This is a genomic window from Micrococcus sp. FDAARGOS_333, assembly GCF_002206575.2.
Taxonomy (GTDB): domain Bacteria; phylum Actinomycetota; class Actinomycetes; order Actinomycetales; family Micrococcaceae; genus Micrococcus; species Micrococcus lylae.
On sequence record NZ_NJFJ02000001.1, the window covers coordinates 961,866 to 1,419,431 of the forward strand.

Sequence of the window (457,566 nt, forward strand, 5' to 3'; positions counted from 1 at the left end):
ACGCGGAGGAGACCGGCGCGGTCTTCATCCACCCCTTCGACAACCCGGCGATCATCGCCGGGCAGGGCACCGTGGGCCTCGAGATCCTCGAGCAGCTGCCGGACGTGGACACCGTGATCATGGCGATCGGCGGCGGCGGTCTGCTGGCCGGGGCGGCGATCGCCCTCAAGGAGTCCGCCCGCGAGGCCGGGCGTGAGATCCAGGTGATCGGCGTACAGGCTTCGGACGCGGCCGCCTATGTCAGCTCGCTCGAGGCGGGTGGCGTGCAGTCCCTGCAGGGTGTGAGCACCATCGCCGACGGCATCGCGGTGGGCCGTCCGGGGGCCGTGCCGTTCGAGGTCATCAGTTCCCTGGTGGACGCCGTGGTGACCGTGACCGACGACGAGATCGCCGAGGCCATCGTGCATCTGATGGAGCGTTCGAAGCTCGTGGTGGAGCCCGCCGGCGTCGTCGGCGCGGCCGCACTGCTCTCCGGGCGCGTGGGCGCCCTGGGGGTGGACCTCGGCAAGACCGCCGTGGTGCTCTCCGGCGGGAACATCGACCCGATGCTCATGCTCAAGTCCATCCAGGTCGGCCTCGCCTCCAACGGCCGCTACATGGGCGTGCGCATCCCGTTGCGGGACCGCACCGGCGAGCTCGCCACCATCTCCCGGCTCATCGCGGACGCCGAGGCGAACGTGGTCCGCGTGGACCACACCCGCGTGGGCCCGGAGTTCTCCATGGGCGGCGTGCACATCACCATCGACATGGAGACCCGCGGGCACGAGCACTCCGAGCACGTGCTCGCCGCGCTGCGCGAGGCCGGCTACGCCCCCGAGCAGCTGTACTGACACCGGCAGCTGTACTGACACCGGCAGCTGTACGGACGCCGGCAGCTGTACTGACACCGACCGTCGCGTACACGACGAGGGCCGCACCGGACATCCGGTGCGGCCCTCGTGGCGTCACGGCGTCGGGGGACTCGGCCCCTGCCACCCGGCGGTGCGGCTCAATGCTCGGCCTTCTGCGGGCCGGCGGCCTGCTTGGCCTTCGCCGCCTTCTCGGCCTCCTGCTCGGCGGCGTGGGACTTCGCGGCGGCCTCGTCCACCGTGGCGGCGCGCTCGGTGTCCTCGGCCGGGCTGCCGGAGGAGGCGTCCTCGTGGCTCTGCAGGGTCTCGAGCGTGGCCGGGAGGGCTGCTGCGGCGGTGTTGCCGGCGAAGGAGGAGGTGGCGGCACGCAGGGCGCGCACGTGGCGGTCGTCCCGGGTGAGGCGGTTGATGCGGCGGCTGAGCTCACGGCGGCCGTGCTCGGCCTCGGCGCCGGGGATGAGCACACGGGCGATGTTCAGCGCGTCCAGGGTGCCCAGCAGCAGGGAGGTGGACGGGGTCATCGCCTCCTCGGACTGAAGAGCGGTGCGGACCTCGTCGATCACCTCGTCGCGGGCGCGGGTGGACTCCGGGCGGATCTCGGTGTTGAGCAGGCCCTTCTTCTCCTTCACGAGCGTGCCGCGCTCGATCAGGTGCTTCTCCAACGGCTTCTGCACGGCCGGCTTGCCCTTCTTCACGAGGGCGTGAAGCGGTGTGCCGTCCAGGCCGTCGACCTGACCCAGCACGGCATCCAGGACCGGGTGGCCGGTGGTGCCTGCGGACACGACGCGCACGCGGGCCTGCGCCGGCTCCGCGTCCTGCTCGACGGCCACGATCCCGGCGTCGGCCAGGTCGACCAGCGCGGCGGCGGCGAGGGCGTTCTTGTGCGCTTTCGGGGACTCGACGGTGCCGTCCGGGCGGGTCAGCATCAGGTGCATCTTCTCAACGGTGAGCATGCACTCAACCTAGCAGTGGGCACCGGGCTCGGCAGAGCCCGGGCGCACGGTACGTCCCCGCGTGCTCGTCCTCCCGGCCCCGCCCGCTGTACGACGACGGCCCCTTGCCCTCCCGTCCACGGCAGGTGCCGCGGAACGGGGGAGGGGAGGGGCCGTCGTCGTGGTTCCGTCCGGCAGGGACGGTCAGCCACGGGGAGGGGATCAGGCGCGGTAGAGCTGGACGTCCAGGATCTCGACCGTGATCTCCTTGCCGTTCGGGGCCGTGTAGGAGACCTGCTCTCCCTTCTTGGCGCCGTTGATGGCCTCGCCGAGCGGGGAGCGCTCGGAGTAGACATCGAGCTTCTCGCCGTCGTCGGCGATCTCGCGGGAGCCGAAGAGGAAGGTCATCTCGTCGCCGGCGACGGTCGCCTTCACCACGGTTCCCGGGTGCACGTGGCCGTCGTTCTCGGCGGCCTCGCCCACGGTGGCGGTCTCGAGGAGGTGCTTGAGCTCGGCGATGCGGCCCTCGTTCTTGGACTGCTCCTCGCGGGCGGCGTGGTAGCCGCCGTTCTCCTTCAGATCGCCCTCCTCGCGGGCGGCCTCGATGCGGTCGATGATCTCCTGGCGGTACGGGCCGGAGATGTGCTCGAGCTCCTTGGAGAGGCGGTCGTAGGCCTCCTGGGTGAGCCACGGGGCGTCGGCAGAGTTCGTGGTCATGCTGACTCCTTCCATTCGGGTCGGTGCCCGGTTCTTCGTCAGGCACTCGTGGGCGTCGGCGCCTGCACTGCCTGCAGATGACAAGAACCCCGCCGGTGTGTCCGGGCCGTGCGGTCCGCGGTCCGTTCCTCGACCACGTTCCGACGTCCACCGAGAGACACATGCGTTCGGCGGGGCAGAAAGCGCTGGGTCCGACTATACCAAGTGGGGTGAGCCACAGGGATCTGTGACGGCGCTGAGCCGCCCTTGTCAGCCGCGGGCGAAACCCCGGTGGGGGCGCATCAGAGCGAGCGGCAGGTGTGGACCACGCCGGTGTTGCCGCGGACCACGGTGCGCACGTCCACGGTGTAGGTCCAGGTGTCGTCGCCGGGGGCGGAGCGCTGCCCCGGCTCGAGCCCGGAGACCAGCACGGTGCGGAAGCCGACGGGTGCTGCCTGGGCGTCCTGGACCTCCACGTCGCACTCGGCCTGGGTGTCCGCAGGCGCGCTGACCTGGAAGGTGACGCGGGTCAGGTGGTCGTCCACCACCTCGAAGCCCACATCCTTGTAGGTGATCTTGCCGATGGAGGTGGAGAGCGCGAACCAGGTGGTGATCAGAACCGCCGCCACGACCGCGAGGGCGGCCACCAGGCGCACACGCCGCGAGACCCCTGCGGACGGGCGCCGTTGAGCGCCTCCGTAGCGGTTGGCTAGGCTTTCCTCCGGCGTGTCGCCGGTGGAGGCGTGCGGTGCAGCGGTGGGAGAGGCCATCGGCACCAGCCTACCGTCGGGCGGACCCGCGCCGCGTTGCCCCACGGCATCGTGACGGGTCCGGCCAGGCCGCCGCACATCCGTTCCCGTCAGGAGTCCCGCCCGTGAGCGACAAGCACACCGCAGACCCGGCCGTCCCCTCGGCCGGCGGCATCCCGGTCGGCCACACCGGCCGCCACAGCGTCTCGGAGGCGGTGGAGGCGCGCCCGGGCGCCACCGTGCCGCCGTCCCCGGGCCTGCGCCTGATGGCCGTGCACGCGCACCCGGACGACGAGTCCTCGAAGGGCGCCGCCATGATGGCCGCCTACGTGGACGCCGGGGCCGAGGTCATGGTGGTCACCTGCACCGGCGGCGAGGCCGGGGACCTGCTGAACCCGCTCTACGAGGACACCGTGGCCTGCGACCGGGACATCACCGCGGTGCGCCGCGTGGAGATGGCGGAGGCCCAGGCCGCCCTCGGTGTGGAGCACGAGTGGCTGGGCTTCCACGACTCCGGTCTGCCGGAGGGCGACCCCGTCCCGGAGCTGCCGGCGAACTGCTTCGCCATGACCCCGCTGGAGACCGCCGCCCTGCCGCTGGTCTCGCTGATCCGCCGCTTCCGCCCGCACGTGCTGATCTCCTATGACGAGGTGGGCGGCTACCCGCATCCGGACCACGTGATGTCCCACAAGGTCACCGTGGAGGCCTACCGCACTGCGGGCCTGGCGGACGAGTACCCGGAGGCGGGGGAGCCGTGGGAGGTCTCCAAGCTCTACTACGACCGCGCCTTCAACCCGGCGAAGTTCCGCACCCTGCACGAGGCCTACACGGCCGCCGGCGAGGACTCCCCGTTCGCCGACCGCCTCGGCTGGTACGAGAAGATGGAGCGCCTCCGCGAGGTTCGCGCCCGGCAGGCCGCCGGCGAGGACATCCCGGACCCGGAGGACGCCCCGGCCTGGTTCATCCCGGACCACGCGGTCACCACGCAGATCCCCGTGGCCGACTACCTGGAGCGCCGGGACGCCGCGCTGCGCGCCCACCGCACCCAGGTGGACCCCACCGGCTTCTTCTTCGCCGCCCGCAACGAGGTGCTGCGCGAAGCCTGGCCGTGGGAGGACTACGTGCTGATCGACTCCCGCGTGGAGGTCGACCTGCCGGAGCACGACCTCTTCAACGGCGTCCGCTGACGGCTCGCCGGTAGACTGGACCGCTGTGACGACCTGGACCTGTCTGAACTCCGCCCTGCTCACGCTGCAGGCGCAGGCGCCCTCCCCCGCGGTGCCGGAGCCGAGCCTGCGCCCCGGCCTGGACGAGGCCGACATCACCCCGGGCGTGGTGGGCTTCCTGTTCACCGCGCTGATGGTGGTCATGGCGATCATCGTGCTGCGTCTGATGGTGCGCTCCGTGCGCCGCGTGCAGCTGCGCTCGCCCGAGGCCGAGGAGATGCTCGTCGAGCGCAACCAGCCGCGCCTGACGGCGGAGCAGCGCACCGCCGGCGAGGGCATCGATGCCTCCGGTGAGGACCGCCTGCAGCGCCTGCGCAAGAAGTACCCGGGCTACCTGGACGAGCCCACCCCGGAGCCGCAGGAGCCGGACACCGGCCGCTGAGTCTCCACCCCAGATGCGCTGAGGGCGGAGGGCTGCCACGGCCCGGCGTTTCGGGGAAGAGACACGGTCGCCCGGTAGACGCGGCCCGGTGCCGCCACGGCCTCGCGTTTCGGGGAAGAGACACGGTCACGTTCTGCGATCTCAACACCGTGTCTTGCCCTCACTTGCGCAGGGGTGACGCCGTCCCGTCAGCCGGCCCCGAGCACGCCGAACATGATCGCGATGTAGTGGCAGACGAAGCCGCCCACCGTGAAGGCGTGGAACAGCTCATGGAAGCCGAACCACTCCTTGTGGAGGGACGGCGCCTTGAACGCGTAGAACACGGCGCCCACGATGTACGCGGCACCGCCGGCGCAGATGAGAACGGCGGCCGGGACGTTCGCGGCGAAGAAGTCCCCGATGTACAGCAGCGCCGCCAGGCCGAGGCACACGTAGACGGGCGTGTAGAGCCAGCGCGGGGCGTGGGTCCAGAAGACGCGGAACAGCACGCCCACGATCGCGCCGCCCCAGACCAGGGACAGCAGCAGGAGGGCCTTGTCCTGCGGCAGCAGCGCGATGGACAGCGGCGTGTAGGTGCCGGCGATGACCAGCATGATGTTGGTGTGGTCCAGGCGCTTGAGCACCAGGGAGACCTGCTCGTTCCACTGGACGAGGTGGTAGGTGGCGGAGACGCCGAACAGCAGCAGGCCGGTGGTCGAGTACACCACCGAGGCCCAGGTCAGCGCAGTGCCGGGGGCGAGGACGATCAGCACGATGCCCGCGACCAGCGTCAGCGGCACCATGACGGCGTGGATCCAGCCGCGCAGACGGGGCTTGAACAGGGGGTCGGACGGGTCGGTGACGCGGGCGATCCGCCAGCGCGAGGGCGGGGCCACGGCGTCGTCGGCGACGGGGGCCAGGCGATCGCCGGCCACGCGTCCGTCATCGTCCGTGGCGAGCGCCCCCGTGGTGGGGATGTCAGGACGGGTGCTCATGGCCCCATTCTTCCACCGCCGCCTGGGCGTGGGCCGCGTATTCTGTCCATGACCGGATGCGCGTCCGCGTGGCGACGCCCGGGTGAGCCCGAGCGGGCTTCGAACCGAGCAGGCTTCGAATCAGACAGGAGTGGTCCGCGTGCGCCAGCCCGAGGTCGTCTACCGCATGTACGAGCGGCGCCTGGCCCAAGACCTGGACCCGGAGCGCATGCCGCGGCACATCGGCGTGATGGTGGACGGCAATCGCCGCTGGGCCCGGGCGTTCGGTGCCTCCACCCAGCAGGGCCATCAGGCCGGTGCGGACCGGATCATCGAGTTCATCGGCTGGTGCGACGAGCTGAGGATCCCGGTGGTCACCCTGTACATGCTGTCCACGGACAACCTGGCCCGGGATCCGCAGGAGCTGGCCCCGCTGCTGGAGATCATCAAGACGACGGCCCGGAGGCTGGCTGAGCCGCAGGACGGCCGTCTGCGGGCTCGGGTGCAGCCGGTGGGTGCGGTGGACCTCCTCCCGGAGGACCTGGCCGCGTGCCTGACTGCCGTGGCCGAGGAGACGAAGGACAGCGAGGGCATCCACATCAACGTGGCGGTCGGCTACGGCGGCCGCCGGGAGATCGTGGACGCGGTGCGCGAGCTGCTGGTGGAGGCGGACGCGCAGGGCCGTTCGGCGGCGGACGTGGCCGCGGAGCTGTCCGTGGACCAGATCTCGGACCGTCTCTACACGCGCGGCCAGCCGGACCCGGACCTGGTGATCCGCACCTCCGGCGAGCAGCGTCTGTCCGGGTTCCTCATGTGGCAGTCCGCGTACTCGGAGTTCTACTTCTGCGAGGCCCTGTGGCCGGATTTTCGGCGGGTGGACTTCCTCCGCGCGCTCCGGGACTACGCCTCCCGCCAGCGCCGCTTCGGGGCCTGACCGACCGCCTCAGCGGATGCCGGCGCGCATCTCGGCCCGCTCGAGCCAGGACGGGCCGCGCTCGCGGCGGTCCTTGCGCCCCCACAGCAGGGCCAGCACGAGCCCGGCGAGGAAGCCGGCGATGTGTCCGGTCCAGGACAGGCCGGCCTGCGGGATCATGCCGAGGAGGGTGCCGCCGAGCAGCGGTAGGGAGACCAGCAGGGAGACCACCACGGCGATCCAGCGCCGCGCGACGATGCCGTAGACCAGCAGGAACGCGGTGAACGCGTAGACGATGCCGGAGGCGCCGATGTGCACGCCGGGGGTGCCGATCAGCCAGTTGATCAGGCCGGAGCCGAGCCAGGTCCAGAGCATGAGCCGCAGCGGGCGCCGGGAGACCACGGCGGCCACGGGGGAGAGCACGAGCAGGGCGGTGGTGTTGCCGATCAGGTGTCCCCAGCCGCCGTGCAGCAGCGGGGAGAAGAGGATGCCGTCCAGCCCCTCGAGCCGGCGCGGGATGAGGCCGAACCCGGACACCAGGGCGCGGCCGCCGACCATGCCGAGCAGCCCGCCGAGCCACATGAACGCCAGCAGGAACACGGACGGGGCGAACCAGCGGACCAGGTGGTCGCGCCACGGGGGGCGCTCGCGCACCGAGCCGTCGCGTCCTCGGGGCGCGGGCTGGTCGCCGAAGCCGACCGAGTCGAATCGGTCGGGGCTGTGGTGGTGGGTCATGTCGGCCTCCTGCGGTCCAGTCTAAGCAGACGCCCGCGCAGGTCTTCGCCTGCACCGAACGCTGCGGTCACCGGCCCGTCACCGCCGTCACCGGGGCTTCACGCGACATTCATCCGGTGTGTCTGACGGGGCCGGTCCACCCGCTTCTAGCGTGAGAGGCATCCGGACAGGCAGGGGCGTCGAGGCCCCGGCGAGGAGGCACACGTGCAGCAGACCACCCATCCCGTCCAGGCCGGCGAGGAGCGCGGCCGAGACCGCCTCAGCGTGGGAGAGCGGACCTATGTGCTGGACACCTCGGTGCTCCTGTCCGACCCGCGGGCGCTGCTGCGCTTCGCCGAGCACGAGGTGATCCTGCCGCTGGTGGTGATCTCGGAGCTGGAGCACAAGCGGCACGACCCGGACCTGGGCTACTACGCCCGCTCCGCGCTGCGCCTGCTGGACGAGCTGCGCACGCAGCACGGCGGGCTGTCCCAGGATCTGCCGCTGAACCCGGAGGGCGGAACGCTGCGGGTGGAGCTGAACCACATCTCCACGGACGTGCTGCCGTTCGGCATCCGCGGCACGGACAACGACTCGCGCATCCTGGCCGTGGCCAAGTCTTTCGCGGACGAGGGACGGGACGTGACGGTGGTGTCCAAGGACCTGCCGATGCGTGTGAAGGCCTCGGCCATGGGCCTGGCCGCGGACGAGTACCGCAACGACCAGGTGAAGGACTCCGGCTGGACCGGCACCGTGCAGCTGAGCGTGGAGGAGGCCGCTGTGGCCGCCCTGTACGAGGACGGGTCGGTGGACCTGGAGGACCTCCTCCTGCCGGCCGTCTCCGGCTTCTCCCTTCCCGACGACGGCGCCCTCACCTCCACGGGGCTGCTCACCGTGGGCGGGGGCCTCGCCTCGTCCGACGACCTGCCGGTGAACACCGGGCTGGTGCTGACGAGCCCGCGAGGCTCGGCGCTGGCCCGCGTCGGGCAGGGCGGTCGTGCCCACCTGGTGCAGGGGGACCGGGAGGTCTTCGGCCTGCAGGGCCGCTCGGCGGAGCAGCGACTGGCGATCGACCTGCTCACGGACCCGTCCGTGGGCATCGTGTCCCTGGGCGGGCGTGCCGGCACCGGCAAGTCCGCCCTGGCCCTCTGTGCCGGCCTCGAGGCCGTGATGGAGCGGCGCGAGCACCGCAAGGTGGTCGTGTTCCGCCCGCTGTACGCGGTGGGAGGCCAGGAGCTCGGGTACCTGCCCGGCAGCGAGGCCGAGAAGATGAACCCCTGGGCGCAGGCGGTCCACGACACGCTCTCGGCCGTGGTCTCGGAGAACGTGATCGACGAGGTGATGGACCGCGGGCTCGTGGAGGTCCTGCCCCTGACGCACATCCGCGGGCGCTCCCTGCACGACTCGTGGGTCGTGGTGGACGAGGCGCAGTCCCTCGAGCGGAACGTGCTGCTCACGGTGCTCTCCCGCATGGGCCGGAACTCCAAGGTCGTCCTCACCCATGACGTGGCGCAGCGGGACAACCTGCGGGTCGGCCGGCACGACGGCATCGCGGCCGTGGTGGAGACGCTCAAGGGGCATCGGCTGTTCGGGCACATGACGCTGACCCGCTCCGAGCGCTCGGAGATCGCCGCTCTGGTGACCGAGCTGCTCGAGGAGCGCGGCCGCTGAGCTCCCCGGAGAAGACGCCGCAGACGTGAAGAAGACCCCGGAGACGTGAAAAGGGGCCGCTGCACCGCAGCGGCCCCGGGCGGGGGTGCTCGGCCCCGTGGAGGGGGGGGATGTGGGGCCGAGGAAGCCCGCCACCATGGCCCCTTGAAACGGGATCGAGGCCATGGGTCTTTCACGGTCGAACCGGATGTCATTCCGTGTCCGACTCCCATTACTCTAGCCGCCTGTGGGCAGACCGTGCAACAGTCTCTGTGGACAGATCACCTCCGAATCCGCTGTGTCTGGCAGAGTGGGGTCCATGGGGTGGAACGCGACGTCCCGAGGATGGGGGACGGCCGTTGCGGGAGCGGCCGAGAGCGGCCTGATCGCGGGACTGGCCTGGGCGGCCGTGTGCGCTGCGGTCCTGTTCGCCACAGATCTTCGTGAGCACCGGCTCCCGAACCGCTGGACCGGGGCGCTCGCCGTCGGGGGAGTGCTGACAGCCGTCCTGGTCGCAGCGCTGTCCGCGGACGCGTCCGTGCTGCCGACGTCCCTGCTCTGCGGGGCCGGCTACCTGGTGGCGATGCTCGGGCTGCACCTGCTCACCCGAGGCGGCCTCGGCATGGGGGATGTGAAGCTCGCCGGTGGCCTCGGCCTCTATACGGGTGTGCTCGGCCCCGGCGCCACCGTGGCCGCCGGAGTGCTCGCGATCCTGCTCGGCGGGCTCGTGGCGGCCGTCCTCGTGCTGCTGCGCCGGGCACGGGCCTCCACACACCTGCCGTTCGGGCCGCCCATGCTCATCGGCGCCGCGGCGGTGCTGTCCACCGCCTTCCTCTGAGCCTGCCCACCGCCTTCCTCTGCGCTCTGAGCGGCGCACGATGCGTCGGCCGGCACCGACCTCGGGATGAGACTCGCCATGGCCGGTACGGCGTCGGGTGACGGTGCGGCAGCCGGCGAGCGGCCGTCGTCGTGAAGAGGCCCGGTACACGCGCAACGGCGCGGTCCCTCAAGAAGGGACCGCGCCGTCGCAGCGGGACAGGTGCCGTCAGGCACAGGCCGGGATCACTCGCCCGGGTGGGTCATCGACATGGTGTCCAGCGCCTTGTCCAGCTGCTCCTCGGTGACCTCGCCGCGCTCCACGTAGCCGAGGTCGACGACGGCCTCGCGGACGGTCATCTTGTTGGCCACGGAGTGCTTGGCGATCGTGGCGGCGGCCTCGTAGCCGATCACCTTGTTCAGCGGGGTGACGATGGACGGGGAGGCACCGGCCAGGAAGGTGCAGCGCTCCTCGTTGGCGGTCAGGCCGTCGATCATCTTGTCCGCCATCACGCGGGAGGTGTTGGCGAGCAGGCGGATCGACTCGAGCAGGTTGGCGGCCATCACCGGGATGCCGACGTTCAGCTCGAAGGCGCCGTTGGTGGAGGACAGGGCCACGGTGGTGTCATTGCCGATCACCTGGGCGCACACCATGATGGCGGCCTCACAGATCACCGGGTTGACCTTGCCCGGCATGATCGAGGAGCCCGGCTGAAGGTCCGGGATGGCGATCTCGCCGAGGCCGGTGTTCGGGCCGGAGCCCATCCAGCGCAGGTCGTTGTTGATCTTCATGATCGAGTAGGCGATGGTGCGCAGCTGACCGGAGGCCTCCACGAGGCCGTCGCGGTTGGCCTGGGCCTCGAAGTGGTCGCGGGCCTCGGTGATCGGCAGACCGGTCTCCTCGGCGAGCAGCTCGATCACACGGGCGGAGAAGCCCTTCGGGGTGTTGATGCCGGTGCCGACGGCGGTGCCGCCGAGCGGGACCTCGGCCACCCGGGGCAGGGAGGCCTCGACGCGCTCGATGCCGTAGCGGATCTGCGCGGCGTAGCCGCCGAACTCCTGGCCCAGGGTCACCGGGGTGGCGTCCATCAGGTGGGTGCGGCCGGACTTCACGATGCCCTTGAACTCCTCCGCCTTCTTCTCCAGGGAGGCGGCGAGGTGCTCGAAGGCCGGGATCAGGTCGTTGATCAGGGCGCCGGTCACGGCGACGTGCACGGAGGTGGGGAACACGTCGTTGGAGGACTGGGAGGCGTTCACGTGGTCGTTCGGGTGGACCTCCTCCTCGGAGCCGGCCTCCTTCAGGGTGCGGGTCGCGAGGGTGGCGAGCACCTCGTTGGTGTTCATGTTCGACGAGGTGCCGGATCCGGTCTGGAACACGTCGATCGGGTAGTGGTCGTCATGGGCGCCCGAGATGACCTCGTCGGCGGCCTTCACGATCGCGTCCGCACGCTCCTGGGAGATGATGCCCAGCTCCGCGTTCGCCTTCGCCGCGGCCTTCTTGATCTGCGCGAGGGCGTGGATGTGGGCCGGCTCCAGGGTCTTGCCGGAGATCGGGAAGTTCTCCACGGCACGCTGGGTCTGGGCACGGTAGAGGGCGTCCACCGGGACCTTCACCTCGCCCATCGTGTCGTGCTCGATGCGGTACTGCTGCTCGTTCTGTGCGCTCATGTGACCGAGTCTAGTCCGCCCGGGCGGGGCGGGAGAGGGGCGTGGGACTGTTGCGCTCCGATCGCTGCGGCGCAGGTGCACGGCGGCCTCATGCCGGCCGGCACGCGGAGATCAGTCGATGTCGCCGAGCACCCGTCCGAGGGTGGTCTCGCCGTCCGCCAGCGAGTAGGTCAGACCGATGACCGCGGTGCGGCCGTCGCGCACGGCGCGGTAGAGGTGGCGGGAGGACTCCACGAGCCGGTCGCAGGTCTGGTCCACGTGCTCGGCCACGGTGCCGTCCACGTCCGTGATGCCCTTGCGCTGTGCGGCGAGCACGGACGGGGTGATGCGCTCGACCAGGGAGCGGATGAAGCCCGGGGGCATCCGGCCGGTCTCATAGGACTCCACCGCGGCGGTGACGGCGCCGCAGGAGTCGTGGCCCAGGACCACCACGAGCGGGATGTCCAGCACGTCCACGGAGTACTCGAGGGAGCCGAGCACGGCGTCGTCGATCACCTGGCCGGCCGTGCGGATCACGAACACGTCGCCCAGACCCACGTCGAAGATGATCTCCGCGGCGAGCCGGGAGTCCGCGCAGCCGAAGATCACGGCCTTCGGGTGCTGTCCGGACGTCAGCGAGGAGCGGTACTCGGCGCCCTGGTTCGGGTGGCCGGGGGTGCCGGCCACGAAGCGGTCGTTGCCCGCCTCGAGCATCCGGTAGACCTCGCCGGGCGTCAGCCGCGGCTCGGAGGGGGACTGCGGGGTCGGAGTGCTGGCCATGGGGATCCTTCCGTGCGGGCCGCGGCGTCGGGCGGCGCCGTCCGAGGCCTATGGTGCCACGGCCGGACCGGCGGCCGTGCCCGTCCGGCGTCATGTCTATCAGCGGACCGCCGTGAGGTCCGTCACCGGGCCGCCGCGGTCACGGACTCGGCGAGCTCGCGCATCACGGACTCTTCGCCGGTGACGGTGAGCACCACGGTGGTGCCGTCCACCTCGCCGACCCAGAACAGGTCCTTGCCCTCCGGGTCGTGCGGGGTCCAGGAGACGCCTCCGACATCCACGGGGTCGCCGGCCGGGGACTGCTTCACGCGCATGGCGGTCCAGGTGGGGTTGGCCTCGGCGGCCTGCTCCAGGCCGGCGAACACGTCGTCCGACACCACCCAGCCGACGTCCCACGAGGAGACGCCGTCCCGGGTGGTCCAGCGGGCGTAGTTGGAGGTCCACCCCTCCGGAACGTCCGGGGCGACGGCGGGGACGCCCTCGGCGGCGCGGATCTGCTCGGCCGTCTCGGCCACGTCGATGCGGTCCTGGCGCTCCGGGGCCGGCGGAGGCGGGGCCAGCAGCAGGAAGGCGGCCACCACGGCCATGAGGAAAAGGGTGGACAGCAGCATGGCCACGGAGCTGGAGGTCGCCCGCTTGGCCTGCTTCTCCGTCAGCACCGGACGCGGCGCCGCCTGGAGGTCGGCCTCCGAGGAGTTTGCGGGCGCCGCGGCGCGGCCGCCGTCCGGCCCTGCACCGCCTGCGGGCGCGGTGCGGGCGGGGTCGGTCACGTCGGGATGGTTCTCGCTCGAGCTCACCCGTGCATTCTGCCACCCCGGGCACGGCAGGCCCGTAGGATGGAGGCGGGGCAGAGTGGCCCCGGCGCCGACCCGCGAGCAGGACCGGCGCACCGCGATCTGGATCGGAGAGACATGGGCACCGCGTCCACGCAGAACACCGGGTACGAGAACCACGTGCCGGACCGCAACCTCGCCATGGAGCTGGTGCGGGTGACCGAGGCCGCGGCGATCGCGGCCAGCCCCTGGGTCGGCTACGGGGACAAGAACAAGGCCGACGGCGCCGCCGTGGATGCGATGCGCTCCTTCATGGACACCGTCAACATGGACGGCGTGGTGGTGATCGGCGAGGGCGAGAAGGACGAGGCGCCCATGCTGTTCAACGGTGAGAAGGTCGGCGACGGCACCGGTGCCCCGGTGGACGTGGCCGTGGATCCGATCGACGGCACCCGCCTGACCGCCATGGGCTACAACAACGCCCTCTCCGTCTTCGCCGTGGCCGAGCGCGGCACCATGTTCGACCCGTCCGCCGTGTTCTACATGGACAAGCTCGTGGTGGGCCCGGAGGCCGCCGACTTCGTGGACATGCGCCTGCCGGTGAAGCAGAACGTGAACCTCGTGGCCAAGGCCCTGGACAAGCCGGTCTCCCAGGTGACCGTGTGCGTGCTGGACCGTCCCCGCCACGATGAGCTGGTCACACAGATCCGCGAGGCCGGCGCACGGGTGAAGTTCATCCTGGACGGCGACGTCGCCGGCGCGATCGCCGCCGCCCGTCCGGGCACCGGCGTGGACATGATGATGGGCATCGGCGGCACCCCGGAGGGCATCGTCACCGCCTGCGCCATCAAGGCCACCGGCGGCGTCATCCAGGGCCGGCTGGCCCCCACCGACGACGCGGAGAAGCAGAAGGCGATCGACGCCGGCCTCGACCTCGACGCCGTGCTGACCACCGAAGAGCTCGTGACCTCCGAGCACTGCTACTTCGCCGCCACCGGCATCACCGACGGCGACCTGCTGCGCGGCGTCCGCTTCCAGGACGGCCGCGTGCACACCCAGTCGATCGTGATGCGCTCCAAGTCCGGCACCGTCCGGACCGTGGACGCCGAGCACGACGTGGCCAAGTGGTCCAAGTGGCTGCAGAACGCCCGCTGATCCACATCTGAACGGCTCCGCCGGCCGGATCACGACGACGGCCCGGTCCCCTTCGTGGGGACCGGGCCGTTGGTCTGTACGCACCCCGCCACGGACGGAGGCGGGCAGTGTGGGCGAGGGCGCGGGCCGTCGTCGGGAGGGAAGAGGTCAGTCGGCCGGCATCGACACGACGTAGACCGTGGTGTTCTCACCGTCGCCGGAGCGCACCTCGAACGGGGAGGCGGCGGTCTGTTCGGCGGAGAGGAACACGGCCTCGCCGGGGGCGAGCGTGGTGCGTTCATCCCCGCAGCAGACCTCGGCGGTGCCCTTGGTGCCGACGGCGATGGCCGGGCCGTGCAGGACGGCGGGGGCAGGGGCGTCGGCCCCCTCGGCGGTGAGCTGGGTGAGGGCGAACTCCTCGAACGGCGGGCGGTAGCGCACGGTGCCCTGGCCCACCGGTTCCGGGTTCGTGTAGGGGACCGGCAGCGGGTCGAAGGTGACGATGCGGGTCAGCTCCGCGACGTCCACGTGCTTCGGAGTCAGGCCGCCGCGCAGGACGTTGTCCGAGGCGGCCATGATCTCCACACCCAGGCCGTGCAGGTAGGCGTGCACGTTGCCGGCCGACAGGTGCACGGCCTGACCCGGCATCAGGTCCACACGGTTCAGCAGCAGGGTGACGAGCACACCCGGGTCGTCCGGGAAGTGCTCGGCGGCCTCGAGGGCGGTGACGATGGCGTCGTCGTGCAGGATCAGGTCCTGCATGCCCTGAAGAGCGTCCACGAGTTCGGCGGTGCCGCCGCGGGACCAGATCGACTCGGGGTCGAGGATCTCGGCGAACGCGCCGGTCACGTCCCCGTCGGCGAGCAGCACGGCCAGGTGGCGGGCGGCCAGAGCCACCTCGGTGGCGTTGCCGTCCGCGTACTCCGTCATCACCTGGGCGATGCGCTCGAACGTCAGCTGCGACTCCTCCGGACGGCGGAAGCCGCACAGCGCGGAGAACGGCGTCAGCGCCACGACCATCTCGGGCTTGTGATTGTCGTCCTTGTAGTTGCGCTCCGGGGCGTCGAGGGCCGTGCCGGCCGCCTCCTCGGCCGCGAAGCCCTCCCGGGCCTGCTCGAGGGTCGGATGCGCCTGGATGGACAGCGGGCGTCCTGCCGCCAGCAGCTTCATCAGGTACGGCAGGCGGCCGAAGCGGGCCGCCTCGCCCAGATGGCGCTCCGGGTCCTGGGCGATCAGACGGTCCAGGGTCACCCGCTCGCCTGCACCCGCCTCGACCTCGGACGGGGCCGCCGGGTGGGCGCCCAGCCACATCTCCGCCTCGGGTGCGCCCGAGGGCTCGCGACCCTGGAGGGCGGCGAGCAGGGTGGTGGAGCCCCAGGCGTAGTCACGGATGGGGGAGTGCAGTCGAAGCATGGTCCCCAGGGTAGTCGAGGCCGCGTCGGGGGTCTCCGTGGCCGCCGGGGCGCCGTCCGGGCGACCCGGAGCGGTCAGCGGCCGGGGGCACACAGGTGGTTGGTCGAGGAGGCGTGGAGGAGCGCCTTCTCGAGGCCCGCGTCCTCCCACTGCATGAGGGTCTCCTCGGTGATCTCCATCCCCTCGTAGTCAGTGGGGGCGGCGGGCCAGGTGTCCGGGTCGTCCTCGTCCAGCTCCGGGGCCACGGAGGGCTCCGGGGCGGTGCCGGTGAGCAGCGGCAGGGCGGCGCCGGCCGGAGACTGTGTCTCGGCGCCGGGCACCACAGGAGTGCCGTCCTCCTCCATCATCTGCCCCACACGCTCATGGATCTGATCGAAGTCCGGGAAGGTGGAGAACTTGTCTCCGGCGTCGCCGAAGTCCGGGGCGCCGAGGGTGAGGCGCTTCATCTTCTTGCTCCGCGCCTTCTCGCCCAGGTCCACGAAGGTGCCGAGCTGGGACTGCGGCAGGTTCGTCTCCACGATCTGTTCGCCGGCGTCCATGATCTCCTCGAAACGGGCGAGGACGGTGCGGGGGGAGAACTGCTGGAGCATCGCCTGCTGCATGCACTGCTGGCGGCGGATGCGGGAGTAATCGGTGGAGAATTTTCGGGAGCGGGCGAAGGCCAGGGCGTTCTTGCCGTCCAGTTCGTGCGTGCCCGGTGCCCACCAGGCGTTGCCCCACTGGCCGTCCGGGCGCTCGCCGCGGTGTGTGACCCAGCCGCCGGAGGTCAGGGTGATGCCGCCCATCGCGTCGATCAGCTGGGAGAAGCCGCCCATGTCCACGAGCACGTAGCCGGACATGTCCAGGCCCAGGATTCCGCCGGCGGCGTCCACCATCGCCTCGGCGCCGGGGTCCTCGGCGCCGGGGTAGAGGTCGCTGTGATTGTTCGTGACGTCCACGTAGAGGGCGTTGATGATGCACTCGTCGCCGCAGTTGTAGCCGTCCGGGTAGACGTCCCAGAGCGGCGAGTCCTCGGTGAACCGGGCGTTCTGGAAGTTGCGGGGGATGGAGAACAGCATGGTGGCGCCGGTCCGTGCGTTGATGGAGACCACGTGGATCGAGTCCGGGCGCAGCCCGACGCGGCCCTCGCCGGCGTCGCCGCCCATCACCAGGAAGTTGTAGCGGCCGTCCTGGGAGGGGACCTTCGGGCCGTCGCCGAAGATCTTGCCGATCGAGGTGCGGCCGGCGTTCGTCAGGTAGGCGCCGTACGTCAGGCCGCCGGTGGTGACGACCAGCGCGAGGATCGTGGTGGCCACCGTCAGGATCTTCGCACCGGGGGCGAGCTGGCTCACCTTGAGCAGGCGGAACGTGTCCACCCAGAGCACCAGCCAGCCGAGGGCCAGGACCAGCAGCACCACGGCGAGGACGCCGAGGACCACGGGGTTCGCCAGCATGTTCAGCAGCCAGCCGCGGGCCACGACGGAGATCAGCAGGCAGACCAGCAGGGCCGCCCAGACCGTCATCGTCACGCGCAGTGCCGCACGCCCCAGCCGCCGGTTGCCGGCCACCACCTGGGCGCCGCCCGGGACCAGCAACGTCAGCAGCAGGAGGATCGCGGAGCGCTTCGTGCGCTCCGGGGCGGTGGCCGTGCGGGGGTCGCGGACCGGGTCGCGGTCTGACGCGAGGGTCTCGGGCTGGTCGGTCAGCTGCGCGTTCACGAGCCGGTCGCCACCTCGTCATGCAGGCGGGCGCCCTTCGCCTGTGCCTGGGCCTTCAGGTCCGCGGCGAAGGCCACCAGCCGCTCGCGCAGGGCGGCGGCCTCCTCGCCCTCGCCGGCCCCCAGCATGCGGGCGGCCAGCAGGCCTGCGTTCTTGGCGCCGTCCACGGACACCGTGGCCACCGGGACCCCTGCGGGCATCTGCACGATCGACAGCAGGGAGTCCAGGCCGTCCAGGTTCTTCAGGCGCACCGGCACGCCGATCACCGGCAGCGGTGTGACGGAGGCGAGCATGCCCGGCAGGTGGGCGGCGCCTCCGGCACCGGCGATGATCACACGAATGCCGCGCTCGTGCGCGGTCGCGCCGAACTCGACCATCTCATGGGGCATGCGATGGGCGGAGACCACGCCGACCTCCACCGGGACACCCAGCTCGCCGAGCACGTCCGCGGCGGCGCGCATCACGGGCCAGTCCGAGTCCGATCCCATTACCACGGCCACCTGGGCGGGGGTGTCCTGCAGGGGACGGGTGTAGCTGTTCTCGGCGGCGGTCATCTCAGGCCTCCTGTGCTGCAACGGTCGAGGGGGCGGAAGGGGTGCCGGCGGTCGGGGATCCGCCGTCACGGATGCGGGCGACGGCCGCCTCGGCGGCCTCCACGGCGTGCGGCAGGTCCGCGGCGGTGCGGACGACCACGTTCACGTGGCCGAGCTTGCGGCCCGGGAGGACGCCCTTGCCGTACAGGTGCACCTTGGCCTCCGGGAAGGAGCCCAGCGCGTGGGGCACCTCGGCATACAGGTCCTCGTTGGCGCCGCCGAGCAGGTTCTTCATCACCACGGCCTCGCCGTGGAGGGAGACGTCCCCCAGCGGCAGGTCCAGGACCGCGCGCACATGCTGCTCGAACTGGCTGGTGACGGCGCCGTCCATGGACCAGTGGCCGGAGTTGTGCGGGCGCATCGCCAGCTCGTTGACCTGGAAGCCGTCTGCGCCCTCGCCGGTCTGGAACATCTCCACGGCCAGCATGCCGGTCACGCCGAGTCGCTCGGCGATGGTCCTGGCGGCGGAGGCGGCGGCATCGGCCAGCTCTTCGGAGAGGTCCTGGGCCGGGGCGGTGACCAGGTCGCAGACGCCGTTCGTCTGCACCGAGTCCACCACCGGGTAGGACCTCAGCTCGCCGGAGGGCGTGCGGGCGACCTGGGCGGAGAGTTCGCGGGTGAAGGGGACGAACTCCTCGGCCAGCAGCGGGGCGATGCCGGCGCCGAGCCAGGTGCCCAGGGTCCCGTCCGCGGCGGAGGAGCGGACGTCCTCGGCGGAGTCGAGCCTGAGCACGCCCTTGCCGTCGTAGCCGCCGCGCGGGGTCTTCAGGATCATCGGCCAGCCGTGCTCGGCGCCGAACGCGAGGACCTCGTCCACGTCCGAGACCGGGGCCCAGGCCGGGTTCGGCAGGCCGAGCTCCTCGATCGCGGCGCGCATGGCCAGCTTGTCCTGCGCGTACTGCAGGGCGACCGGCCCGGGGCGCACGGCGACGCCCTCCTGCTCGAGGGCGCGCAGGTGCTCGGTGGGGACGTGCTCATGGTCGAACGTGATCACGTCGACTGTCCGGGCGAAGGCGCGCAACGCCTCCAGGTCCGCGTGGTCGCCCACCGTGTGCGGGGCCACCTGGGCGGCGGAGGCGTCGGGAGCCTCGGCCAGGACGCTGAAACGGACGCCGAGTTCGGCGGCCGGGCCGGCCATCATCCGCGCCAGCTGGCCGCCGCCGATCACACCGAGTCGAGGAGAAGTCGGAGAAGTCACCACCCCAGGCTAGCGGCGTCGGCTGGGAATCCGATCACAGCGACGGGGTCTGCTCCGGGTGTCCGGGACGGGCGGGACGGGCGGCACGGACGGAAGACCGGCGGCCGTCGTCGTGACCCGGGGCGCGGTGCCGCGTGAGCGGCGCCGCATGTTGTCTGCAGATGTGCTGGGAGTCTGCCCCCATGAAGGACAGGTCATGCCCGCGCAGGTCCTGCGACGGCTTACACTCGTCCACACGCCCGCGTCCGAACGGCCCTGCGCCGGACCGGCCAGAGCCCTGGCGGTGAGCGGGTGCGACGCGGAAGGAGCGTCGCCGGCCGAGGACCGACTCCGCCGACGGACACGCCCCACCGCGGAACACTGCTGTCGACCTGAGGACCCCTCTTTCCATGCTGACGAACCTGTGGCGCCGCTTCACCGGCCTCGTGTCCCTGCTCTGGCGCGAGGTCGCCAAGTTCGGCACGGTCGGCGCCGCCGCCTTCGTTGTGGACTCCGCCGTCTTCCTCTGGATGATGTCCGGCCCCCTGGAGGGCTCCAACGTCAAGGCCAAGATCGTGGCCGGCGTGGTCGCCACCCTGTTCAGCTGGGTGGCCAACCGCTTCTGGACCTTCCGCCACCGCCGCCAGAACAACGTGGTGCGTGAGCTCGTGATGTTCCTGATCATGAACGCGATCGGCCTCGGCATCCAGGCCGGCTGTGTGTTCATCGCGCAGTACGGCATGGGCCTGACGGACAGGACCAGCCTGTTCATCGCCGGCAACGTGGTGGGCCTGTTCTTCGGCACCGTCTTCCGCTACTTCGCCTACCGCTTCTGGGTGTTCCGCGAGGAGCTGGACACCGAGCCCGGCTACGAGCGCGACATCGCCGTCATCACCGGCCAGATGCCGTATGTGACCCAGCAGCCCGAGGACGTCCCGGCCCCGACCGCCGAGAACCCGCACGCCGTGGAGCGGGACCCCTCGCGGGCGACCGCGAACCGCCCCCAGCGTCCAGCGGCCTGAGCGGCGGGGCGGCTCAGGCCGAGAAGCCGGCCTCGCGGGCCGCGGCGGCGAGGTCGCCGGCGCAGACCACCACGGCTCGGCCCTCGTCCCAGGCCTGCAGGGCGGCGGCCAGGTGACGGGCCTGGAGCGGGCCGCGGGCCAGCACGGCAGCGCCGGGCACGTGCAGGACGTCCTCGGCCTCGGCGGCGGGGTCCGCGAGGGACGTCGCAGCGGGCACCCGGGGTGTGTCCGCGAAGCGGTCGGCCTCGCCGAGCAGAGCCTCGGCCATGTCCACGTCCGCGGCGGACACCTCGTCCGGGTGCGCGCGCACGGGGGAGAGGTCGCGTGGCAGGGCCAGGCGCAGCCCGAGCGCACCGGCCGGCACCGGAGTGGCGGCGTCCTCGGCGACGACGGCGTCCACGTCCTCCGGGGCCTGGCCGTCGGAGCCGGTGAAGGCCGGCTCCACGCCGGCGCAGACGGCGCCGAAGGCGACCGCCAGGGACATCCAGTGCACGGGCAGGTCCAGGCGGAGGCGGGTGCCGTCGTCGAGGTCCTCGGCGGCGCAGAGCGCGGCCGTCTTGGCGGCCCACGTCATCAGCACCGACCCGGAGACCTCGATGCGGGCGTCCACACCGGAGTCCGCGTCGGCCGATCCCGGAAGATGGATCAGCACCGGCCGGGCGGTGGCCTCCAGCCGATGGGCGAGCGGGGCGTTCGAATCGGGGCGTGACAAGGCGACCATGTGGCCAGTGTGGCATGTCCGGAAGGGTCTGCCACAGGGGTTCGGAGGTGCTGGTCGAAGCCCGGCCCCGGCTTGACGAACGGGGAGTTACACCGGTGTAATTGTGGACGTCGAGAGGCGATCCGGCCGGGTGTTCCCGGTGTCGATGCCGGCATGCAGATGCCGTGTGGTGGTCGCCCGCCAACCACACACGTGCAAGCCTCCGGGAGGGTCCTGTCATGGAGAACACGCAACGAGTCGAGGACGTCCGGCGCAGCGTCTCTGCGCCCGCCGCGTCCCCCGACCGGAGCGTCCCCGCTGACTGGTTCATCGACCCGGCGGATCCGCACGCCGGCCGGTGGCAGGAGGCCTCGCTCGAGGACCAGGCAACCGCGTTCCTCACCGCCCACGGGCTGGACGAGGACGGCGAGGACGCGCAGCAGGGGCAGGAGCCGCAGGCCGGCACCGTCACTGCGCTGTTCCCGACTTCCGCCCCGCAGCAGCCGAAGGGCGCCCCGTCCCTGAAGGACGACCCGTGGCAGGTGCTGCCGCTGGCCATGGAGCCGGCCGAGATCGAGGGCGAGCTCGCCTGGCAGGTGGACGCCCTGTGCGCGCAGACCGACCCGGAGGCGTTCTTCCCGGAGAAGGGCGGCTCCACCCGTGACGCGAAGAAGGTCTGCGGTGCGTGCCCGGTACGCCAGGAGTGCCTGGACTACGCGATGGCCAACGACGAGCGCTTCGGCATCTGGGGCGGCCTGTCCGAGCGCGAGCGCCGCCGGCTGCGGAAGATGCAGCAGGGCTGATCTCTGCCCCTCAGCTCCCCTTTGCGTTTTGGGGATACAACACGGTGTTGAGATCGAAGAACGTGACCGTGTCTGTTCCTCACTCTCGTCGCGCCGGTGCCGGGGGCCACGCTCATCATGGGGTCGGGTCCTCCACAGCCGACCGATCCTCCACAGCCGACCGATCGCCGGGATCCATCCACAGATGAGGCTGCACCCGAGGCGCAGCGGCCTGCCTGCCCGCCACTGTGTGGAGCATGGGCAGTTTTCCACGACCTCTTGACGCTGGCCTCCCGGCGATCATCACCAGCCGTGACGTGCGGGCGTCCGGGCTCAGCCCCGAACGGCTGCGTGCACAGGACCTCGACCATCTGGACCACGGGATCTACCTGCGCCGGGATGCGACTCTTCGCAGCTGGCAGAGCCTGGGGCTGCCGGAGCCTGGGCACCAGACCCTTCCAGACTTCCTGGCGGCCCTGCTCACTCTCCATCCTTCGGGGGTGCTCTCCCATGAGACTGCGGCGCACCTGCACGGGATCCCGATGCCCCATGCTCCGTGGCTCCACCGAGACCCGAGCGGCTACCGGACCAGCGACCTTCCGCCCGTCCACATCACCCTGCCGAAGGGCACGAAGCGGATCCGCCGCAGTGGTGTGGTGGACCACCGGCGGAAGCTGGATCCTCTGCACGTCACCGAGGTCCACGGACTGCGGGTCACCACGCTCGAGCGCACGTGGCTGGACCTCTGCGCGCTCGGCTACCCGTGGTTGCTGGACGACCTCGTGGCGGCCGGAGACCACCTGGTGAAGCATCCCTGGCATCCGGGCAGACGTCTGCCTCCGCTCAGCACCGTGGAGCAGATCAGGCAGGCGGTCGATCAGGTGGGACAGTTCAAGGGGAAGCGTCTTGCCAAGGACGCCCTGGAACTCGTGCGAGTCGGTGCCGATGCTCCGCCGGAGACGAAGCTGCGGCTCGCCCTCCTCCGCGCAGGCCTTCCCGAACCCGAACTGCAGTGTCCGATCGACCCGGACGATGCGGACTCCCCGGAGGCCGACCTCGGCTACGAGGACTGCAGGCTCGCCATGCAGTACGAAGGCGCCGGACACCGCACGGCCGAGCAGCAGACGCGTGATGTTCGGCGTGACCGGTACGCCGCCGAGAGGGGATGGCGGACGCTCAAGGCCAACGTGGACGATCAGCGCGAGGGCTTCCGATCGTTTATCCGGCAGGTGCGGCGGCATCGGGAGGAGTGGGGGAAGACGTGAGGGCTTCGGTCGAACCCGCGCGCAGGAGAGGCCACGGCATCTCTCCGGCCCGGCATCTCTCAAACCACGTGAAAGTGAGGGGCAGACACGGTCACGTACTTCGATCTCAACACCGTGTTGTATCCCCAAAGTGGTCCCCCACAAGTGGTCTCCCCACAACACAAGGGCCCAGCTCAGAGGCTGCCCCAACTCAGAGGCTGCCCCAGCCCGGGTCGAGCTGCTCCGGGTCCCGGCCGATCTCCTCCGCGCACCGGGCCAGCACGGTCGCGTACACCGCCGTGTCCAGCTCGTCCGACTCCACGGCCGAGAGGATGGGCCGCTCATGCAGGGTCACCACCAGTGTGCCGTCGCCGCGCCGTCCCACGCTCGCCCACAGCCGCTCCGGCCCGGGCGGCATCCCCGCCCTCAACTCCCGCAGCAGCCCGTCCGCGTGGTCCGGGATCCGCTGCACCCGCACCACCATCCCGATCAGCGCCGGCTCGCCGAGCCCGCCGATCTTCTCCACGGCCTTCTCCACCGCCGTCTCCAGCCGGTCCTGCCGGGTCCGCCGCGCCCGTCGTCCCAGCGGCAGCGGGTGGCGCAGCCCGCGTCCGTGCCGGTCCCGGGACCTCCACGGCACGCCGCCGACCGCACCGTCCCCACCGGCTGCAGACTCCTCCCCCGGGTGCGCGGAGAACTCGAGCGGCGCGAACGGCGAATCGGACATGGCCACAGGTTAGGTCATCCGCGCCGCGCCCGATCCCGAGTAGGGTGGTGCGCCGTGGGAGCCATGCGTCGATGCAGCAAGACGGGGTGCCAGCGGAACGCGCTGGCCACCCTGACGTACAACTATGCCGACTCGGCGATGGTCATCGGCCCGCTCTCGCGCCGCGCCGAGCCGCACACCTATGACCTCTGCGGCGAGCACGCCGCGGCCATGACGGCCCCGAAAGGCTGGGAGATCCTGCGTCTGGAGCTGCCCGAGCGCTACGAGCCGGTCCCGGGTCCGGACGACCTGCTCGCGGTCGCCAACGCGCTGCGCCCGCAGCGCACCGCCCGGCCGCTCACGCCCACGGCGTCCTCGGCCGTCCCGCCGCGCGGTCAGGACCAGCAGGAGACCCACGACGACGGCCCCGCCCCCTCCGCCACGTCCGTCACCGATGCCGCCCCGTCCCGGCCTGTCGCGTCCCGGCCCACGGCGGACGGCGAGCAGGCTCCGCGCCCCTCGCTGGGCGGCCCGGACGGTCCGGCCCGTCCCGGCCGTGGCGGGCTGCGTGTGATCCGCGGCTCAGAGGAGACCGACTGAGTCCGCGCCCCGCGCGTTCACAGGCGCCTCGGACGTAGGCTGGTCCGTATGACTGAGACCACCGCTGCCACGCCCGACGTCGACCCGCAGTACTCCAACCGCACCACCGTGCCCGGTGCGGATTTCGACTTCGTGGTCCGTGACCTCGCGCTCGCCGAGGCAGGCCGCCACCAGATCCGCCTGGCCGAGCACGAGATGCCGGGCCTGATGGCCCTGCGCGAGGAGTACGGCGAGTCCCAGCCGCTGGCCGGAGCCCGCATTGCAGGCTCCCTGCACATGACCGTGCAGACCGCCGTGCTCATCGAGACCCTGACCGCTCTGGGCGCCGAGGTCCGTTGGGCCTCCTGCAACATCTTCTCCACTCAGGACGAGGCCGCGGCGGCCGTCGTGGTCGGCTCCGGCACCCCCGAGGCCCCCGCCGGCGTGCCGGTGTTCGCCTGGAAGAACGAGTCTGTGGAGGACTACTGGTGGACCGCCTCCCAGATCCTGACCTGGCCGGGGGCCGCGGAGGACCCGCAGCTGGGCCCGAACGTGATCCTGGACGACGGCGGCGACGCCACCCTGCTGCTCCACAAGGGCGTGGAGTTCGAGGCCGCCGGTGCCGTGCCGTCCGCCGCGGAGGACGACCCGGAGGAGTACCGGATCATCCTCCAGACCCTGCGCCGTCGCCTGGCGGAGGACCCGCAGCACTGGACCCGCACCGCGAAGACGGTCCGCGGCGTGTCCGAGGAGACCACCACCGGTGTGCTGCGCCTGTACCAGCTGGCCCAGGACGGGCGGCTGCTGTTCCCGGCCATCAACGTCAACGACTCGGTCACCAAGTCCAAGTTCGACAACAAGTACGGCATCCGCCACTCCCTGCCGGACGGCATCATGCGTGCCACGGATGTGCTGATCGGCGGCAAGGTGGCCGTGGTCTGCGGCTACGGCGACGTGGGCAAGGGCGCCGCCGAGGCCCTGCGCGGCCAGGGTGCCCGTGTGATCGTCACCGAGATCGACCCGATCTGCGCGCTGCAGGCCGCCATGGACGGCTTCCAGGTGGCCCGCCTCGAGGATGTGGTGTCCGCCGGTGACATCTTCATCACCACCACCGGCGGCAAGGACATCATCATGGCCGAGCACATGACGGCGATGAAGGACAAGGCGATCGTCGGCAACGTGGGCCACTTCGACAACGAGATCGACATGGCCGGCCTCCACCGCCTGCCGAACACGGCCAAGACGGAGATCAAGCCGCAGGTGCATGAGTGGACCTTCGACGCCGGCTCGGACGCTGAGCGTTCGATCATCGTGCTCTCCGAGGGCCGTCTGCTGAACCTGGGCAACGCCACCGGCCACCCGAGCTTCGTGATGTCCGCGTCCTTCACCAACCAGGTGATGGCGCAGATCGAGCTGTTCGGCGGCTCCGCCGGCACCGGCGCCCTGACCGGCGACCATTACGAGAAGCAGGTGTACACCCTGCCGAAGATCCTGGACGAGAAGGTCGCGCGCCTGCACCTGGACGCCCTGGGCGTGGGCCTGACCGAGCTGACCAAGGTCCAGGCCGAGTACCTCGGCGTGGACGTGGCCGGTCCGTACAAGGCCGACCACTACCGTTACTGAGCCCCCGACCGCTTCCACTTCCCCAGGAGGGATCCCCATGAGCTCCACCGCATCCGGCGGCCGTCGGCCGTTCGGCAAGAAGGAGGGCGAGCAGACCGCCGAGTCCTCCGAGTTCGAGTCCGGCCTGGACTACGGCGCCTTCATCGAGGACGACGCGGACCAGGACCCGAACCGCACCGTGGCCCTGCCGCGGGAGGACCACGACGACGGCTCGGTCGCCTCCGGCGGCGACCGCACCGACCGCTCGGCGTCCGGTGACGAGGAGACCGTGGCCCTGCCGCGGGAGGGCGCCTCCGGCGAGGAGAACGAGACCATGGTGCTGTCCCGCGAGGGCCGCGAGGACCGTTCCGGGTGGGCCGACGAGGAGGACCACCAGTCCACGGCGTCCCTGAGCCGTGAGGACATCGACGAGCTGCGCCGGCAGGACACCGCGGACCGCGCCGCCGGCGAGCGTGACGTGGTGGCCACCCGTCCGGTGGCGGCCTCGGCCCCGGTCCCGCCGGAGGGTGGCTCCGGCTACCCGACCGGGGTCATGGACGCCGTGGACGAGCGCCGGGACGGCCGTGACGTCCACGCTGAGCGTGACGTCCGTGCCGAGCGGACGGAGCGTCCGTGGGCGACCTCCACTGACCGTGACGAGCCGTACTCGCAGGACCAGCTGGCCGAGCGCGGCGCCTACGACCGCGGGGGCGCGCACGCCCCGATGGCCGTCGCCGGCGCCGGGGGCGTGGCCACCCAGGCGTTCTCCCGCACCCAGCGTGACCCGGACGGCCGCCTGCCCGGCGCAGGGCCGCGCATCGCGCAGACGCTGCTGGCGATCCTCGCCCCGATCGTGCTGCTGATCGGCGTGGTCCGCCTGGTGGCCTCGCCGGTGTTCCTGTGGCTGGAGTACCACCGCCCGGGCTTCCCGGAGGACCAGTACGGCTTCTCCCTCCAGGACCGTCTGCACTACGGCTCGGCTGGCCTCGACTTCCTGTTCAACGCCGCCGGCGCCCGCTACCTGCACCAGCTGCAGGCGGACGGAGACCCGGTGTTCACCGAGGCGGAGGTCGCGCACATGGTGGACGTCAAGGTGGTCATGCTGGTCACCATGGCCGTGGGCGTCGTCCTGGCGGTCGTCTGCGCCCTGCTGATCGCCTACCTGGTGAAGAACTCCCCGGGCGGCGTGCGCCGTGCCCTGTTCGCGGGGGCGCTGTGGTTCATCGTGGCCGTGCTGGTGCTCGCCGTGCTCGGCGTCCTCGGCTGGGAGGGCCTGTTCGCCGGCTTCCACCAGCTGTTCTTCGCAGACGGGACGTGGACCTTCGCGGCCAACGACGGCCTCATCCGCCTGTACCCGGGCCAGTTCTGGATCGACGCGGCGATCGCCATCGCCCTGGTCTCGCTGCTGGTCGCCGTGGTCACGCTGATCGTCACGGCCCCGACCCGTCGCCGCCGCGAGGCCGCCTGGGACCGTCGCCTGCAGATGGAGGCCACCCGCGGCCGCTGGTACCGCGAGGACAACGCGGAGGTCGGCTGACCTTTCGACGCCGTCCACCCCGCGCCGGCCGGCAGCCGGCCCCGCACACGATCAGGCCCCGCACCGAGACGATCGGTGCGGGGCCCGCTTCTTTCTGCATCAGGCCTTCTTGCGCGGGCCGTAGAGGGCCTCCACGTCCGCCTTGAAGTCCTCCATCACGGTGCTGCGCTTGAGCTTCATGGACTGGGTCACGTGGCCGGAGTCTTCGGACAGCTCGTGGTCCAGGATCACGAACCTGCGGATGGACTCGGCGCGGGAGACGCCCTCGTTGATCCGGTCCACAGCCTCCTGGACGGCGGCACGGACCTGCTCGTCCTGGGCGGCCTCGGACATGCTCATCTCGCCGCGGCCGTTGTCCTTGCACCACTCGGCCAGGGCCTCGGAGTCCAGGGTGACGAGGGCACCCACATAGGGGCGGTTCTCACCCACCACCACCACGTGGTTGACCAGGCGATCTCGGCGCAGCCCCTCCTCCATGGGGGTGGGGTAGACGTTCTTGCCGCCGGCGGTGACGATGAGCTCCTTCTTGCGGCCCACGATGGACAGGTAGCCGTCCTCGTCGAGCGTGCCGAGGTCACCGGTGAGGAAGTAGCCGTCGTCGTCGAAGCATTCGGCGGTGGCCTGATCGTTCTCCCAGTAGCCCTTGAACACGATGGGCCCCTTGATGAGCACCTCGGAGTCCTCGGAGATGCGCACGGTGGTGCCGGCCACGGGCAGGCCCACCGTGCCCATGCGCATGGCGGTGGGGATGTTCACGGTGGCCGGTGCGGTGGTCTCGGTGAGGCCGTAGCCCTCCATGATCGGCAGGCCGGCGCCGCGGAAGAAGTGTGCCAGCTCCGGGTCCAGGGCGGAGGCGCCGGACACCGAGTACTCCACAGCCCCGCCGAGGGCCGCGCGCAGCTTGGAGAACACGAGACGGTCGAACACGGCGCGCTTGGCCCTCAGCGCCAGGGACGGCCCGGGGCCCGTGCCGCGTGCGGCGTCCTCCTGGGCCTGCGAATAGGCGATCGCGGTGGCGCGGGCGGCGTCGAAGACCTTCCCCTGCCCGGCGTTCTTTGCCTTGGTGGCCACACCGGCCTCCAGCTTCTCGAACACGCGGGGCACGGCCAACAGCCAGTTCGGGCGGAAGGTGGCCAGGTCCCGGGTGAGCGTGCCCATGGAGGGGGTGTGGGCGATCTGGATGCGGCCGACGAGGCAGATGACCTGCACGGCATGGGCCAGCACATGGGCCAACGGCAGGAACATCAGCGTGCGGGAGTTGTGCCCGGAGTCCTTCCAGGCCACGACCTCATAGGCGAACGCCAGCACGTTCAGGCCCCCCGCCGCGAAGTTGCGGTGGGTGATCATGGCGCCCTTGGGCTTGCCGGTGGTCCCGGAGGTGTAGACCAGCGAGGCGACGTCGTCGAGGTCCGCAGCGGAACGGGCGGCCTCCAGGGTCGCGTCGTCCACGTCCGTGACGCCGGTGGCGAGCTCGTCCAGGCCGGCGCCGGAGAGCTGGAAGGTGGAGACCTCCAGGCCGCCGTCCAGGGCGGCGCGCTGGGTGGTCTTCTCGTGCGAGGCGGTGCCGCAGGCGACCAGCGTGGTCCCGGAGTCGGAGAGGATGTGCTCGACTTGGTGGGCGGAGGAGGTCTCGTAGATCGGCACGGAGATCGCGCCGGCGAACCAGATCGCCTGGTCCAGGACGGCCCACTCGTAGCTGGTGGGGGCGAAGATCGCCACGCGGTCGCCCGGCTCCACACCCCGGGCGATGAGGCCGCGTGCGACGCTGCGGACCTGGTCCAGGAAGGCGGAGAAGCTCACGTCCAGCCAGCCGCCGGCGCCGTTGGGCACCGCGTACACGGGGGCGTGGGGGGCCTCGGCTTGGGAGGACAGGACGAGGTCCGTGATGTTGCTGTCCTCCGGCAGGTCGGCGGCGAGGGCAGTCGAGGTCTCGGTCAGGCTAGTGGGCTTCTGCACAGGTACAGAGCCTACAGACACCCGGAGCGATCTGCGTAGCAGGGGCGGCCTCGGAGGGGCTCAGATCCAGCTGGCGAACCACATGCGCCAGCGCCAGTGCTCGTAGGGGAGGACCTCGCCGGTCCAGAGGGGCAGGAAGAACACGGAGACGGCGAGCACCAGGAGCGTGTACGCGACGATGAGCAGGGTGCCGCCCCGCCGTCCGAGCCGGCCGCCGGGACGCAGCAGCACAGACAGCATCAGGACCACCATGAGCACCAGGAACGGCTCGTAGGCCACCGTGTAGAAGAAGAACATGGTGCGCTCCGGCCACAGGAACCAGACCACCTGGCCGGCGAGATACGCCCCCAGCAGGGCGCCGGCGCGCCAGTCCCGCCGCGCGATCCAGAGCCACAGGCTCACCAGCACGGCCACCAGACCGGACCACCAGAGGAGGGGGTTGGCGATGTCCGTGATGGCGGAGGAGCACGTGACGTCCATGCCGATGCAGGGCCCCTCGCCCGGATCGCCGCCTTCGTAGAAGTAGCTGACGGGCCGTCCCATGAAGGGCCACGTCCAGGGGCTGGAGGCGTAGTCGTGGGGACTGGTGAGGCCCTCGTGGAAGTTCGTGGACTCCTGGTGGTAGTGGATGAGCGAGCGCAGCGCGTCCGGCAGCAGGCGCTCCCACCAGGCGCTCGGCGGGTTCTCTGCGCCCCACTGGCGGTAGTAGCCGTCCGAGCTGAGGAACCACCCGGTCCAGGACGCCAGGTAGACGGCCAGGCCGCCGCCCACCACCGCGAGGAATGCACCCAGGCCGTCGTGGGTGACGCCGGCGCGCAGCCAGTGGCGGATGCCGGCGGTGCGGCGGGCCTGCATGTCCCAGAGCACCGTCATCAGCCCGAACACGGCCATGAACGCCAGGCCGGAGAGCTTCACGGCGCAGCCGGCGCCGAGCAGCAGGCCGGCCGCCAGCCGCCACGGACGCCAGCCCAGCAGCGGGCCGGAGGCGAGGAGCCGTCGTCGGCAGTCATGGTCCCCCGCCGCGCCGAGCGAGGAGGCGAGGCGGCGCGCCAGCTGTGCGCGGCCGTCGTCGCGGTCCTTGAGCAGGGCCCAGAAGGCGGCGACCACGAAGAAGGAGAGGAAGATGTCCAGCAGCCCGATGCGGGACAGGATCAGGTGGTGGCCCTCGGTGGCCAGCAGGACGCCGGCCAGCGCGCCCAGGGTGAGGGAACGGAACAGGCGGCGGCCGATCAGCACCGTCAGCAGCACGGAGAGCGTGCCGGCCAGGGCCGCGGCCGAGCGCCAGCCGTAGCCGTTGTCCATGCCGAACACCAGCATGCCGAGGCCGATCAGCCACTTGCCCAGCGGTGGATGCACCACATAGGCCGGGTCCGGGTCCGGGGTGGCGGTGCCCTCGGCGAAGGCGTCGTTCACGTCGTCCGGCCAGGAGCGCTCATAGCCGAAGTGGAGCAGGGACCAGGCGTCCTTGGGGTAGTAGGTCTCGTCGAAGACCAGCCGGTCCGGGAAGTCCAGGGCCGTGAACCGCATGATGCCCGCGGCCAGCGCGATGAGCAGCGGGACGACCCAGTCCCATGCCGTCACCACCGCCGTCGGCACGCCGAGGCGGGCGCGCAGCGCTGCCTCGGAGAACGGGTCGCCGGCGCGCGTGCCGGTCAGGGCACGGGAGGGCGGGGCGACGGAGGTTCGGGGCACCCTGCCATGCTACGGGGGCCGGGTCGGTGTGGCGGCCTTCGGGCAGTGGCGGGCCGTGAGACGCTGGGGGACAGGATTTCGACGTCGTGAGGACCCGCGCGTGGACGTGTCAGTGATCATCCCCATGTACAACGCAGGAGCGCTCATCCATGAGCAGCTCGACGCGCTCGCGGCCCAGAAGACCGACCTCCAGTGGGAGGTGATCGTCGGGGACAACCGATCCACGGACGGCAGCCCAGACGCCGTGCGGTCGCGGGCAGCGGACTTTCCGGTGTCGCTGAAGGTGGCCGAGGCCTTCCGCGTGGCGGGCGCGAGCCACGCCCGGAACGCCGCGGCCGCGCTGGCCACCGGCACGGTGCTGGCGATGTGCGACGCCGACGACCGTGTGGCCGTGGACTGGGTACAGCAGGCCTTCGAGGCTGTGGCGGCGGGGTCCCCGATGGTGGCGGGAAAGAATCGACGGCTGGAGGATCCCTTCCGTGCCGACAGTGAGGTGCTGAACCCGGGCATCCTCCATGGCCGCGGCGCACAGAGCTGCAATGCTGCGATGCTCCGTTCGGTCTTCCTCGACGTCGGCGGGTTCGACGAATCGCTGCCGCCCTACGGGGTCGAGGATTCGGATCTGTCTGCACGCGTGCTGGCCAGCGGCCGGCGCATCGCCCCTGCCCCGGGCATGGAGGTGTACTTCCGCGAGACTGCGGGCATCCGGACCAAGATGAAGAAGATCTACTCGTCCGGGCAGGCGGAAGCAGTTCTCTTGGCGCGCGCTCACCATGCCCACGGGTCGGAGCTCACCTCGACCATGCTGCTGCGCGATCTGGCCAAGCTTCCCAAGGACGCCGTCACGGTGGCCCGGAGTGCGGGCCCGCGAACGCTGCCCAAGTGGCTGATGAGGCACGCCACGGTGCGCGCTGGCAGACTGACCGGCCTCCACCTGTGGGTGAAGAGCGGACGCGCTGGGGAGCCCGTGTATCCGTTCTTGGCAGAGCGTGAGGGATGAGGGCATGACCGGACAACTGATCCTCGCGGCCACGCCGATCGGGAACCTCGGCGACGCCACCGACCGGCTGCGCGAGGTGCTCGCCACCGCGGACGTGGTGGCGGCGGAGGACACCCGCATGGCCAGGCAGCTGTGCCGGAAGCTCGGCGTGACGCCGGCCGGGCGGCTCATGGCGCACCACGAGCACAACGAGGCCGCCTCCGCCCAGGGGCTGCTGGCTCTGGTGCGGGATGGGGCCACCGTGGCCGTGGTGACCGACGCCGGCATGCCGACCGTCTCCGATCCGGGCCACCGGCTGGTGGCCGCCGCCGCGGCCGAGGGGCTGGCCGTGACCTGCGCGCCGGGAGCCAGTGCCGTGACGACGGCGCTGGCCCTGTCCGGGCTCCCGACAGACCGCTTCGCCTTCGACGGCTTCGTCCCGCGCAAGGCGGGGGAGCGGACCCGCGCCTTCGAGCAGATCCGCGCCGAGCAGCGGACCGTGGTGTTCTTCGAGTCCCCGCAGCGGATCACGGCGGCGCTGGAGTCCCTCGTGGAGGTGCTGGGAGCGGACCGCCCCGCGTGTGTGGCCCGGGAGCTGACGAAGCTGCACGAGCAGATCGTCCGCGGCACCGCCGACGAGCTGCTGGCCTGGGCCCGTGAGCGGGAGGTGGGCGAGGGCATCAGGGGCGAGATCGTGCTGGTCGTCGGACCCGGCGGCGAGGCAGAGGGGACGAGCCTGCAGGAGCTGGTGGCCGTCGTCGAGCAGAGGGTTGCCGACGGCGAGCGGATGAAGCAGGCCGCCGCCCAGGTGGCGGCCGCCCACGGAGTGCGCAAGAACGAGCTGTACGACGCGGTGCTGGCGGCCCGGAGGCGCTGAGACCGCTGGATTCCGCCTGACGGGACCGGACGGTGGTCAGGCATGGGGTAGGGATGCTCCGATCAGTAGGATTCGAGTCAGAGGTCCGCGGGGCCGCGGGTGCGGGAATGCGAGCGCCACGGCAGCCCGTTGGACCTGACAGGCAAGCGGCCGCCGCTGCAGGCGAGCCGACGACCCCGTGTGAGAGAGGTGCACCATGACCGTGACCGCCGAACGTGAGAAGACCCTGCTCGAGTCCGTCCCTAAGGGTCTGCTGATCGACGGGGAGTGGCGTGACGCCTCCTCCGGCACGACCTTCGATGTCAAGGATCCGGCCACCGGCGAGGTCCTCGCCTCCCTGCAGGACGGCGGCTCGGACGATGCCAAGGCCGCCTTCGACGCCGCCTGCGCCGCGCAGAAGGACTGGGCCCGCACCCCGGCCAAGGAACGGGCGGACATCCTGCGCCGCGCCTACGACATGATCAACGAGCGCGCCGAGGACTTCGCGCTGCTGATGACCCTCGAGATGGGCAAGCCCCTGGCCGAGGCCCGCGGCGAGGTCACCTACGGCAACGGGTTCCTGCGCTGGTTCTCCGAGGAGGCCGTGCGCCACTACGGCCGCACGATGAACGCCCCCGAGGGCACCCTGAAGATGCAGGTGAACCACAAGCCGGTCGGCCCCTGCCTGCTGATCACCCCCTGGAACTTCCCGCTGGCCATGGCCACCCGCAAGGTCGGCCCCGCCGTCGCCGCCGGCTGCACCATGGTGCTCAAGGCCGCCAAGCTCACCCCGCTGACCACCCAGCTGTTCGCGCAGGTCATGCAGGAGGCCGGCCTGCCCAAGGGCGTGCTCAACGTGGTCTCCGGCTCTTCCGCCTCCGCGATCTCCGGGCCCATCCTCGAGGACCCGCGCCTGCGCAAGGTCTCCTTCACCGGCTCCACCCCGGTGGGTGTGAAGCTGATGCAGGACGCCGCCAAGAACGTGCTGCGCACCTCCATGGAGCTCGGCGGCAACGCTCCGCTGATCGTGTTCGAGGACGCCGACCTCGACGCCGCGGTGGAGGGCGCCTTCGCCGCCAAGATGCGCAACATGGGCGAGGCCTGCACCGCCGCCAACCGCTTCCTCGTCCACGAGGACGTGGCCGAGGAGTTCACGAAGAAGTTCGTGGCCAGGCTCGAGGCCCTCAAGCCGCTGCGCGGCACCGACCCGGACTCCACCCTCGGCCCGATCGTGGACGAGGGCGCCCGCGATGACATCCACGCACTCGTCACCGAGGCCGTGGAAGCCGGCGGCGAGGTGCTCACCGGCGGCCAGAAGGTCGACGGCCCGGGCTACTTCTACCAGCCCACCGCACTCAAGGTGGACAAGGGCAACCCGATCCTGAAGCAGGAGATCTTCGGCCCCGTGGCCCCGATCCTCACCTTCTCCACCGAGGAGGAGGCCATCGAGATGGCCAACGACACCGAGTACGGCCTGGCGTCCTACCTCTTCACCCAGGACTACGCCCGCATGTACCGGGTCTCGGAGCAGATCGAGTTCGGCCTGGTGGGCTACAACGCCGGCGTGATCTCCAACCCGGCGGCCCCGTTCGGCGGCGTCAAGCAGTCCGGACTCGGCCGCGAGGGCGGCGCCGAGGGCATCGAGGAGTACACCACCGTCCAGTTCATCGGCATCGCCGACCCGTACGCAGGCAAGTGATGCGCTGACCGGCTGCGCTGATGCGCCGACCCGCCGCACAGCAACCGAGACCGCGGCCCCCGGAGGAGACTCCGGGGGCCGCGGCCGTCCTAGAGTGGGCCGCATGCCCACTGAACTGAGCCCCGACCACGCCGAGCCGCCCTCGGTCCCCGAGGCCTACCTGCCCCGGCAGGACGGAGCCCCGGCCGGCGACGGTCCCCGCCGCGACGAGAAGGACGAGAAGACAGGCCGGAAGCGCCGCCTCGAGTATCCACCCGCGCCGGAGCCGCTGCCGGTGCCCGTGGTGGACAACCACACCCACCTGGACTTCCGCGACGGCCTGGTGACCGTCACGCCGTCACAGGCGATGGACGCGGCCGAGGCCGTGGGCGTCCGCGGTGCCGTGCAGGTGGGCTGCGATGTGGACTCGGCCCGCTTCACCGTCGAGTCCATCGAAGCGGACCCGCGGCTGCTCGGCGCCGTGGCCATCCACCCGAACGACGCCGCACGGCACGCCGAACGCGGGTCCCTGGACGAGGCGCTCGCCGAGATCGAACGCCTCGCGGCACACCCGCGGGTCCGCGCCGTGGGGGAGACCGGCCTGGACTACTTCCGCACACGCGATGAGGCCGGTCATGCCGTCCAGCAGGAGTCCTTCCGCTGGCACATCCGGCTCGCCCGCACCCTGGGCAAGGCACTGCAGATCCATGACCGCGACGCCCACGACGACGTCGTCCGCATCCTGCTGGAGGAGCAGGGCGCAGGGGGGCTCCCGGAGAAGGTCGTGTTCCACTGCTTCTCCGGTGGGGTCGACCTGGCACGCATCTGCAACGAACACGGCTGGCACATGTCCTTCGCCGGCCCGGTGACGTTCAAGGCCAACGACGCCCTGCGCGAAGCCCTCCTCGAGGCCCGCGAGGACCTGCTGCTCGTCGAGACCGACGCGCCCTTCCTGACGCCGCACCCGTACCGGGGGCGCCCCAACGCCCCCTACCTGGTGCCGTACACCCTGCGGCACATGGCGCAGGTGCGCGGGACGGACGTGGACGACCTCGCCCGTGCGATCGACGCGAACACGACGGCGGTGTACGGCGAGTTCTGACGGATCACGGCTGCGGTGTGGGGAACGCACCGTCCAGGTGGTGACACCGCACGTCTACGATGGGGGACCGTGGCACCCAAGTTCCTCACCCGGCGTCTTCCGGACGGCACCGGCTATCTGATCGACCGTGGCATGCGGATCCGGCTCGCCTTCGTCGTCGCCGGCTCCATCGTCGTCGCCCTCCTGGAGATGGGGGCCTTGGCTTCCATCATGCCTCTGGTCAACCTGATGTCCTTCGGCGATACCCAGATTCCTCCGGTGAACGACATGTTGGAGCGCTGGGGTGCGTCCACGACCGGTGACCAGGCCATGGTCCTCGCCGGCGCCATCGTGGTCGCCTTCCTCGTGAAGGCCGTCCTGGTCCTGGCCTTCCGTTGGTGGACCATGGGGTTCACCAACCAGAACCTGGTCAGGACCTCCTCCCAGCTGCTGAGGTACTACCTGCGAGCGGACTACAGCCTCCATCTGAGCCGTACGGTCGGCACGCTCGTGAACAACGTGACAGGCACCTCCGCGATGGCCTACACCGGCGTCATCAACGGCAGCGTCACGCTCCTGACCGAGGCTGTCACGCTCGTCGCTGTCGTCGTCGTCCTCGCCGCGTCGATGCCGCTGACGGCCCTGGCCATGGGCGTGTACTTCGTGCTTGTCGGGTTTCTTCTGACGAGGTACATCCGCAAGCCGGCACGTTCTCTGGGTTGGACGCTCGTGACCACCGGTGAGCGCTCCAACACCGCCGCGCTGCAAGGGCTGCAGAACTACAAGGACGTCAAGCTGCGCGGCAACGACTCTGCCTTCATGAACGAGTACCGTGCCGCGCGGACCGAAGCGGCTGCCGCAACCAGGCAGAAGACGATGCTGACGATGATGCCCCGCTACGTCCTCGAGGTGGCCTTCGTGATCGGCATCGCCGCCTTGATCGCCATCACCTTCCTGACCGGCCAGGGGGACAGTGCCTTCGGCTCGCTGGCATTGTTGGCGATGGCCGGCTTCCGCGTACTCCCGTCGCTGACGACCATCATGGCCACCAGCAACGAGATCCGCGCTTCGTGGCCGGCATTCGAGCGGACAGTGTCCGAGGTCCGCGATGCACAGCCCGTCCTGCGCACGGCCGACTTGCCCTATGACCGTCTGCCCTACGAGCACCGGCTCGAGGTGAGAGACGCCACCTTCCGCTATGAAGGGGCGGCCGCCCCCGTCCTCAAGGACATCGATCTGGAGATCCCTGCGGGACAGACCTTCGCCTTCGTCGGCGGTTCCGGCGCCGGCAAGACCACGCTCGTGGATCTCATCATCGGCTTCCACCATGCTGAGGACGGTGGTGTGTTCGTGGACGGACACGAACTCGAGCCCAACCCGCGCGGCTGGTGGGACAACGTCGGCTTCGTCCCCCAGGCCGTCACGGTCGTCAACGGCACCGTGCTGCAGAACGTCCTCTTGGACCTGGACGCCGCTGACACTGCCGACCGGGAGGCGGTGGAGAAGGTTCTCCGCGACGCTCAGCTCGGAGAGTGGCTCGACACCCTGGAGCACGGACTGGACACCGTGATCGGCGAGGGCGCCGTCGGTGTCTCCGGCGGCCAGCGGCAGCGCCTCGGCATCGCCCGCGCGCTGTACCGCGACCCCAAGCTGCTTGTCCTGGACGAAGCCACCTCGGCCCTGGACAACAAGACCGAGAAGAAGATCACGGATGTCATCGAGTCGCTCAAGGGCAAAATCACGGTGATCGTGGTGGCCCACCGTCTCTCCACCGTCAAGCACTGTGACCAGATCGTCCTCCTGGACCAGGGGCGGATCATCGGACAGGGCACTTTCACCAGCCTGCAGGAGAGCAGTCAGGAGTTCCGCGAGCTCGTCCGGCTCGGCGACCTTTCCAGCTGAGCGTCACCACACAGGCGTGGGCCCGTGAGCGTCACGCTCACGGGCCCACGTCTGTGTGAGTCGGTGCGCTCAGTCCTTCTTCCGCTCCTTCTTCGCCTCGTCCATCGCCTCGACGACGGCACCGGCCGCCGCCGAGACCGCGGCGGGATCCGTGGGGGCCGGGCTGGTGGACGGCGCGTAGCGGGCCCACTGGACCGCCGACCGGACGGTGTCCATCTCCTCCTGGCGCTCCGGCACGAGGGCCACCCACGCGGCGGCCGCCTCGGCCTCGGCCTGGGAGGGGCCCTGCCGGACCTTCGAACGGGCTGCGGTGTCCCGCACCTCGGCCCAGGCGGCCAGCACGCGGGCACGCGCCTGGTCCTCGCCCTCCCACGGGCCCTCCAGGCGACGCCGCCGACGGCGCCTGCGCCACCAGGCAGGCCCGAAGACCGCCGCGGCGACCACGGCCATGAGCAGGAGGACGCCGAGCACGATGCCGACCACACGGAACACGTCGGCGGCCGAGACACCGGGCTTCTGCGGCTCGTCCCCGGCCTGCTCGGTGGACTCCGGCGACGAGGTCGGGCTCGCAGCCTCGGTGGGCGACGGCGAGGCCGATGTGGAGGCCGAGGGCAAGACCTCGGTCGGGCTCGGCGAGGCCGGTTCGGAGGCAGACGGCGAGGCGGACTCGGACGGCAGGGCGCCGGCACCGGCACCGGCCTCCGGATCGGTGTAGTCCGGGGCATCGGCCACGCCGGAGGTCGGCTCGAAGGCGATCCAGCCGACTCCGTCGAAGTAGACCTCCGGCCACGCGTGGGCCCGATTCGAGGGAATGTCGGTGGGTTCACCGGCCTGACCGGTCTCCGGGGCGTAGCCGATGACGATGCGGGTCTGCAGCCCCTGCGACTCCGCCATCAGGGCGAAGGCCGAGGCGAAGTGCACGCAGTAGCCGGTGCGCTTCTGGAGGAACTGCTCCGTCATGGACAGCCCGGAGCCGTCGTAGTCGTCGTCGACGGGAGCCGTGGTGGAGTAGTCGAACTCGTCCGAACGCAGCCAGGCCTGCAGGGCGTTGGCCTTCTCCCAGTCGGAGGCGCCGCCGCCCATGACCTCCTCGGCCTGGCGGGCGAGCTCGGAGTCCTGGAGCCGGGCACGCTCGTCCGCGCTCATGCGGTCCCGGTCCGGCCCCTCCTGGTCTGTGCCTGCCGCCTGCTCAAGGTGGGCGGGCATGTCCTCGGGGGAGGACGCGATCGCCGAGTCGATCAGCGTGAGACCGCCGGACAGACGGGTCGGCGTCGGCCGCGCGATGACGGTGTCCTGCAGCAGCGGCACCCAGTCGTCCTCGGCCGCCGGAACACGCTGGGCGCCGTTCGGCACGGGGATCCAGTCGGGGGAGAACCGGTCCAACGTCACGGTCACCTGGTCCGTGGTCTGCGGCAGCCCGGGCTGCGGGAAGGCGATCTCCTGGCGGGCGAAGGGGGCGTTGTCATCCGGACGGCGCAGGTGCCACGTGTCCGCCATGATGTCCTCCACCACGCCGGTGCGCAGGTACCGGCCGGTCCCGTCCTCGGTGGTGAGGGAGATGCCCGTAGGGCCGGGGGTGCGGCGCAGGTCCTCGCCGAGGTTCACCTCGGTGTTCAGCTGGGGACCGGAGCTCTGGCCGGACGTCCACCGCTGGCCCTCCGGAAGCAGGCCGGAGGTCAGCTGCGGCAGGGTCGCCGCGGCGACCAGCAGGGCCAGCAGGGCTGCCGCGGCGGTGCCCGCTGAACCCAGGACGCTGCGGACGCGCCGGGTCGGGTGCGCCAGCCACATCAGCCCCATCCAGGCGGCGGCGGCCAGCAGCATCGCCGGCAGCGGAGTCACTCCCGCGGTGACCACCGCGCCGATGACGACCAGGGTCAGCGCCGGTGCGCCGGCGAGGGTGGGCTGGTCCAGGGAGCGGGCGAGCAGCAGTGTCAGCGCGAGCGCGAGCAGCAGCACCGCGCAGGTGCTGGCGACCACGCCGGCGGATGCGGTGATGGGCGGAGTCTCCTGCGCGATCGTCTGGCCCAGGAGGGAGATCTCCTCCTGCAGGGCTCCGAACGTCTGTCCGGTCGGGAGGGCGCCGAGCAGCAGGGTCTCGGACCAGCCGATGCGCAGCCAGAAGACTGCGGCGACCACGGCACCGGCCAGCACGCCCAGCAGCCCTGCGGTGTCGCCGGAGGCGTCACGGTGTTCGAACCAGGCGGTCACCGGCGTCCAGGCGACGGCAAAGGCGATGCACGGCAGGAACGCGGCCCAGAACCAGGGTCCGGCGAAGAGGGCGTCCGCGGCCTGCGCCGCGGCACCGATCAGGACCAGGGACAGCAGTGCGACAGCGGCGCAGCCGAGCAGGGCACGGGGGAACGTCGGGGGCGCGTCGGCGGCCGACGCGTCGTCCTGGACCGGGGCGGAGACGGTGGGTGCGGCGGACATCATCGGTCTCCTTCCGTGCTCGTCAGGACGTTCCAGCCGGCAGAACGCCAGCGGTCTGCCTCGGCGGCCGCGGCCTCGGTCACCAGCACCACGGCTCCGCGCTGCGGAGGCGCCGCAGGAGGATACGGCGTCGAGGCGCCGACGACGGCCACGAGCATCACGGCCGCACCGTCGATGGCGTCGCGGCGCAGTGACCAGGGCGCCCCTTCACGGTCCGCACCGTACATGTCGGTCCAGGCCGAGGCGGGGTCGAAGCGGTCGCCGGTGTGGTCCACCACGTCCACGTCCAGGTCCGTCTGGGACCGCAGGGAGTCCTCGACGGCGGCGGCGGTGGCCACGACGGCCTCCAGGGCATCGTCCGTGCTCACCTCGTGGCCGGACGGGGACACGTGCCTCTGCGGCTCACCCGAGCCGAGGGTGCGGTCCACGAGCAGCTGGACCGGCGCCCGGTCCTCGGGCTCCTCGGCGCGCACCATGAGCTGGCCGGCGCGTGCGGTGGCGCCCCAGTGCACGCGGTGCAGGGCGTCGCCGGCCGTGTGCTCGCGCAGCCCGACGTCGTCCGGGCGCTGGGTGCGTCGATACCCGATGGCGCGAGCCACCTGGGCCATCAGCACCCGGTCCAGGTCCGCCGGGAGAGGCCTGCGGCGCGGGCCCACCGGCAGCTCGGCCTCCTGGGGGACGGCGATCCGCTGACGTGCGCTCCACAGGCCGAACGGTCCGGTGACGCGGCAGCGGACGGCGTCCAGCTCGTAGCGACCTCGCCAGTGGGGGAACAGGGAGAGCGCCGAGCCGCGCAACGGGGTCCACCCGCCGGCACGGGCGGAGCGCCACAGACGGCGGAGGCGTCGAGACCGAGGCGAGGGGCCGTCGTCGGGACGCAGGGACTCGGGGAGGTACACCTCGAGGCCGGCGCCGCCGGACAGGGAGTCAGCGCGCGTGTGCACGGTGAGGTCCAGGGGCTCGAGCCGTTCGTGCAGTCCGTGCAGGCTGTCCGTGCGCGGAGCGGCCAGACCGATCCAGGACTGCTCCCAGGCGCGACGGGTGAGGACGAGCTCGACGAGCGTCAGGACCAGGGCGGCCAGCACGAGGATCAGCAGGAACAGGCCCACCGCGATCGCCTCGCGTCGGCCCAGCACCGGGCCGAGCGCCAGGAGCACGACGCCGAGGACCATGAGCCCCACGGCGTCGGCACGGGGACGGAACCGGGGCAGCCGGGTCAGCGGCGCGCTCATCGGGCGGCTCGAGCCTCGGCGCGGGAGGCGAAGGGGGCCTGGACCTGGGAGAGGACCTCGTCCACGATGCGGCGCGCCTGCGGCGAGGTGGTGTCATGGCGGACGGGTCCGTCCAGCAGCAGGCGGTGGGCCAGGACCACATGGGCCACGGCGCGCACGTCGTCCGGGACCACGTAGTCGCGGCCGCTCAGTGCGGCCTCGGCGCGGGCGGCCGACATCCACTGCACCAGCGCGCGCGGGCTCGCACCCACGCGCACGTCGGCGTGCCGGCGGGTGGCCTGGCCGAGCGCCACGAGGTAGCGGCGCACCGGCTCGCCGACGGCGACCAGGGAGGTGGCGGCGATCAGGCTGCGGGCGGTGTCCACATCCATGACGGGCTCGACGTCGTCCTGGACGGCCGCGTCGGGGCGGTCCGGGTCGTGGGTGTGGTGGGCCAGCATCAGCACCTCGGCGTCCGTGTCCGGGTAGCCCATGGAGATGCGGGCCATGAAGCGGTCCCGCTGGGCCTCCGGCAGCGGGTACGTGCCCTGGGAGTCGGAGGGGTTCTGGGTGGCGACCACCATGAACGGGTCCGGCAGGCGGTGCGTGGTGCCGTCCACGGACACCCGGTGCTCCTCCATGGCCTCCAGGAGGGCTGCCTGCGTCTTGGCCGAGGCACGGTTGATCTCGTCCGCGATCACAAGGTGGGCGAACACCGGGCCGGGGCGGAACTGGAAGTCGTGGCGCTCCTGGTGGAACACGGAGACGCCCGTGATGTCCGCCGGCAGCAGGTCCGGGGTGAACTGGATGCGGTTCACCTCGCCGCCGACGGCGCCGGCCAGGGTCCGGGCGAGCAGAGTCTTGCCGACGCCGGGCACGTCCTCCACCAGCAGGTGGCCGCCGGCCAGCTGTACCAGGACCGCGGTCCGGACGGCCTCGGGCTTGCCTTCGACCACCTCCTGGATCCTCGCGATGAGGGCGTCGGTGAGCTCGGTGAAGGCGGGAGTGCCAGGGCGCATGGACGTGAACTCCTGTCAGGCGGGGCCGGGGAGGTGACCGCCCGCGGGATGCGCACGGCCTCTGTTCCGGCCAGCCTACGCCCCGTGATGTGGAACAGCTCGGACGGTGCGGTTCGTCACCGATCCTTGATCTACCGTGACCAAGTCGTTATCGTCGATCCCGTTCATCTCGTGATAGGTCCCTACGTCGGCGTGATCCGCCGCAGCTGCACGGCTGAGATGCCGTGGCCAGCGTGTGACTGTCCGAGTCCCCTTGAGGAGAGAAGGCTTCATGCTGTCTGCCCCGAATCTGCGTTCGACCCGTCCCGGCCGTCTGGCCGCCGTCGTTGCGATCGCCGCCCTCGGTCTGACCGGATGCGCCGGTCAGGACGATGCCGCCCAGGCGAAGCAGGAGGACGTGACCCTGGAGCGCGTGGCTCAGGTGGAGAAGGACGAGGCGGACAAGGGCGGGGACGTCGAGCGTCAGGCCGAGGAGTCGGAGAAGGCCCGGAAGGCTGAGAAGAAGGCTGCCGAGAAGTCGGAGAAGGCCGAGGCGGCCGAGAAGAAGGCCGCCGCCGAGCAGAAGGCTGAGAAGGCCGAGAAGAAGGCGGCCAAGCGCCGCGCTGCTGCCGAGAAGGCTGAGCAGGCTGAGAAGAAGAAGGCCGCCGAGCGCCAGGCCGAGAAGAAGGCCGCCGCCGAGCAGGAGGCCGCCGAGCAGAGGGCTGCGCAGCAGAAGGCCTGGGCGGAGAAGGTTGCCGAGCGCGAGGCCATGGAGAAGGCCTGGGCCGAGAAGGCAGCCGAGCGCCGCGCCGCCGAGCAGAAGGCCGCCGAGCAGGAGGCCGCGCAGCAGAAGGCCGCGGAGGAGGCCTGGGCGAAGAAGGTTGCCGAGCGTGAGGCCGCGGAGAAGGCGTGGGCCGAGAAGGTTGCCCAGCAGCGCGCCGCCGAGGAGGCTGCCCAGCGGCGTGCCGCTGAGGAGAAGGCCGCGCAGCAGAAGGCCGCCGAGGAGGCTGCCGAAAAGAAGGCTGCCGAGGAGGCCAAGGCGAAGCAGGCCGCCGAGCAGAAGGCTGCAGAGCAGGCCGCCCAGCAGAGCGTCGCCACCGAGCTCGTCGCCGTCGAGCGCACCGCCTCCACCACGTCTGGCGACTCCGTGTGGGACCGCCTGGCGCAGTGCGAGTCCGGCGGCAACTGGTCCATCAACACCGGCAACGGCTTCTACGGGGGCATCCAGTTCAAGCAGGACGTGTGGGTCGCCAACGGCGGCACCCAGTACGCCCCGATGCCGCACATGGCCACCCGTGAGCAGCAGATCATCATGGGCAAGAAGATCCAGGCCATGTCCGGCTGGGGCGCGTGGCCCAGCTGCGCGGCCCAGCTGGGTCTGTCCTGACCCGACGTGCGCATGACGCTGCGGCCCGGTCCCTCCACAGGGGCCGGGCCGCGGCGCGTCTGCAGTCGATAGACTCGTGACCATGCCCGACCACGCCGACGACACCTCCGCCGCGCCCGGAGTCGCTCCGCTGCTCAGCGCCGCGGACATCCGGCGCATCGCCGCGGAGCTGGACCTGCGCCCCACCAAGTCCTGGGGGCAGAACTTCGTGATCGACCCGAACACCATCCGCCGCATCGTCGCCGCCGCCGAGCTCGCCGAAGACGAGCACGTCCTCGAGGTCGGCTCGGGTCTGGGATCGCTCACCCTCGGCCTCATGGACGTCGCGGCCGCCGTGACCGCCGTGGAGATCGACCCGACGACGGCCGCCCGCCTCCCCGCGACCGCCTCCGCGATGCGTGCGGGCGCCTCCGCACGCCTCGCCGTCCTCCACGGCGATGCGATGACGGTGACGCCCGAAGAGGTCGACGCGGTCCGACCGGCTGCGGCGCAGGGCGGCCCGACCGCGCTCGTGGCGAACCTGCCGTACAACGTGGCCGTGCCCGTGCTCCTGCATGTGCTCGAGCACTTCCCGGACATCCGCCACGGGCTCGTCATGGTGCAGGAGGAGGTGGCCGACCGGCTCGCCGCCGGACCCGGCTCGAAGGTCTATGGGGTGCCGTCGGCCAAGGCCGCCTGGTACGGACCCGTGCGCAAGGTCGGCACCATCGGCACCCAGGTGTTCTGGCCGGCGCCCCGCATCCACTCCGGGCTCGTCGCCTTCGAGCGTGCCGCGCAGCCGCCGGTGGCAGGCGTCGAGCGTGAGGACGTGTTCGCAGTGGTGGACGCGGCCTTCGCCCAGCGCCGCAAGACCCTGCGCGCCGCCCTGTCCGGCTGGGCGGGTGGCGCTTCCGCCGCGGAGGACGCGCTGCGCTCCGCCGGCGTCGAGCCCCAGACCCGCGGTGAGGCCCTCGGCATCGCGGACTTCGCGCGCATCGCCGCGGCCCGTGCTGCCCAGGTGACTGAGGAGACCGCATGAACACGCACGCGCGCCATGATGTCCACAGCGACGTCGCCCGCCGCCACGTCACCGCCACCGCGCCGGGCAAGGTCAACGTCTCCCTCCGGGTCGGACCGCTGCGCCCGGACGGCTACCACGACGTCGCCAGCGTGTACCTGGCCGTGTCCCTGACGGAGACCGTCACCGCGGTGGCCAGGGCCGACGGCCGCATCACCGTGGGGCCCTGCCCTCGCCACGTGAGCCTCGTGGACGCCCACGATGTCCCGTGGGACGAGTCCAACCTCGCCCACCGTGCCGCCGTGCTGCTGCGCGAACGCATGGGGCTGGACCCCGAGACCCACGGCGTGGACCTCCAGGTGGCCAAGCAGGTCCCCGTCGCAGGCGGCATGGGCGGGGGGTCGGCCGACGCCGCGGCGGCGCTCGTGGCCTGCTCCGCCCTCTGGGACACCGGACTGACCCGCTCGGGACTCGCCGAGCTCGCCGCGGAGCTCGGCGCGGACGTCCCCTTCTCCGTGGTCGGAGGAGCCGCGGTCGGTCTGGGCACCGGCACCGACCTGACCCCCGTGGCAGCCCGGAATCCCGTGCATCTCGTGGTGGTCCCGGCGGACGGCGGACTCTCGACGCCGGTGGTGTTCGAAGCCCTCGACCGCCTCCGGGCCGAGGGCACCCTGGACTCTCCTGGGGGCGTAGAGGTGAACCAGGGCGTGGTCCGCGCCCTGGCCCTCGCCGACCCGCTGGCGCTTGCCCTGGCCATGGACAACGACCTGCAGACGCCGGCCGTCTCCCTGTTCCCGGAGCTGTCCGACGTCCTCGACCTCGGCCTGGACGAGGGGGCGCTGCGCGGCATGGTCTCCGGCTCCGGTCCCACGCTGCTGTTCGTGGCCCGGGACGAGCAGGAGGCCGAACGCCTGGCGACCGCGGTGAAGGAACGGACCGGCATCGAGGCGATCCCGGTCCACGGCCCCGTCCACGGTGCCGGCCTGCTCTGACCGGCGCGCCACACGGGTCGGCTCCGGCCCCTCTGACGACTCCCTGACCCCACCCGGCGTCCGGCACGGACGCGGAAGGACTGACACCACCGCTCATGGCACATCTGCTCGGCGCTGAGAACATCGGCATCGCCTTCGGCACCCGCACCGTCCTCGAGGGTCTCTCCCTCGGCGTGGACGAGGGCGACCGCATCGGACTGGTCGGCCGCAACGGAGACGGCAAGTCCACCCTCATGCGGATCATGGCCGGCCTGCAGACCCCGGACACCGGCCGCGTCACCCGGCGCGGCGGCGTGCGTGTGGGCGTGCTGGACCAGCGTGACGCCCTCGACCCCGCCCACACCGTCAAGCAGGCCGTCGTCGGGGAGGTGGACGACCACGTCTGGGCCTCGGACGCCAAGGTCCGCGACGTCTTCGACGGTCTCCTGTCCGGCCTGGACCTCGAGCGGACGGTGGAGGGGCTCTCCGGCGGACAGCGGCGCCGCGTGGCCCTGGCCGCACTGCTCGCGGACGACCATGACGTCCTCTTCCTGGACGAGCCCACCAACCACCTGGACGTGGAGGGCGTCGCGTGGCTCGCCCAGCATCTGAAGGGCCGCTGGCGCCCCACCGACGGCGCCCTCGTGGTGGTGACCCACGACCGTTGGTTCCTGGACACCGTCTGCACCCGCACCTGGGAGGTCCACGACGCCACGGTGGACCCGTTCGACGGCGGCTACGCGGCGTGGATCCTCGCCCGTGCCGAGCGTGCCCGCCAGGCGGCCGTGGCCGAGCAGAAGCGGCAGCAGCTGATGAAGAAGGAGCTCGCCTGGCTCCGCCGCGGTGCCCCGGCCCGCACCTCGAAGCCGAAGTTCCGCATCGAGGCGGCCAACGCGATCATCGCGGACGTCCCCGAACCCCGGGACTCGGTGTCCTTGGCCAAGATGGCCACCGCCCGACTCGGCAAGGACGTCCTGGACCTCGAGGACGTCTGCCTGGCCCTCGGCGCCAAGACCGTCCTGGACCACGTCACCCTGCGCCTGGCCCCGGGCGAACGCCTCGGCATCGTGGGCGTCAACGGCGCCGGAAAGTCGACCCTGCTCAAGCTGCTGGACGGCCGTGTCCAGCCTGACGCCGGCCGCGTCAAGCGGGGCAAGACCGTGGTCACGGCGACGCTCACCCAGGACGTGCAGGAGCTGGACGAGGTCGCGCACCTGCGCGTGGCCGAAGTGATGGCCCGTGAGGGCTCGAGCTTCCGGGTGGGAGAGAAGGAGATGTCCTCGGGCCAGCTTCTCGAGCAGCTCGGCTTCGGCACGGACCGTCAGTGGACGCCGGTCGCCGAGCTCTCCGGGGGCGAGCGGCGGCGGCTGCAGCTGCTCCGCCTCCTGGTGGGAGAGCCCAACGTCCTGCTCCTCGACGAGCCGACCAACGACCTGGACACGGACACCCTCGCCGCCGTCGAGGACCTGCTGGACGGTTGGCCGGGCACGCTGATCGTGGTCTCCCACGACCGCTACCTGCTCGAGCGCGTGACGGACCACCAGGTCGCCCTGCTCGGCGACGGCAAGGTGAGGGGCCTGCCCGGGGGAGTGGACCAGTACCTCGAGCTGCGCTCGGCGATGCCGGCGTCCGGCTCCGTCGTCGAGACGAGTGCGCGGGCCGACGGGCCGGTGTCGGCGGCCGCAGGAGCCGGATCGGCCGACGGGGCGGCTCCGGCGGGACCGACAGCCGCCGAACGCAGGCAGGCGCGCAAGGACATGGCCCGCCTGGAGCGGCAGCAGGAGAAGCTGAGGGAGCGCGCCGCCGGCCTGGAGGCACGGCTGGCCGAGCTCAGCGACGCGCAGCGCTTCGGCGAGCTCGGACCGGTCGACGCCGAGCTCCAGCAGGTCAACGCCGAGCTGGAGGCGGCGGAGGAACAGTGGCTCCTCGCTGCCGAGACCGCCGAGTGAGCATCGCCCGTGTCCCGGCCCCCATTGGCGCGTGAGATGCGCCACACAGGTTCTTCACATACGATGGTGTCCTCATCACGGCTTTACAATCCGTAACGTAGAAGAACCGCCGGGGAGATGGCAGTCCCCGCGACTGCCCCTCTCGGCGCCGGAGAGCAGCAGAGGACGAACGTGGCCACTCTGGAGACGCCGGCAGCGCATGCCGTGCCGACACGGCCCCCCGCGCCGGAGGGCGAGCACCTGCTCGGCGCCTCCTGGCACCGTGGCATTCCGCGCCTGCTCATCCTCGTGGACGGCATCCTGATCCTCGTGTCCATGCTCCTCGCCGAGCTGGTCCGCTTCGGCCAGCTGGGGGCAGTCGTCCCGGGGGTCGTCATCCTGAACTACACCCTGCTGTCGTTCATCCTGGCGTTCAGCTGGGTCGTCGCCCTCACCATGGTCGGCTCCCGGGACATCAAGGTCTTCGGCGTGGGCGCGGAGGAGTACAAGCGCGTCATCAAGGGCACGCTCTACTTCTTCGGCCTCGTCGCGATCGTCTCCTATGTCACCGGCGTGGAGACTGCCCGTGGGTATGTGGCCGTCGCGCTCCCGGTGGGACTGTTGACCGTGCTGCTCGGCCGCTTCGTCGTCCGCACCTGGGTCGCGCGCAGTCGCGCCCGTGGACGCTTTCGCCGGCGCATGCTCCTGGTCGGCGGACCCGGTGCGGTGGCGCACGTCCATGACGCCCTCGTCTCGGAGGCCGGGGCCGGCTATGAGCCGGTCGCCGCGATCATGCCGGGCTACCGTCCCCGGGGTGAGGACTTCCTCCCCATCCCGTGCCGCACGGACCTGGGCACCATCGGCGAGATCGTCGCCTTCGCCGAGGAGAACCACGTCGAGGCCATCACACTGACCTCCGGAGACCCGTTCCCGCCCAGCGATCTGCGCCGACTCGGCTGGGAGCTGCAGGAACGCGGCATCACGCTGATCATGGCCCCGGCCCTGGTGGACGTTGCCGGTCCCCGGATCCACATGCAGCCACTGGCCGGCCTGCCGCTGATCCACGTCAGCACGCCGCGGCTCTCGCGCAGCAAGGCGTTGACCAAGCGCGCCTTCGACCTGGTGGGCGCCGGCGTCGGCATGGTGCTCATCTCCCCGCTGCTGCTCTGCGTCGCCCTCGCCGTCCGGATCGACAGCCCGGGACCGATCCTGTTCCGGCAGGAGCGCATCGGCCTGCACGGCAAGCCGTTCACCATGCTGAAGTTCCGCTCCATGGTCCCGGACGCGGAGAAGATCAAGGCCGCCCTGACCCCGGACTCGGGCGATGCGAACGTCCTGTTCAAGATGAAGGACGACCCGCGTATCACGAAGGTCGGCCGCTTCATCCGTCGCACCAGCATCGACGAGCTCCCCCAGCTCATCAATGTCCTGCGCGGGGACATGTCCCTCGTGGGCCCCCGGCCGCACCTTCCCCACGAGGTCGAGCAGTACGAGGACTACATCCACCGCCGGTTCCAGGTGCAGCCGGGCATCACCGGCCTCTGGCAGGTCTCCGGCCGTTCCGACCTCTCCTGGGAGGACGCCGTCCGCCTGGACCTGAACTACGTGGAGAACTGGTCCATCCTCGGGGACGTCGTCATCCTCGGCCGCACCGTCCGCGCGGTGGCCGCGGCCGACGGCGCCTACTGACCCCGCGCAGGCACCGCCTGCACCGCATCCGCCCCGGCGCAGACCGCCGCGCCCGCGGCCCGGGCGGAAGCGTGTGGAAGAATGACGACGCGTCGCCGCGCCTGCCGGCGCGGCCGACGGTCCGCCCTGGTGTAATGGCAGCACGCCGGCCTTTGGAGCCGTGCAGTCTAGGTTCGAATCCTAGGGGCGGAACACCGGGCCGCCTCCGTCAGGCGACCGGCCCTCGACCGCCATCCCAGGAGAAGCGCAGGAATGTTCGAGACCACCGCACCCCGACCGTCCGCCGTGATCGTGCTGGCCGCAGGCCAGGGCACCCGCATGAAGTCCGCCACCCCCAAGGTGATGCACACCATCGGCGGCCGCTCCCTCGTGGGCCATGCCCTCCACGCCGCCGCGTCGCTGGAGCCGGAGCACCTCGTCGCCGTGGTGCGCCACGAGCGGGAGAAGGTCGCCGCGCACATCGAGGAGCAGCTGCCGGGCATCGCCATCGCGGACCAGGACGAGATCCCGGGCACCGGCCGCGCCGTGGAGCTCGGCCTCGAGGCCGTGCCGGCCGAGACCGAGGGCACGGTGGTGGTCACCTACGGCGACGTCCCGCTGCTCACCCCGGAGACCCTCGCGAACCTCGTCTCCACGCACGAGGCGGACGGCAACGCCGTCACCGTGCTGACCGCCTCCCTGGAGGACCCCACCGGCTACGGCCGCATCGTCCGCGACGCCGCGGGTCTCGTCGAGCGGATCATGGAGCACAAGGACGCCGTCGCCCACGCCGAGTCCACCGGCGACTCCTCGTTCGTGGAGATCGCCGAGGTCAACTCGGGCATCTACGCCTTCGACGCCGCCCTGCTGCGCCGCACCCTGCCGACGCTGTCCACGGACAACGTCCAGGGCGAGAAGTACCTGACGGACGTGCTGGGCCTGGCCCGTGCCGAGGGCGGCCGCGTGGCCTCCGTCGGCACCGACGACGTCTGGGAGGTCGAGGGCGCGAACGACCGCCGCCAGCTCTCCGACCTCGGCCGTCAGCTCAACGACCGCGTGCTGCGCCACTGGATGAAGGAGGGCGTCACCGTGATCGACCCCTCCTCCACCTGGGTGGACATCACGGTGCAGCTGTCCAACGACGTGGTCCTCAAGCCGGGCACCCAGCTGCACGGCACCACCACCGTGGGCACCGACGCCGTGATCGGCCCGGACACGACCCTCACGGACACCGAGGTCGGCGCGGGCGCCACCGTGAAGCGGACGGACGCCACGGGTGCCGTCATCGGCGCGAACGCCACCGTGGGCCCCTTCACCTACCTCCGCCCGGGCACCGTCCTGGGCGAGGACGGGAAGATCGGTGCGTTCTATGAGACGAAGAACGTGACGGTGGGCCGCGGTGCGAAGCTGTCCCACCTCGGCTATGCCGGGGACGCGGAGATCGGCGAGTACACCAACATCGGCTGCGGCAACATCACGGCCAACTACGACGGCGTGAACAAGCACCGCACCACCATCGGCGCATACGTGCGCACCGGCTCCAACACCGTCTTCACCGCCCCGGTGACGGTCGGGGACGGCGCCTACACCGGTGCCGGCGCCGTCGTCCGCGAGGACGTCCCTGCCGGCGCGCTCGCACTGAACAGGGTGGAGCAGCGCACCATCGACGGCTGGGTGGTGGCCAAGCGCCCGGGCACCGGTTCGGCGGACGCCGCCGAGGCGGCCGGCGCGGACCGCGACTGAGGTACGGGACAGACCAGGACATAGGATGGCTCCGGGCCGCCAGGAAGGCCCGGAGCCGCAGATCCCGAGAGAGCAGGGGAGCGAGAATGACGGAACTGAGCCGCAGCGAGGACAAACGACTGGTGCTGGCCGCCGGCCGGGCGCACCCGGAGCTGGCCACGGAGATCGCGGAGGAGCTCGGCACCGAGCTGCTGCCGATGAGCGCCTACGACTTCGCCAACGGGGAGATCTACGTCCGCTCGGGCGAATCCGTCCGCGGCAAGGACGTCTTCGTCATCCAGTCCCACCCTGCTCCGCTGAACAACCACCTTATGGAGCAGCTCATCATGATCGACTCCATGAAGCGTGCCTCGGCCCGCCGCATCACCGTGGTCTCGCCGTTCTACCCTTACGCCCGCCAGGACAAGAAGGGGCGCGGCCGCGAGCCGATCTCCGCCCGTCTCGTCGCGGACCTGTACCAGGCCGCCGGTGCATCCCGCGTGATGTCCGTGGACCTGCACACGGCACAGATCCAGGGCTTCTTCGACGGCCCGGTGGACCACCTGTTCGCCATCCCGCTGTTGGCGGACTACATCCGCACCCGCCTGGAGGGCGAGGAGATCACCGTGGTCTCCCCGGACACCGGCCGCGTGCGTGTGGCCGAGCAGTGGGCGGACCGTCTCGGCGGCGTGCCGCTGGCGTTCGTGCACAAGTCCCGTGACCTCACCGTCCCGAACCAGGCGGAGTCCAAGACCGTGGTCGGCGACATCGAGGGCCGCGTCTGCGTGCTGATCGACGACATGATCGACACCGGCGGCACCATCGCCGGCGCCGTGCGCGTCCTGAAGGAGGCCGGCGCGAAGGACGTCATCATCGCCGCCACCCACGCCGTCTTCTCGGATCCGGCCGCCCAGCGCCTGGGCGAGTGCGGCGCCCGCGAGGTGGTCGTCACCAACACCCTACCGATCCCGGAGGAGAAGCGGTTCCAGAACCTGACCGTCCTCTCGATCGCCCCGCTGATCGCCCGGGCGATCCGCGAGGTCTTCGAGGACGGTTCGGTCACCAGCCTCTTCGACGGCGACGCCTGAGCCATGGCGAGCACCTCAGCCCGCCCGGAGGACCACCACGAGGGCGTCTCCGAGGGCCCGCCGGCGAGCCGTGGCCGGCAGCGCCGTCAGCTGCCGTTCGCGGTCTCGGTCCTGCTCAACGTGCTCGTGGCCCTGGCGGTCGTGGCCGTGGTGCAGGCCTTCCTGGTCAAGGTCTACTCGGTGCCCTCGGGCTCCATGGAGAACACCCTCCAGGTGGGGGACCGGATGCTCGTCAACCGGCTCGCCTACGGCGGGGACGGCTCTCCGGAGCGCCAGGACGTCGTCGTGTTCAACGGCGATGAGCACTGGGCTCCGCCGCTGGAGGACTCCGGTGCGCTGGACACCGTCGTCCGCACGTTCGGGGACATCACGGGCATCGGCGTCTCCCATGACCAGGCGCTGGTGAAGCGCGTGATCGGCCGCGGGGGCGAGGAAGTGGAGTGCTGCACGGACGAGGGCAAGGTCACGGTGGACGGCGAGCCCCTGGAAGAGCCGTACATCTTTCAGGATCTGCCGTATGCCAAGGACGAGCTGGACTGCTCGAGCGAGCCGCGCTCCCAGCGGTGCTTCGGCCCGATCTCGGTGCCGGAGGGGAAGCTGCTCGCCGTCGGCGACCACCGTTCGAACTCCTCGGACTCCGTCATCGGCTGCCGTGGCCTCTCTGCAGAGGAGGCAGGCCCGGACTGCGCCCGGTTCGTGGACGAGGAAGATGTGGTCGGCGAGGTCTTCGTGACCGTCTGGCCGCCCGCCAACTGGTCGACGCCGTGACCGCAGGAGCCTGCCTGCCGCGGAATTCCCGACGACGGCCGCTGCCCTGACGTACGACGGTCCCCGCACGGTCGGGGACCTTCGTCGTGTCCGGGATGTCCGGCTCAGCGCCGGAGCAGTCCTCGCTCGGTGAGGTCGTCGAGGCCCTGCACCACGATCTGCTCGGCGTCGTCCGGCACGTCCGTCTCCTCGGCCAGTCGTTCGACGAGCTCGGCGGGGGTGCGGGCGACGTCCAGATGCAGCCAGAGGGCGGCGCCGAGGCCGCTGAGCACGGTGAGCTCGGTGCCGCGCAGCAGCAGGAGCCGTCCGTCGTCGGTGAGGACGCCGTCGTCCGCCTCGGTGCGTGCACGCGCCCCCACGGTGCCGGGCAGTGAGGCGGTCAGCTCCTCCTCGGTGAGCGCCTCCCAGGCCGGGGCGACCGGCGCGGCGGGGGAGGAGAGGAGGTCCTGGACCACCGGGAGCAGGTCCTCGGCCTCGCGGTAGACCAGGCGCACCGCCCCGCCCTGGGAGTCCAGCAGCGCGCACAGCGCCACCAGGCCGCGCGGCAGGCGGCTGAGGGAGGAGGACTGCGGGGTCAGTGCGGTCACGGCGGTGACGATGTCCATCGGTTCGGCACGGGCGATGACCTCCTCATCGCCCTCGCGGACGCGGTCCAACACCGCGATGCGGGCGAGTTCGGCGTCCTCGAGGGTCGGGCCGAGGCCGAGCTCGTCCGGCCCGTGCTGATGCTTCGGCCGCACTCCAGAGGAGCCGTAGAGGGACAGGGGTTTGGCGTAGGGGGTGATCCGGCGGGTCTGCGGATCCACGATCGTGGTCTCGTCCGTGAGATAGGCGAGGTGCCGTCCCAGACACCGCGTGGCGGTGGACTTGCCCGTGCCGGAGGCGGCGGCGAGCGCCAGAGCCTGCTTGGTCTCGGGCAGGGCCAGCGTGGCGGCGTGGAGCATGACGTGGGTGCCGCGGCCGGAGGCGATGGCGGCCTTCGTGGCGTCGTAGACGAGCTGCTCGTGGAACGCAGTCCAGTCCGCAGACGTACGGGTCAGCCGCGGCACCTCGGCCGCGCCGGAGCGGTGGCCGCCGTCCTGGGCTGCGGCGGCCCCCGGCTCGTGGTCCCGGACGTCGCAGCGGGACCAGTGACGCCGGACCTCCTCCATTTCCTCGGGGGCGAGCCCGTCCACATCGATGTGGCCCAGGCCGGCGCGCAGCCGCAACATCTGTGACTCCTGTCCCGTGCCCGACGCCGAGGCGCACAGGAAGGCACAATGAAGGGGTAGATTCCTGGCAGGAAACGTACCAAAGATCGCTCACCCAGGTTGGAGGATCGAGCATGACCGCCGACCGCGCCCGAGCCGGCACCGTCACGGCCCTCATCCCGCACTATGGGGACCCCGAGCCCACGCTCGCGCTGGTCCGTGTGTTGCAGGAGTCCCCCGGCGAGTCGTTGGCGGCGATCGTGGTCTCGGACGACTTCTCCCCGGAGCCTTTCCCGGACCTGCCTCACTCCGGTGGCCTCCCCGCCACCGTAGTGCGCCGCGAGGCCAACGGAGGCTTCGGCGCCAACGTGAACACCGGCCTGGCCGAGGTGCACACGGAGCTGGTCCTCGTCCTCAACTCGGACGTCGAGATCACCGGTGCCGACATCGACGCTCTGGTGGCCGCCGCCCCCTACCAGCCGGCTGTGGCCAGCCCGCAGGTCGTGCACCACGACGGCGCTCCCCAGTACTCCGGCCGTCATTTCCCCACCGTCCTGCACCAGACGGTCGAGTGGCTCTCACCTCTGGCACGGTTCCGCGAGCATCGCCTCCTGCATGAGCTCGTCGGCCATGACATGCGCGCCGTGGACGCCACGGCTCCGGTCTCGGTGGACTGGGTCATGGGTGCGGTGATGCTGCTGCCGACGGCCCAGGTCCGTCAGGTCGGCGGACTGGACGAGTCGTACTTCATGAACAGCGAAGAGGTCGACCTCCAGCTGCGGCTGCGCACGCTCGGCGTCCCCTCGCTGGTCATCCCGTCGATCCGGGTGGCCCATGTCGGCGGCGCCTCCTCGGACCCGCTGCGCCGGCGCGCCTGGCTGGTGAACTCCCGCTACCGGTACGCGCAGAAGTGGGGACACCCGCGCGCCCTGAAGGCGGCGCTCACCGTTGCCACCGGCGTGAACTTCGCCGTCAACTCCGTCCGGCAGCGGCTCGGAACAGAGGTGGACGCCCGCCGGGTGTTCCGGGATGAGATGTCCCTGGTGAAGGGTGAGCGCCGATGAGCGGCTCCCGTGTCTACCGCATCCCTGCCTGCGGTGCAGGGTCCGGCCGCACGCCCGAGCGCCTGCTGCTGGTCTCGCCGGCCTTCCACGGGTACCACCGTTCCATCGCCGCGGCATGGGCACAGCAGGGCTTCGACGTGCACGTGCACTGCTACGACGACTACGCGACGCTCGGCATGAAGCTGCGCAACAAGGGCCTGATCGAGCTGCCGCAGAAGGTCGGCCTGGGCCGCTCCGGGGCTCGCGTGGCCTGGGACACCGGCCGCGCCGTCGCGGCGATCCGTCAGGTCCGTCCGCACCGTCTCCTCGTGATCAAGGGCGACTCGCTCGGCGAGGACTTCTGGGCCGAGGCCCGCGGCCTGAAGGTGCCGGTCATGCTGTGGCTCTACGATGACCTGCACCGCCACGACTACTCCCTGGACTTCCTGCGCCAGGTCGGCCCCGTGCTCAGCTACGCCCGCTCCGAGACCGAGGAGCTGGCCGCCGAGGGCGTGGACGCCCACTACCTGCCGAACGGGTTCGACCCGGAGATGCCGCTGCCCCAGGTGCCCCGCACCGACGAGCTCGTCTTCGTCGGGTCCCGCTATCCGAACCGCGTTGAGCTGCTCCAGAGTCTGCACGCCGCCGGCGTCCCCGTGCGCGCCTACGGCCGTCAGTGGAGCCGTCATCCCGTGGACCGCCTGCGCACCTGGGAGCTGAGGCGTCCAGGGCTTCCCGCCGAGCGGGACATCCCGCTGGCCGAGGCCTACGCCGTGCAGGCGGAGGCCGCCGGTGCCATCAACATCCACGGTCTCCAGGCCGGACACGCCATGCGCACCTTCGAGGTCCCGGGCATGGGAGGCCTCCAGCTGGTGGACCGGGAGGACGTCGCCGAGTTCTACGAGCCAGGCCGCGAGGTCCTCGTGTTCCACAGTGCAGAGGAGCTCGTGGAGCTCGGCCGACGCATCGTCGCCGACCCGGTGTGGGGCGACTCCATCCGCGAAGCCGGACGCCGTCGCTCCCATGCCGAGCACACCTTCGCGCACCGCGCCCGGACGGCACAGGAGTGGTGGGCATGAGCACGCGCCCCGACCGCACTGCGCCGCTGTTCTGGCGCGCCGAGCAGCTGGACGAGTGGGCCTGTTGGCAGCGCCGTCAGTGGCCCGCGTCCCGCCGGGCTGTGGACCGGGCCAGGCAGACGGCTCGCCGGCTGCGCGGCCACGACGCCGGCACCGGACTGGAAATCGCCTCGCCGCGCGGCCCGGTCCACACGCTCGTCGCGCTCGAGTCGTTGGGTCCCACCCAGGTCGCCGCGCTCGCCGACCCGCTGCGTGCCCTGGCCGAACAGGTCGAGCACGAGGTGCTCGAGGGCGTCGCCTGGATGTTCCCCGCCGGCTCGGAGATCGTCGGCCTCCCCGGCGCCGCCCTGCACCGCATCGAGCCGCTCACGGACACGGCCTGCCCGGAGCACCTGCGCGAGCTGACCCAGGTGGTGGTGGCGGGGGAGTACCTGCCGTCCGGGCGCACCGCCGTCCGCTGGGCCCGTGAGCAGCACGCGCGGGTCAACGTCGTCCAGCACGGACTGCTGGCGGTCTCCACCCCGCCGGTCCCGGCCGACTGCCGCCTGTTCGCCTTCTCCGAGCGGGACGGCGCATGGTGGACCCAGTCTCGCACGGACGTCGAGGTCGTGGACGCCGGCTCCGCCCTGCTGTGGAACGCCGGTCAGCAGGCCGAGGCGCGCGGTCCCGCCCAGGCGGGTGCCGCCGTCGGGAAGCGGTCCCCCGGCGTCTTCCTCGGGCAGCTGCACGGCGCCGAGCTGCCGCGCAGAGATGTCGCCGCCGCCGCGGCCCAGTACATCCACCCCACCGGCGCCACGTATCGGCCGCACCCGGCCGAGCAGGATCGGCTGTCCCGGGCCCAGCACGAGAAGTGGCGTGCCCAGGGCATCACCGTGGACGGCTCCGGCCCGCTGACCGCCACCTCAGGCCCCGTGGCCGCCGTGTTCTCCACGGGAGTGCTCGAGGCCGCCCAGTCCGGACGCGCCGCCTATGTGGTGCACCCGGAGCCCCCGGCCTGGCTGGAGGAGTTCTGGGACCGCTACTCCATGTCCCGGTGGCGCCCGTGGAAGACCCCTGAACCCACCCCGGCGTTCGCCATGCCGCACGGCGACCCGGCCCACGTGATCGCGCGGCATCTGAAGAAGGAGATCGGCGCATGAGCATCCTGTGCGTCATCCCGGTGCGCGGCGGATCCCGCGGCATCCCGGGCAAGAACATCCGCCTGCTCGGCGGCCGGCCGCTGGTGGCCTGGACCATCGAGGCCGCGCTGGACGCGGAGGCGGACCTGCGCGTGGTGGTGTGCACGGACTCGGAGGAGATCGCCGAGGTCGCCCGCCAGTACGGCGCGGAGGTCCCGGGCCTGCGCCCGGCCGAGCTGGCGCAGGACACCACGCCCACCGAGCCGGTGATCGAGTACCGGATCGCCCAGGAGCGCGAGGCCGGCCGCGAGCCGGAGGGCGTCATGCTGCTGCAGGCCACGTCCCCGCTGCGCCTGCCCGGGACCCTCGACCGGGCCGTGCACCAGTTCCACACCACCGGCGTGGACTGCCTCGTGGGCGTCGTGCCGGTCTCCCCGTTCCTGTGGCGGCACGGCGCCGAGCCGGGGGACGCGCCGATCGCCGACTTCGACGTGGACCGCCGCAAGCGCCGCCAGGACATGGGCCGGGCGGACCTCCGCTTCCGGGAGAACGGCTCGCTGTACATCACCAAGCCGTGGCTCTACGACGAGCGGCACAACCGCCTCGGCGGCCGGATCGGCCTGTTCGAGCTCGACGACCTCGAGGGCGTGGACATCGACACGGAACTGGACTTCGCCCTGGCCGAGCAGCAGATGGACCAATATCTGGCCGTCCAACAGCACCTGGCCCGCCACCCGGACCTGGCCGCGCCGCGGCACACCACCCCTCACACCACCGCCTCGAACCGCACCCCCGGAGCCTGACGTGATCATCGAACGCCGCCTCACCCCGTACCTCGTCTTCCCCGAGGACTCCCTGCTGATCGCCCTGCGCAAGATGACGGACAACCGCGACCGGATCGTGTTCGTGGTGGACTCCCACGGGTTCCTCGCCGGTTCCCTCACGGACGGTGACCTGCGCCGCTGGCTCCTGGAGAACCCGGAGGCGTCCCTGGACGTCCCGGCCGCCGTGGCCGCCTTCAAGTCCCCGGCCACCGCGCCGCTGGATGCCTCCCACGAGGAGATCCGCCAGGCCCTGCCCACCGGCGCCGACCACCTGCCGCTGCTGGACGAGCACGGCCGTCTCGCCGCCATCGCGATCAACCGCGAGGCCGAGCTGACGATCGGTGACCACCGGATCGGCGAGGACCACCCGGCGTTCCTCATCGCGGAGATCGGCAACAACCACCAGGGCGACGTGGACCTGGCCACGCGCCTGGTGGACCTGGCCGTGGACGCCGGCGCGGACGCCGTGAAGTTCCAGCTGCGGGACATGGACGCCCTCTACCGCCAGTCCGGCGCGGCCACCGCCGGCGAGGACCTGGGTGCGCAGCGCACCCTGGACGAGCTCGCCAAGTTCTCCCTCTCCGCCGAGGACATGCTGAAGGTCTTCGACCACGTCCGGGACCGCGGCGTCGCCCTGATGTGCACCCCGTGGGACGCGCCCTCGATGAAGGTCCTCGCCGACTACGGGATCGACGGCGTCAAGATCGCCTCGGCCGACCTGACCAACCACGGTCTGCTGAGGGATGCCGCCGCCTCCGGCATCCCGATGGTGCTGTCCACCGGCATGTCCCGTGAGGAGGAGATCCGCGAGTCGGCGGCCCTGGTGCGTTCCTTCGGCGTCCCGTTCGCGATGCTCCACGCACAGTCCACCTATCCGGCCCCGTTCAAGGACGTGAACCTGGCGTACCTGGACCGCCTGGCCGAGATCGCCCAGACCCCGGTCGGCTACTCCGGTCACGAGCGCGGCTTCCACGTGCCGGTCGCGGCCGTCGCACTGGGGGCCCGGATCATCGAGAAGCACTTCACCGTGGACCGCGAGCTCGAGGGCAACGACCACAAGGTCTCCCTCCTGCCGGACGAGTTCGCCCAGATGGTGCGGCAGATCCGTGAGGTCGAGGAGTCGATGGGCGTCGCAGACGAGCGCGTGGTCTCCACCGGCGAGGCGATGAACCGCATCAACCTGGCCAAGTCCCTCGTGGCGACCCGTCCGCTGCAGGCCGGTGCGACCATCACCGAGGCCGACGTGACCGTGAAGTCGCCTGGCCGCGGCCTGCAGCCGAACCAGCTGCCGCAGCTGCTCGGCCGTACCCTGCACCGGAACATGGGCGAGGGCGACTTCTTCTTCGCCGGCGACCTCACGGACACCGTCCCCACCGGACGCGACTTCCAGTTCAACCGCCCGTGGGGCCTGCCCGTGCGGTACCACGACTGGCAGGCGCTGACGAAGGACTGCACCCCGGACTTCCTGGAGTTCCACTTCTCCTACAAGGACCTCGAGGTGGACATCGACGAGGTGTTCGACTCTCCGACGTCCATGGGCTTCACCACCCACCTGCCGGACATCTTCGCCGGCGACTTCCTGGTGGACCTGGCCGCGCAGGACGATCAGGTCTGGGAGCGCTCGATCGCCGAGGTGCAGCGCACCATCGACATCACCCGCGACCTGAAGCGGTACTTCCCGCAGGAGGAGTCGCCGATCATGGTGATCACCATGGGCGGCTTCACCCTGGACCGGCACATCCCGGCCGAGGCGCGTCAGGAGAAGTACGACCGCATCGGCGCGGCGGTCAAGCGCCTGGACACCTCCGGCATCCGGATCGCCGCGCAGACCCTGCCGCCGTTCCCGTGGCTGATGGGCGGCCAGCAGTACCACAACCTCTTCATGGACCCGGACGACACCGTGGCGTTCGTGGAGGCCACGGGGGTGCCCCTGTGCCTGGACATCTCCCACTCCAAGCTCTCGGCCACGTTCCTGGGGATCCCCTTCTCCGAGATGGTGGAGAAGCTGGCCCCGCACACCATCCACCTGCACCTCGTGGACGCCACCGGTGTGGACGGGGAGGGACCGCAGATCGGAGAGGGTGACGTGGACTGGCCCGTGCTGTGCGAGCAGCTGGACCGCCTGGCCCCCGGGGTGAGCTTCATTCCGGAGATCTGGCAGGGCCACATTAACAACGGTGAGGGCTTCTGGACGGCCCTGGATCGCCTGGAGCAGTGGCTCTGATGAAGACGCGGACGGACCCGGAGGCCGTGGACGCCACCCCGGATCCGCTCACCCTGTGGGCGGTGCCGGTGGCGGATCTCGGCGGCGTGGCCCGGCACGTTCTCGACGTCGCGCGCGTGGGCCTGCCCGGCCTGCGTCTGGCGGTGCTGTGCCCCGAGGGACCGCTCGCCGAGCGCCTGCGTGCGCTGGGGGCGGCGGTCTTCGTGGGGCCCTTCGGTCCCGACGACGGCCTGGCCGCCTCGGTGCGCGCGCTCCGGACGGCGGTGCGCACCCTGCGCCCGGCCGCGGTCCACACGCATCTGGCCTACGCCGACCTCGCGGCCTTCACGGCGCTGGGCGCGGAACGGGCCCTGCGGCGCCCCGGTGCACCGGCGCTGCTCAGCACCGAGCACGGGATCGCCCCGGACGACGGGCTGTACAACCGCGCTGCGGCGGCCCGGGTGAAGAACGCCGCGCACCGCGCCCGCTTGCGCGGCACCGACCTCGTGATCGCGGTGGCGCAGTCCACCGCGGACGTGCTCCAGCGCAAGTGGGGTGCGGGAGCGCCCCTCACCGTGGTGCGCAACGGCGTGGACATGCCCGCGGTACGCGCCGCGGCCGCGGGGCAGCGGCGCACACCGGGGGAGGGGCTGCGGATCCTGTCCCTGTCCCGGCTGGCCCCTGAGAAGAACGTGGACCGGCTGATCGCGGCAATGCCCGCCCTGCTGGAGCGCGACCCCGGGACGCGGTTGACGCTGGCCGGCGCTGGCCCCCTGGAGGGGGAGCTGCGCGCCCAGGCCGAGGCGCTCGGTGTCGCGGATGCGGTCGACCTGCCCGGCTTCGTGGAACCGTGGGGGGCCATGGCCGAGCACGACGTGCTGGTGCAGCTCTCCGCCTGGGAGAACCTCAGCTACACCTTGCTCGACGCCGCGGCCGCGGGCCTGCCCGCCGTCGCCACGGACGTGGGCGGCAACGGGGAGATCCTGCCGCCCGAGCGCCTGGTCCACGAGACCACGCCGGCGGCCATCGCCGACGCCGTCATGCGTGCCGCCGTCGAGGGTCCGGGCGAGGTTCGCGTGGGCGATGTGGAGACGATGGCCCGGGCGACCGCCGAGGCGACCCTCGAGGTGCTCGGGCGGCGGGCAGGGAAGATCTCGGGATGACCGGCCGCATCTGGATCCTGGCGAACCAGGGCGAGGTGGGCGGCGGCGAGGTGATGTTGCACCATCTCGCCACGGCCCTGCGCGAGCTGGGGCGGGACGTGGGCGTCGTGGCTCCGGTCCACCCGGCCGAGACTGCCGATCGCCTGGCCGCGGACGGCTTCGACGTGGTCCGCGTGGGTGGGCCCGGACGACTGGGGTATATGCGCGCTCTCCGGGCCTGGGACCGTGGCCGCGGCGACGACGACGTCGCCTGGTGCAACGGGCTGCTGCCGGCCACGGCCCTGGCCGGCCGGCCGCGCCGGATCGTGCACCTGCACCAGGTGCCCGAGAAACCGCTTCTGCGCGTGTTCTCCGCCCTGGCGCGTCCGGGCGCACTCGCGGTCCTCGCGCCCTCCCGATTCGCGGCGGACCGCATCCGCGGGGCCCGCGTGCTCCACAACTGGGTTCCGGGTCCGACGGCACCGCAGGCGGGGCGGGCCCGCGATGCCGATGAACCGGTGACCGTGGGCTTCCTCGGCCGGCTGTCCGAGGACAAGGGCATCGTCACCCTGCTGGAGGCCGCCGCGCTGCTGCGGAAGACCGACCCGGGTGCTTTCGTGTTCCGCGTCGCGGGGGAGAGCCGGTTCGTGGCGGATGACGAGGCCGAGCGGCTTGCCACCGCCCTGAAGGCGGCGGGTGAGGACGTCCAGGTGCTCGGCTGGCAGGACACCGCCGAGTTCCTGGCTTCCGTGGACGTGCTGGCCGTGCCGTCGCAGTGGGCCGAGGTCTTCGGCCTGGTGACGGCCGAGGCGATGGCCGCGGGCGTTCCGGTGGTGGCCTCCGATGCGGGGGCCGTTCCCGAGGTGGTCGGCAACGATCACCCCTTCGTTTTCCCGCAGCGGGACGCTGCCGCGCTCGCGGACCGCCTGCAGGCCGTGCGCGCGGTCGATCTGGGCGCGGTGGCCCACTCCCAGCAGCGCCGCTGGGCGTCGCTGTTCTCACCCGAGGCCGGCCGCGCCGCCGTCGCCGAGCTCCTGGACGACCTGTCCCTATGACCCCTGCGGAGGACTCATGACCGAGACGCCCCTGACCCCCGAGGCCAGCGTGATCGTTCCCAGCCGGGGCGGAGCCCAGCGGCTGCCGCGCCTGATCGGCGCCCTCGCCGCGCAGGAGGACGCCCCGCCGTTCGAGGTCCACGTGGTCGTGGACGGGGATGTGGACGGGTCGGAAGCGGTGCTCGCCCAGTTGGCCGCAGAACATCCGGGCCTGGACCTGAGCTGGACCGTCTTCGGCGAGAACCGGGGGCGGGTCGCCGCGCTCAACGCAGGTGCCGACGCGACGTCCGGCCGCATCCTCATCCGGGCCGACGACGATCTGGAGCCCGGACCCCACTACATCCGGGACCACGTGGCCGCCCACTCGGGCGGGCCACGCGGCGTGATCGGATTGACGGCCAACGTCCTCCCGGACTCCGCCTATCAGCGCGTCTACGGTGATGCCCAGGACGAAGCGCACCGTCGCCACGCCTACGCCCTGCCTGCAGAGCAGCAGTGGCGGCACTGGGCCGGCAACGTGTCCGTCCGCCGCACCCTCCACAAGGAGCTCGGCGGCTACGACCCGGACTACCGCCGCTATGGCTGGGAGGACGTCGACTTCGGTTACCGGCTCCATGCCGCCGGGTACCCGGTGGAGATCCGGCCGGAGCTGGAGACCCGTCACCACGCGGCGGCGGTCACCACCTACACCAAGGCGCGCCGGGCTCTGCATTCCGGGTCCGCCCGGCAGATCTTCATCGCCAAGCACGGGGCGGACGCACTCGGCGGGGACCGTGCCCCGGGCGGGCCGTGGGGCGCCGCCGTGCGGGCGGTGGCTGCTCTGAGCACGGAGCGCACGATCCAGTACAGCTCCGCCGTCGTCGAGCGTGCCGCTGCCGTGTTGCCGGCCCCGATTGCACGAAAGCTGATCGCCTTGCAGGTCGAAGCCGCCGCGGAGACCGGACGCACTCGGCCGGGGCGTGCCCGCCGACAGTTCTGAGGGGAGCACCATGACTGACACGACGCGCGGCCAGATCGCCCTCGCCCACGACTACCTCACACAGAAGGGCGGGGCGGAGCGGGTGGTGCTCGCCCTGCACCGGATGTGGCCGGATGCGCCCATCTACACGACGTTCTACGACCCTGAGGGGACCTTCCCGGAGTTCAAGGACGCGCACATCATCACCTCACCGCTCAACCGGGTGGGGCTGCTGCGGAAGGACCCTCGGCGGGCCCTGCCGCTCCTGCCGCTGGCGTCCTCACTGATGCACGTGAAGGAACCGGTCGCCGTCGTCTCGACCTCCGGCTGGGCGCACGGATTCCGCTACGACGGCGCCACACTCGTCTACTGCCACACCCCGGCGCGCTGGGTGTACCTGCTGGACGACTACCTGGGCGAGGGAGGCCGGAACAGCATCAAGGGCCGGATCGCCCGCGCGCTGCGCCCGGGCCTGCGCAGGTGGGACCGCGCGGCCGTCCGGCGTCGATCACGCTATGTGGCCAACTCCACGGTGGTGAAGGAGCGGATCGAAGACGTCTACGGGCTCGACGGCGTGGACCTGGTGTTCCCGCCGCACTCCGTGAGCACGGACGGCCCGCAGGAGCCGATCCCCGGAGCCGAGCGGCTGGCGGAGGACGGATTCCTGCTGTCGGTCGCGCGCCTCATGCCGTACAAGCACGTGGACGTGGCGATCGAGGCCGCGGCCCGCGCGGGGCGGCCGCTCGTGGTGATCGGCAAGGGCCCGGAGGAGGCCCGGCTGCGTGCGATGGCGGGGGAGGACGTGGTGTTCGGCCAAGACCTCACCGACGCGCAGCTGCGCTGGGCCTACGCTCACGCGATCGCGCTGATCGCAGCGAGCCACGAGGACTTCGGCATCACGCCGCTTGAAGCGAGCGCATGGGGCGTGCCCACCGTGGCGCTGCGCGCCGGCGGCTACCTGGACACCATCGTGGACGGCGTCAACGGGACGTTCGTCCTGGATGCGAGTATCGACGCGGTAGGTGAGGGCATCAAGAAGCTCCAGGCGGCCCGCTGGGACACCGCGGCGATGCGGCGGCACGTGGAGAAGTTTTCCGAACGGGAGTTCGCCCTCCGGATCCGTGCCTTGGTGGAGGGGCTGCCGGGCGCCTGACGCAACCTGGGCCCCGGCCATAGGCAGGGAGCGGCTCCCGTCTGGTCCTCAGTCCAGGTCACGTACCCGCCTTGCCGGCGTGCCGGCGTAGATGCCGTTCGGTTCAGTGTCCCGAGTGACAACCGCGCCGGCGGCAATAATGCATCCGGGTGCCAGGATGACCCCGGGGAGGATCATCGCGCCGGCGCCGATCCAGCACCCGTCGCCCACGGCGACGGGCTGGGCCTCCGGGTCGCCACCGCGCATGGTCGCGTCGCCGATCCGATGCGTGCTCGTGATGATGCTGGACCGGGGGCCGAACTGCACATGGGCCCCGATCCTCACCGGCGCGGAAGCATCGATCAGCACCTGGCGGTTGAGGTATGACCGGTCCATGGTGATGTCGAAGCCGATGAAGAGGCATCCGTCGCGGATGTCCGAGCGGGTGATGCCGGTCCATCCCAGCCGACGGAGGAAGGCTGTGCGGTGCTGGATCGGCACAGCGGCGGAGAATGCCACGCGGTGGACAACGTCGTGGAGGGCTACATTCAGGCCGAGTCCCAAGATGTGACTCCTCTCAGAGGGTGGCAAGTTCTGCGGTGAGACGGTCCGGCACTGCCCAGTCCATGGCCATGCACAAGTCCCTGAGCCGGTATCGCCAGTCGAGACGGCGCCGCGCCTCGGACTGGCGATCCGCTGCTGCCTGCGGGGTCCATTCCGAGGCTAACTGCGCGAGGACGGGCCACGCATCATCCCGGGAGGTGGGGGAGATCTCGACGGTCGCTCCGGGCCAGAGGAGCGAGGCCGCCGAGGCCGGGGCGGTGCCCGCGACGAGGCAGCCCGCGGCGAGGGCATCGGTCCAGCGGCCTGTGAGGTAGTCGCGGGTCGGATGGGTGTACGGTGCCGGGCTCACGAGGTTGGAGAAGGCGAGCACCACACGAGCCCGCCCCATAGCCTCCCGGACCAGCATTTGATTCCGTGCGGGATCGTCGCTGAACGGAGGACGGCCGGCGAAGTGTAGTCCGTGGGCGGCGGCGTCGCGCGAGGTCCTCGCGTCGTCGCTCCAGGCCCTCGGCTGTCGGCCGACGCGGAGCACGTCCACCGGTCGGTCGGTGCCTTCCTGGGCCGAGGTGAATCGGGTGGTGTCGGACCCCCACGGAAGGACGCCCACCGGCAGTCCAGTCTGTCCTGACCATTCGGAGACCAGCTGAGGGTCCGTGATAAACAGGCGATCCACGTGCGGGCGGTCACGCAACAGGCGCGGGGTGCGGTCGGTCCAGAACGAGTCGATGATCCACACCGCGACGGAACGGTAGCCGGGTAACCAGAGGCGAGGATGGGCGACGTGTGCGATCGCGGCGGGCTGGGGACCCATGACGAGCAGGTGACGGTCACGGACGCGCGGTCCGCGGGGGAGTAGGGCCGATGCCCTCTGCAAGCGATTGACGTCGCCCGTGTCGTCCACCTCTATCAGCCGTGCGTCGAATAGGCGACGGGTCAGCTGCACAAGTTCGTGGACTGGGCCCCACCCGGAGCCGGCCGGGCGGATGTAGAGGATGTCGAAGGATGCCACGGTCTGTCGGTCCGTCCCCGGGCTCAGCGGCCTGAATCCAGCAGGTCCAGCAGGTAGCGACCGTAGCCGGACTTCACGAGCCGCTCGGCACGCTCCCGGAGCTGATCGTCCGTGAGCAGCCCCTGCCGCCAGGCGGCCTCCTCCGGGGATCCAACCTTCAGACCCTGCCGTGACTCCACGGCGTGGATGAAGTTCGAGGCGTCGTTGAGATCGGTGAATGTGCCGGTGTCCAACCACGCGGTGCCGCGGGGGAGGACCTCCACATTGAGCGTGCCACGCTCGAGGTATGTGCGGTTTACGTCCGTGATCTCGAGCTCGCCGCGGGGCGAGGGCTTCAGGTCTTTCGCGATCTCCACCACGTCGTTGTCGTAGAAGTACAGTCCGGGGACCGCGAAGTTGGACTTTGGCTGCGCCGGCTTCTCCTCCAAGGAGACGGCCTTTCCGTTCGTGTCGAACTCCACCACGCCGTAGGCCGTGGGGTCCTTCACCCAGTACCCGAACACGGTGGCGCCCTCCACATCCGTGTGGCGGCGCAGCTGCTGACCCATTCCCGGGCCGTAGAAGATGTTGTCCCCCAGCACCAAGGCCACGTGGTCAACGCCGATGTGCTCCTCACCCAACACGAACGCCTGGGCCAGGCCGTCCGGCGAGGGCTGCTGAACGTACGTCAGAGACACACCGAACTGGGAGCCGTCCCCGAGCAGTCGCTGGAACTGTTCCGCGTCCTGCGGGGTGGTGATGACGAGGATGTCCCGGATGCCCGCCAGGATGAGCGTGGAGAGCGGGTAGTAGATCATCGGCTTGTCGTACACGGGCACGAGCTGCTTCGAGATGCCGTGCGTGATCGGATGCAGACGCGAGCCGGTGCCGCCGGCGAGGATGATGCCCTTCATGGGGCCGAGTCTAGAGGGTAGGCCGCCGCCGCGCGCCCGAACGGCGGGGCGGAGTATCAGCCAACGCCGGAGCGTACGGTTTGCAGGAACGTCTGCACGTCGCGGCGGAACGGAGCGACCAGCGCGGCAGCCAGAGCCAGTGTGGCCAGCATGGTCACGACCACCGCCACTATGTCGACCACGGGCCCTCCCGGCACGATGTGGGTACGACCGGCATACCAGCCCGCAGCCGTGGCCGATGCGGTGACGCCCACCAGGACGTACGAGTCGACAAGCACTTCGCGGGTGGAAACGCCGGACATCCGGCCCGTGAGGACCAGGGAGAGTGGCCAGAGGATCACTTGGGCGACGACGACGCCGGCGACGATCCCATAGGGGCCCCACAAGCTGCCCAAAGAGACCGTGGAGACCTTGATGACCGTGGAGATCACACCTAGGCGGATGAGTTTGCTCCCCTGGCCCCGGGCCGCCATGAGCCAGCCGCCCACCGAGGCCATGAGAGCCAGGGCCTCGGACATCGCGATCAACTGCAGAAACGGAACCGCCTGGCCCCAACCGTCGCCGAGCACGAGGCTGACTAGCGGCTCCGCGGCGGCGACCAGACCACCCGCGGCGAGGAGCACCGGGAGGGCGAGGAGGACCTGGCCGCGGCGCGCCAGCGCGCCTAGAGCATGCACGTCCTCCTGGTGAGGCGCCATCGTGGCCAGTGCCACCTTGCTGAACGGAGCCGCAATCATGCCCATCGGCATGCGGGACATCTGGGCGGCACGGTTGAACTGGCCCGTCCAGTCGGCGCCGTGGAGGCGCCCCAGTAGCAGCACATCGTAGGTGCGGTGGGTGTATGTGAGAGCTTGGCTCACGAACATGGCGCCTCCGAAGCGGACCAGCTGCCGAGTGCCGTGCCCACGGCGTGGCAGTCCAGGCAGCCAGCGTGAGACGAAGATGACACCCGCCAGCGTCACGACGCCACTGACTAACTGGGGCAGTACCAGGGCCCAGACGCCGCCGCCCGCCAGAGCCACCCCCACGGACACGATGAGCCCGAGCAACGCTCCGGTGACGTCGATGGCGGCCGCGGCGCCGAGCCGGAGGTCCCGGGCGAGGCTCGCCCTGTACTGAACGGCGGCGCCGGCGAGGAGCATGGTGGGCGCCATGAAGGCCACCACGAAAGCCACCTGCGGCTCCCGGTAGAAGGCAGCGATCAGAGGTGCGGTCGCCAAGGTGAGCAGAGCCAGGATCGCCCCTGTGCCGGTGTTGATCCACCACAGGTTGGTGCGCAGCTGGATCGGGAGACTCTTCACCTGGATGGCAGCGGAGGACAGGCCCAGGTCGCGGAAGAGGGTGGTGAACCCGATGAAGGTTATGGCCATGCCGTAGACGCCGAACTCGGCTGGCTCAAGGAAGCGGGCCAATACCGTGAGGCTGACCAGCTGGATGACCATCTGGGTGCCGGTGCCCCCGAGGCTGTGTAGGCCCGCCCGGGCCGAGCGACTGACCGCCACGGATCAGTCGCTGAGCTGGCGCAAGGCCTCGACCGCGGCGTCTATGCGGGCGCGCGCGGTGCGCAGGACAGGAGTGAGATCCTCACCTTCGACCGCGTGGATCTCTTCGAGGACCGCCGTTGCGATCTGCTCTCCGGAAGCGTTGAGGTCCACCGTATGGTGCCATCCGAGCTGGTCCAGCAGGGGCGCGAACTTGCGGGAGTAGGCCATGGGGACGGCCGGCACGCCGATGGACAGGGCGTTCAGGCACGCGTGCATCCGGGCGCCCACCACCACGTTTGCAGAGGCCATCAGGGAGCGGACCTCGTCGAGGCCCGAGGGAACCACATACTCCAGGCGGTCTCCGTAGTCCTCACGGAGGGCGGCCAGCGCGACCCGGTCGTTGTCGGCGCCGGTGTCGGTCCGTCCCACGACGTGGGCGAGGAGCGTGATCTGCCGTCCCTCGGCCAGAAGGATGTCGATCACGCCGCGTATGCCGGCTCGGTAGGCGTCGGAGTCGACATGGCGGTTGCCCGCGTGCCAGAGCAGTCCCGAGGTGTTCAGGACCACGTCTCGGTGTTTGAGGGACGGCTCGGGGCGTTCGATCGCGAACACCACGTCCGTGGCCGTGAGGTCGACTGGCCGACCCAGCTCCGCGGCGAAGTCACTTGAACGGGGATCGCGGGCCATGACGAGGCGGCAGCCGCGCATGAATCGCTTGGCCAGAATCCGCGACGCCCTGTTTTCGAACGGGCCGATGGTTTGAGGCAGCATCACGACCGGCACCCGGAGGGCTTGCGCGTACAGCGGGAAGGCACTCAGCTTGAAGAACATCTTGGATGTGTAGATGTCAGTGAAGCTGTCACCGCCGCGGATATCACACAGGAGGTCGAACGAGCGCGTCCAGCCCCGCAGGCCGCGGCGGTTCACGACCATCTCTTTGAGCAGCGGGGCCGTGTGGCTCAGGTTCATCGGTCCGTCGCCCAGCGGCCCGGTGGAGCGGAATCGGATGTCGGCGTCGGGGAACGCGCGGGACAGGACCGCCTCGGCACCGGCGGCGAGAGCGCTGACTCCGATGTTCGGCTGCTGGTGGACTGCACCGTAGACGAGGATCTTCACGCTTCTCCCAAGTTGGGGGGCTTCCTGTGAGCGCGTCGGCGCGCCAAAGGAGGAGGGGGGCGGACCTAATATAGGCACATGAGCTACGCACCTCCTCCTCCCGACCGACTCCGGGCCGTCATCGATGAGGTGGTGCAGTCCGATCTTTGCACGGGGTGCGGAGTGTGCGAACTGGTGTCGCCCCGGGTGGAGATGCGGGATGCCGAGGGCTTCCGTCGCCCGGTGGTCTCCGGGACGCCGGAGGAGGGGGACGCATGGCGCGCCCGGACATTTCTGCGGTCGTGCCCTGGCAGGACCCTGACAGCGCCGCGACCAGAGGGTGTGCAGCGTGACCCCTACCTCGGCCCCATCCACGGCGCATGGCGCGCGTGGGCCCTTGACCCGGAGATTCGGCATCGTGGGAGCTCTGGGGGAACGCTCACGGCGATCGCTGACTTCCTCAGAGAGCGCGGTGAGGTCGTCTCCGGTGTGGCCGCGCATCCTGAAGGGCCGCGCCGCACCATTCCCGTGCGCATCACCACCCGCGAGGAGGCGCTTGCCGCCGCCGGTTCCCGTTACGCCCCCGTGAGCGCTGGCGGGCGCTCGGCTGATGATGCGGGCGTGATGGTGGGCAAACCGTGTGAGGTGGCCGGGAGGCGTCAGCTGGATGCGGCCAACGGCGTCGACTCGCCGGTGCTGCTCAGCTTCTTCTGCGCTGGCACTCCCTCCCAGGACGCCACGGAGGTCCTCTTGGAGCGTGAGGGAATTCAGCGCGACGAGCCGCTGATGGACCTGTGGTACCGCGGCCGCGGATGGCCCGGCGACTTCACTGCCCTCACCCGGGACGGGCGCCGTGCCACCGTGGACTATGCATCCTCCTGGGGCGGCGCCCTCGGTCCGACGGTGCAGTGGCGGTGCCGGCTGTGCGTGGACGGCGTGGGGGAGTTCTCCGATATCACGGCCGGTGATTTCTGGGACGCTGACGAGCGCGGCTACCCCGTGTTCGACGACGCCGCCGGCATGTCGGCACTGATAGCCCGTACCCCGAGGGGCCTGCAGATTGTCCAGGATGCGGTCGCTGCCGGTCGCCTGCACGTGGAGCCGATGGACCTCCAAGCGCTCCTCAGGGTCCAGCGGTATCAGGTGGAGCGCCGGAAGTACATGCTGGGACGCCTCGTCGGCAACCGCCTTTCCGGCGGCCACAACCCCCGGTACCGCGGCTTCGGCCTGCTGACCCTCGTGAGCCGTTCCCCCCGTCGAGTCCTCCATGAGGTACGCGGGACGATCGAACGCGCCGCCAAGCGGCGCGGCGGTCGTGGTCCTTCCTGAGTGGCCGCTCCTAAGAGTTCAACGTCCCAGAGATCGCGGGGGAACGCGGCGGCGAGGGTGGCGTCAACGGTCGATCCTGAGTCCACTCCTCCGAGATCGAGGGCGTGGTGGATGTCGGCGGCCAGACGCACATTCGCGCGGCCGGTTCCCTCGTAGTAGTCCTCGTACTTGAACGACGGCTCCGCGTCGGACCGAATGACGCGGGCCGGGACGCCGAGCCGCTCAGCCAGGATCACGCCGTGCAGGCTGCTGCCGACCACGAGCTCAGCCCTTGCGAGCTGACGCAAGAACGGCAGTAGGGGCGTGCGGGGGTCGACGGTCGTCACGTCGTCGAGGGCGGGTCGGTGAAAGTCATTGAGATTCGGCACATGCACGACTCCGTGGGGGGGTGGGTGCGCGAGCCACGTCGGTCTGCAGGAGGAGCGCGGGATCTCCGTAGACGCCAGGGTCCCGGATGCCCTGCGCGGCCAGGTGGCGGCCCGTGAGAGGCCCCCTGACGGCCCGGATGTCGAGTCGTTCAGGAAGGGGTAGCTCGACATGTTTCCCATTGACCCCTGCGCCCCAGACGACAGTGCCTCCTGGCAACATATGGATCACTGACCCGACGACGGCAAGTGAGGGTCGGGGGCGACGCCCGCGCCGTGGGGCAACCGTCTCGTCGAGGTGCTGCCGCACTATCTCAGGCCCTAGGACGTCTCCTACGTTGCCCACACGAGGGGCTAACGGCAACCGTCGAGTCCAGCGCATGAGTCGCTGCGGTTTGAGGGGCAGGGGGACCCGGGGGTTCCACCGCAGCACGTCAACACCCTGCACATCCACGGATTCCATGAAGCGCGTTCACCTTACTCATTCAGGGGGCACGGAGCGATGACGCCACGTGGTTCATGCTGGTCCAGCTTACCGGTGGGTGCCCGGCTCCGGCTCTGGAATACGCTGGACCCCATGCACCTCCTCGTCACCGGCGGCGCCGGGTTCATCGGCTCGAACTTCGTCCACCACGTCGTCCGCGAGACCGGGCACGACGTCGTCGTCCTGGACAAGCTGACCTACGCCGGCAACCGGGAGAACCTCGCCGGCCTGCCCGAGGACCGCGTCACCCTCGAGGTCGGGGACATCTGCGACGCGGCCCTGGTGGACCGCCTGGTCGCCGAGTCGGACGCCGTCGTGCACTACGCGGCGGAGTCCCACAACGACAATTCGCTGAACGACCCCTCCCCGTTCATCCACACCAACGTCCTCGGCACCTTCACGCTGCTCGAAGCCGTGCGGAAGCACGGCACACGCTTCCACCACGTCTCCACGGACGAGGTCTACGGAGACCTGCCGCTGGACGACCCGGCGAAGTTCACCGAGACCACCCCGTACAACCCCTCCAGCCCGTACTCGGCCTCGAAGGCCGGCTCGGACCACCTGGTGCGCGCGTGGGTCCGCTCCTTCGGGGCGCAGGCCACGCTGAGCAACTGCTCCAACAACTACGGGCCGTACCAGCACATCGAGAAGTTCATCCCACGCCAGATCACCAACCTGATCGACGGCGTCCGCCCCCGCCTCTACGGCCAGGGCGTCAACGTCCGGGACTGGATCCACACCGAGGACCACTCCTCGGCCGTGCTGCGCATCCTCGAACGCGGGGAGATCGGCCGCACCTACCTGATCGGCTCGGACGGGGAGCGGAACAACCGGCAGATCGTGGAGATCCTGCTCGAGCTCTTCGACCGTCCGGCGGACGACTACGACCTCGTCGCCGACCGCCCCGGCCACGACCTCCGCTACGCCATCGACAACACGGCACTGCGCACCGAGCTCGGCTGGGAACCGCAGTTCACGGACATCCGGGCCGGCCTGGCGGACACGGTCCGCTGGTACCGCGAGAACGAGACCTGGTGGCGTCCGGCGAAGGACGACGTCGAAGCGAAGTACGCCCGCCAGGGCCAGTGACGGACAGGAGACACCACCGATGCTGACGATCAGCACCACCGACATCCCCGGCCTGCTCGTGATCGACCTGCCCGTCCACGGGGACAACCGCGGATGGTTCAAGGAGAACTGGCAGCGCCAGAAGCTGCTCGCCGCCGGCTTGCCGGACCTCGGACCTGTGCAGAACAACATCTCCTTCAACGCCTCCGTGGGCACCACACGCGGCATCCACGCCGAGCCGTGGGACAAGTACGTCTCCGTGGCCACCGGCCGTATCTTCGGTGCCTGGGTGGACCTGCGCGCCGGCGAGAGCTTCGGCACGGTCGCCACCGTGGAGCTCGGCCCGGAGAAGGCCGTGTTCGTCCCGCGCGGGGTCGGCAACTCCTTCCAGACCCTCGAGCCGGACACGGCCTACACCTATCTGGTGAACGACCACTGGTCCGCCGATGCGCAGAGCCGGTACACCTTCCTCAACCTCGCGGACCCGACGGCGGCCATCGCCTGGCCCATCCCGCTCGAGGACGCAGAGCTCTCGGACAAGGACCGTGCCCATCCGATGCTCGCGGACGTCACCCCCATGCAGCCCGCCCCGATCCTCGTGCTCGGTGCCGGCGGCCAGCTCGGCCGCGCCCTGGTGGCCCGTGCCGAGGCCGCCGGGATCCCGGTGGAGGCCCACGGGCGGGACACCTGGGACATGACCGATCCGACCTCGTGGCCCAGGGAGCACTTCCGCGGCCTGCGCGCCGTGGTCAACGCGTCCGCCATGACCGCGGTGGACGCAGCCGAGACGCCGGAGGGGCGCGCCGAGGCCTGGGCGGTCAACGCCACCGCCGTCGCCGAGCTCGCACGCCGCTGCGCCGACGCAGGCGTCCCCCTGGCGCACGTCTCCACGGACTACGTGTTCGACGGCACCCTCCCCGTGGGGCAGGAGCACCCGGTGGACCACCCGCTCGCCCCGCTGGGCGTCTACGGCCAGTCGAAGGCCGCCGGCGAGACCGCGGTGCGCACCGTGCCCCGGCACTGGATCGTCCGCACCTCCTGGGTGATCGGGGAGGGGAAGAACTTCGTGGCCACCATGGCCTCCCTCGCCGAACGCGGGGTGGACCCGGCCGTCGTCGCCGACCAGCACGGCCGCCTCACCTTCGCCGACGACCTCGCCGACGCCCTGCTGCACCTGGTCACCACGGACGCGCCCACGGGGACCTACCACATGACGAACAGCGGCGACGTGGTCACCTGGCACGACGTGGCACGGTGGGTCTTCGAGGACACCGGTCATGACGCCTCCCGCATCAGCCCGGTGACGACCGCCGAGTACACGGCCGGCAAGGCGGGCATCGCCCCGCGCCCGGCCAACAGCGCCCTGGTCCTCGGGCCGCTCGAGGCGACCGGGTTCGAGGTCCCGGACCAGCGGGACCGCCTGCGGGAGCACCTCGCGAGGTGAGCCTGCCGACGGCGGTGAGATGCCGTCGTCGGGAAGCACGGCAGAAGCAGAACGGAACGGCCGCCACAGCGGCGTGTGCCCTCACTGACGCTCACTGGTAGACTCCTTCCGTTGCCCAGGCGAGGGAGTCGAGGACTCCGTGATCGACGAGGCCGCCGGACGCCGTCCGCACCGCTCTGAGGTGAGCCGTGCCTGACGCGCCGGCCCCCTTCCCTGGAGACACCCGCGTCCCGCACGGGTCGCGGCCGAGAGAACCAGAGGAGGACGTCATGTCTGACAAGATCAAGATCAAGGTCATCCGCCGCACCGACTTCGGCAAGGGCGCCGCCCGCCAGGCTCGCCGCGCCGGCCAGATCCCCGCCGTCGTCTACGGCCACGGCCGGGACCCCGTGCACCTGCTGCTGCCCGCCCAGGAGACCACCCTGGCCGTCCGCAACCCGAACGCCCTGCTCACCGTCGTGAACGAGGCCGGCGAGGAGCACCTGGTGCTGCCGAAGGACATCCAGCGCGACCCGATCAAGATGACCGTGGACCACCTGGACCTCATCGAGGTCCGCCGCGGCGAGAAGGTCATCGTCGAGGTGCCGGTCGACGTCGAGGGCGAGGTCGCCCCCGGCACCACCTACAACCTGGACCAGGCCGTGGTCTCCGTGGAGGCCGAGGCCACCAACCTGCCGGAGTCCGTCACGGCGAACATCGAGGGCCGCGAGGCCGGCGACCACCTGTACGCCTCGGACCTGCAGCTGCCGGCCGGCGTCGCCCTGGACATCGAGGAGCCTGCCGAGTACGTCATCGTCTCCGTCTTCGAGCCGATCGAGCAGGACCTGGGCGATGAGTCCGTCCAGGAGGAGCAGGCCGCCGAGGGCGCCGAGGGCGGGGAGTCCGAAGGCTCAAACGACGCCGAGGGCTCCGAGGGCTGATCTGCCTCATGACGGGAACCACGCTCATCATGGGCCTCGGCAATCCGGGGCCCCAGTACGAGCGCACCCGTCACAACATCGGCCAGATGGTGGTGGGGGAGCTCGCCTCCCGCATGGGGGTCGGGTTCACCCACCACCGGGCCGGTGCCCAGGTCGCCACGGGACGGCTGGGGATCGGCGGCCCCCGCGTGGTGCTGGCCGCCTCCACCGGATACATGAACGTCTCCGGCCGGCCCACCGCGGCGCTCTGCCGCTTCTACGGGCTCGGACCCGAGGATCTGATCGTGGTCCACGACGAGCTCGACATCCCCTTCGACACCCTGCGCATGAAGATCGGCGGGGGAGAGGGCGGCCACAACGGGCTGAAGTCCATCACCGCCTCCCTGGGTACCAAGGACTACCGCCGCGTCCGCGTCGGCATCGGTCGTCCGCCGGGGCGGATAGACGTCGCCGACTATGTCCTGAAGCCCTTCACCAAGGCCGAGCAACAGCTGCTGCCGCTGCACGTGGACCGGGCGGCCGACGCCGTCGAGGCTCTGCTCACGGACGGGCTGCAGGCCGCCCAGACGCGCTTCCACTGACGACGCGCCCGAGCCGGGCGCGGCCGCCGAGGCGGGCGGCCCGCTCAGCTCTGCTGGCTGCGACCGTCCAGCCAGGCCTGGAGCTCGCGCGCCTGACGGGTGACGACCTTGCCCACCATCGGTTCGGCCTTGGCGGCCAGGGTGGAGCCGACCAGCGGGATCTTGCAGACCAGGGTGCCGTCCACGGCGTACTCCGTGCCGGCGCCGGCGACGCGCAGGGCGGTGGAGGCCTCCGCGGTGGCCTTGGCCTTCGCCACGGTGATGGTGGTGGTGCCGGTGCGGGAGCCGTCGGCCGCCGGGGCGTTCCAGCGCTCCACCTGCTCGATGTGGAGGTTGTCGCCCACGAACTTGCGGGCCTTCTCCGGGACCTTGTCGGTCGGGGCGGTGCGGACCGTGGTGACGGTCATCGCACCGGTCGGGTCGCCCTCGCGGGAGAAGGAGACGAGCGAGCCGCCGAGGGACTCGATGACGCTGCGGTGGAAGTCCTCACTGCCGAGGGCCTCGGCCACCTCGCCGGGGGTGCGGGCGATGGTGTGCTGGGCAGAGAAGGCCATTGTTCACTCCTGGTGAGACGGTCCGACGGGAATCATGGTCAGCCTATATGCTGGACCAGCCCGTCGGCCCGGCCCGCACCAGTCGCCCCACGCCGGGACGTTGCTCGGACCGCGCCCCTCCCCGGCCGGAAGGTACCCCCATGTCAGCACTCTGGGCTCTCGCGGTCATCCTGATCGCCAGCGGTCTGGCCAAGCTCCAGGCCCCCCATGAGACCGCCGCCACGTTCACCCGCCTGGACGTGCCGGGGACGCTCTCCCACCCGTCGCTGGTGAAGGCCTTTCCCTTCCTGGAGGTCCTGCTCGGCATCGCACTGCTGCTGCCGTTCACCGTCCTGCGGCCCCTGACGGCGCTGGTCGCGGCGGTCCTGTTCATCGCCTTCACCTGGCTCGTTGTCCGGGCGAAGGACAAGGGCGTCTCCTGCGGCTGCTTCGGCCCCACGGCCCGGCCCATCACCGGCTGGACCGTCCTGCGCAACATCATCCTCGTGGTGCTCGCACTGCTCGGCCTGTTCGAGGCGATCATCACCCTCACCGTCACGGGCGTCCGCATCGCCTGGTGGCCGCTGGCCGGGTTCTTCCAGGGCTGGTCAGTCCTCGTCACCGCCCTGCTGGCGGCAGCCGCCTATCTGATCGGCCGGGACACCGCCCCGCTGGAGCAGGAGGCAGGCGTCGCGGCCGGACCGGGTGCTCCGACCCCGGCCGCCGAGGCCCCGCAGGCCCTCGAGCCGAACGCTGACGCCGACACCGACGGCGAGCCCGCACGCCATCCGATCCCCGACGCCGTCCTCGGCACGGACCGGGGCTTCGAACGCCTGCAGGACATGGCCGCACGCCAGTCGATGCTCCTGCTGCACGTGTCCGCCGGCTGCGGGTCCTGCCGCCGCGTGATGGACCACATCGAGCACATGGACCCGCAGATCGGTCCGGTGGCGCTCCGAGTCCTCAAGCCGATCCACCAGACCGACGCCGCCGCTCCGGCCGGTGTGGGCGTCGTGCCCCGGGACATCGTCCTGACCGATCCTGCCGGCAGCGCGGTCCGTGACCTGGGCATGCAGCGGTATCCGTCCGCGGTCCTGGTCGGCACCGACGGCCTGACGGCCGGGGGGCCGGTCTCCGGCGCGGACGACGTCATCGATCTCATCGAAGAGGTCCGGGAGATCATGGCGGAGGCCGGACATCTCCAGCAGCCCGCCACCGACGAGACCGCCCAGGAGCCCACCGCATGACCGAGACGCCGGTTCTCGCCCCGCTGTTGCCCACCGTCCTGACGGACGAGGCCCTCGCCGCGGCCCGGGACTCCGCGGCCCGGCCGGGGGACCGCACCCCGGACCTGCAGATCGGCCTTCCCGACGGCGGCCGCGCACCTCTGCTGGCGTCCCTCGCCGACTCGGTGGCCGCCTCCGGCGGGGACGACGCCGTCGTTCTCGTCGTCACGGCGACCACGCGCGAGGCCGAGGACCTGGCCGGCGATCTGGCGGCATGGACCGCCCCGGAGTCGGTGGCCCTCTTCCCGTCCTGGGAGACGCTGCCGCACGAGCGGCTCTCGCCGCGTTCGGACACCGTGGGCGTCCGCCTCGAGGTGCTGCGTCGGCTGTCGCATCCGCGAGAGCACGGGGCGGCCCCGCTGCGGGTCGTCATCGCCCCGGTGCGGGCCGCACTGCAGCCCCTCGTCTCCGGGCTCGGAGACCTGGCGCCCGTGCACCTGGAGGTGGGGCAGGAGACCGACTTCGACGGCGTCGTCGCCGCGCTGGCCGGTGCCGCCTACGCACGCGTGGACATGGTCTCCAAGCGCGGCGAGTTCGCCGTGCGCGGCGGGCTGATCGACGTCTTCCCGCCCACCACCGCCTACCCGGTGCGCGTGGAGTTCTTCGGCGACGAGGTCGAGCAGATGCGCTGGTTCTCCGTGGCGGACCAGCGGTCGCTGGAGGACACCTCGGCGGACGGATCCGGCCACCCGGCGGTGCTGGACGCACCGCCGTGCCGCGAGCTGCTGATCACCGAGGCGGTGCAGGACAGGGCCCGCGCGCTCAGCCCGAGCATGCCTGCCGCCGCAGACATGCTGGACCGGATCGCCGAGGGCATCGCCGTCGAAGGCATGGAGTCCCTGTCGCCGCTGCTGGCCGAGTCCATGACTTCCCTGCCGGCCATGCTCCCGGCCGGCTCGCTCACGGTCCTGGCCGAGCCCGAGCGCATCCGCCACCGCGCGGACGACCTGCTGGCCACCAACGAGGAGTTCCTCCATGCGGCCTGGGCCGGCGCCGCGCACGGGGCCTCCGCCCCGGTGGACATCACCTCTGCGGACCAGGAGGACGCCGGCGGCTTCCTCACCCTGGCCCGGCTGCGCGAGGAGACCCTGGAACGCGGGCAGGGACACTGGTCCACCACGGCACTGAACCCGGACGACGAGCTGCTGCCCGAGGCCTCCACGCTGCGGGCCGGCATGGGTGTGCCGCGCACCTTCGGCGGAGACGTCGCCGCCCTCGTGGGGGCCCTGCAGGAGCGCACGCAGGACGGCTGGTCCGTCGTCGTGCTCACGGACGGACCGGGATCGGCGCGACGTCTTGCCGAACTCGCCTCCGAAGGCGGTGTGACGGCCTCGAGCGTCGACGGCCCCCTCCCCGCCCAGCCGCCGCAGGGCCAGGTGCTGCTGGGCGCGGCCGCCGTGGGGACGGGCTTCACCCTCCCCGGGGCCAAGGTGGCCCTGGTCACCGAGCAGGACCTCTTCGGCCGTCAGCGCACCGCCGGCACCCGGGCCGCCGGAGCGAAGCTGGCGCGCAAGCGCAGGAACGCCGTGGACCCGCTGGCGCTGACACCGGGCGACTTCGTGGTCCACGCCCAGCACGGCATCGCCAGGTTCGTCGAGCTGCAGCGCCGCAAGGTCGCCGGGGCCGCGCGCGGCGCCGCCGAGGACTCCTACCGCGAGTACCTCGTCCTCGAGTACGCCTCCTCCAAGCGCGGTGCCCCGGGAGACCGCCTGTTCGTGCCGACCGAGCAGCTGGACCTGATCTCCCAGTACGTCGGCGCGGAGACGCCCACGCTGTCCAAGATGGGCGGCTCGGACTGGGCGAACACCAAGTCCAAGGCCAAGCGGGCGACCAAGCAGATCGCCGGGGAGCTGATCCGGCTGTACTCGGCCCGCATGGCGTCCAAGGGCCATGCCTACGGGCCGGACACCCCGTGGCAGAAGGAGCTGGAGGAGGCGTTCCCCTACATCGAGACGCCGGACCAGCTCACCACCATCGACGAGGTCAAGAAGGACATGGAGGCCGTGGTCCCCATGGACCGGCTGGTCTCCGGCGACGTCGGCTTCGGCAAGACCGAGGTCGCCGTGCGTGCCGCCTTCAAGGCCGTGCAGGACGGCAAGCAGGTGGCCGTGCTGGTGCCCACCACGCTGCTGGCCCGCCAGCACCACCAGACGTTCTCCGACCGTTTCGCCGGCTTCCCGGTGCGCGTCGGTGCGCTCTCGCGCTTCCAGACGGCCAAGGAGTCCAAGGACGTCCTCAACGACCTGGCCTCCGGAGAGCTGGACGTGGTGGTCGGCACCCACCGGCTGCTGGGTCAGGGCGTGCAGTTCAAAGACCTCGGCCTGGTGATCGTGGACGAGGAACAGCGCTTCGGCGTGGAGCACAAGGAGGCGCTGAAGACGATGCGCACCAACGTGGACGTGCTCGCCATGTCAGCGACGCCCATCCCACGCACCCTCGAGATGTCCCTGACCGGAATCCGAGAGACCTCCACCCTGGCGACGGCACCGGAGGAACGGCACCCCGTGCTGACCTCGGTCGGCCCCTATACGGACCAGCAGGTCACCGCCGCCATCCGCCGCGAGCTGATGCGCGAAGGCCAGGTCTTCTACGTCCACAACCGCGTCACCAGCATCGACGGCGTCGCCCGCCGCATCGCCGAGCTCGTGCCCGAGGCCCGCGTGGCCGTGGCCCACGGCAAGATGGGCGAATCCCGCCTCGAACAGATCATGGTGGACTTCTGGGAGAAGAAGTTCGACGTCCTGGTCTCCACCACCATCGTGGAGACGGGCCTGGACATCGCCAACGCGAACACGCTGATCATCGAGGACGCCCACCGCTACGGCCTGGCCCAGCTGCACCAGCTCCGCGGCCGCGTCGGCCGTGGCCGCGAGCGCGCCTACGCCTACTTCCTCTACGACCCGCTCAAGCCTCTCGGAGAGGTCGCGCTGGAGCGCCTCAAGGCCGTGGCCACCCACAACGAGCTCGGTGCCGGCATGCAGCTGGCCATGAAGGACCTCGAGCTGCGCGGTGCCGGCAACCTGCTGGGCGGCGAGCAGTCCGGTCACATCGCCGGCGTGGGCTTCGACCTCTACCTCCGCATGGTCGGCGAGGCCGTCGCCGACTTCAAGGGTGAGGAGGACACCTCGCCGGCCGAAGTCAAGGTCGAGCTGCCGGTCAACGCCCATCTGCCGCACGACTACGTGCCAGGGGAGAGGCTGCGCCTGGAGATGTACCGCAACCTCGCCGCCGCGCACGACGACGACGCCGTGGATGCCGTCGTCGAGGAGCTCCGGGACCGCTACGGAGAGCCTCCGGCTCCGGCCCAGGCGCTCATCGCGGTCGCCCGGTTCCGCAACCGCGCCCGTGCCGCGGGCGTGACCGAGGTGATGATGCTCGGCAAGAACGTGAAGTTCGGCCCGGCGGCGGACCTGCCGGAGTCCCGTCGGCTGCGCCTGGCCCGCATGTACCGCGGCGCCCAGTTCAAGCCGGCGCTGAACGCCGTGCTGATCCCGCGCCCCATGACCAAGCCGGTCGGCGGCCGAGAGCTGACGGATGCCCCGCTGCTGGAGTGGGCCGATCAGGTGCTGACGGCGATCTTCACTCCGGAGCAGACCGGCTGAGGATCCCCGCTCGCTCGAGCTGCTCGAGGAAGGCCGTGACGCCGTCGGACACGGTCTCGGGCTGTTCACAGACGCGTGCCGCCACCTCGGTGATGATCTGCCCGGTGGACAGCGGAGTCAGCGGCGGATCGAGCATGGACTCATCTGACGTCCGGTCCTCCACCAGCACGCTCCAGATGAGCGCTCCGACCGGGGAGAGGGTGAGCGGCTGGTGGTCCGCGAAGGACATCACCACGACGTCGTTGTCCTGGGGAATCTCCACCCACGCGCAGGTCGGGGAGACCGTCCACAGCTCAGCGCTGGTCATGGGCGGTCCTTCCTGGTCGCAACGGTCGAGCGGACCTTGGCGGCGCCCCACGTGGCGACCTGGCGGAGGCGCCGCCACTGCCACCGAAGGACGTCGCCGGCGGTGACCTCTCGCCGGAGGTCCATGGCCAGGTGCGCCCGGTTCACACCGAGGGTGTCCCTGACCAGGCGTGCCCTCGCGCCGAGGCCGTCGGCGGCCGCCCAGCGGTGTCCGAACAGTTCGAGTCCGGTCTTGTTGGAGTTCATGGCGCGGAAGAGCGCCGTCTGGCGGGGCGCGGCCCCGGCAAGCGTTTCGTCAGTCGCCGCCTCCCAGGCGGCCTGGGCCCGGAAGGCGACGGCCAGCCTGCGCAGGCTCTCCCACGCGTCCTCGGAGACGGTCCTGCGGATGTGGGAGACGTCCAAGCGGCGTCGGGAGACGTCGCGGGCGGCGTGCAGGATGATCAACAGCCTCTGGTGCTGCAGGTCGACCACCGGAAGGGGACGTCCGGCACGCATCCGCTCGACCCGAGCGGCCCACAGTCGTTCGAACGCCTCGGCGGGGTCGATGCCGATGCCGGGGAACAGGCGATGGACGTCCACGTAGCCGAGCTGGACATGTCTCAGCGTCGCCGCATGCATGAAGATCGACCCCTCGGAGAAGTCGGTGACCAGCGGCCAGCCCTGCTGCGCGAGGACTCGCAGGGTCTGCGGTGCGTCGTCCGGATGGACGAGGAGGTCCACGTCGGTGCTGGAGCGCTCGGGGACATACGCGCCGTCCAGGGCGGCGTATCCCTTGATGTGGAGTGCACGGATGCCTGCGTCGGCCAGAGCATGGGTGAGGGTGGCATGTGCCAGGAGCAGGCGAGCGCGCAACGGGACCACAGGGACGCTCCTCAGCGGGGACAGCAGGTGACGCCCCCAGGATAGTGGGAGGCCGGTCGATGCTCCCGCTCTGGGCGGGCGGCCCGGGGCCGGGGCTCTGTGACTGTCGACGTTCGTCTCAGCCCGTCATCGCGTCCGTGGCACCGGGTGTTTCCAGGGAGTTCACATTGCAGACAGAGAAGGGGTTGAGGTGGCGCGATGTGATGGGTATGATTGACTTCGCAAAGGCTGTGCATGGCCGATGCTCTTCCGGTCGATGGGGAGCGGCCCGGGGTGATGTGGGCTCTCGCGCAGAACTGAATCTTCCTTTCGTCGTGGAGACCCTGACATCCACGCGCTCTGATGAGGTGAGCCATGACCACTGACCGCAAGACCATTTCCCGCCGCAAGGTGGCCGCCGGCATGGCCTGGTCCGTCCCGGCTGTCGCCGTGGCTTCCGCCGCGCCTGCCTTCGCCGTGTCCCCGAAGTGCCCGTCCACCTCCGTGACCGGTGAGGCCGTCAAGTACCCGGGCAACTCCAGCGCGGGCACCAAGCACGGCTACGGCTTCCCGCTGATCATCACCAACAATACGGACCAGGCCGTCCGCGTCATCCCGGGCACCGCCTACGTCCAGTTCGACAAGAAGGGCCGTGTCGACGCCGGCGGCGTCAAGTTCTTCGACGGCGACCCGTGCAACGGCGGCAAGGAGATCTCCCTGGAGGACGAGAGGCTCGTCCTCGGCCAGGGCAAGTCCCTCGAGCTGTGGTACGTCGTCGACCGCGCCGGCAACTCCGCCAACGAGTCCGGTTGCATCCACTCCACCATCAACGTGGAGCTCGTCACCGGCGAGTGGCCCGAGGGTGAGGAGTGCGACTCCGTCCGCAACGAGGAGGTCTGCTTCGGCGATACCCCGCCGAAGTGCTGATCCAGTCTCGACGCGCCACGAGGGCCCTGTGCACATCGCACAGGGCCCTCGTGGCGTCTGCAGAAGAACGGCGCCCATTCGTGATGGCGGAGGGCACTCACAGGCAGTGCTCTGTCCTGCACGAGGGAAGAAGGGGCGGCACCGCCTCTGCGGGTGCCGCCCCTTTGTGATGTAGTCGCTCTGGCCCTCAGGCCGATATGGTCTCCTCCGGCGTGTTCTTCGCCGCCTTGTTCGGGGCATCGTAGTACTTGTCGTAGGCGTCGCCGGTGGCTGCGTAGCCACCGCCGTAGTAGTCGGAGCCGAGACCGGAGGACGGCACGCCGTTGACGACGACTCCGAGGACGGTGGCATTCACGGTTCCCAGCATGTCGCGGGCCACCTCGAGGTGGTCCTTGCGTGTCTTGCCATGGTGGACCACCAGGACGGTGCCGTCGACGGCGGTCGCCAGCAGCGTCGAGTCGGTGACCGGCAGGACCGGCGGCGCGTCGATGAGCACCAGATGTGTCTTGGAGAGCTCGGCGATGAGCTCGCGCATGCGGTCCGAGCCGAGCTGCTCGGACGGGTTGGGAGGAGTGCGGCCGGAGGGGAGGAAGAGCAGGCCGTGCTCGCCGACCTCGCGGATGGCATCGTCCAGCTCGGCCTCGCCCACGAGGACCTCGGAGAGGCCCACGCGGTTGCTGACGCCGAACAGCGTCGCCTGGCGGGGGCGGCGCAGGTCGGCGTCGATGAGGACCACGTTGCGGCCGGAGGCGGCGATGGCCAGGGCCAGGTTGGACAGGACGGTGGACTTGCCCTCACCGGGATTCGACGAGGTGAAGGCGATCGAGCGCGGCGGGTTGTCCACGCCGACGAAGCGCAGGTTGGTGCGCAGCTGGCGGATGGCCTCGGCCGCGCGCGGCGCCAGCTCGTTGTGGGCGCCGTCCTTGCCGGTGTCCAGCGACTTCTCCCGCGGCACGGCGCCGAGCAGACCGGTGCCGGCGGCCTCCTGGGCGTCCTTGGTGGTGCGCACGTTCACGTCCAGCACGCGGCGCAGGAAGGCGATGGCGACGCCGACGACGACCCCGGCGCCGAGGCCGTAGAGGGCATTGCGGAGGTAGTCGGGGCTGGAGGGGGATCCCGGCGGAAGGGCGTCCTCCATGGCGGTCACCCTGACATTGGATTCAGGGTCCAGGTCGTTCGCGACTTCGGCGGTGGCGACCAGGGCCGAGTTGGCGATGCGCGCGGCTTCCTCCGGTGAGCTGGAGGTGCCGGTCACCTGGATGAGGTTGGAGTCCGGCACGACGGCGCCCTTCAGCTGGGCGGCCGCAGGGTCGGTGCCCGTGGTGTCGGCGACCTTCTCCCGGACCGTGCGGCTGTTGATGAGCGGAACGTAGGATTTGGCGCGGGTCTGCGCGGTCTCGGTGCCGGAGAGCGTCGCCTCTCCCTGGACGACGACCAGGCCCGTGGACGTCGCGGTGTAGAGGACCGGCTGGAGCAGCGAGTAGGCGACGCCGAGAAGCGTGCCGAGGGCGACGCACGCCAGGATCACCCAGCGGTTGTTGCGCAGCACGCGCAGGACATCGACGATGTTCATGAGACCCCCGGTTGAAGTGTGAGAACGACGACGTCAGCCTACCAAGAAGACACACAGGAAAGCGGGGTGCTCACGGTACGCTGGCAGTCGATGGCGTCCTCCCCGGCCGGGAGGGCGAGAACCGGGCAAGGAGGGGCCTCATGAGCAGTCGGTCTGCCGGCATGGCCGCGAACGACCCTCGCTGGGCCGCCGTCCAGGCCCGCCGTGCCGAGGAGCGCCAGGGGCGAGACCTCGGCCAGATGCCGTGGGCGCGCACCCCGCCGGGTCCGCTCCAGGGCAGCGCCAGGCTCGGAGCCCTGGACCTCCTCCTCGGTGCCGGCCTGGTGGTCACCCTGGGACTGCCCCTTCCCGGTCCGGTGGGACTGCCCACGGGCGAAGCCGTTGCGGTCCTTCTGGTGATGCTCGCCTTCCTCCGCAGGCCGAAGCGCGATGCCTCGGTGCTCGGAGCCGCGACTCTGGTCACCGTTCTCGTCCTCGTCTTCCTGGCCCTCACCTCTCTCTACAACGGCATCGGCGACTACGACTGGGTGCGGCGCCTGGTCAGGATCACAGCCCTGTCCATGCTGGTGGGCGCCTGCGCCTCCGAACGCGTGGAGGTGAGGGCCCTCATCTGGGGGGCCGCGGCCGCTCTTGCCGTGAACGTCCCCCTGTTCTACCTCGGCCTGGTTCCTGCCCCCTACGGCGCGTACCTCACCGGACTGGTGGACGACAAGAACGTCTCCGGACTCCTCTATGCGGCGGTCCCGGTCCTCCTGGTGGCCACACTGCGCTCACGGAAGGCCAAGGCGGCCGTTCTGGCGGCGGGCGCGGTCCCGCTGTTCCTCACCGGATCCCGCACCTCCATGGCGGCCTACGTCTGCGCCGTCGTCTGGATGCTGGTGACGCCCCGCCTGGGGTGGTTCTGGCGCGTCTGCGTCCTGGGCCTGATGGCGTGGGCGGTGTCCTACGCCGAGGAGAACCTGGCGCGCATCGGCATCTTCGCGGACCGCACGGGCACCGACTGGCTCCGTTCGAACATCCAGGAGGCGACCCAGGTGAAGGTGGCGGAGACTCCGTGGTACGGGCAGGGCCTCACCGAGGCCTTCGTCGCCTTCGACCGGCAGCAGTGGTTCTTCCACGACTCCTATGCCGGCCTCTGGGTGGAAGGCGGCCTGGTCATGGCGGCCGCCGTGCTGAGCGCCTACCTCGTCTTCGGCCTCCGACTCTTCAACACCCAGGTGCGCACGCCCTCACGCATCGCGGTGGAGGCCGCCACCATGGTGATCTTCGTGACCGCCCAGCAGCTGGGCGAGGTGTTCATCTCCATCACCGGCATGCTCGTCCTCGCCGCCGGGGCCGTCCTCTACGTGGAGGAGAAGAAGGCACCCGAGGCAGAGGCGATCGAGCTGCGGCATCGGGACAGAGTCCTCCACTCAGCCGAGCAGCGCTTCGAGAGGTTCACGCGCTGACGGCCCGGGCCGCCGCCTCGGCCATGGACTCCAGGGCCGGCTGCAGCTGCTCCGCCATCTGCTGGTACTCCGCATCCGACCTCCGGAACGGGTCGGCCAGGTCTTCAGCGCTGCCGCCCCGCCGCTCGCGCAGGCCGGCACAGCGCCGCACCAGCTCCTCGACACCGCAGCCGGCGTCCAGCCCTGCCTCCAGCACCCGGCCGCACAGCCGCCCGAACTCCAGCATGGTGAAGCACCTCTGCACCGCCGAGGGCAGCTCGTCCAGCACCACGTCCAGGTGACGGTCCGTCGCCGCCAGAACCACCACGGAGTGGGTCACCGCGGCCTCGTCCAGTGCCGTCGGCCGGTGCGCCGTCAGCGCGGCCACAGCCTCCGGGCACCGCGCCGCGGCGAGCCCCAGGACCTGGTCCGGCGGCTGCAGCGCCTGGTTGATGCCCGTGCCCGCGCTCGCCACCTGCAGGCCCCCCAGCCCGGGACCCACGCGGTCCCTCAGGAGTGTCTCGAACACGTGGTGGCCGTAGGCGGAGCGGCAGACATTGCCGGTGCACACGAACAGGACGGTGTCACGCCGGGGGAGGGGGCCGTCGTCGGGAAGGGCGGTGTCCTGCCGGGAGGCACGGCCGAAGGAGAAGCCGGTCCGACGGTCCGGATGCGGGGCCCGGCCCTGGGCGGCACGGCCGGCGGAGAAGCGGAAGCGGGAGGCCATGGCGGGTCAGTCCCTCCCGGTGGGGACCGGGCCCCGCGTGATGCGACGGCGGAACGGGTGGAACTGACGTGGCACACCCGTCAGCAGCCGGGACAGCGGTGTGCAGAGCAGCACCAGACCGACGGCCCAGCTGAGCAGCAGGGTGCACACGAACTTGGGGAACGGATCCGTCACGCCCAGCTCCATCAGCTCCATGAGCACCTCGCCGTGGACCAGCACCACCACGGTCCCCGTGCGCACGAGTGCGGAGATCGCCGAGCGCACCACCCGCCCGGCACCGGTGCGCTCGGCCAGCAGGCGCAGGAGACGGTTGACGAAGGAGCCGAACACCAGCACCGCGCCGGCGGCCATCATGACGCCCACCAGCGGGGTCAGCAGCGGGGTGCCGAAGCCGCCGAACTTGATGTTGTGCGGCTCCAGGCCCACCGCCACAGCGGCCAGGCCGAGCCCGATCAGCACGGTGCCGGTCAGGGACCGGTGCCGGACCACGTTCGGCTCGATCCGGCGGCGGAACAGCTCGCCGGCCAGCAGGTAGAACAGGCAGGGGAAGGCCAGGCCGATCCCCAGCGGGGTCTTGGCGATCCACGAGTCCGAGGTCGTGTAGGCGACCGCGAGCCCGGCGCCGCTGAGCACCCAGGCGACCCAGGAGGGGAAGCGTTCCAGGAAGCGGCGCAGCACCGTGGTGAAGAACAGGACCGAGATGAACCAGAAGGCCCACCACGGCGGATGCTGGTCCGCACCGCCGTACCAGCCGCTGCGCATGAGCTCCCAGAACCGGTCAGGGTCCTGGTGGTTCCAGCGCCAGGCGGCCACGGACATGATCACGGCCCAGACCAGGTACGGGACGGCCAGGGACTTCCAACGGCCGCGCACGTCCGGGACGAACGGCCGGCCCCGGGTCCAGAAGTAGCCGCTGAGGAAGAAGAACAGCGGCATTCGCCAGATCTCGAGGTACTGGCTGAACTCGAGCTTGGAGAGGTAGGAGTGGCCGAGCACCACGGCGGCGATGGACACAAGACGGAGGGCGTCCACGCCGGTGTTCCGGGTGGACGCCCTCCGTGCAGGTGTCGCGGCGCGCGAGGTCATCGACCGCCGGGAGCTCTCAGTTCAGGGCTGGCTCAGTGGCCGCGCTCGACCGCATGGGAGGCCGGGGTGTGGATGGCGACCTCGTCCACGGAGTCGCTGCGGCCGAGGATCTGCTTCGGGATGAGGAAGGCGAGGACGGCGCAGACCAGGATCGCGATGCCCGGGACCCACACGTTCTCCAGGGTCCAGAAGCCGATGGCATAGCAGACGCCCACGAACAGGCCGAAGCTCACGATGAAGGCGACGAGGCTGCCCCAGAGCCCGCCGACGTTCGAGTGGTCAATGGGCTTGCCGTTGCGGATCACGACATACTCCTTCGTCAGTCAGATGGACGCGGCACGGTGCGAGGACGCGTCAGTCACCAGCCAGGATATCAAGGGTGGCGGAGGCGCCGATGCGTGTGGCGCCGGCCTCGATCATCGCCAGCGCGTCCTCACGGGTGCGGACGCCGCCGGAGGCCTTCACGCCGATCTCCGGGCCCACGGTGCGGCGCATCAGGGCCACGTGCTCGGCGGTCGCGCCGGCGGTGGAGAAGCCGGTGGAGGTCTTCACGAAGTCCGCGCCCGCCTCCACGGAGGCCTCGCACGCCAGGACGATCGCGTCCTCGTCCAGCAGGGCGGTCTCCACGATCACCTTGAGCAGTGCGCCGCCCTGCCCGGCGGCGCCGTTCTCATGGGCGGCCTCGGCCACGGCCCGGATGTCCTCGACCAGGCGCTGACGGTCGCCGGCACGGGCGGCGGCCACGTCGATGACCATGTCCACCTCGTCCGCGCCGTCGGCGATCGCCTGGCGGGCCTCGAACGCCTTCACGGCGGAGGAGTTCGCGCCGAGCGGGAAGCCGATCACGGTGCAGGTCAGCACGTCCGAGCCCTCCAGCGCCTGCGCCACGGTCGGCACCCAGCGCGGGTTCACACACACGGACTTCACGTTCGCCTGCAGGGCCTCGGCCACGACGCGCCGGATGTCCTCGGCGGAGGTCTCGGCCTTCAGGGCGGTGTGGTCGATGTACGTGGCCAGCTCGGCGGAGGTCAGGTCTGCGGTGGTCATCGTCGGCGTTGCCTTTCGGTCGGTTCGGGTCTGGTCGGTCTCGGCGCGGGCAGGACGTCAGCCGGCCACGAGGGCGGCGATCTGGTCCCGCACGGCCGCGAGGCGCGTGCGGGCGGTCTGCGGGTCCTCGTCTGTGGTGCCGAGGTAGCACTTGAGCTTCGGCTCGGTGCCGGAGGGACGGATCACCACACGGGTGCCGGTGTCCGTGGAGAAGAGCAGGCCGTCGGTGGGCGGCAGGTCCTCCGAGCCGGCGGCGAGGTCCACGGACGCGGTCACCGGGTCCCCGGCGAGCTCGGCGATGCCCTCGGAGCGCAGGCGGGCCATGGCGTCCGCGATGATCTGCACATCCTCCACGCGGACGGACACCTGGGCGGACGGCATGGCGCCGGTGGTGGCGTCCAGGTCCGCGAGGGCGTCCCACACGCTGCGGCCCTCGGCCTTGAGCCCGGCGGCGAGGTCCGCGGCCACGAGGGCGGCGGTCATGCCGTCCTTGTCCCGCACCAGGTCCGGGGCCACGCAGTAGCCCAGGGCCTCCTCGTAGCCGTAGCCGATCTGTGGGGCGCGGCTGATCCACTTGAAGCCGGTCAGCGTGGCGTGGTGGGGCACGCCGGCGTGCTCGGCCAGGCGGGACAGCTGCGGGGAGGAGACGATCGAGCAGGCGGTCGAACGGCCCAGGGCCTCCAGCCGTGGCAGCAGGTGCGCACCGAGCAGGGCGCCGACCTGGTCCCCGGAGAGCATGCGCCAGGTGCCGTCCGCCTCGGCCGCGGCGAGGGCGAGGCGGTCGGCGTCCGGGTCGTTGGCGATCACCAGGTCCGCGCCGAGCTCTGCGGCGGCGTCGAAGGACAGGTCCAGGGCGCCGGGCTCCTCCGGGTTCGGGAAGGCCACGGTGGGGAAGTCCGGGTCCGGCTCGGCCTGCTGGGCCACCACGTGGACGTCGGTGAAGCCGGCGCGCTCCAGCAGCCCGGGCAGCACCGCTGCGCCCACCCCGTGCAACGGGGTGTAGACGATCGTCAGCGCGTCCCGGCCGGTGGCCTCGCGGCGGTCCTCGCCCAGCACGCCGAGTGCGGCCTCGGAGTACGCTTCAACGAGCTCCTCGTCCGCGACGTCCCAGCCGGAGTTCGCCATCGGTATGTCCGCGAACCAGGCCTCGTGGCCGATGCGCGCGGCGATCTCCCCGTCCGCCGGGGAGACGATCTGCGCGCCGCGGCCGGCGGCGTCGGTCATGCGGCCGCCGAGGTACACCTTGTAGCCGTTGTCCGCGGGCGGGTTGTGGCTGGCGGTGACCATCACGCCGGCGTCGGCGTTGAGGTGGCGCACCAGGAAGGCGAGCACGGGGGTCGGCAGCGGGCGGGGGAGCAGGGTCACCTGGGCGCCGGCGGCGGTGAACACGCCGGCGGAGTCGCGGGCGAAGGACGCGGAGCCGTGGCGGGCGTCGTAGCCGATCACCACGGACGGCGGTGCCTCGTCCTCGCCGAGGGTGTCCTGCAGGTACCGGGCGATCCCCGCGGCGGCACGGCGGACCACCAGCCGGTTCATGCGGGACTCGCCCGGACCCTCCTCGGCGCGCAGGCCGGCGGTGCCGAAGGTCAGCGGACCGGAGAAGCGGGAGCGCACGGCCTCGGCGGCGGCCACGTCCCCGCCCTCGGCGGCCTCGAGCTCCGCGGTCAGGGTGGCGGCATGCTGGGCGTTCGGCTCCTCGAGGGCCCAGCGGCGGGCGCGCTCGAGCAGCTGCGGGTCCAGTGCGGCGGTGTCACGGGGTGCGGTCATGGGAGGAACCTCGGGGTGTGTCAGAGGAGAGGGGAGCAGAGGGCGGGATTGCCGACGACGGCCGCTCGCCGTCGTCGGGAAGCCGTCAGCGACGTCAGAGGCGACCGATGATGTCCGCCAGCAGCGCCGAGATCCGCGGGCCGGCGGCCTGGCCGGCCTCCACGACCTCCTGGTGCGACAGCGGCTCCTCCTGGATGCCGGCGCCCAGGTTGGTCACCAGGGAGATGCCGAAGACCTCGAGGCCGGCGTGGCGGGCGGCGATCGCGTCCAGGGCGGTGGACATGCCCACCAGGTCGCCGCCGAGGACCTTCGCCATGCGGACCTCGGCGGGGGTCTCGTACTGAGGGCCGGAGAACTGCACGTACACCCCCTCGGTCAGGGACGGGTCGATCTCCTTGGCGATCCGGCGGATGCGCGGGGAGTACAGGTCCGTCATGTCCACGAAGGTGGCACCGACCAGCGGGGTGGCGCCGGTGACGTTGATGTGGTCTGCGATGACCACCGGAGTGCCGGGGGCGATCTCCGGGTTCAGGCCGCCGCAGCCGTTGGTGAGGATCACGGTCTTCGCGCCGGCCGCCGCGGCGGTGCGCACGGTGTGGGCCACGGCCTGGGCGTCGCGGGACTCGTAGAAGTGGGTGCGGGAGCCGAACACCAGGGCGGAGGTGCCGTCGGCCAGCTTCACGGAGCGGATGGACGCGTTGTGGCCCGGCACCTTCGGAGCATGGAAGCCCGGGACGTCCGCCAGCGGGACGGAGTGCTCGGTCTCGCCGATCAGCTCGGCGGCACCGCCCCAGCCGGAGCCGAGGACCACGGCGATGCGGTGCTCGGCCACGCCGGTCGCCTCGGCGATCACGGCTGCCGCAGCACGGGCCTCGTCGAATCCGGGGTGGTCGCCCTGCAGGGCGGGGGTCTGCGCGGTGGTTCCGTTCTGGTCTCTCACGCAGGACAGTCTAGGCGGGCGGCCCACTGTGGCGCCGGTGCGTGCTCTGCCACAATGGACGCCGTGAGCACCTCGAACAGCACCTACACCCCGTCCCTGACCATCATCGGCGGAGGCCCCGGCGGATACGAGGCCGCCATGGTGGCCGCGAAGCTGGGCGCGAACGTCACCGTGATCGAGCGGAAGGGCATGGGCGGCTCCGCAGTGCTCACCGACGTGGTGCCCTCCAAGACCCTCATCGCCACCGCAGACTCCATGCGCCGCGTGGGCACCGCCCAGGACCTCGGCGTGGACCTGGGCGCCGGCGCCGAACCCCGCGCCGTGATGACCCAGGTGGACCGCCGCATCCTGGAGATCGCCGGCGAGCAGTCCCAGGACATCCAGCAGGTGCTCGAGCGCCGCGGCGTGCGCGTCATCCACGGCGCCGGCAAGGTCGTGGGACCGCACGAGGTGGAGGTCCGCCGCCATGACGACGCCGACGGCGGGCCCGAGGTCATCACCTCGGACGCGATCCTGCTGTGCGTGGGCGCCAGCCCGCGCGAGCTGCCCTCCGCCCAGCCGGACGGGGAGCGCATCTTCAACTGGACGCAGCTGTATTCGCTCGCGGAGGTCCCGGAGCACATGATCGTGGTGGGCTCCGGCGTCACCGGCGCCGAGTTCGCCTCCGCCTACGACCTGCTCGGCGCGAAGGTCACCCTCGTCTCCTCCCGCGACCACGTGCTGCCCGGCGAGGACCAGGACGCCGCGGAGCTGCTCGAGCACGTCTTCGAGTCCAACGGCGTGAACGTGGTGGCCCGCTCCCGTGCCGAGGGCGCCGAACGCACCGAGGACGGCGTGCGCGTGCACCTGTCCGGCGAGGGCGCCAAGGACACCCCGTACATCGACGGCTCCCACGTGCTGTTCGCCGTCGGCGGCATCCCGAACACCGCGGACCTGGGCCTCGAGGAGGCCGGTGTGGAGCTCACCGAGTCCGGCCACATCAAGGTGGACGGCGTCTCCCGCACCTCCGTGCCCTCCATCTACGCCGCCGGGGACTGCACCGGCGTGTTCGCCCTGGCCTCCGTGGCCGCCATGCAGGGGCGCATCGCCGTGGCGCACCTGATGGGCGATGCCGTGAAGCCCCTGCGCCCGCACCTGGTGGCGTCCAACATCTTCACCTCCCCGGAGATCGCCACCGTGGGCGTCACCCAGGCCCAGGTGGACTCCGGCAAGTATCAGGCGGACGTGGTGAAGCTGGACTTCTCCACCAACCCCCGCGCCAAGATGCAGGGCGTCACCGCGGGCTTCGTGAAGGTCTTCGCCCGCAAGGGCTCCGGCACCGTGATCGGCGGCGTGGTGGTGGCCCCGCGCGCCTCCGAGCTCATCTGGTCCCTCGCGCTCGCCGTGACCCACAAGCTCCACGTGGACGACCTCGCGGACACGTTCACCGTGTACCCGTCCATGGCCGGCTCGCTGGCCGAGGCCGCGCGCCGTCTGCACGTGCGCCTCTGAGCCCGCACGCAGAAGGGCCCCGGCAGGAGCTGTTCCTGCCGGGGCCCTTCTGCGTGGAGGGAGGCGTCGGTCAGCGGGCGGTGCGGCGTTCCCGGGCCGAGGTCACCGCGTGGAGGTCGGCGTGCTTGGTCTCCGGTGCCAGGAAGAGCGCGATGAGCGTCAGCAGCGAGGCGGCGGCCAGGTAGTAGCCCACGTAGGCCACGTCGAAGGTGGTCACGAGCCAGGCGGCGATGAACGGGGTCAGTGCGGCGCCGAGGATCGAGGACACGTTGTAGGCGATGCCCGAGCCGGTGTACCGGGTGTTGGTCGGGTACAGCTCGGGCAGGACCGCGGACATCGGGCCGAAGGTCAGGCCCATCAGCATCATGCCGATCACCAGGAACATCACCATGCGCGGCACGTCCACGTCCGCGCCGGTGCCCATGGTCTCCGGGTTGAGCCACCAGCCGAAGGTCAGCCCGAACAGGATCATCAGGCCGGTCACGATGAGCAGCACCGGGCGGCGGCCGAAGCGGTCGGCCAGCATGCCGGAGACCGGGATGAAGGCTGCGAAGAACACGATGCCGACCAACTGCAGGACCAGGAACTCTGCGTAGGGGACGCCGAGGAAGCCGTCGCCGGTCTTGCCGATCGCGTAGGACAGGATCCACGTGGTCATGATGTAGAAGAGCACGTAGGTGGCGTACATGACGAAGGTGCCGAGGATCAGCTCCCACCAGTTGCGGCGGAAGACCTCGCCCAGCGGGGCGGAGACGCGCTGGTCGTTGGCCAGGGCACGCTGGAAGACCGGGGTCTCCTCCAGCTTCACGCGGACGTAGAGGCCCACCAGCACCATCACGAGGGACAGCAGGAACGGCACACGCCACACCCAGGTGAGGAACACGCCGTCCATCTCCGGGTTGGTGGAGTCGTGGTCGAAGCCCAGCACGAGCAGCAGGAACAGGCCGTTGGCGAGGAAGAAGCCGATGGGAGCGCCCAGCTGCGGCCACATGGCGGCCCAGGCCCGCTTGCCCTCCTTGGCGTACTCGGTGGCGAGCAGGGCCGCACCGGACCACTCGCCGCCCAGGCCGAGGCCCTGGAAGAAGCGCAGGATGGTCAGCATGGCAGGCGCCCAGAGGCCGATCTGCTGGTACGTCGGCAGCAGCCCGATCAGGAAGGTCGCGATGCCCATGGTCAGCAGCGAGCCGATCAGGGTGGTCTTGCGGCCCACGCGGTCGCCCAGATGCCCGAACACCACCGCGCCGAGCGGGCGGGCGATGAAGGCCACGCCGAAGGTCGCCATCGAGGCGAGCAGCTTCGCCGTGTCATCGGCGCCGGAGAAGAAGATCAGCGGGAAGACCGAGACGGCCGCCGTGGCATAGATGTAGAAGTCGTAGAACTCGATCGAGGTGCCGATCAGCGACGCGGTGACCACGCGGGAGCGGGGCACCTCGTCTGCAGCGCTGATGGCCGCTGCAGAGCCGTCCGGGGAGGGGCCGGGGGAGACGGAGGACATGGGATCTCCTGGCGGTTCGGGCCGTCGGGATCGGCGGCTCAGGCGAGTGGGACGATGGTCACCGTAGGACCGTCGTCGAGCATCCTGTCTGTCGGCCGCCGGATTGTCCAGCATGCGGGACGGGGATGTCCATGACGACGCCCCGGCGCTGATGCGCCGGGGCGTCGTCCGTGCTCGCCGGCCGGCCTCGGGACCGGCCACGCTGTCAGCCCGATTCCGGGAGGCTCACTCCGCGTCCTCGATGGTGACGATCGCGGTGCCTGCGGAGACGGAGTCGCCCGCGTTCACGGCAAGGCCCTTGACCACGCCGTCCCTGTGGGCCGTGAGCGGCTGTTCCATCTTCATGGCCTCCATGACCACGACCAGGTCGCCCTCACTGACCTGCTGGCCCTCTTCCACGGCCACCTTGACGATGGTGCCCTGCATCGGGGCGGTCAGTGCGTTCGACGAGGCGGCGGCACCGCCTCCGGAGCCGCGGCGGGCACCGCGCGGACGGCGGCGGCCGCCGGCGCGCTGGGCGGCGTCCTGCACGGTGTGCAGGGCGGTGGCGAAGGTCGGCAGGGTCACCTCCACGCGCTTGCCGTTGACCTCCACGGTGACGGTGTGGCGGCTCTCCGGCTCGTGCGGGGCCTGAGCATCGCCGCCGAAGGGGGCGAGCTGCGCAGTGAAGTCGGTCTCGATCCAGCGGGTGTGCACGTCGAAGCCGGACGGCTCCTCGGCGCCGGCGGTGAGCTCTGGCGCGAAGGCCGGGTCCTTCACCACGGCACGGTGGAACGGCAGCACGGACGGCATGCCGGCGATCTCCATCTCCTCCAGGGCACGCGCGGCGCGCTGGAGGGCCTGCAGGCGGGTGGCGCCGGTGACGATCACCTTGGCCACCATCGAGTCGAACGCGCCGGAGACGGTCTCGCCCTCGGTGATGCCGGTGTCCACACGGACGCCAGGGCCGGCGGGAAGGCGGAAGCGGGTCAGCCGTCCCGGGGCGGGGAGGAAGCCGCGGCCCGGGTCCTCGCCGTTGATGCGGAATTCGAAGGAGTGGCCGTGGACCTGCGGGTCCGTGTAGCCGAGGGCTTCGCCGCGGGCGAGGCGGAACTGCTCGCGGACCAGGTCGATGCCGGTGACCTCCTCGGAGACCGGGTGCTCCACCTGCAGGCGGGTGTTCACCTCGAGGAAGGACAGGGTGCCGTCCGCGCCCACCAGGAACTCGCAGGTGCCGGCGCCCACGTAGCCGGCCTCCTTCAGGATGGCCTTGGAGGACTCCACGAGACGGGCGTTCTGCTCGTCGGACAGGAACGGCGCCGGGGCCTCCTCCACGAGCTTCTGGTTGCGGCGCTGCAGGGAGCAGTCGCGTGTGGAGACCACCACCACGTCGCCGTGCTCGTCCGCGAGGCACTGGGTCTCCACGTGGCGCGGCCGGTCCAGGAACCGCTCCACAAAGCACTCGCCGCGGCCGAAGGCGGAGATCGCCTCGCGGACGGCGGAGTCGTACAGCTCGGGGATCTCCTCGCGGGTGCGGGCCACCTTGATCCCGCGGCCGCCGCCACCGTGGGCGGCCTTGACGGCCAGCGGGAGGCCGTGCTCGTCGGCGAACTCCAGCACCTCGGCGGTGCCGGAGACCGGCTCGGTGGTGCCCGGGGCGAGCGGGGCGCCCACGGCGGTGGCGATGCGGCGGGCCGAGACCTTGTCCCCCAGGGCCTCGATGGCCGCCGGGGGCGGGCCGATCCAGACCAGGCCCGCGCCCTCCACGGCGCGCGCGAAGTCGGCGTTCTCGGAGAGGAAGCCGTAGCCGGGGTGGACGGCGTCTGCGCCGGAGCGTTCGGCGGCGTCCATGATCTTGTCGATCAGCAGATAGGAGTCCGCCGCGGTCTGGCCACCGAGGGCCACGGCCTCGTCCGCCAGTCGCACGTGCATGGCGTCCCGGTCCGGCTCGGCGTAGACGGCCACGGAGGTCAGCCCCTCGTCCTGGCAGGCGCGGATCACGCGGACGGCGATCTCCCCGCGGTTGGCCACGAGGACCCGGGAGAAGCGACGGGGCGGGGCGTCGGTCTCAGGGCTCTCGTGTGCGGCGGCGGAAGTCATGCGCGTCAGTCTCCTCACGGTGGCAGGTCTACTCGGGCGCCCGCACCGTCCGAGCGCATGATGTGCGTCGGACCGGGCGTCGCCCACTCGGGCACCCTAGCCGCGAGACGTCGGAAACCTACAGTTCTCGGCGCCGATCCCGCGCTGTCAGTGCTCGGAGTTGGAGGAATCCCACAAAACGGTGAAGGGGACGCCCAGCTCCTCGCACTGCGTCCGCAGCGTGGACACGGACAGGCCGACCACCGCGTTGGGGTCACCGTCCACGGAGTCGACCAGTGCGGCACCTGCGCCGTCGACGGTGAAGGCGCCGGCGCACCGGAGTGGTTCTCCGGTGGCCACATAGGCTGCGATGGTCCGTTCGTCGGCGGCGGCGAACCTCACCACAGCGGACACCTGCGCGGAGGTTGACCGCAACGTGCCGTCCGGCTGCACCAGTCCCACCCACTGCCCGGTGTGCAGCACGCCCGCGCGGCCCTGCTGCAGCCGCCAGCGCTCCACCGCCACCTCCGGCTCGTACGGCTTGCCGTAGGCGACGCCGTCCATCTCGAACACGGAGTCGCAGCCGACCACCAGGGTCGGCCGCTCCACGCCGGCCTCGGCGACCTGCGCGGCCACGTTCTGTCCCTTGGCCTCGGCCAGCAGCAGGGCGAGCTGCGCCGGGGACGCGCCGGAGGCCCGGGCGCCGACGGCCGCCTCGTCCACGTGGGAGACGAGGGTGCGGAACGGCACGCGGGCCCGGGTGAGGATCTCGGCTCGGCCCGGCGAGGCCGAGCCGAGCACGAGCTCCGGTGCGTCGGTCATGCCAGCGCCTCGCGCAGGGTGTCCAGCCCCATGCCGCCGAGCTTGAGCGCGCGGGTGTGGAAGGTCTTGAGATCGAAGTCCTCGCCCTCGCGCTGCTCGTGCTCGGCGCGGATCTGCTCCCAGATGCGCTGGCCGACCTTGTAGGCCGGTGCCTGGCCCGGCCACCCGAGGTAGCGGGTGAACTCGAAGCGGCGCTGGCCCTCGGAGATGATCAGGTGCTTGGCCAGGAACGCGTAGCCCTTCTCCGGGTCCCACTCGCCGCCGCCCTCGGACTCGGGAGCCTCGAAGCCGCAGTGGTAGCCGATGTCGAACACCACGCGGGCCGCGCGCATGCGCTGCATGTCCAGCATGCCCAGGCGGTCGCCCGGGTCGGCCAGGAAGCCCAGCTCGTCCATGAGCTTCTCGGAGTACAGCGCCCAGCCTTCGCCGTGGCCGGAGGTCCAGCAGGCGTTGCGGCGCCAGTCGTTGAGCTCGCCGCGGTTCATCATGGCGGTGGCGATCTGCAGGTGATGGCCCGGGACGCCCTCGTGGTACACGGTGGTGGTCTCGGCCCAGGTGGTGAACTCGTCCTCGCCGGCGGGGACGGACCACCACATGCGGCCCGGGCGGGAGAAGTCCTCGGACGGGCCGGTGTAGTAGATGCCGCCTTCCTGGGTGGGGGCGATCATGCACTCGACCCGGTCCATGGGGGCCGGGATCTCGAAGTGCTCCTTCATGGCCTCGATGGCCCGGTCGGACAGGTCCTGCATCCATGCACGCAGCGCCTCGGTGCCCTTGAGCCTGCGTTCCGGGTCCGCGTCCAGGATCTCGCGGGCGCGCTCCACGGAGGCGCCGGGCTCGAGCTGCTCGGCGATGGCCTCCTGCTCGGCGATGATCCGGGCGAGCTCCTCCTGGCCCCAGCGGTAGGTCTCCTCCAGGTCCACCTCGGCGCCGAGGAACATGCGCGAGCCGAGGGAGTACAGCTCGCGGCCCACGGCGTCGTGCTCCGGGGCATGGGGGCGCAGCTCGGTCTCCAGGGTCTGGGCGAAGTCGCGATAGGCCTGGGCGGCGGCCTCGGCGTTCACCTGGATGCGGGCGGCGAGCTCCTCGTCCACCACCTCGGCCGCGGCGGCGCGGGCGATCAGGCCGGGGAAGAAGCCCTCACCCTCGCCGTGGGCGCGGGCCTGCTCGATCACGATGTCCACCTGGCGCACGGCGGCCACCTGGCCGCGGTCGCGGGAGGCGAGCAGGGACTCGGTGTAGCCCTGCAGAGCGGCGGGCAGGTTCGCCAGGCGGCCGGCGATGTGCTCCCACTGCTCGGCGGTGTCCGTCGGCATCAGGTCGAAGATCGCGCGGATGCCCTGGGCGGGGGAGGCGATGTTGTTCAGCTCGGTGCGGCCGGTCGCATGGATCTCGCGGTACAGGCCGACGCGCTCCTGCAGGGCGGCCTTGGTCACGCGGTCCACGTCGTCCACCGGCTCCATGGAGGCGATGTCCTCGAGCAGCTGACGGTTCAGCTCGTCCTCGCGCTCGGCGCCGGCGGGGGAGTAGTCGCCGTACTCGGTCTCGTGTCCGGGCAGGCCGAGGCTGGTGGCCTCCTCCGGGTGGAGGGCGAGGGTCTCCCGGTAGAAGCGGTCGGCACGCTCGTCGATCGCGGAGAGCGGGCGGGCGGAGTCCTGCGGTGTGGAAGTGGTCTCGGTCATGCCCGCCAGTCTATGGCCCACGCCACAGGCGGACAGACACGGGCGGGGCCGGCCCTACCGGTGTCCGGCCCCCCTGGCCGCCGTCAGTCCTGCCCGGCCGCCCGCCGCCACTGGCCGGAGCCGGGCCGGGCCCACAGCCCGAGCCGCTGGCGGCGGTCCAGGGTGCGGTCCACGCCGCGTGGGCCGGAGGGGCGGTGCCGCTCGCGGCCCCCGCGCTCGCTCTCCACCGGGGGAGCGCCGGCCTGCAGCTGGTGGATGACGGCGGTCAGCGCGGCCATCTCCTCCGGCTCCAGGTGGGCGCCGGAGATCTGCACGGCCTCCTGCGTCTCCTCGGCGGCGGTGGTGTCCGCGTCGAAGCGCTCCGGGTTCTGCTCGGTGCTCACAGCGGCATGTTCCCGTGCTTCTTGGCGGGCCGGGCTTCGCGCTTGTGCAGGGTGGCCCGCAGCGCCTTGAGCAGGTTCACGCGGGTGTGGGACGGCGGGATGACGGCGTCCACGTAGCCGAGCTCGGCGGCCTGGTACGGATTGAGCAGCTCGGCCTCGTAGTCCTGCACCAGCTGGGCGCGCGTGGCCTCCACGTCCTCGCCGGCCTCGGCCGCGGCGGCCAGGTCCCTGCGGTAGAGGATGTTGACGGCGCCCTGCGGGCCCATCACGCCGATCTGAGCGGACGGCCACGCCAGGTTCAGGTCCGCGCCGAGCTTCTTGGAGCCCATCACGATGTACGCGCCGCCGAAGGCCTTGCGGGTGATCACGGTCAGCTTCGGCACGGTGGCCTCGGCGTAGGCGAAGATCAGCTTCGCGCCGCGGCGGATGATGCCGTTGAACTCCTGGTCCGTGCCGGGCAGGAAGCCGGGAACGTCCACGAAGGTGAGGATGGGGATGTTGAAGGCGTCGCAGAACCGGACGAAACGGGCGGCCTTCTCCGAGGCGGCGATGTCAAGGGTGCCGGCGAACTGCATCGGCTGGTTGGCCACCACGCCCACGGACATGCCGTCCATGCGCGCCAGACCGGTGATCACGTTCGGCGCGTACAGCTCCTGCAGCTGCAGGATGTGGCCGTCGTCCACCACGGAGCCGATCACGTCCAGCATGTCGTACGGCTGGTTGGCCGAGTCCGGGACGAGGGTGTCCAGCTCCTCGTCCTCCTCGGTGACCTCCAGGTCCGCCGGGGCCGGGAAGACGGGGGCCTCGGCGAGGTTGTTCGACGGCAGGAACTCGAGCAGCTCCTGCACGTAGGAGATGGCGTCCTCCTCGGACTCGGCCATGTAGTGGGCGGTGCCGGAGGTGGTGGAGTGCGAGTGCGCGCCGCCGAGGGTCTCCATGTCCACGTCCTCGCCGGTGACGGTCTTGATGACGTCCGGGCCGGTGATGAACATGTGGGAGGTCTTGTCCACCATGACCACCACGTCCGTCAGGGCGGGGGAGTAGGCGGCGCCGCCGGCGGAGGGGCCCATGATCAGGGAGATCTGCGGGACCACGCCGGAGGCGAGCACGTTGGCGCGGAAGATGTCCGCGAACTGGGCCAGGGACGCCACGCCCTCCTGGATGCGGGCGCCGCCGCCGTCCAGGATGCCGACCACGGGGCAGCCGTTGCGGGCGGCGAACTGCTGGACCTTCACGATCTTCTGGCCGTTGCGCTCGGACAGCGAGCCGCCGAACACGGTGAAGTCCTGCGAGTACACGGCCACCTGGCGGCCGTCCACGGTGCCGAAGCCGGCCACCACGCCGTCGCCGGCCGGATGCTTGGTGTCCATGCCGAACGCGGTGGTGCGGTGCACGGCCAGGGCGTCGAGCTCCACGAACGAGCCCTCGTCCAGGAGCATCTCGATGCGCTCGCGGGCGGTGCCCTTGCCGCGGGAGTGCTGGCGCTCGACGGCGGCCTCCCCGCTGGGGGCCTGCGTCTTCTCGAGGCGCTGATGCAGGTCCTCGAGGCGGCCGGCCGTGGTGGTCAGGTCCGGTGAGGTCACGGATGCTCTCCTTGCGACGGTGCGTTCTCGTGCGTCCTGCGGCGGATTGCAGGGTTCGGACAATCCCTCCTGGTCCAGAAGGCTGGCCGGAACTGCCGCAATTCGCCAGTCTAGGCATGCGCCGCGTCGTCGTCGGCTTGGAGGAAACCTCCAAAACACCGGCCGGGCTCTGCAGGAGCCGTGCAGGGCACTGCGGTATAGGTAGGGGTCATGACCGAGATGATCTGGCTCGAGACCGTGGACTCCACGCAGGACGAGCTGCTGCGCAGGCTCGCCCCCGGCGGCCCCGGGCTTCCCGACGGCGGCGCCCTCGCCTCCGCGGACCAGCGCGCCGGCCGTGGGCGTCAGGGGCGTACGTGGACGACTCCGCCCGGCACGGCCCTCGCCCTGACCGTCCACCTGACCCCGGAGGCCTGGCGGCCGCCGGTCGGCGTGCAGCACTACTCCTGGCTCTCGCTCGTGGTGGCCTCTGCGGTGGTGGACGTCGTCCGGGAGCTTGGTGTCCCGGCCCACCTGAAGTGGCCCAACGACGTGCTGGTGGCCGACGGCCGCAAGCTGTGCGGCGTGCTCGCCGCGGTCACCCCCGGCGGGGGCGTGGCCGTCGGCATGGGCGTGAACGTGGACCACCGCGCCGGTGTCCCCGTGGAGACCGCCACCGCACTCTCGGACTGGATGCCCGCCGAGGAGCTTCCCACCCCCCGGGATCTGGCCGCCCGCATCCACGCGGCGGTCCTGGACCGGGTCCGCGGCTGGGCCGCCGCCCTGCCCGCCGACGGCGGGGTGGTGGACGGCACGCACGGGTGCGTGGCCGGCGTCGTGGACCATCTGTCCACGCTGGGACGGCAGGTGCGGGCCGAGCTGCCCGGTGGAGAGGTGCTCGAAGGGGAGGCCGTCGGACTCGGCCCCGGCGGGACCCTGCGTGTGGCATCCGCCACGGGGGGCCATGAGAAGATGGCGGTGCGTGAGATCAGCGCAGGGGACGTGGTCCACCTGCGCGGAGACGTCCGCCGTGCGCACTGACCGCCGCCTGGCGGCGTGCCCGCCCGCGCAGACATGAAGGAGGGGCGATGCGACTCGAGGAGAACGAGCACGTCGTGATCCGCACGCGCGCCCACCCGCGCCAGCTGCTCGGCGCCGGCGCCGTCCTGGTCCTCACCGCCGCCGCCCTGGCCTTCGTGGTGGGCTGGCTGGAACGGCCGGACCTTGCCGCGCCGCTGGCGCAGTACGTGACGCCGCTGCGTGCGGCCGCCATGGTCATCGCCGCCCTCGTGGTGCTGCTGGGGACTGTCCGCCCGCTGTGGCGGTGGGCCACTCGCACCGTGGTGCTCACCTCGGACCGCCTGGTGCAGTCCGGCCCCCTCGGAGGCGGGGAGCGGTCCATGCCGCTGCTGAGCATCGCCGCCGTGGAACAGCGCCGCCGCGGCTCCGGCGCCGGGGACCTGCACGTCACCTTCCAGGATGCCTTCCAGCAGGTCTACTGGCGCCTGACGAACGTCCCGGAGATCGAGCGCTTCGAGGCCGCCATGGCGGACGAGACCGTCTCTGCCCGCCGCCGGAGCGAGCGCGCCTGGGCCGCCGTCCCGCGCCACGCCGCCGGCACGCACACCGGAAGGTGGGGCCGATGACCGACCACATGCCGCGCGACCGCGACGCGCTCCCGCAGAACCCCGGCTGGACCACCGCCATGCGGACCCTGGACGCCGGGCTCGTGGTGGGCCCGCGCAGGTACACCCGCGAGGAGGCCGCCGAGCGGCTCGGCATACCCGCCGAGTCCGCCCGCCCCATCTGGCAGTCCCTCGGCTTCTCCCACGTGCCCGAGGGCGAGAAGGTCTTCACGGCCGCGGACCTCGAGTCCTTCGAGGTCATCCTGTCCCTCGTCCGCCGCGGCGTGCTCACCGAGGCCACCGCAGGCTCCCTGGCCCGCTCGATCGGCCAGATGACGGACCGCATGGTGGTGTGGCAGATCGAGGCCCTCGTGGAGGACCGCGTGGCCTCCGGGACGTCCGACCCGGAGGCCCGCCGCGAGGTGGTGGACATGCTCCCGGAGCTCATCACCCCGCTGGAGAAGGTCATGCAGACCGTCTACCGGCGCCAGCTGAACAACGCCGTCCAGCGCCTCACGGTCAACGTGGAAGCCGGGCTGGCCGCCTCCGAGCGGGGCCGTGACGGCTCCGAGGACGACGCCCCGCTCCCGCTGGCCCGCGCCGTCGGCTTCGCGGACATGGTCTCCTACACCTCCATGTCCCGGACCATGGACGAGCGCACCCTGGCCCGCATGGTCCAGCGCTTCGAGGCCCGGGCCGCGGACATCATCACGGCCGAGGGCGGCTGGCTGGTCAAGACCATCGGAGACGAGGTCCTCTTCAACGCCGAGACCCCCGAGGTCGGCGCAAGGATCGCCCTGCACCTGGCCCGCGCCATGTCCGAGGACCCGGTGCTGCCGGCGGCCCGCGTGGCCCTCACCTGGGGGCGCGTGCTCTCCCGCCTCGGAGACATCTACGGCCCCACCGTGAACCTGGCCGCACGGCTGACGGTGCTGGCCGATCCGGGCACCGTCCTGGTGGACTCCCTCACCGCCGCCGCCCTGGCCCGGGACGACCGCTTCGTCCTGGTCCCGCAGCCGCCGCAGATCGTGCGCGGCTTCGGGGAGGTCCGACCCTCCATGCTGCTGGCCGCGTCCGCCGACGGCCTCGACTTCGACCGATGAGGATGCATGACCGACTCCACTGACCAGACGTCTCCGCAGCATCCGCTGGTGGCCGCCCGCACGGACGTCGGCGCCGTCCGCGAGCTCAACGAAGACTCCTACACCGTGCTCACCGATCCCGTGTTCCTGGCCGCCGTCGCGGACGGCATGGGCGGCCATGCCGCCGGCGAGGTGGCCTCCGCCGCCGCCGTGCGTGCCCTCGACGACGGCCTCGCACGCCTGGTCCAGGCCGAGGGCGGCCCCTCCCTCGAGGGCCTCGGCGAGCTCGTGCACGCCGCCCACCAGGCGGTGCTCGAGCAGGGCCCGGACGGCTCCGGCACCACCCTCACCCTGCTGGCCGCTCTCGACCCCGCGGAGGGGCGCTGGGCCGTGGCCAACGTCGGCGACTCCCGCGTCTACCGCCGCCCGGCGGGCTCCGCGGTGCTGCAGCAGCTCACGGTGGACCACTCCGCCGTGCAGATGCTCGTGGACGCCGGCGAGCTCACACCGGATGAGGCCCGCGTGCACCCGCGCCGCAACGTCATCACCCGAGCCCTCGGCACCACCGAGCAGCTCGTCGTGGACGTGGGCGAGGTCCACGCCGTGCCCGGAGACCGCTTCCTGCTCTGCTCGGACGGCCTGACCGGTGAGCTGCTGGACGAGGAGGTCCTCGCCCTGCTCGAGGACAACACGGACCCACAGTCCGCCGTGGACGCCCTCGTCCAGGCCGCCCTCTGGCGCGGCGGCCGGGACAACGTCACCGTGGTGCTCGTGCAGATCCCCGAGGACGCTGAGGCCGCCGCAGAGGCGGAGCCGACCGCCGGCTGAGCAGGGCGCCGCCGGCGGTGTCCGCCCCGCCCGTTCACTAGGCTGGGGCCGTGACTGCCCAGAAGGATCCCCACGCCGAGTCCGCCGTGCCCGCCGACACCGCCGCCGAGGCGCATGTGTCGGACGCCGAGGACACCCCGCAGGCCTCCCTGCGCGAGGAGTACCAGGAGCTGGTGGAGCAGGTGCGCGCCGCCCGCACCGCCTACTACCAGAAGGACGCCCCCGAGCTCTCCGACGCCGAGTACGACCGGCTCTACCGGCGCCTCGAGGACCTCGAGACCCTCCACCCGGAGATCGTGGCCAACGACTCGCCGACCCAGGAGGTCGGCGGCGAGGCCTCCGAGGCCTTCGCCCCCGTCACCCACGGCGCCCGCATGTACTCCCTCGAGGACCTGTTCTCCGAGAGCGAGCTCGAAGTCTGGTTCCGCCGCACCGCCGAGGCTGTGGCGGCCGCCCGCCCTGGTGCCGAGCCGCGCTGGCTCGTGGAGGTCAAGATCGACGGGCTCGCCGTCAACCTGCGCTACCAGAACGGCGTGCTCACCCGGGCCGCCACCCGCGGCGACGGCGTGACCGGCGAGGACGTCACCCACAACGTCCGCACCATCGGCTCCATCCCGCAGCGCCTGGAGGGCGAGGGCTGGCCGGAGGACCTCGAGGTCCGCGGCGAGGTCTTCATGTCCTCCGCGGACTTCCGCGCTCTCAACGACTCCCGCGCCGAGGACGGCAAGGCCCCCTTCGCCAACCCGCGCAACGCCGCCGCCGGTTCGCTGCGCCAGAAGGACCCCAAGGTCACCGCCGCCCGCCCGCTGAGCATGTTCGTCCACGGCATCGGCGCCCACTCCGGCCTGGACCTGTCCAGCCAGGGCGAGACCTATGAGGCGCTCGCCGGCTGGGGTCTGCCCACCAGCCCGTACACCCGTACCGTGACCGGTCTCGGGGACACGGCACTGCAGGGCATCCTCGAGGTCATCGCCGAGTACGGCCGGCGCCGCCACGAGCTGGTGCATGAGATCGACGGCATCGTGGTGAAGGCGGACGACTTCGCGGACCAGCGGGCCCTGGGCCACACCTCCCGCGTGCCCCGCTGGGCCGCCGCCTACAAGTACCCGCCGGAGGAGGTCCACACGAAGCTGCTGGACATCCAGGTCTCCGTGGGCCGCACCGGGCGGGTGACCCCGTACGCGGTGATGGAGCCGGCCACGGTCGCCGGGTCCACCGTCTCCATGGCCACCCTGCACAACCAGGACGTGGTCAAGGCCAAGGGCGTGCTCATCGGGGACACGGTGGTGCTGCGCAAGGCCGGCGACGTCATCCCCGAGGTGGTTGGCCCCGTGCTGCCGCTCCGTGAGAAGGCCGAGGCCGCCGGCGAGGAGCTGCGCGAGTTCGTCATGCCCGCCGAGTGCCCGTCCTGCGGCACCGCCCTGGCCCCGGCCAAGGAGGGGGACGTGGACCTGCGCTGCCCGAACTCGCTGACCTGCCCGGCCCAGCTGGCCGGCCGCATGGAGCATCTGGCATCCCGCGGCGCGTTCGACGTGGAGGCGCTCGGCGAGGAGGCCGCCGTCTGGCTCACCACCGGTCCCGGCCCGGACCCGGCAGGTCAGGAGGGCGTGGTCACCCCGGAGGGTGCCGGCGTGCTCACCTCCACCGCCCAGGTCTTCGACCTCGCCACCGGGACCCCGGAGGAGATCACCGGACCCCGCGGCGAGGACGGCCTGTCGGACCTGCAGCGCTCGCTCGGCGACGTCCGGGTCTGGCGGGAGAAGCGCACCAAGGTGGACGGGAAGTTCGTGCCATCCGGCGTGTGGGAGCTCAAGCCGGCGTTCTTCACCCAGGGCTCCGCGAAGAAGCCGTCCGCACCGACCGCCAACACCCTGCGCCTGTTCGAGGAGCTTCAGAAGGCCAAGTCCCAGCCGCTGTGGCGGGTGCTCGTGGCGCTGTCCATCCGGCACGTCGGCCCCACCGCCGCCCGCTCCCTGGCCGTGGCCTTCGGCTCCATGGACGCGCTGCGCGAGGTGGCGGAGGCGAAGGACGTCGAGCGCCTGTCCGAGACGGACGGCGTCGGACCGATCATCGCCGAGGCGGTGGTGGAGTGGTTCGCCGTGCCGGAGCACGTGGCGATCGTGGAGGCCTGGGCCGCCGCCGGCGTGCGCATGGAGGACGAGCAGGACGAGTCCACTCCGCGCACCCTGGAGGGAGTGACCGTGGTGGTCACCGGCACCCTGGAGGACTTCAGCCGCGACTCTGCCAAGGAGGCCATCCTGGTCCGCGGCGGCAAGGCCTCCGGCTCCGTGTCCAAGAAGACCCACTTCCTGGTGGCCGGCGCCTCCGCCGGCTCCAAGCTCGACAAGGCCGAGTCCCTCGGCGTCCCCGTGCTGGACGAGGACGGCTTCAAGCGCCTGCTCGCCGAAGGACCCGAGGCCTTCGCCGAAGAGGCCGTGGACGGCGACGAGGGCGCTGACGCCAAGGAGGGCGCCGCGTCCGAGGGTGCGGAGGAGGACAGGTGAGCGCCGCCGTCACCCCCGCCGGGCTGCTCGCCGTCGCCCGGGCCGCCGCCCGTGCCGGCGCCGCCGTGCTCAACGAGCGCTGGACCGCCGCACACCCGGCGACCCCGCTGACCGCGGCCTCACTGGGCGCGGAGACGAAGACCTCCGGCTCGGACTGGGTCACCGACTTCGACCGCCGCGCCGAGGACGCCGTGCGCGCGGTGATCTCGGGCTACCGGCCGCAGGACGAGATCACCGGTGAGGAGTACGGGGCCACGGTCCCGGACGATCCCACCGGGTACCGCTGGTCCATCGACCCGCTGGACGGCACCACCAACTTCATCCGCGGCATCCCCCAGTTCTGCACATCCGTGGCGGTCTGGGGACCGGACGGCCACGGGGAGGGGCGCTGGCTGGCGGGGACCGTCGTCGCCCCGGCGCTCGGCCGCACCTGGTACGCGCACGCCGGCGGCGGCGCGCACTCCACCGTGGACGCGACGACGGCCGCCTCCGCCCGCGAGGACCGTGACGCTCCCGTGCGACTCACCGGTCCCGTGCCGGGCCGTTCGGGGCGGCTGATCGCCACCGGCTTCGGCTACGACGCCGAACGCCGCGCCCGGCAGGTCCAGGCGCTCGCCGCGGTGTTCGCAGAGTTCGGGGACGTCCGCCGCATCGGCTCGGCCGCCCTGGACCTGTGCATGGTCGCGGACGGCACCCTGGACGCCTACGCGGAGTACGGCACCCAGGAGTACGACTGGGCGGCCGGTGCCCTGATCGCCGAGGAGGCCGGCGTGCCCGTGGTGCGCCCGGCCCACCCCGACGGCGACGCCCACCCGGGCTGGATGCTCGCCGGCGACCTCGGCGGGCTCGAGCACACCCTGCGGACGGCGATGGCATGAGGAGACTGTTCGGACAGCCCTGGTACTACCCGGTGGTCTTCACCTGTTTCGGCCTGGCCTTCGCGGGCTGGGGCGCGGTCGACGGCAACATCTGGCTCGTGATCCCCGGACTGCTGATCGCCGCCTTCGGCGTCTGGTACTGGCCGGCCATGAAGGTCTCCTCCCGTCCGGCCTCCGGCGTCGAGGAACATGTGGCGAACGGGGGAGTCGTGCTCTACTGGCGCCCCGGCTGCCAGTTCTGCCTCAAGCTCATCCGGAGCCTGAGCGCACAGGAGCGGGACACCGCCTACTGGGTCAACATCTGGACCGACGAGCAGGGCCGCGCCCAGCTCTGGGAGGCCCACGAACGCCGCACCGGCGTGCTCGAGGGCCGGCCAGACGAGACCGTCCCCACCGCCGTCAGCCGCCGCCAGGCGGTGGTGGTCAGCGGTGAGAAGAACATCGCACGCCTGCGCCAGATGCTGCAGGCGGCCGCACGGAGGAGGGGCGCATGAGCTCAGACGAGCAGCAGGCCACGCCGACCACGTCCATCGGGGGTGCGGACAACGAAGGGAGGACGTCCGTCGTCGTGCGTCCGATCACCGAGGCGGACTACGCCTGTGTGGCGGAGCTGACCGAGCAGGCCTACGTCCAGGGCGGGCACGTGAAGCCGGACGACGCCTACCTGCCCAAGCTCCGCGACGTGGCCACCCGCGCCGCCGAGGCCGAGGTGCTCGTGGCCGAGGTCCCCGTGGACGGCCGGCCCCGCGTGGCCGGCTCCGTGGTGCTCGCCCCGCACGGCCACCCCTGGGCCGAGGTCGCCTACGAGGACGAGTTCGAGTTCCGCATGCTCGCCGTGCACCCGGACCTGCACCGCCGCGGAGTGGCCCGAGCCCTGGTGGAGGCCGTGATCGAGCGGGCGAGGCAGACCGAGGGCGTGCACGCCGTGGTGCTGTCCACGGTGCTCTCCATGCGTGGGGCACAGCGGCTCTACACCGCCCACGGGTTCGAGCACGTGCCGAGCCGGGACTGGATGCTCTCCGAGGTCATCCCCGGGATCCCGCCGGAGGAGGACAAGGGGCCGTTCCCCGTGTACCGGATGGAGCTGGAGTCCTCCTGACGCGTGAGTCCACGCGGGGCCGGTGTGCAGTGAGCGACTAGACTCGACGCAGACCCCCGCCTCGCCTGCCGGCCGGCCCCGCCGTGCCCGCAGCCGGGCGGGAGACCGCCGACCGACGACCGAGGAGATCCATGGCTGAGATCACTCGAGACCAGGTGGCCCATCTGGCCCGCCTGGCCCACATCCGGATGAGCGAGCAGGAGCTGGACACCCTGTCCGGCGAGCTCGGCCTCATCCTGGACTCCATCTCCCAGGTGCAGGAGGTGGCCGGCGAGGACGTTGTGCCGACCTCCCACCCGATCCCGCTGACCAACGTCTTCCGCGAGGACGAGCCGCGGGACACGCTGACCCAGGAGCAGGCCCTCGACCAGGCGCCGGACTCCGAGGACGGCCAGTTCAAGGTCCCCGCGATCCTGGACGGAGAGTGAGCACAGCCATGACTGAGAGCTTCGACGTGAACGCCGAGCTGACCGCTGACCAGCTCGTGCGCCTCACCGCCCTGCAGATGGCCGAGCGCCTCGCCGCCGGCACCACCACCTCCGTGGAGCTCGTGCAGGCGCACCTGGACCGGATCGCCGAGTACGACGGCGACCCGCGCTCCGACGCCGCCTCCGACCGCGGCGTGCGCGCCTACCTCCACGTGAACACCGACGAGGCCCTCGCCGTGGCCGCCGAGGTGGACGCGATCCGCGCCGCCGGCGGTGCCGAGGCCGAGGCCCTGCACCCGCTGGCCGGCGTCCCGGTGGCCGTCAAGGACAACATCGTCACCGTGGGCCAGCCCACCACCGCGGCCTCGACGATGCTCGACGGCTGGATGAGCCCGTACGACGCCCACGTGATCGAGCGCATCCGCGCGGCCAAGCTGCCGATCCTCGGCAAGACCAACATGGACGAGTTCGCCATGGGCGGCTCCACCGAGCACTCCGCGTTCGGCATCACCCGCAACCCGTGGGACCTGGACCGCGTGCCCGGCGGCTCCGGCGGCGGCTCCGCCGCGGCCGTGGCGGCATTCCTCGCCCCGTTCGCCCTCGGCTCGGACACCGGCGGCTCCATCCGCGAGCCCGCCGCCTTCACCGGCACCGTCGGCATGAAGCCGACCTACGGCGCCGTGTCCCGCTACGGCGTGATCGCCATGGCCTCCTCCCTGGACCAGGTGGGCCCGGCCGCCCGCACCGTGGCGGACGCCGCGGCGCTGCAGCAGGTCATCGGCGGCCACGACCGCCGCGACTCCACCTCGCTGCCGGATGAGCAGGCCGACTTCGCGGCCGCCGCCGGCAACCGCGACCTCACCGGTGTGAAGGTCGGCGTCATCGCCGACCAGTCCACGGAAGGGTTCGACGCCGGTGTGAAGGCCGCGTTCGACGCGGACGTGGAGGCGCTGCGCGGGGCCGGTGCGGAGATCGTGGAGGTCTCCTGCCCGCACTTCGACGCCGCCCTGGCCGCGTACTACCTGATCATGCCCTCCGAGGCCTCCTCCAACCTGGCCCGCTACGACGGCGTCCGCTACGGCAACCGCGTGGTGCCGGAGGGCGGCGGCACGATCGAGCAGGTCATGGCGGCCACCCGTGAGGCCGGCTTCGGCCCCGAGGTCAAGCGCCGCATCATCCTGGGCACCTACGCCCTGTCCGCCGGCTACTACGACGCCTACTACGGCTCGGCCCAGAAGGTCCGCACCCTGGTGCAGGAGGACTTCGCCGCCGCGTTCGAGAAGGTCGACGTGCTGCTCACCCCGACCGCCCCGACCCCGGCGTTCGCGCTGGGCGCGCAGACCACGGACCCGATGGCGATGTACCTCAACGACATCGCCACCATCCCGGCCAACCTCGCCGGCGTCCCCGGCCTCTCCGTGCCGGGCGGCACCGTGGACGGCCTGCCGTACGGCCTGCAGCTGGTGGCTCCGGCCCGTGAGGACGCCCGCCTGTACTCGGTGGGCGCCGCCGTCGAGGCGCTCCTGGACGAGCGCCGCGGCACCCCCGTCTGGGCCCAGGCCCCGGACCTCGTCAAGGGCGCCGAACGCGCCGCCGCTCCGACCGCAGGAGGCCAGCAGTGAGCTCGAACGACGTGATGGACTTCGGCCAGGCGATGGAGCAGTTCGACCCGGTCCTCGGGTTCGAGGTGCACGTGGAGCTGAACACCAGGTCCAAGATCTTCTCCTCGGCCCCGAACGCCTTCGGCGACGAGCCGAACACCAACGTCACCGCCCTGGACCTCGGTCTGCCGGGCACCCTGCCGGTGGTGAACAAGGAGGTCGTGGAGTACGCGATCCGCCTCGGCGTGGCCCTGAACGCGCAGGTCGCCGAATCCTGCCGCTTCGCCCGGAAGAACTACTTCTACCCGGACACCCCGAAGAACTTCCAGACCTCCCAGTACGACGAGCCGATCGTGTTCGACGGCCACCTGGACGTGGAGCTGGAGGACGGCGAGGTCTTCCGCATCGAGATCGAGCGCGCCCACCTGGAGGACGACGCCGGCAAGCTGACCCACCAGGGCGGCTCCGGCCGCATCCAGGGCGCCTCCGCCTCCCTGGTGGACTACAACCGTGCCGGCGTGCCGCTGATCGAGATCGTCACCCGGCCGATCGTCGGCGCCGGGGACCGCGCCCCGGAGCTGGCCCGCGCCTACGTGACCGCGATCCGCGACATCGTCAAGGCGATCGACATCTCCGACGCGAAGATGGAGCAGGGCAACGTCCGCTGCGACGCCAACGTGTCCCTGATGCCCAAGGGCTCGGACACCTTCGGCACCCGCACCGAGACGAAGAACGTGAACTCCACCCGCGCCGTGCAGCACGCGGTGCAGCACGAGATCCAGCGCCAGGCCGCCCTGCTGGCCGCCGGCGGCACGGTCACCCAGGAGACCCGCCACTGGCACGAGGACACCCGCACCACCACCTCGGGCCGCCCGAAGTCCGACGCGGACGACTACCGCTACTTCCCCGAGCCGGACCTGGTGCCGGTGGTGGTGGACCGCGAGTGGGTCGAGCGCGTCCGCGCCGAGCTGCCCGAGCTGCCGGCCGTGCGCCGCAAGCGCCTCAAGGCCGAGTGGGGCTTCTCGGACGAGGAGTTCCGGGACGTGGTCAACGCCGGCGTGGACGGCGAGATCGCCGCGACCGTGGAGGCCGGTGCCACCCCGGCGGCCGCCCGCAAGTGGTGGATGGGCGAGATCGCCCGCCTCGCCAACGCCCGCGAGGTCGAGGTCTCCGCGCTCGGCGTGGAGCCCGCCCACGTGGTGCAGGTCGAGGAGCTGATCGCCGCCAAGACCATCAACGACAAGATCGCCAAGCAGGTCCTCGGCCACGTCGCCGACGGCGAGGGCACGCCGAAGCAGATCGTGGAGGCCCGGTCCCTGGCCGTGGTGTCCGACGACGGCGCCCTCACCGAGGCCGTCGACGCCGCCATCGCCGACAACCCGGACGTGGTGGAGAAGATCAAGGGCGGCAAGATGCAGGCCATCGGCGCCCTGATCGGCCCCGTGATGAAGGCCACCCGGGGCCAGGCCGACGCCGGCCGCGTCCGCGAGATCGTCATGGAGCGCCTGGGCGTCGGCTGACCCCTCGCTCCACGGTCCGGGCGCTGCGGAGCGCGCAGCGCCCGGGCCGTGGCCGGAGCATCGGAGAGTGGACGGGTGCGCCCGCCGGATGACCTGCCGTGCTCTGCGCTGTGGCCGGGCAGACAGTACCCTCATGGGTGGCGCGCCGCCGACGTCGCGCCCCGAGCACCGCAGCCGCCGCACCACCCCCGGGGCGGCTTCGACCACCGACCTCATCAGGAGAGCCCACACCCATGAAGGCCCTGTACAAGTCCGGCCCCCACGCCGGCTTCGAGTTCACCGACCGTCCGGAGCCCGAGTGTGGCCCGCACGACGTGAAGATCCGCGTGCACACCACCGGCATCTGCGGCACCGATCTGCACATCGAGGCCTATGACGCCGCCGCGCAGGCGATGATCGAGGCCCCCATGATCCCGGGCCACGAGTTCTACGGGGAGGTCGTGGAGGTCGGGGACATGGTGGAGCACGTGGCCGTCGGCCAGCGTGTCTCCGGCGAGGGACATGTGGTCTGCGGCATGTGCCGCAACTGCCGTGCCGGCCGCCGCCAGATGTGCATCAACACCGTCTCCGTGGGCGTGCAGCGAGACGGCGCCTTCGCCGAGTACGTGGTGATCCCGGAGTCCAACGTGTGGCAGCACAAGGACGACGCGATCACCCCCGAGGTCGGCGCGATCTTCGACCCGCTGGGCAACGCCGTCCACACCGCCCTGTCCTTCCCGCTGGTCGGCGAGGACGTGCTCATCACCGGCGCAGGGCCGATCGGCCTGATGGCCATCGGCATCGCCCGCCATGCCGGGGCCCGCCGCATCGCCATCACCGATGTCTCCCCGGCGCGCCTGGAACTGGCGACGCAGATGGGTGCCGACGCCGCGATCGACGTCTCCGCCCAGCGGATCAAGCAGGCCCAGGCCGAGCTGCGCATGGAGGAGGGCTTCGACGTCGGCATGGAGATGTCCGGCCGTGCCTCCGCGCTGCAGGAGATGGTGGCCAACATGAACCACGGCGGCAAGATCGCCCTGCTCGGGCTGCCGGACGGGGAGATCGCGATCGACTGGCAGTCCGTGGTGACCCACATGATCACCATCAAGGGCATCTACGGCCGCGAGATGTTCGAGACCTGGTACGCGATGTCCGCGATGCTGCAGTCGAACCCCGCCCTGCTGAAGCAGATCGAGTCGGTCGTCACCGACGTCATCCCCGCCCATGACTGGCAGCGCGGCTTCGACGCCGCCCGTGCCGGCGCCACCGGAAAGATCGTCCTGGACTGGAGGAACCTCTGATGTACGCATTCAAGGACCAGCTGGCCGCCGAGCTGAACGAGCTCCGCGAGTCCGGCCTCTACAAGCACGAGCGGGCCATCACCACCCCGCAGTCCGCCCATGTGCAGGCCACTGCGGCCGGTGCCGAGGACGCCCAGCCCAAGCCGGTGTTGAACTTCTGCGCCAACAACTACCTCGGCCTGGCGGACGACGAGCGGCTGATCGAGTCCGCCAAGAAGGCCCTGGACGAGCGCGGCTTCGGCATGGCCTCCGTCCGCTTCATCTGCGGCACCCAGGACATGCACGTCGAACTCGAGCAGCGCCTGTCCGCGTTCCTCGGCACCGAGGACACGATCCTGTTCTCCAGCTGCTTCGACGCCAACGGCGCCGTCTTCGAGCCCCTGTTCGGCCGCGAGGACGCCATCATCTCGGACGCGCTGAACCACGCCTCGATCATCGACGGCATCCGCCTGTCCAAGGCGCACCGCTTCCGCTACGCCAACCAGGACATGGAGGACCTGCGCGCCCAGCTGGAGGCCACCAAGGAGCTGAACGACGGCGCCGGCGCCCGCCGCACGGTGATCGTCACCGACGGGGTGTTCTCCATGGACGGCTACCTGGCCCCGCTGGAGCAGATCTGCGACCTCGCCGAGGAGTACGGCGCCCTGGTGATGGTGGATGACTCCCACGCCGTGGGCTTCATGGGCGCCACCGGTGCCGGCACCCCCGAGCACGCCGGCGTCTCCGACCGCGTGCACATCTACACCGGCACCTTCGGCAAGGCCCTCGGCGGCGCCTCCGGCGGCTACGTGTCCGGCCGCAAGGAGATCGTGGAGGTGCTGCGCCAGCGTGGCCGCCCCTACCTGTTCTCCAACTCCGTGGCCCCGGTGATCGTGGCCGCCACCCTCACCGCCCTGGACCTCGTGGAGGGCTCCGCCGCCCTGCGCAAGACCCTCTTCGACAACGCGGCCCTGTTCCGCCGTCGCATGACCGAGGAGGGCTTCGAGCTGCTCGACGGCGAGCACGCCATCGTCCCCGTGATGTTCGGCGACGCGGCGCTGGCCGCCCGCGTGGCCGACGCCATGCTGGACCAGGGCGTCTACGTCACCGCCTTCTCCTACCCGGTGGTCCCGAAGGGCGCCGCCCGCATCCGCGTGCAGCTCTCCGCCGCCCACTCCGAGGAAGACGTGGAGAACGCCGTGCAGGCCTTCGTGAAGGCCCGCGCCGCCGTGCAGGGCTGATCGACCCGAGACGACGCCGAGGCTCGGCCCGAGGCGACGCTCAGGAGACGGGCCCGGACCACCGGCTCACCGGCTGGGGTCCGGGCCCCCCATGTCGTCAGCGGGCGCTTTCGTTCGTGAAAGTGTCGAGACCGGCCGCGGTCCGGGCCCCTCCCATATCGTCAGCGAAAATGCCTGGGAAGCGGACCGGACGGCGCGCGGCGGCTCCGGTTCTGCGAGCGACAGCGCCAGGGGCTCAGAACGCGGTCATCGCCCGCTCGATGCGCGGCAGGACCTTCCGCAGCAGCTTGTCCCAGCGCAGCGGCCGGCCGGTGAGCTCCTGCCGTGCGCGGGCGTCGTCCAGCGCCTCGAGTGCCGCGTTGCCGAGCCACACACGGACCCGGCCGGCCTCGTCCGTGTCCCGGGCGATCTCGTCGATGAGGTCCTGGCCGTGCCAGATCGCCAGGTCCGCGACGTTCCGTGCCGGGTCTCCGGCATGCGCCAGGTCCCAGTCGAGGATGCCCGCGAGCCTCCACACGACCGCGTCGCCCTCGCCGGGGACGGGCACCCAGCGCAGGTTGTGGCCGGCCAGGTCCCCGTGGACCAGCCGCGGCGCCACGGCGGGCTCGGAGAACCAGGTGCGGACCGTCGTCGCGATGACCTCCACCGCCTCCTGCCAGGACTGCGGCAGGGCTCCGGCATGCTCGGCCGGCAACGCCGCCGGCAGCGCCCGCAGTGCCTGGATGCGCTCGTCCGTCCACGGTCCGCGGAAGGCCCACGCCGGGCCGAGCCCTGCGGCCACATCCCCATCCGTGACGTCCACGGCGTCCAGGGCGTCCACGATCCCGCGCAGCACTGCCGGGTCGCCCTCGTGCACCGGATGCGGCTGGCCGGGCAGGTAGGGCTGCAGCACCGCCGCGGTCAGCGGCACGCCCTCAGCCGTCTCGGCGTGCCACACCTCGGACAGCGGCGCCGGCACGGAGAACGGCAGGCCCCGTGCGGCCAGCGCCTGCAGCAGGCCCATGCGACGAGGAAGGTGGAAGGCCGGGGAGTCGTCCGGCGCCCAGCAGGTGCCGGGGGCGGCACCGGCCTCCGCCATCCGCGTCATGCGCAGCACGGCCACGTCGTCCAGGACGAGCACCCGGTGGAACTGGCCGGACTCCTCCACACGTCCGGCATCCCAGCGCGCTCCGGTCAGCCGCTCGGCGGTCCGGGCGTCCACGTGGGGCAGCAGTCGCTCGGCGCAGGTGCGCGCGAGCCCGATCTCTGAGGGAAGCGGATCCGACGCCATGACTGACACCGTACCCCCGGCGGACGGACCTACACTGCGCACGTGAGCACCTCCGGAACCACCACCCAGGCCAGTCAGGGCCCGACGACGGCACGCCCCTCCGGCGCGCTGCCCGCCCCTTCGGCGCGCACCGTCCGCTGGGAGGTCGCGATCGTCCTCGGCCTGTCCCTGGGCAAGTCCGCGGTCTACGCAGTGGTGCAGCTGCTGGACAAGATGACCCAGGGGCCGCTGCAGGACCAGACGACCGTCCTCAACCCGGTCCTGAACAACCGATGGGTCTTCGACCTCACCTACCAGCTGCTGAACATCGGCTTCGCCCTCGTCCCGGTGGCCCTCGTGCTCCACCTGGTCCGGCTGCGCGGCCGCAACCCGTTCCGCGCGTTCGGCCTGGACTTCCGCCGCCCGTGGGCGGACCTCGGCTGGGGTTCCCTGCTGTTCCTCGTGATGGGCCTGGGCACCCTGGCCGTCTACGCCGGCGGCCGCGCCCTCGGCGCCACCACGGCGATCGTCGGCTCCGCCATGGACGACACCTGGTACGCCGTGCCCGTGCTGGTCCTGTCCGCCCTGCGCCATGCGCTGGTGGAGGAGGTCATCGTGGTGGCCTGGATGGTGGACCGGCTGTCCTATCTGCAGCAGCTGCGCTCCTGTGGTCTGGCGGGGGAGCAGGCGCCGCTGCTGCCGGCCCCGCGCACCACGGACACCGGTGCCTTCCTGCCGGTCCGCGTCACCGCGATCGTGATCGGGCTCGCCGTGCTCCGCGCCGGCTACCACCTGTACCAGGGCATCGGCCCCGGACTGGGCAACGCGGCGATGGGCGTCGTCTTCGTGCTGTTCTACCTGCGCTGGCGCCGCGTCATGCCGCTGGTCGTCGCCCACCTGCTGCTGGACGTCACCGGGTTCGTCGCCGCCCCGCTGCTGGCTCAGCTGGGCTGGTTCGGCACCTGACCGTCCCCGTCCGAGGCCCGGTCCGATGCCCAGTCCGACGTCCGGTCCGTCCCCGTCCGACGCCAACTGGTGAGGACACACCTGCCAACTGGTGAGGACACACCCTCATCGCCCGCACAGGAGGGGTGCCAGACGGTGTGTCCTCACCAGTAGACAAGTAGGCCAGCAGACCAGTAGGCGAAGAGCGCCGGGGGAGGCCGTCAGGAAGGGCGCAGGGGGGGTGGCCGTCAGGAAGAGCGCCGGGGGAGGCCGCCGGGAAGAGCGCCGCGGGTGAGGGCGGCCGTCAGAGGGTGACGGTGCCCCGGGGGGTCTCGAACCGCACGGTCAGCAGGCCCGGGGTGCCCGAGGGCGCGGCGTACTCGATGGTGAGGTCCTCGACCTTCTGGGACGGATCGTCCAGGCCCAGCCAGGAGCGGACACGCTCGCGGGAGCCGGCCAGGGTGAGCGAGGAGATCGAGGCCTGCGCCGGGGCCGCCAGGGAGGGGTGGAGGTCCTCGGTGCCCTCGTCCCAGCAGACCAGGTACGGGACCTGCGGGTCCGCGATCAGGCCCTTGATGCCGATCTGCTTCCAGGTCAGCTCGCGGCCGTCCGGGAACTTGCGGTTGCCGGGCACGGCGGAGCGGCCGAGGCGCTCTTCGAAGGCGGAGAGGTCGTCTGTGGCCACGACCCAGCCCATCCAGCCGCCGCCCTGCTCGGAGCGGGAGCGCACGGCCTGGCCGAACGGGGCGTTCGCCGCCGCCGGGTGGTCCAGGACCTCCACGACCTCCAGGTACTGGCCGTGGGCCATGGGGAACAGGGCGTTGCGGGTGCCGAACCGAGGGTGCACGCCGCCCTTCACGCGCTCCACGCCGAGGGCGTCGGAAACCCGTTCCACGGTGGCGTCGAGGCCCTCGGGGCCGGCGGCGTAGGACACATGGTCCAGGCGGATGGTGCTCACGAAGATCGTCCTCTCGTCGGCCCAGGGGATGTCAGCCGGGCTGTCGTGAGGCTCAGGCTAGCCCTGTGTGACGAAGGACATGAAATCGTGACGAGCCGGTGTGCGGTCGGTGTGTCCCCGATGCCACACTGGCGGCACGGTCACGAGAGCCAGCACCAATGCCCCGGCATTCTGGCCGGCAACCCTCCCCACCGCGGCGGGGTGCCCCGGGTGACGACCAGGCCGGCCCCAGACCGGGGCCCGGCAAGCGCGGTCGTGTCATGCGCCCGCTCCCGCACGGGCGTGCCAGAGCCCCGGACCTGCTCAAGGTCCACGGCAGTCCGAGGCGCGGGGGCATGGCCGACCCTGACAGCCCCAGGAATCCGCCATGACCACCCAGAACAGCGCCCCTGAGACGAGCACCTCCGCGAACGCCGAGACCCCCGCCGCCGAGGCCTGGGGCTTCGAGACCCGTCAGATCCACGCCGGCGCCGAGCAGCCCCACGCCCACGGCGCCACCGCTCTGCCGATCGTGCAGACCACGTCCTTCGACTTCCCCAGCTCCCAGGTTGCCGCGGACCGCTTCGCGCTGGCGGACCTGGACCCGCTGTACACGCGGATCGGCAACCCCACCCAGCAGGCGGTGGAGGAGAAGATCGCCGCGCTCGAGGGCGGCGTGGGTGCGCTGCTGCTGTCCTCCGGGCAGTCAGCCACCACGTTCGCGATCCTCAACGTCGCCGGCGCCGGAGACCACGTGGTGGTCTCCACCTCGCTCTACGGCGGCACACAGAACCTCTTCAAGCACACCCTGGCCAAGGTCGGGGTCCGGACCACCTTCGTGCAGGACCCGGACGACCTGGAGCAGTGGCGGGCCGCCGTCCGCCCGGAGACCAAGGCGTTCTTCGGCGAGTCCCTCGGCAACCCGCGCGGAGACGTGTTGGACGTCGCCGGAGTCGCCGCCGTCGCCCACGAGGCCGGTGTCCCGCTGATCGTGGACAACACCCTGGCCTCGCCGTACCTGTTCCGGCCGATCGAGCACGGTGCGGACGTGGTCACCCACTCGGCCACCAAGTACCTCGGCGGCCACGCCGCGGCCATGGCCGGCGTGATCGTGGACGCCGGCACCTTCGACTACGGCAGGTACCCCGAGCGCTTCGGAGGCTTCACCGAGCCGGACGAGTCCTACCACGGCCTCGTCTACGCTCGGGACCTCGGTGCCGACGGTGCCTTCGGCGTGAACCTCTCCTACATCCTCAAGGCCCGCGTGCAGCTGCTCCGTGACTACGGATCGGCGATCTCCCCGTTCAACGCCTTCCTGGTGAACCTCGGCCTGGAGACCCTGTCCCTGCGCATGGAGCGCCACGTGGCCAACGCCCGCCGGGTCGTCGAGTACCTGGACGGCCACGGGCAGGTGGAGGCCGTGGTCCATCCCGAGCACGCCTCGAGCCGGTGGAACGCCCGTGCGAAGGAGCTGTTCCCGCGCGGCGCCGGTGCGATCGTCTCCTTCGAGATCGCCGGCGGCCGCGAGGCCGGCGCGGCCTTCGTGGACGCTTTGACCCTGCACCACCATGTGGCGAACGTGGGCGACGTCCGCTCGCTGGTGATCCACCCGGCCTCCACCACCCATTCCCAGCTCACCGAGGACGAACAGCGCGCCACCGGCGTCACCCCGGGCCTGGTCCGCCTCTCCGTGGGCCTGGAGTCGATCGAGGACATCCTCGCGGACCTCGAGACCGGCTTCGCCGCCGCCTCCGGCGCCGTGAGGCACGACGACGGCCCGGCCGCCTCCGCAGGGGAGGCCCGGTGACCGCGGTGGACGTCAGGGGCACCCGCACCGATCTGCCCGCCGGCGGGTTCCACCGGCTCTGCGTCGGGCCGCTGGACACGGAGACCGGCGGCCACCTGCCGGCGGTGGAGCTCGCCTATGAGACGTGGGGCACGCTGAACGCCGAGGGCACCAACGCCGTGCTGGTCCTCCACGCCCTCACGGGAGACACCCACGTGGCCGCCCACCGCCAGGACCCGAGGACCGGCTGGTGGGATGAGCTCGTCGGTCCCGGCTGCGCCGTGGACACGGACCGCTGGTTCGTGGTGGCGCCGAACATGGTGGGCGGCTGCTCCGGTTCCACCGGCCCGGCGAGCCCGGCCCCGGACGGACGTCCGTGGGGCTCGCGGTTCCCGTTCATCACCCTGCGCGATGCGGTGGAGGCGGAGGCACGGCTGGCCGACCACCTCGGCATCGCCCGCTGGCATGCCGCGATCGGCGGGTCGATGGGCGGCGCCCGGGCCCTGGAGTGGGCCGTGAGCAGGCCGGACCGTGTGGCGGGCGTGGGGGTGCTGGCGTCGACCGCGCACTCGAGTGCCGAGCAGATCGCCTTCGCCCAGTCCCAGGCACAGGCCATCCGCCTGGATCCCCAGTTCCGGGACGGTGACTACTACGGAGGACCGCAGCCCGAGGCCGGCCTCGGCATCGCCCGGCGCATCGCCCACATCACCTACCGCAGCGCCGAGGAGCTGGCCGTGAGGTTCGGGCGCCGCCACCAGGGTGAAGAGGATCCCTTCGGCACGGCGGCAGGAGAGCGTCTGGGCCGGTACCAGGTGGAGTCCTACCTGGACCATCAGGCCTCCAAGCTGGTCGGCCGGTTCGACGCGAACGCCTACCTGACCCTCACCGAGGCCCTCATGAGCCATGACGTCAGCCGTGGCCGCGGGGGCGTGGCCGAGGCGCTGCGGCGGTTCACGGGCCGGGCCTTCGTGGCCGCCGTGGAGTCGGACCGGCTCTACCTCCCCGCCGAGTCCCACGAACTGGCCGCGCTGCTGCCGGCCCGGCCGCAGGTGCACATGATCGACTCACCGCTCGGGCATGACGGCTTCCTGGTCCACTACGGGCAGGTCGCCGAGCAGCTCCGGCAGGACCTGGCCCTCTGAGCCGACGGCGGCCCGGACGCACCGCTTGTGCGTCCGGGCCGTCGTCGGGGCGGCGGGTTCTCAGCCCTTGTTGCGGCGGGTTCTCAGCCCTCGTTGTAGTCCGAGCCGTGCGGCATGTCCGCGCCGAACAGGGGAGCGGCGTCGGGGCGCTTGGCGCTGCGGCCGTCTCCGGAGGAGACGCCCTTGATGCGGCGGATGACCCACGGCACCAGGTGGGTGCGCGCCCACACGACGTCCTCGGCCCGCGCGTGGCGCCAGTTCCGCGGCGGCAGCGGCTTGGGCACGAACGGCTCCAGGTCGTGCTCCACGTTCAGCGTCTCCAGGACCATCGCCGCGATCGTGTGATGTCCGGTGGGGGAGAAGTGCAGGCGGTCCTCGGCCCACATCTCCGGGCGGGAGAGGACCTTCAGGGACCACATGTCCGGGACCAGGCAGTCGTGGCGGGCGGCGATGGTGCGGACGTTCTCGTTGTAGATGGCCACCTTGCCGCGGATGCGGCCGAGCACCGGGGTCTCCTTCACGTCCGTGGCATTGAAGAGGAGGATGGTGGCCCCGGAGGCGGACAGCCGCTCGACCGCAGTGTCCAGCCGGACGGCCACCTCGTCCGGGTCCGCCCGGCGCAGGATGTCATTGCCGCCGGCGCAGATGCTGACCAGGTCCGGCTGCAGCTCGAGGGCGGGGTCGATCTGGTCCGCCGTGATCTGGTCCAGGAGCTTGCCGCGCACTGCAAGGTTGGCGTAGGCGAAGCGATCGTCGTCCGGGGTGAGGCGGGCGAGTTCTTCGGCCACGCGGTCGGCCCAGCCGCGGTGGTATCCCGGCTTCTCGGCCACCGGGTCGCCGATGCCCTCGGTGAACGAGTCGCCCAGGGCCACGTAGCGGCGCCACGGATGCGTGGTGGGCGAAGCGGCAGGGGAGGCGTCGTCGGGACGGGAGGCTGTGGAGGAGTCTGGGTGCGGAGTCGTCACAACAGTGCATTCTGGACCCCAAAGGGCATGTGGAACAAGGAATCGGAGCGGGATGCTCCACTTCGGTTGCTCCGCATACGCTGGACGCCATGACTTCCACCACCGAGTTCACCGTCCGCTGGTCCCACCCTGAGGGGGAGCGCACCGATCACCTGCTGGTGATGCTGCACGGCTTCGGCGCGGACGAGAACGACCTGTTCGGCCTGGCCCGCGAGTTCCCGGAGCGGCTCACCGTGGCCTCCGTGCGCGCGCCGCTGCAGATCCCGATGGGCGGCTTCGCCTGGTTCCCGCTGTCCCAGGACCCGGTGACCGGGGAGATCGGTTCGGACGCCCCGTCCGTGCGCGCCGCCGTTGAGTCACTGCAGGCCTGGGTGGAGTCCGTCCGCGCAGACTTCCGGTCCGTGACCCTGCTCGGCTTCTCCCAGGGCATGGCGATGGCCATGTCCCTGCTGCGCCTGGACCCGGCCGCCTACGCCTGCACCGTGGGCCTGTCCGGCTTCGTCGCCGACCCGGACCGCGCCGAGCCCGAGCTCGCCACCCTCTTCGACCGGGACGACGAGGTCGCCCGCGTCCGGCCGAAGGTCTTCTGGGGCCGTGGTCAGGAGGACCCGATCATCTCCGAGGCCCGCGTGGAGGCCACCCACGGCTGGCTCAACAGGCACGTGGACATGACGAAGATCGTCTACGCCGGCCTCGGCCACGCCGTCCACCCGCAGGAGCTCGCCCACGTGGTGCAGTACCTGGACCAGGTGGTGCCGGGGAAGGCCTGACCGAGCCTTACGGCGCCTCGATCACGATCGACTCGCCGTTGAACTCCACCACGTCGCCGTCGTGCAGCTGCGCGCCGCGCTGGGTGCGGACCTCGCCGTTCACGGTCACCATGCCGTCCTGGATCACGTCGCGGGCCATGGCGCCGTCCTCCACGAGGGAGGCGAGCTTGAGGGCCTGGCCGAGGCGGATGGTCTCGTCACGGATGGGCAGGGGCTGTGCGTCGGAAGCCATGAGACCCATTGTCCCCGGTAGGCTTGCCCTCACGCGAGTCGTGCGCGTCCTGCGGCCATGCCCGGATGCCGCCGGCCCGCCGCCCATCGCCCCGCCGCCGTGTGCGGGGCGCCCCACACCCAGGACGGAAGTGACATTCACCCATGGCTGCCAAGTCCCCGCTGGACAACGTCATCAACCTTGCCAAGCGCCGAGGCTTCGTGTTCCAGGCCGGTGAGATCTACGGCGGTTCCCGCTCGGCCTGGGACTACGGGCCGCTCGGCGTGGAGCTGAAGGAGAACATCAAGAACGAGTGGTGGAAGACCTTCGTGCGCTCCCGCGCGGACATGGTCGGCCTGGACTCGTCCATCATCCTGCCCCGCGACGTGTGGAAGGCCTCCGGCCACGTGGACACCTTCACCGACCCGCTGGTGGAGTGCACCTCCTGCCACAGGCGCCACCGCCAGGACCACCTGGAGGAGGCCTTCGAGGCGAAGAAGGGCCGCATGCCCGAGTCCATGGCGGAAGTGGTGTGCCCAGACTGCGGCACCCGCGGCGAGTTCACCGAGCCCCAGCTGTTCTCCGGCCTGATGAAGACCTTCCTCGGCCCCGTGGACAACGAGGAGGGCCTGCACTACATGCGCCCGGAGACGGCGCAGGGCATCTTCGTGAACTTCCTCAACGTGGTGAACGCCGCCCGCAAGAAGCCTCCGTTCGGCATCGGCCAGATCGGCAAGGCGTTCCGCAACGAGATCACCCCGGGCAACTTCATCTTCCGCACCCGCGAGTTCGAGCAGATGGAGATCGAGTACTTCGTGCCGCCGGCCCAGGCGCAGGAGCACTTCGACCGCTGGGTGGACCAGTGCTGGAACTGGTTCGTGGACCTCGGGATCAACCCGGACAACCTCCGCAGGTTCGACGTCCCCGCCGAGGAGCGCGCGCACTACTCGGACGGCACCATCGACCTGGAGTACCGCTTTGGCTTCGGCGGCGGCGAGGGCTGGGGCGAGCTCATGGGCGTGGCCAACCGCACGGACTACGACCTGTCCCAGCACACCGAGCACTCGGGCACGAAGATGCAGTACTTCGACCAGGCCGCCAACGAGCACTACACCCCGTACGTGATCGAGCCGTCCTTCGGCCTGACCCGCGCCATGATGGCGTTCCTCGTGGACGCCTACGCGGAGGACGAGGCCCCGAACACCAAGGGCGGCGTGGACGTGCGCACCGTGCTGAAGCTGGACCCGCGCCTGGCCCCGGTCAAGGCCGCCGTGCTCCCGCTGTCCAAGAAGCCGGATCTGCAGCCGGCCACCCAGTCCCTGGCTGAGGAGCTGCGCGGCCTGTGGAACATCGAGACGGACGACTCCGGCGCGATCGGCCGCCGCTACCGCCGTCAGGACGAGATCGGCACCCCCTACTGCATCACCGTGGACTTCGACACCCTCGAGGACCAGGCCGTCACCATCCGCGAGCGGGACACCATGGCCCAGGAGCGCGTGGCCCTGTCCCAGGTGAAGTCCTACCTGCTGGAGCGTCTGGTCAAGTGACCGGCGCGCAGCAGAACGGCAGCGCCCGTACCGCCCCGGAGGGGCTGACCCTGCGGGCGTGGGAGGACGGCGACGACCTGCGGCTGCTGGAGGTCTTCGGCGACCCCGTGGACGTGCAGCAGCACCAGGACCGCGCCATGCTGGCCGCCTCCTCGGACACCCCGTGGCGTCGGTGCATCGTGGCCGAGGTGGACTCCGTCCCCGTGGGCGCCGCCGTGGTCTATGCCTCCTCGCTGCACCCGCAGCGGCTCTGGCTCTACGTGGAGACCGCCGCCTCCGAGCGCGGCCGCGGCATCGGCTCCGCCCTCCTGGACGCTCTGCGCCGGATCGTCACGGCGGCGCACGCCGCCGGTGAGGTCACGACGACGGCGCTCAAGTCCCGCTACGGCCTCGCCCCCGAGGACACCAGGACGGTGGCCGAGGGGGAGGAGCTGCCGGAGCTCGACCTCGAGTCCCACGCCGAGCGTGCGGCCCAGGCCGAGGCGACCGGCGGCTTCCTCGCCGCCCGGGGCTTCACCCGGATCCAGCGCTCCCGGCGCGTGGCCGTGGCCGCACGCTCCGTGGCGCTGCCGACGCTGCGCACCGATCAGACCCCGGAGGGCGTGAGCCTCGAGGAGTCCTCCACCGGCTCCGTGGAGCTCACCCGTGCCGTGGCCGCGTTCTACAACGGTGTCCATGAGTGGGACCCGGCCGAGATGAGCCTCGGTCAGGCCCAGCAGATGCTGCTGGGCCCGGACACCGGAGCCGCCGGCGCCGTGGTCCTGCGCGACCGGCCCGGCGCCGACGGCGGGGCCATCCGCGCGTTCGCCGTCTCCTACACCGCCGAGCGCCAGGAGGACCCGGCCGACGTGCTGCTCGGCTGGGACCCCGAGCTGGAGGACGCCGAGGCCCAGCAGGCCGTGGCCGACCTGCTCGCCCTGCTCGTGGCACAGCACCCCGTGCAGATCGAGGTGGACGACTCCATGACGGCCCTGGCGCCGATCGTGGACGGCCTGCTCACCGCCGGCTACGCTCAGGTGCTCGCCGACGCCTCCGTGGTGGCGACCGCATGACCGCTGCCGACCGTGACCCGGAGGAGGCGGCCGTCGTCGGGAATCCCGGCGCCGGGGAGACAGACCGGGACCCGGCGCGGGTGCGCGCCCTGAGGGCCACCGTGCTGACGGTGGCGCTGCTGAACCTGGCCTACATGGTGGTGGAGATCGCCGTGGCACTGTCCATCCGCTCCGTGGCCCTGGTGGCGGACTCGGTGGACTTCTTCGAGGACTTCGCCGTCAACCTGTTGATCTTCATCGCCCTGGGCTGGACGCTCTCGAAGCGTGCGGCGGTGGGCAAGGCGATGGCCGTGATCCTCGTGCTGCCGGCCCTCGCGGCGCTGGTCATGGCGGTGGCGAAGATGGGCGACCCCGAGCCGCCGGCCGTCGGCGCCCTGCTCTGGACGGCCGTCGGTGCGATCGGCGTGAACCTCGTCTGCGTCCTGCTGCTCTCCCGCTTCCGGGCCGACGGCGGCTCCCTCACCCGGGCCGCCTGGCTCGCCGCCCGCAACGACCTCATCGCCGGCGTGGTGCTCATCGCCCTGGCCGGCGCCACCGCGCTGACGGCCTCCGGCTGGGCGGACATCATCGTCGGCCTGCTGCTGGTGGTCCTCAACGGCTCCGCGGCCAAGGAGGTCTGGGAGGCCGCCACCGAGGAGTCCCTGGCGGCCAAGGCCCTGGGCGGCGACGTCGACGACGACTGACAGCCCGCGCACGACGACGCCCCGCACCGTCCGGTGCGGGGCGTCGCGCTGTGTGGGGCCGGCCGTGACGGCTCAGCGGTGGCCGGCGCGGTGCAGGACCAGTGAGCACAGCACACCGAGCGCGGCCAGCACGGGGAAGACCAGCAGGGCCGGGGTGAGCGGCATCGTCGTGGCCAGCAGGCCGACCAGCGGGCTCAGACCGATGCCGGCCACACGCATCAGCCAGGAGACGATCGCCAGGCCGGTCTGCGCCGGCAGGCCGGGGACCTCATCGCCGAGCGCGTAGGCGGTGGGGACCACCACCGCGCAGCCGAGGCCGCACAGCGCCAGGCCGGAGAGCACCACCGGCAGGGCAGCGGTGAACAACACCAGCAGCAGGCCGAGGACCACACAGGACAGCCCCACCGTGAGCGTGGTGCGGCGGCCCAGCGCCGCGAGGACGCGGTCGCCGGTCAGGCGGCCGAGGAACTGGGCCAGCAGCAGAGTGGAGGCACCCAGGCCGGCGACGGCGGCGTCCAGGCCCCGCTCGGTCTGCAGGAACAGCGAGGTCCAGGCGTTGCCGAACTCCTCCACGCTGAACCCGGCCATCGCGATCACCACGATCGGCACGAGCGCCAGGTAGGCGCCGGTGCGGGTCGGAGTCTGGGCGGAATCCGTGGCGGCGTCCGATGCCGTGGAGGGCCCGACGCGGTCGGCCGCCTCGGCGGCCTGGGGCGAGGCCGAGTCGGAGGCCACGGTCCCCGTCGACGGCGCGGGGCCGTCGTCGGGACGTGAAGGGGCGTCCGGGAGGAACCGGCGGTGGACCAGCAGCAGGATGACGGCGCAGGCCAGGCCGTTCAGGCCCAGGTGCACGGACATCGGCAGACCGGCGCCCACCGAGAGCGCACCGAGGCCTGCTCCGGCGGCGGCGCCGATGCTCCACCCGGCATGCATGGAGGTCAGCACCGGCCGGCGGAGCACGGTCTGCACACGGATGCCCTGGGCGTTCTGCGCGGTGTCCACGATCGCGTCGCCGATGCCGCAGACGAACAGCAGGCCCGCGAAGACCCAGACGAAGCCGCCCCAGGGCAGGGCGCCGTCCTCGCGGGCGGCCGCCGCGGCGTCCACGGCGAGACCGGCACCGGTGACGAGCACCGCCAGCAGGAGCGTGCCGTAGAGCACCACACGGCGACTGCCGACCCGGCGCAGGATCGGTGCCGGCATGCTGCCGGTGAGCGCCGCGCCCAGCGTCAGGGCGATCACCAGCAGGCCGAACTCGCCGGCGCCGAGTCCGAAGGCGGACTTCGCCTCCGGATAGTGGGGGATCAGCGCGCCGAACAGGGCGCCGTTGGTGAGGAACGCGAACGTCGCGGCCCAGCGGGCGCGGCGGAGCTCGGCAGCGGCTGCGGACGCAGCGGAGGGGCGTGAGAGCCTGGACATCCGCTCCAGGCTCTCACGCCCCGCCGGGTGTGCGCGGCACCGTGTGACGTACGGCTCCTCTGCCGGCGGCGTGGAGGGGGCCGGCTCAGTCCGCCCAGCCGAGCAGGCGCCAGGACTCCATCCAGCCGGCGAACTGCTTCGCGTTGTACGCGGCGCCCAGCGTGCTCGGATTGGCCACCAGCACCAGGTCAGCGGCCTGGACGGCCTCGTCCTTCGCCAGCAGCTCGGCGACCTCCTCCGGGGTTCCCGCGTAGGTGGGCCCGGAGACGGCGCGGGAGCCGTCCAGGAAGCCGGAGGAGTCGCGGCCGTGACGCTCGTGCCCGAACCTGCGCTCGTCCTGCTCGTCCTGGATCGCCAGGATCGAACGGGTGACGGCGGTGTGCGGGGTGCGCTCGTGCCCGGCGGCGGCGAACGCCTCACGGTAGCGGGCGACCTGGTCGGCCTGCTGCACGTGGAAGGGGCGGCCGTCGTCCTCCAGCAGCAGGGTGGAGGAGACCAGGTCATAGCCGGCCTCGCCGGCGCGGACGGCCGTGGGGGTGGAACCGGCGCCCCACCACAGCCGGTCTGCCAGGCCAGGGGACTGCGGCTCGATCCGCAGCATGCCCGTGGTGTGGGACCAGCCCGACTCCAGGTCCGGCTGCGCCAAGGGCGTGCCGCGCAGCGCGGTGCGGATGCGCTCGCCGCGCCGCCAGGCGACCGAGGCCCAGCTCTCGCCCTCGGGGAGCGTGTACCCGAACTGCTCCTGCCCGTCCCTCGCCGCCTCCGGGGAACCGCGGGAGACGCCCAGCTCGAGTCGGCCGGCGGCGATCAGGTCCGCGGTGGCCGCGGCCTCGGCGAAGTAGAGCGGGTTCTCATAGCACATGTCAGGGTTACAACACCCGTTCACGTAAGCTTGGTTGTATGGTTGAACTGGTATCGCTGAGGAAGACGAACGAGGTCGCCGCGTACGTCCGCGCTTCGATGGATCGCAAGGGCGACCGGTGGACGGTCGATACACAACTGAGGAAGATCAGGGCATTGGCCGAGGCCAAGGACTGGAACGTGGTCGAGGTCTACGAGGACAACGCGGTGTCGGCGACGAAGAAGCGTCGAGCTGGCACCCGCTGGGCCGAGATGTTGGACGACGCCCGAGCAGGTCGATTCTCGATGGTCGTCGCCGTGGACATGGACCGACTGCTGCGGAGCACGAAGGACCTCAACACGCTGATCGACCTCGGCCTGCGCGTCGTCACAGTGGACGGCGAGATCGACCTCTCGACGGCCGACGGAGAGTTCCGAGCGACGATGCTCGCCGCTCTCGCCCGGTTCGAGGCTCGACGCAAGGCGGAGCGGCAGATCAGGTCGAACGAGCGCCGCCGCGCCGAAGGCATCCCGGCGTCCACCTGGAAGGCGTTCGGTTGGACGAGGGAGGGCGAGCTGATCGAGGAGGAGGCCGCCGCAGTTCGGCGGGCCTTCGATGCGTTCCTCGGTGAGCCGTCGCTGTCGATCCGTCGCATCCGGGAGGACTTGAACAGCGCTGGCCACCTCACCGCCCGCGGGTCGGAGTTCTCCGTCGATGCTGTGCGGTATCTGCTGGCGAACTCGCTCTACGCTGGCTTCATCCGCCACTACAAGACCGGCGAGCTGTACCCTGTGCAGGGCGAGGCGTTCCCGCCCATCGTCGGCGAGCAGACGTGGCGGGCCGCGGTGGCGAAGCTGGAGGACAACGTGCGGAGGTCGGCGAGGCAGGGCAATCAGCCGAAGTACCTCCTGTCCACGATCGGCCTCTGCGGGAAGTGCGGCGCGACGCTCGTCTCGGGGACGAACAGCCGCAAGCAGCCGACGTACCGCTGTGGCGAGCAGTTCCACCTCACCCGCCAGCGCGAGCCCGTCGATGCGATGGTCACCGAGGCGGTGCTCACGCGCCTGTCGTCCGTGGACGTGCACGACCTCGTGATGCCGCAGGAAGCCGCCGGGCCGGATCGCGAGGAACTGCTGACCGAACGGAACGCCCTGGTAGAGCGGGTGAAGGAGCTGAGCCCGCTGCTGCGCGACATCCATCAGCCGGTCCTGGAGATCACGGCGGCGATCAACGACGTGAAGGCTCGCATCGACGAGATCGACGCGGAGCTGCTCGACCGCTCGGTGTCGGTGGCGGCGAAGCTGCTGGCGGAGGTGGATGAGCCGGTCGGCACCACGGAGCGCCGCGAGGTTGTCGAGTCGAAGTGGAAGGCGTTGGACATGGACCGTCGCCGGATGCTCGTGGACGAGCTGGTGACCGTGACCATCGAGCCCATCATGCCGGGTCACGTGAAGTTCGACCCCGATCTCGTGCGGATCGAGCCGAGACGCGACTGACTCATGACTCGACTCGTCATTGCACTGGTGAGTCGAGTCATGGGAGAATGGTTGCAGACAAGAAGATCCCACCGGGGCCGCGACTTAGAAGCGCGGGGTTCTGCTCCCGGATGAGTAGCCGGTCAAACAGCCCAATTACCGTGGCGGGGAACCGGAAGATACTCATGTCTGAGGACTTCCGATGTCTGTCGTTATCGGCGTTCCCCGCGCATCCGCGCTCGTCCGCCCTGGCCTCGATCAGGGTTCCACTCCTTCTCCGCAGGCAGACGGCCACGATCCCGTCATCGCCGCCGCCCGCGCCGCTGGCCGCCGAGCCGGTGAGCGCCTGGCACTCACTCCGCTGACCCCGCGCCAGCGCGCCGCCGTTGCCTCTGTGATGGGCGGTGGTCGCTGATGAGCGCGAACTCCGCCGCCTTCGATCACTTGACCGGCTTCCGCTGGCGTCAGGGCGACCCGTCCCTCGCCGACGCCGAGGCCCAGCTCTACGACCTCGGCGTGCTCCGCTCTGTGCTGGAGGAGGCCGTCGAGATCGCCGTCGCCGACGCCCGAGCCGATGGGGTGACCTGGGCCAGGATCGGCGACGCCCTCGGCGTCACGCATCAGGCTGTCATCAAGCGCTACGGCCGGGGCGGTGGTCGCTGATGTACGCCGACGCACGCAACCTCAGCACCGCTCCCACCAACCTGACCCCGCCCGGAGGGCCTGGCCTGGCACCCGCCGAAGGCGGGCTGCCCGTCGTCGTGATGACTGCCCGTAGCCGTGCTTCGCACTCCAAGAGTTACGAGACCCTCATTCGTTCCTACGGGCGCGGCAAGGGCTTGTCGATTGCCGCGCCTTGCAACAACGTGCCTGGTCAGCGGACTGTTCCGCCCTCGCTCCGTCGCGTGGTCCCGCGGGATCATATGGGGTCTCATTTGGGGGTCATTTAGGCGCCGCACTCCCTCTGAGGCCCGCCGCGCCGTCCGCGGCGGGGGTGGTCGCCGTGGCTAAGCAGGAAAACAACCCGACGAGCATCGGGCTCACGCAGTACCTCGATCCGTCGTACTGGGCCTGGGCTGCCGAGGACCCGAACGGGGCCGCGCTGCTCCAGCAGGGTGCCGAGGCGATCCTCGCCTACGTGGTGCAGCGGCTCGAGGCCACCGGCTGCGAGGTCGTCGAGGCCTACGGCATCGTGCACGACAAGGACGAGCGCGAGGTCTGGAGCGACACGGAGAAGGCCCTGGTGGTCGAACCGAAGCCCGAGCACCTGCACGCCGTGATCAAGTTCGCCAGCCGTGCGAAGAGTGCGCCGCTGGATCGGCTCGCGTTCGGCATCGGCGTCGAGCCCCAGTACGTCGAGAAGCCTGGCCGCGGGCGGTACGCCTTCGACAACATGCTGTCGTATCTGACGCACGTGAAGTACGCGGACAAGCACCAGTACGCGCCTTCGGAGGTCGCCACGGTGCGTGGGCCTGACTACCTCGGGATCGACGCCCAGCGCCGGGAGACGTGGCTGAAGGGCCGCGCCCACGTGAAGAAGAAGATCGTCGCCGAGAACTTCGAGGACATGCGGGAGCGCGTTCTCCAAGGTGAGATCACGCGGGATCAGATCATGCTCACGGACGAGCTGTTCGATATCTACTCGCGGCATCAGCGGGAGATCGACGACGCGCTGTCGGCCTACGGCCAGCGTCGCGCATACCGGGCGGCGGCGAAGCTGCGCGCCGGTGAGTTCTCGACGCACGTGGTGTTCGTCCATGGGGATGCCGGGATCGGCAAGACCCGGTTCGCCACGGACTTCATTACCGAGGCGATCAACGCGGCGAACGCGCACGGCGAGCGGTGGCAGGTCTACCGGGCCGCGACGGGGAACCCGCTTGATGACTGGCGGGGCGAGGAAGTGCTGCTGCTGGACGATCTGCGGGCCTCGGCGATGGATGCGAACGACTGGCTGCTGCTGCTCGATCCGTACAACGCCTCGCCTGCGAAGGCCCGCTACAAGAACAAGGGCGAGGTCGCCCCGCGCCTCATCGTCATCACGGCGACGATCGAGCCCGTCGAGTTCTTCTACTACGCCCGCCAGAAGGGCAACGTGGACGAGGCGCTGGACCAGTTCATCCGCCGGCTGGCCTCGGTCGTGAAGGTCTATCGTGCCGACGACATCAATCGTTACCTCGTGCAGCACATCGGGAAGATCGAGCCCTACGAGTGGCACCAGTGCAGCGTTCCGACCGCCGCGCACACGCCCGGTATGTACGGCAACGCGTACCACCAGAACGTCGGGTCGCGGGAACTGACCTACGGCCCGGAGACCTCGGCCGAACATGATGCGGAGGGCGCGGTTGCTGAGCTGCTGGGTGGGCTCGCGGTGCGGAGCCCTGACGTGCCGCTGGCGCTGATCGGAGGTGCCGCATGAGCACCGAACGCGATGCGCTCTTCCAGGGGGTCGAGGGGGCCGGAGGCCCCTCGCAAGCAGCCGGGGAGGACATGAGCGCCAGCGAAACGTCCGACACGGCTACTGCTTGCCACTCTGGCGTACAGGTGGAGCAGCAGACCGACTCCCAGGTGAACACCGGTCGGGCTGATGCGGAGGCTGTGCGCCAGAGTCACGGCGGCGCGAAGCGTCGTCGTGGGGGCGGCGGGAGGCTCGACACCCGCTTCGATGACGCCACGCTCGCGGCGCTTCGCACTCGTGCGAAGCGGCTCGGGCTGGCTCCGAGCACGTGGGTGCGGACCGTCGTGCGCGATGCCCTGCACGCCTCTCGGAGCGAGGAGCTGGATGCCGCCGTGGCCGCGCAGCTGCTCGGGGTCGAGGAGCGCGTGCAGGCGTCTGCTGATGCTCGGGAGCTGGCCGCCCAGGTGCGCCCGCTCGCGATCAACGTCAACGACCTGGACCGCCGTGCTCGCGCGGGTGAGCCGGTGGCGCTGTCGGCGGAGGTGCCCGAGCTGATCGAGCTGCTGCACGAGGTCCGCGCGCTGCTCGGGGATCGGGCGGCCTCATGAGCACGACGCATTACAGTCCGAGCGCCAACGCCGCCGACACCGAGCGCTACATCAGGGGCAAGGAGGACGAGCGCGGCGTCGCGATCACGGGCGACGTGCCGGGAGGCCCCGGCGCGTTCTCGGCGCGCGCCCGCGCGCTCACCCAGAACACGAAGCGTGACGTCGAGGCGCTGCACTACAGGCAGTCGTTCAGCGACGACGAGTTCGACCCAAAGAATCCTGAGGACGTGCAGCGGGTGAACGATCTGGGTTACCAGCTCGCGAAGAAGATGCACCCCAACGCGGACTGCCTCGTGGTGAGCCATGTGGACGGACGCGGGAAGAAGCCGCACAACCACATCTTGGTCATCAACCACAGCAATCGGACGGGGAAGGCGCTCTCGGACTATCGCACGTTCCACGACCGCAAGGCCGGGAACCAGCGGGGCGTTCAGTCAGCGAACGACGAGCTCATGCGCGAGCACGGTCTCTCGGTCGTGAAGCGTCTGGAGCACGCGCCGAAGGACTGGGAGCTGCGCCGCGAGGACTTCGCCGAGGGCGGGCTCGACCGCGAGATGGGCGACCGGATGAGCGCCGCCCTGGCTGATCCCCGTGCGGTGGACAAGGCCGGTCTCGAAGCGGTGATCGAGGAGCAGAACCAGCAGCTCGGCGATGACGGGGAGCGGGTGCCGCGGATGCGGTTGCACAGCCCCGTCAGCAAGAAGGGCAAGCGCGCCGGGCAGGAGACCTGGACGCTCTACATCGAGGACCGCCGCGGCGAGTCCGGACGCGCCGAGCGCCGCAAGCGCGCGAGCGCACTCTCGGCGGACTTCACCCCGGAGGGCGCGCAGGCGTTCTTCGACTATCACCAGCAGCAGGAGGAGCAGGAACATGAGCGCAGCGCTCGACAGGCTGAAGCAGCAGAACGCGCAGAGCGGATCGCAGCAGCAGCTCGACAGTCCGGAGACGATGGAGGCGTTGACCTCGATCCTCGCCGCCGTCGAGGCGCAGAACGCGAGGCTCGACCGTCTGGCCGAGCAGCAGAAGAAGCTCGCAGGGTTCGTGAAGGTCATGGACGAGGAGACGACGAGGCGGCTGGAGCGGATCACGGCCTCGGCGTCGACCTCCTCGCCCTCCAGCGACGCGTCCGCGAGGATCGCGAGTATCGAGAGCAGGCTGAACGAGATCGCGAGCACGCTCGGCGAGTTCGCGCAGAGTCTCAACGGCGAGAGCTTGAACGCCGCGTCGCAGAGCTTGGTCGCGGAGGCGCAGAGGAATCACGCGGCTACGGCATCGGCGATTGAGGGGCTCAAGGCGCAGGCCGCGGCGAACCAGAAGCTCGTCAGCCAGGTCGGCGGCGCGGTGCAGCGGATCGAAAAGCGCACCGAGGAGCGAGTCGTGAAGGCCGTCGAACAGGTCGCCGGGGAGGCGTCTGCCACGATCGCGGCAAACCTCGACGCATCGAACGAGCGCGCCGAGCGGATCATCGCTGCCACGGCGAAGCTGGAGGCCCGTCAGCTCTGGTCGGCCGCCGCCGCGATGTGCCTCGCACTCCTGCCGGTGGTGGTGGTCGTCGCCGGGCTCTGGATGGGCATCGCTGGGCTCATCACAGGCGCTCAGTGGGCGCTGGACGTGGACGGTAGCGTGTGGCTCGGGATCGGGCGCTGGCTCGTGATCGCCGCGGGCCTCGCGGCGGCCGGCTACGGGGTCTTCGCGTCCGTCCGCTGGGTTGCTGGCCTCGTGGAGACCTGGAAGGGTCGCGGGATGCCGACGTGGCCGAACTGGCGACGATGACTGGAGCCACTCGAACTACTGACCCCGGTCAGTAGTCGAACGATTGCCGCAGCAGCCGGTCGAGCGACGTCGGTGCCGCCGCAGTCGCCGGAGGACGATCGCCGCTGTGACGGCCACCCCGACTGCGATCCCGGCACCGATGAGCCAAGGGTTGCCGAGGAAACCTCCGATACCTGCGAGGGCTCCGCCCGCGGCGAGGAGAGGCAGGCCGCAGCAGATCAGCAGCGGAAGCGCGCAGCATGCCAACAGGAGCAAGCCCGTCCCAGCACCGACAAGCACGCCCGCGCGATGCGAGTCGTGGTCCTTATCGCCGCTCATCGTCTGTTCCTCTCCCAGCTGAGCGTTCCCCCCGATTGTCTGCGTGCGCGTTCACGCGCAGCACGACAGGAGCGACGGATCGGTGGTGAAGGCCTTGGCGGCGATCCGGATGCCCTCGGCCATGGTCAGGTAGGGGGCCCAGGCGTCGGCGACCTCGGCGACCGTCTTGCCGAGCACGTGGACCCCGGCGGCGGCGAGCTCGCCGGCGTCCTTGGCGACGGCGGTGATGCCGAGAATCTTCCCGGTGTCGGCGTCCACGACGATCTTGACGAAGCCGCGGGTGTCGCGGTTGACCAGTGCGCGGGGCACGTGGTGCAGCGGCAGGACGCGGCAGTCGCAGCGGATCCCGGCGGCGACGACGTCCTTCTCGGTCATCCCGACCGCGCCGATCGCCGGGCCGGTGAACGTCACCCTCGGCAGTCGGGCGTAGTCCACGGCCCGGTCGGCGTCGGCGAACGCGTTCTCGGCGACGAGGGTGCCGTGGTGGGCGGCGACGTAGACGAACTCGGGGTGGCCGGTCACGTCGCCCGCGGCCCAGATCCGCGGGTGGGAGGACTGCATCCGGTCGGAGACGACCACCTCGCCGAGCTCCCCGGTCTCGACCCCGACCCTGTCGAGGCCGAGCCCGTCGGTGACCGGTCGTCGTCCGAGGGCGACGAGCACCTGGTCGGCGCGGAACTCCTCCCGCCCCCCGGCGACGTCCGCGGTGACGACGGCCTGCCCGGTCGCGGCGTCGCGGGACACCCGCGTCGGCAGCGCGCGGCGGACCACCCGGATGCCCTCGTCGGCGAACACCTCCTCCAGCGTCCTGGACACCTCCGGCTCCTCCTTCGACGCGAGCCGGGACCGGACCAGCACGGTGACCTGGGAGCCGAGCCGGGCGAACAGCTGCGCCTGCTCCAGGGCGACGTAGCCGCCGCCGAGCACGAGCAGGGACTCAGGGAGTTCGGTCAGCTCCATCGCCGTGGTCGAGGTCAGGTACCCGGTCTCGTCCAGGCCGTCGATCGGCGGGGCCCACGGCCGAGAGCCGGTCGCCACCAGGAAGTGCCCGGCCTCGATCGTCTCGGTGCTGCCGTCGTCCCCGGCGACCTGGAGGACCGGAGCGTCGGGGGTGCCGGCGAACGCGGCGTCGCCGCGGCGGACGGCCCACCCGTAGGAGTCGGCGACGTCGGCGTACTTCTCGCCCCGCAGCGACTCGACCAGCGCCTGCTTCCCGGCGATCAGGGCGGGCATGTCCACCGGCCCCGCCGTCGTCGCGATCCCCGGGAACCGGTCGGCGGCGTCGGCCGCGGAGTGCCGTGCGTCGGCCGCGGCGATCAGGGCCTTCGACGGCACGCAGCCGGTGTTCACGCAGGTGCCGCCCAGCGTCCCGCGCTCGATCATCACCACCGACTTGCCGAGCGTGGTCGCGCGGATCGCGGCGGCGAACGCACCACCGCCCGATCCGATGATGGCGAGGTCGTACTTCGTGGGCATCGCAGCTCCTGTCAACACTTGGTCTTCCGGTCTGTCTTAGCCATACTGGACCTTCCAGTGCAGGGGAAGGTCAAGAGGACTTCTGCCGAAAGAAGAGGGGGCCTGCGATGCGCATCGGGGAACTCGCCGAGCGGGCGGGAACGACGGCGAAGACGCTGCGGTTCTACGAGGAGCAGGGCCTGCTGCCGCCGGCCGAGCGCACGCCGTCCGGATACCGCGACTACGCGCCCGAGACGGCCGCCCGGATCGACTTCGTCCACCGCGGCCAGGCCGCGGGCCTCACCCTCGCCCAGATCCGCCAGATCCTCGACATCCGCGACGACGGCGCTGCTCCCTGCGAGCACGTGCGCGACCTCCTCGACGCACGCCTCGCCGAGATCGAGCAGCAGATCGCCCAGCTCGCCGCGCAGCCCGACCCCGACTCGTGCAGCGCGGACCAGGTCTGCCGGTACCTGTAAACGGCAGAGCCGGTCGCACCAACGCCACAAGCCCGACATGCGCTAGCGCAGGTCGATCACGCCGGTGCCCAGGTGGATCCGCTCGGTCCGCGCGGCCATGGCGGCCAGCAGCGGGAAGGGGGAGGAGATCATCCGCTGGAAGTGGTGAACGCGGATCCAGGCGTCGTCCAGCCCGGCCGCCTCCGCGTCCACGGCCATCTGCACCGTGTCCTGCAGTGCCGCGGCCGCGTCCGGCCTGCCGGCGGAGTCGCGGTGCCAGTGTCCGAAGGAGAGGAAGCCCAGTCGCTTGTTGTTCATGTTTGAAGCAAACACCGGGGTGGGGTCTTCCATTCCCGACGACGGCCCGCTGCCGCCCTGCCCGCCGCGCTCGTCTGGGACGCCGCGCTCGTCTGGGACAATGGGCGGCGATATGACTGCAGCCTCCCAGACCACCTCCGCACCCGCCGTGGACGCGCCCGGCGTGGACCCGAACGCCGCGCTCTACGCGAAGTCCGCCGGCGCCGGCCGCCGCATCGCGGACGACGACCAGCTCCACAAGGGCACCCACGCCGGTCCCACCGCGGATCGGCTCACCCTGCCGCCGCTGACGCTCGGCCCGATCACCGTGGACGTGCCCGTGGTGCTCGCGCCCATGGCCGGCATCACCAACACCGCCTTCCGCCGTCTCTGCCGCGAGTACGGCGGAGGCCTCTACGTGAACGAGATGGTGACCGCGCGCGCCCTGGTGGAACGCAAGCCGGAGTCCATGCGCATCATCCGGCACGACCCGGACGAGGTCCCGCGCTCCGTGCAGCTGTACTCCGTGGACCCGGTGACAACCGCCGGCGCCGTGCGCATGCTGGTGGAGGAGGACCGCTGCGACCACCTCGACCTGAACTTCGGCTGCCCGGTGCCCAAGGTGACCCGCCGCGGCGGCGGCTCGGCCCTGCCGTGGAAGTCGGAGCTGTTCGCCTCGATCGTCAAGGCGGCCGTCACCGAGGCGTCCAAGAAGGACATCCCGGTGACCGTGAAGATGCGCCGCGGCATCGACGAGGACCACCTCACCTACCTGGACGCCGGGCGAGCCGCCCGTGACCTCGGCGTGGCCGCCGTGGCCCTGCACGGACGCACCACCCGCCAGTTCTACTCCGGCACCGCCGTGTGGGAGGACATCGCCCGCCTGCGCGAGGCCCTGCCGGACATCCCGGTGCTCGGCAACGGGGACATCTGGTCCGCCGAGGACGCCATCGCCATGGTGGAGCAGACGGGTGTGGACGGCGTGGTCATCGGCCGCGGCTGTCAGGGCCGCCCCTGGCTGTTCGGGGACCTGCAGAACGCGTTCGAGGGCAAGTCGGAGCGCTTCCGCCCGAACCTCGGCATGGTGGCGGACACCCTGTACCGGCACGCCGAGCTGCTGGTGGACACCTTCGGCGGCGACGAGGTCAAGGCACTGCGGGACATCCGCAAGCACGTGGCCTGGTACTTCAAGGGCTACCCCGTCGGCTCGCAGATCCGCACCGCGCTGTCCACCGTTCCGGACCTGGCGACCCTGCGTCAGCTCCTCGACGGCATCGACCGGGACATCCCGTACCCGGGCCCGGACGCCGAGGGCCCCCGGGGTCGCGCCGGTGCCCCCAAGCGCCCCCACCTGCCGGACGGCTGGCTCGACTCTCGCGACCTCAACGCCGAGCAGAAGGCCATGATCGCCGCCGCCGAACTGGACGTGTCCGGTGGCTGAGCGGACAGTCGGAGGCGACGTGCCGCCGTCGGGAACGACGAAGGAGACGACGACGGTCTCCCGCGCCCACCAGCCGACCCTCACCTCCCAGCCGGTGCTGTTCGGCCCCGAGGGCCGGCCGCCGTATGCGGGTCATGCCGTTCAGACGCCCGGCTACACCGGCTGGGACCGCACCCGTTGGCTGCCGGAGCCGTCGAAGAGCACCTACCGCTCCGACTTCGAGCGGGACCGGGCGCGTGTGCTGCACTCCTCGGCGCTGCGCCGCCTGGGAGCGAAGACCCAGGTGGTGGCCCCGGACGCGGACGACTTCGCCCGCACCCGCCTGACCCACTCGCTGGAGGTGGCGCAGATCGGCCGCGAGCTCGGCCGGTCGCTGGGCTGCGACCCGGACGTGGTGGACACCGCCTGCCTGTCCCACGATCTGGGCCACCCGCCGTTCGGGCATAACGGGGAGAAGGCGCTGGACGCCGTCGCTGAGGACTGCGGCGGCTTCGAGGGCAACGCCCAGACCCTGCGCCTGTTGGCGCGGCTGGAGCAGAAGAAGTCCTTCGAGGACGGCACGTCCGCGGGGCTGAACCTGACCCGGGCCAGTCTGGACGCGGCCTGCAAGTACCCGTGGCGGCGTGAGGACGCCCCGCTGAAGCCCGACGGCAAGCGGTCCACGAAGTTCGGGGTCTATGAGGACGACCTGCCGGTGTTCGAATGGTTCCGCCACGGCGTGCACGGCACCCGGAAGTCCATGGAGGCGCAGGTCATGGACCTGGCGGACGACATCTCCTACTCGGTGCACGACGTGGAGGACGGCGTGGTCAACAATGCCTTCCAGCTGCGGTGGCTCGCGCGCGGCGAGCACCGGCAGCGTGTGGTGGAGACCACCCGCGGGTGGTACCTTCCGACCACGGACCCGGCCGAGATCGAGGCGGCGCTGGACCGGCTCGAGGCGACCGACCAGTGGGTGTCGCAGTTCGACGGCTCCCGCCGGGCCCTGGCGGCGATGAAGGACATGACCAGCCAGCTGATCGGACGCTTCTGCACGGCCGCCTTCGACGCGACGCGGGAGGTGTTCGGCAACGAGCCGCTCACCCGCCACAACGCTGACGTGGTGGTCCCGGCGGAGACACAGATCGAGATCGCGGCGATGAAGGGAATCGCCGCGGCCTACGTGATGACCTCCGAGCAGCGGCAGCCGCTCTATGCGAAGCAGCGGGAGGTCCTCACCGAGCTGGTGGACCTGCTGTGGAGCACGGGTGAGCAGTTCCTCGAGCCGATGTTCGCGTTCGACTGGGAACAGGCCCCCGACGACGACGCCCAGCGACGCGTGGTGATCGACCAGGTGGCGTCCCTGACCGACTCCACCGCGCTCGAGTGGCACCACACCCTGGTGCAGGGCAAGAGCTTCACCCGCGTCTGGATCTGAGCCCCACCCCTTGACGTCTTGGGGATACAACACGGTGTTGAGATGCAATCTCAACGCCGTGTTGGCCCCTCACTTTCCTGGATCTGCCCCTTCCTGGCCCCTCACCTTCCTGACCTTCAGTCGACCAGGGCCGGGAGCACCTGACCGGCGGTGCCGCGCAGGACGTGGGTCACCGCGTCCGTCAGCTCGGTCTGGTCCGGGTTGACCTCCACGACGGGCGCCCCGGCTCCGAGCGCGACCAGGGGCAGGGACGCCGCCGGCTGCACCAGGCCGCTGGTGCCGACCACCACGCAGAGGTCGCAGCGCTCGAGGGCGTCGTAGGCACGGTCCCAGGCCGCCGGCGGAAGCATCTCGCCGAACCACACGATGCCCGGACGCAGTCGGCCCTCGCCGCAGACTTCGCAGCGCGGGGGAGTGTGCAGCCGCTGCGCCTCCAGGTCCTCCTCCGAACCGGCCTCCACGCCCTGGTCCAGCTCGCCGAGGTCCACGTCCGCCGGGGTGCTGCAGAGCACGCAGCGGAACTCGAACAGGGAGCCGTGCAGATGGGACAGCACACGGGTTCCGGCCCGCTCGTGCAGGTCATCCACGTTCTGGGTGGCGACCACCAGGCCCGGTGCGCCGCCGGCCTCGGGTGAGCTGCCGTCGTCGGGAACGGAGTCCAGGCGCTGCTGCCAGCGGGCGACCGCCTCGTGCCCCGGGTTGGGCTGCCGTGCGCGGACCATGCGAGCCCGCCAGCGGTACCAGGACCACACCAGCTTCGGGTCGGCGAGGAACGCCTCCTCGGTGGCGAGCTGCTCGGCGGAGAAGCGCTCCCACAGGCCGGTCTGGGCATCACGGAACGTGGGGATGCCGGACTCGGCGGACATGCCCGCGCCGGACAGGACCACAGGGCGCCGGGCCGCGGCGACGAGCTCGCGGACCTCGGCGAGCAGGCCGGGATCGACGGCGGGCGTGGGGATCTCGCTCATGGGCCCATCCCATCACGCCTCCTGCACACCCGTCCTGTCCCGTCCGGTGGTCGACCTAGGATGGTGGGCATGGCTGGGCTGATCGTGCGGAAGGACATCGACCTCGTCCGTGAGCGCGCCGACCTGAAGGCCATCGTGGAGGAGTACGTGACGCTGCGCTCTGCCGGCGTCGGCTCGTTCAAGGGCCTCTGCCCGTTCCACGACGAGCGGACGCCCTCCTTCCACATCCGCCCCGCCGTCGGCACCTACCACTGCTTCGGCTGCGGCGAGCACGGGGACGTCATCAGCTTCCTCATGGAGCTGGAGCACACCACCTTCACCGAGACCGTGGAGCGCCTGGCCGCCCGCGTGGGCGTGGAACTGCACTACGAGGACGGCGGCACCGGTCCGGACAAGGCCGAGGTGGGCCGCCGGCGCCGGCTGATCGAGGCCAACAAGATCGCCGACGAGCTGTTCGTGAAGGCCCTCGGCTCCGCGGAGGCCCAGACCGCCCGCGACTTCCTCACCGAGCGCGGCTTCACCGCCGAGCACGCCAGGCAGTTCGGCCTCGGCTACGCCCCGCAGGGCTGGTCCCACCTCCTCGACGCCCTGCGCAAGCGCGGCTTCCGGGACGAGGAGCTGCGCGCCACCGGCCTGTTCTCCGAAGGTCAGCGCGGCCTGTACGACCGCTTCCGCGGCCGCCTCGTCTGGCCCATCCGGGACATGACCGGCAACACCATCGGCTTCGGCGCCCGCAAGCTCTACGAGGACGACCCCGGGCCCAAGTACCTCAACACCCCCGAGACCGCGCTCTACAAGAAGTCCCAGGTGCTCTACGGGATCGACTTCGCCAAGCGGACCATCGCCAAGCAGCGCCAGCTCGTGGTGGTGGAGGGCTACACGGACGTGATGGCCGCGCACCTGGCCGGCATCGGCACCGCCGTGGCCACCTGTGGCACCGCCTTCGGCACCGAGCACATCAAGATCGTCCGCCGCCTGATCTCGGACGACGGCACCGGCGGCGAGGTCATCTTCACCTTCGACGGTGACGAGGCCGGGCAGAAGGCCGCCCTCAAGGCGTTCGAGGAGGACCACCGCTTCCTCGCCAAGACCTACGTGGCCGTCGAGCCCTCCGGCATGGACCCCTGCGACCTGCGCCGGCACAAGGGCGACGAGGCCGTCCGGGCCCTGATCAGCTCCCGGCGGCCCCTGTTCGAGTTCGCCATCCGCTCCGGCCTCAAGGACTATGACCTGGACACGGTCGAAGGCCGTGCCGGCGCGCTGCGCCACGCCGCGCCCATCGTGGCCGGCATCAAGGACTCCGTCCTCCGCCCCGGCTACGAGCGCGAGCTCGCCGGCTGGCTCGGCATGGACCCCAACGTGGTCCACCGGGCCGTCGCCCAGGCCTCCCGGCGGCAGGCGCCCGGGCCCGCCCCGCGCCAGGAGAACGCCCCGGGCCGAGGTGAGCCGGCAGGCGGAGGCGAGGGGCCGGCGTCGGGAAACGTTGCACCACGGCCTCAGGTGCAGATCGTCCGCGTGGACCCGCGCGACCCGGTCGCCCGGCGCGAACGCGAGTCCCTCGAGGTGGTCCTGCAGCACCCCACCCTGCTCTCGGCCGAACAGTGGCAGGCGTTCTACGAGGCCCGCTTCACCGTGCCCCAGTACGCCGCCGTGCATCGCGGCATCATGACCGCCGCCACCGGGGGAGCGACCCCGCAGGTGTGGGTCGAGTCCATCAGCGACCACGTCCCGCCCGAGGTCCGCGGCGTGGTCTCCGCGCTCGCCGTGCGGGACATCCCCGCCCGCACGGAGGCCGACGTGGTCCGCTACTGCCGAGACATCATGAACCGCCTGTTCGGCCTGCAGATCCAGCACCGCAAGGCCGAGCTGCTCGGCCAGCTGCAGCGCCTCGGCGCCGGCGGAGACCCCGCCGAGTTCTCCCGCCTCAACACGGAGCTCATGGAGCTCGAGGCGCGCCGCCGCGCCCTCCGCAGCGACGACTGACCCCCGGCCGGCGTTTTCGTTCGGGAAACGGTTGGGTTCGGCGGGCCTTTCGTTCGGGAAACGGTCGAGTCCCGCGACGCTTTCGTTCGGGCGAGCGTCGGGTTCGCGCCGCTGACGTCACCCAGTCACCCAGAACGACGACGGTCCGGCACCTTCCTGCCGGAAGGCACCGGACCGCGCACAGGCGAACGGCGTCCCGAGGAGGATCAGCCCTTCACGATGTCGCCGGTGACGGCGTCCACGTAGACCTTGTCGGCATCGTTGCCGTCGGCGTCGTCGAAGTCGATCTCCCACACGAGGGTGCCGTCCTCCTCGTCCAGTTCCACATCGTCCACGGTCTGGCCGTCGCGGCCCTCGAGGGCGGTGCTGATGGCGTCGTCGATGGAGACCTCGGCGCGGTTGGCCTTGTCCGCGTCGTCCTTGTCCGTCTTACGCTCGGTCTCGGTGACCTCGCCGTCCTGGGTGACGTCGTACTCCACGGTCTCCTCGCCCTCCACGGCCTCGACGTCCCACATGGTGTCGTCGTCATCGCGGTCCAGGGAGAGCACGATCGCGTCGGCGGCTGTGCCCTTCACAGCGTCGATCGCGTCGAAGGCCGGATCGGTGCCGGCGGCGGAGGAACCGGCGGAGGAACTCGAGGCGGCCGAGGCGGCGGAGGGAGCCGAGGAGGCGTCGTCCTTGTCATCGGCGTTGTCTGAGGCGTCGTCATCGGCGTCGCCCGAGGAGTCGGCCTGGGCAGGAGCCGAGGAGGACTGGTTGTCCTGCAGCTCGATCGAGTCGCCGGCCTCGGAGTCGCCGGAAGCGCCGCAGGCAGAGAGGGCGAGCACGGCCAGGATGCCGGTGCCGGTGAGGGTGAGCTTCTGGGTGAGGGTCTTCTGCATGGTGTGACTCGCTTTCCAATCCGGGGCAGATCGTCCGTCGATCTTGTGTTTCATGAAACGGGACGATCATGAGAACAGTGTGAGCACGTTGCGCTGGGGAACCCGAAGCCCGCGATCACGCCGATTTGGCATGTGCACGGGAGGGCTTGTAAGATAGTCTCCGTTGTCCAGATGACCTGGAGGTCGCCTGGGAGACATTCCCCCGTAGCTCAACGGCAGAGCATTCGACTGTTAATCGAAGGGTTACTGGTTCGAATCCAGTCGGGGGAGCAGAGCAGAAGCTTCCGAAGCCCCTGCACCGACGAGCTCGGTGTGGGGGCTTCGTCGTGCCTGGAGGACGACCGGGCCGCGGGAGCTAGTTGGGCCCGCCACTGTCGCCCGTGTTGGACGCGATCGCGCGGACTTCGAAGTCTCGCGGCAAGGACAACACCTCGGTCTCCGAACAGATCCACGACACCGAGGTGGTCTCGGTCGCGGAGCTGCGTCGGCTGCCGTTCGGGTGGGGGATCCTGCTGAACCGCAACGGGCGTCCGATCCTGATGCAGATGACCCGTTGGTGGGACCGCAAGGACGGCAAGCAGATCAAGGAGGCCGCGGGGCGGTACTCGAAGGCGCTGCTGGCCGAGCTGGAGTCCAAGGACCCGGCCCCGTCCACACCGACCGACGCGGACCGGGCCGAGGACTCCGTGGCGGCGTTGGACCCGGTGCCGGAGACGGCCCCGGCGATCCCTGTGCGGTGAGGGCATGGGCAGGTTCGGGCTGCACCGCACCGGCTCGGCCGAGTACAAGCGGTACCTGCGGTCCCAGGCGTGGGGGTACAGGCGGGTGCGGTGGTTCGCGGACTGCCGGCAGGCCGGCCAAGAGCCGGCCTGCCAGGTCTGCGGGATCACGCTGACCCAGGCCGGGACCCTGGACCTACACCACGTCTCGTACAAGGGCGTGGGCCAGGACGAGGAGGGCCGGTGGCAGGCCCGTGAAGCGCACAACGACCTGATGCCGTTGTGCCGGGACCATCACCAGCGGGTGCATCAGATCATGGACGGCAAGAAGGAGTTCTTTGGATGGGACCGCAGGCGGGCGACGGTCGTGATCGTGGCCAGGATGATCCGGCAGAGGCAGGCATGAGCGACGGCGGGGGTGCACGGTGCCATGTGTGCCAGCGGCCCGTCTCCACGAGGTGGCACTGTACCGATGGACGACATCTGGACCGCGCCGAGTGTCGTGCCACCGGCGGAATCGGGGTGTGGTTGTGCGGTACATGCGAGGACGCCGCGCATCGCTACATGTGCTCGACCGGGGCAGACGGGCGCGAGGCCGTTGAGGAGCTGTTCGCCCGGCTCGAGAGGCTGTTGGGCGGGCCAGCACGCCGGTACACGAGAGAAGGACGGAACTGATGACATCGCCCTGGGTTGAAGACGACGAGCCCACGGACTGGGAGGGGCCGGCGACCGCCGATGACGACGGACAGACGGGAACTCCGCTGCCCTACGTCGACCCGGAGGTCGCCGCGGAACTCGCGGGCGAGGGTCCGCCGGTGTGGATGGGCACGCGGTGGAGGGAGATCAAGGCAGAGCACCAGTGGGAGGCGTGGAACACGCTGCGTCGGTGGGTGGACTGGTTCGTAGCCGAGTACCGGCTGGTGACCTCGGTGGTGCCGCCGTGCTGGTACAAGCACTCGGACCTGACGGCCGAGCTGTATGCGGCGATGTGCATGGAGTACAAGGTCTGGGAGGAACAGGCTCCGGGGCTGGGCCCGATGATGATGTGGCACCCGCATGTGGAGATGCTCACCGCGCGTCTGCGCCGCATGGTGGATGAGGCCGGCTGCGCGAAGATCGGGAGGCACAAGGAGCCCGAGGCGTACGGAGACCGTCCAGCGTTCACGCTGGACTACGACGAGGACGACTTCACGGCCTGGGCTGGTACCACCCGTGAACAGGACACCCTCGAACGACCCGCGACGGGCGTGCAAAACGTGCGGGCACGTGTGGTGGACGGCGACGGCGGGCAGGTCGCGGTGTCGAACCCGGTGGGGCTGGCCGCCTCCCGGCAGCCTGAAGACGTGGCCGTGGTGCTGGAGATGTCCTCGTCTACGCCGTCGGCTCCACGGCTGGCGGTGTCCGTGGCTGATAGTCGGGACGACCTCAGTGTGGAGTGGGAGAGCTCCCCGGACGGGCACATCTGGGGCACCCTGGGAGATGAGCAACAGCCGGAAGACTCGAGCGAGGAGGAACGACGATGAACTGGGTTCGCGGCACCGGTAGCCCGTGGAACATGCACTGGGTCCAGCAAATGGACAGGCAGGAGTGGGACCTCTATGAGGACGACCGCACCGGCGCAATGTGGGTGGAGCGGGAGTACGGCACCGTGCTGGCCATGCTCAGCGACTGAAGCGCCCTGGGTTTCGTTCCGAGGTCAGGACGCAACGGGCGCTGAGTCCTGGTCGTGAGTGTAGGCCGCCTCGACCTCCGCCGGAGTGCGGTAACCGAGGGCCTCATGCAGGCGGGCGGTGTTCCACCAGTGCACCCACCCCATGGTGGCCAGCTCGACCGCCTGCACGGACTCCCAGAGCCGCTTGGAGTGGATGAGTTCGGCCTTGTAGAGGCCATTCACGCTCTCGGCCAGGGCGTTGACGCTCCTATAGTTGTCAACTCGCGATTTCACCGGTGCGGGGGTTGACCTTGATGAGGTGGTAGACCTCGCGGATGACGTAGCGCTTCAGGCAGCGGATGATGTCGCGCTTGCTCTTGCCTTCGGCGGTCCGACGGGCGACGTAGGCGATGGTCGGCTCGTGGAACCTCATCCGGACGATCACGGTGCGGTAGATCGCGGCGTTCAGCTGCCGATGGCCGCCGTGGTTGATGCGATGTCGGCCGCTGGTCATCCCAGACCCGGTTGGGACGGGGCTGATGCCTGCAAGCTTCGCGAAAGCTGCCTCGGAGTGGATCCGCTCGGGGTTGTCGCCAGCGACGATCAGGATCTCGGCTGCGGTATCGACGCCGATGCCGAATTGCTCCAGCAGTTGCGGTGCGGTGCGAAGGACGAGCGCCTCGATCGACGCCCTGAGTTCCTTGGCTTCGCTGTCCAGGTGCTGCCATCGGCGGGCCAGGGAGCGCAGCGCATGGCGGAGGGAGTCTGAGGGCGTCTCGAGGTTCCGAGGGCGCAGCGCTGCGAGGTGGCGAGCAAGCTTGATCGGTGTCATCCGGTTCGTCTCCCGGCGCAGTGTGTCGTCGGCGTGGACGAGCATCGCTTTCATCGAGATCATCGCCGCGGAGCGGTCGGTCACCGCCGAATCGTGCGCGATCTTGAGCTGCCTGATCATCTCGACGCTGCTGTCCGCGGTCTTCGGGATGACCGTCGCGAACCCCGCGAGCACGGAGCGGGCGGCGTTTTCCGCGTCGAGGGTGTCTGACTTCCCGTTCATGCGCCGCTGGCGGCGGTCAGGGCGTCCTGCTTCGACGACCTTGTGTCCGTGTCGGCGCAGGAAGGAGGTGAGGGTGGCGCCGTAGGAGCCGGTGCCCTCGATGCCGAACGCAAGGACCTTGCCGAATGAGTCCGCCCAGCTGAGAAGCTGCTTGAAGCCACCCGTATCGGTGGGGACGGTGAGGGTCGCGAGGATGCCGCCGATGGTGTCGAGCACGGCGGCGACGTGGATGTGCTTGTGGGTGTCGACGCCGATGACGACGTGCCCGGAGTGGACGGTTTCGAGTGTGCTCATGGTGCCTGTCTCCTTTGACGGTTAGCGTGGTCTCACGCTGTCGCCGGCGGGTGGACAGGACTGTCACGGGGACGCTCTCGACATGCTGCTCCAGGCTCCTATTAGGTCACGCCCGATCCGGCGGCAGCGCTTGCTGCGTGCCCGGCCGGGCGGTCGACAGATCAACGCAAAGGCACCCTGCGGGCCAATCGTAAGCAAGGGTCAGACCGCGTCGGCCGGGACTCCCCAATCCTCGCGGGATCGGGTAGAAACAGACTGACAGTCGTAGGAGTCGCCCACGGTGCCCACCGAAGCGCTCACCCCGGCGGTGATGAGCGCGTCCGAGTACGCCAAGCTGACGTACTGGGCGGGTTCAACCGGTCGTTGCAACACCGTGCGTTGAGAGCGAGCGTAGCTGCTCGGCGAAGACCTCCGCGGGAGTCTTCCAGTCCAGGACCTTCCTGGGCCTGTTGTTCAGCGTGTACGCGACCGCGGCGAGGTCGTCCGCAGACCAGCGCGACAAGTCAGTTCCCTTGGAAAAGTACTGCCGGAGCACCCCGTTCATGTTCTCGTTCGTCGGCCGCTGCCACGGAGAGTGCGGGTCCGCGAAGAACACTCTCGTGCCCGTAGCCATCGTGAACTGAGCATGCCCAGCCAACTCTCCACCTCGGTCCCAGGTGAGCGTCTGACGCAGCTGCTGGGGAAGGCCCGTCATCGCCTTAGTCAGGGCCGCGGTCATCGCCTCGGCCCCGTACCCGCCCAGCGACGGCCCGTTCTTCACCGGCGACCGCTCACCCCATCCCTCCAGGCGGGGCAAGTGGACCAGGATCGTGGCCCGGCTCTTGCGCTCGGCCAGAGTCCCGATCGCTGAACGCTCGGTCCCGATGATCAGGTCCCCTTCCCAGTGCCCGGGCACAGCACGATCAGCGGCCTCAGGTGGGCGCTTGCTGAACACCACGTCCTCGGTGACGTGGCCCTGGGGCTTGTTCCGGGTACGTGCCCGCGGCTCGCGCAGAGCCCGCCCGGTACGCAGGCACCCGACGAGTTCGCGTTTGAGTGCGCCCCGTCCCTCGACGAACAGGGACTGATAGATCGCCTCGTGAGAGATCCGCATGGACACATCATCCGGGAACTCCAGGCGCAGCCGGTGGCTGATCTGCTCAGGGCTCCACGCCGTGGACCACCGCCGGTCCGCCCGGCGCGGTTTCATCTTCCGCCCCTTGAAACCGGGCCCGACCGGTCCCGGCACGGCCACGCCATCGGGGCCCAGGACCACCCCGTTCAGCCGTGCCTGGACGTAGTCATGCAGCCGCTGGTTCGTGGCCAGCTTCGCCGGCTTGGGCCGCCTGGCCGCCTCCTGAGCCTTCCACTGCGCCACCGTGGCCCGGTACTCCTTGCTCCCGGAACGAGTGGCGCAGTTACGGCGCAGCTCACGGCTGATCGTGCCGGGATCACGTCCCAGGGCACGCCCGATCTGACGCACCCCGTGGCCCTGAGCGTGGAGGATCGCGAGCTCCTCACGCTCAGCGAAGGACAGATACCGGCCGGTGGGCTCGGCTAAGGACAGCGGGGTCATCCCGCCAGCGTGACGGAACCAGCGCGCCCCGACGGGCCAGGACACGCCCACCGCCAGCGACGCCTCGACCGTGGTGACACCGGTGGCGATCACACGACAGAACTGGCGTTGGACCTCCCGTGAGGGCTGCGGCCTGCCAGGAGAGCGCATCGGGGCCCGCAAGGCCCGATCCGCTCTCCACTGCCGACGTGTCCCCTCGGGCACGTCACTGATCTTCCTCGCCCAGTCCTTGCTTGCCATCGCCCATACCTCCAGTGATTCCGAGAGGGTGTTGCGACGACCGATTGAATCCACCCTGGGCGCCTCGGTCCGAGTGGTGCACCAGGCCTTGGCGGCCACGGCTGGCACCCGTGCTCAGGAGAGCATGTTCAAGGGCCAGCAGCGGCAGCCCCTGGGTATGCAGAATGGCTGACACGGCCCACCCCACGATCCGGCGGGTGAAGACGTCGGTGATGAACGCGACGTAGCAGAACCCGGTCAAGATCCTGACGTAGGTGATGTCAGCGACCCACAGCTGGTGAGGACGCTCAGCGGCGAAGCGGCGTTCGACCAGGTCCGGGCGGGTATCCGGCTCACCTGCCGGTCGCGTGGTGATCGGCTTGCGGCCCCGCCGCACTCCCTGCAGACCGGCGGCCCGCATGAGCCGGGCGACCTGGTCCCGGCCGATCTGCCAGCCGGCCCGGACCATCGCGTGGTGCATCTTCCGGACCCCGTAGACGCCGTAGTTCTCCGCGTGGATCCGCCGGAGTTCCTCGATGAGGATCGCATCTCGCAGCGCCCGCGCGGAGGTGGGCCGTGTCTTCGCGGCACGGTAGGCCCGGGAGGTGATGAACCCACACGCTGTCGCACTAAGGGTGCGGCAGATGGCCTCGACCCCGAAACGATCGCGGTGTTCGTCGATGAACGCGATCATCTCGTCGTGGGGCGGTCGAGTTCCCTGGCGAAAAAAGCCGAGGCGGCCTTGAGGATCTCGTTCGCCCGCCGGGCCTCGGCAAGCTCACGCTTGAGCCGGCGAATCTCCTCGGCCGGACTCTCGCCAGCAGGCACTGGTGCTACCTCGTGGCCGTGGCGATGGCACCACATCCGCAGCGTCTCTTCACCGACTCCGACCTGCGGGGCGATGGCTCGGATGGAGTGCGAGCGAGGCCCTCCTTGAGCGGCTTGGCGTTCCAGGACCATCCGCACAGCGCGCTCACGCAGCTCGGGGGTGTTGAGCCGCCCCCTTCATTCGGTCCGGACGTTCTGTGAGTCGTCGGTTTCCATTTGATGGGTGCACTGCCGAGCGTACTCGGCTGGGGTTAGGTAGCCGAGCGAGGAGTGCCGGCGGTGGTGGTTGTACTCGTCCTTCCAGTCGCCGATGATGACCTGTGCGTGCAGCAGCGAGTAGAAGCTGTTGATGTTGAGGCACTCGTCGCGGATCCGGCTGTTGAACGACTCGACGTACCCGTTGCGCCACGGCGAGCCCGGAGGGATGTAGGACAGGCCGGTGCGGGTGCCGGCCCAGTCGGCCATCGCCTCGCTGATGAACTCCGGCCCGTTGTCCGACCTGAGCACCGCCGGGGCGCCCCGGGCGGCGACGAGGTCCTCGAGGTGGGCGGTGAGTCGGTCGGCGGTAATCGAGCGCTCCACGAGGCCGCCGATGCACTCCCGGGTGTGTTCGTCGACGATCGAGCAGATCTTGATCGGTCGTCCGTGCTCGTCGGCGTCGAACTGGAAGTCCACCGCCCACACCACGTTCGGCGCGTCCGCCGTCGGCGCGTCGACGGTCGAGGACCCGACGCGCTTGCGTCGACGCCGCTGCGGGACCCGGAGCCCTTCGTCACGCCACAGGCGTTGGATCTTCTTGTGGTTCACCACCCACCCCTCGGCGCGGGCGTCGTGATACGCCCGCCGATACCCGTAGCGGGGATGGTCCTTCGCCCAGGCGCGCAGCCACTCCCTGAGCGCCCGATCCGGGTCCGTGACCGTGTCGCCCTTGAGCGGTCGCCGGTACGCGGAGCGGCTCAGCCCGACCAGACGGCACGCCATCCGTTCGCTCACCCGCAACTTGCGCTTGAGGTGATCGACGGCGGCGCGGCGCCTGTCCGGGCTTAGAAGTTTCCCTCAGCCAGCTCCTTGAGCGCGGCCTTCTCCAGCTCCGCTTCCGCGAGCAGACGCTTCAGGGTCGCGTTCTGCTTCTCCAGCTCCTTCAGGCGCTTTGCGTCGTCGGCCTTGAGGCCGCCGTACTGGTTCCGCCACCGGTAGTACGTCTGCTCGGACACCCCGAGCTCCCGGCACACCGCCGCGACGTCCTGACCATCGGCGAGCATCCTGTCGGCCTGCCCGAGCTTACGGACGACCTGCTCGGGGGTGTGACGCTTCCTGCTGTTCGTCATGATCTGACCAGTCTCCCTGCCCGCGACCGCGGGCAACAGGACGACTCTCATAACGACTGGACCTACGAAACGGGGTCAGCCCAGTGTACTTCTTGGGCATGTTCCGATTCTCCTTCAGTTGGATCGGAACGAAACCCAGGGCGCTTCAGACGGTGGCTGGCGGATGACGAAGAACGGGGCGCCGTACCGGTCCCGGTACCGCGTGTTCGAGATTGGCCGGAACCGATGTTATCGAGCGCACGGATGTGTTGTTCTCGGGGCTGGCTCATGGTGGGCACTTCGATGAACGCCAGGAGGGTGCTGGGCGGTATCAGGCCGTGCGTCGGGAATGCGTCGAAGCAATCGAACGGAAGCTCCAGGTCGCTGTGACGCAGAGCTGACTACAGGAGCACCATGACGGAGCGGCCCCGATACCGGAGAGGTATCGGGGCCGCGGGCTTCTCGGTCTGACGTAGGAGATTCAGTCAGGACGGCCAGCCTGTGATGCCTTCGAATAGTTGGCTCAGGCTGAGGCTGGCCGTCGTGTTGGGGTCAGTCAGTGCGATTGGTGGCGCGACGATGCCGTGCGGTCTCGAAGATCACGTGCAGGATCGAGGCAACCAGAATCAGAGCAAGTGCAAACCACGTCCACCCGTCCAGGCTAAGGTTCGCGATGTCGTGGCCCTGGTTCTGAAGGTCGGTGATGGTGCTCTTGAACTTGTAGCTGACGATGGCTGACAAGCTGACCAGGACAACAAGTGTGGCCCATGCGACTGCTCGTTTGCGGATGAGGATGGATGCACCGAACATGACGGTCCAGAATCCCACGACGATAGGGAGGGCGCTTGTCAGCATCAACGACCCCACCAGGTTCTGGAGCGAAGTCGGGACCTGGTCATTTTTGACTTCTTCGACACCAGCGAGGATCGGGACTGGTTGGGGGTCGGTGGTTGCGTCAGTGGGTTGGTCGTTGGGTGCGTCAGAAGACGGGTCGGTGGCTGAGGCGGAGGCGGTAAGCAGCAGGAGGGCGTGCAGGGGCGCAGGAGGGCGTGCAGGGTGCGGACCGGCGGAGCCGGAGCAAGTTAGATACTTAGCTATGCTAAGTCGCTTTCGGCCTAGTCAGGCCGGGATTCGTTGCACTGTGCTGGGGGTGCAGGCGCAGGGGGTCAAGCGTCGTCGGAGGCGTCCGTTTTGGGGGCCTGGGGGGTGTCCGGGGTGCGCGGCGGGTCGTTCTTGTGGATCGCTTAATGAACGGCGCGTGTGCTGACGCCTTCGCGCTCGGCAATGGCGCGCATGATCATGCCTTCGGTGCGCATGGCGCGGATACGTTCATGGAGCGCGGCGACCTTGACGAAGTACTTCTCGCAGGGCTGGGCAACCGTGCGCCGGAGCGGTCCGGGGTGCACCCCGGACCGCTCCACGAGGACGCGGGAGGGCCATTTGGGATTGGCTGGAGCTGGGCAGTCCGTGTCAGTGTGAAAAGTAGTTCAATTCTTCATAAGAAGTGAACTAATCACAGGAGGGGGTGGGGTCACAAAGCTAGAAGCGAGGCTCTCAATCAAAGCGACTATAATATTCGTCATTCTGATTTTTCTTCTAGCTTCTTTTCGAGCTTATTCTTCCTCCTGTTTAGGCGCCACCAAGAAACTGACCCCTTGAGCTGGAGGGCTCCTAGTTCGTCGAGGGATGGGAGCCCCTTGTCAGACAGCCTTTTGGAGACCTCTGTCTTGTCTGCTCCTTGCATCGTTGCAACGAGTGCGTGCGCTTCCTTGACTGGAGCGGATGCTAGAGGGTGGGTGGAGAGTTTCGCGTTGACTGCCCTTAGCTCCTCTTCAAGGGCTGAGCGGGAAATGCCTCGGAGTGGCATAGGTCACTTCCCCCTCAGGCAGGCAAGCGCAGCCCGTCCTCCTGCGGCGAGAAACGCCTCAGGGGTCCCCCGAGTCATGATCTGGGTGATCTGAGGCCCATTGAGACCGATTCCCATGAGGCACCTATAGACAGCCCAGGGCCACGCCTGCGTTTCGGCTACTTCCGGGCCGGTCTTCTTTTCCTCGATTAGAAGATCAGAGACATCCCACTCGCTGGATGTGCTTCCTTGATTCTCGAAGTCGCCGGGAAGCGAGGCGGCGGCTGCGTACCCGTCTGTTGCTTGAGGGGTGAAGGCGGGCTGGGCCGCCCAGGCGGTAGCCCCGAAGTTGCTGACGGTGAGGGCTCCTACGATGGAAAACGCGGCCCCGGACTGGGCTAGACGAGAGAGGCGCGGTCGATGCTTGTCGGGCATGAGAGTCTCCTTCGAGTGGATATGACGCGCCCCACTGTACTGTGCGTTCTCTATGCACCGCTATTGCTCTCTGATCCCTCTCGCTCAAGAGGACCTCTTCCTAGGTGTGATGTCCAGGGACGTTGTTGCGTGAACAGCTGACAGGCGAAGGCCTCCTGTTGCGAGAGTGGAGTTGTCGAGAAACCGCTCACGCGAACAGAAGGCCTTCATGTCCCACGCTAACGCCGCCCTGACCCCTCGCGCCCGCCTACGCCTGGCCAAGCTCATCGTCGAGGAGCACTGGCCGGTGGCCACCGCGGCCAAGATGTTCATGGTCTCCCCACCCACCGCACGCAAATGGGCCACACGCTTCCGGGCCGAGGGACCTGCAGGGATGGCAGACCGGTCCAGCCGGCCGTCCACGATGCCGACCAGGACACCGCCGGCGGTGGTGAAACAGATCGTGGCCGCCCGATGGCGCCGACGCCTGGGGCCGGCACAGATCGCTGGAGAACTCGGGATGCCGGCCTCCACCGTCCATGCCGTGCTCGTGCGCTGCCGGATCAACCGCCTCGCCCGTCTGGACCGGGTCACCGGCGAGCCGATCCGCCGCTACGAGCACCCCCACCCCGGGTCGCTGATCCACGTCGACGTCACCAAGTTCGGGCGCATCCCCGACGGGGGCGGACACCGATTCGTCGGGCGTCAGCAGGGCATGAAGCACCGCGCGGCGACCTCGGACCGCGAAGGAACCCGTGATGCCCGATATCAGCCCCGGCTCGGGGTGGGCTTTCTGCACACCGTGATCGATGATCACTCCCGCTTCGCCTATGTCGAGATGCACTCCGATGAACGCAGCCAGACGGCCATCGCGGTGTTGCGCCGCGCGGTCGCCCACTTCGCGCGCCTGGGCGTGGAGGTGGAGCGGGTGCTCTCGGACAACGGCTCGGCCTACCGCTCGCATGCCTGGCGTGATGCCTGCACCGAGCTCGGGATCAAGCCCAAGCGGACTCGGCCCTACCGGCCGCAGACGAACGGGAAGATTGAGCGGTTCCATCGCACGCTCGCTGACGGGTGGGCCTACGCCCGGTTCTATAGCTCAGAGACGGAGCGCAGGGCCGCGTTGCCTGGATGGCTGCACTTCTACAATCATCATCGCGTCCACTCCGCGATCGGCGCCGTGCCTGCCACCAGGCTCAACAACCTCCCTGGACATCACACCTAGGCGATGCTGATGGCCGGTTGGCGTTCATCGCGGCCCTTAGGAGCTCGCACTTTGGAGTAGAGCACGTTTCCGTGTCAGAGCCTTCTGATGTCGCTGGTCCTCCGTTGAGACGCTGAGGGGCTTTCTTGCTGGTCTCAGTCGTCCTTGTGGATCGCGTAGTGCACCGTCCCGACGGTGACGCCTTCCTTGGCAGCAATGGCGCGCATGGAGAGCCCTTCCGCGCGCAGAGCACGAATGCGTTTATGGCGTGCGGCGGCGTCCGCCAAGTAGTCCGCGCGTTCCTGGGCGACGGTGCGGCGGATGGTGCGCGGCGAGACTCCGAATCGCTCGGCTAGCTCGCGGGCGGTCTGCTTGCGCTTGGCGCGCGTAGGGGTGCTGGTCATGCGTCCTCTCCCATGTGTGACGAGCCGAGCACGCCCAGCCCGGACGAGGTCGCTGCCGCGCGCACGCCGGCCGGCGGATGGACCAAGGCCCAGCTGGCCGCCTGGGGCGTGCCGTGGCTGCCACCGAAGGGCTGGCGCGCCGAGCTCGAGGAGCAGTGGAAGGCCCTGGGGCGACCCTTCGCCTGACTGCCGCACGCTCTCCCCGTGAGCCCCCGGCCTCCTTGGAGGAGCCGGGGGCTATCGCGTCCGCCCTCGCCGCTACCGTGAAGGCTCCAGTACACAGCACGGCGGGGTAGTGACCCGCCACGACAGAACAGCGAGGTCTCGTGCGACCCACGATCTTCACCCTCCGCGTCCTGAACTACGTCCACACCAACGGCCTCGTCGGCCAGCACCTGCGGGACATCCCCACTGAGGTGTGCCCACCCGACCGTGTCCAAGTCGCCGCCCGAGAGCTCATGCAGCTCGAGATGATCCCCAAGAACACCCCCTTGGCTGGCTGTATCCCGATTGCTGTCCTGCCCCGGTGTGCCTTCGACGCCGAGCGGGTTGCTCGGGCATACCCGCGCGTCGAGGCCCAGTGGCTGCTTCTAGAAGCAGCCGAGGCATGTCCCAATGATGCCGGCGTCTACGACGACCTCCAGGCCCTGGACCTCACCGATCGTCAGATTCAGAAGGCGTCTTCGGACCTCGAGGCTCATGGTTACCTCGAGCCCGGTAGTACCAGTTCGTACCGGCCCGTACTCACGTCCGCAGGCCTTGATCTCGTGGCCGCCTACCAGACTCCCTTCGTGTGGCCGCCGGCAGAAAGCGGGTTCTCAGTGACCAACCACCACGACAACTCCGTTACTCAGAACGTCCAGACCGGCAACGGGTCGAACGTGGCCCTAGCCGGCCACAGGAGCAACGTCACCCTCACCGTCCAGAGCCAGGACCGCCCGGCGCTGGCGGGACAGTTCGAGCAGCTGCGCGAGGTGCTGCACGCGGAGGAGGGCCTCAGCGATTCTGACGCCGTACGTGACCTGCTGACGCGCGTGAACATGCTTGAGGAGCAGGTGGAGGACGGCGACGGCAAGATCCCAGCCAGCCTGCTCGAGCGCTTCCTAAACAAGGCCGTCGAGACCCTCGCGGACGAGTCTGCACAGCGCATCATCCCGGTCCTCAGCACGATCTACGTCCTGTTCGGTCTACCGCCGCTCCCTGCCTGACCGCTCATCCACCGGTGCCCGCCGCATGGCGCTACGGTGCTCCTCAGCGCGTCAGGACGATTCCCCTCCTGGTCAGCGCGCTTGGCCACCGATCCTGATCTCTCATGCAGGGTGGCTCCGTTGCCCGCGCTCGTCCTATTGGCCGTCGAGCCGGGTATACCCCTTTACACGCCCTGCCCTGTGGCTTCGTTCGCTTGGTGGCGGGGTTTTTGCAGCGCTCCGTGGCGGTCTTGTTGCCGCGATCACGCAGGACTGGCCGCAGGTAGGTGTCGCGGTCTGAACCGAGAGGGGTGCGCCCGGTCGGGGCCGTTTGGATCGCTGCCGCTACGTCAGAGTCCGAAGGCTCCGCCGCTGACGAGGATCACGATGCCGAGGCCGATGAGAACGATGGGGAAGAGGATGTGCTCCCAGCGTTCGAGCACTTCGGCGATCGGGGGGCGGGTGGCGACGAACTTTGCCAGGGCCACCAGGACCGCGACGAGCGCGAGGAAGACGATGCAGTAGGCGACTACTGCGAGAGGTTTCACGCTGAGGAAGACAGGGGTGTAGACGCCGATGTTGTCGCCGCCGTTGGCAAGGGTGACGCCTGCGACTGTCCACACGCCGACCTTCTTGCCGGCAACCTTGGCCTCGTCGTCATCGTCGTCATCGTCTCCGCGCCAGGCCTGCCATGCGGCCCAGAGGCCGAGGCCCAGAGGGATGAGACCGAAGTACGGGATGGCTGCCGAGGGCAGGAATGCTCCGGCGCCGATGGTCACCAGGACCGCGGCACCGAGGATGCCGGCGAATCCGAGGTACTGGCCGGCCAGAATGCGGGCGGTAGTGCCGCGCTGGCCTGCCCCTCGCGCGAAGAAGAGGGAGAGCACGATGATGTCGTCGATGTTGGTCGCTGCGAACAGGCCCATCGCCTGCAAGACCGAGGTGAGGATCATGCGCCCTCCCCAGCTGCGTCGCATCCGGGAAGCGAGCAGGCGGGATCGATGCACGGGGCGTCTTCGTCCACTGCCAGGGTGGCATCGACCAGTGCCGTCAGCGCCTGCGCCAGGTGCGAATCGGCGATCTCATATCGTGTCCGACGACCCTCGGGCTCGGAGACGACGATCCCGCAATCGCGCAGGCATGCCAGGTGGTTGGACACGTTCGGGCGTGTCAGGTCCAGATCTCGGGCCAGTTCCGCCGGGTAAGCGGGATGGTCGAGCAGGGTCAAGATGATCCGGGATCGAGTGGGGTCGGCCAGTGCACGACCCAGGCGGTTCATCACGTCGAGACGCGAAGCAATAGTCATCATGGACTGAACTATACAGTGCGAACTGAACACTCGGTCACAGGCGTCAGCCCAGATCGCCTGCCCGTAAGGGGATCCTTCACCGTACGTCGAGCGAGCTCAGTCCTCGTGTCATTTTCAGAAGTCGACTGCGCTCTCGGGCCCGTCCTCTCGGGGGTGGTGTCGTCGACTCCCGAGCCCTGGTCGTTCAGTAGTCCTGTGCACTAGCGTCGCATCTGCTCAGTAGTCCTGTTCTCTATGAGGAGGCGGGCGTGGACGGCGACCAGGATGAGATGGCTGGACCGGGCGTGCTTGCGGTGCCCGAGCGTGAGTGGGAGCAGGCCCGGTTGCGGGCCGGGGTGATCGGTCGCCTGGCCGAGCACGATCCAGTGGGACTGGCTGCCGTCGACGAAGCCGCGATGGAGCTGGGGATCTCCCGGCGCCGGGTGTACGTGCTGCTGGAGCGGTACCGGCGGGGCTCGGGCCTGGTCACTGATCTTGTCCCCCGGCGATCGGATGGTGGCAAGGGTGGGGGCCGGCTGACGGAGCCAGTGGAGCAGATCATCCGTGAGCTGGTGCGCCAGCGGTACTTGACCCGGCAGAAGCGCAGCATTGCCTCCCTGCATCGGGAGATCACGCGGGCCTGCGCCGTGCAGGGGCTGCCGGCTCCGGCACGGAACACGGTGGCCGCGCGGATCGCTCGGATGAATCCGGTCGAGGTGGGCCGGCGGCGCGAGGGGGCCGAGAGCGTCCGGCCGTTGCAATCGGCCGGGGACGAGGTTCCGGTAGTCGAGTCGATCCTGGACCAGGTGCAGATCGATCACACGGTCATGGATCTGATCGTGGTCGATGACCGTGACCGTCAGCCGATCGGACGGCCGTATCTGACGGTGGCCATCGACGTGTGCAGTCGGTGTCTGGTTGGAATGGTGGTGACCTTGGAGCCGCCCTCGGCGGTGTCGGTGGGGTTGTGCCTGGCCCATGCGGCCGGTGACAAGCGGCCCTGGCTGGAGCGGCTCGGAATCGACGCGGCCTGGCCGATGAGTGGCAAGCCGAAGGCCCTGTATGTGGACAATGCTCGGGAGTTCAAGAGCGAAGCGCTCACCCGCGGGTGCGACCAGCACGGTATCAGCCTCGACTACCGCCCGCTGGGCCGGCCGCATTACGGCGGGATCGTCGAGCGGGTCATCGGCACGGCCATGCGACAGATCCACGAGCTGCCGGGGACCACGTTTTCGAACCCAGTCGAGCGTGGAGCGTACGACGCCGAGAAGATGGCCGCACTGACGATTGCCGAGTTGGAGCGGTGGCTGGTGTTGGCTGTGGCGACCTACCACGGCACGGTGCACTCCACGCTGGGCCAGACCCCGGCCGGACGGTGGGTCGAGTCGGTCGCAGCGACCAGTACCCCGATGACGACGGCCAACCCAACGGCGTTCTTAGTGGACTTTCTGCCCGTGTTCCGCCGCAAGCTCACGCGCACCGGGTTTGTTCTAGACCATGTCCACTATTTCGCCAATGCGCTCAAGCCGTGGATCGCACGCCGCGAGGCCCTGGAGCGGTTCCTCATCCGGCGGGATCCGCGCGATATCAGCCGCATCTGGGTGCTGGACCCCGAGGGCACCGCGTACATCGAGGTCCCGTATCGGGCGTTGTCGAACCCGGCGGTCAGCGTGTGGGAGCACCGGCAGGCTCTGGCCCGGCTGCGCGAGCGTGGGGCCACCGAAGTCGACGAGTCGGGCCTGTTCCGGATGATCGAGCAGATGCGCACCATCTCCGAGACCGCCCAGAAGACCACCAAGCGCACCCGCCGCGAGAGGCAACGCCGCACCCAGACCGGGACGACCACTACGAGGCCGACGCCCCCGGTGCCGGAACCACCGGTCGTACCAACGGACTTGGATGTGGTGGCCCGGTTCGGGGAGATCGAGCAATGGTGAATGCCAACGAGTACGAGCCGCTGGAGCTGTCCCACTTGCACCCGGCCGCGCAGCCGGTGGCGCGATTGCCGGCGGCCGAGCGGGTCCAGCGGATCCGCGCGGACCGCTGGATCGGCTACCCGAAGGCGGTCGAGGCCGTCGAGCGTCTGGAGACCATGCTCGGCTGGCCGGCGAAGCAGCGCATGCCCAACCTGCTACTGGTGGGCCCGACAAACAACGGCAAGTCGATGATCATCGAGCGCTTCCGCCGGCAGCACCCGCCCAGCTCCGAACCGGACCGGGAGCAGGTCCCGGTGGTGTGCGTGCAGATGCCCTCGGAACCATCACCCTTGCGGTTCTACACCGCGATCCTGTCCGTCCTGGGCGCACCCCTGCGGCCCCGGCCTCGTCTGGTGGAGCTCGAACGCCTCGCCTTGTCCCTGCTGCGCGAGGTCGGGGCGCGGATGCTGGTCGTTGATGAGCTGCACAACGTGCTGGCCGGTCGCGGGGACACCCGTCGGGAGTTCCTGAACCTACTGCGGTTTCTGGGCAACGAACTGCGCATCCCGCTGGTCGGGGTCGGCACCCGCGAGGCCTACCTGGCGGTGCGCTCCGATGACCAGTTGGAGAACCGCTTCGAACCCTTCGTGCTCCCGCTCTGAGAGGCCGACGACCAGGCGAGATCCCTGCTGGCCAGCTTCGCCGCCTCCTTCCCCCTTCGGAAACCATCGGTGATCGACACCGAGGACATGGCCCGCTACCTGCTGGCCCGCAGCGAGGGCACCATCGGGGAGCTGGCCCACCTGCTGACCGCGGCCGCGGTGGCCGCCGTCGAGTCCGGCCTCGAGGCCATCGACCACCGGACCCTGACGATGGCTAACTACACCGGGCCGACCGAACGCCGCCGGGTCTTCGAACGCGAGCTGCTGTGAGCACTCGGTGGCCGGTGCACCCGGCCCCGGTCACCGGTGAGGCACTCACCTCCTGGCTGCGCCGGATAGCCCACCGCTACGGGGCCGAGGTCGAGGACCTCGTTCTCGATACCGGGTTCTGCATCTCCCGCCCCGGGGACCTGGACGTGGCCGCCCCGGAGGAATTCATCAACCAGCTAGCCGGCCGCACCAGAACCGGAACCGACACCATACGGGCCATGACTCTCGGCTGGCAGACCCCCTGGCTGCTGGACCAACTCGAGCCAGCGGCGGAGGCCTACACCACCTATACCCGCCAGCTGGCGGTACTGCTGCCCCGGGGAAGGAGACGCGACCGTACCGTGGAGGACTGGCGGGCCTGGTTGCCCACGGATGCCGGCTGGCAACACCGGGCCTGTCCGCGCTGCACCATGGAATCCACCCCTCCCTGCCCCTACCAACTGGCGTGGCTGGTGCCCCTATTGCTCTCCTGCCCCGTCCACCACTGCCGACTCGAACGCCACAACGGCCCGGTGGGCTACCACGACTTCTGGCACGTCTCGCCGGGTAGGCCCGAGCCGCGACCGGTCGGGGCGGCGATCCGGAGCATGGACCAGCGGACCTGGCAGGCCCTGACCACAGGATCCGTCGCCCTTCCCCGACACCGGGTGCACGCAGGCCTCTGGTTCCGACTACTCAGGACGCTGCTCGACGAGCTCGGCGCGACCATCATCGAATGCGGCGCACCCGGCCGGCTGACACGACAGGTGTGGGACCGCACCGGCCACCCGGTCCGCGCCGGACAGGGCCCGTGGCGCCCCTACGAGGAACTCTCCGATCAGCGCCAACTCCAGTCCCTGGAAGCCGCCGCCACCGCGATACACCTGCTCGAAACCCGGGCCATGACCTGCCCCGGACGCGAAGCCGAGGTGTTCCTGCCCCAACCGGACATTTCCCGCGACCCCGGCAGCACCGAACAAACCACGGACCCCACCGCCATCCGTTGGTAGGAGATCAAAAAGAACTTTCAGGCCGTCGTCGAGGAAGCCCGGACCACCCCCGAGACCGCCCGCCAACTCTTCAACTTCTGCACGATGTACCGCCGCGACAACGACGAAGTGATCCAAGGCGTCCGGAGCAATTTCACCGAGCTCGGCATCCCTTCGGACTACCTGTCACCATAGCTGCGCCGTGACCGTCTGCGAGACGTAGAATAAATGACCGGTTACGTGACAATATTTCTCAACACTTCGCTCTGCGGGCCTCGTGTCACATAAACGATCGAATAAATGACAGGGGTGGTGGGCGGTGCTCGTGGGGTACATGCGGGTGTCTAAGGCTGACGGCTCCCAGGCCACCGACCTGCAACGCGACGCCCTGCTCGAAGCCGGCGTGGAACCGGAGGCTCTGTACGAGGACAAGGCCTCCGGCAAGAGCGATGACCGTCCCCATCTGGCCGCGTGCCTGAAAGCGCTGCGGGCCGGGGATACCCTGCTGGTGTGGAAGCTGGACCGACTCGGCCGGGACCTGCGCCACCTGGTCAACATCGTGCACGAGCTCACCGAGCGGGGCGTGGGCCTGAAGGTGCTCACCGGCCAGGGGGCGGCGATTGACACCACGACCGCCTCCGGCAAGCTGGTGTTCGGGATCTTCGCCGCCCTGGCCGAGTTCGAACGCGAGCTGATCTCCGAACGCACCAAGGCCGGCCTGGCCTCGGCCCGGGCCCGAGGCCGCAAGGGCGGCCGGCCCTACAAGATGACCCCGGCCAAGATCCGCCTGGCGATGGCCTCGATGGGGAACAAGGACACCAACGTCGGTGCCCTGTGTAAGGAACTGGGCATCACCCGCCAGACCCTCTACCGCCACGTCTCACCCACGGGGGAACTGCGCGAAGCCGGACAGAAGGTGCTGGCCCAACGCCGATGACCACCGCGGGCTGCGGAGCTGTGTGCCGCCGATGGTGACCCACCCGGGGGCGTGTCGTATGACGTGCCGTCGCGGGACGGACCACCGGACGGGTCATGCGGGATGTCCCTAGTGGCGTGCCACTGTTCATCCATGTCGGCTGCGGGTGTGTCCGGTGGGGGGTTCCTCCTGCGGACGCGTCTATTGCTCAACCAGCCCCACTGGGTCAGTGGTGGGTGGGGTGTTCGTGGTGGGCGTGGGCGGCGGGTTCGAGTTGGAAGGTGGAGTGGTCGATCGCCACGTCGAAGTGCTCGGCGACGCAGTGTTGGAGCTGGTCCAGGATCTGGGGGGCGTGCCCGTCGTGGAAGCAGTGGTCCTCGACGACGACGTGGGCGCTGAGCACGGGGACCCCGGTGGCGATCTGGGAGGCGTGCAGGTCGTGCACGGACACCACGTGCGGCACCGCTTCAAGGTGGTCCCGAACCTCGGCGAGGTCCAGGTCCCGGGGGGTGGATTCGAGCAGGATGTGCGCGGCCTCGGCCAGGATCTTCAGGGTGCGGGGCACAATCAACACGGCGATGAGCATCCCGGCCACGGCGTCGGCCTGCGCCCAGCCGGTGGTGGCGATGACCAGGGCGCTGGCGATCACGGCCACCGAGCCCAGCGCATCGTTGAGGACCTCCAGGAACGCGGCGCGCATGTTCAGGTTGGCCCCGCGGCCGGAGCCGAGGACGGCCAGCGAGGCGAGGTTACCGGCCAAGCCGAGGATCCCGAACAGCAGCAGAGGGCCGGAGGCTACCTCGGGCGGGGCAAACAGTCGCTGCAGGCCCTCGATGAAGGCGTAGAGACCCACGGCCAGCAGGATGGCGGCCTGGGCCAGGGCGGCCAACACCTCGGCGCGCAGGAACCCCCAGGTGCGCCGGGCCGTGGGCGGCCGAGCCATCAGGGTGGAGGCCAGCAGGGCCATCAGCAACCCGCCAGCGTCGGTGAGCATGTGCGCCGCGTCCACCAGTAGGGCCAGGCTGCCGGTGATCAGCGCCCCGGCCACCTCGGCCAGCAGCACCGCCGTGGTGATGGCGAAAGCGACCGCCAGCCGCCAGCGGTGCGCCGGCGAGGCGTGGTGGTGTGCACCCATTAACTGTGTCCTCCTTCTCCGGGACCGGGCTCAGGCCGCGGCGGGGCCGTCGGGGCCCGGGGTGCCGGAGTGTGGGCAGAGCTCGACCGCGTGCCCGGTGACCGTCAGCAGCCGCTCGGCGGCGGCCAGCACCTGAAGCAGCTCGGGCTCGGCGGCCAGGGCGTACAGCGAGGCCCGGCCCGCCGGCCGGGAGGCCACCAACCCGCAGCCGGCCAGGCAGGCCAGGTGCGCACTGACCGTGGACTGGGCCAACCCGAGGTGCTCGGTCAGCTCGCGCACTTTGTGCTCCCCGGTGGCCAGGTGCCGCAGGATCGCCAACCGGGTGGGGTCGGAGAACCCGTGGAACAGCGCCGCCGCCGGGCCCAGGCCCGCCGCCGGGGACACCCCCGGCTCCTTAATCATCGTCATACGACGATAATAGCGCCTTCAGTCGATAATGGCGAGGTCGCGCCCCAGGACCGGTCAGAAGCCGGTGAAGGCGGGGAGGAACTGGACGAAGACCGAGCCGGCGACGGCGACGTAGGCGACGGCGATGAGGGTCCCGGCCCAGCCGGTGGCGAACCGGACCACCCCCGGCGGGGCGGGGATCACGCCGTGGGCGAGGTTGCGGGCGGTGAGCAGGAGGAACAGGGGGATCATGGCCGCCCAGACGATCATGCAGTACAGGCAGAGGATGTAGATCTCGTACAGGGCCTGGAACCACAGCCAGGCCACGAACCCTATCCCGAGGGTGACCCCGGCCTGCAGCCCGAGCCAGTACCCGCGGCCGGGCCGGGCCCCGGAGAGCACGACCATCGCGGTGGAGATCACCACGGCGAAGGCGACGATGCCGATCAGCGGGTTGGGGAAGCCGAACAGCTCGGACTGCCAGGTGCCCATGACCCGTCCGCAGGACACCCAGGGGTTGATGTCACAGCTGGTGGTGTGGCCGGGGTTCTCGTAGAGGGCGAGGCGTTCGAGGACCAGGGTCGCCGAGGCGATCCAGCCGACGGCGCCGGTGACGAGCAGCACCAGGCCGAAGGCCCGGCGCCCGGTGAACCACGCCGGGGCCGGCGCCGGGCCGGCTGCCGATACTGGGGAGGCGGCGCTCGGGGCGGTGGGCTCGGTGAGCCGGTCGGTCATGGGAAGTCCTTTGCTCTCGGTCCTCTGCTCTGGCCCGGGTGGCCGCGGATGGTCCGGGCGGTCAGTCCTGGGTGGCGGCCTCGACGGCGGCGGTGAACTCTTCCAGGCTGTTCACGGTGAGCGGCTCACCGTCGAGGTAGAAGGTCGGGGTCCCGGCCACGCCCAGGGCGGTGCCGTCGGCCACGTCCAGCTCGACCCGGTCCCGGGTGGCCGGGTCGGCCACCGCGGCATCGTAGGCGGCCATGTCCAGGCCCAACTCTTCGGCGTAGGCCCGGAAGACCGGGCTGCGGTCCTCCGTGGTGTGGCTCCACTCGGTCTGGGTCTCGAACATCTTCTGGTACATCGACTCGTAGGCGCCCTGCTGGGCAGCGGCCTCCACGGCGATGGCCGCGGTGACCGAGTTCGGGTGGCCCGGCAGCGGGAAGTACCGGTGCACGAAGGTCACGGTGTCCGCATACTCGGCGCGCAGGTCCTCCACGAAGGGGTAAGCCGCCGCGCAGGCCTCGCACTCGAAGTCCAGGAACTCCACCAGCACGGCCTTCTCATTGGGGGCCTGCGAGAGCACCCGGCTATTCTCCCGCACCAACTGACCGGCAGACCCAGTCGACTGCCCGGTGGACTGGGCGGTGGACTGGTTGGGGTCCTGCTGCTGGGCGGTGGCGGTCCCGCGGGCCACAAGGTAACCGATGAGGGCGGCGGCCACGACCAGGCCCAGCAGCACCCAGACCACGATCTTGGCCCGGCGCTGCCGGGACGGGGTGGGAGAAGACGGGGTGGAAGCGGTGGGGTCAGGGGAAGTCACGAGCGGTCCAATCCGTGAGGTGGGGGGCGTGTGCGGGCGGGGTTAGACGGGGGTGGTGAAGGTGCCGGCCAGGTTCTGCAGCTGGTAGATCCACAGGGTCCAGATCCCGGTGACCATCAGCACCCCGACGAGCACCAGCAGTACCCCGCCGATGATGTTGAAGGCGCGGATGTGGCGGCGGACGAAGCCCAGCGTTCGGGTGACCCAGTCCAGGCCCATCGCCACCAGCACGAAGGGGATGCCCAGGCCCAGACAGTAGAGGAAGCCCAGCAGGGCCCCGCGCCAGGGGTCCCCGGTGGTGGTGCTCAACGCCAGCACGGCGCTGAGGGTCGGGCCCATACACGGGGTCCAGCCCAGGCCGAAGACCACCCCGAGCAGCGGGGCCCCGGCGATCCCGGTCCTGGGCTGGAAGGACATCCGCCGGGTGTTCTGCAGGAACGGCAGCCAGCCGATGAGCACCAGGCCCATCAGGATCACGAACACCCCCAAGGCCCGGATCAGCGCGTCCTGCCACTGCAACAGCCACCCGCCGATCACCCCGAAGGCGGCCCCGTAGAGGGTGAACACCGCGGCGAAGCCCATAATGAACAGTCCCACCCCGGTCATCACCCGGCGCCGGTTGTCCGCCCGGCGCGGGTCGGCCAGCCCGGAGACATACCCCAGGTATCCGGGCACCAGCGGCAAGATGCACGGGGAGAGGAAGGACACCAGCCCGGCGACCACGGCCAGCGGCATCGCCACCAGCAGTGCCCCGGACTGGACCATCTCGGCGAAGAACCCACCCAGGCTCATGGCCGTCCTCCTCGGCCCCGGCAGCGGCGATGCGGGAAGGTGGGGCAGCAACGGGCAGTCACGGAGGGTCCTCACTGATTCAATCGATCGGGGTCGCCCGGCCCGGGCGAAACCGCGCAAGAGACTACAGCACAGGCTGTATAGTTCACCACATGCTGACGATTGCGACACGGTTGGACGTGATGAACCGACTGGGCCGGGCGATGGCCGACCCCACCCGATCCCGGATCCTGCTGTCCCTGCTGGAGGGCCCCGGGTATCCGGCCGAGCTGGCCCAGGCTCTGGGGCTGAGCCGGTCGAACGTGTCGAACCACCTGGCCTGCCTGCGGGACTGCGGGATCGTGGCCGTCGAGCACCAGGGCCGCCGCACCCGGTACGCGATCGTCGATGCGCACCTGGCCCGGGCGCTGAGCAGTCTGCTCGAGGTGACCCTCGCGGTGGATGCCTCCGCGCCCTGCCTGGACCCGGGCTGCCCGGTACCCGGGTGCTGCGACACGGCGGAGGTGGCCTCGTGAGCGCCGCCTGCGGCTGCGAGGCCCCGACCCCCACTCCCGGTGCACCCGAGGAGCACGAGGAGCACCGGCCGTGGTGGCGCGATGCAGCCATCCTGCTCCCGGCGCTCTCCGGGCTGGCGTTCCTCACCGGGCTGGTCCTGGAATGGTCCGGGGCCGGTCTCGTGGCCACGGTGGTGTTCTGGGTCGGGCTGGTGCTGGGCGCCTGGACCTTCGTGCCCGGGGCGCTGCGCGGATTGTTCACCCGGGGCCGGCTCGGGATCGGACTGCTGATGACGATCAGCGCCATCGGCGCGGTGATCCTGGGCTACATCGAGGAGGCCGCCGCCCTGGCGTTCCTGTACTCCATCGCCGAGGCCCTGGAAGACAAGGCCATGGACCGGGCCCGGGCGGGCCTGCGCGCCCTGCTGAAACTGGTGCCCGAGACCGCGACCATCCGGGCCGGCGGGGCCACGGTGGAGGTCGAGGCCAAGGACCTGCGACCCGGGCAGGTGCTCGTGGTCCGGCCCGGGGAACGGGTCGCCACCGACGGGATCGTGCGTACCGGGCGCAGTTCCCTGGACACCTCGGCGATCACCGGCGAGTCCATCCCGGTCGAGGTCGGCCCGGGAGACACCGTCTCGGCCGGGTCGATCAATACCGCCGGGGCCCTGGAGATTGACGCCACCGCCGCCGGCACCGACAACTCCCTGACCACCATCGTGCACCTGGTCGAACAGGCCCAGGCCGAGAAGGGGGACCGGGCCCGGCTGGCCGACCGGATCGCGAAGCCCCTGGTGCCCGGGGTGCTCATCCTGGCCGTGCTCGTCGCGGCCCTCGGGTCCCTGCTCGGGGACCCGGAACTGTGGATCACCCGCGCCCTGGTGGTGTTGGTGGCCGCCTCGCCCTGCGCGCTGGCCATCGCGGTGCCGGTCACCGTGGTCTCGGCGATCGGCGCGGCCAGCCGGTTCGGGGTGGTCATCAAATCCGGGGCCGCCTTCGAGCGCCTCGGCGGGATCCGCCACCTGGCGGTGGACAAGACCGGGACCCTGACCCGCAACCAGCCCACCGTCACCGCCGTGCTCGCCGCCCCCGGCATCACCGAGGACCAAGTGCTGGGCTGGGCCGCGGCACTGGAACAGCACAGCACCCACCCGTTGGCCGCGGCCATCACCGCCGCCACCCCGGACACGCCCGCGGCCGAGGGCGTCACCGAGACCGCCGGGCACGGGATCACCGGCCGCCTGGACGGGGCTACCGTCACCGTCGGCAGCCCCCGCTGGCTGGCCCCCGGCCCCCTGGCGGCCCAGGTCCAGGGGCTGGAGGACCAGGGCATGACCGTGGTCATCATCCACCGCGACGGGGCGGTCGCCGGGGCCATCGGGGTCCGTGACGAACTGCGCCCTGAGGTCCCCACCGTCGTGACCACCCTGACCGGCCAGGGCATCGACCTGACCATGCTCACCGGGGACAACGCCCGCACCGCCCGGGCGATCGCCGACCAGGCCGGCATCGACGACGTGCGCGCCGAGTTGCGCCCCGAGGACAAGGCCACCGCCGTCCACCAGTTGACCGGCACCCGGCCCACCGCGATGATCGGTGACGGCATCAACGACTCTCCCGCCCTGGCCGCCGCCGAGGTCGGCATCGCCATGGGCGCCACCGGCTCGGACGCAGCCATCGAATCCGCCGATGTCGCCTTCACCGGCCACGACCTGCGCCTGATCCCCCAAGCTCTGGCCCACGCCCGCCGCGGCCGGGCCATCATCAATCAGAACATCATTCTCTCGCTGCTGATCATCGCCGTGCTGCTGCCGCTGGCCATCACCGGCGTCCTCGGCCTGGCCGCCGTGGTCCTGGTCCACGAGGTCGCCGAGGTCATCGTCATCGGCAACGGCCTGCGCGCCGCCACCACCCGACGCACCGCCCTGGAACCCCTCACCGACCGGCAAGCCCAACCCGCCACCACGGGATGAGCTCCTACCGTGCCTGCGGGACAGAGACGCCCAGGCCCGGTGAGACCCGACCTGTCCGGTCCATCCGGTACCTGCCGGCGATTTCACAGGTCGCGCCGGGGTCAGCAGATCCACTGAGGCGCCGGGAAACGGGCGCATCGCGAAAGGACACGAATGAACCACCGGCGCAGGTACCCCCTGGTGCTCTTGACCATTGCGATCGGGGCCGGCGTAGTGGTCCTGGACCAGGTGACCAAGTGGTGGGCGGAGAACAGCCTGTCCACGGGCGAGCGAGTCCCGCTCCTGGGTGAGCTGCTCGGGCTCCAGCTGGCCTACAACCCCGGGGCGGCCTTCTCGTTCGGGGCCAACTCGACCTGGATCTTCACCATCATCTCGGCGGTGGCGGTCGCCGCGGCGATCTGGTTCACCCTCCGGGTCCGTACCGTGTCCTGGGCGATCGTGATCGGGTGTCTCGGCGGCGCGGTGACTTCCCACCTGGGTGACCGGCTCCTGCGCCCACCGTCATTCGGGCAAGGCCACGTGGTGGACTTCCTCGCCTACGGGAACTGGTTCATCGGCAACATCGCGGACATCTTCATTGTCGGCGGGGCGCTGGCCGCGGTCCTCCTGACCGCCACGGTGCCCGACCGGGGCACCGTCGACGCCGCGCGATAACCACTACTAGGACTCCCCTCCGCGGCCCGCTGCAGTCGGTCCCCCCTAGGGAGTCAACCTGCCGGCGCCGTACGAGACCACACGGTGATCTTGGCGGGGTGGGGCGGTGCGTCCAATCGGGTATACCCACTAGGCGCATGTGTCAGAGCCAGTTGGGTGCTGCTGGACAGAGGTGCCAGGGTGCGATCTTGCTTGACAGGGTTGCCCATCATCGCGCTCGACGGATTCGTCGATCCGGCCTTCTCCAACCGCGCGCTGGCTCGCTTACCCGTTGGGCTTGGCCTCGGATTCATGGACGTCATTCTGGAGTAGCGCGATGATCTGCTTTGCGGTTTCACTCCGGTGGTCCTGTGAGATGGGCCTGCTTCCGATCAGGTCGTTGACCCAGAGCCCGTCAGCAGCGAGCAGGGCGAGCGAGGTCATCTGGTCGCGCTCAGCTTCGTCTCGTTCGCTACGTCCGGTCCATCGGTCGATGAGGTCTTCCCAGATCGCCTTGTGCTGGGTGTGCTGGCTGTCGAGAATCATCTGGAACTCGGCGCGGGAGGCGGCTGTCGAACAAGTGAGTATGTAGGCGGTCAGGCGCTCCATCGGCGTTGCCTCAGCGGTCGGCTTTCCACAGGCGATCTCTAACTGCCGCTCCCAGCGATCAGCGAGTCTCTGGTGGATCGCAGCGATCAAGTCGTCTCGTGACGGGAAGTGGTAGATGATCCCGGCCCTGGTGATCCCTGCAGCGGCCGCGACAGAGTCAAACGTGACTGCTGTGATCCCGTCTTCCTCGATCACTTGGATCGCGGCGTCGAGGATCATGGTCTTCTTGCTCTCACGCACCATCATGCGCCCCTCCGATTGGTTCAGTGGTTTTCGGCGTACTCCATTGCCTCGCTGCCGCGCCCGTAAGCGCGGAGCAGCCGATTGGTCAGAGCGGCTCCACTAGCCAGCATGACAGCGAGGACGATCATCGTGACCAAATAGGCCGTGTCGTAGGCGGAGGTGGCGGCTGCGATCACGTCGAGATCTCCGTCGGCGATCCCGAGGGCATCGGCAATGCTCTCCCCCGCTGCGGCGGGAGTGCCATCCGGGAGTCGGACGACTGTGGCGTAGACGAAGGTCAGGAGGCTCCCGAGGAGTGCTACAGCCGAGAGGGAGCCCATCTCATAGGAGACTTCTTCGATCGAGGCCGCCATGCCGGCCTTTCGCGGAGGCGCGTTGCCCATAATGGCGGCGGAAGCGACGGCGAAGGTGCCGCCCAGGCCGAAGCCGGTCACGATGAAGCTGACGACCAGCAGGGGTAGTGATCCGTTCGCAGAGGCCAGCACGGCGAGAGCTAGTCCTAGGGCGGCGATGGCGAGGCTGCCGGAGATAATGATCCGCAGGCCCACGATGTGCAGGATCGCGGCCCCTAGGACACCTGAGGGCAGGGCGCCAAGCGCGATGGCTGCGACTAGCAGGCCTGCTTGCAGGGGGGTGAAGCCCTCGACGAGCTGGAAGCGCTGTGTGGTCGCGAGCTGGGCGCCAGCGATGGTGAACATCGCGAAGAAGGCTGCCAGAGAGCCGCCAGCGAAGGCGCGGTTGCGGAAGATGGAGAACTCGATGAGTGGTTCTTCCAATCGGCCCTGGCGTCGCACGAAGAGGACGAACCCGATGACTGCTGACGCCAGCGCCCCTGCGATCAGAACCCAGTTCTGTGGAATATGGGCCAGTTCCTTGATGACGAGCACGGTGCCCACCAGCCCGACCATCGCATAGAGGGATGAGACGAGATCCCACTTCTTCGACGGATCGGGATGGTTGTGCGGCGCGATGATTGCGGTCGCCACAAGTGCGATGGCAACAACGGGGACATTGATGAGGAAAACAGATCCCCACCAGAACCGTTCGAGAAGGGCGCCGCCGAGAATGGGTCCGAGCGCTGCCCCCGCGATCGACAGGCTCCCCCAGATGGCGATGGCGATGTTGCGCTCACGAGGATCGTCGAACGCGAGGCGGATCAGAGCAAGCGTGGCGGGCATCATCGCTGCGGCCCCCACGGCGAGGAGTGCCCTGGCGCCGATCAGGAAGGCAGGGTTGGGCGAGAATGCCGCTGCCAGTGATGCGGCACCGAAGATCCACAGGCCGACGACGAACATTCGGCGGTGGCCGATGCGATCGCCCAGTGTGCCTGCTCCCAAGAGGAGGCCAGCCATGACCAGGGGGTAGGCGTTGATGATCCACAGTGTCGAGGATCCGGACGCGCCGAGGTCTGCGGTCAACGTAGGCAAGGCGGTGTAGAGGATCGAATTGTCGAGGGTGATGAGTAGCAGGCCGGCCCCCACGGTCATGAGCAGCCACCACCGCCGCGGCGATGATCCAACGTCGTTCACTGTTGTACCCCTGTCCTCTGCCTGTAGTCGCATCAACGAAACTATACTAACAGGTTAGTAAAGTAAACGTCAACGCTCCGACAGAGGGATGCCTCACAATCCAGCTGGGTGTTCATTGCCCCATCCCGGCGTCAAGCCGGGTATACCCCTTTACACACCCCGTCCGCCCACGAGAGCATCACGTCAGAGACGGTCCCAAACCGGTTCGTTAGACAGAAGTGTCGGGAGGTTTAAGACGTGGTTGGACAGACCGTGGGGTACGTGCGGGTGAGCTCGGCGGAACAGAACCTGGACCGCCAACTCGAGGCGGTGGGGGAGTGCGACCGCATCTTCCAGGACAAGATCTCCGGCAGCTCCAGGGCCAAGCGCACCGGGTTAGCGGAGCTGATTGCCTACGTGCGGGAGGGTGACCTGGTGAAGGTCGCCTCCATGGACCGCCTCGGCCGCGACACCCGGGACCTGTACGCGATCGTGGACGAGCTCACCGACAAGGGATGCGCGGTGCAGTTCGTGTCCGAGCGGATCACCGTGGACAAGTCCGGCACCTCTCCCGTGGACGGGCTCATGCTGGGCATCCTGGCAGCGTTCGCTGAGTTCGAGCGCCGGCGGATCAAGGAGCGCCAGGCCGAGGGCATCGCCCTAGCCAAGGCCCGCGGCAAGTACGTCCAGGCCCCGAAGCTCTCGGACACCGACGTGGAGCAGGCGCGCGTGATGATCGAGATGGGGACCCCGAAGGCCGAAGTGGCGCGCACGCTCGGGGTGAGCCGGCAGACGCTGTACACCGCTCTCAATCGTGCGTAGAGACACCCCTTTCAACAGATTCTACTTAAACAGAGTATGGGACACGTCATTATTTTTCCGCGCCAATCGGAGGGACACGGCAGCCTGAGCTACTGCATCAAGAGGGTTATTTCCTTCCAGGTGCGCCGAGGCCGATATGCGGTCCATAAAAATACCCACCAATGGCCCTACTGTGCGTGCCGTGGGCGCCAGGGCAAGGGAGCGGACCGCACCTCCGTGCATTACAAGATTTCTCTGGCGATATAGACGTCGGAAGGACCCTTTTATATACCCTTCAACGCGCCCTAGGGTTCCAGACGGGTTGTTTAGTAATCGGGACATCCGAGAGATGGCGGCCATGTCGCGAGGAGGCAAATTTTTAAGAGATTCGACCTCGTTCCAGTTTTCCAGTAGAACTCGGCAACGACGGATATTTGCATCCTCTCCCGTTACCTCAAGAGCGCGCTTTAAGCGGCTGTGAGAATCAAGTATCTTTGCTGCAATATAACTTAAACGCGTTAGTTCTGCGCGCGGCCATCCGTTGGCAACGATGGTGGCAGCCCGGTCTGCAGCTACGACTCGCCCTCCCGCTGCCCTGTCATTTTCTGCTGGATCAATAAGAAGAGCCTCCAGGGCGGCCCAAGCATTCGAGACCGCTACAGCGGGCGGGGAACTTATAAGATGAGAAGCTAGCTCGAATGAGTCGTCTATGCGATCGAATGACCCTTCTCCCCCCTCCGTTCTATAAAGCACTCCGGCTTTTACAAGGGACATGGCGCTGATGGCTGTACGGTGAGTCTTTATAGAAATTACGGTTCCGTCAAAGAGTCGGAACTTCGGTTCGTATAGGAAAGGCTTTTGACTCCTAAGGAAACGGGCCCTGTTTTGGAGTCGAAGCAATTGATCGTGCACAGCTGCTGTAGCCGCTAGAGCGTCCCGTGCTTCAACTTCAAACCTCATGCCGCCCCATTGACCACGGGGGGGAGCTTCCCCCGCCTTTCTCAGCAGCTGTGACACCTCGCTGGGGGAGACCCAAAAGCTGCTTTGTTTAAGCAACTCAATTTTGGGAACGGAGGTCAGCTGCACCCATCCGCAAAAACGTGTCAATGGCCGGCTTGCCATGCCCCTGAGTTCTTCTATAACGTCCGCTGCGGACGCCGCAGAATCGACAGCGCTAATCTCTTTTCTGAGATAATCGGGATGGAATCCTAGGTCCAGAAGATGAGAGGTGATAAATCTGGAGGCCCTTTCTCCATCAAACGTATTACCACCTGATGCATCCTGCCAGGCGAGGAGGTAATTTACTTCTAGCCATTCTATAAGACGGGATAGCTCGCGCCGGGATTGACTATTATATTTAAAGGGCCTTTTAAAAAGGTCGTCTAGCTGAGATCTTACGGCGCTAGTGCCAATCCCTATATCCCGCCCCAAGTCCGGGCGTATCTGATTATTCTTAAAGTACTGAACAGATTCATCGGAAAGAACTCCCTTGCTGCACCACTCTGCCGCCTCAACGAGTTCTTTCAGCGCGAGGAGCGTGCCCGGCTGCCAAGCGCGACGATCCCATGGGGTCCAGGGCTCGGCCTGCTCGAGGACTCGATCTAGGAAGGTCGCGTCGTCCATCTTGCTCCTCTTGTTCCAGGTGGGCCCTTGCGGGTGCTACACTCTCTATCAGGTGCAGGACACCGAAAGCTAAGGCTAGAGCGCCGCACGAACCGATTCTTCGGTCGAGCCGCCCTCGATGCCTCAAACCTACCTCGCGGGGCGCAACGCACGTTGCGCCCCGCGAGTCGTTCTGCAACATGAGGTAGCTCAGCAAAGTGAGACCTCCCTGTGCCAAGCAAGGTCCCGTCGGGAGGACGCCGAGGGTACGGAGGCCTGAGCCCTTCAACCGGCCTGGTGCCTGGTGCAAAAGATCAGGATGTTGAACGACCAACGACCCGTGGATGAAGCGTCCCGGGTTTCGTGCCGCTCCTATGTGGGTGCCAGCTCTCGGTTGAGGGCGGCGTAGTAGGCAGTCTCGTACTCGGCCGGGGTGGTCATAGCCAGGGACGAGTGGAGCCTTCGATTGTTGTACCACTCGACCCATCCGGCGGTGGCGTACTCGACGTCGGCGATGGTCTTGTACGGGCCGTTGTGGAAGATCGTGGTGGTGATGCACTCGGTCTTGTACAAGCCGATGACGCATTCCATGAGCGCGTTGTCATACGCATCGGCGACGGTCCCGATGGACGCGGCGATGCCCTCGGCGGCCAGGTGCTCGGCGAAGCGAAGGCTCGTGTACTGCGACCCGGCATCGCTGTGCGCGATCAGCTCGCCGGGCTGCACAGGGTGCCCGTGCCGGTCACGGTCCCACAACGCGATCCGCAGCGGGGTCAGGACCAGCGGGGTCGTCTTGGCCGTCGCGGCATGCCAGGCGAGGATTCTCTGCGAGTAGCAGTCCAGCACGAACGCGACGTATACGAAGCCCGCCCACGTGCGCACATAGGTGAAGTCCGCGACCCACTTCGTGTTCGGCGCGGCCGCGGTGAAGTCTCGATTGAGCAGGTCACCGGCACGGCAGCCGTCCTTGGCCGGGACGGTGGTGCGCACTGGCCTGCCTCGACGCACACCGTTCATCCCCGCAACCCGCATGAGCCGGTCCACACGACCGGCGCCGACCTGGTGACCTTCTCGACGCAGCCACGCGGTCATCTTCCGACGCCCGTACAGCCCTTCCGGGGTGCCGACAAGGTCGTGCAGGACGTTGAGCAGGACCGCGTCGGACGTGTCACGAGCCGACGCGCTGCGGCGGCGCCACGCCCGGTAGGTGCGTGCGGCGATCTGACAGCCCTCCTGACGGAGCACCCTGCAGATCGACTCGACCGCATGCCCCTTGGCGCGCATCTGATCGATGAATCCCATGATCATCGGTTGCGGGGGTCGAGCTCCCCCGCGAAGAAAATCGAGGCCTTGCGCAGGATCTCGTTGTCCTCCCGCAATCGTTTGACCTCGCCGCGCAGGCGCTTGAGCTCGGCCAGGTCATCGCTGGTCGGCCCGTCCTTGAGGCCGGCGTCGACGCGGTGCTGACAGACCCAGCGGCGCAAGGTCTCGCGCCCCACGTCGACCTTCGGCGACACCAAAGCCACGGCCTTCGTGACTGACCCGGCTTCCTCGACACGGTCCAGGACCATCCGCACCGCGCGGTCCTTCACCTCGGGATCGAACTTCTTCGGCATGAACAACATCCTCTCGAACTCGAAAGGAAGCGGCATCACACCCGGGACGCTTCATGGATGACTACGAGCTGAGCTGTGCGGGCATGATGGTGCGGTCACCGTTGAAAGGCTCCGCTCATGCAGACCAAGCCCCTGTCCTGGGACCAGATCCGAGCGAACGCAGCCGCGTTCGTGCACGAGTGGGCGGGGGAGTCCTACGAAAGGGGCGAGTCCCAGTCCTTCTGGACGGAGCTGTTCGCGGTCTACGGAATCCGCCGCCGCAAGGTGGCCCAGTACGAGAGCCGGGCGAAGAAGGCCGACGGTGGGGCCGGGTTCATCGACGTGTTCTGGCCCGGCATGCTCATCGCTGAGCAGAAGTCGCTGGGCAAGGACCTGGAAGACGCCGAGGATCAGGCTCTGACGTACCTGGCGAACGTGCCCGAGGCCGAGCAGCCGAGGTACGTGATCACCTGCGACTTCGAGACGTTCCGGCTGCGTGACCTCGAGGCTCCGGCCGGGGATACGGATGCCGTGGTTGAGTTCCCGTTGGAGCAGCTGCCGGTGGAGGCCGAGCGGTTCGGATTCATCGCCGGCTACCAGAAGCGCACGTTCGGATCGGCCGAGCAGGCCGCAGCGTCGGTGAAGGCCGCCCAGCTGATGGCCGACCTCTACGTGGAGCTCGAGGGCTCGGGTTATGACGAGCACGAGGCGTCCGTGTTCCTGGTGCGCACCCTGTTCGCCCTCTTCGCCGACGACTCCGGGCTGTGGGAGCGGGACCTGTTCCTCGAGTTCATCCAGACCCGCACCGCTGAGGACGGCGCAGACCTGGGCGCCCAGCTGACCGCCCTGTTCCAGGTGCTCAACCGGCCGGTGGACAAGCGGATGGCCGGTACCGATGAGCTGATGTTGCGCTTCCCGTATGTGAACGGGTCCGTGTTCGGGGAGGCGGTGTCGATCCCGTACTTCACCGCCTCGATGCGTCAGAAGCTGATCGCGGCCTGCCACTTCAACTGGGGCGGGATCTCTCCGGCGATCTTCGGGTCCCTGTTCCAGGCGGTGAAGTCCAAGGAGGCCCGCCGGGAGCTGGGGGAGCACTACACGACCGAGGAGAACATCCTCAAGCTCATCGGGCCGCTGTTCCTGGACGAGCTGCGTGCCGAGTTCGTGGCGAACATCCACTCCCGCCCAGGGCTGCGCAAGCTGCACGAGCGACTGGGGCAGATGCGGTTCCTGGACCCGGCGTGCGGGTGCGGCAACTTCCTGATCGTGGCCTACAGAGAGCTGCGCGCCCTGGAGCTGCAGATCCTGGTGCGTCTGCAGGAGCTGTCGGGCAAGCAGATGCAGACCTCGCTGGTGATGGACGAGGACGAGAGAGTGCGGGTGCGGATGTCGCACTTCAGCGGGATCGAGCTGGAGGAGTGGCCGGCGACCATCGCCCGCATCGCGATGTTCCTGGTGAACCACCAGACGAACCAGGACATGTCGCTGAAGATCGGCGTGTCCCCGGAGCAGCTGCCCTTGACCGAGTCGGCGCACATCGTGGTCGGCAACGCGTTGCGCCTGGACTGGAACGATGTCGTGCCGGCATCCGAGCACGTGTACGTGATGGGCAACCCGCCGTTCATCGGCCAGTACACCAAGACCGCCGAGCAGACCGCGGACATGAAGGCCGTCTGGGGTGCCGACTACGACGGGTACCTGGACTATGTGACCGGCTGGCACGCGCAGGCCATGCACTACTTCGCTGATCAGCCGGTGGGCCGGTTCGCGTTCGTCACCACGAACTCCATCGCTCAGGGCCAGCCGGTGCCGGCCCTGTTCGGGCCGTTGCACCGTGAAGGGTGGACGATCCCGTTCGCACACCGCACGTTCGCGTGGTCCTCGGAGGCTCCGGGCGCGGCGGGTGTTCACTGCGTCATCGTCGGCTTCTCCAAGGGCATCCCCTTGAAAGGGGCACGGCTGTTCTCCTACGAGAGGTCCCAGGGGCAGCCAGTGGAGGAACCGGTGACCGCGATTAACCCCTACCTGGTGGAGGGGCCATGGGTGCTGGTGGGCAAGCGCAGCAAGCCGCTGGCTCAGCTGCCGGCTGTGCTCTACGGGTGCAAGCCGGCGGACGGGGGGCACCTGATCGTGGAGCCTGCCGAGCAGGCGAAGGTGGCCGCGGATCCCGTGGCCGCGAAGTACCTGCGCCGCTACGTGGGTGCACGCGAGCTCATCCACGGACTGCCGCGCTGGTGCTTCTGGCTCGAAGACCTAGACCCTGCCGACCTCAACCGGTCTGTACTGATGCGGGCGCGCGTCGAGGGCGTCCGGGAGTTCCGCGCCGCGAGCAACAAGCGCGCTACTCAGGAGCTCGCCATGACGCCGCACCTATTCGCCGAGCGCCGCCCTATGACTGGGGGGTACCTGTGCATCCCGATCCACGTCTCCGAGACCCGGCGGTTCTATCCGGCTGCAAGGTTCACGGAGCAGGTCATCTCTTCCAACGCGAACTTCGTGGCGCCCGACGAGGACGGGTTCGCGTTCGCGGTGATCTCGTCGTCGGCGTTCATTGCGTGGCAGCGCATGGTCGGTGGTGCTCTGGAATCGAGGCTGCGGTTCTCGAACACGCTGGTGTGGAACACGCTGCCGCTCCCTGAGTTGTCCGAGTCGGAGCGAGGCAAGCTCATTCAGGCCGGCGCCGGTGTGCTGGAGGCGCGCGCGCTGCACCCAGAGCGGTCGTTGGCGCAGCACTACAACCCGCTGGTGATGGATCCGGCCCTTGCGAAGGCGCATGCGGCGTTGGATCGCATCATGGACAGCCTCCTGGGCCTGTCTGCCGGGGCTGCGGAGAAGGAGCGGCAGACGCGCCTGATGGAGCTCTACGCCGCCCGCGTGTAACCGGCCCGGCCCGACGCACCCGTCGCGCTGACGCGTCGTATCGGAAGGGCCCAGCCGCTAAGCGGGGATCTTGACCGTAAACGCGGGGAAGCAGTAGCCGCGGCCCGCAAAGGTCCGCGTCCGTTATTCGTCCTCAGTCGTCGCTGGTACGCATGGGGCCGATGGGGCGGCAGGCAATGGGAGAGGATTTCAGGCCGCTTGAGAGGTGAGGGGCACCGGGTAGATGCTGGCCCCGATCAGCCGACCCCGCTGGGAACCACTCCCCGTCTAGGTGTACTGACCGGGGACGTTGATCCGTTGTTAAAGGGATCCCGTCGCCGACCACGTCGACGGCGGGGCTCAGTTGTCACCGACCAGTGCCCAGGCAGAGGCGTATCGCACAGCTGACCCCTGTTCAGAACAGAGTTGCGAGGTGGGCCTCCAGGAGGTTGTGGCCGCTCGACGCGGGCTGGACGCGCCCGAATCCCGCTGCGGTGGGCCCCCACAGCCCTGCGCTCAGATACGATGCGGCGTTCGTGGCGAGATCGTCGTGGCAGGCGAGGACGACCGCGTCGAACCAGAGGTCGGCGTGCACACCGATCAGGGCCCGGGCGGTCGCCAGGGGGACTCTTATCGAGTTGAACTTCGCTTCGATGTACAGTTCAGCACATTGCCAGAGCGAGTAGTTGGGCTGACTCTGCGCGCTTTGCGCCACCGGGAGGCGGAGCAGTAGCAGGTCGCACTCGTGGGTGACACCGGAGTAGCCCTGGGCCTGGATGCCGACGAAAAGTGCGAGAGGGACGCGGCCAGGCCAGGTCAGGAGCGCGAATGTGTAGTCGGATGCTGGTCCGGAGGCATGGTGCAGGGTGCCTGGGCTCCTGCGGAAGATGATCTCTTGTGCCGGATGCATCCTCGGCCGGCCCTGGAGATGCTGCTCGCTACAGAGCGTGAGAGTGGCGCCGCTGCGCCGCGCTGCAGACAGCACGCGCATGAAGAGGTACGCCTCGTACAAGTCATCGCCGGCAATGGTTTGGAGGGGCCCCGTGGACGGCGCCGACTTGGCACGGAGCAGTTTCACGTCGGCAGTGATGTCTTTCAGCAACTGGTTCACTTCGGCCGTGCGAGGAGTGCGGGGCATCAGCGCCAGGCCTCCCAGCCGTTCGGATTGACGTGCCACGCCTCCATCACGGAGCCATCTTCCAGGGTGCTGTGCCTGCGGAGGAAGGCGATGGCGGTGGACAGCGCGTCGGGGCCCAGTCGCGGAGGATGAAGCGCGGACTCGCGACCCTCGAGCCGCTGCTCCACACCGCACTCCGCCCTCAGTGCCGCGAGGCTTCTCAGCAGACGAGTTGTGACGGCGAGTCCGTCCGCCGCGGCGGCGTCACTCTGTGGCTCGTACCACGAGTTCTCTCCCTCGTCGGTCGCGAAGGTGATGCGTGCCCGCTCGATCAATCCGCTGGCCGTGGCGGCGTCGAGGTCTGCGCCCAAGTTCGCCTCCAGGACGATCGTCGAGAGCGCATGGTTGGCGAGGAGGCTGGTGAGGTCGTCGATTTCGTTAAGCAACTCGATGACCGTCTCAGCGGTGGCCTCGCGGCCGCGGCCCCAGTCGACGCCTTCACCGTCCGGCGGTGCAGGTTCGGCAAGCTGCCCCAAATTGAGTTCCCAGGTCATCCGTCGGAGGGCGTCGCGCACCGGCTTTAGATCGTCTGACAACAGCGGCATCGCGGCACGTCCCCCTCGCGTCGTGGGCGAAAAGACTGTTGCCCTCCCGCTGCGTCGATCCTACAGGTCAGAGGGTGCTGATCTCGTGCTCAACGTTGATGGTGAGCTTCCGTCATGCACACGCGACGTTGATGGTGTTCATACCTGGTCCTGTCGATTCTGGGTGGCCTTCAGCGCCTCTCGGTCGGGCCCTGGAAGGTGGCGGGGCAGAACGTGTGGAGTCGGGGCGGCCCGCGGCAGGAGGCTCGGAACGCCGGCGACAAATGACCGATTTAACCGGATGAGCGTGCTCTGATCGACCGAACATCCTCAACCAGGCGGTCCGCCTGGTCGTGATCGTCCACTACGACGTTGAAGAGCGACCCGTCACGGGTCCGGATCGTGACGCGGGCCCGACCGCCGTTGTTGATCACGAAGTCCGCGCGGAGAAGGTCAAGAACGATCCGCCTCAAGATTGAGCGAACACATAAGGGCCCCGCCATGATGGTGAGGGCCCTTGTTGTTGGTTCGGCTCCGCGCGTAGGGGCCGCCGCTCCAGTACCCAGGTGATCCGGCACGACCCCCAGCCGCTCTAGGCCCAGCCCCGTGGTGGGAGCAGCTGGACATGCCCGCCCGACCCCGAGCGGACACCACCCCCGTCGAGGCTCTTCGGTGCGCACGCTGGGACCGTCAGCAGGCCCGTGTCCCGGTGTACTCGGCCATCACGTTGATGACACTCGTTGAGCGGGAGTCTTGCCTCCAAGCGCGGTGTGGCCACGCTCAGTGTTGTACTCATGGAGCCACCGGGCAAGGGCGTCCGTGCGTTCAGTATTCGAGGCCCAGACCTGGCTGTAGGCCCATTCCTGCGCCAGCGTCCGGTTGTACCGCTCGACCTTGCCGTTCTGCCACGGGCAGTGCGGCCGGATGAACTTCTGCCGTGCACCCAAAGCTGAGACCGCTTCCTTGAACGCCTGCGAGTTCTTGTACGCCAAGGCGTTGTCCGTCATGACCCGTTCGATCCTGTCGATGCCGTGCTCAGCGAAGTACACCGCGGCCCGGGCCAGGAACCCGGCGCACGTGGGCCCGGTCTCATCCGGCAAGGCCTCGCTGTACGAGAGCCGGGAGCAGTCGTCGACCATCGAGTGCACATAGTCGTACCCGATCTTGGGTCGACGTCCTTTGAGCGGAGCGGTAGCCGCCCTGCCATGCGCACGCCACCCGCCCCCGTCCGGGATCTTCCCGATCTTCTTCACGTCTACGTGCACCAACTGGCCAGGACGGTCTTTCTCATACCGGTGAGTGGTGGCCTTCGAAGAACGGATCACTTCCCCGGTCACCGGATCAAGACAGGCCAGGGCAGGCATCTGGTGACGGGCCAGGATCCGGTTCACCGTCCTGGCCGGGACCCCGACTCTGGTGCTGATCCAGTCCTGACCCCGCCGGTGCGTGCTGCGGGCCTGAAGGACTTGCTGTTCGGTCTGGGCGCTGGTTCTGCTCGGACAGTGGTGAGGCCTGCTGGAACGATCCTGCAGCCCGTGTTCGCCCTCGGTGCGGTAACGGGAGACCCACCGGTGCGCGCACTGACGCGAGATGCCCATCAAGGCCGCGGCGTGGGCCACGGGCATGCCCTCTTCCAGAACCCGGTGGACCAGTAGCGTCCTTCCATACAGGGTCAACCGGGCGTTAGCGTGGGACATGAGAACCTCCGTGGTGATTGGGATGCCGTTGACAAGCCCCACTTCACCCGGAGGTTCTCTTCATCGTCAACGGACTATCTGTCACCAACGTCATGGCCGAGTACATCTAGGCCGATGACGACCGCGAATCTGGTTTCCATGATGCTGTCCTTCCTTGGAGCATCACTACTGGTCGCAGTCTTGACACCCGATGCCGGCACCCACGTTACGAAGAGACCTCACCAGCTGGTGGGCCGTGTCCCTATCAGCGGTCAACGCGTGTCTCTCGACCGGGCGGCAACACCCCCCCGGACCATTGATGGCAGGGCAACAGAGTCATACCCGGCCGAGCGACCAGACCCCCGACGTTCGGGGGTGCTCACAAGGTAACGGGGCCGCCGGTAGAATGGAGCCAACGAATCAAGGGGGTACGAGCATGGCCGCGAAGACGATCACTCGGGAGAAGATGCGGACGACGAAGGCTCAGCGCGCGTGGGCCGCGCGAGAGTCGGAGCACAGCCTGCGGATGGAGGGGCTGGAGCTGAGCGAGGAGACGAAGGCGGACACGCGTCGGTTCGTGGCGGGAGAGATCACCGCGGACGAGGGCCTGGCGCGGGCGCTGGCACGGCATCGCCGGAACTGAACATGGACCCCTACGTCGATCCTGAGACCGGGGTGCTCCGGAACCGACTCGGCATCACAGAGAAGGTCGCCCTCGCGGAAGCGGAGGGCGACCTTTCGCATTGGCGCAGGATGCAGCTGCTGGACACGCCGTTGCCTGCCTCGCGTGACCTGGACGAGCTCAGGGCGATTCACCATCACCTGTTCCACGATCTCTACGACTGGGCCGGACAGGTCCGGACCGTCGACATGCGCAAGAACGTCGACGGCGCGGCCGTGTTCCTGCCGTGAGCGGTGATCCCGAGAGCGACGAGCTTCCTGGCTCAACGGCTGCGCGAGGACGACCACCTGCGCGGACGTGACCGCGCAGGGTTCGTGGACGGGCTGACGGAATACTACGAAGAGCTGAACTACATCCACCCGTTCCGAGAAGGCAACGGCCGCGTCCAGCGCCTGTTCTGGTCCCGTGTCGCCTTCGACGCCGGATGGCTGCTCGACTGGTCCGCGGTCTCCGGGGCCGAAAACGACCGCGCCTGCCGCGTGGCCAACGACGAGCACGACAAGGACCAGCTCCGCGAGCTCATGCAGCGCATCACCCGCCCACGGAAGGCCGAACGCGTCCGCGCCGCCGAGCGGGCCGAATGGCAGCACATGCTCGGGATCGGCCTCGACTTCGCCCCGGACACCACCGGCCCCGACCTGAACTGACCGCAACGCCCGGTCACGCGCGCACCCACACCGGTCACCGCCGAAACCAGCCGCGGTTGTACTCTGACGCGGGGTGGTCGCATGGCGATCGAAGCCCCTACAGCCGTGTGGCGGCCGTAGGGGCGGCCCACCCCCCGGACCATTGAATGGCAGGGCAACAAAGCCATACCCGGCCGAGCGACCAGACCCCCCCACGATCGGGGGTGCTCACAAGGTAACGGGGAGCTATGACGACAGGTGCGAGGCTCTGTCAGTCCCTGTAGCTGCCTCAGATCGCCATGCTGACCCAGCGGGCAACGTCCGCGGCCACGTCCGGCGGCAGCCCAGCGGACATCAGTGCAGCAGTCAAAATTGACTGCTCCCATACATCCGTAGTCTCCAACACGTGGACGATCTTGTCGGTGTAGCGACGGAAGCTCTTGGGAATGTAAGAGCGCCCGTGCTTGAAGGCTGTGATAATTGCCCTCTTGGCGACACCTGCCACCCACTTCGGGCCAGGCTCGACGTGTCCTCTCAGCCGTGAGGCCTCGGCGATTGCAACCTTTGCCCCCTCCGAGTCGCCCGCGGCACGGGCGTGTGCAGCGATCCGCTCCCAGTCCTCAGCGGTCAAAGAACGGAGATTGGGAACCTCCTCCTGAGGGGCGTGGTCCCGCGTTTGAGGAAGGGCGAAAGCCTCAGGCGCCGCAATCGCGGAAGCCAGCGCTGTCGCTAAGGTGCCGGTCACGATTGAACGACGTGAAAGTCTTTTCATGATGTACCTCCGTATAGGTAGGGGTGTGGAAGAGCATGCAACTGCATGGCGTGACGAACGGTATGATGAGAACCGCCCCTGGTGCAATGGCACTTTTGTCCAGGTGTCGGCACTTTCGGATACTTGCTACTCGGTGAGTGGTTCCATAAAATGGAATGCCGTTGAGTTTGAATTAGTCAATGCCGCAGGAGAAGGGGATTGAAGATGGACTGCAAGTCGTCGATCAACTGGCTCGTGGTTCTGGTATTCGTGGCCCTGTTCATTTCAGTCCCTACGCTTGTTGTGATCATTACCTCGTACCTGCTTGGAGTGGCCGCCCCACTGCCGGCGTGGCAGGTGGTCCTGTGGTCTCTTGCAATTACTCCGGTGGTAATCATTCTGAGTAGAGTTGCAGGATTCTTTGTGAAGCTTTTCATTGCCTCTTTGGGGGCGGTTCCGAAGGGCGTCGACCTACTTATGGGTGTCATTGAGTTCGGGATGTTCTGGGTGGCTTATGAACTGCTTTTCGATCAGAGGTCTGTCGCTTTCGCCATGGCTGCTTCTACGATGCTTTTCTGGGGAGCTGTAAACGCTTACCTGCGTCAAATCGAGGAGCCGAACGGTGTGCAGGCATAGGAATGTCTGGGCAGACACGGGAGAGGCAGCAGCTGCGAGAGGAGCGTCGGCCCGGCCCCAGCCGAGGAGAGGGCGAAGCCCCGCCTGGTGCCCCGAGCGGGGATTCCCTGTGTGTCACGGTCAGCGCGAGGGTCGGACGGTGAGCAGTGACCAGCCCACGGCGCCGAGCCACAGGTAGCCCGGCCACACGGACAGCCGCTGCCAGAGCCCGATGAACCAACCGGACACGCTGACGGCCAGCATCGTGAGCGAAGCGACGACCGCCACCACGGCGATCACGCGCCCGACGGCGGCGAGCCGAGGCATCCGCTCTCGCAGTCCGGCGGCCGTGAACCACACCGCTGGCCCCTGCAGGACCATCGGCAGGGACAGCAGGGTGTGCAGGGAAAGGTCCACATCCAACGGGACCGCCGAGCCCATGCAGGCCAGCCCGACCAGCACCCACAGGACGACTCCCACCGTGCGGGCCCGCCCCGGCGGCGCCGATCTTGACTGCGGTTCCCGTCCCGCGGCTGCACACAGCAGTTCCTCCGCTGGTCCCCGGTGCCTGCATCGTCTGTGTCCCGGCAGGGGGCTCGTCCTCTGCTTCACCTCCAGCCCCGCCGGGAAGCCTCCTGTGCAGAACCTTACTGATGGCCCGGGGCTGGACCCACGGCCCATCGTCCCGCACCCGCGGCCCATCGTCCCGGGCCAACGCATCACCGTCCCCGGACCCATACCCCACACCACGGTGACAAGGGCTGGGAGGCGAGGTCCGTCGTCGTGATTTCACAGGCCATCCGGCCTTGCCAGGTCCCGGTCACCCTCCCGTAGCGTTGCCGCCATGACCAACTCGAAGCCCGCAGGCACGCCCGCGACCGCCTCCACCGCCCGCCAGTGGGAGGGCGACGATCCGCGCGCCCGCCACCCGCAGCACCACGCCCCGGAGCAGCAACAGCCCGAGCCGGGCCTGGATGTGAAGACCGATCCGGTCCCGGACATCGGCCTGGACTCCTATACCGGCCTGGGCCGTCTCGAGGGCCGCAAGGCGCTGATCACCGGCGGCGACTCCGGCATCGGTGCCGCCGTGGCCGTCGCCTACGCCCGCGAGGGCGCGGACGTGGCCATCGCCTACCTGCCGGACGAGCAGCCGGACGCTGACCGGGTGATCGCCGCGATCGAGGAGGCCGGACGGAGGGCCGTCGCCCTGCCCGGCGACCTCACGGACACCGACTACACCGCCGGCCTCGTGGACGCCGCCGCCGAACAGCTCGGCGGGCTGGACATCCTCGTGAACAATGCCGGCAAGCAGCTCGTGGCCGACACCCCGGAGGAGCTCACCGACGAGCAGGTCGCCACCACCTTCCAGATCAACGTGCTCGCCATGTTCACGCTCTCCCGTGCCGCCCTGAAGCACATGGGCCCCGGCTCGGCGATCATCAACACCACCTCGGTGCAGGCGTACAACCCGAACCCGCTGATCCTGGACTACGCCGCCACCAAGGCCGCCATCAACAACTACACGAAGGGCCTGGCCCAGGCCGTCGGCCCGCGCGGCATCCGCGTCAACGCCGTCGCCCCCGGCCCGGTGTGGACCGTCCAGCAGGTCTCCCACGGCCAGCCCAAGGAGCGCCTGCCCGAGTTCGGCCACGACTCCCCGCTGGGCCGTGCCGGCCAGCCCATCGAGATGGCGCCGGCCTACGTGTTCCTCGCCAGCGGCGAGTCCAGCTATGTCAACGGGGACACCCTCAACGCGAACGGCGGCACCCCCACGCCGTGACCGGCCCCGTGACCGGCCGCATCGCCAGGCCGCCTCACCCGGCCCGCCTCGCCCGCCTCGACCGGCCCCGTGACCGGCCGCCCCGCCCGCCGCGCCCGGCCGCCCCGCCCGCCTCGACCGGCCGCGCCCGCCTCGCAGCAGTCCCCACCGCAGCCTGTGACGGATCCCTCACCGTGAGATGACATCCTTCACACCGGCCGCTACGGTGGACGAGTTTGCGCTCCGCCCGGCCCTTCCCACCCGCCCACCAGCGCGGGGGAGAGGGGCCGGGCGGTGCCCTGTCATCCGACCGCACTCCCGAAGGGACTCTGCACATGGCCGCTGACTCGGCTGGCTCGCGCGGCACCACCGCCGCCGACGCCGCGGAGACCGTCACCACCCAGGACGGCTCCGCCACCCACGCTTCCGACCAGAACGCCCCCGACCGTCCGCGTCGGGGCGGCATCGGCAACCGGGCGCTCGACTTCGTCGAGAAGGCCGGCAACGCCCTGCCCCACCCGGCCACCCTGTTCGCCGCGCTCGCGGTGCTGGTGGTCCTGCTGTCCTGGCTGTTCTCCACGCTCGGCGTCACCGCCGAGGACCCGGTGGAGGGCGGCCAGATCGAGGTCTTCAACCTGCTGTCCCCGGAGGGCGTCCAGTGGATGTTCTCCTCCGCCGTGGACAACTTCGTGGGCTTCGCCCCGCTGGGCGTCGTGCTCGCCACCATGCTGGGCATCGGCATGGCTGAGCAGTCCGGCCTGATCGGCACGGTGCTGCGCCAGTTCATCCTGTCCGTGCCGAAGTTCCTCATCACCGCGGGCATCGTGTTCGCCGGTGTGATGTCCTCCGTGGCCTCGGACGCCGGCTACGTGGTGCTCCCGCCGCTGGCCGCGATCCTGTTCATGGCCGTCGGACGTCACCCGCTGGCCGGCCTGGCCGCCGCCTTCGCCGGCGTCTCCGCAGGCTTCTCGGCGAACCTGCTGCTCTCCGGCACGGACGTGATGCTCGGTGAGCTGACCATCGAGGCCGCCGCCACCGTGGACGGCGCCTACGCGGACGGCATGAACCTGGCCATGAACTACTGGTTCATCATCGCCTCCACCTTCCTGCTGACCATCGTCGGCACCCTGGTCTCCCAGTTCATCGTGGAGCCGCGCCTGGGCCCGTGGAAGGGCGAGGGTCGCATCGAGGACGAGGACGTCCAGCTCTCCGCCGTGGAGAAGAAGGGCCTCGTCTGGGCCACCGTCTCCGGCGTGGTCACCGTGGCGCTGCTGGCCCTGCTGATCGTCCCGGAGTGGGGCCTGCTGCGCGGCGAGGACGGCGGCGTGGTCCAGTCCCCGTTCATGGACTCGCTCGTGGTGGTCATCATCATCGCGTTCTTCGTCCCGGGCCTGGTGTACGGCATCGTCACCAAGGTCATCCGCAACGACACCGACGTGGTGGACCAGCTCTCCCAGACCCTCGCCGGCATGGCCGTGTTCCTGGTGCTGGCGTTCACCGCCGGCCAGTTCATCGCCTACTTCAACGAGTCGAAGCTGGGCCTGCTGCTGTCCGTGCTGGGCTCGCAGTTCCTGGAGTCGATCAACCTGACCGGTATCCCGCTGGTGGTCGCGTTCATCGCGTTCGTCTCGGTCGTGAACCTCTTCGTGGGCTCCGCCTCGGCGAAGTGGGCCATGCTCGCGCCGATCATGGTGCCGATCATGATGCAGCTGGGCATCTCGCCCGAGTTCACCCAGGCGGCCTACCGCGTGGCCGACTCGTCCACGAACATCCTGTCTCCGCTGATGACCTACTTCGCGCTGATCATCGCCGTGGCCCAGAAGTACGACAAGAAGATGGGCATCGGCTCCCTGATCGCCACGATGCTCCCGTACTCGATCGCCTTCCTGGTCACCTGGAGCATGATGACCATGGGCTGGTACTGGCTGGACCTGCCGCTGGGTCCGAACGCTCCGGTCACCTACACCCCGTGAGGCACTGACGGCGCCTCCTGACGGGGCCGCCTGACCTGCTTCCCGACGTCGGCCGCCCGCCTTCCGCACCGAAGGCGGGCGGCCGTCGTCGTTCCTCCCCGTCCTCTGGCAGGGGTCGAGTGGGCAGCTGTTCCACGATGTCGCTCGATTCCGTGGAACAGCTGCCCACTCGACTCGGGGCGACGCTCTCAGGGGCCCTGTGGCAGGGTGACTGACATGAAGACCACGAACCCCAGCCGTGTCTCCGAGCAGCTGGCCCGCCTGATCTCCACGGTCAAGGAGGATCGCAACGGGGCCCCGTCGGAGTACCTCGAGGACGTGGAGGACCGTCCGGTGGACGGCTTCGCCGTGGCCGTGTGCACCACGGACGGCGTGGCCGTCTCCGAGGGCGACACGCAGCAGGCGTTCGCGCTGCAGTCCGTGTCCAAGGCGCTCACCTACGCGGTGGCCCTGCAGGAGCGCGGCATGGACGCCGTGCTCGAGCGTGTGGGCGTGGAGCCTTCCGGGATGGCGTTCAACGAGCTGTCCCTCCACTCGGACGGCCGCCCGTACAACCCGCTGATCAACGTCGGCGCGATCATGACCCACGGGCTGATCCCCGGGGACGACGAGGACGCCCGCCTCGAGCTCCTGCTGGACCGCTACTCGCAGCTGGCCGGGACGGACCTGACGATCTCCGAGGACGTCTGGGACGCCGAGACCGCCCGTGCCCACCAAAACCTGGGCCTGGCCCACATGCTCGCTGCTTCGCGGATGCTCCCGGACGACGCACACGAGGTGGTCCGCGGCTACCTCGGCCAGTGCTCGGTGGAGGTCACCGTGGAGCAGCTGGCCACCATGGGCGCCACCCTGGCCTCAGGCGGCGTGAACCCGGTGACCGGCCGGCGCGTGCTGGCGGAGTGGGTCTGCCAGCAGGTGATGTCCGTGATGCTCTCCTGCGGGATGTACAACGCCTCCGGGCAGTGGATGGCGGAGGTCGGCATCCCGGCCAAGTCCGGCGTCTCGGGTGCGCTGCTCGGTGCGGTCCCGGGCGCCCTCGGCATCGCCAGCTGGTCCCCGCGCCTGGATGAGCAGGGCACGTCGGTGCGCGGCATCGGCGTGTTCGAGGCGCTCTCCGCGGACTGGGACCTGCACGTGCTGCGCCACCGCGACGCCATGGCCGGCCTGCGCGAGGCCGCCGGCGACGGGTCCTGACACCCCGGACACCCGTGTCCCGACGGCGGCCCCCGCCTCATGCCCTGACCCACCCGTCCGCTCGGCCGGGTGAGGAGGAGAAAGCGAGGGGCAGTCGTCGTGACAGGACACACGTGGATGGCCGATCTTCGGCTCATGCCCTGGGTGGAGGCACAGTGCTAGCGTGGAGCCGACATCGCTGTGCAGTGGCGCGCCCTGACGCACCTGCGCAACCCGAAACGACCACGCCGACCCAGGAAGGCACCCACTGATGGCCCCCACGGCAATCCCCGTCTCTGCGCAGACCCGCGCGAGCTCGCTGTCCGACCTGCTCGCGGCCCTGATCCGCCTGCTGCCCCTGCAGATCAAGGACGAGCTCACCCTCGCCCTGAACCAGGCCAAGTCCAAGGGTGTGAAAGTCGGCGTCGCCGCCGGTCTGATCCTCGCGGGCCTGTTCATGCTGTTCTGCATGCTGGTGTCCCTGATCGTCACCCTGATCGGCGCCTTCGCGAACCCGTCGTTCTGGTTCCCTGCCCTCATGGTGGCCGCCGCGTTCCTGCTGCTCGGCATCATCCTCGCCGCCGTCGGCGGTCTGATGATCAAGGGCGCCATGCCGCTCATCCCGGCCGAGACCGTCCGCAACATCGAGTACGACCTCGGCTACCTCAAGGAGGGCAACGCCTTCGACCCGGCCGAGTACGACCGCGTGAAGGCCGAGCGGGCCGAGCAGAAGCGCATCGAGAAGCAGCGTGAGGCCGAGCGCAAGAAGCTCGAGAAGGAAGAGAACAAGAAGGCGGTCAAGAACGGCGAGGCCGCCCCGTACCCGGAGAAGGAGACCGCCTCCGAGGACGAGATCCGCCGCCGGGCCGAGCTGCGCCGCCGCCACCTGGCGGACATCCGCTCCGGCCTGGGCGAGCGCGCCTCCGTCAAGGGCCAGATGAACGCGTTCGCCGCCCAGCGCAAGGGCCGCGGCGCCACCCCGGAGTCCGCCGGCTCCACCGACGTCACCGCCCCGTACTCCGGCGCCGCCCGCGCCGGCGAGAAGGCCGGTGCGGCCGAGGACTACGTGAAGGAGCGGTGGCAGCCGCTGGCCCTGCTCGGTGTCTCCGGCACCGCCTTCGCCGTCCTGGGCTCCATGCTCGGCAAGAAGCGCAAGGGCTGATCCGGCCGCACGCCGACTGCCCGTCCACGGCGCCCCGTCCCTCACCGAGGGGCGGGGCGCCGTGCTGTGCGCGGGCGGGGGAAGCGGTGGTGAGGACGTCCGACCCACGGCGACATGCCACCGTCCGGCCACGTGGCCTCGCCCGAGGCCTGTGCAGGCCACAGACGCCGGTAGACTGGTCCGGCCCCCGCAGTCCCCGCCTGTGCCGCCCCGAAGGAGCCCCGTATGCGCGTGATCGATGTCGGCCTCCGCGAGGGGTACGAGTACACCGTCCGGGACACCTTCTGGACCCTGCCGAACGTCATCACCCTGGCCCGGTTCGCGCTGATCCCGGTGTTCGTCTGGCTCACCGCCACCGAGCAGTACCTGGCCGCGTTCTGGGTGCTGGTGGCCCTGTCCAGCACGGACTGGGTGGACGGGTTCGTGGCCCGCCGGTGGGACATGATCTCCACCACCGGCACGTGGCTGGATCCGCTGGCGGACCGGCTGTCCATGATCATCGTGGCCGCCACCCTGGTGCTCACCGGCGTGGCCCCGGACTGGATCGTCTGGGCGATCGTGGTGCCGGACCTCGTGCTGAGCACGGTGTCCCTGGCGCTGTTCCGCGGCAGCCCCGAGCTGGACGTCTCCGTCCTCGGCAAGGTCCGTACCGCCCTGCTGCTCGTGGCCGCACCCGTGCTTCTGCTGGGTAACGTGCCGGGCCTAACGGACACCGCCTGGGGCAGTGCCGGCCTGTGGCTGCTCTCCCTCGGTGCGATCGCCCACATGCTCGCCGCCGCGGACTACCTCCGCCGGTTCCGGGCCAAGGCCGCCGAGTTACGGGCCCGCGGGATCGATCCGCGGGACCGGACCGCCTGGTCCGAGCAGTCGGCGGAACGGCGCGAGGCCTCCGGCGCCGTCCGCGTTGCTAGGCTGAGCCGGTCTGAGCCTCCTGAGGGCCGGTGTCCACGGGGCGCCGGCGACGGGGGGAGAGGCCCCAAGACCACCCACCACCCAGGAGCACCGTCCTCGTGACCGACGCCCCGCAGGCGCATGACGCCCGTCCCCTCACCGTGATGATCGCGGCGGACACCTATCCGCCGGACGTCAACGGCGCCGCAACCTTCTGCTTCCGCCTCGCCACGGCGCTGCACGAGCGTGGCCACGACGTGCACGTGGTGGCCGCCCGCAACGACGACGGCCCGGACTTCGTGGAGCACCGCCCCGAGGCCACCGTGCACCGCCTGAAGTCCTGGCGGCCGCCCACGCACGAGTACTACCGGCTGGTGTTCCCGCCCCTGGCCCGCCGCGCGATGCGCCGCATCATGGCCGAGGTACAGCCGGACGTGGTGCATGTGCACTGCCACTACATGATCGGCGCCGCCGCGATCACCGAGGCCGAGCGCCGCCGTGTCCGCACGATCTCCACCAACCACTTCATGCCGGAGAACCTCGAGCCGTTCCTGCCGTTCCCGCAGTGGTTCCTGGACCGCTACTCCCGCTACTCCTGGTGGCAGATGGGCCGCCTGATGGGCAAGGGCGCCGTGGTCACCACCCCCACCGCCCTGGCCGCGCGCGCCATGGCCGAGCGGGCCGGGCTGCAGAACGTGCTGCCGGTGTCCAACGGCATCGACGCCTCCAAGTACGAGCAGGCCGCCGGCGAGGTCATCACCCCGCACGCGCACCCCACCGTCCTGTTCGTCGGCCGCCTGGCCGTGGAGAAGAACATCGACGTGCTGCTGCGAGCCGTCGCGCACCTGAAGGACACCCGCCCGGAGCTGGACGTGCACGCAGAGATCGTCGGCGACGGCGAGCAGCGCGACGTCCTCCGCGAGCTCGTGGCCGAGCTCGGCATCGAGGACCGTGTGGCGATGCGCGGCCACGTCACCGAGGAGGAGCTGCACACCGCCTACCTGCGGGCAGACGTGTTCTGCCAGCCCGGCACCGCCGAACTGCAGTCGCTGGTGTCCCTGGAGGCGATGAGCGCCTCCAAGCCCGTGGTGCTGGCCGACGCGCTGGCCCTGCCGCACCTGGCGGACGACGGCGTGAACGGCTACCTCTTCGTCCCCGGCGACCACGAGGACCTCGCCGAGAAGCTGGCCCGGGTTCTCGGCGCGAGTCCCGAGGAACGCGCCCGGATGGGCGAGGCCTCCCACGCCAAGGCCCTGCGTCATTCGGCGCAGAAGACCGTGGAGGTCTTCGAGGCGCTCTACCGCGGGGCCACACCGGCCGAGGTGCGGGCACGGCTGTGAGCGACTCCTCGCTAGACTTGACCGACGCGTGCCACGCGCGCGGGGCGTTAGCTCAGTCGGTCAGAGCAGGGGACTCATAATCCTTTGGTCGCGGGTTCAAGTCCCGCACGCCCTACAAAATGCCGGTTGACTAGGTGTGATGCGGATCGCTTCAGAACTGGATCAGTCGGAGTGACCTCCAAAGTGACCTCCGGTGAGGGAAGGTCCTGGAGGTGACCTCACACGAAGAGAGGCCCTGCGGTGGTGACCGCAGGGCCTCTTCGACGTTCCCGCTCCCTGCGGCGGGAGCGCAAATGGTCCGCCCGCCGGATCCATCACCACCTGCGTACTGAAGGCCACACTGTGTGTCTTCGCACCGTGGGCCGGTGGCCGCAACGGGCCGGGCTGTCCCGGCTGCGTGATCTCACCCCGGCCGGGGAAGACCTGCGCCAGCAGCCGGCCCGGAGGATCACCGCCCGCGGGCCGGGGCACATGGTGCACCTGGACGTGAAGAAGATCGGGAAGATCCCAGACGGGGGAGGCTGGCGTGCTCACGGCCGGGACTCCGAGAACGCGCGAGCGGCCAAACGCGGGCCTGGCCGCCGGGTCGGCTACACCTACCTTCACTCGGCGATCGACGGGTTCACCCGGCTGGCGTACACCGAGGTGTTGGAGGACGAGAAGGCGGTGACCACGATCGGGGTCTACTGTCGGGCGAGGGTGTTCTTCGCCGCCCATGGCATCACCGTGGACCGGGTGGTCACGGACAACGGGAACAACTACCGGGCGGCGGACTTCACGGCCAAGGTGGTCTCTCTCGGGGGTCGGCATCACCGGATCCGCCCTTACACCCCTCGTCACAACGGGAAGGTCGAGCGGTACAACCGGCTGATGGTCGATGAGGTCCTCTACGCCCGCCCCTACAGTTCAGAGGCTCAGCGGCGTGAGGCGCTACAGGTGTGCGTGAATCACTACAATTACCATCGGCCTCATACCTCCTGCGGAGACGCCCCGCCGGCCTCGCTGGCCCCGGTGCGTGTCAACAACGTCATGCCCTCTTACATCTAGCGAGCCGGAGATCCGGGCCTCCGGTCGACGGCCGTGGACGCGGCTCGGGGGTGTATCTCGGGGGCATAGTGGGTACGGTAGGCCTTCTTGAAAGGGTTGAGGCGACCCGTGCACTCGCTATGAGACTCCGCCGCGCAGAAGACCTGGGTAGGGCGCGACCATTGACATTCTCCTGTTCTCTGGGTGTAATACACCCGGGGGAGGGGAAGAGTGGTCTCTCCACCCCGGCTTCCAAGTGGGGTCGTCGATGCCGATTTGAACGAAAGGGGGTGCAAAATGTCTCTCAATGACAAGACCCAGGATATGGGCAACTTCGAGTCGGATTTCACGTGGTCCGATGTCAAGATTGTCGATGACACGGAGTCGCTTTTCTTTGGCGGTTCCCTCGCTGCTGCCAAGATGTGACATGATTCACTGCGACGAGGTGGGATGGATCGTCGAATCACAGGCGGTCCATCCCATCCGTCTTTTAAGGGGGGGGAAGCGTGATCGTTCTCGGTCTCAACGGATATCTGAATGCAGATCACGACGCGTCGGCTGCACTGGTAGTGGACGGGGTCGTCGTGGCCGTCGTTGAAGAGGAGCGGTTGACCCGGCGCAAGCGCGCTCCAGGAATGTCTCCGGCAAACGCCGCGGCGGAGGTCCTCTCAGTGGCGTGCGTCAAGGCGGAGGACATAGACGTGATTGCCTACCCTTGGCGACCGGACCTGTTGGGGGAGTCGTCCGATCAGGAAAGGCGCCGGATAGTCCAGGACCTGAGGGGTAGGGGAATCGACATTAACCCCGACCTTCCGGTCGAGTTTGTCCAGCACCACGAGTCCCACGCCTGGTCTGGACTTGTTTTCGTCGATCCTGAACGCAGGGAGGGGTGTCAAATCCTTGTCCTAGACGGCTCGGGTGAGGATTCCTCCGGGGGGACTTTCCGTTTCGACGGTGCGCATCTCGTCGCAGATGAAGTCTTCTCCGTTGAATCCTCAGCCGGAGCAATGTATGAGGCAGCCACGGGTCTGGCTGGTTTCGGCTGGGGTGAGGAAGGCAAGCTAATGGGGCTCTCATCCTATGTGGAACGCGGGATGTTGCCGTCTTCCGACGTCGAATGGTTGAAGCGGTGCATCGCTCGGGAAGAGACCGGCCAGAGAAGAGCGGTAACGGACGAACTTTACGCGGCCGCGCTGGTGAGATGGAATCAGCTGGTATCCGCTAGAGCAGGCGATCGACATGGCACCTTCATAGGACGAGCGTTCGTGGCCGCCCTGACGCAGGCGGCCCTGGAAGAGAGAATTGCGGAACTGGTCGGCGCTTTCCGTTCGAGGACTGTGGTCCTGGCCGGCGGCACGGCGCTGAACTGCACAAGTAACGGCAAGCTGGCAGTCACTCTTCAACGAGAGAAGCGAGAACTCGTAGTCCCCCCTTGCGCTAACGACTCTGGCGTAGCTTTGGGAGCCGCGGTCGCAGTTGCGGCGAGGACAGACGTCATTGGACATGTTGAGTCCGCTCATCTAGGGCGCTCTTTGAGCATTGCCGATGCCGCAGACCTCGCAGCTCGCGAAGGGGCGACCTTGTGCGAAGCAGGCTCCACGGATGTGGCAGAGAGGCTGGCTGAGGGACAGGTGCTTGGCTGGCTCGACGGCCGTGCAGAGGTCGGTCCCAGGGCGCTCGGGGGACGGTGCATCATGGCAGATCCGTCATCTACCCGTGTCCGTGACGTCCTGAACGTGATGAAGGGGAGAGAGACCTGGCGACCGTTGGCTCCCTCGGTGTCCCTCTCCGAATTCGACCGTTCCTTTAGCGGCGTGCCCAACGCTTTCATGCTGCAAGCGGCTGCGGTGAGGGAGGACGCCGTCGGCTTAGACGGCGTCACTCACGTCGACGGCACTGCCCGACCCCAGGTCGTTGATCACACCCAGGCTGCTTATTTGAGCGTCATCACACGGCTGGGCGAGATCAGGAACGGTCCACATGCGGTGATCTGCACCTCGTTCAATAGGGCGGGGGAGCCCATCGTCTATTCCATGGACGACGGGCTCTGCAGCGCTCGCGGCATGGGATTGCATGCACTGGCCGGTGACGGATGGTTGATCGAGTTGGAAGGACCGGGAGGCCGATGACGACGGAGAACGAGAGAATGAATCTGGGTAATGAAGTTCGGATCACCCTGGAGGGGTGCGATCCGAATGTGTTAAATTCCCCAGCTCTCCTTTCGGGCATCGTCCGGAATATCTGTGCCGCTCTTGAGGTGGAGATCCGCGCAGAGATGTGCCACACATTCGAGCCCCATGGGGTGTCGGTGATTGCGATTCTGGCCGAGTCGCACTGTGCGATCCATACCTGGCCAGAAGAAGGGCGGCGCACGGCCACCGTGGACATCTTCACCTGTGGGGAAGTTGACCCTGTGACTGTCGTGCCCCTAGCGACCAGGGCCCTGGGTGCGACTTCGTCCAGCTTCACCGTGACTGAGAGGCCTCTTGCAACGACCCCGGCGGTCCGAACTTATCCCGGGTTCCCGGAGTACATCCTCTCCGCCCCGCCCTACGGCCACTTCCCACGGCCCACGTTCAGGCGTGGTGTCGGTCGGGAGTACTTGTTGGAGCCGGAGGGGCTGAGCTGGTCTCGGTTCTTCACATCGGGCTCCTATCGACCCCCCGCAGGTAAAGACATCCTCCTCCTCCATCCCTGCTCATGGGCGAAGCCATATGACTTTTCCGAGTACATCGCGCGCTTGAGGCGGGTCACCGACCTGCATGACCGCGTCCATCGCGTAATCATCTCGAACGTCGGGCTTGTCCCCTTCGAGTACCAGATGAATGAGTTCTTCTGTAGCTACGACTACATGGACGTCTCTGGGGAGCGCCCCTCAGAGGAGGAGGATCCCCGGGCGCTATTCCGGGCTCTGACCTCGGACCGTATACGCGCGTATGTATCTGCTCACAGGGAACACTACAAGGCGATCGTGCTACTGGGGCACCCCGTCGCCCACGGGTATCACGAGGCGGTGTCCAAGGTATCGCGAGAGTCCGGCCTGATTGGGTTTCAGGCTCCCCGGGCGGAGACGTATCGTGCGGCGGTGGAGGAAAGTAGGGGCGAGCGGGACATCGACGCTCCTCTCTTCACTGCCCGTTCATTGGAGGAGCTCTCTCGTGGCCTCAGTGCCGTGGAGAAGGAACTGAACAGAGTGAGGGCGGTGACCCATGGGTGAACTCACCGTCGTCATCCCAGTGAGGGACGACGTGAGAGTGGGCAGGTGCCTGGCCTCGTTCGATGAGTCCCGGGCTCATCCTCTCGTTGTCATGAACGATCCCACGCAGGAGGTGCGGGAGCTCGTGGAGGGGGCGGGCTGTGACAGCATGACCCTTCCTACAGCTGGTGGACCGGCAGCGTGCGAGGCCGGTATACAGAGGGCAGAAACGGCTGCCGTCCTGTTCATGGACAGTGACTGTGTATTCCACCCCGGGGCGCTGACTGCCTTCGCGGACGCTGTCGGCACGGCGGACTTCGTCCGGGGGGTCACGATCTTCCGCCATCGCACACGGCTCCAGAGGGTCGTCGCCCGTTCTCGCGTCCGGCACACCAACATGCCGCAGATGCTCTTCAAGGTGCCATTGATGGTTGACCGGAGAGTCTTGCCCAGAATTGGGGGCTATCTATTCGACCACCGTCTGGCATGGACGGAGGACTTCGACCTGACTATGCGGGCCAGGTCCTCGGGCGCCACCACCCGCGTCCTCCGGGACGGAGTGGTGATCCACGATGCCCTGACGCCCCTCCGCGACCTGACATCCGCCTATCGCTATGGGCAGGGCCATCGGGGCGGGGTCCGGCTCGGACTCGACGGATATAAGGCGGTGTCTTGGAGGTCTGCGCTACGCGTCCCGTGGGGGGCGCTACGGCGGGACGATACCGCTCTCGCCCTCTACGACCATCTGTTCAACCTTAGCTTCACGGCGGGTTATAAGCTCGCTTCCGCCTCGGAAGGTAGTCCGCAATGACCTCTCCTGACTTGTTCCAGCCGACCAATGACGGGTCGGTTGATGCTTACGACCAGCTTTCCTTGGTCTACGACGGCCTCATCCCAGACCCTGACGGGTTCGTGGACTTCTATACGGGCGTCTGCGGATCCACGCCGTGCCGGGTTCTCTACGTCGGTTGTGGGACAGGACGTCTCCTGGAGACCCTCGCGAGAGGCGGTCATGAATGTGTGGGGGTGGACCCTTCGTCCGAGAGCGTGGAGATTGCGCGGCGCCGACTGGAGGAGGCCGGTGTGCCAAGCGAGGTGCGTGTTGACCGGTTGCCAGAGCTCGCTGGAGTTCAGGGCAACTTCGACGTGGCCGTGGTCGCTGGCGGTGCGTTTGAGTACCTCCTCACCACACGTGATCAGGTATCGGCGTTGAGGCGAATCGCGAGTCTTCTCGCGCCCGGGGGATGCTTGGCGCTTGACGTATCGGTTCCCCCCTTTGCTACGGATGATGCTCGAGGAAACTACCGGGGTGATATGGATGAGGAACTCGTCAGGGAGGTCGGGTTGCAGTCATCCGAGGTGCGTTTTGGGTATGACCACTTCCTGCAGCTTGTTCGGAGCACCTGCACTTTTAACTTCGGTAGCCACCGCGATCCGCTCACGGTCGAGTACATGACGCGTTACACAACACGTGCCGAATGGCAACTCCTTCTGGAGGTGGCAGGTCTACGGGGAAGGGTGTTTGGCGACTTCCACCAGGGACCCGTCACCCGGCGGTCGAGCAACCTGGTGGTCCTCGCCGAAAGGGACGGTCAATGAAGCGTCGTCTCGTGATCGCCGCCCACGCTGATGACGAGACCATCGGCTGTGGGGGCACGATTTCAAAGTACGCGGAGGCCGGGGCTGACATCTTTGTCGGCGTTCTCACCCGTGACGCCAGCGACGAACAGCACCAGGTGCGTCGTGAGGAGGCTGAAGCGGCGTGGTCGACTCTCGGCGTGGCCGGGAGTGACTGGGCCATGATGCGGTCACACCCTCTTACGGTGGCCGAGTCGAGCGTCGACGCAGTGGTCGGTTGGCTTGAAACGTTCCGCCCGGATTTAGTCTTTGTTCCGCATCCAGGAGAGGAGGACCCGGATCATGCGGTGGTCTCGCGGGTCGTGGCGAGTGCCATGCTACGGTCAGGTCACTTCCGTCGTGTCCTGGGGTACGAAGTGTGGACGCCCATACTGCGCCCAGCACTGTTCGAGGACGTCACCGATGTGATGCAGAAGAAGATAGAGGCGATTCAGTGCTTCACGACGCAGATGCAGGAGCGCGACTATGCCTCGGGTGCTGCGGGCCTAAACCGGTTCCGTGGGGTGACGACCGGCAATGGGCGCTTCGTCGAGGCCTTCACCCTGGTGCAGATGTGACTGGCGGCGGCATCAACAACGCCGTGGTAGATCCGGTGAGCAATCTTGCCTCCCTCACGGTCGCCCTGTGGGTCGATTCGGGAAGCCGGCACGAAGCTTCGGCCGCTCGAGGGGCGGCTCACGTCCTGGAACACCTCGTTACGACCACGCGCTCGGAGGACGGCAATCTTTCCGATCTATGTGATGCTCTGGGGGGGCGTTCCGAAGCGATCACCACACCTGAGTTTACGATGTACGCGGCCACACTTCCCCGGGATCATTTCGTGGAGGCGTGGCGGCTGCTGCGGAACCAATTCCTCCGGCCGGATTTGAGCGTTACCCACCTTGAGGCTGAACGGTCGGTTGTTCTGGACGAGATTGCGGGCGTTCGAGCTGACCATGGCAGATTGATCCACGAGGTGGCCTTGTCGAGACTGCTCGGTGATCATCCCCTGGGATACCCTGCTCGAGGACTACCTGAGGATGTCGTCAAGCTAACCGTCGCGGACGTCGTAGCTGAGCACCGGCGACAGCTTGCTTCAAGGGTCGTCCCGATCGCCTCCGGAGGGTTCGACTCAGATGAGGTACGGGAAGCCTTCAAGACGTTCAGCTCTCCAGTCCCGCCGGATGAGCGCGTAGCACTACAGGCTGGGGGAGTTGTTCGGGCCCCTCGCATGGATTATGTCCACGAAAAGGTGTTGAGCCCACGCAGTCACGTCCTGGTCTCATGGGTTCTCCTGGATCGCTCTCCGGCGGACGACTTTCCTCTGTCAGTCGTGAACCGGCTTTTGGGGGGCGCAACGACGGGCGCGTTGCAGGCGGCTTTTGCTGGTCAGGAGGGTGAGTACTCCTGCTACACGTACCGCTCCGTCTTCTCAGACTGCGCGGTGCTGTCTGCCTACGCATCCTGCGGCTCGACCGCGATCGACGAGACTGTCAGACGAATTGTTAGGGTCATCGAGTCTGCGTGGTCTGGGGTTCTCAGTGACCCGTGTTCCCTCGAACGTGCCGCCCAAGCTCTTAATGGCTCGCTGGCTATCGGAATGGAGTCGACCCGTCTAAGAGTGAACTGGATTGGCCGGGCTATGCTAGACGGGACTTCGCAACTGCAGCCGATCGCTGGATCCGCCGCGCCAGCAGCCACTATGGTGAGCCCGTCCGCTGTGGACGGCCTGCGCGCGCGACTCCGAGGCCCTCAAGTGACGGTGTTGGAAGGAGTGAGCGGAAGATGAGACGTCTGGAACTTCTCGAACGGGCCTACAAGCGGTTCGTCGAACTAGAGAAATTGGAGTGGGGTGAAGGGGAGCTAGCGGCCGTTCGTCGCTACACGTGGGACGTCTGGTACCGGCCGTCGCGGCTCCAATTTGCCCGTCTGGTGGCAGAGTATGTGACGGGCGAGCAGGTCTATGCAGGTGGGGTGCCCCGCTTGCACTGCAAAGTGCAACAGGCTCTGAGGGGTGAGGGTGACGTCATTATGCCCTCACCTATGGCCCCGGAAGCAGTCGGAACGCCTCCCCGCCCGCTTGAGGCCGATCCAAGCCTGGGGCAGATCGTCTGTGACCTTGCAAGTCGTGCCCGCGTGGCCGGAGTAATCCGCCGGGACTTCCCCTACGGGGCTCGTATCGCCCTCTTAGGGGACGACGATCTAATCGGCTGCGCTGTAGCGAGTGAGGACTACCCGGCGGTGGTTTACGACATCGACCCTCGGGTGGGGGACCTCACCGGCTCGTATCCCCACCTTGAGTTCAAGCGCCACGATATTCGGGAGCCTATGAGGGAGAAGGGCTGCTACGAGGCTGTTCTCCTCGACCCAGCAGACGGCTCTGTAGCTCTGGGCAAGTGGTTAGAGCGGGCGGACGAATGCCTCTCTAGGGAAGACGGCGCCCGCATCTACCTCTCGGTGAACCCGTGGAGGCTTGGCCGACGCTGGGCCCAGGTGATCGCCGAGTGCCTACGCTACGGAATGATCCCGTGTAACAGTTACCCGCGGCTTAAGGCATATCCCCAGGGCAGTATCGGTCGAGTGGAGACAGATCTATGGGTGTTCGAACGAACATCCGTCCCTTCTGCCTTGCCCCATCCCTATTTAGATATCGAGGTCTTCAGGTGAAATTCGACACTGCCGCATCGCGTGTGTGGAAGGGCCGGTCGCTCTTTCCCATCGCCGTCGCGACCATAGCCGCGGGTCTGTCTTTCTATGTCCCGGTCAGTGCCCTATTCCTAACGTCGCGAGGGCTGTCACTAGGGGATATCTTCGTCTTGGAAAGCTTTCTGCTAGCTAGCATCCTAATCTCGGAGATCCCCGCTGGCCTCCTTGCTGATAGGGTGGACCGACGGTTGGTAATCATCAGCGGCTTCGTCTTCAATGCCGTTGCTGAGGTGCTATTCGCCTTGGGCGACTCCTTCGGAATGTTTGCCGCGTCCTTCCTTATCAGCGGACTCGGCATCGCCATGCTGACAGGGGTGCAAGATGCCTACATCTACGACTCTTTAGGGGAGGATGCTGATGAGGTGTCGGTCGGTGTGTGGGGCCATTTGAGCGCCCTGGAGCTGGGGGCAGGGGTCCTCGGGTCCATCGCTGGTGGACTTATGGCGGCCCGGGACATTTCGTTGCCGGCCGCCGCAGCCGCCGGTGTTGCGATTGTGGCGGCGGTCATTGTCATGTTTCTGCCAGGCCAACGGCCCGCAAGCGACGAAGAGGCCGAGCCTGAGACCTCTTGGTCTGGTTTGAAGCGGGGAGTGGGGCTGCTCTTTACCAGCCCAATCTTGCTGTACACAGCAGTCGCCTCGAGCGCGGTATTCGTGATTTTCAACGCCGTTTTCACCCTCAACCAGCCCCTGTTCCAGACTGCTGACGTACCAGTTGCACTGTGGGGGGTCATTGGAGGTGGCGCACAGCTGGTGGCCGCGCTCTACAACCACTTCGCTGGATCTGTGGTCGACCGTCTCGGCAGAAGGAACGGTCTGCTCTTGGGTATGGGATACGGAGTCGGCGGGTTCGGCCTCATGGTGATCCCACACCCCGTGACTGTCGTGGTCGGATTCGTTCTTGTGGTCCTCGGCATGCACGCTCGCGGGCCCATCACAAGGGCTGTTGCCAATAGGATCATCCCGTCGCATCGGCGCGCGACGGTTCTAAACATTGCAAGCACACTCGGTAGTGTGGTAGGTATCGCGCTGAACCCTCTCATCGGGTGGGGGGCCGAGCGTAGCCCGGCGGCCACCGTTGGGTCGATTGCGGTCATATTGGCGCTCCTGGCGATTTCCTGGATCCCCATCGCTGATCGGTACCTGGACGAGGAAAAGAGCGAGGATGATTGCGATCCAGAACCGGACAAGGTCCCTCAGTGCCTCGAGGTCGAGAAAGAGGAAGGTGTCCGGTGACGCACGGACTGAAGACAGTGGCTGTTCTCCTGAGCGGGGGCCTGGATTCGACAGCAGCGATAGCCGTGGCAGACCGCGAAGCAGATCTAAGGCTAGCCATTTCTGTCGACTACGGGCAGCGACACCGCCGTGAGATCGACTCGGCTCGTCGCGTGGCCGAGATGTACCGCATTCCCCTGACGGTGTTAGATCTGCGCGATTGGGGGCGCTCCCTGAAAGGGTCTGCCTTAACGGACCCCTCGGTGCCAGTGCCCGCTGACTCGTACGACGTCGACTCCATGGCGGTCACCGTCGTGCCCAACCGCAACGCCACCATGCTCATGGCTGCGGCCGGGGTGGCACACGCGTGGGGGATTGAGGAGGTTTGGACCGCCGTCCACTCCGGAGACCATGTGATCTACCCTGACTGTCGCCCAGAGTTTATTGCATCGGCAGCGCAGACCGCGGAGCTGGGGACGGGTGGGCACGTGACGATACGCGCTCCTTTCGTCCACATGGACAAGGCCCAGATCGTGGCCACCGGAGCCCGTTTGGGTGCACCGTTCGAACTCACTTGGTCGTGCTACGAGGGCAGTGAAACACACTGCGGCGTATGCGGTACGTGCCGGGAACGGGCGGACGCATTCGACCGCGCCGGTGTCATCGACCCCACTTTCTATCGAAAGGCCTGAAGATGTACGCAGAGATCAGCAAAGACTTCGACTTCTCAGCATCACACCGGCTCGACGGCCTGCCCGGGGACCATCAGTGTTCACGGCTCCATGGGCACAACTATCGGGTGCGCCTCAGCATCGCGGGTTCTATCGTGGCACCGGGTTTCGTGGTCGACTATGGAGAGCTAGCCTTCTTCAAAGGCTGGATCGATCAGACTCTGGACCACCGCCATCTGAACGACGTCATGGATGGCAACCCTACGGCGGAGAACCTAGCGGCGTGGATGATTTCTCTAGTGAGTGAGCGGCTCCAGGCGATGGGTCACGAGAATGTGGCCGTGGTCAAGGTCGCTGTCTCGGAGACGCCGAAGACTTGGGCGATTGTCACGCGGACCCTGGCGCCCCATACGCTGGAGGAGCAGCGGTGACGGTTCCGCCAGGGTCAGGGCTGTCCTCAAAGGGTGGCGTGGAGTCGTTTGCGCCGCAGAAGGGACTGCTCCCCATCAGTGAGATATTCGGGCCCACTATCCAGGGTGAGGGCCCCTTCGCGGGCCGAGTGTGTTCCTTCCTTCGTTTCGGGGGGTGCAATCTGGGCTGTTGGTGGTGCGACTCGGCTTACACGTGGGACGGCCGAAACTATGATCTACGGGAAGAAATCGTCATGCGGTCTGCTGAGGAGGTGTTAGAGCTTGTTCCGATGAGTCCCATCTGCGTCATCACCGGCGGGGAGCCCCTGCTCTACCAGCGACGCCCCGCTTTCATGGAACTCGTCAGGGCGCTGGTACGGCGGGGGCAGACAGTCCACTTCGAGACCAATGGAACTGTAGAGCCGCTTGCGGAGCTAGTAGGCCTCGCTGAGGCGTTCGTAGTCTCGCCGAAGTTGCCCCATGCGAGGGCTCAGCGGGGTCGCGTGTCCCCAGCGCTCCACCCAGGATGGGGGGCGATAGGGCGTCGGGGGTCCGCATATCTCAAAGTCGTGGTCGAATCTGAGTCGGATGTGGTTGCCACGGTGCGTCTGGCTGATGAGAATCAGTGGGACCGGGGCCGTGTTTGGGTGATGCCTGAAGGTGTGGACAAGGGCACCCTTGAGCGGAAATGGCGCGAGGTATGTGAATGGGCCACGGCGCTTGGAGTCAATGCCTCCCACCGCCTTCATGTCCTCGCCTGGGGCGAGGATCGGGGTCGCTGACTTCGGGGATGTTCTAGCTGTGATGTCCAGGGACGTTGTTGCGTGAACAGCTGACAGGCGAAGGCCTCCTGTTGCGAGAGTGGAGTTGTCGAGAAACCGCTCACGCGAACAGAAGGCCTTCATGTCCCACGCTAACGCCGCCCTGACCCCTCGCGCCCGCCTACGCCTGGCCAAGCTCATCGTCGAGGAGCGCTGGCCGGTGGCCACCGCGGCCAAGATGTTCATGGTCGCCCCACCCACCGCACGCAAATGGGCCACACGCTTCCGGGCCGAGGGACCTGCAGGGATGGCAGACCGGTCCAGCCGGCCGTCCACGATGCCGACCAGGACACCACCGGCGGTGGTGAAGCAGATCGTGGCCGCCCGATGGCGCCGACGCCTGGGGCCGGCACAGATCGCCGGTGAGCTCGGGATGCCGGCCTCCACCGTGCATGCCGTGCTCGTGCGCTGCCGGATCAACCGCCTGGCCCGTCTGGACCGGGTCACCGGCGAGCCGATCCGCCGCTACGAGCACCCCCACCCCGGCTCGCTGATCCACGTCGACGTCACCAAGTTCGGGCGCATCCCCGACGGGGGCGGACACCGATTCGTCGGGCGTCAGCAGGGCATGAAGCACCGCGCGGCGACCTCGGACCGAGAAGGAACCCGGGACGCCCGATACCAGCCCCGGCTCGGGGTGGGGTACCTGCACACCGTGATCGATGACCACTCCCGTTTCGCATATGTCGAGATGCACTCCGATGAACGCAGCCAGACGGCCATCGCGGTGTTGCGCCGCGCGGGCGCCTGCTTCGCGCGCCTGGGCGTGGAGGTGGAACGGGTGCTCTCGGACAACGGCTCGGCCTACCGCTGGCATGCCTGGCGTGATGCCTGCACCGAGCTTTCGATCACGCCGAAGTGGACTCGGCCTTACCGGCCGCAGACCAACGGGAAGACCGAGCGGTTCCATCGAACGCTCGCTGACGGCTGGGCCTATGCCCGGTTCTATGGGTCCGAGGCAGAGCGCCAGGCCGCGTTGCCTGGATGGCTGCACTTCTACAATCATCACCGTATCCGCTCCGCGATCGGAGCCGTGCCCGCCAGCAGGCTCAACAACCTCCCTGGACATCACATCTAGCTGGCAGGATGCTCCGGCAGAAGGGTCAGTGCCCTCGGATCAGAGTGAGAACCTCTGAGCGGGTGGCTGGATCTCGGAACTGCCCGCGGACTGCGGACGTCACCGTCCTGGAACTCGGCTTCTGCACGCCGCGCATGGCCATGCAGAGGTGTTCGCATTCTATTACCACGATGGCCCCTGAGGCCCCGAGATGAGTCATTAGAGCGTCGACGATTTGCGTGGTGAGCCGCTCCTGGACCTGGGGACGACGTGCGTACAGCTCCACGAGACGGGCCAGCTTGCTCAGTCCGGTGACCTTGCCGTGAGGGCCAGGCAGGTAGCCGATATGGGCGCGACCGTGGAAGGGGAGGAGGTGATGCTCGCAGGTCGAATAGAAGGGGATATCCTTGACCAGCACTAACTCGGAGTGTTCGATGTCAAAAGTCGTGGAGAGAAGCCGGGCGGGGTCGTCGGCCAGGCCTGAGAACAGCTCTGCATAGGAACGAGCGACGCGTTGCGGTGTTTCGAGGAGCCCCTCGCGTTCAGGATTCTCACCGATCGCGACTAGGATCTCGCGAACCGCGGCCGCGATGCGCTCCTGATCAATGGTGATACTAGGCATGGATGCTTCGTCTTTGGCGTGCTTCCGCGTGGTCAATGGTGCATCATCTCCTCGTCCGTCTGAAGCGCCCTGGGTTTCGTTCCGAGATCAGGACGCAACGGGCGCTGAGTCCTAATCGTGAGTGTAAGCCACCTCGACCTCCACGGGAGTGCGGTAGCCGAGGGCCTCATGCAGGCGGGCGGTGTTCCACCAGTGCACCCACCCCATCGTGGCCAGCTCGACCGCCTGCACGGACTCCCAGATCCGCTTGGAATGGATGAGCTCTTACCTTGTAGAGGCCGTTCACGCTCTGAAGCCAGGGCGTTGATGCTCCTATAGTTGTCAACTCGCGATCTGACCGGTGCGAGGGTTGGTCTTCACGAGGTGGTAGACCTCGCGGATCACGTACCTCTTGAGGCAGCGAATGATGTCTCGCTTGGACTTTCCTCCGCGGTGCGTCGTGCCACGTAGGCAATCGTGGGCTCATGGAAGCGCATCCGCACGATGACTGTCCTGTAGATGGCTGCGTTCAGCTGACGGTGACCGCCATGATTGATCCGATGCTTTCCGCTGGTCATCCCTGAGCCTGTAGGCACGGGGCTGATGCTGGCGAGCTTGGCGAATGCTGCCTCGCTCTTGATTCGTTCGGGATTGTCCCCGGCCACGATGAGGATCTCCGCCGCCGTGTCCACGCCGATCCCGAACTGGTCGAGCAGGTGCGGCGCACGCGCGATCACGAGCCCCTTGATCATGGCCTCGAGCTCGAGGATCTCCTCGTTCAACGCCAGCCACCGCCTGGCCAGCGACCGGAGCACATGACGATTGGCCTCCTCCGGCGTGCTCAGCGCGCGGGGGCGCAGGGAAGCGCAGTGGCGAGCGATCATCTTCTGCGTCTTCCCCTTCAGTACCTTGCGTAGATTTTCTTCGGCGTGCACGAGCATCGCCTTCAACGTGATCATCGCTGCAGAGCGGTCTTTGACCGCAGTGTCGTGAGCGACTTTGAGCTGACGGATCATTTCCACGCTCCCGTCGGCGCTCTTGGGCGTGGCGGTGGCGAAACCCGCGCGGACTGCGCGGGCCGCGTTCTCAGCGTCCAAGGTGTCGGACTTCCCGTTCAGCCGATGCAGGCGTCGGTCTGGGCGCGAGACTTCCACGACCTTGTGCCCCTGGCGACGGATGTACGAGGCCAGACCAGCCCCGTAGGAACCTGTACCCTCGATGCCGAACGCGATGATGGTGCCGTAGTCCGCGGCCCATTCCAGGAGCTGCTGGTAACCGGCACGGTCGGTGGCGATCGTGCCGGTCGCGAGAATCCCACCGATCGAGTCCATGACGGCGGCCACGTGGATGTGCTTATGGGTGTCCACGCCGATCACGACGTGACCGGAACGGGTGGGGGCGATCTGGGTCATGACGGTACTGTCCTTCGGCTGCGTGTGCGGGGGCGGCACCGACGCCGGTGGGCGGACAGGACTGTCACGGGGACACGGTCACGAAAATGCTCCAGGCTCCTATCAGGTCACGCCCGGACCGGCGGCAGTGGTCGTACGTGCCCGGCCGCGGGCCCGACAGATCAACGCCAAGACACCATGCGGGTCAATCGTAGAGATGGGTCAGAGCACCACGGCCAGGACTTCCTCATCCTCGCGGAATCCGGCCCTCAGAGACTGACAGTCGTAGGAGTCGCCCACGGTGCCCACCGAAGCGCTCGCCCCGGCGGTGATGAGCGCGTCGCAGTAGGCCAGGCTGACGTCCTGGGCGCCTCGGTCCGAGTGGTGGATCAGACCTTTCCGGCCCCGGCTGGCACCAGTGCTCAGGAGAGCATGTTCAAGGGCCAGCAACGGCAGCCCCTGGGTATGCAGACTGGCTGACACGGCCCACCCCACGATCCGGCGGGTGAAGACGTCGGTGATGAACGCGACGTAGCAGAACCCGCCCAGAATCCTGACGTAGGTGATGTCAGCGACCCACGGCTGGTTCGGCCGCTCGGCGGTGAAGCAGCGCTCGACGAGGTCAGGACGAGCATCCGGCTCGCCTACCGGCCTCGTGGTGATCGGCTTGCGGCCCCGCCGCACTCCCTACAGACCGGCGGCCCGCATGAGCCGGGCGGTCTGGTCGCGCCCGAGTTGCCAGCAGGCCCGGACCATTGCGTGGTGCATCTTCCGGACCCCGTAGACGCTGTAGTTCTCCGCGTGGATCCGGCGGAGTTCCTCGATGAGGAGCTTGTCTCGCAGAGCCCGCGCGGAGGTGGGCCGTGTCTTCGCGGTGCGGTAGGCCCGGGAGGTGATGAACCCACACGCTGTCGCATCAAGGGGGCGGCAGATGGCCTCGACCCCGAATTGATCGCGGTGTTCGTCGATGAACGCGATCATCTCGTCGTGGGGCGGTCGAGCTCCCTGGCGAAAAAAGCCGAGGCGGCTTTGAGGATCTCGTTCGCCCGCCGGGCTTCGGCAAGCTCTCGCTTGAGCCTGCGGATCTCTTCGGCCGGACTCTGGCCAGCAGGCACTGGTGCTACCTCGTGGCCGTAGCGGTGGCACCACATCCGCAGCGTCTCTTCACCGACTCCGACCTGCGGGGCGTTGTCGTGTCGCGCCCGGGACACCACAGCGCCGCGCTGCGGCACCCTGTACCGCGTGGTGCCCACACTGCGTCCGCACGGGCGCACCCATGCGACGCCACAGCGCCCCATAGCGCGTCGCGGTGGCGTCACCACCGGGACGCGCACCCGCCACACCAGCAGCGTCAGGGTGCTCGCAGGCGTCTGCACGGCGTCTGCCCTAACTCGCACCGCTGTACCCAGTGCGTCAGCCCGGTGGCTCGATAGTGTCTCGGAGGAGACACTGCTGTGTCGCCGGTGCGTCACCCAGTGGCGTCGACTTCGCCCCGCTTCGACACCCATGCACCGCCGGTCGCATCAGCGATATTCCCCGGCCACCAGACTGCGCCGACACCGGCTGCACCCATGCCGCAGCCGGCCACGGACGGCACCGTGCCCTCGACGGCCCACACCAGCCCCGCACCACCGTCCGACGCCCCGACCGCCACGGTCGCGTCAGAGGGCCCGCTGCGCGGCCCACACCAGCTGCCGTGCCATGCCGTGCCACTGCCGCGTCCACGGTCGCACCAGGGGCCCACAGGAGGTCGCCAAGGCCCCGGCCGCCACCGGTGCCACCACTGCGCCGCAGACCCCACACAGCCGTCGAGCGATGCCCTGCCCACAGGTGCCGCAGCCGGTCACCGAAGCCGTCGACACCGTGCCCGCCACCAGTGCCGCAGAAGCGTGTATCAGCACCGGCACCACCAGCCCGCAACAAGGGTCCGAAGCAGGTGTCACAGAGGTGCAACCGACCGCCGCAACGGATGTCGCAGACCGTACAACGCGCGACCGTACGGTCGTATCAGCTGCGCCCGAACCGCTGTACGGGTGCATGTTAGCCTGACCAGGGGCTTCTCCGCTGATCTGTACGGTCGTGCCATGGTGTGAAACCGATGACCGTACAGGTGTGCGACGCCGCGAATCCCCTGATGTTCCAGGCCTACGCTGAAGCTCCGGCCGTGGAACTGTGCTCTGCACTATGGAAGGGGTGAAAGGGCATAAGGGAACCTGATACAGCCGGTCCTGCGGACCCGCCCTCCGGGCGGTCTTACGCTTACGCTCCAGACGGCTGTACCCCGCATAGCCGGGAGGTTCCTGTGCCGTGGTCGCTGGCGCTCCCTTGCCCCTGCGACACAGCCCCACTGGGGCTCTGTCTCCGGCATGCCCCCAGCCTCCGGCTGGACCGGCCGGACACCCCGCCTGGCGGCGGTGTCTCCGGGGATGGGACCGACCCCACGATGCGGTGGTTGGGGGGTCTGTCCCGGGTGTGCTTACCGCCGGCTCCGAGTCCTCTGATCGAGGTGTCGGATCGGACCGGCTGAGGCTGAGCACGAGGCGGCGCATCGGTGTGCCGGAGCGCCGCCGGGGGTCTGTGCCTGTGGCCGCCGGCGGTGCCGTCCCTGCACCATGTGCTGCACCGTGGCCTCGACACGATGAGCTGCGGGCACGGGCGTGATGCGGTGCTGCCGGCGCCCGGCTCGTGGCACTGCGTCGGAGGTGCCTCGAGGCCGGAGGGGGAGTGGTGGAGCACCGCGCCGTACACGCCGTGCATCGTTGCCGCCGATTGGCGCACGGCTGATGTTGTGCTGCCAGGCAGTGTCGTGCAGAAACATTTCCGCGAATGATGGCCGCAATCATTGTGTGGATCGTTGCAGTCAATGATGCGGAGAATATTTCCCCGTGGAGTTGAGTCCCTGATAGTGGTGTAACCCTCCCCGGTCGCCAACACCGTCCCCAGCATGGACGCAGTCACCGTGGGAGCCTTCGAGTGAACCTTCCACAGCACTCTCGAAAGGGACATCACCACGATGACCGCTCCTCACATTGTCGACCCTGAACGCCTGCTACGCGAAGCGATCGGCGAAGCCTCGCCGGACTTGTTGCGCCACCTGCTGCAGACCGTGATCAACGCCCTGCTCAGCGCTGACGCAGACGCGGTCTGCGGCGCCGAGTACGGCACCGCTTCTGATACCCGCACCGCACAGCGCAACGGGTACCGCCACCGGCCCCTCGACACCCGCGCCGGCACGATCGACGTGGCCATCCCGAAACTGCGCGCCGGCACGTACTTCCCAGAGTGGCTGCTCGAGCGACGCAAGCGGGCCGAGTCCGCGTTGATCACGGTCGTCGCCGACTGCTACCTCGCTGGGGTCTCCACCCGACGCATGGACAAGCTCGTGCGCCAGCTGGGCATCGACTCGCTCTCGAAGTCCCAGGTCAGCCGGATGGCCGCCGAGCTGGACGAGCACATCGACGCGTTCCGGCACCGCCCGCTGGGGGATGCCGGCCCGTTCGTGTTCCTCGCCGCGGACGCCCTGACCATGAAGGTTCGCGAGGGTGGTCGGGTGATCAACGCGGTGGCCATGGTCGCCACCGGCGTCAACGCTGACGGGCGACGTGAGGTACTCGGGCTGCGGGTGGCCACCACGGAGTCAGGCGCGGCGTGGAACGAGTTCTTCGCTGATCTGGTCGCCCGCGGCCTTCACGGGGTGAGACTGGTGACTTCGGACTCCCACCGTGGCCTGGTCGAAGCCATCGCGGCGAACCTGCCCGGGGCCGTGTGGCAGCGGTGCCGCACGCACTATGCCGCGAACCTGATGGCGGTGACCCCGAAGGCCATGTGGCCGGCGGTGAAGGCCATGCTCCACAGCGTCTACGACCAGCCTGACGGGCCGGCGGTGCACGCCCAGTTCGACCGGCTCTTGGACTACGTGGCCGAGCGGTTGCCCGCCGTGGCTGGGCACCTCGATGCTGCTCGGGAGGACATCCTCGCGTTCATCTCGTTCCCGAAGGACGTGTGGTCCCAGATCTGGTCGAACAACCCTGCCGAGCGCCTGAATCGGGAGATCCGGCGCCGCACGGACGCGGTGGGCATCTTCCCGAACCGGGATGCCGTGGTGCGGCTCGTGGGGGCCGTGTTGGCTGAGCAGACGGATGAGTGGGCCGAGGGCCGCCGGTACCTCGGTCTCGAGCTGCTGGCCCGCTGCCGCGAGCCCCTCACGCAAGAACCGGGCACCGTGATGGGCACGGAGGTGATGCCGGCCCTGGCCTGATTCTCATGCCTCGAAGACGGTTACACCACTTCCAGGGACTTGACCCCCCGTGGTCGTGATGTGGTGATGCTCTATCTGGACGGGGGCGTTCAATCTCGGGGACGTTTGCATCGCGCGATGCGCAGGCGGCGTCGCTTCCGTGCATCTACGACGCTCTCGTCTCATCGACTGCGGTGTCTCCGCAGGGTTCGCGTCTCCCATGCGTCGTCGGCGCGTCGCCTGGAGGTCCTGACTGGCGTGCAATGGAGAGTCATGCCACTGCTGGGGTTCGAACTACCCGATACCGCCTTCAGAACTAGGTCGCAGTGAGGGGTCAGCTGAAGCGCTGTACCCAATTTTTGGGTACAGGCTCAATTCCCGGTCTGACTTGGGCGTACCCATGTACCCAGAATGGGTGCAGACCACTCTGTACCCATTCTGTACCCAGGAGTGGTACATGCAACGCCCCAGGTCAGAGTGCGATTTCGAGGCGCGTACCCAAAATACCCAGTTTGAACGAAACCTTGCGGGCATGTGCGTGCATGCGCGTACGCAGGCGCATGCGCACGTACGTAAGGTCAAAATACTGGGTACTTTGGGTACAAGGGTGGTCAAACCAGGGTCTGACAAGGGACGATATATGTACCCATTTTACTTTCAAAATGGGTACAGACCCCCCATGACCTCCCTCGAAAACCCCTCCTCCGGAGACCTGGATTCCCGGCCTGACCTGGGGTGGTGAGGTGGTACCTGCGACCCTGGGTACCTTGTACCCATTCGTGTACCCATTTTGGGTACAAGCCCCCGGCATCTTGGGTACAGGCCTGCTCGCGACCCGCCTCAACGACTCCACGCTCGCCCGCACGGCGCTGTGCGCCGATCTGAGGGCCGTTCTGTCCGTGGAGGTGGGGGAATGGGCTTGAAGGCCTTCCGGGAGTTCTGAGGCCCCTCATGCCCTTCTCGTGCACCCGTCTGGTCATGCTGCTCCGGATGCTCACGGGGGGCGTTGGGTGAGGTGAGGCGATTTCGCGTTGTCTCCGGCTACGCTGACCACCATGCCCCCCGCCCCCCGCGCCTCGACCGCCCGTCTCGGCCCAGGCGAGGACTCGATCGACCGCGCTCGACCGACGACCCTGTCGGACGGGACGATCCGCCTCATCTGGCGAATCCAGGTCCCGGGGGAGGCCAAGCCCCGCCGTCAGACGACGAAGGGGCCCTCCGCCGGCGTCGTGCGCCGCCGCGCCCGTGCGAAGGCGGAGTCGATCCTGGCATCGACCGCCGCCGGATGGACCCCCTCCGACGCCCTGTTCTCCTACATCGACCAGGTCGTCCGCCCCGCCCTGGAGGCCGACCCCCGCCTGGCCCCATCGACCAGGTCCCTCTACATGCGCGCCCTGGGTCGCATCGACGACCGGCTCGGCCGCCAGACGATCGCGTCCGCGATGACCTACCGCGCTCTGGAGGGCGCCCTCCAGGCTGTGGCCGCGGCCCATGGCGCCGAGGCAGCCAGGCAGGCGCGGACGGTCCTCAGCTCGCGCCTGATCCCGTCGCTCCTCCGCGACGACCTGATCTCTCACCACCCTCTGGCTGGCATCAGGATCGACCTCTCGACCGGCGCCCGCCCGCGGCGGCCCGACGCCCCTGTCGGAGGCGTGGCTCTGTCCCGCGACCAATACGCCCGCTGCCTCTCGTATCTCCTCGACCTCGACCCCACGACCCTCGCGCCGACCACGACCCGGTCGCGCTGGACGGTCGCCGAGCAAGTCGCGGTCCGCGAAGCAACCATCGCGACCACCCTCCTCCAGGCCACGACAGGTCTCCGGATCTCGGAGGCGCGGCAGCTGGCGTGGTCTGATGCCCGGCTCGACCCGACCGGGACCCTCTGGGTTACCGTGCCCGCCGAGCTCTCGAAGACCCGGCGGGGGAGGACGGTCCCCATCCTCGCCCCCCGCGTCGCCGGCGCCCTCCTGGCCCGCCGCGACCGGCTCTCCGCGCAGCATCGCGTTCCCGCGGGCCGGCTCCTCCTCATCGGCTCGCCGACCGACCCGACCCGGCCGTGGGACGGCCGAAACGCGCGCCAGCGGCTTGCAGAGCTTTACGTCCATCTCGCCGAGCGGCTCGACATCCCCGAGCTCGAGCGGGAGAGAACGCACGTCTGGAGAGCGACTCTGAACGGCATCCTCTCGGACGCCCCCGCAGCAGTCCGCGCGGCCGCGTTCGGTCACAGCGAGCAGGTGAACCAGCGCAGCTACACCGATGGTCGCGATCTCAGCCAGCTCGCCGACATCGCCCGAGACGTGCTCGGGGGAGGCCTCGAAAAGTGACCTCCAAAGTGACCTCAATATCCAGGAACTTGGCAGATCGTGACAGATCGCCGTAGATCGAGAACCGCGCCAGAATACGCGGAATCACGCGGAGAACCGCATGATCTAGCCGCTGACGAGACCTCCGGACCCATTTTCCCTTGGTCACGGGTTCAAGTCCCGTACGCCCTACCTCTCTGCGGCCTTCGGTCCGGTCCACGCCGGGACGGAGGCCGCAGCCATGACCGATTCTTCCCGGCCCGCCGAACCGAGGGGCCGCGGCACCGCGGACGACGACGGTCCGGCACCTTCCGTGCGGAAGGTGCCGGACCGTCGTCGGGCCTGGACCGTGGACGCCGTCACCCGAGGGGGCCGGCGCGTGTCTGCGGCTCAGTAGCGGCCGGCCACCGAGAGCATGTGGGTTATAGGCAGAAAAGTGTGTATGGCCCGGGCGTGTCAGGGCCTGTGCCTGCCGCCCCAACCGTGCTGGATCCCGTTGCCGTCTTCCCAGCTGAACCCGGTGTCGTAGAGCGCTGGCCCCAGTGGCTCCTCGATGGGTGCCTGTCGTGGGCCAGTGGTGGTCTTGTACTCATCGGTGACCAGGCTCCACGGGTCGATCGGGTGGGCAGTGAGCGAGTTCAGCAGCCAGTCCACCGCGATCACTGCGTGGGCCGTGCGCATGCCTCGGTGGGCGCGCAGCAGGGCCTTGATCGCCGCGTTCGGGCCTCCTTCCAGTGGTGAGGTCGTCCTCGGCAGCGTTGCGTTCTGCAGCTCTTGCAGTGCCGGTTCGAGCCAGGTGAACAGCTCGTTGCGGTTGATCAGTCTGCGCAGCATCGCCCGTGCTCGGCGCAGCCTGCGGTGGGTGTACCACCAGCGGGCACCGGCATGGATTCCTGTTGGTCGGGCTGCGCCGGTGCCGGCGTGGGTGCGTTCTTTCAGGAACTGTTCCCAGCGGGCGTCCCAGGAGGCGTACTCGCCCAGCCAGGCCGCGGCCGCGTCGAGGTCCTGCACCTTCATCAGAGCCTTGGTCAGGGCCAGCAGTTCCCGGCCGGGTTGAAGGCGTGGGGTCAGTGTCAGGTGCCGGCGGATGACCTGGAAGATGTGGAAGTAGCAGCGCTGCACTCGGGTGTCTGGCCAGGAGGCGGCAATCGCTGCGGCGGCCCCGGTGCCGCCGTCGATCACGACCATGCCCGGGGCGGGGATGCGGTCCAGCAGAGCGCTCCAGGCTGCTTTGGACTCCTTGTCGCACCACTGCCAGTCGATCACGTGTGTCCCGTCGTAGGTGATCAGCACGCACCAGCCCTGGAAGTAGGTGCCATCGAGCATCAGCACCGGGTGGACCACTCCGTCAGGGGTCGGGCGAGGAGGCGGCACGCGCCAGCACCAGGCGGTGCGGGCTCGGAAGGTGCGTGCTGGCATCGGCAGTCGGTGTTGTCCTGCCGGGCTCAGCAGCCAGGTGATGAACAGTCTCAGCTGCGCGGCTGCGGTGATCTCGCCGCGGGCTCTGGTGGCAGAGGCCCCGCAACAGCGGCATCGGTAGCGGGTCGTTCCGGCGCTGGTCTTGCCGTTCTTGACCAGGGGTTGGGCGCATACACCACAGTGCGGTCGGTTGCGTGGAAGAAGCACTGAACATGCTCTCAGAGCATGTTCAGCCCCCTGTTGCTCGCATGATCACTGGGCTAGAGGCCGATCGTGTACACACTTTTCTGCCTATAACCCGAGCATGTTGGTCGGCATGTAGTCCACCGAGGTGATCATGAGGCCGCGGTGCGGATTCAGGGCGTGGGCCATCTTGCCGTCGCCGATGTACATCGCCACGTGGTAGACGCGGCCGGTGGAGGAGTTGCGCCAGAAGAACAGGTCGCCGGGCTGGGCTTGGGACTTCGGCACGAAGGACTTGGCGTTCCGGTACTGGTCGTGGGAGACCCGCGGCAGGGAGAAGCCGGACTTGGCCATGGCCTCGCGGACCAGGGCGGAGCAGTCGTAGCCGTACGGGCCGTTGCCGCCCCACTGGTAGTAGGTGCTCGGGTCGTTGACCTTGGAGACGATGTGCTTGACCGCGGCGGTCTTGGAGGACGGGGCCGGGGCCGGGGCAGGGGCCGGAGCCGGGGCAGGGGCGGAGGAGGAGCCCGAGACCTTCAGGACGTCGCCCACGTACATCGGGCTGTTGATGGTCTTGCCGTTCAGCGAGGCCAGGGCATACATGTCCATGCCGTGGTTGTTCGCGACGCGCCACCAGCTGTCGCCGGCCTTCACGGTGTAGGTGCCGGTGGACGGGGCAGGGGCAGGGGCCGGAGCCGGGGCAGGGGCCGAGCTGCCGTTGCTGACCTTGAGGACGTCGCCGACGTAGATGGTGGCGTCGATGGTCTTGCCGTTCATGGCGGCGAGGTCGTACATGTCCATGCCGTGGTTGTGGGCGATGCGCCACCAGCTGTCGCCGGCCTTGACGGTGTAGGTCGCCGGGGCTGCGACGGCCTCGGTGGCGGTGGAGACGGCGCCTGCACCGACGACGGTGCCGGCGCCCAGGGACAGGGCCAGGGAGGCGACGAGGGGACGACGACCGCGGCGAGCGGTGCGTGGGTGCTTCTGGGTCTCAGACATAGCGAATCTTCCAGTCGGGGACCGGCAGGTGGCATGGAGCCGCCAGGGCTTTCCGGCAGGAAGGTGCCCAGGGGTGGCCGGTACGAGAGTGAATCGGTGTGGTGAGGCCGGGAGCCGCGGGAGCGGACGGGGAAGGTCCGGGATCCGGACGATGTCCGCATCGTTATCGAATATACATGTTCGTTATCTAAACGCAACTATTGCTGTGACGGGTGTCTCTGGCGTGTCGCGCGGGGCGGGCCGCTGCCCTGCCGGCGCGATCCGGCCGGTAGCGTGGGCACCGTGACAGACCGCCCCCTGCGCCTGCTGATGGACGCCCGCTACACGCGCACCGACTTCCATGACGGCATCTCGCGCTACGGCGCCAGTCTCATCGCGGCCGTGCACCGGCTGACGACTGCGGGGGAGTGGGCCGGCCGTGTTCAGATGCACATGCTGGTCAGTGACGAGGCGCAGCTGCGCCTGCTGCCGGCCGGCGTCCCGTGGCACCGCGCCACCGGGCCCACCTCGCCCCTCGAACCGACGCTTCCCGTGCAGGTGAACCGGCTGCGTCCGGACGTGGTGTTCTCCCCGATGCAGACGATGGGCTCCGCCGGCCGCCGCTACGGGCTGATCCTCACGCTCCACGACCTCATCTACTACGAGCACCGCACCCCGCCGCGGAACCTGCCCGAGCCGGTGCGCTGGCTGTGGCGGCTCTACCACCTCGGCTACGGACCGCAGCGGCTGCTGCTCAACCGCGCGGACCGCGTGGCCACCGTCTCTCAGACCACGGCCGGGCTGATCGCCGAGCACGCGCTGACGCGACGCCCCGTGGACGTGGTGCCCAATGCTCCGCAGCCGGTGGCCGAGCCCCGGAACCCGGACGCGGCGCCGGCCCGCTCGCTCGTCTACATGGGCTCCTTCATGGACTACAAGGACGTGGACTCGCTCGTGGCCGCGATGCCGCTGCTGCCGGGGTACACGCTGCATCTGCTCTCGACGGTGCCGGCCGAACGCCGGGCGGAGCTGGAGGCGCTGCTGGCGCGGCGGCGCGCCGAGACGGGGGCCGGGACAGCGACCGGAGCGCACGGCGCGGGGGCCGGAACCTCCGGTGAGGTGGTCTTCCACAACGGCGTCACCGACGAGGAGTACATCGCCCTGCTCCGCGAGGCCACGGCGCTGGTGACCCTGTCCCGGGCCGAGGGCTACGGCCTGCCCGTGGCCGAGGCGATGTCCCACGGCACTCCGGTGATCGGCTCGGACATGCCGATCTTCCGCGAAGTCGCCGGGGGAGCCGAGCCCGCCTTCCTCCCGGTTCCGCTCGACGGCGACCGTCCCGCCGCCTTCGCCGCGCAGGTCCGCACCCTCACCGCGCCCGGCGCCTGGGCCGCGGCCTCGCGGGCCGCCGTGGGGCGTGCCGCCCGCTACCGCTGGGAGGACTCGGCGGCGCGGCTGCTCGCGGCAGTGGAGTCCGTCGCCGATGAACGCGCTCAGTCCCGCTCCCGCCGCGGCTGAGCCCCGTCCTCACCGGCATCGTCCTCCCTCCCGGCGCCGCCGTCCTCGCCGAGCGGCCACAGCACCGAGGGGCCGGACAGCCCCAGCAGCAGCGCCGGGTCCAGATAGCGATCCCGCAGCGTGCGGCCCACCAGCCAGCCGTCCAGCACGCGCACGCCCAGGTGCACGCACGGCTCGGCGCAGTGCTCCGCCGCCGGGTCCAGCCGGCCGACCGGCTGTCCCGCCGTCACCGTCTCCCCCTTCCCGACGACGGCCACCACCGGCTCCATCGAGCTCACCACCTCCTGTCCGTGGTCGATCGACAGCACCGGCCGCCCCGCCACCATGCCGACGTGCCGGACCGTCCCGTCCGCCGGAGCCAGCACGACGTCCCCGCGCAGCCGCAGGTCCACGCCGCGGTGACCGGGATCCCAGGGCTGTTCGGGGGCGTCGAAGGCGCGCAGCAGGTCTCCGGCACCCGCGCCGGGCGCGGGGGAGGACCAGCGCAGCCCCGCCGGGATCGGTGTGGGGTCGGGTGCGGAGGCGGCGGTGCCTGCAGCGGACGACGCCGCCGGTGGGCCGGCACCGGCCGGTGCGGCGCCGAGCAGCACGGTCAGCAGCAGCACCGTCGCCGGGCGGCGCAGGCCGGGGCGGCGGAAGGGCGCCCGCCTGCTCGGGCGGGGCGAAGCGGTGAGTGACGTTCCCATGGGGCCAGGGTGCGCAGAAGACGGAGGCCGGTGCCGTCGTCGAGAAGCGAACTGTGGAGGGAACCGGGCAACCGGTCCGCTGTGCAGGAGGGGACGAGCGGGCGGAAGAGGTGCCGGGCGGGCTGGGGTACGATGGTCACAGCGGTGACGTGTGCTGTGCCCGGAAACGGGAGGCGACGTCATCGACTACGCACACCACGGTGCGGCTGCGGGGCCCCGGTCCCACAGCGGCAGACCCCACCGACGGTCCCGTCCCCACGGACGGGTTTCGGCGGCGGTCCGGCGGCACCGCCGTCGTGGTGTCAGGGACCGCCCGGCCGGGCGGTCGAAGAACCGTGAAACAACGATCGGCAGCCGCCTGCGCACAGACGCGCGGGGTCCTACGGCCGCCACAGAAGGGATTCGACATGTCGTCCGTCGTGACCATGCGCCAGCTCCTCGACTCCGGTGTCCACTTCGGCCACCAGACCCGCCGCTGGAACCCCAAGATGAAGCGCTTCATCTTCACCGAGCGCAACGGCATCTACATCATCGACCTCCAGCAGTCGCTGACCTACATCGACCGTGCCTACGAGTTCGTCAAGCAGACCGTCAAGCACGGTGGCACCATCCTGTTCGTCGGCACCAAGAAGCAGGCCCAGGAGGCCATCGCCGAGCAGGCCAACCGCGTCGGCATGCCGTACGTGAACCACCGCTGGCTGGGCGGCATGCTCACCAACTTCCAGACCGTCTCCAAGCGCGTGCAGCGCATGAAGGAGCTCGAGGAGATCGACTTCGAGGACGTGGCCGGCTCGGGCCACACCAAGAAGGAGCTCCTCCTGCTCTCCCGCGAGCTGCAGAAGCTCGAGGCCAACCTGGGCGGCATCCGCAACATGTCCAAGACCCCCTCCGCCGTGTGGGTCGTGGACACCAAGAAGGAGCACCTCGCCGTGGACGAGGCCCAGAAGCTGGGCATCCCGGTGGTCGCCATCCTCGACACCAACTGCGACCCGGACGAGGTCACCTACCCGATCCCGGGCAACGACGACGCGATCCGCTCCGTCGCCCTGCTGACCCGCGTGGTCGCCGACGCCGTCGCCGACGGCCTGATGGCCCGCTCCGGCAAGGGCGGCGACGCCTCCGCCGAGCCGATGGCCGAGTGGGAGCGCGAGCTGCTCGAGCAGCACAACGCCGAGAAGGCCGCCGAGGCCGAGCAGACCGAGGGTGAGGCCGCTGAGGCCGCCGCTCCGGCCGCCTCCGAGGACGCCGCCAAGGGCGAGTGACCCCGGACCGCCCCGGCGGGCGCCCAGCCGCACCCGCCGGGGTGGACCCCAGACATCAGCATCCCGCAACCACCCCATCCAACGGGAAGGACCGAACGAGCATGGCGAACTACACCGCTGCCGACATCAAGGCCCTGCGCGAGCGCACCGGCGCCGGCATGATGGACGTCAAGAAGGCCCTCGACGAGGCCAACGGCGACACCGACAAGGCCATCGAGATCATCCGCGTCAAGGGTCTCAAGGGCGCCACCAAGCGCGAGGGCCGCGCCGCGGCCGAGGGCCTCGTCGCCGCCACCGTCGAGAACGGCGTCGGCGTGATGGTCGAGCTGAACTGCGAGACCGACTTCGTGGCCAAGGCCGAGAAGTTCATCACCCTGGGCGACGTCGTCCTGAAGACCGCCGTCGACTCCGGCGCCGCCGACCTCGAGTCGCTGCTGGCCGCCGAGTACGAGGGCCGCACCCTCGGCGACCACGTCACCGAGGAGGGCGCCCTGATGGGCGAGAAGGTCGTCGTGCGCCGCATCGCCCGCGTCGAGGGCGCCTTCGTGGACGCCTACCTCCACAAGACCTCCAAGGACCTGCCGGCCCAGGTGTCCGTGCTCCTGGCCGTGGACTCCGACTCCGACGAGGCCAAGACCGCTGCGCACGACATCGCCGTGCACACCGCCGCCTACTCGCCGACCTACCTCACCCGTGAGGACGTCCCGGCCGAGACCGTGGAGAACGAGCGCCGCATCGCCGACGAGACCGCGCGTGCCGAGGGCAAGCCGGAGCAGGCCCTGCCGAAGATCGTCGAGGGCCGCCTGACCGGCTTCTTCAAGGAGATCGTCCTCGAGGACCAGCCCTTCGCCAAGGACCCGAAGACCACGGTGGGCAAGGTCGCCTCCGAGGCCGGCACCAAGGTCACCGGCTTCGCTCGCTTCCGCGTCGGCAACTGAATCACGCCGCGGCGCCTGCCGCTCGGTCCGCCCCTGATTCGGGGGTAGGATCGTAGCGATCCGAGCCCGCGCCGGTCCGCATGCACCGCATGCGGCCGCCACCGATGGCGGGGTGGTCACCAGCTCGGTGACCACCCCGCCGTTGTGTGCCCACACCTGGACAAGCCCGAGACGACGCCCCGAGGAGTCCCGCACATGGAGACGAACACCCACACCCAGTCCCTGCCGACCGTGACCGACGCCGCCACGGGACGCCGCCGCGTGCTGCTCAAGCTCTCCGGCGAGGTCTTCGGCGGCGGCAAGGTCGGCGTGGACCCGGACACCGTCCGCGGCATCGCGGAGCAGATCGCCGAGGCCGCCGAGTCCGTCGAGATCGCGATCGTGGTCGGCGGAGGCAACTTCTTCCGCGGCGCCGAGCTGTCCGAGAACGGCATGGACCGCCGTCGCGCCGACTACATGGGCATGCTCGGCACCGTCATGAACTGCCTCGCCCTCCAGGACTTCCTCCTCCAGGCCGGCGTCTCCACCCGCGTGCAGTCCGCGATCTCCATGGAGCAGGTCGCCGAGCCGTACATCCCGCTGCGCGCCATCCGCCACATGCAGAAGGGGCGCGTGGTGGTCTTCGGCGCCGGCACCGGCCTGCCCTACTTCTCCACGGACACCGTGGCGGCGCAGCGCGCCCTCGAGATCGGCGCGGACGAGGTCCTCATGGCCAAGTCCGGCGTGGACGGCGTCTACACCGCCGACCCGAAGAAGGACCCGAACGCCGAGCGTCTGGACCACCTCACCTACGACGAGGCCCTGCAGCGGGACATCCGCGTCATGGACCTGACCGCCATGACCATGTGCAAGGACAACGGCCTGCCCATGCGTGTGTTCGGGATGGAGGGCCCCGGCAACGTCACCGCTGCTCTGCGCGGCGACGGCATCGGCACCACCGTCACCCCCTGAGCCGGGGCCCGCCCGAGTCCGAGTCCCTGAATCCCACGTAGGATGGAGGGCAGCCACTCACCCACACGTCAGGAGACATCGTGATCCAGGAGACCCTGCAGTCCGCCGAAGAGCAGATGGGCCGCACCATCGAGGCCACCCGCGAGGACTTCGCCTCCGTGCGCACCGGCCGCGCCAACCCGGGCCTCTACTCCAAGGTGATGGTGGACTACTACGGCGCCATGACCCCGCTGCAGCAGCTGGCCTCCTTCACCACCACGGACGCCCGCACCCTGCTGATCACCCCCTTCGACGTGTCCGCGCTGCGCAACATCGAGAAGGCCCTGTCCGAGTCGGAGGTCGGTGCCAACCCGTCGAACGACGGCAAGGTCATCCGCGTGGTGATGCCGGAGCTCACGGAGGAGCGCCGCAAGGAGTACGTGAAGCTGGTCAAGCAGAAGGCGGAGGAGCACAAGATCTCCGTCCGCAACGCCCGCCGCAAGGCCAAGGAGGCCATCGACAAGGCCGTCAAGGACGGCGACGTCGGCGAGGACGAGGGCGCGCGCGGGGAGAAGGAGCTCGACGCCATGACGAAGAAGCACGTGGACCTCATCGAGGACATGGCGAAGAACAAGGAAGCCGATCTGCTCGAGGTCTGAGGCCCCGCCCGGGCCCCAGCGACGCCCCACCGGAAGCATCCAATGACCACAGCCGCGGAGACCCCCGCACCCCCACGCGGCGGCCGAGACCTCAAATCCGCCGTCCTCGTGGGGGTCGTGCTGTTGGGCGTCGCCCTGGCCGGCCTGATCCTGTGGGACTGGCTGCTGGCGCTGCTCATGGTGGTGCTGCTGGTCGCCGGCGTCACCGAGGTCGCGAATGCCGTCCGAGGCATCGGCCTGGACGTCCCCAAGCCCCCGCTGTGGATCGCGGCCGTCGCCCTGCCGCTGGCCGCGCTGCTGTGGGGAGTGGAGGCGCTGTTCATCGCCCTGCTGGGGTCGTTGATGCTGGTCTGCCTCTGGACGGAGGCCACTCGCCGCAGACCCACCGGCCAGATCATCCTGGCCGGCGTGTTCGCCGTGATGTGGGCCCCGTTCCTGCTCTCCTTCGGCGTCGCGCTGCTGGACCAGCCGCGCGGCAACTTCATGGTGGCCTGCCTGCTGCTGATGGTGATCGCCAACGACACCTTCGGCTACATCGTGGGCTACCGCTTCGGCAAGAACCCCATCGCGCCGCGCATCAGCCCGAAGAAGTCGTGGGAGGGCCTGGTGGGCTCGCTCCTCGGCGCGGTGCTGGTGGGCGTGGTGGCGGTGCCACTGCTGGTGGGCCAGCCCTGGTGGGTCGGCCTGCTGCTCGGCGTGTTCGCGGTGGTCGCCGCGACCGCCGGCGACTTCTCCGAGTCCATGGTCAAGCGTGAACTCGGAATCAAGGACATGTCCTCCCTGCTGCCGGGCCACGGCGGGGTCATGGACCGCCTGGACTCACTGGTGTTCGCCGCACCGGTGGCCTACACCCTCTTGGCCCTGCCCATCGCCTGAGCGGCGCCCCTGCCCAGGCACCTTCCCCTACGGCCGCCCCAGCGGCCCCTGACACCACAGGAGTGCGGATGTCGAAGAAGTCGCCTGATGACCTGAAGACCACCGTCGACCAGCCCTTCGAGCGCGTGGAGTCCGACGAGATCGGCTATGAGCCCAGCCACGTGGACGCCTTCATGGTGCGTGCCCGCAAGGCCTACGAGGGCGCCGGCGAGCTATCCGTCGAGGACGTCCGCCAGGCCCGCTTCGCCACCGTCAACGGCGGCTACGCCACGGACCAGGTGGACGACGCCCTGGACCGCCTCGAGGACGCCCTGGCGGACTCCGAGCGCGAGGCCTTCGTCTCCGAGCGCGGCGACGAGGACTGGGCCGTGATGCTCACCGAACGCACCGAAGAGCTGCTCGGCCGTGCCGACCGCGCCCCGGGCGAGCGGTTCCGCCGCCCGTCGCGCGCCGATGCCCAGTCCTATGACGTGGACCAGGTGGACGAGTTCTGCGACCGCCTCGCCGAGGCGCTGCGCGCCCCGGAGGGGGAGTCCGAGCTCGATGCGGACGACGTGCGCCGCGCCGCCTTCGCCGCCGCGGAGGGCCGCAAGGGCTACGAGGAGGGCCAGGTCGACGCGTACCTCGACGCGGCCGTGGACGTTCTGCTCCGCCGCGGCTGAGCCGCACACGAACTGTCCGGCAGCCCTACGCGGAGGGCTTCCGGCTGCCTCCGCGCGTGTTGTCAAGTCCTGTCCATGTGACTAGACTCACCCGGAGTCATCGGAGGTGACTGAGGCCACAACCGCGCCCGTGTCACCCGCCCCCGGACGGCGCCGAACACCTCCGGTGCCCGGTCACGAGAGTTGAGGACATGACGCAAGTCGATCTCCCCGCTGAGGCGGACATCCCGCAGTCAGAGCACCGCGAGTACCTGCAGGTGCTGGACGCCCAGGGCGTGCGCAGCGCCGAGCCCGAGTTGGACCCGTGGCTGGAGGACGTCGACGACGACGCCCTCTCCCAGCTGTACCGGGACATGGTCCTGATCCGCCGCCTCGACACCGAGGCCACCCACCTGCAGCGCCAGGGGCAGCTGGCCCTGTGGCCGCCGCTTCTCGGCCAGGAGGCCGCGCAGGCCGGCTCGGCCGCAGCGCTGCGCGAGGACGACTTCGTCTTCCCGTCGTACCGGGAGAACGGCGTCGCCCTGCTCCGCGGCGTGGACGCCCTCGGACTCATCCGCCTGTGGCGCGGCTCCACCTTCTCCGGCTGGGACCCGAAGGCCCACAAGGTGGCCGCCCAGCAGATCATCATCGGCGCGCAGGCTCTGCACGCCACCGGCTACGCCATGGGTGCCGCCATGGACGGGGACAAGTCCGCCACCATCGTCTACTTCGGCGACGGCGCGACCTCCCAGGGCGACGTCAACGAGGCCATGGTGTTCGCCGCCACCTACAAGGCGCCGGTCGTCTTCTTCTGCCAGAACAACCACTGGGCCATCTCCGAGCCGGTGACGCTGCAGTCGCCGCGGCACCTGGCCGACCGCCCGTGGGGCTTCGGCGTCCCGTCCCTGCGGGTGGACGGCAACGACGTGCTCGCCGTGCTGGCCGCGACCCGCCGTGCCGTGGAGCGCGCGGCGAACGGCGGCGGCCCGACCTTCATCGAGGCCGTCACCTACCGCATGGGCCCGCACACCACCGCGGACGACCCGACCCGCTACCGCTCGGACGAGGAGGTCGAGTCCTGGAAGGCCAAGGACCCGATCGACCGCGTGGCCGCCCACCTGCGGGCCAACGGCGTGGACATGGATGCCCTGGAGGCCGAGGCGACGAAGGAGGCCGACGCTCTCGCCGCGGACGTCCGCGCCGCTCTGGAGGTTCTCGAGGAGGCCGGCCCAGACGCCCTGTTCACCGAGGTCTACGCCGAGCCGCACCAGGAGCTCGCCCGCCAGCGCCGGGAGTCCGCGCTGTACCACGCCATGTTCGATGAGGAGGGCCAGGCATGAGCACCGAGAAGATGACCTTCGGCAAGGCGATCAACCGGGCCATGCACCGCGCGATGACGGACGACCCGAAGGTCGTCCTGATGGGCGAGGACATCGGCACCCTCGGCGGCGTCTTCCGCATCACCGACGGCCTGATCGACGAGTTCGGGGCCCAGCGCGTCATGGACACCCCGCTCGCCGAGTCCGGCATCATGGGCACTGCGCTGGGCCTGGCCTACCGCGGCTACCGCCCTGTCGTGGAGATCCAGTTCGACGGCTTCGTGTACCCGGCCTTCGACCAGATCGTGTCGAACCTGGCGAAGATGCGTGCCCGCACCGCCGGCAACGTGCAGCTGCCGGTCACCATCCGCATCCCGTTCGGCGGCGGCATCGGCTCCCCGGAGCACCACTCGGAGTCGCCCGAGGCCTACTTCATGCACACCGCCGGCCTGCGCGTGGTCTCGCCGTCCACCCCGCAGGAGGGCTACGACCTGCTCCGCGCCGCCATCGCCTCGGACGACCCGGTCGTCTACCTCGAGCCGAAGCGCCGCTACCACGACAAGGGCGAGGTCGACCTGGACGCCGAGATCCCGCCGATGGCCCCGGCCAAGATCGTGCGCGAGGGCAAGGACGTCACCCTGGTGGCCTACGGCCCGCTGGTCAAGACCGCCCTGCAGGCCGCCGAGGTGGCTGCGGAGGAGGGCATCGAGATCGAGGTGATCGACCTGCGCTCGATCGCCCCGATGGACTCCGGCCTGGTGGAGTCGTCCGTGCGCCGCACCGGCCGTCTGGTCGTGACCCACGAGGCCGGCCGCTCCGGCGGCGTCGGCGCCGAGCTCGTCGCCACCGTCACCGAGCGCTCCTTCCACTGGCTGGAGTCCCCGCCGGTGCGCGTGACCGGCTTCGACATCCCGTACCCGGCTGCGAAGCTGGAGGACTACCACCTGCCGGACCTGGACCGCATCCTCGACGGCGTGGACCGTGCCATGGGCCGACCCCACTCGCTCGACTCCGTGGACATGTTCGCCGCCCCCGAGACCGCCGCCGACTTCCTGGCCGCCCAGGCCCAGCAGGAGGGAACCCGATGACGAAGAAGATCTTCACCCTCCCCGACCTGGGCGAGGGCCTCACCGAGTCCGACATCACCTCGTGGCGCGTCTCCGTCGGTGACGCGGTCGAGGTGAACCAGGTGCTGGCCGACGTCGAGACCGCCAAGGCCGTCGTCGAGCTCTCCAGCCCCTATGCCGGCACCATCGCCGCGCTGCACGCCGAGGAGGGCGACACGGTGGACGTGGGCGCCCCGGTGGTGACCTTCGACCTCGGCGGCGACGACGGCGGCGACGACGCCCCCGCCTCCGACGGCGCCGAGGAGTCCGGCTCCGGTGACGGCCGCGTCCCCACCCTCGTGGGCTACGGCGCCGCCGCGGAGAAGGGTCGCCCGGCCCGCCGTGCCCGTCGTGGAGTCGGACAGGCCGCTTCGGCCGCCGCCACAGCCTCGGCCCCGGCCGCTCCGGCCGCTCCGGCCGCTCCGGCCGCGGCCCCGGCCGAGGCCCAGGCCACGGCGCCCGCAGCCCCGGCCGCCTCCTCCGGCTCCGGCGAGCGTCCGCGCTCCACTCCGCCGGTGCGCCTGTACGCCAAGCAGAACGGCGTGGACCTGGAGACTGTGACCGGCACCGGCGCCCACGGCGTGATCACCCGTGCCGACGTCGAGGCCGCCATCAACGGCGGCTCCGCTTCCGGCCCGGCAGGCCCCGCGTCCGCCGCCGCACCGGCCGCCGCTGCCGCCGCGGGCGCAGCGGCCGGAGCCGTGCGCACCCTCGGCGGTCGCGAGCGCGAGGTGTCCGTCCCGGTCAAGGGTGTCCGCAAGGCCACCGCCGCGGCGATGGTGAACTCCGCGTTCACCGCCCCGCACGTGACCGAGTTCCTGCAGGTGGACGTCACCGAGACCATGGAGCTGCTCGCCGAGCTCAAGGCCTCCCGCGAGTTCCGCGATGTGAAGCTCACCCCGATGACCCTCACCGCCCGCGCCTGTGTGCTCTGCATGGAGCGCACCCCGGACGTCAATGCCCGCTGGGACGAGGCGGCCGGCGCCATCGTGCAGCAGAACTTCGTGAACCTGGGCTTCGCCGCGGCCACCCCGCGCGGGCTCATGGTCCCGAACGTCAAGGATGCCCAGGCCATGGACCTGCGCGGCCTGGCCGATGCGATCCGCGACCTCACGGACAAGGCCCGGGAGGGCACGCTGGCGCCGGCCGAGCTGACCGGCGGCACCTTCACCCTGACCAATGTGGGCGTGTTCGGCGTGGACGCCGGCACCCCGATCATCAACCCGGGTGAGGGCGCGATCCTCGCCCTCGGCCAGGTCCGGAAGATGCCGTGGGAGCACAGGGGCGAGATCGCCCTGCGCGACGTCATGACGCTCTCCCTGTCCTTCGACCACCGCTTCGTGGACGGCGAGCAGGGCTCCCGTTTCCTCGCGGACGTCGGCGCCATGCTGCGCCGCCCGGGCATGACCCTCGCCATGGTCTGACCCGCACCGACTGCGCTCCATCCCGCGCACCGTCAGAGCGAAGGGCCCCGGAACCGTGTGGTTCCGGGGCCCTTCCGTGTCCGTTCCGGCCCGCCAGGGTCGGGGAGGAAAAGCACGACGACGGCCGCCCGCCCCGCGCTCCCGCCTCACCGGGGTCGGAGGGCGGGGCTCACTCTCCGGTGAGCTCGAGGATCTCCTCGGTGACGATTTCGGCGCGGGCGTTGGAGAAGACCTTCTCCTGGCCGACGACCTCGAAGCCGCGGCGCTTCAGGACCTTCTGGGAGCCGACGTTGTCCGTGGGCACGTGGGCCCGGACCGGGCGCTCTGCGAAGTCGGCGAGGAACTCGTCCACGGCCGCGGTGGTGAGGCCTCGGCCCCAGTATTCGCGGGCGGTCCAGAAGGACAGCTCCGGGATGCCGTCCTCGCGGGAGCAGACGAGGGCTCCGGCGGCGCGGCCCTGTTCGTCCTGGATGGTCTTCACCTGCGTCTTCTCGTCGTTCAGCAGGTGGTCCCAGTGGTAGTCGAACACGCCCCGGTCCTTCGGATTGCGCGGGGCGAACGCGGACATCACGTTGGCCTCGTCGTCCTGCTGGTGGGCGAAGAACTCGTCCAGGTCCTCGGGGCGGACATCTCGGAGCGACACGGCGGTGGACCTCTCTGTCACGGTGCGGTCTGCGGTCGCCGTCCGTCGGCACGGACGGGTGCGGCGGGTGCTGATCACGCTACCACCGCGGACCGGGCGCGCAGGGCGCCCCAGGCCATGGCGATCAGGGCCGGGCGGCGGGTGCGGCGGTCCGCGGGGGAGCGGCGCACAGAGCGCGGGGTGGAGTTGAGCAGGCCGAAGACGGCCTGGGCGCGGAAGACGGCGGCGGCCTCGTCCTCGTCCGGGTGGAGGACGCCGATGTGCTCCGCCCAGAGGTCGATGTATGCGCGCTGCACGCGGATCAGGTCCTGGCGCTCCTCGTCCGGCACCGAGCCGAGGTCCCTGTCCTGGACGCGGATGACGTCACGGCGGTGCAGGGCGAAGTCCGTGTGGAACTCGACGAGCGCCTCGAGGGCGTGCTCGCCGGGGCGGCGCCCGGCCACGGCGGCGCGGCCTCCGTCCAGCAGGCCGTGGGAGGCGCTCTCCAGGATCTGCGTCAGCACGGCGGCCTTGCCGCGGAAGTGGCGGTAGATGCCCGGGCCGGAGATGCCGCAGGCCGCGCCGATGTCCTCCAGGCGGACGGACTCGAAGCCGCGCTCGGCGAAGAGTCTCGCGGCGGCGTCGAGCAGGTCCTGGCGGCGCTGGGCCTTGGCCGCCTCCCGGGCGGTGACGGGCTCGGCGACGCTGGAGCTGCGGGGCGTGGGCATGCGGACCATCGTAACGGTGCACGTCGGCGCGGCCCGGCGGGCGACGGTCGGGCGGTCCGGCGGTCCTCGCGGGCCCGGCGCCCGGCATGCTGTGATGTGGACGACATGGGGATCGGGACAGTAGACTCGAGCCTGGTCTTCCAGTTAATCGCAATTCACTGAGTTGGAGGTCGGGCATGTCCGTCCTGTCCACGCGCGCCGTCCCCGAGTCCGCGGAGTTCGCGGACAACGTGGCCGGTCACGCCGAGCTCGAGAAGAGCCTGCGCGAGATCGTCGCGCGCACGGCCCTCGGCGGCAGCGAGAAGTCCCGTCAGCGTCACGTCTCCCGCGGCAAGCTGCTGCCCCGCGAGCGCGTGGACCTGCTGCTGGACGAGGGCTCGCCGTTCATGGAGGTCGGGGCGCTGGCCGCCCACGGCATGTACGACGGCGACTCCCCGGGGGCCGGCATGGTCGCCGGCATCGGCCTGGTGCACGGCCGGACCGTGATGGTCGTCGCCAACGACGCCACCGTCAAGGGCGGCACGTACTACCCGATGACCGTGAAGAAGCACCTGCGCGCCCAGGAGATCGCCCTCGAGAACGCGCTGCCCTGCGTGTACCTGGTTGACTCCGGCGGCGCCTTCCTGCCCCGTCAGGACGAGGTCTTCCCGGACCGCGAGCACTTCGGCCGCATCTTCCGCAACCAGGCGCTGCTGTCCTCGAAGGGCATCCCGCAGATCGCTGCGGTGTGCGGTTCCTCCACTGCCGGCGGCGCCTATGTGCCGGCCATGTGCGACGAGACCGTGATCGTCCGCAACCAGGGCACCATCTTCCTCGGTGGCCCGCCGCTGGTGAAGGCCGCGATCGGCGAGGACGTCACCGCCGAGGAGCTCGGCGGAGGCCGGCTGCACGCCGAGGTCTCCGGCGTGGCCGACCACCTGGCGGACGACGACACCCACGCGATGCAGATCCTCCGGGACATCGTGGCGACCCTGCCCCGCCCGAACGAGCCGGCCTGGACCGTGGTGGACCCTGTCGAGCCCGCCGTTGACCCGGAGCAGCTCACCGGCGTCGTCCCCGTGGACGTCAACGCGGCCTATGACGTGCACGAGGTCATCGCACGGATCGTGGACGGCTCCGAGTTCCACGAGTTCAAGGCCGGCTACGGCACCACCCTGGTCACCGGCTTCGCCCGGATCGACGGTCACCCGGTGGGCATCGTGGCGAACAACGGCATCCTCTTCGGCGAGTCCGCCCGCAAGGGCGCGCACTTCGTGGAGCTCTGCGACCAGCGTGGCGTGCCGCTGCTGTTCCTGCAGAACATCTCCGGCTTCATGGTCGGCCGGGACGCGGAGGCCGGCGGCATCGCCCGCGACGGCGCCAAGATGGTCACCGCCGTGTCCACCTGCCGGGTGCCCAAGCTGACCGTGGTGATCGGCGGCTCCTTCGGTGCCGGCAACTACGCGATGTGCGGCCGCGCCTACTCGCCGCGCTTCCTGTGGATGTGGCCGAACGCCCGCATCTCCGTCATGGGCGGCACCCAGGCGGCCTCCGTGCTCACCCAGATCAAGCAGGACGCCCGCGAGAAGGCGGGCGAGGAGCTGATGAGCGCCGAGGAGTCCGAGGCCTTCGCAGCCCCCATCCGCGCCCAGTACGAGGACCAGGGCAACCCCCTGTACTCCACCGCCCGCCTGTGGGACGACGGCATCATCACCCCGGGCCAGACCCGCCGCGTGCTGGCCATGGCCCTCGACGTCGTCTCCCGCCAGCCCCTGCCGGACACCCAGTTCGGCCTGTTCAGGATGTGATGCCCGTGTCCGAGAAGCTCTTCGACACCGTCCTGGTGGCCAACCGCGGCGAGATCGCGGTCCGCGTCATCACCACCCTGCAGCGCCTGGGCATCCGTGCCGTCGCCGTCTACTCGGATGCGAACGCGGACGCCGCCCACGTGCGCCTGGCGGACGAGGCCGTGCGGCTCGGCCCCGCCCCGGCCCGCGAGTCCTACCTGGACATCGACGCCGTGGTGGCGGCGTGCAGGGCCACCGGCGCCCAGGCCGTCCACCCCGGCTACGGGTTCCTCTCCGAGAACGCGGACTTCGCCCGTGCCCTCGATGCCGCCGGCGTGGTCTTCATCGGTCCGCCGGTGTCCTCCCTGGACGCCATGGCGGACAAGATCCGCGCCAAGGAGACCGTCTCCGCCTACGGGGTGCCCGTGGTCCCGGGCATCGCGGACCCGACCCTCACCGACGAGCAGATCATCGCCCGGGTGGACGAGGTCGGCTTCCCGCTGCTGATCAAGCCGTCCGCCGGCGGTGGCGGCAAGGGCATGTTCGCCGTCCACTCCAAGGACGAGCTGCCCGGCGCCCTGGCCTCGGCCCGCCGCACCGCGTCCAACGCGTTCGGCGACGACACCCTGCTGCTCGAGCGCCTCATCACCTCCCCACGTCACATCGAGGTGCAGGTCTTCGCGGACTCGCTCGGCACCACCGTGCATCTGGCCGAGCGCGAGTGCTCCCTGCAGCGCCGCCATCAGAAGGTCATCGAGGAGGCACCGGCCCCGCTGCTCACCGCCCACGCAGACGGCGAGGCCCTGCGCGCCCGCCTCGGTGACGCCGCCGTGCAGGCCGCCACCTCCGTCGGCTACGTGGGCGCCGGCACCGTCGAGTTCCTCGTCTCGGACGACAACCCGGACGAGTTCTTCTTCATGGAGATGAACACCCGCCTCCAGGTGGAGCACCCGGTCTCCGAGGAGGTCGTCCGGGTCCGTGGCGAGCAGCAGGACTTCGTCGAGCTGCAGGTCCGCGTCGCCGCCGGCGAGCCGCTCGGCTTCGTCCAGGAGGACGTGACCGTCGTGGGCGCGGCCGTCGAGGCCCGCGTCTACGCAGAGGACCCGGCGAACGGCTTCCTGCCGTCCACCGGGCAGGTGCTCACCTTCGTGGCCCCGCAGGGCGAGGGCGTCCGCGTGGACTCCCTGATGCATGTGGAGGACCCGGACTCCCAGCCCGAGGTCACCGGCTTCTACGACCCGATGATCGCCAAGGTCATCACCCGCGGCGCCGACCGTGCCGAGGCCATGGAGCGCCTCGACGCGGCCCTGAAGGACACCGTCCTGACCGGCGTCACCTCCAACCTCGCCTGGCTGCGCCACCTGGCGGCGCTGCCCGAGGTGCGGCAGGGCCGCCTGACCACCACGATGATCGACGGCATGGACGAGTGGTCCGCCCCCGAGCTGGACGAGGACACCCTCGCCGCCGCGGCCGGCGCGCTCGCCGAGGTGGACGTGGACACCGCCCACGAGGGCGCGGCGAGGCAGACCTTCGCCCGTCCCCGCGGCGGCCACGGCGCCTGGGCCGCGGGCGACGCCTGGCGCTCCGTCGGCGCCCCGGCCCCGACCCTGTCCGTCGAGGTCGACGGCGTCCGCCACAGCATCAGCCCGGTGCCCGTCGTCGCCGAGGAGGCGGACGAGCACGGCGCGGCCACGGACGCCCCGGAGCCGGCCGTGGACGCCGCGGAGATCCTGGTGCACCCGGCCGACCCGCGCACCGCCTGGGTCCGCCGTGACGGGTTCACCTGGCGAGTCCACCGCCAGACCCGCGCCGAGCGCCTCGAGTCCGCCCGCTCCGCCGCGGCCGCCCGCCTCGTCCCGGAGGGCGCCGGCTCCCCGGAGGCCCGGACCCCGATGCCGGGCACCGTGGTGGCCGTGCACGTGGCCACCGGCGACCGCGTGGAGGCCGGTGCGCACCTGGCTGACGTCGAGGCCATGAAGATGGAGCACCCCATCACCGCGGCCGTCGCCGGCACCGTGACCGTCCACGTGTCCCAGGGCGACTCCGTCCCGGCCCAGGGCCTCGTGGCCACCGTCGAGCCGGACGCCTCCGAGGCCCCGGCCCAGGACGCCTGACCCGACCGGGACGGTCCGCGGCCCCGCCGTCGCGTCCCGTCCTGCCACCAGCACACCCATCGACCAGACCGACCCGGCGCCCCGGCGCCGCACGGACGAGAAGAACAAGGAGCAGCCCCATGGCCAGCCCGAACCATCGCACCCTGCCCGCCCTGGACGAGGACTACCAGGCCCTCTCCGACACCGTCCGCGAGTTCGCGGACGAGGTCGTCGCCCCGGTCTCCGCCGAGCTCGACGAGAAGCACGAGTTCCCGTACGAGATCGTCGCCCAGATGGGCGAGATGGGCCTGTTCGGCCTGCCGTTCTCCGAGGAGTACGGCGGCATGGGCGGCGACTACTTCGCCCTGGGCCTCGCCCTCGAGCAGCTCGGCCGCGTGAACCAGTCCGTGGCCATCACCCTCGAGGCCGGCGTGTCCCTCGGTGCCATGCCGCTGTACAAGTTCGGCACCGACGAGCAGAAGCAGACGTGGCTGCCGGACCTCGTGGCCGGCAAGCGCCTGGCCGGCTTCGGCCTCACCGAGCCGAACGCCGGCTCGGACGCGGGAGGCACCCAGACCACCGCGAAGCTGGAGGACGGCAGCTGGCGCATCGACGGCGCCAAGGAGTTCATCACCAACTCCGGCACCGACATCACCTCGCTGGTGACCGTCACCGCCGTCACCGGCACCGTCGAGGGCAAGACCGGCCCGGACGGCAAGCCGGTCAAGGAGATCTCCACGATCATCGTCCCGTCGGACACCGAGGGCTTCACCGCGGCCAAGGCCTACAACAAGGTCGGCTGGAACTCTTCGGACACCCACCCGCTGCACTTCTCCGACGCCGTCGTGCCGGAGGAGAACCTGCTGGGCACCCGCGGCCGCGGCTTCGCGAACTTCCTGTCCATCCTGGACGAGGGCCGCATCGCCATCGCCGCGCTCGCCACCGGCGCCGCCCAGGGCTGTGTGGACGAGTCCATCGCGTATGCGAAGACCCGCACCGCCTTCGGCCGGAACATCGGCTCCTACCAGGCCGTGTCCTTCAAGATCGCCCGCATGCAGGCCCGCGCCCACGCCGCCCGCCTGGCCTACTACGAGGCCGCGCAGAAGATGCTGGCCGGCAAGCCGTTCAAGACCGAGGCCGCCATGGCCAAGCTGATCGCCGGCGAGGCCGCCATGGACAACGCCCGCGACGCGACCCAGGTGTTCGGCGGCTACGGCTTCATGAACGAGTCCCTGGTGGCCCGCCACTACCGAGACTCGAAGATCCTCGAGGTCGGCGAGGGCACCACCGAGGTGCAGCTGATGCTGATCGCCCGCGAGCTGGGCCTCTGACGTGGCCGAGCAGATGAAGCACGACGACGGCCGCCCGGCTGCCGAGGACCCCTCGCCCACGGCGGAGGGCACTGAGGGCGCCCGGGGCGCCGGGAGCGCCCCGGCCGAGCCCGAGGTGATCGAGCAGCGTGGCCGCTACGCGGACGAGATGGCGGTCGGCCAGGTGTACCTGCACCGTCCGGGCCGCACGCTCACCGAGGCGGACAACGTCCTGTTCACCACGCTGACCATGAACCCGCAGGCGCTGCACCTGGACCACGCGTTCGCGCAGTCGCAGCCGTTCGGCAAGCCGCTGATGAACTCGATGCTGACGCTGTCCACGCTGATCGGCCTGTCCGTGGGGCAGACCACGCAGGGAACGCTCGTGGCGCAGCTGGGGCTGGGGGAGATCTCCTTCCCGCACCCGGTCTTCCCCGGGGACACCCTGTACGCCCGCTCCACCGTGACGGCGATCCGCGAGTCCTCCTCGCGTCCCGGACAGCGGATCGTGACCTTCGACCTCGAGGGGACGAACCAGGACGGCGCGGTCGTGGCCAAGGCCCAGCGCACCTGCCTGATGTGGACACGGCAGGCGCACCGCGCCGCCGAGTCCGACGCCTGAGCGCACGGGGCGCCGCCCGGAAGCCGGGCGGCGCCCCGCCTCCTGCCCTCCCACCGACCTCTGCGAAGGAGCAGACCGATGACCGAGATCGCCGCGAAGGCCTGCACCCTGGGCCCGGCCGTCATGTTCACCCCGGCGGACCGCCCGGAGCGGTACGCCAAGGCCCTGGATCGCGCGGACGCGGTGATCCTGGACCTCGAGGACGCCGTCACCGCGGCGGACCGTCCCGCCGCCCGCGAGGCCGTGGCCGCAGCGTGGACCGAGCGGGCGTCCCAGGGCATCGACGCGGACCGCGTGGTGGTCCGCGTGAACCCGGTGGACACCGAGGACCACGCCGCGGACGTGGCCATGCTGAAGGAGACCGGCTGGCGGACCCTCATGCTCGCCAAGGCCGAGTCCGCCGCCCAGGTGGACCGTCTGGTGGAGGCGCTGGGGGAGGACACCCGGGTGGTGGCCCTCTGTGAGACCGCCCGGGGCGTGCTCGCCGCCGCCGAGCTGGCCGCACACCCGCACGTGACCGCCCTGATGTGGGGAGCCGAGGACCTTGTGGCCTCCATGGGAGGCACGTCCTCCCGCACCGTGGACGGCGCCTACCGTCAGACGGTGGCCCACGCCCGCTCCACCGTGCTGCTGGCCGCGGCCGCGCACGGCGCCGCCGCCTGGGACGCGGTCTACCTGAACCTCAAGGACCCGGACGGCCTGGCCGCCGAGGTCGAGGACGCCGTGGCCGTCGGCTGCCGCGCCACCGTGTGCCTGCACCCGAACCAGGTGGCCGACGTCCGCCAGGGCTACCGTCCCACTCACGAGCAGGTCGCCCGTGCCGAGGCGATCCTCGCCGAGGCGCGGAACCACCCGGGCGCCTTCGCGTTCGACGGCGGCATGGTGGACGAGGTCGTCCTCGCCCAGGCCCGTATCACGCTGGCCCGCGCCGGCCGCTGAGGCCCGGCAACGCCCCTGGTGGGTGCCGTGAGGGTGGGGCACGTCACGACGGCGTCACATGAATACATATCCTTGACTCGGGAAATGGGGTATTTCAGGATGACCGTGATCCGGGTCACATGATCCGGAGGCTCGCACACCTTTGGAGGAGCACCCTCATGGCCCCACCTGACACCACAGCGTCCGCCCCCACGCCGGCCCAGTTCCGTGCCGCCCAGAGTTCAGAGGAGTTCGGCGAGCTGCGCCGCACGCACCGCAGCTTCGTCTGGCCGATGACCGTGGCCTTCCTGGTCTGGTACATCCTCTTCGTGGTGCTCGGCGCCTTCTTCCACGACGTCATGTCCATCCGCCTGATCGGCAACATCAACCTGGGACTGGTCCTGGGCCTGCTTCAGTTCGTCAGCACGTTCGCCATCACCGCGGCCTACGTGCAGTTCGCCAACAAGAAGCTCGACCCGCGCGCCGCCGCGATGCGCGAGCGGCTCGAGGCCGAGGCCGGCGACGGCCGCCACGGTGAGGAGGAGATCCGATGAGCACCGTCATGCCCCTGCTCGCCGGCGAGACCGTCGGCACCCCGTGGGTGAACATGCTGATCTTCGGCATCTTCGTCGCCGGCACCCTCGTGATCGTCCTGCGGGCGTCGAAGAACACCGCCACCGCGGCTGACTACTACGCCGGCGGACGTGCCTTCACCGGCACCCAGAACGGCACCGCGATCGCCGGCGATTACCTGTCCGCCGCGTCCTTCCTGGGCATCGTGGGAGCCATCGCCCTCTACGGCTACGACGGATTCCTCTACTCCATCGGCTTCCTCGTCGCCTGGCTGGTCGCCCTGCTGCTCGTGGCCGAGCCGCTGCGCAACACCGGCAAGTTCACGATGGCCGACGTGCTCTCCTTCCGCCTGCGCCAGCGCCCGGTGCGCATCGCGGCGTCCCTGAACACCCTGGCCGTCTGCCTGTTCTACCTGCTGGCCCAGATGGCCGGCGCGGGCGCCCTCGTCTCGCTGCTGCTGGGCATCGACTCGAAGCTCGGCCAGTCCCTGGTCATCGTCATCGTCGGCGCGCTGATGATCCTCTACGTGCTGGTCGGAGGCATGAAGGGCACCACCTGGGTGCAGATCATCAAGGCGATCCTGCTGGTCACCTCGGTGATCGTCATGACCGTCTGGGTCATGGCCCTGTTCGGGTTCAACCTCTCCGCGCTGCTCGGCGGCGCCGTGGACGGCCATGGCGGCGACGAGGCCATCCTGGATCCGGGCCTGCAGTACGGCGCCTCGGCCGTGTCCCAGCTGGACTTCGTCTCCCTGGGCCTGGCGCTGGTGCTCGGCACGGCCGGCCTGCCCCACGTGCTGATGCGCTTCTACACGGTCCCCACCGCCAAGGAGGCCCGCAAGTCCGTGGTCTGGGCGATCATCCTGATCGGCCTGTTCTACCTGTGCACCCTGGTGCTCGGCTACGGCGCCGCCGCCATGATCGGTCCGGAGCGCATCTCCGCGGCGCCGGGCGGCCAGAACTCCGCGGCCCCGCTGCTGGCCTTCGAGCTCGGCGGCTCCCTGCTGCTCGGCATCGTCTCGGCCGTGGCGTTCGCAACGATCCTTGCGGTGGTCGCCGGTCTGACCATCACCGCCGCGGCCTCCTTCGCCCATGACATCTACTCCTCGGTGATCGCCAAGGAGCATGTGAGCCCGGAGAAGGAGGTGAAGATCGCCCGCCGCACTGTGCTGGTGATCGGTGTGCTCTCGATCCTCGGCGGCATCGGAGCCCAGGGGCAGAACGTCGCCTTCCTCGTGGCGCTCGCCTTCGCCGTGGCCGCCTCGGCGAACCTGCCGACCATCGTGTACTCGCTGTTCTGGAGGGGCTTCACCACCCGCGGCGCCCTGTGGTCCATGTACGGCGGCCTGATCACGGCCCTGGTGCTGATCGTCCTCTCGCCGGTGATGTCCGGCTCGGAGACCTCGATGATCCCGGGTGCCGACTTCGCGGTCTTCCCGCTGAAGAACCCGGGCATCATCTCGATTTCGCTGGCCTTCTTCCTCGGCTGGCTCGGCTCCGTGACGGAGAAGCGCACCGAGGATCCGGACAAGCAGGCCGAGATGGAGGTCCGTTCCCTCACCGGCGTCGGTGCCGAGAAGCCGGTCGACCACTGATCGCCTGACCGGGCCCACGCCCGCCACGACCCGCGGGGTCGGACCGTCACGGTCCGGCCCCGCGGGTCGTGCCAGGAAGGGTCCGTAGGATGGCCGGGTGAGCATCGCCGACGTCTCCTCCGCAGCCGCCCCGTCCGCCTCCGCCTCCGCCGAGGGGGCGTCCGCCGCGTCCGTGCCGGCCCTGCGCCGGGTGGCACTGGCGGGCTCGACCGGGTCGATCGGCACGCAGGGCCTGGAGATGATCGCCGCAGCCCCGGAGCGCTTCGCCGCCGTCGCGCTCGCCGCGGGCGCGAACGTGCAGCTGCTGGCCGAGCAGGCCGTGGCCACCGGCGCGGAGGCCGTCGGCGCGGCGTCTGCCACCGAGGAGCAGGTGCGCTCCGCGCTGGCCGCGGCCGCCGCCCGGGCCGGTGCCCCCGTTCCGGACCCCGAGGTGTTCGTCGGGCCCGAGGCCGCCGAGCGGATCGCCGCCTGGCCCAGCGCGGACACCGTGCTCAACGGCATGACGGGCTCCATCGGCCTGCGGCCCACCCTGGCCGCCCTGCACGCCGGCCACCGCCTGGCCCTGGCCAACAAGGAGTCCCTGATCGTCGGCGGCGCGCTGGTGAAGCAGGCCGCCGCGCCCGGGCAGATCGTCCCGGTGGACTCCGAGCACTCCGCCCTGGCCCAGGCGCTGCTGGGCGGCACCCCCGCCGAGGTCCACCGCCTGGTGCTCACCGCCTCCGGCGGCCCGTTCCGCGGCCGCACCCGCGCCGAACTCGAGCACGTGACCCCCGCCGAGGCGCTGGCCCACCCGACCTGGGACATGGGCCGGGTGGTCACCACCAACTCCGCCTCCATGGTGAACAAGGCGCTCGAGGTGATCGAGGCCCACCTGCTCTTCGACGTGCCGCTGGAGAAGATCGACGTGGTGGTCCACCCGCAGTCCGTGGTGCACTCCATGGTCGAGTTTGTGGACGGCTCCACCCTCGCCCAGGCCTCCCCGCCGGACATGCGTCTGCCGATCGCGCTCGGCATGGGCTGGCCCCACCGGGTGCCCGGAGCCGCCTGCGGCTGCGACTGGACACAGGCGACCTCCTGGACGTTCGAGCCGCTGGACGAGGAGGCGTTCCCGGCCGTCGCCGCCGCGAAGGCCGCCGCCGCGGCCTCGCCCACCCACATGGCCGTGTTCAACGCGGCGAACGAGGAGGCCGTGGACGCCTTCCACGACGGGCTGCTCTCCTTCCCCGCGATCGTGGACACCGTCCGCGCCGCGGTGGACTCCTACGACCCCGCCGCCGTCCCCGGCGTGGGGGAGGAGCTCACCGTGGAGTCCGTGCTGGCGGCCGAGGCGTGGGCCCGCGAGGCCGCGCGCGGACGGTGGTGAGCATGGAGATCCTCTGGTTCGTGGTCGGCGTGCTGGCCATGGCGGTCGGCCTCGCCGCCTCCATCGCCCTGCACGAGGTCGGCCACCTCGTGCCCGCCAAGCTCTTCGGCGTGCGCGTCACGCAGTACATGATCGGCTTCGGCAAGACGATCGTCTCCTGGCGCCGCGGGGAGACCGAGTACGGCTTCAAGGCCATCCCGCTCGGCGGCTACGTCTCCATGGTGGGCATGCTGCCGCCGCCCAAGGACGGGCAGGCGGCCCGCACCGCCTCCACCGGACTGGTCCAGCAGATGGGCCAGCTGGCCCATGACGCCCGCACCCAGGCCGCCGAGGAGCTCACCGCCGCCGACGAGGGCCGCCAGTTCATCCAGCTGCCGGTGTGGAAGCGCATCGTCATCATGCTCGGCGGCCCGTTCATGAACCTGCTCATCGCCCTCGTGCTCATGACCGTCCTGGTCATGACCGTCGGCACGGCGACCCCCACCACCACGGTCTCGGAGGTCTTCCGCTGCGTGGTGACCTCGCAGGAGCAGCAGTCGCGCGCCGAGGCCGGCCAGGCCGAGTGCCGTGACACCGACCCGGTGGCCCCGGCCCACGCCGCCGGCCTCGAGCCGGGGGACACCGTGACCAGCTTCGACGGGCAGCCGGTCCACACCTGGGACGAGCTCTCCGCCGCCATCCGCGCCCGCGCGGACCAGCCCACCGCCATCGAATGGACCCGGGACGGGCAGGCCATGTCCGGCACCCTGACCCCGCGCCTGACCGAGCGTCCCGTCACCGACGCCCTCGGCCGCCCCGAGCGTGCCCCGGACGGCACCGCCAAGACCGAGCAGGTCGGGTTCATCGGCATGGGCTCGCGGATCGAGAACGTGCGCGGCACCCCGCTGGACGCCGTCGAGCAGGTCGGCGTGCAGATCCACGGCGTCGTGGACGTCGTCCTGGTGCTGCCGCAGCGCCTCTGGGACACCGCCGTCGCCGTGGTCACCCCGGTCGAGCGCGACCCGAACGGCCCCATGTCCGTGGTGGGCGTCGGCCGCATCGCCGGGGAGGCCGCCGCCCTCGAGGACGTGCCCCTGCAGGACAAGGGGGCGCTGCTGCTGTCCCTGCTGGCCAGCGTGAACATCGCCCTGATGGTGTTCAACCTCATCCCGCTGCTGCCCCTGGACGGCGGCCACGTGGCCGGCGCCCTCTGGGAGAAGCTGCGCCGCGGGTTCGCGAAGCTCACCGGACGCCCGGACCCCGGCCCGTTCGACCTGGCCACCATGCTCCCGCTCACCTACGTGGTCGGCGCGGCCATGCTCGCCATGGGCGTCATCCTCATCGTCGCGGACATCGTCAAGCCGATCCGGCTCTTCTGAACCGGCCCCGCACCCGAAGTGCGCCGCCGGTGCAGGGCGGGCTGCCGTCGTCGTGAGGCCGCCGGAGGGACACGGAGAGGCGAGGGTCACCCGGGGCCTGCCCTGCGGCCCCACAGCCCCTAGGATGGGTGGGCGCGGTCCCGCCGGGCCGCGCCAGTGAAACACCCCAGCCGCGTCTGAACTCTTAGGAGCCGAAGTGCCCGTCAGCCTTGGAATGCCGTCCGCCCCGCCGCCCGTGCTGGCCCCGCGCCGGCAGACCCGGCAGATCCAGGTCGGCTCCGTGGGCGTCGGCTCGGACCACCAGGTGTCCGTGCAGTCGATGACCACCACCAAGACGCACGACATCGGCGCGACCCTGCAGCAGATCGCCGAGCTCACCGCCGCCGGGTGCGACATCGTGCGCGTGGCCTGCCCGACCGACAAGGACGCCGCGGCGCTGAAGGTGATCGCGCAGCAGTCCACCATCCCGGTCATCGCGGACATCCACTTCCAGCCGAAGTACGTCTTCGCCGCGATCGAGGCCGGCTGCGGCGCCGTCCGCGTCAACCCGGGCAACATCAAGAAGTTCGACGACAAGGTCAAGGAGATCGCCCAGGCCGCCTCGGACCACGGCACCTCCATCCGCATCGGCGTCAACGCCGGCTCCCTGGACCCGCGCCTGCTGAAGAAGTACGGCAAGGCCACCCCGGAGGCCCTCGTCGAGTCCGCCGTCTGGGAGGCCTCCCTGTTCGAGGAGCACGGCTTCAAGGACTTCAAGATCTCCGTGAAGCACAACGACCCGGTGATCATGGCCCGCGCCTACGAGCTGCTCGCCCAGGAGGGCGACTGGCCGCTGCACCTCGGCGTGACGGAGGCCGGCCCGGAGTTCCAGGGCACCATCAAGTCCGCCACCGCCTTCGGCTACCTGCTCGGCCAGGGCATCGGAGACACCATCCGCGTCTCCCTCTCCGCCCCGCCGGTGGAGGAGGTCAAGGTCGGCCTGCAGATCCTGCAGTCGTTGAACCTGCGCGAGCGCAAGCTCGAGATCGTCTCCTGTCCGTCCTGCGGACGCGCCCAGGTGGACGTGTACACGCTGGCAGACGAGGTCACCGAGGGCCTGAAGGACGTCACCGTCCCGCTGCGCGTGGCCGTCATGGGCTGTGTGGTGAACGGTCCGGGCGAGGCCCGCGAGGCCGACCTCGGCGTGGCCTCCGGCAACGGCAAGGGGCAGATCTTCGTCAAGGGAGAGGTCATCCGCACCGTGCCGGAGGACCAGATCGTGGAGACCCTCATCGAGGAGGCCCGCCGCATCGCCGCGGAGATGGGCCTTGAGGAGGACGGCGGTGACGACGCCGCAGCCGGCGCCCCGGTGGTCAGCGTCCACTGACCTGGACGTCCGGGCCGCCACCGGCGGCGCCGCCCGGCTCCTGACCGACGCCGACACCCCGCAGGTGGCGGAGCTGGCCGACGCGGACCCGGTGGCGAACGTCTTCGTCGCCTCCCTGCTGCAAGCCGGGCGCCGCACCGGGCCGCGGGGCCGCACGGCCGCCACCTGCTTCCTGGGCGTCGCGGACCCCGACGACGGCCCCGCCGCTGCATTGCGAGCGGTCGCCTGGGTCGGGTCGAACGTCGTGCCCCTGGCGATCCCGGGTGCCGCCCGCCACGCCCTCACCCTGGGCCGGGCCGCCGCCGCACTGCGGCGCCGCTTCGGCTCCCTCTACGGGCCGGCGGACCAGGTGCTCGGCATCGAGGCGATGCTCGCCTCCCACGGACACCGGCCCCGCTCCGTGCGCCCGGACCAGCCGCTCATGGTGGCCCGCGGACCGGGCACGGTGCTGCCCAGCCCGACGCTGCGGCAGGCACAGCCGGCGGACCTGGACACGGTGCTGCCGGCCTCCGCGGCGATGTTCGAGGAGGAACTCGGCTTCTCCCCGCTGCGCCAGGGCGCGGCGTCCTACCGGGACCGTGTCCACCGGCTCATCCAGGCCGGGCGCGTGCTGATCGAGTCGGGGGAGGACGACGGCCAGGCGCCCGGGCGGATGCCGCTGTTCAAGGCGGACCTCGGCGTGCTCAGCACGGACTGCGTGCAGGTGCAGGGGGTCTGGGTGCGCCCGGACCGTCGCGGCGAGGGGCTGGCGGCACCGGCCATGGCGGCCGTGGTGCAGTACGCCGCGCGCACCGCCGACCATGTGAGCCTCTACGTCAACGCCTACAACGAGCCGGCCGTGCGCACCTACGCGCGGGTCGGATTCGAGCAGGTCGGCACCTTCGCCACGGTGCTGTACTGACCGGACGGGCGATAGGATCGCCCGGAGAATCCCTCGCCCGGAGAACGGGCGCTCCGACCGCACGACTCGAAGGAGTCCCACGCATGGCACTGCGCATGTCCACCCTGTTCCTGCGGACCCTGCGCGACGACCCGGCCGAGGCCGAGGTCGCGAGCCACAGGCTGCTCGTCCGCGCCGGCTACATCCGGCGCGCCGCCCCCGGCATCTACACCTGGCTGCCGCTGGGCCTGAAGGTGCTGTCCCGGGTCGAGCGCATCGTGCGCGAGGAGATGGAGGCGATCGGCGGCCAGGAGGTCCACTTCCCGGCCCTGCTGCCCCGCGAGCCCTACGAGGCCACCGGCCGCTGGGACGAGTACGGCGACGGCGTCTTCCGTCTCAAGGACCGCAAGGAGGCCGACTACCTGCTGGCCCCCACCCACGAGGAGATGTTCACCCTCCTGGTGAAGGAGCACTACTCCTCCTACAAGGACCTGCCGGTGTACCTGTACCAGATCCAGGCGAAGTACCGCGACGAGGCCCGTCCGCGCGCCGGGCTGCTGCGCGGCCGCGAGTTCGTCATGAAGGACTCCTACTCCTTCACCGTGGACGACCAGGGCCTGCAGGAGGCCTACGACGCGCACCGTGCCGCCTACCTGCGGATCTTCGAGCGGCTCGGCCTGGAGGTCGTGCCTGTGCAGGCGACCGCCGGCGCCATGGGCGGCTCGCGCTCCGAGGAGTTCCTGCACCCCTCGCCGATCGGCGAGGACACCTACGTCGAGTCCCCGGGCGGCTACCGCGCCAACGTGGAGGCCGTGACCTCCGTGGCCCCGGATCCGCTGTCCGAGGAGGCCATGGCAGCGCTGCCGGCCGCCGAGGTCAAGGACACCCCGGTCTCCACCACCATCGCCGCCCTCGTGGACGTGGCCAACGACCTCGCCCCGCGCGAGGACGGCCCCTGGACCGCGGCCGACACCCTCAAGTGCGTCGTGCTCACCGCCGTCCTGGACGGCGACGAGCGCCGCCAGTTCGTGGTGGCCGTCCCCGGCGACCGCGACGTGGACCTCAAGCGCCTCGAGGCGTCCGTGGGCGAGGCCCTGGGCGTGCACGGCGAGCCGACCGTGGAGGCCGCCACCGAGGCGGACCTGAAGCGTCACCCTTCCCTGGTCAAGGGCTACATCGGCCCCGGTGAGGGTCCGGACGGACGGAAGGTCCTCGGGGCCGAGGACTCGGTCTCCGGGCTCACCTTCCTCGTGGACCCCCGCGTCGCTGCCGGCACCACCTGGATCACCGGAGCCAATGCGGACCAGAAGCACGTGTTCGGCCTCGTGGCCGGCCGCGACTTCACCTGGGACGGCGTGGTCGAGTCGACCGTCGTCCGCGAGGGCGACGCCTCCCCGGACGGCACCGGCGCCCTGACCACCCGCCGCGGCATCGAGATGGGTCACATCTTCCAGCTGGGCAGGAAGTACGCCGAGGCCCTGGACCTGAAGGTCCTGGACCAGAACGGCAAGCAGGTCGTGGTGACCATGGGCTCCTACGGCATCGGCGTCACCCGCAGCGTCGCCGCGATCGCGGAGACCTACCACGACGACAAGGGCCTGGTCTGGCCGCGCGCCGTCGCCCCGGCCGACGTGCACGTGGTGGTCGCCGCCAAGGGCGCCGACGCCTTCGCCTACGCCGAGCAGCTCACCGCGCGGCTCGAGGAGGCCGGCCACACCGTGCTGCTGGACGACCGCACCAAGGTCAGCCCCGGCGTGAAGTTCAAGGACTTCGAGCTCATCGGCATCCCGACCGCCGTCGTGGTCGGCCGTGGCCTCACCGAGGGGCTGCTCGAGCTCAAGGACCGCGCCACCGGCGAGACCCGCGAGGTCTCGGTGGACGAGGTCGTGGCGGCCGTGTCCGCCGTCGTCGCCGCCGACTCGGAAGCCTGAACGCGGTGGACCTGTTCGGCCCGGTCGAGCTCACCGTCGGCCTGCTGCTGATGGTGGTGCTCGCCGGGCTGGCCGCCGGATGGATCGACGCCGTCGTCGGCGGCGGTGGGCTGCTGCAGCTGCCGGTGGTCATGCTCATCCCGGGCCTGACGCCGGTGCAGGCGCTGGCCACCAACAAGATGGGGTCGGTGTTCGGCACGGCCACCTCCGCCGCCACCTACGTCCGCCGCGTCAGACCGGACCTGCGCACGGCCGCCGCCACCGCCGCGGTGGCCCTGGCCGCCAGCTTCGGCGGGGCGCTCGTGGCCGCCGTGCTGCCGGCCGCCGTCATCCGCCCCGTGATCCTCGTGGCCCTCGTGGGCGTCGCCGTGTTCACCGCGGTGCGTCCCCAGCTCGGTCACTCCCAGCAGCTGAAGTTCACCGGCGCCGCCCACCTGGTGCGTGCGCTGCTCATCGGCCTGGTGATCGGCTTCTACGACGGCGTCCTGGGCCCGGGCACCGGCACGTTCCTGATCATCGCGCTGGTCACCGTGCTCGGCTACGACTTCCTCCACGGCTCGGCCACCGCGAAGATCGTCAACCTCTGCACGAACCTCGGCGCGCTGGCCTTCTTCCTGCCCCAGGGGCACGTGGTCCTCGGCATCGGACTGGTCCTGGGCGTCTCCAACCTGCTGGGCGGGTACATCGGCGCCCGCATGGCGATCGCCCGCGGCTCCGGGTTCATCCGCGTGGTCTTCCTCGTGGTGGTCGCCGCGCTCATCCTCCGCCTGGGCTGGGACACCCTCGCCCCGCTGCTGGGCTGATCCGGCGCCGGCGGCCCCTGCACCGTGTCCGGCTGGTGCGGGTACAGTGTCCAGGTCCCCGCTCCGGCCGCCCGGGCCGGAACGGAGCCGAGAAGGTGAGGAGTGCACAGCCGTGCAGGAGCAGAACCAGTCCGCCGCCGGGTCGCCGCAGCAGGCCCTCGAGCAGATCGTGGCCGCGGCCGTGGAGCCGGAGGGCTTCGTGGTGGAGAAGGCGGTCGTCGTCGGTGCCGCGGATGTGCCCACCGTCCAGGTGACCCTGGACCGCGCCCGCGGCGCCGAGGGCGTGGACATGGACGCCGTGGCCCGCCTGTCGCGCCTGGTCTCCGCCGCCCTGGACGACCACGGTGAGTCCGTGCCCGGCGTGGGCACGGGGGAGTACCTGCTCGAGGTCTCCTCGGCCGGCGTCGGCCGTCCGCTCACCGAGCGCCGACACTGGGCACGGAACGTCGGCCGGCTCGTGGAGGTCTCCGTGGACGGTGCCGCCCCGATCACCGCCCGGGTGCTCGAGGTCGGTGCGGACGGCGTGGAGCTCGCCGAGCACCGACCCGGCGCGAAGAAGGGCATGCCGGCCAAGACGCTGGCCCCCGTCCGCGTCCCGTTCGCACAGCTCGGCACCGGAGCCGTCCAGGTAGAGTGGGGCGGAAGTCAGCAGTCCACCGGCGCCGCCCGTGACGGGAAGGGCCCGGCAGATACGACGGAGGCATAAGTGGATATCGACATGAGCGCGCTGCGCATGCTGGAGAAGGAGCGGGAGATCCCGCTGGACAAGCTCGTCCCCACCATCGAGCAGGCGCTGCTGACGGCATATCACCGTACGCCGGGCGCCGTGAAGCAGGCCCGCGCGGAGATCGACCGCAAGTCCGGACGCGTGACCATCTGGGCCACGGAGGTCGAGGAGGACGGCACCGCGATCGGCGAGTTCGACGACACTCCGAACGGCTTCGGCCGCATCGCCGCCTCCACCGCCCGCCAGATCATCCTGCAGCGGCTGCGCGACGCAGACGATGAGAGGGTCCTCGGCGAGTTCCGCGGCAAGGAGGGCGAACTCGTCTCGGGCGTCATCCAGCAGGGCAACAACGCCCGCATGATCCAGGTGAACCTCGGCACCCTCGAGGCCGTCCTGCCCCCGCCGGAGCAGGCCCCGGGCGAGGACTACCGCCACGGCCGCCGCCTGCGCGCCTACGTGGTCTCCGCGGTCCGCGGAGCGAAGGGCCCGTCCGTGACCCTGTCCCGCTCCCACCCAAACCTCGTCCGTAAGCTCTTCGAGCTGGAGGTCCCCGAGATCGCCGACGGCGCCGTGGAGATCACGGCGCTGGCCCGCGAGGCCGGCCACCGCACCAAGATGGCGGTGAAGGCCACGCGTGCGGGCATCAACGCCAAGGGCGCCGCGATCGGCGAGATGGGCACCCGTGTCCGCGCCGTCATGACGGAGCTGAACGGCGAGAAGATCGACATCGTCGACTACTCGGACGATCCGGCGACCATGATCGCCAACGCGCTGTCCCCGGCGAAGGCCGTGTCCGTGGAGATCGTGGACGAGGCCGCCCACTCGGCCCGCGTCGTGGTCCCGCAGCACCAGCTGTCCCTCGCCATCGGCAAGGAGGGCCAGAACGCCCGCCTCGCCGCCAAGCTGACCGGATGGCGCATCGACATCGTCGGTGACGGGGCGGAGCCCGATCCGGCCTGAGCCCGCACCGCACGCGAGCCTCCTGCAGGTGGCCCCGCTGTGACGACCCGCACACGAGGATGTGTGCGGGCCGTCGTCCTGATGTGTGACGGCACCCCGGAGGGCGAGAATCCGCCGCGGACGCGCTAGACTCGTAGAGGTCCACCTTCGGGCACCCCTGTAGGCAGGGGTTCGTCCCCCGCAGTGCAGAGGAGTCCCGCATGACGTCGCAGACGCCCGTGCGGACCTGCATCGGGTGCCGGGAGAAGGCGGATCAGACAGAGCTGGTGCGCGTGGCCCTGGACCGCAGCACGGACCCCCCATCCGTGCAGTGGGACGAGGCACGTCGGCGCCCCGGCCGCGGTGCGTGGGTGCACCGCGACCCGGAGTGTGCGGCACGCGCCCTCGCCCGCGGCGGCTTCGCCCGGTCCTTCCGGACCCGGGTGGACACCGCCGCCCTCGAGGAGGCGCGCCGGCTGACGAGACAAGAAGACGAAGGCGGGTCAGAGATCTGATGCGTACCCGATGAGCACTGAAGCATGAGTGCCCAACGATGAACATCACCCCCTGCTGTCAGGCAGGCCGTGCGGCGTCGACCATGATGCGCGCCCCGGTCTGGGACACCATCGACGGCCTCAAGGCGGACTGAACGAGGACCACATCTGTTCCGTTCGGCCCCGCTGAGGAGGCCAGAACAGGAGAAACGTGGCCAAGGTCCGCGTCCACGAGCTCGCCAAGGAGCTCGGCATCCCTTCCAAGGAGGCCTTGAGCAAGCTCAAGGAGCTCGGCGAGTTCGTCAGCTCGGCCTCCTCCACGATCGAGCCCCCGGTCGTGAAGAAGCTCCGCAACGCCTACGCCGGCTCCGCGCCGGACGGCGATGCCAAGAAGTCCGCTGCGAAGCCCGCGGCCGGAGCCACCAAGCCGGCGGCCGCCCCGCAGGCCCCTGCTTCCTCGGCGCCCAAGCCGGGTGCCGCCGCCCCGAAGCCCGGTGCCCAGGCCCCCCAGGCCAGCACGCCGAAGCCGGGTGCCCCGACGCCGGCCTCCTCGGCTCCGAAGCCGGGTGCAGCCGCCCCCAAGCCGGGTGCACCGAAGCCGGGTGCGCCGACGCCGGCTTCCTCGGCTCCGAAGCCGGGTGCAGCCGCTCCGAAGCCGGGTGCACCGAAGCCCGGTGCCCCGAAGCCGGGAGCCCCGCGTCCGGGCAACAACCCGTTCACCTCGAAGGCCGGCTCCGCCGGTCCGCGTCCGGGCGCCCGTGGCGGCCGCGGCGGCCCGCGCCCCGGAAACAACCCGTTCTCCTCCAACCAGGGCATGCGCTCCGGCCGTGAGGACCGCGCCCCGCGTCCGGGCGCCCCGCGCCCGGGCGGCCCCCGCCAGGGTGCCGGCGCCGGCGGTCCGCGTCCGGCCGCAGGCGGCCCCCGTCCGGGTGCCCCGCGTCCGAACCCGGGCATGATGCCCAAGCAGATCACCCCGGCCCCGGCCCCGTCTCGCGGCGGTGGCCGCGGACGTCCGGGCGGCGGCCCCGGCCGTCCCGGCGGCTTCGGCGGCCGAGGCCGCGGCAACGCCCAGGGTGCCTTCGGCCGTGGAGGCGGCCCGCGCAAGGGACGCAAGTCCAAGCGCGCGAAGCGCCAGGAGTTCGAACAGCAGCACACCCGCGAGATCGGCGGCGTGAAGATCCCCAAGGGCGACGGCAACACCGTGCTGCGCCTGCGCCGGGGCGCTTCGCTCGCCGACTTCGCCGAGAAGATCCGCGCGGACGTCGCGGACCTGGTGAAGGTGCTGTTCACCCTGGGCGAGATGGCCTCGGTGAACCAGTCCCTCGACGAGGACACGTTCCAGCTGCTGGGCGAGGAGCTCGGCTACAAGGTGCAGATCGTGTCCCCGGAGGACGAGGACAAGGAGCTGCTGGAGGCGTTCGACATCGACCTCGAGGCCGAGGAGGCCGAGGAGGACGACGAGGACCTCGAGCCGCGTCCGGCCGTCGTGACCGTCATGGGCCACGTGGACCACGGCAAGACCCGCCTGCTCGACGCCATCCGCTCCTCGAACGTCATCGAGGGCGAGGCCGGCGGCATCACCCAGCACATCGGCGCGTATCAGGTGCCGGTGGACCATCAGGGTGAGCAGCGCCGTCTGACCTTCATCGACACCCCGGGCCACGAGGCGTTCACCGCCATGCGTGCCCGCGGTGCCAAGGTCACCGACATCGCCGTGCTCGTGGTCGCCGCGGACGACGGCGTCATGCCGCAGACCGTGGAGGCCTTGAACCACGCGCAGGCCGCCGACGTGCCGATCGTCGTTGCCGTCAACAAGATCGACAAGGACACCGCCGCCCCGGACAAGATCCGTGGCCAGCTGACCGAGTACGGCCTGGTGCCGGAGGAATACGGCGGAGACACGATGTTCGTCGACGTGTCCGCCCGCCAGAACCTGCACATCGACCAGCTGCTCGAGGCCGTCCTGCTCACCGCGGACGCCGCCCTGGAGCTCAAGGCCAACCCGGACAAGGACGCCCGCGGCGTCGCCATCGAGGCCAACCTGGACAAGGGGCGCGGCGCCGTGGCGACCGTCCTGGTCCAGACCGGCACCCTGCGTGTCGGCGACACCATGGTCGTCGGCTCCGCGCACGGCCGCGTCCGAGCCATGTTCGACGAGAACGGCGAGGCCGTGCAGGAGGCACTGCCCTCCCGACCGGTCCAGGTCCTGGGCCTGTCCGCCGTGCCGCGCGCCGGTGACTCCTTCCTGGTGACCGACGACGAGCGCACCGCCCGGCAGATCGCCGAGAAGCGCGAGGCCGCCGAACGCAACGCCCAGCTGGCGAAGCGCCGCAAGCGCATCACCCTGGAGGAGTTCGACCAGGCGGTGGCCGAGGGCAAGCTGGACACCCTTAACCTCATCATCAAGGGCGATGCGTCCGGTGCCGTCGAGGCGCTCGAGGACTCGTTGCTCAAGGTCGATGTGGGCGAGGACGAAGTGCAGCTGCGCGTCATCCACCGCGGTGTGGGTGCGATCACCCAGAACGACGTCAACCTGGCGACCGTGGACAACGCCATCATCATCGGCTTCAACGTCCGTCCCGCCGAGCGCGTGGGCGAGCTGGCCGACAAGGAAGGCGTGGACATGCGGTTCTACTCGGTGATCTACGACGTGATCGACGACATCGAGGCCGCCCTGAAGGGCATGCTCAAGCCGGAGTACGAGGAGGTCGGGCTCGGCTCGGCCGAGATCCGCGAGGTGTTCCGCTCCTCCAAGTGGGGCAACATCGCCGGCTCTCTCGTCCGCTCCGGTCTCATCCGCCGCAACGCCCAGGCCCGCCTGGTGCGCGACGGCGTGGTGGTGGCCGACAACCTCAAGATCGACTCACTGCGCCGCTTCAAGGATGATGCCACCGAGGTCCGTGAGGGCTACGAGTGCGGCATCGGCCTGGGCAGCTTCAACGACATCAAGGAAGGCGACGTCATCGAGACCTTCGAGATGCAGGAGAAGCCGCGCGACTGACCTGCGCCCCGCGCAGGGACGTCACCGCAGTCCCAGGAAGGAAGTGAGCTCATGGCCGATCCGGCACGTGCAGCCAAGCTGGCCCAGCGCATCAAGGTCATCGTGGCCGAGGCGTTGCGGCGCAGCGTGAAGGACGACCGGGTGGAGCCGGTGACCGTGACGGAGGTCCGCGTGACCAACGACCTCCAGCACGCCACCGTGTACTACACCGTGCTGGGCGACGACGACGCCGTCGCCGCCGCCCACCAGGGCATCCAGGACAATCGGGGGATCCTGCGCCGCGAGGTCGGCAGGAACCTGACGATCCGCCTGGTGCCCACCCTTGAGTTCGTCGCGGACACCGTCCCCGAGGCCGCCGCCCACCTCGAAGAGGTGCTGCGTGCGGCCCGGGAGCGGGACGCCGAGATCGCCAGGTCCAGCGAGGGCGCCGCCTTCGCCGGCGAGGAGGATCCGTACCGCCACGCGGACGAGAACGACGACGAGCGCGCCTGAGGTCCCACCGACCGTGAGCCCTCAGCGCACCGCAGCAGCCCCCGACGCCCCGGGCACCGAGGCGTCGGGGGTTGTCCTCGTCGACAAGCCCGCCGGCTGGACCTCCCATGACGTGGTCGGCCGGGTCCGCCGGCTGGCCGGGACACGCAAGGTCGGCCACGCCGGCACCCTCGACCCCATGGCCACGGGTCTGCTCGTGGTCGGGGTCAACAAGGCCACCCGGCTGCTGACGTCCATCACCGGCACAGACAAGGTCTACGAGGCCACGATCCGCCTCGGCGTGGCCACCGTCACCGACGACGCCGAGGGCGAGGTCGTCCAGACCCGCCTGGCGAACGCCGTCACCGAGGAACGTGTGGCCGAGCAGGTCGCCCTCCTCACCGGGGACATCGAGCAGGTTCCCTCCGCCGTGTCCGCCGTGAAGGTGGCCGGCCGCCGTGCCTACGACCGCGTCCGCGCGGGTGAGGACGTGCAGCTCGACGCCCGCCCCGTCACCGTGCACTCCTTCGACGTGCTGCAGATGCGCCGCCTGGATGACGGGCGGGTGGTGGACCTGGACGTGCGCGTCCACTGTTCGTCCGGCACCTACATCCGTGCCCTGGCCCGGGACCTGGGGGAGGCCCTCGAGATCGGCGGCCACCTCACCATGCTGCGGCGCACGAGGGTCGGTCCGTTCGACGTGGCCGACGCCCACAGCCTCGAGGCCCTCGCCGCGGGCTTCGCGATGACCGAGCTCTCCGCCGCCGCCGCGGACCTGTTCCCGGTCCGGGATCTGACCGACCACGAGGCCGAGGAGCTCTCCTTCGGGCGCGCCATCGCACCGACCGGCACCGACGGGCAGCTCACCGCGGCCCGCCGCACCGACGGCACCGTCGTCGCCCTGGTCAAGGATGCCCGCCGCCGTGGGCAGGACATCGCCCGTCCGCACCTGGTGTTCGCCCCGGCCGAGGGACCGGGCACCGGTTCGGCGTCGAAGGAGGCCCGCCCATGATCCTGGACGCCTGGTTCTGGACCGGCACCGTGATCGGCGTGCTGTCCCTGCTCGTCTGCCTGGTGGCCGCGGTGGTCCGCCGCTATCCTGCGGACTCCGCGATCGTCTCGGTCGCCGCGGTGGAGCTGTTCCTGCTGGTCTACGGCGGTGCCGCTATCGTCCGCCAGCTGGGCGGGGACACCCTCAACGGCCCGGGCTGGGAGTTCTGGGGCTACGTGCTCACCGCGCTGATCGTCCCGCCGATCGCGCTCGTCTGGGCCATCACGGACAAGACCCGGTGGGCGAACGTGGTGATGGCCGTGGCCGGCCCCACCGTGGTGGTCATGCTCCACCGCATGCAGGTCATCTGGTACGGACAGTGGTGAGGAGGACCATGCCAACCGACCCTCAGACCGACGCCGGCCCTCAGACCCCCGCTGTTCCGCCGCCGCGCAATCAGGGCCTGGGCCGGATCATCGTGATGGTCTACGCGGTCTTCGCCCTCTCGGCGCTGGCTCGAAGCCTGTTCCAGATCCTCAGCCACTTCGACCGCGCCCCGGTGGCCTACGTGCTCTCGGCGTTCGCCGCGGTCGTCTACATCATCGCCACCCTGTCCCTGGCACGCACCGGCCGTACCGCCTGGCTCGTCTCCCTGGCGGCCGTGCTCATCGAGCTGGTCGGCGTGGTGGGAGTGGGCCTGGCCACCGTCCTGCACCCGGAGCTGTTCGCGGATGCCACCGTGTGGTCGCACTTCGGCGCCGGCTACGGCTACGTGCCGCTGGTGCTGCCGATCGTGGGACTGGCGTGGCTGCTGACCCACCGCGAGCCGAAGGAGTCCTGAATGAAACTGTGGACCTCGCTGGACCAGGTGCCGGAGGACCTGCCGAGCACGGTCGTCGCGCTCGGGAACTTCGACGGCGTGCACCGCGGCCACCGTCAGGTGCTGGCCTCCGTGGTGGAGCGTGCCCGCGCCGGCGGCCATGCCGCGGTAGTGGTGACCTTCGCCCCGCATCCGCGCGCCGTGCATCTGCCGCACGTGGCGCACGAGGACATCGTCAGCCCACGCCAGCGGATCGCCCTGCTCGAGGCCGCCGGCGTGGACGCCGTGCTCCAGCAGCACTACTCGCTCGAGTTCGCCCGGCAGACCCCGGAGGAGTTCGTGCGCTCGATGTTCGTGGACGGCCTGAACGCCGCCGCGGTGGTGGTGGGCCATGACGTCCGCTTCGGCCGGGACAACTCCGGCGACTTCGACACGATGGTGCAGCTGGGCCGCGCCCACGGCTTCGAGGTGATCGCGGTGGACGAGTACCCCGCTGCCCTGCCGGAGCACCCGGACCGCCGCTGCTCGTCCACGTGGGTCCGCGAGGCGCTGGCCGCCGGCGAGGTCGCGGAGGCGGCCGCGGTCCTGGGCCGCAACCACGTGGTCTCCGGCGAGGTCGTGCACGGCTGCGCCCGCGGCCGCGAGCTCGGTTTCCCGACCGCCAACCTGGCGGCCGACTCCGAGGGCATGATCCCGGCGGACGGCGTCTATGCTGGCTGGGTCCGCGACGGCGAGGACGGCGTCTGGCCCGCCGCCATCTCGGTCGGCACCAACCCGACCTTCGAGGGCGTGAGCCGTGTGGTCGAGGCGCACGTGATCGACCGCCCGGATGAGCGGGTCGAGGACTTCGACCTCTACGGCAAGCACATCGAGGTCGAGTTCGTCGCGCGCATCCGCGGCATGGTGGCCTATGAGGGCGTGGAGAAGCTGGTGGCCCAGATGCATGCGGACGTGGAGCAGGTCCGCGCGATCCTCGCCTCCTCGTGATCCTTCCCGACGACGGCGTCTCATCCTCCGCGGGGCATCTCGCCTCCGCCCGGGGAGGGGGTGCGTCGGCCGGTGCCGGCGGCGCCGGTGACGCATCCGCCGTCCCGTCCCTGCCGGGCCGGGCCGCCATCACCCGCACCCGCGGGGTGAACCCCTTCGACGTGACGGTGCAGGAGGGCGAGCACTACGACGCCGTCCGCCCCTCCTACCCGGAGGCCGCCGTGGACTGGGTGCTCGAGGGGCTGGAGGCGCCCATGGACGTGGTGGACCTCGGCGCCGGCACCGGCCTGTTCACCCGGCTGCTCGCCGCCCGGCCGGTGGAGGAGGTCGGTTCGGTGGCGGCCGTCGAGCCGTCCGAAGCCATGCGCGCCGTGCTCGCCCGGGACTTGGCGGACGTGGAGACCCCCGACCGCGCCGTCCGCGGCGACGAGGGGGAGGCGGCCCGCACCGCCGGGCGCGTGAGCGCCCTGCCGGGCACCGGGGAGGCGACGGGCCTGGCGGAGGCGAGTGCCGACGTTGTGGTGGCGGCCCAGGCCTGGCACTGGGTGGACGTGCCGGCGGCGAGCGCCGAGGCGGCGCGCGTGCTGCGGCCGGGCGGAAGGCTGGCGGCCGTGTGGAACCAGCTGGACACCACCGTGCCGTGGGTCCACCGGTTGACGCGGATCATGCACGCCGGGGACGTCCATGCCGCCGCGCCGGAGCAGCGCCGGTTCGCCGCCCCGTTCGGCGTCGAGGAGCACGCGCGCTGGAGCTGGTCCATGGAGCTGACGCCGGCGCAGCTGCACGGGCTGATGGCGTCGCGGTCCTACTGGCTGCGGGCGGGGGAGAGGACGCGGGAGAGGATGACCGCGAACCTGGACTGGTACCTGCACGAGCACCTGGGGCACGCTGAGGACGCGGTGCTGACGGTGCCGTACCTGACCGTGGCGTGGCGGGCGCGTCGCCCGCGGCGCCGCTGACTCAAGACAGCCCTTGACAGTGATCTGCGCAACACCATAACGTGTCTCACGTCCTATCCGCAGCAGTTTGTCGGACAGGATGCTCACAAGAATCGGTAACGATGACCTATGCGTTAGGTCAGTCACCACAGGAGGGAATCTTCCATGATCAACAAGCCCGCTCTGCTCCAGACCGGTACCTGCAACCTCGTCGCTCTGAAGGTCACGAAGCGTCGGCCGAAGCCGGCTGCCAGCCGTCAGGCTGCAGCCTGACCTAGTGCCAGTAAGAGGCGGCCCGTGAGATCTCCTCACGGGCCGCCCTGGCGTAAACCGGATGGGACATATGAATAGTAATGATGAGGAGTGCTTCCGACTTTCCGAAGGAACGCTCAAGTGGGAGACGGATTCAGGTTTAGGAGTGCAGGGACACGCCGCGGGAGAAGCACTGGAAATCCTTGATTCTGGATTAGCCGGGTTGCTTCGCAAGAAGGAACCAGGCGATAAGATCACAATCCAAGCGATTTCTGATGCGATGGAAACGGGCCTAGATCGTGTGAACGCAGTCGCTGAGCTTCTTGTCAGGGAAAGGATCATCGTTTCCAAGGCGAGCGGATGTCCATACGGTTACCATGTAGCCACTCGAGACTATCCGTTCCTCGATATGAGCACTGGAATCCAGGCATTCAGCGAAGACGCCCATATCATGCGACGTTACTTGGACGAGTCAGATTCACGTCCATCACCTTACCTGGATATCGATCCGTCAAGTGAGGGTATGAGGATTGCAATTCCAAGGCCGCTCGATTTCTCACTAGAAAGCGCTTACCATTCAGAGTTCCTGAGGTTCGTGTCTCTCATTAGCCTTTCCTTTGGAGAAATTTCAAAGATTTGGCCTTTTGTGGACCAAATCTCTCGCTACTCTCAGATGATGCTCTTGCATAAGTCTGTCCCTTCTGGAGGGTCTAGGCATCCAATCGAGCTGTTCATTAAGGTACATAAGAGCCCCTGCCTCATACCTGGAATGTACCACTTTAACGTTCGAAACAACGACCTTGTTCTGATTGAAGATCGAGAGCAAGCGCCAAGGAAGCATGTCACTCCCAGGGAACCCACTTGGTATGTGGAGTTCTTCCTGGCGGCAGCGATCGAGCGAGACATGTTCCGCTACCGTGATCCACGTAGTTTCAGAGCCGTGCTCGTTGATGCGGGACACTGCGACGGCCAACTGGCTGCATTGTCCAGTTTTCTGAACTGGAGCTATGCCAGCGTAGCTGAGATTGACATCAATTTCGGAGAGAGGGTTGGGGCTGATACTGAGCTCCCTCTTCTCATCAGGGGAAAGATCACATCATGATCGATGATTGCCTTGCACCTATTAAAGACGACTCAAAGCTTGATGGGCTTGGGATCCCCGCCGCGTGGGCGAAGTATGGCTGGCATAGGCCATATCTGGTGATGAACCAAGCGACGGAAGAAATATCCCCTGAACGAGCATTGCGGAACCATCGGGAAACGGCCAGTTGCATCGTAAGCGGGTTCGACGTAGACCGGCTCCTGTCGCGTAGATCGGCAACACGGTGGGATGACTTATCGTTGAGCAAGGCGGTCTTCGAGAGGATTCTGCGACGTCTATATGCGATCCACGATGAGTCACCGTATGTTTTCTTCGCGTTGCACACTCGCGGGGTGGACGGTTGGGCGGATGGTTGGTGGATCGTCGATACATCTCCTAGACACCTGAGGCGGGTTACGGATGGATCTACTAGGGTGAGTGAATTCATCCAAGGTCAGAGCTGGGGCGATGGCAATGGGGTTGCCATCCTTATTGGAGTAGACTGGGAGTATCATGCCGCCCTCTATCCTGAGGGGGGAGCCTCCGCTTATCTCCAGGCGCTTGTTGATGCGGGTAGATTCGGACAAGCCCTCGTCCTGGAGGGCCTTTCAAATGGCTTGGCTTCGCGCATGACGCCAGCCGTTTCAGAGACCATCATTAAGAATGCGCTCGGCCTGCCCGAGGAACGCGATCCCATCCACTTTCTGCGACTGGGCCTCGAGTTTCAGCGTTAATACTAATCTATTTGGTGATAAAATGAGTATAGACACAGGCATTTTCCTCTCGGATATGAAATCGAAGGGATATTCTGTTGTTCGTGGGCTGCATTCCCAGTCTACGATCGAGGTATTGCAGCGACTTGTTTCGCAGGAGCTGAACCACTATAGAGTATCTGAGGGGACAGCTAATGGTCAGCCAAGGTACGTCAGGAGCACGGATGATGCTGAGTCTACAGCGATGACGCTTCCGGCGACGAGGTGTAGGCCCGAAGTTGCAGAGTTGGCGTCGCGCAGGGTCTTGAGAATGCACTGGCGGAGCTGTTCGATGATGAAGTTATCGTGCATCCGAATCAGTGGTTGCGCGCAGTGCCACCGGATGAGTCTGGATGGGCAGCGGCACCGGGAGTACATGCGGACTGCTTTGAGCTTCAGGGAAGTCTGCGTCAGATTACGGTATGGTCTCCCATCTTTCATGTGACACCAGAGACTGGAGCATTGCCGTTGTTTCGTTGGACGCCGGGTTCCATTCCTGTGCAACTGACCCTGTCATCCGAGAACATGTCCGGGTGGACGTTGACCACGGAGGGATTGGAACCGTGCAGCCAGCAGGAATCTATCCTTAGTCCGTCGGATGCGGTGGTTTTCTACTCCACTACCCCGCATGGAGGATCGCGTAATCGGGGCGAAGGGTGGCGTGTGAGTGTGGAGACCCGGTATCAGCCTGTGAATGACTTCATGGAACGATCCGCATTGGAGCCCTATGACGGTTCCTCGTGGAGTGACCCAGAGTGGACATGGAAGAGGCGATCTATCGAACGACTTCTCGGGCAAAACATTAATTTAGTGGACTTTGATCCAGTATTCGAGGATTGGCGTGCTATTGAGGCGCTTCGCTTGGGCCAGATCGGCGACGAATCCGCGTTTCGCGCCTTGGAGAACGCCACGCTTCACCGGAATCCCCTGATCGCACGTCAGGCACAGGAGCTGATCGAGTGGAACGGTTGGAGGTGAGATGCCAGTCACGCGTTTATCCCTGGGCTCACGAAGTTTTCGCTGGGTACTGAGCGCTACATGCCTCACCTCCTTCGCGGAGTTCCTGGTTGAAGCAATCGTTTACGCGTGGATTGCCACGAGTCCCTCTTTCGATGACAGTCAGAGACCTTTGCTTGTCGGGGCGTACATCGTTTTCTCAACGACTCCGAGGATTCTTGGTGGAATCCTTCTTGGAGTCACTGTTGACCGGGTTGGCGGCACTCGTGCGCTTCTGATTTCATCGCTTGGACGCACGGGAGTCTTGCTCGCTTCCCTCTGTATGATGATCGTTTCAGGGCATGACGAGCACTTAACTGCGATACTTTTGATTGTGGCGACATCCATATTGTCTGCCCTGAATCAGCTGTTCTTCATTGCTCGTGCAGTCGTGGTACGAGAAGTTGTAGTGCCGGAGCATCGGCCTCATGCTGCGAGCCTTTCCATGGCCGTTCTGACTTCTGCTTCGATCGTAGCCGCTGCGGCTGGGCCGGCTGTTCTCATTGGGCTTGGTCTCGTTGGATCCCTGTTCATCGCGAACTGCCTGTTCGCCCTTGGGGTGTTCGCTTCCTCGCGAGTTGGCTATGACTGTAGTGAGGATACAGTACAGGATTCTGCTGCTCCGGAGAAAGGTTTCTTCACTTCGCTTGTTGAGGGTTGGGCTGTTTCCTGGAAGGTTCCTGAGCTTCGGTATGTGCTTGTTGGCGCCACCATCTATGGCGTCCCTCTCGGCTTGAACAATGTTGCACTTATTCTGCTTTGGACCGCAGGAAAGGGATTTACAGTTGTGGAGTTTGGACTGGCGTCCTCACTTTTTGGAATTGGTGCATTAATGGGTTCTCTTGTAGCGCCTGCATTCATCTCCAGGCTTGGGCTCAGGGTGGTGTTCGTGGCAGTTCTTTGCATTATGGGACTGACTTACGTTGGGTTGGGTCTCGTAGATGCAATGGTCCCATCCTTCGTTTTCATGTTTTTTGCTGGTGTTTTCGTAAGCGCCTATGGGGTGGCGCAGGGGCCGCTCTTGCAGAATGCTGCCCCGCCTGAGTTGCTAGGACGCGTATCGGCGACGGTGAGCTCTGCATCAGCGGTGTCGTCCTTGGTGGCCTCCGGGCTTGCGGCGGCGCTCTTCGCCCTTGTTCCGGTTGTTTCTGTTTACGGCATCACGGTTGCTGCGGGCGGTGTTTTGGCAGTACTTGGTGGCGCTTTGATATGCGCCCCAGCGCGCGCGTCGGCTGCTGGCGGTTCCAGTCGAGCCGAGTCATGATACGCGATGGGAAGTGCATTTTCTTGTGGGGCGACGTTCCTGTCTCTTAGAGTTTTTCCGTCCCTCAAGCTCCTGGTGTAGTCGGTTGGCTCCTTGGGCGTGTTTCCCGCACTCCAGTGTGAAATGGAGAAGTCGCCTGCAAGTCGCCCTGGTTATGTCGCTCTCATTGTTCTGAACATCGATATGGAGGCATATCGGATGACTATCAGTGCTGGGCTGTCCCTCGAACACGTCACGGCTGTGGTGCTGGAGCGCAAATTCGAGTCAGAAGTGAGTGAATGCGGTCCAGTCCAGGATAAGGGGCTCGCTCGGATCGCCTGGGCTGACTGCGCTCGGTAGCCTTGTTCCTCTGTTGAAGCGCCCTGGGTTTTGTTCCGTAGTCCGGATGCAACGGGCGCTGAGTCTTCGTCGTGAGTGTAGGCCGCCTCGAGCTCGGTGGGCGTGCGATAGCCCACGGCCTCGTGAAGACGGGAGGTGTTCCACCAGTGCACCCACCCCATGGTGGCCAGCTCGACCGCCTGCACGGGCTCCCAGACCCGCTTGGAGTGGATGAGCTCTTACCTTGTAGAGGCCGTGCACGCTCTGAAGCCAGGGCGTTGATGCTCCTATAGTTGTCAACTCGCGATCTGACCGGTGCGAGGGTTGGTCTTCACGAGGTGGTAGACCTCGCGGATCACGTACCTCTTGAGGCAGCGAATGATGTCGCGCTTGGACTTGCCCTCCGCGGTGCGTCGTGCCACGTAGGCGATCGTGGGCTCATGGAAGCGCATCCGCACGATGACTGTCCTGTAGATGGCTGCGTTCAGCTGACGGTGACCGCCATGATTGATCCGATGTTTTCCGCTGCTCATCCCTGAACCTGTAGGCACGGGGCTGATGCCGGCGAGTTTGGCGAATGCTGCCTCGCTCTTGATCCGTTCGGGATTGTCCCCGGCCACGATGAGGATCTCCGCTGCCGTGTCCACGCCGATCCCGAACTGGTCGAGCAGGTGCGGCGCAGGCGCGATCACGAGCCCCTTGATCATGGCCTCGAGCTCGAGGATCTCCTCGTTTAACGACAGCCACCGCCTGGCCAGCGACCGGAGCACATGGCGATTGGCCTCCTCCGGCGTGCTCAGCGCGCGGGGGCGCAGGGAAGCGCAGTGGCGGGCGATCATCTTCTGCATCTTCCCCTGCAGTACCTTGCGTAGATCTTCTTCGGCGTGCACGAGCATCGCCTTCAACGTGATCATCGCTGCAGAGCGGTCTTTGACCGCAGTGTCGTGAGCGACTTTGAGCTGACGGATCATTTCCACGCTCCCGTCGGCGCTCTTGGGCGTGGCGGTGGCGAAACCCGCGAGGACTGCGCGGGCCGCGTTCTCAGCGTCCAAGGTGTCGGACTTCCCGTTCAACCGACGCAGGCGCCGGTCTGGGCGCGAGACTTCCACGACCTTGTGCCCCTGGCGACGGATGTACGAGGCCAGACCAGCCCCGTAGGAGCCTGTGCCCTCGATGCCGAACGCGATGATGGTGCCGTAGTCCGCGGCCCATTCCAGTAGCTGCTGGTAACCGGCACGGTCGGTGGCGATCGTGCCGGTCGCGAGAATCCCACCGATCGAGTCCATGACGGCGGCCACGTGGATGTGCTTATGGGTGTCCACGCCGATCACGACGTGACCGGAACGGGTGGGGGTGATCTGGCTCATGTACGAGGCTGTCCTTCGGCTACGGGTGCGGGGGCGGCACCGACGCCGGTGGGCGGACAGGACTGTCACGGGGACACGGTCACGAAAATGCTCCAGGCTCCTATCAGGCCACGCCCGGACCGGCGGCAGTGGTCGTACGTGCCCGGCCGCGGGCCCGACAGATCAACGCCAAGACACCATGCGGATCAATCGTAGAGATGGGTCAGAGCACCACGGCCAGGACTTCCTCATCCTCGCGGAATCCGGCCCTCAGAGACTGACAGTCATAGCTGTCGCCGACGGTGCCCACCGAAGCGGTCACCCCGGCGGTGATGAGCGCGTCCGAGTACGCCAGGGAGACGTACTGGGTGGGTTCAACCGGTCGTTGCAACACCGTTCGACGTGAGCGAGCGTAACTGCTCAGCGAAGACCTCCGCGGGCGTCTTCCAGTCCAGGACCTTCCTGGGCCTGTTGTTCAGGGTGTACGCGACTGCTGCGAGGTCTTCAGCCGACCACCTCGACAGGTCCGTGCCCTTCGGGAAGTACTGCCGCAGCACCCCGTTCGTGTTCTCATTCGTCGGCCGCTGCCATGGTGAGTGCGAGTCAGCGAAGAACACCTTCGTGCCCGTGGCCATCGTGAACCTGGCATGCCCGGCCAGCTCCTTGCCCCGGTCCCACGTCAGGGTCTGCCGCAGCTGCTCCGGCACGTGCGCCATCGCCTTGATCAAGGCCGCGGTCATCGCCTCGGCCCCGTACCCGGCCAGGGAGCGCCCGTTCTTCACCGCCGGCTGCTCGCCCCATCCCTGCAGGCGGGGCAAGTGGACCAGGATCGTGGCCCGGCTGAAGCGCTCGACCAGCGTCCCGATCGCTGAACGCCCTGTTCCGATGATCAGGTCCCCTTCCCAGTGCCGGGCACAGCACGATCAGCGGCCTCGGGTGGGCGCTTGCTGAACACCACATCCTCGGTGACGTGGCCCTGGGGCTTGTTCCGGGTGCGTGCCCGCGGCTCGCGCAGAGCCCGCCCGGTACGCAGACACGCGACGAGCTCACGCTTGAGCGCCCCACGCCCCTGGATGAACAGCGACTGATAGATCGCCTCGTGAGAGATTCGCATGGACTCATCATCCGGGAACTCCATAGGCAGCCGGCGGCTGATCTGCTCAGGACTCCACGCCGTGGACCACCGCCGGTCCGCCCGGCGCGGTTTCATCTTCCGCCCCTTGAACCCTGGCCCGACCGGTCCTGGCACGGCCACGCCATCAGGGCCCAGGACCACCCCGTTCAGCCGCGCCTGGACGTAGTCATGCAGCCGCTGGTTCGTGGCCAGTTTCGCCGGCTTGGGCCGCTTGGCTGCCTCTTGGGCCTTCCACTGCGCCACTGTGGCCCGGTACTCCTTCCTCCCGGAACGTGTAGCGCAGTTGCGGCGCAGCTCACGACTGATCGTGCCCGGGGCACGTCCCAGGGCACGCCCGATCTGGCGGACCCCGTGGCCCTGGGCGTGGAGGATCGCGATCTCCTCACGCTCAGCGAAGGACAGGTACCGGCCGGTGGGCTCGGCCAGGGGCAGTGGGCTCATCCCGCCAGCGTGGCGGAACCAGCGCGCCCCGACGGGCCAGGACACACCCACCCTCAGGGATGCCTCGACCGTGGTGACGCCGGTGGCGATCACACGCCAGAACTGGCGTTGGACATCCCGTGAGGGCTGCGGCCTGCCCGGAGAGCGCATCGGGGCCCGCAACGCCCGATCCGCTCTCCACTGCCGGCGTGTGCCCTCGGGCACGTCACTGATCTTCCTCGCCCAGTCCTTGCTAGCCATCGCCAATACCTCCAGTGGTTCCGGGGGTGTTGCGACGACCGATTGAATCCACCCTGGGCGCCTCGGTCCCAGTGGTGGATCAGACCTTCCCGGCCCCGGCTGGCACCAGTGCTCAGGAGAGCGTGTTCCAGGGCCAGCAGCGGCAGCCCAGCGGTGTGGAGCGAGGCCGAGACGGCCCAGCCCACGATCTTCCGGGAGCAGACGTCGGTGATGAACGCGACGTAGCAGAAGCCCGTCAGGATCCGGACGTAGGTGATGTCAGCGACCCACAGCTGATGCGGGCGCTCAGCGGTGAAGCGGCGTTCGACCAGATCCGGCCGTGCATCTGGCACGCTTGCCGACCGTGTGGTGATCGGCTTTCGGCCACGGCGCACTCCCTGCAGGCCGGCAGCGCGCATGAGACGGGCGGTCTGGTCACGGCCTACCTGCCAGCCGGCCCGGGTCATCGCCTGGCGCATCTTCCTGACCCCCTAGATGTGATGTCCAGGGACGTTGTTGCGTGAACAGCTGACAGGCGAAGGCCTTCCGTTGCGAGAGTGGAGTTGTCGAGAAACCGCTCACGCGAACAGAAGGCCTTCATGTCCCACGCTCACGCCGCCCTGACCCCTCGCGCCCGCCTACGCCTGGCCAAGCTCATCGTCGAGGAACACTGGCCGGTCGCCACCGCGGCCAAGATGTTCATGGTCTGCCCACCCACCGCACGCAAATGGGCCACACGCTTCCGGGCCGAGGGACCTGCAGGGATGGCAGACCGGTCCAGCCCGCCGTCCACGACGCCGACCAGAACACCGCCAGCGGTGGTGAAACAGATCGTGGCCGCCCGATGGCGCCGACGCCCGGGGGCCGGCACAGATCGCCGGAGAACTCAGGATGCCGGCCTCCACCGTCCATGCCGTGCTCGTGCGCTGCCGGATCAACCGCCTCGCCCGTCTGGACCGGGTCACCGGCGAGCCGATCCGCCGCTACGAGCACCCCCACCCCGGCTCGCTGATCCACGTCGACGTCACCACGTTCGGCCGCATCCCCGACGGGGGCGGACACCGATTCGTCGGGCGCCAGCAGGGCATGAAGCACCGCGCGGCGACCTCGGACCGCGAAGGAACCCGTGATGCCCGATATCAGCCCCGGCTCGGGGTGGGCTTTCTGCACACCGTGATCGATGATCACTCTCGCTTCGCCCATGTCGAGAGGCACTCCGATGAACGCAGCCAGACGGCCATCGCGGTGTTGCGCCGCGCGGTCGCCTACTTCGCGCGCCTGGGCGTGCAGGTGGAGCGGGTGCTCTCGGACAACGGCTCGGCCTACCGCTCGCATGCCTGGCGTGATGCCTGCACCGAGCTCGGGATCAAGCCCCAGCGGACTCGGCCCTACCGGCCGCAGACGAACGGGAAGATCGAGCGGTTCCATCGCACGCTCGCTGACGGGTGGGACTACGCCCGGTTCTATAGCTCAGAGACGCAGCGCAGGGCCGCGTTGGCTGGATGGCTGCACTTCTACAATCATCATCGCGTCCACTCCGCGATCGGCGCAGCGCCTGCCACCAGGCTCAACAACCTCCCTGGACATCACACCTAGACGGAGTAGTTCTCCGCGTGGATTCGCTCGATCTTCTCGATGAGGAGCGTGGCCCTGCAGAGGCCCTCCCCGACGGAGAGGCCGACCCCGTCCGCGTCGCCGTCCTCGCCCGCAGCGCCGACCTCGTCCGAGTCTCCGTCCTCGCCCGCAGCACCGTCTCTGCCCGCGCGCCCGGCCCGCGTGCGCACGGGGCGGCCCAACGCGTTCGAGGCCGCCGCGAGCGAGTACCACGCGGTGCGCCCGTCCTACCCGGAGGCGTGCGTGGACTGAGTGCTGGAGGCCCTGCCCGCCCGCCCGGACGTGGTGGAGATCGGGGTCGGCACGGGCCTGTTCACCGCGCAGCTGGCCGAGCGTCGGCCGGCGTCCCTGACGGCGGTGGAGCCGGCGGCGTCCATGCGCTCCGTGCTCGCCGCGCACGCGCCGGACGGGGTGCGCGTGGCCGAGGGCACGGCGGAGCGGACGCACCTGGCGGGGGCCAGCACCGACGTTGTGGTGGCGGCCCAGGCCTGGCACTGGGTGGACGTGCCGGCGGCGAGCGCCGAGGCGGCGCGCGTGCTGCGGCCGGGCGGAAGGCTGGCGGCCGTGTGGAACCAGCTGGACACCACCGTGCCGTGGGTCCACCGGTTGACGCGGATCATGCACGCCGGGGACGTCCATGCCGCCGCGCCGGAGCAGCGCCGGTTCGCCGCCCCGTTCGGCGTCGAGGAGCACGCGCGCTGGAGCTGGTCCATGGAGCTGACGCCGGCGCAGCTGCACGGGCTGATGGCGTCGCGGTCCTACTGGCTGCGGGCGGGGGAGAGGACGCGGGAGAGGATGACCGCGAACCTGGACTGGTACCTGCACGAGCACCTGGGGCACGCTGAGGACGCGGTGCTGACGGTGCCGTACCTGACCGTGGCGTGGCGGGCGCGTCGCCCGCGGCGCCGCTGAGGCAGGCTGGGAGCAGGGCCGCTGCGACGGCCGGAGCCGCTGAGGCGGAGACCGTGAGACGAGGAGGACGGACATGGCAGGGGTGCGGGTGATCGGTGCGGGCGTGATCGGACTGAGCTGCGCGGTGCGCCTGCTCGAGGCCGGGCACGAGGTGACCGTGCTGACGGAGCAGGACCCGCAGCAGACCACCTCCCGGGTGGCCGGCGCCCTCTGGTACCCCTACCTGGCCGCCCCCGTGGACCGGGTGACCGCCTGGGGCGTGCGGACGCTGGCCGAGCTGATCCGGCTGGCCGAATCCGAGCCCGAGTCCGGCGTGCACCTCGTGGACGGCACGGAGGTCGGCGTGGGGGAGCTGCCGGACCCTGCGTGGGCGGCGGACGTGCTGGACTTCCGTCGCGTGGCCGGGCGGGGCGGAGAGCCCGGGGGAGGCTGGGCCTTCGCCGCGCCGCTGGCGGACATGAGCGTCTACCTGGGCTGGCTGGTGCGGAGGGTCGAGGTGTTCGGCGGGCGGATCGAGAGGCGGCGGCTTCAGGCGGTCCCGGACGACGGCGTGCCCACCGTGGTGGCCGCCGGGCTGGGGGCGCGCGAGCTGCTGCCGGATCCGAGCATGTCCACCGCGCGCGGGCAGATCCTGTTGTTGCGGCAGTTCGGGCTGACCCGCTGGACGCTGGACCAGACCGGTGAGCAGCCGGTCTACGTGTTCCCGCGGGAGAAGGACATCGTGGTGGGCGGCACCTCGGACCCGGCGGACACCCGGATCGACCCGGACCCGGCCATCGGGGCGGCCGTCCTGGACCGCGCCGTGAAGCTGGTGCCGGAGCTGGCCGGGGCGCAGGTCCGAGAGCACCGGGTGGGACTGCGGCCGGTGCGCCCGGCGGTGCGGCTGGCGGCCGAGACGCTGGGGGCCACGCCGGTGGTGCACTGCTACGGCCACGGCGGCGCCGGCGTCACCCTGTCCTGGGGCTGCGCGGACGAGGCGGCGGCCCTGCTCGAAGCGTCCCTCTGAGGCCCTGACCCGCCTCCCGTTCCACGAGCGAAAGTGCCTCAGGGGCGGGCGCCGACCTCCGCCGGGACGGTCCGCTGGATGCCGGCGCGCGAGGCCTGCCAGCCCAGCAGCGCCGCGCAGCCGAGCGAGAACACCGCGGAGACCAGCGCGGTCACCGGGTCGCCGGCGGTGGACGGGTCCACGTAGGAGTCGGTCACGGTGCCGATCAGCGTGCCGACGGCGATCACCACCACGTTGTTCACCACGTGCAGGGCGATCGCCGCCTCGAGCCCGCCGGTGCGCCACGTCAGCCAGACGGCGGCCGCGGCGAACGCGCCCAGGTCCAGCAGGATCCAGACGTCGAGGGACCCGTGCGCGAGGGCGAAGATCGCCGTGGAGACGAGACCGCCGACGATCCAGCCGACGATCGGGTGGCGGAACCAGGAGCCCACGGAGGCCAGCACCCAGCCGCGGAACAGGTACTCCTCGCCGGCGGCCTGGAACGGGGTGAGCACGAACGCCATCACGAGCATCCACACCCAGTCCTCGGAGCGCGGCAGGGCCACCGCCCCGGTCAGCGCCCAGGCACCCACCACGTAGACGAGGTAGATCGGCAGCAGCACCAGCGTGCAGCGCAGCATCCAGGCCCAGCGCACCCGTCCGGTCACCGAGTGCAGGAACCGGGCCGCCACCGGATGGCCCCAGCGCACTGCGAGCAGGGCCACCGGGATCAGCGCGGCGAGCATCAGGTTGTTGATCGCCATGATCGGCGCGGACTCGAAGGCGGCGTCGTAGACCGCATCCGGGGCGTCGAGCACGTCCGGGCCGGCCGAGGCGAACAGCGCGGGGAGCATGGCGAGGGTGCCCACCACCATCACCACGATCGTCAGGCCCAGGGCGATGCCGGACGAGCCCAGCGGATGCCACCAGCGGTGCCGTGGCGTGCGCAGCACCTGGGAGTAGTCGGCGCCGATCAGCGGCAGGTCCAGGGGCTTCGCCGGCACCGGCATCGGCGGGAACGGGGGAGCGGCCGGAGGAGCCCCGCCCGGCCCGGACCCGCCCTGCGGGGCGACGCCGTACGGCGCCTGCTGCGGAGGCATGCCCTGCGGCGGCACCCCGGAGGGCGCCTGCTCGGGGGACACCGGGCGGCGCGGCGGCTCATCCGGGAAGAGGGCGGGGTTGTACGGCGGCTGACTCATGCGGACGACGCTAGCAACGCACCCGGACGCTGCGGAGCCGCCCTGAGGCGGAGGCGCACCCGCGACGAAAGGGCGAGGCGCCGTCGTCGTGTAGGCTGGAGGGTCGGTGCCCGCTGCAGTCCGCGGTGGCGGGCATCCCGGACGCCCGGCGTCCGGGCCCACTGTTCGCGGTACAACTCTCAAGGAGTTCATCATGGCCCTGGATCCGGCTGTCAAGCAGCAGATCATCACGGAGTACGCCACCCACGAGGGTGACACCGGTTCGCCCGAGGTGCAGATCGCGGTCCTGTCGCGTCGCATCAAGGACCTGACCGAGCACCTCAAGGAGCACAAGCACGACCACCACACCCGCCGCGGCCTGATGGCCATGGTCGGTCGCCGTCGTCGCATGCTCGGCTACCTCAAGGACACCGACATCGAGCGCTACCGCTCGCTGATCGAGCGCCTCGGCCTGCGCAAGTGACGCAGTGCTGAACAGGCGATGACGAGGCGGTGCCGCTCCGGCGTGGGACTCCCACCCGTAGCGGTGCCGCCTCTAGTCTGTTCCACGACGACGGCCGCGCACCTGGCGCTGCCGCGTCACCACAACTGAAGCACCCGACGCCCCTGCCGGCACCCTTCGCGGTCCTCGACAGTGGCTCCCGGACCCGCCGCCCCTTCGGGCGGACGGACGCCGAGGGCCTCGATCGAAGACCAGGACGGTGCCTCCGGACGCGCAGGGCGTCGTCTCTGAAAGGAGGGACCATGGAAGGTCCTGAGATCACATTCGCCGAAGCCGTCATCGACAACGGCTCCTACGGAAAGCGCACCGTGCGCTTCGAGACCGGCCGCCTCGCCCAGCAGGCCGCCGGCGCCGCGATGGTGTACATCGACGAGGAGACGTCGATGCTGTCCGCCACCACCGTGGGCAAGTCCCCGCGCGAGGGCTTCGACTTCTTCCCGCTCACCGTGGACGTCGAGGAGCGCATGTACGCCGCGGGCCGCATCCCCGGCTCGTTCTTCCGCCGCGAGGGCCGCCCGTCCACCGACGCGATCCTCACCTGCCGTCTGATCGACCGCCCCCTGCGCCCGGCCTTCACCAAGGGCATCCGCAACGAGGTCCAGGTCGTCGTGACCGTCACCTCGATCGCCCCGGACGAGATCTACGACACCGTGGCCATCAACGCCGCGTCCATGTCCACCCAGCTCTCCGGCCTGCCGTTCTCCGGCCCGATCGGCGGCGTGCGCATGGCCCTGCTGGACAACGGCATGGGCGAGCGCCAGTGGGTGGCGTTCCCGAAGCACTCCCAGCTGAAGGACGCCGTCTTCACCATGGCCGTGGCCGGCCGCATCGCCGGTGACGACATCGCCGTGATGATGGTCGAGGCCGAGGCCACCCCGGACGCCTGGACCCTCATCAAGGATCAGGGCGCCGGCGCCCCGACCGAGGAGGTCGTGGCCGAGGGCCTCGAGGCCGCCAAGCCGTTCATCCGCACCCTGTGCGAGGCCCAGGCCGACCTGGCCGCCCGCGCCGGCAAGGAGCCGGTGGACGTGCCGGTCTTCAAGGACTACGAGGACGACGCCTACGCCGCCGTGGAGAAGCTCGCCTCCGAGCGCCTGACCGAGATCTTCTCGATCGGCGACAAGCAGGAGCGCGAGGCCGCCTCCGACGCCTACCACGCCGAGGTCATCGAGGAGCTCGCCGGAGAGGGCAAGGAGTTCGAGGAGCGCCGCAGCGAGATCGCCAAGGCGTTCGGCTCGGTCACCAAGGAGATCGTGCGCCAGCGCATCCTGCGCGAGCAGGTCCGCATCGACGGCCGCGGCCTCACCGACATCCGCAAGCTCACCGCCGAGGTCGAGGTCCTGCCGCGCGTGCACGGCTCCGCGATCTTCGAGCGCGGCGAGACGCAGATCATGGGCGTCACCACGCTGAACATGCTCAAGATGGAGCAGCAGATCGACTCCCTGGCGCCGGAGACCTCCAAGCGCTACATCCACCACTACAACTTCCCGCCGTACTCCACCGGCGAGACCGGCCGCGTGGGCTCTCCCAAGCGCCGCGAGATCGGCCACGGCGCCCTCGCCGAGCGCGCCGTGGTGCCGGTGCTGCCCTCCCGTGAGGAGTTCCCGTACGCGATCCGTCAGGTCTCCGAGGCCCTCGGCTCCAACGGCTCCACCTCCATGGGTTCGGTCTGCGCCTCCACCCTGTCCCTGCTGAACGCCGGTGTGCCGCTGCGCGCCCCGGTCGCCGGCATCGCCATGGGCCTGGTCTCCGCCGAGGTGGACGGCCAGACCCAGTACGCCGCCCTCACCGACATCCTCGGCGCCGAGGACGCGTTCGGGGACATGGACTTCAAGGTGGCCGGAACCTCCGAGTTCGTCACCGCGATCCAGCTGGACACCAAGCTCGACGGCATCCCGGCCTCCGTGCTCGCCGCCGCGCTGACCCAGGCCCGTGAGGCCCGCCTGCACATCCTGTCCGTGCTGAACGCCGCGATCGACGGCCCGGACGAGATGGCCTCGACCGCGCCGCGCATCATCGCGGTGCGCATCCCGGAGGACAAGATCGGTGCGGTCATCGGCCCCAAGGGCGCCATGATCAACCAGATCCAGGACGACACCGGCGCGGAGATCACCATCGAGGATGACGGCACCGTGCTGATCGGCGCGACCGACGGCGCCTCCGCCGAGGCCGCCCGCTCCGCCGTGAACGCTATCGCCAACCCGCAGGTCCCCGAGGTCGGCGAGCGCTACCTCGGCACCGTGGTGAAGCTGACCACCTTCGGCGCCTTCGTGTCCCTGACCCCGGGCAAGGACGGCCTGCTGCACATCTCCGAGCTGCGCAAGCTCAACGACGGCAAGCGCGTGGACGACGTCGAGGACGTCGTGGGCGTGGGCCAGAAGGTCCAGGTCGAGATCACCAAGATCGACGACCGCGGCAAGCTCTCGCTCGCCCCGGTGGTCGCCGAGGACGGCGCCGAGGCGGAGACCGCCGACGCCGTCGAGTCCTCGGAGTCGACCGAGGCCTGATCGGCCCGCCCCGGTGAGGGGAGGGGTTGCACGGTCCCTCGGCCTGATCGGCCCTGACGCGCGGCCCCGTGCCGGCGAGCGGACAGCTCGTCGGTGCGGGGCCGTCGTCGTGCCCGGAGGAGGGTGCGCTTCGGGCGGCTCGTCCGCTGGCCACCCCGCGCGCTGCGCCGAGCCAGAAGGTTTGGCCCCTTCGTGCACTCGGGAAGTGCCCACTTCCTCTGGCTCGGCGAGCCAGAAGGTTTGGCCGGTTGACGGCCCGCTGAAGTAGCCGTTTGTTCTGGTTCGCCGCGGGGTGGCGCAGGGGTGATCGCCGAGCCAGAAGGTTTGGCCCCTTCGCGCATCCGGGAAGTGCCCACTTCCTCTGGTTCGGCGAGCCAGAGGGTTTGGCCCCTTCGCGCATCCGGGAAGTGCCCACTTCTTCTGGTTCGGCGCGGGGTGACGGCGGGGCGTTCGGCGAGCCAGAAGGATCGGCACCGGGTCGCCCGGTTCGCACCCTCGCGCCGGGTCCGGAACAATGGAGCGGGTGACGTCCATCCAACAGATTCCCCTCGACTACACCGGCACGCTCGCGGACGACGGCGCCGGTGAGATCCGCCGCTCCGTGCTGCCCGGCGGCGTGCGCGTGCTGACCGAGGCGATGCCGAACCAGCGCTCGGTGACGATCGGCTACTGGGTGGCGGTCGGCTCCCGCGACGAGTCCCCGCAGGGGTTCGGCTCCACCCACTTCCTGGAGCACCTGCTGTTCAAGGGCACCCCCACCCGCAGCGCGATGGACATCGCGGCGGCCTTCGACCGCGTCGGCGGGGAGTCCAACGCCGGCACGGCGAAGGAGTCCACGGTCTACCACGCCCGCGTGCTGGACGAGGACCTGCCGATGGCGATCGAGGTCCTCACGGACATGCTGGCCTCCTCGGTGATCGACCCGGCCGAGATGGAGACCGAGCGCGGCGTGATCCTCGAAGAGCTCGCCATGGACGCGGACGACCCCGTGGACTACGCCCACGAGCGCCTCGCGGAGGTCCTGCTCGGGGCGCACCCGCTGGCCCGCCCGATCGGCGGCACCCCGGACACCATCCGCGGCGTCACCCGCGATCACGTGTGGGACCACTACGCGCACTGGTACCGCCCGGACGAGATCGTGGTGACCGCCGCCGGCGGCCTGGACCACGACGAGGTCTGCCGCCTGGTCCTCGAGGCCCTGTCCCGGTCCGGCTGGGACCTGCCCGAGGCAGCCTCCCCGGCCCCGCGCCGCGCCGTGGACACCACCGCTGCCGCGGCCGCGTCGATCGTCCCCGGCATGCACCGCTTCGCCAAGCAGGTGGAGCAGGCCAACGTGCTGGTGGGCGGCCGCTCGCTGTCCACCACGGACGAGGACCGCTTCGCCCTGGGCGTGATGAACGCGATCCTCGGCGGCGGCATGTCCTCCCGACTGTTCCAGCAGATCCGTGAGCGTCGCGGGCTGGCGTACTCCACCTACTCGTTCTCCGCGGGCTACTCGGACCTGGGCTACTACGGCCTCTATGCGGGCTGCCAGCCCTCCCGCGTCAGCGAGGTCGCAGACCTCATGGTGGCCGAGCTGGAGAGGATGGCCACCGAGCACGTCACCGCGGAGGAACTGGACCGCGCCCACGGCCAGATCTGCGGCGGCACCGTGCTCGGCATGGAGTCCACCGGTGCCCGCATGTCCCGCCTCGGCCGGTCCGAGCTGGTGCTCGGCGAGTTCGTGGACCTCACCGGCTCCCTGGACCGTGTCCGTGCCGTCGGCGCCGAGGACGTCCGAGCCGTCGCCGCCCGCCTGGTGGAGGGGGAGCGGGCGTCCGTCGTGGTCGGCCCGGAAGCCTGATCCGGCGCGTAGGCTGGTGCGCATGAGTGCCGAGTACACCCCCGCAGCCGAGAATGACCGGATCCGCGTCGCCCTGCTGGGTGCCTCCGGGAAGATGGGCCGCCGTGCCGTGGAGGCGGTCACCGCCGCCGAGGACATGGAGCTGGTCGCCGAGCTGACCTCCACGGACCCCCTCGAGCGCGTCCTCGAGGCCGGCGCCACGCACGTGGTGGACCTCACGGTCCCGGACGCCTCCCCGGACAACGTGGCGTTCGCGGTGGAGCACGGCCTGCACACCGTGGTGGGCACCTCCGGCTGGGTCCAGCAGCGCCGTGAGCGCCTGCAGGCCCAGCTTGCCCAGCACCCGCAGGTCGGCGTGCTCATCGCCCCGAACTTCTCGGTCGGCTCCGTGCTGGCCTCCGCCTTCGCCGCGAAGGCGTCCCGGTTCTTCGAGTCGGTGGAGGTCGTCGAGCTGCACCACCCGGCGAAGCTGGACGCCCCCTCGGGCACCGCGGTGCGCACCGCGGAGATGATCGCCGCCTCCCGCGCGGAGGCGGGCGTGGCCCCGAGCCCGGACGCCACCGAGCGTGACCCGGACGGCGCCCGCGGCGCGGAGGTGGACGGCGTGCGTGTGCACGCGGTGCGCCTGCGCGGGCTGGAGGCGCACCAGGAGGTGCTCATGGGCGGCCCCGGCGAGCAGCTCACCGTCCGCCACGACGCCTTCGACCGCGGCGCCTACATGCCCGGCGTGCTGCTGGGCCTGCGCCGGGTGGCCGCGCACCCGGGCCTGACGTACGGACTGGACGGATACCTCGACCTTGACTGACCCGCACACCCCGCACGAGCCGGCCGACGCTCCCGACCGCCGGGACGCCGCCGCCACCGGCGGCGAGCCCCGGCCGCAGCGTCCCCTGCTGACCAAGGTGGGGGTGGCCGCGGTCACCCTGCTGCTGCTGTTCTTCGCCGGCGTGGCCGTGTACTCGGCGATCGGCTTCGTCATGGCCCCGCAGCCGGTGGCGAAGCTGATCGGCGTGGCCGTGCTCGGCATCGTGGCGGTCGGTCTGTGGGCCCTGTGGCGCGAGATCCGCTTCGGCCTGCTCTCCGAGCGCATGGCCGCGATCCTCGCCGCCGAGGGCAACCTGCCGGTGGACGACCTGCCGCGCTCGCCCGGCGGCCGCATCGACCGCGCCTCGGCGGACGCCGAGTTCGAGACCTACCGCATCGAGGCCGAGGCCGCCCCGCAGTCCTGGCGTGCCTGGTACCGGCTCGGCCTGGCCTACGACGCCTCCGGGGACCGTCGCCGCGCCCGCGGCGCGATCCAGACCGCCGGCCGCCTCTTCACCGAGGATGCCCGCACCGCCCGCCGCTGACCGCTCAGCCTCCCCGCCCCGTTCCGGCCCGTCCGGGGCGTCCGCCTGTGGGGCAGGTGCTGCCGGCCGGCCTCAGCGTGGTCCGGGCCCCCGCTTCCCGACGACGGCACTCGCCGCCGCTTGCAGACCCGCCTCGAGCGGTCCCCGGCTCCGGCACAGGCGGAAGGCCAGCGCCACGGCGAGGCAGCCGGCCCACGCCACGAGCACGGCCACGTCCGTGTTCCAGCACCAGCCGGGGTCTGCGCAGAATGCGGACGGGCCCCGCAGCCCCGCGTCGGCCAGGGGCGCGAGCACCATCAGGTGTCCGACGTAGAGGGTGAGTGGGATCCGTCCCACCGTCTCGAGCGGCGCGGTCAGGACCCGCAGCGGCACCCGCCCCGACGCCCGCTCCCGCAACGGAACCCGCCCCGACGCCCGCTCCCGCAGCGGCACCCGCCCCGGTGCCCGCTCCCGCAACGGAACCCGCCCCGACGCCCGCTCCCGCAGCGGCCCGGAGGCCACGGCTGAGGGGACGACGGTCGCAGTGCGGTCGGCGAGCAGCACGGCCAGACCGAGCAGGGCCGTGGCCGCCCCGGCGACGCGCACCGCCTCGCCCATGCCGCCGCCGTGGGGCACGGCCAGCGCCAGCCACAGCGGGTCCGGGATGAGCCAGACCAGGGCGTGCTCTCCGGTCAGCAGGGTGGCCCGCAGCGTCTGAAGGTCCACGCCCGTGGCGGCGGAGATCCGCGCCCGCAGGGACTCGTCGCGGGGGAGGGCCAGCCACACGGCGGCACCGGCTCCCCAGGCCGCCGCGCCGGCCGCCAGCATCCGCCCCGCGGCACGCGGCAGCTCTCCCCGGTCCCGGGCGGCCTCGACGGCGCGGCCCAGTCCGATGCCCAGCAGCAGGAAACCGCCCCAGGCCAGCACCGGGTAGTAGCCGGTGAGCAGCAGGTCCGAGAGCAGCACGCCGGGCCGGAGCAGGTCGGCGGGAGCCGGCGAGGTCCAGAGCCGGCCGTCCACGGACACGGCGGTCCGGCCCAGGAAGGACCAGCCCAGCGTGGTCAGGGCGAACACGGCCACGGGTCCGAGCAGGGTCCAGGACACGCCGGCGGCCAGCGCAGTCCGGACCCGCAGCCGCAGCAGGGCAGGAGCCAGCGTGAACAGCACGCCGTAGTGGCACAGGATGACCGCCACCGGTGACTCGAGCAGGCCCAGCAGCAGCCCGAGCAGGAACAGCAGCCCCGCGCGGACCAGGAGGCGGGCGGTTCGCCGGGGGTGAGGGTCCGTCGTCGGGAGGCCGGCGGAGCCGGGAGAGGGCCAGTGGAGTGCGAGGGAGACGCCGGCGACCACCACGAACACCGCCGAGGCGAGCCCGGCGAACGCCAGGTGCTCCCAGGAGGGCGAGCCGTCCACCGCCGTCGGGTTCCCCACATGCACGGCCACCATGCCCAGCACCGCCAGCCCGCGGACGGCGTCCACGCCCCGCACACGACGGGCCGGGCGATCCGACGCGGGGCCGCGCCCGGATGCGGGGGAGGAGGCAGAGGTCACGGCAGGCTCCCGAGACGGCGGCGGACGGCGGGCGGTGCGTCTCCGCATGGCGAGACGGCCCCATTCTCCCAGGTGGCGGGCGGTAGGCTGGGCCCATGAGTGAGATCCGCGCCAGCCTCGCACCCGTCGACCCCGTGTTCGGCACCGTCGTGCCCGCCATGGTCACGCCCATGCGGCCGGACGGCTCCGTGGACCTGGACGCCGCCCAGGCGCTCGCAGAGCACCTGGTGGACAACGGCGCCGACGGTCTCGTGGTCACCGGCACCACCGGCGAGACCTCGACCCTCACGGACGAGGAGAACGTCGCCATGTTCCGCGCCGTCGTGGAGGCGGTCGGCGGGCGCGCGAAGGTCGTCGCCGGCACCGGCACGAATGACACGAACCACTCTCTGCACCTGAGCCAGGCGGCCGCCGAGGTCGGCGTGGACGGCCTGCTCCTGGTGACCCCGTACTACAACAAGCCCCCGCAGGCCGGCATCGCGGCGCACTTCCGTGCGGTCGCGGACAAGGTCGACCTGCCCATCATGCTCTACGACATCCCGGGACGCTCCGTGATGCCGATCCAGGCCGAGACGCTCCTGTCCCTGGCCGAGCACCCGAACATCGTGGCCCTCAAGGACGCCAAGGGCGACCTTCAGTCCACGACCACCGTCCTGGCCGAGACCGACCTGGTGGTCTACTCCGGCGACGACGGCGCCACCCTGCCGCTGATGTCCCTGGGCGCCGTGGGCGTCGTCTCCGTGTCCGCCCACGTGGCCCCCGCGAAATACCGCGAGCTCGTGGACGCCGCCAACGCCGGCGATATCGCCGCCGCCCGGAAGGCCCACTTCGAGCTGGACCCGGTCCAGCGCGGCATCATGACCCACGTCCAGGGTGCGGTCGCCGCCAAGGCCGTCCTCGCCGCCCAGGGCGTCATCCCGGCCGCCACCGTGCGGCTGCCGCTCGTCGAGGCCACCTCGGACGAGCTCTCGATCATCCGCGCCGACCTCGCGGAGGCCGGCATCACCTTCTAGAAGGGAAACCCACACCATGCCCTCAGGCGCACGCCTGCAGACCCCGCCCAAGCTCAAGAAGGGCGCACTTAGGATCGTGCAGCTCGGAGGTCTCGAAGAGGTCGGCCGCAACATGGTCACCTTCGAGATCGACGGCAAGATCCTCGTCGTCGACTGCGGCGTCCTCTTCCCTGAGGACACCCAGCCCGGCGTCGACCTGATCCTCCCGGACTTCTCGTACCTGAAGGACCGGCTGGAGGACATCGTGGGCATCGTGCTCACCCACGGCCACGAGGACCACATCGGTGCCGTGCCGTACCTGCTGCGGCTCAAGTCCGACATCCCGCTGATCGGCTCCCAGCTCACCCTCGCCCTGATCGAGGCCAAGCTCGAGGAGCACCGCATCAAGCCGCTCACCCTCGCCGTGAAGGAGGGGGACACCGAGCGTTTCGGCCCCTTCGAGTGCGAGTTCGTGGCCGTCAACCACTCCATCCCGGACGCGCTCGCCGTGTTCGTCCGCACCGCCGCGGGCACCATCCTGCACACCGGCGACTTCAAGATGGACCAGCTGCCGCTCGACGGCCGCATCACGGACCTGCGCGCCTTCGCCCGGCTGGGCGAGGAGGGCGTGGACCTGTTCATGACGGACTCCACCAACGCGGAGGTCCCGGGCTTCACCATGACCGAGAAGGAGATCGGCCCGACCATCGAGCGCTACTTCGCGGACGCGCGGCAGCGGATCGTGGTGGCCTCCTTCTCCTCGCACGTGCACCGTGTGCAGCAGGTCCTGGACGCGGCCGCGAAGCACGGCCGCAAGGTCGCCTTCGTCGGCCGCTCGATGATCCGCAACATGGGCATCGCCTCGAAGCTCGGCTACCTGGACGTGCCCGAGGGCCTGCTCATCGACGCCCGCAAGGTGGACAAGTACCGGGACGACGAGGTCGTGCTGATGTGCACCGGCTCCCAGGGTGAGCCGATGGCCGCCCTGTCCCGCATGGCCAACGGCGACCACCAGGTCCAGCTGGAGGAGGGCGACCTCGTGGTCCTCGCCTCCTCGCTGATCCCGGGCAACGAGAACTCCGTCTTCCGCATCATCAACGCCCTCATGAAGCTGGGCGTGCAGGTGGTGCACAAGGGCATGGCCAAGGTGCACGTCTCCGGCCACGCCTCCGAGGGCGAGCTGCTCTACAGCTACAACATCGTCAAGCCGCGCCACGTCATGCCGGTGCACGGCGAGACCCGCCACCTGATCGCCAACGGCCGCATCGCGCAGAAGACCGGCGTGCCGGAGGAGAACATCGTCCTGGCCGCCAACGGCACCGTGGTGGACATGGTGGACGGCCGCGTCCGCGCCGTCGGCGAGATCGACTGCGGCTACGTCTACGTGGACGGCTCCTCGATCGGCGAGATCTCGGACGCGGACCTCAAGGACCGCATGGTGCTCGGCGAGGAGGGCTTCGTCTCCGTCATCACCGTGGTGAACCGCCAGTCCGGCAAGATCATCTCCGGCCCGGACATCCACGTCCGCGGCGTGGCCGAGGACGCCAAGGTGTTCGAAGGCATCAAGCCCAAGATCGCCCGCGCTCTCGAGGAGGCCGTGCAGTCCGAGAAGACGCACACCACCCACCAGCTGCAGCAGGTCGTCCGCCGCACCATCGGCACCTGGATCAACCGCAAGCTGCGCCGCCGCCCGATGATCGTCCCGGTGGTCATCGAGGCCTGAGCGGGGCGCAGCCTGCCGCGCGTCGCCCGCCACACGGGCCGCGCGTCGGCAGCGCCGCCCGGGCCCGCCGGCCGCTCGTCGCCTGCAGGCCGGCCGCCCGAAGCCCCGCGGTGTCCTCCTGGGACGCCGCGGGGCTTCGCGGTACCGTAGGAGTGATATGGCGACTCGTACTTCCCCCGCGCGCTCGTCGTCCTCCTCCACCCGTTCCCGCTCCGGCTCCGGCCGGTCCGGGGGCTCCACGCGAGGCAAGGGCGCGACCACCAAGACCACCGTCGACCTGGACCGGCCGCCGCTGCCGGTCCGGGTCCTCCACGCGATCTGGATGGCCCTGGCCACCCCGGTCGGCGCCGTCGTGCGCAAGCTCGGCCCGGACGTGCGCATCCCGCGCGAGGACCGCCGGGACGGCACCGGCTTCCTGCTCGTGCTCCTGGCGGCGCTCGTCGCCGCCGTCGAGTGGTGGGGCCTGCGGGACGTCACCGAGTTCGGCCGCATCGTCAACGCGGTGGTGGCCGGCACCGTCGGCTGGTTCGCCTTCCTCGTCCCCTTCGTCCTGGTGATCATCGCCGTACGCTGCTTCCGCACGCCCACCGAGCACCGGACCAACGGACGCATCATCATCGGACTGCTGGTCGCCACGGTCGCAGGCTCCGGCATCGCCCATCTCGCCGGGGGACTGCCCTCGGCGGCCGAGTCCTTCGAGGACATGCTGCGCGCCGGCGGCATGGTCGGCTACCTCGCCACCAGCCCCCTGGCCTCCCTGCTGACGGCCGTCCCCGTGTGGGCGGTCATGATCGCTCTCGCGTTCTTCTCCATCCTCATCATCACGGCCACCCCGCTCGGGGCCATCGGCGAGCGTCTCCGCGCCGGCTACGCCTGGCTCACCGGGCAGGACCCGCAGGCCGCCGCCGAGGCCGCCCGCGAGCGCAAGGCCGCCCGTCGGGCCCGCCGCGAGGGCCACGCGGACGAGGACGGCACCGAGGGCTCTGAGGGTCGCACGCACCCGGACCACGACCAGTCCTACCTGGACTCCACCTCCCGCGCCGCCGACGCGCCGGCCCCGGCCCGGCGCCCCGGTCTGTTCGCCCGCCTGTTCGGCCGCGGCCGCCGGGCCGAGGAGCCCGTGGAGCCGGAGTACACGCAGACCCGCGCCTACGACTCGGCCCTCGTGGACGAGGAGGAGACCGCCGCCGTGCCCGCGGACGAGCAGCCCACCCAGGCGCTGTCCCGTCCGCTCGACGACACCGGCCGCCGCTCCGGCTCCCACGTCTTCGACGCCGCCGCGGACTTCCCTGAGGCCGAGGACGAGACCGCCGGCCCGGACACCGAGGAGCTGCCGGCCGTCCCGGCGGGCGTGAAGCGCCCGACCGCCGCGGACCGCGCCCTCGAGCAGGTCCGCGAGCACGCCCGTGCCCAGCAGGCTTCCCGCCCCGCGGAGGCGGACGCCTCCGCCCGCCCGGTGGCGAAGCATGCCGGCGAGGACTGGACCGACGCGCCCGGCGAGGCGGACGCGGACGGCAGGGGGCCGTCGTCGTCCGCGGATGCCGCCGGCGCCCCGGCCGTGCAGTCCGTCTCCACCCCGGAGCCGGTGCCGGCCGTGCCGTCCGTCCCGGCCAAGACCGAGCAGCTCGAGCTCGGCGGGGACGTGTCCTACACGCTGCCCGAGTCCTCCCTGCTGCCGGCCGGACCGGCGCCGAAGGAGCGCTCGGAGTCCAACGACCGGATCGTGGAGGCGCTGACCACCTGCTTCCAGGAGTTCAAGGTGGACGCGAAGGTCACCGGGTTCTCCCGCGGCCCCACCGTGACCCGCTACGAGGTGCACGTCGCCCCGGGCACCAAGGTGGAGAAGGTCACCGCCCTGGAGAAGAACATCGCCTACGCGGTGGCGTCCTCTGATGTGCGCATCCTCAGCCCCATCCCGGGCAAGTCGGCGATCGGCATCGAGATCCCGAACACGGACAAGGAGGTCGTCGTCCTCGGCGACGTCCTGCGCTCGCAGGCCGCCCAGCGCAACGAGCACCCGATGATCATGGGCGTCGGCAAGGACGTGGAGGGCGGCTACGTGGTGGCCAACCTGGCGAAGATGCCGCACATGCTCGTCGCCGGCGCCACCGGTGCGGGCAAGTCCTCCTTCGTGAACTCGATGATCACCTCGATCCTCATGCGCGCCACCCCGGACGACGTCCGCATGGTCATGGTGGATCCGAAGCGCGTGGAGCTCACCGCCTACGAGGGCGTCCCGCACCTGGTGACCCCGATCATCACCAACCCGAAGAAGGCCGCCGAGGCCCTGCAGTGGGTGGTGAAGGAGATGGACACCCGCTACGACGACCTCGCCGCGTTCGGCTTCAAGCACATCGACGACTTCAACAAGGCCGTCCGCGCCGGGAAGGTCCAGCTGCCGCCGGACTCGAAGCGTCAGCTGCGCCCGTACCCGTATCTGCTGGTGATCGTGGACGAGCTCGCGGACCTGATGATGGTCGCGCCGCGTGACGTGGAGGACGCGATCGTGCGCATCACCCAGTTGGCCCGTGCCGCCGGCATCCATCTGGTGCTGGCCACCCAGCGGCCGTCCGTGGACGTGGTCACCGGCCTGATCAAGGCCAACGTGCCCTCCCGCATGGCGTTCGCCACCTCCTCGGTGACCGACTCCCGCGTGGTCCTGGACCAGCCCGGTGCCGAGAAGCTCCTCGGCCAGGGCGACGCCCTGTTCCTGCCCATGGGCAAGTCCAAGCCGATGCGTGTGCAGGGCGCCTGGGTCAACGAGTCCGAGATCCACGCCGTGGTGGAGCACGTGAAGTCCCAGATGCAGGTCCAGTACCGCGACGACGTGGTGCCGGAGAAGGCCGAGAAGGTCATCGACGAGGACATCGGAGACGACCTGGACCTGCTGCTGCAGGCGGTGGAGCTGGTGGTCACCACCCAGTTCGGCTCCACCTCCATGCTGCAGCGCAAGCTCCGCGTGGGCTTCGCCAAGGCCGGCCGCCTCATGGACCTCATGGAGTCCCGCGGCGTGGTGGGCCCGTCCGAGGGCTCCAAGGCCCGCGACGTGCTGGTCAAGCCGGACGACCTGGCCGGTGTGCTCGCCACCATCAGCGGCGACGCCCCGCCGGAGCCTGCCCCCGCACCGGCCGGCGAGGCCTCGTCCGGCGGTGCCGGCGCGGGTGCCGGAGCCGCCGGCGGCGACGGCGCCCGTGACCTGGTGGCCGAGGACCTGGACAATCGTCCTCAGGCCCAGCAGTGGCACGATGAGGACGACGCGGAGGGGTCTGAGGACGCATGGCAGCTGACCGGCCGATGAGCGGCTCTGTGAACGGTGCCGATGCGCCGACCCCGTCGGACGCCTCCGAGCAGGCGGCGGCCTCGCAGACCCCGCCTCAGCACTCCAACTGGAACCTGCCGAACGTGCTCACCGCGGTGCGCATCGTCATGGTCCCGTTCTTCGTGTGGGCGCTCTGGGCCGGCGGCCCGTGGGGCGAGAACTCCACCGCCGCCCGCTGGATCGCGTTCGTGCTCTTCGCCGCGGCGATGTACACGGACAAGCTGGACGGGGACATCGCCCGGGCCCGCGGGATCGTGACGGACTTCGGCAAGATCGCCGACCCCATCGCGGACAAGCTGCTCACCGGCGCCGCCCTGGTGGTCTTCTCCCTGCTCGGCGAGCTGTGGTGGTGGGTCACCGTCCTGTTCCTCGTGCGCGAATGGGGGATCACCCTGCTGCGCCTGGTGGTGATCAGGTACGGCGTCATGCCGGCCTCCAGGGGCGGAAAGCTCAAGACGGTGCTGCAGACCGCGGGCATCGGCTTCCTGTCCATGCCCCTGTTCGAGGTCCTCGGTTTCTGGTGGGCCTATGTCGGCTGGTTCTTCCTCGGCGCCGCGCTCGTGGTGACCGTGGTGACCGGCGTCGACTACGTCCGCCAGGCGGTGCTGCTGCGCCGCGAGGCCCTCGCCTCCGGGCGCGTGAACGGCTGAGTCCGGTGCCGGTGCCCTGAGGAGATCCACATGACGACGACGGCACAGCCCTCCGCCTTTCTCCTCGCCCTGGTCCGGGGGCTGAGGGAGCGGGGCCTGACCCTGGCCTGCGCCGAGTCCCTCACCGCCGGCCGCGTGGCGGCCGCCGTGGCCGACGTTCCCGGGGCCTCGACCGTGCTGCAGGGCGGGGTGGTCGCCTACCAGAACCGCGTGAAGCACGAGGTGCTCGGCGTGGACGCGCAGGTGCTGGACACCCGCGGCGCCGTGGACCCGGAGACCGCCCGCCAGATGGCCGCCGGCGCGCGCCGCCTCGTCGGCGCGGACATCGGGGTCTCCACCACCGGCGTCGCCGGTCCGGAACCGCACCAGGGCAAGGCCGTGGGGACGGTCTGGGTGGGCCTGGCCGTCGGTGAGGAGCTGGCGGATCAGGCGGCCGTCGTCGTGGGCGAGGGCGGTGAGCCGCAGGCGGACGGGACGGTCACGGCGGCCCGGCTCCTCCAGCTGGACGGGGACCGCGAGGCGATCCGGGCCCAGTCCACGCAGGCCGCCCTGGCCATGGTGGCCGAGCTGCTCGGCCGCTGACGTGCGCGGACCCACGCCTGCCGCGCCGCCGGTTCGCCGCGGGCGGCCGGACACTCACAGCGGACCGACAGGCCCCGGTCCCTCGACGGGCCCGCCCCCACCGGCCGTACGGTGCTCCAGTGACCCCACGCGACACCGAGATCCCCTTGCACTGCCCGTCTGAGTCCGCTCCCGACGGCGGCGGCCGCCACGTGGTCGGGCTCGTCGCCGACCCAGGTCTGCCGTTGCGGCTGGCCGAGGACATGGCGCAGACCCTGCCGGAGGTGCTCTCCGCCCGGCTCGGGGACACGACCGACTGGGAGGTGCGCGTTGTGGAACGGGCGCTGCCGGTCTCGGCCGACGGCGGCATGATCCTGCCGGAGGCCATCCACGAGCTGGCCGATCAGCAGGGGTGGGACACCGTGGTGGCCGTCGTGGACCTGCCCCGCTTCGAGGATGGCCGTGGCGTGGTCGCGGACGTGGTGCCGGCCGAGCGCTGGGCCGTGGTCTGCGTGCCGGCGCTGGGTGTGCTTCGCACCCGCCATCGTCTGCGCGAGACCCTCGCGCGAGTGGTGGGCCACGTCCTGGGCGAGGAGCACGTCGGCGCGGCCGAGGACCTCGAGTTCGACGCGGACTCCGGCCGCGCCCGCACGGATCTCAGCGCGGGGCTGACCCCGCTGCCGCACACCGAGACGCGTGCCGAGACGGAGGGCCTGCTGCCGGACGGCACACGGTCAGGGACGGTGTTCGCCCGCGGGCTGCGCGGTCGACTGCGGCTGCTGTCGGGCATGGTCGCCGCCAACCGACCGCTGCAGATGCCGCGGTCGATGAGCTGGACACTGGCCTCGGCCGGGGCGGTCGGCGCCTACGGCATCTTCTTCGGCTCGATCTGGGTGCTGTCCAACGAGATGTCCATTGCCCGGCTGACCGCCGTCATGCTGGTCTCCCTCGCGCTGCTGGTGGTCTGGCTGATCACCGCGAACGGGATGTGGGCGCCCTCGGCGGGCAACAGGGGGCGGGCGGGCCTGGACAATGCGGCCACGCTGGTTACCGTGGGGGCCGCCGTTTGTGTGCTCTACGCGGGGCTGTTCCTCGGCCTGGCACTCGTGGCAGGGCTGATCATCCCGCAGGGCTACCTGGCGGCCGAGCTCGACGGCTCCGCCGGGGTGGGGGACTACGTGGCCCTGGCGTGGCTGGCCACGTCGATGGGCATGATCGCCGGCGCCGTGGGCTCCAGCTTCGACGATTCCGAGGCGATCCGCACGGCCACCTACTCCCGCCGTGAGCGGCGCCGCCGGGAGGCGGCCGAGGAACGCGCTCGAGCGGACTGAAGGTCACGGAACGGAAAAGTTCGCCCCGGCGGGAATGAACACCGAACCGGTGCGGTTGTCCTGAACGAGTCAAGAACAGAGGGCGCGATCGGACCGGGCGACCTCAGCGCTGTGGTCCAGGGAACGTCCAGGAGGTACCGATAGACATGATGAGGCACCCCATCCACGCCAACGGCATCACCCGCTGGGTCCAGGACGGACCGCAGGCTGAGGCCCACCAGACCCCCGCCGCCCCCGAGATCAAGGAGCGCTCCATGCCCACCCTCCGTCACGAGATCGGCGACGTCCTCCGCGACGTCCGCCAGCGCCAGGGCCGCACGCTCCGCGAGGTGTCGCACGACGCGCGCGTCTCCCTCGGCTACCTGTCCGAGGTGGAGCGCGGCCAGAAGGAGGCCTCCTCCGAGCTGCTGGCCTCGATCTGCGACGCACTCGACGTGCCGCTGTCCGCCATGCTCCGCGAGGTCTCGGACCGCATCGCCGAGCAGGAGGGCGTCATCGTCCCGGACACCGTGCCGGACGAGCTGACCGCAGACCTCGGCGGCTCCGGCCGTGTGGGCACCCTCGCCCACTGATCGTCGGATCCGCTGCTCCACGACGACGGGCGGTCGCCTTCACACGAAGGCGACCGCCCGTCGTCGCGTCACGGCGGCACGCCGCCGTGACATCATCGACACCGCACGCCCGGGCAGGGCGCGCTCCCGTGGCTCCGCGCCGCGGACCGAGAGACGATCCGAGAGGACCTGCATGCGCCGCAGCGAGTTCACCCGCCTCGTGGTCGAGGAGTTCGGCCCCGCCCGGGGGCCGGTGATCGTGGACACCTTGAACCTGCCCGGGCTCGACTGCACGGGCGCCGAGGCGTTGGCGAAGGGGGTGGACCCGCGGGACGTCTGGCGGGCGATCTGCGACCTGCAGGACGTGCCGGAGGAGCGCCGGCTCGGCCGGGACATCCCGCCGAAGGGGTGAGCGCCGGACACGCCGCACCGTATCGAACACATGTTCGAAGATGTGCGGTAGTGTCCTCCACAGCAGACCGAACGCGGGCTGCCGTCCACAGATCCGCCGGCGCGCCCTATCGTGTCGGCGCCCGTCCGTAGTGTCGTCCACGAGCGGATCGGACGGACCCGCGCCGGGCCCCGCGGCCCGGACCGAAGACCACACATCCAGAGGTGAAAGATGAGCACCGACACCGGCAACGACCGTCAGAAGGCCCTCGACGCCGCCCTGGCCCAGATCGACAAGCAGTTCGGCAAGGGCTCCGTGATGCGTCTGGGCGAGCAGTCCCAGACCCCGGTCGAGACCATCTCCACCGGCTCCGTCGCCCTGGACGTGGCCCTCGGCACCGGCGGCCTGCCCCGCGGCCGCGTCGTGGAGATCTACGGCCCGGAGTCCTCGGGCAAGACCACGGTCGCCCTGCATGCGGTGGCCAACGCCCAGCGCAACGGCGGCATCGCCGCGTTCATCGACGCCGAGCATGCGCTCGACCCGGTCTACGCCCGCAAGCTCGGCGTGGACACGGACGCCCTGCTGGTCTCCCAGCCGGACACCGGCGAGCAGGCCCTCGAGATCATGGACATGCTCGTCTCCTCGGGCTCCCTGGACATCATCGTCGTCGACTCCGTGGCCGCGCTCGTGCCGCGCGCCGAGATCGAGGGAGAGATGGGCGACTCCCACGTCGGCCTGCAGGCCCGCCTCATGTCCCAGGCGCTGCGCAAGATCACCGGCCGCCTGGCCCAATCCAAGACCACCGCGATCTTCATCAACCAGCTGCGCGAGAAGATCGGCGTGTTCTTCGGCTCGCCGGAGACCACCACCGGCGGCAAGGCCCTGAAGTTCTACGCCTCGGTCCGCATCGACGTGCGCCGCATCGAGACCCTCAAGGAGGCCGGCAACCCGGTCGGCAACCGCACCCGCGCCAAGATCGTGAAGAACAAGATGGCCCCGCCTTTCAAGCAGGCCGAGTTCGACATCCTCTACGGCGAGGGCATCTCCAAGGAGGGCGGCCTGATCGACATGGGCGTCGAGGAGGGCATCGTGCGCAAGTCTGGTGCCTGGTTCACCTATGACGGGGACCAGCTCGGCCAGGGCAAGGAGAATGCGCGCCGCTTCCTCAAGGACAACCCGGACCTGGCCCTCGAGATCGAGACCCGGATCCTCCAGAAGCTCGGCATTGTGCCGGACGAGGACGCCGAGGCGGAGGGCGAGGAGCCCGCGCTGACGGCCGTCCCGGACGCCGGCTGATCCGCCGCACCGCACGGATCAGCGCATGAGTGAGCGGCGAGGCCGCGGCAAGCCCCAGGGAGATCCTTCGTGGGGTGACGCCATCTGGATCGAGGCCCCTTCCGTGAAGGCCGCCCGAGAACGGGACGCCCGCCGCGGGGAAACCGGTGACGAGACGACGGCCGCGGACACCGAGTGCCTCGGGGAGGATCTGCCGGACGGCGTCGACCCCGATCGCCTCGCCGCGGCCCGCGCCCGCAGCGCTGCCCGGCGCGCCCGTGCGCAGGCCGAACGCGAGCACGTGGTGGGCTCTGGGTTGCCCGAGCCGCGCCGCAGCCGCCGCAGGACGAGCGCCGAGGCCGGCGGTGGCCCCCGCGGTCGCGGCAGCGGCAGACGCCGGGAGCCGGCGCCGCTGCCGTCCGACCCGGACGAGCTGCGCGAGCTGGCCCGGAACATCGCGCTGCGCCACCTCACGGGTGCGCCCCGTTCCCGCCACCAGCTCGAGGAGCGCCTGGCGGACCGCGGCATCCCGGAGGAGGTCGGCGCCGAGGTCCTGGACCGCATGGAGGCCGTCCGTCTGGTGGACGACGCCGCCTTCGCCGAGACCCTGGTGCGCTCCCGCCACCGCGGCCGCGGCCTGGCCCGCAGCGCCCTGCGCCGCGAGCTCAAGGAGAAGGGCGTGGACGGCGAGACCGCCGAGGAGGCCCTGGAGGCCGTCACCGGGGAGGACGAGCGCGCCGCTGCCGCGGAGCTCGTCGCCAAGAAGATCCGCACCCGTCCCGTGCCCACCGGCCCGGACCGGCAGTCCCGGGTCGAGCGAGACAGGCACGTGCGGCGGCTCGTGGCCATGCTCGGCCGCAAGGGCTACGCGCCCGGCCTGGCATTCTCGATCGTCCGCGACGCCATCGACGCCCAGGAAGGCTGAGGCCGGCCCTCTGAGGACCGCCGGCCGCGCACCCACGGTGCCGGGCCGTCGTCGGGAAGCCACGCGCCACTAGAATGACCTGCGATGACCACCACCGCTGACGCCCCGCAGACCCCCGCCGCGCCGGACAACACCGGCCGCACCTACGAGGTGCGCACCTTCGGCTGCCAGATGAACGTCCACGACTCCGAGCGCATCTCCGGCCTGCTCGAGTCCACCGGCTACAGGCCCGTCGCCGAGGGCGACCAGGCCGACCTGGTCGTCTTCAACACCTGCGCCGTGCGTGAGAACGCGGACAACCGTCTCTACGGCAACCTCGGCAACCTGCGGAACGTGAAGCAGGCCCACGAGGGCATGCAGATCGCCGTCGGCGGCTGCCTGGCCCAGAAGGACCAGGAGGTGATCGTTCAGAAGGCGCCGTGGGTGGACGTGGTGTTCGGCACCCACAACATCGGCTCGCTGCCGACCCTGCTCGAGCGCGCCCGCCACAACCACCGTGCCGAGGTCGAGCTGCTCGAGTCCCTCGAGGTCTTCCCCTCCACACTGCCCACCAAGCGCGAGTCCACCCATTCGGCGTGGGTGTCCATCTCCGTGGGCTGCAACAACACGTGCACCTTCTGCATCGTCCCGTCCCTGCGCGGCAAGGAGAAGGACCGCCGCCCGGGCGAGATCCTGCAGGAGATCAAGGCGCTGGTGGCCGAGGGCATCGTGGAGGTGACCCTGCTCGGGCAGAACGTGAACACCTACGGCGTGGAGTTCGGAGACCGCGGAGCCTTCGCCAAGCTGCTGCGCGCCTGCGGCGAGATCGAGGGGCTGGAGCGGGTGCGCTTCACCTCCCCGCATCCGGCGTCCTTCACGGACGACGTCATCGACGCCATGGCCGAGACCCCCAACGTGATGCCGCAGCTGCACATGCCGCTGCAGTCCGGCTCGGACAAGGTCCTCAAGGACATGCGCCGGTCCTACCGCTCCAAGAAGTTCCTCGGGATCCTTCAGAAGGTCCGTGAGCGCATGCCGCACGCGGCCATCACCACGGACATCATCGTGGGCTTCCCCGGCGAGACCGACGAGGACTTCGAGGACACCCTGCGCGTGGTGGAGGCCTCCCGCTTCTCCTCGGCGTTCACCTTCCAGTACTCCATCCGCCCCGGCACCCCCGCCGGAGAGATGGAGGACCAGGTGCCCAAGCAGAAGGTGCAGGAGCGCTTCGAGCGCCTCGTGGCGCTGCAGGACCGCATCTCCGCCGAGGAGATGAAGACCCTCGTGGGCACCCGCCAGGAGCTGCTGGTCACCGAGCAGTCCGGATCCAAGGCCGGCGAGACCGGCCGCCTGGCCGGCCGTGCCCCGGACCACCGGCTGGTGCACTTCTCGGTGCCCGCCGGCTGTGAGACCCCGCGCCCGGGCGACTTCGTGACCGTCACCGTCACGGACGCCGCCGCGTTCTTCGCCATCGCGGACCCGACCGCCGAGGACTACCAGGTCCGCCGCAGCCGGGCCGGCGACGCCTGGGACCGCGCACAGGCCGAGTCCTGCGGCGTGCCCACCCCGGGCGCCGGCGGCGCCACCAGCCTCGGCATGCCGTCGCTGCGCCCGCGCTCCTGATGTCCTCCGGCACCCAGGCGAGCCGGCAGCGCCCGGTGATCGCCGTCGTCGGGGCCACGGCCACCGGCAAGTCGGCACTGGCCGTGACGCTGGCACAGCGCCTGGACGGGGAGGTCGTCAACGCGGACGCCCTGCAGTTCTACCGGGGCATGGACATCGGCACCGCCAAGACCATGCCGGCCGAGCAGCAGGGGGTGCCGCACCACCTGCTGGACGTCCTGGACGTCACCGAGGAGGCCTCCGTGGCCGCGTTCCAGGCGCAGGCACGGGAGCTGTTCGCGCAGATCCGCCGGCGGGACAAGACCCCGATCCTCGTGGGCGGTTCGGGCCTCTACGTCCGCGCCGGCCTGGACGTGCTGGAGTTCCCGCCCACCGACCCCGCGGTGCGTGCCGAGGTGGAGGCCGAGCTGGCCGAGCGCGGTGCGGCAGCCCTGCGCTCCGAGCTCGCCGCGGTGGATGCGGAGTCCGCGCAGAACGTGAAGGACGAGCGGCGCCTGGTGCGCGCCCTGGAGGTCCACCGGATCACCGGCCGCCCCTTCAGTGCGTTCATGCCGCAGCGGCAGACCCACCCGGACGTCGCCCCGGCGGTGCAGATCGGCCTGCGCATCGACCGGGCCGTGCTGCACGAGCGCATCGCCGCCCGCGTCCACGCCATGGTGGCCGCCGGCCTCGCCGAGGAGGTCCGTCGATTGGAGGCCGCCGGGCTGAGGGAGGGCAAGACGGCCTCGCGGGCCATCGGCTACGCCCCGTTCCTGGCCGTCCAGGACGGGAAGCTCACCGAGGCCGAGGCGATCGAACAGACCATCGTGGCCACCCGCCGCTTCGCCCGCCGCCAGGAGACCTGGTTCCGGGCCGACCCGCGCGTGCACTGGGTGGAGGCGCTGGCCGAGGACGTGGTGGAGCAGGCGCTGGCGGTGCTCTGACAGGCCCCGGGACTGAGCTCGTGCCCCGGGCATCCTCTCCTGCACAGCCGCCCTTCGCTCTGAGCGCATTCCCGGAGCGCTCCCTGCGGTGGCGCCGCTCACACAGGCGCCGCTACGGTGCTGGAAAGCAGAGGGAAGGAGGGGAGGCGCCATGGCCTTCAGCACACCGAAGCCCGGCAGCGCCCCCAGCGCATGGCACCGCGGCCTGGTGACGACGCTCGGCACGCTCGCCTTCGGCCGGCCCCGGATCCTGGGAGAGGTCCGCCCTGCCCGTGCCCTGCGCCGCGGCCCGCGCGGCTCGCGCCGCTCGCGCAGCACCCGGCCCACCGGCGACGGCCACCGTCCCCGGCTCTACCTCGCCAGCCACCGCAACGGCGCCATCGACGGCTGCGCCCTGGCCTTCGCCGCCCCCGGCGCGCAGTTCCTCGTCTCGGCCCAGCTGCTGCGCCATCCGCTGCTGCGCCTGCTGTTCACCGGCATCCCCGTGGTGCGACCGAAGGACGTGGAGCGCTACGGCATGGACCCGGCCGAGGTCGCGGACCCGGTGACCGCCGGGGTGCGCCACCTGGCCGCGGGGGGAGACCTCGTGGTCCTGCCCGAGGGCACCTCCGAGTGGTCGCACGCCCCGCAGCCCTACCGGAAGGGCGCCGCCCGGATCCTCGCCGCCTGCCGAGCCCAGGGCGTGGACGTGGAGGTCGTCCCGGTGGGCCTGTTCTACTCCGCCCCGGACCGCTACCGCTCCCGCGTGGAGGTCCTCCTCGGGGACCCTGTCCCGCTTCCCGACGACGGCACCTCGGCGTCCGATGCCGCCTCACCTGGGCCGTCGCGCGCCCCGGTGCCCGGCGCCGGCGGAGCGCCTGACCCCGCCGAGGTCGACCGCATCCACCAAGTGCTGTCCACAGCCTTGAACGAGGTGTCCGTGGACTGCCTGGACGATCAGTCCTTCCACGCCGTCCTCACGGCCGCCGGCGCCGACGCCCGCGCCGCAGAGGGCTTCACCGAGTCCTTCCTGCACCATCAGCGTCAGGCTCGCGCCGACCGCCCGCCGCTGCCCGGGGCCCCGGCGCCGCGCTGGCCGCGGGTGCTCGGCCTGACCCTGCAGGCCCCGATCGCCCCGGTCCTGCTCACCGCCTGGGCGGTGGGGAAGAAGGCGGACGCCGTGAACACCGTCAGCTTCTTCCGTGTGCTCGGCGGCGCCGGCGCCGCCCTGCTGTGGGCCCCCGTGCTCGCCGGGCTCACCGTGGCCAAGCCCGCCGCAGGTGCCGCCGCGCTGGCCTCGACCGCCGCCGGGTGGGCACTGCTCGGTGTGAACCGCTGGCGGCTGTAGCCGCGGGTCTGCCCGCCACCTCGTCCCGACCGTTCCTCAACCAGACGCCCGACCCGCCACCAGGAGAGACGCCATGGCCCTGATCATCGACTTCCACCACGAGGACGCCGCCGAGCTGGCCGTGTCCGGAGGCAAGGGCGCGTCCCTGGCCCGGACGGCCCGTGCGCTGCCGGTGCCGCCGGGGCTGATCGTCACCGCCGAGGCCTACCGGAACCTGGTGAAGGACATCGCACCGGACCTGCGGGCGGTCCTGGCCCGCCTGGACGCCGGCGAGACCGACGTGGACACCGCCGCCGCCGAAGCCCAGGAGCTGATCCTGGACGCCGAGGTCCCGGAGGCCTGGCGCAGCCGGCTCGCCGCGCTGATGGAGCAGTCGGGGCTGGCAGACCACGCGGTGGCGGTGCGCTCCTCCGGCACCATGGAGGACCTGCCCGGCGCCGCCTTCGCCGGCCAGCACGACACCCACCTGGGCGTGCGCGGCGTGGAGGACGTGCTGGCGAAGGTGCTGGCCTGCCACGCCTCGCTCTGGAACGCCCACGCCATGCGCTACCGGCAGCGGCTCGGGGTGGACCATCTCGAGGCGGCCATGGCCGTCGTCGTGCAGCAGATGGTGGAGGTGGGCGCCGAGGAGGCGGCCGGCGTCGCCTTCTCCGTGGATCCGGTGCGCGGGCAGATGGGGCACGTGCTGATCAACGCGGCCTTCGGCCTGGGCGAGACGGTCGTCGGGGGAGAAGAGCCGGTGGACGAGTACATCGTCGCCCGCCACGGGCACGAGCAGGTGGCCGAGACGATCGCGGAGAAGCCCCACGCCCTCGTCTCCCTGCCCGGCGGCGGCACGAAGGAGGTGGACCTCTTCGCCGAACACGGGGCCCGCCCGGCCCTCACCGAGGACCAGCGTGCCGAGGTCGCGGACCTGGCCGTGGCCGCCGAGGTGCACGCCGGGTTCCCGCAGGACATCGAATGGGCGTACTCGCAGGGGCGGCTGTTCCTGCTGCAGTCCCGCCCCGTCACCCGCGTGGCCGCCCGGCTCACCCGGGACGAGTCCGCGGAGCGGTTCCCCACGCCGATCGCCCCGCTGACCTGGGACCTGGTGGAGGACGGCTTCCACCGCTCCCTGAACCACTCCTTCGACCTCATGGGCCTGCCGCCGTTCGACGACAAGTGGTTCGTGATGAAGGACTCCTGGATCTACGGCAACCAGACCGCCGTGGAGCTCTACGCGGACCGGCTGCCGCTGCGCATGCTCACGGACGCCGAGTCCCTCGAGGCCGCCATCCCGGAGATCATCCGCGACTACTCCTGGGTGCAGCAGCTGCCCCTGCAGTGGGCCCGGGACCTGGACACCTACCTGCTCGCCCTCGGCCGGCTCGACGCCGTGGACCCGGACGCACTGGACCTGCCGGCCCGCTGGGAGCACGTCAAGGCCATCGCCGCCGCAGGCAACGCCTACTTCCTGCCGAACATCGCCATCTCCCTGACCCAGCGCACCCTCTACGGCGCCCTGCAGCGCATGCTGTCCATGGCGCTGAGCACGGAGCAGGCGCAGCAGGTGTTCGAGCAGCTCCTCTCCGCCACGGACACCAAGACCGGTCAGGTCAACGCCGAGCTGTGGGAGCTCTCCCGCACCCTGCGCGCCACCCCGGAGCTGCTGGACGCGCTCGCCGTTGACGGTGCGGCCGCCGTGGTGGACCGCCTCGAGACGTGGCCGGAGTTCGCCGCTGCCTTCACGCGGTTCCTGCAGCGGCACGGCCACCGTGAGCTCGACTTCGACGCCTACCACCCCACCTGGGTGGAGGCCCCGCACATCGTCCTGGACCAGATCCGCCTCATGGCCGACCGCGAGGACGAGGACCACGCCGCCGCGGACCGGCGGGCGAAGGTCACCGCCATGGAGACCGAGCTGGCCGTGCTGGCCGAGGTCCCGGACCCGCTGCGCTACCTGGTGCAGGAGGTCATCCGCCTGGCCCGTGAGTACACCGCCCTGGACGACCTCGAGCACTACCAGACCACCCGCATGAGTCCGATCCTGCGCCGCGCCGTCCGCTCCCTCGGCGCCGGCCTGGTGGACGAGGGCGTGCTCAGCGACCCCATGGACGCGTTCTTCCTGCCGGTCGCGGACCTGGACGCCGCCTTCGGCGTCACCGGCGAGGGGCACGACGACGGCCACACGCCCTCGGACGGCGAGGGCGCCGCCGTCGGGAAGCAGGATCTGGCGCCGCTGACGGCGGTGGCCGCCGAACACAAGGCGGCCTACGAGGCCGCGTGCGCGGGCACCCCGGACTGGGTGTGGGGCGAGTCGGAGGCCGAGCAGGTCGACGGCGACGCGCTGGTGGGCGCCGCGGGCAGCCCGGGCTCGGTGGAGGGGGAGGTGTTCCTGGTGCACGGGCCGGAGGACTTCGCGTCCTTCCCGTCCGGGGCGATCCTCGTGGCCCGCACGACCAATCCGGCCTGGACCGCGCTGTTCTACCAGGCCTCCGGGGTGATCACGGAGTCCGGCGGCGCGCTCTCACACGGTGCGGTGACCGCCCGCGAGCTCGGGCTGCCGGCCGTCATGGCGATCCGCGGCGTGATGCAGCGGCTGGAGAACGGGCAGAGGGTGCGCGTGGACGGCTCCGCCGGGACGGTCTCGCTGCTGGAGGGCTGAGGGCCGGGACCAGGGCCGGCGGCGGGCGGGGACATCCCGAGCCGACGGCGGACGGGGACATCCCGAGCCGGCGGCCGTCCCGGGCCGGCTGCGGCCCCTAGACTGGGCGGCATGAGCCAGCACCGTGCCGCCCTCGACGCCCTGTCCGGACTGACCTTTGCCAAGGGGCACGGCACCGGGAACGACTTCGTCCTGATCGCCGACCCGGACGGCACCGTGGCCCTTGAGGCCGAGAAGGTGGCCGCGCTGGCCGACCGCCACCACGGCATCGGCGGCGACGGCGTCATCCGTGCGGTGCCCTCGAAGCACCTCGCCGAGGGGCAGGCTCTGCTGGCCGAGCATCCGGACGCCGAGTGGTTCATGGACTACCGCAACGCGGACGGCTCCGTGTCCGAGATGTGCGGCAACGGGGTGCGCGTGTTCGTGCACTTCCTGGTGTCCGAGCAGCTCGTGCCCCTCGAGCCGGGGCAGACCCTGGCGATCGGCACCCGCGCCGGCGTCAAGCACGTGACCCGCCTGGACCACGGCTACGCCATCGACATGGGTCCGTGGAGCTACATCGACCCGGAGCTGGCGCAGGAAGCGGCCTCGGACTCCGTGGTGGAGGCCGCGGGCCTGCAGGATCCCCGTCCGGCGCTGAGCATCTCCATGGGCAATCCGCACACCGTGGTGCCCGTGCAGTGCTTCGAGGACCTGGCCGAGCTGGACCTGACCCGCGCCCCGCACGTGGAGCCGGCCCCGGAGGGCGGCACCAATGTGGAGTTCGTGGCCGCCTTCGAGCCGATGATCCGCGACGGCGTCGGCCGGGTGAAGATGCGTGTGCACGAGCGCGGAGTGGGGGAGACCCGGTCCTGCGGCACGGGCGCCTGCGCCGCCGCCACCGCGATGCGCGCCTGGGCCGGCACCGACGGCTGCGACTCCTGGCTCGTGGAGGTCCCCGGCGGCCTGCTGGCCGTCGACTTCCTCGCCCACGCCGACGGCACCGAGCACGTGGTGCTGGCAGGCCCGGCCGAGTTGGTCTTCCGCGGCACCCTCGGCTGAACCCCTGGCACTTTCGTTCGGGAAACCGTCGCGTCCCGGGGTGCTTTCGTTCGTGAAACCGTCGCGTTCCGGGGCACTTTCGTTCGGAAGAACGTCGGGTTCGTCGTGCAGCCAACCCGACGCTCCTGCGACCGCCCGGCTGTGGGGCAGCGGGGCCGTCGCGCAGACGGGGAAGGTTTTCCACACCCGACCCATCCATGACGCGGAGCGTTATACTCTGAGTGCATGATCAGATCGTTCGGAAGCAAGGACACCGAGCGCATCTGGCACGGGGCCTACGTGAAGCGCATTGATCGAACGGTGCAGCGCGCGACCCTGAGGAAGTTGGAGATGATCAACGCCGCTCATGTGGTGGACGACCTTCGAATTCCACCGGGGAATCGCCTGGAACAGCTCGTCGGCGACCGACGTGGTCAGTACAGCGTCCGTGTCAATGCGCAGTGGCGGCTCTGCTTCGTCTGGACTGAAGGAGGAGCGGAGGATGTCGAACTCGTCGACTGCCACTGACCGGGACCTGCTCGAGCCCGTCCATCCGGGCGAGATCCTCCTGGTGGACTTCATCCAGGGCTTCGACCTGTCGCAGAACCGTGTGGCAGTCGCCCTGGGCGTCCCGCCGCGCCGCATCAACGAGATCGTCCTCGGCAAGCGCGGCATCACCGCCGACACCGCCATTCGGTTGGCGCGCTACTTCGGCACATCGGAACAGTTCTGGATGAACCTTCAGGTCGACTACGAGCTGCGCATGCAGCATCGGGTGCTCGACGGGCAGCTCGAGGAGATCCAGCCCCTGCAGGTCGCTTGAGCCCTCGGCGCCTCCCGCCCCGTCGGTGCTCGGTCTCTTCGTCGAATGCAGGTGTTCCGAGACTCGACGCTCTCCCGAACGAAAGCGCTCTGGAACTCGACCGTTTCCCGAACGAAAACGGTCGGGGCGGCGGCGATCAGCTCTTCCTGCTCACCTTCAGGATCCGGAAGCCCTTCACGCTGTCCGCGCGCTCGGCGGTGAACTCGCCGGGCGCCCGCTGCTGGAGCATCGTGCGGATCCACGGCAGCAGCGAGTCCGCCCCGAGGTTCTTCTGCACCACCAGCCACGCCTGCCCGCCCGGGTTCAGCGCCGGCAGCCACCGCTGCAGCAACGCATGCAGGGCCGGCTTGCCGATGCGGATCGGCGGATTGGACCAGATCAGGTCGAAGCCGGCGTCCTCGGCCACCTCCTCTGGACGCGCCGCCGTCACGTTGTCCGCGCCCACGGCGGCGGCGTTGTCCCGGCACAGCGCCAGCGAGCGCTCGTTGACCTCCACCGCCGTCACCGTCGCGGCCGGGGACTGCAGCGCCATGCTCAGGGCGATCGGCCCCCAGCCGGCGCCCACGTCCAGGAACGATCCCTCCGCCGGTGGCTGCGGCACCACGGACAGCAGGGCACCGGTGCCCTTGTCGATCCCCTCGGGGGAGAAGACCCCGTTCGCGGTCTGCACGCGCACCTGCCGCCCGGCCAGCTCGACGCTGATCGTGCGGCGGCGTTCGGGGGTGCCGGGGTCTGCGGAGAAGTAGTGGGCGCTGCTGGTCACGGCCACGATCGTACCGGCGCCCCACCGGGACCCGTCCGCGGACAGAGCGGCCGGCGAACGGGCGCCCCGTGCACACCAGGCGCCGGATCGGTATGCTGTCCTGCATGTTCCTGATGTACGTCTGAGCCCACGGCTCGAGCACCGCTCGCCGACAGCTCCGCCCCGTCCGCACCCACCCGGTGCCGCCCGTGCGCGCGCCCCGCGTGCCGCGGCTGACGGAGGCGACCAGGAACCCCCGCATGCCCGAGCAGGAGTAGGCGACCGTCCGTCGTCGTCAATCTCCTCCTGCACAGGGTGTGCCGCTTCCACAGCCTGTCGCTCCGGCGGTCCACCGCAGAGACCACCCACTACGCTTGAGACCCGGGCCCGCCGGCGCCCGCGCGGCACCGATGCCGCCGCCCCGGCCGGCCCAGAGGAGACCATGACCCAGAAGAACAGCCACACCCCGGACGTCGACCCCCAGCAGCCGGGGGATGACGACATCCAGGCCGTCATCGACCGCATCCTCGCCACCCACGGCGGGGATCAGGACCAGACCCACGACGACGGCCGCTCGCCGGCGGCCGCCGACCTCGCCGCCGAGGACGGCCCGGCAGAGCGTGGCTCCGCCCTGTCCGGCCGGGCGCTCGCGCTCGACGACGGCGGCCATGGGCACACCGGCTACGACGGCGACCAGGACGAGCTCGCCGAGCGCAACGCCCTGCGCCGCGTCGCCGGGCTGTCCACCGAGCTCGAGGACATGTCCGAGGTCGAGTACCGCCAGCTCCGCCTGGAACGCGTGGTGCTCGCCGGCGTCTGGAGCGAGGGCACCGCCGAGGACGCCGAGAACTCGCTGCGCGAGCTCGCCGCGCTCGCCGAGACCGCCGGCTCCGAGGTCCTGGACGGCGTCATCCAGCGCCGCCACACCCCGGACCCGGCCACCTACCTCGGCAAGGGCAAGGCCCAGGAGCTGCGGGAGATCGTCGCCATGACCGGCGCGGACACCGTGGTGGTGGACTCCGAGATCGCCCCGTCCCAGCGCCGCGCGCTGGAGGACCTGGTGCGCGTGAAGGTCATCGACCGCACCGCCCTGATCCTGGACATCTTCGCCCAGCACGCGAAGTCGCGCGAGGGCCGCGCCCAGGTGGAGCTGGCGCAGCTCGAGTACCTCCTGCCGCGCCTGCGCGGCTGGGGAGAGTCCATGTCCCGCCAGGCCGGCGGCCGCGCCGCAGGCGGCGAGGGCATCGGCTCCCGCGGCCCCGGAGAGACCAAGATCGAGCTGGACCGCCGCCGCATCCGCACCCGGATGGCCAAGCTGAAGAAGGACATCGCGGGCATGAAGCCGGCCCGCGAGGCCAAGCGCGCCAACCGCCGCCGCAACAGGGTGCCCTCGGTGGCGATCGCCGGCTACACCAACGCCGGCAAGTCCTCTCTGCTCAACCGCCTCACCAAGGCGGGCGTGCTCGTGGAGAACGCCCTGTTCGCCACCCTGGACCCGACCGTCCGCAAGGCGGTCACCCCGGACGGGATCGGCTACACCCTCTCGGACACCGTGGGCTTCGTGCGCAACCTGCCCACCCAGCTGGTGGAGGCCTTCCGCTCCACCCTGGAGGAGGTCACGGACTCGGACGTGATCCTCCATGTGGTGGACGCCGCCCACCCGGACCCGGAAGGGCAGATCGCCGCCGTGCGCGGGGTGCTCGCCGAGGTGGACGCGCAGAAGATCCCGGAGATCATCGTCCTGAACAAGGCGGACGCGGCAGATCCGGCCGTGATCGCCCGCATCCGCGCCAAGGAGCCGCACACCGCGGTGGTCTCCGCACGCACCGGCGAGGGCATCGAGGCGCTGGAGCAGCTGATCGCAGACACCATCCCGCGGCCGAACGTGCCCATGGAGGTGCTCATCCCCTTCACCCACGGCGAGCTCGTCTCCCGCCTGCACTCCCCGGACGCGGAGATCCTCTCCGAGACCTATGAGGAGGGCGGCACCCGCATGCACGTGCTCGTCCGGCCGGATGTGGCCGGGGAGATCGAGGCCTACCGCGTGGACCGGCAGGACTGATGGGGACGCAGCAGAGCACCCCGCGCACGGACCGCGAGCGCGAGGCCCTCGCGCTGCTGGACGCCGCCGTGGAGGCCACCGGCGGCCAGCACCGCGAGGGCCAGCGGGAGATGGTCCTGCAGGTCGCCCGGTCCCTGGAGTCCCGGCGGCACCTGCTGGTGCAGGCCGGCACCGGCACCGGCAAGTCCCTGGCCTACCTCATCCCGGCGCTGCAGCACGCCATGGAGCAGGAGGACCCCGTGGTGGTGGCCACCGCGACCCTCGCCCTCCAGGCGCAGATCATGCGCCGGGACGCGCCCCGGCTGATCGAGGCCCTCAGGGACGAGCTCCCGCGCGAGCCGGTGGTGGCCCTGGTGAAGGGCCGCTCCAACTACCTGTGCCGACACAAGGTGGACGGCGGCTACCCCGGGGACGAGGACGCCGAGACCCTCTTCACCGTGGCGGACGACGGCGGCATGCTCTCCACCGAGGCGGACGACGAGTCCGGTCCCACCACCTCCCTCGGGCGCGAGGTCGTGTACCTGCGCACGTGGGCCGAGCAGACGGAGACCGGTGACCGGGACGACCTCGAGGTCCCCGTCACGGACCGCGCCTGGCGGCAGGTCTCGGTCTCCGCGACCGACTGCCTCGGCGCCTCCAAGTGCCCCGTGGCCGAAGAATGCTTCTCCGAGCGCGCCCGCGCCAACGCCGCCGACGCGGACGTGGTGGTCACCAACCACGCGATGCTCGCGATCTCCGCTTTCGAGGGCCTGGCCGTGCTGCCGGAGTACTCGGCGGTGATCGTGGACGAGGCCCATGAGCTGCAGGACCGGGTCACCGGCGCGGTCACCGGGCAGCTGTCCGGCTCGATCGTGCTGGGAGCGGCCACGTCGTTGCGCCGCCACGGCACCGTGGCCGTGGAGGACCTCGTCGCCGCCGCAGCGAGCCTGGACGCCGCCTTCACCCCCTGCCCCTCCGGGCTGCTGGCCACCGGCCTGGACGACGCGCAGGAGACCGCGCTCAACGCCGTGCTCGCCGCCGTCCGGCAGTGCCTGTCCGACCTCGGCACCGGCAAGGAGACCGAGACCGACGGCGGCCGTCAGATGGCCCGGGCCCGCGCTCTGGACGTGCTCGAGGTGACCGAGCGGATGCTCGCCGCACGGCCCGAGGCCGACTTCCCGGAGGTCGTCTGGGCCACCCGTCCCGGCCACTTCGAGCCCGGAGTCGGCTGGCAGCCCGGCAACGAGGAGGACCCGCCCCAGCTCTACGTGGCCCCGCTCTCGGTGGCCGGCAAGCTGCGCGAGGGGCTGTTCGGCGCCGCCACCACTGTGCTCACCTCCGCCACCCTGACCGTGGGCACGGGCGAGCGCCGCTTCGACTCCGTGGCCGGGGACGTGGGCCTGGCCGGACCAGACGCGCCGAGGTTCACGGTCGCGGACGTCGGCAGTCCCTTCGACTATCCGCGGCAGGGGGTGCTCTACGTGGCTCGCCACCTTCCTAAGCCGGGCCGCTTCGCCTCCGAGGAGTCCCTGGACGAGCTCGAGCGGCTCATCACCGCCTCCCGCGGCGGGGCGCTGGGCCTGTTCTCCTCCCGCCGGGCCGCCGAGGACGCCGCCGAGGCCATGCGCCGCCGGTGCGGGAAGGACATCGAGATCCTCTGCCAGGGCGACGCCACCCTCTCCGCGCTGGTCAAGCAGTTCGCCGAGGAGCCGGATACCTGCCTGTTCGGCACCATGAGCCTCTGGCAGGGCGTGGACGTCCCGGGCCCCTCGCTGCGCCTGGTGGTGATCGACCGCATCCCGTTCCCACGTCCGGACGACCCGCTCTCCCTGGCCCGCACCCGTGCGATCAGCAGCCACGGCGGCAACGGGTTCATGGCGGTCTCCGCCACCCACGCCGCCATCCGCCTGGCCCAGGGCGCCGGCCGTCTCATCCGCTCCGTGCAAGACAGGGGCGTGGTGGCCGTGCTCGACTCCCGTCTGGCCACCGCCCGCTACGGCGGCTTCCTCGCCTCGGCCCTGCCGGACTTCTGGCGCACCACGGACCCGACGGTGGTGGAAGGCGTCCTCGGCCGCCTCGCCGCGTCCGTGGATCAGGACGGCTGACGCCGCCTTCCCGACGACGGCTCCTCACCTGCACGAAGCCCCTCACCCGGATTCCGGGTGAGAGGCTTCGTGGCGCCGGGCGGTGCGGCTCAGAGGGCGCGGAGCACGGTGACGACGCGGCCCATGATCGTGGCGTGGTCTCCCAGGATCGGCTCGTAGGCGGTGTTCTGCGGCAGCAGCCAGGTGTGGCCGTCGCGCTGGCGGAAGGTCTTCACGGTGGCCTCGTCGTCCAGCAGGGCGGCGACGATGTCCCCGTTCACGGCGGTGTTCTGGCGGCGGACCACCACCCAGTCGCCGTCGCAGATGGCGGCGTCCACCATCGAGTCGCCGGAGACCTTGAGCATGAACAGCTCGCCCTCGCCGGTGAGGCGGCGGGGCAGTGCCATGACGTCCTCGACCTGCTGGTCGGCGAGGATCGGCCCACCGGCGGCGATGCGGCCGACCCACGGCACGGGGACGGAGTCTCCCTCCTCCGTGCCGGTGTGCCACGTGGGCAGCGCCGAGACCACGGCGTCGCCGTCGGCGGACGTCGCGCCGGCTGCGGCCTCACCGGCGGCCTCGCCGGAGGCGGCCAGGAGTGTCCCGTCCTCGTCCCGCAGCACCTCGAGGGCACGGGGGCGGCCCGGGTGGCGGCGCAGGTAGCCGAACTGTTCGAGGCGGGTGAGCTGGTGCTTCACGGAGGAGAGTGAGCCCAGGCCGGCGGCGTCGCCGATCTCGCGCATGGACGGCGGGTAGCCGTGCTCGGCGATGGACGCGCGGATCGTCTCCACGATCGCGCGCTGGCGCGGCGTGAGGGTCTGCGGCGTCCCGGTGGGGTGCTCAGGGGGCTGAGGAGTGGCCATGGCGGTCCGTTCCTGCTCGGCGGCGTCGGCGGTGTTCCCTATCGTGTCCGCCCCTCGTGGTCTGCTGTCCGGCGTCACCTGGAGAGGGTCGTCCACGGGCGGAACCCGTGGCTCGACCGTAGCCCAGGAGACCGACCGGTTCAAAGATATGTTCGAACTCGGCATGGCGTGTCTCGAAGACGTGTGCTAGAAAAGTGTTCGAACAGATCGAACGGATGTTCGAACAGCCTGCTCCGGCAGGTGGAAAGGCAAGGCAGCACCATGAACGCTCGCACCCGCTCCGTCACCCGCACCGGCACCGTCCAGGCTGCCGACTGGCGGCTGAACCGCCGCGGCCGCTTCGTCCTGCGCGGCCTGCCCGTGATGGTGCTCGCGGCCGTGCTCACCGCTCTGGCGGCCACGGCCCTGTCCATCACCCTGTCCCCGGCGGCCGTGTCCTCCAATCAGGCCGGCGCGGAGCTGGAGAAGGTCACCGTGATGCCCGGTGACAACCTGTGGGACATCGCCGGCCGTGTGGATCCGGCGGCCGACCGCTTCGCCACCATGGAACGCATCACCGAGCTCAACGGCCTCGAGGGCCGCACCCTCGAGACCGGCGACGACCTCTTCGTGCCGGCCATGGCCGACTGACCCGTTCGTGCCGGCCATGGCCGACTGACCCGTTCGTGCCGGCCATGGCCGACTGACCCGCCCGTGCCGGCCATGGCCGACTGCACCGGCTGGATCCCTGCACGTCGTGCCCCCCGATCCCTTCATGTCCTCCTCTTGCGCAGGAACGATCCCGCGGCTCCCGGCTGATCACAGGCCTGCTCCAGACCCCGCCGCCGCCCGGCGTGCTTCCCCCTCTGTCGCTGCCCGCGCCCTCGGGCGTCACGCGGCGGCCGCCGGCGGCGGCGGTTCCTAGACTGATCGCCATGACCGATCTGGACGCCCTCCCGCTCCGCGAGTCCCTGAAGGGGCAGAGTCCCTACGGTGCGCCCCAGCTGGACGTCACCGTCGCGCTGAACACCAACGAGAACACGCATCCGGTGCCTCCGATCGTGGCCGACGCCATCGTGCAGTCGGTCGCCCGGGTCGCCGGCGGTCTCAACCGCTACCCGGACCGTGAGTTCGTGGAGCTGCGCGAGCGTCTGGCGGACTACCTCGGCCACGGCCTCACCCCGGAGCACCTCTGGGCGGCCAACGGCTCCAATGAGGTCCTCCAGCAGATCCTGCAGGCCTTCGGCGGCCCGGGCCGCTCCGTGCTGAGCTTCCTGCCCTCCTACTCCATGTATCCGCTGCTGGCCTCCGGCACGGACACCGAGTTCATCGACGGCGGCCGCGCCGCGGACTACGCGCTCTCCGCCGAGCACGCCGCGGCCTGCATCCGCGGCCACCGCCCGAACCTCGTGTTCCTGGCGTCCCCGAACAACCCGACCGGCACCGCGCTGTCCCTGGACACCATCCGCGCCGTCTACGACGCCACGGAGGAGGTCGCGGCCGCGGGCGGCCCGGCCGCCATGGTCGTGGTGGACGAGGCCTACGCCGAGTTCGCCCTCGCCGGCACCGAGCCGGCCCTCACCCTGCTCGAGGGCCGCCCGCGCCTGGTCGTCACCCGCACCATGTCCAAGGCCTTCGCCCTCGCCGGCGTCCGCCTCGGCTACATGGCCGCGGACCCGGCGGTCTGCGACGCGCTTCGCCTTGTGCGCCTGCCCTACCACCTCTCCGCCGTGAACCAGGCGACCGCCAACGCGGCCCTGCAGCACGTGGACGCACTCCTGGAGACCGTGGAGGAGATCAAGGTGCAGCGCGACCGGATCGTGGACACCCTCCGCGACTACGGCCTCACCCCGGCCGTCTCGGACTCGAACTTCGTGTTCTTCGGCGGCCTCGAGGACGCGCACGCCGTCTGGCAGGGCCTGCTGGAGCGCGGCGTGCTCGTCCGGGACGTGGGCATCCCGCACCATCTGCGCGTCACCGCCGGCACCGAGGAGGAGACCACCGCGTTCCTCACTGCACTGGCCGAGGTGCTCGGCCGCTGAGACCGAGGCGGCACCGCACCGCCCGCCTCCGTACGATGGGAGGCGATTCCCCGAACCGCCCGATCGCCCGGCCCGTCGCCGGCGACCGCACCCAGAGAGGACCGCCGTGGCAGCAGAGCTCGTCTCCGGACGCCGCGCCCGCATGCAGCGCACCACCAGCGAGTCGGACGTGTACGTCGAGATGGACCTCGACGGCACCGGCACCGCCGAGATCTCCACCACCGTGCCGTTCTACGACCACATGCTCACGGCGCTGTGCAAGCACTCGCAGATGGACCTGACCGTCCGGGCCACGGGCGACACTCACATCGACGTGCACCACACGGTCGAGGACGTCGCCATCACCCTCGGAGAGGTCCTCAAGGCCGCCCTCGGGGACAAGCGCGGCATCCGTCGGTTCGGCGAGGCGTCGGTGCCGCTGGACGAGGCGCTGGCGCGCGCCGTCGTCGACGTCTCCGGCAGGCCGTACCTGGTGCACGAGGGCGAGCCGGAGGGGCAGCAGTACCACCTGATCGGCGGCCACTTCACCGGCTCCATGACCCGTCACGTGTTCGAGTCGATCACCTACCACGCCTCCATCTGTCTGCACATGGACGTGGTGCGCGGCCGGGACCCGCACCACATCGTGGAGGCCCAGTTCAAGGCCTTCGCCCGCGCCCTGCGCGCCGCCGTGGAGGACGACCCGCGCGTGAACGACATCCCGTCCACGAAGGGCGCCCTCTGATGGCGAGCCCGACCTCCGTCCCCGGCGTGAGGCCGACCGTCGCCGTCCTGGACTACGGCTCCGGCAACGTCCACTCCGCCGTCCGTGCGGTCGAACGCGCCGGCGCGACCGTGGAGCTGACCGACGACGCGGACACCGTGCTCAACGCGGACGGCCTGCTCGTCCCCGGCGTCGGCGCCTTCTCCGCCGTGATGGAGGCGCTCGCGGCCTCCGGAGGCACCCGCTGGATCGGCCGCCGCGTGGCCGGAGGCCGCCCCGTGCTCGGCATCTGCGTGGGCCACCAGGTCCTCTTCGACGAGGGCGTGGAGCACGGCGTGCGCACCGAGGGCATGGGGGAGTGGCCCGGTCTCGTCGAGGAGCTGCAGGCGGACGTGCTGCCGCACATGGGCTGGAACACCGTCCGCCCGCCCGAGGACACCGTGCTCTTCCGCGGCGTCGAGGACGAGCGGTTCTACTTCGTCCACTCCTACGGCGTGCTGAGGTGGCAGTTCGACCAGTCCATCTCCGCCATGAAGCCGCCGCAGGTCACATGGGCCCACCACGGCACGGACTTCGTGGCGGCCGTGGAGAACGGGCCGCTCTCGGCCACGCAGTTCCACCCGGAGAAGTCCGGGGACGCCGGCCTGCAGCTGCTGGCCAACTGGCTGGGGTCCCTCTGATGCCGTACTGGTCCATCCTCTACCTCGGCCTCGGCGGCATCCTGCTCGGCGCCGCCTGGTCGCTGCGTTCCCAGCGCGCCCCATGGTGGGCCGTCGCGATCGCGCTGGTGCTCGCCGTGATGGCGATCGCCGCGGCGTTCCTCACCGTCCCCTGACGGGTCTGCGGGCTGTGGGCCCGCCTCATGAACCACGACGACGGCCGCCCACCTGTGGTGTCCGTCCCACCCCCTGAACCCCCGAAGAAGGGATCACCCCCATGACCTCCTCCTGCAAGGCCCTCGAGCTGCTCCCGGCCGTGGACGTCCAGGACGGCCAGGCGGTCCGCCTCGTCCAGGGCGAGGCCGGCTCCGCCACCGGCTACGGCGACCCGCTGGCCGCCGCCCTGGACTGGCAGAACGCCGGCGCCGAGTGGATCCACCTGGTGGACCTGGACGCCGCCTTCGGCCGCGGCGACAACCGGGACGTGATGAAGCGCGTCGTCGAGGAGCTGGGCGTGAAGATCGAGCTCTCCGGCGGCATCCGGGACGACGCCTCCCTGGAGAACGCCCTGGCCATGGGCGCCACCCGCGTGAACCTCGGCACCGCGGCGCTGGAGGACCCGGAGTGGACCGCCCGCGTCATCGAGCAGTACGGCGAGCAGATCGCCGTCGGCCTGGACGTGCGCGGCACGGTGCTGGCCGCCCGCGGCTGGACCAAGGAGGGCGGGGACCTCTGGGAGGTCCTCGAGCGCCTCGAGCAGGCCGGGTGCTCCCGCTACGTGGTCACCGACGTGACCAAGGACGGCACCCTCAAGGGCCCGAACACGGAGCTGCTCGCCCAGATGTGTGCCGCGACCACCAAACCGGTGGTGGCCTCCGGCGGGATCTCCTCGCTGGAGGACGTCGCCGCCCTGGCCGCCATGGTGGACCAGGGCGTGGAGGGGGCCATCATGGGCAAGGCCCTCTACGCCGGCCGCTTCTCCCTGGAGCAGGCGCTGGCCGTGGCCGCCGGGGCCACCGTGGACGAGGCCCGTGCCGCGCACCCGTTCGAGGCTGCCGAGTGACCGGCGGGGACACCGAGCACACCGTCGACGTCCCGCAGCCGGGCAGCCGCGAGCTGCCGGGACACATCCGCGCCGCTCTGGACCGGATGCGGGAGAAGACCGCGGGGGAGAACACCGCGGACACCGCCGGCGTCCCCTGGCAGGGGCGGGACCTCTCCGGGCCCGGCCTCGAGGGGTCGAAGAACCCGTTGCACGTCTTCGACGAGGACGACGGCACCAGCCCGGCCGAGTGGACCGAGGTCATGGCTCGGCTGGAGACCAGCGAGGCGGACGAGACGCACGTGACGAAGGTCCTCTCCGGGATCCGCGTCTTCGCCGCCGTGGTGCCGACCCTGGCCGTGGACGAGTCCGACGTGCACGACCATGCGGACCACTCCGGCCACGAGCACGACCTGTCCGAGGGGGACAAGGCCGCCGACGTCGCCCTGGTGACCATGCGCGCCGCCGACGGCCGGCAGGCGCTGCCCGTCTTCACCTCCGTCCCGGCGCTGACGGCCTGGAATCCGCAGGCCCGCCCGGTGGCGGTGTGGATGCCGCGCGCCTGCCTGTCCGCCGTGGACGAAGGCTGTGAGCTCGTGGTGGTGGACGCCGGTGCCGAGCACACCTATGTGGTGCGCCGCCCCGCCGTGTGGGCGCTGGCCCAGCAGAAGGACTGGACCCCGTCCTACTGGGACCAACAGATCGCCCAGGAGATCGGTTCCGTCGCGGACCTTGTTCCCGGTCTGCTGAACCTGGGCCTGGCACCGGGCACCGGAGTGGCCACCGAGTCCGCCTCCGGCACGGTCATGAACGGCGGCGGCTCCGGCCCGGAGCTGCAGGTCGTCGCGATGCCGGAGAAGGGGGCGGACGAGACCGCCGTGCGCCTGATGACCACCACCCTGCGGATGCTGCTGGCCGACCTGCCGCTGCTGGCCGAGCGGGCGGACTCCGTGCAGATCACCGTGCGCCGCTGAGTACACCGGGCGCGGGGCCGGAATGGGTGTCTGTCCACCGCCAGGGCATGGCCGTCGCGAAGGCTGCCCGCGCGCCGGGACCTCGTACGGTCAGGACAGGTGCCGGCCGAGGCGGGCGAACACCCGTGCCAGGACGGCCAGGTCCTGCTCGGACAGAGCGTCGAGGAAGAGCTCGTCCACGTCGCAGGCGTGCAGGACGGCCGCGCGCCGGAAGGCCTGGGCGCCGGCATCGGTGAGGGACGCCTCCTTGCCGCGGCCGTCGTCCACGGCGTCCTGCCGGACGACCAGCCCGCGCCGGGCCAGTGACCCGATCAGATAGGTCAGCCGGGACGGTGAGAACACGAGCTTCCGGGCGAGTTCGCCCATCCGGAGCCGGCGCTCCGGGGCCTCGGTGAGCAGGAGCAGGACGTTGTAGTCCGCCAGGGACAGGCCCGTCTCGGCACGCAGCGACTGCTCGAGGCGCTGTGTCAGCATGGCACTGGACTCGAAGTAGGAGCGCCACACGTCGCGGCGGCCTGACGGCCACGGGGCATCGACGGAATCCATGGTCCTCCTCCCGGCTCTGACGGTTCCGTGCCCTGCCGGTGTCAGGGCCTTCCCAGTATGGCCGCGAACGGTGTCTCGGTGGGGGAGGGTGCCTGTGCCGTGGGCATGTCCGCAGTCGGCAGCCTCACGGAGGCCTCGGGCGGTCGGGGTGCGGCCCGCTCCCGCAGCACCGCATGGGCCAGGTCTGCTCCGGCGCCTGCGATGCGCACGTCGAGGGCCCCGGCGCCGTCCGCCGCGGCCGGTCCACCGCCCCAGTCGTCCGTCGCGGCAAAGACTCCGCGCGGCAGGGCCGTTGCCCCCAGCTGGGCGAACAGCGGCCGCAGGGAGGTGTCCAGCACGAGGCTGTGGCGGGCCGTGCCGCCGGTCGCGGCCAGCAGGACGGGCACGCCCCGGAGCGCCCCGTCCTCCACGAGCTCCCAGAACGCCCGGGCCATCCCGGCCATGGAGGCCTTGTAGGTGGGGGCGACCACCACGAGGGCGTCGGAGGCGAGCACCGTGTCCAGCGCCCTGTCCAGGTGGGGTTCGCGGACCGTGCCCAGATGGGCCTGTGCCACCGCCGTGGCGAGCGGGCGCAGGGGCACCTGGGCCGTCTCCACATCGAGGCCGTGGGCCTCCAGCTCCCGCCGGGCGGCGTCGTGAAGGCGCGTGGACAGGCGGGTGGTGAGGGACGGCTCGCCCATGCCGCCGGACACGGCGGTCAGCCGGACGGGCGCGTCGGAGGCGTGGGACGCCGTCGGGAAGGAAGGGGTGTGCATGCTCATGCCTCCGCCGCCGCGGCGCGCTCGCGACCGGCGGGGGAGTCCGCTGCCCCGCCGGGCACCGGAGCCTGCCCGCGGCGGGCCCGCTCCACGAGGAAGGCATGGGTGGGTGCCTCGGGGACATCCGTCGGCTTCCGGGCGGCGAACTCCCGGCGCAGTGTCGGCAGCACGTGTTCGCCGAACAGGTCGATCTGCTCCAGCACCACGTCCGTGGGCAGGCCGGCGTGGTCGATCAGGAACATCTGGCGCTGGTAGTCGCCCACCCATTCGCGCAACTCGAGGGTCCGCTCGATCACCTGCTGCGGGGAGCCCACGGTGAGCGGGGTCAGGCGGCTGAACTCCTCCAGGGACGGGCCGTGGCCGTAGACCGGGGCGTTGTCGAAGTAGGGGCGGAAGCGGCGCACGGCCTCCTGGGAGTCCCGGTGCATGAAGGCCTGCCCGCCCAGGGCCACGAAGGCCTGGTGGGCGGCGCCGTGGCCGTAGTGCTCGTACCGCTGGCGGTACAGGCGGACCATGCGGATCACGTGCTCCTTGTTCCAGAAGATGTTGTTGTGGAAGAAGCCGTCGCCGTAGTAGGCGGCCTGCTCGGCGATCTCGGGGGAGCGGATGGAGCCGTGCCAGACGAACGGGGCCACGCCGTCCAGGGGCTGCGGGGTGAGGGTGAAGTCCTGCAGCGGCGTGCGGTGGCGGCCGGACCAGGTGACGGACTCCTCATGCCAGAGCCGGTGCAGCAGGTGGTAGTTCTCCACGGCCAGCTCGATGCCCTGCCGGATGTCCTTGCCGAACCACGGGTACACGGGGCCGGTGTTGCCCCGGCCCAGCGTGAGGTCCACCCGGCCGTCCGCAAGGTGCTGCAGGTAGGAGTAGTCCTCGGCCAGGCGCACCGGGTCCATGGTGGTGATCAGGGTCGTGGCGGTGGAGAGGATGATCCGCTGCGTGGCCGCGGCCAGGTAGGACAGCAGGGTCGGCGGGTTGCCGGGCGCCACGAACGGCGGATTGTGGTGCTGGCCCGTGGCGAAGACGTCGAAGCCGGCCTGTTCAGCGTGACGGGCGATCCTGACGGTGTCCTTGATGCGCTGATGCTCGGTGGGAGTGGTGCCGGTGGTGGGGTCGGTGGTGATGTCGCCGATGGTGAAGACGCCGAACTGCATGTTGTCCTCCTAGGAAGGCGGTCACGCCACATCTGTTTCAAGTTTGTAGCATATGGGACAACAGCCCGGGGCTCCGAGTTCTTCCCGGCCGACTCCACCGCAGCCGTGACCTTCCTCACCGGCGGAGCGGAGCGGGACGGGGCGGAGCGGGACATCAGGCCGGGCAGCGGCCCGGTGAGTCGGGACCGCCCGGGCCGCTCGACCTGCCGCCTGCCCGCGCGGCACACTGGTGTCCATGGACTCTGGGTTCTTCGCCGGACGGCTGGCGCACACGGACGTGCTGCACATGCAGCAGACGGCCTCCTTCATGTCCAACGACTTCGAGGTCACCGATGCCCAGGAGCGGCCGGTGCTGCGGGTGCGCACCACCGGCTCCGGCGCGAGCCGCTTCTTCATGGGCAACCGGTCCTTCGTGATCGAGGACGCGGAGACCGGCCGCACGCTGTTCGGCTTCGAGGACGTGGTCACGTGGGGCCGGGACCGGATGTCCATGGTGGATGCCGAGGGTCTGCCGCTGGCACGCCTGCGCCGGGAGCACGCGTTCTTCAGCACCAAGGTGAGCTGCCAGGTGGTGGACGGCACCGAGTTCGAGATCGTCGGCAACGCCTGGGGGAAGGCCTACCAGGTCCACGCCCGCGGGGTGCAGATCGCCGCCGTCGAGCGGCGCTGGGCGGGTCTGTCCCGCGGACTCATGGGGCACTCCCGCTACGAGGTGACGCTGGACCCGTCCATGCCGCCCATCGTGCGCTGCGCCGTGGTCGGCACCGTCCTGGGCCTGGACCTGATGCGGGCGAAGGACCAGTCGAGCAGCTAGACGGAGGCGAGCGGACGTCGTCGGGGGTTCGGCCGGGGCGCGCAGGCGCCCTGACCGCACCGTGACGCCGGCAGGCCCGCCCGGGCGGCTGGCCGCGCCGGCGGGACTAGACTGCCGCGGGTGGACTTCGGCGCCTACTTTCGACTTCTCAAGGACTCGCGCATCCGGAACCTGCTGGGCGTGGGGTTCATCGCTCGCTTCCCGCACAGTGCGGCGGGCGTGATCCTGACCTTCCACGTCGCGGCGACGATGGGCCTGGGGTACGGCACCGCCGGCTTCGTGGTGGCGGCCATGACGCTGGGCATCGCGGTGGGCGCCCCCTGGCGCGGCCGGGTGATCGACAACAAGGGCCTGCGCCGTGCCCTGATCCCCTCGGTGATCGGTGAGGCGCTGATCTGGCCGGTGGTGGCGTATCTGCCGTTCCCGTTCATCCTTGCCGGCGTCTTCCTCGGCGGCGTGCTCACCGTTCCGGTGTTCTCCGTGGTGCGGCAGGGGCTGGGCGTGCTGGCCAAGGGCCGGGACCGGCAGACGGCGTTCGCCCTGGACTCGATCATCACCGAGGGCGTGTTCATCATCGGCCCGACGCTCGGCGGCATCATCGCGGCCACCGGCAACTCGTCGCTCGGCCTAGTGATCGTGGGCCTGTCCGGCGCGGTGGGCGGCGCCCTGCTGATGTGGTTCAACCCGCCGACCCGCTCCTGGCAGCTGGAGGCCGGCCCGCAGCGCGAGGACGCCTATACGGAGGAAGAGGACCGTGAGCAGGCGGTGGCCCAGGCGGTCACCGGCGCCCCCATGCACCTGGACGTGGCGGCGGCGGACCTGGCCACCGGCGCGATCCCGGTGGTCACCTCCGCCATCCCTGCCGTGACCGGCGCGCTTCCGGTGATCGCCGCGGACGGCTCCGGGCCGGTGTCTCCGGATGCCCGGGCCCGCCGGACCGGGCGCGCCGAGCGTCTGCGGCAGTGGCGCCGGAACTCGTTCGGGTGGATGAACCGGGCCTCGGTGGCCGCGCTGCTGGTTGCCGTGGGCGCCGGCTTCTGCCTGATCGGCACCGAGGTGTCCATCATGGCCACGCTGCAGCACGCGGGGCAGGTCGCCTCGGTGGGTGTGGTCTTCGCCCTGTGGTGCGGTGCCTCCGCGGTGGGCGGGGTGTTCTACGGAGCCACGCATCGGGACGTCTCCCCGACCGTCCTGATGGGCCTGTTCGCCCTGGCCTCCCTGCCGATGGCCCTGGCCTGGGATCTGTGGTCCCTGGCGCTGCTGTCCATCCCGTCCGGCCTGCTCACCGCGCCCACGCTGGCGGCGGCCTCAGGCCGGCTGTCCCGGCTGGTGCCGGAGGAGCGCCGCGGTGAGGCGATGGGCTTCTACGGTTCCTGCATGACGGCCGGCTCGGCGGCAGGCGCCCCGCTCTGCGGCGCCGCGATCGAGGCCTTCTCCCCGGTGGCCGGCTTCTACACGGCCGGTGCGGTGGGCGCGGTGATCGCCGTGGCCTCCCTGCTGCTCTCGGCCAGCGCCCGCCGCCGCGGCATCCACGGGGAGTACTGAGCCAGTCCGGTCGGCTTCGCCGCCGGTTTCCCGACGACGGCACTCGCCTCGTCCTTCCCGGTCCGGCTGACATGATGGGCGGCATGGACACCTACCCCACGCGCCGTTCGACCGTGTACGGCGAGGCTGTCGTCGCCTCGTCCTCCCCGCTGGCCGCCGCCGCGGCCCAGGAGGTGCTGGCCGAGGGCGGCACCGCCGCCGACGCCGCCGTGGCCGCGGCCATGTGCCTGACCGTGGTGGAGCCGACGAACAACGGGATCGGCGGAGACCTGCTGGCCCTCGTCTGGGACGGGGATCGCCTGCACGGGCTCAACGCCTCCGGCCGCAGCCCGCGGGCGTGGACCCCGGAGCACTTCGCACAGTATCAGGAGATGCCGAGGCGCGGGTGGGACTCGGTGACCGTGCCCGGCGCAGTGTCCGGGTGGCGGGCCCTGTCCGAGCGGTTCGGGCGCCTGGAGTTCGCACGGCTCGGCCGGGACGCCGTGCGCCATGCCGAAGAGGGCTGGCGGGTCGGGCCGATCGTGGCCCAGGACTGGGCGCGTGCCGCCGGGATCCTCGGGGAGATCGAGGACTTCGCGGACACTTTCATGCCCGGCGGCCGGGCCCCGCGCGAGGGGGAGAAGGTGGTCTTCGCTGACCACGCCGCGACCCTCCGGGAGATCCTCGCCACCGGCGGGGAGTCCTTCTATCGCGGTGCGCTCGCCGAGCGGATCGTGGCCCACGCCGAGGCCGGCGGGGGACTGCTGGGTGCGCAGGACCTGGCGGAGCACGAGGTGGAGTGGTGCGAGCCGATCACCGCATCCTGGGCCGGGCACGAGCTGTGCGAGATCCCGCCGAACAGCCAAGGGCTGGCTGCGCTGGTGGCGATCCGGATCCTCGAGCGGCTGGGCGTGGACCCGGGCGCCGGCGCGGACCCGGACGACGCGGAGACCGTCCACCTGCAGGTGGAGGCGATGCGACAGGCCCTGACGATCCTCCACGGGGACATCGCGGACCCGGCCTGGACGCGGACCGAGGTGGAGGACATCCTGTCCGACGAGGCGATCGACGCGATGGCCGCGCGAATCAGCCGGGGGCGAGCGGCGGACGCGGTGACCGAGCCGCCGACGGCCGGCGGCACGGTGTACCTGTCCGTGGGCGACGCGCACGGGATGATGGTCTCCCTCATCCAGTCCAACTACTACGGCTTCGGCTCCGGGCTGGTGGTGCCGGGGACGGGCATCGCCCTGCACGACCGCGGCGCCGGGTTCGTGCTCACCGATGGGCACCCGAATCAGGTGGCCGGCGGCAAGCGGCCCCTGAACACGATCATCCCCGGCTTCCTGACCCGCGGCGGGCAGCCGGTGTGCGCGTACGGCGTGATGGGCGCGCCGATGCAGCCGCAGGGGCACCTGCAGGTGATGCACCGGCTGCTGGCCGGGCAGTCGCCGCAGGAGGCGTTGGACGCTCCGCGCTGGTTCGTGGAGGGCGACGGCGAGCTCAAGTTGGAGGTCGGATGGTCCGACGAGGTGGCCGCCGCGCTCGAGGCGAAGGGCCACCGCGTGACGCGGACGGGCGCGGGGGACCGCACCTACGGCGGAGGGCAGGCCGTGTGGCGCCTGCCGAACGGCGGCTACGCCGGCGGCTCCGACCCGCGCAAGGACGGCCACGCGGAGGCGCGGTAAAGCGACGGTTAGCCAAAGGTCTGGCACCTTGGTGCCAAGTTCTTTGACTTTAGTACCAGGGTCTCGACACCGTTGCAGATGAAGTGGTTTGCTGAATTCAGCTCGCTAGCCAGTGAGCTACGACACACCTAGTCAAAGGAGGGTGACATGTCTGTCATTCAGGATGTTCTCCAGCAGGATCGAGATATGACCGCGTGGTCCTTTTCCAGTGACCCGACGGTGATCGAGACCCACTGACCTAAGATTTGGTCAGTGGAAACTAGGCACCCGTGAATATTTTTCACGGGTGCCTAGTTCTTCAAGGAGGGGAACTTTGGCTGGCATTGACACATACATCGTAAAGACGGTCGAGTGGTGCAACCTAAACTGCAAGTACTGCTACTTCTATAACTCGCAGGACACAAGTTGGATGGAGCGGCCAAGATTCATGTCGCCGCTCATCTTTGACAAAGTAGTAGAGAATATCCGGCAACACTGCATTGAGAAAGACATAAGTAAGGTCTGGATTGTCTTCCACGGTGGTGAGCCAACCCTCCAGCCTCTGGCGCAATTTGACGAAATGGTCCAGAAGGCGGAGACGCTTCGAGCGGACGGAATCGAAGTCGTCTATAAGGTCACCACCAACGCAACACTCCTGAACGACGAGTGGGCTGAGAGGTTTGCTCGGTTCAAATTTAATGTAGGAGTCAGCCTTGACGGACCCAAGGAACTTAATGACAGTATGAGGGTGAACAAGGCGGGACGGGGGTCGTACGACCAAGTAGTCAGGGGCCTCGAGCTTGCACAGAAGTATGTAGGACGTGGCCTCAACTTGGGAACGATCTCGGTCCTAAACCCCGCCATCGATGGAGACGCTGTATATCGTCACCTTCGAAGCCTGAACATCCAGAACATCAACCTTGTATTGCCAGAAGCAAATTACGTGCAGGAGCCGCTGCCCGTGCGTCCTGGATACGGCTATTTTGAGTTGATGCGAGACATCTTCGATGCATGGATCGAGGAAGATAACTCCAAGGTCAATATTCGTCTATTTGCGGATATGATTCGTGCTGTAAGTGGCCTGACATTTGCGAGCGATCAGTTCGGTTACGCGCCAGTCAATGTCGCGGTGATTGAAACTGATGGAGATCTGCAGCCGACCGATAATTTCAGGGCTTGTGAGGATCGTATGTCAGACCTGGGCCTAAATGTACTGCGGAACAGTATGGATGATTTGTATATGGATCCGTTCTTCAGCTATTGTCGTGAGCAGCAGGACATTATCCCGAAGGCATGTAAAGATTGCAAGTTCCTGGCAATCTGTGGTGGTGGTCGTGTCACTACTCGCTTTTCAAGGGAAGAGGGGTTTGCGCGCCGGACTATCTACTGTAACGATCTCTACCGCATGTTCGACCATATCGAGAGGGTACTGACCTCACGCGGGGTGGCGACGCAGTACTCGAATGCCTGAGCTTCACATGTCAAGACCACAGTCATTTCGTAGTGAATCGGCATTCCGGATTGCGTGGGTGGCTCTAGCCCCACTTCGCGCAACGACGCCATTCCAGACGGTCGCTGTGTCGTTCTGGTTGATTGACCGAGGCGGAAGTTTCACGCAGGTAGGCCTTGCCGTTGCCTTGCCTACATTTGCTGCGCTAGTGGGAATTGTTCTTGGAGGGTGGCTGACAGACAGGAGCAATCCTCTAAGGCTGCTGCTATGGCAGAATATAGTGGCTCTATGCATAGCCCTGACCTTGTTGCTCTCGGGGCGAATGGAGCAATACTCCGAGGTCGCTGTTATTGCAACGATCAGTGTCTATGGACTTGTTAATGGTCTATCAGGTCCAGCTGCAAGAGCTCTCACTCCACGTTTGCTAGATGAAAGCAGATATAATTTTGGAAATTCTGTATATTCATCGATAACGAACTTGGCGACGATTATTGGGCCCCTTTTTGGTGGAGTAGTTTATTCTTCGGCAGGTTTTGAGTGGTGTATTTTAGCCAACATTGGTGCATTGTTATTTGGCGCTATTATTATGTTTGTTCTGTCAGTAAGGACAAGGACATCGAGAGTACTGGCGGATGGAGCCGGTGAGGTCGGCTTTATTGCGGGTGTCACAGCCGCCCTGAAGTTTGCTGTCGCGACGCGATGGCTTCTTGTCTTAATGGGTGTCGATGCTGTAATAGATGTAGTGACGGCTGGCCTATTCCAAACTGGCTTCCGCGCCTTGAGTGCGCCGCTAGGTGGCTCTGCTGTATTCGGTGTCGTTATGGCGGCCTATGGCATTGGTGCTATTGCTGGCGCATGGGCGGCTGGCCAGTCTCGGGGTTGGGGGCTGAAGGCATTCGCGGTCGTTATGGTTGCAAACATAGGTCAGGCGCCGCTGATTGCAGTTCTGCCAATTGTGGATGTCGGTCCGATGTTGTTTATGCTAGTTTGGGTCGGCGCTTTGAATGGATATGCAAATGTTGTTTATATGTCCTTTGTGTTCTCAAGGATACCGGCCTCCATGGCTGGTCGAGTTTCCTCCCTCCTGATGGCTGCCAGCTTGTCATTGCAGCCGGTTGGTATTGCTTGTTTTGGCGCAATAGTTGATGTTATAGGCGTTGTTAACCTGTTTCTCGTTTGCGCTGGTGTGCTTCTTGTAGTCTCGGTGGTGGCATTGGTCCTTTGGCGTGGGATTAAGTCTCAACTGCGGCTGGAGGTCACTGACGGGCAGTAGTTCGTTTCATATGGACGGACGAGTGAACTCAGGATTTCACTTTGAGTGTTTACCCTTTTGCGACTGATGATCTGGTCTCTCCAATCTGTGGCGATGCCTCTCATTGCCGTTGGTGCGGTCTGAACGGGACCCTCACATGTCCTGAGGCCGGGCGCCTTGCCCTGCGTGAGATGCCGAAATCTGACGAGGCGTTATTATCGCAACATTTCGTGGATGCGCTGGATCATGACGTCGGTGAGCGCCTCGTCGTAGTCGTCTGTGGAGGAGTCCATGAACAGGTGGCCGGCGGTGTCGTACTCGAAGAGGTCGGCCGGGTTGTCCGGCTCCTCGGCGGAAGCGGCGTAGGAGCGGGCCAGCGGCAGGTCCTCGTCCTTCACCCACGGGTCCTCGGAGGCCAGGTGTACCTGCAGGGCCACATGCGGCATCCACAGAGGGGCGTAGGCGTTCAGCGGCAGGGCGGCGGACATGGCGATGCAGGCGCGGAACGCCGGGACGGTCTGCGCGGCCTTGAAGGCGGGGCAGACGCCCATGCTGATACCGGCCAGCACGGAGGCCTGGCGGTATTCGGCGGTGGCGGCGATGCCGCGGGAGACGATCTCGTCCATGCCGACCTGCTGCAGGTGGGCGACGCCCTCCCCCACGGTGGCGAAGGTCGTGCCCTCGTAGAGGTCCGGCAGATGCACGGTGTGGCCGCCGGCCTCGATCCTCTCGGCGAGAGCACGGACGCCGTCGGTGAGGCCGAGCGCGTGGTGGAACAGCAGGATCTGGCTCATGCGCTCAGCCTAGAGCAGATGGGGTCGGTGTCCTCTGCCGGGGGAGGCGTTTCACAGGTGGGCTTCGGTGCGCCGTCGCGTCCCACGGTGCGCGCAGGTCACGGCGGTGGGAAGGGGAGCTGGGCAGGAGCGCCGGGCTCGGGGTGGTCGGCGTCGATCAGGACGGCGCGCCCCGGCAGGTGCAGGACCTCGGTAAGCCTGGGCCACGTCATCCGCTGCTCCGGGGTGGTGCCGGCCGGCACGTAGAGCCGACGGGGCAACTGCGCGAGCAGGCGCGAGGAGGCCAGCTCCCGGCCGCCGACGGCGGCGACGCGGATACCACGCGATCCGTCCGTGCCGAGGTGGTGGACCAGGAGCTCCTCCAGTCCGCGATAGGACCGAGGGCAGCGCACTGAGGACCAGGCCGCCCACCCGGAGATCAGCAGGGTGCCGCCGGTCTCTGCCAGTGCGGCCACAGACTCGAGGACTGCCTCGACGGGCTCCTGCGGTCCGTCCGGGGTGAGGACACGCCAACGGCGGGGAACGTCGTGTGGGGTGCCGTCCCGTTCTGACTCCGGTGCCCCGGTGCCGTCGAGGTGGAGGACATGCTCGCCGGTGCCGATGAGGTCCTGCCGAAGCCGTGCGATCAGCAGATCGCGGCCCCCTCCCGGCTCGATGAGCCAGGCGGTGCTCGCCTCCGGCCCCTCGCCGGCATCGAGCCGACGATGGCGACCGGACGCGGTGTCGTCCACGAGGGCGAGCGGAACGGCCCCCGATGCCTGCGGGGTCCAGCTCTCCGGCAGCGGCGGAGACAGGATCGGGTCCGGGACGGGAAGGGCGGCCCCCTCCGTGAGGGCGGCCAGCTCGGCGACGACCTCGCTCCAGAGGGTCGGGGCGACCTGCTGGATCTCTGCGGCCCCGCGACGGACCCAACGGCGGGCGGCGTCAGAGCGGACCCACGTCGCGGCCCGGAAGGTGCGTGGTTCCCGCCCCTGCCCGACATGGATGACGGTTCCCGGCTGATCCGACGGAATGCGTGCCGCCCCGGCAGACCCGGTCAGGTCCCACGACTCCTGCTCCGTGGCTGTGCGTAGGCAGAGCACCGAACCGACATTCGAGCGAATGTCCGCACTCACGCTCCCGGTCGCCCGCTGAGTCGCCAAGACAAGGTGGAATCCGAGGGATCGCCCGGTGGCTGCAAGACGGCGCAGCACCTCGGAGGCCTCCGGGTGTTCGTCGATGAGCACACGCAGTTCGTCCACTGCCACGACGAGCCGGGGGAGCGCCATGCCCGGAACTCGGCGGCGGAACTCGGGATAGTCGCTCACGCGGTGGGCCGCGAACAGCTCCTCGCGGCGGCGGAGCTCGGCGCCGACGGCGTCCAGCGCACGGAGGGAGGCGGAGGCGACGTGGTTGGTCTCCACGCTCATGGTGTGGGGCAGCTGCTCGAGACACGAGAACGAGGCACCGCCCTTGAAGTCCAGCAGGACGAGCGCCACCTCGGACGGTGGGTGTGTGGCACACAGCCCGGTCAGCATCCCCAGGAGCAGGTCGGACTTGCCGGACCCGGTGGTGCCGGCGACGAGGACATGGGGCCCGTCCGCCACGAAGTCGAGGTCGACCTGGGCATGGGCGCCCTCGTCCGGACCGGCGAGGGGCGTCACCAGCTCCTCCACCGCAGTCCGGACACCCGGTGCCGTGGGCACGCGCAGGGGCGTCGGAGCGGTTCCGCGCCGCAGGCCAGGTGCTGCTGCGGCCATATCCGAGGCGATCTCCTCCACCCACCAGCGGGCGGTGCGGACGGAGACCTCGCAGGCGTGGAGATCCTCCAGGTCCTGACCTTCGGCGCCGTGGCGGGCGCTGCCGTCGCTGAGGTCGATCAGGTCCTCGCCATCGGAGGCGCGGACTGCGCCTTCCACCACCGTCACCTCGGCCCAGCGCTCGCCGGACGACGGGACGGCCGTGGCGGAGGCGGCAGGGCAGCGCCGCGACCACGCCCGCCGGAGGGGAGCGACGATCCGCCCGGACGGCAGGGTGAGCAGGACGCCCGCCGCACCCGGTCCGGTCTGCCACAGCAGGCCGGTGTCCGCGGAGCAGACGGCGAACCCGAGGCCACGGCGCGAGGTCTGAAGCAGCAGCTGAACCACCAGCCACCGAAGCACGCCGTCGTGTTCGGGCCCGGCGCCGGCCACGCGCACGGCCGCCCCGGGGGCCGGGCGGCTCAGCACCGGCTGTCGACGCACCGTGTCGGGGCGCCAGCGCTCCTGGCGCACCGGGTCGTCGACGGGGAGTTCTCCTATTCCCGAGCCCCAGCGCAACACCGGCGGCAAGAACGTGGTTCCGCGATCCTCCGCAGCGGCGTCGGCCTGCAGCGCAAACCTGTCGGCCGAAGAGGACCGGCACGCCCGGGTGAGCGACAGCGGAGTGAGGGCGCTGCGCTCCCGTTCCTCGATGACGGCGTCCACCCGAGCGTGCAGGCGCCGGCGGAACAGGGTCCTGCTGCGACGCTGCAGCCCGAGCATCGTCCCCACAGCGACCACGGAGAGCAGCCCGAACAGCAGGAAGAACGCGCGTCCCGTGCTCACGGCCAGCACCACGCCGAGCAGCAGCGGTCCCACAGCCATGACAGCGGGGAGCACCAGGGACATCGGCGCCGGTGCGCCGGAGGTGTCGACGCGGGCCGTCGGCGGCACGGCGGCAGGCGGCAGCGGTTCTCCGGGGCCGCGCGCCACCACGATGTCGGTCGTGCCCACAGCAACGGGCGACGCGTTCTGCCACGGCGAGGGACCGTCGTCGTCCACGCAGAGGCCTGACGAGGAGGCCGTCAGGGCGACGGGACGGGCCGGGGCGGTCGGATCCGCCAGACGCCACCGGCTGCCGCCGCGGCCGACCGTGGTGCCGCCCCTCGGGAACGGCACGACGTGTCCGGCGTCCGGGCCGCTCGCGGCCACGAGGCTCAGCTCCGGTCCCCGGAGGCGTCGATGCGCACCGGGCGGACGGGCGATGTAGCGGAGGCGGGAGCCTCGGCGACTCTCACACTCGAGCACGACGTCGGGGAAGTGCTCGGCCACAGCGCGGTCCTGATCCGCGGGGTGCGGCGGCAGGTCGGACACGATCCAGCGCTCGATGCCGGACATCCCCACGATCTCCACCGTCCAGGACATCAGGGCTCCCCTCCGTCGGTCGTGTCCGCGACCTGCCGCCGCGGCCGACGGCGCCGGAATCCCGTTCCCGGCGTCGCCGTGCGTCCCACCTTGCCCTGACGCCCGTACCGGGCGTCGAGTCAGGCCTGCGATCTGTGGAAAACCCTTCTCCGGGGCATGTCGGGTCCGCTCGCGGCACGCGTTGTCCACAGGTTCCGGAGGTGTGAGCCAGGCCACGGTACTGTGGGTGGCGGCGCGAGGGATGGCGCCGGAAACGGGAGACCCCAGCGGAGGGGGCTGCATCGGCATGTGCAGGAGGGACCAATGGAAGCAGTGCGCATCCTCGAATCGGAGCTGCGTGAGCTCATCCGACGGCGTGACATCGACCCCCAGCGGGAGCCCGAGTCGATGCGCAGGCTCATCAGTGACGCCACCACGGACTACGAGTCCCGGGCCATGAAGGGGTCCCTGCCCGCGCTCAAGGACCCCTCCGAGACTCAGCGGTGGCTCTTCGACCTGCTCGCCGGATTCGGTCCGCTCCAGCCTCTGCTGGACGACCCGAGCGTCGAGGAGTTCTGGCTGAACGCACCGGACGCGGTCTACTGCGCCCGCTCCGGACGCTCCGAGCTGACCGGCATCGTGCTCACGGAGCAGCAGGTCCGCGACACCGTGGAGATGATGCTCAAGTCCTCCGGGCGCCGCCTGGACCTGTCCACGCCGTTCGTAGACGCATCGTTGCCCGACGGCTCCCGTCTCCACGTCGCGATCCCGGACATCACCCGGCGGCACTGGGCCGTGAACGTCCGGAAGTTCATCGCCCGGGCGAACCGCCTGGACGATCTCGTGCGCGGCGGCTCGCTCACCGTCCAGGCCGCGAAGTTCCTCGACGCCGCCGTGTCCTCCGGCATGAACATCCTGGTCTCCGGGGCCACCCAGGCCGGAAAGACCACGATGCTCAACTGTCTGGCGGCCTCGATCGGGCCGCGGGAACGGGTGATCACCGTGGAGGAGATCTTCGAACTTCAGCTGCCGGTCCGTGACGTCGTCGGCATGCAGTGCCGCCAGCCGAACCTCGAAGGCCACGGAGAGATCCCGCTGCGTCGCCTCGTCAAGGAGGCACTGCGCATGCGGCCGGACCGCCTCATCATCGGCGAGGTCCGGGAAGCGGAGTCACTCGACATGCTCGTGGCACTGAACTCCGGCCTGGCCGGCATGTGCACCATCCACGCGAACTCTGCCTCGGATGCCCTCACCAAGCTCTGCACCCTGCCCCTGCTGGCCGGGGAGAACATCTCGCGGAACTTCGTCGTGCCGACCGTGGCGACCTGCATCGACGTGGTCGTGCACTGCGCCCGGGACCGGCAGGGCCGCCGCCAGGTGGAGGAGATCCTCACCGTCGGCTCGCGGGTGGAGGACGGCGTCATGGAGACCTCGACCCTGTTCCGCAGGGACAGCGAGGGGCAGCTGGTGGTCAACCAGGCCGCGAGCCTCGAGATGCCCCAGCTGGAACGTCACGGCATCGACATCCTCGACCTGGTGGGCGATCGCTGAATGGGCCTTCTTCTGGGACTGCTGCTGGGCGCCGGACTCTTCCTGGTCTGGTGGTCCTGCTGGAACGAGCCCGCGCCCGCCGAGGATGACGCCCCGGCGAGGCAGGGCAGGCTCCGCCGCCTGATCGCGCAGGCGGGCATCGCACGCCTGTCTCCGGCCGGAGTGGTCGCCGCGATGGCCGGATGCGGCGTCTTCGCCCTCCTGCTCGTCCTGGCCCTGACCCGTGCCCTGCCGATCGCCCTGTGCTTCGCGCTCTTCGGCGCCGTGGTGCCCTACACGCTGCTCTCCTACCAGGCCCGGCGCCGCCACGTCCTCCTCCGTGACGTGTGGCCGGACGCGGTGGACCACGTCCGCTCGGCGATCCGTGCTGGCCTCACGCTGCCCGAGGCGCTCATGCAGCTGGGGGAGAACGGCCCTGAGGGGCTGCGCGAACCCTTCCAGGAGTTCAGCCGCGACTACCGCGCCGGCGCCCGCTTCCTCGATGCGCTCGAGGGACTCAAGGTCCGCATGTCCGACCCCGTTGCGGACCGGCTCGTAGCCGCGCTGCGCATGACACGTGAGGTCGGCGGCGCAGACATCGGCCAGCTGCTGCAGACCCTGTCCGAGTTCCTGCGCCAGGACGCCCGGGTCCGCTCCGAGCTGGAGGCCCGACAGTCCTGGACCGTCAACGCGGCACGCCTGGCCGTGGCCGCGCCCTGGGTCGTCCTGTTGCTCATCGGCACGCAGCCCGTGGCCGTGGAGACGTATCGGACCGCGGCAGGAGCAGCAGTGCTGCTCGCCGGTCTCGTGGTCTCGGTCGTCTGCTACCAGCTGATGCTCCGCATCGGTGCGCTTCCCCAGGACGAGCGGGTGATCGCATGAACGGCATGACAGCGATCGCGCTCGGCCTCGGGCTGGCCCTGGGGCTCGGCCTGTTCCTCATCGTCCAGCACCTTCCGTGGGGATGGCGCCCGAGCCTGGCCGAGCGCGTCGAGCCGCAGATGCGGCACCACGCGCCCGCCTCGAGCCTGCTCGCCCAGGAGGGACCGGCCTCTCCCTGGTCCGGACTCGCCCGCATCGTCCAGCCGCTCCTCGGCGCCGGCATCGGTACCCTGCAGCGCTTCAACCCGGGGCAGGAGTCGCTGCGCCGCAAGCTCGATGCGGCCGGCAGCGACCTGTCCGTGGCCGACTACCGGGCCCAGCAGGTCGTCCTCGGCGTCGGCGGAGCGCTCGTGTCCACGCTGCTGGCCGTCACCCTCGTTGGCCTCGACCGCATCGGTGTCGTCGTGGCGGTGCTGCTGGTCGTCTCGTTCACCGGCTTGGCCGTAGTGGCGCGCGACTCGATGCTCGCCTCGGCCATCACCCGACGGCGCCGACGCATCCTCACCGAGTTCCCGTCCGTCGCCGAGCTCTTCGCCCTGTCCGTCAGCGCCGGCGAGAGCACCACCGGCGCCCTCGAACGGATCACCGTCACGGCCCGCGGAGAGCTGGCAGACGAGTTCGCCCGAACCCTGGCGGACATGAGAGCAGGGGCCTCGCTGGCCGCCGCCCTCAAGGCCTGCGGACGTCGGACCCAGCTGCCGCCGCTCGAGCGGTTCATCGACGGCATCCTCGTCGCCCTCGAGCGCGGCACGCCCCTGGCCGACGTCGTCCGGGCCCAGGCCCAGGACGTCCGGGAGCTGTCCAAACGCGAGCTCATGGAGGCGGCCGGGCGGAAAGAGGTCCACATGATGATCCCGCTCGTCTTCGGGATCCTTCCGCTGACCGTCCTCTTCGCAGTCTTCCCCGGCATCGCACTGTTGGACATCGGGATCTGACACGTCGGGGCACAACTGAATAGCCATCACCACCGAATCCGCCTGAGAGCCAGGCGGACACCACGAGAGGGGAACCCACCATGGATATCCAGACCAAGGCCATGATGATGCTGCAGTCCGTCGCCGCCTTCTTCGGCGACGCCCGTGAGCGCGCCGCAGACGAGCGCGGCGACGTGCCCGGCTGGGTCATGATCACGCTCATGTCCGCCGCCCTGGTCGCCACGCTGATCGCCATCGCCGGACCTGCGCTGAGCGGCATGTTCCAGCAGGCGATCCAGCAGGTGAACGACGCCGCCCGCTGACCGTGGGCCGTCGTCCGACCGCTCCGCACCGGAGCAATGCGTCGGCTCCGCCCCAGTGCCGCCCGTTACGGGCCGGCCCGCCGACGGGGGAGCGAGGCAGCGCCGTGGCCGAGAGCACCATGGTGCTGGCCTTGCTGGCGGTCCTGTTCCTGACGCTGGTCCAGGGGGCGATCGCCGTCCACGCCCGCAACGCGATGATCGATGCCGCCAGTGCCGGTGCCCGCTACGGGGCACTGGCGGATCGCACGGCGGCAGACGGAGTCGCCCGGGCCGAACAGATCCTGGCAGCCGGCTCGGTGACGGCCCTGGGCACCAGCGTGTCCGCCGAGGACCTCAGCGACGGCGGCACCCCGGTCCTGCGGGTCACCGTCACCGGCTCCATGCCCGTGCTCGGGCTGTGGCGTTCGCCGATCGAGTGGGAGGTGCACGGCCATGCCTTCCGGTACTGACGAGCAGGCTCGCCCTGTTCCGCCGGGACCGAGCCGTGGGGTGATGGCGAACCGTCTCCGGGAGGACAGGGGATCCGCCGTGGTCGAGTTCCTCGGCCTGACGTTCGTCCTGCTGGTCCCGCTGTTCTACGTGCTCCTGTTCGTCTCCCAGGCACAGGCCGCCGCCTACGGCGCGGTCGCCGCCGCCGACCAGGCCGCACGGGCCGCGGTGTCCCAGGAACAGGGCACGGCCGGCGCGTCGGTGCACGCGGTCGCCCAGAGGACGCTCAAGGACTACGGCGTGCTGGCGGACATGTATGACGTCCACGTGCAGTGTGATCCCGGCAGCTGCCTCGAACGCCAGCCGGGCATGGTCGCGCAGGTCCAGGTGCGGGTGGAGGTGCCGCTGCCGGTGCTGGACCAGCTCTTCGGGATCACCGCCGCACCGGTCACCGTCACCTCGGACGCCCGCCACCGGGTGCCCCGCTTCTGACGGCGCCCTGACCCGGGCTCCGGCACCGCTGACCTGCCGCCGCATGAAGGGAACAACGATGCGCAGACGCCTCGCCGCCGAGGACGGCCAGACCACGCCGTTGGTCATCGGCATGACCGTGATCGTCCTCGCCCTGGTCCTGGTGATGTTCGCCGCCACCTGGGTGAACGTGCAGGCGCGCCAGCTGCAGTCCCTGGCGGATGGGGCGGCGGCATCCGGCGCCGAGGCGGTCGCGTTCGCGCTGGACACCGGCCCCGGACTCGCCCTGACGGACGCGGAGGCCCGGCACGCCGTAAACGAGTACCTCGCAGCAGTGGGGGCCACGGAGACCGTTCCGGGGCTGGCGGGCGTCCACGCCCACGTTGCGCCGGACGACACCACGGTCGTCGTCACGCTCACCGGCACCGCCGACGTGCTTCCGCTGCCGCCGGCCTTCGCCGACGTGCTCCCGGCCCGTGTGCCGATCTCCGCGCAAGGGAGCTCCCGCACGTCGCTCCAGCGCTGATCACCGTGACCTGACCCCACCGTGGCGGCAGGGGCCGTCCGCCCCGCCGCCACGCCGCCCACCGGCCGGTCCGGACGGCGTTTCATGAGCACCTCTCATGAGCACCTCTCATGAAGAGCTCTCATGAACACCTCCCTGCGGTCTCATGAACGCCTCATGGACGCTCCATACCGTCGTCCCCATCGATCGGCACACGGCCGGTCACGGACGGCTTCAGGAGGTGCCATCCCATGGGCATCAGCGTGGCGCTCTACTCGCACGATTCGGTGGGCCTCGGCCATGCCCGGCGCAACCGGGCCCTGGCCTGGGCGCTGGCGAACTCCCTGCCGAAGCTCACCGGCGAGCCGGTCACCGGCATGCTGATCGCCGGCCACCCGGACGCCCCGCAGGACTCCCTGCCGGAGGGCTGGGACTGGCTGCTGCTGCCCGGGTTCGCCCGCACCTCCGGCGGCTACGCGGCCCGCAACATCGGCATGTCCGTCCCAGACCTGGCGGACATGCGCTCCGGTGTCATCGCCTCCGCCCTGGACGCGTTCGCCCCGGACCTGTTCATCGCGGACCGCCACGCGTTCGGCGTGGACGGTGAGCTCAAGCCGGCCCTGGCCCAGCTGCGCCAGAACCACGGCACCGCCACCGTCCTGGGGCTGCGGGATGTGCTGGACACCCCGGCCGCCGTGCGGGGCGAATGGGAGAAGATCGGTGGCGCAGACGAGGTCGCCGCCCACTACGACGCCCTCTGGGTCTACGGCGACCGCGCCGTCTACGACCCCACCGCCACCGGCGAAATCCGGCTCTTCACGATTGAGGGTGTAGCGCGGGTTTGAATCCGCCGGCTTCGAGCAGGCTGCGTGCGATGTAGTGGGTGAGGTTGCGGAATCCGAGTGCGGAGCCGCGGAGGTGTTCGAGCCGGCCGTTGATCGCCTCGGTGGGTCCGTTGCTGGTGCCGGGTCGATCGAAGAACGCGAGGATGTCGGTGGCGCGCTGGCGCATGGTGCGGCCGAGCTTGCGGATCTCGACGAGCGCTGTGGGGACCCCGGTGGTGATCGCGTTGATCACGGCCTGCATCATCTGCTTGGCCTTCTTCTTGTCGGGTTCCCGGTAGGCGGCGACGATGCGCTGGTAGATGCCCCAGGTCGCTTCGACCTCGACGTGCTCTTCGATCGCGAACACCGCGTCGAGGCGGGCGGTCTGTTTCTCGGTGAGCAGGTCCGCGCCGGTGTGCAGGGTGCGGCGTGCTTTGTAGAGCGGGTCACCGGCGCGGCCGCGGTGCCCGACCGTGTCCTGCTGCACTCGGCGTCGGCACTGGTCCAACGCGTCGCCGGCAAGGCGGACAACGTGGAAGGGATCCATGACCGGGACGGCGTCGGGGAGTTCTTCGGCGGCGGCGGTCTTGAAGCCTGCGAACCCGTCCATCGCGACCACCTCGATCGCCTTCGACCACTCCTTCGGGCGGGCGGCGAGCCACTGCTTGAACACCGCCTTCGAACGACCCTCGACCATGTCCAGCAGCCGCGCGGGTCCTGTCTTCTCGCGGGCCGGGGTGAGGTCGATGATCACGGTCACGTACTTGTCGCCGAGGCGGGTGTGCCGCCAGACGTGCTCGTCGACACCGATCGTGGTGACCGCGTCGAACCGGGCGGGATCGTCGATCAGTCGACGCTTGCCCTCCGCGAGCACCGCAGTGTTCGCGGCGCTCCAGGACACCCCCAGGCCCGCGGCGACACGGGTCACGGTGAGGTGGTCGATGACGATGCCCCGCAGCGCCCACTCCACGCCGAGGCGGGAGATCTTCGCTCGTGGCGCGGCGGCGCGGGTCATGTCCTGACGCCACGTCCGTCGGCAGTGCGCGCACCGGTACCGGCGCACCCGGACCAGCAGCGTCGTCGGGCGATGCCCGAATGGTTCGTGCGCCAGGCGACGCGTCACCGTGTCTCGCGGCACACCCTCCGCCCCGCACTTGCGACACCACGGGTTTGTCTCGACCGGTCGGCACTCGATCACCGCCCGGTCCGGCTCGATCAGCTGGCCGACGGCGACGAGCCCGAGCTCGTCGAGCCGGCAGAACGCCGTCAGGTCAGGGGTCGCGAAAGTAGGGTGGAGCACGTCGAGGTCTTTCGAGATGGCAAGCGTGAAGAACTTCCATCATCCGGGAGGCCTCGACCCCTACCCGGCCACCGACGCACTCAACCGACTACACCCTCGTTCGCGAAGAGCCCGAAATCCCCGCGGACCTGGCCGAGCTCACCCGCTTCACCGGCCTGCTCTCCCGCGGCCGTCCGGAGGACGAGGGCGCCCCGCTGCAGACCCCGTACATCCTCACCTCCGTCGGCGGCGGCTCGGACGGCGTGGACGTCCTGCTCGCCGCCGCCGGCGCCGAGGTCCCGGCCGGGCACAGCCACATCATCGTCACCGGCCCGCAGATGCCCGCCGCGGACGTCGCCCGGGTCCGCGAGGCCGCCGCCGCCAACCCGTGCTCGGCCCCGGTCACCGGCGCCGAGGGCGTCGCCCGCCCCGGCATCGAGGTCCGCCGCGCCGTTGGCAACCTGCCGGCCCTGCTCACCCACGCCGCGGCCACCGTCTGCATGGGCGGCTACAACTCCACCGCCGAGGTCCTCGCCACGGAAACCCCGGCCCTCGTGGTCCCGCGCGCCTCCCGCCGCGCCGAGCAGCCGCGCCGCGCTGCCGCCCTGGCCGCCGCCGCCGACGCCGTGCCCGGGGAAGTCCTTGACCTCCACGAGCCGGGGCCAGGCCATGCGCTGCTCGGCGGTCGTCCCACAGGGGACGTGGACCCGGTGGGAAAGCTGCGCCAGGAGCCTGCACTCGGTCAGTTCCCCCCTCGCCGATCATCAGCACACGCAGCCCGGATGCCCGGGGCGAACCGGTCAGCAGGACGAGCTCTTCGTTCAGGCCGCGGAACGTCCTCGATTCCCGCAGCTGAGCCCAGTGCTGCCTGCCTGTCACGAGCAACGTGCCCTGGTCATGGGTCACCGCCTCGACGGCCTCCAGGTCGACGTCGATCTCCGTCCCCTCGTCCTTAGCGGTGATGACCCGGAGGCTTGGGACGGCGCTCCCCGACGCCACGGTCTGGGCTGCCAACTTTGCGAGGTGGAGGACGGGCCGGCCCTCACGGTGCAGCGCATCGAGGAGGGCCTGCACCACTGGCCGGTATTCCGGGCTAGCGCGACCACGGAGGCCCGACCGAGGAATCGGAACAGCCACTACCCGGTGAACATTGCCAGCCTCAGACCGGCAACGAGTGGCACGACCGTCATGACGCCGCACATCAGCGGCGACATCCAGCGTGCTGTCCAGACCGGGTCGATGGAAGGATTGGGGTATGAGGGGTCATCGGGAGGGCAGGGCCGACGCCGCACAGCGGGACGACGGCAGGCGGTCGCAGGCCGTCAATCCCATGGCGGCGGCTACCCCGTCAGCGTGCACGTCGACGGGGTAGCGACTTGCTCACCTTTTCCTGCCCAAGTGTTCCAGCCGGAGAAGCGTCTGCTGAATCGCCGCCGGTGATGGAAAGTGGTGCGACACCCCTCCCATAGCAGATCCCGACGCGGTCCGGAACGAGACCAGAGGCCGGACCCGGACCGGCACCGTGGCGCGGAAAAGGGGAGAACGACGCGGACGAGGGTGAGCCCACACGGCGTGGCCAGGTTGACAAGATTATCGCCTCGCTAGGCACCGGCGTCCTGTATCGACGGAATTTGGAGGCATCTATGCAACGGCTGCCTTCACTAATGGGGAAAGTTGCTGGGCCCTCCACTCATTAAATGGCCCACAGCGGGTTGTTGGCCGCGAGGCGCTGTCCTTCCTCCAAATCAGCATGAGTGTCGACCTCCCACCATTCTTTGGAGGTCACGGGCACCTCTAGGAGGCGTACATGCTGAGCCGCTGCACTCATCGCGTAGGGATACCAAAGGTCCTCCCCTCCTTCGCGCAGCATCCGCCTAACCTCGCGGGCCAGAATGGCAGCGTCGGGAGCGCGCCAGATAGACATACCGAGCCCCTCGCCGCTCGCTACTGCGCGGGGGACGTCCTTGCTGAGCTGGGTTACGCGCCCCTTCGCTACATGGGCTCCGAGGTCGAACGTCTGCGAACGCGAGCGGTCTACGAGGATGCCACTACCTGTGACCGCGCAGAGCCGTTTCAACACGTCACGTGACGTCAGTAGGTCACTGTCGCTGACTACGAAACCGTTGCCCCAAAAGGGAATGGTCAGGCTCAAAGTATACAGATTGTTGGTGGTCTCATAGAGCTCGTTCTCCAGGAAATCGACGCGGTGGTCTAGACTGAGCGAATCGATGTGGTCGCGAACCCTATCACCCATGTACCCGAGCACAATAAGAAGACTGTCGATCTCCAGTGCATCAAGCCGTCTAAGTACTCGCGAGATCAGGCTGCTTCCTCCTACCTCGACAAGCGGTTTGGGGAGGTTCTGATACGTCTGGCCGAGGCGCCGTCCCATGCCGGCAGCCGGGACGATGCCTATCACGGCTGGCCTCCCGTCGAGAGGGCGCCCATTAGCACTGTCTCGAGCGAGGCGTGCTCGGTCTGGGACAACGGATCGTTCTCCAAGTTGCCGCCTAGGGTATTTTGGGCGATTTCCACGTGCTCTGCGGTGTAGCCCGTCTCTGGGAGCGACGCTGGAAGCCCGAGCCGGGAGATCAGGTCTCGGACGACCTTTCGCAGGTCGATACCCCCGAGAAGACTGGCTACCTCATCCATCGGCTCGTGCGGAAGACGTCGGTAGAGTTCATCGACCCAAGCCGGGTATACCGCTGCGAGGCCGCGACCATGTGCGCTGGTGACGCTCGGATTGCCACCGAGGGCTTGCTGAATGCGGTGCGGGTAGCCGGTGCTGGCGTGTGCCACGGCGAAGCCGCCTAGGAGAGAAGCCCGGGCCTGTTCGGCCCAAGTCGCGGGTGTCGCGGACCCGTCGCCGATAGCGGGGAGGGTTTGTCGCAGAATCTGAAGGGATTCGCGACACCACATTCGGGAGATTGAGTCAGCGCGCCGGGCGACAAACCCCTCGATGGCGTGAGCTAGGGCGTCGAAGCTGGTTTGGGCAGCGACGGCCTGTGGCATGCTGGGGAGCCAGGCGGGATCGACGACCGCGACACGCGGAATTAGAGAGTTGCCGCGAATGCCTGATTTGAGATTGCGCGAACTATCTGTAATAATGGCACCTTTTGTGACCTCGGCCCCGCTACCCGCCGTCGTCGGCACGGCAACGACGGGCGTCAGGGCGACATCGTCGTCGAGTGTGCGGCCCACCAGTGCGGGCGCGGGGCCTAGTGCCAGTGAGGCACTGACGGCCTTCGCGGTGTCGATCGCACTTCCTCCACCTACTGCGACAATCAAGTCAGTTCCGCCCCGCACCAACTCGACGCCCCGCTCGACGTCGTCGACCGTGGGCTCCGCCTGCACTGAGTTGTAAACCGTCGTATTGATTCGCAGCTTATTCAATTGCTCTTGGACGGCGGCCAGGGCACCAGATTGAGCGGCGGAAGTTGATCCGGTGACTAGAAGACATCTCTGCCCCATTCCCCTCAGTGCGTTAGAAAGCTGTTTAGTGGAACCCGGGCCCAGGAAAACACGGGTTGGCGTGTTCATCTCAATCGTCATTGAAGGTCCCTTCTAGTCGAATGCTGCGTAAATGCTCCACGACGAGACACGTCCCTCGACCTAGATACTCGAGCGCGGCGCCCCCACCTGGGGAGGCTGTTCCGGTAACCTCTATCTCCTCACAGGTATCACCTCCGAGGAAGAATGCGCCATCTCGCAACGGTGCAAGTAGGTTGCTTAGACTTTGCGCTCCTACTACGAATCCACCGCGGACATCACCCGGGGGGCCGGCGATGACTGCTGTGGGAACGCTCCCAAGCACTTCGGCTATGCGGCCGAGATGCTCGGGTGACCAACGGAGATCGCGTATTGCCCAGCCTGCCGGGATCGGGACACTGAGCGGCGCCCAATGGGATGAACCGCTGATCTCCTCGGTGAGGAGGACCTCATGAGGGAGTATGATTCGGTCGCCTAGGGTGTGAACCGCTTGGACCAGACGCCTCCGTTCCTCCTCGTCTAGGTGAGGCCGTCGTGAGTTACCCACACCGATTCCCTGTGCATGGAGCAGCGCGTTCAACACACCGCCGGTGGGGAGAACGCAATGCGCCCGACTCGTCAGGTCGCTGAACAGTGCCAACACCTTCTCCCGCTTCATGCCGCCGAGTACTAAAGCACCGAGCGGACCGGTGCGGATCGGTTGAAGCACGTCAAGTTCCAGTGCGAGCCCTCTACTGATCCAGGTGGGTAGATGCTCCATGAGGCCGAAATTGGAGGCGTTACGGCGGTGACTCTTTGAAAAGCCGCCCACGATCGCCTTGGCTCCCAAGGTCGCGTAGGCGCGGGCCAGATCCGGGTCGCAATCTTCCTCTCCAGGTGAAAGCCGGGTATTGGGCAGGAGGGTGATGCTGCCGGGAATGCCGCGTACAGCGTCGCCAACCTCCCAAGGTGCGTCCATAAGGCGGACAGGGAGTCCGACAGAGCGCCAGGCCTGTGCCACGTGGCCGAGGCTGCCGGCTGAGCCGTCTCTGTACGAGCCTTGATGGCTGAGCACCACGACGACCGCCTGTGCAGCCGTGAGTGCACGCAGGTCCGGGACTTCCTCCGTAATGCGAGGGGCCGTTACACAGCCAGGCACTACGTTTGCCCCCGCCGAGTACACCCAGCGTTCCCCGGGAGTCACTAGTTCGGGACGAAAGGTGAGGGCGGTGATGTCCGAAGTCATCGCGGAGTGCATCTACTCAAGCCCCTCCAGCCCAGCACTCTCGGGTAGCCCGAGAGCGACGTTCAGATTCTGGACGGCTCCACCAGCGGCGCCTTTACCCAAGTTGTCCGAGACGGCCACTACCTTGATGGTGCGCGTGCGAAGGTCCACGTCGACGCCGATCTGGCAATTGTTCGTCCCCGCCACGTTCGAAACCTGGGGATACAGCGAGTAATCCTTATGATTCAGGCCGCCTTGCCTCCCCCGCCTGATGACTTGCACGAACCGCTCACCATCGTGGCCCTCACCGTACGCGGCGCAGAAAAGGTCTAACAGGTCTTCCCTGGAGGGGAGCACATCCCCAGCCACCTCTATGCTCGCAGTCAGGTGGATTCCCCGTCGGAAATCAGCGTGGGCTGTAGAGAGGTCGACCACAGGGTCTGAACCCCCCCATCGTCGCAGGGCCTGTTCGATCTCGGGCGCGTGACGGTGCCCATCGAGACCATAAGCCAGCAGCGTTGCAGATGCCTCGGCTGCGGCTGTCTCGCGTCGGGGCGTAGACCCCGCCCCCGTCATGCCGTTGACAGCGAAGACCGTCGCACGGCTGCGTCCGGGCAGCAACCCGGCCTGCGCGAGAGGCATAAGGGCGAGTTCGGCTGTGATGGCGAAACACCCTGGGTTCGCGATGAGCCTGGCGCTAGCGATCTCGTCGCGGGCCAGCTCCGTCAGCCCGTAGCAAGCGCTCGAGAGTGACTGCGGTGAAGGGTGACGTACACCGTGCCAGCGTTGCAAATCATCGGGGTCATTGAAGCGGTGGTCCGCGCTCAGATCCACGACCAAGGTGCCCGCCTTGACTAGCTCTTCGCTGACCTGCATCGCTTCCCCGGTCGGGGTGCACAGGAGGACCGCATCCATATCCTCGCGTTCCGTAAGGGTGTCTACGGGCACCAGCGGCAACGGTTCCGTCAGGCGAGGGTGGAATGCGCTCAACTCACCTTCCGCGCGGGCGAAGGGGACGACCCGCCCTACGTTCGGATGACGGAGCAAGAGACGGCAAGCCTCACCCCCGGCGGCGCCCGTGGCGCCAACCACTCCTACTGTCAATGTAGTCATCGAAGGTCCTCCTTCAGGCGATTTTCGAGCACAACGCGGCCTGCAGACACGCCCTCGGGCGAGGTGAGGAGGTCGAACGCCGCCTCGACATCATGGATAGGGAACCGGTGGGTGATGAGGCGAGAGGCATCGAGACCGTTGCTGAGCATGGTCACGATCTCCTCGACCTCGGAGCCCACCGCAAGGTGAGACGTGAGCAGGGTGATTTCATTCCCTACAAACCCATCGAGCGGGATGGAGACGTCGCTGCCCGAGTAACTGACCACCACCACCTGACCTCGGGGGCGTGTCAACTCCAGTGCCTCTGTTAAACAGGAAGGGTGGCCGGAGGTGACAACGGTGAGATCCGCGTTCACATCCGTGTACTTCGCTCGATCGTCGAGGTCCCCGGCATCAAGGAAGCAGGATGCTCCCAACTTCCGTGCCAAACGCTCCTTGGCGACGCCGCGATCGATAGCCGTGACCTTGGTGGCGCCTGCCCGGTGGGCGAGGAGCACGGTCGCGGCCCCAATACCTCCCGCACCGATCACGGCAACATGCTGCGGGCGGGTATCGGGCCTCTGCAGCGCGTGCCACGCAATGGAGAGTGGTTCAACCAAGGTACCCTGTTCGTGAGGCATATCGTGTGGCAGCACTGTGATCATCGGTTCCCGCAGAACCACGTGGGTAGCGAAGCACCCGGGCCAGTCCTCGTGTGACAGGTTGGTACGCCCCGCGCACAGGTTGACCATCCCGCCGGAGCACTGTGAGCACGAGCCGCACGGGCAGAATGCAGATGTGGTGATGTGGTCGCCAACCCTCACCCGCGACACCCCGGAGCCCACGGCCACCACATGTCCACACATCTCATGTCCTAAAACCGCAGGAGCCCGCTTGTAGGGGTGCCGACCCAAGTAAACACCAAGGTCCGAGCCGCAGATCCCAACGAGATGGACCGCGGCCACGATGTCATCGGGGCGTGGCGAGGCTATGGGGAGGTGAACTTCCTTGAACGTGCCGCTCGTCGTCAACTCGTAGCCGCACGCTGCCGTGGTCTCATACGCCATGGCTAGCCCTCCCAGTTTGATCCAGTGCCTGGACGCGGCGGACAACCTCTGCGGCGATGCGCAATTGTGCTTCCTCCGTGGAACCGCCAATGTGAGGCGTTACCACGCCACTGGGGTGCTGGGCCAGGAGGGGAATCCCGGACTCCTGGGCGTGAACGTCGGCTGCAGCGCCCGCGATATGTCCGGAACGCAAACCATCGAGCACAGCCTGGTGGTCGACGACACCGGAGCGGCTGACATCGATCAGGAGACATCCCGGCTTGACGTGTGTGAGCACCTGGGCGTCGACGAGTCCATGCGTGGCGGGCCCTCCAGGAACCTGGATCGAAATGGCATCCGACTTCTCCACGAGTTCTTCGAGGGTCAGGAGGTCGATGCCCTTCGCGCGCATTGTGACTTCGCGATCCGCAGACGGGTGCTCGACCGACGCGCAGACCTGCATGTTGAATCCCTGGGCCAGCTCTGCAACGCGAGTCCCGATTCGCCCGCATCCCACGAGGCCGAGAGTGCGCCCACCCAACTCAGTGCCGCAGAGAGCGGACTTAGCCCATATTCCCTCTCGAACCTGCCGGTCTGCCTCCACGATGCGCCGACTCAATGTGAGGAGGCTGGCCAGCACGAACTCTGCCACGGCGTTCACTCCCGGGGAGGGGATAGACGAGACCGTCACGCCTAGAAGGCCAGCGTGTGCGGCGTCGATGTTGTCCAACCCGTTACCGGCACGAATCACTGCACGCAGGTGTGGTGCACAGTCGAGTGCCTCGGCGTCAACGACGACGCTACTGCGGCAAATGAGCACGTCAGCGTTCGAGACAAGAGCCAGGAACTCGCTCCGGGTTGGCCTTTCGACGACGGTCAGCTGTGTAAATCGGTCGAGCCTGTCCCGGCCGTAACGATGTAGCGGGTCAGTGACGAGCACCCGCAACGGTTCTCTGATAGTGGTCATGGCTGTAGCCGACATGCGTTCCATCCCGTCTCCGTCCGTCGGAACACGAGACGTCGGTGAAAACGATCCGTGCTTCCGTGCCAGAACTCGATCTCGTGCGGTTCGATATGCCAGGCGTGCCAGGACGCTGGTCGGCCAAGATCACCTGACGCGAGCAATTCCTCCGCCTGGGTACGCAGCGCGCGCTGGTCTGTGAGGGGGGCACTCTGATGGGATGCGATCACGGTTGCGCGGGCTGCGGCCGGGCGGGCGCTAAACAGCGCGTCGGACTCCGTCTCGTCGCTCTTATGGGCCGTCCCGTTGACCACGATCTGCTGCATTGTCTCGCGCCAGTAGAACGTCAGGGAGCAGCGTGGATCAGCTTCAAGCTCACGGCCCTTGCGACTCTCAGCGCTCGTTGTAAGGACAAGGTGCCCGTCAGCGACATCCTTAACGAGGACGGTTCGTGTTGTTGGGCCCTGCGGACCGAGAGTGGCGAGTGTGACTGCTCTGGACTCGCGAACGTTGAGTGAGTCGGCCCGGGCCAGCCATTCGCCAAGGAGGGAGAAAGGCTCAGCAGGAGGGCTGTCAAACTCTGCGAGGTCGAGATCGATGTCCCCCGAAAGGGTCTTTCTGTCATTCATGATGCCTTCACCTCATCATCGTCATTGAGTATTACGCGGGCGGGGTCTAGAAGGTCTCGCAGCCACGCGGTGAGCTGTTCGTCGTCGGCCGCGCGCACGATGGCGTACGCCACGCGGTCAGCCGAGGACTCCGCGGGGCGGACTGGGGTTCCAGGAGAGATTCGTTCGCCGTGCCGCAACAGATCCGAGGATTGGGTCCACTCTCCCCAGTTGATGGCCCGGAGCGTGCCCTGACGGGGTGCTACGAGGAAGCAGGTCCCGAATCGACCCGCCACCGGGTGAGGCTGGGCCTGATATGGGAAGGGAGAGGCGCAGGCAGAGGGACGGCCGAGGGCAAGATTGAGGTGCGCCTCGTAAAGGTCGACGTTGCGGGCGCGCGCGATGGCCTCCCAGATGTGGTCGCCAGGCATTCGGACCATGGTCTCCATCACCACCGCCCGGCCCCCGCTTTCGCGGAATTCCATGCTCACGACGGAATCACGGATGCCCAGGCGACCGATGACGAGCTCAAGGGTACGTTGCGCCTCCTGAGCGAGCGTAGGATCACTGGATTCGAAGCCGACGCGATGAGCGACCTCTACGAAATGGACTTGGTCTTGAGTCGTCTTGTGAGTCAGGTTGGTCAGCACGGGCTGCCCGGCGATCACGAGGGCTTCGAAACTGTACTCCTGCCCGGCCACGTACTGCTCACACAGGACGGGCCCGTCTCCGCCCCGCGTAGAGACCAACTCATCTATGTCGCTGAGGGTGGTAACACGTTGCACCCCAGAGCTGCCCATCCCGTCGACTGGCTTCACGACGGCAGGCAGGTGGGCACGTAGCCAGGGCTCGGCATCTGCGACCTTACCGGCAAGAATGAACGTGGGTTGAGCCACGACATTGTCAAGTTGCGTGCGTTGTAGCGCCTTGTTGCGGCTACTCATGGACGCCCGTGTGCCGGGCCCTGGCAAGCGATGGAGGTCCTGGACAAGGGACGCCGCGATGACGTGCGGCTCGGAGAAGGCCAGGCAACCCCACGGAACCCCTGCGGCGGCCAGCCGGTCGGCTAGGGCGAGAGCAGAACGAATCCAGCCGGTGTCCTGGCCGATCTCGCTGGACGGCAGTGTCTCCTGGTCATGGATGGGGTATCTCGAGGTGAGTGCCTCGAGCCTTTCCCGGGTCTCGACGAGAGCGATCCGGACGCCGTTCCGCACGGCAGCGTCGAGGTACGGCTCCGCCATGACGCCAGCTCCGATAAGCAGGATGGTGGGGGTGTTCATTTCATCTCCTTACCGGTTGGGGACCTGACTGCGGTGCACGCGTTTCCACTGGACGAGCAACGGCACGACTAGGGCCGCGCTAACGAGAGCAGTCCACTGAAGGAGCGACTGGGCGCCGACCTTGTCTCCGAGGAGCGTGAGCAGCAAGCCCGAGAGGGGCGTGGCAACAAGGATGACAGCTACGAAGAAGCCAAGGGTGGTACCGACCTTTTGCGGGTTGATTAGCTCGAGCCGACGAGTGCGCATCCAGATTGTGAAAACCACCAGTCCACCTGCCCATAGGGAGTAACCGATGGCAAAGAGTATGAGGGAGGAAGCGATAGACATGGTCACCGCGGCAACCGCAAGTATGACTCCAGCTACAGCCACCATCCGGCCTATGTCGGTAGCTCGCGTGCCCCACGAACACAACGCTGCTGAAGTCAAGCTCACTGCCGCGGCCGTTCCTGCCACTGTGCCAGCGCTGGCCGCTCCACCACCGAGTTGGCCCACAACGATCGGGGGTAGAGTCGCCAAGGCCATCCCACCAGTAAGGTTGACGAGGATCGTGATAGCCATGAGGAGCGGGAGCTGTCTGCCCTGGAAGAGGGTCCGGCCGCCGTCTCGCAAACGTTCCCAAGGCCCAGCTTCGCCCCCTGTGACCTGGGGGTGCCCAACGGCGGAGAGAACGAGGGGGGTGGCGAGGAGTGCAAGGATCGAAGTGAGCGCAAAGAAGAGGAGTGCGCCACGGAGGCTGAGCAGTCCCAGCGCCCAGCTGCCGAGGGCGGGTCCAGCGACCATTGCCGTCTGGAACGCCATCTGTTGCTGAGATTGCGCTTGTGCGAACTTGTCCTCGTTGACCGCCGTCCCCACGACCTGCTCGGTAACGATTGACGAGTAGCCGTTGGCGATGGCAAGGACACCGCAAGACGCGATCAGCGTCCATGCTTCCGGCTCGATCAGTACAACCAGCAGGACAATCGTCCGAACCAAGTCTGAACTCACCAGCTGCGGCAGCGAGGGAAAGCGGTCTACAAAGGTTCCGAAGAACGGTGACAGGACAATCCTAGGCAACCACTGGATCGTAAAGGCGATTCCGGAGAGTGTGGTACTCGCGGTGACAGAGTACACCGCTAGAGGGATGACGAAGGTAGAACCCTGGTCCGCGAGGAAGCCGAAGAAACGCACCGTTACGAAGGGCGTGATGCCGCGAGGCAATCGATTGACGGAGTGGCTGGTGCTCATGCCGCTCCCTGCCACTGCACGATGTGTCCGAGTGCGATGAAGACTGCAATGACGGCCAGCCCGGCCATCCCGCGAGGGCCCGGCTTACGCACGCGCCAGGACGACAGATTGGCCGCAGCAACCGCGAGCATCGCCATACCGAGTACATACTGCCCCCAAGGTTCATGCCTCAGGGGGACGATTAGGAGTAGGCCAGCCACGAGGTACTGGTTGACGACAACTGGGACGCCGACGAAGTAGCGTCCGTCTAGCCCAACCATGGTGAAGTACGCGAGCCGACCGGCGAGTGCGCAAGCAGTCACCATCGCGACGGTCACCGCGAACAGGGAGCCTTCGCCGAGAGTCAGGAGGCAGACTGCCCCGAGGATTCCGCCCGCCGCGAGGTCAACAAGAGAGTCGAGGGCTCCGCCGATACGCGATGTGAGCTCGGCCCGCTTGGGCGTTGCGCGGGCAATGTAGCCGTCCGCGACGTCGCACACCGTCGAGCCCATGAGCCCGATGGCAGCCTGGTGCAGGGAACCATCCAATGCACCGGCGAGGCCCCAGACGGTTGACACCAGTCCAGCAAGCGTGCAGAGGTTAGCTGCATCGGCGAGCTGGCTCAAGATAGTCGGGGCGGGGTTAGTTCTCCTGCTGTTCATCAGACCACGCTCACCTTCGCTATGACGTCTTCCCCAGCGGCCTTTGCAATGGCAGCGGCCTCGTCGCAGGTATCCCCGTGCGTGACGACGAGCGCCATGCCATCGATCGATGAGGCTGCTGGCCCGAGTGTGTCCCCCACGGCAATGCGCATTTCCACCGTGTCCAGGCCCTCCCTGCTGGAGAGGAGGCCGGGGTCGATCGCCTGCACTGTCCCCGTGCGGGAGGGAACGAGGCAATAGGCATAGGGGCGTGCCGGTACGTCGGAAGTGGGCGCGTCGGGCATACCCTCCCCGAAGAGCTCGCGCACGTACCACTCCACAGGGTCGAAGTCGAAGCCCCGGGTGACGAGTTCGCGTACCTTGGCCCCGCCGATACGTGCACCAATTTCGTTCAGACGGTAGGTTCCATCGGGGGACAGGAAGACTTCGGCGTGAAAGATCATTCGATCATGCCGGGGCAGAGCTGCGATAGTTTCCGTGACGAGACCCCGGAGGATTGGGACGCGTTCGTCATCTGCGTCGAGTTGAGAGGCGACAAGGAGCTGTCCTTCCTCGAAACCAAGGCAGGACGATGTCCGAGAGGGCCAGCAGGCAAGAGTCCGGCCGTCGGCTGTGACGCCATCGACATTGAACATCTCGTTCTCGACGAACTCTTCGGCGATTAGATAGGCAGGCTCGTCGCCGGAGAATGCGGGGGAGTCCAGGCAGAATTGGTCTAGGTCTTGCTCAGTGCGAAGAACGCAAACGCCGATGGAGGATGCGCCCATTCGTGGCTTGACCACGATGGGGCCCTCAATCGTCCGATGGAATGTCAGGAGATCGAACACATTGTCGATGGGTGTGAAGCGGGCCACAGGCACCCCAGCCTCGCTGAGCGCCCGCTTCATGAGCAACTTGTCTCGAAACGGTAGCGTCTGTTCGAGCGTTGGGCCGCCCAGGCCGTACTGATCCCGCATGCGTGCCGCACGAAGCAGGTCGAACTCGGATAGCGCAAGCAGGTTGTCGCACTCGTGCTCCCGAACGAGCCGTTCGAGGTAGAGCATCGTCCGTGCGGAGGGGTAGTCATCTACGACTGTGACAGCACGATAAGCGGACAGGTTCAGTCCCGTGCGGGGCAACGACGATCGAGACGTCACAAGGACGGGTGCGTGGCCAAGCCATGTGGGGTAGTCGACCAGATCGAGCGGGAACCGGTTTAGGATCGCGGTGGTCATGGAGTCGCCCCTTGCATCCTTGCCCAGTCCAACTCCACCGTGTCCAGGGCTTGGGTGGCTGCAGTCCGCGCAGCGGCCTCGACATCGCCAGTGGCGATGGCCCAGGCGACGCGATCCTGGTTCGAACCATTGAGCCGGTGCTCTTGCCCCTCGGCGATGCGCAGGTGAACCTCTCGCACGCCGGCAATGGCACGCGCGGACTCCAGCTTTGACACCCGGTTCAAACGTCCGCCGGGCCCCTGGCGAAAGCGGATCGTCGCGACTGGTGCTTCTGGCTCTCCCTGCCGTGCAGCCTCGCCAAGCGCAGCTCCAATATGCTCATCGACCAGATCCACTCCCGTCGCGAGGCGAACAAGCTCGGGGATCCGGTCTCCGGCGACGCGCGCGTTGATCTCAATGACGGCTGCCCTGCCCGATTCCTGAACTCTTAGTTCTACGTGCGCGGGCCCCCACCTGAGCCCGATGACGGAGCAAGCTTCCTCCGCGACGCGGGAGAGGTAGTCCTGCAGTTCTGTCGCGAGGCCGGCAGGCACGGTGTGAGCGATCTCGATCACGGTTCCTGGCGCGAGTGTCTTGCTGGTGACGGCGACGGCCCGTCCGTGCATGAGTTCCACCGAGTACTCCGCCCCCTCGATGAATTCCTCGACGAGGACTTCATTCTGAACAGGGATCCCGAGATACTCCCCTTGACGAAGGATGGCCTCGGTGGCTTCCTTGGCCTCGTGAGGAGTGTCACAGCGGCGCACTAGCACGCTGCCCGTGAGGTTCGTGGGTTTCACGATCACGGGCGTGCCTAGTTCCGCCGCCGCGCTCTGCGCCTGGTCTGCAGTGTGGCAACGCCGGTAATGAACAGTTAGCTCCGTACCGGCAAGTTGGTCGCGTTGGCGCGCCTTGTCACGGCAGATGGCCACAGCTTCGGGGGCGGGACCGGGACAGCCGAACTCGCGAGCCAACTCGGCGGCCTGCGCCGCGTAGTACTCGTACATACCGAGGACAGCTCGAGGCGAGCCATCGAGGTGCTGGAGTACAGACGCGCGCATGGCCTCGACGTCGAGGGTCGAGGTCTGAATCACCGACACGTCCTGCTGTGCGAGCTGGCGCCGTAGGTACTGGGGCATTCCGTCAGGGTCATGGGTGAGCAGCAGAGTGCTGAGGCCACGCTCTCGCAGCAGCCGGGCGGCGTCCGCGCCGGCCCCGGTCACAGGTGCCTCGACCATCACGGCTACGCGTGCAGGATCGAGGCCGCTCATGCGCTGGCCCCCTGGTCGGCGCTGTGGAAGTAGCCGGCCCGGGACAGCTTGGCGACCCATACCAAAATGTCCCGCATGACGTGGTGATTCTGTTCAGGCCGCAAGGCGCCTAGCTGGAAGAACACGACGCCCTCGCTCGGCGGGCCCAAGACGGTGATTCGCGAGTCGGACTCGCCAGTGGCGCCGATTGGGCTGAACGTTTCGTCCAAATCCAAACCACCTGGCACGAAGGGCTCATCGCTGGGGCCGCCCTCGTTCTCCCAGAGCCGGACCACGCCACGCTCCAGGAGGTTGCGGTAGAGACTGGCGGTGTCAAGCCGGGGGTCGAAAGCGTGGACAGTGGCATCGACAAGCACGTCGACCCTCGCTGCGAACCCCGTCTCCGGACCCATGACTACGTAGCCGTTGTCCTCGTGTGTCACCAGTCCAGAAGGTCCGACCCCGAGGTCAAGCACACCGTTTTCGGCGGCGGCGTGAATCTTGTGCATGACCTCCCGAGCCGCCCCATTGGCGAGCCGATTGTGGTGGCGCATGTAAACGTTGAGAAAGTGCCGGTGAGAATCCGGGGTGAGCCCTCCCCGGTCGATGGCGTGGGCGAGAACGTCGCGGAGGTCTCGCCACACCCCGTCGGCTGCCGCCTTGGCCGGGTCGGCCAGGTTCCCGTGAGCAGCACGCAAGTCATCCTCACTGAACCAACGGAGCATCGCTCGGCGATACTCCTCCGGGTCCTTGCGGGCGTCATCAGGGATGGGACGGATGGTCTTATCCCAGTCGAACTCATTCTCAGCCGCAGATCGAGGCAGCCCGTAGGGCGACTCGAGGCCGAGGTACACACGGGGGAGTTCGGCGCTGAGGACCGTTCCGATAGGGCTGCGCAGTGCTTCACCCCACACACAGCCTATGAACGTCGCAGCGGCCAAAGAGAAATCCCAGCCCTTGGCCTCGTTGCGGCAGGACGCGAGGGATTGCACGCCGTTGAGTCTCTGATCGACCAAGGCGTACATCCGCCGCGTCTCGTCCTGGAGTGTAGTGAAAGCCTTCTCTGCCGCACTCCGCGCTTCTTCGGCGGAGGCGGTACGGAAGGCCTCCACCTCGGGCTCGACGGTGCGCTGCAGGTGTTGACCGGCGTCACTGCCCAGCAAGGCGGTGGCGTGCACGATCATCATCTCCAACCGGATTAGAGGAAAGATGTCGCGCTCGAAGTCGATCTGGAGCCCGTGGGGGCTGCTCGTGCCACGGGCCTCTCGGATAGTGTTCACCGCAGATTCTGAGAGGAAAATTGGGCGGTGTTCATGCAAGGCGAGATTCACCTGCTTGTGGTTGTCGGGCCTGGCGAAGGTGAATAGGCCGGACCGAGAGAAGGGGATGATGCGATCCGGTTCCTCACCGGAAGGGACATAACGAAGCCGCTCGCCGTCCGGCACGAAGGATCCGCCCCGCCCCTCGGTCAGGTACAAGACGATGTCGATGGCGGTCAGTCCCATCCCCTCGCACGCGACCGTGCTCCCGGGGGGCGCGACCTCGCAGCCGAGGCCTCTCTCGAGCGGATAGGCTGCACCGACGTAAGGAGCGTTGGTGGCTCGGGCATGGTCCGCGTGCTTGCGACGCCTGGGGTCCAGCATTGGGTCGTTCCAAGAGTGCCCGGTGACCAGGAGCGCGTGCCCGACGTCGGGTACACGCTTTCCATCGGCGCAGATGAGCTCCAGCTTCTCTCCAGAGTTATCGATGTCCACGACCTCGGAAGCGTGTAGCTTGACCTGGATGCCCGCCGCTTGCAGGACACCAACGTAGAGGTCGAAGAAGTGCCGCAGAGCCTCGCCGTGAACGAACCGCTTTGGCCAGTCGGTGGCGGAGACACGGTAGCGCTCGTCCCCGGTGGCCATATACCGAGCCTCGCACCACTGCGCGAGCGTTAGTCGGGTATGCGCTGCCATGAGCGGGTCGGCGTCCTCAATCGTCTCGTCCGCGGCGAACGAGACCTGTCCGGCGATGCGGTTAAGGAAACTGACTTGTGGCTGAAGGCGGCTGTGGACCTCTCCGTCGCCGAAGTTCCCGCCCTTGTCGAAGACGTGGATAACAAGTGGGGTCGAGACGCGTCCGACCTGGGCGAACGCCGCGAGACGTTCCAGCGAGTACACGGCGCTCGGGCCGCCGCCCACTAGTGCAATGCTGCCTTGCTCAACCATTGGTCGTATCTTTTCCCTCGTGCAACGAAGCCGTCATGGCTTCCAACATTCCCTTGATCTGGCTTGGCTTGAGCTGGCCCATGGTGGCAATGCGGACGACCTCCCCCATGCGCGGAGGACAGTGGTACACGACGTAGCCGCGTTGCAGCATGGCGGCGTGGAAATCGGTGTAGCGTACGCCTTTGGGCAGGTGGAAGACGCTGGTGCAGCATGAGCGTTTGCCCTCTTGTGCAAAGGGAACGAGACCCAGCTGTTTTGCGTGTTCCCGGATAAGGCTGGTGCCTCGTGCATACCGTTTGTGGCGCGCCGTAACTCCTTCTTCCAGCATGATGTCCAGCGCGGCCTGCCAAGCGGCCAGCACTTGGACAGCGGGAGTGAACGCTGGTTCGCCGCGTACGGCCTGTGCCTGGTACTGCGCCTGGAGGTCGAGGTACAGCCCTGGCCGGTTGCGACTCCCGCCCTCCAGATGCTCTGACCGAGCGCACACAAAGCTCATGCCGGGGAGGCCCTCGAGGCACTTGTTGGACGAGCCGACTAGCCAGTCCACGCCGAGGGCAGTCACGTTGATCTCCTCGGCTCCGACGCTGCTTACCGCATCGACGATGAGCTCGCAGCTGTGAAGCTGCGCGAGCGCGGCGACGTCGGCGAGCGGGTTCAGCATCCCGGTAGAGGTCTCATGGTGGACCATCAATATGTGTGTGAAAGTCCGCGCTTGGAGAGCCGCCTCTATCCTGGGGAGATCGAACTGCCGACCCCACCCGAACTCGAGCCACTCGTGCTCTATTCCCCGTGCGGAGGCTACATCGCGCAATCGTTCGCCGTAGTTCCCATTGTCAAGCACCAGTGCGAGCCCCGTTGGTGGTATTGCGGTTGCAATGGCGGCCTCCAACGCGCAGGTGCCGGAGCCAGTCAGTATGACAACCGCATGAGTCTCTCGTCCTCGGCACACCGCCAGTAGCTTGTCGCGAACGTCGCCGATCCGCGAAAGAGTCTCCTGCTCCCGGTGACAAAGGTCGGATGTGTTCAGGGCCGCCCACACGCTGTCGTGAACCTGGACCGGGCCAGGGTTAAAGAGAAGCGGAATTGCGGTCACCTCTCCACCACCTCAGCGCTAGCTGTTTCCCGCGCTTCGGGAGGAAGCATCTCGGATTGGACCAGCTGGATGAGGCGCTGTTCGGCAGTGTCCATCTCCGAGTAATCGTAGTGGTCAAAGATCTCGCTCACGCCCGCCATCGGCGGGATTCCGATGAGGCTTTGATGCCTGCTCAAGTGGTCAGTCACGCCCTGGATGGCTCGATAAGCAGCGCGTAGGGAATGGTTGGCCCAGAGAACGAGGGAGACTCCGAGCGACTCGTAGAACTCTCGCGACAGGTTCTTGCCGTAAGTTGTCGGGGCGAGGACCAAGGGTGCTCGATTCTCCCAGAGGCGGCAGAACTCGACGATTTCGTCGGGTTCGGGCCGGCGGGAGTGGATGAACACCGCATCTGCCCCGGCCTCGACATATGCTGCTGCTCGGGACAGCGCCTCATCCATTCCCACGCCGGCCACCAGTGCCTCTGTGCGAGCGACGATGCAGAATTCATTCCCCACGGATTCGCGTGCGGCAGCGACCTTTACCATGAACTCACGCTTGTCGACGAGGTCGTGCTCGTCTCCATAGAACGAGTTCATCTTAGGGAATCGTTTGTCCTCGAAGGAGACGCCTTGCGCTCCTGCAGCTTGAGCGTTTCGGGCGAAGAGCCGTGTGGAGTTGTAATTGCCGTGACCGCTGTCCCCGTCCACGAGGATCGGCAGGTCCGTGCACAAGCTCATGTTGTGTACTTGGCGGAGCATGTCGCTCCAGGCGAGTTCGTTGGCGTCGCGAACGCCGAAGGCCGTTGAGACGCACAGGCCGGACGCCCAAAGTGCGGGGAAGCCCGCATCTTGGGCGATGCGAGATGACATCCCGTCGTGAGCCTCCATGGCGAATGTGACTTCTGGGCTTTGCAGGATGTCCTTCAAATTGGCGCGAGCCGTGAGATCATTGTTCATGTGTACCCTCCGGCTTCAACCGTAACTCATTGACGTGGAATGTCTACAGACATAGAAAAAGATTAAGTCTGGCACAGTGTGCGCAAATGGTTTATGCAGCATCACGGATGGGTGTCTCCGGCCGCGACCCTCCGCAGGGCTCCTTGCAGGCCGACCTCACCGGCGAGGCGGACACCGTGGGTGCTGCGCGCAGAGGTGCCGCTCTTCGGCCCCGGCGTCTTCTCCGGGGCCCTCCCCGCGCACGTGCCGATCTCCGCCCAGGGCAGCTCCCGCACCTCCTTGCAGCGCTGAGCCGGCCCTCTAGACGACGGCACCCGCCGCTCCGAGGCGAGTGCCGTCGTCGTTCCCTCGCCTGTCTCACGAACACCTCGTGGGCGTCTCATGGACGCCTCATGGACGCTCCGTAGCGTCGTCCGCATCCTCCGGCAGAACGGCCGGGACGATTCGGATTCAGGAGGTGCCATCCCATGGGCATCAGCGTGGCGCTCTACTCCCACGATTCGGTGGGCCTCGGCCATGCACGGCGCAACCGGGCCCTGGCGTGGGCGCTGGCGAACTCCCTGCCGAAGCTCACCGGCGAGGAGGTCACCGGCATGCTGATCGCCGGCCACCCGGACGCCTCCCAGGACTCCCTGCCGGAGGGCTGGGACTGGCTGCTGCTGCCCGGCTACGCCCGCACCTCCGCCGGCTACGCCGCCCGCAACATCGGCATGTCCGTTCCGGACTTGGCGGACATGCGCGGCGAGATCATCGCCTCGGCGCTGGACGCGTTCGCCCCGGACCTGTTCATCGCGGACCGCCACGCGTTCGGCGTGGACAGCGAGCTCAAGCCGGCGCTGGCCCAGCTGCGCCGGAACCACGGCACCGCCACCGTCTTGGGGCTGCGGGACGTGCTGGACACCCCCTCCGCCGTGCAGACCGAGTGGGAGAAGATCGGCGGCGCGGACGAGGTCGCCGCCCACTATGACGCCATCTGGGTCTACGGAGACCAGAACGTGTACGACCCGACCGCCACCGGAGAGATCCCCGCCGGCCTGGCCGAGCTGACCCACTTCACCGGCCTGCTCTCCCGCGGCCGCCCGGAGGACGAGGGCGCCCCACTGGAGACCCCGTACATCCTCACCTCCGTGGGCGGCGGCTCGGACGGCGTGAACGTCCTGCTCGCTTCCGCCGCCGCCGAGGTCCCCGCCGGCCACCGCCACATCATCGTCACCGGCCCGCAGATGTCCGCCAAGGACGAGGCGCGCGTCCGTGAGACCGCCGCCGCCAACCCGTGCTCGGCCCCGGTGACCGGCGCCCAGGGCGTGTCCCGCCCGGGCATCGAGGTTCGCCGGGCCGTGAACAACCTGCCGGCGCTGCTCACCCACGCCGCCGCCACCGTCTGCATGGGCGGCTACAACTCCACCGCCGAGGTCCTCGCCACGGACACCCCGGCCCTCGTGGTGCCCCGCGCCTCCCGCCGCGCCGAGCAGCCCCGCCGCGCCGCCGCCCTGTCCGCCGCGGACGCCGTGGACACCGTGTCCATGGCGGAGGTCTCCGGCGAGATCGTCGGCGAGTGGCTCGCCGACGCCGTGACCCGTCGGGTGGACCGGAACCACCTGGACCTGGACGGGCTGGCCCATGTGGGCCTGCTGGCCGCGGACGTGATCCGCTCCGGCCGGTCCCGTCACCGCTCGGCCCGCGCCGTCCGCGACGGCGAGGCCGCCTCCCTACCCGTCCGCTCCGCCTCCCCGGAGCACTCTGCCGAGGCCGGCACCGACGCCGCGCCCGGCACCACCTGCACCACCGCACCGATCCTGGAGACCCGTCATGCCTGCTGAGACCCCCGTCATCGGCTATGTCCTGAAGATGTACCCGCGCTTCTCCGAGACCTTCGTGGTCTCCGAGATCCTGGCCCGCGAGGCCCAGGGCGAGAAGATCGTCATCTTCTCGCTGCGCCCCACCACGGACGCCCGCTTCCACCCGGAGCTCGCCCGGGTGAAGGCCCCCGTGGTGCACATCGGACGCCCATCCTCGGCGAACCGCCTCTGGCAGGCGCTCGCCGGTGCCGCGCAGCACGACGGCGGCTCCCTCGCCTCCGGCATGTCCGCGCACCTGCCCGAGCTCCTCACCCTGGGCCACGACGACGCGGTCCAGGCCGTGGAGGTCGCCCGGGCCGCCCGTGCCCAGGGCGTCACCCACCTGCACGCCCACTTCGCCTCCGTGGCCACCACCGTGGCCCGCATGGCCGGCAAGATCGCGGACCTGCCGTACTCCTTCACCGCCCATGCGAAGGACATCTTCCACGAGGACGTGGACCCGGAGGACCTGAAGGCGAAGTTCGCGGACGCCCACCACTCCATCACCATCTCCCAGTACAACGTGGACGACCTCAAGCGCCGCTTCCCGGAGTCCACCGCCACCCTGAAGCTCGTCCGCAACGGCCTGGACCTGGTCCGCTTCCCCTTCGTGGAGCGCCCGGCCCGCACCGCGGACCGCCCGGCCCGCCTGCTGGCCGTGGGCCGTCTGGTGGAGAAGAAGGGCTTCGAACACGTGGTGGAGGCCGTGGCCCGCCTGCGCGCCGAGGGGCACGACGTCACCGCGGAGATCGCCGGAGACGGCCCGCTCGCCGCGGACCTGCGCCGCCGGATCGAGGAGCATGGGCTGACCGAGCACGTGCACCTGCTCGGCCCCATCACCCAGGCCGAGGTCGCCGAGCTGCTCGGCACCCGGGACGTGTTCGTGGCCCCCTTCGTGGTGGGCTCGGACGGCAACGCGGACGGGCTGCCCACCGTGCTGCTCGAGGCCATGGCCCGTGGCTTGCCCTGCGTGGCCGCGGACGTGACCGCCGTCGGCGAGGTGGTGAAGACCGGTGAGACCGGATGGCTCGTGCCCACCGGGGACACCGCCGCCCTCACCGCCGCCGTGGCCGAGGCGATCGCCCCGGACGCAGACCACTCGGCCCTGGCCGCCGCCGCCCGCACCCAGATCGAGGACCTGTTCGACTCCGCCGGCCAGGCCGGCCGCCTCTCCCGGCTCGTCACCGCCTGAGCCGTCCCGATCCCCACCGCACCGACCGCCCGAACCCGCCCGTGAAGGACCCGTCAGACATGCAGATCGCCTACCTCCTCGCCGATCCCGGCATCGGCCCCTTCGGCACGAAGGGCGCCTCGGTGCACGTCCAGGAGATCACCCGAGCCCTGCGCGGCCTCGGCCACGAGGTCACCGTGTACTGCCTGCGCCGCGGGGACAAGAAGGGCGTCGAGTCCGTGCCCGCGGACCTGGCGGACCTGAAGGTCGTGGTGGTCCCGGTCGCCTCCGCCGCCGGCTCCGCCGAGCGCGAGGTTGAGCTGCGCCGCGCCGGGGACCGCATGCTGGCCGCCGCCGCGGCCGACGGCGCAGACCTGGTCTACGAACGCTACGCCCTGTTCTCGGACGTCGGCGCCCGCCTGGCCGCCACCCTGTCCCAGAACGCCGGCCGCCGGATCCCGCTGGTGATGGAGGTCAACGCCCCGCTGGTGGCCGAGCAGTCCGCGCACCGGTCCCTGCATGACGTGGACACCGCCCTCGCCCTCACCGAGTCCGCCCTGTCCGCCGCGGACGTGGTCTCCTGCGTCTCCGAGCCGGTCGCCGCCTGGGTCCGCCGGGACGTGCCGGCCGCCGCCGCGGCCACCGTGGTCATCCCGAACGGCGTGAACACCGAGCGCATCCGCCCCCTCGCCCGGCACGCCGCCTCCGGCACCGTTCTGCACGACGACGGCCGCTCGCCCGAGCCGTCCGCCCGTGGGTTCACCGTGGGTTTCCTCGGCACGCTGAAGCCCTGGCACGGCACCGAGACCCTCCTGGACGCCGTGGCCGCCGCCGGTGCGGCCGCCGCCGACTGGAGGATCGAGTTCTGCGGCGCCGGACCCCAGCTGGAGGCCCTGCGCGAGCAGGCCGAGCGCCTCGGCCTGGGTCAGGCGACCACGTTCCACGGGGCCGTCGCCCCGGAGTCGGTGCCGGCCGTCGTCGGCACCTGGGACGTGGCCACCGCCCCGTACCCGCGGCCGCAGAACCCGGAGGACCACTACTACTCCCCGCTGAAGGTCTACGAGTACCTCGCCGCCGGGGCCTCCGTGGTGGCCTCGGCCGTCGGGGAGATCCCGCAGGTCCTCGGCGCCGGCGAGCCGGACGCCGAGGGCGTGGCCGTCGGCAGCCGCGGCGTGGCCGTCCGCCCCGGCGACGCGCAGGCGCTCGCCGCCGCGCTGACCCGGCTGGCCGCGGACCGGGAGCTCACCGCCGCGCTCGCCGCCGCCGGCCGCGCGGACGTTCAGGCCCACCACACGTGGGGCCACCGCGCCGCGGACCTGCTCCGCCTGGTCCGGGAGCGCACCGCCTGATGACGTCCTCCCCGAAGACGAGGTCCCGGAAGCAGCAGGGGCCGGGCCCGACCCGCCGCACCCTCGCCCTCATCCGCCCGCACCTGGGCGAGCACCGCACGCTGATCCTGGTGGGCATGCTCGCCCTGGTCGGGGACGTGGTCTTCCGCATCCTCGAGCCGTGGCCGGTGAAGATCGCCGTGGACGCCGTGACGGTCGCCCTCGGCGCGCAGGTCTCCGCCGCCACCGGGCTGAGCGGGGACATCACCGGCACCCTGGTGACCTGGGCGCTGATCCTCGCCGGCATCGTGGCCGGGCGCGCGGTCTGCAACTACATCTCCACCATCGCCTTCGCCAAGACCGGCGTGAAGGTGGTGACCCGGCTGCGCGCACGGGTGTTCGACCACATCCAGTCCCTGTCCCTGCGCTACCACACGCAGGCCTCCGTGGGAGACACCTCCCAGCGCCTGGTGGGGGACATGGGCCGCCTGCAGGAGGTCGCGGTCACCGCGGGTCTGCCGCTGATCGGCAACCTGCTCACGGTGGTGGTGCTGTTCGCGGTGGTCATGGTCCTGAACCCCACGCTGTCTGTGGTGGTGCTGGCCACCGGGGCCGTCTACCTGGTGATCTCCAGAATCGCCACGCCCAAGATCACCCGGGCCTCCCGCAAGACCCGCAAGGGCGAGGGCGCCCTGGTCGGGGACGCCGCCGAGGCGCTCGGTGCCATCCGGGTGGTCCAGGCCTACGGCCTCGAGGACACCGTGGCCGCCGGCTTCGCCGCCGGCAACCAGAAGGCGCTGAAGGCCGGCATCAAGGCGCGCAAGCTCGCCGCCGGCCTGGAGCGCTCCACGGACGTGCTCGTGGGCCTGTCCACCGCCGTGGTCCTCGGCTTCGGAGGCCTGCAGGTGATGCAGGGCGCCATGACACCGGGGGACATGGTGCTGTTCCTCATGTACCTGAAGACCGCCATGAAGCCGCTGCGGGACATGGCCAAGTACACCGGACGCATCGCCCGCGCCGCCGCCTCGGGCGAACGCATCGCGGACCTGATGGACGAGCAGATCGAGATCCAGGACCCCGAACACCCCGTCCCCATGAAGCAGGTGGCCGGGGACGTGGTCTTCGACAGGATCTGCGCCAAGGACGGCCACGGCCGCCCGCTGTTCACCGGGCTGGACCTGATGATCCCGGCCGGGCAGCGTGTGGGCCTGCTCGGCCCCTCCGGTGCCGGCAAATCCACCCTGGTCGGCTACCTGCTGCGCCTGGCGGACACCGGCTCCGGCGCCGTGCTCGTGGACGGCTACGACACCCGCAAGGTCACCCGTGCGGACCTGCGCTCGCACGTGTCCATCCTGCTCCAGGAGTCCGTCCTGTTCGCCACCACCGTGCGGGAGAACATCCGCTACGGTCGCCTGGACGCCACGGACGAGCAGGTCGAGGACGCCGCGGTCCGCGCCGGTGCGGACGAGTTCATCAGGGCGCTGCCGCAGGGCTATGACACCATGCTCGGCGCCCGCGGAGACACCCTCTCCGGCGGTCAGCGCCAGCGCATCGCGATCGCCCGCGCCCTGGTGCGCCGCGCACCGATCGTCATCCTGGACGAGCCCACCACCGGCCTGGACCCGGCCTCCCGCGCCCTGGTGGAGGACTCCCTCTGGACGCTCACCCAGGGCCGCACCACGCTGGCCATCACCCACGACCTCTCGATGATCCGCGAGCTGGACCGCGTGCTCTGGCTGGAGGACGGCCGGATCGTGGAGGACGGCGCCCCGGCGGAGCTGCTCTGTCGCCCGGACACGCGCGTGGCACAGTGGGCCGCGCAGCAGCGCGTGGCAGCGGCCGAACGTCAGGAGGAGAGCGCATGACCCCCCGACCAGCACACGGCCGACGCCGAGCGCACCGCGCTCACCGCCCTGCCCGGCGTGGAGCAGGTCCTCTCGGACGCAGGCCTGTCCCGGATCATCGGCCGCCGCGTGCAGGCCGTGCACGAGCGCGTGAAGCCCGGGCGGTCGATCGTCGTCTCCTGGCGTGCCCTCGGCGCGGACGGCACCGAGCCGCTCGACGCCCCGCTCGCCGAGGCCGGCCACGGCTGGCTGATGCTCACCCGGGACCAGGACAAGGCGGACTCCGCCCTGCGCCGCGCCGAGCGCATCGGCCGGGCCGACCACGTCCGCGTCCACCGCCGGGACCCAGACGCGCTTGTGCTCTGGGGCAGCCTCTGGACCGATCCGGCGCTCGCGGTGCCCCTGGACCGTGCCCGCACCGCGCTCGCCGAGCGCCGCCCGGGCGCCGCCTGGACCGTGCTGCGCCACAACCCCAGGCGCCGCGCGGTCGTGCGGGTGGGGGACGAGGTCGTCCGCATCCACGCGCGCCGCCTGGACGAGCCCGGCGGCATGGTCGCCACCGTCGCCCGCTGGGCCGCCGCCGGGGTGCCGGTGCTGCCGCTCGAGCCGGTCGGCATCAAGGGCACCGCCGCGTCCTCCCCGTACTGGGGCGCCGGGGACCTCCAGGCCGTCCCTGTCGCGTCCGCGGCCGAGGCCGCCGGAGAGGCGGTCGCCGCCGTGCACGCCCTGCCCGCCGCCGGCTCGCCGCTGCCTCCGCTCGTCCCGGACGCCCCGGCCGCGGCCGAGGCGATCGCGTCGGCGGCGGCCTGGATGGGCGACGCCGTTCGGGACGCCGCCGCGCACCTGCAGCCGCTGCTCGAGGCCTCCTGCGCCCAGGAGCCCGCCGTGGAGCTGCACGGCGACTGGTCCCCGGACCAGGTCCTCACCGCCGCCGCCGAGGGCACCGGGGGAGTGCGGATCATCGACGTGGACCGCGCCCGCACCGGCCCCGCCGCCGTGGACCTCGGCTCCTGGAACGCCGCCTGCCGCCGGGAGGAGCTGCCCGCGCTCGCCGACGCCCACGCCGCCGGCCACGCCCGCGTCCACGGGGAGGTCGACCGCGTCACCGTGCTCGCCTGGGAGGCCTACGCCCACCTGGCCGCGGCCGTGGACCCGCTGCGCCACCGCCACGCGGACTGGGCCGAGCAGATCACCGGCCGCGTGGTCCACCTGCGCGCCTGCCTGCGAGAGCTGGAGGCCGCCCGCGCCGTCGCCGCCGGCTCAGACCGTCCCGACGACGGCTCCGCGACCTCCGCCTTGTCCGTGCCCCTCGGTTCGTCCGTCACCGCCGGTTCGCCCGTCGCCTCGGGCTTGCCGGCCGACCAGTCGCCGCTGCCTGTCAGGGTGCCGCCGACCGACCAGTCGCCGCTGCCCACCGCGCTGCCCCCGGCCGAGGTCGAAGCCGAGGGCCGTCTCTGGGCCGTGGACCGCTGCTGGCCCTCCGGCGCGGATGGCGAGCTGGCCGTGGAGGTCTCCAGTGGCGGTGCCCTGCGCGCCGGGCACTGGCGGGACGGCTCCCTCGAGCTCTCGCCGGCCGGCACCGATCCGACGCTGAAGGCCCTCGCCCCGCTCGTGGCCGCCGGCGGCACCGTGGTCTCCTGGCGTCCCCGCAAGCGCGCAGTCGTGCGCACCACAGGTGCGGAGGCGGAGGCCTTCACCAAGGTCGTCCGCGCCGGCAAGGCCCAGGGCATCCTGGACGGCATCGAGCGGGCCCGACCGTTCGAGGCCGGCTTCCGCACCCCGCAGGTGCTGGACTCCACCGATGCCACGGTGACGTTCGCGGCCCTGCCCGGCCGCAGCCTCCACCACCAGTCCGCGTTCACCGCCGCCGAATGGTCCCGGGCCTGGGCGGAGATCGCCGAGGCCCTCGCCGCGGCCCGCCGAACCCGCCCGAACGGTGCAGCCGAGAACGCCAGCATCCCCGCCCCGGAGGCCCTGCCCGTGCAGGAAGCGGCGGCCCTGCCCATCCACGGCCCGGCGCAGGAGGCCGCCGTTCTGGCCGACTGGCTCGAGCGGACCGCCGCCTGGACCGGGGCGCAGCCCCGGTTCGCCCGCGCCGTGGAGAAGGTGGGGCAGACGCTGAGGGGACTTCCCGTCGTCGGGAACGTCCCGACCCACCGGGACCTGCATGACAAGCAGCTGCTCTGGGACCCGGAGCTCGGTCCCGGGCTGCTGGACGTGGACACCGCCTGCCTGGGCGATCCGTCCCTGGACCTGGGCAACCTGCGCGCCCACGCGCTGTGGCGCCAACGGCAGGGAGCCTGGTCTGCGGCCCGCGCGGACGTCGTGCGCCGCACGGTGGACGAGCTGGCCCTCGCCGAGGGCCTGCCGGCGCCGCGGATCGGCCTCTACGAGCACGCCACCCTGCTGCGGCTGCGCTGCGTCTACGCGCTGCGTCCCCGCTACGCGCAGGCCGCGGCCGACCTCGAGGCCAAGCTCACCGGTCGGCTGTAGGCTGGACCCACCATGGCTGAAACTGACTTCGCCGCAGAGATCTCTGCTCTGCGCCACACCCTGTCCTCCATCGAGCAGGTGTCCGACCTCGAGAAGATCACAGCGGACATCGCGGACCTCGAGCAGCAGGCCGCCGCGCCGGACCTGTGGGACGATCCGGAGGCCGCACAGAAGGTGACCTCCAAGCTCTCACACCGCCAGGCCGAGCTGAACCGCCTGAAGAAGCTCGAGGAGCGCATCGACGACCTCGAGACGATGGTGGAGCTCGCCGCAGAGGAGGACGAGCCGGACCTGCTGGCCGAGGCCGACTCGGAGAAGGACTCCATCGCCAAGGCGCTGCAGGACCTGGAGGTCGTCACCCTGCTCTCCGGCGAGTACGACCCGCGCGAGGCCGTGGTGACCATCCGCGCCGGCGCCGGCGGCGTGGACGCCGCGGACTTCGCCGAGATCCTCATGCGCATGTACCTGCGCTGGGCGGAGCAGCGCGGCTGGTCCACCAAGGTGATGGACACCTCCTACGCGGAGGAGGCCGGCCTGAAGTCCGTGACCTTCGAGGTCAACGCCCCCTTCGCCTACGGCACCCTGTCCGTGGAGGCCGGCACGCACCGCCTGGTGCGCATCAGCCCCTTCGACAACCAGGGTCGGCGCCAGACCTCGTTCGCCGCGGTCGAGGTCGTCCCGCTCATCGAGTCGGACGACTCCATCGAGATCCCCGAGTCGGACCTGAAGGTGGACGTGTTCCGCTCCTCGGGTCCGGGCGGCCAGTCCGTGAACACCACCGACTCCGCGGTCCGCATGACGCACGTCCCCACCGGCATCGTCGTGTCCATGCAGAACGAGAAGTCGCAGATTCAGAACCGCGCCGCCGCCCTGCGCGTGCTCCAGTCCCGTCTGCTCCTGCAGCGCAAGGCCGAGGCGGACGCGAAGAAGAAGGAGCTCGCCGGAGACGTCAAGGCCTCCTGGGGAGACCAGATGCGCTCCTACGTGCTGAACCCGTATCAGATGGTCAAGGACCTGCGCACGAACCATGAGGAGGGCAACCCGTCCTCCGTGTTCGACGGCGCGATCGACGACTTCATCGACGCCGGCATCCGCTGGCGTGCCGCCCAGATCAAGGAGGCCGCCGAACAGGCCTGATCCTCCCGGCGCGTCGGTGCCGGCTTCCCGACGACGGCCGGTCGCCTCCGCACGGAGGCGACCGGCCGTCGTCGTGCGACCGAAGGGAGCCGGCCGTCGTCGTGCGCCCGGAGAGAAGGTCCGGGGTGGTGGAGGGGGCGACGCGCAGGCCGCACACGGTGGCCGACCGGGTGATCCAGGTCATAGACTGGGAGACAGAATCCAGTTCATCCCGATTAACTGACAGCGGGGCCGGAGTGTGCGCCCCGCGGAAGTGGAGTCACCATGGCCGAGCAGAACGCCGCCCCCGCCCCGCAGCCGACCGACGCGGTGATCGTCGGCGGCGCCCGCACTCCGTTCACCCGACTGCTCGGCGCCCAGGCCGGCCTGGCCGCCACGGAGCTCGGCGCGCACGCCATCAAGCACGCCCTCGAGCGCGCCAGCGTCCCGGCCGCGGACGTGGACATGGTCTACATGGGGCAGGTCGTGCAGGCCGGTGCCGGCCAGAACCCGGCCCGCCAGTCCGCCCTTGCCGCGGGCATCGCCTGGGACGTGCCGGCCATGACCATCAACAAGGTCTGCCTCTCCGGCCTCACCGCCGTGATCGACGCCGCCCGCCTGATCCGCCTCGGGGAGGCGAAGGTCGTGGTGGCCGGTGGCCAGGAGTCCATGACCAACGCCCCGCACCTGCTGGTCGGCGCCCGCAAGGGCTACAAGTACGGCCCCACCACCGTCCTGGACTCGGTGGCCTATGACGGCCTCACCGACGCCCTGTCCAAGGAGGCCATGGGCGAGCTGACCGAGTCCGGCAACGGGGAGCGCGGCCTGGACCGCGCCGCCCAGGACGAGATCGCCGCCGGCTCCCACCAGCGCGCCGCCCGGGCCCAGGCCGACGGCGTGTTCGACGTGGAGATCGCCCCCATGGAGATCCCGCAGCGCAAGGGCGATCCGGTGGTGGTCTCGCAGGACGAGGGTGTCCGCGCGGACACCACCGCCGAGACCCTCGCCGGCCTGCGCCCGGCCTTCGCCAAGGAGGGCACCATCACCGCCGGCAACGCCTCCCCGCTGTCCGACGGCGCCGCCGCCGTGATCGTCGCCTCCCGCGCCTACGCGGAGGAGAAGGGCCTGCAGATCCTGGCCACCGTCGGCGCCCCGGGCCAGACCGCCGGCCCGAAGGACTCCCAGCTGCACTCCCAGCCGTCGGACGCCATCAAGGCCGCCCTGTCCACGCAGGGCTTGGAGGTCAAGGACCTGGACTTCATCGAGATTAACGAGGCCTTCGCCGCCGTCTCCCTGCAGTCCCTCAAGGACCTGGACTACTCCGCCGAGCACTGCAACGTCAACGGCGGCGCCATCGCCCTGGGCCATCCGATCGGCGCCTCCGGCGCCCGCCTGGCCCTGACCGCCGCGCATGAGCTGAACCGCCGCGGTACCGGTCGTACCGCGGTCGCCCTCTGCGGCGGCGGCGGTCAGGGTGAGGCCCTGGTCCTGTTCCGCTGAGCGCGCTTCCTCCTGCGGCCGTGGGGCCGCAGGAGGACAGTGACCCACGACGGCGGCCACCCGCCTGACGCAGGCGCGCGGCCGTCGTCGGGAAGCAGCCCGTCCGAGCCAGGAGGTCCCTCGACATGAGCGGGAACGCCACCACCCTGTCCCTGTCCGGGCGCCGTGCCGTGGTGACCGGAGGCGCCTCCGGCATCGGACGGGCCTGCGCGGAGGCCTTCGCCGCCGCCGGCGCCGAGGTCACGGTCGCGGACGTCTCGGCCGAGGCCGCAGAGACGGTGGCCGCGGAGATCGGCGGCACGGCCTGGGCTGTGGACCTGTCCGAGACCCGGGCCCTGGACGAGCTGGAGCTGGACACGGACATCCTGGTCAACTGCGCCGGCATCCAGCGGATCGACCCGATCCAGGACTACGACCCGGACACCTGGCGCCTGATCCACCGCATCATGCTCGAGGCCCCGTTCCTGCTGATCCGCGCCGCCCTGCCCGGCATGTACGAGCGCGGTTTCGGCCGGATCATCAACATCTCCTCGGCCCACGGCCTGATCGCCTCGCCGTTCAAGTCCGCCTACGTGGCGGCCAAGCACGGCCTCGAGGGGCTGTCCAAGACGACGGCGCTCGAAGGCGGCCCGCACGGGGTGACCTCGAACTGCATCAACCCCGGGTTTGTGCGCACCCCGTTGGTGGAGAAGCAGATCACGGACCAGGCGCGCACCCGCGGCATCGGCGAGGACGAGGTCCTCGAGAAGGTCCTGCTGGCCGACGCCGCCGTGAAGCGCCTGGTGGAGCCGGAGGAGGCCGGCGGCCTCGCCCTGTGGCTGGCCACCGAGCACGCCGCGCTCGTCTCCGGCGCCTCGTACACCATCGACGGCGGCTGGACCGCCCACTGACCGAGCGGCCTCGCCTGCGGGCGCGGCCGCGACACCGACCCTGCACGTTCGGGCCGAGCCGGCCCGGAACCTCAAGGAGGAGGACACATGAGTCTGGACAAGACCGTGGCGACCCCCGCGGAGGCCGTGGCGGACATCCCGTCCGGCGCTTCGCTGGCCGTCGGAGGCTTCGGCCTCTCCGGCAACCCGATCCAGCTGATCGAGGCCCTGCTGGACCAGGGCGCCGATGAGCTGTCGATCGTCTCGAACAACTGCGGCGTGGACGACTGGGGCCTGGGCATCCTGCTGGGTGCGCGCCGGATCGCCAAGATGACCAGCTCCTACGTGGGCGAGAACAAGGAGTTCGCGCGCCAGTATCTGGAGGGCGAGCTGGAGGTTGAGCTGGTCCCGCAGGGCACCCTGGCCGAGAAGCTGCGCGCCGGCGGCGCCGGCATCCCCGCCTTCTACACCCGCTCCGGCGTGGGCACCCAGGTGGCCGAGGGCGGCCTGCCCATGCGCTACGACGCCGAGGGCAACGTGGTGAAGGCCTCCGAGGCCAAGCCCACCGACACCTTCGTCCTCGGCGAGGGCTACGTGACCGTGGACCCGGCCGAAAACGAGGTCTATGCCCTGGAGAAGTCCATCGTCACCGACTTCGCGCTCGTGCACGCCGCCAAGGGCGACAGGCACGGCAACCTCGTCTTCACCAAGGCCACCCGCCAGTTCTCCCTGCCGGCCGCCACGGCCGGCAGGGTCTGCATCGCGCAGGTCGAGGAGCTCGTGGAGCCCGGTGAGATCGACCCGGACGAGGTGCACCTGCCCGGCGTCTACGTCCACCGGATCGTGGAGGTCGGCAAGGACATCGAGAAGCGCATCGAGAAGCGCACCGTGCGCAAGGCCAAGGAGGAGCAGTCCCGATGAGCCAGACCACCAAGCCCACCGGCCTGACCCGTGAGGAGATGGCTGCCCGCGCCGCCCAGGAGCTGCCGGACGGCGCCTACGTCAACCTCGGCATCGGCATGCCGACCCTCATCCCGAACCACATCCCGGACGGCCGCACCGTGGTGCTGCAGTCCGAGAACGGCATCCTCGGCGTGGGCCCGTACCCCACCGAGGAGAACGTGGACCCGGACCTGATCAACGCCGGCAAGGAGACCGTCACCGTCAACCCGGGCGCCTCCTTCTTCGACTCTGCCCTGTCCTTCGGCATGATCCGCGGCGGCAAGATCGACGTCGCCGTGCTCGGCGGCATGGAGGTCTCCGCCGCCGGCGACCTCGCCAACTGGATGGTGCCCGGCAAGATGGTCAAGGGCATGGGCGGTGCGATGGACCTGGTCCACGGCGCCGGCCGGGTGATCGTCATGATGGACCACGTGTCCAAGGACGGCACCCCGAAGATCGTGGACCAGTGCACCCTGCCGCTCACCGGCAAGGCCGTGGTGGACCGCATCATCACCGACCTCGCCGTGATCGACGTCGTCGGCACGCCGGAGCAGCCCGAGCTCAGGCTCGTCGAATGCGCCCCCGGTGTCACCGAGGACCAGGTCCGCGAGCTGACCGGCGCGACGCTGAGCTGAGGGCCGCCGCCGTCTCCGACTCCGCTCCGCCGGCTGTGCCGTAGACTGATGCGTCCGCATGCCCACGCCGGGCATGCGGACGCACCCGTGTGCAGACCGAGCGGAAGGAAGGGAACCATGGGCAAGAACTCGAAGGGCAAGGCCGCGAAGCAGCCGGCCCCGGGCGAGCGCGTGGTCATCGCGACCAACCGCAAGGCCCGCCACGACTACACGATCTCCGACACCTACGAGGCGGGCATGGTCCTCACCGGCACCGAGGTGAAGTCCCTGCGCGAGGGCAAGGCCTCCCTGGTGGACGGCTTCGCCGTCTTCTACCGGGACGAGCTCTGGCTCGAACAGGTCTACATCCCGGAGTACCTCAACGGCTCCTGGACCAACCACACCGCGCGTCGCCGGCGCAAGCTGCTGCTGCACCGCGCCGAGCTGACCAAGATCAGCCGCCAGATCATGGACCCCGGCATGACCATCGTCCCGCTGTCCCTCTACTTCAAGGACGGCCGCGTGAAGGTGGAGATCGGCATCGCCCGCGGCAACCGCGAATACGACAAACGCCACAGGCTGCGCGAGAAGCAGGACCAGCGCGAGGCCCAGCGGGCCATGCGGATCCGCAACCGTCGTGCCGGAGTGGCCTGACCGTCGTCGGGACGCGCCCGGCGACGCCGTGGCCCCGCCGGTCGCACGGCGAAGCCGCCGAAGGATGTGCCGCTCGCACGGCGAAGCGGCCGAAAAACCCGCCGGCCCTGGGGAATGGAACCGGGGCGTGGTAGGTTATGGAACTCGCAGGCCGCATCAGCGGCGGCACTGCACAGTGGTGATTGACAACTCCATAGTGGGAGTCGTCCCCGACCACGGGGCCGATCGGTTTCGACGATGCATGTCGCGACAGGGGAAGCGGGCCGAGGATGCAGAGTCATCTCGTCAACGCTCTCTGCACACCAATAAGTGCCGAATCCAAGCGCACTGACTTCGCTCTCGCTGCCTGATCAGTGATCGAGTCCGTCACCCCGAGGTTGCTATCGCCTCGGACCGTGGCGTCAGCTAGATAGCCACTGGGTGTCACCCTCGCCGGGGGTCGTGGCACCGACATCAATCCGGCTGGGCCCGGGCTGTCCGCCCGTCTGCGGGACGGACAGGGCCGAGCAACACCCGCAGCAGACTGCGCCCGGAGAAGCCCTGACAACACTGCATCGGACGCGGGTTCAATTCCCGCCGGCTCCACGCACCACACTCGGAAGGCCCCGGAACCCTCACGGTTCCGGGGCCTTTCCGCGTGTTCTAGCGGATTTTGCCTAGGCCTGTCACCTGCCATCAATGGCCGCTGTCACTCAGGCCGTACCAGGTACTTAGACCGCTGTCGGACACGGAACGAGGGCGGCGTGGCAAGAGGCAACGTACGAAAGACACCCCGGGGAATCACCACCCTGCCCAACGGCAGGTTCCGTGCCCGCCTGATGGTGGACTACGTGAACCACACGCTAGGCACCTTTGATCGTGTCTCAGACGCCGACGCAGCACTAGGTGTGATGTCCGGGGACGTTGTTGCGTGAACAGCTGACAGGCGAAGGCCTTCCGTTGCGAGAGTGGAGTTGTCGACAAACCGCTCACACGAACAGACGACCTTCATGTCCCACGCTCACGCCGCCCTGACCCCTCGCGCCCGCCTACGCCTGGCCAAGGACATCGTCGAGGAACACTGGCCGGTCGCCGCCGCGGCCAAGATGTTCATGGTCTGCCCACCCACCGCTCGCAAATGGGCCACACGCTTCCGGGCCGAGGGACCTGCAGGGATGGCAGACCGGTCCAGCCGGCCGTCCACGACGCCGACCAGAACACCGCCAGCGGTGGTGAAACAGATCGTGGCCGCCCGATGGCGCCGACGCCTGGGGCCGGCACAGATCGCCGGAGAACTCTGGATGCCGGCCTCCACCGTCCATGCCGTGCTCGTGCGCTGCCGGATCAACCGCCTCGCCCGTCTGGACCGGGTCACCGGCGAGCCGATCCGCCGCTACGAGCACCCCCACCCCGGCTCGCTGATCCACGTCGAGGTCACCACGTTCGGCCGCATCCCCGACGGGGCGGACACCGATTCGTCGGGCGCCAGCAGGGCATGAAGCACCGCGCGGTCGCCTACTTCGCGCATCTGGGCGTGCAGGTGGAGCGGGTGCTCTCGGACAACGGCTCGGCCTACCGCTGGCATGTCTGGCGTGATGCCTGCACCGAGCTCGGGATCAAGCCCAAGCGGACTCGGCCCTACCGGCCGCAGATGAACGGGAAGATTGAGCGGTTCCATCGCACGCTCGCTGACGGGGGCCTACGCCCGGTTCTATAGCTCAGAGACGCAGCGCAGGGCCGCGTTGCCTGGATGGCTGCACTTCTACAATCATCATCGCGTCCACTCCGCGATCGGCGCAGCGCCTGCCACCAGGCTCCACAACCTCCCTGGACATCACACCTAACCGACGTTCAGTGCGACCAGCTGCTCCGGTGTGCCAGTCACGAACAGGCGCAGATGCACTTGTTCGTCCACGACTCTCCAGTCGACGAAGGAGAGCAGGCGCTCTCGACCGCGACGACCTCGGCAGCCTCGTGGACGAGGACGACGCCGGCCAGCCCCAGCACGCCGAACAGGGCGAGCGGGAACAGGACGACGATGATCGCCAGCGCGAGGGCGATGTTGGCCGTCATGATTCTCCGCCCGCGCCGCGCATGCGTGAGGGCGGCGGGGATGAGACGCAGGTCGTGGCCGGTGAAGGAGATGTCGGCCGACTCGACCGCGGCGGCCGAGCCGGTCGCACCCATCGCGATGCCGGCGGCGGCCGTGGCCAGCGCCGGTGCGTCGTTGATGCCGTCGCCGACCATCGCCGTTGGGCGCGCGGTGGCCAGCTCCGTGATCGCGGAGGCCTTGTCGGCGGGCAGCTGCTCGGCGCGGACCTCGTCGATGCCCGCCTCGGCGGCCTCGCCGTCGGCCTCGACGACCACGACGGTCATGCCGGCCTCGGCCTGCCCCCGCCGGTCGCGGCCGCGTTCGTCCACGTCGGCAGCGAGACCGCGTTCATCCTCAATTCCGCCAGGCTCATCCCGGGCCGCAGGCGAGACTGATCCCGTCATTCGCTGGGCCGTGACGTGGTCGAGCCCCGAGTTCGGCGGCGATCCGACCCGGCTCCGTTCCTCAACCGGCCAGCTGCTCGGACTCCGGCGAACCGTGCAGCGAGCACAGCTTCACGTCGTCGCCGGTGAGGGCGAGGAACTTCTCCGCGGCGGCGAAGAGCTCGACGAGCGCCTCGGGGTGCTGCAGCGAGTAGACCGAGGCGCGGCCCTCGGGGCGGGAGACGACCAGGCCGGTCTCCTTGAGGCTGGCCAGGTGCTTGGAGACGGTGCTCTGGGACAGGCCCAGGTGCTCGGTGAGGTCGACCACCCGGTGCTCGCCGAGGCGGAGGTGCTGGAGGATCACCAGGCGCGAGGGATCGCTGAAGCTGTGGAAGAGGCAGGCCGCGGCCGTCATCTCAGAAACCTCGTCCGCCCAGGTCGCCGGTTCCGCAATCGCACTCTTCATCGCCATATGACGATGATACTCCTTCTCGGTCATGGATACGCTCCGCGACGCCGTGCGCTCAGTCGTGCTTGACCGAGGCGGGCTCGTGCTCGGCGATGTGCTCGGTCTCGACCTGGAACGTGGAGTGGTGGATCGAGACCTCGAAGTGTTCGGCGACGCAGTCTTTGGCGGCGTGCAGGGTCTCGGCGGCGTGGCCGTCGGTGAAGCACTCGTCGTCGACGACGATATGGGCGGTCAGCGTCGGCAGGCCGGTCGCGACGGTGGAGGCATGCAGGTCGTGGACGTCCTTGACGTGGTCGAGGGCGAGGATGTGCTCGCGGACCTCGTCGAGGTCCAGGCCCTTGGGGGTGAACTCCATGAGCACGCCGACCGTCTCGCGCATGAGCTTGAACGCCCGAGGCACGATGAGGGCTGCGATGAACAGGCCGGCGACGGCGTCGGCCTGCTGGAAGCCGGTCGTCGCGATGACGATCGCGGCGACGATCACTCCGAGCGACCCGAGGGCATCATTGAGAACTTCGAGGAACGCGGCACGCATGTTGAAGTTCGAACCGCGGCTGGAGGCGAGGATGGTGATGGCGATGATGTTCGCGACCAGGCCGATGATGCCGAATATCAGCAGTTCGCTGGCGGGCACCTCCGGCGGCTCGAACAGTCGCCGGATGCCTTCGATGGCGGCGTAGGTGCCCACCGCCAGCAGCAGTGCCGACTGTCCGAGGGCTGCGATCACTTCGATACGCCGGAACCCCCAGGTACGCTTGGAGTTGGCGGGCTTGAGCATCAGCGTCGCGGCGATCAGTGCAACCAGTAGCCCGGAGGCATCGGTAATGGCATGGGCGGTGTCGGTCAGCAGTGCGAGGCTGCCGGTGACGACGGAGCCGACGGCCTGCGCGACGACGATCGTCGCGGTGATCGAGAATGCGATCCAGAGTTTCTTGCGGAAGTCCCCGGGATGTCCCGCCTCGCCGGCCGAGTGGCCGTGGTCGTGTCCTGCGCCCATGTCTGCTCGTTCTCCATCTCCTCCGCGGATCGGCGGCCGCGGCTCTCCCATTGATTCATCGACGTGCGACGATGCTAACGCATTTGGGCGATGATGACGACTCTTGGCGATGCGGTGCACGACACGCACCGAAGGCCTGTGGCGAGGAAGCCGCGCCCCGGCCTGAGGACGGGAGTCGTCCTGAGACCGGGGCGCGGCTGTCGGAGGTGCCTACGGGATTCGAACCCGTGTGGGCGGCTTTGCAGGCCGCTGCCTATCCCCTCGGCCACGGCACCGCAGGTCTCAACCCTCGTCGCCCAGGGTGAGCCCGGCGACGAGGTTGAACGCTCCGGTGAGGTTGTTGAGGGAGACGACGCCGACGACGTCGGCGATCGCCCGGTCGCTGTAGCCACATCCCCGGAGCTCGTCGACCTGCTCGTGGGTGATGGACGCCGGCTCGCGGTAGACCTGGAGGCCGAGCGCGATGATCGCGGCCACCTCCGGACGGGTCGCGGTGCCCAGCTGCGCGAGCTCGATCTCGTAGTCGGCGACGCCGAGCGACCGGGCCGCCTCGATGTGCGAGGCCAGGCAGAGGCCGCATCCCTGCTGCTCCTGGACCGCGATGGAGATCAGCTCGCTGCTCGCCCGGTCGAGCTTGGTGCGGCGCATGGCCTTGCCCAGGCCGAGGCAGCCGCCACGCACGGCCGGCGAGTGGGCCATGGTGGCGACCATGTCGCCCACGGTGCCGTGGCGCTCGACGAGGTCGCCGAGCAGGTGGGACGAGACCATGACCGTGACCCCGTCGTCGGCCAGTCGTCGCAGGAGTTCCCGGATCTCCTCGATGCCGGCGGGGTCGAGGCCATTGGTCGGCTCGTCAAGGATGAGCAGCTTCGGCTGCCGAGCCAGGGCCATCGCGATGCCCAGGCGCTGCTTCATCCCCAGGGAGTAGTTGCGGACCTTCTTGTCTATTGAAGCGCCCTGGGCGCTTGAGGAGTCCGCCCGTCCTGTGCTCCACCGTGTCGCCGTGGAGTTCTCGCCCGTTCCGCCGGGTGCGCTCTATGCAGGCCGTCAGGTGCCCCGTAGCCGATCGTTGTGGGGCCGTCGGCTTACGGGGTGCCGAGAATCAGGGAGGGAAGGTGCAGGGCCGTCAGGACTGCCACGGTGAGGGCAGTGGAGACGGTGGCGCGCACGATGGGGCGCACTGCAAGAAAGAGGGGGTTACGGGTGGGCTGGGCCATGACGTCACGCTCTGTTCGTGGTGTCCATACCGCCGACGGCGGCAACCGTGCGGGGGTTTTACTTTGACCACTGATGGACCGTGACTGGACCTAGAGTGCATCTGCCCTTGTCAGAGCCGGAAAGGGGTAGCCTCCCGCCGGCTCCACGCACCACACTGGGAAGGCCCCGGAACCCTCACGGTTCCGGGGCCTTTCGCGTCTGTGGGCTCTGAACTGTGCAGGCGTCGGTAGTAGCGTGGAGCCATGAGCGACATGATCTACAACCGTCTCGGTTCCTCCGGCCTCCAGGTCTCCCAGTTCAGCTTCGGCTCCTGGGTGACCTTCGGCACCCAGGTCGACGTGGGACTGGCCAGGGACCAGATGGCCGCCGCCAAGGAGGGCGGCGTCAACTTCTTCGACAACGCGGAGGTCTACGCCGGCGGCGAGTCGGAGACCATCATGGGCCGCGCCCTGTCCGAGCTCGGCTGGCAGCGCCACGAGTACGTCGTCTCCACCAAGCTGTTCTGGGGCATCCATGACGGTGTGGTGAACATGAAGAACACCCTGAACCGCAAGTACTTGATGCAGGGCATCGACGGCTCCCTCGAGCGTCTCGGCCTGGACTTCGTGGACCTCGTGTTCTGCCACCGCCCGGACCCGAACACTCCGATCGAGGAGACCGTCTGGGCCATGAGCGACATGATCAGCCAGGGCAAGGCCCTGTACTGGGGCACCTCCGAGTGGAGCGCGGACGAGATCCGCGCCGCCTGGAACATCGCCGAGCGCCACCACCTGCACAAGCCCGTCATGGAGCAGCCGCAGTACAACCTGCTGCACCGCACCAAGGTGGAGAAGGAGTTCGCCCGCCTCTACGAGGACATCGGCCTCGGCCTGACCACCTGGAGCCCGCTGGCCTCCGGCATCCTCTCCGGCAAGTACGTGGACGGCATCCCGGAGGGCTCCCGCGGCGCTCTGAAGGGCTACGACTTCGTGAAGGACTCGATCGCCGACGAGCAGATCACCGCGAAGATCCGTCAGCTCGTGGACCTGGCGAAGGAGCTCGACGTGACCGCCGCCCAGCTGGCCCTGGCCTGGACCGCGTCCAACCCGCACGTTTCCACCGTGATCCTCGGCGCCTCGACCGTGGACCAGGTCCAGGAGAACCTCAAGGCCCTCGACGTGATCGAGCTGGTGACCGACGAGGTGCGCGAGCGCCTGGAGACGATCTTCGCCTGAGATGCGGTGCTGGGCGGCGAGAGGTGTCGCGCCCCGGCCCACCAGGCGCATGATGGTGGTGTCCCATGTTGTCAGAGCAGATCAGGAGGTTCCCCATGAGCACCATGCGCGCCGCTCGCTTCCACGGACAGAAGGACATCCGCATCGACGAGATCGACACCCCCACCGCCGGCCCGGGGCAGGTGCTGGTGGACGTCGCCTGGTGCGGCATCTGCGGCACGGACCTGCACGAGTACCTCGAGGGCCCGATCTTCGTCCCGCAGCCCGGCCACCCCCACCCGGTCACCGGGGAGGAGCCGCCGGTCACCATGGGCCACGAGTTCTCCGGCGTCGTCGCCGAGCTCGGCGAGGGCGTCACCGACCTCGAGGTCGGCGACCACGTGGTGATCGAGCCGTACATCATCCGTGAGGACGTGGACACCGGGCCGGAGTCGAAGACCTACCACCTGTCCCAGGACATGAACTTCATCGGCCTCGGCGGCCACGGCGGCGGCCTGGGGGAGAAGGTCGCCGTGGAGCGCCGCTGGGTGCATCGGATCTCGAAGGACGTGCCGCTGGACCAGGCGGCGCTGATCGAGCCGCTGACCGTCGGCTTCCATGCCGTCGAGCGTTCCGGGGTGAAGGCCGGTGACGTCGCCCTGATCGGCGGCGCGGGCCCCATCGGCCTGCTCACGGCGGCGGTCCTGAAGGCCCAGGGCGTCACGGTCGTCATGTCGGAGCTGTCCCAGCTGCGCCGCAAGAAGGCGGTCGAGTCCGGCGTCGCGGACCACACCTTCGACCCGCGGGAGACCGACGTCGTCGAGGAGGTCAAGAAGCTGACCGACGGCCGTGGAGCGGACGTCGCGTTCGAGTGCACCTCCGTCCAGGTCGTGCTCGACACGCTGATGGACGCGGTGAAGCCCCGTGGCGTGATCGTCATCGTCTCCATCTGGGGCCAGCGCTCGGACTTCGACATCCACAAGCTCGTGATGAAGGAGATCGACCTGCGCGGCACCATCGCCTACGTGAACAATCACCCGGCGACCATCGAGCTCGTGGAGTCCGGCAAGATCGATCTCGCCCCGTTCATCACCGGCAAGATCGGTCTGGACGGTCTGGTGGACGAGGGCTTCGACACCCTCATCCACCGCAACGAGACCGCGGTGAAGATCCTCGTCTCGCCCTCGGGCAAGGGGCTGTGACCTCCACTCGGCCCCTCTGATCCGGTCCCGAGGTGATCGGGGGCTCCTGGATGCAGTACGATCGTCCGATCCGTGACGCCTGTCACGGAATCCACGCGTCACTCGCACTTCAGGAGCCCCCCATGTCACCCTCCCACCGTCACGCGGGGGAGAAGGCCGCCGCCCCGCCGGACCGCACGATCGGCATCGGCACCGTTGCCTTCGCCCTCATCGCGATCGTGTCCATCGCGACAGCCTCCTACTTCTCCGTCCGTGCCGCGGGCACGGACGACGACCTGCGGTCCAACCTGACCTACATCGCCCCGGCCGGCGTCGGCGGCGGCTGGGACTCCTTTGCGCGTGAGGGCCAGCAGGCCATGCGCAGCGAGGGCATCGTGAACAACGTGCAGGTGGTCAACATCCCGGGTGCCGGCGGCACCATCGGGCTGAGCAACTTCGTCACCACGTCCGGTCAGGCGAACACGATCATGGCCACCGGTGCGGCCATGACCGGCGGCATCGCCACCAACGACTCCCAGTACACGCTCGAGGACGTGCGCCCGATCGCCCGCATAGCGGAGGACTACAACGCGTTCATCGTGAAGGCGGACGCCCCGTGGAACACCATGGAGGAGTTCGTCGAGGCCTGGAAGGCCGACCCGAAGGGCATGGTGTGGACCGGCGGCTCCGTCGGGTCCATCGACCACCTGGTGATCGCCCAGCTGGCCATCGACGTGGGCATCGACCCGAATGACCTGACCTTCATTCCGAAGGCCGGCGGCGGCGAGTCGGTGCAGTCGCTGATGGCGGGCACCGCGGACATCGCGGTGACCGGCTTCAACGAGGTCGGCGACCAGATCGACGCCGGTCGCGTGAAGGGGTTGGCCATCACCGCTCCGGAGCGCTTCGACGACTACCCGGACCTGCCGACCTTCAAGGACCTCGGCTACGCCGTGGACCTGGTGAACTGGCGCGGCATCGTGGCCGCCCCGGGCGTGTCGGACGAGGAGTTCGCCTCCCTCGAGCAGATCGTCACGGAATCCCGTGACTCGGCCTCCTGGAAGGACTCCCTGGAGCGCAACCGCTGGGAGGACTCCTTCCTCACCGGCCCCGAGCTCATCGACTTCATCCGGGAGGACCAGGCCAAGGCCCGCGAGCTCGTGAAGGAGCTGGGACTGTGAGCATCGACCAGAAGACCGCTGCGCAGGCACCCGCCTCCGCGCGCACCGCACCCGAGCCGCCGGCAGGCTTCGGCCACGGCCGCTCGGGACTCGTCGTCCCGCTGATCCTCGCCGTCTTCAGCACCTACCTGCTGATCGGCGTGCTCACCATGGAGGTGCCGGAGGGCACGGACCCGCCGGGTCCGACCTTCTTCCCGACCATCGTGCTGGTGGCCGGCTACGTGATCGCCGTGCTGCTGGCGCTGCGGATCCTGAAGACCCCGGAGCCGGCGGAGCCGGCGACCTTCGGCGAGCACGACGACGTCTCGGACGAGGAGCGCCGCGCCGCCGAGGAGGCCGCGGCCGTGCAGTATCCGACGTTCACCGACTGGCGCTGCGTCGCCTGGGCCGTCGGCGGCTTCCTGGCCTTCGCCGCACTGCTGCAGTTCGCCGGCTGGATCCTGGCGGCGGCCCTGCTGTTCTGGTGCGTGGCCCGCGCCATGGACTCCCGCACCCCGCTGCGTGACGTGGTGGTGGCGTTGACGGTGTCCTCGATCGTCTACCTGGCCTTCGGCGTCGCCCTGGGCCTGAACCTGCCCTCGGGCCTGATCGGAGGTGGCTTCTGATGGAGGCACTGTCCCTGCTCATGGAGGGCTTCGCCCACGCGTTCACCCCCATGAACCTCGTGTTCGTCCTCGTCGGATGCCTCCTCGGCACCGCGGTGGGCGTCCTGCCCGGCCTGGGCTCGTCCATGGCCGTGGCGCTGCTGTTGCCGATGACGTTCGCCCTGGACCCGACCGCCGCGTTCATCATGTTCGCCGGCGTCTACTTCGGCGGCCTGTTCGGCGACTCGACCATGGCCATCCTCATGAACACCCCGGGCCAGGCCTCGGCGATCGCCTCCACCTTCGAGGGGCACAAGATGGCCCGTGCCGGCCGCGCCCCGCAGGCGTTGGCCACCGCGGCGATCGGTGCGTTCATCGGTGGCATGGTCTCCTGTGTGCTGGTGGTCTTCCTGGCCCCGGCGCTGGCGGACCTGTCCGCGAACTTCGGCCCGGCCGAGTACTTCGCGCTGGCCCTGTTCGCCTTCGTGGCGACCTCCTCGGTGGTGGCGGACGACGTCCTGAAGGGCCTGCTGGCCCTCGTGCTGGGCCTGGGCATCGCCACGGTCGGCATCGACTCGGTCTCCGGCGCGGAACGCTTCTCCCTGGGCGTGCCGCAGCTGTTCGACGGCGTCTCCCTGGTGACCGTCACCGTCGCGCTGCTGGCCCTCGGCGAGGTCTTCCACGTGGCCTCCCGCATCCGTCGCGACCCCGCCGCCCGCTCGATCCCGTCCGCCGGTCGGCCGTTCCTGTCCGGCGCCGAGTTCCGCGAGGCGCTGCCGGCCTGGCTGCGCGGCACGGGCATCGGCCTGCCGTTCGGCGTGGTCCCGGTGGGCGGAGCGGACGTGCCCACGTTCATCGCGTACGGCGTGGAGAAGAACCTGGACAAGCGCCGCACGACCCCGATGTTCGGCAAGGGCGCGATCCGGGGCCTGGCCGCCCCCGAAGCCGCCGGCAACGCGACCACCGGCACCGCCATGGGGGCCCTGCTCGCCCTGGGACTGCCGGTCTCGGCCACCGCGGCGATCATGCTGGCCGCCTTCCAGCAGTACGGTCTGCAGCCGGGCCCGCTGCTGTTCGAGCGTGCGCCGGACCTGGTCTGGGGCCTGCTGGCCTCGTTCTTCATCGCGATGATCGTGCTGCTGGTGCTGAACCTGCCGTTCGCCCCGCTGTGGGCCAAGCTGCTGCTGATCCCGAAGCCGTACCTGTTCGGCGGCATCGCGGTGTTCTGCGGCCTGGGCGTCTACGCCACGTCGGCGTCCACGTTCGACCTGTTCCTGCTGACCGGCCTGGGCTTCCTCGGATTCCTGATGCGCCGCTACTCGGTGCCGCTGGCGCCGCTGCTGATCGGCATGGTCCTCGGCCCGCTCGCCGAGACCTCGCTGCGCGACGCCCTGATGTCCTCCGGCGGCGACTACTCCGTCTTCGTCGACAGCGGCATCACGATCGCGGTCTACGTGCTGCTTGCGCTGGCCATCGGCATCTCGATCGTCGGCCGCGCCCGCGCCGCCCGCGCGGAGAAGACGGCCGCCGGGTCGGCCGTCGAGCACGAGGAGGTTCCGGCCGGACGCTGACCGCCCCCCTTCCCGACGACGGCCCCTCACCCGGCCCTGCCGGCCCACCCTCCGCGGTGGGCCGGCAGGCGGAGGCGAGGGGCCGTCGTCGTGCCCTGGCACCGGTAGAGTCCTGCCGGAGGGCCGCCACCGGGGTGCCCCCGGCGTGGAAAGGCTCCTGGCATGGATGCTGCACTGTTTCGTGAGACCCTCATCGGCGACGTCGGGCTGATCGGCATCCTGCTGCTCGTCGCCGTCGTGCTGCGGGCCAAGGTCCGCTTCTTCCAGTGGCTCGTGATGCCGGCCCCGGTGATCGCCGGGCTGCTGGGGTTCCTCCTCAGCCCCCAGGTGGCGGGCACGTGGGGCCTGGGCGTCGGCGGCTGGACGTTCACCGGCCTGCCGTTCTCCGCGTACATCGGCTCCTACACCACCCTCCTCATCGCCGTGGTGTTCGCCTGCATGGCGCTGTCCCAGTCCTTCTCCTTCACGAGGATGAACGGCCCGCTGGCCGGGTTCGCCGGGTACGGGGTGCTCATGTCCGCCGGGCAGGTGGTCGTCGGCATGCTGTTCGTGCTGCTCCTGCTGGGCCCTGCGATGGGCACCTCGGACGGCATCGGCATGGTGCTGTTCGCCTCCTGGTCCGGCGGGTTCGGCACGTCCGCCGCCCTCGGCGACGTCTTCGCCGGCGCCGGACACCCGGAAATCACATCCATCGCCTTCACCTCGGCCACCGTGGGCATGCTCTCCGGGATCACCGGCGGCGTGGTCCTGGCCAAGATCGGCTCCGTCCGCGGCCACACCCGGGCGTTCAACACCGCCGACGCGTTCACCCCGTCGGTCCGCACGGGCGTGCTGGAGCACGACGACCGCCCGGTCGCGGCCCGCCACACCATGTCCGGCTCGTCCCTGGAGACCCTCACCCTGCACGTCGCCCTGGTCGGCGTCGTCCTCGCCCTCGGCTGGCTCTTCATGACCACCACCGCAGACCTGCTCGGCGACTTCGCGCTGCCGCTGTTCGCCAGCGCCTTCCTGGCGGGCATCGTGGTGCGGTGGTGCGTGGTCCGCAGCGGCGCCGTCCGCGTGATGGACCCGAAGACCTTGAAGTCCCTGTCCGGGATGGCCTCGGATCTGCTGATCGTCTGCGGCATCGTGTCCATCGAGCCGGCGTTCGTGGCGGACCATCTCACGGAGCTGGTCCTGCTGTTCGTCCTCGGCCTGGCGTTCTGCCTGTTCCTCGGGCTCGTGGTGGCCCCGCGGTACCTGGGCGAGAGCTGGTTCGAGAAGCAGATCTTCACCTGGGGCTGGGCCACCGGCTCCGTGGCCACCGGCATCGCCCTGCTGCGCATCGTGGACCCGGAGCTCGAGTCCGGGACCGTGGAGGACTTCGGCTACGCCTACATGCCGCTGATCCCGGTGGAGGGCGCCGCGGTGGCGGTCGCGCCCCTGCTGATCGTCGCCGGAGCGCCCTGGGCGGTCGTGGCGATCTGGGGCGTCATCGCCGTCCTCGGCGCGGTGGTGATGGTGCGGCAGGGCGGCCCGGCCGAGCAACGCACGGGTCCGGCCACCGCCGCCCGAGTCTGACCGTCCCGAGGGCCGTCCCCGCGGGCCGGTTCAGAGGGGCGGCTCAAGGGCCCAGGCGCCCACCCAGAACCCGACGACGAAGGCGACAACGCCCAGGCCCAGGTGCAGCGCCCAGATTCGCGCGGCACGGGCCAGAGCGGCCTTGCGGGTGCCGGCATCCGCGGCGGCGTCCACCGCCTGCAGAGCCAGCGTGGAGAAGGTGCCCAGGGCCAGCGCGAACGTCGCGGCGACCGGGAGCGTGAACGGCGCGTGCGGCAGGGCCGAGAGCAGCGGCACGGCCGCGCCGAGTACCAGCGCGGCGAGCACATTGGCGGCGAGGACACCCCGCGGGGACAGCCACCGGTCCAGGGCGAAGCGGAGCATGGCGCCGCACGCGCCGGCCAGGGCCGTGGCCGGCAGCAGGGCGGGGGAGTCCAGCAGGGTCATCGTGCGGCCTCCCGCGCCGGGTCCGCAGCCCCCGAACGGGACCCGGCACGAAGCCCCGCCCAGGCGCACAGCGTGCCGGCGGCGGCGACCGCAGCCACCAGCAGCAGCCCGGCGCCGAGACCGCCGAGGATCCGCTCGGCGGACGCCGTGCCCGGCGCGGACAGCGCTGCGGTGACAGGGGTGCCCAGCAGCGCCGCCAGCGCGCTGAAGGAGGTGTAGGCGCCCAGCACCCCGGTGCCCAGGGCAGCGGTCACCCGTTCGTCCCACGGCGCCCGGGACGTCCGTGCCCGGCCGTTGAGCAGGCCGAGCAGGAACGCGCCGAGCAGGTTGGCCACCACCATGGCGGGGGTGCTCCCCGCCGCGGGGCCGAACAGGGCCAGACCCGGGCCGTCCAGCAGCGCGTGGGTGCCGGCGTTGAGCAGCACGCCCACGGCGCCGCCGAGGCCCACCCACAGCAAGAGGGGACCGGGCAGGCGGCGGCGCGGGGCCGTCGTCGGGAAGGAGGAGGCGGAGCCCGAGCCGGAGGCGCCCGGGCGGGCCGGCTCAGCCATCGGCGCGCAGGCGGCCGAGGACCTCCTCGTGGAGGTGGCCGTTGGTGGCCAGGGCGTTGCCGCCGAAGGGACCCTCCTGGCCGTCCAGGGAGGTGAAGCGGCCGCCGGCCTCGCGGACGATCGGCACCAGGGCGGCCATGTCATGCAGGGCCAGCTCCGGCTCGCAGGCGATGTCCACGGCGCCCTCGGCCAGCAGCATGTAGGACCAGAAGTCGCCGAAGGCGCGCACCCGCCACACGTCCGAGGTCAGCTCCAGGAACGGGCGGATCTGGCCGCGCTCGCGCCAGCCCTCCAGGGAGGAGAAGGACAGCGAGGCGTCCGAGAGCTCGGAGACGCCGGAGACGTGGATGCGCTCGGCGCGGGTCAGGGAGGTGCCTGCGAAGGCGCCCTGCCCGTTCGCGGCCCACCAGCGGCGGTGCAGGGCCGGGGCGGAGACCACGCCGAGCACCGGCTCGCCGTCCTCCAGCAGCGCGACCAGGGTGGCCCACACGGGGACGCCGCGCACGAAGTTCTTGGTGCCGTCGATGGGGTCGATCACCCAGGTGCGGCCGTCCCGGCCCTCGGTCTCGCCGAACTCCTCGCCCAGGATGCCGTCGCGGGCACGGGCGCGGGACAGGGCGGAGCGGATGGCCTCCTCGGCGGCGGTGTCCGCGTCCGAGACCGGCGTCAGGTCCGGCTTCGTGGAGACGTCCAGGTCCAGCGCCCTGAAACGGGACATGGTGAGGGAGTCCACGTTGTCCGCGAGCATGTGGGCCAGGCGCAGGTCTTCGGTGTGGTCCTTGTGCTCCCGCGGGGCACGGGCGGCGGGGGCGGTGGTCTCGGCTCCGGTGCTCTCCATGGGCCCCACGCTATCCTGTCCGGTCCGCCGCGGGGCAGAAGGAGCCGCCGATCCTCAGGGCGTCCACGGCGCGGGATGCCGCGGCTCAGCTTTCCTGGGGCGCCTCCGAGGACTCCGAACCCGGCTCTGCGGCGCCGGCGCGGTTGGCCAGCAGGCGGCGCAGGGACTCCAGACGGTGGGCGCCGGCGGCACCGGCCTTCCCGGCACGGACCCAGGGGTCCAGGCCGCAGTCCCCGTCGTCCCTCAGGTGGGTGCAGCCGGGCTGGCAGTCGGCCAGGGCGCCGGAGAGGTCGTCGAAGGCCTCCACCACGCGGTCCGGCTCCACCCAGCCCAGGCCGAAGGAACGGATGCCGGGGGTGTCCACCACCCAGGTGTGCGGCACGGGGTTCCCCGCGGCGTCCGGCAGGGGCACGGCCAGCGCGGAGGAGGAGGTGTGGCGGCCGCGCCCGGTGACGGCGTTGACGTGCCCGGTGGCCCGGTCCGCGCCGGTCAGCGCGTTGAGCAGGGTGGACTTGCCCACGCCGGAGGGACCCACGAAGGCGGCGGTGTGCCCGCGCAGCCGCTCGGCCACCCGCTCCACCAGTGAGGCGTCCAGGTCCGTGTCCCCGGTCTGCTGCTCGAATGCGGAGGCGCCGGAGGTCATGACCTCCAGGTCCAGGTCCTCGTAGTGGCGGATCAGGTCCGCCGGGTCCTTCAGGTCCGTCTTGGTGATCAGCAGCAGCGGGTGGATGCCGGCGTCGTAGCAGGCCACCAGTGCACGGTCGATGAAGCCGGTGCGCGGCTCCGGGTTCGCCGCGGCCACCATGATCACCAGGATGTCCGCGTTGGCCACCACCACGCGCTCGACGGCGTCCGAGTCGTCCGCGGAGCGCCGCAGCACGGTCGTGCGCTCCTCGATGCGCACGATCCGCGCCAGCGTCCCCGGACGCCCGGACAGGTCCCCGACCACCGCCACCCGGTCGCCCGTGGCGATCGGGTTCCGGCGCAGCTCACGGGCGCGCATCGCGGTCACCGGAGCGTCCTGGCCGTCCAGGAAGACGGTGTACCGGCCGCGGTCCACCGTGGTCACCATGGCGATCCGCGCGTCCTCGTGCTTCGGCCGCTGTTTGGTGCGCGGCCGCGAGCCCCTCTTGTTCGGACGCACGCGCACATCCGACTCGTCCCAGGCGTTCGGGTCCACTCGGCGGCCCACTCAGGTCTCCTCCCCGCGCACCAGCGCCTCCCACATCGCCGGGAAGTCCGGCATGGTCTTTGCGGTCGTCCCCACGTCCCTCACCGTGGTGCCGGGCACCGCCAGCCCGACGACGGCCGCGAACGTGGCCATCCGATGGTCGTGGTAGGTCCGTGCCTCCGCCGGCGTCAGGTCCCCGGCGGCACCGCTCCCCGGGAAGTCCAGGCGGTCGGCGCCCTGACTCACGTGGACGCCGAAGCGGGCGGCCTCGGCGGTCAGGGCGGCCAGGCGGTCGGTCTCGTGCCCGCGCAGGTGGCCGATGCGGGTGAGCTGCGTCGGGCCCTCGGCGAGCAGCGCCAGGGCGGCGACGGTGGGGGCGAGCTCGGCGGTGTCCGGCACCTCGCCGGCACCGCAGACGACCGGGTCGCCGTCCGCGTCGCGGCCGCCGCGGACCTGAAGGATGCCGTGCGTGGGGTCCTCGGCGTCCGGGGTGAGACAGACCTGGGCGCCGAAGGCCGGCAGGATGCGCCGCCAGCGCTCGCCGATCTGTGTGGTCTGCGCGGGCCAGCGGGGAACGCGCACGGTGCCGCCGGTGACCGCGGCGGCGGCCAGGAACGGGCCGGCGTTGGACAGGTCCGGCTCCACGGTCATGGTGAACGGGTGCGGGCGGACGCCCGGCACGGTGAAGGTGCGCTCGTCCACGGCCGAGGCGTCCACGCCGACCTCCCGCAGTGCCGCCAGCGTCATGCCGACGTGCTCCGGGCTCGGCACGGCGGCCCCGGTGTGGCGGATCGTCAGGCCGCCCGGGTGGGCGCACGCGCTGAGCAGCGCCGCGGAGAGGAACTGGGAGGACTCGGAGGCGTCCAGTTCGAGGAGCCGGGGGCCGTCGTCGGGAAGGACGGATAGGCCCTCGGGAACGGCGAGGGTCAGCGGGAGACGGCCGGGCTCGCCCTCCTCCGTGACCTGCACGCCCAGGCTCCGCAGGGCCTCGACCGTGGCGCCCATGGGGCGGACGCGGGCGCCGGGGTCCCCGTCCAGGCGGACGGTGCCCGGGCGCAGGGCAGCCACCAGCGGCAGGAAGCGCATGACGGTGCCGGCCAGGCCGCAGTCGACCTCCACGGGCGCCGGGAGCGGCTCGCCGACCGGCAGGGGAGTGATGTGCAGGGCGCCGTCCGCGCCGTCCGAGAACCCGGCGCCGAGGGCGGTGAGCGCGGTACGCATCAGGTCCGTGTCCCGGCTGCGCAGCACCCCGTGCAGCGTGCAGGGCCCGGAGGCGAGCGCGGCGAGCACCAGCCAGCGGTTGGTCAGGGACTTCGAGCCGGGCAGCTCCACGGTGCCCTCCACCGGGCCGGTCGCGTGCGGTGCCGGCCACAGGTCCGGCCAGGGCCCGGCGCCTGCGGCGGCAGGGGGCGGGGCGGGGCAGGGGGCGGAAGGGGAGGTCTGCGGTGAGTCGGGCACGGGCTCCAGCCTACCGAGGCGGCGTGGGGGAAGGCAGGGCAGGGCCGGGGAATAGCGGCGCCTGTGGGGACGCTTCAGACACTGACGACGCGCACGTTCCGCCGATCCGGCGGGCCCGCGAGGAAGGAGGTCGCGCCGATGACGCCCACCATCGCACCGCCGCGGCCGGCCGCCGTAGACTGGCCGGTGATGACCGATCACATCTCCGCGGCCGAGGACGGCCGCCCCCAGGCTCCGGCCCACGACGAGACGCCGGCCGCATACGCCCGCCCGGAGAACGCGCCGGAGCACGACACGGCGGACATCGACGTGGCCGCAGAGACCGAGACGGACCGCCGCGCCCGTTTCGAGCGCGACGCCCTCGAGTTCGTGGACCAGCTCTACTCCGCCGCGCTGCGCATGACCCGCAACCCCCAGGACGCCGAGGACCTCGTCCAGGAGGCGTACACGAAGGCGTACTCGTCCTTCCACCAGTACCGTCCCGGCACCAACCTCAAGGCCTGGCTGTACCGGATCCTGACGAACACGTACATCAACCTCTACCGCAAGCGTCAGCGCGAGCCCCAGCAGGCCCAGACGGACACGGTGGAGGACTGGCAGATGGCCCGCGCCGCCGAGCACACCTCCACGGGTCTGCGCTCGGCCGAGACCGAGGCCCTCGACCGTCTGCCGGACTCCGAGGTCAAGGCCGCCCTGCAGTCCATCCCGGAGGACTTCCGCCTCGCGGTCTACTTCGCGGACGTGGAGGGCTACGCCTACAAGGAGATCGCCGAGATCCTCGACGTCCCGATCGGCACCGTCATGTCCCGCCTGCACCGCGGCCGCAAGCAGCTGCGGGAGGCGCTGTCCGAGTATGCCGCCGGACGCGGCATGGACGTCACCACCACCCCCGGCAAGAGCCGGAAGAAGACCACCGCCGCACAGAAGGAGGCGACGCGATGAACCGCCACGACGGATGCTGCGGGGCCTTCGGCGAAGGCCACCTGGAGCGGCTCTACGAATACCTGGACGGCGCCCTCACCGACGAGGACATCGAGGCCATGCGTCGACACCTTCAAGACTGCCCGGACTGTCATGAGCAGGCCGCGTTCGAGCAGCTGATCCGCTCCGAGGTGCGCCGCTGCTGCCAGGAGAAGGCGCCCGAGCAGCTGCGGGCCACCATACGCATGCGCATGACCCAGATCCGCGTCACCCGCTATGGGTGAGAGCGCCGGTCACTGCGCCAGAAGCCTGTCCCCGCCGCCTACTGGTGAGAACACACCGTCACCGGCCCGTTCCGGGGCGCCTTGACGGTGTGTCCTCACCAGTCGATGAGGCGGAACGAGGGCCCTCACCCGAGCGGGTGAGGGCCCTCGCCGTCTGTGGGAACCTCAACGGTCACCCCAGCGCCTGGCTTCAGGCGTTGGGACGCTTGCCGTGGTTCGCGCCGGACTTGCGGCGGTCGCGGCGCTTGCGGGCACGCTTGCTCATCTGCGCACCTCCTTCTCAGTTGCGAACTTCACCATTCTTCCACACCACGGCGGGGTCGCCGGGCGGGAGGAACGCGCACCTGTCACGGTGCGGGCTGTCGGGACGTCACGCACCCCGTGAAGGGGGCGGCCGTCGTCGTGATCCTCCGGCCGGGGCCGGCCGAGGGCACAGGATCAGGCGGTCGGCTCCGGGACGCCGAGCCACTGGTACCAGCCGCGGTGCAGCACCAGCCAGGCGATCAGGCCGTGGCCGGCCTGGCCCGGGCGGCCCTGGCCGGCGGCCAGGTCCGAGCGCCACTGCTCGTGGGACACCAGCGGGGTGAAGGTGTCCACGTAGACCGCGTGACGGCGGTCCGCGACGTCCGCGTAGGCGGCGTTCAGCTCGGCCAGGCGCCGGTTGCGCTCCTCGTCCAGCGACGGGGTCGGACCCACCACCAGAGTGCGGATGTCCTTCTGCGCCGCCGAGTCCAGGATGTTGGCCAGGTTCAGGCGGGACCGGGCCGTGGACGAGGCGTCCAAGTCCAGGTCAGCGTCGGACAGGGCCACCACGAGACGGTTCTCGGTGGTGTCGTCGAAGCGGCGCGAGGTCTCGGTCCACCAGCGCTCGTTGAGCTGCTCGGTGGTCTCGTGCGGCACGGCCAGCACATAGTTCTCCAGGCTCACGTCCGGGGCGCTGGTGCGGGCCAGGACGCGTCCCCACCAGCCGATCGCACGGGGGTCTCCGGCGCCGGCCAGGAGCTGGTCGCCGACGGCGGCGATGCGGATCTGGCGAGTGTCCACTGGGGGACTCCTTCTCGTTCTGAAGCGGTGTACGGGTGTCTGTCCGGCTGTGCCGCGGTCCGGCCCCGTGGGAACGGAGCCGGACCGCGGCACTCACATGGAGCGGGTCAGAGGCCGAAGACGGCCTTCTGCAGGACCTCGGCCTCCTCGTCGTGGCGGCCCTTGGTGCCGGCGGAGGTCGCGGCCAGCGCCGGGCGGGACGCGAGGGTGACCTCACGGTCCAGTTGAGGCACCAGGTTCAGGGCCATGAACGGCCACGGACCCTGGTTGGCCGGCTCGTCCTGCGCCCAGACGACCTCGGCGTCCGGGTACTGGGCGAGCTGCTCCTTGATCTCCTCGGCCGGCAGCGGGTACAGCTGCTCGACGCGCACGATCGCCGTGGACTCGTCGCCCTCCTTCGCGCGGCGCGCGACGAGGTCGTAGTACAGGCGGCCGGAGACGAGGACGACACGCCGGACGTTCTCCGCCTTCACGGACGCGTCCGGGATGACCGCCTGGAAGCGGCCCTCGGTGAAGTCCTCCACGGAGCAGGCGGCGGCCTTCAGGCGCAGCAGCTGCTTCGGGCTGAACACGATCAGCGGCTTGCGCGGGCGGGCGTATGCCTGCTCCCGCAGCGCGTGGAAGTGGTTCGCACCGGTGGACGGGTTCACCACGCGCATGTTGTCCTCCGCGCACATCTGCAGGAAGCGCTCGATGCGGGCGGAAGAGTGGTCCGGGCCCTGGCCCTCGTAGCCGTGCGGCAACAGCAGCACGATCGACGAGGTCTGGGACCACTTCTGCTCGGCGGAGGAGATGAACTCGTCGATGATCGTCTGGGCGCCGTTGACGAAGTCGCCGAACTGGGCCTCCCAGAGCACGAGCGCGTCGGAGCGCTCCACGGAGTAGCCGTACTCGAAGCCGAGGGCGGCGTACTCGGACAGCAGCGAGTTGTAGACCCAGAACTTGGCACCGCCGCTGGCGAGGTCCTTGAGCGGGGTCCACTCGTCGTCGGTGGCGCGGTCATGGAAGACCGAGTGGCGCTGGGTGAAGGTGCCGCGCTGCGAGTCCTGGCCTGCCAGGCGCACGGACACGCCCTCCTTCAGCAGCGAGCCGAAGGCGGCCAGCTCGGCGAAGCCCCAGTCGATGCCGCCGTCCACGGCCATCTTGGCGCGCTTCTCCAGCAGGGAGGTGAGCTTCGGGTGCACGGTGAACCCCTCCGGGGTGGCCAGGTGGGCCTCGCCGATCTCGCGCAGCAGCTCCGCGGAGATCGCGGTGCCCTCCGGGGCCTGCGGCAGCCGGTCCTTCTCACCGGCCGGCTCGATGCCCGTGCCGACCACCGGGATGGCACCGGTGTGCACGGCGTGGGTCTCGGCGAAGGCCTGCTCCAGGCGCTGCTGGTAGTCCTTCAGCGCCGAGTCGGCCTCCTCCTGGGTGATGTCGCCGCGGCCCACCAGGGACTCCACGTACAGCTTGCGGGTCGAGCGCTTCTTCTCGATCAGGTTGTACATGCGCGGCTGCGTCATCGACGGGTCGTCGCCCTCGTTGTGACCGCGGCGGCGGTAGCAGATGAGGTCGATGACCACGTCCTTGTGGAACCGCTGGCGGTACTCGAACGCCAGGCGGGCCACGTGGACCACGGACTCCGGCTCGTCACCGTTCACGTGGAAGATCGGCGCCTGGATCGTCTTGGCCACGTCCGTGGCGTACACCGAGGAGCGGGCCTGGGACGGCGGGGTGGTGAAGCCCACCTGGTTGTTCACGATCACGTGCACGGTGCCGCCGGTGCGGTAGCCGCGCAGCTGGGACAGGCCGAGGGTCTCGCCCACCACGCCCTGGCCCGCGAACGCGGCGTCGCCGTGCACCAGGATCGGGAGCACGGAGAAGGAGTCCGGGCTCTCGGAGCCGCGGTTGAGGCGGTCCTGCTTCGCGCGGGCCACACCCTCCAGGACCGGGTTCACGGCCTCCAGGTGGGACGGGTTCGCGGCCAGGTACACCTTGGTGCGGTTGCCGGCGTCGGACACGAAGGTGCCCTCGGTGCCCATGTGGTACTTCACGTCGCCGGAGCCGGAGGCGCCGCCCGGGGTGGCGCCCTCGAACTCGCGGAAGACCTGGGCGTAGGTCTTGCCGGCGATGTTGGTCAGCACGTTGAGGCGGCCACGGTGGGCCATGCCGATGGTGACCTCGTCCAGGCCGGAGTCGGCTGCTTCGGAGAGCACGCCGTCCAGCAGCGGGATCAGGGACTCGCCGCCCTCGAGGGAGAAGCGCTTCTGGCCGATGTACTTCGTCTGCAGGAAGGTCTCGAACGCCTCGGCGGCGTTGAGGCGGCCGAGGATGCGCAGCTGCTCCTCACGCGTGGGCTTGGCGTACGGGCGCTCCAGCTTGTCCTGGAACCAGGCGCGCTCGGACGGGTCCTGGATGTGCATGTACTCCACGCCGATGGTGCGGCAGTAGGCGTCGCGCAGCACGCCGAGGATGTTGCGCAGGGACAGGACGGACTTGCCGCCGAAGCCGCCGGTGGGCCACTCGCGGTCCAGGTCCCACAGGGTCAGGCCGTGCTCGAGGACGTCGAGGTCCGGGTGGGAGCGCATCGTGTACTCGAGCGGGTCCACGTCCGCCATGAGGTGGCCGCGGTCGCGGTAGGCGTGGATGAGCTGCTGCACGCGGGCGACCTTGCCCACCTGCTCCTCCGGGTTGACCTGCATGTCCTGGGCCCAGCGGACGGGCTCGTAGGGGATGCGCAGGTCTTCGAAGAGGTCGTCGTAGAAGTCCTGCTCGCCGAGCAGCAGGCCGTGGACGATCTTGAGGAACTCGCCCGACCCGGCGCCCTGGATGACACGGTGGTCGTAGGTCGAGGTCAGGGTGATCGTCTTGGAGACGGCCAGGTCGTTGAGGGTGGACTCCGAGGCGCCCTGGAAGGCGGCGGGGTAGGTGAGGGCGCCGACGCCGATGATGGCGGCCTGACCCTTGGACAGGCGCGGCACGGAGTGCACGGTGCCGATGCCGCCCGGGTTGGTCAGGGAGACCGTGGTGCCGGCGTAGTCGTCCATGGTGAGCTTGTTGGCGCGGCCGCGCTTCACCAGGTCGTCGTAGGCGTTCCAGAACTCGAGGAAGTTCATGGTCTCGGCGGCCTTGATGTTCGGCACCACGAGGGAGCGGGTGCCGTCCGGCTTCGGCAGGTCGATGGCGATGCCGAAGTTCACGTGGGGCGGCTCCACCATGGTGGGCTTGCCGTCCCGCTCTTCGTAGGTGACGTTCATGGACGGCATCTGCCCGAGGGCCTTGACCACGGCATAGCCGATGAGGTGGGTGAAGGAGACCTTGCCGCCGCGGGAACGGGCCAGGTGGCTGTTGATGACCACGCGGTTGTCGATCAGCAGCTTGGCCGGCAGGTCGCGGACGGTGGTGGCGGTCGGCATGGACAGGGAGGCGTCCATGTTGGAGGCGACGGCCTTGGCCATGCCCTTGAGGACGGTGGCCTTCTCCTGCTTCTCCTCAGCGGACTTCTCGGACGCGGTCGGCTCGGACGGCACGGCCTTGGAGGTGGAGGAGGACTTCTTCACGCCGGAGGCCGACTTCTTCGCGGCGGGCGTGGCCGCTGCGGAGGAGGACTTCTCCGGGGCCTTCTTGCCCGGGTCCTCTGCGGGGGAGGCCTCCTTCTTCGCGGCGGGCTTCTCGGCCTTCTTCTCTGCCGGCTTCGCCTCCTTCTCCGCGGCTGAGGGCTGGGTGGCCTCGAGCCGTGCGAAGATCTGGGCCCACTGGGAGTCCACGGACGTCGGATCCGACTGGTACTTCCGGTAGATCTCGGCGACGAGCCTCTCGTTGCCCGGGAACTCTTCGGCGAGTCGGTCGGTCGTGAGCTCTGGCACTGTGTAACGCCTCTTCTCTGATGATGCTTGGTCAGCGGTGCACGGAGCGGCGCCGGGAGGCGCCGACCGTGTCCACGGTCGGCCCCGCGGGGTCGGCCATGCGGCCGCGATCTCACTCCTGCCGGTGCCGCCTGCCGGGCACGCGCCGTTTCGCGCGCGCACGACCAGCGGGACAGGTGAATCGCCTTCTGTCCATCATAGTGTTCTCCGGGCGCGTTCTGACCATCTGACAGCCGCCTCTGCCCGCACGCGGGGCGGGCCTCGCCGGCGTGGGTGATCTGGGACACTGGCTCCATGCGATTTCTGACCCCGCCGACCTCGGACCTCACCTACTCGGACGTCTTCCTGGTGCCCTCCCGCTCCTCGGTGACGTCCCGCATGGACGTGGACATCTCCACCGACGACGGCACCGGCACCACCATCCCCCTCGTCGCCTCGAACATGACCGCCGTGACGGGCCGCCGGATGGTGGAGACCATGGCCCGCCGCGGCGGCCTGGGCATCCTGCCGCAGGACGTGGACGTGGAGGTGATCTCCGAGGTGACGGCCCGCGTGAAGGCGGCCCACCCGGTGCTGGACACCCCGCTCACGGTGGGCCCGAAGGCGCCGCTGCTGGATGCGATCCACCTCTTCGACCGCCGGAACCACGACGCCGTCTGCGTGGTGGACGACGACGGCCGCCTCCTCGGCCTGCTCTCCCGCGCGGACTGCGAGGGCAAGGACCGGTGGGCCGCGGTCGGCTCCGTCATGGCCTCGCCCGTCCTGGTGCTCACCGCCGACGAGGTGCCTTCCGGCACCCCGGAGCAGATCGCCTCCTCGGCGCGGGCCGCCTTCGACCGCATGGCCGAGGCCCGCGTGCGGCTCGCCCCGGTCGTGGAGCAGGGGGACGACGACGGCCACGGACGCCTCGTGGGCGTCCTCACCGACCGCGGGGCCGTCCGGTCGACCGTGTTCGTCCCCGCCCTGGACGGCCGGGGCACCCTCCGCGTCGGCGCCGCCGTGGGCATCAACGGTCCGGTCCGGCAGAAGGCCCGTGACCTCGTGGACGCGGGCGTGGACGTGCTCGTGGTGGACACCGCGCACGGACACCAGGCGACCATGCTGCAGGCCCTGGACACGGTCCGCTCCGAGGTGGACGGCGTGCCCGTGGTGGCCGGCAACGTGGTGACGGCGGACGGAGTGCGGGACCTGGTCTCCGCCGGAGCGGACATCGTCAAGGTCGGCGTGGGCCCGGGGGCGATGTGCACCACCCGGATGATGACGGCGGTCGGGCGCCCCCAGTTCTCGGCCGTGCTCGAGTGCGCCGCGGCGGCCCGGGAGCGCGGCGCCCACGTGTGGGCGGACGGCGGCGTGAAGCACCCGCGGGACGTGGCGCTGGCCCTGGCCGCCGGAGCGAGCCAGGTGATGGTCGGCTCCTGGTTCGCCGGAACGCTGGAGTCGCCGGGCGACGTGGTGGTGGGGCCGGACGGCCGCCGCTACAAGGAGAGCTTCGGCATGGCCTCGGCGCGTGCCGTGCAGCACCGCACCCGGCACGACGACGCGTTCAGCCAGGCCCGCAAGGCCATGTTCGAGGAGGGCATCTCCTCCTCCCGCATGTACATCGACCCCGCCCGTCCCTCCGTGGAGGACCTGCTGGACTCCATCACCTCGGGCGTGCGCTCAAGCCTCACCTACGCCGGCGCCACCACCCTCGCGGAGTTCCGCGAGCGCGCCGTGGTGGGCGTGCAGTCGGCCGCCGGCTACGAGGAGGGCCGTCCGGTCTCCGCGTCCTGGTGACCTGCGGCGCTGCCGGGACCGGAGGGGACCGCTCGTGCCACGTGCGTGCGCCCGCGTCCCGTGCGCGCACACGCGCGGCGCGCGGAGAGTAGAGGTGCTCTTCGGCCCGTATACTCATGGGCACTATGGACCAACACTGTTCTGTTGCGCCCACCCGCCATGTCGGCGTCGCCGACGCGGCCGGATCGGAGCCTTCCAGTCCCAGCGCATCTGACGCACCGCGCATCGCCATGACGGCCGGCGTCCCCGAGAGCGGGGGATGCTGACGATGGAGTGGATCCTCCTGGCCCTCGGCATGCTCCTGATCCTCGGCACCGGATTCTTCGTGGCCGTCGAGTTCTCGATGATCGCCATCGACGTCCCCACCGTCCAGCGCATGGTGGACGACGGGGACAAGGGGGCCGAACCGCTGCTGCGCTGCCTCAAGTCCCTGTCCACCCAGCTCTCGGCGTGCCAGCTGGGCATCACGCTGACGACCCTGCTCACCGGCTACGTCATGGACCCGGCCATCGGCGCCCTGATCGACGACCCGCTCGCCCAGCTCGGTGTCCCCGAGGCCGCCGTCCGGACCACGTCGCTCGTCATCGCCATGGTAATCGCGACCCTGCTGTCCATGCTGATCGGCGAGCTGATCCCGAAGAACCTGGCCATCGCCGAGCCGATGCGCCTGGGCCGGCTGATGGCCCGCCCGCAGCTGATGTTCACCGCCGTGTTCAAGCCGGCGATCGTGGTGCTGAACGGCTTCTCCAACAAGGTCCTGCACCGCATGGGCCTGGAGGCCAAGGAAGAGATCTCCGGCGCCCGCAGCCCCGAGGAGCTGTCCTCCCTGGTGCGCCGCTCGGCGCAGATGGGCACCCTGGACGAGCGCACCGCGACCTTCCTGGACCGCACGCTGCGCTTCGCTGACCGCACCGCGGCCGACGTGATGACCCCGCGCATCCGCATGGAGACCATCGGCGCGGACGACTCCATCACCGCCGTGCTGGACCTGGCCCGCTCCACGGGCTACTCCCGCTTCCCGGTGATCGGCGATTCCTCGGACGACATCCGCGGCGTGCTGCACGTGAAGAAGGCCGTGGCGATCCCGCTGGAGCGCCGTGAGGGCCTCACCGCGGGCTCGGTGATGACCGACGTCATCCAGGTTCCGGAGACCGTGCACCTGGACCAGCTGCTCACCGAGCTGCGGGAGGCGCCGCTGCAGGTGGCCGTGGTCCTGGACGAGTACGGCGGCACCGCCGGCATGGTCACCCTCGAGGACGTCGTCGAGGAGATCGTCGGCGAGGTCGCGGACGAGCACGACCGTGTCACCCCGGGCGTGCTCCAGACCGCCTCCGGCCGCTGGTACTTCCCGGCGGATCTGCGCCCGGACGAGGCGCACGCTCAGATCGCCGCCCTCGAGGTGCCGGAGGACGGTGCGTACGAGACCATCGGCGGCTTCATCATGGCCCGCCTCGGCCGCATCGCCCAGGTGGGCGACGTGGTCGAGATCGACGGCGGGTCCATCTCTGTGGAGCGCATGGAGGGTCGCCGCATCGAGCGCGTCCGGTTCGAGCCCGCGCCCGCCCGTGACGGGGAGGCGACCGCATGAGCGACGACGTGATGGGCCTGATCTGGCTCGTGGTCCTGCTGGCGGCCAACGCCTTCTTCGTGGGCGGCGAGTTCGCCGTCATGGGCGCCCGCCGCTCGCAGATCGAGCCGAAGGCCGACGCCGGCTCCCGCCAGGCGAAGGTCGCCCTGTTCGCCATGGAGCACGTCTCCCAGATGCTCGCGGTCTGCCAGCTCGGCATCACCGTGTGCTCCCTGCTGATCCTGAATGTGTCCGAGCCGGCGCTGCACCACCTGATGGTCGTGCCGATGGAGGCACTCGGGCTGCCGGCGGGCGTCGCGGACGTCACCGCGTTCGTCCTGGCGCTGCTGATCGTGACCTTCCTGCACGTGACCCTCGGTGAGATGGTCCCGAAGAACGCCGCGGTGTCCTTCGCGGACAGGGCGGTCATGCTGCTGGCCACCCCGCTGGTGTGGCTGTCCAAGCTGCTGATGCCGATCATCTGGATCCTCAACCGCACCGCCAACCTCGCACTGCATGCCCTGGGCGTGGAGCCGAAGGACGAGGTGGCCTCCAGCTACACCCTCGAAGAGGTCCAGTCGATCGTGGCCGAGTCCACGAAGTCCGGCACCCTGGAGGACGAGTCCGGCGTGCTGCACTCGGCGCTCGAGTTCTCGGACAACACCGCCGGGGACGTCATGGTGCCGATCGACAAGGTCGTCACCGTCCCGGAGGGCATCTCCCCGGAGCGCTTCGAATGGAACGTCGGCCGCTTCGGCTACTCGCGCTTCGCCGTGGACGACGGCGACGGCGGCCTCTCCGGCTACCTCCACCTCAAGGACGTGCTCACCGTCCCGCCGAGCGGCCATCAGCTGCCGGTGCCGGTGACGAAGGTCCGCTCGCTGGCCAACGTCCGCGCCGCGGACGAGGTCGAGGACGCGCTGGCTCTGATGCAGCGCACCGGTTCGCACCTGGCCCGCGTGATCGACGAGGACGGCGTGACCGTCGGCGTCCTCTTCCTCGAGGACGTCCTCGAGGAGCTCGTCGGCGAGATCCATGACGCCACCCAGTCCACCCGCCGGGTGCACCCCTCCTGAGGGTGACCCCCGACGGCGGCCGCGTCGCCTGACGACGGCGAGCGGCCGTCGTCGTGCCCTCGCCGGCCGTCCGCCGCAGACGGCTGTGGGAGATCCCTCACGTCCGGGCGGCGGTGCCGCCTCCGCGGACGCGGGACCCCTGCCCGCAGTGCTATCGTTGCGAACGATTTTCATTCCCTCCGGTCGTGTTCGGCGCGCCGGACCCCCGTCACGGAAAGGCCTGCACGCATGTCTGTGTCCTCCGCCCGTCCACTCCTGGCCCTCACGGCCCTGCTGTCCGCCTCCGCTCTGGCGCTGACCGCCTGCGGCGGCTCCGATGAGACGGGCCCGGGCGCCGAGGACAGCGGCGAGAGGGAGACCGTGGCGGTGGCGACCACCACCCAGCTGGGCTCCGTGCTGGACCAGATCGCGCAGTGCAACGGCGCCCAGGGCCTGTCCGTGATGGGGCCGGGCGACGACCCGCACGACTTCGCCGCCTCCTCCCAGCAGGTGGCCGAGATGGCCCGGTCCGGCCTGGTGTTCACCAACGGCCTGGGCCTGGAGGGCGGCATGGGCTCGGCCCTGCGCAACGCGGAGGCCGACGGCGCCGAGATCGTGGAGGTGGCCCCGGAGGTCGACCCGATCCCCTTCGGCGCCGGCTCCGGCCACGACCACGGCGACCACGGCGACCACGACGGGCACGACCACGGCTCGGAGGACCCGCACTTCTGGCTGGACGCCGCCCGCATGGCGAAGGCCGCGACCTTCATGGGCCAGACCCTGCAGGAGAAGACCGGGGACGAGAAGTACGCCGAATGCGGAGCCCAGGTCCACGACGAGCTGGTGAAGACCGACGAGAAGGTCCGCGAGATCCTCGCGAGCATCCCGGAGGACAAGCGGACCCTCATGACGGACCACGATGCCTACGGCTACTTCGCCGAGGCCTACGACTTCGAGGTCACCGGCGTGGTCGTCCCCGGCGGCTCCACCGACGGCAAGCCCTCCTCGCAGGCCCTGGCCGAGCTGACCGAGATCCTGCGCGACAACGGCGCCTCGGCGCTGCTGACCTCGGTGGGCACTCCGATGGCCGAGGTGACCTCCCTGTCCCAGGACAGCGACGGCATCCCGGTGGTCGAGCTCTACGAGGGCGGCATCGGTCCGAAGGGCTCGGAGGCCGACACCTACGAGAAGGCCATGGTCTACAACGCCCAGAAGCTCGCCGACGAGCTCGGCGAGTGACCCGCGCGGGGGCACAGGCCCCGGCCGGGACCGCATCCACGCTCCAGAGAGGAGACCGCACATGGAATGGCTGACCGCGCCCTTCGAGCTCGGCTTCCAGCAACGGGCCTTGATGGGCGGGCTGATCGCGGCCGTCATGTGCTCCGTGGTGGGCACCTGGCTGGTGCTGCGCGGCATGAGCTTCTTCGGCGACGCCTTCGTGCACGGCGTGATGCCCGGCATCGCGACCGCCGTGCTGCTCGGCGGCAACGTCTACGTCGGTGCGGCCGTGGCCGCCGTGGTGATGCTCGCCGGCATCTCTCTGGTGCACCGGGCCACCACGCTCAAGGAGGACACGGCCATCGGCCTGCTGTTCGTGGGCATGATGGCGCTCGGCGTGGTCATCATCTCGATGTCCGACTCCTACACCGGGTCTCTGACGTCGATCCTGTTCGGAGACGCCCTGGGTGTGAGCGTCGAGCACCTGTGGATCCAGGGCGGCATCGCCGCGGCCGTGGTGCTGCTGGCCCTGCTGCTCTACCGCCCGCTGCTGACCCTGAGCTTCTCCGAGGCCAAGGCCCGGTCCCTGGGCATGCGCCCGCAGCTGACCCACGTGCTGCTGCTCGTGATGATCGGCGCGGCCGTGATCGGCTCGTTCCAGGCCGTGGGCACCGTGCTGGTGTTCGGCCTGCTGGTCGGGCCCCCGGCCACCGCCGCCCTGGTCACCCGCACCGTCCCGGCGATGATGTTCACCGCCATGGTCCTGGGCGCCTTCTCCGTCACCCTCGGCCTGATCCTGTCCTTCCACTGGAACACCGCGGCCTCGGCCACCATGGCCCTGGTGCCGATCGTCCTGTTCTTCGTGGTGCTGACCGTGCAGGCCGTGCTGCGCCGCGGCCGGGGCCGGGGCCGCCGCGCCGGACGCCGCGTGGCCGGGGACGCAGTGCTGACGCCCGCCGTCGAACCGACCGTGAAGGAGCCCACCGCATGAGCGCCGCGCACGCCCACACGCACCCGACCGGCGGCGGCCACCGCCTGCCCGGACCCGCCGACGAGCTGGCCTGCGGCCACGGCGTGGAGCTGCGCCACGGCGAGCATCTGGCCGTGCGCGCCTCGGACTTCTCGCTTCCGGCCGGGGGAGTGGTGGCCGTGATCGGCCCCAACGGCTCCGGCAAGTCCACCCTGCTGCAGGCCCTGGCCGGGGTGCTCAAGCCCACGCAGGGCACCGTCACCGTGCACGGCCAGTCCGCCGAGGAGCATGCGCGGAAGGTGTCCTTCGTGATGCAGTCCGTGCAGGTGCCGCCGGGCACCCCGCTCACGGTGCAGGACGTGGTCACCATGGGCACCTACGCCGGCACCGGCTGGTTCGGCCGCCTGACGCGTCAGGACCGCCGTCGCGTGGACGAGGCCATGGAGCGGATGAAGATCACGGACCTGGCCCGCCGCCACCTCTCCGAGCTCTCCGGCGGGCAGCGCCAGCGCGTCTACGTCGCTCAGGGCCTGGCCCAGGAGCACGACGTGCTCATGCTGGACGAGCCGCTCACCGGCCTGGACCTGGTCTCCGCCCAGACCATCGACGAGCTGATCCACGAGGAGCCCACCCGCGGCGTGTCCGTGGTGTTCACCACCCATGACCTGGACGAGGCCTTCGCCGCCGAGCACGTGGTGTTGATGAACGGCCGCGTGGTGGCCTCCGGCCCGCCCCGGGAGGTCTTGACCCGCGCCAACCTGGAGGCCGTCTACGGCATCGGCACGCTCCACGCCCCGCAGGGTGCGTTCTGGGACGAGCCGGTGGAGTCTGAACGCCCGCAGGACTGAACGCCCGCGGGACTGAACGGCCCGTAGGAGAGGCTGCACGCCGGACTGAACGCCCGGCACCCCGTCCGTCGTCGCGAACTGGTCCCGTCGGTCGTCGCCAACTGGTGAGGACACGCCCTCATCGTCCGCCGTGGAGGGGCCTGAGACGGTGTGTCCTCACCAGTACGTGCGAGACGGTGTGTCCTCACCAGTACGCGCGAGACGGTGTGTCCTCACCAGTACGCGCCAGGGTTGCACCCCGCTCTGCAGGGGAAGACGGGCCGAAGCCCCTACAACCGACGCACCTTCAGTCGACGCACCTTCAGCCGAAGCACCTTCAGTCGACGCACCGTCAGGAGGCGGAGCACTCCGCACAGAGACCGGTGACCTCCAGGGTGTGGGACGGCTCGGTGTACCCGTGGTCCTGGGCGACCCGCTGTGCCCACTCCTCCACGTCCGGGGCGGTGATCTCCACGGTCTTCCAGCAGCGGCGGCAGACCAGGTGGTGGTGGTGCTCGTCGGCGACGCAACGGCGGTAGACGGACTCGCCGTCCTCGCGGCGCAGCACGTCCACGCGGCCCTCGTCCAGCTGCTGCTGGAGGGTGCGGTACACGGTGGCCAAGGAGACGCGGTCCCCGGAGTCCTTGAGGTGCTGGTGCAGCTCCTGGGCGGAGACGAAGTCGTCGAGTTCCCCCAGGGCGCGGTCCACGGCCACCTTCTGTCGGGTGGTGCGTCCGCGGGGCGCGGTGCCCTGGGGGCCGGTGGTGGTCACGGTGTCTGCCTCCTACAGGCTCACATCGGTGCATCGGGGGACCGACGGCTGCGCCGGACACAACACGTGGACGGCGCCGATCCCCGCCTGTCAGCCTAGCAATCCGAGGCTGCCGGGGTTGTGCACAGGCCTGCCGTGGACCGGAGACCGGGACTAGAGTGGGAGCCGTGGACAGCCAGAGCAGATCGCACACCGTCGTCGAGTCGGCCGCCCCCGCAGACCCGGCGGGCCCGCCCCTGCTCGTGAGCGTGGAGACGTTGGCGGCGTGGCTGGGCCACGAGATCCCGGGCGGCACCCCTCCGGCGCGTGCGGCCTCTCCCGCCTTCGCCTCCGGGGACCGCCCGGAGGGTGGCCGGGGCGTCGTGCTGCTGGACGTGCGCTGGTCCGTTGCGGCCGGGGGCGCGGACCACGCCGCCTACCTGCGCGGCCACCTCCCCGGGGCCGTGTACGTCTCCATGGACGGGGACCTGGCCGGCCACGGCAGCCCGCAGGACGGCCGCCACCCGCTGCCGACGCCGGCCGACTTCGCCGAGACCGTGCGGCGCTGGGGTGTGGACGACGGCGACACCGTGGTGGTCTACGACGACTGCGGCGGCACCTCCGCCGCCCGCGCGTGGTGGCTGCTGCGCCATGCCGGCATCCGCTCCAGCCTGGTGCTCGACGGCGGCCTGGCCGCCTGGCGGGACGCGGGCCTGGCCCTGCAGGCCGGCGAGGTCATCCCGGCCCCCGGCTCCGCCTGCGCCTCCTGGGGCCGCATGCCGGTGGTGGATGCGGACGGCGCCGAGGCGATCGCCGAGGCGGGCCTGCTGCTGGACGCCCGCGCGCCGGAACGGTACCGCGGCGAGACCGAGCCGCTGGACCCGGTAGCCGGTCACATCCCCCGCGCCGTGAACCTGCCGACCACCGGCAACCTGGACGACGACGGCCGCCTCCTTCCCCAGGAGGACCTCGCCGAGCGCTTCGCCGCCGTCACCGCCGGGGTGGACGAGGACGCCCCGGTGGCCGTGTACTGCGGGTCCGGGGTGACGGCCGCGCACCAGGTGATGGCCATGGCGGCCGCCGGCCTGCACGGGGTGGCGCTGTTCCCCGGCTCGTGGTCTGCTTGGTGCAACGACCCGCACCGACCCGTGGCCACCGGCCCGGAGCCTGCCGGTTCCGCGCCTGACGGCTCTGCCGTCGGCAGCCTCGCACCTCGGAGCCGCTGACGGACCGGACGGAGCGCGCCGGCCCCGGAGCATGACCGCACAGATCGAGACACCCGACGACGTCGAAGGAGACACCTCATGTCCGCCACGATCTTCACCCGCATCATCAACGGAGAGATCCCCGGCCGCTTCGTGTGGAGGGACGAGACCTGCGTCGCCTTCCTGGACGTCGCGCCGCTGCAGCCCGGACACGTCCTCGTGGTCCCCGTCGACGAGGTCGACCGCTGGACGGACGCGGACCCGGAGACGGTGGCGCATGTGATGGGCGTGGCCCACACCATCGGCAAGGCGCAGGTGGAGGCCTTCGGGGCCGCCCGCGCCGGCCTCATGGTGGCCGGCTATGAGGTCCCGCACCTGCACGTGCACGTGTGGCCCTCCAACTCGCTGCGGGACTTCGACCTGGACCGGAAGGACCAGAACCCGGACCAGGCGGACCTGGACGAGGCCGCGGAGAAGATCCGTGCCGCCTTGCGCGACGCCGGCCACGGCGAGCGCGTCCCCCAGACCTGAGCCTCGCTCCAGAGGCCTCGGCCCTCACGCTGTGCGCATGACCCTGACCGGGTCCCGGAAGGCGGCGAAAGTCGCCGGGGGCAGGCTCGCCGCCACCGCGGTCAGGGCAGCGAGGACGGCGACGGCGCCCACGAAGTCCACTCCAAGACTGTTGCCCTGGACGGTGAGGACCACATAACCGGTGCCCGAGCCGAGGACGGCACCCAGCGCAGCGGGCACACCCGTCCGGGCTGCGACCAGGCCGACGAGGTCCGCACGGGTGATGCCGAGGGTACGGCGCCGTCCCAGGTCCCGGCGGCGGATGAGCACGTCCGAGAGCACGACGATGGCCACGAAGAACGCGCCCGCGCCGAGGATCAGCACCAGCAGGGAGCGTCCCAGCCCGGCCAGCTGGCCGGTGACGGCCCTGTTCTGTTCAGAGAGCGCGCTCGCCGTCTGGACGCGGACGTCGTTCTCGGCGGGGTCGACCACGGCCACCACGGCCGTCTGCATGGCTCTCACGCTGGACACGTCTGCTGCCAGGACGCGGACGGTCTGGAACGAGACGTGATCAGCACCGGTGGGAGCCGCCAGCGCATAGTCGGTGAGGTCGCTGAACGGCTCTTCAGCCGTGAAGGCCCCGACGACGGCCCACTGCCGTCCGTCGGATGCCTCCAGGAAGCCGGACGGCTCGGCGAAGCCGAACTCTGCCAGCTTCGCCTCGGGCAACACGACTTCTCCCGCGGCGGGCATGCGTCCCCGTGTCAGCTCGATGCTGGTGTTCACGGTGCCCGTGACGCCGCTGAGGGGGATGGGTGTGCTGCCCTCACCGAGGGCGCCGTTGACGGTGTCCACAGGGATCTGCTGGGCGATGACACTGGCGGCGGTGTCCAGGCCGGTGAGCGTCTGGACCGTGGCGTCTGTCAGAGCGGAGGAGCCGTTGTCGGTCAGGGTCAGCACGCGGGCCGCGGGTCCGGACAGCTCCTCGGCGATGGCTTGTTCCGTGGCGGCCTGACGGCCGACGGTCAGCACGCAGGCCAGGCACATGGCACCGACGACGAGCAGGACCAGGAGGGAGGGGACGAGGGCGCTGCGGGCAGACGCCAGGGCCTCTCGCAGCAGGACGGCGATCCTCACAGCCTCACCACCTCGTCGGCGCGGGACACCACCTGGGGGTCGTGGGTGGCGACGATCACCGTCCGCCCCTCGGCCGCAGCCTCGGCCAAGGCGTCCAGCACGAGTGCTGCGTTGTCCGGATCGAGATTCCCGGTGGGCTCGTCGGCAAGGATGACGGCAGGCTCATTGACCAGGGCACGGCACACGGCCACGCGCTGTGCCTGCCCACCGGAGATCTCACCCGGCCGGTGGTCGGCCCGGTGCTCGAGCCCGAACCTGGCCAGCAGGCTCCGGGCCCGGTCCTCCAATGCTCCCTTCTCCAGGCCGGCGTAGAGCCCCGGCTCCATGACGGAGTCGACGATCGAGCGTGACGGATCCAGTTCGGAGTCCTGGAACACGAAGCCGATCGTGCCGGCCCGGATCCCTGACCGGTCCCGATCGGGAAGGGACGAGGCGTCGGTCTCTCCCAGTCGCACTCTGCCGGTGGTCGGCGTCAGCATCAGTGCGAGCACGTAGAGCAGCGTCGACTTCCCTCTGCCGGACGGCCCGGTCAGGGCCGTGACCGCACCGGGAGTGAAGGAGTAGGTGAGACCGTCGAAGATCTCCTCGGCCCCGCGCCGGTAGGCGAAGCGCAGGTCCTCGACGGACACACCCGCTGACGGGGCGCTCATGGCGCCTCGTTCAGCACTCGGACCCGTTCGCCTGTCTCGACGCCCTCAACCACGGCCAGACCATCGGCGGAGGTCTTCACGGTGACCTCCCGTTCCTCGTCCACGCCGTCCTCGACGACGGTCACCACGGTGCGTCCGTCCGGTTGTGCACGCAGGGCGGAGACGGGGACCACTGGGCCGGACTGGGGCGGGACCACGCTCACCTGGGACAGGAGACTGGTGCTCTTTTCCGCCGGTAGGTCGGCGCATCGGTCGGCGCAGACGGCCCCGCCGTCGGGGGAGGTCAGCGGGATCTCGACGGGGCCGTCGTCTGCTTGGGACGCCTCACCGGCGATGGCCTTCCAGGTGTGCTCACCGTAGGGGACGGTCACGAGGGTTCCTGCGGGGATCAGGGCGGCCTGCTCCTGGGACGATGCTTCGATCACGAACGCGGGATCGCTGCTTGGCATGGAGACGACCGTCTCCCCGCCGGTGAGCTGTGTTCCCACGGAGCCGGACTGCGTGTCGATCGCCAGTGAGATGGGCGACTCCTCCACCATGACGAGCTGACCCAGTTCGACCGTGTCCGCTTCCGGATATCCCCGGTCGGCCAACCAGGCCTTCCAGGCCTGTGCGGTGGCCGCGTCCCAGGTTCCGGAGACCTTCAGGCCGCGCTGATCTGCCGCGAGCATCTCTTGGAACGCCGTGACGTCGTCCCCGGCGGCACCTTCAGTGAGGGGGCGCCACATGGGCATGGTGCCTGTGACGAGGACGACGGGGCGTTGAGCGACCGCGTAGAGCACGTCGCCTGCGGCGAACTCGCCGGAGGTTGAGGCCTGGGTGACCACCCCGTCCAGCAGATTGGTGGCAGCGGGCGTCTGTTCTCGCTTGACTGCCGTGCCTACGGTGATCTCGCGTCCGAGCTCATGCTCCTCGACCGTGACGGTGCTGTCACTGGACGGCCGCTGCACCGTGCTGTCCGCCGGAGCCAGAGTGGTCCGACCGGCCCAGAAGGCCGCGATGCCCACGAGGGCGAGGACGAGAATGCCAGCGGCCCAGCGAAGGATCTTGGTGCGGTTCATCCGTCATATCCATAGAGGACGGCGTCCGAGGGGAACTCGGGGCAGGCTTCGATGACGTCTGCGTAGCGGGCGTCGTCGAGGCCGACCAGGGTGTCCTGCACGGGCCACCACCGGTGCCGTTCCTGGGTGTGGAACTTCGCCACGAAGGACTCCTTCGAGGGACGTGCGGAGGTGTCCACGGTGAAGCCACGGGCCTCGAGGCACGGGATCTCGTACTGCTCCCAGTAGTCGTAGACGAGGCGCAGCTGTGCGTCCGTCCAGTCCTGTAGGAGAGTGGGATCGATCGGGTACATCGACGAGCATGTCCACTCGACCAGCGCCACGGCCTGTTTCTGTGACTCCGGCGGAGTGTCGTACTGGATACCGCCGCGGGCTGGACCGTAGGTGGTCGGGACGCCGCGGTCCGTCATGCAGTCGGCGACCCACTTCTCGTGGTCTGTCGTGGACGTCGCCCAGCCGCGACGATCGACGTTGGGGACGTCGTCGAGGCCGAGGGCGCGGGCATCAGCGGCGATCTTCTCCTGGTACCACTGCTCTCGCTCCGCCTCGTCCGTCATCCGTGGCTCGATCTTCTCGGTAGGGGCCCAACTCGAGGGGTCCCAGGAGGACTCGAGCCCTGCCTGGGTCGGGGCGTCGGATTGGGCGGGGGGACTCCCAGAGCCAGCGCACGCCGTGACGCTGAGCGCTCCTGCCAGCGCTATGGCGGTCCATTGGTAACGCCGCATGGTGCCTTCAGTAGGGGTAGTAGCAGTAGCCGTAGGTGCCGGAAAGCAGAAGGGACTCAGAACTGGCCGTCCAGTTCTGCGTCATGCGCAGTCCGGAGTTGAATCCGTACGAATAACGCTGGGATACCATGTGGGTTTTTCCTCCGACGTTGAAGTGCATGGTGTGGCCGAGAAGCTGCTGCTCCGCGCGCAAGCCGACGTGCCCGCCGCCAGCGTCGCAGGTGTGGGTGCCGCTCTTGGTCAGTGCTTGAGCTTGTGTGGCAGCGGAGACTGCCGGCAGTGCGCCTGCTGCCAGTGCAGCACCCGTGCGGGTGATCCACGTCTTCATGGATATCTCCTGGGTAAAAGGTAGGCGCTGAGTGTGTGGGGTGAGTCACACAATATCTCAGTGCTCATGGATTGCGCGATAGAAGACAGGAGACTCCGACACAGAGGAGACCGCGACATGCCTCGGATCTTGGAATTTCACGCGCTGGCGGATGCTTTCACGAGGGGGCATCAGACGGGGAGGGCCGACGAAGTGACGCGCCGTGCCTCGGCCAGGGGCTCTGGCGAGGTGCACGTCTACCGGCCTGCGCCTCAGGCACCCTTCGCCCGGTTCAGCGCCTGGCGCACGCGCTTCTCGGACACGGACACGGCGGTGCCGAGCTCCTGGGCGAAGAAGGACACCCGCAGCTCCTCGATCAGCCAGCGCACCGCGTCCAGATCCGCCGGCAGTGGGGTGTCCGGGTATCGGCTCCGGTGCGCCTCCACGGCGGCGTCGAAGTCGTCCTCGAGTCCCTGGACGATCGCCATGTGCTGGCCGTCGCGCTGCAGGTGGCCGCCGGCGTCCAGCTTGGCCAGCCGCGCCTCGATGCCGGCGATGTACCGGGGCAGGTGCTGCAGCTGCTGCCAGCCGGTGGCGGCCACGAAGCCGTCGAAGACGAGCTGGTCCAGGTGCGCCTTCACGTCGGACAGGGCCGGGGCCATCGCCAGGGACACGGACCCCTTGAGACGGCGGCGCACCGCCGCGGCCCCGGAGAGCACCCGCTCCACCAGGGATGTCACCGCGAAGACCGTGTCGATCAGCTCGGCGCGGACGCGGTCGAACAGGGCCCGGAACTCGGCCTCGGAGAAGGGCAGCTCGTCCCCGACGAGCCGGTCCACCGCCGCCGTCGTGCAGTCCGCCACCAGCGAGTCCACGGAGCCGTGGGGGTTCTGGGTGAAGGTCAGCTTCTCCCGGTTGTCCAGGTGGTCCATCACGTAGCGCTGCGGTGAGGGCAGGGTGGCCAGCAACAGCTGGATCACGCCGGCACGGTGCCAGACGGCCTGATCCTCCCGGGAGCGCGCCACCGTCAGCCCGGCGGCCGGGGAACCCTTCGGGCCCGGCTCCGGCACGAGCGTGGGATAGCCGGTGATCCGCGGCCCGCCCGGGGCCGAAGCGGTGGACACCTTCCGCTCGAGCGCCCCGAACGTCCAGGACGTCAGCCCGTGCAGCTCCTGGAAGGCGGCCGCCGAGCCCTGGGCATCGCGCCCGTCCTTCCCGACGACGGCCCCCTCCCGGGTGCCTGGGCCCGCCGTGCCCCGTCCCCGCCAGCCCTTGCCCTGACCGGCTCCGGGCGTGGGGGCGGCGGTGTCCTTGCCGGACAGGCGTGCGGCGATGGCCGAGCGGTTGGCCGTGGCCAGGCGGGTCTGCAGGTCGGCCAGGTCCTGACCGGCGCCCACCACGGCGCCGCGGTGGTCCACGATCCGGTAGTCCATGCGCAGGTGGTCCGGCACGGCGTCCAGGCGCCAGGCGCCGGGCTCCACGATCTGCCCGCGCAGCCGTCTCACCGCCGTGGACAGCGCCTCCGGCAGGGACTCGGTGCGCGGGTCCGCGCCGGCCTCCAGGGCGGCGGCGAGCTCGCGGGCCACATCCGGGGCCGGGACCAGGTGCTTGCGGGTGGCCTTGGGCAGCGCCTTGATCAGGGCGGTGATGAGCTCGGCTCGCAGGCCGGGCACGAGCCAGGCGAAGCGCTCCGGGTCCATCTGGTTCAGCACCAGCACGTCCAGGGTGACCGTGATGCCGTCGGTGCCGGAGGCTCCGGTGGGGTCGAAGGTGTAGTCCAGGTCCAGCTCGAGCGCGTCCCCGCCGGGCAGCGGGTGCATGAAGGTGGTGGGGAATGCGTCCTGGTCCAGCTCCTCGGCCGCGGTGGTCATCAGCTGGGCGGGGTCGAAGTCCAGCAGGTCCGGGGTCTTGTGGCGCTGCTTCTTCCACCAGGAGTCGAAGTGCCGCTCGGAGACCACGTTCGCGGGCACGCGCTCGTCGTAGAAGGCGAAGAGGTCCTCGTCCGAGACGCGCAGGTCCCGGCGGCGCAGACGGGACTCGAGCTCGTCCACCTCGTCCAGGGCCTTCCGGTTGCGGGCGAAGAAGTGGTGACGGGTCTTCCAGTCGCCCTCCACCAGGGCGCGGCGGAGGAACAGCTCGCGGGACAGCACCGGGTCGATCCGGCCGAAGCGCACCGTGCGGTCCTGCACCAGCGTCACACCGAGCAGCGTGACCTTCTCCTGCGCCACCACGGAGCCCTGGCGGCGGGACCAGTGCGGCTCGGAGTAGCTGCGCTTGACCAGCCCGGCGCCGACCTCCTCCGCCCACTCCGGCTCGATCCGCGCCACGGTGCGGGCCCAGAGCCGGGAGGTCTCCACCAGCTCGGCGGCCATCACCAGCGGGTGACGCTTCTTGAACAGGGCGGAGCCGGGGAACACAGCGAACCGGGTGCCGCGCGGTCCGGTGTACTCCCGGCGCCGCTCGTCGTAGGAGCCGATCTGGGAGAGCAGCCCGGACAGCAGCGCCTTGTGCACGGAGTCGTGCTGGCCCACCGGGTCCACGGGGCCGGCCTGCACGGACACACCCACCTGCTGGGCGAGCTGGCGCAGCTGCTGGACCAGGTCCTGCCACTCGCGCACCCGCAGGTAGTTGATGTGTTCGGTGCGGCACAGGCGGCGGAACGCGTTGCCGGAGAGCTCCTTCTGCTGCTCACGCAGATAGGCCCACAGGTTGAGGATCGCCGTGAAGTCCGAGTTCGCGTCCGCGAAGCGGCCGTGCAGCTCGTCCGCCTGCTCCCGCTTCTCGGCGGGGCGCTCGCGCGGGTCCTGGAGGGTGAGGAAGGCGGTCACCACCATGACCTCGCGGACGCAGCCGCGCTCGCCGGCCTCCAGGATCATGCGCCCCAGGCGCGGGTCCACGGGCAGGCGGGCCAGGCGGCGGCCGAGCGGGGTGATGGTCCCGGCCGGGAAGATGCGGGTCCGCCCGTTCCTCAGGGTGACCGGCTGACCGGTGTTCAGGGCGCCGAGTTCGGTGAGAGCGGTGGCGCCGTCGGAGACCTGCCGTCCGTCCGGGGACTGCAGGAACGGGAAGTCCCGCACCTCGCCGGGGGTGGTGGCCACCCCGAGCGAGAGCATCTGCAGGATCACCGAGGCCAGGGAGGTGCGCAGGATCTCCGGGTCTGTGAACTCGGGGCGGGAGAGGAAGTCCTCCTCCGAGTACAGGCGGATCGCGATGCCGTCCGAGGTGCGGCCGGAGCGCCCCGAACGCTGGTTCGCCGAGGCCTGGGAGACGCGCTCGATCGGCAGGCGCTGGACCTTCGTGCGGTTCGAGTACCGGGAGATGCGGGCGGTGCCGGTGTCGATGACGTACTTGATGCCCGGCACGGTCAGGGACGTCTCCGCCACGTTGGTGGCCAGCACGATCCGCCGCCGCACCCCCTTGCCCGCCCGGGAGAACACACGGTGCTGCTCGGCCATGGACAGGCGGCCGTAGAGCGGCAGGATCTCGGTGCCGGCGAGCGTGGCATGCCGGACCACCACGGATTCGAGGGCGTCGGCGGCGTCGCGGATCTCGCGCTCGCCGGGGAGGAACACCAGGATGTCCCCGTCCGGCTCGTCGGCCAGCTCCAGCACGGCGTCGCCGATCGCGTCCACGGGGTCGCGGGTCTCGGCGGCGTCGTCCGCGTCGTCGTACTGGTCGTCCGGGGAGGGCTCGGCCGCCAGCGGCCGGTAGCGGACCTCCACAGGGTAGGTGCGTCCGGAGACCTCGATCACCGGGGCGGGCACGACGACGGCCCCCTCCGCGATCTCGACGGTCTGATCCGGATCGTCCTGCTCCGTGGCGGGCCGGCCGAAGTGGCGGGCGAAGGACTCGGGGTCGATGGTCGCGGAGGTGACGATGAGCTTCAGGTCCGGGCGCTGCGGCAGGATCCGCTTGAGGTAGCCGAGCAGGAAGTCGATGTTCAGGCTGCGCTCGTGGGCCTCGTCGATGATGATCACGGAGTACCGCTTCAGTAGCGGGTCGTGGGGGATCTCGGCGAGCAGGATGCCGTCTGTCATGACCTTCACGCGGGTGTCCGCGGAGGTGGCCGAGGTGAAGCGGACCTGGTAGCCGACGGTCTGGCCGATGGGTTCCTGCAGCTCCTCGGCGATGCGCTCGGCCACGGAGCGGGCCGCGATGCGGCGCGGCTGGGTGTGGCCGACGGTCCCGTGCTCGTCCAGGCCGAGGGCCAGGCACATCTTCGGCAGTTGGGTGGTCTTGCCGGAGCCGGTCTCGCCGGCGACGATCACGACCTGGTGTTCGGCGATCGCCTCCATGATCTCTTCCCGCCGGGCTGCGACGGGGAGGTGCTCGGGGAAGGTGACCGGGCGCGCGCCGACGGCGGGGTACGAAGCGGTGGGGTGCGTCATGACGTCGCACAGTCTACGTGGGCACCTCGGAGGCACCTGACTGTGTTCCATCTCACAAACCCCTGCTGTGACCAGTCTCCATACTCCCTGAATCTCGCTCTGACATGGGGTTCCATTGGGGATGAGTGCCCGATTGTGCAACGGTGGAATCATGGACTTGAACACCGTCTTCCTGATAGCGGCGATTCTGCTGTATTTCGCGGCGATGATCTTCATCGGCCTGTACGCGGCTCGCCAGAACACCGACCTCGACGACTACATGCTCGCCGGGCGCAACATGAAGCCGTCCGTCGCGGCGCTCTCCGCCGGTGCCTCGGACATGTCCGGCTGGCTGCTGATGGGCCTGCCGGGTGCGATCTACGCCTCCGGCCTCGTTGAAGCCTGGATGGCCATCGGCCTGACCGTCGGGGCCTGGGTGAACTGGAAGGTCGTCGCCCCGCGACTGCGCTCCTACACGGAGGTGTCCGGCGACTCGATCACCATCCCGTCCTTCCTGGAGAACCGCTTCAAGGACCGCACGCACATCCTGCGGATCGTCTCCGGCCTGATCATCCTCGTGTTCTTCACCTTCTACGTCTCCTCCGGCATGGTGGCCGGCGGCAAGTTCGTGGAGTCCACCTTCGGCTCGAACTCCTTCTATGCCGAGGGCCTGGAGATCAACTACCTCACCGGCATGCTCGTGGTCGCCGGCATCACCGTGCTCTACACCCTGTTCGGCGGCTTCCTCGGCGCCTCCCTGACCGACGTCGTCCAGGGCCTGCTGATGTTCGTCGCCCTGCTCCTGGTGCCGATCTTCGTGATCGTGGACATGGGCGGCTGGGACGCCGTGGTCGAGGGCGTCCGCGCCGTGGACGCTCAGTCCAGGGCTGCGGGCGAGGTGGTCGACCACCTGTCCCTGTTCCAGAACGCCACCCTGATCGGCGTCCTGTCCTCCGTGGCCTGGGGCCTGGGCTACTTCGGCCAGCCGCACATCATCGTGCGCTTCATGGCGCTGCGCACCCCGCAGGACGCCACCACCGGCCGCCGCGTGGGCATCGCCTGGATGGCTCTGTCCGTGTTCGGCGCCGTGATGGTCGCTCTCGTCGGCATCGCCTACTTCCAGGCCAACCCGGGCACCACGTTGGACGATTCCGAGACCGTCTTCCTGGTGCTCGCCGCGATCCTGTTCCACCCGTTCGTCGCCGGCCTGGTGTTGGCCGCTGTGCTGGCCGCCATCATGTCCACGATCTCCTCGCAGCTGATCGTGTGCTCCTCCGCCCTGGTGGAGGACCTGTACAAGGTCGTCGGCAAGCACCCGTCCCCGAACGCCGGCCTGTGGCTCGGCCGCATCGGCGTGCTGATCGTCGCCGTGATCGCCGGCATCCTGGCCCTGAACCCGGAAGCCTCCGTGCTCGAGCTGGTCTCCTTCGCCTGGGCCGGCTTCGGCGCCGCCTTCGGCCCGGTGATCCTGCTGTCGCTGTACTGGGAGAAGTTCACCTCCTGGGGCGCCATGGCCGCCGTGGTCTCCGGCGCCGCCGTCGCCTGGTTCTGGTCCGAGGCCGATGAGAAGACCTGGGAGTGGTTCGGCCTCTACGAGATCGTCCCCGGCTTCCTGACCGCTCTGATCCTCGGCGTGGTGGTGTCCCTGTTCACCCAGCGCTCCCGCCAGGTGAACGAGGAGATCAACCGTGAGTTCACCGGCGCCATCGACATCGTCGCCGGCAACGAGGTGACCGCCGCCGAACCGAAGGCCACCACGGCCGAGGGCGGCTCCTCCGCCGCTCCGACCGTCTGATCGCCTGACGCACACGAAGGGCCCCGCCGGATTCCGATCCGGCGGGGCCCTTCCTCTGTCTGCGGCGTCAGCCCTTCACGGCGTAGAGGCGCTTGTTGGCGAACTCGTCGATGCCGAGCGGTCCGAGCTCGCGGCCGAAGCCGGAGCGCTTCACGCCGCCGAATGGCATCTGGGCCCCATGGCGGCGTCCAGGTTCACGTTGGCCATACCGACGTGCAGACGGGAGGCGACCTGCTTCGCCTGCTCGGTGTCCGTGGAGTACACGGCGGAGCCGAGGCCGAAGGCGGAGTCGTTGGCCAGGGCCACGGCCTCGTCTGCGGAGGAGACCTTGTAGACCACGCAGGCCGGGCCGAAGAGCTCGTCGCGGTAGGCGGCGTTGTCCTCGTCCACGTCGGTGATGACGGCGGGGGAGAGGTAGAAGCCGCCGCCGGTCGGGCCCTCGACGCGCTCGCCGCCCACGTGGACGGTGGCGCCGCCGGCACGGGCGTCGGCGATCTGCTTCGCGAGGCCGTCGGCCGCGGCCTCGGAGGACAGCGGGCCGTAGATGTCGGTCTCGCGGCCGGTCGGATCGCCCGGCTTCAGGGCCTTGACCTGGGTGACGAGCTCGTCCACGAAGTCCTCGTAGAGGTCCTCCATGACGATCATGCGCTTGTTGGAGTTGCAGGCCTGGCCCCAGTTGCCCATGCGGCGCTGCAGTGCCTCGCGGGCCGCCTGGCGGGCGTCGTCTGCGGAGAGCACGATGTACGGGTCGGAGCCGCCGAGCTCGAGCACACACTTCTTCAGGTGGCGGCCGGCCTGCTCGGCCACGGCCGCGCCGGCGCGCTCGGAGCCGGTGAGGGAGACGCCCTGCACGCGCGGGTCCGCGATGATCGTGGACACCTGGTCATGCGAGGCGAAGAGGTTCTGATAGACGCCGGCCGGCAGGCCCGCCTCGTCCAGCAGATTCTGCAGCAGCTGGGCGCACTCAGGGGTGATCTCGGCGTGCTTGAGCAGCACGGTGTTGCCGAGCACGAGGTTCGGGGCGGCGAACCGGGCGACCTGGTAGATCGGGAAGTTCCACGGCATGATGCCGAGGATCGGACCGAGCGGCAGCTTCTCGATGTACGCGGTGCCGCCGTCGAAGTCGGTGATCTCCTGGTGCGCCAGCAGCGTCGCCGCATTGTCCGCGTAGTAGCCGAAGATCTGGGCGGAGAAGCGGACCTCGCCGATGGCCTCGCCGAGGCGTTTGCCCATCTCCTTGGTCACGACGGCGGCGATGTCCTTGGCACGCTCGGCGAGCAGCTCGGAGGCGCGCTTGACGATCGCGGCGCGCTCGGACAGCGGCCGGGAGGACCACTGTTCGAAGACGGCCTGGGCGGCGTCGAGGGCCTGGGCCACCTCGGCGTCGGTGGCGGTCGGGTACTCGCGGACCAGCTCACCGGTGGCGGGGTTCTGCGTGCGGTAGCCGCGGTCGGCGGTGGAGGGTGCGGTCACGTCGGTGACTCCTTCGCTGTCGATAGTCGGGAACGTCGTTCCCCTCCATCCAATCGTCCGGGCGGTCAGTCGGTCCAGACGCCCGACGTCCCCCTTCGCCAGCAGCCGAGCAGGTGGGTGTCCACCACGCCCACCGCCTCCATGAGGGCGAAGCAGGTGGTGGGTCCGACGAACCGGAACCCGTGCCGTTTCAGGGCCTTCGCCAGGGTGCGGGACTCCGCCGAGGTCGAGGACACCTCGTCCATGCGTGCCGGGGCGGGCGTCTGCGCAGGCTGGTGGGCCCAGACCAGTCCGGGCAGGCCACGGTGCGGACGCTCGCCCGCCCCGTCCCAGCCGTGTCCCGCCCCGGGAGAGCCCGGATGCAGCGGGGCGAACTCCTCGTCCCGGATCGCCAGCGTGGCCTGCGCGTTGGCGATCGCCGCGGCGACCTTCAGCCGGTTCCGGATGATCCCCGGATCGGCGAGCAGGGCCTGGACCTGCTCCGGGCCGAACCCGGCCACGGCCTCCGGGTCGAAGCCGGCGAAGGCCTGACGGAAGGCCGGGCGCTTGGCCAGCACGGTGCGCCAGCTCAGTCCGGATTGGAACGCCTCCAGGCTCAGGCGCTCGTAGAGGCCGGCCTCGTCCGTGACGGGCAGGCCCCATTCGGTGTCGTAGTACTCGCGGAGCATCTCGTCCGCCGTCGCCCAGGGTGGGCGGGCGAGGCCGTCGTCGCCGATCACGCAGTCCATGGCACCACCGTAGGGCGCCGCCGAGGCAGGCCGGCGCCGGGCCCCGCGAGTGTGGGGGAGCGGGCGCCCTGTGCAGGAGAGGACGAACGGCACATCGGTGCCGCCCGGCCCCTCGGAGCGTGGCGGCCCCGGCCGGGCCGGCAGAGCCGTCCGTGCGGGGCATCCGCTCAGAGCCGCCCGAGCACACCCTTCCAGAAGGCCTTGGCCTCGAGGACGGCCTCCGAGGACGGGAGCCTGGCGTGGCCGAGGGCCACAGCGGCCTTGGGGGCGGCGCCCTCGGCGACCTTCTTGTCGTTGATCGTCACGGCCACGGAGGTGCCGTCGGTGAAGTCGGCGCGCCAGTAGCGCCACTTCTCGGTGGCGGAGGTGCGCGGTTCGCCCTCCAGCGTCCAGGCGGCGCCGTCCTCGGCGAGCGCCGCCGGGAAGACCTCGACGACGCGGTCCAGCGCCTCGTCCATCGTCCCGGCTACGGTGCGGGAGACGTTGGCGTCGAAGGTGCCGTCCTCGCGCTGGCCGGGCAGCCGGCGTCCGGTGTGCTGCTCGTAGGCCACGGCGGTCATTTGCGCCCACCACTCCGGGTTGGAACAGCCGCCCTGTTCCCGGATGGCGGCGAGGGCGTGCTCCGCCAGTCCGCGGTGGTCCAGCTCCTTCCCGCCGGCGGCGTCCAGCCGGGCGGTCCAGTCCTCCCAGTCGATGGAGGTGGCCTTGACGAGGGCGTCGATGTTCGCGCCGCGGGCGGCAGGGGTGCTCATGGGCTCAGGCTACGTTCGCCGCGTCCTTCCGGGCCATGGCCCAGCGCGCGAGGATCAGCACGATGATCACCATGCCGGCGTAGCCCAGCGCCGGGTAGACCCACCCGATGAGGTCGGAGAAGCCGATCAGCGACAGCACCACGGACACCGCTGCGGTGACCGTGGCCAGCAGCCACCGCGGCGCGCGGCGCAGCCGGCCCACCAAGGACAGCCGGGCCGTCGCACCGAAGAGGCAGGACAGGGCTGTGGTGAACTGCGCGAGCAGCAGCACGGCCGTGTACACCAGCGCGAGCCACGGTGCGATCTGCCCGGCCAGCTCCACCATGGGCAGGTCGGTGCGTCCGATCAGCGTGGCGTGCGCCGTCATCGCGAGCATGATGGCACCGGCCATCACCATCAGCCCCAGTGCGCCCAGGCCGGCGCCGGCGGCAAGGGTGGCCGGGCGTGAGGAGGAGATGCGGCCGACCGGGGCCAGCACGGCGTAGGCGAGCTGGAAATTGAAGGCCACGTAGAGGACGCCGGAGACCCACCACTGGTTGATCATGGGAGAGGAGTTGACCAGGTCGACCACGTCCTCGGCCACGGCTGCCCCCGGGTTCGCCATGCCCCAGAGGGCCACGCCCACGGCCACCACGATGATCAGCGGCACCACCACCGCCTGAACGCGGACCAGGCCGGAGATGCCGGCCAGAACGGAGAGCACGCAGGCGACGGCCATGGCCCCCGCTCCGACGAGCGGCGGCCAACCGAGCGCCCCGGACAGGGCGGCGCCGGCGCCGGCGAGCATGATCACCAGCGTGCCCACCAGGGACACCGTGATGGTCACGTCCGTGAAGACGGTCGGCACGGCCGAGCCGGTGGGGTTCACCAGGACGTGGATGGCGGTCGAGCGCAGGCGCTGGGCCAGCAGCAGGATGATCAGGGACAGGGCGAAGAACAGCGCGCCGGCGATCGCCAGCGCCCCCATGCCGCCGAGCAGGCCGAAGCTCACGAAGTACTGCAGGATCTCCTGGCCGGAGGCGTAGCCGGCGCCGATCGTGGTGCCGATGAACGTGGCGGCGATGCCCAGCGGCCCGGTGGGCCGCAGCTGCCGATGGAAGCGGCCGTCGTCGTGGGCGGGCTCGGTGGCGGCGGAGGAGGTCATGCGGTCACCGTAACGATTGGGGGAGAGGTTCGTGTGGGACGGGACGGCGCCGGCCGGGTCCCTCGCGCTCCCGACGACGGCTCCCGCGCCTTCCGCTGGGCGGCAGGCCGTCCCCCTGGTGATTTTGTGGGACAACTCACAGGTGGATACCGTGGGCCGGGTGTCTGAGCGGGGAACGGCCCCGACGACGAGGGGAGAGCACTCCATGACCGAGACCCGCACCGCGGCCGCGTCGGCCGTCGGGGCCCACCGCCGCTCGGCGGCCTGGTTCCTCATCCCGTCCCTGATCGGCCTGGCCCTGTTCGTGGTGCCGCTGCCGGCCGGCGAGGACGGGGTGTCCATCCCGATCGCGCTGATCGCCGGCGCTCTGCAGGACGTGCTGGCCCCGGCGCTGCCGTGGATCGCGGTGACCGTGATGGCCGTCTCCGTGCTCGGCGTCCTGGTGGTCGCGCTGACGAAGCCGGACCTGAGCGCCCGGCCCATGGTGACGTCCCTGTTCGACGTCGGCCCGGTGTGGACCGTCGTCCGCGTGGTGGGCCTCGTGCTCGGGGCCATGACCGCCCTGCAGATCGGTCCGGAGGCGCTCGTGGGCGAGGACACCGGCGGGCTGATCATGGACCTGGCGACCCTGATGGTCACCGTGTTCCTCATCGCCGGCCTGCTGCTGCCGCTGCTGCTGGACTTCGGCCTGCTCGAGTTCGCCGGCGCACTGATGCGCAAGGTCATGCGCCCGCTGTTCACGGTGCCGGGCCGCGCCTCGGTCTCCTCCCTGGCCGCCTGGCTCGGCGACGGTTCCATCGGTGTGCTGATGACCGGACAGCAGTACCAGGCCGGCCACTTCACCCGCCGTGAGGCCGCCGTGATGGGCACCACCTTCAACGTGGTCTCGGTGACCTTCACCATCGTGATCGTCGGCCAGCTGTCCCTGCAACACATGTTCGGCCCGTTCTACCTGACGATCGTCGTGGCCGGCCTGGTGGCCGCGGTGATCATGCCCCGCATCCCTCCGCTGTCCCTGTTCCCGGACGAGCGCTTCCCCGGTGCCCCGCAGGTGGAGAACGAGGACGACACCGCCGCCTCCGACCCGCGACCGCTGCTGTCCCGTGCCTGGCACGCCGCCCGCCGCCGCGCCGACGAGGTGGGAGTGCGGGAGGTCGCCCGCACCGGCGCCTCGAACGTGCTGGAGATGTGGCTGGGCATCCTGCCGGTGATCATGGCCATCGGCACCGCCGCCGTGCTGGTCGCCGAGCACACCCCGCTGTTCACCTGGCTCGGCGCCCCGTTCATCCCGGTGCTGGAGCTCATGGGCGTCCCGGAGGCCGAGGCGGCCTCGCAGGCCCTGTTCATCGGCTTCGCGGACATGCTCCTGCCGGCGGTCATCGTCTCGGACGTGACCGCGGAGATGACCCGCTTCATCATCGGTGCCCTGTCCGTGTCCCAGCTGATCTACATGTCCGAGGTCGGTGGCCTGCTGCTGGGCTCGGCCATCCCCGTCCGCTTCCACCACCTGGTCTCGATCTTCCTGCTGCGCACCGTGATCTGCCTGCCGGTGATCGTGGGCATGGCGCACCTGCTGTACTGAGCCAGGTCAGAGGCAGCGGCCCCGCAGAACGACGCCGGCCGGTCGCCTTCCGCAGAAGGCCACCGGCCGGCGTCGGACGTCAGGAGGGCGGCGGCCGCGCAGGACTGTACCGCCGGCCCGGAGCCGGACTCGCGGCTCAGGCGTCGGCCGCGGTGCGCACGGTGGGCTCGGGCAGGTAGACGCTGCCACCGGCGGCCCTGAACTCCGCGGCCTTGGCGGCCATGCCCTCCGCGGCGATGCGCGCCTGCTCGTCGGCTCCGCCGAACTCGGAGCGGATGTCCTGGCTGATCCGCATGGAGCAGAACTTCGGCCCGCACATGGAGCAGAAGTGGGCGGTCTTCGCCGGTTCGGCCGGGAGGGTCTCGTCGTGGAACTCCTCGGCCAGCTGCGGATCCAGGGAAAGGCCGAACTGGTCGCGCCAGCGGAACTCGAAGCGGGCCTTGGACAGGGCGTCGTCCCGGTCCCGGGCGCCGGGGTGGCCCTTGGCCACGTCCGCGGCGTGCGCGGCGATCTTGTAGGTGATCACGCCGGTCTTCACGTCGTCCCGGTTCGGCAGGCCCAGGTGCTCCTTCGGTGTGACGTAGCAGAGCATCGCGGTGCCGTAGCGGGCGATCTCGGTGGCGCCGATGGCGGAGGTGATGTGGTCGTACGCCGGGGCGATGTCCGTGACGAGGGGGCCGAGCGTGTAGAACGGGGCCCCGTGGCAGAGCTCCTGCTGCCGCTCCACGTTCTCCCGCACCAGGTGCAGCGGGATGTGGCCTGGACCCTCCACCATCACCTGCACGTCGTGCGCCCAGGCCCGCTCCGTCAGCTCGGCGAGCGTATCGAGTTCGGCGAACTGGGCGGCGTCGTTGGCATCCGCCACGGAGCCCGGCCGCAGGCCGTCGCCCAGGGAGAAGGCGACGTCATAGCGGGCGAAGATCTCGCAGAGTTCGTCGAAGTGCGTGTAGAGGAAGTTCTCCTCGTGGTGGCCCAGGCACCAGCCGGCCATGATCGAGCCGCCGCGGGAGACGATGCCGGTCACGCGGTCCGCGGAGAGCGGCACGTGGCGCAGCAGCACGCCGGCGTGGACGGTCATGTAGTCCACGCCCTGTTCGCACTGCTCGATCACGGTGTCCCGGAAGATCTCCCAGGTCAGGGCCTGGTGGTCGCCGCCGACCTTCTCGAGGGCCTGGTAGATCGGGACGGTGCCGATGGGCACGGGCGAGTTGCGCAGGATCCACTCGCGGGTGGTGTGGATGTCGTCCCCGGTGGACAGGTCCATCACGGTGTCCGCGCCCCAGCGGGTGGCCCACTGCAGCTTGGAGACCTCCTCGGCGATCGAGCTGGTGACCGCCGAGTTGCCGATGTTCGCGTTGACCTTCACGGCGAACGCCTTGCCGATGATCATCGGCTCGGACTCCGGGTGGTTCACGTTCGCCGGGATGATGGCCCGGCCGGCCGCGACCTCGGAGCGCACGAGCTCCACATCCACGCCCTCGCGCAGGGCGACGTAGCGCATCTCCGGGGTGATCTCGCCGCGGCGGGCGTAGTGCATCTGGGTGACGCGCGTGCCCTCCTTGGCGCGCAGAGGGGCCCGGCGGGCGCCCCGCCACTCCTGGGTGGACGCGCCGCGGCGGACGGCCGAGCGGCCGTCGTCGAGCAGGTCGCGCTCACGTCCGGTGTACTCCTCCACGTCACCGCGAGCCCGGATCCAGTCCGCGCGCTGCGGGGGCAGGCCCTGCTCCGGGTCGCAGCCCGGGCCCATCGTGCGGTAGACCCGCAGGGGCTCGTTCGGGGTGCCGTCCGGGGAATCGTCCTGGGTGATCTCGGTGACGGGGACGCGGATGCCGTGCTCGGCGTCCTCGAGGTGGGCGAGACGGTGGGTGCGGTAGTTCTCGGGCGCGGACATGCGCCATCACTCTCCTTCTTCCTTCGCCGGCATGATCCGGACAGGTTCAGACGGTTGTCAGGCGGCGTCAGCCTGATCTCAGTCCCGTGCCGTGGGACTCCCGTGGGGGTGCCCTGGACACTACCACAGTCTGTGGCGCGCGTCTCATCCAACCGGCTAGGGTGCGTGGCGACGACGAAGGGAGACAGGCAGATGACGGAGGAGAGGGGCGCCCTCACAGCGGCCGCAGCGCGCGCACGGGCCGTGCCGCGGGTGCTGAGCATCGCCGGATCGGACAGCGGCGGCGGCGCCGGGATCCAGGCGGACGTGAAGACGATCGCCGCCTGGGGCGGGTACGGGATGACCGTGGTGACGGCCGTGACGGCGCAGAACACACAGGGGGTGCAGGCGGTGCACCCGCTGCCGCTGGAGGCGGTGCAGGACCAGCTGGACGCGGTCGGGGCGGACATCGCGGTGGATGCAGTGAAGGTCGGCATGCTCGGCTCGCCGGCGGTGATGGAGGTGGTCTCCGCGTGGCTGGAGGGCTGCGCGGCCCCGGTGGTGCTGGATCCGGTGATGGTCGCCAGCAGCGGGGACAGCCTCACCGCCGCGGACGCCGCCGCGTGGGAACGTCTCCTGGGCGCTGCCGACCTGGTGACACCGAACCTGCCGGAGCTGGAGGTTCTGACGGAGCGGACGCTCCCGGACTGGGAGGGCGCGCTGGCGGCCGCCGGAGAGCTGGCGGCACGGCACGCGGTGACCGTGCTGGTCAAGGGCGGCCATCTGGACCCGGACGAGTATCCGGACGGCGTGCCGGACGCCCTGGTCGCGGCGGAGGAGGAGGCCGTCGTCGTGACGGGGTCCTGGCAGCGCGTGCGGTCCACGCACGGGACCGGCTGCACCCTGGCCTCCGCGCTGGCCACACTCGCCGGCGCCGGGCTCGGCTGGGAGGAGGCGCTGCGGCAGGCCAAGCCGTGGCTGGCCGAGGCGATGCGCCGCGGTGAGGCGCTCGCGGTCGGCCAGGCGGAGCTGCCCGGCTGGCACGGTCCGGTGGACCACGGATGGCGGGAGCGCGAGCAATCGGCCCCGTCACGTACCTGGTGAGAACACGCGCCTGTCACCGCGCTCACGGGGCTGACACGGGCCAGTACTCGCCAGTTCGTGGGACAGCACGAGGTGCCCGGGCGCGCCACCGCCTGAGAACGAGAGGAGCCGGGTCCTCGCATCGCTGCGTGGACCCGGCTCGACGTCGGTGAGTGCCCCCGGCAGGAATCGAACCTGCGGCCTTTGGTACCGGAAACCAACGCTCTATCCCCTGAGCTACGGAGGCGGGGGTCGGCGCGCGTCACCAGGACGCGGCGGACTCGACAACACTACACCATCGCCTGGCGCAGCGCCCGTGCCGCAGCCTCCGGGTCCTCGGCCTGGGTGATCGCGCGGACCACCACGATCCGCTCGGCCCCGGCCGCGCGCACCTGGGGCACCTGTGGCACATCGATGCCGCCGATGGCGAAGAACGGAGACGGCTTCCCGCCGCCGGCGGCGATCTCCGCGCTCCGGGTCGCGGCGTACTGCGGCAGGCGAAGCCCCGCGGCGGGGCGGCCGGGCTTGGTGGGGGTCTCCCAGATCGGACCGGTGCAGAAGTAGTCCAGCCCCCCGTCGGCCAGGGCGGCGTCCACCTGCTCCGGGGTGTGACAGGACCGGCCCAACACCACGTCCGGGCCGAGCACGGCACGGGCCTGCTGCGTGGTCAGGTCCGTCTGACCCACATGGAAGACATCCACGCCAGCCAGCAGCGCCACGTCCGCGCGGTCATTGGCGGCCACCAGGACGCTGTGGGCCTCGGCGGCCTCGCGCACCAGGGCCAGCGCCTGCAGCTCCACCGCCACGGGCACCTGTTTGTCCCGCACCTGCAGGATGTCCACCCCGCCGGCGAACACCGCGCGGCAGAACGTGGAGAAGCGGTCCTTCTCCAGTCCGCCTCCGGCGTCCAGGAAACGAGCCAGATCCGTGCACAGGTACAGGCGGGCGTCGGCGAGGCGGTCACGCAGCGCGGCGGGATCGGTATGGGACATGCCACCACTGTGGCAGACTGGGTGCCGTTCCATGGGAGCCCGGGCCGAGACCGCCGGGCTGAGAGGGCCACACGGCCGGGACCGCCCCACCGGGCTTCCCGCGGCAGGCCGACCATCTGACTCGATGCGGATCATGCCGCCGTGGGGAGGAGACCGAGGGGATGCGTGTCCTCGTCGCCGGTGCCGGGATCATCGGCCTGACCACCGCCGTGGGCCTGCGTGCCGCCGGGCACGCCGTCCAGCTCGTGGCCCCCGAACTCTCCGCTGTCCTCGCCGGGCCGGCTCCGGACCCATCCCGGCTGAGAGTCGCCGGGGCCACACATGCCGCCGCCGGAATGCTCGCCCCGGTGGCTGAGACCCAGCACGGCCAGGACGCGCTCGGCCCGCTGCTGCGCCGGGCTTGGGCCGGCTGGCCGGCACTGATCGAGCTGCTCACCGCCGCCGGCGCGGGCTCCACCGGGCATCGCACCGAGGGCTCCTGGATCGTGGCCGCGGACGCCGCAGACCGGGACGCCTGGGCCCACCTGCTCGCCCGCACCGGTCCCGACGACGGCCGCCTCACCCCCCTCACGGCCCGCGCCCTCCGCTCGGCCTCACCCGCCCTCGCCCCGGGACTCGCCGGCGGCTGGGACGCTCCGGACGACCACCAGGTGGACCCGCGGGCGCTCGCCGCGACCCTGCTGCGTGCCCTGCTCCGCCCCGCATGCGACGTCCTGCCCGCGCCGTCGGCCCGACTCACCGCCGGACAGGTGACCGAGGCGGTGCAGGAGGAGGAGCACGTGCGAGTCCGGATCCGGCCGGCCGGTGACGGCGGGGTGCAGGGTGACGCGCCAGGCGAGTCCGTCCCCACGGCCGATGCCGGCCGGCGCCCCGAGGCGGTCGGCGAGGCGGAGGCCACGGCCGACGTCGCGGTCCTGGCCGCCGGGCTCGGCCACGGTCAGATCGCAGGGGACCCCGCCGCGACCCCGCTGCCACTGCGCCCGGTCCACGGGGACGTGCTGCGTCTGCGTGTGCCGGCCGACCAGCTGCTGCCGGGCGAGGACCACCTGTTCGACCGCACCGTCCGCGGGCTCGTCCACGGCCGGCAGGTGTACCTCGTGCCACGGACGGACGGCACGCTGGTGGTCGGCGCCACCGCCCGGGAGGACCGGCTGGCCGGCACCCGTGCCGGCGGCGTGCTGGACCTGCTGCAGGACGCCTGCACCCTGGTGCCCGCCCTGCGGGACTGCGAGCTGCACCAGGTGCACACGGCCGCGCGCCCCGGCACCCCGGACGACCGCCCCTGCCTCGGCGCCCTCCCGCACGCCCCGCGGATCGTGGTGTCCACCGGCTACCACCGCCACGGCATCCTGCTGGCCCCCTGGGCCGCCGAGGCCGGGTGCGCGCTCGCCGAGCACGCCGGGGGTGTCCTGCCGCAGATCGATCCGGCTCTGGCCGCCACCCTGGCCGCCGCGGACCCCGCCCGGTTCGACGGCACCGCGGCCCACGCCCCGACCACCTGTCAGTCCGACGCAAGGAGCGCACACGCATGAGCACCCTGACGCTGACCCTCAACGGGAAGTCCGCTGAGGTCCCCGCCGGCACCACGTTGCGGCAGCTCGTGGCCGAGACCATCGGCCGCGAGGTCGCCGCTGACGGCACCGCGGCCGACGGCGGCCGCCTCGGCGTGGCCGTGGCCGTGGACCGCCACGTGGTGCCGCGCTCGGCCTGGGACGCCACGGTGCCGCGGGACGGTGCGGCCGTGGACCTCGTCACCGCTGTCCAGGGAGGCTGAGCGTGGACACCGCTGCGGATACCGTCGTGCCGGACGGGAGCGGGTGGAACACCGCCGTGCCGCCCCTGCGGATCGGCGGGTACGAGCTCGCCTCCCGCCTGATCATGGGCACCGGCGGCATCACGGACCTCGCCGCTCTGGAACATGCGCTGGTGGCCTCCGGCACCACGCTCACCACGGTCGCCCTGCGCCGCTGGGCCACGGACACCCGCGCCTCCATGGTCCAGCTGCTGGACCGCCTCGGCATCGACGTGCTGCCCAACACCGCCGGCTGCCACACCGCCCGGGACGCCGTGCTCACCGCGCAGCTGGGCCGGGAAGCCCTGGAGACGGACCTGGTGAAGGTGGAGGTCATCGCGGACGAGCACACCCTGCTGCCGGACGTGGTGGAGACCCTCGAGGCCACCGAGCGGCTGGCCGCAGACGGCTTCACCGTGCTCGCCTACACCTCGGACGACCCCGTCACCGCCCTGCGCCTGGAGCAGGCCGGCGCCGCCGCCGTCATGCCCCTGGGTTCGCCCATCGGCTCCGGGCTGGGCATCCTCAACCGGCACCACCTGGAGCTGATCGTCGCCCGGGCCGGTGTGCCCGTGGTGCTCGACGCCGGCGTCGGCACCGCCTCGGACGTCACCCTGGCCATGGAGGCCGGGTGCGACGCCGTCCTGGCCGCCTCCGCCATCACCCGCGCCGCCGACCCGGCCCGCATGGCCCACGCCTGCCGGCTCGCCCTGGCCTCCGGCTGGCACGCCGCCCGGGCCGGGCGCATCCCGCGCCGGGACCACGCCCGCGCCTCCTCGCCGCGGGTGGGCCGGATCGCCCCGACGCCGGACGCCGCCGGGGAGAGGGCCGCACACGGAGGAGAGGAGGGGCGGTGAGCCGGACCCCGCTGAACTCCCCGCGGCATTCCTCCCGGCCCCGCCGGGACCCGCAGTGCTTGGAGGACCTGGACGACACCCAGCTGGAGCGTTTCTCCCGGCAGCTCACCCTGGACGGCTTCGGTCCCGAGGCGCAGCTGGCGCTGCTGCGCTCCCGCGTGCTCGTGGTCGGCGCCGGCGGGCTCGGCTCGCCCGTGCTGGCCTACCTCGCCGCCGCCGGGGTGGGGGAGATCCACGTGGTGGACGACGACACCGTGGACCGCTCCAACCTGCACCGCCAGGTCATCCACGGCGAGTCCACCCTGGGCGAGGCCAAGACCGCCTCGGCCGCGGCCCGGATGCGGGATCTGCACCCGCAGTGCCGGGTGGTCGAGCACCCGGTGCGGCTCACGGCGGACAATGCCGTCCAGATGGTCTCCGGCATGGACCTGGTGGTAGACGGCGCGGACACCTACGCCACGCGCTACCTGGTGGCCGACGCCTGCGAGATCGCCGGCGTGCCCGCGGTGTGGGGAGCGATCCTGCGTTTCGCCGGGCAACTGTCCCTCTTCGCCCCGGGCCACACGCGCTACCGGGACGTCTTCCCGGAGGAGCCCGAGCCGGGCGAGGTGCCCACCTGCGCCGCCGCCGGCGTGATCGGCGTGCTGCCGGGCATCGTCGGCTCCCTCATGGCGGCCGAGGCGATCAAGCACCTCTCCGGCGTGGGGGAGACGCTCACGGACCGGCTGCTCACGGTGGACGCGCTCACCCTGCGCTTCAGCACCCTGGCCCTCGCCCCGGATCCGGCGCGCCCACCCGTGACGGACCTGAGCGAGCACGAGGCGCACGGCGCTCCCGGATGCGCCGCCGTCGTCGAGGATCAGGGACGGCAGGACGGCACAGCCCCTGCTCGTGCCGACGGCGCCGATGCCGCTGCGCGGGGACAAGCCACCGGCGAACTGGCCCCCGCGGCGCTCGCCGCCCTGTTCGCGGACCCTCAGGCCCGCGCGGGTCTGATGCTGGTGGACGTCCGGGAGGGGTGGGAGCGACGGGTGGACCGGATCGAGCCGCCCGAAGGCGTTGCCGACCGTCACCTGCCGCTGGACGAGCTGCTGGCCGACCCGCAGCGGCTCCGACCCGACGGCGCGCGGACCGTGGTGCTCTGGTGCGCTTCCGGCGCCCGGTCCACCCGCAGTCTCGCAGCGCTCGCCGATGCCCGCCCAGAGCTCGCGGACACCCTGCACACGCTCGGCGGGGGACTGGCTGCGTGGCGGGCCGAGGGCCGCCGGGAACCCACCGGCCGGACCCCCGCGCCACAGGACGACGCGCAGGACGTCCCGCCCCTAGACTTGGCCCCGTGAAGCCTGAAGAACTCGCCTCCCTGATCCATGCCCAGCTGCTGGCCGCCGTCAAGGATGGCGCTCTGCCGGAGACCCTCCGTGAGGAGCTCTCGAAAGATCGCGTCCGCGTCGAGCGTCCCCGCAGCCGCGAGCACGGAGACTGGGCCACCAACGTGGCCATGCAGTTCGCCAAGAAGGCCGGCATGAACCCGCGCGAGTTCGCCGCCGTCCTCGCCGAGCGCGTGGGCGCCCAGGAGGGCGTGGCGACGGTGGACGTGGCCGGCCCCGGCTTCCTCAACATCACCCTGGACGCCGCGGCCGCCGGCCGGCTCGCCCGCCAGATCGTGGAGGCCGGCGAGGCCTACGGCCACAACGACGCCCTGGCCGGCCACGTGGTGAACATGGAGTTCGTCTCCGCCAACCCCACCGGTCCGCTGCACATCGGCCACACCCGCTGGGCCGCCCTGGGCGACGCCATCACCCGCCTGCTGCGCGCCTCCGGAGCGGACGTCACCGCCGAGTACTACGTCAACGACGCCGGCAACCAGATGAACGTCTTCGCCGACTCCGTGCTCGCGCGCCTCCACGGCCGCGAGGTCCCCGAGCGCGGCTACCCCGGCCAGTACGTGCAGGACCTGGCGGACCAGGTGGCCACGGATCACCCTGACGTCATGGACCTCACGGACGAGGCCGCCCGCCCGGTGGTCCGCGAGGCCGCCTACGAGCTGCAGATGCAGGACATCAAGGACACGCTCACCGCCTTCGACGTGCACTTCGACGTGTTCACCTCCGAGCGCCGCCTCCACGACTCCGGCGCCATCGGCCAGGCCGTCGAGCGCCTGCGGGAGCAGGGCCACGTGGAGGACCGCGAGGGTGCCGTCTGGCTGAAGACCACCGCCTTCGGCGACGACAAGGACCGCGTCCTCATCCGGGCCAACGGCGAACCCACCTACTTCGCCGCCGACGCCGCCTACTACCTGGACAAGCGCGACCGCGGATTCACCGAGAAGGTGTACCTGCTCGGCGCCGACCACCACGGCTACGTCGGCCGCCTCAAGGCCATCGCGGCCGCTGCCGGCGACGACCCGGCGCAGAACATCGAGATCCTCATCGGCCAGCTGATCTCCGTCAACGGCGCCAAGCTGTCCAAGCGCGCCGGCAACATCATCGAGCTCAAGGACCTCGTCGAGTGGCTCGGCCGCGACGCCCTGCGCTACGACCTGGCCCGCTACCCGGCCGACTCGCCGATCACCATCGACCCGGAACTGCTGCGCTCGGCCACCAACGACAACCCGGTCTTCTACGTGCAGTACGCCCACGCCCGCGCCTGCAACGCCGCCGAGACCGCCGCCGCGCACGACGTGGACCGCTCCGCGTTCGACGCCTCCCTGCTGACGCACCCGACCGAGGGCGAGCTGCTCGCCCAGCTGGCCGAGTTCCCGTCCGTGGTGGGCATGGCCGCCCGCCTGCGCGAGCCGCACCGCATCGCCCGCCACCTCGAGGTCGTCGCCGGCGCCTACCACTCCTGGTACGCCGCCTGCCGCATCGTCCCCGCACCGGAGCCGGACGGCACCCGCGGCGCAGTGCAGGACGTCAACCGCACCCGCCTCTGGCTCAACGACGCCACCGCCCAGGTCCTGCGCAACGGCCTGGACCTGCTCGGCGTCTCCGCCCCGGCCAAGATGTGAGGAGGCCCGCTGTGAGCGAGCTCGACAAGACCACCGGACCGGCCGTCGTCGGGAAGGAGTCCGCGCAGCCCCCGGCCGCGGGTCCCTCCCCGCTCGCCCCGGACTGGCTGCCCGCCCCGGGCGACGCCAACGCGCTGACGGACCGACTGTGGGCCGCCGGCGTGGCGCGCGACGGCGCCGGACAGCTCACCGTGCAGGGCATCCCCGCCGCCGAGCTCGCGGAGACCTTCGGCACCCCGCTGCTCGTGGTGGACGAGGACGACTTCCGCGCCCGTGCCCGCGCCTTCAAGTCCGGCTTCGACGCCGCCTTCGCCGACCTCTGCGGGGGAGCGGACGTCTACTTCGCAGGCAAGTCCTTCCTCACCCTCTCCACAGCCCGGTGGGCCGCCGAGGAGGGCCTGCGCGTGGACACCGCCTCCGGCGGCGAGCTCGCCATCGCCCTGCACGCCGGCGTGGACCCGGCGCACATCGGGCTGCACGGCAACAACAAGTCGGACGCCGAGATGCTGGACGCGCTCACCCAGGGCGTCGGCCGGATCATCGTGGACTCCGTGGACGAGCTGCGCCACCTGGCCGAGTTCGCCGCGCAGCACGGTCTGACGGCCCCGGTGATGCTCCGCCTGACCCCGGGCGTGCACGCCCACACCCACGACTTCATCGCCACCGCGCACGAGGACCAGAAGTTCGGCCTCTCCCTGGCCCCGGCCACGGGGGACGACGACGGCAACGTCACCGGGCGCTCGCCGGCGTCCGTGGCCGTGGAGACGGCCCTGGCCGCGGAGTCCGTGGACCTGATCGGCGTGCACTGCCACATCGGCTCCCAGATCTTCGAGGCCGACGGCTTCGCCCTCGCCGCCCAGCGTGTGCTCGCCTTCCTCGCCGAGGTGCGCGACGCCCACGGCGTCGAGCTGGCCGAGCTGGACCTCGGCGGCGGCCACGGCATCGCCTACACCGCCGTGGACGCTCCGCGCCCGCCGGCGCAGATCGCCGCGGCGCTGGCCGAGGCCGTCCGCGCCGCCACCGCCGAGCACGGTCTGACCTGCCCGCGGATCTCCATCGAGCCCGGCCGCGCCATCGCCGGCCCCGCCGGCCTGACCCTGTACACCGTCGGGGTCACCAAGACCGTGGACGTGGACGCCCCGGACGGCACCACCGCCGCCCGCCGCTACGTGGCCGTGGACGGCGGCATGTCGGACAACCCCCGTCCCGTGCTCTACGACGCGGACTACACGGCCGTCTGCGCGAACCGCGCGCCGCAGGCCACCCCCGTGCTGTCTCGCGTGGTGGGCAAGCACTGCGAGTCCGGGGACATCGTGGTGAAGGACGTGTACCTTCCGTCAGACGTGGCCCGCGGCGACCTGCTCGCCGTCCCGGCCACTGGCGCCTACACCCACGTGATGGGCTCCAACTACAACGCGCTGCCCCGCCCGGCCGTCGTGGCCGTCACCGGGGGAGCGGCCCGCACGATCATCCGCCGGGAGACGGTCGCGGACCTGCTGGACCGCGAGGTCGACCCGCAGGACCCCGCCCGCTGAGGACGGCGGGCGGCCCACACCGCACCGGCGGCCGCCCTGTGCCGCGCACAGTCGAAGCAACGCCCACCAGGAGGACCATGACGCAGCCGAAGACCACCACCCAGGCCATCACCGTCGCCCTGCTCGGCGGCGGCACCGTGGGATCCCAGGTGGCCCGCATCCTTACCGAGGACGCGGACATGCTCGCAGCCAAGGCCGGTGCTCCGCTGCGCCTGGCTGGCGTGGCCGTGCGCTCGACGGACCGGAGGCGTGACTACCAGCTGCCGAAGGACATGTACACCACGGAGGCCGAGCCGCTGATCGACGGCGCGGACATCGTGGTCGAGCTGATGGGCGGCATCGAACCGGCGCGCACCCTGATCGAGCAGGCGCTGCGGGACGGCAAGGCCGTGGTCACCGGCAACAAGGCGCTGCTGGCCCGGCACGGCGAGGAACTCTCGGCCATCGCCGCCGAGCACGGCGCCCAGCTGGCCTTCGAGGCCGCCGTGGCCGGCGCCATCCCCATCCTGCGTCCGCTGCGCGACTCGCTCTCCGGGGACCGGGTCACCCGCATCATGGGCATCGCCAACGGCACCACGAACTTCATCCTGGACCGCATGGACAGCGTCGGCGCGGATTTCGCCGACGCGCTGGCCGAGGCCCAGGAGCTGGGCTACGCCGAGGCCGACCCCACCGCAGACGTGGAGGGTCACGACGCCGCCGCGAAGGTCGCCATCCTGGCCACCCTGGCCTTCGGCACGGACTACTCCATCGACGAGGTCTCCTGCGAGGGCATCACGCAGATCACCGCCGCCGACTCCGCCGCGGCCGCGGATGCCGGCTACGTCATCAAGCTGCTCGGCATCGCCGAGCGCCGCACCGGACAGGACGGGGCCGAGGGCGCCGTGCTGCGCGTGCACCCCACCATGGTCCCCCGTGAACACCCGCTCGCCGCCGTCCGCGGCGCCTACAACGCCGTGTACGTGGAAGCGGAGAACGCCGGCGAGCTCATGTTCTACGGCCCGGGCGCCGGCGGAGCCCCCACCGCCTCCGCGGTGATGGGCGACGTGGTCTCGGTGGCCGAGCGCCTCGTGCGCGGCGGCCCGGCCCGCGTGCGCACCTCGATCGCCTCGCTGCCTGCGCTGGACGCCGAAGAGGCCCACACCTCCGTGATGGTGGTCCTCACCGTCGCCGATGCCCCCGGCGTGCTGCGCCGCGTGGCCGGCGTCTTCGAAGGCCACGGCGTCTCCATCGAGGCGATGCGCCAGAACTCCGCCACCGCCGAGGGCGAGAGCGAGGTCCAGCTGCGCATCATCACCCACCACGCCCGCCAGCGGGACCTCGACGCCACCGTCGAGGAGCTGCGCGACCTGGACGTCGTCCGCGGCGTCGTCTCCGTCGTCCGAGTCGAAGGAAAGTGAACACCTGATGGCACATCAGTGGAAGGGCGTCGTCCGCGAGTACGCCGACCGCCTGCCGGTCACCGAGCACACCCGCGTCATCACCCTGGGCGAGGGCGGCACCCCGCTGATCCGAGCTCCGCACCTGTCCGACCTCGTGGCCGGCGACGTGTACGTGAAGTTCGAGGGCATGAACCCCACCGGCTCCTTCAAGGACCGCGGCATGACCATGGCCATCACAGCCGCCGTGGCCGAGGGAGCCGAGGCCGTGGTCTGTGCCTCCACCGGCAACACCTCCGCCTCTGCCGCCGCCTACGCGGCACAGGCCGGCATCACCTGCGCGGTGCTGGTGCCCGAGGGCAAGATCGCCATGGGCAAGATGTCCCAGGCCGTGGCCCACGGCGCCCAGATCCTGCAGGTCCAGGGCAACTTCGACAACTGCCTCGAGGTGGCTCGCAAGCTCTCCGAGAACTACCCGGTGTTCCTCGTGAACTCGGTGAACCCGGCGCGCATCGAGGGCCAGAAGACCGGCGCGTTCGAGGTGGTCGACGCCCTCGGCGACGCCCCGGACTACCACCTGCTGCCGGTCGGCAACGCCGGCAACATCACCGCGTACTGGAAGGGCTACCAGGAGTACGCCCGGCCGTACGTGAACCCGCACCCGGGCACCTCGGACGAGGAGCTTCCGGCCGTGGCCACCACGACGCCGACGATGTGGGGCTTCCAGGCCGCCGGCGCGGCCCCGATCGTGGCAGGCCACCCGATCCTCGAGCCGGACACGATCGCCACGGCCATCCGCATCGGCAACCCCGCCTCCTGGGACCAGGCCACCGCCGCCCGCGACGCCTCCGGCGGCCTCATCGACTCCGTCACGGACGAAGAGATCCTTCAGGCGCACCGCTGGCTCTCCTCCAAGGAGGGCGTGTTCGTGGAGCCGGCCTCCGCCGCCGGCGTGGCAGGGCTGCTGAAGCACCATGCCGCCGGCGACGTGCCGGAGGGCAAGACCTGGGTGATCACCGTCACCGGCCACGGTCTGAAGGACCCGCAGTGGGCTCTCAAGGCCGCCGACGGATCGGAGGTCACCCCCGAGTCCGTGGACGTCGACGTGGTCACCGTGGCGAAGGCGTTGGGGCTGTCCTGATGCCGACGCTGCGTGCGCTCCCGGCCGGCCGGTCCGTGCGTGTGGCCGTGCCGGCCACTTCCGCGAACCTCGGCCCGGGCTTCGACACCCTCGGCCTCGCCCTGGAGCTGAGGGACGAGGTGACGTTCACCGTGGTGGACGGCCCCTCGTCCGCCCGCGTCACCGGGGAGGGGGAGGGGGCCCTGCCCGACGACGGCACGCATCTGGTCGTCCGCCTCGCCCTGGAGCATCTGGCCATCAGGGGTGCGACGGCGCCCGGTCTCGCCCTGCAGGCCCACAACGTGATCCCGCACTCGCGCGGCCTGGGGTCGTCCGCGGCCGCCGTGGTGGCGGCCCTGACCGGTGCCGAGGCGCTGCTCGAGCCAGGGGACCGGCTGGATCCGGACGGCCTGCTGGACGCGTGTGCGCACCGCGAAGGCCACCCGGACAACGTGGCGCCCGCCCTGGCCGGAGGCGCCACCGCCTCCTGGGTCGACGACACCGCCGGAGGCTTCCGCACCACCAGGCTGCGACTGCACCCGGACCTGGTGCCGGTGGTGGCGGCGCCGGATGCCCGACTGGCCACCCATACCGCCCGCGGACTGCTGCCGGAGACCGTGCCGCACGCCGTGGCCGCCGCCCAGGCCGGCCGCGCCGCGCTGCTGACGCACGCCCTCGCCGAGGACCCGTCCCTGCTGCTGCCGGCCACCAAGGACTGGCTGCACCAGGACTTCCGTGCCTCTGCGATGCCGGAGAGTGCCCGTCTGGTCCAGGTGCTGCGCCGCGCCGGTCACGCGGCCGTGGTCTCCGGCGCCGGCCCGACCGTGCTGGTGCTCGCCGCCGGCGCGACGGCCGCCGACGAGGCGGCCCGGCTGTTGCAGGCCGAGGCGGAGTCGACTGCGGCGCGCTGGAGGGTGACGGTGAGTGCCGTGGCGTCCGAGGGTGTTAGGGTGGAGACACTCCATCACGGCTGACGGGAGCCTATCCAGGCTTCTGCTGCGGTGGCGGACCCGTCTTCCACACGTCCCGTTCTGGGATATCGGCAAGGACCGGTTCGCAGGCATCGCCGCGACGGCGACGACCACCTCCCCGCCCGTGGCGGAGAACCCCCTCTTTTTCACCCGGCCCTCAGGGCTGCCGCAGCGCAGCACGGCCGGAAACCATCGACGAGCCGTGCCCGCAGTGAGCGCGCCACGGCCGAAACCGAGTCAGAAGGACCCTTCGTGACCGAATCCATGGAACAGACCGCCCCCTCCGCGAACGCCGGCGGCGGACTGGCCTCTCTCAAGCTCGCCCAGCTCCAGGCCCTGGCCTCCCAGCTCGGCATCACCGGCAGCCGCCGCATGCGCAAGTCGGACCTGGTGGCCGCGATCGCCGACCACCAGCGCGGCGGTGCCGTGGCCGACCGCGAGGCCGCGGAGAAGCGTGCGGCCGAGAAGAAGGCCGCCGAGCAGAAGCAGGCTGCCGAGAAGGCGGAAAAGGACGAGACCGCGCAGGGCGAACAGCGCGTCGAGCGCCCGGCCCGCCGCTCCCGCCGTGCCGGCTCGGACGGCTCCGCGCCGGCCGAACAGCGCGGGGACCGCAAGGACGAGCAGAGCCAGGACGAGCAGGACAGCCGCGGCCGCCGGAACCAGGGTCAGGACGAGACGACCCGCGGCGAGGGCCAGGACAAGGCCTCCGGCGGCGCCCGCGAGGACCGCGGCGACCGCTCTGAGGACGAGAAGAAGTCCGGCAGCCACGAGCGCGAGAACGGCCGCGGGGACAAGGGCGGCCGCAGCCGCGACGCGGACGACCGCGACAACGGCGGTGGCAACGACAACAGCGGCCGCAACGACAAGGGCGGCCGGAATCGGAATCGCGGCGACCGCGACGAGGACGACCGGGACAACGGCGGCCGCAACGACAAGGGCGGCCGGAACGACAAGGGCGGCCGGAACCGGAACCGCGGCGACCGCGATGACGACGAGCGCGGGTCGCGTCGCTCCCGCCGCAACCGCAACCGAAACGACCGCAACCGGAACCGCCGCGGGCGCGGTGGCCCCGAGGTGGACGACACCGAGCTGACCGAGGACGACGTCCTGCAGCCGGTGGCCGGCATCCTCGACGTGCTGGACAACTACGCCTTCGTCCGCACCTCCGGCTACCTGCCCGGCCAGAACGACGTCTACGTCTCCCTGCAGATGGTCAAGAAGTACGGCCTGCGCAAGGGTGACGCCGTGGTCGGCGCCATCCGCGCACCGCGTGAGGGCGAGAAGCGCAACAGCGGTGGCGGCAACCGCCAGAAGTTCAACGCCCTGGTGAAGCTGTCCACCGTGAACGGCGCCCCGGCCGAGGAGGATCCGACCCGCGTCGAGTTCTCCAAGCTGGTCCCGCTGTACCCGCAGGAGCGCCTGCGCCTGGAGACCGACCACAAGCTGGTCGGCCCCCGCGTGATCGACCTGGTCAGCCCGATCGGCAAGGGTCAGCGCGGCCTCATCGTCTCCCCGCCGAAGGCCGGCAAGACGATGATCCTGCAGTCGATCGCCAACGCGATCACCACGAACAACCCCGAGGTCCACCTCATGATGGTGCTCGTCGACGAGCGCCCCGAGGAGGTCACGGACATGCAGCGTTCGGTGAAGGGCGAGGTCGTCGCCTCGACCTTCGACCGGCCGGCGGACGACCATACCACCGTGGCCGAGCTGGCGATCGAGCGTGCCAAGCGCCTCGTGGAGCTGGGCCGAGACGTGGTGGTCCTGCTCGACTCCATGACCCGCCTGGGCCGCGCCTACAACCTGGCCGCCCCGGCCTCGGGCCGCATCCTCTCCGGCGGTGTGGACTCCTCGGCGCTGTACCCGCCGAAGAAGTTCTTCGGCGCCGCCCGCAACATCGAGAACGGCGGCTCCCTGACCATCCTCGCCACCGCCCTGGTGGAGACCGGCTCCCGCATGGACGAGGTCATCTTCGAGGAGTTCAAGGGCACCGGCAACATGGAGCTGCGCCTGTCCCGCCAGCTCGCCGAGCGCCGCATCTTCCCGGCGGTGGACGTCAACGCGTCCGGCACCCGCCGCGAGGAGGCCCTTCTCTCCCCCGAGGAGGTCAAGATCATGTGGAAGCTGCGCCGCGTGCTCTCCGGTCTGGAGACCCAGCAGGCGCTGGAGCTGCTCACCAACAAGATCAAGGACACCGCGTCCAACGCCGAGTTCCTCATGCTGGTCTCCAAGACCACCCTGGGCTCGAAGGGCGACGACTAGTCACCACCGCCACGCCGGCCCCGGCGGGAGCACCTGCTTCCGCCGGGGCCGGCGTCGTCGTGTCCGCCCCTGTCCTGTGCGGACCTGTCCTGTCCGCCGCTGTCCCGTCCCCACTCCGAAAGGCCACCGCCGTGTTCGACTCCGTCACCGAGCTGCTCGCCGAGCACCGTGAGCTCACCGAGCGCCTGGCCGACCCGGCCGTGCACGCAGATGCTGCCCTGGCCCGACGCCTGGGGCGGCGGTACGCGGAGCTGGGGGCCGTCGTCGCGGCCCACACCGCGTGGGTGCAGGCGGAGGAGGACCTGGCCGACGCCGCCGAGCTGGCCGCCGAGCCGGGGGAGGACGGCGAGGCCTTCGCCGCCGAGCTGCCCGGGCTCACCGCACGCCGGGACGAGGCCGCCGAGCGCCTGCGCCGCGTGCTCATCCCGCGCGACCCGGACGACGCCCGGGACGTGATCATGGAGGTCAAGGCCGGCGAAGGCGGCGAGGAGGCCGCGCTGTTCGCCGGGGACCTGGTGCGGATGTACCTGCGCTACGCCGAGTCCCGCGGCTGGTCCTGCCAGATGCTCTCCGTCACGGAATCGGACCTCGGCGGGTACAAGGACGCGCAGATCGCCGTGCGCGGCACGGGGGCCGGCCCGTCCGAGGGCGTGTTCGCGGCCCTGAAGTTCGAAGGCGGTGTGCACCGGGTGCAGCGCGTGCCCGTCACCGAGTCCGCCGGGCGCATCCACACCTCGGCCGCCGGCGTGCTGGTGCTGCCGGAGGCGGAGGAGGCGGAAGAGGTCCGGATCGACCCGCACGAGCTGAAGGTGGACGTCTTCCGTTCCTCGGGCCCGGGCGGGCAGTCCGTGAACACGACAGACTCGGCCGTGCGCCTGACCCACCTGCCGACGGGCATCGTGGTGTCCATGCAGAACGAGAAGTCGCAGCTGCAGAACCGCGAGGCCGCCCTGCGCGTGCTGCGCTCCCGCCTGCTGGACCTGCAGCGCCAGGAGCGCGAGGCCGCGGACGCCGCCGCACGCCACGGCCAGGTCCGCACCCTGGACCGCTCGGAGCGCGTGCGGACCTACAACTTCCCGGAGAACCGGATCGCGGACCACCGCTCCGGCTACAAGGCCTACAACCTGGACGCCGTGCTGGACGGAGACCTCGGTCCCGTCATCGCCTCCCTGCAGGCCCAGGACGAGCAGCGCCGCCTCGACGCCCTCGGCGGGGGAGCGGCATGACCGGCAGCGGCCTTTCCGCGGACGGTGCCGGGCCCGCCTCCGGCGGTGCCCTTCCAAAGCCGGCGACGACGGACTGGCACCTGCTCGTGCGCGGTGCGCTCCGGCGTCTGTCCGGCTCCGGGGTGGACAGCCCGCGGGCCGACGCCGAGCAGCTCGCCGCCCACGTGATGGGTCTTCAGACCGGTGCCGCCCTCGCCCGGATCCTCGCCGGCGCCCAGGCGTCGGCGGACGAGGCCGCGCGCTACGGCAAGCTCGTCGCCCGGCGCGTCGAGCGTGTGCCGCTGCAGCACCTCACGGGCGAGGCCTCCTTCCACGGCGTGTGCCTGCAGGTGGGCCCCGGCGTCTTCCTGCCGCGCCCGGAGACCGAGCTGCTCGTCGAGCACACCCTGGCCGCCGTGGCCGGGATCGACCGCCCCGTGTTCGTGGACCTGTGCACCGGCTCCGGCGCCGTCGCCGCAGCCCTCGCCCACGCCCGCGCCGAGACCGGGCGGCCCGCCGACGTGCACGCCGTGGAACTGGACCCGACCGCCCACCGCTGGGCGGCCTGGAACCTGGAGCCGCTCGGCGTCCACCTGGTGCTCGGCGATGCCGCCGCGGCGCTGTCCGAGCTGGACGCCACGGCGGACGCGGTGACCGTGAACCCGCCGTACGTGCCCGACGGGCGGCTGCCGGCCCAGCCGGAGGCTCGCCTCGATCCGGCGCTCGCCCTTTACGGCGGCGACGAGGCCGGCACCCGCATCCCCCTGACGATGGCCACGGCGGCCGCCCGGCTGCTCCGGACCGGGGGAGTGCTGACCATGGAGCACGACGAGACCCACGGGCCCGAGCTGGTCACGGCCGTGAGGGCACAGGGGGCCTGGGCCGACGTCGTCGGGCACCAGGACCTGACCGGACGCCCCCGCTGGCTGCACGCCGTGCGCGCCTGACCGACAGAGAGAACGATGATGGAAGAATGGACCGCGTGAGTGAGCTGATCGACGTCACGGACACCTCCGACCTTCACCACGCCGTGGAGCGTGCCCGGACGGCCCTGGGCAACCGCGAGTGCGTGGTGCTGCCGACCGACACTGTCTACGGCATCGGTGCGGACGCGTTCTCCCCGCTGGCCGTCGCCGTGCTGCTGGCCGCCAAGGGCCGAGGCCGTACCATGCCGCCGCCGGTGCTCATCGCGGACCGCAACGTGATGCAGGGCCTGGCGTACGACGTCCCCGAGGCCGCCGAGCAGCTGGCCGCCGAGCACTGGCCGGGGCCACTCACCCTGATCCTCAAGTCCCAGCCGACCCTCACCTGGGACCTCGGCGAGACCCGCGGCACCGTGGCCCTGCGCGTGCCTGCCGACCCGGCCGCGCGCGAGCTGCTCTACGCCGTGGGCCCGATGGCCGTCTCCTCCGCCAACCGCACCGGCATGGCGGCGGCCACCACCGTCCAGGAGGCCCAGGAGATGCTCGGCGAGACCGTCTCCGTCTACCTGGACGGCGGCCCGCGCACCGAGAACACCCCGTCGACCATCGTCGACTGCACCGTCACCCCCTTCCGGGTCGCCCGCCAGGGCGCCCTGCCGCTCGAGGTGCTGCGCGAGACCGTCCCGGACCTGCTGGCCGAGGGCGAGGACGCCCCGCCGCCGGACACCGCCACGTCCGCCGATCCGGCGACCTTCTCCACCGTCGACCGCGCCGACAACACCCCCGCCCCGGGGAACGGGGGCGCCTCCGTGCCGGAGGAAGCCGCAGAGGGCGAGGCCGACGAACACCCGCCCCGGGACTGACCGGCCTCCATGCGTGCCTACGTCCTGGTCATCGCGGTCACGGCGCTCACCTGCCTGGTGACGACGCCGCTGATCCGCCAGGTCGCGCTCCGGGGCCGCGCCTACAGCCCGCACCGCACCCGCGACATGCACGTCCGCGCCGTCCCCAAGCTCGGCGGCGTGGCCATGGTCATGGCCGTGCTCCTGGGCATGACGGTCGCCGGCACTGTGCCCTTCCTCGACGGCATCTTCAGCGACTCCGCCCCCGTCCGCGGCCTCCTCGCGGCGCTGGGCATCATCACGGTGCTCGGGATGGTGGACGACCTCTGGGACCTGCGCTGGTGGGCGAAGATGGCCGGACAGATCGCCGCGGCCCTCGCGGTGGCGCTGGGCGGCATCAGGGTCGAGGCCATGCCCTTCGCCTGGATCCCGGTCGGCAACGAGCCGATGCAGATCCTGCTGACCGTGTTCGTGATCGTGCTGACCATGAACGCCATCAACTTCGTGGACGGGCTGGACGGCCTCGCCGCGGGCGTCGCGCTGATCGGCGGGTCGGCCTTCTTCGTGTACTCGTACCTGCTGACCAGGACGATCAACGAGTTCGACTACTCGAACCTCGCGACGCTCATGATGGCGCTGCTCGTCGGCGCCTCCCTCGGGTTCCTGCCGTACAACGTCAGCCCGGCCAAGATCTTCATGGGAGAGGTCGGCGCCCTGCTCATCGGACTGCTGCTGGCCACGGCCGCCGTCGCCGTGACCGCCGACGTCGACGCGCTGGACGGGTTCCGGTTCCGCAACGTGCCGGCCTACATGCCGATCCTGCTGCCGCTGGCCGTGCTCGCCCTGCCGCTGATCGACCTGACCACGGCCGTGATCCGCCGCACCGCCCGCGGGTCAAGCCCGTTCTCCGCCGACCGCGGCCACCTCCACCACAAGCTCGTGGACGGCGGCTACACCCAGCCGCAGGCCGTGGCGCTGCTCTGGCTCTGGAGCTTCCTCGTCTCCTGGGGAGCGGTGTCCCTGAACTTCTTCGACGACCGCGTCGTCCTCCCGGTCCTGGCCGTGCTGCTGCTCGCCGCCGGGTACCTCACCCTGCACCCCATGGTGCGCCGCCGCCGGGGCGCGGCCGAGACCACACCCGACGAGGTCGACCCCCAGGAGTTGCAATGACCGCCCGCCGACGACGAGCCCCGCGCGAGAACACCCGAGGCTGGTGGGGGATCCTCCTGGTCTCGGTGGCGGCCACCGCCGCGGCCGTCGTCGTCTGCGCGCTCGTGTCCGGTCTGATGCACGGGGGAGCGGCCGCCGCCTCCGCCGGCCTCGGCGGGGGACTGGTGCTGCTGCTGTCCGCGGTCACCCTCGCCCTCATCGCCTGGCTGTGGGACCGGCAGCGCGAGATGGTCATGGTGCTGAGCATCGGCGCATTCGTCCTCAAGATCGTGCTCTACGGCCTCTTGCTCACCGTCGTCCCCCGACCGCAGTGGCTCGACGCGCTTGCCGCAGGGGTGGCCGCGCTCGTGGCGATCGTGGTCTGGCAGGCCGCGGAGGTGCTCGTGTTCGCACGCACCCGCCGCAGCATCTACTGAAGCGGAAACGGGCCCTGCGCCGCAGATCTGCGGGGCGGGCGCCGGACCCGGCAGGCCACGCCCGAATGGGGTGAGCGCCACACTCCTGACGACGTCTGCAGTTCGTTCGCGGGGGCTTCTTTTTGGTATCGTTATCTCAGATCACAATCGACGGCCACAGGTGCCGCCGTGCGCGACCACATCTCCCCATGGCAGAGCCGCCGACCGTGGCCCTGACGTGCGCGGATGCGGGAGCCGGCAGCCGGGCTGTCGACGCATCACTGCCAGAGAGGACCCGCGTGCTTTCCCTCGTGCTCGCCAATGTCGCCAGCGCCGGCTTCACGCCGCCCAGCATCAGCGACGCCCACCTGCCGGAGATTCTGCCGTGGGGTGCCGAGTACGGCACCGGCTTCGGCAAGCAGATGCTGATGGTCATCCTGTCGATCGTCCTGATCTCCGGCTTCTTCATGCTGGCCATGCGCAAGCCGAAGCTGGTCCCGGGCAAGACCCAGTGGCTGGCAGAGTCGGGCTACTCCTTCGTGCGCAACTCCATCGCCAAGGACATCCTCGGCGAGAAGGACTTCAAGGCCTGGGTCCCGCTGCTGTTCGGACTGTTCTTCTTCGTGCTGGTCAACAACATCTTCGGCGCGATCCCGCTGCTGCAGCTGCCGTCCTTCTCCCACGCCGGCGCCGCCTACGCCCTTGCGCTGATCGTCTACGTCATCTGGATCGGCGTCGGTGTCCGCCACCACGGCCCGAAGTACTTCAAGCTGGCCGTCGTCCCGTCCGGTGTCCCGGGCTGGATCCTCCCGCTGCTCGTGCCGCTCGAGGTCATTTCGAACTTCATCGTGCGCCCGCTGACGCATTCCCTGCGTCTGATGGCGACCATGCTCGCAGGCCACATGATCGTGATGCTGGCCGGCACCGGTGCCGCCTACCTGATCATGGAGTCGGGATCGCTCTTCCTACAGGGTGCTGGTGTCCTGGCGATCATCGGCTCGGTCGCGCTGTACTTCCTCGAGCTGCTGATCATGTACCTGCAGGCCTTCGTCTTCACCCTGCTCACCGCGATCTACGTCCAGGGCGCGATTGCGGCGAACGACCACTGAGTTTTCCGGGGCCGGTAGCCTGAGCGCACCGGCCGCGGAGCGGCGGCCGGCGGCCGCCACCCCACAGACGTCTCGATGCCGGTGAACGCCGGGCCACATCGAGAACACCCTCCGACCCTGCCGGGGACCGACTCCGGCATCGTGAAAGGAACACCATGGATCTCCACGGTTCTCTCAACATGATCGGCTACGGCCTGGCCTCCATCGGCTCCGCCATCGGCGTGGGCCTCATCTTCGCCGCCTACATCAACGGCGTCGCCCGTCAGCCGGAGGCCCAGCGCATCCTGCAGCCGATCGCCCTGCTCGGCTTCGCGCTGGCCGAGGCCCTTGCCATCCTGGGCCTGGTCTTCGCCTTCGTCATCGGCGCCTGACGCGCCCGTGTCCAGCGAGCGGTCGGCCGACCTGAGGGTCGGCCCGGCGGCTCCTCCTATTCAGGACTCATGACCGAAGGATGGTTGAAACATGATCAGCTCTGCACTGATCCTGGGCGCGGCTGAGGGTGCGAATCCTCTCGTTCCCAACCCGTGGGAGATTGTCGTCGTCGCGGTGGGCTTCGCCGTGCTGATGTTCATCGTCATCAAGTTCATCGTCCCGGCCCTCGAGAAGTCCTACCAGGACCGTGTCGAGGCGATCGAGGGCGGCCTGGCCAAGGCCGAGAAGGCCCAGGCCGAGGCGAACGCGATGATGGCGGACTACGAGCAGCAGCTCGCCGACGCCCGCCAGGAGGCCAACCGCATCCGCGAGGAGGCCCGCACCGAGGGCGCTCAGATCGTCGCGGAGGCCAAGGAGCGTGCTCAGGCCGAGGCGAACCGCATCACCGAGCAGGCCCACACCCAGATCGCCGCGGACCGCGCCCAGACTGCCACCCAGCTGCGCACCGAGGTCGGCACCCTGGCCACCACGCTTGCCGGCAAGATCGTGGGCGAGTCCCTGGACGACGACGCCCGCTCCCAGCGAGTGGTCGACCGTTTCCTGGCTGATCTCGACAAGCACCAGAACGCAGGTGTGTCCGAATGATGACCGGTGCATCGAGGGACTCCCTGGCCGCTGCCCTCCAGGCGGCGGAGCCGGTGCTGAACGAGGGCGGCGTCGCCCTGGCCCGTGAGCTCTTCGGCGCCCTGGACGTCATGGACGAGCACGGTGCCGTGCGTCGCGCGCTGACCGACCCGGCCTGGACGACCGAGCGCCGTCACGGCCTCGTCGACTCCCTGTTCGGCACCCGGGTGACCCCCGGTGCGCTGCAGGTCCTGAAGGATCTGGCCGGTCGTCGCTGGTCGGCTGAGCGGGATCTCGGCGACGCCCTGGAGGTCGTGGCCTCCCATGCCGCGGCCGCCGAGGCCGAGCGCGGCGGGCACGAGGGCCTCGCGGGCCTGTCCCGCGAGCTGCTCGGCTTCAACCGCACCGCCGACTCCTCGCACGAGGTGCAGTGGGCGCTGACCGACCAGCAGGCACCCGCCGAGGCCCGTGTGGCTCTGGCACACCGCCTGCTGGGCAAGGACGCCACCGAGCCGGGCAAGCTGCTCGTGGAGCGGGCCGTCAAGGCCCCCCGCGGCCGCAAGCCCTTCCGCGCCGTGCGCGACTGTGCTGACGTCGTGGCAGACCGCCAGCGTCAGTGGATCGCCGACGTCACCGTCGCCAAGCCCCTGGACGAGACCCAGCAGGCTCGCCTGACCCAGGGCCTGAGCCGCGCCTTCGGTCGCGAGCTCGTCCTGGACATGACCGTCGACCCCACCGTGGTGGGCGGCATCCGCGTGCAGGTGGGCGACGACGTGATCGACGCGTCCATGTCGAGCCGACTCAACGACCTCCAGCGCCGGATGGCCGGCTGACCCGAGGGTCGGCCGCACCGGGGACGGAACACTTACGAACCGCTGCATCATCGTCACGTCGATGATCGCCAAAGCAACAGAGAGCAGGGACTGCAGATGGCCGAACTGACCATCAACGCTGACGATGTCCGCAATGCCTTGAACGACTTCGCGGCATCCTACGAACCGACCGGCGGAGACCGCACCGAGGTGGGCCACGTGCTCACCGCCGCGGACGGCATCGCCCGTGTGGAGGGTCTGCCCTCCGTCATGGCGAACGAGCTCCTCCGCTTCGAGAACGGCACCCTGGGCCTGGCCCAGAACCTCGACACCCGTGAGATCGGCGTCGTCGTGCTGGGAGAGTTCCAGCAGATCCGTGAGGGCATGGAGGTGCACCGCACCGGCGAGATCCTCTCGGTCCCGGTCGGCGACGGCTTCATGGGCCGCGTCGTGGATCCGCTGGGACAGCCGCTGGACGACCTGGGCCCGATCGAAGCCGAGGGCCGCCGTGCCCTCGAGCTGCAGGCGCCGACGGTGACCGAGCGCAAGTCGGTGCACGAGCCGCTGCAGACCGGCATCAAGGCGATCGACGCCATGATCCCGATCGGCCGTGGCCAGCGCCAGCTGATCATCGGCGACCGCCAGACCGGCAAGACCGCCATCGCGGTCGACACCATCCTGAACCAGAAGGCCAACTGGGAGTCCGGCGATCCGGAGAAGCAGGTCCGCTGCGTCTACGTCGCCGTCGGCCAGAAGGCCTCCACCATCGCCGGTGTGCGCGCCACCCTCGAGGAGCAGGGTGCGCTGGAGTACACCACCATCGTGGCGTCCCCGGCCTCCGACCCGGCGGGCTTCAAGTACCTGGCCCCGTACGCCGGCTCGGCCATCGGCCAGCACTGGATGTACGGCGGCAAGCACGTCCTGATCATCTTCGACGACCTGTCGAAGCAGGCCGAGGCCTACCGCGCCGTCTCCCTCCTCCTCCGCCGTCCCCCGGGACGCGAGGCCTACCCGGGCGACGTGTTCTACCTGCACTCCCGGCTGCTCGAGCGCTGCGCGAAGCTGTCCGACGAGATGGGCGCCGGCTCCATGACCGGCCTGCCGATCATCGAGACCAAGGCGAACGACGTGTCGGCCTACATCCCGACCAACGTCATCTCCATCACCGACGGGCAGATCTTCCTGCAGTCGGACCTGTTCAACGCGAACCAGCGTCCGGCCGTGGACGTCGGCATCTCCGTGTCCCGCGTGGGCGGCGCCGCCCAGGTGAAGGCCATGAAGAAGGTCTCCGGCACCCTGAAGCTGGACCTGGCCCAGTACCGCGACATGCAGGCGTTCTCCATGTTCGCCTCTGACCTGGATCCGGCTACCCGCCGCCAGCTCGCCCGCGGTGAACGCCTCATGGAGCTCCTGAAACAGCCGCAGTACATGCCGTACCCGGTCGAGGAGCAGGTCGTGTCGATCTGGGCCGGTTCCAAGGGCCACCTCGACGAGGTGGCCGTGGACGACGTCCTCCGCTTCGAGCGTGAGTTCATCGACCACCTGCGCCGCAAGGACGTGGCGCTCGGTGCGATCGGCTCCACCGGCAAGCTCGAGGACGACACCCTCGAGGTCCTGACCTCTGAGATCGAGGAGTTCAAGAAGAACTTCCAGCCCTCGGGGAAGGACGGCGTCGCCGCCGGCAACGTGGAGCACCAGGCGATCGACGAGGATCAGGTCGCGCAGGAGCAGATCACCAAGCAGAAGCGCTGACCGCAGAGGTTCAGTGAGCGGCCCGGCGTCATGCCGGCGCCGGGCCGCCGCCCCTCCGCCAGGAAAGGACCATCATGGGAGCCCAGATCCGGGTCTACCGTCAGAAGATCGCATCGACCTCGTCGATGAAGAAGATCTTCAAGGCGATGGAACTGATCGCCACGTCCCGCATCACGAAGGCACGCGAGCGGGTCAACCAGTCGCTGCCGTACGCGAACGCGATCACGCGCGCCGTCTCCGCAGTCTCGTCCCAGCACGACATCGACCACGTGCTGACCACCGAGCCGGAGAACCCGACCCGGGCCGCCGTGCTGATCATGTCCTCCGACCGCGGCCTGGCCGGCGCCTACTCGGCGAACGTCCTGCGCAAGTCGGAGGAGCTCATCCAGCGCCTCACCGACGAGGGCAAGGAGATCGACCTCTACGTGCTCGGCCGCAAGGCCCAGGGATACCTGGACTTCCGCAGCCGCGAGTACGTCAAGGTGTGGACCGGCCAGACCGACGCTCCGGTCGCCGAGCGCGCCCAGGAGATCGGCGAGACCCTCGTGGACGCGTTCCTCAAGGACACCGCCGCTGGCGGCGTGGACGAGATCCACGTGGTCTTCACCGAGTTCGTCTCGCTCGTCAAGCAGAATCCGGTCGTCGTGCGGCTGCTTCCCCTCGAGGTCGTCGAGGAGCAGGTCACCGACGCGGACGACGTCCTGCCGCTGTACGAGTACGAGCCGGACGCGGAGCAGGTCCTGGACGCCCTCCTGCCGAAGTACATCGAGTCCCGCATCTTCAACGCGATGCTGCAGGCTGCCGCCTCGGAGCTGGCCAACCGCCAGCGCGCGATGAAGTCGGCGGGCGACAACGCCACGAACCTCATCAAGGACTACACGCTCCTGATGAACAACGCTCGACAGGCGGAGATCACGCAGGAGCTCACCGAGCTCATCGCCGGTGCAGACGCGCTCAACAACTCCTGAGCGCAGACGCCATCCGACCCGCCATCCACACACGATAAGAAGTGAGAGAGATGACTGCCACCATCAACGATCAGGGCACCGGGGCCTCCACCGGCGGTGCCATCGGGCGCGTCGCCCGCGTCATCGGTCCGGTGATCGATGCCGAGTTCCCCGCCAACGCCATGCCGGAGATCTACAACGCGCTGACCGCTGAACTGACCCTCAACGGCCAGACCCGCGTCGTGACCTTCGAGGTCGCCCAGCACCTGGGCGACAACATGGTCCGTGCGATCTCCCTGCAGTCCACCGACGGCCTCGTCCGCGGCGCCCAGGTCACCGACTCGGGCGCACCGATCTCCGTGCCGGTCGGCGACGTGGTCAAGGGCCACCTGTTCAACGTGCTGGGCGAGACCCTGGACACCCCGATCGACTCGCTCGACGTGACCGAGCGCTGGCCGATCCACCGTGCCGCCCCGTCCTTCGCCGCCCTGGAGGGCTCCACCGAGATGCTGGAGACCGGCATCAAGGTGATCGACCTGCTGACCCCCTACATCAAGGGCGGCAAGATCGGCCTGTTCGGCGGTGCGGGTGTGGGCAAGACCGTGCTCATCCAGGAGATGATCACCCGTGTGGCCCGCAACTTCGGCGGCACCTCCGTGTTCGCCGGCGTCGGCGAGCGAACCCGTGAGGGCAACGACCTCTGGGTCGAGATGGACGAGGCCGACGTGCTCAAGGACACCGCTCTGGTGTTCGGCCAGATGGACGAGCCGCCGGGAACGCGTCTGCGCGTGGCCCTGTCCGCGCTGACCATGGCGGAGTACTTCCGCGATGTGCAGAACCAGGACGTGCTGCTGTTCATCGACAACATCTTCCGCTTCTCTCAGGCCGGCTCCGAGGTCTCCACCCTGCTGGGCCGTATGCCCTCCGCGGTGGGCTACCAGCCGAACCTGGCGGACGAGATGGGTGTGCTGCAGGAGCGCATCACCTCGACTCGCGGCCACTCCATCACCTCGATGCAGGCGGTCTACGTCCCGGCGGACGACTACACCGACCCCGCCCCGGCCAACGTGTTCGCCCACCTGGACGCCACCACCAACCTGACCCGTGACCTCGCCTCGCGTGGTCTGTACCCGGCCGTGGATCCGCTGGCCTCGACCTCGCGCATCCTCGACCCGCAGTACGTGGGCCAGGACCACTACGACACCGCGATCCGCGTGAAGCAGATCCTGCAGAAGAACAAGGAGCTGCAGGACATCATCGCGATCCTCGGCGTCGACGAGCTCGGCGAGGAGGACAAGATCACCGTGGCGCGCGCCCGCAAGATCGAGCAGTTCCTCTCGCAGAACACCTACACCGCGAAGCAGTTCACCGGTGTCGAGGGTTCGACCGTGGCGATCAAGGACACCGTCGAGGGCTTCAAGGCCATCTGCGACGGCGACGTCGACCACATCGCCGAGCAGGCCTTCTACAACGTCGGCGGCATGGACGACGTCGAGCGCGAGTGGGCCAAGATCCAGGCTGAGGGCTGATCGTCATGGCAGAGCTGAAGGTGGAGATCGTCTCCGAGGAGCGCTCCGTGTGGAATGGCACCGCCTCTGCGGTGTCCGCACGGACGATCGACGGTGAGATCGGCATTCTGCCCGGCCACACCCCGCTGCTCGCCGTGCTCGGCGACGGCGAGGTCGTGCTCCGCACCACGGACGGCTCCACGGTGACGGCTCACGCCGCCGGTGGATTCTTCTCCGTGGACAACGACCAGGTCGTCATCGCTGCCACCAGCGCCCGCATGGGCTCTGGGAAGCAGGACTGACCCGCTCACCCGCTGGGATCCGAACGCATGAAGGGCCCGGTGCTGGTGATCGCCGCAGTGGCGGCAGGAGCGATCCTGCTGGCCGTGTGGCTGATCCGGCACCGGGCCCTCATGGCGTCTCCGGGGACCTTCCCCGCGGTCGGCACGGACCGCCGGGGCCGGCGTCACCGCGTCGTCGGGCAGTACGACGACGACACCCTGCGGCTGTTCCGCAGCTACTCCTGCAAGGTGCGGCCCGCCTGGTCGGCCCAGCGCTGCGGCATGGACCTGGAACGGGTGCATGCCGACGATCTTCCGGAGACCGCCGTGCGCGTGCGGGTCACCGATTCCAAGGCGAGCTTCACGCTGGACCTGGATCCCGCCGACGCCTCCGGCCTGCGCGCCTGGACCGAGGCCGGCCCGTCCCAGGCGGTCCAGCCCTGGTGGAACTCCGGACGCCTCTGAGCGGCGCGCTGTCCCCGGCGCCGCAGATCTGTGGCACGCCATGGTCGGGCCTGCGTGGTGGACGGGCTCTCTCACGTGTGCGGCTCTGGGCCGCACCGGCGTCAGAACAGGCGGGCCTCGGCGTCGTCCACGCCGCGCATGGCGTCGTAGTCCAGGGTCACGCAGCGGATGCCGCGGTCCTCGGCGAGTGTCCGTGCCTGCGGCTTGATCTGCTGGGCGGCGAACACGCCCGTCACCGGGGCGAGCAGAGGATCGCGGTTCATCAGCTCGAGGTAGCGGGTGAGCTGCTCCACCCCGTCGATGTCCCCACGGCGTTTCAGCTCCACGGCCACGGTCGCGCCCTCGCCGTCACGGGCCAGGATGTCCACGGGGCCGATCGCCGTCATGTATTCGCGGCGGACCAGGGTCCAGCCCTCGCCGAGCGTGGTGATCTGTTCGGCGAGCAGGCGCTGCAGGTCCGCCTCGACGCCGTCCTTCACGAGTCCGGGGTCCACGCCCAGGTCGTGATGGGTGTCCGAGTGGATCTGTTCGATCAGCACCACCAGGCGGTCGTCGCTCTTCTTCGCCTGCACCCGCCAGACCTGCTCGACGCCCTGAGCGGCCTGGTCCGCGGTCGGCTCCTCCACATGGAGGGTGGCCGGAGGGCTCATCCAGTTCAGGGGCTTGTAGGAGCCGCCGTCGGAATGCACCAGGACGGACCCGTCGGCCTTCACCATGAGCAGGCGGGTCGCGGTGGGCAGGTGAGCGTTGAGACGGCCCTCGTAGGTCACGGAGCAGCGGGCAATGACGAGACGCACCCGGCCAGTGTAGTGGGAGAGCGTGGCTGCGCCGGGCCTCACACCGGGCCTCACACCGGGCTGCATGCCGGGCGTGTGCGAGCATGGGGGCATGCCCCGTTCCCCGCAGCGCCGCCGTCGCGGCGGCTCCTCCCGTGCGCGCCCGTCCGGCGGCCGGAACCCCGTCGGCCCCGGCCGTGCAGACCGGCTTGAGGAGCTGCTGGGCCTGGACACCGGTTACAGCCACCAGACGGGATCGGACGGGGGCTGGCATGTGCGGCAGGTCCCGGCTTGGCGTGCGGTGAAGGACTACACCTGTCCGGGCTGCGGGCGTCGGATCCCCCAGGGGGCCGCACACCTGGTGGCCTGGCGCAGTGACTGGATCATGGGGGACGAGGACGCAGGGGCGGAACGCCGCCACTGGCATCCGGTCTGCTGGCGGACGCGCCACTCGCGTTGAGACGGGGCCGTCGCGGCGTCTCCTGGCCCGGCGCCGACCGGCTGCCGCGGCGCCTCAGTGGCGGTCCTGGCGCGGGATGTACACCTCCCGGACCAGGAGCATGACGGCGGCGGCGGTCGGGATCGCCATGAGGGCTCCCAGCACGCCGAGCAGCGTGCCTCCGGCGATCACGGCGATCACGGCCACGGCGGCCGGCACGGCGACGGCACGGGCCATGACCCTGGGGGAGACCACGTAGGCCTCGACCTGCAGGTAGACGAAGTAGATGGCGGCGAAGAGGGCCGCGGTCTGCCAGTCCACGGTGAGGCAGATGCCCGTGATGATGAGACCGCCGATCATGGCACCCACCAGCGGGATGAACGCCGTCATGCCGGCGAAGAACGCCAGCAGCGCGGCATAGGGTGTGCCGGCGATCGACATCGCCACGAATGCCACCGTGCCGTTGAGCAGGGCCACGAAGGACTGGCCCATCACGTAGTGGCCCACGGAGGAGGTGATCTTCTCCGCCAGGTATTCCACGCGGACGCGGCGCGAACGCGGCGCCAGGCGGTAGAGCCAGTACTTCATGGCCGGCAGCGAGGCCAGGAAATACAGGGTCAGCACGAGCACCACGAGCGTGGAGAACGCCGTGTTGATCAGGAACTGCCCCAGTCCCACGAGCCCTCCGAAGACCTGGCTCCAGGCGTTCTGGTCCTGGAAGAGCTTCTCCACCTGGCTGTCCACGGCGGCGCGGATCTGGAACTCTCGATCGAGGTCGTGGAAGATCGCCGAGCCCATGATGTCCTCGACGATCTGCGGCACGGCATTGACGAACTCTGCGGACTGCTCCACCACCGTCGGCACGAGCAGAGACAGGAATGCGGCGGCCAGCCCGGCCAGTCCGAGGACGGCCGCGAGCACCCCGATCGGCCGCGGGGCGCCCCAGGACTCGATCTTCCGCACGATCGGGTCCAGGCCCAGCGCGATGAACAGCGCGGCCAGGATCCAGACGATGAGCTCCCAGTTCGCCGAGAGCATCCAGAAGATCAGCAGCGCCAGGCCGACCCCGGCCGTGAGCAGGAAGCCGGAGGTGACCGGGGCACGGAGGACGACGGCCGGCGTTCCGTCTCCCACTCGCCCGCCCGTGGCATCCGCGCGCTCGGTCACGACGTCGGCGCCCGCCTGCGCGGCGACGTCGCCAGGCTCCGTGGCCGGCTCCGGCAGGTCGTCGACCGTGAACTCCACACGGCGGGGGCGGGGGAGCCGGCGGCCGAGACGGCGCAGGGCGCCTCCGCGCCGGGTCGCACGTACGGCTCGGGAGGGCGGTGGGCTGGCCTGTGGGTCCGTCGCGGCACGGGTCTGTTCCTCGGCGGCCGTCGGTACCTCGGATCCGCTGCGCTGGTGCTGTTCGTCCACGCGGTCAGGGTACGCCAGCCGGTGGCACGGGCCACACCGGGTCTCACCCGGTCTCCCAGGATGCTGGACGGCGCCGCGCTCGGCCGTGCACGCTGTCGGCGAATCCGCCCTCGCGTCTCTCGGCAGCGCCGGGTCACGGCGTTACCGTGGGACTCCACAGCCGTCTGAGCCTGACGGAGATCCGCGGCCGTCGGCACAGACGGCGGAGACTCCGCCCCCTGATGACTCCGCCCCCTGATGAAAGGACCCGCTCCGCCATGAGCACCCCGCACGCCGAGCAGCCGTCCGGCGCAGACCGCCTGCGCGGCGCCGTCGACCTGTCCTCCCTGGCCGCTCCGGGCACGGCGCCCGGCGGTGGGCCGGGCACCTCCGCCCCGGGGACGTCGTCGCCCGCCGCCGCAGATGCCGCGTCGGAGGGCTCGTGGGTGATCGAGCAGGCCGACCAGCAGGTGCTGCAGCAGCTCGTGCAGCTGTCCGCCCAGGTGCCGGTGGTCGTGCTGCTGCACGTGCCGGGGGACGAGACCTCGGAACAGCTGCACACGCAGTTCGCGGACGCGGTGGACGGCCAGGCCGGTCGCCTCGTGATGGGACGTGTGGACGTCGCGGCCGAGCCCCAGCTGCTGCAGGTGTTCGGCCTGCAGGCCGGCCCGGCCGTCCTGGCCCTGGTGGCCGGCCAGCCGGTGCCGTTGGCCAACCAGGCCCTGCCCGCCGACGCGCTGGAGAAGCTCGTCGGGGAGATCCAGCAGGTGGCGCAGCGCAACGGCGTCTCCGGCCAGGTCTCGCCCGTGGCCCCGGCACGCGCCGGAGCCGAGCAGCAGGCCCCCGCGACGCCGGTGCCGCCGCTGCATCGTCAGGCCCAGGAGGCCTTGGCCGCCGGCGACTGGGAGGCCGCCGTGGGCGCCTGGGAGAAGGCCCTCAATGACAACCCTGCGGACACCGCCGCCCAGCAGGGCCTGGCCTCCGCGAAGCTCATGCGCCGCACCGCGGACATGGACGCCGCGGCCGTGCGCCAGGCCGGCGCGGAGAATCCGGACGACGTGGCCGCCCAGGCCGCCGTCGCGGACCTGGACCTGCTCGGCGGCCATGTGGAGGACGCCTTCCAGCGCCTCGTCCGCTTCATCGCCCTGCACCCCGGCGAGGACCGCGAGCCGGCCCGCGCGCACCTGGTGGACCTCTACACCGTGGTCGGATCGGACGACCCGCGCGTCCAGGCCTCCCGCCGCAAGCTCGCCTCCGCGCTCTTCTGAGCCCGTCGGCTCCTGACGGAGCCGGGTCCCGACGACGGCCGCCGGCCTGCCGAGGCGGGTGGCCGTCATCGTGCCCGGCGAGGCCGCCGAGACGACGGGCAGGCGAGGCTCCGGTGAACACCCTGATCTCCGTCCTGAGTCGGAGTCGGCGGCGGCTGTGCGCCCGCTAGCGTGGACGCCATGCGAGCAGAGAACGCCCCGGACCCGGACTTCGCCCTCGTCGCCCGAGCGCTGACCAAGCGCTTCGGCGACCGCCTCGCCCTGCAGGGCCTCGACCTGGACGTGCCCGCCGGCTCGTTCTTCGGCGTCGTCGGCCCGAACGGCGCCGGCAAGACGACCGCCCTGTCCATGGCCACCGGCCTGCTGCGGCCGGACCACGGCCGGGCCTGGATCCACGGGGTGGACGTCTGGCAGCGGCCGCGCGAGGCCAAGTCCCGCGTGGGTGTGCTCGCGGACGGTGTGCGCACCTTCGATCGCCTCTCCGGCGCCCAGCTGGTCACCTACGCCGGGCTGCTCCACGGTCTGGACGCGGACGTGGTGGCCGCACGCACGGCAGACCTGCTGCGGGTCATGGATCTGGCCGACGCCGGCCGCAAGCCCGTGGTGGACTACTCGGCCGGCATGACCAAGAAGGTCCTGCTGGCCGCGGCCATGGTCCATGCCCCGGACGTGCTGGTGCTGGACGAGCCGTTCGAGGCCGTGGACCCGGTCTCCGCCGCGAACATCCGGGACATCCTGCACAGCTACGTGGAGCGCGGCGGCACGGTGATCGTCTCCAGCCACGTCATGGACCTGGTGCAGCGCATGTGCTCGCATGTGGCCGTCATCGCCGAGGGCAGGCTCGTCGCCTCCGGCACCGTGGACGAGGTCCGCGGCGGTCAGGACCTGGAGGAGCGGTTCGTCGAGCTCGTCGGCGGCCGCCACGCCGGCGAGGGGCTGGCATGGCTGTGAGCGGCACCGACCGTACCGGCGGCGCGCCCGCAGCACCGGACGCAGCGGCCGGCCGGGCCGGCTCGGGCATGGCAGCACGCTCCCTCGGCCCGGACGGCCGTCGCGCCCCCGAGATCGGTCTCGGCCGGGCGGTCGGCATCCTCGTGCGCCTGCGCTGGGCCCTGATGGTGTCCAGCTGGCGCCGCTCCACCGCCACGTTCGTGTTCAGCATCATCGGCGTGCTCTACTTCGGAGGCCTCACCCTGCTGGCCTCCGCGGCCGTGGCCTTCGCCCCCGCGCCGGAGTCGATGGCCCTCCGCGCCGCCGTGACCACCCTGTTCTGTGCGGGCCTCGTGCTCGGCTGGTCGCTGGTCGCCCCGTTCATCACGGGCGTGGACGCCACCCTGGACCCGCGCAGCTTCCAGCCCTACCCGATCCGCCGCCTGCCGCTGGTCACGGGTCTGCTCGTGGGCACGCTCACCACGCCGCAGGGCGTATTGACCCTCGTCTTCGCACTCGCCGTGGGTGTCTCCTGGCGGGACCACCCGGCTGCCCTGCCCTGGGGCCTGGCCGGCGGCGTCCTCACCGCGGCCACCGCACTCGCCCTGGCCTACGGCGTCACCGCCGTCCTGTCCTCCTACACCGGGCAGCGGCGCATCCGGGACATCGTCTCCGTGCTGGTCTTCATCCCGCTGATGCTCGGCGGCGTGGTCCTCCACCGGATCGTCGACTCCTTCGACCAGCTCGTGGCGCTGGCCGAGCCGGTCGCCGCGGTGCTCGCCTGGACCCCGTTCGGGGCCGCCGGCGCCGCCGCCGGCGCCGCGGCGTCGGGAGCCCACCTGCCGGCGGCCGTCCACCTGGCGGTCGGCCTGGCCTGGCTGGCCGCCGCCGTCGCCCTGTGGGCCTGGGGCCTGCAGCGCACGGTGGAGCCCGTGACGGAGGTGGGCGGCCGTCGTCGTGCCTCCTCCGGTGACGCGACGGCCCAGGAGCGGCCGCTGCGCTGGATCGGCCGTCCGGCCACCGGCCCCGTCACTGCGATCGCCGCCCGGTGCCAGCGCTACTGGTTCACGGACCCGCGCTACTCCGCCACGCTGGTGGTGGTGCCCCTGTTCGCCGTGATCCTGTGGTTCCTCGGCAGCCGGGGCGACGTCGGCAGCGGACCGCTGATCCCCACGATGCTGCTGCTCGGCCCGATGATCGCCTGGACCATGGGCGTGGCGGTCTCGGCGGACATCGCCTACGACCACACCGCCTTCCACCACCACGTCACCGCCGGTGTGCGCGGCGCGGACGACCGCTGGGGCCGCGTGCTCGGCATGGCCGTCCTCGGCGTCCCGGCCACGCTGTTGGGCGCGGTGGGCTCCGTGGCGTTCTACGGCATGTGGGACCACCTGGCCGTGGTGCTCGGCGCCTCGGTCGGCACGCTGGCCTGCGTCACCGGCATGGCCAGCCTGCTCTCGGCGCGCCTGGTCTACGCCGTGCCCAAGCCCGGCGACTCACCGTTCGCCACGCCGCAGGGCGCCGGCATGCGGACCGTGCTCGTGCAGATGGCCTCGCTGCTGCTGTCCCTGCTGATCACCCTGCCGATCACCGCGTGCGTGGTCGCCTACCTGCTCCTGAGCATGACTGCGCTGTGGGGCGCGGTCACCCTCGCCGTGGGCCTGCTCTGGGGTGGGGGAGTGCTCCTGCTCGGCGTGCGCCTGGGCGGGCGCTGGCTGGACCGCACCGCTGCGGAGACCTATCAGACGGTGGCGCGGTTCTGAGCGCGGACTGCACGCAGCCCGGGTGGCGCGGGGACCCACGTTCCACACGGGCGGTGTCCACCTCCGGCGGGGTCGTAGAATGTCCGGCATGACTCTCCCCGGCGAACCGAACCAGAACGATCCGCTGTCCCCCTCCGGCGGCGGCACCTCCGTGCTCGAACGTCAGGAGCAGGAGCAGCTGATCGAGCCGGGCGACCACGAGCGCTTCGCGCACTACGTCCGCAAGGAGAAGATCATGGAGTCCGCCATGACCGGCGAGCCCGTGATCGCGCTCTGCGGCAAGGTGTGGGTGCCGGGTCGCGACCCGAACAAGTTCCCGGTCTGCCCGCAGTGCAAGGAGGTCTACGACGGCCTCCGTGACCCGCAGGACGGCGGCGACGGCGGCTCGGGCGGCGGCAAGCGCGGCTGGTTCGGCAGGAACAAGGGCTGATCAGCGGCACGCATGTCTGATCGTCAGGATCCCGCGGCACTCTTCCACGTCGGCGAGGACCTGCCCCCGGCCATGCCCGAGAGGGCGGCCTGGGGCACGGCGCCGAAGCTGCGCCAGTGGCAGCAGGAGGCCCTGGAGAAGTACCTCGCCGCCTCACCCCGTGACTTCCTCGCCGTCGCCACCCCCGGCGCCGGCAAGACCACCTTCGCCCTGCGCGTGGCGAAGATCCTCATGGACTCCGGCGCCGTGCAGCGCCTGACCGTCGTCGCGCCCACGGACCACCTGAAGCGGCAGTGGGCGGACAACGCCGCCCGCGTGGGCCTGGCGATCGACCCGAACTTCAAGAACGCGGACGGCCGCCACGGTGCGGAGTACCGCGGCGTCGCGCTCACCTACGCCCAGGTGGCGAACAAGCCGATCCTGCACCGCAACCGCACCGAGGCCGCCAAGACCCTGGTGATCATGGACGAGATCCACCACGGCGGCGATGCCCTGAGCTGGGGCGACGGCATCCGGGAGGCCTTCGAGCCCGCCACCCGGCGTCTCGCACTGACCGGCACCCCGTTCCGTTCGGACACCGCGACCATCCCGTTCGTGGAGTACGCCGAGGGCGCCGACGGCATCGCCCGCTCCAAGGCGGACTACACCTACGGCTACGGCCCAGCGCTCCGGGACCACGTGGTGCGTCCGGTGATCTTCATGGCCTACTCGGGCCAGATGCGCTGGAAGACCTCCACCGGGGACGTGATGGAGGCCCAGCTGGGCGAGGCCGCCACGAAGGACATCACCAACTCGGCCTGGCGCACCGCGCTGAACCCGGAGGGCGAGTGGATCCCGGCCGTGCTGCGCGCCGCGGACCGCCGTCTCACCGAGGTGCGGCGCAACGTCCCGGACGCCGGCGGCCTGGTGATCGCCTCGGACCACGAGGACGCGCGTGCCTACGCCGCCCAGCTGGAGGCGCTGACCGGTCAGAGGCCCGCGGTGATCCTCTCGGACGACAAGGGCGCCTCGGACCGCATCGAGTCCTTCTCCGCGTCGGACGAGCGCTGGATGGTGGCCGTGCGCATGGTGTCCGAGGGCGTGGACGTGCCGCGCCTGTGCGTGGGCGTCTACGCCACCAACACCTCCACCCCGCTGTTCTTCGCCCAGGCCGTGGGCCGCTTCGTGCGCTCCCGCAGGCGCGGCGAGGTGGCCTCCGTGTTCCTGCCGTCCGTGCCGCATCTGATGCTGCTGGCCAACGAGATGGAGGTGGAGCGGGACCATGCCCTGGACCGCAAGACCGGCCAGGAGGTGGAGATCGAGGATCTCGCCGAGGCTCCGGAGGAGGACCTGCTCGCCGAGGCCAACCGCGCCGAGTCCGCCTCGGACACCCTGAATCGCCAACAGTTCCAGGCGATGGAGTCCCAGGCCAGCTTCGACAAGGTCCTCTTCGACGGCGGTGAGTTCGGCCTCGGCGGCGCCGTGGGCTCGGAGGAGGAGCTCGACTTCCTCGGCATCCCGGGCCTGCTGGACGCGGACCAGGTGTCCGAGCTGCTGCGCGCCCGTCAGGCCGAGCAGCTCAAGCGCAAGCCGAAGGCCACGGCGGCCCCTCCGCAGGAGGTGGTGGACCACCGGCGGCTGAAGGAGCTGCGCTCCGAGCTGTCCAAGACGGTCTCGGCCTGGGCGGCCCGCACCGCCACCCCGCACGGGGTGATCCACAACCGCCTGCGTGAGATCAGCGGCGGCCCGGCGGTCGCCCAGGCGACCCAGGCGCAGCTGGAGAAGCGTCTGGAGACCCTGCGCGGCTGGTTCGTCGGCCGCACCTGAGCCGCCCCGGACGAAGCAGGTTCTCGGTGGGCCCACCGATCGACGGGTTCACACGTCTGGCGTCCACCGAAGCGCTGGAGGACGAGAAGGCGGGGACCACGATCGGGTTCTTCTGCCGAGCCCGCGCGTTCTTCACCGTCCACGGGATCCGCCAGATGAGACCCGTACACTTTCACCCGGAAATGAGAACCTACGGAAGGAGCGAGCGATGATGCTCGCCGCCATCATCGCCTGCGAAATCGGCTTCTGGGTGGTCATCCTCGGCGGGCTCTGCGCCCGCTACCTGCTGCACCGCCCGCGCCTGGGTGCGGTTCTGCTCGCCCTTGTCCCCGTGATCGACCTGGTCCTCCTCGCCCTTGTGACCGTCGACCTGCTCGGCGGGGCCACCGCCTCCTGGCACCACGGCCTGGCCGCCGTCTACATCGGCGTCTCCGTGGCCTACGGCCGGCGCATGATCCGCTGGGCCGACGTCCGCTTCCGTCAGCGCTTCGCCGGCGGTCCCCCGCCCGAGCTCCCCACCGGATGGGCCTACACTCGCCGCTGCTGGGGCGAGGTCCTCCTCACCCTCCTGGCAGTCACCATCGCCGGCGGCCTGCTGGCCGCGATGATCGCCATCGTCGACGACCCCGCCCGCACCGACGCCCTGCGGCAGTGGTTCAGCATCCTGGTCATCATCCTCGGCATCGATGTCATCTACGCGGCCAGCTACACGATCTGGCCCAAGAAGCCGGTCGCCGCCTGACTGTTGCCCCGGTCGAGCGCAGTGGAGACTGCGGAGAGCTGCATGACGACGTCGCGGTGCGGGTCCACCGCGATCGCCCCGCCCTCCGCCTGGCGGCCGAACAGGACTGTTCACTGGTCTGACGGTGTTGCGATCCACCGTTGCAACTGGAAGACGGCACACCGGTACTGACGTGACGGAGGAGGTTGACAGTGCAGGAGATCCACAACCCCTCGGCCGCACCTGAGCCGCCCCCTGCTGGCTTGACGACGACGGCCGCCCACCACGGGCGGCGGTCGTCGCCTCCGGTCGGGGCCGGCCCGTGTCGGCGCTGAACGGAGGCGGGGCAGGCATGCCTCACCTGCGTGGCACCGGGGCGCCTGCTGGGCGACGATGGAGGCCACAGGAGCAAGGAGGCCCCGCAGCCATGCAGCGCATCATCGGCATCGTCCGCCACTACCCCTGGGTGGTGGCCACCGTCATCGTCTTCGTCCTCACCCTCGGCCTGCACCTGGCCGGGGCGGAGGATCCCGCCCGCTGGATCGCCTCGGCGTATGCGCTCGTGGTGGCGGCCTGGACCTCGGTCGGCATGGTCAAGGACCTCATGCGCGGGCACTGGGGCGTGGACATCCTCGCCGTCACCGCGATCGTCGCCACCGTGCTGGTGGGGGAGTACCTCGCCGCCGTGCTGGTCTGCCTGATGCTCACCGGCGGAGAGGCGCTCGAGGACTACGCGGCCGGCCGGGCCCGGCGCGACCTGTCCGCCCTGCTGGACCGCGCCCCGCAGCACGCCCACCGCCTCCGCCCGGACGGCTCCGTGGAGGACGTCCCCGTGGAACAGGTGCGCCCCGGGGACCGCCTGCTGGTCCGCCCCGCGGAGGTCCTGCCCGTGGACGGCACCGTGGCCTCCGCCGAGGATGGCGGCGAGATCGCCGTGGACCTGGACGAGTCCTCGCTGACCGGCGAGTCCCTGCCGGTCACACACCGCCCCGGCTCGTCCGTGATGTCCGGCGCGCTCAACGGCACCCGTGCCTTCGTGCTCGAGGCGACCGCCTCCGCCGCGGACTCGCAGTACGCGGCCATCGTCTCCCTCGTGAAGCAGGCGGCCGAGTCACGCGCCCCGATGGTGCGCCTGGCCGATCGCTACGCCGTGCCGTTCACCGCCGTCGCCTACCTCATCGCAGGCCTGGCCTGGTGGCTGTCCCAGGACCCGGTGCGCTTCGCCGAGGTGCTCGTGGTGGCCACCCCGTGCCCGCTGCTGATCGCGGCCCCAGTGGCCTTCCTCGGTGGCATGTCCCGTGCCGCCAAGTCCGGTGTGATCGTGAAGTCGGGCGGGACCATCGAGGCCCTCGGCTCCGTGCAGACCGTGGGGTTCGACAAGACCGGCACGCTCACTGCCGGCCGCCCCGAGCTGGTCGGTGTGCGCCCGGCCGCCGGCTTCGCCGAGGACGAGCTGCTGCGCCTGGCCGCCTCGGCCGAGCAGTACTCGGTCCACGTGCTCGCCGACGCCATCCGGGCCGCGGCCGAGGAGCGCGGGCTGTCCCTGACGTCGTCGCAGGACGCCACGGAGGAGGCGACGAACGGCGTCGTGGCGGTGCTCGAGGGACGCCGGGTCGTCGTCGGCAAGCGCGCCTACGTCACCGAGGCCGCGCCGGACACCGTCGCCGCGGACCTCGCCGCCGGCCAGTCCGCCGTCTACGTGGCCGTGGACGGGGCCTTCGCGGGCGTGCTGCTGCTGGCCGACCGCATCCGCCCCGAGTCCGCCGCCACCGTGCAGGCGCTGCACCGCCTCGGCGCCGGCAAGGTCCTCATGCTCACCGGCGACGCCGAGGCCACCGGACGGCACATCGCCGGCGAGGCCGGCATCGACGAGGTCCACGCGGACCTGCTGCCTGCGGACAAGGTCCGCCTGCTCTCCGAGCGCCCGGAGCGCCCGGTGATGATGGTCGGCGACGGCGTCAACGACGTTCCCGTGCTCGCCGCCGCGGACGTGGGCGTCGCCATGGGCGCCCGCGGGTCGACCGCCGCCTCCGAGTCCGCCGACGTGGTGCTGCTCGCCGACGACGTCTCCAAGGTCGCCGTCGCCGTGTCCACCGGCCAGCGCACCCTGCAGGTGGCGAAGCAGTCGATCTGGGTGGGCATCGTGCTCTCCCTGGGTCTGATGCTGATCGCCGCCACGGGCGCCATCCCGGCCCTCGTGGGTGCACTGTTCCAGGAGCTGGTGGACGTCGTGGCCATCGTCAACGCCCTGCGTGCCATGAAGCCCGGCCCGCACGAGGCCGAACGGCTCGGTGACCTCCCCGCGACCGGCGCGCAGGGTCGGCGGCATCCGGCTGCGGCCTGAACCGACCGCCGGGCCCCTGCCCTTCGCAGACCGACGGCCACGCACCTTGGGGTGCGTGGCCGTCGTCGTGCAGCGGCGTGGAGCAGCCGGCGGCTCAGCCGCCCTGGGGCGTCACGCGCACGAAGGCACGCAGTTCGCCGCCCTCCACGTCCCGGGACTCGCGGAAGCCGTGGGACTCGTAGAAGGCGCGCTGCCGCTGTTCGGTGTCCGTGATCAGCACATGCTGGCGGACCTGGCCGAACGGGGCGAAGACACGGCGCAGCAGCTCGGAGGCGATGCCGCGGCGCTGGTGCCCCGGGGCGACGAGGATGTCCTGCAGATAGGCGATGGTGTGGCCGTCCGAGACCACCCGGGCCAGACCCACCAGGCGACCGCCGTCGAAGGCGGTGACCACGGCGGCCGAGCCCTGCAGACCGCCCATGAGCGTGTCCATGTCCTGCGTGTAGGCGGACCACTGCACGCTGTCGTAGAGGGCGCGGACGTCGTCGGCGGCCGGGACGGCGCCGGAGACGTAGCGGATGCCGTCCTGGTCCGCGGCGGAGGACAAGGTGCTGGGGGAGTCGGTCATGGCTTCTCTTCTCGTCTGCGTCGGGCGCCGCCCCCGGCATCCTCGCCGGGGTGCGGTGGCTCCATCATGCCGCACCGTATGACGTCCGTCACCGGTGCGCCGGGTCGTGGCCTCGGCGGCCGAGCCCGTCAGAGGTGGCGCAGGTACCGCTCGGGGCCGGCGAGGAAGCGCCGCCAGTGGTCCACGGTCTCCCACTCCTCCCAGCGGGTCTCGCGCAGGCCGTGCTCCCCGGCCTCGAGGATCCGGGCGCCGGGCAGAGCGGCGAGCACGGGGGAGTGCGTGGACAGCAGCACCTGGCAGCCCTGCTCCACCCGCTCCAGGAGGAAGGCGGTGAGCGCGAGGCAGTTCTCGAAGGACAGCGCGGACTCGGGCTCGTCCAGGACCCAGAGCCCGCGCACCCCGGCCCGCTCGCGGCAGAAGGCGAGGAAGGACTCGCCGTGGCTCATCTCGTGCAGGCGGGAGCCGAGCGAGACGCCCTCCAGGTGCGTGAACAGCCCGTGCATGGCCTCGGCACGCAGGAACACGCCGCCGCGCGGGGCCCCGGCGCCGCGGGTGAGCTGCAGGTGCTCGGCCAGCGGGGACTCGGTGACTCGGGTGGAGTGGCGGACGTGGTGGGTGCCGCCCTCCGGGTTCAGCCCCGCGGCCGCGGCGATCGCCTCGACCAGTGTGGACTTGCCGGCACCGTTCGGGCCGACCAGCACGGTCGCCGGGGACAGGTCCAGTCCCTCGTCCAGCACCTGGGCGACGGCGGGGACGGCCGCCGGCCACGCCGCGCGGTCCAGACGCCCTCCGAGGGCGTGCTCGGACACCCTCCGCACGGGCAGGGCGGGGCCGAACGGGGTCACGAGGTCGTCAGGATCGCCCCGGCGTCCTTCATCTCTTCGAGTGCGGCCTCGGCGGTGTCCTCGGCCACGCCGGCCACCAGGTCGGTCAGCACGGTGACCTCGTAGCCGTTCTCGATGCCGTCCAGCACCGTCGCCTTCACGCAGTGGTCCGTGGCGATGCCCACCACGGTGAGGGCCTCCACGTCCTGGGAGCGGAGCCACTCGTCGAGCGTCTCGGCGCCCGGCTCCACGGCGTCGGCCGCGGCGCGGGTGGCGCCGTAGGGGCCCACGCCGGCTGCGGCGCCCTCACCGGAGCGGACCTCGTCCGGCTCGCCGAGCTGGCCGTCGAAGCCGGAGTACGAGGCCGAGTGCAGGCCCTTGAGGAACTGCGCGTCCGGGCGGACCTCCTCCATGTCCAGGTCTGCGTGCAGCTCGGCGCCGGCCGTGCCGGCCACGCAGTGCACGGGCCAGGACACGGAGAAGTCCGGCTCTTCGCCGGCGGCGGCGAAGTGCTCTGCCGGGTCCACGTGCCAGTCGCGGGTGGCCACCACCACGTCGTACTCGTCGCGGCGGTCGGCCAGGTGCTCGGTGATCGCGGCGGCCACGTCGGCGCCGTCGGCGGTCGCAAGGGATCCGCCCGCACAGAAGTCGTTCTGGACGTCCACGATCACCAGGGCGCGGGTCAGCTCGGTCATGGCGGTCCTCCTCAGAATTCCTGGAACAGGGTGGGGATGGCGGGCTCGCCCGCCTGCAGGCGTCCCACCGAGGCGGGCAGCTCGGCGAGGGAGGCCCGGTGGCGTTCGGCGGCACGGGTGACGGCCTCGGGGCCGGTCCAGCCCGCCTGCAGCTCGCCGTCCACCACGAACTCGTGCAGCAGCGGGCGGTCGTCCGCGTCGGCCTCCGGCGAGCGGTTGACGCCCACCAGCTCGGCGACGGCGCGGCCGCGGGTGTCCCGGCGGCGGGCGGCGTCCTTGCGGCCGCCCAGGGAGGCCTTGCCCTTGGAGGCCTTGGCCACGTCCACCCATGCGCCGTCGTCGTTCTGGCGGGCCACGAGCTTGTAGACCATCGCGGCGGTCGGCGCCCCGGAGCCGGTGACCAGGCGGGTGCCCACGCCATACGAGTCCACCGGGGCGGAGCGCAGGTGGGCGATCGCATACTCGTCCAGGTCCGAGGTGACCATGATGCCGGTCTCCGTGTTGCCCAGCCCGTCCAGCAGCTCGCGGACGGAGTGGGTCTGGGAGACGAGGTCGCCGGAGTCGAGCCGGACGTTCTTCAGGGCCCTGCCCGCCACGTCCACGGCGGTGCGGACGCCCTGCTCCACGTCATAGGTGTCCACGAGCAGGGTGGTGTCCGCGCCGAGGGCGGCCACCTGCGCCTCGAAGGCCGCGCGCTCGGAGTCGTGCAGCAGGGTGAAGGAGTGGGCGGCGGTGCCGCCGGTGCGGAGCCCGTAGCGGCGGGCCGCCTCCAGGTTGGAGGTGGAGTCGAAGCCCGCGATCACCGCGGCGCGGGCGGCGGCCACGGCGGACTCCTCGTGGGTGCGGCGCGAGCCCATCTCGATGCACGGGCGGCCACCGGCCACCGCGGTCATGCGGGAGGCGGCGGAGGCCACGGCGGAGTCGTAGTTCATCACCGAGAGCAGGAACGTCTCGAGGATGCAGGCCTCCGCGAACGTGGACTCGACCTGCAGGATCGGCGAGTGCGGGAAGTAGGCCTCGCCCTCGGCGTAGCCGATGATCGTGCCGGAGAACCGGAAGTCGGCCAGCCATTGGAGGGTCGCATCGTCCACCACCTTCGTGTCCGTCAGATGGTCCAGTTCGGCGGTGCCGAAGCGGAAGCGGGACAGGCCCTCGAGGATGCGGCCGGTGCCGGCCACCACGCCGTAGCGGCGGCCGTCGGCGAGGCGGCGGGTGAACAGCTCGAACCGGCTCCTGCGCTGGGCGGTGCCGGCCTTCAGGGCGGCCTGCAGCATGGTCAGCTCGTAGTGGTCCGTCATCAGGGCCGTGGTGGTGTGCCACGGCTCGCGCTGCGCGGTGTCCTGGGGGAGGTCGGTGTGGTTCACGTGTGCCACCCTATGCCACGGTGTGGCAGGCTCCACGGTCCGTTCCGCCCCCGTCCCCGGGAACACGGCGAGTAGGATGGAGCCCATGTCGACGACGGAATCCGGTGTCCCCGGCCCCCATGGCGCCGCCGACACCGCTCTGCTGGAGCGCCCGGATCCGGCCGCGCTCGCGGACCGTCCGTGGAACGTGGTCGTCTGGGACGACCCCGTGAACCTGATGAGCTATGTGGCCTTCGTCTTCCGCAGCCACTTCGGCTACTCGGCAGCGAAGGCGCACTCCCTGATGATGCATGTCCATGAGAACGGCCGCGCCGTGGTGGCACGCGCCGGCCGCGAGACGGCCGAGCGTCACGTCAGCGCCATGCATGGCTTCGGGCTGTGGGCCACCCTCGAAGAGGCGGAGGGCTGAGACCGTGGCCGAGGGATTCCGCTGGACACGGCGCGGCTATCGGGCACGCCTGGAGCCTGCCGAGGCGCGCCTGCTGCGCGGCCTGTTCAAGGATGTGGCGACGCTGCTGACCGGCCGTCGCGACGACGCGGCCGGGGACTCCGCCGCCCCCGCCCGGGACGCCGCGTCCACGGCGCCTGTGCCGGGCCGCCCGGACGAGGGCATGACGACGGCCGCCGACTCCGCCTCGGAGGGCGCCTCCTCGTCGGAGCAGGCCGGGGACGAGTCGGCGGACGGCTCCGCCGCGGACGGCGCCTTCTGGTCGCTGGTCTCCGGCCTCAGCCTCGGCGCCTCCACCCGTGAGGCTCCTGCCGATCCGGCGCTGCTGCGCCTGCTGCCGCCGACGTTCGGCTCGCCGTCCGGGGCCGGCGCGGACGACCCCGGGAAGGCCGCCGCAGACGCCCAGCGGGACGCCGAGCACCGCGCGGACGCCGAGGACCTGCTGATCGACGCGAAGCTCGCCGACGCCGAGCGTGCCCGCGAGCTGCTGCGCTCCACCGAGCTGCGCCTGGACGACGCCGAGGCCCTGGCCTTCAGCCGCGCCCTCAACGACGTCAGGCTCGTGCTCTCCGCCCGGCTCGGGATCACGGACGCGCAGTCCGCCGCCCGCGTGCACTCCGTGGACGACTGGAAGCACGCCGCGGACGAAGAGTCCGCCATGGCGCTGCTGTACAACTTCACCTCGTGGCTGCTCGAGAGCCTCATGGACCAGATGCTGCGCGGCCTGCCCGAGGACGGCCGGGAGGACGTGCCCGGCGCCGAGGATCCGGACGCCGGAGAGGACATCCGATGAACGCCGCCTCCGCCGGGCCCACCGCCGCCGCGCCGATCGGCATCTTCGACTCCGGCGTGGGCGGGCTGACCGTGGCCCGCGCGATCATGGACCAGCTGCCCCACGAGCCGCTGATCTACGTCGGAGACACCGCGCACGCCCCGTACGGTCCCCGTCCGATCGCCCAGGTCCGCGCGCTGGCGCTCGGCATCATGGACGAGCTCGTGGAGGCGGGGGTCAAGGCGCTGGTGATCGCCTGCAACTCGGCCTCGGCCGCCGTGCTCCGGGATGCCCGCGAACGCTACACCGGTCGCTACGGGATCCCCGTGGTGGAGGTCATCCAGCCCGCCGTGCGCCGCGCCGTGGCGGCCACCCGCAACGGGCACATCGGCGTGATCGGGACCCATGCCACCGTGGGCTCCCGCGCCTACGAGGACTCCTTCTCCGCCGCGCCGCACCTGGAGGTCGTCTCCTCGGCGTGCCCGCGCTTCGTGGAGTTCGTGGAGGCCGGCATCACCACCGGCCCCGAGCTGATCGAGACCGCTGAGGAGTACGTCGCCCCGCTCAAGGCCGCCGGCGTGGACACGATGGTGCTCGGCTGCACCCACTACCCGCTGCTGACCGGCGTGCTGTCCCTCGTGATGGGGGAGGACGTCACCCTGGTCTCCTCGGCCGAGGAGACGGCCAAGGACCTGTACCGTGCCCTCGTCCAGCACGGGCTCGGGCACCCGCACTCCGCGGCCGGCGCCGCCCAGGCCGTGGACCACCGCTTCATGGCGACCGGCGACCCCGAGCAGTTCCAGACGCTGGCCCGCCGCTTCCTCGGCCCCGAGGTCGGGGCCGTCCAGCACATCGACACCGTCCGTGAGCGGTACCCCACCGGGGTCCTCGCCCAGATCACGCCCGAGATGATCGAGCGCAGCCGACGGCGGCCGCCGGTCACGAGGGAGGAGCCCACCGCATGAAGCTGACCATCATCGGAGCCAGCGGGTCGTTCCCCGGCCCGGGGTCGCCCGCCTCCTGCTACCTCGTCACCGCGGACGGCGTGGCCGAGGACGGCGTCACCCCGAAGACGTGGCGCATCCTGCTGGACATGGGCAACGGCTCCCTGGGCACCCTGCAGCGCTACATCATGCTGGAGGACCTGGACGGTGTCTGCCTGTCCCACCTGCACCCGGACCACTTCATGGACCTGTGCGGCCTGCACGTGGCCGTGCGCTGGAACCCGGACGGCTGGCACCGCGGCCGCGTCCCGGTGCTGGGCCCGACCGGCACCGCCGAGCGCATCGCCGTGGCCTACGGGATGGACCCGGAGCCCGGCATGCACCCGGACTTCGACTTCACCACGTGGGAGCCGCTGACGACGGTCCGGCTCGGCCCGTTCCGCATCACGCCTCACCCGGTGCGCCACCCCATCGACGAGGCCTACGCACTGCGCATCGAGGTGGACGAGACGGACGCGGACGGCTCCGCCACCACCCGCGTGCTCACCTACTCGGGGGACACCGACGAGTGCGACGGCCTCGTCGAGGCCGCCCGCGACGCCGACCTGTTCCTCTGCGAGGCGGCGTTCCACGAGGGCCGCGACGACGCGATCGAGGGCGTGCACCTCACCGGCCTGCGCGCCGGGCGCATGGCCGCCCGTGCCCGCGCCGGGCGTCTGCTGCTGACCCACCTTCCGGTGTGGAACGACCCCCAGCGGGCCGTGTCCGAGGCCGCGCAGGCCTATGACGGACCCCTCACCGTGGCCGTCTCCGGCATGAGCTACCGCGTCTGAGGCGGGTCCTAGACTGGTGGGCATGACCGCTGCTGACCAGAACCACACCCGCCCGGACGGACGCGCCGTCGACGAGCTGCGCCCCATCACCATCACCCGGGGCTGGTCCCGGCAGGCCGAGGGGTCGGCCCTGATCGAGTTCGGGAACACCCGTGTGCTCTGCACCGCCTCCTTCACCGAGGGTGTGCCCCGCTGGCTCAAGGGCGAGGGGACCGGCTGGGTCACCGCGGAGTACGCGATGCTCCCGCGCGCCACGGACTCCCGCAGCACCCGCGAGTCCATCAAGGGCAAGATCGGCGGCCGCACGCACGAGATCTCGCGGCTCATCGGCCGCTCCCTGCGCGCCGTGATCGACATGGACGCCCTCGGCGAGAACACGATCGTCCTGGACTGCGACGTGCTGGACGCAGACGGCGGCACCCGCACCGCCTCCATCACCGGCGCCTACGTCGCGCTCGTCGAAGCCGTCGAGTGGGCCCGCCGCGAGGGCCACGTCAAGCGCGAGGCGAAGGTCCTCAAGGACTCGGTCTCCGCGATCTCCGTGGGCATCGTGGACGGGGTGCCCGTGCTGGACCTGCCCTACGTCGAGGACGTCAAGGCGGAGACGGACATGAACGTGGTGGTCACCGGCTCCGGCGACTTCGTGGAGGTCCAGGGCACCGCCGAAGGCGCCCCGTTCCGCCGTGAGGAGTTGGACACCCTCCTGGACCTGGCCCTGTCCGGCACCGCCGAGCTGGCGCAGATCCAGGCCGAGACCCTCCGTGGGGAGCGGGCATGAGCCGAACCGCCCCCGCCGGGACGGAGCACGGCGTCCCCGCCGGAGCCCGCCTGGTCCTGGCCACCCGCAACGCCGGCAAGGTCCGCGAGCTGCGCCAGATGCTCGCCGCCGCCATGCCGGAGCTGGATGTGGACGCCGCCGTGGTGGACGCCGCGGCCGTCGACGCCCCGGACGTGGTCGAGGACGGCGTGACGTTCTCCGCGAACGCCCTGAAGAAGGCCCGCGCGGTGGCCTCGGCCTCCGGCCTCATCGCCGTGGCGGACGACTCCGGACTGTCCGTCGACGTCCTCGGGGGCGCCCCGGGGATCTTCTCGGCCCGGTGGGCAGGCCGCCACGGGGACGACGCCGCGAACCTCCGCCTGCTGCTGGACCAGCTCGCGGACGTGCCGGCCGAGCACCGCGGCGCGGGGTTCGTCTGCTGCGCCGCGCTCGCCGTGCCGGGCCCGGCCGGCGCCGACGGGGCCCGTGAGATCGTCTTCGAGACCGTCGCCGAGGG

At 70.1% G+C, this 457,566-nt stretch carries 411 protein-coding genes, 5 tRNA genes, 1 other RNA gene, 12 pseudogenes, 2 riboswitches and 2 other annotated features (2 of these 433 running past the window's edge); of the genes and pseudogenes, 275 read left to right on the top strand and 154 right to left on the bottom strand.

Annotation, left to right across the window (positions count from 1 at the left end; translation table 11 throughout):
- A protein-coding gene (gene ilvA / locus CEQ11_RS04285; protein ID WP_088477853.1) for a threonine ammonia-lyase crosses the window boundary here: on the top strand, positions 1-830 show its 3' portion. It extends 550 nt beyond the left edge of the window; 830 of the gene's 1,380 nt are visible here — the last part of the coding sequence; its start codon lies beyond the left edge, outside the window; its stop codon occupies positions 828-830.
- A 158-nt stretch (positions 831-988) separates the two neighbouring features.
- Here ilvA and CEQ11_RS04290 read toward each other — a convergent pair whose 3' ends face one another.
- The 3 genes from CEQ11_RS04290 to CEQ11_RS04300 all read right to left on the bottom strand — a co-directional run bounded on the left by CEQ11_RS04290 (position 989) and on the right by CEQ11_RS04300 (position 3,246).
- The gene (locus tag CEQ11_RS04290; protein WP_088477854.1) at positions 989-1,801 is read right to left on the bottom strand and encodes a GPP34 family phosphoprotein; all 813 of its coding nucleotides are present in this window, start codon (positions 1,799-1,801) and stop codon (positions 989-991) included.
- A 201-nt stretch (positions 1,802-2,002) separates the two neighbouring features.
- Entirely contained in the window at positions 2,003-2,497 is a 495-nt protein-coding gene (gene greA / locus CEQ11_RS04295; protein WP_088477855.1) for a transcription elongation factor GreA, read from the bottom strand.
- 281 nt (positions 2,498-2,778) lie between these two features.
- Positions 2,779-3,246, bottom strand: a complete 468-nt coding sequence (locus tag CEQ11_RS04300; RefSeq protein WP_088477856.1) for a DUF4307 domain-containing protein — start codon at positions 3,244-3,246, stop codon at positions 2,779-2,781.
- A gap of 245 nt (positions 3,247-3,491) precedes the next feature.
- Between CEQ11_RS04300 and mca the strand changes: the two genes are divergently transcribed.
- Both mca and CEQ11_RS04310 read left to right on the top strand, forming a co-directional pair.
- Positions 3,492-4,412 (top strand): mycothiol conjugate amidase Mca, encoded by a 921-nt coding sequence (mca, locus tag CEQ11_RS04305; RefSeq protein ID WP_088478898.1) that lies wholly within the window; start codon positions 3,492-3,494, stop codon positions 4,410-4,412.
- A gap of 25 nt (positions 4,413-4,437) precedes the next feature.
- Entirely contained in the window at positions 4,438-4,833 is a 396-nt protein-coding gene (locus CEQ11_RS04310; protein WP_067188109.1) for a hypothetical protein, read from the top strand.
- Positions 4,834-5,021: 188 nt separating this feature from the next.
- On the opposite strand, the gene CEQ11_RS04315 is transcribed toward CEQ11_RS04310, so the two are convergent.
- Positions 5,022-5,615, bottom strand: a complete 594-nt coding sequence (locus CEQ11_RS04315) for a hemolysin III family protein (RefSeq protein WP_255397937.1) — start codon at positions 5,613-5,615, stop codon at positions 5,022-5,024.
- A gap of 331 nt (positions 5,616-5,946) precedes the next feature.
- Here CEQ11_RS04315 and CEQ11_RS04320 point away from each other — a divergent pair, with 331 nt between their 5' ends.
- Positions 5,947-6,720, top strand: coding sequence for an isoprenyl transferase (locus tag CEQ11_RS04320; protein WP_067188112.1), 774 nt, complete (start codon positions 5,947-5,949; stop codon positions 6,718-6,720).
- A 9-nt stretch (positions 6,721-6,729) separates the two neighbouring features.
- Here CEQ11_RS04320 and CEQ11_RS04325 read toward each other — a convergent pair whose 3' ends face one another.
- A complete protein-coding gene (locus CEQ11_RS04325) occupies positions 6,730-7,434 on the bottom strand; it encodes a rhomboid family intramembrane serine protease (protein WP_088477858.1) in 705 nt (234 codons plus the stop codon).
- A gap of 264 nt (positions 7,435-7,698) precedes the next feature.
- Between CEQ11_RS04325 and CEQ11_RS04330 the strand changes: the two genes are divergently transcribed.
- Both CEQ11_RS04330 and CEQ11_RS04335 read left to right on the top strand, forming a co-directional pair.
- Positions 7,699-9,084, top strand: a complete 1,386-nt coding sequence (locus CEQ11_RS04330) for a PhoH family protein (protein WP_227718890.1) — start codon at positions 7,699-7,701, stop codon at positions 9,082-9,084.
- 298 nt (positions 9,085-9,382) lie between these two features.
- A complete protein-coding gene (locus CEQ11_RS04335; protein ID WP_088477859.1) occupies positions 9,383-9,901 on the top strand; it encodes an A24 family peptidase in 519 nt (172 codons plus the stop codon).
- 224 nt (positions 9,902-10,125) lie between these two features.
- Here the strand turns inward: CEQ11_RS04335 and CEQ11_RS04340 are convergent, their stop codons facing one another.
- From CEQ11_RS04340 to CEQ11_RS04350, 3 genes are all read right to left on the bottom strand, one after another.
- On the bottom strand, positions 10,126-11,547 hold the full coding sequence (locus tag CEQ11_RS04340; protein ID WP_088477860.1) for a class II fumarate hydratase: 1,422 nt from the start codon (positions 11,545-11,547) through the stop codon (positions 10,126-10,128).
- Between the two features lie 111 nt (positions 11,548-11,658).
- A complete protein-coding gene (locus CEQ11_RS04345; protein WP_067188121.1) occupies positions 11,659-12,306 on the bottom strand; it encodes a carbonic anhydrase in 648 nt (215 codons plus the stop codon).
- Between the two features lie 122 nt (positions 12,307-12,428).
- Positions 12,429-13,103, bottom strand: a complete 675-nt coding sequence (locus CEQ11_RS04350; protein ID WP_227718737.1) for a DUF4245 domain-containing protein — start codon at positions 13,101-13,103, stop codon at positions 12,429-12,431.
- Positions 13,104-13,217: 114 nt separating this feature from the next.
- Between CEQ11_RS04350 and glpX the strand changes: the two genes are divergently transcribed.
- Positions 13,218-14,234 carry a class II fructose-bisphosphatase gene (gene glpX, locus CEQ11_RS04355; RefSeq protein ID WP_088477861.1) on the top strand — a complete coding sequence of 339 codons (1,017 nt, stop codon included), beginning with the start codon at positions 13,218-13,220 and terminating at the stop codon, positions 14,232-14,234.
- A gap of 147 nt (positions 14,235-14,381) precedes the next feature.
- On the opposite strand, the gene manA is transcribed toward glpX, so the two are convergent.
- From manA to CEQ11_RS04375, 4 genes are all read right to left on the bottom strand, one after another.
- On the bottom strand, positions 14,382-15,626 hold the full coding sequence (manA, locus tag CEQ11_RS04360; protein WP_088478901.1) for a mannose-6-phosphate isomerase, class I: 1,245 nt from the start codon (positions 15,624-15,626) through the stop codon (positions 14,382-14,384).
- Between the two features lie 74 nt (positions 15,627-15,700).
- Positions 15,701-17,323 carry an LCP family protein gene (locus tag CEQ11_RS04365; RefSeq protein ID WP_227718738.1) on the bottom strand — a complete coding sequence of 541 codons (1,623 nt, stop codon included), beginning with the start codon at positions 17,321-17,323 and terminating at the stop codon, positions 15,701-15,703.
- Positions 17,320-17,877: a 5-(carboxyamino)imidazole ribonucleotide mutase gene (gene purE / locus CEQ11_RS04370; protein ID WP_088477862.1), complete on the bottom strand. Its 558-nt coding sequence runs from the start codon at positions 17,875-17,877 to the stop codon at positions 17,320-17,322. Before purE ends, CEQ11_RS04365 begins: the two co-directional genes overlap by 4 nt.
- A 1-nt stretch (position 17,878) precedes the next feature.
- Entirely contained in the window at positions 17,879-19,114 is a 1,236-nt protein-coding gene (locus CEQ11_RS04375; protein WP_088478903.1) for a 5-(carboxyamino)imidazole ribonucleotide synthase, read from the bottom strand.
- 389 nt (positions 19,115-19,503) lie between these two features.
- Here CEQ11_RS04375 and CEQ11_RS04380 point away from each other — a divergent pair, with 389 nt between their 5' ends.
- On the top strand, positions 19,504-20,115 hold the full coding sequence (locus CEQ11_RS04380; protein WP_088477863.1) for a GtrA family protein: 612 nt from the start codon (positions 19,504-19,506) through the stop codon (positions 20,113-20,115).
- A 13-nt stretch (positions 20,116-20,128) separates the two neighbouring features.
- Here CEQ11_RS04380 and CEQ11_RS12685 read toward each other — a convergent pair whose 3' ends face one another.
- The gene (locus tag CEQ11_RS12685; RefSeq protein ID WP_088477864.1) at positions 20,129-20,836 is read right to left on the bottom strand and encodes a hypothetical protein; all 708 of its coding nucleotides are present in this window, start codon (positions 20,834-20,836) and stop codon (positions 20,129-20,131) included.
- 218 nt (positions 20,837-21,054) lie between these two features.
- Here CEQ11_RS12685 and CEQ11_RS13285 point away from each other — a divergent pair, with 218 nt between their 5' ends.
- Together CEQ11_RS13285 and CEQ11_RS04395 are read left to right on the top strand one after the other, a co-directional pair.
- On the top strand, positions 21,055-21,618 hold the full coding sequence (locus tag CEQ11_RS13285) for a WhiB family transcriptional regulator (protein ID WP_082739471.1): 564 nt from the start codon (positions 21,055-21,057) through the stop codon (positions 21,616-21,618).
- Between the two features lie 296 nt (positions 21,619-21,914).
- The gene (locus tag CEQ11_RS04395; protein WP_227718739.1) at positions 21,915-22,862 is read left to right on the top strand and encodes a hypothetical protein; all 948 of its coding nucleotides are present in this window, start codon (positions 21,915-21,917) and stop codon (positions 22,860-22,862) included.
- A 190-nt stretch (positions 22,863-23,052) separates the two neighbouring features.
- Here the strand turns inward: CEQ11_RS04395 and CEQ11_RS04400 are convergent, their stop codons facing one another.
- Entirely contained in the window at positions 23,053-23,568 is a 516-nt protein-coding gene (locus tag CEQ11_RS04400; protein WP_127913454.1) for a hypothetical protein, read from the bottom strand.
- Positions 23,569-23,631: 63 nt separating this feature from the next.
- Between CEQ11_RS04400 and CEQ11_RS13290 the strand changes: the two genes are divergently transcribed.
- Genes CEQ11_RS13290 through CEQ11_RS04415 form a run of 3 tightly spaced genes read left to right on the top strand, consistent with a single transcriptional unit; the run spans position 23,632 to position 27,265 of the window.
- Positions 23,632-24,147, top strand: coding sequence for a DUF3499 domain-containing protein (locus CEQ11_RS13290; protein ID WP_255397839.1), 516 nt, complete (start codon positions 23,632-23,634; stop codon positions 24,145-24,147).
- A 48-nt stretch (positions 24,148-24,195) separates the two neighbouring features.
- Positions 24,196-25,749 (top strand): adenosylhomocysteinase, encoded by a 1,554-nt coding sequence (gene ahcY / locus CEQ11_RS04410; RefSeq protein WP_227718740.1) that lies wholly within the window; start codon positions 24,196-24,198, stop codon positions 25,747-25,749.
- Between the two features lie 37 nt (positions 25,750-25,786).
- Entirely contained in the window at positions 25,787-27,265 is a 1,479-nt protein-coding gene (locus CEQ11_RS04415) for a TIGR01906 family membrane protein (protein WP_088477867.1), read from the top strand.
- 99 nt (positions 27,266-27,364) lie between these two features.
- Here the strand turns inward: CEQ11_RS04415 and CEQ11_RS04420 are convergent, their stop codons facing one another.
- Together CEQ11_RS04420 and CEQ11_RS04425 are read right to left on the bottom strand one after the other, a co-directional pair.
- Positions 27,365-29,221: a long-chain fatty acid--CoA ligase gene (locus CEQ11_RS04420; protein ID WP_102957486.1), complete on the bottom strand. Its 1,857-nt coding sequence runs from the start codon at positions 29,219-29,221 to the stop codon at positions 27,365-27,367.
- A 60-nt stretch (positions 29,222-29,281) separates the two neighbouring features.
- On the bottom strand, positions 29,282-30,913 hold the full coding sequence (locus CEQ11_RS04425) for a dolichyl-phosphate-mannose--protein mannosyltransferase (protein WP_227718741.1): 1,632 nt from the start codon (positions 30,911-30,913) through the stop codon (positions 29,282-29,284).
- Between the two features lie 112 nt (positions 30,914-31,025).
- Here CEQ11_RS04425 and CEQ11_RS04430 point away from each other — a divergent pair, with 112 nt between their 5' ends.
- From CEQ11_RS04430 to CEQ11_RS04450, 5 genes are all read left to right on the top strand, one after another.
- On the top strand, positions 31,026-31,913 hold the full coding sequence (locus tag CEQ11_RS04430; protein WP_193762982.1) for a glycosyltransferase family 2 protein: 888 nt from the start codon (positions 31,026-31,028) through the stop codon (positions 31,911-31,913).
- Positions 31,914-31,917: 4 nt separating this feature from the next.
- Positions 31,918-32,769 carry a 16S rRNA (cytidine(1402)-2'-O)-methyltransferase gene (gene rsmI / locus CEQ11_RS04435; RefSeq protein WP_088477868.1) on the top strand — a complete coding sequence of 284 codons (852 nt, stop codon included), beginning with the start codon at positions 31,918-31,920 and terminating at the stop codon, positions 32,767-32,769.
- Between the two features lie 196 nt (positions 32,770-32,965).
- Positions 32,966-34,447, top strand: coding sequence for an NAD-dependent succinate-semialdehyde dehydrogenase (locus tag CEQ11_RS04440; RefSeq protein ID WP_088477869.1), 1,482 nt, complete (start codon positions 32,966-32,968; stop codon positions 34,445-34,447).
- Between the two features lie 103 nt (positions 34,448-34,550).
- Positions 34,551-35,528, top strand: a complete 978-nt coding sequence (locus CEQ11_RS04445) for a TatD family hydrolase (RefSeq protein WP_088478907.1) — start codon at positions 34,551-34,553, stop codon at positions 35,526-35,528.
- A gap of 69 nt (positions 35,529-35,597) precedes the next feature.
- Positions 35,598-37,409, top strand: coding sequence for an ABC transporter ATP-binding protein (locus CEQ11_RS04450; protein WP_088477870.1), 1,812 nt, complete (start codon positions 35,598-35,600; stop codon positions 37,407-37,409).
- A 69-nt stretch (positions 37,410-37,478) separates the two neighbouring features.
- On the opposite strand, the gene CEQ11_RS04455 is transcribed toward CEQ11_RS04450, so the two are convergent.
- From CEQ11_RS04455 to CEQ11_RS04465, 3 genes are read right to left on the bottom strand one after another with little or no spacing between them, the layout of a single operon-like run.
- Entirely contained in the window at positions 37,479-39,839 is a 2,361-nt protein-coding gene (locus CEQ11_RS04455; protein ID WP_127913455.1) for a transglutaminase domain-containing protein, read from the bottom strand.
- On the bottom strand, positions 39,839-41,071 hold the full coding sequence (locus tag CEQ11_RS04460; RefSeq protein WP_088477872.1) for a DUF58 domain-containing protein: 1,233 nt from the start codon (positions 41,069-41,071) through the stop codon (positions 39,839-39,841). Before CEQ11_RS04460 ends, CEQ11_RS04455 begins: the two co-directional genes overlap by 1 nt.
- On the bottom strand, positions 41,068-42,069 hold the full coding sequence (locus tag CEQ11_RS04465; protein WP_088477873.1) for a MoxR family ATPase: 1,002 nt from the start codon (positions 42,067-42,069) through the stop codon (positions 41,068-41,070). The genes CEQ11_RS04460 and CEQ11_RS04465 overlap by 4 nt, the downstream gene beginning before the upstream one ends.
- 271 nt (positions 42,070-42,340) lie before the next feature.
- On the opposite strand from CEQ11_RS04465, the gene CEQ11_RS04470 reads away from it, so the two are divergent.
- The 9 genes from CEQ11_RS04470 to lepB all read left to right on the top strand — a co-directional run bounded on the left by CEQ11_RS04470 (position 42,341) and on the right by lepB (position 52,577).
- Complete coding sequence (locus CEQ11_RS04470) at positions 42,341-43,435, top strand: transglycosylase family protein (protein WP_088477874.1); 1,095 nt, start codon at positions 42,341-42,343, stop codon at positions 43,433-43,435.
- 82 nt (positions 43,436-43,517) lie between these two features.
- Entirely contained in the window at positions 43,518-44,453 is a 936-nt protein-coding gene (gene rsmA / locus CEQ11_RS04475) for a 16S rRNA (adenine(1518)-N(6)/adenine(1519)-N(6))-dimethyltransferase RsmA (protein WP_088478908.1), read from the top strand.
- Positions 44,450-45,424, top strand: coding sequence for a 4-(cytidine 5'-diphospho)-2-C-methyl-D-erythritol kinase (locus CEQ11_RS04480; protein ID WP_088477875.1), 975 nt, complete (start codon positions 44,450-44,452; stop codon positions 45,422-45,424). Before rsmA ends, CEQ11_RS04480 begins: the two co-directional genes overlap by 4 nt.
- Positions 45,425-45,519: 95 nt before the next feature.
- Positions 45,520-47,352: an ABC-F family ATP-binding cassette domain-containing protein gene (locus CEQ11_RS04485; protein WP_088477876.1), complete on the top strand. Its 1,833-nt coding sequence runs from the start codon at positions 45,520-45,522 to the stop codon at positions 47,350-47,352.
- Between the two features lie 171 nt (positions 47,353-47,523).
- Positions 47,524-49,020, top strand: coding sequence for a sugar transferase (locus tag CEQ11_RS04490; protein ID WP_369804912.1), 1,497 nt, complete (start codon positions 47,524-47,526; stop codon positions 49,018-49,020).
- Positions 49,021-49,140: 120 nt separating this feature from the next.
- A tRNA-Gln gene (locus CEQ11_RS04495) sits at positions 49,141-49,212 on the top strand.
- A gap of 60 nt (positions 49,213-49,272) precedes the next feature.
- Entirely contained in the window at positions 49,273-50,742 is a 1,470-nt protein-coding gene (gene glmU, locus CEQ11_RS04500) for a bifunctional UDP-N-acetylglucosamine diphosphorylase/glucosamine-1-phosphate N-acetyltransferase GlmU (RefSeq protein WP_088477878.1), read from the top strand.
- A gap of 86 nt (positions 50,743-50,828) precedes the next feature.
- Positions 50,829-51,809, top strand: a complete 981-nt coding sequence (locus CEQ11_RS04505) for a ribose-phosphate diphosphokinase (RefSeq protein ID WP_088477879.1) — start codon at positions 50,829-50,831, stop codon at positions 51,807-51,809.
- A gap of 3 nt (positions 51,810-51,812) precedes the next feature.
- Positions 51,813-52,577 (top strand): signal peptidase I, encoded by a 765-nt coding sequence (gene lepB / locus CEQ11_RS04510; RefSeq protein ID WP_088477880.1) that lies wholly within the window; start codon positions 51,813-51,815, stop codon positions 52,575-52,577.
- Positions 52,578-52,681: 104 nt separating this feature from the next.
- Here lepB and CEQ11_RS04515 read toward each other — a convergent pair whose 3' ends face one another.
- Positions 52,682-53,788, bottom strand: coding sequence for a PqqD family protein (locus tag CEQ11_RS04515; RefSeq protein WP_088477881.1), 1,107 nt, complete (start codon positions 53,786-53,788; stop codon positions 52,682-52,684).
- Positions 53,789-53,901: 113 nt separating this feature from the next.
- Between CEQ11_RS04515 and CEQ11_RS04520 the strand changes: the two genes are divergently transcribed.
- Genes CEQ11_RS04520 through CEQ11_RS04560 form a run of 9 tightly spaced genes read left to right on the top strand, consistent with a single transcriptional unit; the run spans position 53,902 to position 64,342 of the window.
- Positions 53,902-54,831 (top strand): glycosyltransferase family 2 protein, encoded by a 930-nt coding sequence (locus CEQ11_RS04520; protein ID WP_088477882.1) that lies wholly within the window; start codon positions 53,902-53,904, stop codon positions 54,829-54,831.
- Positions 54,828-55,889 carry a glycosyltransferase gene (locus CEQ11_RS04525; protein ID WP_088477883.1) on the top strand — a complete coding sequence of 354 codons (1,062 nt, stop codon included), beginning with the start codon at positions 54,828-54,830 and terminating at the stop codon, positions 55,887-55,889. The genes CEQ11_RS04520 and CEQ11_RS04525 overlap by 4 nt, the downstream gene beginning before the upstream one ends.
- Positions 55,886-57,028, top strand: coding sequence for an RNA-binding protein (locus CEQ11_RS04530; RefSeq protein ID WP_127913456.1), 1,143 nt, complete (start codon positions 55,886-55,888; stop codon positions 57,026-57,028). The genes CEQ11_RS04525 and CEQ11_RS04530 overlap by 4 nt, the downstream gene beginning before the upstream one ends.
- Positions 57,025-57,810, top strand: a complete 786-nt coding sequence (locus CEQ11_RS04535) for an acylneuraminate cytidylyltransferase family protein (RefSeq protein WP_088477885.1) — start codon at positions 57,025-57,027, stop codon at positions 57,808-57,810. The genes CEQ11_RS04530 and CEQ11_RS04535 overlap by 4 nt, the downstream gene beginning before the upstream one ends.
- A 1-nt stretch (position 57,811) precedes the next feature.
- Positions 57,812-60,055 (top strand): N-acetylneuraminate synthase family protein, encoded by a 2,244-nt coding sequence (locus CEQ11_RS04540; RefSeq protein WP_088477886.1) that lies wholly within the window; start codon positions 57,812-57,814, stop codon positions 60,053-60,055.
- Positions 60,055-61,197, top strand: coding sequence for a glycosyltransferase (locus CEQ11_RS04545; RefSeq protein WP_088477887.1), 1,143 nt, complete (start codon positions 60,055-60,057; stop codon positions 61,195-61,197). The genes CEQ11_RS04540 and CEQ11_RS04545 overlap by 1 nt, the downstream gene beginning before the upstream one ends.
- A complete protein-coding gene (locus CEQ11_RS04550; RefSeq protein WP_088477888.1) occupies positions 61,194-62,231 on the top strand; it encodes a glycosyltransferase in 1,038 nt (345 codons plus the stop codon). Before CEQ11_RS04545 ends, CEQ11_RS04550 begins: the two co-directional genes overlap by 4 nt.
- 16 nt (positions 62,232-62,247) lie before the next feature.
- Entirely contained in the window at positions 62,248-63,210 is a 963-nt protein-coding gene (locus CEQ11_RS04555) for a glycosyltransferase family 2 protein (protein ID WP_088477889.1), read from the top strand.
- A gap of 10 nt (positions 63,211-63,220) precedes the next feature.
- On the top strand, positions 63,221-64,342 hold the full coding sequence (locus tag CEQ11_RS04560) for a glycosyltransferase (protein ID WP_088477890.1): 1,122 nt from the start codon (positions 63,221-63,223) through the stop codon (positions 64,340-64,342).
- 48 nt (positions 64,343-64,390) lie between these two features.
- Here the strand turns inward: CEQ11_RS04560 and CEQ11_RS04565 are convergent, their stop codons facing one another.
- The 5 genes from CEQ11_RS04565 to CEQ11_RS12870 all read right to left on the bottom strand — a co-directional run bounded on the left by CEQ11_RS04565 (position 64,391) and on the right by CEQ11_RS12870 (position 69,387).
- Positions 64,391-64,885, bottom strand: a complete 495-nt coding sequence (locus CEQ11_RS04565; RefSeq protein ID WP_227718742.1) for a DapH/DapD/GlmU-related protein — start codon at positions 64,883-64,885, stop codon at positions 64,391-64,393.
- Positions 64,886-64,898: 13 nt separating this feature from the next.
- A complete protein-coding gene (locus CEQ11_RS04570) occupies positions 64,899-65,696 on the bottom strand; it encodes a glycosyltransferase family 1 protein (protein WP_127913457.1) in 798 nt (265 codons plus the stop codon).
- Positions 65,697-65,917: 221 nt separating this feature from the next.
- Positions 65,918-66,787 carry a glucose-1-phosphate thymidylyltransferase RfbA gene (gene rfbA / locus CEQ11_RS04575; protein ID WP_078025729.1) on the bottom strand — a complete coding sequence of 290 codons (870 nt, stop codon included), beginning with the start codon at positions 66,785-66,787 and terminating at the stop codon, positions 65,918-65,920.
- Between the two features lie 56 nt (positions 66,788-66,843).
- Positions 66,844-68,289: a lipopolysaccharide biosynthesis protein gene (locus tag CEQ11_RS04580; RefSeq protein WP_088477891.1), complete on the bottom strand. Its 1,446-nt coding sequence runs from the start codon at positions 68,287-68,289 to the stop codon at positions 66,844-66,846.
- A gap of 3 nt (positions 68,290-68,292) precedes the next feature.
- A complete protein-coding gene (locus CEQ11_RS12870) occupies positions 68,293-69,387 on the bottom strand; it encodes a polysaccharide pyruvyl transferase family protein (RefSeq protein WP_193762983.1) in 1,095 nt (364 codons plus the stop codon).
- Between the two features lie 78 nt (positions 69,388-69,465).
- On the opposite strand from CEQ11_RS12870, the gene CEQ11_RS12875 reads away from it, so the two are divergent.
- Positions 69,466-70,695: a Coenzyme F420 hydrogenase/dehydrogenase, beta subunit C-terminal domain gene (locus CEQ11_RS12875; protein WP_078025726.1), complete on the top strand. Its 1,230-nt coding sequence runs from the start codon at positions 69,466-69,468 to the stop codon at positions 70,693-70,695.
- Positions 70,696-70,940: 245 nt separating this feature from the next.
- On the opposite strand, the pseudogene CEQ11_RS13435 reads toward CEQ11_RS12875, so the two are convergent.
- Positions 70,941-71,243: pseudogene (locus CEQ11_RS13435) on the bottom strand (hypothetical protein); the annotation flags it as partial.
- A gap of 394 nt (positions 71,244-71,637) precedes the next feature.
- Here CEQ11_RS13435 and rfbB point away from each other — a divergent pair.
- The 4 genes from rfbB (at position 71,638) to pth (ending at position 75,557) form a co-directional block, all read left to right on the top strand.
- The gene (gene rfbB / locus CEQ11_RS04595; RefSeq protein WP_153052696.1) at positions 71,638-72,633 is read left to right on the top strand and encodes a dTDP-glucose 4,6-dehydratase; all 996 of its coding nucleotides are present in this window, start codon (positions 71,638-71,640) and stop codon (positions 72,631-72,633) included.
- 19 nt (positions 72,634-72,652) lie between these two features.
- On the top strand, positions 72,653-74,056 hold the full coding sequence (locus tag CEQ11_RS04600) for a sugar nucleotide-binding protein (RefSeq protein WP_088477893.1): 1,404 nt from the start codon (positions 72,653-72,655) through the stop codon (positions 74,054-74,056).
- Positions 74,057-74,325: 269 nt separating this feature from the next.
- Complete coding sequence (locus CEQ11_RS04605; RefSeq protein WP_088477894.1) at positions 74,326-74,976, top strand: 50S ribosomal protein L25/general stress protein Ctc; 651 nt, start codon at positions 74,326-74,328, stop codon at positions 74,974-74,976.
- A gap of 8 nt (positions 74,977-74,984) precedes the next feature.
- The gene (gene pth, locus CEQ11_RS04610) at positions 74,985-75,557 is read left to right on the top strand and encodes an aminoacyl-tRNA hydrolase (RefSeq protein ID WP_088477895.1); all 573 of its coding nucleotides are present in this window, start codon (positions 74,985-74,987) and stop codon (positions 75,555-75,557) included.
- 44 nt (positions 75,558-75,601) lie between these two features.
- On the opposite strand, the gene CEQ11_RS04615 is transcribed toward pth, so the two are convergent.
- Positions 75,602-76,111 (bottom strand): DUF2505 domain-containing protein, encoded by a 510-nt coding sequence (locus CEQ11_RS04615; protein ID WP_088477896.1) that lies wholly within the window; start codon positions 76,109-76,111, stop codon positions 75,602-75,604.
- 140 nt (positions 76,112-76,251) lie between these two features.
- Here CEQ11_RS04615 and CEQ11_RS04620 point away from each other — a divergent pair, with 140 nt between their 5' ends.
- A complete protein-coding gene (locus tag CEQ11_RS04620) occupies positions 76,252-77,337 on the top strand; it encodes a MauE/DoxX family redox-associated membrane protein (protein ID WP_088477897.1) in 1,086 nt (361 codons plus the stop codon).
- Positions 77,334-80,978 (top strand): transcription-repair coupling factor, encoded by a 3,645-nt coding sequence (gene mfd, locus CEQ11_RS04625; RefSeq protein ID WP_088477898.1) that lies wholly within the window; start codon positions 77,334-77,336, stop codon positions 80,976-80,978. Before CEQ11_RS04620 ends, mfd begins: the two co-directional genes overlap by 4 nt.
- Here the strand turns inward: mfd and CEQ11_RS04630 are convergent.
- Together CEQ11_RS04630 and CEQ11_RS04635 are read right to left on the bottom strand one after the other, a co-directional pair.
- Positions 80,956-81,285, bottom strand: coding sequence for a PqqD family protein (locus tag CEQ11_RS04630; RefSeq protein ID WP_088477899.1), 330 nt, complete (start codon positions 81,283-81,285; stop codon positions 80,956-80,958). The two genes, mfd and CEQ11_RS04630, sit on opposite strands and share 23 nt — an antisense overlap.
- The gene (locus CEQ11_RS04635) at positions 81,282-82,145 is read right to left on the bottom strand and encodes a nucleotidyltransferase family protein (RefSeq protein WP_227718743.1); all 864 of its coding nucleotides are present in this window, start codon (positions 82,143-82,145) and stop codon (positions 81,282-81,284) included. The genes CEQ11_RS04630 and CEQ11_RS04635 overlap by 4 nt, the downstream gene beginning before the upstream one ends.
- Positions 82,146-82,499: 354 nt before the next feature.
- Here CEQ11_RS04635 and CEQ11_RS12695 point away from each other — a divergent pair, with 354 nt between their 5' ends.
- Positions 82,500-83,051, top strand: a complete 552-nt coding sequence (locus CEQ11_RS12695) for a hypothetical protein (RefSeq protein ID WP_088477901.1) — start codon at positions 82,500-82,502, stop codon at positions 83,049-83,051.
- 187 nt (positions 83,052-83,238) lie between these two features.
- Here the strand turns inward: CEQ11_RS12695 and CEQ11_RS04645 are convergent, their stop codons facing one another.
- Positions 83,239-84,624, bottom strand: a complete 1,386-nt coding sequence (locus tag CEQ11_RS04645) for a polysaccharide biosynthesis tyrosine autokinase (RefSeq protein ID WP_088477902.1) — start codon at positions 84,622-84,624, stop codon at positions 83,239-83,241.
- Positions 84,625-84,764: 140 nt separating this feature from the next.
- Here CEQ11_RS04645 and CEQ11_RS04650 point away from each other — a divergent pair, with 140 nt between their 5' ends.
- Positions 84,765-86,072 carry an O-antigen ligase gene (locus CEQ11_RS04650; protein WP_127913462.1) on the top strand — a complete coding sequence of 436 codons (1,308 nt, stop codon included), beginning with the start codon at positions 84,765-84,767 and terminating at the stop codon, positions 86,070-86,072.
- Here CEQ11_RS04650 and CEQ11_RS04655 read toward each other — a convergent pair.
- From CEQ11_RS04655 to CEQ11_RS04680, 6 genes are all read right to left on the bottom strand, one after another.
- Entirely contained in the window at positions 86,062-86,778 is a 717-nt protein-coding gene (locus tag CEQ11_RS04655) for a hypothetical protein (RefSeq protein ID WP_102957487.1), read from the bottom strand. The two genes, CEQ11_RS04650 and CEQ11_RS04655, sit on opposite strands and share 11 nt — an antisense overlap.
- A gap of 6 nt (positions 86,779-86,784) precedes the next feature.
- Positions 86,785-87,810 carry an acyltransferase family protein gene (locus CEQ11_RS04660; RefSeq protein ID WP_088477905.1) on the bottom strand — a complete coding sequence of 342 codons (1,026 nt, stop codon included), beginning with the start codon at positions 87,808-87,810 and terminating at the stop codon, positions 86,785-86,787.
- 86 nt (positions 87,811-87,896) lie between these two features.
- Positions 87,897-88,169 carry a hypothetical protein gene (locus CEQ11_RS04665; RefSeq protein ID WP_088477906.1) on the bottom strand — a complete coding sequence of 91 codons (273 nt, stop codon included), beginning with the start codon at positions 88,167-88,169 and terminating at the stop codon, positions 87,897-87,899.
- A gap of 49 nt (positions 88,170-88,218) precedes the next feature.
- A complete protein-coding gene (deoC, locus tag CEQ11_RS04670) occupies positions 88,219-88,911 on the bottom strand; it encodes a deoxyribose-phosphate aldolase (protein WP_088477907.1) in 693 nt (230 codons plus the stop codon).
- A gap of 57 nt (positions 88,912-88,968) precedes the next feature.
- Positions 88,969-90,678, bottom strand: a complete 1,710-nt coding sequence (locus CEQ11_RS04675) for a phospho-sugar mutase (RefSeq protein WP_088477908.1) — start codon at positions 90,676-90,678, stop codon at positions 88,969-88,971.
- Between the two features lie 94 nt (positions 90,679-90,772).
- Positions 90,773-91,618, bottom strand: a complete 846-nt coding sequence (locus tag CEQ11_RS04680) for a purine-nucleoside phosphorylase (protein ID WP_088477909.1) — start codon at positions 91,616-91,618, stop codon at positions 90,773-90,775.
- 54 nt (positions 91,619-91,672) lie between these two features.
- On the opposite strand from CEQ11_RS04680, the gene CEQ11_RS04685 reads away from it, so the two are divergent.
- Positions 91,673-93,109 (top strand): NAD(P)H-quinone dehydrogenase, encoded by a 1,437-nt coding sequence (locus CEQ11_RS04685; protein ID WP_180962222.1) that lies wholly within the window; start codon positions 91,673-91,675, stop codon positions 93,107-93,109.
- A gap of 70 nt (positions 93,110-93,179) precedes the next feature.
- On the opposite strand, the gene CEQ11_RS04690 is transcribed toward CEQ11_RS04685, so the two are convergent.
- The 6 genes from CEQ11_RS04690 to CEQ11_RS04715 all read right to left on the bottom strand — a co-directional run bounded on the left by CEQ11_RS04690 (position 93,180) and on the right by CEQ11_RS04715 (position 101,132).
- Positions 93,180-94,604, bottom strand: a complete 1,425-nt coding sequence (locus CEQ11_RS04690) for an MFS transporter (protein ID WP_088477911.1) — start codon at positions 94,602-94,604, stop codon at positions 93,180-93,182.
- Positions 94,605-94,829: 225 nt separating this feature from the next.
- Positions 94,830-96,683 (bottom strand): biotin carboxylase N-terminal domain-containing protein, encoded by a 1,854-nt coding sequence (locus CEQ11_RS04695; protein ID WP_088477912.1) that lies wholly within the window; start codon positions 96,681-96,683, stop codon positions 94,830-94,832.
- 147 nt (positions 96,684-96,830) lie between these two features.
- Entirely contained in the window at positions 96,831-97,484 is a 654-nt protein-coding gene (locus CEQ11_RS04700) for a nucleoside triphosphate pyrophosphatase (protein ID WP_088477913.1), read from the bottom strand.
- Positions 97,481-99,166 (bottom strand): DUF885 domain-containing protein, encoded by a 1,686-nt coding sequence (locus tag CEQ11_RS04705; RefSeq protein ID WP_088477914.1) that lies wholly within the window; start codon positions 99,164-99,166, stop codon positions 97,481-97,483. Before CEQ11_RS04705 ends, CEQ11_RS04700 begins: the two co-directional genes overlap by 4 nt.
- Positions 99,167-99,249: 83 nt before the next feature.
- Positions 99,250-99,549, bottom strand: a complete 300-nt coding sequence (locus CEQ11_RS04710) for an acyl-CoA carboxylase subunit epsilon (RefSeq protein WP_227718745.1) — start codon at positions 99,547-99,549, stop codon at positions 99,250-99,252.
- Complete coding sequence (locus CEQ11_RS04715) at positions 99,546-101,132, bottom strand: acyl-CoA carboxylase subunit beta (RefSeq protein WP_088477915.1); 1,587 nt, start codon at positions 101,130-101,132, stop codon at positions 99,546-99,548. Before CEQ11_RS04715 ends, CEQ11_RS04710 begins: the two co-directional genes overlap by 4 nt.
- 210 nt (positions 101,133-101,342) lie before the next feature.
- Here CEQ11_RS04715 and CEQ11_RS04720 point away from each other — a divergent pair, with 210 nt between their 5' ends.
- From CEQ11_RS04720 to CEQ11_RS04780, 13 genes are all read left to right on the top strand, one after another.
- The gene (locus CEQ11_RS04720; protein WP_088477916.1) at positions 101,343-102,152 is read left to right on the top strand and encodes a biotin--[acetyl-CoA-carboxylase] ligase; all 810 of its coding nucleotides are present in this window, start codon (positions 101,343-101,345) and stop codon (positions 102,150-102,152) included.
- Positions 102,153-102,199: 47 nt separating this feature from the next.
- Positions 102,200-102,757 carry a hypothetical protein gene (locus CEQ11_RS04725; RefSeq protein ID WP_067188261.1) on the top strand — a complete coding sequence of 186 codons (558 nt, stop codon included), beginning with the start codon at positions 102,200-102,202 and terminating at the stop codon, positions 102,755-102,757.
- Entirely contained in the window at positions 102,754-103,839 is a 1,086-nt protein-coding gene (locus CEQ11_RS04730) for an adenylate/guanylate cyclase domain-containing protein (RefSeq protein ID WP_088477917.1), read from the top strand. Before CEQ11_RS04725 ends, CEQ11_RS04730 begins: the two co-directional genes overlap by 4 nt.
- A gap of 6 nt (positions 103,840-103,845) precedes the next feature.
- The gene (locus tag CEQ11_RS04735; RefSeq protein ID WP_087134590.1) at positions 103,846-104,646 is read left to right on the top strand and encodes a PP2C family serine/threonine-protein phosphatase; all 801 of its coding nucleotides are present in this window, start codon (positions 103,846-103,848) and stop codon (positions 104,644-104,646) included.
- 86 nt (positions 104,647-104,732) lie between these two features.
- A complete protein-coding gene (gene ligA, locus CEQ11_RS04740; protein ID WP_193763041.1) occupies positions 104,733-107,150 on the top strand; it encodes an NAD-dependent DNA ligase LigA in 2,418 nt (805 codons plus the stop codon).
- Positions 107,147-108,028: an inositol monophosphatase family protein gene (locus CEQ11_RS04745; protein WP_088477919.1), complete on the top strand. Its 882-nt coding sequence runs from the start codon at positions 107,147-107,149 to the stop codon at positions 108,026-108,028. The genes ligA and CEQ11_RS04745 overlap by 4 nt, the downstream gene beginning before the upstream one ends.
- The gene (locus tag CEQ11_RS04750) at positions 108,025-108,522 is read left to right on the top strand and encodes a glutaredoxin domain-containing protein (protein WP_127913463.1); all 498 of its coding nucleotides are present in this window, start codon (positions 108,025-108,027) and stop codon (positions 108,520-108,522) included. Before CEQ11_RS04745 ends, CEQ11_RS04750 begins: the two co-directional genes overlap by 4 nt.
- On the top strand, positions 108,519-109,127 hold the full coding sequence (locus tag CEQ11_RS04755; protein ID WP_088477921.1) for a GNAT family N-acetyltransferase: 609 nt from the start codon (positions 108,519-108,521) through the stop codon (positions 109,125-109,127). Before CEQ11_RS04750 ends, CEQ11_RS04755 begins: the two co-directional genes overlap by 4 nt.
- Positions 109,128-109,258: 131 nt before the next feature.
- Entirely contained in the window at positions 109,259-109,555 is a 297-nt protein-coding gene (gene gatC, locus CEQ11_RS04760; protein ID WP_067191392.1) for an Asp-tRNA(Asn)/Glu-tRNA(Gln) amidotransferase subunit GatC, read from the top strand.
- A gap of 8 nt (positions 109,556-109,563) precedes the next feature.
- On the top strand, positions 109,564-111,177 hold the full coding sequence (gene gatA, locus CEQ11_RS04765) for an Asp-tRNA(Asn)/Glu-tRNA(Gln) amidotransferase subunit GatA (protein ID WP_193762984.1): 1,614 nt from the start codon (positions 109,564-109,566) through the stop codon (positions 111,175-111,177).
- Positions 111,174-112,676: an Asp-tRNA(Asn)/Glu-tRNA(Gln) amidotransferase subunit GatB gene (gene gatB, locus CEQ11_RS04770; RefSeq protein ID WP_067191388.1), complete on the top strand. Its 1,503-nt coding sequence runs from the start codon at positions 111,174-111,176 to the stop codon at positions 112,674-112,676. Before gatA ends, gatB begins: the two co-directional genes overlap by 4 nt.
- 233 nt (positions 112,677-112,909) lie before the next feature.
- The gene (gene tdh / locus CEQ11_RS04775) at positions 112,910-113,956 is read left to right on the top strand and encodes an L-threonine 3-dehydrogenase (RefSeq protein WP_088477923.1); all 1,047 of its coding nucleotides are present in this window, start codon (positions 112,910-112,912) and stop codon (positions 113,954-113,956) included.
- Entirely contained in the window at positions 113,956-115,176 is a 1,221-nt protein-coding gene (locus tag CEQ11_RS04780) for a glycine C-acetyltransferase (protein ID WP_088477924.1), read from the top strand. The genes tdh and CEQ11_RS04780 overlap by 1 nt, the downstream gene beginning before the upstream one ends.
- A 235-nt stretch (positions 115,177-115,411) precedes the next feature.
- Here the strand turns inward: CEQ11_RS04780 and CEQ11_RS04785 are convergent, their stop codons facing one another.
- Complete coding sequence (locus CEQ11_RS04785) at positions 115,412-116,446, bottom strand: phosphotransferase family protein (RefSeq protein ID WP_067191382.1); 1,035 nt, start codon at positions 116,444-116,446, stop codon at positions 115,412-115,414.
- 42 nt (positions 116,447-116,488) lie between these two features.
- Here CEQ11_RS04785 and CEQ11_RS04790 point away from each other — a divergent pair, with 42 nt between their 5' ends.
- A complete protein-coding gene (locus CEQ11_RS04790; protein ID WP_369804913.1) occupies positions 116,489-117,391 on the top strand; it encodes a CPBP family intramembrane glutamic endopeptidase in 903 nt (300 codons plus the stop codon).
- A 283-nt stretch (positions 117,392-117,674) separates the two neighbouring features.
- On the opposite strand, the gene CEQ11_RS04795 is transcribed toward CEQ11_RS04790, so the two are convergent.
- A complete protein-coding gene (locus CEQ11_RS04795) occupies positions 117,675-118,328 on the bottom strand; it encodes a VOC family protein (RefSeq protein WP_067191378.1) in 654 nt (217 codons plus the stop codon).
- A 138-nt stretch (positions 118,329-118,466) separates the two neighbouring features.
- Positions 118,467-118,584: riboswitch (SAM riboswitch) on the top strand.
- Positions 118,585-118,695: 111 nt separating this feature from the next.
- Between CEQ11_RS04795 and CEQ11_RS04800 the strand changes: the two genes are divergently transcribed.
- Together CEQ11_RS04800 and CEQ11_RS04805 are read left to right on the top strand one after the other, a co-directional pair.
- Complete coding sequence (locus tag CEQ11_RS04800) at positions 118,696-120,114, top strand: O-acetylhomoserine aminocarboxypropyltransferase/cysteine synthase family protein (protein WP_088477925.1); 1,419 nt, start codon at positions 118,696-118,698, stop codon at positions 120,112-120,114.
- On the top strand, positions 120,111-121,235 hold the full coding sequence (locus CEQ11_RS04805) for a homoserine O-acetyltransferase (protein WP_088477926.1): 1,125 nt from the start codon (positions 120,111-120,113) through the stop codon (positions 121,233-121,235). The genes CEQ11_RS04800 and CEQ11_RS04805 overlap by 4 nt, the downstream gene beginning before the upstream one ends.
- Positions 121,236-121,318: 83 nt before the next feature.
- Here CEQ11_RS04805 and CEQ11_RS04810 read toward each other — a convergent pair whose 3' ends face one another.
- Positions 121,319-122,200: an SGNH/GDSL hydrolase family protein gene (locus CEQ11_RS04810; protein ID WP_088477927.1), complete on the bottom strand. Its 882-nt coding sequence runs from the start codon at positions 122,198-122,200 to the stop codon at positions 121,319-121,321.
- 89 nt (positions 122,201-122,289) lie between these two features.
- Here CEQ11_RS04810 and CEQ11_RS04815 point away from each other — a divergent pair, with 89 nt between their 5' ends.
- Positions 122,290-122,970 carry an alpha/beta hydrolase gene (locus CEQ11_RS04815; protein ID WP_088477928.1) on the top strand — a complete coding sequence of 227 codons (681 nt, stop codon included), beginning with the start codon at positions 122,290-122,292 and terminating at the stop codon, positions 122,968-122,970.
- 7 nt (positions 122,971-122,977) lie between these two features.
- On the opposite strand, the gene CEQ11_RS04820 is transcribed toward CEQ11_RS04815, so the two are convergent.
- Complete coding sequence (locus tag CEQ11_RS04820; RefSeq protein WP_087134606.1) at positions 122,978-123,211, bottom strand: RNA-binding S4 domain-containing protein; 234 nt, start codon at positions 123,209-123,211, stop codon at positions 122,978-122,980.
- 134 nt (positions 123,212-123,345) lie between these two features.
- Here CEQ11_RS04820 and CEQ11_RS04825 point away from each other — a divergent pair, with 134 nt between their 5' ends.
- The 3 genes from CEQ11_RS04825 to CEQ11_RS04835 are packed head-to-tail and all read left to right on the top strand — an operon-like array spanning position 123,346 to position 126,463.
- A complete protein-coding gene (locus tag CEQ11_RS04825; protein WP_088477929.1) occupies positions 123,346-124,728 on the top strand; it encodes a glycine--tRNA ligase in 1,383 nt (460 codons plus the stop codon).
- Complete coding sequence (locus tag CEQ11_RS04830; RefSeq protein WP_087134608.1) at positions 124,725-125,780, top strand: GNAT family N-acetyltransferase; 1,056 nt, start codon at positions 124,725-124,727, stop codon at positions 125,778-125,780. Before CEQ11_RS04825 ends, CEQ11_RS04830 begins: the two co-directional genes overlap by 4 nt.
- Positions 125,777-126,463 carry a cation transporter gene (locus CEQ11_RS04835; protein ID WP_088477930.1) on the top strand — a complete coding sequence of 229 codons (687 nt, stop codon included), beginning with the start codon at positions 125,777-125,779 and terminating at the stop codon, positions 126,461-126,463. The genes CEQ11_RS04830 and CEQ11_RS04835 overlap by 4 nt, the downstream gene beginning before the upstream one ends.
- Positions 126,464-126,535: 72 nt before the next feature.
- Here CEQ11_RS04835 and CEQ11_RS04840 read toward each other — a convergent pair whose 3' ends face one another.
- Together CEQ11_RS04840 and CEQ11_RS04845 are read right to left on the bottom strand one after the other, a co-directional pair.
- Positions 126,536-127,882: an MFS transporter gene (locus CEQ11_RS04840; RefSeq protein WP_088477931.1), complete on the bottom strand. Its 1,347-nt coding sequence runs from the start codon at positions 127,880-127,882 to the stop codon at positions 126,536-126,538.
- An 85-nt stretch (positions 127,883-127,967) separates the two neighbouring features.
- Positions 127,968-128,744: an LLM class flavin-dependent oxidoreductase gene (locus tag CEQ11_RS04845; protein WP_088477932.1), complete on the bottom strand. Its 777-nt coding sequence runs from the start codon at positions 128,742-128,744 to the stop codon at positions 127,968-127,970.
- A 38-nt stretch (positions 128,745-128,782) separates the two neighbouring features.
- Between CEQ11_RS04845 and CEQ11_RS04850 the strand changes: the two genes are divergently transcribed.
- The 7 genes from CEQ11_RS04850 (at position 128,783) to CEQ11_RS04885 (ending at position 134,974) form a co-directional block, all read left to right on the top strand.
- Positions 128,783-130,219 (top strand): recombinase family protein, encoded by a 1,437-nt coding sequence (locus CEQ11_RS04850; protein ID WP_088477933.1) that lies wholly within the window; start codon positions 128,783-128,785, stop codon positions 130,217-130,219.
- A gap of 181 nt (positions 130,220-130,400) precedes the next feature.
- Complete coding sequence (locus CEQ11_RS13440; protein WP_088477934.1) at positions 130,401-130,613, top strand: hypothetical protein; 213 nt, start codon at positions 130,401-130,403, stop codon at positions 130,611-130,613.
- Positions 130,613-130,861: a hypothetical protein gene (locus tag CEQ11_RS04860; RefSeq protein WP_007321353.1), complete on the top strand. Its 249-nt coding sequence runs from the start codon at positions 130,613-130,615 to the stop codon at positions 130,859-130,861. The genes CEQ11_RS13440 and CEQ11_RS04860 overlap by 1 nt, the downstream gene beginning before the upstream one ends.
- Positions 130,862-131,192: 331 nt before the next feature.
- Positions 131,193-132,614, top strand: a complete 1,422-nt coding sequence (locus CEQ11_RS04870; RefSeq protein ID WP_088477935.1) for a Rep family protein — start codon at positions 131,193-131,195, stop codon at positions 132,612-132,614.
- Positions 132,611-133,201, top strand: coding sequence for a hypothetical protein (locus CEQ11_RS04875; protein ID WP_010079211.1), 591 nt, complete (start codon positions 132,611-132,613; stop codon positions 133,199-133,201). Before CEQ11_RS04870 ends, CEQ11_RS04875 begins: the two co-directional genes overlap by 4 nt.
- Entirely contained in the window at positions 133,198-134,484 is a 1,287-nt protein-coding gene (locus CEQ11_RS04880) for a relaxase/mobilization nuclease domain-containing protein (RefSeq protein WP_088477936.1), read from the top strand. Before CEQ11_RS04875 ends, CEQ11_RS04880 begins: the two co-directional genes overlap by 4 nt.
- On the top strand, positions 134,435-134,974 hold the full coding sequence (locus CEQ11_RS04885) for a hypothetical protein (protein WP_080555874.1): 540 nt from the start codon (positions 134,435-134,437) through the stop codon (positions 134,972-134,974). Before CEQ11_RS04880 ends, CEQ11_RS04885 begins: the two co-directional genes overlap by 50 nt.
- Positions 134,975-135,343: 369 nt before the next feature.
- Here the strand turns inward: CEQ11_RS04885 and merA are convergent, their stop codons facing one another.
- A complete protein-coding gene (merA, locus tag CEQ11_RS04895; RefSeq protein WP_102957488.1) occupies positions 135,344-136,768 on the bottom strand; it encodes a mercury(II) reductase in 1,425 nt (474 codons plus the stop codon).
- A 107-nt stretch (positions 136,769-136,875) separates the two neighbouring features.
- On the opposite strand from merA, the gene CEQ11_RS04900 reads away from it, so the two are divergent.
- Complete coding sequence (locus tag CEQ11_RS04900) at positions 136,876-137,226, top strand: heavy metal-responsive transcriptional regulator (RefSeq protein WP_088477937.1); 351 nt, start codon at positions 136,876-136,878, stop codon at positions 137,224-137,226.
- 42 nt (positions 137,227-137,268) lie between these two features.
- Here the strand turns inward: CEQ11_RS04900 and CEQ11_RS04905 are convergent, their stop codons facing one another.
- Positions 137,269-137,523, bottom strand: a complete 255-nt coding sequence (locus tag CEQ11_RS04905) for an LLM class flavin-dependent oxidoreductase (RefSeq protein ID WP_088477938.1) — start codon at positions 137,521-137,523, stop codon at positions 137,269-137,271.
- Between the two features lie 112 nt (positions 137,524-137,635).
- Here CEQ11_RS04905 and dusB point away from each other — a divergent pair, with 112 nt between their 5' ends.
- Both dusB and CEQ11_RS04915 read left to right on the top strand, forming a co-directional pair.
- The gene (gene dusB / locus CEQ11_RS04910) at positions 137,636-138,943 is read left to right on the top strand and encodes a tRNA dihydrouridine synthase DusB (protein WP_088477939.1); all 1,308 of its coding nucleotides are present in this window, start codon (positions 137,636-137,638) and stop codon (positions 138,941-138,943) included.
- A gap of 97 nt (positions 138,944-139,040) precedes the next feature.
- Entirely contained in the window at positions 139,041-140,360 is a 1,320-nt protein-coding gene (locus tag CEQ11_RS04915) for a deoxyguanosinetriphosphate triphosphohydrolase (protein WP_227718893.1), read from the top strand.
- 116 nt (positions 140,361-140,476) lie between these two features.
- Here the strand turns inward: CEQ11_RS04915 and CEQ11_RS04920 are convergent, their stop codons facing one another.
- Entirely contained in the window at positions 140,477-141,328 is an 852-nt protein-coding gene (locus CEQ11_RS04920; RefSeq protein ID WP_067192102.1) for an NAD-dependent deacylase, read from the bottom strand.
- Positions 141,329-141,397: 69 nt separating this feature from the next.
- Here CEQ11_RS04920 and dnaG point away from each other — a divergent pair, with 69 nt between their 5' ends.
- Positions 141,398-143,311, top strand: a complete 1,914-nt coding sequence (gene dnaG / locus CEQ11_RS04925; RefSeq protein ID WP_067192107.1) for a DNA primase — start codon at positions 141,398-141,400, stop codon at positions 143,309-143,311.
- 206 nt (positions 143,312-143,517) lie between these two features.
- On the opposite strand, the gene CEQ11_RS04930 is transcribed toward dnaG, so the two are convergent.
- A complete protein-coding gene (locus CEQ11_RS04930; RefSeq protein WP_067192099.1) occupies positions 143,518-144,192 on the bottom strand; it encodes a PepSY domain-containing protein in 675 nt (224 codons plus the stop codon).
- A 198-nt stretch (positions 144,193-144,390) separates the two neighbouring features.
- Here CEQ11_RS04930 and CEQ11_RS04935 point away from each other — a divergent pair.
- The 5 genes from CEQ11_RS04935 to CEQ11_RS12880 all read left to right on the top strand — a co-directional run bounded on the left by CEQ11_RS04935 (position 144,391) and on the right by CEQ11_RS12880 (position 146,583).
- Positions 144,391-144,462, top strand: a tRNA-Asn gene (locus CEQ11_RS04935).
- 110 nt (positions 144,463-144,572) lie between these two features.
- Entirely contained in the window at positions 144,573-144,932 is a 360-nt protein-coding gene (locus CEQ11_RS04940; protein ID WP_070638870.1) for a hypothetical protein, read from the top strand.
- A gap of 4 nt (positions 144,933-144,936) precedes the next feature.
- On the top strand, positions 144,937-145,317 hold the full coding sequence (locus CEQ11_RS04945) for a hypothetical protein (protein WP_067192093.1): 381 nt from the start codon (positions 144,937-144,939) through the stop codon (positions 145,315-145,317).
- A 268-nt stretch (positions 145,318-145,585) separates the two neighbouring features.
- Positions 145,586-146,434: a hypothetical protein gene (locus CEQ11_RS04950; RefSeq protein ID WP_070638873.1), complete on the top strand. Its 849-nt coding sequence runs from the start codon at positions 145,586-145,588 to the stop codon at positions 146,432-146,434.
- Positions 146,431-146,583, top strand: a complete 153-nt coding sequence (locus CEQ11_RS12880) for a hypothetical protein (RefSeq protein ID WP_168165761.1) — start codon at positions 146,431-146,433, stop codon at positions 146,581-146,583. Before CEQ11_RS04950 ends, CEQ11_RS12880 begins: the two co-directional genes overlap by 4 nt.
- 24 nt (positions 146,584-146,607) lie before the next feature.
- On the opposite strand, the pseudogene CEQ11_RS04955 reads toward CEQ11_RS12880, so the two are convergent.
- From CEQ11_RS04955 to CEQ11_RS12705, 10 genes and pseudogenes are all read right to left on the bottom strand, one after another.
- Positions 146,608-146,856: pseudogene (locus CEQ11_RS04955) on the bottom strand (integrase core domain-containing protein); the annotation flags it as partial.
- Entirely contained in the window at positions 146,840-147,910 is a 1,071-nt protein-coding gene (locus CEQ11_RS04960; RefSeq protein ID WP_067192414.1) for an IS110 family transposase, read from the bottom strand. The pseudogene CEQ11_RS04955 and the gene CEQ11_RS04960, both read right to left, overlap by 17 nt.
- Positions 147,911-148,262: 352 nt before the next feature.
- A complete protein-coding gene (locus CEQ11_RS04965) occupies positions 148,263-149,465 on the bottom strand; it encodes an IS30 family transposase (RefSeq protein ID WP_102957544.1) in 1,203 nt (400 codons plus the stop codon).
- A gap of 205 nt (positions 149,466-149,670) precedes the next feature.
- Positions 149,671-150,378 carry an IS3 family transposase gene (locus CEQ11_RS04970; protein ID WP_088477941.1) on the bottom strand — a complete coding sequence of 236 codons (708 nt, stop codon included), beginning with the start codon at positions 150,376-150,378 and terminating at the stop codon, positions 149,671-149,673.
- On the bottom strand, positions 150,375-150,512 hold the full coding sequence (locus CEQ11_RS12885) for a hypothetical protein (protein ID WP_193762985.1): 138 nt from the start codon (positions 150,510-150,512) through the stop codon (positions 150,375-150,377). The genes CEQ11_RS04970 and CEQ11_RS12885 overlap by 4 nt, the downstream gene beginning before the upstream one ends.
- Positions 150,513-150,689: 177 nt before the next feature.
- A protein-coding gene (locus CEQ11_RS04975) for an IS3 family transposase (protein ID WP_088477942.1) occupies positions 150,690-151,840 on the bottom strand; the annotation gives its coding sequence in 2 pieces (ribosomal slippage) (positions 150,690-151,570 and positions 151,570-151,840; 1,152 coding nt in all).
- A gap of 531 nt (positions 151,841-152,371) precedes the next feature.
- Positions 152,372-152,647, bottom strand: a complete 276-nt coding sequence (locus CEQ11_RS04990) for a hypothetical protein (protein WP_127913464.1) — start codon at positions 152,645-152,647, stop codon at positions 152,372-152,374.
- Positions 152,648-153,063: 416 nt separating this feature from the next.
- Complete coding sequence (locus tag CEQ11_RS12890; RefSeq protein WP_153239424.1) at positions 153,064-153,225, bottom strand: hypothetical protein; 162 nt, start codon at positions 153,223-153,225, stop codon at positions 153,064-153,066.
- A 173-nt stretch (positions 153,226-153,398) separates the two neighbouring features.
- A complete protein-coding gene (locus CEQ11_RS12700; RefSeq protein WP_127913465.1) occupies positions 153,399-153,686 on the bottom strand; it encodes a hypothetical protein in 288 nt (95 codons plus the stop codon).
- A 3-nt stretch (positions 153,687-153,689) separates the two neighbouring features.
- Complete coding sequence (locus CEQ11_RS12705) at positions 153,690-154,100, bottom strand: hypothetical protein (protein ID WP_127435035.1); 411 nt, start codon at positions 154,098-154,100, stop codon at positions 153,690-153,692.
- Positions 154,101-154,308: 208 nt separating this feature from the next.
- Here CEQ11_RS12705 and CEQ11_RS04995 point away from each other — a divergent pair, with 208 nt between their 5' ends.
- Positions 154,309-155,304, top strand: a complete 996-nt coding sequence (locus tag CEQ11_RS04995) for an IS481 family transposase (RefSeq protein ID WP_088477943.1) — start codon at positions 154,309-154,311, stop codon at positions 155,302-155,304.
- Between the two features lie 134 nt (positions 155,305-155,438).
- Here the strand turns inward: CEQ11_RS04995 and CEQ11_RS05000 are convergent, their stop codons facing one another.
- Positions 155,439-155,687 carry an HTH domain-containing protein gene (locus tag CEQ11_RS05000; protein ID WP_049147384.1) on the bottom strand — a complete coding sequence of 83 codons (249 nt, stop codon included), beginning with the start codon at positions 155,685-155,687 and terminating at the stop codon, positions 155,439-155,441.
- Between the two features lie 12 nt (positions 155,688-155,699).
- Between CEQ11_RS05000 and CEQ11_RS12895 the strand changes: the two genes are divergently transcribed.
- Together CEQ11_RS12895 and CEQ11_RS05005 are read left to right on the top strand one after the other, a co-directional pair.
- Positions 155,700-155,873 (top strand): hypothetical protein, encoded by a 174-nt coding sequence (locus CEQ11_RS12895; RefSeq protein WP_168165774.1) that lies wholly within the window; start codon positions 155,700-155,702, stop codon positions 155,871-155,873.
- 140 nt (positions 155,874-156,013) lie between these two features.
- Complete coding sequence (locus CEQ11_RS05005) at positions 156,014-156,895, top strand: hypothetical protein (protein WP_049147382.1); 882 nt, start codon at positions 156,014-156,016, stop codon at positions 156,893-156,895.
- Between the two features lie 329 nt (positions 156,896-157,224).
- Here CEQ11_RS05005 and CEQ11_RS05010 read toward each other — a convergent pair whose 3' ends face one another.
- Together CEQ11_RS05010 and CEQ11_RS05015 are read right to left on the bottom strand one after the other, a co-directional pair.
- Positions 157,225-157,827 carry a cadmium resistance transporter gene (locus CEQ11_RS05010; protein ID WP_070639392.1) on the bottom strand — a complete coding sequence of 201 codons (603 nt, stop codon included), beginning with the start codon at positions 157,825-157,827 and terminating at the stop codon, positions 157,225-157,227.
- Positions 157,824-158,183, bottom strand: coding sequence for a helix-turn-helix transcriptional regulator (locus CEQ11_RS05015; protein ID WP_017488126.1), 360 nt, complete (start codon positions 158,181-158,183; stop codon positions 157,824-157,826). The genes CEQ11_RS05010 and CEQ11_RS05015 overlap by 4 nt, the downstream gene beginning before the upstream one ends.
- Before the next feature lie 248 nt (positions 158,184-158,431).
- Here CEQ11_RS05015 and CEQ11_RS05020 point away from each other — a divergent pair, with 248 nt between their 5' ends.
- The 4 genes and pseudogenes from CEQ11_RS05020 (at position 158,432) to CEQ11_RS05035 (ending at position 162,915) form a co-directional block, all read left to right on the top strand.
- The gene (locus CEQ11_RS05020; protein WP_088477944.1) at positions 158,432-160,099 is read left to right on the top strand and encodes a Mu transposase C-terminal domain-containing protein; all 1,668 of its coding nucleotides are present in this window, start codon (positions 158,432-158,434) and stop codon (positions 160,097-160,099) included.
- Positions 160,093-161,010, top strand: a pseudogene (locus CEQ11_RS05025) (TniB family NTP-binding protein). Before CEQ11_RS05020 ends, CEQ11_RS05025 begins: the two are co-directional and overlap by 7 nt.
- A 14-nt stretch (positions 161,011-161,024) precedes the next feature.
- Entirely contained in the window at positions 161,025-161,999 is a 975-nt protein-coding gene (locus CEQ11_RS05030; protein WP_193762986.1) for a TniQ family protein, read from the top strand.
- A gap of 298 nt (positions 162,000-162,297) precedes the next feature.
- Positions 162,298-162,915 (top strand): recombinase family protein, encoded by a 618-nt coding sequence (locus CEQ11_RS05035; protein ID WP_036313821.1) that lies wholly within the window; start codon positions 162,298-162,300, stop codon positions 162,913-162,915.
- 205 nt (positions 162,916-163,120) lie between these two features.
- Here the strand turns inward: CEQ11_RS05035 and CEQ11_RS05040 are convergent, their stop codons facing one another.
- From CEQ11_RS05040 to CEQ11_RS05060, 5 genes are all read right to left on the bottom strand, one after another.
- A complete protein-coding gene (locus CEQ11_RS05040; protein WP_036313825.1) occupies positions 163,121-164,029 on the bottom strand; it encodes a cation diffusion facilitator family transporter in 909 nt (302 codons plus the stop codon).
- 30 nt (positions 164,030-164,059) lie between these two features.
- A complete protein-coding gene (locus CEQ11_RS05045; RefSeq protein ID WP_067191815.1) occupies positions 164,060-164,437 on the bottom strand; it encodes a helix-turn-helix transcriptional regulator in 378 nt (125 codons plus the stop codon).
- Between the two features lie 54 nt (positions 164,438-164,491).
- Positions 164,492-165,151 (bottom strand): vitamin K epoxide reductase family protein, encoded by a 660-nt coding sequence (locus CEQ11_RS05050; protein WP_036313831.1) that lies wholly within the window; start codon positions 165,149-165,151, stop codon positions 164,492-164,494.
- 61 nt (positions 165,152-165,212) lie between these two features.
- Positions 165,213-165,953, bottom strand: a complete 741-nt coding sequence (locus tag CEQ11_RS05055; RefSeq protein ID WP_036313834.1) for a thioredoxin domain-containing protein — start codon at positions 165,951-165,953, stop codon at positions 165,213-165,215.
- A gap of 42 nt (positions 165,954-165,995) precedes the next feature.
- Entirely contained in the window at positions 165,996-166,745 is a 750-nt protein-coding gene (locus tag CEQ11_RS05060; RefSeq protein ID WP_036313837.1) for a cytochrome c biogenesis CcdA family protein, read from the bottom strand.
- A gap of 152 nt (positions 166,746-166,897) precedes the next feature.
- Here CEQ11_RS05060 and CEQ11_RS05065 point away from each other — a divergent pair, with 152 nt between their 5' ends.
- The 3 genes from CEQ11_RS05065 to CEQ11_RS05075 all read left to right on the top strand — a co-directional run bounded on the left by CEQ11_RS05065 (position 166,898) and on the right by CEQ11_RS05075 (position 169,866).
- Positions 166,898-167,260 (top strand): helix-turn-helix transcriptional regulator, encoded by a 363-nt coding sequence (locus CEQ11_RS05065; RefSeq protein WP_060775722.1) that lies wholly within the window; start codon positions 166,898-166,900, stop codon positions 167,258-167,260.
- The gene (locus CEQ11_RS05070) at positions 167,257-169,212 is read left to right on the top strand and encodes a cation-translocating P-type ATPase (RefSeq protein WP_170721174.1); all 1,956 of its coding nucleotides are present in this window, start codon (positions 167,257-167,259) and stop codon (positions 169,210-169,212) included. The genes CEQ11_RS05065 and CEQ11_RS05070 overlap by 4 nt, the downstream gene beginning before the upstream one ends.
- Positions 169,213-169,392: 180 nt before the next feature.
- Positions 169,393-169,866 (top strand): signal peptidase II, encoded by a 474-nt coding sequence (locus tag CEQ11_RS05075; RefSeq protein ID WP_227718746.1) that lies wholly within the window; start codon positions 169,393-169,395, stop codon positions 169,864-169,866.
- 264 nt (positions 169,867-170,130) lie between these two features.
- Here the strand turns inward: CEQ11_RS05075 and CEQ11_RS05080 are convergent, their stop codons facing one another.
- Both CEQ11_RS05080 and CEQ11_RS05085 read right to left on the bottom strand, forming a co-directional pair.
- Positions 170,131-170,700, bottom strand: a complete 570-nt coding sequence (locus CEQ11_RS05080; protein ID WP_060973480.1) for a TetR/AcrR family transcriptional regulator — start codon at positions 170,698-170,700, stop codon at positions 170,131-170,133.
- 17 nt (positions 170,701-170,717) lie between these two features.
- Positions 170,718-172,184, bottom strand: coding sequence for an MFS transporter (locus CEQ11_RS05085; RefSeq protein ID WP_036316244.1), 1,467 nt, complete (start codon positions 172,182-172,184; stop codon positions 170,718-170,720).
- Positions 172,185-172,463: 279 nt separating this feature from the next.
- Here CEQ11_RS05085 and CEQ11_RS05090 point away from each other — a divergent pair, with 279 nt between their 5' ends.
- Entirely contained in the window at positions 172,464-173,027 is a 564-nt protein-coding gene (locus CEQ11_RS05090) for a recombinase family protein (RefSeq protein WP_088477946.1), read from the top strand.
- Positions 173,028-173,048: 21 nt separating this feature from the next.
- Here CEQ11_RS05090 and CEQ11_RS12710 read toward each other — a convergent pair whose 3' ends face one another.
- Both CEQ11_RS12710 and CEQ11_RS05095 read right to left on the bottom strand, forming a co-directional pair.
- On the bottom strand, positions 173,049-174,629 hold the full coding sequence (locus CEQ11_RS12710) for a hypothetical protein (RefSeq protein WP_127913466.1): 1,581 nt from the start codon (positions 174,627-174,629) through the stop codon (positions 173,049-173,051).
- Between the two features lie 351 nt (positions 174,630-174,980).
- Positions 174,981-176,224, bottom strand: a protein-coding gene (locus CEQ11_RS05095) for an IS3 family transposase (protein ID WP_088477947.1) whose coding sequence is annotated in 2 segments (ribosomal slippage) — positions 174,981-175,951 and positions 175,951-176,224 — 1,245 coding nt in all. Because the reading frame shifts where the segments join, the coding sequence is not laid out codon by codon here.
- Positions 175,821-175,955, bottom strand: a sequence feature (AL1L pseudoknot). Its footprint overlaps the gene before it by 135 nt.
- A 117-nt stretch (positions 176,225-176,341) precedes the next feature.
- Between CEQ11_RS05095 and CEQ11_RS05100 the strand changes: the two genes are divergently transcribed.
- Positions 176,342-179,083, top strand: coding sequence for a DNA methyltransferase (locus tag CEQ11_RS05100; RefSeq protein WP_088477948.1), 2,742 nt, complete (start codon positions 176,342-176,344; stop codon positions 179,081-179,083).
- Between the two features lie 394 nt (positions 179,084-179,477).
- Here CEQ11_RS05100 and CEQ11_RS05105 read toward each other — a convergent pair whose 3' ends face one another.
- The 3 genes from CEQ11_RS05105 to CEQ11_RS05120 form a co-directional block, all read right to left on the bottom strand.
- Positions 179,478-180,239, bottom strand: coding sequence for a hypothetical protein (locus CEQ11_RS05105; protein ID WP_127913467.1), 762 nt, complete (start codon positions 180,237-180,239; stop codon positions 179,478-179,480).
- Complete coding sequence (locus CEQ11_RS05110) at positions 180,200-180,784, bottom strand: hypothetical protein (protein ID WP_088477950.1); 585 nt, start codon at positions 180,782-180,784, stop codon at positions 180,200-180,202. Before CEQ11_RS05110 ends, CEQ11_RS05105 begins: the two co-directional genes overlap by 40 nt.
- 701 nt (positions 180,785-181,485) lie before the next feature.
- Positions 181,486-182,460, bottom strand: coding sequence for an IS481 family transposase (locus tag CEQ11_RS05120; RefSeq protein WP_088478831.1), 975 nt, complete (start codon positions 182,458-182,460; stop codon positions 181,486-181,488).
- Positions 182,461-182,875: 415 nt separating this feature from the next.
- Between CEQ11_RS05120 and CEQ11_RS05125 the strand changes: the two genes are divergently transcribed.
- The 3 genes from CEQ11_RS05125 to CEQ11_RS05135 are packed head-to-tail and all read left to right on the top strand — an operon-like array spanning position 182,876 to position 183,768.
- Complete coding sequence (locus CEQ11_RS05125; RefSeq protein WP_088477952.1) at positions 182,876-183,082, top strand: antitoxin VbhA family protein; 207 nt, start codon at positions 182,876-182,878, stop codon at positions 183,080-183,082.
- 2 nt (positions 183,083-183,084) lie between these two features.
- Positions 183,085-183,351 (top strand): hypothetical protein, encoded by a 267-nt coding sequence (locus tag CEQ11_RS05130; RefSeq protein ID WP_088477953.1) that lies wholly within the window; start codon positions 183,085-183,087, stop codon positions 183,349-183,351.
- 3 nt (positions 183,352-183,354) lie between these two features.
- Positions 183,355-183,768: a Fic family protein gene (locus tag CEQ11_RS05135; RefSeq protein WP_088477954.1), complete on the top strand. Its 414-nt coding sequence runs from the start codon at positions 183,355-183,357 to the stop codon at positions 183,766-183,768.
- A 268-nt stretch (positions 183,769-184,036) separates the two neighbouring features.
- Here CEQ11_RS05135 and CEQ11_RS12715 read toward each other — a convergent pair whose 3' ends face one another.
- Positions 184,037-184,492: a hypothetical protein gene (locus CEQ11_RS12715; RefSeq protein WP_127913469.1), complete on the bottom strand. Its 456-nt coding sequence runs from the start codon at positions 184,490-184,492 to the stop codon at positions 184,037-184,039.
- A gap of 231 nt (positions 184,493-184,723) precedes the next feature.
- Between CEQ11_RS12715 and CEQ11_RS05145 the strand changes: the two genes are divergently transcribed.
- Complete coding sequence (locus tag CEQ11_RS05145) at positions 184,724-185,134, top strand: hypothetical protein (RefSeq protein WP_088477956.1); 411 nt, start codon at positions 184,724-184,726, stop codon at positions 185,132-185,134.
- 120 nt (positions 185,135-185,254) lie between these two features.
- Here the strand turns inward: CEQ11_RS05145 and CEQ11_RS13105 are convergent, their stop codons facing one another.
- On the bottom strand, positions 185,255-185,851 hold the full coding sequence (locus tag CEQ11_RS13105) for a DUF998 domain-containing protein (protein WP_127913470.1): 597 nt from the start codon (positions 185,849-185,851) through the stop codon (positions 185,255-185,257).
- Between the two features lie 106 nt (positions 185,852-185,957).
- Here CEQ11_RS13105 and CEQ11_RS05155 point away from each other — a divergent pair, with 106 nt between their 5' ends.
- The 20 genes and pseudogenes from CEQ11_RS05155 to CEQ11_RS05250 all read left to right on the top strand — a co-directional run bounded on the left by CEQ11_RS05155 (position 185,958) and on the right by CEQ11_RS05250 (position 206,150).
- The gene (locus CEQ11_RS05155; protein WP_088477958.1) at positions 185,958-186,893 is read left to right on the top strand and encodes an SDR family oxidoreductase; all 936 of its coding nucleotides are present in this window, start codon (positions 185,958-185,960) and stop codon (positions 186,891-186,893) included.
- Between the two features lie 314 nt (positions 186,894-187,207).
- Positions 187,208-188,845 (top strand): AbgT family transporter, encoded by a 1,638-nt coding sequence (locus tag CEQ11_RS05160; protein ID WP_083315233.1) that lies wholly within the window; start codon positions 187,208-187,210, stop codon positions 188,843-188,845.
- A 216-nt stretch (positions 188,846-189,061) separates the two neighbouring features.
- Positions 189,062-190,039, top strand: a complete 978-nt coding sequence (glsA, locus tag CEQ11_RS05165) for a glutaminase A (protein WP_088477959.1) — start codon at positions 189,062-189,064, stop codon at positions 190,037-190,039.
- Between the two features lie 250 nt (positions 190,040-190,289).
- Positions 190,290-191,180 (top strand): phage holin family protein, encoded by an 891-nt coding sequence (locus CEQ11_RS05170; RefSeq protein WP_070638478.1) that lies wholly within the window; start codon positions 190,290-190,292, stop codon positions 191,178-191,180.
- A gap of 225 nt (positions 191,181-191,405) precedes the next feature.
- Positions 191,406-192,194: a CDP-alcohol phosphatidyltransferase family protein gene (locus CEQ11_RS05175; protein ID WP_102214493.1), complete on the top strand. Its 789-nt coding sequence runs from the start codon at positions 191,406-191,408 to the stop codon at positions 192,192-192,194.
- A 41-nt stretch (positions 192,195-192,235) separates the two neighbouring features.
- Entirely contained in the window at positions 192,236-193,411 is a 1,176-nt protein-coding gene (locus tag CEQ11_RS05180; RefSeq protein ID WP_088478915.1) for a glycosyltransferase, read from the top strand.
- Between the two features lie 41 nt (positions 193,412-193,452).
- Positions 193,453-193,526: transfer RNA gene (locus tag CEQ11_RS05185), tRNA-Ile, on the top strand.
- Between the two features lie 113 nt (positions 193,527-193,639).
- Positions 193,640-194,458, top strand: a pseudogene (locus tag CEQ11_RS05190) (IS481 family transposase); the annotation flags it as partial.
- 485 nt (positions 194,459-194,943) lie between these two features.
- The gene (locus tag CEQ11_RS05195; RefSeq protein WP_102957489.1) at positions 194,944-196,566 is read left to right on the top strand and encodes a carbamoyltransferase C-terminal domain-containing protein; all 1,623 of its coding nucleotides are present in this window, start codon (positions 194,944-194,946) and stop codon (positions 196,564-196,566) included.
- Positions 196,563-197,654: an adenosylmethionine decarboxylase gene (gene speD / locus CEQ11_RS05200; RefSeq protein WP_193762987.1), complete on the top strand. Its 1,092-nt coding sequence runs from the start codon at positions 196,563-196,565 to the stop codon at positions 197,652-197,654. The genes CEQ11_RS05195 and speD overlap by 4 nt, the downstream gene beginning before the upstream one ends.
- Complete coding sequence (locus tag CEQ11_RS05205; RefSeq protein ID WP_088477963.1) at positions 197,647-198,444, top strand: glycosyltransferase family 2 protein; 798 nt, start codon at positions 197,647-197,649, stop codon at positions 198,442-198,444. Before speD ends, CEQ11_RS05205 begins: the two co-directional genes overlap by 8 nt.
- A complete protein-coding gene (locus CEQ11_RS05210; protein WP_088477964.1) occupies positions 198,441-199,232 on the top strand; it encodes a bifunctional 2-polyprenyl-6-hydroxyphenol methylase/3-demethylubiquinol 3-O-methyltransferase UbiG in 792 nt (263 codons plus the stop codon). Before CEQ11_RS05205 ends, CEQ11_RS05210 begins: the two co-directional genes overlap by 4 nt.
- An 11-nt stretch (positions 199,233-199,243) precedes the next feature.
- Complete coding sequence (locus CEQ11_RS05215) at positions 199,244-199,828, top strand: PIG-L deacetylase family protein (RefSeq protein ID WP_193762988.1); 585 nt, start codon at positions 199,244-199,246, stop codon at positions 199,826-199,828.
- A 35-nt stretch (positions 199,829-199,863) separates the two neighbouring features.
- On the top strand, positions 199,864-201,039 hold the full coding sequence (locus tag CEQ11_RS13445; RefSeq protein ID WP_193762989.1) for a pitrilysin family protein: 1,176 nt from the start codon (positions 199,864-199,866) through the stop codon (positions 201,037-201,039).
- Positions 201,036-201,917, top strand: coding sequence for a bis-aminopropyl spermidine synthase family protein (locus CEQ11_RS05225; RefSeq protein ID WP_088477967.1), 882 nt, complete (start codon positions 201,036-201,038; stop codon positions 201,915-201,917). Before CEQ11_RS13445 ends, CEQ11_RS05225 begins: the two co-directional genes overlap by 4 nt.
- Entirely contained in the window at positions 201,914-203,191 is a 1,278-nt protein-coding gene (locus CEQ11_RS05230) for an MFS transporter (protein WP_227718749.1), read from the top strand. Before CEQ11_RS05225 ends, CEQ11_RS05230 begins: the two co-directional genes overlap by 4 nt.
- Before the next feature lie 17 nt (positions 203,192-203,208).
- The gene (gene queC, locus CEQ11_RS05235) at positions 203,209-203,862 is read left to right on the top strand and encodes a 7-cyano-7-deazaguanine synthase QueC (RefSeq protein ID WP_227718894.1); all 654 of its coding nucleotides are present in this window, start codon (positions 203,209-203,211) and stop codon (positions 203,860-203,862) included.
- A 2-nt stretch (positions 203,863-203,864) separates the two neighbouring features.
- Entirely contained in the window at positions 203,865-204,272 is a 408-nt protein-coding gene (locus CEQ11_RS05240) for a 6-carboxytetrahydropterin synthase (protein ID WP_088477968.1), read from the top strand.
- Positions 204,273-204,310: 38 nt separating this feature from the next.
- A complete protein-coding gene (locus tag CEQ11_RS13450; protein WP_227718750.1) occupies positions 204,311-205,033 on the top strand; it encodes a 7-carboxy-7-deazaguanine synthase QueE in 723 nt (240 codons plus the stop codon).
- 121 nt (positions 205,034-205,154) lie between these two features.
- Positions 205,155-206,150: an IS481 family transposase gene (locus tag CEQ11_RS05250; protein WP_088477969.1), complete on the top strand. Its 996-nt coding sequence runs from the start codon at positions 205,155-205,157 to the stop codon at positions 206,148-206,150.
- A gap of 25 nt (positions 206,151-206,175) precedes the next feature.
- Here the strand turns inward: CEQ11_RS05250 and folE are convergent, their stop codons facing one another.
- The 5 genes and pseudogenes from folE to CEQ11_RS05275 form a co-directional block, all read right to left on the bottom strand.
- Complete coding sequence (gene folE, locus CEQ11_RS05255) at positions 206,176-206,751, bottom strand: GTP cyclohydrolase I FolE (RefSeq protein WP_088477970.1); 576 nt, start codon at positions 206,749-206,751, stop codon at positions 206,176-206,178.
- Positions 206,752-206,862: 111 nt separating this feature from the next.
- Positions 206,863-207,043 (bottom strand): annotated as a pseudogene (locus CEQ11_RS05260) (integrase core domain-containing protein); the annotation flags it as partial.
- Positions 207,044-207,131: 88 nt separating this feature from the next.
- Positions 207,132-208,142 carry an IS110 family transposase gene (locus CEQ11_RS05265; RefSeq protein WP_227718751.1) on the bottom strand — a complete coding sequence of 337 codons (1,011 nt, stop codon included), beginning with the start codon at positions 208,140-208,142 and terminating at the stop codon, positions 207,132-207,134.
- A gap of 201 nt (positions 208,143-208,343) precedes the next feature.
- Entirely contained in the window at positions 208,344-208,805 is a 462-nt protein-coding gene (locus CEQ11_RS05270; RefSeq protein ID WP_088477972.1) for a DDE-type integrase/transposase/recombinase, read from the bottom strand.
- 3 nt (positions 208,806-208,808) lie between these two features.
- On the bottom strand, positions 208,809-209,102 hold the full coding sequence (locus tag CEQ11_RS05275; protein WP_088477973.1) for an IS3 family transposase: 294 nt from the start codon (positions 209,100-209,102) through the stop codon (positions 208,809-208,811).
- Positions 209,042-209,141: a sequence feature (AL1L pseudoknot), on the bottom strand. Its footprint overlaps the gene before it by 61 nt.
- A 1,993-nt stretch (positions 209,142-211,134) precedes the next feature.
- Between CEQ11_RS05275 and CEQ11_RS05280 the strand changes: the two genes are divergently transcribed.
- Together CEQ11_RS05280 and CEQ11_RS05285 are read left to right on the top strand one after the other, a co-directional pair.
- Entirely contained in the window at positions 211,135-212,379 is a 1,245-nt protein-coding gene (locus CEQ11_RS05280) for an IS256 family transposase (RefSeq protein ID WP_031943898.1), read from the top strand.
- 1,034 nt (positions 212,380-213,413) lie between these two features.
- Complete coding sequence (locus CEQ11_RS05285) at positions 213,414-214,682, top strand: tyrosine-type recombinase/integrase (RefSeq protein WP_088477974.1); 1,269 nt, start codon at positions 213,414-213,416, stop codon at positions 214,680-214,682.
- Between the two features lie 435 nt (positions 214,683-215,117).
- Here CEQ11_RS05285 and CEQ11_RS05290 read toward each other — a convergent pair whose 3' ends face one another.
- The gene (locus tag CEQ11_RS05290) at positions 215,118-216,287 is read right to left on the bottom strand and encodes an IS1249 family transposase (RefSeq protein ID WP_088477975.1); all 1,170 of its coding nucleotides are present in this window, start codon (positions 216,285-216,287) and stop codon (positions 215,118-215,120) included.
- Between the two features lie 84 nt (positions 216,288-216,371).
- Entirely contained in the window at positions 216,372-217,262 is an 891-nt protein-coding gene (locus CEQ11_RS05295) for an NlpC/P60 family protein (RefSeq protein ID WP_088477976.1), read from the bottom strand.
- Between the two features lie 297 nt (positions 217,263-217,559).
- Between CEQ11_RS05295 and CEQ11_RS05300 the strand changes: the two genes are divergently transcribed.
- Complete coding sequence (locus tag CEQ11_RS05300; RefSeq protein WP_227718895.1) at positions 217,560-218,759, top strand: glycosyltransferase; 1,200 nt, start codon at positions 217,560-217,562, stop codon at positions 218,757-218,759.
- Here CEQ11_RS05300 and CEQ11_RS05305 read toward each other — a convergent pair.
- Complete coding sequence (locus CEQ11_RS05305; protein ID WP_167635515.1) at positions 218,735-219,445, bottom strand: M23 family metallopeptidase; 711 nt, start codon at positions 219,443-219,445, stop codon at positions 218,735-218,737. The two genes, CEQ11_RS05300 and CEQ11_RS05305, sit on opposite strands and share 25 nt — an antisense overlap.
- Positions 219,446-219,852: 407 nt before the next feature.
- On the opposite strand from CEQ11_RS05305, the gene rpsB reads away from it, so the two are divergent.
- The 9 genes from rpsB (at position 219,853) to CEQ11_RS05350 (ending at position 228,600) form a co-directional block, all read left to right on the top strand.
- On the top strand, positions 219,853-220,707 hold the full coding sequence (gene rpsB / locus CEQ11_RS05310) for a 30S ribosomal protein S2 (protein WP_067189775.1): 855 nt from the start codon (positions 219,853-219,855) through the stop codon (positions 220,705-220,707).
- A 101-nt stretch (positions 220,708-220,808) separates the two neighbouring features.
- Positions 220,809-221,645 carry a translation elongation factor Ts gene (gene tsf, locus CEQ11_RS05315; RefSeq protein WP_070638471.1) on the top strand — a complete coding sequence of 279 codons (837 nt, stop codon included), beginning with the start codon at positions 220,809-220,811 and terminating at the stop codon, positions 221,643-221,645.
- A 195-nt stretch (positions 221,646-221,840) separates the two neighbouring features.
- A complete protein-coding gene (gene pyrH / locus CEQ11_RS05320; protein ID WP_067189779.1) occupies positions 221,841-222,596 on the top strand; it encodes a UMP kinase in 756 nt (251 codons plus the stop codon).
- A gap of 80 nt (positions 222,597-222,676) precedes the next feature.
- Positions 222,677-223,234, top strand: a complete 558-nt coding sequence (gene frr, locus CEQ11_RS05325; protein ID WP_067189781.1) for a ribosome recycling factor — start codon at positions 222,677-222,679, stop codon at positions 223,232-223,234.
- A 42-nt stretch (positions 223,235-223,276) separates the two neighbouring features.
- The gene (locus tag CEQ11_RS05330; RefSeq protein ID WP_070638466.1) at positions 223,277-224,110 is read left to right on the top strand and encodes a phosphatidate cytidylyltransferase; all 834 of its coding nucleotides are present in this window, start codon (positions 223,277-223,279) and stop codon (positions 224,108-224,110) included.
- A gap of 68 nt (positions 224,111-224,178) precedes the next feature.
- Positions 224,179-224,772 carry a DivIVA domain-containing protein gene (locus CEQ11_RS05335; RefSeq protein ID WP_070638463.1) on the top strand — a complete coding sequence of 198 codons (594 nt, stop codon included), beginning with the start codon at positions 224,179-224,181 and terminating at the stop codon, positions 224,770-224,772.
- Positions 224,773-224,963: 191 nt separating this feature from the next.
- Complete coding sequence (gene pdhA, locus CEQ11_RS05340; protein ID WP_067189787.1) at positions 224,964-226,091, top strand: pyruvate dehydrogenase (acetyl-transferring) E1 component subunit alpha; 1,128 nt, start codon at positions 224,964-224,966, stop codon at positions 226,089-226,091.
- Positions 226,088-227,158 (top strand): alpha-ketoacid dehydrogenase subunit beta, encoded by a 1,071-nt coding sequence (locus CEQ11_RS05345; protein WP_067189789.1) that lies wholly within the window; start codon positions 226,088-226,090, stop codon positions 227,156-227,158. Before pdhA ends, CEQ11_RS05345 begins: the two co-directional genes overlap by 4 nt.
- On the top strand, positions 227,155-228,600 hold the full coding sequence (locus CEQ11_RS05350) for a dihydrolipoamide acetyltransferase family protein (protein WP_088477977.1): 1,446 nt from the start codon (positions 227,155-227,157) through the stop codon (positions 228,598-228,600). Before CEQ11_RS05345 ends, CEQ11_RS05350 begins: the two co-directional genes overlap by 4 nt.
- A gap of 169 nt (positions 228,601-228,769) precedes the next feature.
- On the opposite strand, the gene CEQ11_RS05355 is transcribed toward CEQ11_RS05350, so the two are convergent.
- Both CEQ11_RS05355 and CEQ11_RS05360 read right to left on the bottom strand, forming a co-directional pair.
- The gene (locus tag CEQ11_RS05355; RefSeq protein ID WP_082739721.1) at positions 228,770-229,243 is read right to left on the bottom strand and encodes a GNAT family N-acetyltransferase; all 474 of its coding nucleotides are present in this window, start codon (positions 229,241-229,243) and stop codon (positions 228,770-228,772) included.
- A 74-nt stretch (positions 229,244-229,317) separates the two neighbouring features.
- Positions 229,318-229,950, bottom strand: a complete 633-nt coding sequence (locus CEQ11_RS05360; RefSeq protein WP_067189792.1) for a TetR/AcrR family transcriptional regulator — start codon at positions 229,948-229,950, stop codon at positions 229,318-229,320.
- Positions 229,951-230,126: 176 nt separating this feature from the next.
- Between CEQ11_RS05360 and CEQ11_RS05365 the strand changes: the two genes are divergently transcribed.
- From CEQ11_RS05365 to CEQ11_RS12745, 27 genes are all read left to right on the top strand, one after another.
- Positions 230,127-231,737, top strand: coding sequence for a carboxyl transferase domain-containing protein (locus CEQ11_RS05365; protein WP_067189794.1), 1,611 nt, complete (start codon positions 230,127-230,129; stop codon positions 231,735-231,737).
- The gene (locus CEQ11_RS05370; protein ID WP_088477978.1) at positions 231,737-233,830 is read left to right on the top strand and encodes a biotin carboxylase N-terminal domain-containing protein; all 2,094 of its coding nucleotides are present in this window, start codon (positions 231,737-231,739) and stop codon (positions 233,828-233,830) included. The genes CEQ11_RS05365 and CEQ11_RS05370 overlap by 1 nt, the downstream gene beginning before the upstream one ends.
- Before the next feature lie 119 nt (positions 233,831-233,949).
- Complete coding sequence (locus CEQ11_RS05375; RefSeq protein ID WP_088477979.1) at positions 233,950-235,140, top strand: acyl-CoA dehydrogenase family protein; 1,191 nt, start codon at positions 233,950-233,952, stop codon at positions 235,138-235,140.
- Between the two features lies 1 nt (position 235,141).
- On the top strand, positions 235,142-235,741 hold the full coding sequence (locus tag CEQ11_RS05380) for a MaoC family dehydratase (RefSeq protein ID WP_369804914.1): 600 nt from the start codon (positions 235,142-235,144) through the stop codon (positions 235,739-235,741).
- A 78-nt stretch (positions 235,742-235,819) separates the two neighbouring features.
- The gene (locus CEQ11_RS05385) at positions 235,820-236,680 is read left to right on the top strand and encodes a CoA ester lyase (RefSeq protein ID WP_088477980.1); all 861 of its coding nucleotides are present in this window, start codon (positions 235,820-235,822) and stop codon (positions 236,678-236,680) included.
- 158 nt (positions 236,681-236,838) lie between these two features.
- Positions 236,839-237,213, top strand: coding sequence for a DUF485 domain-containing protein (locus tag CEQ11_RS05390; protein ID WP_088477981.1), 375 nt, complete (start codon positions 236,839-236,841; stop codon positions 237,211-237,213).
- Complete coding sequence (locus CEQ11_RS05395; RefSeq protein ID WP_088477982.1) at positions 237,210-238,826, top strand: cation acetate symporter; 1,617 nt, start codon at positions 237,210-237,212, stop codon at positions 238,824-238,826. Before CEQ11_RS05390 ends, CEQ11_RS05395 begins: the two co-directional genes overlap by 4 nt.
- Positions 238,827-239,064: 238 nt before the next feature.
- Positions 239,065-240,189 carry a 1-deoxy-D-xylulose-5-phosphate reductoisomerase gene (gene dxr / locus CEQ11_RS05400; protein ID WP_255397939.1) on the top strand — a complete coding sequence of 375 codons (1,125 nt, stop codon included), beginning with the start codon at positions 239,065-239,067 and terminating at the stop codon, positions 240,187-240,189.
- Between the two features lie 2 nt (positions 240,190-240,191).
- Positions 240,192-241,547, top strand: a complete 1,356-nt coding sequence (locus CEQ11_RS05405) for an RIP metalloprotease (protein ID WP_193762990.1) — start codon at positions 240,192-240,194, stop codon at positions 241,545-241,547.
- A 214-nt stretch (positions 241,548-241,761) separates the two neighbouring features.
- Positions 241,762-242,913, top strand: coding sequence for a flavodoxin-dependent (E)-4-hydroxy-3-methylbut-2-enyl-diphosphate synthase (gene ispG, locus CEQ11_RS05410; protein ID WP_070638445.1), 1,152 nt, complete (start codon positions 241,762-241,764; stop codon positions 242,911-242,913).
- Positions 242,870-243,814: a DUF4081 domain-containing GNAT family N-acetyltransferase gene (locus tag CEQ11_RS05415; protein ID WP_088477983.1), complete on the top strand. Its 945-nt coding sequence runs from the start codon at positions 242,870-242,872 to the stop codon at positions 243,812-243,814. The genes ispG and CEQ11_RS05415 overlap by 44 nt, the downstream gene beginning before the upstream one ends.
- An 83-nt stretch (positions 243,815-243,897) precedes the next feature.
- The gene (locus CEQ11_RS05420) at positions 243,898-245,724 is read left to right on the top strand and encodes a proline--tRNA ligase (RefSeq protein ID WP_088477984.1); all 1,827 of its coding nucleotides are present in this window, start codon (positions 243,898-243,900) and stop codon (positions 245,722-245,724) included.
- Positions 245,725-245,774: 50 nt separating this feature from the next.
- Complete coding sequence (locus CEQ11_RS05425; protein WP_067189842.1) at positions 245,775-246,527, top strand: TSUP family transporter; 753 nt, start codon at positions 245,775-245,777, stop codon at positions 246,525-246,527.
- 112 nt (positions 246,528-246,639) lie between these two features.
- Complete coding sequence (gene rimP / locus CEQ11_RS05430) at positions 246,640-247,233, top strand: ribosome maturation factor RimP (RefSeq protein ID WP_227718753.1); 594 nt, start codon at positions 246,640-246,642, stop codon at positions 247,231-247,233.
- Positions 247,234-248,214, top strand: coding sequence for a transcription termination factor NusA (nusA, locus tag CEQ11_RS05435; protein ID WP_088477985.1), 981 nt, complete (start codon positions 247,234-247,236; stop codon positions 248,212-248,214). It abuts the gene before it with no gap.
- Positions 248,215-248,414: 200 nt separating this feature from the next.
- Entirely contained in the window at positions 248,415-248,708 is a 294-nt protein-coding gene (locus CEQ11_RS05440) for a YlxR family protein (protein ID WP_088477986.1), read from the top strand.
- A 190-nt stretch (positions 248,709-248,898) separates the two neighbouring features.
- Positions 248,899-251,688, top strand: a complete 2,790-nt coding sequence (gene infB, locus CEQ11_RS05445; RefSeq protein WP_088477987.1) for a translation initiation factor IF-2 — start codon at positions 248,899-248,901, stop codon at positions 251,686-251,688.
- Between the two features lie 51 nt (positions 251,689-251,739).
- Positions 251,740-252,180 carry a 30S ribosome-binding factor RbfA gene (gene rbfA, locus CEQ11_RS05450; protein ID WP_088477988.1) on the top strand — a complete coding sequence of 147 codons (441 nt, stop codon included), beginning with the start codon at positions 251,740-251,742 and terminating at the stop codon, positions 252,178-252,180.
- A gap of 13 nt (positions 252,181-252,193) precedes the next feature.
- On the top strand, positions 252,194-253,171 hold the full coding sequence (gene truB, locus CEQ11_RS05455; protein WP_088477989.1) for a tRNA pseudouridine(55) synthase TruB: 978 nt from the start codon (positions 252,194-252,196) through the stop codon (positions 253,169-253,171).
- Complete coding sequence (locus tag CEQ11_RS05460; protein WP_088477990.1) at positions 253,168-253,536, top strand: hypothetical protein; 369 nt, start codon at positions 253,168-253,170, stop codon at positions 253,534-253,536. Before truB ends, CEQ11_RS05460 begins: the two co-directional genes overlap by 4 nt.
- Positions 253,537-253,544: 8 nt before the next feature.
- A complete protein-coding gene (locus tag CEQ11_RS05465; RefSeq protein ID WP_088477991.1) occupies positions 253,545-253,991 on the top strand; it encodes a hypothetical protein in 447 nt (148 codons plus the stop codon).
- Positions 253,992-254,957: a bifunctional riboflavin kinase/FAD synthetase gene (locus CEQ11_RS05470; protein WP_067189824.1), complete on the top strand. Its 966-nt coding sequence runs from the start codon at positions 253,992-253,994 to the stop codon at positions 254,955-254,957. It begins immediately after the preceding gene.
- On the top strand, positions 254,954-255,916 hold the full coding sequence (locus CEQ11_RS05475; protein ID WP_227718754.1) for a class I SAM-dependent methyltransferase: 963 nt from the start codon (positions 254,954-254,956) through the stop codon (positions 255,914-255,916). Before CEQ11_RS05470 ends, CEQ11_RS05475 begins: the two co-directional genes overlap by 4 nt.
- Positions 255,917-256,238: 322 nt before the next feature.
- Entirely contained in the window at positions 256,239-257,249 is a 1,011-nt protein-coding gene (locus CEQ11_RS12730) for a SagB/ThcOx family dehydrogenase (RefSeq protein ID WP_127913472.1), read from the top strand.
- 413 nt (positions 257,250-257,662) lie between these two features.
- Positions 257,663-257,962 carry a hypothetical protein gene (locus CEQ11_RS12735; protein ID WP_127913473.1) on the top strand — a complete coding sequence of 100 codons (300 nt, stop codon included), beginning with the start codon at positions 257,663-257,665 and terminating at the stop codon, positions 257,960-257,962.
- Positions 257,963-258,643: 681 nt separating this feature from the next.
- A complete protein-coding gene (locus CEQ11_RS12740; RefSeq protein ID WP_127913474.1) occupies positions 258,644-258,958 on the top strand; it encodes a hypothetical protein in 315 nt (104 codons plus the stop codon).
- A gap of 301 nt (positions 258,959-259,259) precedes the next feature.
- A complete protein-coding gene (locus CEQ11_RS12745; protein WP_127913475.1) occupies positions 259,260-260,240 on the top strand; it encodes an MFS transporter in 981 nt (326 codons plus the stop codon).
- A gap of 416 nt (positions 260,241-260,656) precedes the next feature.
- On the opposite strand, the pseudogene CEQ11_RS13110 reads toward CEQ11_RS12745, so the two are convergent.
- The 5 genes and pseudogenes from CEQ11_RS13110 to CEQ11_RS13455 all read right to left on the bottom strand — a co-directional run.
- Positions 260,657-260,825, bottom strand: a pseudogene (locus CEQ11_RS13110) (integrase core domain-containing protein); the annotation flags it as partial.
- Between the two features lie 29 nt (positions 260,826-260,854).
- On the bottom strand, positions 260,855-261,925 hold the full coding sequence (locus CEQ11_RS05480; RefSeq protein WP_088477992.1) for an IS110 family transposase: 1,071 nt from the start codon (positions 261,923-261,925) through the stop codon (positions 260,855-260,857).
- A gap of 202 nt (positions 261,926-262,127) precedes the next feature.
- Positions 262,128-262,298 (bottom strand): hypothetical protein, encoded by a 171-nt coding sequence (locus CEQ11_RS12905; RefSeq protein ID WP_157531301.1) that lies wholly within the window; start codon positions 262,296-262,298, stop codon positions 262,128-262,130.
- Positions 262,279-263,480, bottom strand: a pseudogene (locus CEQ11_RS05485) (IS30 family transposase). The gene CEQ11_RS12905 and the pseudogene CEQ11_RS05485 overlap by 20 nt, the downstream one beginning before the upstream one ends.
- An 89-nt stretch (positions 263,481-263,569) precedes the next feature.
- Positions 263,570-264,178 (bottom strand): DDE-type integrase/transposase/recombinase, encoded by a 609-nt coding sequence (locus CEQ11_RS13455; RefSeq protein ID WP_088477993.1) that lies wholly within the window; start codon positions 264,176-264,178, stop codon positions 263,570-263,572.
- A 120-nt stretch (positions 264,179-264,298) separates the two neighbouring features.
- On the opposite strand from CEQ11_RS13455, the pseudogene CEQ11_RS05495 reads away from it, so the two are divergent.
- Positions 264,299-265,295: pseudogene (locus tag CEQ11_RS05495) on the top strand (IS481 family transposase).
- Here CEQ11_RS05495 and CEQ11_RS13115 read toward each other — a convergent pair.
- A complete protein-coding gene (locus CEQ11_RS13115) occupies positions 265,292-265,483 on the bottom strand; it encodes a hypothetical protein (RefSeq protein ID WP_067192318.1) in 192 nt (63 codons plus the stop codon). The pseudogene CEQ11_RS05495 and the gene CEQ11_RS13115 overlap by 4 nt on opposite strands.
- An 82-nt stretch (positions 265,484-265,565) precedes the next feature.
- Here CEQ11_RS13115 and CEQ11_RS05500 point away from each other — a divergent pair, with 82 nt between their 5' ends.
- Both CEQ11_RS05500 and CEQ11_RS05505 read left to right on the top strand, forming a co-directional pair.
- A complete protein-coding gene (locus CEQ11_RS05500; RefSeq protein WP_227718755.1) occupies positions 265,566-266,225 on the top strand; it encodes a class I SAM-dependent methyltransferase in 660 nt (219 codons plus the stop codon).
- 73 nt (positions 266,226-266,298) lie between these two features.
- Positions 266,299-267,231 carry an FAD-binding oxidoreductase gene (locus tag CEQ11_RS05505; RefSeq protein ID WP_067189850.1) on the top strand — a complete coding sequence of 311 codons (933 nt, stop codon included), beginning with the start codon at positions 266,299-266,301 and terminating at the stop codon, positions 267,229-267,231.
- 38 nt (positions 267,232-267,269) lie between these two features.
- On the opposite strand, the gene CEQ11_RS05510 is transcribed toward CEQ11_RS05505, so the two are convergent.
- The gene (locus tag CEQ11_RS05510; protein ID WP_227718756.1) at positions 267,270-268,409 is read right to left on the bottom strand and encodes a CPBP family intramembrane glutamic endopeptidase; all 1,140 of its coding nucleotides are present in this window, start codon (positions 268,407-268,409) and stop codon (positions 267,270-267,272) included.
- Positions 268,410-268,602: 193 nt separating this feature from the next.
- Between CEQ11_RS05510 and rpsO the strand changes: the two genes are divergently transcribed.
- From rpsO to CEQ11_RS05535, 5 genes are all read left to right on the top strand, one after another.
- Entirely contained in the window at positions 268,603-268,872 is a 270-nt protein-coding gene (rpsO, locus tag CEQ11_RS05515; RefSeq protein WP_067189852.1) for a 30S ribosomal protein S15, read from the top strand.
- 281 nt (positions 268,873-269,153) lie between these two features.
- Positions 269,154-271,418: a polyribonucleotide nucleotidyltransferase gene (locus CEQ11_RS05520; RefSeq protein ID WP_088477994.1), complete on the top strand. Its 2,265-nt coding sequence runs from the start codon at positions 269,154-269,156 to the stop codon at positions 271,416-271,418.
- A 523-nt stretch (positions 271,419-271,941) separates the two neighbouring features.
- Complete coding sequence (locus CEQ11_RS05525; RefSeq protein ID WP_369804915.1) at positions 271,942-273,261, top strand: M16 family metallopeptidase; 1,320 nt, start codon at positions 271,942-271,944, stop codon at positions 273,259-273,261.
- 22 nt (positions 273,262-273,283) lie between these two features.
- Positions 273,284-274,066: a 4-hydroxy-tetrahydrodipicolinate reductase gene (gene dapB, locus CEQ11_RS05530; RefSeq protein ID WP_067189858.1), complete on the top strand. Its 783-nt coding sequence runs from the start codon at positions 273,284-273,286 to the stop codon at positions 274,064-274,066.
- Positions 274,059-274,610 carry a hypothetical protein gene (locus CEQ11_RS05535; protein WP_369804916.1) on the top strand — a complete coding sequence of 184 codons (552 nt, stop codon included), beginning with the start codon at positions 274,059-274,061 and terminating at the stop codon, positions 274,608-274,610. Before dapB ends, CEQ11_RS05535 begins: the two co-directional genes overlap by 8 nt.
- A 72-nt stretch (positions 274,611-274,682) precedes the next feature.
- Here the strand turns inward: CEQ11_RS05535 and CEQ11_RS05540 are convergent, their stop codons facing one another.
- Positions 274,683-276,068, bottom strand: a complete 1,386-nt coding sequence (locus CEQ11_RS05540; protein WP_193762991.1) for a heparan-alpha-glucosaminide N-acetyltransferase domain-containing protein — start codon at positions 276,066-276,068, stop codon at positions 274,683-274,685.
- Positions 276,069-276,235: 167 nt separating this feature from the next.
- Here CEQ11_RS05540 and dapA point away from each other — a divergent pair, with 167 nt between their 5' ends.
- From dapA to CEQ11_RS05625, 17 genes are all read left to right on the top strand, one after another.
- On the top strand, positions 276,236-277,153 hold the full coding sequence (gene dapA, locus CEQ11_RS05545) for a 4-hydroxy-tetrahydrodipicolinate synthase (RefSeq protein WP_088477997.1): 918 nt from the start codon (positions 276,236-276,238) through the stop codon (positions 277,151-277,153).
- 16 nt (positions 277,154-277,169) lie between these two features.
- The gene (locus tag CEQ11_RS05550; protein WP_088477998.1) at positions 277,170-278,855 is read left to right on the top strand and encodes a ribonuclease J; all 1,686 of its coding nucleotides are present in this window, start codon (positions 277,170-277,172) and stop codon (positions 278,853-278,855) included.
- 157 nt (positions 278,856-279,012) lie between these two features.
- Positions 279,013-282,153 carry a DNA translocase FtsK gene (locus CEQ11_RS05555; RefSeq protein WP_102957491.1) on the top strand — a complete coding sequence of 1,047 codons (3,141 nt, stop codon included), beginning with the start codon at positions 279,013-279,015 and terminating at the stop codon, positions 282,151-282,153.
- Positions 282,150-282,824 (top strand): CDP-alcohol phosphatidyltransferase family protein, encoded by a 675-nt coding sequence (locus CEQ11_RS05560; protein WP_088478000.1) that lies wholly within the window; start codon positions 282,150-282,152, stop codon positions 282,822-282,824. The genes CEQ11_RS05555 and CEQ11_RS05560 overlap by 4 nt, the downstream gene beginning before the upstream one ends.
- Before the next feature lie 30 nt (positions 282,825-282,854).
- Positions 282,855-283,406 (top strand): CinA family protein, encoded by a 552-nt coding sequence (locus CEQ11_RS05565; protein WP_088478001.1) that lies wholly within the window; start codon positions 282,855-282,857, stop codon positions 283,404-283,406.
- A 119-nt stretch (positions 283,407-283,525) separates the two neighbouring features.
- Positions 283,526-284,716 carry a hypothetical protein gene (locus tag CEQ11_RS05570; protein WP_088478002.1) on the top strand — a complete coding sequence of 397 codons (1,191 nt, stop codon included), beginning with the start codon at positions 283,526-283,528 and terminating at the stop codon, positions 284,714-284,716.
- Positions 284,717-284,862: 146 nt separating this feature from the next.
- The gene (locus tag CEQ11_RS05575; RefSeq protein ID WP_070639338.1) at positions 284,863-285,288 is read left to right on the top strand and encodes a helix-turn-helix domain-containing protein; all 426 of its coding nucleotides are present in this window, start codon (positions 284,863-284,865) and stop codon (positions 285,286-285,288) included.
- A gap of 172 nt (positions 285,289-285,460) precedes the next feature.
- Positions 285,461-285,679, top strand: coding sequence for a DUF3046 domain-containing protein (locus tag CEQ11_RS05580; protein ID WP_070639340.1), 219 nt, complete (start codon positions 285,461-285,463; stop codon positions 285,677-285,679).
- 210 nt (positions 285,680-285,889) lie between these two features.
- Positions 285,890-286,954, top strand: a complete 1,065-nt coding sequence (gene recA / locus CEQ11_RS05585; protein ID WP_067189877.1) for a recombinase RecA — start codon at positions 285,890-285,892, stop codon at positions 286,952-286,954.
- Positions 286,955-286,979: 25 nt separating this feature from the next.
- Entirely contained in the window at positions 286,980-287,858 is an 879-nt protein-coding gene (locus CEQ11_RS05590; protein ID WP_088478003.1) for a regulatory protein RecX, read from the top strand.
- Positions 287,859-287,942: 84 nt separating this feature from the next.
- The gene (gene miaB, locus CEQ11_RS05595; RefSeq protein ID WP_088478004.1) at positions 287,943-289,460 is read left to right on the top strand and encodes a tRNA (N6-isopentenyl adenosine(37)-C2)-methylthiotransferase MiaB; all 1,518 of its coding nucleotides are present in this window, start codon (positions 287,943-287,945) and stop codon (positions 289,458-289,460) included.
- Positions 289,460-290,383, top strand: a complete 924-nt coding sequence (gene miaA, locus CEQ11_RS05600) for a tRNA (adenosine(37)-N6)-dimethylallyltransferase MiaA (RefSeq protein WP_088478005.1) — start codon at positions 289,460-289,462, stop codon at positions 290,381-290,383. Before miaB ends, miaA begins: the two co-directional genes overlap by 1 nt.
- A gap of 151 nt (positions 290,384-290,534) precedes the next feature.
- On the top strand, positions 290,535-291,710 hold the full coding sequence (locus tag CEQ11_RS05605; RefSeq protein WP_088478006.1) for a hypothetical protein: 1,176 nt from the start codon (positions 290,535-290,537) through the stop codon (positions 291,708-291,710).
- Positions 291,711-291,783: 73 nt separating this feature from the next.
- The gene (locus CEQ11_RS05610) at positions 291,784-294,354 is read left to right on the top strand and encodes a PEP/pyruvate-binding domain-containing protein (protein WP_088478007.1); all 2,571 of its coding nucleotides are present in this window, start codon (positions 291,784-291,786) and stop codon (positions 294,352-294,354) included.
- A 111-nt stretch (positions 294,355-294,465) separates the two neighbouring features.
- Positions 294,466-295,395, top strand: coding sequence for a diaminopimelate epimerase (gene dapF, locus CEQ11_RS05615; protein ID WP_088478008.1), 930 nt, complete (start codon positions 294,466-294,468; stop codon positions 295,393-295,395).
- 225 nt (positions 295,396-295,620) lie between these two features.
- Positions 295,621-295,902: a type II toxin-antitoxin system RelE/ParE family toxin gene (locus tag CEQ11_RS05620; RefSeq protein ID WP_083315319.1), complete on the top strand. Its 282-nt coding sequence runs from the start codon at positions 295,621-295,623 to the stop codon at positions 295,900-295,902.
- Complete coding sequence (locus CEQ11_RS05625) at positions 295,877-296,197, top strand: HigA family addiction module antitoxin (protein ID WP_088478009.1); 321 nt, start codon at positions 295,877-295,879, stop codon at positions 296,195-296,197. Before CEQ11_RS05620 ends, CEQ11_RS05625 begins: the two co-directional genes overlap by 26 nt.
- Before the next feature lie 136 nt (positions 296,198-296,333).
- On the opposite strand, the gene CEQ11_RS05630 is transcribed toward CEQ11_RS05625, so the two are convergent.
- Positions 296,334-296,969, bottom strand: a complete 636-nt coding sequence (locus tag CEQ11_RS05630) for a class I SAM-dependent methyltransferase (RefSeq protein WP_088478927.1) — start codon at positions 296,967-296,969, stop codon at positions 296,334-296,336.
- Between the two features lie 412 nt (positions 296,970-297,381).
- Here CEQ11_RS05630 and hflX point away from each other — a divergent pair, with 412 nt between their 5' ends.
- Both hflX and CEQ11_RS05640 read left to right on the top strand, forming a co-directional pair.
- Positions 297,382-299,001 carry a GTPase HflX gene (hflX, locus tag CEQ11_RS05635; protein ID WP_088478010.1) on the top strand — a complete coding sequence of 540 codons (1,620 nt, stop codon included), beginning with the start codon at positions 297,382-297,384 and terminating at the stop codon, positions 298,999-299,001.
- Complete coding sequence (locus CEQ11_RS05640) at positions 299,001-301,085, top strand: ATP-dependent DNA helicase (protein WP_067189896.1); 2,085 nt, start codon at positions 299,001-299,003, stop codon at positions 301,083-301,085. The genes hflX and CEQ11_RS05640 overlap by 1 nt, the downstream gene beginning before the upstream one ends.
- 89 nt (positions 301,086-301,174) lie before the next feature.
- On the opposite strand, the gene lexA is transcribed toward CEQ11_RS05640, so the two are convergent.
- Positions 301,175-301,927 (bottom strand): transcriptional repressor LexA, encoded by a 753-nt coding sequence (lexA, locus tag CEQ11_RS05645; protein ID WP_070639357.1) that lies wholly within the window; start codon positions 301,925-301,927, stop codon positions 301,175-301,177.
- A 261-nt stretch (positions 301,928-302,188) separates the two neighbouring features.
- On the opposite strand from lexA, the gene CEQ11_RS05655 reads away from it, so the two are divergent.
- The 7 genes from CEQ11_RS05655 to CEQ11_RS05680 all read left to right on the top strand — a co-directional run bounded on the left by CEQ11_RS05655 (position 302,189) and on the right by CEQ11_RS05680 (position 307,326).
- Positions 302,189-302,557 carry a LysM peptidoglycan-binding domain-containing protein gene (locus CEQ11_RS05655; protein ID WP_067189902.1) on the top strand — a complete coding sequence of 123 codons (369 nt, stop codon included), beginning with the start codon at positions 302,189-302,191 and terminating at the stop codon, positions 302,555-302,557.
- 284 nt (positions 302,558-302,841) lie between these two features.
- Entirely contained in the window at positions 302,842-303,948 is a 1,107-nt protein-coding gene (locus CEQ11_RS05660; protein WP_070639362.1) for a histidinol-phosphate transaminase, read from the top strand.
- A 142-nt stretch (positions 303,949-304,090) separates the two neighbouring features.
- Positions 304,091-304,672 carry an imidazoleglycerol-phosphate dehydratase HisB gene (gene hisB / locus CEQ11_RS05665; protein ID WP_174520637.1) on the top strand — a complete coding sequence of 194 codons (582 nt, stop codon included), beginning with the start codon at positions 304,091-304,093 and terminating at the stop codon, positions 304,670-304,672.
- Positions 304,672-305,331: an imidazole glycerol phosphate synthase subunit HisH gene (gene hisH / locus CEQ11_RS05670; RefSeq protein WP_067189907.1), complete on the top strand. Its 660-nt coding sequence runs from the start codon at positions 304,672-304,674 to the stop codon at positions 305,329-305,331. Before hisB ends, hisH begins: the two co-directional genes overlap by 1 nt.
- On the top strand, positions 305,331-305,486 hold the full coding sequence (locus CEQ11_RS12910; protein WP_167635517.1) for a hypothetical protein: 156 nt from the start codon (positions 305,331-305,333) through the stop codon (positions 305,484-305,486). Before hisH ends, CEQ11_RS12910 begins: the two co-directional genes overlap by 1 nt.
- Before the next feature lie 101 nt (positions 305,487-305,587).
- Complete coding sequence (gene priA / locus CEQ11_RS05675) at positions 305,588-306,373, top strand: bifunctional 1-(5-phosphoribosyl)-5-((5-phosphoribosylamino)methylideneamino)imidazole-4-carboxamide isomerase/phosphoribosylanthranilate isomerase PriA (RefSeq protein WP_070639364.1); 786 nt, start codon at positions 305,588-305,590, stop codon at positions 306,371-306,373.
- On the top strand, positions 306,370-307,326 hold the full coding sequence (locus tag CEQ11_RS05680; protein ID WP_070639366.1) for an SseB family protein: 957 nt from the start codon (positions 306,370-306,372) through the stop codon (positions 307,324-307,326). The genes priA and CEQ11_RS05680 overlap by 4 nt, the downstream gene beginning before the upstream one ends.
- Before the next feature lie 90 nt (positions 307,327-307,416).
- Here CEQ11_RS05680 and CEQ11_RS05685 read toward each other — a convergent pair whose 3' ends face one another.
- The 3 genes from CEQ11_RS05685 to CEQ11_RS05695 are packed head-to-tail and all read right to left on the bottom strand — an operon-like array spanning position 307,417 to position 309,781.
- Entirely contained in the window at positions 307,417-307,872 is a 456-nt protein-coding gene (locus CEQ11_RS05685) for a MarR family winged helix-turn-helix transcriptional regulator (protein WP_070639367.1), read from the bottom strand.
- 41 nt (positions 307,873-307,913) lie between these two features.
- On the bottom strand, positions 307,914-308,627 hold the full coding sequence (locus CEQ11_RS05690; protein ID WP_070639369.1) for a CE1759 family FMN reductase: 714 nt from the start codon (positions 308,625-308,627) through the stop codon (positions 307,914-307,916).
- A 2-nt stretch (positions 308,628-308,629) separates the two neighbouring features.
- Positions 308,630-309,781, bottom strand: coding sequence for an LLM class flavin-dependent oxidoreductase (locus tag CEQ11_RS05695; RefSeq protein ID WP_088478012.1), 1,152 nt, complete (start codon positions 309,779-309,781; stop codon positions 308,630-308,632).
- A 235-nt stretch (positions 309,782-310,016) separates the two neighbouring features.
- Here CEQ11_RS05695 and CEQ11_RS05700 point away from each other — a divergent pair, with 235 nt between their 5' ends.
- The 5 genes from CEQ11_RS05700 to CEQ11_RS05720 all read left to right on the top strand — a co-directional run bounded on the left by CEQ11_RS05700 (position 310,017) and on the right by CEQ11_RS05720 (position 316,506).
- Positions 310,017-310,595 carry an LURP-one-related/scramblase family protein gene (locus tag CEQ11_RS05700; protein WP_088478013.1) on the top strand — a complete coding sequence of 193 codons (579 nt, stop codon included), beginning with the start codon at positions 310,017-310,019 and terminating at the stop codon, positions 310,593-310,595.
- A 120-nt stretch (positions 310,596-310,715) separates the two neighbouring features.
- Positions 310,716-312,140, top strand: coding sequence for an MFS transporter (locus CEQ11_RS05705; RefSeq protein ID WP_088478014.1), 1,425 nt, complete (start codon positions 310,716-310,718; stop codon positions 312,138-312,140).
- A gap of 83 nt (positions 312,141-312,223) precedes the next feature.
- Positions 312,224-313,804 (top strand): gamma-glutamyltransferase family protein, encoded by a 1,581-nt coding sequence (locus tag CEQ11_RS05710; protein ID WP_088478015.1) that lies wholly within the window; start codon positions 312,224-312,226, stop codon positions 313,802-313,804.
- A gap of 286 nt (positions 313,805-314,090) precedes the next feature.
- On the top strand, positions 314,091-315,254 hold the full coding sequence (locus CEQ11_RS05715) for a radical SAM protein (RefSeq protein ID WP_088478016.1): 1,164 nt from the start codon (positions 314,091-314,093) through the stop codon (positions 315,252-315,254).
- Positions 315,255-315,261: 7 nt separating this feature from the next.
- Entirely contained in the window at positions 315,262-316,506 is a 1,245-nt protein-coding gene (locus CEQ11_RS05720; protein WP_227718900.1) for an MFS transporter, read from the top strand.
- A gap of 194 nt (positions 316,507-316,700) precedes the next feature.
- Here CEQ11_RS05720 and CEQ11_RS05725 read toward each other — a convergent pair whose 3' ends face one another.
- Together CEQ11_RS05725 and CEQ11_RS12915 are read right to left on the bottom strand one after the other, a co-directional pair.
- A complete protein-coding gene (locus tag CEQ11_RS05725; RefSeq protein ID WP_088478017.1) occupies positions 316,701-317,279 on the bottom strand; it encodes a dienelactone hydrolase family protein in 579 nt (192 codons plus the stop codon).
- 98 nt (positions 317,280-317,377) lie between these two features.
- Positions 317,378-320,422, bottom strand: coding sequence for an FtsK/SpoIIIE domain-containing protein (locus CEQ11_RS12915; protein WP_102957492.1), 3,045 nt, complete (start codon positions 320,420-320,422; stop codon positions 317,378-317,380).
- Between the two features lie 303 nt (positions 320,423-320,725).
- On the opposite strand from CEQ11_RS12915, the gene CEQ11_RS05735 reads away from it, so the two are divergent.
- The 8 genes from CEQ11_RS05735 (at position 320,726) to CEQ11_RS05770 (ending at position 326,300) form a co-directional block, all read left to right on the top strand.
- On the top strand, positions 320,726-321,952 hold the full coding sequence (locus tag CEQ11_RS05735; RefSeq protein ID WP_088478019.1) for a CpaF family protein: 1,227 nt from the start codon (positions 320,726-320,728) through the stop codon (positions 321,950-321,952).
- Positions 321,953-322,813: a type II secretion system F family protein gene (locus tag CEQ11_RS05740; RefSeq protein WP_088478020.1), complete on the top strand. Its 861-nt coding sequence runs from the start codon at positions 321,953-321,955 to the stop codon at positions 322,811-322,813.
- A 5-nt stretch (positions 322,814-322,818) separates the two neighbouring features.
- Positions 322,819-323,748, top strand: a complete 930-nt coding sequence (locus CEQ11_RS05745) for a type II secretion system F family protein (RefSeq protein ID WP_227718757.1) — start codon at positions 322,819-322,821, stop codon at positions 323,746-323,748.
- Between the two features lie 107 nt (positions 323,749-323,855).
- Positions 323,856-324,050 carry a hypothetical protein gene (locus CEQ11_RS05750; RefSeq protein WP_369804933.1) on the top strand — a complete coding sequence of 65 codons (195 nt, stop codon included), beginning with the start codon at positions 323,856-323,858 and terminating at the stop codon, positions 324,048-324,050.
- Between the two features lie 104 nt (positions 324,051-324,154).
- A complete protein-coding gene (locus CEQ11_RS05755; RefSeq protein WP_088478021.1) occupies positions 324,155-324,499 on the top strand; it encodes a TadE/TadG family type IV pilus assembly protein in 345 nt (114 codons plus the stop codon).
- A 43-nt stretch (positions 324,500-324,542) separates the two neighbouring features.
- The gene (locus CEQ11_RS05760; RefSeq protein WP_087133867.1) at positions 324,543-324,971 is read left to right on the top strand and encodes a hypothetical protein; all 429 of its coding nucleotides are present in this window, start codon (positions 324,543-324,545) and stop codon (positions 324,969-324,971) included.
- A 58-nt stretch (positions 324,972-325,029) separates the two neighbouring features.
- Positions 325,030-325,476, top strand: coding sequence for a pilus assembly protein TadG-related protein (locus CEQ11_RS05765; RefSeq protein ID WP_088478022.1), 447 nt, complete (start codon positions 325,030-325,032; stop codon positions 325,474-325,476).
- 230 nt (positions 325,477-325,706) lie between these two features.
- Positions 325,707-326,300 carry a hypothetical protein gene (locus CEQ11_RS05770; protein WP_088478023.1) on the top strand — a complete coding sequence of 198 codons (594 nt, stop codon included), beginning with the start codon at positions 325,707-325,709 and terminating at the stop codon, positions 326,298-326,300.
- Here the strand turns inward: CEQ11_RS05770 and CEQ11_RS05775 are convergent.
- The 17 genes from CEQ11_RS05775 to CEQ11_RS05855 all read right to left on the bottom strand — a co-directional run bounded on the left by CEQ11_RS05775 (position 326,272) and on the right by CEQ11_RS05855 (position 345,784).
- A complete protein-coding gene (locus CEQ11_RS05775; RefSeq protein ID WP_088478024.1) occupies positions 326,272-327,579 on the bottom strand; it encodes an ISL3 family transposase in 1,308 nt (435 codons plus the stop codon). The two genes, CEQ11_RS05770 and CEQ11_RS05775, sit on opposite strands and share 29 nt — an antisense overlap.
- Positions 327,580-327,659: 80 nt before the next feature.
- Entirely contained in the window at positions 327,660-328,229 is a 570-nt protein-coding gene (locus tag CEQ11_RS05780) for a hypothetical protein (RefSeq protein ID WP_088478025.1), read from the bottom strand.
- 1,022 nt (positions 328,230-329,251) lie between these two features.
- Positions 329,252-329,977: an NTP transferase domain-containing protein gene (locus CEQ11_RS05785; RefSeq protein ID WP_088478026.1), complete on the bottom strand. Its 726-nt coding sequence runs from the start codon at positions 329,975-329,977 to the stop codon at positions 329,252-329,254.
- A complete protein-coding gene (locus tag CEQ11_RS05790; protein WP_088478027.1) occupies positions 329,974-331,110 on the bottom strand; it encodes an iron-containing alcohol dehydrogenase family protein in 1,137 nt (378 codons plus the stop codon). Before CEQ11_RS05790 ends, CEQ11_RS05785 begins: the two co-directional genes overlap by 4 nt.
- The gene (gene pgk / locus CEQ11_RS13460) at positions 331,100-332,284 is read right to left on the bottom strand and encodes a phosphoglycerate kinase (RefSeq protein ID WP_088478028.1); all 1,185 of its coding nucleotides are present in this window, start codon (positions 332,282-332,284) and stop codon (positions 331,100-331,102) included. The genes CEQ11_RS05790 and pgk overlap by 11 nt, the downstream gene beginning before the upstream one ends.
- On the bottom strand, positions 332,285-333,364 hold the full coding sequence (gene argC, locus CEQ11_RS05800; protein ID WP_088478029.1) for an N-acetyl-gamma-glutamyl-phosphate reductase: 1,080 nt from the start codon (positions 333,362-333,364) through the stop codon (positions 332,285-332,287).
- Complete coding sequence (locus CEQ11_RS05805) at positions 333,361-334,410, bottom strand: zinc-binding dehydrogenase (protein ID WP_088478030.1); 1,050 nt, start codon at positions 334,408-334,410, stop codon at positions 333,361-333,363. Before CEQ11_RS05805 ends, argC begins: the two co-directional genes overlap by 4 nt.
- Positions 334,400-335,356 carry an NAD(P)-dependent oxidoreductase gene (locus tag CEQ11_RS05810; protein ID WP_193762994.1) on the bottom strand — a complete coding sequence of 319 codons (957 nt, stop codon included), beginning with the start codon at positions 335,354-335,356 and terminating at the stop codon, positions 334,400-334,402. The genes CEQ11_RS05805 and CEQ11_RS05810 overlap by 11 nt, the downstream gene beginning before the upstream one ends.
- Positions 335,353-335,979: a pyridoxal 5'-phosphate synthase gene (locus CEQ11_RS13465; RefSeq protein WP_088478032.1), complete on the bottom strand. Its 627-nt coding sequence runs from the start codon at positions 335,977-335,979 to the stop codon at positions 335,353-335,355. Before CEQ11_RS13465 ends, CEQ11_RS05810 begins: the two co-directional genes overlap by 4 nt.
- A complete protein-coding gene (locus CEQ11_RS05820; RefSeq protein WP_088478033.1) occupies positions 335,976-337,238 on the bottom strand; it encodes an ATP-grasp domain-containing protein in 1,263 nt (420 codons plus the stop codon). Before CEQ11_RS05820 ends, CEQ11_RS13465 begins: the two co-directional genes overlap by 4 nt.
- Positions 337,239-337,247: 9 nt before the next feature.
- Complete coding sequence (locus CEQ11_RS05825; protein ID WP_088478034.1) at positions 337,248-338,462, bottom strand: MFS transporter; 1,215 nt, start codon at positions 338,460-338,462, stop codon at positions 337,248-337,250.
- Positions 338,459-339,103, bottom strand: coding sequence for a CDP-alcohol phosphatidyltransferase family protein (locus CEQ11_RS05830; protein WP_088478035.1), 645 nt, complete (start codon positions 339,101-339,103; stop codon positions 338,459-338,461). The genes CEQ11_RS05825 and CEQ11_RS05830 overlap by 4 nt, the downstream gene beginning before the upstream one ends.
- On the bottom strand, positions 339,103-340,317 hold the full coding sequence (locus CEQ11_RS05835; protein ID WP_102957493.1) for an ATP-grasp domain-containing protein: 1,215 nt from the start codon (positions 340,315-340,317) through the stop codon (positions 339,103-339,105). Before CEQ11_RS05835 ends, CEQ11_RS05830 begins: the two co-directional genes overlap by 1 nt.
- Positions 340,314-341,567, bottom strand: a complete 1,254-nt coding sequence (locus CEQ11_RS05840) for an ATP-grasp domain-containing protein (protein WP_193762996.1) — start codon at positions 341,565-341,567, stop codon at positions 340,314-340,316. The genes CEQ11_RS05835 and CEQ11_RS05840 overlap by 4 nt, the downstream gene beginning before the upstream one ends.
- The gene (locus tag CEQ11_RS05845; RefSeq protein WP_088478038.1) at positions 341,564-343,753 is read right to left on the bottom strand and encodes an FAD/NAD(P)-binding protein; all 2,190 of its coding nucleotides are present in this window, start codon (positions 343,751-343,753) and stop codon (positions 341,564-341,566) included. The genes CEQ11_RS05840 and CEQ11_RS05845 overlap by 4 nt, the downstream gene beginning before the upstream one ends.
- Positions 343,746-344,846, bottom strand: a complete 1,101-nt coding sequence (locus CEQ11_RS05850) for an alanine--glyoxylate aminotransferase family protein (protein WP_088478039.1) — start codon at positions 344,844-344,846, stop codon at positions 343,746-343,748. Before CEQ11_RS05850 ends, CEQ11_RS05845 begins: the two co-directional genes overlap by 8 nt.
- Positions 344,843-345,784: an isocitrate lyase/phosphoenolpyruvate mutase family protein gene (locus CEQ11_RS05855; protein ID WP_088478040.1), complete on the bottom strand. Its 942-nt coding sequence runs from the start codon at positions 345,782-345,784 to the stop codon at positions 344,843-344,845. The genes CEQ11_RS05850 and CEQ11_RS05855 overlap by 4 nt, the downstream gene beginning before the upstream one ends.
- 467 nt (positions 345,785-346,251) lie before the next feature.
- Here CEQ11_RS05855 and CEQ11_RS05865 point away from each other — a divergent pair, with 467 nt between their 5' ends.
- From CEQ11_RS05865 to CEQ11_RS05925, 13 genes and pseudogenes are all read left to right on the top strand, one after another.
- On the top strand, positions 346,252-347,604 hold the full coding sequence (locus tag CEQ11_RS05865; protein ID WP_193762997.1) for a glycosyltransferase family protein: 1,353 nt from the start codon (positions 346,252-346,254) through the stop codon (positions 347,602-347,604).
- Positions 347,594-348,814 carry a glycosyltransferase gene (locus CEQ11_RS13345; protein WP_088478041.1) on the top strand — a complete coding sequence of 407 codons (1,221 nt, stop codon included), beginning with the start codon at positions 347,594-347,596 and terminating at the stop codon, positions 348,812-348,814. The genes CEQ11_RS05865 and CEQ11_RS13345 overlap by 11 nt, the downstream gene beginning before the upstream one ends.
- A gap of 59 nt (positions 348,815-348,873) precedes the next feature.
- On the top strand, positions 348,874-350,142 hold the full coding sequence (locus CEQ11_RS05875) for a glycosyltransferase family 4 protein (protein WP_088478042.1): 1,269 nt from the start codon (positions 348,874-348,876) through the stop codon (positions 350,140-350,142).
- Complete coding sequence (locus CEQ11_RS05880) at positions 350,142-351,986, top strand: ABC transporter ATP-binding protein (RefSeq protein WP_088478043.1); 1,845 nt, start codon at positions 350,142-350,144, stop codon at positions 351,984-351,986. Before CEQ11_RS05875 ends, CEQ11_RS05880 begins: the two co-directional genes overlap by 1 nt.
- A 57-nt stretch (positions 351,987-352,043) precedes the next feature.
- On the top strand, positions 352,044-354,458 hold the full coding sequence (locus CEQ11_RS05885) for a hypothetical protein (protein ID WP_088478044.1): 2,415 nt from the start codon (positions 352,044-352,046) through the stop codon (positions 354,456-354,458).
- A 12-nt stretch (positions 354,459-354,470) separates the two neighbouring features.
- Positions 354,471-355,595, top strand: coding sequence for a peptide chain release factor 2 (prfB, locus tag CEQ11_RS05890; RefSeq protein ID WP_088478045.1), 1,125 nt, complete (start codon positions 354,471-354,473; stop codon positions 355,593-355,595).
- A 264-nt stretch (positions 355,596-355,859) separates the two neighbouring features.
- Positions 355,860-357,074 (top strand): acetyl-CoA C-acetyltransferase, encoded by a 1,215-nt coding sequence (locus CEQ11_RS05895; RefSeq protein ID WP_088478046.1) that lies wholly within the window; start codon positions 355,860-355,862, stop codon positions 357,072-357,074.
- A 125-nt stretch (positions 357,075-357,199) separates the two neighbouring features.
- Positions 357,200-357,964, top strand: a complete 765-nt coding sequence (locus CEQ11_RS05900) for a 3-hydroxybutyrate dehydrogenase (protein ID WP_088478047.1) — start codon at positions 357,200-357,202, stop codon at positions 357,962-357,964.
- Positions 357,965-358,051: 87 nt separating this feature from the next.
- A complete protein-coding gene (locus CEQ11_RS05905; protein WP_088478048.1) occupies positions 358,052-358,864 on the top strand; it encodes a CoA transferase subunit A in 813 nt (270 codons plus the stop codon).
- Complete coding sequence (locus tag CEQ11_RS05910) at positions 358,861-359,520, top strand: CoA transferase subunit B (protein WP_088478049.1); 660 nt, start codon at positions 358,861-358,863, stop codon at positions 359,518-359,520. Before CEQ11_RS05905 ends, CEQ11_RS05910 begins: the two co-directional genes overlap by 4 nt.
- Before the next feature lie 117 nt (positions 359,521-359,637).
- Entirely contained in the window at positions 359,638-360,153 is a 516-nt protein-coding gene (gene smpB, locus CEQ11_RS05915) for an SsrA-binding protein SmpB (protein ID WP_088478050.1), read from the top strand.
- A gap of 217 nt (positions 360,154-360,370) precedes the next feature.
- Positions 360,371-360,741: a transfer-messenger RNA gene (ssrA, locus tag CEQ11_RS05920) on the top strand.
- Between the two features lie 401 nt (positions 360,742-361,142).
- Positions 361,143-361,976, top strand: a pseudogene (locus CEQ11_RS05925) (leucine zipper domain-containing protein).
- Between the two features lie 37 nt (positions 361,977-362,013).
- On the opposite strand, the pseudogene CEQ11_RS05930 reads toward CEQ11_RS05925, so the two are convergent.
- The 5 genes and pseudogenes from CEQ11_RS05930 to CEQ11_RS13470 all read right to left on the bottom strand — a co-directional run.
- A pseudogene (locus tag CEQ11_RS05930) lies at positions 362,014-362,475 on the bottom strand (HAD-IC family P-type ATPase); the annotation flags it as partial.
- Positions 362,476-362,689: 214 nt separating this feature from the next.
- Positions 362,690-363,073, bottom strand: a complete 384-nt coding sequence (locus CEQ11_RS05935) for a metalloregulator ArsR/SmtB family transcription factor (protein ID WP_088478928.1) — start codon at positions 363,071-363,073, stop codon at positions 362,690-362,692.
- 58 nt (positions 363,074-363,131) lie between these two features.
- Positions 363,132-364,073, bottom strand: coding sequence for a cation diffusion facilitator family transporter (locus CEQ11_RS05940; RefSeq protein ID WP_088478051.1), 942 nt, complete (start codon positions 364,071-364,073; stop codon positions 363,132-363,134).
- Between the two features lie 204 nt (positions 364,074-364,277).
- A tRNA-Cys gene (locus tag CEQ11_RS05945) sits at positions 364,278-364,348 on the bottom strand.
- 7 nt (positions 364,349-364,355) lie between these two features.
- A complete protein-coding gene (locus tag CEQ11_RS13470; protein ID WP_088478052.1) occupies positions 364,356-364,988 on the bottom strand; it encodes an AAA family ATPase in 633 nt (210 codons plus the stop codon).
- A 545-nt stretch (positions 364,989-365,533) separates the two neighbouring features.
- Between CEQ11_RS13470 and CEQ11_RS05955 the strand changes: the two genes are divergently transcribed.
- The 6 genes from CEQ11_RS05955 to CEQ11_RS05980 all read left to right on the top strand — a co-directional run bounded on the left by CEQ11_RS05955 (position 365,534) and on the right by CEQ11_RS05980 (position 372,561).
- Entirely contained in the window at positions 365,534-366,505 is a 972-nt protein-coding gene (locus tag CEQ11_RS05955; RefSeq protein WP_227718758.1) for an aldo/keto reductase, read from the top strand.
- A 104-nt stretch (positions 366,506-366,609) separates the two neighbouring features.
- On the top strand, positions 366,610-367,686 hold the full coding sequence (locus CEQ11_RS05960) for a 2,3-butanediol dehydrogenase (RefSeq protein ID WP_088478930.1): 1,077 nt from the start codon (positions 366,610-366,612) through the stop codon (positions 367,684-367,686).
- Between the two features lie 122 nt (positions 367,687-367,808).
- Complete coding sequence (locus CEQ11_RS05965) at positions 367,809-368,846, top strand: tripartite tricarboxylate transporter substrate binding protein (RefSeq protein ID WP_102957495.1); 1,038 nt, start codon at positions 367,809-367,811, stop codon at positions 368,844-368,846.
- The gene (locus CEQ11_RS05970; protein WP_227718759.1) at positions 368,843-369,451 is read left to right on the top strand and encodes a tripartite tricarboxylate transporter TctB family protein; all 609 of its coding nucleotides are present in this window, start codon (positions 368,843-368,845) and stop codon (positions 369,449-369,451) included. The genes CEQ11_RS05965 and CEQ11_RS05970 overlap by 4 nt, the downstream gene beginning before the upstream one ends.
- The gene (locus CEQ11_RS05975) at positions 369,451-371,001 is read left to right on the top strand and encodes a tripartite tricarboxylate transporter permease (protein WP_070639852.1); all 1,551 of its coding nucleotides are present in this window, start codon (positions 369,451-369,453) and stop codon (positions 370,999-371,001) included. The genes CEQ11_RS05970 and CEQ11_RS05975 overlap by 1 nt, the downstream gene beginning before the upstream one ends.
- A gap of 162 nt (positions 371,002-371,163) precedes the next feature.
- A complete protein-coding gene (locus tag CEQ11_RS05980; protein ID WP_067189110.1) occupies positions 371,164-372,561 on the top strand; it encodes a sodium/glutamate symporter in 1,398 nt (465 codons plus the stop codon).
- 30 nt (positions 372,562-372,591) lie between these two features.
- Here CEQ11_RS05980 and CEQ11_RS05985 read toward each other — a convergent pair whose 3' ends face one another.
- The 5 genes from CEQ11_RS05985 to aroA all read right to left on the bottom strand — a co-directional run bounded on the left by CEQ11_RS05985 (position 372,592) and on the right by aroA (position 377,005).
- On the bottom strand, positions 372,592-372,987 hold the full coding sequence (locus CEQ11_RS05985) for a CrcB family protein (protein WP_067189118.1): 396 nt from the start codon (positions 372,985-372,987) through the stop codon (positions 372,592-372,594).
- A complete protein-coding gene (locus CEQ11_RS05990; RefSeq protein WP_070639849.1) occupies positions 372,984-373,538 on the bottom strand; it encodes a hypothetical protein in 555 nt (184 codons plus the stop codon). The genes CEQ11_RS05985 and CEQ11_RS05990 overlap by 4 nt, the downstream gene beginning before the upstream one ends.
- A complete protein-coding gene (gene hisN, locus CEQ11_RS05995) occupies positions 373,531-374,376 on the bottom strand; it encodes a histidinol-phosphatase (RefSeq protein WP_083315373.1) in 846 nt (281 codons plus the stop codon). Before hisN ends, CEQ11_RS05990 begins: the two co-directional genes overlap by 8 nt.
- 85 nt (positions 374,377-374,461) lie before the next feature.
- Complete coding sequence (rsgA, locus tag CEQ11_RS06000; protein WP_067189125.1) at positions 374,462-375,568, bottom strand: ribosome small subunit-dependent GTPase A; 1,107 nt, start codon at positions 375,566-375,568, stop codon at positions 374,462-374,464.
- The gene (aroA, locus tag CEQ11_RS06005) at positions 375,569-377,005 is read right to left on the bottom strand and encodes a 3-phosphoshikimate 1-carboxyvinyltransferase (protein ID WP_082739568.1); all 1,437 of its coding nucleotides are present in this window, start codon (positions 377,003-377,005) and stop codon (positions 375,569-375,571) included.
- A 189-nt stretch (positions 377,006-377,194) separates the two neighbouring features.
- Here aroA and CEQ11_RS06010 point away from each other — a divergent pair, with 189 nt between their 5' ends.
- Together CEQ11_RS06010 and rsrA are read left to right on the top strand one after the other, a co-directional pair.
- A complete protein-coding gene (locus CEQ11_RS06010; protein WP_082739582.1) occupies positions 377,195-377,947 on the top strand; it encodes a sigma-70 family RNA polymerase sigma factor in 753 nt (250 codons plus the stop codon).
- Positions 377,944-378,210: a mycothiol system anti-sigma-R factor gene (gene rsrA / locus CEQ11_RS06015; RefSeq protein ID WP_067189127.1), complete on the top strand. Its 267-nt coding sequence runs from the start codon at positions 377,944-377,946 to the stop codon at positions 378,208-378,210. The genes CEQ11_RS06010 and rsrA overlap by 4 nt, the downstream gene beginning before the upstream one ends.
- A 190-nt stretch (positions 378,211-378,400) precedes the next feature.
- Here the strand turns inward: rsrA and CEQ11_RS13475 are convergent, their stop codons facing one another.
- The 3 genes from CEQ11_RS13475 to CEQ11_RS06030 form a co-directional block, all read right to left on the bottom strand.
- Entirely contained in the window at positions 378,401-378,475 is a 75-nt protein-coding gene (locus tag CEQ11_RS13475) for a 50S ribosomal protein bL37 (protein WP_102213400.1), read from the bottom strand.
- A 173-nt stretch (positions 378,476-378,648) separates the two neighbouring features.
- Positions 378,649-379,254 (bottom strand): GDSL-type esterase/lipase family protein, encoded by a 606-nt coding sequence (locus CEQ11_RS06025; protein ID WP_067189128.1) that lies wholly within the window; start codon positions 379,252-379,254, stop codon positions 378,649-378,651.
- A gap of 107 nt (positions 379,255-379,361) precedes the next feature.
- Positions 379,362-383,099, bottom strand: coding sequence for a multifunctional oxoglutarate decarboxylase/oxoglutarate dehydrogenase thiamine pyrophosphate-binding subunit/dihydrolipoyllysine-residue succinyltransferase subunit (locus tag CEQ11_RS06030; protein WP_088478054.1), 3,738 nt, complete (start codon positions 383,097-383,099; stop codon positions 379,362-379,364).
- Positions 383,100-383,393: 294 nt separating this feature from the next.
- Between CEQ11_RS06030 and CEQ11_RS06035 the strand changes: the two genes are divergently transcribed.
- The 6 genes from CEQ11_RS06035 (at position 383,394) to CEQ11_RS06060 (ending at position 390,533) form a co-directional block, all read left to right on the top strand.
- A complete protein-coding gene (locus CEQ11_RS06035) occupies positions 383,394-384,875 on the top strand; it encodes a GuaB1 family IMP dehydrogenase-related protein (protein ID WP_088478055.1) in 1,482 nt (493 codons plus the stop codon).
- 268 nt (positions 384,876-385,143) lie between these two features.
- Positions 385,144-386,463, top strand: a complete 1,320-nt coding sequence (locus CEQ11_RS06040; protein WP_067189222.1) for a hemolysin family protein — start codon at positions 385,144-385,146, stop codon at positions 386,461-386,463.
- The gene (locus CEQ11_RS06045; RefSeq protein WP_088478056.1) at positions 386,460-387,518 is read left to right on the top strand and encodes a hemolysin family protein; all 1,059 of its coding nucleotides are present in this window, start codon (positions 386,460-386,462) and stop codon (positions 387,516-387,518) included. Before CEQ11_RS06040 ends, CEQ11_RS06045 begins: the two co-directional genes overlap by 4 nt.
- Positions 387,519-387,746: 228 nt before the next feature.
- Positions 387,747-388,736, top strand: a complete 990-nt coding sequence (locus tag CEQ11_RS06050; protein ID WP_227718760.1) for a metal ABC transporter substrate-binding protein — start codon at positions 387,747-387,749, stop codon at positions 388,734-388,736.
- A 61-nt stretch (positions 388,737-388,797) separates the two neighbouring features.
- Positions 388,798-389,706, top strand: coding sequence for a zinc ABC transporter permease AztB (gene aztB, locus CEQ11_RS06055; protein ID WP_088478057.1), 909 nt, complete (start codon positions 388,798-388,800; stop codon positions 389,704-389,706).
- On the top strand, positions 389,703-390,533 hold the full coding sequence (locus CEQ11_RS06060; protein ID WP_088478058.1) for a metal ABC transporter ATP-binding protein: 831 nt from the start codon (positions 389,703-389,705) through the stop codon (positions 390,531-390,533). Before aztB ends, CEQ11_RS06060 begins: the two co-directional genes overlap by 4 nt.
- A gap of 331 nt (positions 390,534-390,864) precedes the next feature.
- On the opposite strand, the gene CEQ11_RS06065 is transcribed toward CEQ11_RS06060, so the two are convergent.
- Positions 390,865-391,284, bottom strand: coding sequence for a Fur family transcriptional regulator (locus CEQ11_RS06065; RefSeq protein WP_067189137.1), 420 nt, complete (start codon positions 391,282-391,284; stop codon positions 390,865-390,867).
- 362 nt (positions 391,285-391,646) lie between these two features.
- Between CEQ11_RS06065 and CEQ11_RS06070 the strand changes: the two genes are divergently transcribed.
- Positions 391,647-392,489, top strand: a complete 843-nt coding sequence (locus CEQ11_RS06070) for a sulfurtransferase (protein WP_227718903.1) — start codon at positions 391,647-391,649, stop codon at positions 392,487-392,489.
- Positions 392,490-392,567: 78 nt separating this feature from the next.
- On the top strand, positions 392,568-392,999 hold the full coding sequence (locus CEQ11_RS06075; protein ID WP_067189139.1) for an HIT family protein: 432 nt from the start codon (positions 392,568-392,570) through the stop codon (positions 392,997-392,999).
- A 24-nt stretch (positions 393,000-393,023) separates the two neighbouring features.
- On the opposite strand, the gene CEQ11_RS06080 is transcribed toward CEQ11_RS06075, so the two are convergent.
- The 6 genes from CEQ11_RS06080 to hrpA all read right to left on the bottom strand — a co-directional run bounded on the left by CEQ11_RS06080 (position 393,024) and on the right by hrpA (position 401,246).
- Entirely contained in the window at positions 393,024-394,115 is a 1,092-nt protein-coding gene (locus tag CEQ11_RS06080) for an FtsX-like permease family protein (RefSeq protein ID WP_088478060.1), read from the bottom strand.
- On the bottom strand, positions 394,112-394,765 hold the full coding sequence (locus CEQ11_RS06085; protein WP_088478061.1) for an ABC transporter ATP-binding protein: 654 nt from the start codon (positions 394,763-394,765) through the stop codon (positions 394,112-394,114). Before CEQ11_RS06085 ends, CEQ11_RS06080 begins: the two co-directional genes overlap by 4 nt.
- Positions 394,762-395,826, bottom strand: coding sequence for a hypothetical protein (locus CEQ11_RS06090; protein WP_067189148.1), 1,065 nt, complete (start codon positions 395,824-395,826; stop codon positions 394,762-394,764). Before CEQ11_RS06090 ends, CEQ11_RS06085 begins: the two co-directional genes overlap by 4 nt.
- A complete protein-coding gene (locus tag CEQ11_RS06095; protein ID WP_227718761.1) occupies positions 395,823-396,383 on the bottom strand; it encodes a hypothetical protein in 561 nt (186 codons plus the stop codon). The genes CEQ11_RS06090 and CEQ11_RS06095 overlap by 4 nt, the downstream gene beginning before the upstream one ends.
- A 175-nt stretch (positions 396,384-396,558) precedes the next feature.
- On the bottom strand, positions 396,559-396,879 hold the full coding sequence (locus CEQ11_RS06100) for a hypothetical protein (protein ID WP_088478062.1): 321 nt from the start codon (positions 396,877-396,879) through the stop codon (positions 396,559-396,561).
- Between the two features lie 251 nt (positions 396,880-397,130).
- Complete coding sequence (hrpA, locus tag CEQ11_RS06105; RefSeq protein WP_088478063.1) at positions 397,131-401,246, bottom strand: ATP-dependent RNA helicase HrpA; 4,116 nt, start codon at positions 401,244-401,246, stop codon at positions 397,131-397,133.
- A 151-nt stretch (positions 401,247-401,397) separates the two neighbouring features.
- Here hrpA and putP point away from each other — a divergent pair, with 151 nt between their 5' ends.
- Positions 401,398-403,020, top strand: coding sequence for a sodium/proline symporter PutP (gene putP / locus CEQ11_RS06110; RefSeq protein WP_088478064.1), 1,623 nt, complete (start codon positions 401,398-401,400; stop codon positions 403,018-403,020).
- A 67-nt stretch (positions 403,021-403,087) separates the two neighbouring features.
- Here putP and CEQ11_RS06115 read toward each other — a convergent pair.
- The 4 genes and pseudogenes from CEQ11_RS06115 to CEQ11_RS06130 form a co-directional block, all read right to left on the bottom strand.
- Positions 403,088-404,493, bottom strand: a pseudogene (locus CEQ11_RS06115) (NAD-dependent succinate-semialdehyde dehydrogenase).
- A gap of 65 nt (positions 404,494-404,558) precedes the next feature.
- On the bottom strand, positions 404,559-405,221 hold the full coding sequence (locus CEQ11_RS06120) for a DNA-3-methyladenine glycosylase I (protein WP_088478065.1): 663 nt from the start codon (positions 405,219-405,221) through the stop codon (positions 404,559-404,561).
- A gap of 167 nt (positions 405,222-405,388) precedes the next feature.
- Positions 405,389-405,973: a hypothetical protein gene (locus CEQ11_RS06125; RefSeq protein WP_088478066.1), complete on the bottom strand. Its 585-nt coding sequence runs from the start codon at positions 405,971-405,973 to the stop codon at positions 405,389-405,391.
- Between the two features lie 4 nt (positions 405,974-405,977).
- Positions 405,978-407,117, bottom strand: a complete 1,140-nt coding sequence (locus CEQ11_RS06130; RefSeq protein ID WP_088478067.1) for a hypothetical protein — start codon at positions 407,115-407,117, stop codon at positions 405,978-405,980.
- Between the two features lie 205 nt (positions 407,118-407,322).
- On the opposite strand from CEQ11_RS06130, the gene CEQ11_RS06135 reads away from it, so the two are divergent.
- Complete coding sequence (locus CEQ11_RS06135; RefSeq protein WP_088478068.1) at positions 407,323-408,699, top strand: YjiH family protein; 1,377 nt, start codon at positions 407,323-407,325, stop codon at positions 408,697-408,699.
- A 136-nt stretch (positions 408,700-408,835) separates the two neighbouring features.
- Here the strand turns inward: CEQ11_RS06135 and thiC are convergent, their stop codons facing one another.
- On the bottom strand, positions 408,836-410,590 hold the full coding sequence (gene thiC / locus CEQ11_RS06140) for a phosphomethylpyrimidine synthase ThiC (RefSeq protein WP_088478069.1): 1,755 nt from the start codon (positions 410,588-410,590) through the stop codon (positions 408,836-408,838).
- Position 410,591: 1 nt separating this feature from the next.
- Positions 410,592-410,704, bottom strand: a riboswitch (TPP riboswitch).
- Positions 410,705-410,782: 78 nt separating this feature from the next.
- On the opposite strand from thiC, the gene thiD reads away from it, so the two are divergent.
- The gene (gene thiD / locus CEQ11_RS06145; RefSeq protein ID WP_088478070.1) at positions 410,783-411,673 is read left to right on the top strand and encodes a bifunctional hydroxymethylpyrimidine kinase/phosphomethylpyrimidine kinase; all 891 of its coding nucleotides are present in this window, start codon (positions 410,783-410,785) and stop codon (positions 411,671-411,673) included.
- Between the two features lie 153 nt (positions 411,674-411,826).
- Here thiD and CEQ11_RS06150 read toward each other — a convergent pair.
- Both CEQ11_RS06150 and thiE read right to left on the bottom strand, forming a co-directional pair.
- Positions 411,827-411,899 (bottom strand) — tRNA-Arg (locus CEQ11_RS06150).
- A 43-nt stretch (positions 411,900-411,942) separates the two neighbouring features.
- Positions 411,943-412,644: a thiamine phosphate synthase gene (gene thiE, locus CEQ11_RS06155; protein WP_088478071.1), complete on the bottom strand. Its 702-nt coding sequence runs from the start codon at positions 412,642-412,644 to the stop codon at positions 411,943-411,945.
- Between the two features lie 161 nt (positions 412,645-412,805).
- Between thiE and CEQ11_RS06160 the strand changes: the two genes are divergently transcribed.
- The 24 genes from CEQ11_RS06160 (at position 412,806) to CEQ11_RS06275 (ending at position 437,972) form a co-directional block, all read left to right on the top strand.
- Positions 412,806-414,176, top strand: a complete 1,371-nt coding sequence (locus CEQ11_RS06160; RefSeq protein ID WP_088478072.1) for an FAD-dependent oxidoreductase — start codon at positions 412,806-412,808, stop codon at positions 414,174-414,176.
- Entirely contained in the window at positions 414,173-414,418 is a 246-nt protein-coding gene (thiS, locus tag CEQ11_RS06165; RefSeq protein ID WP_088478073.1) for a sulfur carrier protein ThiS, read from the top strand. Before CEQ11_RS06160 ends, thiS begins: the two co-directional genes overlap by 4 nt.
- Before the next feature lie 2 nt (positions 414,419-414,420).
- Positions 414,421-415,293 carry a thiazole synthase gene (locus tag CEQ11_RS06170; protein WP_227718762.1) on the top strand — a complete coding sequence of 291 codons (873 nt, stop codon included), beginning with the start codon at positions 414,421-414,423 and terminating at the stop codon, positions 415,291-415,293.
- Complete coding sequence (locus tag CEQ11_RS06175) at positions 415,290-416,633, top strand: HesA/MoeB/ThiF family protein (protein ID WP_227718763.1); 1,344 nt, start codon at positions 415,290-415,292, stop codon at positions 416,631-416,633. The genes CEQ11_RS06170 and CEQ11_RS06175 overlap by 4 nt, the downstream gene beginning before the upstream one ends.
- On the top strand, positions 416,630-418,300 hold the full coding sequence (gene argS / locus CEQ11_RS06180) for an arginine--tRNA ligase (RefSeq protein ID WP_088478074.1): 1,671 nt from the start codon (positions 416,630-416,632) through the stop codon (positions 418,298-418,300). The genes CEQ11_RS06175 and argS overlap by 4 nt, the downstream gene beginning before the upstream one ends.
- Positions 418,301-418,407: 107 nt before the next feature.
- Positions 418,408-419,835 carry a diaminopimelate decarboxylase gene (gene lysA, locus CEQ11_RS06185; protein ID WP_227718904.1) on the top strand — a complete coding sequence of 476 codons (1,428 nt, stop codon included), beginning with the start codon at positions 418,408-418,410 and terminating at the stop codon, positions 419,833-419,835.
- A gap of 77 nt (positions 419,836-419,912) precedes the next feature.
- The gene (locus CEQ11_RS06190) at positions 419,913-421,235 is read left to right on the top strand and encodes a homoserine dehydrogenase (RefSeq protein WP_088478076.1); all 1,323 of its coding nucleotides are present in this window, start codon (positions 419,913-419,915) and stop codon (positions 421,233-421,235) included.
- A 7-nt stretch (positions 421,236-421,242) separates the two neighbouring features.
- Entirely contained in the window at positions 421,243-422,355 is a 1,113-nt protein-coding gene (thrC, locus tag CEQ11_RS06195; protein WP_088478077.1) for a threonine synthase, read from the top strand.
- Complete coding sequence (thrB, locus tag CEQ11_RS06200; RefSeq protein WP_088478078.1) at positions 422,355-423,308, top strand: homoserine kinase; 954 nt, start codon at positions 422,355-422,357, stop codon at positions 423,306-423,308. Before thrC ends, thrB begins: the two co-directional genes overlap by 1 nt.
- Before the next feature lie 261 nt (positions 423,309-423,569).
- Entirely contained in the window at positions 423,570-425,567 is a 1,998-nt protein-coding gene (gene rho / locus CEQ11_RS06205; RefSeq protein WP_088478935.1) for a transcription termination factor Rho, read from the top strand.
- Positions 425,568-425,698: 131 nt separating this feature from the next.
- Positions 425,699-426,793 (top strand): peptide chain release factor 1, encoded by a 1,095-nt coding sequence (gene prfA, locus CEQ11_RS06210; RefSeq protein WP_088478079.1) that lies wholly within the window; start codon positions 425,699-425,701, stop codon positions 426,791-426,793.
- Complete coding sequence (locus CEQ11_RS06215) at positions 426,790-427,719, top strand: HemK/PrmC family methyltransferase (RefSeq protein WP_088478080.1); 930 nt, start codon at positions 426,790-426,792, stop codon at positions 427,717-427,719. Before prfA ends, CEQ11_RS06215 begins: the two co-directional genes overlap by 4 nt.
- Before the next feature lie 26 nt (positions 427,720-427,745).
- Positions 427,746-428,558 (top strand): L-threonylcarbamoyladenylate synthase, encoded by an 813-nt coding sequence (locus CEQ11_RS06220; protein ID WP_088478081.1) that lies wholly within the window; start codon positions 427,746-427,748, stop codon positions 428,556-428,558.
- Between the two features lie 9 nt (positions 428,559-428,567).
- Positions 428,568-429,707 carry an MraY family glycosyltransferase gene (locus CEQ11_RS06225; protein WP_088478082.1) on the top strand — a complete coding sequence of 380 codons (1,140 nt, stop codon included), beginning with the start codon at positions 428,568-428,570 and terminating at the stop codon, positions 429,705-429,707.
- On the top strand, positions 429,704-430,123 hold the full coding sequence (locus CEQ11_RS06230) for a hypothetical protein (protein WP_088478083.1): 420 nt from the start codon (positions 429,704-429,706) through the stop codon (positions 430,121-430,123). The genes CEQ11_RS06225 and CEQ11_RS06230 overlap by 4 nt, the downstream gene beginning before the upstream one ends.
- Before the next feature lie 278 nt (positions 430,124-430,401).
- Positions 430,402-431,211 carry a F0F1 ATP synthase subunit A gene (gene atpB, locus CEQ11_RS06235; RefSeq protein ID WP_088478084.1) on the top strand — a complete coding sequence of 270 codons (810 nt, stop codon included), beginning with the start codon at positions 430,402-430,404 and terminating at the stop codon, positions 431,209-431,211.
- 155 nt (positions 431,212-431,366) lie between these two features.
- Positions 431,367-431,582 (top strand): ATP synthase subunit C, encoded by a 216-nt coding sequence (locus tag CEQ11_RS06240; protein ID WP_067189194.1) that lies wholly within the window; start codon positions 431,367-431,369, stop codon positions 431,580-431,582.
- A 91-nt stretch (positions 431,583-431,673) separates the two neighbouring features.
- Complete coding sequence (locus CEQ11_RS06245) at positions 431,674-432,228, top strand: F0F1 ATP synthase subunit B (protein WP_088478085.1); 555 nt, start codon at positions 431,674-431,676, stop codon at positions 432,226-432,228.
- Positions 432,228-433,040: a F0F1 ATP synthase subunit delta gene (locus CEQ11_RS06250; protein WP_227718765.1), complete on the top strand. Its 813-nt coding sequence runs from the start codon at positions 432,228-432,230 to the stop codon at positions 433,038-433,040. The genes CEQ11_RS06245 and CEQ11_RS06250 overlap by 1 nt, the downstream gene beginning before the upstream one ends.
- Before the next feature lie 96 nt (positions 433,041-433,136).
- Complete coding sequence (gene atpA / locus CEQ11_RS06255; RefSeq protein WP_088478087.1) at positions 433,137-434,771, top strand: F0F1 ATP synthase subunit alpha; 1,635 nt, start codon at positions 433,137-433,139, stop codon at positions 434,769-434,771.
- A gap of 74 nt (positions 434,772-434,845) precedes the next feature.
- Positions 434,846-435,739 (top strand): F0F1 ATP synthase subunit gamma, encoded by an 894-nt coding sequence (locus CEQ11_RS06260; protein WP_088478088.1) that lies wholly within the window; start codon positions 434,846-434,848, stop codon positions 435,737-435,739.
- 50 nt (positions 435,740-435,789) lie between these two features.
- Positions 435,790-437,247, top strand: a complete 1,458-nt coding sequence (gene atpD, locus CEQ11_RS06265; protein WP_088478089.1) for a F0F1 ATP synthase subunit beta — start codon at positions 435,790-435,792, stop codon at positions 437,245-437,247.
- A 5-nt stretch (positions 437,248-437,252) separates the two neighbouring features.
- Positions 437,253-437,528 (top strand): F0F1 ATP synthase subunit epsilon, encoded by a 276-nt coding sequence (locus CEQ11_RS06270; RefSeq protein WP_087133519.1) that lies wholly within the window; start codon positions 437,253-437,255, stop codon positions 437,526-437,528.
- 27 nt (positions 437,529-437,555) lie between these two features.
- A complete protein-coding gene (locus tag CEQ11_RS06275; RefSeq protein ID WP_088478090.1) occupies positions 437,556-437,972 on the top strand; it encodes a DUF2550 family protein in 417 nt (138 codons plus the stop codon).
- A gap of 101 nt (positions 437,973-438,073) precedes the next feature.
- Here the strand turns inward: CEQ11_RS06275 and nucS are convergent, their stop codons facing one another.
- Positions 438,074-438,769 (bottom strand): endonuclease NucS, encoded by a 696-nt coding sequence (nucS, locus tag CEQ11_RS06280; RefSeq protein WP_088478936.1) that lies wholly within the window; start codon positions 438,767-438,769, stop codon positions 438,074-438,076.
- Between the two features lie 91 nt (positions 438,770-438,860).
- Here nucS and CEQ11_RS06285 point away from each other — a divergent pair, with 91 nt between their 5' ends.
- A complete protein-coding gene (locus CEQ11_RS06285; protein ID WP_088478937.1) occupies positions 438,861-439,208 on the top strand; it encodes a hypothetical protein in 348 nt (115 codons plus the stop codon).
- Between the two features lie 54 nt (positions 439,209-439,262).
- Here the strand turns inward: CEQ11_RS06285 and CEQ11_RS06290 are convergent, their stop codons facing one another.
- Complete coding sequence (locus CEQ11_RS06290; protein ID WP_088478091.1) at positions 439,263-440,603, bottom strand: AI-2E family transporter; 1,341 nt, start codon at positions 440,601-440,603, stop codon at positions 439,263-439,265.
- 257 nt (positions 440,604-440,860) lie between these two features.
- Between CEQ11_RS06290 and CEQ11_RS06295 the strand changes: the two genes are divergently transcribed.
- The 8 genes and pseudogenes from CEQ11_RS06295 (at position 440,861) to CEQ11_RS06330 (ending at position 449,844) form a co-directional block, all read left to right on the top strand.
- Entirely contained in the window at positions 440,861-441,850 is a 990-nt protein-coding gene (locus tag CEQ11_RS06295; protein ID WP_088478092.1) for a co-chaperone YbbN, read from the top strand.
- Positions 441,851-442,030: 180 nt separating this feature from the next.
- Entirely contained in the window at positions 442,031-442,801 is a 771-nt protein-coding gene (locus tag CEQ11_RS06300; RefSeq protein ID WP_067188835.1) for an ABC transporter ATP-binding protein, read from the top strand.
- Positions 442,792-444,543: a Tat (twin-arginine translocation) pathway signal sequence gene (locus tag CEQ11_RS06305; protein ID WP_227718766.1), complete on the top strand. Its 1,752-nt coding sequence runs from the start codon at positions 442,792-442,794 to the stop codon at positions 444,541-444,543. Before CEQ11_RS06300 ends, CEQ11_RS06305 begins: the two co-directional genes overlap by 10 nt.
- A gap of 88 nt (positions 444,544-444,631) precedes the next feature.
- The gene (locus CEQ11_RS06310; RefSeq protein ID WP_088478093.1) at positions 444,632-444,973 is read left to right on the top strand and encodes a DUF3039 domain-containing protein; all 342 of its coding nucleotides are present in this window, start codon (positions 444,632-444,634) and stop codon (positions 444,971-444,973) included.
- Between the two features lie 12 nt (positions 444,974-444,985).
- On the top strand, positions 444,986-446,779 hold the full coding sequence (locus CEQ11_RS06315) for a DEAD/DEAH box helicase (protein ID WP_088478094.1): 1,794 nt from the start codon (positions 444,986-444,988) through the stop codon (positions 446,777-446,779).
- A gap of 38 nt (positions 446,780-446,817) precedes the next feature.
- A pseudogene (locus CEQ11_RS06320) lies at positions 446,818-446,946 on the top strand (IS481 family transposase); the annotation flags it as partial.
- Between the two features lie 41 nt (positions 446,947-446,987).
- Positions 446,988-447,521, top strand: coding sequence for a hypothetical protein (locus CEQ11_RS06325; RefSeq protein WP_088478096.1), 534 nt, complete (start codon positions 446,988-446,990; stop codon positions 447,519-447,521).
- Between the two features lie 406 nt (positions 447,522-447,927).
- Positions 447,928-449,844, top strand: coding sequence for a heavy metal translocating P-type ATPase (locus CEQ11_RS06330; RefSeq protein WP_088478097.1), 1,917 nt, complete (start codon positions 447,928-447,930; stop codon positions 449,842-449,844).
- Positions 449,845-449,938: 94 nt separating this feature from the next.
- Here CEQ11_RS06330 and CEQ11_RS06335 read toward each other — a convergent pair whose 3' ends face one another.
- The 4 genes from CEQ11_RS06335 to CEQ11_RS06350 form a co-directional block, all read right to left on the bottom strand.
- Positions 449,939-450,412 carry a GNAT family N-acetyltransferase gene (locus CEQ11_RS06335; RefSeq protein ID WP_088478098.1) on the bottom strand — a complete coding sequence of 158 codons (474 nt, stop codon included), beginning with the start codon at positions 450,410-450,412 and terminating at the stop codon, positions 449,939-449,941.
- A gap of 128 nt (positions 450,413-450,540) precedes the next feature.
- Positions 450,541-451,257, bottom strand: a complete 717-nt coding sequence (locus tag CEQ11_RS06340) for an AAA family ATPase (protein ID WP_227718767.1) — start codon at positions 451,255-451,257, stop codon at positions 450,541-450,543.
- Positions 451,254-451,931: an isochorismatase family protein gene (locus tag CEQ11_RS06345; RefSeq protein WP_088478099.1), complete on the bottom strand. Its 678-nt coding sequence runs from the start codon at positions 451,929-451,931 to the stop codon at positions 451,254-451,256. Before CEQ11_RS06345 ends, CEQ11_RS06340 begins: the two co-directional genes overlap by 4 nt.
- A gap of 11 nt (positions 451,932-451,942) precedes the next feature.
- Positions 451,943-453,295, bottom strand: a complete 1,353-nt coding sequence (locus CEQ11_RS06350; RefSeq protein WP_227718768.1) for a nicotinate phosphoribosyltransferase — start codon at positions 453,293-453,295, stop codon at positions 451,943-451,945.
- A gap of 85 nt (positions 453,296-453,380) precedes the next feature.
- Here CEQ11_RS06350 and clpS point away from each other — a divergent pair, with 85 nt between their 5' ends.
- The 6 genes in view from clpS to CEQ11_RS06380 are tightly spaced (at most 22 nt apart) and all read left to right on the top strand, a layout consistent with a single transcriptional unit that may run on beyond the window.
- A complete protein-coding gene (clpS, locus tag CEQ11_RS06355) occupies positions 453,381-453,704 on the top strand; it encodes an ATP-dependent Clp protease adapter ClpS (protein WP_088478101.1) in 324 nt (107 codons plus the stop codon).
- A gap of 4 nt (positions 453,705-453,708) precedes the next feature.
- Positions 453,709-454,536, top strand: a complete 828-nt coding sequence (locus CEQ11_RS06360; protein WP_088478102.1) for a DUF2017 family protein — start codon at positions 453,709-453,711, stop codon at positions 454,534-454,536.
- Positions 454,533-455,480: a glutamate racemase gene (gene murI, locus CEQ11_RS06365; protein WP_088478103.1), complete on the top strand. Its 948-nt coding sequence runs from the start codon at positions 454,533-454,535 to the stop codon at positions 455,478-455,480. Before CEQ11_RS06360 ends, murI begins: the two co-directional genes overlap by 4 nt.
- Positions 455,477-456,292, top strand: coding sequence for an MBL fold metallo-hydrolase (locus tag CEQ11_RS06370; RefSeq protein ID WP_088478104.1), 816 nt, complete (start codon positions 455,477-455,479; stop codon positions 456,290-456,292). Before murI ends, CEQ11_RS06370 begins: the two co-directional genes overlap by 4 nt.
- 22 nt (positions 456,293-456,314) lie before the next feature.
- The gene (gene rph, locus CEQ11_RS06375; protein WP_067188817.1) at positions 456,315-457,070 is read left to right on the top strand and encodes a ribonuclease PH; all 756 of its coding nucleotides are present in this window, start codon (positions 456,315-456,317) and stop codon (positions 457,068-457,070) included.
- A protein-coding gene (locus tag CEQ11_RS06380; RefSeq protein WP_088478105.1) for a non-canonical purine NTP pyrophosphatase crosses the window boundary here: on the top strand, positions 457,067-457,566 show its 5' portion. It continues 208 nt past the right edge of the window; 500 of the gene's 708 nt are visible here — the first part of the coding sequence; the start codon lies at positions 457,067-457,069; the stop codon falls past the right edge of the window. Before rph ends, CEQ11_RS06380 begins: the two co-directional genes overlap by 4 nt.

Coding starts and splice junctions, on each gene's coding strand:
- CEQ11_RS04440 (WP_088477869.1), top strand. CDS start 32,966: ATGACCGTGACCGCCGAACGTGAGAAGACCCTGCTCGAGTCCGTCCCT.
- CEQ11_RS06270 (WP_087133519.1), top strand. CDS start 437,253: ATGGCAGAGCTGAAGGTGGAGATCGTCTCCGAGGAGCGCTCCGTGTGG.
- CEQ11_RS05590 (WP_088478003.1), top strand. CDS start 286,980: ATGAGTGAGCGGCGAGGCCGCGGCAAGCCCCAGGGAGATCCTTCGTGG.
- CEQ11_RS05865 (WP_193762997.1), top strand. CDS start 346,252: ATGGGCATCAGCGTGGCGCTCTACTCCCACGATTCGGTGGGCCTCGGC.
- hisB (WP_174520637.1), top strand. CDS start 304,091: ATGCAGCGCACCACCAGCGAGTCGGACGTGTACGTCGAGATGGACCTC.
- CEQ11_RS05275 (WP_088477973.1), bottom strand. CDS start 209,102: ATGATCGCGTTCATCGACGAACACCGCGATCAATTCGGGGTCGAGGCC.
- rbfA (WP_088477988.1), top strand. CDS start 251,740: ATGGCCGATCCGGCACGTGCAGCCAAGCTGGCCCAGCGCATCAAGGTC.
- CEQ11_RS05965 (WP_102957495.1), top strand. CDS start 367,809: ATGTCACCCTCCCACCGTCACGCGGGGGAGAAGGCCGCCGCCCCGCCG.
- CEQ11_RS05805 (WP_088478030.1), bottom strand. CDS start 334,410: ATGGCGTATGAGACCACGGCAGCGTGCGGCTACGAGTTGACGACGAGC.
- CEQ11_RS05985 (WP_067189118.1), bottom strand. CDS start 372,987: ATGACCCTGCTGGACTCCCCCGCCCTGCTGCCGGCCACGGCCCTGGCC.
- miaB (WP_088478004.1), top strand. CDS start 287,943: ATGACCACCACCGCTGACGCCCCGCAGACCCCCGCCGCGCCGGACAAC.
- CEQ11_RS05740 (WP_088478020.1), top strand. CDS start 321,953: ATGGGCCTTCTTCTGGGACTGCTGCTGGGCGCCGGACTCTTCCTGGTC.
- CEQ11_RS05830 (WP_088478035.1), bottom strand. CDS start 339,103: ATGAACAGCAGGAGAACTAACCCCGCCCCGACTATCTTGAGCCAGCTC.
- CEQ11_RS13470 (WP_088478052.1), bottom strand. CDS start 364,988: ATGAAGCAGCGCCTGGGCATCGCGATGGCCCTGGCTCGGCAGCCGAAG.
- hflX (WP_088478010.1), top strand. CDS start 297,382: ATGACCCAGAAGAACAGCCACACCCCGGACGTCGACCCCCAGCAGCCG.
- CEQ11_RS05700 (WP_088478013.1), top strand. CDS start 310,017: ATGGACTCTGGGTTCTTCGCCGGACGGCTGGCGCACACGGACGTGCTG.
- CEQ11_RS05880 (WP_088478043.1), top strand. CDS start 350,142: ATGACGTCCTCCCCGAAGACGAGGTCCCGGAAGCAGCAGGGGCCGGGC.
- folE (WP_088477970.1), bottom strand. CDS start 206,751: ATGCCTAGTATCACCATTGATCAGGAGCGCATCGCGGCCGCGGTTCGC.
- CEQ11_RS05875 (WP_088478042.1), top strand. CDS start 348,874: ATGCAGATCGCCTACCTCCTCGCCGATCCCGGCATCGGCCCCTTCGGC.
- CEQ11_RS04900 (WP_088477937.1), top strand. CDS start 136,876: ATGCGCATCGGGGAACTCGCCGAGCGGGCGGGAACGACGGCGAAGACG.
- CEQ11_RS06125 (WP_088478066.1), bottom strand. CDS start 405,973: ATGAGCACCCCTGCCGCCCGCGGCGCGAACATCGACGCCCTCGTCAAG.
- CEQ11_RS06215 (WP_088478080.1), top strand. CDS start 426,790: ATGACCGGCAGCGGCCTTTCCGCGGACGGTGCCGGGCCCGCCTCCGGC.
- CEQ11_RS05855 (WP_088478040.1), bottom strand. CDS start 345,784: ATGAACAATGATCTCACGGCTCGCGCCAATTTGAAGGACATCCTGCAA.
- CEQ11_RS06190 (WP_088478076.1), top strand. CDS start 419,913: ATGACGCAGCCGAAGACCACCACCCAGGCCATCACCGTCGCCCTGCTC.
- CEQ11_RS06370 (WP_088478104.1), top strand. CDS start 455,477: ATGAAGCTGACCATCATCGGAGCCAGCGGGTCGTTCCCCGGCCCGGGG.
- CEQ11_RS05575 (WP_070639338.1), top strand. CDS start 284,863: ATGATGAGGCACCCCATCCACGCCAACGGCATCACCCGCTGGGTCCAG.
- gatC (WP_067191392.1), top strand. CDS start 109,259: ATGGCTGAGATCACTCGAGACCAGGTGGCCCATCTGGCCCGCCTGGCC.
- CEQ11_RS05760 (WP_087133867.1), top strand. CDS start 324,543: ATGGCGAACCGTCTCCGGGAGGACAGGGGATCCGCCGTGGTCGAGTTC.
- dnaG (WP_067192107.1), top strand. CDS start 141,398: ATGGCTGGGCTGATCGTGCGGAAGGACATCGACCTCGTCCGTGAGCGC.
- CEQ11_RS05110 (WP_088477950.1), bottom strand. CDS start 180,784: ATGCCGCTGTTGTCAGACGATCTAAAGCCGGTGCGCGACGCCCTCCGA.
- CEQ11_RS04560 (WP_088477890.1), top strand. CDS start 63,221: ATGACTGACACGACGCGCGGCCAGATCGCCCTCGCCCACGACTACCTC.
- pth (WP_088477895.1), top strand. CDS start 74,985: ATGACGGGAACCACGCTCATCATGGGCCTCGGCAATCCGGGGCCCCAG.
- atpA (WP_088478087.1), top strand. CDS start 433,137: ATGGCCGAACTGACCATCAACGCTGACGATGTCCGCAATGCCTTGAAC.
- CEQ11_RS06060 (WP_088478058.1), top strand. CDS start 389,703: ATGAGCGCCGCGCACGCCCACACGCACCCGACCGGCGGCGGCCACCGC.
- prfB (WP_088478045.1), top strand. CDS start 354,471: ATGGCTGAAACTGACTTCGCCGCAGAGATCTCTGCTCTGCGCCACACC.
- CEQ11_RS05175 (WP_102214493.1), top strand. CDS start 191,406: ATGCGCGTGATCGATGTCGGCCTCCGCGAGGGGTACGAGTACACCGTC.
- CEQ11_RS04570 (WP_127913457.1), bottom strand. CDS start 65,696: ATGGGTCCCCAGCCCGCCGCGATCGCACACGTCGCCCATCCTCGCCTC.
- CEQ11_RS05895 (WP_088478046.1), top strand. CDS start 355,860: ATGGCCGAGCAGAACGCCGCCCCCGCCCCGCAGCCGACCGACGCGGTG.
- pyrH (WP_067189779.1), top strand. CDS start 221,841: ATGGAGACGAACACCCACACCCAGTCCCTGCCGACCGTGACCGACGCC.
- CEQ11_RS05750 (WP_369804933.1), top strand. CDS start 323,856: ATGCTGCAGTCCGTCGCCGCCTTCTTCGGCGACGCCCGTGAGCGCGCC.
- CEQ11_RS04905 (WP_088477938.1), bottom strand. CDS start 137,523: ATGAACAACAAGCGACTGGGCTTCCTCTCCTTCGGACACTGGCACCGC.
- CEQ11_RS05580 (WP_070639340.1), top strand. CDS start 285,461: ATGCGCCGCAGCGAGTTCACCCGCCTCGTGGTCGAGGAGTTCGGCCCC.
- CEQ11_RS05155 (WP_088477958.1), top strand. CDS start 185,958: ATGACCAACTCGAAGCCCGCAGGCACGCCCGCGACCGCCTCCACCGCC.
- CEQ11_RS13440 (WP_088477934.1), top strand. CDS start 130,401: ATGTCTGTCGTTATCGGCGTTCCCCGCGCATCCGCGCTCGTCCGCCCT.
- deoC (WP_088477907.1), bottom strand. CDS start 88,911: ATGACCACCGCAGACCTGACCTCCGCCGAGCTGGCCACGTACATCGAC.
- CEQ11_RS04725 (WP_067188261.1), top strand. CDS start 102,200: ATGCGACTCGAGGAGAACGAGCACGTCGTGATCCGCACGCGCGCCCAC.
- merA (WP_102957488.1), bottom strand. CDS start 136,768: ATGCCCACGAAGTACGACCTCGCCATCATCGGATCGGGCGGTGGTGCG.
- CEQ11_RS06045 (WP_088478056.1), top strand. CDS start 386,460: ATGAGCGACGACGTGATGGGCCTGATCTGGCTCGTGGTCCTGCTGGCG.
- CEQ11_RS06035 (WP_088478055.1), top strand. CDS start 383,394: ATGCGATTTCTGACCCCGCCGACCTCGGACCTCACCTACTCGGACGTC.
- CEQ11_RS05720 (WP_227718900.1), top strand. CDS start 315,262: ATGTCAAGACCACAGTCATTTCGTAGTGAATCGGCATTCCGGATTGCG.
- CEQ11_RS05660 (WP_070639362.1), top strand. CDS start 302,842: ATGACCGATCTGGACGCCCTCCCGCTCCGCGAGTCCCTGAAGGGGCAG.
- greA (WP_088477855.1), bottom strand. CDS start 2,497: ATGACCACGAACTCTGCCGACGCCCCGTGGCTCACCCAGGAGGCCTAC.
- ahcY (WP_227718740.1), top strand. CDS start 24,196: ATGACTGAGACCACCGCTGCCACGCCCGACGTCGACCCGCAGTACTCC.
- rsmI (WP_088477868.1), top strand. CDS start 31,918: ATGACCGGACAACTGATCCTCGCGGCCACGCCGATCGGGAACCTCGGC.
- CEQ11_RS05365 (WP_067189794.1), top strand. CDS start 230,127: ATGTCCGTCCTGTCCACGCGCGCCGTCCCCGAGTCCGCGGAGTTCGCG.
- CEQ11_RS04820 (WP_087134606.1), bottom strand. CDS start 123,211: ATGGGTCTCATGGCTTCCGACGCACAGCCCCTGCCCATCCGTGACGAG.
- thiD (WP_088478070.1), top strand. CDS start 410,783: ATGACGGAGGAGAGGGGCGCCCTCACAGCGGCCGCAGCGCGCGCACGG.
- CEQ11_RS12895 (WP_168165774.1), top strand. CDS start 155,700: ATGTGTGACGAGCCGAGCACGCCCAGCCCGGACGAGGTCGCTGCCGCG.
- CEQ11_RS04995 (WP_088477943.1), top strand. CDS start 154,309: ATGTCCCACGCTAACGCCGCCCTGACCCCTCGCGCCCGCCTACGCCTG.
- CEQ11_RS05170 (WP_070638478.1), top strand. CDS start 190,290: ATGGCCCCCACGGCAATCCCCGTCTCTGCGCAGACCCGCGCGAGCTCG.
- CEQ11_RS05655 (WP_067189902.1), top strand. CDS start 302,189: ATGAACGCTCGCACCCGCTCCGTCACCCGCACCGGCACCGTCCAGGCT.
- CEQ11_RS04555 (WP_088477889.1), top strand. CDS start 62,248: ATGACCGAGACGCCCCTGACCCCCGAGGCCAGCGTGATCGTTCCCAGC.
- CEQ11_RS04945 (WP_067192093.1), top strand. CDS start 144,937: ATGGGCAGGTTCGGGCTGCACCGCACCGGCTCGGCCGAGTACAAGCGG.
- pdhA (WP_067189787.1), top strand. CDS start 224,964: ATGACGCAAGTCGATCTCCCCGCTGAGGCGGACATCCCGCAGTCAGAG.
- CEQ11_RS06090 (WP_067189148.1), bottom strand. CDS start 395,826: ATGAACCGCACCAAGATCCTTCGCTGGGCCGCTGGCATTCTCGTCCTC.
- CEQ11_RS05395 (WP_088477982.1), top strand. CDS start 237,210: ATGAGCACCGTCATGCCCCTGCTCGCCGGCGAGACCGTCGGCACCCCG.
- CEQ11_RS13455 (WP_088477993.1), bottom strand. CDS start 264,178: ATGCGCCAGGCGATGACCCGGGCCGGCTGGCAGGTAGGCCGTGACCAG.
- CEQ11_RS04620 (WP_088477897.1), top strand. CDS start 76,252: ATGTCAGCACTCTGGGCTCTCGCGGTCATCCTGATCGCCAGCGGTCTG.
- CEQ11_RS05465 (WP_088477991.1), top strand. CDS start 253,545: ATGCCAACCGACCCTCAGACCGACGCCGGCCCTCAGACCCCCGCTGTT.
- CEQ11_RS05205 (WP_088477963.1), top strand. CDS start 197,647: ATGGGTGAACTCACCGTCGTCATCCCAGTGAGGGACGACGTGAGAGTG.
- CEQ11_RS05725 (WP_088478017.1), bottom strand. CDS start 317,279: ATGAGCCAGATCCTGCTGTTCCACCACGCGCTCGGCCTCACCGACGGC.
- CEQ11_RS12705 (WP_127435035.1), bottom strand. CDS start 154,100: ATGCCCGACAAGCATCGACCGCGCCTCTCTCGTCTAGCCCAGTCCGGG.
- CEQ11_RS05555 (WP_102957491.1), top strand. CDS start 279,013: ATGGCGACTCGTACTTCCCCCGCGCGCTCGTCGTCCTCCTCCACCCGT.
- CEQ11_RS05240 (WP_088477968.1), top strand. CDS start 203,865: ATGTACGCAGAGATCAGCAAAGACTTCGACTTCTCAGCATCACACCGG.
- CEQ11_RS05305 (WP_167635515.1), bottom strand. CDS start 219,445: ATGGGAACGTCACTCACCGCTTCGCCCCGCCCGAGCAGGCGGGCGCCC.
- CEQ11_RS12910 (WP_167635517.1), top strand. CDS start 305,331: ATGCCGTACTGGTCCATCCTCTACCTCGGCCTCGGCGGCATCCTGCTC.
- CEQ11_RS04780 (WP_088477924.1), top strand. CDS start 113,956: ATGTACGCATTCAAGGACCAGCTGGCCGCCGAGCTGAACGAGCTCCGC.
- CEQ11_RS05120 (WP_088478831.1), bottom strand. CDS start 182,460: ATGTCCCACGCTAACGCCCGGTTGACCCTGTATGGAAGGACGCTACTG.
- CEQ11_RS05520 (WP_088477994.1), top strand. CDS start 269,154: ATGGAAGGTCCTGAGATCACATTCGCCGAAGCCGTCATCGACAACGGC.
- CEQ11_RS05390 (WP_088477981.1), top strand. CDS start 236,839: ATGGCCCCACCTGACACCACAGCGTCCGCCCCCACGCCGGCCCAGTTC.
- hrpA (WP_088478063.1), bottom strand. CDS start 401,246: ATGACGCACCCCACCGCTTCGTACCCCGCCGTCGGCGCGCGCCCGGTC.
- CEQ11_RS05510 (WP_227718756.1), bottom strand. CDS start 268,409: ATGAGTCAGCCGCCGTACAACCCCGCCCTCTTCCCGGATGAGCCGCCG.
- CEQ11_RS05900 (WP_088478047.1), top strand. CDS start 357,200: ATGAGCGGGAACGCCACCACCCTGTCCCTGTCCGGGCGCCGTGCCGTG.
- CEQ11_RS05980 (WP_067189110.1), top strand. CDS start 371,164: ATGGATGCTGCACTGTTTCGTGAGACCCTCATCGGCGACGTCGGGCTG.
- CEQ11_RS12695 (WP_088477901.1), top strand. CDS start 82,500: ATGACCACTGACCGCAAGACCATTTCCCGCCGCAAGGTGGCCGCCGGC.
- CEQ11_RS04970 (WP_088477941.1), bottom strand. CDS start 150,378: ATGATCGCGTTCATCGACGAACACCGCGATCGTTTCGGGGTCGAGGCC.
- CEQ11_RS04800 (WP_088477925.1), top strand. CDS start 118,696: ATGACCACCCAGAACAGCGCCCCTGAGACGAGCACCTCCGCGAACGCC.
- CEQ11_RS06245 (WP_088478085.1), top strand. CDS start 431,674: ATGATCAGCTCTGCACTGATCCTGGGCGCGGCTGAGGGTGCGAATCCT.
- CEQ11_RS05745 (WP_227718757.1), top strand. CDS start 322,819: ATGACAGCGATCGCGCTCGGCCTCGGGCTGGCCCTGGGGCTCGGCCTG.
- CEQ11_RS05845 (WP_088478038.1), bottom strand. CDS start 343,753: ATGGTTGAGCAAGGCAGCATTGCACTAGTGGGCGGCGGCCCGAGCGCC.
- CEQ11_RS05940 (WP_088478051.1), bottom strand. CDS start 364,073: ATGGGCGCAGGACACGACCACGGCCACTCGGCCGGCGAGGCGGGACAT.
- rfbB (WP_153052696.1), top strand. CDS start 71,638: ATGCACCTCCTCGTCACCGGCGGCGCCGGGTTCATCGGCTCGAACTTC.
- CEQ11_RS05780 (WP_088478025.1), bottom strand. CDS start 328,229: ATGGCCTGGCCCCGGCTCGTGGAGGTCAAGGACTTCCCCGGGCACGGC.
- CEQ11_RS04650 (WP_127913462.1), top strand. CDS start 84,765: ATGAGCAGTCGGTCTGCCGGCATGGCCGCGAACGACCCTCGCTGGGCC.
- CEQ11_RS05360 (WP_067189792.1), bottom strand. CDS start 229,950: ATGCCCACGCCCCGCAGCTCCAGCGTCGCCGAGCCCGTCACCGCCCGG.
- CEQ11_RS06120 (WP_088478065.1), bottom strand. CDS start 405,221: ATGGACTGCGTGATCGGCGACGACGGCCTCGCCCGCCCACCCTGGGCG.
- CEQ11_RS04950 (WP_070638873.1), top strand. CDS start 145,586: ATGACATCGCCCTGGGTTGAAGACGACGAGCCCACGGACTGGGAGGGG.
- CEQ11_RS05935 (WP_088478928.1), bottom strand. CDS start 363,073: ATGAAGAGTGCGATTGCGGAACCGGCGACCTGGGCGGACGAGGTTTCT.
- mfd (WP_088477898.1), top strand. CDS start 77,334: ATGACCGAGACGCCGGTTCTCGCCCCGCTGTTGCCCACCGTCCTGACG.
- CEQ11_RS06085 (WP_088478061.1), bottom strand. CDS start 394,765: ATGAGCGCCCCGTCAGCGGGTGTGTCCGTCGAGGACCTGCGCTTCGCC.
- CEQ11_RS05910 (WP_088478049.1), top strand. CDS start 358,861: ATGAGCCAGACCACCAAGCCCACCGGCCTGACCCGTGAGGAGATGGCT.
- CEQ11_RS05180 (WP_088478915.1), top strand. CDS start 192,236: ATGATCGCGGCGGACACCTATCCGCCGGACGTCAACGGCGCCGCAACC.
- rfbA (WP_078025729.1), bottom strand. CDS start 66,787: ATGAAGGGCATCATCCTCGCCGGCGGCACCGGCTCGCGTCTGCATCCG.
- CEQ11_RS05605 (WP_088478006.1), top strand. CDS start 290,535: ATGGCCTTCAGCACACCGAAGCCCGGCAGCGCCCCCAGCGCATGGCAC.
- CEQ11_RS04325 (WP_088477858.1), bottom strand. CDS start 7,434: ATGACCCACCACCACAGCCCCGACCGATTCGACTCGGTCGGCTTCGGC.
- CEQ11_RS04880 (WP_088477936.1), top strand. CDS start 133,198: ATGAGCACGACGCATTACAGTCCGAGCGCCAACGCCGCCGACACCGAG.
- CEQ11_RS05040 (WP_036313825.1), bottom strand. CDS start 164,029: ATGGGTGCACACCACCACGCCTCGCCGGCGCACCGCTGGCGGCTGGCG.
- CEQ11_RS04785 (WP_067191382.1), bottom strand. CDS start 116,446: ATGGCGTCGGATCCGCTTCCCTCAGAGATCGGGCTCGCGCGCACCTGC.
- CEQ11_RS05550 (WP_088477998.1), top strand. CDS start 277,170: ATGCCCTCAGGCGCACGCCTGCAGACCCCGCCCAAGCTCAAGAAGGGC.
- miaA (WP_088478005.1), top strand. CDS start 289,460: ATGTCCTCCGGCACCCAGGCGAGCCGGCAGCGCCCGGTGATCGCCGTC.
- CEQ11_RS04965 (WP_102957544.1), bottom strand. CDS start 149,465: ATGACCCCGCTGTCCTTAGCCGAGCCCACCGGCCGGTATCTGTCCTTC.
- CEQ11_RS06260 (WP_088478088.1), top strand. CDS start 434,846: ATGGGAGCCCAGATCCGGGTCTACCGTCAGAAGATCGCATCGACCTCG.
- CEQ11_RS04645 (WP_088477902.1), bottom strand. CDS start 84,624: ATGAACATCGTCGATGTCCTGCGCGTGCTGCGCAACAACCGCTGGGTG.
- dapB (WP_067189858.1), top strand. CDS start 273,284: ATGAGTGCCGAGTACACCCCCGCAGCCGAGAATGACCGGATCCGCGTC.
- CEQ11_RS04930 (WP_067192099.1), bottom strand. CDS start 144,192: ATGCAGAAGACCCTCACCCAGAAGCTCACCCTCACCGGCACCGGCATC.
- CEQ11_RS04415 (WP_088477867.1), top strand. CDS start 25,787: ATGAGCTCCACCGCATCCGGCGGCCGTCGGCCGTTCGGCAAGAAGGAG.
- CEQ11_RS05080 (WP_060973480.1), bottom strand. CDS start 170,700: ATGATGGTGCGTGAGAGCAAGAAGACCATGATCCTCGACGCCGCGATC.
- CEQ11_RS06295 (WP_088478092.1), top strand. CDS start 440,861: ATGAGCACCCCGCACGCCGAGCAGCCGTCCGGCGCAGACCGCCTGCGC.
- CEQ11_RS12745 (WP_127913475.1), top strand. CDS start 259,260: ATGATGATCGTTTCAGGGCATGACGAGCACTTAACTGCGATACTTTTG.
- CEQ11_RS12915 (WP_102957492.1), bottom strand. CDS start 320,422: ATGTCCTGGACGGTGGAGATCGTGGGGATGTCCGGCATCGAGCGCTGG.
- CEQ11_RS06040 (WP_067189222.1), top strand. CDS start 385,144: ATGGAGTGGATCCTCCTGGCCCTCGGCATGCTCCTGATCCTCGGCACC.
- CEQ11_RS05955 (WP_227718758.1), top strand. CDS start 365,534: ATGAGCGACATGATCTACAACCGTCTCGGTTCCTCCGGCCTCCAGGTC.
- CEQ11_RS04290 (WP_088477854.1), bottom strand. CDS start 1,801: ATGCTCACCGTTGAGAAGATGCACCTGATGCTGACCCGCCCGGACGGC.
- CEQ11_RS05685 (WP_070639367.1), bottom strand. CDS start 307,872: ATGGATTCCGTCGATGCCCCGTGGCCGTCAGGCCGCCGCGACGTGTGG.
- CEQ11_RS05770 (WP_088478023.1), top strand. CDS start 325,707: ATGGGCATCAGCGTGGCGCTCTACTCGCACGATTCGGTGGGCCTCGGC.
- thrB (WP_088478078.1), top strand. CDS start 422,355: ATGCCGACGCTGCGTGCGCTCCCGGCCGGCCGGTCCGTGCGTGTGGCC.
- aztB (WP_088478057.1), top strand. CDS start 388,798: ATGGAATGGCTGACCGCGCCCTTCGAGCTCGGCTTCCAGCAACGGGCC.
- CEQ11_RS05835 (WP_102957493.1), bottom strand. CDS start 340,317: ATGACCACCGCGATCCTAAACCGGTTCCCGCTCGATCTGGTCGACTAC.
- CEQ11_RS12730 (WP_127913472.1), top strand. CDS start 256,239: ATGAATAGTAATGATGAGGAGTGCTTCCGACTTTCCGAAGGAACGCTC.
- CEQ11_RS04485 (WP_088477876.1), top strand. CDS start 45,520: ATGGCACATCTGCTCGGCGCTGAGAACATCGGCATCGCCTTCGGCACC.
- CEQ11_RS05335 (WP_070638463.1), top strand. CDS start 224,179: ATGTCGAAGAAGTCGCCTGATGACCTGAAGACCACCGTCGACCAGCCC.
- CEQ11_RS04825 (WP_088477929.1), top strand. CDS start 123,346: ATGGCTGCCAAGTCCCCGCTGGACAACGTCATCAACCTTGCCAAGCGC.
- CEQ11_RS05250 (WP_088477969.1), top strand. CDS start 205,155: ATGTCCCACGCTAACGCCGCCCTGACCCCTCGCGCCCGCCTACGCCTG.
- clpS (WP_088478101.1), top strand. CDS start 453,381: ATGTCGACGACGGAATCCGGTGTCCCCGGCCCCCATGGCGCCGCCGAC.
- CEQ11_RS12685 (WP_088477864.1), bottom strand. CDS start 20,836: ATGGTCGCCTTGTCACGCCCCGATTCGAACGCCCCGCTCGCCCATCGG.
- CEQ11_RS05560 (WP_088478000.1), top strand. CDS start 282,150: ATGAGCGGCTCTGTGAACGGTGCCGATGCGCCGACCCCGTCGGACGCC.
- CEQ11_RS04835 (WP_088477930.1), top strand. CDS start 125,777: ATGACCGCTGCCGACCGTGACCCGGAGGAGGCGGCCGTCGTCGGGAAT.
- CEQ11_RS05345 (WP_067189789.1), top strand. CDS start 226,088: ATGAGCACCGAGAAGATGACCTTCGGCAAGGCGATCAACCGGGCCATG.
- CEQ11_RS05085 (WP_036316244.1), bottom strand. CDS start 172,184: ATGACCGTGGGGGCCGGCCTGCTACTCATCACCCTCGACAATTCGATC.
- CEQ11_RS05690 (WP_070639369.1), bottom strand. CDS start 308,627: ATGCACACCCCTTCCTTCCCGACGGCGTCCCACGCCTCCGACGCGCCC.
- CEQ11_RS05145 (WP_088477956.1), top strand. CDS start 184,724: ATGGACTGCAAGTCGTCGATCAACTGGCTCGTGGTTCTGGTATTCGTG.
- dusB (WP_088477939.1), top strand. CDS start 137,636: ATGACTGCAGCCTCCCAGACCACCTCCGCACCCGCCGTGGACGCGCCC.
- CEQ11_RS05000 (WP_049147384.1), bottom strand. CDS start 155,687: ATGACCAGCACCCCTACGCGCGCCAAGCGCAAGCAGACCGCCCGCGAG.
- CEQ11_RS12875 (WP_078025726.1), top strand. CDS start 69,466: ATGAGCTACGCACCTCCTCCTCCCGACCGACTCCGGGCCGTCATCGAT.
- glsA (WP_088477959.1), top strand. CDS start 189,062: ATGAAGACCACGAACCCCAGCCGTGTCTCCGAGCAGCTGGCCCGCCTG.
- atpD (WP_088478089.1), top strand. CDS start 435,790: ATGACTGCCACCATCAACGATCAGGGCACCGGGGCCTCCACCGGCGGT.
- CEQ11_RS05285 (WP_088477974.1), top strand. CDS start 213,414: ATGCCCCCCGCCCCCCGCGCCTCGACCGCCCGTCTCGGCCCAGGCGAG.
- CEQ11_RS05610 (WP_088478007.1), top strand. CDS start 291,784: ATGGCCCTGATCATCGACTTCCACCACGAGGACGCCGCCGAGCTGGCC.
- CEQ11_RS05425 (WP_067189842.1), top strand. CDS start 245,775: ATGGTGGTGCTCGCCGGGCTGGCCGCCGGATGGATCGACGCCGTCGTC.
- CEQ11_RS05010 (WP_070639392.1), bottom strand. CDS start 157,827: ATGATCCTCACCTCGGTCTTGCAGGCGATGGGCCTGTTCGCAGCGACC.
- glmU (WP_088477878.1), top strand. CDS start 49,273: ATGTTCGAGACCACCGCACCCCGACCGTCCGCCGTGATCGTGCTGGCC.
- CEQ11_RS04505 (WP_088477879.1), top strand. CDS start 50,829: ATGACGGAACTGAGCCGCAGCGAGGACAAACGACTGGTGCTGGCCGCC.
- CEQ11_RS04400 (WP_127913454.1), bottom strand. CDS start 23,568: ATGTCCGATTCGCCGTTCGCGCCGCTCGAGTTCTCCGCGCACCCGGGG.
- CEQ11_RS06300 (WP_067188835.1), top strand. CDS start 442,031: ATGCGAGCAGAGAACGCCCCGGACCCGGACTTCGCCCTCGTCGCCCGA.
- CEQ11_RS05440 (WP_088477986.1), top strand. CDS start 248,415: ATGACGTCGCAGACGCCCGTGCGGACCTGCATCGGGTGCCGGGAGAAG.
- rpsO (WP_067189852.1), top strand. CDS start 268,603: ATGGCCCTGGATCCGGCTGTCAAGCAGCAGATCATCACGGAGTACGCC.
- CEQ11_RS04720 (WP_088477916.1), top strand. CDS start 101,343: ATGACCGAGATGATCTGGCTCGAGACCGTGGACTCCACGCAGGACGAG.
- CEQ11_RS05330 (WP_070638466.1), top strand. CDS start 223,277: ATGACCACAGCCGCGGAGACCCCCGCACCCCCACGCGGCGGCCGAGAC.
- rsrA (WP_067189127.1), top strand. CDS start 377,944: ATGAACCGCCACGACGGATGCTGCGGGGCCTTCGGCGAAGGCCACCTG.
- CEQ11_RS06095 (WP_227718761.1), bottom strand. CDS start 396,383: ATGACGGACGAGGCGGAGCGAGAGCAGTGGTACCAGGAGAAGATCGCC.
- murI (WP_088478103.1), top strand. CDS start 454,533: ATGAACGCCGCCTCCGCCGGGCCCACCGCCGCCGCGCCGATCGGCATC.
- mca (WP_088478898.1), top strand. CDS start 3,492: ATGGCCGTGCACGCGCACCCGGACGACGAGTCCTCGAAGGGCGCCGCC.
- CEQ11_RS04690 (WP_088477911.1), bottom strand. CDS start 94,604: ATGTCCTCCGTCTCCCCCGGCCCCTCCCCGGACGGCTCTGCAGCGGCC.
- CEQ11_RS05975 (WP_070639852.1), top strand. CDS start 369,451: ATGGAGGCACTGTCCCTGCTCATGGAGGGCTTCGCCCACGCGTTCACC.
- CEQ11_RS05825 (WP_088478034.1), bottom strand. CDS start 338,462: ATGAGCACCAGCCACTCCGTCAATCGATTGCCTCGCGGCATCACGCCC.
- CEQ11_RS05765 (WP_088478022.1), top strand. CDS start 325,030: ATGCGCAGACGCCTCGCCGCCGAGGACGGCCAGACCACGCCGTTGGTC.
- lexA (WP_070639357.1), bottom strand. CDS start 301,927: ATGGCCACTCCTCAGCCCCCTGAGCACCCCACCGGGACGCCGCAGACC.
- CEQ11_RS05060 (WP_036313837.1), bottom strand. CDS start 166,745: ATGAGCCTGGGTGGGTTCTTCGCCGAGATGGTCCAGTCCGGGGCACTG.
- dxr (WP_255397939.1), top strand. CDS start 239,065: ATGATCGCCGCAGCCCCGGAGCGCTTCGCCGCCGTCGCGCTCGCCGCG.
- CEQ11_RS05840 (WP_193762996.1), bottom strand. CDS start 341,567: ATGAGCGGCCTCGATCCTGCACGCGTAGCCGTGATGGTCGAGGCACCT.
- CEQ11_RS06345 (WP_088478099.1), bottom strand. CDS start 451,931: ATGACCGAGCTGACCCGCGCCCTGGTGATCGTGGACGTCCAGAACGAC.
- thrC (WP_088478077.1), top strand. CDS start 421,243: ATGGCACATCAGTGGAAGGGCGTCGTCCGCGAGTACGCCGACCGCCTG.
- CEQ11_RS06010 (WP_082739582.1), top strand. CDS start 377,195: ATGACCGATCACATCTCCGCGGCCGAGGACGGCCGCCCCCAGGCTCCG.
- CEQ11_RS06100 (WP_088478062.1), bottom strand. CDS start 396,879: ATGAAGACGTGGATCACCCGCACGGGTGCTGCACTGGCAGCAGGCGCA.
- CEQ11_RS05735 (WP_088478019.1), top strand. CDS start 320,726: ATGGAAGCAGTGCGCATCCTCGAATCGGAGCTGCGTGAGCTCATCCGA.
- hisN (WP_083315373.1), bottom strand. CDS start 374,376: ATGGAGAGCACCGGAGCCGAGACCACCGCCCCCGCCGCCCGTGCCCCG.
- CEQ11_RS06305 (WP_227718766.1), top strand. CDS start 442,792: ATGGCTGTGAGCGGCACCGACCGTACCGGCGGCGCGCCCGCAGCACCG.
- CEQ11_RS05420 (WP_088477984.1), top strand. CDS start 243,898: ATGGCACTGCGCATGTCCACCCTGTTCCTGCGGACCCTGCGCGACGAC.
- CEQ11_RS04535 (WP_088477885.1), top strand. CDS start 57,025: ATGAGCATCCTGTGCGTCATCCCGGTGCGCGGCGGATCCCGCGGCATC.
- CEQ11_RS04340 (WP_088477860.1), bottom strand. CDS start 11,547: ATGAGCGCACAGAACGAGCAGCAGTACCGCATCGAGCACGACACGATG.
- CEQ11_RS06315 (WP_088478094.1), top strand. CDS start 444,986: ATGTCTGATCGTCAGGATCCCGCGGCACTCTTCCACGTCGGCGAGGAC.
- recA (WP_067189877.1), top strand. CDS start 285,890: ATGAGCACCGACACCGGCAACGACCGTCAGAAGGCCCTCGACGCCGCC.
- CEQ11_RS05370 (WP_088477978.1), top strand. CDS start 231,737: ATGCCCGTGTCCGAGAAGCTCTTCGACACCGTCCTGGTGGCCAACCGC.
- glpX (WP_088477861.1), top strand. CDS start 13,218: ATGGGCACCGCGTCCACGCAGAACACCGGGTACGAGAACCACGTGCCG.
- CEQ11_RS06310 (WP_088478093.1), top strand. CDS start 444,632: ATGACTCTCCCCGGCGAACCGAACCAGAACGATCCGCTGTCCCCCTCC.
- tsf (WP_070638471.1), top strand. CDS start 220,809: ATGGCGAACTACACCGCTGCCGACATCAAGGCCCTGCGCGAGCGCACC.
- CEQ11_RS04705 (WP_088477914.1), bottom strand. CDS start 99,166: ATGACCGAGACCACTTCCACACCGCAGGACTCCGCCCGCCCGCTCTCC.
- CEQ11_RS13105 (WP_127913470.1), bottom strand. CDS start 185,851: ATGGGTCCGGGGACGGTGATGCGTTGGCCCGGGACGATGGGCCGCGGG.
- CEQ11_RS04920 (WP_067192102.1), bottom strand. CDS start 141,328: ATGAGCGAGATCCCCACGCCCGCCGTCGATCCCGGCCTGCTCGCCGAG.
- CEQ11_RS05710 (WP_088478015.1), top strand. CDS start 312,224: ATGGACACCTACCCCACGCGCCGTTCGACCGTGTACGGCGAGGCTGTC.
- thiC (WP_088478069.1), bottom strand. CDS start 410,590: ATGTCCGCGCCCGAGAACTACCGCACCCACCGTCTCGCCCACCTCGAG.
- CEQ11_RS05695 (WP_088478012.1), bottom strand. CDS start 309,781: ATGCAGTTCGGCGTCTTCACCATCGGCGACATCACCACCGACCCCACC.
- CEQ11_RS04300 (WP_088477856.1), bottom strand. CDS start 3,246: ATGGCCTCTCCCACCGCTGCACCGCACGCCTCCACCGGCGACACGCCG.
- CEQ11_RS05265 (WP_227718751.1), bottom strand. CDS start 208,142: ATGACCCAGATCGCCCCCACCCGTTCCGGTCACGTCGTGATCGGCGTG.
- CEQ11_RS04445 (WP_088478907.1), top strand. CDS start 34,551: ATGCCCACTGAACTGAGCCCCGACCACGCCGAGCCGCCCTCGGTCCCC.
- CEQ11_RS04695 (WP_088477912.1), bottom strand. CDS start 96,683: ATGACTTCCGCCGCCGCACACGAGAGCCCTGAGACCGACGCCCCGCCC.
- CEQ11_RS04335 (WP_088477859.1), top strand. CDS start 9,383: ATGGGGTGGAACGCGACGTCCCGAGGATGGGGGACGGCCGTTGCGGGA.
- CEQ11_RS04380 (WP_088477863.1), top strand. CDS start 19,504: ATGCTGACGAACCTGTGGCGCCGCTTCACCGGCCTCGTGTCCCTGCTC.
- CEQ11_RS05225 (WP_088477967.1), top strand. CDS start 201,036: ATGAGACGTCTGGAACTTCTCGAACGGGCCTACAAGCGGTTCGTCGAA.
- CEQ11_RS05470 (WP_067189824.1), top strand. CDS start 253,992: ATGAAACTGTGGACCTCGCTGGACCAGGTGCCGGAGGACCTGCCGAGC.
- CEQ11_RS13285 (WP_082739471.1), top strand. CDS start 21,055: ATGGAGAACACGCAACGAGTCGAGGACGTCCGGCGCAGCGTCTCTGCG.
- CEQ11_RS04345 (WP_067188121.1), bottom strand. CDS start 12,306: ATGGCCAGCACTCCGACCCCGCAGTCCCCCTCCGAGCCGCGGCTGACG.
- gatA (WP_193762984.1), top strand. CDS start 109,564: ATGACTGAGAGCTTCGACGTGAACGCCGAGCTGACCGCTGACCAGCTC.
- hisH (WP_067189907.1), top strand. CDS start 304,672: ATGGCGAGCCCGACCTCCGTCCCCGGCGTGAGGCCGACCGTCGCCGTC.
- CEQ11_RS05385 (WP_088477980.1), top strand. CDS start 235,820: ATGACCGAGATCGCCGCGAAGGCCTGCACCCTGGGCCCGGCCGTCATG.
- CEQ11_RS04470 (WP_088477874.1), top strand. CDS start 42,341: ATGCTGTCTGCCCCGAATCTGCGTTCGACCCGTCCCGGCCGTCTGGCC.
- CEQ11_RS13290 (WP_255397839.1), top strand. CDS start 23,632: ATGCGTCGATGCAGCAAGACGGGGTGCCAGCGGAACGCGCTGGCCACC.
- CEQ11_RS05480 (WP_088477992.1), bottom strand. CDS start 261,925: ATGAGCCAGATCACCCCCACCCGTTCCGGTCACGTCGTGATCGGCGTG.
- CEQ11_RS05625 (WP_088478009.1), top strand. CDS start 295,877: ATGTCGAACTCGTCGACTGCCACTGACCGGGACCTGCTCGAGCCCGTC.
- CEQ11_RS04630 (WP_088477899.1), bottom strand. CDS start 81,285: ATGACCAGCGCTGAGCTGTGGACGGTCTCCCCGACCTGCGCGTGGGTG.
- CEQ11_RS06330 (WP_088478097.1), top strand. CDS start 447,928: ATGCAGCGCATCATCGGCATCGTCCGCCACTACCCCTGGGTGGTGGCC.
- rph (WP_067188817.1), top strand. CDS start 456,315: ATGACCGCTGCTGACCAGAACCACACCCGCCCGGACGGACGCGCCGTC.
- CEQ11_RS13345 (WP_088478041.1), top strand. CDS start 347,594: ATGCCTGCTGAGACCCCCGTCATCGGCTATGTCCTGAAGATGTACCCG.
- CEQ11_RS04815 (WP_088477928.1), top strand. CDS start 122,290: ATGACTTCCACCACCGAGTTCACCGTCCGCTGGTCCCACCCTGAGGGG.
- thiS (WP_088478073.1), top strand. CDS start 414,173: ATGAGCACCCTGACGCTGACCCTCAACGGGAAGTCCGCTGAGGTCCCC.
- CEQ11_RS04860 (WP_007321353.1), top strand. CDS start 130,613: ATGAGCGCGAACTCCGCCGCCTTCGATCACTTGACCGGCTTCCGCTGG.
- CEQ11_RS04700 (WP_088477913.1), bottom strand. CDS start 97,484: ATGACCGACGCACCGGAGCTCGTGCTCGGCTCGGCCTCGCCGGGCCGA.
- CEQ11_RS12880 (WP_168165761.1), top strand. CDS start 146,431: ATGAACTGGGTTCGCGGCACCGGTAGCCCGTGGAACATGCACTGGGTC.
- purE (WP_088477862.1), bottom strand. CDS start 17,877: ATGACCGCCGCCGAGAACAGCTACACCCGTCCCCTGCAGGACACCCCC.
- CEQ11_RS05565 (WP_088478001.1), top strand. CDS start 282,855: ATGACGACGACGGCACAGCCCTCCGCCTTTCTCCTCGCCCTGGTCCGG.
- CEQ11_RS04655 (WP_102957487.1), bottom strand. CDS start 86,778: ATGGCCTCCCGCTTCCGCTTCTCCGCCGGCCGTGCCGCCCAGGGCCGG.
- CEQ11_RS04750 (WP_127913463.1), top strand. CDS start 108,025: ATGAGGAGACTGTTCGGACAGCCCTGGTACTACCCGGTGGTCTTCACC.
- CEQ11_RS06335 (WP_088478098.1), bottom strand. CDS start 450,412: ATGACCGACTCCCCCAGCACCTTGTCCTCCGCCGCGGACCAGGACGGC.
- CEQ11_RS04480 (WP_088477875.1), top strand. CDS start 44,450: ATGAACACGCACGCGCGCCATGATGTCCACAGCGACGTCGCCCGCCGC.
- CEQ11_RS05280 (WP_031943898.1), top strand. CDS start 211,135: ATGACCGCTCCTCACATTGTCGACCCTGAACGCCTGCTACGCGAAGCG.
- CEQ11_RS05990 (WP_070639849.1), bottom strand. CDS start 373,538: ATGGCTGAGCCGGCCCGCCCGGGCGCCTCCGGCTCGGGCTCCGCCTCC.
- CEQ11_RS04545 (WP_088477887.1), top strand. CDS start 60,055: ATGAAGACGCGGACGGACCCGGAGGCCGTGGACGCCACCCCGGATCCG.
- dapF (WP_088478008.1), top strand. CDS start 294,466: ATGAGCCAGCACCGTGCCGCCCTCGACGCCCTGTCCGGACTGACCTTT.
- CEQ11_RS04735 (WP_087134590.1), top strand. CDS start 103,846: ATGACCGACTCCACTGACCAGACGTCTCCGCAGCATCCGCTGGTGGCC.
- argC (WP_088478029.1), bottom strand. CDS start 333,364: ATGACTACATTGACAGTAGGAGTGGTTGGCGCCACGGGCGCCGCCGGG.
- CEQ11_RS06285 (WP_088478937.1), top strand. CDS start 438,861: ATGCCCCGTTCCCCGCAGCGCCGCCGTCGCGGCGGCTCCTCCCGTGCG.
- CEQ11_RS12700 (WP_127913465.1), bottom strand. CDS start 153,686: ATGCCACTCCGAGGCATTTCCCGCTCAGCCCTTGAAGAGGAGCTAAGG.
- CEQ11_RS04460 (WP_088477872.1), bottom strand. CDS start 41,071: ATGAGCGCGCCGCTGACCCGGCTGCCCCGGTTCCGTCCCCGTGCCGAC.
- CEQ11_RS04685 (WP_180962222.1), top strand. CDS start 91,673: ATGGACGCCGTGAGCACCTCGAACAGCACCTACACCCCGTCCCTGACC.
- CEQ11_RS04515 (WP_088477881.1), bottom strand. CDS start 53,788: ATGTTGCGGCTGCGCGCCGGCCTGGGCCACATCGATGTGGACGGGCTC.
- CEQ11_RS05790 (WP_088478027.1), bottom strand. CDS start 331,110: ATGACGATTGAGATGAACACGCCAACCCGTGTTTTCCTGGGCCCGGGT.
- CEQ11_RS04850 (WP_088477933.1), top strand. CDS start 128,783: ATGGTTGAACTGGTATCGCTGAGGAAGACGAACGAGGTCGCCGCGTAC.
- CEQ11_RS13465 (WP_088478032.1), bottom strand. CDS start 335,979: ATGAATGACAGAAAGACCCTTTCGGGGGACATCGATCTCGACCTCGCA.
- CEQ11_RS05810 (WP_193762994.1), bottom strand. CDS start 335,356: ATGACCACTATCAGAGAACCGTTGCGGGTGCTCGTCACTGACCCGCTA.
- CEQ11_RS05905 (WP_088478048.1), top strand. CDS start 358,052: ATGAGTCTGGACAAGACCGTGGCGACCCCCGCGGAGGCCGTGGCGGAC.
- CEQ11_RS05100 (WP_088477948.1), top strand. CDS start 176,342: ATGCAGACCAAGCCCCTGTCCTGGGACCAGATCCGAGCGAACGCAGCC.
- CEQ11_RS05050 (WP_036313831.1), bottom strand. CDS start 165,151: ATGACCGACCGGCTCACCGAGCCCACCGCCCCGAGCGCCGCCTCCCCA.
- CEQ11_RS05295 (WP_088477976.1), bottom strand. CDS start 217,262: ATGTCTGAGACCCAGAAGCACCCACGCACCGCTCGCCGCGGTCGTCGT.
- CEQ11_RS05640 (WP_067189896.1), top strand. CDS start 299,001: ATGGGGACGCAGCAGAGCACCCCGCGCACGGACCGCGAGCGCGAGGCC.
- CEQ11_RS05820 (WP_088478033.1), bottom strand. CDS start 337,238: ATGAACACCCCCACCATCCTGCTTATCGGAGCTGGCGTCATGGCGGAG.
- CEQ11_RS05015 (WP_017488126.1), bottom strand. CDS start 158,183: ATGATGACTATTGCTTCGCGTCTCGACGTGATGAACCGCCTGGGTCGT.
- CEQ11_RS06230 (WP_088478083.1), top strand. CDS start 429,704: ATGACCGCCCGCCGACGACGAGCCCCGCGCGAGAACACCCGAGGCTGG.
- CEQ11_RS06220 (WP_088478081.1), top strand. CDS start 427,746: ATGGACCGCGTGAGTGAGCTGATCGACGTCACGGACACCTCCGACCTT.
- CEQ11_RS04550 (WP_088477888.1), top strand. CDS start 61,194: ATGACCGGCCGCATCTGGATCCTGGCGAACCAGGGCGAGGTGGGCGGC.
- speD (WP_193762987.1), top strand. CDS start 196,563: ATGACGACGGAGAACGAGAGAATGAATCTGGGTAATGAAGTTCGGATC.
- CEQ11_RS05620 (WP_083315319.1), top strand. CDS start 295,621: ATGATCAGATCGTTCGGAAGCAAGGACACCGAGCGCATCTGGCACGGG.
- rho (WP_088478935.1), top strand. CDS start 423,570: ATGGAACAGACCGCCCCCTCCGCGAACGCCGGCGGCGGACTGGCCTCT.
- CEQ11_RS06050 (WP_227718760.1), top strand. CDS start 387,747: ATGTCTGTGTCCTCCGCCCGTCCACTCCTGGCCCTCACGGCCCTGCTG.
- CEQ11_RS05065 (WP_060775722.1), top strand. CDS start 166,898: ATGCTGACGATTGCGACACGGTTGGACGTGATGAACCGACTGGGCCGG.
- CEQ11_RS04455 (WP_127913455.1), bottom strand. CDS start 39,839: ATGTCCGCCGCACCCACCGTCTCCGCCCCGGTCCAGGACGACGCGTCG.
- CEQ11_RS04845 (WP_088477932.1), bottom strand. CDS start 128,744: ATGTGCTATGAGAACCCGCTCTACTTCGCCGAGGCCGCGGCCACCGCG.
- CEQ11_RS05460 (WP_088477990.1), top strand. CDS start 253,168: ATGATCCTGGACGCCTGGTTCTGGACCGGCACCGTGATCGGCGTGCTG.
- CEQ11_RS04755 (WP_088477921.1), top strand. CDS start 108,519: ATGAGCTCAGACGAGCAGCAGGCCACGCCGACCACGTCCATCGGGGGT.
- tdh (WP_088477923.1), top strand. CDS start 112,910: ATGAAGGCCCTGTACAAGTCCGGCCCCCACGCCGGCTTCGAGTTCACC.
- CEQ11_RS04520 (WP_088477882.1), top strand. CDS start 53,902: ATGACCGCCGACCGCGCCCGAGCCGGCACCGTCACGGCCCTCATCCCG.
- CEQ11_RS06250 (WP_227718765.1), top strand. CDS start 432,228: ATGACCGGTGCATCGAGGGACTCCCTGGCCGCTGCCCTCCAGGCGGCG.
- CEQ11_RS04315 (WP_255397937.1), bottom strand. CDS start 5,615: ATGGTGCCGCTGACGCTGGTCGCGGGCATCGTGCTGATCGTCCTCGCC.
- CEQ11_RS05505 (WP_067189850.1), top strand. CDS start 266,299: ATGGCAGGGGTGCGGGTGATCGGTGCGGGCGTGATCGGACTGAGCTGC.
- CEQ11_RS05405 (WP_193762990.1), top strand. CDS start 240,192: ATGGAGATCCTCTGGTTCGTGGTCGGCGTGCTGGCCATGGCGGTCGGC.
- priA (WP_070639364.1), top strand. CDS start 305,588: ATGACCTCCTCCTGCAAGGCCCTCGAGCTGCTCCCGGCCGTGGACGTC.
- CEQ11_RS04675 (WP_088477908.1), bottom strand. CDS start 90,678: ATGACCGCACCCCGTGACACCGCCGCACTGGACCCGCAGCTGCTCGAG.
- CEQ11_RS04530 (WP_127913456.1), top strand. CDS start 55,886: ATGAGCACGCGCCCCGACCGCACTGCGCCGCTGTTCTGGCGCGCCGAG.
- lepB (WP_088477880.1), top strand. CDS start 51,813: ATGGCGAGCACCTCAGCCCGCCCGGAGGACCACCACGAGGGCGTCTCC.
- CEQ11_RS06130 (WP_088478067.1), bottom strand. CDS start 407,117: ATGACCTCCTCCGCCGCCACCGAGCCCGCCCACGACGACGGCCGCTTC.
- thiE (WP_088478071.1), bottom strand. CDS start 412,644: ATGTCCCATACCGATCCCGCCGCGCTGCGTGACCGCCTCGCCGACGCC.
- CEQ11_RS06225 (WP_088478082.1), top strand. CDS start 428,568: ATGCGTGCCTACGTCCTGGTCATCGCGGTCACGGCGCTCACCTGCCTG.
- smpB (WP_088478050.1), top strand. CDS start 359,638: ATGGGCAAGAACTCGAAGGGCAAGGCCGCGAAGCAGCCGGCCCCGGGC.
- CEQ11_RS04465 (WP_088477873.1), bottom strand. CDS start 42,069: ATGCGCCCTGGCACTCCCGCCTTCACCGAGCTCACCGACGCCCTCATC.
- CEQ11_RS05045 (WP_067191815.1), bottom strand. CDS start 164,437: ATGACGATGATTAAGGAGCCGGGGGTGTCCCCGGCGGCGGGCCTGGGC.
- rsmA (WP_088478908.1), top strand. CDS start 43,518: ATGCCCGACCACGCCGACGACACCTCCGCCGCGCCCGGAGTCGCTCCG.
- CEQ11_RS06275 (WP_088478090.1), top strand. CDS start 437,556: ATGAAGGGCCCGGTGCTGGTGATCGCCGCAGTGGCGGCAGGAGCGATC.
- CEQ11_RS12710 (WP_127913466.1), bottom strand. CDS start 174,629: ATGGACGACGCGACCTTCCTAGATCGAGTCCTCGAGCAGGCCGAGCCC.
- CEQ11_RS05210 (WP_088477964.1), top strand. CDS start 198,441: ATGACCTCTCCTGACTTGTTCCAGCCGACCAATGACGGGTCGGTTGAT.
- ispG (WP_070638445.1), top strand. CDS start 241,762: ATGCCGTCCGCCCCGCCGCCCGTGCTGGCCCCGCGCCGGCAGACCCGG.
- CEQ11_RS05160 (WP_083315233.1), top strand. CDS start 187,208: ATGGCCGCTGACTCGGCTGGCTCGCGCGGCACCACCGCCGCCGACGCC.
- CEQ11_RS06160 (WP_088478072.1), top strand. CDS start 412,806: ATGCGTGTCCTCGTCGCCGGTGCCGGGATCATCGGCCTGACCACCGCC.
- CEQ11_RS04960 (WP_067192414.1), bottom strand. CDS start 147,910: ATGAGCACACTCGAAACCGTCCACTCCGGGCACGTCGTCATCGGCGTC.
- CEQ11_RS05125 (WP_088477952.1), top strand. CDS start 182,876: ATGGCCGCGAAGACGATCACTCGGGAGAAGATGCGGACGACGAAGGCT.
- CEQ11_RS05350 (WP_088477977.1), top strand. CDS start 227,155: ATGACGAAGAAGATCTTCACCCTCCCCGACCTGGGCGAGGGCCTCACC.
- CEQ11_RS05960 (WP_088478930.1), top strand. CDS start 366,610: ATGCGCGCCGCTCGCTTCCACGGACAGAAGGACATCCGCATCGACGAG.
- CEQ11_RS04840 (WP_088477931.1), bottom strand. CDS start 127,882: ATGTCCAGGCTCTCACGCCCCTCCGCTGCGTCCGCAGCCGCTGCCGAG.
- CEQ11_RS05375 (WP_088477979.1), top strand. CDS start 233,950: ATGGCCAGCCCGAACCATCGCACCCTGCCCGCCCTGGACGAGGACTAC.
- pgk (WP_088478028.1), bottom strand. CDS start 332,284: ATGCACTCCGCGATGACTTCGGACATCACCGCCCTCACCTTTCGTCCC.
- CEQ11_RS04525 (WP_088477883.1), top strand. CDS start 54,828: ATGAGCGGCTCCCGTGTCTACCGCATCCCTGCCTGCGGTGCAGGGTCC.
- manA (WP_088478901.1), bottom strand. CDS start 15,626: ATGCTTCGACTGCACTCCCCCATCCGTGACTACGCCTGGGGCTCCACC.
- CEQ11_RS06075 (WP_067189139.1), top strand. CDS start 392,568: ATGTCCGCCACGATCTTCACCCGCATCATCAACGGAGAGATCCCCGGC.
- CEQ11_RS04600 (WP_088477893.1), top strand. CDS start 72,653: ATGCTGACGATCAGCACCACCGACATCCCCGGCCTGCTCGTGATCGAC.
- dapA (WP_088477997.1), top strand. CDS start 276,236: ATGAGTGAGATCCGCGCCAGCCTCGCACCCGTCGACCCCGTGTTCGGC.
- CEQ11_RS06135 (WP_088478068.1), top strand. CDS start 407,323: ATGACCGAGACCCGCACCGCGGCCGCGTCGGCCGTCGGGGCCCACCGC.
- CEQ11_RS04875 (WP_010079211.1), top strand. CDS start 132,611: ATGAGCACCGAACGCGATGCGCTCTTCCAGGGGGTCGAGGGGGCCGGA.
- CEQ11_RS04730 (WP_088477917.1), top strand. CDS start 102,754: ATGACCGACCACATGCCGCGCGACCGCGACGCGCTCCCGCAGAACCCC.
- rpsB (WP_067189775.1), top strand. CDS start 219,853: ATGTCGTCCGTCGTGACCATGCGCCAGCTCCTCGACTCCGGTGTCCAC.
- putP (WP_088478064.1), top strand. CDS start 401,398: ATGGACTTGAACACCGTCTTCCTGATAGCGGCGATTCTGCTGTATTTC.
- CEQ11_RS06325 (WP_088478096.1), top strand. CDS start 446,988: ATGATGCTCGCCGCCATCATCGCCTGCGAAATCGGCTTCTGGGTGGTC.
- CEQ11_RS04615 (WP_088477896.1), bottom strand. CDS start 76,111: ATGGCCTTCTCTGCCCAGCACACCATCGCCCGCACCCCCGGCGAGGTG.
- CEQ11_RS04605 (WP_088477894.1), top strand. CDS start 74,326: ATGTCTGACAAGATCAAGATCAAGGTCATCCGCCGCACCGACTTCGGC.
- CEQ11_RS06240 (WP_067189194.1), top strand. CDS start 431,367: ATGGATCTCCACGGTTCTCTCAACATGATCGGCTACGGCCTGGCCTCC.
- CEQ11_RS05130 (WP_088477953.1), top strand. CDS start 183,085: ATGGACCCCTACGTCGATCCTGAGACCGGGGTGCTCCGGAACCGACTC.